Raw genomic sequence first — 450,015 nt, 5'->3', positions numbered from 1 at the left:
AAGCGGGCTCCATCGCCGGAGATTGGTTCCGGCGAAGCGTTTGTGCGTGCCAAAAACACACCGGAGCGGACAGGCTTTGAAGCCGTTCGCCAACCGGGACCGACAGGTATGCGGACGCAGAGTCCGGAGCTTTGAATGTCGCTGAGTGGACTGGGGACAGGTCCACCACGAACCGGGGACGACGAATATGCGCATCGAGCGCCGTTATACGAAGGCCGGCCGTTCTCCCTATGCGGACATCGCGTTCCGCAAGGCGACGAGCGAGATTCGCAATCCCGACGGATCCATTGTGTTCCGGCTCGAGGCGATCGACGTGCCCGACCACTTCTCCCAGGTCGCGACCGACATCATCGCGCAGAAATATTTCCGCAAGGCCGGCGTGCCCGCGCGGCTGAAGAAGGTCGAGGAAGAAACCGTTCCTTCCTTCCTGTGGCGCGGCACCGCCGACGACAAGGCGCTCGGCGCCCTCCCCGAGAAGGAGCGCTTCACCGGCGAGACCGATTCCCGTCAGGTCTTCGACCGTCTGGCCGGCACCTGGACCTATTGGGGCTGGAAGGGCGGCTATTTCGATTCGGAGGTCGACGCGCAGGCCTTCTTCGACGAGCACCGCTACATGCTGGCCATGCAGATGGCCGCGCCCAACTCGCCGCAGTGGTTCAACACCGGCCTGCACTGGGCCTATGGCATCGACGGCCCCAGCCAGGGGCATTTCTACGTCGACTACATCACCGGCAAGCTGACCCGCTCCAAGTCCTCCTATGAGCACCCGCAGCCGCACGCCTGCTTCATCCAGTCGGTCTCCGACGATCTGGTGAACGAGGGCGGCATCATGGACCTGTGGGTGCGCGAGGCGCGCCTGTTCAAGTACGGCTCCGGCACCGGCTCCAACTTCTCCGCCCTGCGCGGCGAGGGCGAGCGGCTGTCGGGCGGCGGCCGTTCCTCCGGCCTGATGAGCTTCCTCAAGATCGGCGACCGCGCCGCCGGCGCCATCAAGTCGGGCGGCACCACCCGCCGCGCCGCCAAGATGGTGGTGGTCGACGCCGACCACCCCGATATCGAGACCTATGTCGACTGGAAGGTGAAGGAGGAGCAGAAGGTCGCCGCGCTGGTGGCCGGCTCCAAGATGCTCGCCAAGCACATGAAGGCCGTGATGAAGGCCTGCGTGAACTGCGAAGGCGACGGCGACGACTGCTTCGATCCGGAGAAGAACCCCGCCCTGAAGCGCGAGATCCGCGCCGCCAAGAAGGCGCAGGTGCCGGAGAGCTACATCCGTCGCGTCATCCAGTTCGCGCGACAGGGCTACAAGGACATCGACATCCCGGTCTACGACACCGACTGGGATTCGGAGGCGTATCTGACCGTCTCCGGCCAGAACTCGAACAATTCGGTGCGCGTCGACGACGCCTTCCTCAGCGCCGTGCAGGCCGACGCCGACTGGAACCTGACCTCGCGCACCACCGGCAAGGTGACCAAGACCCTCAAGGCCGCCGAGCTTTGGGAGAAGATCGGCCACGCCGCCTGGGCGTGCGCGGATCCCGGCATCCAGTTCCACACCACCATCAACGACTGGCACACCAGCCCGGCGGGCGGGCCGATCCGCGCCTCCAACCCGTGCTCGGAGTACATGTTCCTCGACGACACGGCGTGCAACCTCGCCTCGCTGAACCTGCTCCAGTTCCGTAACGCGGACGGCACGTTCGACGTCGAGAGCTACGAGCATGCCTGCCGCCTGTGGACGGTGGTGCTCGAAATCTCGATCCTGATGGCGCAGTTCCCCTCCAAGGAAATCGCCAAGCTCTCCTACGAGTACCGCACGCTCGGCCTCGGCTACGCCAATATTGGCGGCCTGCTGATGACCTCGGGCATTCCCTACGACTCCGAAGCCGGCCGTGCCTATTGCGGCGCGCTGACCGCCATCATGACTGGCGTCGCCTATGCGACCTCGGCCGAGATGGCCAAGGAACTCGGCCCCTTCCCCGGCTATCAGCCCAACGCGACCCACATGCTGCGCGTCATGCGCAACCACCGGCGCGCCGCCTATGGCGAGAAGGGCGGCTATGAGGGGCTGAACACCAACCCGGTGCCGCTCGACCACGCCAGCGTGCCGCAGCCGCTCCTCGTCGAGCGCGCCAAGGCGACCTGGGACCTCGCCCTCTCGCTCGGCGAGACGCATGGCTACCGCAACGCCCAGACCACGCTGCTCGCGCCCACCGGCACGATCGGCCTCGTCATGGACTGCGACACAACCGGCATCGAGCCCGACTTCGCGCTGGTGAAGTTCAAGAAGCTGGCCGGCGGCGGCTACTTCAAGATCATCAACCGCGCCGTGCCGGAGGCCCTGCGCACGCTCGGCTATTCGGAGAGCCAGATCGCCGAGATCGAGGCCTATGCGGTCGGCCACGGCTCGATCACCCAGGCGCCGGCGATCAACCACTCGACGCTGCGCACCAAGGGCTTCGACGACGCCACGCTGGCGAAGATCGATGCCGGGGTGAAGAGCGCCTTCGACGTGAAGTTCATCTTCAACCGCTGGACGCTCGGCGACGAGGCGCTTGCGAGGCTCGGCGTGCCGGCCGACAAGCTGGCCGATCCGGCCTTCGACCTGCTGTCCTTCCTTGGCTTCTCGAAGAAGGACATCGAGGCCGCCAACATCCACGTCTGCGGCGCCATGACGCTCGAAGGCGCGCCCTTCCTCAAGACGGAGCACTATCCCGTCTTCGACTGCGCCAATCCCTGCGGGCGCATCGGCAAGCGCTACCTGTCCGTGACCAGCCACATTCTGATGATGGCGGCGGCGCAGCCCTTCCTCTCGGGCGCGATCTCCAAGACCATCAACATGCCGAACGAGGCCACCGTCGAGGACTGCAAGGAAGCCTACCTGCTCTCCTGGCGCCTGGCGCTGAAGGCCAATGCGCTCTACCGCGACGGCTCCAAGCTCTCGCAGCCGCTGAACTCGCAGCTCGTCTCCGACGACGAGGACGAGGAAGACGGCGTCGAGGCGCTGCTGGAGAAGCCCGCCGCCGCGCGCGCCGCGCACATCACCGAGAAGGTGGTGGAGAAGATCATCGAGCGCGTGGTCGCCATCCGCGACCGCGAGAAGATGCCCGACCGCCGCAAGGGCTACACCCAGAAGGCGGTGGTCGGCGGCCACAAGGTGTATCTGCGCACCGGCGAATATGATGACGGCCGCCTCGGCGAGATCTTCATCGACATGCACAAGGAAGGCGCGGCGCTGCGCTCCTTCATCAACAACTTCGCCATCTCGGTGTCGCTGGGCCTTCAGTACGGCGTGCCGCTGGAGGAGTATGTCGACGCCTTCACCTTCACCCGCTTCGAGCCCGCCGGCCCGGTGCAGGGCAATGAGGTGATCAAATACGCCACCTCGATCCTCGACTACATCTTCCGCGAGCTCGCCGTGTCCTATCTCGGCCGCCACGAGCTCGGCCATGTCGAGCCGGGCGAGTCGAATTTCGACGCGCTGGGCAAGGGCGTGGAAGAGGGCAAGGCCTCGCCCACCAGCGCCGCTTCGCGCATGGTGTCGAAGGGCCTGATGCGCGGCAAGAATGTCAGCCTCATGGTGGTGCCGGCCGGCACCACGCTGCCCACCAGCGCGGCGTCGAACGTGACGGCGCTGCGCGGCGGCATCCAGGGCGCCACCGCGCTCAAGGCCGAGCCGATGGACGAGGACGAGCAGGAACTGGGCAGCACCGACGCCCTCCCCTGGTCGGCCCCCGCCGCCGCCCCGGCGATCGCCGCCGCCACCGGCCCGACCAAGGCGGAGGCCCGCGCCATCGCCCGCGCCAAGGGCTATGAGGGCGAGGCCTGCCCCGAGTGCCAGAACTTCACCATGGTGAGGAATGGCACCTGCCTGAAATGCGAGACCTGCGGGTCGACGACGGGGTGCAGCTGAGCCGGTATTCGGATAGAAACAGAAGAACGGCCGGGCTCGCCCGGCCGTTTTCATTTAGGGGCCCCGACATCGGCGCCGGGCCCGACCTCAACCGGGACAGGGGAGGAAGACGATGTCCGACCATACGGGGAACGAGAACCACGCGGATGACGACGGCGCACCGGATGCGGCCGTGCCGAAGCTCTCGGGGGGCTGCCATTGCGGCGCCGTCCATTACAATGTCAGCCTCGACCTGACGCGCACCATCGCCTGCAACTGCTCGATCTGCACCAGCAAGGGGCTGATCCTCGCCTTCGCGCCGACCTCCGCTTTCGAGCTGGAATCCGGCGAGGCCAGGCTGCGCGAATACCGCTTCAACCGCCACCTCATCAGCCATATGTTCTGCGCCGATTGCGGCGTTCAGACCTTCTCCAAGGCGACGGCGCCCGACGGCACGCCGACGATCGCGGTGAACGTGCGCACGCTCCGCGACGTCGATCCGGCCGCGCTGTCGCCCATGACCTATGACGGGCGCTCGAGCTGAGGGCCCTCACGCCGCGAGGACGCATGCCCCTCATCCCCACCCTCGACACGCCCCGCCTGATCCTGCGCGCCTACCGGCCGGACGATTTCGAGGCCTATGCCCGGATATGGGCGGAGCCGGAGGTGACGCGCTTCATCGGCGGGCAGCCGCTGGCGCGCGAGGCGGCCTGGGTGCGCTTCCTGCGCCAGATCGGGCTCTGGCATCATCTCGGCTTCGGCTTCTTCGCCCTTGAGGAGCGCGCCAGCGGGGCGCTGGTCGGCGAGGCCGGCTTTCACGACATGAAGCGCACGCTCGAACCCTCCATCGAGGGCACGATGGAGGCCGGCTGGGCGCTGCGGGCGGCGGCACAGGGCCAGGGGCTGGCGGAGGAGGCAATGCGCGCGGCGCTCGCCTGGGGCGACGCGCATGGCCGGGGCACGCGCTTCACCTGCATGATCGAGCCCGACCATGCGGCCTCGCTCCACGTCGCCGGCAAGCTCGGCTTCACCCGCTTTGCGGAAGGCCTCTATGGCGGCCGGCCAATGGTGCTGCTGGAGCGCCCGCGCGGGGGTCCCGGAGGCGGCGCCGAGGCCGGTGGCTGAGGGGCGCACCTCGCCACCCCCGCCATGAAAAAGCCGCCGGTCCCGGAGGGCCAGCGGCTTTCCTGATCGTAGCGAAACGCCAGCGACCGCGGCCGGCGGCGTCCCGTCGGACGGCTCTCAGCCGACGCGGAGGTTGACCGCGGAGGTCTTGCCCGAACGCTGGTCGGTCTGCAGCTCGAAGGACACCTTCTCGCCGTCACGCAGGCCCTGCAGGCCCGAACGCTGAACCGCGCTGATATGGACGAACACGTCCTTGCCCGCGCCATCAGGCTGGATGAAGCCGTAGCCCTTCTGGTCGTTGAACCACTTCACGGTGCCGGTCTGGGTAGACATAAGGGTAGTCTCACGTATCGAGGTTGCGAATGTCAGCTGGAGCGAGGCCCCTGCCGCTGGGTCGAATTTGGAAGAGTGCTGAACGTGCACCAAGCGAGGCAAGGTGAAACGGCCCAGAGTCCAGCCAAAGTCTGTGCGCGAGACTAGCGCGAATGGCGGTCATTGCAAGGGGCGGCGCGGGCCTAAGTGATGGGCGCCTAGCAGAAATGTCGCCGTTCCCGGAAGGAACGACGACATTGTATTCAATCTAAAACGGACAGACCAGTCCGCCGAAGCCGTCGAAGTCTGCGTCAGAGCGGACGCAGATCGACTGCCGATGTCTTGCCAGACCGCTGATCGGTCTGCAGCTCGAAGGAGATCTTGTCACCGTCACGCAGGCCCTGCAGGCCAGAACGCTGAACCGCGCTGATGTGGACGAAGACGTCCTTGCCGCCATTGTCGGGCTGAATGAAGCCGTAGCCCTTCTGCTCGTTGAACCACTTAACCGTGCCGGTATCCGCCATTAGATAGAACCTTCGAGACCTGTGTGACAGCCGGCGCAGCCCGGTGGGAAACGCCGAATTGCAGCCGACTTCCGAGGGAGCGAACGGCCTGCCCTGCGGGCAGCCCCCTCACTCCACCGAATGCGTGCCGACCACAGCTTGGTCAGAAATATGTCATTTCCACGGCACGGATGGCCACAATTCGAGCACAAACTAACTTTCCGGCGAAAACTGACCTGACGGTAACCCGCGCAGGTTGTTCGCGCGCGCCCGGCGCGGTTCGCCCGCCGCGCTCAGCGCCAGCAGCGGCGCCGGTCGACCCGCACCACGCGGCCATTGCGCTGGCGCAGATAGCAGCGATTGCCGCGCCGGAAATAATGGGCCCGCGCCCGGCTGCGGTTGGCGCCGATGACCGCGCCCGTGCCGGCGCCGACCGCCGCCCCGACCGCCGCGCCACGCCCGGTGCCGGTCACCGCGCCGCCGACCGCCGCGCCGGCCACGCCGCCGATGACGGCGCCGCGCGCCGCGCTGCTCTGCGCGGAAACCTGCGGCGCGGCCCACAGCGTCAGCCCCGCGACGGCAAGGGCGGCAAGGGTCCAGCGGATGTTCATGATCTCGGTCTCCAGCGTCGAGGTACCGCTCCGCCTCTCACGAGGCGGCGCGGCAGGGGGATGGATGAGGGGACGAACGCGACCCGCCGGCAGCTTCGCGCCGGCGACAGCCGCCCGGCCAGCGCCGCTCAACAAGCGCCGATCAGCAACAGCCGGTCAGCAATAGCCGGTCAGCAATAGCTCTTGCTGACCTTCACCACCTGCCCGTTCGGGTAGTGGTAGAAGCACTTGCCGCCGGACCAGAAATAGTACGAGCCCTTCTTCTTGTTCTTGTCGCTCTGGTTGCCGATGATCGCGCCGGCCGTGCCGCCGACCACCGCGCCCGCCACGGCGCCGCCGGCGCTGCCGGAGACCGCGCCGCCGATGAGGGCGCCCGCCGCGCCACCGATGATCGCGCCAGCGGCGGTGTCGTTGGCCCGTGCGGGCACCACCGGAGAGCCGAGGACGGCGCCGGCCGCGACCAGGGCGACGAGGGAAAGACGCGCAAGCATGGGTTCAGCTCCTGTGGCGGGCCCACCCCGGCGCCCGCGATGTCCACGACGCGTACCCGCCGCCGCATGGGCGGGGGCAAGGGGCTCTTGCCCGCCACGCCGGCCGGTATGTCGGGACCATCATAGACCGGAAGCGCGCACCCGTCAGCGCGCGCCTCGCCTCGCTTGCCCGGCCGCCCCGGCGGGGCGGGACCGGATCAGACGCCCTGCGCCTCGACGACGGCGATGGCGGTCATGTTGACCACGCCGCGCGCCGTCACCGAGGGGGTCAACACATGCGCCGGGCGCGAGGGCCCGAGCAGGATCGGCCCGACCGGGAGCGCGTCGCCGAACACCTTCACCATCTGGTAGGCGATGTTGGCGGCGTCGAGATTGGGCATGACGAGGATGTTGGCCACCCCGTTCAGCCGGCCGCCCGGCATCACCCGCTCGCGCATCTCGGGCACCAGCGCGCTGTCGCCCTCCATCTCGCCGTCGACCATCAGGTCGGGGGCGCGCTGCTGGATCAGCTCCAGCGTGTGGCGCATCTTGATCGCGCTGCCGTCGTCGCGGCTGCCGAAATCGGAGTGCGAGAGCAGCGCCACCTTCGGCTCGATGCCGAAGCGCCGCACATGGGCGGCGGCGAGCTGGGCCATCTCGGCGAGATCCTCGGCCGAGGGGTCGAGCTGGACCTGGGTGTCGCACAGGAAGAAGGCGCCCTTCTGGGTCAGCAGCATGGACAGCGCCGCCACGTCGCGCACGCCCGGCGCCAGGCCGATGATGGTGCGGATGTGGCGCAGGTGCCGGATGAAGCGGCCCTCGACGCCGCACAGCATGGTGTCGGCATCGCCGCGCACCACCGCCAGGGCGGCGATCACGGTCGGCGTCGTGCGCACCAGCGTGCGGGCGAGTTCGGGCGTGACGCCACGCCGGCCGGCGCGCTCGACATAGGTCTGCACATAGTCGCGGTAGCGCGGATCGTCCTCGGGGTTCACGAGATCGAACTCGCGGCCGGGGCGGATCGACAGGCCAAAGCGCTGCAGGCGCGTCTCGATCACCGAGGGGCGGCCGATCAGGATCGGGCGGGCGATGCCCTCCTCCACCACGACCTGCGCCGCGCGCAGGATGCGCTCATCCTCGCCCTCGGCGTAGATCACGCGCTTGGGCGCCTGCTTGGCGGTGGCGAAGATCGGCTTCATCACCAGCCCGGAGCGGAAGACGAAGCGGTCCAGCTCCTCCAGATAGGCCTCGAAATCGGCGATCGGACGCTTGGCGACGCCCGAGTCCATCGCCGCCCGGGCGACCGCCGGGGCGATGCGCAGGATCAGGCGCGGGTCGAAGGGCGAGGGAATGAGCGAGTTCGGTCCGAACACCGGCGTCTCGCCGCCATAGGCGCGGGCCACCACGTCGGAGGGAGTCTCGCGCGCCAGCTCGGCGATGGCGTTGACCGCCGCGACCTTCATCTCCTCGTTGATCGTGGTCGCGCCGGCATCGAGCGCGCCGCGGAAGATGAAGGGGAAGCACAGGACGTTGTTGACCTGGTTCGGGAAGTCCGAGCGGCCGGTGCAGATCATCGCATCGGGGCGGGCGTCGCGGGCGAGGTCGGGCATGATCTCGGGCGTCGGGTTGGCCAGCGCCATGATCAGCGGGCGCTCGCCCATGGCCTTCAGCATTTCGGGCTTGAGCACGCCGCCGGCGGACAGGCCGATGAAGATGTCGGCGCCGGCGATCACCTCGGCCAGCGTGCGCAAGTCGGTCTTCTGCGCGAAGACGCCCTTATAGGGATCCATCAGCGCCTCGCGGCCCTCATAGACCACGCCCTCGATGTCCGTGACCCAGATGTTCTCGCGGCGGGCGCCCATGGAGAGCAGCAGGTTGAGCGTGGCGATGGCGGCCGCGCCCGCGCCGGAGGTGACGATCTTCACCTCGGACAGCTTCTTGTCGCCGATATGCAGCGCGTTGACGATGGCCGCCACGACGATGATCGCCGTGCCGTGCTGGTCGTCATGGAACACCGGGATGTTCATCATGTCGCGCAGCCGGGTCTCGATCTCGAAACACTCCGGCGCCTTGATATCCTCGAGGTTGATGCCGCCAAAGGTCGGCTCCAGCGCCGCCACCACGGTCACGACATGGTCGGGTTCGAGCGCGTTGATCTCGATGTCGAAGACGTCGATGCCGGCGAACTTCTTGAAGAGGACCGCCTTGCCCTCCATCACCGGCTTGGAGGCTTCCGGGCCGATATTGCCGAGGCCGAGCACGGCGGTGCCGTTGGAGACCACCGCCACGAGGTTCTGCTTCGTGGTCAGCTCGGCCGCCAGCGACTTGTCGGCCGCGATGGCCTCGCAGACGGCGGCGACGCCGGGGGTGTAGGCCAGGGCGAGATCACGCTGGTTCGCCAGGGGCTTGGTCGCCTGGATTTCGAGCTTACCCGGCCGCGGCAGCCGGTGATAGATCATCGCGCCTGAGCGCAGATCATCGGAGATATATGAGGCCATGGCGTTTCCTTCCCCCGGACGTGGCGGGGGAGCATAGGGATTCTGCCTCTCCGCACAACGTCTTTCCCAACATGGGTCCGTCCCAAAATGTAATGCTCGCCTTGAGGCGCTTGGTTTATCGTGCGCGGCAAAGGTGCGACGGCGGGAACCGCCTCGCGCGTCCTTCTCAGGTCCGGTCCGCATGCGCAAGACTTTCGTCGTCGCCCTCGTCGCCCTCCTCGTCGCCGGCGTCGGCGGCTATTTCGGCTTCACCGCCTTTGTCGGCTATCTCGCGCGAAGCCATGTCGACGCCGTTCTGGCCAATCTCAAGGCGGAAGGCGTCGCGGCCGAGGCCGGCGAGGTCGCCTATGACGTGCTCGCCGGGCGTTTCGAGCTGCGCGACCTCTCCTTTTCCGCGCCCGGTCAGGGGACGCTGACCATCGCCGCCTTCGTCGCCAGCGGCATCGAGCGCCCCTCGCCGGTCCGCATCTACGCCCATGAGGTGTCGATCGAGGGCCTGGCCTTCGACGGGCCGTTGCCGCTCGCCCCGGCGGTGGAGGCGCGCTACCGCGCCCCGCACATCGCGCTCGCCGCCGTCGAGATTCCCTCGGAGCTGCGCACGCAGGGCGCGCCGTGGCAGGTCGCGCTCGACTTCTTCCGGCAGGTCACGGCCGACCGGATCACCATCCCCGAATCCACGATGAAGACCCGCAGCGGCGCCGGCGACCGGCTCATCGAAACCGAGGTCACGCACGGCGCGGCCGGCTTCGAGAGGCTGAAGGACGGGCGCTTCGCCCGCACCCACATCGCCCCCTCGCGCTTCACCGTGGGCGGCGCCCCGCGCTATGCCGGGCGCGGCTCGGTCGGCGACGTCCACGCCGAGGGCGTCGACCTGTCGGCGCTGCTGGTCCTGCTCGACCCGCAGGCCCGCGAGGCCGCCACCCAGTTCCGCACGCTCTACGAGGCCGTCACCGTGGACGGTTACGCATTCGACGCCGAGGACGGGCTGGTCCAGCGCTGGCAGCGCATGGAGGCTCGCGACGTGGCCATCCGTCCCGCCGCCATCCCGGCCGAGGAACTGCTCGCCATCGGCCGCCACATGCAGCTTCTCTCGGCGCGCGGCGAGAACCCCTCCGCCGACGAGACCTCCCGGCTCATGGAGGCCATGGCCGGCGTCTATGATGGCGGCCTGCGCATCGGGGCCGTCACCTTCGAGGGGCTGGAGGGCGAGACGCCCGACGGCAGCAAGGCGTCGCTGGCCACTCTCAGGGTAGGCCCGCTCGACGAGGGGCGGCTCGACGCGCTGACGCTGGAGACGCTGAAGGGCACCGAGGCGGACGGCAAGCCGTTCCATGTCGACCGGCTGGCGATCGGCGGGCTGCGCCCGGGCGCGGCGATGGCGGCGGCCGCGCAGATGGCGCGCGACGCGGACGCCCTGCTCGAATGGCCGGCGCCGCTGTTCGGCCTCGTCGGCAGCGTCGAGCTGTCGGGGGCCGAGGCGCCCACCGACGAGGGCGGGCCGGTGAGCATCGACAAGCTGGCGCTGGCATGGACCGGCGAGCCCGACGCGCTGCCGACGCAGTTCTCGGCGACGCTGCGCATGACCGGCCCGACCGGCGCGGTCGGCCGCGGCCAGAGCGCCTTCGCGCTGGTTCCAGATCAGGTCGGCCGGGCGAGCGTCGCCGCCGACATCGGGGCAAGCTGGAACGAGGCGGACGGCACCGTCACGCTCGATCCGTTCTATGTCGAGGTCTCCGACGGCTTCTCGCTGACCGCGAAGCTGGTGCTGAGCGAGGTGGACGATTCCGTCTTCTCCACCGAGCCCGACGAGGCGCTGGCCGGCATCGGCCAGATCAACCTCACCGCGCTCGACGTCAGCGTGACCGATTCCGGCCTCTACCAGCAGAAGCTCGACGAGGCGGCGAAGGAACAGGGCATGGCCGCCGATGACATCCGCCAGCTCATCGCCGGCTTCGCCGACCTGCTGCTGGCGCAGGCTGTGACCGACCGGCCCGAACTCGGCCCGGCGGTGCAGGCCTTCGTCAGCTTCATCCAGAAGCCCACCAGCACGCTGGCGCTGCGCCTCACACCGCGCGCGCCCCCGCTGCCGCTGCTCGCCATCATCGAAGGGCTGAAGGGCGACGACGCGCTCGGCATCGTCGACGAGCTCAATGTCGAGGTGCTGGAAAAGAACTGAAGGGATCGAAGGCCCCGACGGCATCCGCCGGGAACCGACGTCATCACCGGCCTCGTGCCGGGGATCCACGACTTGGGGCGGTGACGCGTGCTGGACCGATCCAGACGTGGATGGCCGGGATAACCCCGGCCATGACGGCCGGCCCGAAGGCGCGACGTGCCCCCTTACCCTCTCCCCGACGGGGAGAGGTGGCCCGCGAAGCGGGTCGGTGAGGGGCGCCCTGCCGGCGGAGCCTCAAAAGCCCCTCACCCAACCCTCTCCCCGCGGGGAGAGGGCTTTTCCCTCACTTTTGCCGCCTCACTTGTATCGCCTCACTTCTCCGGCAGGTTGGTGCGGATGTGCAGCTCGCGAAGCTGCTTCGGGCTCGCCTCGTTGGGCGCGCCCATCAGGATGTCCTGCGCCTGCTGGTTCATCGGGAAGATCGAGATTTCGCGCAGGTTCGTGGTGCCGCACAGCAGCATCACGATGCGGTCGACACCGGCCGCCATGCCGCCATGCGGCGGGGCGCCGTACTGGAAGGCGCGGTAGAGGCCGCCGAAGCGCTCCTGCACCGTCGCCTCGTCATAGCCGGCGATCTCGAACGCCTTCACCATCGCCTCGGGGCGGTGGTTGCGGATGCCGCCCGACGCGATCTCGTAGCCATTGCAGGCGATGTCGTACTGGAACGCCTTGATGGTCAGCGGGTCCTGACCGTTCAGCGCCTCCAGCCCACCCTGCGGCATGGAGAAGGGGTTGTGCGAGAAGTCGACCTTCTTCTCGTCCTCGCTCCACTCGTAGAACGGGAAGTCGACGATCCAGGCCAGCTCGAAGCGGTCATGGTCGACGAGGTTCAGTTCCTCGCCGACACGGGTGCGGGCGAGACCGGCGAACTTCACGAACTTCGCCGGGTCGCCGGCGACGAAGAACGCCGCATCGCCCGCCTCAAGGCCGAGCTGCGCGCGGATGGCTTCGGTGCGCTCGGGACCGATATTGTTGGCGAGCGGGCCGGCGCCCTCATTGCCTTCGCGCCACATGATGTAGCCGAGGCCCGGCTGGCCCTCGCCCTGCGCCCACGAGTTCATGCGGTCGCAGAAGGCGCGCGAGCCGCCGCCCTTGCCGGGAATCGCCCAGACACGGTTCTGCTCGGCTTCCAGCATGCGCGCGAACACCTTGAAGCCCGAGCCCCGGAAGTGCTCGGACACGTCCTGCATCTCGATGGGGTTGCGCAGGTCCGGCTTGTCGGTGCCGTATTTCTGCATCGAAGTGGCGTAGGGAATGCGCGGCCAGTTCTTCGTCACCGGCTTGCCGTCGGCGAACTGCTCGAACACGCCGGTAATCACCGGCTCGACGGCGGCGAACACGTCGTCCTGCTCGACGAAGCTCATCTCGAGGTCGAGCTGGTAGAACTCGCCCGGCAGGCGGTCGGCGCGCGGGTCCTCGTCGCGGAAGCAGGGGGCGATCTGGAAGTAGCGGTCGAAGCCGCTCATCATGATCAGCTGCTTGTACTGCTGCGGCGCCTGCGGCAACGCGTAGAACTTGCCCGGATGCAGGCGGCTCGGCACGAGGAAGTCGCGCGCGCCTTCCGGCGAGGAGGCGGTGAGGATCGGGGTCTGGAACTCGAAGAAGCCCTGCCCCTTCATCTTCGCGCGCATGGCGTCGACGATGGCGCCGCGCGTCATGATGTTCTTGTGCAGCTTCTCGCGGCGCAGGTCGAGGAAGCGGTAGCGCAGCCGCGTCTCCTCGGGATACTCGACATCGCCGAAGACCGGGAGCGGCAGCTCGGCGCTGGCGCCCAGCACCTCGATCTCGGTGGCGTAGACCTCGACCTGGCCGGTCGGCAGGTCGGGATTCTCGGTGCCGGCCGGGCGCAGGCGCACGCGCCCGTCGATGCGGACCACCCATTCCGCGCGCACGGTCTCGGCCAGCTTGAAGGCCGGGCTGTCGGGATCGACCACGACCTGCGTCAGGCCGTAATGGTCGCGCAGGTCGACGAACAGCACGCCACCATGGTCGCGGATGCGGTGGCACCAGCCCGAGATGCGGGCGGTCTCGCCGACATCGCTCGCGCGAAGGGCTCCGCAGGTGTGCGTGCGATAGCGGTGCATGGGTGAACCCCGGCTCTTTTCCCGGCGCGGACGCCGGCTGGCAACAACGAAAACCCCTCTCGCGGGGCGCGCGGAGGGGTGCATGCAGGGCCGGGCTTTGTCAAGAAGAGAGCCCACGCGGACGCGGCGCGCCCGCGTGGGGAGAGATCACGGCACGTAGCGCAGGTGCAGGCCGCCGACGCCGAGCGCCAGCGAGGCGCCGACATTGCCCGAGACCGAGACCGGGTTGAGCGCGACGGACTGGTCGGAGCCCACAAGCACGTTGGCACCGACGCCAATACCGAGCGCGACATCGCCGGTGACGCCGGCATAGGGGCCGGCCAGAGCGCCCGGCGCGACCGACTTGGTGAGCGCCAGCACGCCCCAGGTCATCACGCCGCCGCCGGTCACGCCGAGTTCGAGGCCGATATTCTTGATGGTGCCGGAATATTTCTGCACCGGGCTGTTGTCGGCCGGGGTGAAGGTGCAGGTCAGCTCCTGCTTCGACTCGACCAGCATGCCGATGCTGGCGCCGGCATTGCAGACCAGCACGCCGGCATCCACGCGCTCGGCGGCGGCGGCCGGAACGAAGGAGCCGGCCAGCACGGCCGCGGCAAGGGCGAAGGCGACGTTCTTCATGGGTTCCCCCGGGGAGAGGCCGGCCGAAACCGGCGGTTGAATTCGCCTGCGATTCGTAAAGGCGAATGGTTAATGCTTCTCGACAATTACGGCGCTATTTCGGGGTGTATCGAGGGCACGACTCCGATATGAACATGTCCGACATGAACATGATCACCACCACAGACGACCTCGAAGCAGCCTGCGGGCGGCTGGCCCGGCACGCCTTCATCACCGTCGATACCGAGTTCCTGCGCGAGACGACGTTCTGGCCGAAGCTCTGCGTCGTGCAGCTCGCCAGCACCGACGAGGCCGTCGTCGTCGACGCGCTGGCCGAGGGGATCGACCTTGCCCCCTTCTTCGCGCTGATGTCGGACGAGAAGGTGCTCAAGGTCTTCCACGCCGGCCGGCAGGATATCGAAATCGTCTGGCACCTCGCCGGCATCATCCCGCACCCGGTGTTCGACACCCAGGTCGCCGCCATGGTGCTCGGCCATGGCGACTCGATCTCCTACGACCAGCTCGTGCAGCGCCTCACCGGCCATGTGCTGGACAAGTCGCTGCGCTTCACCGACTGGTCGCGCCGCCCCCTCTCCACTGCACAGATCGCCTATGCCGAGGCCGACGTGACGCATCTGCGCGACGTCTTCCTCAAGCTCGACGCCGATCTCAAGAAGCGCGGCCGCGCCGACTGGGTGGGCGAGGAAATGGCGGTGCTCACCTCGCCGGACACCTACCGGCAGGAGCCCGAGCGCGCCTGGGAACGGCTGCGCTCGCGCGCCCGCAAGCCCAAGGACCTCGCCGTCCTGATGGAAGTCACGGCCTGGCGCGAGCGCGAGGCGCAGTCGCGCGACACGCCGCGCTCGCGCATCCTCAAGGACGACGTGATCGGCGAGATCGCCTCGCAGCAGCCGACCTCGATCGAGAAGCTCGGCCAGCTTCGCTCGGTGCCCAAGGGCTTCGAGCGCTCCCGCGCCGGCGAGGCCATCGTCGAGGCGGTGAAGGCGGGCCTTGCGCGCGATCCCAAGACGCTGCCCCGCATCGAGCGCGAGAAGCCGCTTTCCAACGGCGCCTCGGCGACGGTCGAGCTGCTCAAGGTGCTGCTGCGCATGACCTCCGAGCACCACGGCGTCGCCGCCAAGGTGATCGCCACGGTGGACGACCTCGAACGCATCGCCTCCGAGGACGAGCCGGACGTGCCCGCCCTGCACGGCTGGCGGCGCGAGCTGTTCGGCGAGAGCGCGCTGGCGCTGAAATCCGGCCGACTGGCGCTGGCCATGCAGCGCGGGCGGGTGATCGCCGTCGAGCGCATCCCGGCGCCGGCGCCCGAGGCCTGAGCCCCTCTCCCATCGCGTGAGTGTCAGCCGGTCGTCACCACCATCGGCTCGCGGCCGATCAGCCGCGCCAGCGTGCGCAGCCGGTTGACGATGCGCTCGCCGCCGAGCGGCGCCAGATCGCCGGTCAGCAGCAGCGCCAGCTTGCCGCGGTCCACCGTCAGCGGGGTCAGCGGCAGCGTGCCGGGCATGGCGGCGGACAGGATGTAGCCGACCCGCATCGCCGCGCCGAGAATGCGCGCGCGGTCCAGCAGCCGGGCCGAGACCAGCTCGCGGATGCGCGGCGACAGATCCTCGTCGATCAGCCCGACATGGCGGTAATAGATCGCCAGCGCCAGGAAGGCGCGGCCGGGATGGTCGACGCCGATGAAGGCGGCATGGGCGATGAGGTTGAGACTCTGCTCGCCGCGATAATCGGGATGCGCCCGCCAGCTTATGTCCGAGAGCAGGCAGGCGGCATGACGCAGCCTCTTCTCCTCGACGCTCTCGTCGATGCCGGAGGAGGCCATGAAGCGGTCGGTCCAGTCGATCAGTTCCCAGCCATGGGCGGTGGAGCGCGAGCGCACCTCGTTCAGCTCGGCGGCGGCGCTGATCAGCGGATCGGCCTTGCGCTCGTCGTCGGACAGCAATTCGTAGAGCCGCCCCTCGCGCACGCCCTGCGCCGACAGGAAGACATTGGCCGGCTTGCCGACGCGCAGGATGTGCTCCAGCACCAGCGCGCCATAGGCGAGCAGCGGCCGGCGCACGTCCGAGACCGTGTCGATGCGCGAGAGCGTGTCCACCGGCACCCGGCGCACCAGCCGGCAGAACTCCAGCGCCTCGCGGCCGGGAATGACATAGCCGTGCATGACGTGCAGCGGATAGCCGCGCTGGAACATGTGGAGGCGCGCCAGCGCGCGCCACGTGCCGCCAACGGCGTAGAAGGTGCGGCCCTTTAGGTGCTCGAGATGTGGCTCCTTCGCCAGAAGGTCCTTGGCGATCTTGTCCGCCTTCTTGAGCGAACGGCCGGACGTGTCCTGCAAAGCGAGGCCGCCGAGCGGGAAGGTCACGCCGGAGCCGATGCGCTGGCCGTGCAGGTCGGCCAGTTCCAGCGAGCCGCCACCGAGGTCGCCGACGACGCCATTGGCGTGATGGACGCCGGAGAGGATGCCGAGCGCGGAAAGCTGCGCCTCGCGCTTGCCGGAGAGCACCTCGACCTCGGTGCGGCAGATTTCCGTGCAGGCGGCGACGAATTCCGGGCCGTTGGAGGCGTCGCGGGCGGCGGCGGTGGCCAGCACATAGACCTTGCCGACGCCCATGCGGTCGCACAGCACGCGGAAACGCCGCAGCGTGACGAGCGCCTTCGCCACCGCGTCGGGGTTCAGCTTGCCGGTGGTCAGCACCTCGCGGCCAAGGCCGCAGGACGCCTTCTCGTTGAAGATCGGCGTCGGGCTGCGCGACAGCCGCTCATAGACGACCAGGCGAACCGAGTTCGAGCCGATGTCGATCACAGCGATCGGGGCACCGGAAATCAGGCCGTGGCCGGCCTCGCGCGCGGAACTGCTCATGGCGTCACGCGCGGTCGCGGCGACGGAGGAGGTTTCGCGGCGACGAGTCTTTGAGCGACTTCCCACGTCCGGACAGGCTCGGATTGGTCATGAAATACTGCTGGGCGTTGAACTTCTCTTCGCCCTCGCCCGGCACTATGCGTTGCGAGGAGCCGTCCGGCAACACGCGCCAGCTCTGCTGGTTGTCCTGCAGGTTGGCCACCATGATCTGGTCGAGGATCTGCATGTGCACCGTCGGGTTGACGATGGGGCACAGCGTCTCGACGCGCCGGTCGAGATTGCGCGGCATCAGGTCGGCGGAGGAGATGTAGAGCGCCGCCTCCTGATGCGGCAGGCCGTGGCCGTTGCCGAAGGCGTAGATGCGCCCGTGCTCGAGGAAGCGGCCGACGATGGACTTGACCCGGATGTTTTCCGACAGGCCCGGAACGTTCGGCCGCAGGCAGCAGATGCCGCGCACCACGATGTCCACCGGCACACCGCTCTGGCTCGCCCGGTAGAGCGCGTCGATGATGGCGGGGTCGACCAGCGAGTTCATCTTGAGCCAGATCGCCGCCGGACGGCCGGCCTTGGCGAAGGCGATCTCGGCGTCGATATGGTCGAGGATGCGCGCCTTCAGCGTCAGCGGCGAAACCGACATCGCCTCCAGCTCCGCCGGCTCGGCATAGCCAGTGATGAAGTTGAAGATGCGGGCCACGTCGCGGGCGATCACCGGGTCGTCCGTGAAGTAGGACAGGTCGGTGTAGATGCGCGCCGTGATCGGGTGGTAGTTGCCGGTGCCGACATGGCAGTAGCTCGCCAGCGTGCCTCCCTCGCGGCGCACCACAAGCGAGAGCTTGGCGTGGGTCTTCAGTTCCAGGAAGCCGAACACCACCTGCACGCCCGCGCGCTCAAGGTCGCGGGCCCAGCGTATGTTGGCTTCCTCGTCGAAGCGCGCCTTCAGCTCGACCAGCGCCGTCACCGACTTGCCGGCCTCGGCCGCCTCGGCCAGCGCCTTGACGATCGGGCTGTCGGAGGAGGTGCGGTACAGCGTCTGCTTGATGGCGACGACGTTCGGGTCGCGCGCCGCCTGCCGCAGGAACTGCACCACCACGTCGAAGGATTCGTAGGGGTGATGGACCACGAGGTCCTTCTCGCGGATCGCCGCGAAGCAGTCGCCGGCATGGTCGCGGATGCGCTCGGGAAAGCGCGGATTGTACGGCTTGAACTTGAGATCGGGCCGGTCGATGCCGACAAGCTGGCTGAACTCGTTGAGCGCCAGCACGCCGTCGACCAGGAAGATCTCGTCCTCGACCACGCCGAGCTCGCGGGCGACGAAGGTGCGCAGTTCCTCGGGCATGGAGGCGTCGATCTCCATCCGGATGACCTGCCCCAGGCGCCGGCGCTTCAGCGCCGACTCGAACTGGCGCATCAGGTCCTCGGCCTCTTCCTCGACTTCGAGGTCGCTGTCGCGGATGACGCGGAACCCGCCCTGCCCGCGCACCCGGTAGCCGGGGAACAGCCGGCCGATGAACAGGCCGATCATCTGCTCCAGCGTGATGAAGCGCATCACCCCGCCCTCGCCGTCGGTGAGGCGGATGAAGCGGTCGATCTTCGCGGGAACGCGGATCAGCGCGTTCATCGTCCGCCCGTCATGGATGCGGGCAAGCTGGAGCGCCAGCGAGAAGCCGAGATTGGGGATGAAGGGGAAGGGATGCGCCGGGTCGATGGCCAGCGGCGTCAGCACCGGGAAGACATGGATGAGGAAGAAGTCGTCGAGCAGCGCGCGGTCGGCCTTGTCGACATCGGCGCCGTCGACCAGCACGATGTTGCCGCCGATCAGTTCCTGGCGCAGTTCGCGCCAGCGCGCCTGCTGGTCCTCGGCCAGCGCCGCCGAGGCGGCGCCGATGAGCGGAAGCTGCTCGGCCGGGGTCAGCCCGTCCGGGCTGCGCCCGCCATAGCCCTCGCGAAGCTGTTCCTTGAGACCCGCCACGCGGACCATGAAGAACTCGTCGAGATTGTTGGCGGAGATGGACAGGAAGCGAAGCTGCTCCAGCAGCGGGTGCTCGCGGTTGGACGCCTCCTCCAGCACGCGGCGGTTGAACTGGAGCCAGGACAGCTCGCGGTTGATGAAGCGTTCCGGCGAGGCGGCGAGGTCCGCCTCCAGCGGGCGCGTCACCACCGGCGCATGGACGGGCGCCTCTCCCAGTTCGGCCGTCACGGCCCCGGTCTCGGTCTCGTTCACTCCCGCCACTCCACCCGGCTTGCCGACTATCTTCTTCGACCGGCGCGAAGGTCGCCGCGCAGCGTTACGAATGGATGACATGGTGCACGCAACCTGTTGGCTAGACAATTAACGGACGCGCGACGCCGGACTCGGTCGAGCCCACCATCGCCTCGCCCTCCGCAGCGCGGGCCCGCAGAAGTTCCGAAGCCAGCGCCCGGGTCAAGGGCCTCTTGCGCGCCAGCGCCTCGCGGTCGAGTTCGGCCACGATGTCGCGCAGGCCGGCAATGGAGCGCTCCACGCGTGGCAGCAGGTAGTTGAGCAGCGCCTCGTCGGGCACGATCTGGCGGTCGGCGAACAGCTTCAGCGCCACCGCCGCGAGCATCTCGCCGTCGGGCGCGCCCAGCGTCACCGTCGGCAGCGCCCGCAGCCGCGAGGCGAGGTCGCGGGTGGCGAGCGTCGCGGCGAGCGCGGTGGGCGGGCGGCGCGTGGTGACGAGAAGGCTGGCGCCCTGCTCGCCGACGAGGTTGAGCAGGTGGAACAGCGCCGCTTCCGGCACCTCGCCCTCGCCGAGATCCTCGACCACCAGCGCCCCGCCGGCCAGCAGGCCGGGAAGCGCCTCGGCCTCCAGCCCGGCGGCGGGAACGACCGGCGCCCCGCTCGCCTGCGCGAAGATGGCGGCGAGGTGCGACTTTCCCGAGCCGTCCGGCCCCACCAGCGCCAGCGCGCGCGCCGGCCAGTCCGGCCACGCCTCGATCAGCGTCAGCGCCGCCTCGTTGGCCGGCCCGGGCAGAAAATCGTCGCGCGTGCGGCTGTCGGCATGCGGAAGGTCGAGGGGAAGCTGGCGCGAGGCCATGGCTCAGCGGATCCGCGAATCCGGCATCGCCGGGAGGCGCGGCGGCGGAAGCGCGCCGTGCTCGTCCTCGCCCGTGTAGAGCGGGCTCTGGAGATAGCGGTTGATGGCGAAGCGCACCAGCACGCCCACCGCCGCCGCCAGCGGCACCGCCAGCAGCAAGCCGAGGAAGCCCAGCAGATAGCCGAAGGCCAGCAGGGCGAACATCAGCCACACGGGATGCAGCCCGACGCTGTCCCCCACCAGCTTGGGCGAGAGGATGTAGCCCTCGATGAACTGGCCGAAGACGAAGATGCCGATGACGAACGCGATCATCGTGTAGTCCGGGAAGAACTGCACGATGGCGACGCCGCCGGCCAGCACCAGCCCGGTGAGCGAGCCGACATAGGGGATGAAGGTGATGATTCCCGAGACGAAGCCGATGACGAAGCCGAAATTCAGCCCGCTCATGGTGAGGCTGATGGCGTAGAAGCTGCCGAGAATGAGGCACACCAGCGACTGGCCGCGCACGAAGCCGGCAATGGCGCGGTCCATCTGCCGGGCAAGATCGCGAATGGTGGCGCGATGGCGAACCGGCAGCCAGGAATCCACCTTCTCGACCATGTGCTCCCAGTCGTTGAGAATGTAGAAAGCGACCACGGGCGTGATGACCAGCAGCGAGAACACCGAAAGCAGCGCCTGCCCGCCCGTCCACAGCCCCTGGATCAGGGTCAGCATGTAGGTGGCGCCCTGCGACACCAGTTCGTTGAGCCCGCTCTGCACGCTCGGCAGCCGGTCTCCGACGAAATTGCGCAGCCAAGCCGCGCTCTCGCCCTCGCCCGTCAGCATGTTCTGCAGCTTGCCGATATATTCCGGCAGACGCTGGATGAAGGCGGCGAGCTGCGAGCCGAAGATCGGCACCACCAGCAGCATCAGCAGGATGGCCAGCAGGAGGGTGAGGGTGATCGTCACCAGCGAGGCCACCAGCCGGTTGATGCCCCAGTTCTCCAGCCGGGTCGTCACCGGGTTGAGGAAATAGGCGAGCGCGAGGCCGGCGACGAAGGGCAGCAGCACGCTGGACAGCAGCCAGGCGGCCACGACGAAGGCCGCGAGCACCCCCAGCCAGAACGTCACCTGCTTGTGCCACGCCATACGATACGCACCCTCGAGAACCGGCCCGTCGCCGTCGGATAATTAGATACAGGAAAATCCCGTATCCGCGATGCACAAGAAGGATCACCCCCGCCATTCACAGCGGGTTGCGGGCGGCTTCCGCTCCCCCGGCGAAGGGAGCCGTGGCGATTCCGCCGTCCGCGTGGCAAAAGGCGGGCGGCACCCTTCCCCCGCCGGAAAGCGATCCCCGCATGCGTTCCTCCGTCGTCACCTCCGCCGTCGTCGCCGCGCTGGTCGGCTTCGGCGGCACGCTCGCCCTGATCGTCGCCGCCGCGCAGGCGGTGGGCGCCACCCCGGCGCAGACCGTCTCCGGCGTCATCGGCCTGTGCCTGTCGATGGCACTGACGTCGGCCTTTCTCGGCTGGCGCCATCGCATGCCGATCATCACCGCCTGGACGACGCCCGGCGCCGCGCTGATCGCCGGCTCGCACGGGCTGACCCCGGAGACGGTGGTCGGCGCCTTCCTGCTGGCGGGCGTGCTGATCCTGGTGACGGCGGCGGTGAAGCCGCTCGGCACGCTGGTGCAGCGCCTTCCCGTCTCCATCGCCGCCGCCATGCTGGCCGGCGTGCTGTTCCGCTTCTGCACCGCCGTGTTCACCGCCGGGCAGGCCGATCCGCTGCTGGTGCTGCCGCTGGTGCTGATCTTCCTGGTGGCGCGGCGCATCAGCCCGTTCGGCTCGGTGCTGGCGGTGCTGGCGATCGGCATCGCCCTCGCCTTCTTCCTCGGCCGGGTCGGGCCGCTGCCGGCCGGCACCTGGCCGACGCTGGAGCTGATCGCCCCGCGCTTCGACCTGCACGCGCTGATCGGCATCGGCCTGCCGCTCTACGTCGTCACCATGGCCTCGCAGAACCTGCCCGGCCTCGCCGTGCTGCAGGCGGCCGGCTACAAGCCGCCGACGCAGTCGATCCTCGCCGCCACGGCGGTCGCCTCGCTGATCACCGCCCCGCTCGGCTCGCTCACCAGCAACCTCGCGGCGATCACCGCCTCCATCTGCACCGGGCCGGATACCCATCCCGACCCGGCCAAGCGCTGGATGACGACGCCCTTCTACGCCCTCTCCTATCTCGTGCTGGCCGCCGGCGGCGCCTTCGTGGTGGCGCTGATCGCGGCGCTGCCGCCGGGGCTGGTGGCGACGTTTGCCGGCCTCGCCCTGCTCGCGCCGCTGGTGAACGCGCTCGGCACCGCCATGGGCGACACCGCCAAACGGTTCCCCGCCGTGCTGACGCTGGCGGTCACGGCGTCCGGCGTCAGCCTCCTCGACATCGGCTCGGCCTTCTGGGGCCTGGCGGCCGGGCTGATCGCGCTCGGCGTCGAGCATGCCGGCGCGCGCAGAAGGGCCGCCTGAGCCCGCGCCGCCGCCTGCCGGCCCGCCGCGCTCGCCCACCCGCCGCGCTTGCCGCCGGGCCGATAAGCCGCTAATCCGCGAGCATTCCCAGGGGACGCATGATGACCGGTACGGAAAAAGGCCTCAGCTATCGCGACGCGGGTGTCGACATCGACGCCGGCAACCGGCTGGTCGATCTCATCAAGCCGCTGGTCAAGGCCACCCGCCGCCCCGGCGCCGATGCCGATATCGGCGGCTTCGGCGGCGTGTTCGACCCCAAGGCCGCCGGCTTCAAGGACCCGCTGATCGTCGCCACCACGGACGGCGTCGGCACCAAGCTGAAGATCGCCATCGAGACCGGCCGGCACGAGACCATCGGCATCGACCTCGTGGCCATGTGCGTCAACGACCTCGTGGTGCAGGGCGCCGAGCCGCTGTTCTTCCTCGACTATTTCGCCACTGGCAAGCTGGCCCCGGAGGTCGGCGCCAAGATCGTCGCCGGCATCGCGCAGGGCTGCAAGGAATCCGGCTGCGCGCTGATCGGCGGCGAGACCGCCGAGATGCCCGGCATGTATGCGGACGGCGACTACGACCTCGCCGGCTTCTCGGTCGGCGCGGTGGAGCGCGGCGAGCTGCTGCCCTCGCCCAATGTGCGCCCCGGCGACGTGCTGCTCGGCCTCGCCTCCTCGGGCGTGCACTCCAACGGCTATTCGCTGGTGCGCCGTATCGTCGAGGTCTCGGGCCTTGCCTGGGACGCGCCCGCCCCCTTCGCGCCCGGCAAGACGCTGGGCGAGGCGCTGCTCACCCCGACGCGGCTCTATGTGAAGTCCGCCCTGGAGGCGATCCGCTCCACCGGCAAGGTCAAGGCGCTCGCCCACATCACCGGCGGCGGGCTGACCGAGAACCTGCCGCGCGTGCTGCCCAAGGGCACGGTCGGGCGTATCGACCTGTCCGGCCTCACCGTCCCGCCGGTGTTCCGCTGGCTGGCGCAGGTCGGCAAGGTGGCGCCGGAAGAGATGCTGCGCGCCTTCAACTGCGGCATCGGCATGGTGGTGGTCTGCGCCCCCGAGGATGCCGAGACGGTGGCCGACGCCTTCGCCGACGCCGGCGAGGACGTGGTGCATCTCGGCGCCATCGAGCCCGGCGAGGGCGCGGCCCACACCGTCTACGACGGCGCACTCGCCCTCGGCGAGCCGCTGTGATGACCATCCTTCGAGGCCCGGCGTCGCCGGGCACCTCAGGATGACGTTGTTCTAGAGATTCCCGTCATCCTGAGGAGCGAGCAAAGCGAGCCTCGAAGGATGCTGAAGCAGAGCTTGCCCATGACCAAACCTCGCGTGGCCGTCCTCATCTCCGGGCGCGGCTCCAACATGATGTCGCTGATCGAGGCCGCCAGCGCGCCGGACTTCCCCGTCGAGATCGCGGTGGTGATTTCCAACCGCCCGGAGGCGCACGGCCTCGCCCGCGCGCAGGCCTGCAACATCCCGGTCCGCACCGTCGACCACAAGGGCTTCGCCGACCGCGCGAGCTTCGACGCGGCGCTCGACGCGGTGCTGGAGGAGGAGCAGGTCGCGCTGGTCTGCCTCGCCGGCTTCATGCGCCTACTCACCCCCGGTTTCACGCAGAAATGGGCCGGCCGGATGATCAACATCCACCCCGCTTTGCTGCCGAGCTTCAAGGGCCTGCACACCCATGAGCGGGCGCTGGCCGAGGGCGTGAAGATCCATGGCGCCACAGTGCATTTCGTAACGCCCGAGATGGATGTCGGCCCGATCATCATGCAGGCCGCCGTGCCGGTGCTGGAAGCAGACACGCCCGACACGCTGGCCGCCCGCGTGCTGGCGCAGGAGCATGTGATCTACCCGGCCGCGCTGCGCCTCGTGGCGGAGGGCCGCGCCCGGCTCGACGGCGCCCGCGTAGCCATCGACGAATTCGAGATCGCCCCGCCCGCGCTGGTGGTGCCGCCGGCGCCCTGAGCCGCCCCCTCCTCGATGGATAACCGCCCATCCGCACGCGGCGCGAATATGATTGACTAGGAAACTATCTCGTTATAGTTTCCTAGTCAATCACTCTTGCCCCGGCGAGACGCCATGCCCGATCAGCCCGAAACCTCCGATCAGCCCCAAACCTCCGACCTCCCCCCCGTCTCCGACCTCACCGACCATCTCGGCTTCTGGCTGCGGCTGGTGTCGAACCATGTCTCGCACGCCTTCGCCGCCCGGCTGGCCGACCGCGACGTGACGGTCGCCGAATGGGTGACGCTGCGCGCGCTCTACGGGCGGCCGCCGCTGGCGCCGAGCCGGCTCGCCGACGAAATGGGCATGACGCGCGGCGCCATCACCAAGCTGGCCGACCGCCTGATCGCCAAGGGTCTCGTCCGGCGCGCCGCCGACCCCGAGGATGGCCGCGCCCAGACCCTCGCCCTCACCCCGGCCGGGGCGGCGCTGGTGCCGGGCCTCGCGGCTCTGGCCGATGCCAACGATGCCGCCTGCCTCGAACCGCTCACCCCCGACGAGCGCGCGAGCCTGGAGCGCCTGCTGCGCCGGATCGTCGACGCCCGGGGGCTCGCGGCCGTGCCGATCGACTGATTTCGACCCACTCTCACCGATGGAGACCACCATGGACCCGCGCAAGCAGGCCGTCGCCGCCGCATGCCTGAAAGGCGCCGAAGAGAATACGCTGAGCTTCCCCACGATCGTCGGCATGCTGATGGAGGAGGGTTTCGAAAGCTACGCCATCGACTTCCGGCGGGCGCGCGCGGCCTATTACTTCCCCGATGGCGGAAACTTCGAACTGCCCATGCACATGCTCGACGTGCCGGTGGCCGCCGCCTTCGATGCGGCGCGCCTCGGCGAGGCCATCCGCGAGGCGCAGCAGCAGGTTCCGGACTACAGCTACAAGGGCTTCTGCGCCAAGGCGGCGGCGGCCGGCTGCGCCTTCTATGTCGTGTCCTTCTCCGGCCGCTGCGCGCTCTATGTCGGGCGCACGGCCGAAACCCATGTCGAGCGGTTCCCGGACTAGCGGGTCATTCGCCCGTCTCCGGCGCCCGCTCGATCCGCACATGGTTGTCGTGCAGCGCCGCGCCGCCCACCGGCGCCACCGGGTCGGCGCCGGTCAGGCTGTTGATGCCGCGCCCGCCACGATGGGCGCGGTTCGGCCAGATCGATTCCGCCACCACCACGCCGCGCCGCAGCCCATCGAACAGGCGGGCATGCAGACGCACCTGCCCGCGCGGGCTGGTGACGCGCAGCAGATCGCCCTCGCCTATGTCGAGGCCGGCCGCGTCCTCGGGGTGAATCAGCAGTTCGGGGCGCTTCTCCCGCGCCACCGAACCGGGCGTCTCGGCGAAGCTGGAATTGAGGAAGGAGCGCGCCGGCGCGGTAACGAGGCGGAACGGATAGTCCTCCGTCGCTTCCTCGATCACCGCCCAGTGGTCCGGCCAGTGCGGCATGTCCTCATGCGGGCCGAAGCGGCCCGGCGCCGCATAGGGCACCTTCGCCCAGTCCGGCTTGAGCCGGAAGCGCCCGTCCGGCCAGGCGAAGCCCTTGAGATAATGCGCCGTCTCGAAATCCGGCTGCACGTCGAGGAAATGCTTTTCCTCCAGCTCTTCCACCGTGCCGCGCCCGGTCGCCTGCAGCATCCAGTCGATGTGCTGGCGCGGGCTCATGCGGAACCCCTCATGCGCGGCGCCGAGGCGCTCGGCCAGCGCGACGATCACCTCGTGATTGCTACGGCATTCGCCCAGGGGCTCGACCAGCTTGGGGCCGAGGATGACATATTGGTTGCCGCCGCCCTGATAGAGATCGTCATGCTCGGTGAACATGGTCGCCGGCAGCACGATGTCGGCCATGCGGGCGGTCTCGGTCATGAACTGCTCGTGGACGGCGACGAACAGGTCCTCGCGCGCGAAGCCGGCCAGTACCTTCGACTGGTCGGGGGCGACCGAGACCGGATTGGTGTTCTGGATCAGCATGGCGGTGACGGGCGGACCGCCGAGCAGCGCCTCGGGCTCGCCGGTCAGGATATCGCCGATGCGCGACTGGTCGAGTTCGCGCGAGGTGACGCCCTTGATGTCGCGGCCTTCCACCAGGCGCTTGTTCCAGCGGTAGATCGCCGAGTTGGAATGGAAGACGCCGCCGCCCTCGTGCTGCCACGCGCCGGTAAGGGTGGGAATGCAACTCACCGCATGCATGGCCACGGCGCCGTTGCGCGAGCGGGTGAAGCCGTAGCCGGCGCGGATGAAGGTTTTCGGAGTCCGGCCAATGGCGTGGGCGAAGGCTTCGATGTCCTCGGCCGGCATGCCGGTGATGGCGGCGGCCCAGGCCGGCGTGCGGTCTTCAAGATGTGATTCAAGACCGGCCGAATCATTGGCGAAATCAGCGAGATAGGCGCGATCGGCAAGGCCGTCCCTGAACAGCACGTGCATGATCGCGCAGGCCAGCGCGCCATCCGTGCCGGGGCGGATCAGCACCGGGATGTCGGCCTGCTCCATGGTCGGCGAGCGATAGACATCGACCACCGCGATCTTCGCGCCGCGCTCCTTGCGGGCGCGGATGGCGTGGGTCATCACGTTGATCTGCGTCGACACCGGGTTGGTGCCCCAGATCACCACGAAGTCGGACTTGGCCATCTCGCGCGGGTCCGGCCCGGCGAGCCGCCCGGTGCCGGCGAGGAAGCCGCTCCAGGCGGGGTTCACGCAGATGCTCGAGAAGAAGCGCGAATAGCCCTTGGCGTGGGTCAGCCGGTTGATGCCGTCGCGCATCACCAGTCCCATCGTGCCGGCGTAGTAATAGGGCCAGACGGCTTCCGGCCCATGCGCGCGCTCGGCCTCGCGGAAGCGGTGGGCGATCTCGTCCAGCGCCTCGTCCCAGCCGATGGGGGCGAAGGCGCCCTCCCCCTTGGCACCGATGCGGCGCAGCGGGCGGGTCAGCCGGTCGGAATGGTTGGCGCGCTCGGCATAGCGCGCGACCTTGGCGCAGATGACGCCGGCGGTGAAGGTGTTGGCGCTCGAACCGCGCACCCGTCCGATGCGACCGTCCGCGACCTCGATCTCCAGCGCGCAGGTCGAGGGACAGTCGTGCGGGCAGGCGGAATAGCCGGTGCGGGTGGCCGAGAGGGCGTCGGCGCGGGGATTAGGCATAGGCTGATTCATGACAAAGGCGCTCCGCCACCATCGTAGCGGAGCGCCTCGCCTTTTCACACCTTAACGCAGGGCGGTCGCGCTCAGTGCGCGGTCGCCTCCGCGCGGCGGCTCTTCGCGATCCAGCCGAAGGCCACGACGAAGGCCGCGCCGACGACCGCCGCGAGGTAGTGCGGCAGGGCCGCCGGCTTCAGGCCGACCGGATCCTCCGGATCCTCGATCTTCTCGACCAGCTCAGGCGCGAAGCCCTGCATGGTTTCCAGAACGATCTTGTCGCCCACCAGCATCTCGCCGGCGATCCAGCCCAGCAGCGCCGCGCCGAACCAGATCAGGGCCGGGAAGCGCGAGATCAGCTTCAGGATGATCTGCGAGCCGAAGATGATCAGCGGGATGGTGAGCAGCAGGCCGAAGATGAACAGTTCGGCATGGCCGCGCGCGGCGGCCGCGATGGCGACCACGTTGTCCAGGCTCATCACCGCGTCGGCGATGGCGATGGTGCGGACGGCCTTCCACAGGCTGTCGGCGCCCTCGACATGATGGGCTTCCCCGCCCTCGTCGAGCACCAGCTTGATGGCGATCCAGAACAGCAGCAGCGCGCCGACCACCTTCAGCAGCGGCACGCCGAGCAGGTAGGACACCGCGAGCGCGAACAGGATGCGCAGGCCGACGGCAGCGCCGGCGCCGAGCAAGATGCCCCATTTGCGCTGCTTCTCCGGCAGCGAACGGCACGCCAGCGCGATGACCACCGCGTTGTCGCCGGAGAGAAGCAGGTCGATCCAGATGATCTGGAGCAACGCTACCCAGAAGACAGGGCTCGAAAAGTCCATCGTATCCTCTCTGATCGTCGATATGTCGTTGAGCCTCGGGCGGCCCGTCCGTTCCGTGGTTTCTGGTATACGTTATTAAGTATCTCAGACTTCACGGTTCAAACTGAAGACGCCCGCGACGGATGAGGTCGCGGGCGTCAACGGGGAGGGAAACCCGACGATTTACTAGCCGTGCGCGGAGTGCGCGGTACGCCGGCGCGCCAGCACCCAGCCGATCGCCAGCACCAGGCCGGCACCGAGGGCGGCAGCCGCATATTCGTAATGGTGCACCGCGGCCTCGCCGAAGTACTCCAGCACCTTGACGTCCGACACGAACATCTCGCCGGCCACCCAGCCGAGCAGAGCCGCGCCGGCCCAGACCAGGAAGGGGAAACGCGCCAGCAGGCCCATGATGAGCGCCGCGCCGGCGATGATCATCGGGATGGAGATGACCAGGCCGATGATGATCAGCGTCCAGTTGCCATCGGCCACGGCGGCGATGGCGACCACGTTGTCGAGGCTCATGACGAGATCGGCCACGGCAATGGTGCCGACCGCGCGCCACAGATTGTCATGCGCGGCGACGCCGCCTTCCTCGCCCTCTTCCGGCAGAACCAGATCGACGGCGATGTACATCAGGGCCAGCGCGCCGACGACGCGCAGCCAGGGCAGGCCCAGCAGCACGGCGATGATGGCGGTGAAGACGATGCGCATGCCGACGGCGACACCGGCGCCGAGGATCATGCCGGTACGGCGCATCTTGTCCGGCAGCGACCGGCACGCCATCGCGATGACGACGGCGTTGTCGCCCGACAGGAGGACGTTGATCCAGATGATCTTGAGGAGTGCAAGCCAGAACAGCGGCTCGAAATAATCCATTGTCTTGTTCCCTCACCTGCCGCCCTTGAACGGACGGGGTTTGCATAGGTTTTTTGGCGTTGGCGCGCCGTGCAACGGTGAGGCAAGAGGAGGTGGCTCCGGCGGGCCCACTCCCGGGCGCTCTTGGCGCGCCAATACGGCATCCCCGCTGCGGGCCACTTCTCCGTGGCCGGACCCCCGCAGCGCCCATGACAGCAACATACATAATAATTCATGAGGTGGCCAACCCCATGTAACGCATTTTCATGACTTCGTTGTGCTGCGGCCGCACAGTGCGACGCTGCCGCGCAAAAGACAACGCCCCGCCCGGTATTTCGGGCGGGGCGTCAATTCAGCGTTCGAGAGGCGCGAAGACTGCGGCGATCAGCCGACGATCTCGTTGCCCGCGAAGAACTGGGCGATTTCGATGGCCGCGTTCTCCAGGCTGTCGGAGCCGTGAGCCGAGTTTTCGCCGACCGAAAGCGCGAATTCCTTGCGGATGGTGCCCGCGGCGGCATTGGCCGGGTTGGTGGCGCCCATCACTTCGCGATACTTGGCGACGGCATCCTCGCCTTCCAGCACCTGCACGACGATCGGCTCGGAGATCATGAAGTCCACGAGCTCGCCGAAGAAGGGGCGCTCCTTGTGGACGCCGTAGAAGGTCTCGGCCTGGGCGCGGGTGAGCAGGATGCGCTTCTGCGCGACGATGCGCAGACCCGCCTTCTCGATGGTGGCGTTGATGGCGCCGGTGAGATTGCGACGGGTGGCGTCGGGCTTGATGATCGAAAAGGTGCGCTCGAGCGCCATGGCTTCAATTCCTGAAACATTGGGGGGCGTTGGGTTCGCAGGGCTTATAGCGGGGCCTCCCCGTCCCGACAAGATGAGCCGCACGCGGCGTTTTCGACAGCGTTCCGACAGGCCGGGGGCGGCATCGTGCGAGATGAAAAGCGGCGCATTGCACGCAACCGGAGGCGGCCTCATCTGTTGTGACATCAACGCCGCCCGGCCCCAGCACGGATCGCCCCGATGAAGATGAGCCTGAACAAGCCCCTGACGGGAAGGCTGAAGCGGAGTCTTCTGGCCCCGCTGACGCTGGCGGCGCTGCTCGTCGGGCTGCCGGTCCTGCTGCTGCTTTCGGTGGCCGGCGCCGGCGCCGATCCGGCGCAGGCCGTCGCGGCCGCGAAGGGCTACCGCACCTGCTTCATGGAACGCCGGATCGACTTCGCCGGCGGCACCCCGCGGCTGGTCAAGGAGCGCCGCTGCGTATTCGCCGAATAAAGAGCGATCACGACTTCATGAACACCCCTTGGAACTTTACCGGGGGTGCTCACGTTAAGAGTGCATTAACGGATCGGGTGAGGCAAACACGTATGAACGAACGCGTATTGTTTCGTTCCGCACGGCACGCCAGAAATGATGGCGACGCTGGCGCCTATGTGATGCCTATCGCGTCCCTTTCCGAAGTCGAGAGTGAAGTAATGACAGCTTAGAACTCCGGTGGCCCGTCCGCCGGCAGGTGGACGAGGTGCGGACATGTTCAGGACGATTGTCATAAGCGCCGTTGCCGCAGCCATGGGCTTCACCGCGCTCTTTATCGGCGCGGCGTCCGCCACGGGTTACTTCAAGCGCGCGGTTCCGGTTGCCACGGTGGAGATTCCCGCCGAGCCGGTCGCCGGTGATTGCGTGATGCAGAGCCGCTGGATGAGCGATGCGGGCCGCATGGTCCAGGTCGAGCGCGCGGTCTGCTACTGAGAATAAAGGTTTCGGGCTCGCGGCATCCCCACTCCCCCAAGCCCCAACGCGAGCCCAATAGCCCCGGCTCCTCCCCCAGGGAGCCGGGGCACTCTTTTTTCAGCCCCCTTCCGATGAACATCAGCCAACGGCACGTTCAGGCGCCGTTGTCCGGCCCCGTGCATGATGCACCCATTCCGGAAACGGAAACGCGCGGCGCCGGCCGTTCCCGCCGACCCGGCATGCGTCGCACGATATGGCCCCGGTCCTGCCCCGCAGGGTCGGGGCCTTTTCGTTCGACGGACCGGCCGGCGCTGTGCCGTCCGTGATGGCGGCCATCACCACTGCGAATTGGAACGACCGGCCCCGAGGCTGCACCATGGCGCCATGCCATCCTTCGTGACCAAGCCGAGAGGACGCCCGTGACCGCCGCCGCCAGTTCCCTCAACCTTGCCGATCTCCTCACCCGTCGCTACCGCGATTTCGCCGCCTACAATGCCTGGGCCAATGACCGCCTCTACGCCGTGGCCGCGCGGCTGGGCGAGGAGGCCTATCGCACCGACGGCGGCGCCTTCTTCGGTTCGGTGCATGCGACGCTCAACCACCTTCTGACAGGGGACCGGATGTGGATGCGCCGCATCACCGGCACCGGCGACGCGCCGGACCGGCTCGACGCCATCCTGTTCGACACGCTCCCCGTCCTCACCCTCGCGCGCCGCGCCGAGGACGAGCGGATCGCGCGCCACGTCGCCACGCTGACCGCCGACGATCTGGCGGGCGAGCTGCACTATGCCAATGCCAGCGGCGCACGCTTCATTCAGCCGCTGACCGGGGTGCTTGACCACGTCTTCAACCACCAGACCCACCATCGCGGGCAGGTCCACTGCCTGATCAGTAGCTTTCTCGGCAAGGAGGCGGCGCCCTCACTCGACCTCATCTACTTCCAGCGCGAGACCGGCCGGACGCGGCCGGACTGAACCCGGGCAGGCGAGCGCGTGCCGGCTCGGCCGCCGCCCGCGTTCCTGAACTTTGCCCGCCGACCGCACGCCTCGCGCCAGGGCCCGGCACCGCGCCCCGCATATGGCTCTTGCCGACCGCGCGAGCGCGCGGCACAAGACCCGCATGATCCTGTTCGAAGATATCAGCCTGCGCATCGCCGGCCGGCTGCTGATCGACCACGCGACCGCCGCCATACCGGACGGCGCCCGCGTCGGTCTGGTCGGGCGCAACGGCACCGGCAAGACGACGCTGTTCCGGGCCATCACCGGCGACATGGCACTGGAAAGCGGCGATATCCGCATTCCCACCGGCGCGCGCATCGGGCAGGTGGCGCAGGAGGCGCCGGCCGGGCCGGAGCGGCTGATCGACGTCGTGCTCGCCGCCGACACCGAGCGCGCGAGCCTGCTGAAGGAGCGCGAGAGCGCCACGGATGCCGCCCGCATCGCCGATATCGAGCTGCGCCTCGTCGACATCGACGCCCATGCCGCGCCCGCCCGCGCCGCGCGCATTCTCGCCGGTCTCGGCTTCGACGAGGCGGCGCAGCAGCGGCCCTGCTCGGAATTCTCCGGCGGCTGGCGCATGCGCGTGGCGCTCGCCGCCATCCTCTTCGCCGAGCCCGACCTGCTGCTGCTCGACGAGCCGACCAACTATCTCGACCTCGAAGGCACGCTCTGGCTGCAGGACTATCTCGCGCGCTATCCGCGCACCGTGCTCATCGTCAGCCATGACCGCGAACTGCTGAATGAGTCGGTCTCCTTCATCCTGCATCTCGACCAGGGAAAGCTGACGTTCTGGCGCGGCGGCTATGATTCCTTCGAGCGGCAGCGGGCCGACAAGCAGGCGGTCGACCAGAAGGCGCGCGCCAAGCAGGAAGCCAAGCGCAAGCACATGGAAGCCTTCGTGGAGCGGTTCCGCGCCAAGGCGACCAAGGCGCGGCAGGCGCAGTCACGCCTGAAGGCGCTGGCGCGGATGGCGCCGATCGCCGAGATGGTGGGCGAGGCAGCGGCGGCGATCTCCATCCGCCATCCCGAGCGCATCCCCTCCCCGCCGATCCTGACGCTCGACGGCGTCTCGGCCGGTTATGACGGGCGGGCGGTGCTGAAGAGTCTCACACTGCGCATCGACCATGACGACCGCATCGCCCTCCTCGGCCCCAACGGCAACGGCAAGTCGACCTTCGCCAAGCTGATCTCCGGCCGCCTCGCCCCGCTATCCGGCAGTATGGTGCGGGCCGCCGGGCTTGAGATCGCCTATCTCGCGCAGCACCAGCTCGACGAACTCGTGGCCGCAGAGACGGTTTACGACCATGTGCGCCGGCTGATGCCGGACGCGCCCGAGGCAAAGGTGCGTTCGCGTGCGGCGGAGATGGGCTTTTCCGGCGGCGCCGCCAACACGACCATCGCCGCCCTGTCCGGCGGCGAGAAGGCGCGGCTGCTACTGGGCCTCGCGGCGTTTCACGGGCCGCATCTGCTCATTCTCGACGAGCCGACCAACCATCTCGACATCGCCGCGCGGCAGGCGCTGACCGAGGCGATCAACGATTTTCCCGGCGCGGTGATCCTGATCAGCCATGACCGCTCCCTGCTCGACGCCAGCGCCGAGCGGCTCTGGCTGGTCGCCGAGGGCACGGTGCGGCCCTATGAGGGTGATCTCGACGAGTACCAGAAGCTGGTGGTCGGGCGCAGCGCCTCGGCACAGCGCAAGGATCCGGGCGCCACGCGCGCCGATGAGCGTCGGCAGGCGGCCGACCGGCGCGCGGAAACGGCGCCGCTTCGGCGCCGGATCAAGGACGCCGAGGCTCTCATGGCGAAGCTGGAACGCGCCATCGCCGCCTTCGACGAGAAGCTGGCCGACCAGACGATCTACCTGAAGCAGCCGGCCGAGGCGCAGCGCCTCGCCCGCGAGCGCGCCGACGCCGCGGTCGCGCTGGCCCGCGCCGAGGAGGAATGGCTCGAGCACTCCGCCGCGCTCGACGCCGCGATGGCCTGAGCGACGGCCGGCTCGAAGGCGAGATTTCTTATCCGACGATGTGAGGAAACGGCACGGGTGGGATGCCCGGGCTCCGCCATGGCGCGCGTCCGATACAGCGCGCCCGAGGTGCCGCACCCGCTGGCGTCCCACTCGCGAAGACGCCCCGGCGCCGAGGATCAGTTGATCGCGCGCCGCGATCTGGAAGCCACGAGTTGGAAAGCCGCGACCGGAGCGACGTGACCTCGAGGTCACGATCCGGAACGCCGCGTCTGGAACGCCAGTATCTGTAACGCAGGCGGCGGCCCGTTTGCCGGCGCGCCCTTCGCGGATGCCTTCATCGGCCTCAAAAGCAAAAAGCCCCGGCACAAGGCCGGGGCTTTCCGTAGTCCAATCTCGGACGAGATCAGAAAGCGCGCTTCGCCGTGAAGGTGATGCGGTTCTGCTCGGCGGTCTCGGACGCGGTGAAGAAGTCTTCGAACTCACCCACGTTCGAGTAGTCCCAATCGGCGTTCAGGTAGTCGTACTGCAGGGCAAGGGTCAGACCCTTGACCGGCTTCCAACCGATGTTCACGCCGACGTTGTAGCCCGAGAACGAGGCCGTAGCGGCCGGGAGGTAAGCGAAGGAGTCGCTCTCGGTGTAGCTGCCGACGATGCCGGTGAAGACGGTCGGGGTCCAGTAGTGGATAAGAGCGCCGCCGACGTACCAGCCGCCAACGTTGTTGCCGAAGAAGTCGATGTTCGGCAGCGTGCCGGCCAGGCCGAGATAGCCCGAAGCGCCGTCCGCATACACGCCTTCGACGTACAGCGTGGTGGTCTCAGCGATGTCGAAGCGGACACCGGCCAGAGCCGCCCAGCCAGCGTCGCCGCTGACAGTGTACGGATTGCTGAAGCCGTCCAGCGTGCCGTATTCACCGTTGTCGTGATACGCGCCCGACACCTTGAACGCGCCCCAGCTGCCTTCGTAGGCAATGTTGGCGACGATGTCCGGAACCTGCTGGCCGTCCAGGAGGACGAAGTTGTCCTCGCTGTATTCACGGGCATAGGCGTCTTCGAGCGAGATGGTCGCCGAGAAGCCGTTGCCGAAGTCAGCAGTGTAGGAGATCAGGTTCGGGGTCGTATCCGAGTAGTAGTTACCCGGCTCGATGCCGAGCCAACCGTCGCCGGCCCAGAAGTCGAACGCCGACGTCGCCTTACCGATCGTGAACCCGGCGAACTGGATGTAGCCGAACTTCAGGTAAGCGTCGTTGATGCTGTTGTCCGAGAAGGTGAACTCGTTGGTCTCGTCGTTCTGATCGAAACCGAAGCTCTCACCGTACTCGAAACGAGCTTCGATGTACGAACGCAGGGTGCCGTACTCGGTCTGAGTGCGGGCATCGAGCTGGATCGCGGCGCGGGTCTGGAAGTAGACCTGACCATCCGGATCATCGCTGGCAACGGCGAAGCCGTTGACGCGAAGGTTGGTGTCGAGGTCGGTGTAGTACGTGTCGGCAGTGACGTAGCCGCCGACCTTCAGGCAGGTTTCGGTACCCGGAATGTAGTAGAAGCCAGCGCCGTAAGCGGAGCAGACCTTCACGTATTCCGCAGCCTTCGCCTTCACAGGCAGATCGGCCGCCGCAGCAGTCCCGACCATGGCAAGCCCAGCGACCGAGCCGAGCAGCACATTCTTAATGACCGTCTTCACTTCATTCTCCCCCAAATTGGACCAATGTTGGGTTTTCGATTGTCAGGACCCGCCGCAGAGCGCGGCATCCACAGCGATACTGTTCGAAACGATCCGGCGGTGCAAAGCGAAAGTGGCCGCAAAGTGCCCTCGCCGGCTATTCCGCAACGAAGTGTTGCCATCGAGACACAATTTTCACGCGGTAGCCGAATAGCGCGTGCCCCAGTGGCATAGTTTGCGAAAGGTTTGGTAAATCAAGGCTTAACGGATTTCGCCCAGACGCCGGAAGCGTTGGTATGCGTGCAATTGTGGCGCCGCCTGCCCCGAGGGCGCCGGATCATCGCCGCACCCAGCGCCCGTCCGGTCCCTGCTGCCAATAGGCCACTTCGAATCCCGCCGCGCGCGCCGCGCGCCAGGCATTGCGCGCCTGCTCGATGGCGTCGGAATCGTTGCCGTCAAAGAGATGGATCACCCGCGCATAGGCGGAAGGATCGGGAATCGCGGCGCCGTCGATCAGGAATCGCACCGCTGCGCCGCCGGGATTCGATTCGGAGGTGGTGAGCAGAATCGGCTGCCGGGCCGGGTCGGGCTGGCGGTCCGTGCCGTGCGGCAGGAAGGAGGCGTCGTCATAGGTCCACAGAAGCTGGTCGAGCGCCTCGACCCGTTCCGGGGCGCCGACCTGCACGGCGCAGCGCCAGCCGCGCTCCAGGCACTTCTCCAGAAGCTGCGGCAGGGCCGCCTCGAGCGGCCGGCCCTGCAGATGATAGAAGAACACTTCCGTCACGGAGAGGCTCCCACGGAGGGCTTCGCTCATCGCGGCCGGCGCGCCCGCGCCGGGTCCGCTCAGGATTCGTAGTGGCGGGCGACGAGGTGGTCGAGCAGGCGCACGCCCCAGCCCGAGCCCCAGCTGCGGTTGAACTCGCTGGCGGGCGAGGACATGCCGGTGCCGGCGATGTCGAGATGTGCCCACGGCACATCGCCGACAAAGCGCTGGATGAACTGGGCGGCGGTGATCGAGCCGCCGAATCGTCCGCCGGTGTTCTTCATGTCGGCGAACTTCGAATCGATCAGCTTGTCGTATTCGGGCGAAAGCGGGAGGCGCCACACCTTCTCGCCGGTGGCGAGGCCCGATTCGGCCAGCCGCTCCGAGAGGGAATCATTGTTGGAGAACAGGCCGGCATGCTCGGTGCCGAGCGCCACGATGATCGCGCCGGTGAGCGTGGCGAGGTCGATCATGAACTGCGGCTTGAACCGCTCCTTGGCGTACCAGAGCACGTCGCCCAGCACGAGACGGCCCTCGGCGTCGGTGTTGATGATCTCGATCGTCTGCCCGGACATCGAGGTAACGATGTCGCCGGGGCGCTGGGCGTTGCCGTCGGGCATGTTCTCGACGAGGCCGATCAGGCCGACCGCGTTGACCTTGGCCTTGCGGCTCGCCAGCGCGTGCATGAGGCCGACCACGCAGGCCGCGCCCGCCATGTCGCCCTTCATGTCCTCCATGCCGGCGGCCTGCTTGATGGAGATGCCGCCAGTGTCGAACACCACGCCCTTGCCGACGAAGGCGACCGGCGCCTCGCCGGACTTGCCGCCGTTCCAGCGCATCACCACGACATAGCTCTGCTGCTCGGAGCCCTGGCCGACACCGAGCAGGGCGCCCATGCCGAGCTTCTTCAGCTCCTTCTCGCCGAGCACCTCGACATCGACGCCGACCTTGGCGAGGTCGCCGGCGCGCTTGGCGAACTCGGTGGGGGTCAGCACATTGGCCGGCTCGTTCACCAGGTCGCGGGCGATTACCACGCCCTCGCCAATGCCCTCGCGCTTCTTCCAGGCGCGCTTGGCCGCCGCGTCGTCCTCTATATAAAGAGTGACCTTGGGACGCGGGGTCGCCTCGTCGGGCTTCTTCTTGGTCTTGTAGCGATCGAAGGAATAGGCGCGCAGCCGCAGGCCGAGCGCGAGCTCGGCGGCCGCCTCGGCCGGCACTTCGCCGCCCGGCAGCGCCAGCACCACGCCGACATCCTTGGCCGAGGCCGGCAGCCGCCCGAAGATGTTGCCGCCCAGCTTCAGCCAGTCGAACGTCTTCAGCTCGGACGGCTTGCCGATGCCCATGACGATGACGCGCGCGGCGGCGAGCCCGGTCGGCGCGACGATCTCGGTCGCCTTGCCCGCCTTGCCGGTGAAGCGGTCGGCATGCGCGGCGCGCGACACGAGGTCGCCGGCCGGGGCGAGCAGCGCCTCGACGGCGGGCGCGAAGGCCGGCACATCTCCCTCGACAGGCTCGGCGGCGAGGAGCACGACGATCCCCTCCAGGGAGGTCGGGAGCTTGGCGAAACTGATCTTTACGCTATCGGGCATTGGCGCACCTTGATTGGGGCTCGGCGGAATTCACTCACCTTTAGCCGAATGCGCGCCGGGCGACGAGACTCAAACGGCCTTGGCGTCGACGCCGGACGGCCCGATTTGCGCCCGAGCGCTCGGCCAATTATTCATCGTGGTCAAAGGACGGTCGCGCCGGGGCGGCGGACGTCTCCATAAAGACGCAGGGAACGCCGCTCGATGACCCGCCTGGACCGCTATGTGTTCCGATCTGCCGTGACGGCGTTTCTCGGGACGCTCCTGGTACTGACCGCCATGATCTGGGTCACGCAGGCGCTGCGCGAACTCGACATCATGACCTCGCAGGGCCAGACGATCATCGCCTTCATCGTCATCACCAGCCTCGCTTTGCCCGCGCTGATCCTCGGCCTCGCGCCGGCGGCTCTGTTCATGGCGGTCGCCCACACGCTGTTCCGCATGAACAGCGATTCCGAGATCGTGGTGGCGAGCGCGGCCGGCATCTCGACCTGGCGCTTCCTGCGCCCGCTGGTGATTCTGGCTCTCATCGTCGCGGCCTGCTGTGCGGCGCTGTCGCTCGAACTGGTTCCGGCGGCGATGCGCCAGTTCCGCTATGAGATTTCGCGGGTGCGAGCGGACGTGGTCGCCTTCATCGCCCAGCCGGGCCGCTTCACTCCGCTCGCGCAGGGCATGGTCTTCAACGTGCGCGAGCGCAATGCGAGCGGCGTGCTCGGCGGCATCTTCATCAACGACGCGCGCGACCCGAACCAGGTCAACACCTACCTTGCCGAACGGGGACAGGTGATCGATTCGGCGGAGGGCACGTTCCTCGTGCTCGAAGAGGGCGCCATCCACAGGCGCACGCCAGGCAAGCCGGACAGCAATGTCGTGGAGTTCCAGCGCTACGCCTTCGATCTGTCGCCCTTCACCTCCAGCGGCGAGAACACGGTGTATCGCGCGCCGGAGCGCTCCTTCCGCGAGTTGCTCAACCCCAACCCCAAGGACTTCGTCTACATGGTGGAGGCGGGGCGCTTCACCGAGGAGATACATCGGCGGCTGTCGCTGCCGCTCTACGTGCTCGCCTTCTTCGCTATCGCCTGCGCCGCGCTGGCCGAGCCGCGCACGACGCGCGAGGGCCGCGGCCTGGCGCTTGCGGCGACGGCGCCGTTCATCATCTGCCTTCAGGTGACGAGCTTCGGCCTGGTCAACCAGGTCCGCAATTCGCCCGAGGTCATACCGCTGGTCTATCTCGTTCCCATCCTCTTCATCATCGGTTCCATGCTGTCGCTCAGCGGACGGTTCAAGCCACGCATGCCCGACGTCATCCGCCGCCGCATCGACGCGCTCGCCCAGCGTGTCGTTCGCGCCACGGTGCAGTGAGAACGCCATGACGGGACGCGCGCCCCTCCCCCGGGTCAGAAGCGGAGCCGCCACGTGATCGGCCGCACGCTCGGCACCTATTTCGGACGCCGCTTCCTGAGTTCGGTGCTTGGCATCTTCCTGGGATGCTCCGGCCTGATCATGCTCATCGACCTGCTGGAACTGTCCCGCCGCGTGGGCGAGCGCGACGTCGACTTCGGCACGCTGATTCTGCTGGTCATCTACCGGATGCCGTTCTTCACCGAGCAGCTTCTGCCCTTCGCGGTGCTGTTCGGCGCCATCGGCACCTTCCTCACCCTGTCGCGCCGGCTGGAGCTGGTGGTGGCGCGCGCCTCGGGCATCTCGGCGTGGCAGTTCATCGCGCCCGCCTGCCTGCTCGCCGTGCTGCTCGGGGTGTTTTCCACAACCGTCTTCAACCCGGTGTCGGCCGACTTCAAGGACCGCGCCAGCCGGCTCGAGGCGGAGATATTCAACCGGCAGACCGGCCTGTTCGCCTCGACCACGGGCGGCTTCTGGATGCGCCAGCAAAGCGTGGACGGGCAGGCGATCATCCAGGCCGCCGCGACGAGCGAGGGCGGGCGCGTGCTGACCGGGGTCAACGTCTTTCTGTTCGGCACCGACGACAAGCTGATCGAGCGCATCGAGGCGCGCCGCGCCATCCTGGAATCAGGCGCCTGGCGGATGGAAAATGCGCGCGTCTTAACTCCTGCAATAGGGTTGCAGGAGTACGATACGTACATGCTCGCGACGAATCTCACGCCGAATCAGGTCCAGGACACGCTGCAAAGCGATACCGTTCCGTTCTGGCATCTGCCTGCCGCCATAGAGGCCGCCTCGCGCCTCGGCTTCGGCGTCGAACGCTATCGGCTGCAGTATCAGAGCCTGCTGGCGCGACCCATGCTGCTGCTGGCGATGGTGCTGATCGCGGCCTCGGTGAGCCTGCGCGTCTTCCGCTTCGGCGGCATCGGTCAGACGATTCTCGGTGGCGTCGCGGCCGGCTTTCTGCTTTATGTGTCTACCAAGCTCGCAGAGGATCTTGGCGAGGCCGGGATCGTGCATCCCATTATTGCAGCGTGGTTTCCAGCGGTCGTTGGAGCTTTGATGGGGGTTCTCATCCTGCTTCACCGGGAGGACGGATGAAGGTCGGCAGCGTGATAGCCGGCCAGGCGGATCAGAGGCGTTCCCGGCGCATGCGCTGGCTGAACACCGCCGCCTGTCGGCTGCTCTTCGCGGTGAGTACCGCCACGCTGGTTGCGTTTGTGCCGGCGACGGGTGCGCATGCGCAGTCGGAACAGGGCGGAAGCTCGGCCCTGGCGGCCGGCGTGCTCCAGCAGCGCCAGAGCGATCCCAACGCGAAGATGCTCGTGACCGCCGATGAGCTGGTCTACGACTACACGCGCAACGAGGTCATCGCCGAGGGCAACGTCCAGATCTATTACGACGGCGCCGTGCTGCAGGCGCGGCGCGTGGTCTACGACCAGCAGGGCAGCCGCCTGCGCGCCGAGGGCGGTGTGCGACTCAAGGACAAGGACGGCACCGTCATCGCCGCCGACAGCCTCGACCTGTCGCAGGACTTCGCCGACGGCTTCGTGAACTCGCTGCGCATCGACACCCCGGACGACATGCATTTCGTCGCGGCGCGCGCCGACCGTTCGGGCGGCGACACCACGGTGCTCACGAGCGGCGCCTACACGCCTTGCGAACCCTGTAAGGAAAAGCCGGAAAAGCCGCCGCTGTGGCAGGTCCGCGCCGCCAAGATCATCCATAAGGAAAAGGAACAGACGATCTATTTCGAGGATGCGCGCCTCGAATTTTTCGGCATTCCGATCGCCTGGGTCCCCTATATGGAGGCCCCCGACCCGACGGTGAAGCGCAAGTCCGGCTTCCTGGTTCCGCAGTTCGTGAACTCGTCGGAAATCGGCTACGGCGTCACCGTTCCCTATTTCTGGAACATCGCGCCCAACATGGACGTGACGTTCTCGCCGCTCTTCGTCTCCAAGCAGGGCGTCATGCTCGACGGCGAGTTCCGCCATCGGCTGGAGACCGGCACCTACTCGATCCGCGCCGCCGGCATCATCCAGGAAGACAAGGACGAGTTCGCCGGCCAGCCGGGCTATCGCGACCAGCGCGGCATGGTCGAGACGCACGGCCGCTTCAACATCAACGAGAACTGGTACTGGGGTTGGGACGGCTGGCTGATGTCAGACGAGACCTTCCTTCAGGACTACAACCTGATCAGCGCCACCACGCGCGAGGTGACGTCGCAGATCTACCTCGTCGGCCAGGGCGACCGCAGCTATTTCGACCTGCGCGCCATGTACTTCACCGGCCTCACCTCTTACGACGTGGAGGCGCAGCAGCCGGTCATCCATCCGGTGCTGGACTACAGCAAGACGCTGGGCGAATCGGTGCTCGGCGGCCAGTTCAGCTACGACTTCAACCTGACCAGCCTGACCCGCGACGAGATCGACCTGCGGGCTACCTCGGCCCTGTACGCGCCGACCTTCCCGACGCTGTATGACGGCCCGACCAACCAGTGCGACCTCGCCAAGGTCGAAGATGCCGGCGCGGCGCTTCGCGATGCGTGCCTGATGCGCGGCATGGTCGGCAGCTACACCCGCCTGTCGGGCGTGGTCGACTGGCGCCGGACCTTCATCGACACCGCCGGCCAGATGTGGACGCCGTTCTTCAACATGCAGCTCGACGTTGCCTCGGTGCAGTCGCAGGCGGATGATTCCCCGTGGCTGCCCGGCAATGACGAGCAGCTGTTCCGCGCCATGCCGGCGGTCGGCCTCGAATACCGCTATCCCTTCATCTCGGCGCAGAGCTGGGGCACGCAGACGATCGAGCCGATCGCGCAGGTCATCATCCGTCCGGACGAGACCGACATCGGCCAGTTCCCGAACGAAGACGCCCAGAGCCTGATCTTCGACGACACCAACCTGTTCGATGTCAGCAAGTACTCGGGCTATGACCGCGTGGAAGGCGGCGGGCGCGGCAACATCGGCATCCAGTACACCGCCAACTTCAACGGCGGTGGTCAGATCAACGCGCTGTTCGGCCAGTCCTACCAGCTCTTCGGCAAAAACTCCTACGCCTATGAGGACATGGCGAATACCGGCGCCGAGTCGGGTCTGGAAACCGACGCCTCGGACTATGTCGCCCGCCTCTATTACCAGCCGACGCAGAACTTCTCGGTGATCAACCGCTTCCGTTTCGATCAGGCCGACTGGTCGGTGGAGCGCTACGAGATCGAAGGCCGCGCCGTGCTGACCGAGAAGCTCTCCGTGAGCGCCCTCTACGGCCTGTACACGGCGCAGCCCGAGCTCGGCTATTACGAGGAGCGCGAGGGCATCCTCGGCATGGGCACGCTCAAGCTCGACGAGCGGTGGAGCCTGCGCGCCGCTGCCCGTTACAACCTGAACCTCGACGAGATCGACTACACGCTGTTCGGCGTCTCCTACGCCGACGAGTGCTTCGGCCTCGCGCTCAGCTACCGCTCGGACTTCACCGAGAGCGGCAACCGCTCGCGGGTCGACACGGTGCTCGTGACGATCTCGCTGAAGACCCTGGGCGAGGCCGGCTTCTCGTCCCAGCTCGGGTCGGGCTCCAGCAGCAGCGACTGACGGCCGGCGTCGTATTGAGGCCACATCCGCCGATCAGAAGAGCACGATCCATCGGAAGAGACATGGGCCTGCGCGCAATAGGCCAGGGAAGATTGGGGGCGGACATGCTCGGAGCGGATCGGATTCGGGATGGTTGGCTCGCCTGCCGTCGTCTGGTCGCCACGCGGGCCGTCGCCCTCGCTCTGGCCGCCCTCGGCGCCTTCGGCACCGTCTCCGCCCTGCCCGCCCCGGCCCTCGCCCAGCAAATCCTCGTGATGGTGCAGGGCCAGCCCATCACCAGCTTCGACGTCGCCCAGCGTATCAAGCTCGCCCAGCTTACCGAGCGCCGCTCGCCGACCCAGAAGCAGGCGCTGGAGGAACTGATCGACGAACGGCTCAAGGTCGTCACCGCCGAGCGGTTCGGCATCACCGCCGAGAAGGAAGAGATCGACAAGATGTTCGCCCGCATGGGCACCCGCACCGGCCGCACGCCCGAGCAGCTCACCGCGGCGCTGGCGCAGGCCGGCCTCGACGCCCGCATGCTCAAGTCCAAGATGCGGGCCGACTATGTGTGGAACAACTATGTGCGCAGCCGCTACTCCTCGGCAGCGACGGTGCGCGATTCCGACGTGTTCGCGGCGTTGCAGAGCAAGGGCGAGGACCTTACCCGCGCCCAGCGCACCACCGAATACACCGTCCGCCAGATCGTGCTGGTCGTCTCGCGCACCGCAAGCCCCGCCGAGCGCTCGCAGCGCATCGCCGAGGCGAACAATCTGCGCAAGGCCTTCGCCGATTGCGAGACGGGCGTCGCCACGGTGCGCGGCATGCGCGAGACCGTCGTGCGCGATCCGGTGATCCGCACCTCGGCCGACATGAGCGCGCCCGTGCGCAAGGTTATGGACGACACCCCGATCGGCCAGCTCACCGCCCCGGAAGTGACCCGCGCCGGCATCGAGATGGTCGCCGTCTGCGGTCGCCGCGAGGTGGTCGGCGAGAGCACCCAGAAGCGCGAAACCCGCACCGAGCTCGAAACCAAGCAGTTCGATGCGGTGTCCCAGCGCCTGCTGGCCGATGCCCGCAAATCCGTCATGATCCAGTATCGCTGACGGCACATGACCACCGCATCCATGTCCGCCGCGCCGTCGCCCGCCCTCGCCCTGACGATGGGCGAGCCTGCCGGCATCGGCCCCGACATCACGCTGGCGGCCTGGCTCCTGCGCAATGAGCGCGACCTGCCGGCCTTCTTCGTCACCGGCGATGCCGGCCTGCTGCGCGCCCGCGCTGCCCATCTCGGCCTTTCCGTGCCGGTCGCCGAGTGTTCGCCGGAGGATGCCGGCCGGCACTTCCACGCGGCGCTCCCGGTGGTTCCCGCCGGACCGCCCGCCGCCGCCGCGCCCGGTCGCCCCGATGCGAGCAGCGCGCCGGCCGCGCGCGCCGCGATCGACACCGCTGTATCGCTGGTGCAGGCCGGCCGCGCCGGCGCCGTCGTCACCAACCCGATCTCGAAGGCGGTGCTCTACGCCGCCGGCTTCACCTTTCCCGGCCATACCGAATATCTCGCGCATCTGTGCGGGGAGCCCGCGCCGCGCCCGGTGATGATGATCTGGTCGCCGGAACTCGCCGTGGTGCCGGCGACGATCCATGTCGCGCTGGCCGAGGTGCCGCATTTGTTCACGCAGGAGCTGCTGGTCGAGACCGCCCTCATCGTCGCCCGCGACCTCGAGCGCCGCTTCGGCATCGCCTCCCCGCGCCTTGCCGTCTGCGGGCTCAACCCGCATGCGGGCGAAGAGGGCACGCTGGGCGTGGAGGACGAGATCGTCACCCGCCCCGCCGTCGAGAGCCTGCGCCGCGCGGGCATCGATGCGCGCGGCCCGCTGCCGGCCGACACGCTGTTCCATCCGGCCGCCCGCGCCGGCTACGACGTCGCCATCGGCGCCTATCACGACCAGGTGCTGGCGCCGGTGAAGGCGCTGGCCTTCGACCGCGCGGTCAATGTGACGCTGGGCCTGCCCTTCGTGCGCACGTCCCCCGACCACGGCACCGCCTTCGATATTGCCGGCACCGGCCGCGCCGACCCGTCGAGCCTGATCGAGGCGCTGCGCCTCGCCCGCCGCCTCGCCGGCCGCGACGCCGCCCGTGCGGAAGGCCAACCGGCTGCCGAACTGGCGTTCGACGGCCCTCCGGCGTGATGCCGCGCGGGGGACGAAGCATGGGCATCGACGGATGAGCATCGACGAGTTGCCCCCGCTGCGCGAGGTCATACGCGAGCACGGCCTGTCGGCGCTGAAGTCGCTCGGCCAGAACTTCCTGCTGGACCTCAACCTCACCTCGAAGATCGCCCGCACCGGCGGCCGGCTCGACGACGTGACGGTGGTCGAGGTCGGCCCCGGCCCCGGCGGCCTCACACGGGCCATCCTCGCGCTCGGCGCGCGCCGGGTGATCGCCATCGAGCGCGACGCACGCTGCATCGCCGCGCTGACGCAGGTGGCGGCGCATTACCCCGGGCGGCTCGACATCATCGAGGGCGACGCGCTGGAGACGGATTACCGCGCGCTGGTGCCGGAAGGCGGGCGCGCCGTCCTCATCGCCAACCTGCCCTACAACATCGCGACGCCCCTGCTCATCGGCTGGCTTTCCACCGATCCGTGGCCGCCCTGGTATGAGAGCCTGACGCTGATGTTCCAGCGCGAGGTCGCCGAGCGCATAGTCGCCGCGCCGGGGGAAGACCATTACGGCCGGCTCGCCATCCTCACCGGCTGGCGGGCGCAGGCGCGCATCGCCTTCGACGTGCCGCCCTCCGCCTTCGTGCCGGCGCCCAAGGTCACCTCCTCCGTGGTGCACCTCGTACCGCGCGCGGCGCCCCTGCCCTGCTCGCTGAGGGCGCTGGAACGCGTCACCGAGGCGGCCTTCGGCCAGCGCCGCAAGATGCTGCGCCAGAGCCTCAAGAGCCTGGGCGTCGACGTCATGGAGCTTCTGGCGGCCACCGGCATCGAACCGACCGAGCGGGCCGAGCGCGTGCCGGTCGAGGGATTCGTCGCGCTCGCCAATGCCTGGGTCGCGCTGCGCGGCGGCGCTCAGTCGGTCAGCCTCGCCAGTTCCTGATCGAGCCGTTCGATGACGGGTTCGAGGCCGGGCTGGCGCTCGCGGCGCAGGCGCTCGGCCAGCAATATGTTGCGCAGATTGGCGAAGGTGCTGTTCAGGTCGGCATTCACCAGCACGTAATTATAGTCGCGCCAGTGCGCGATCTCGGTGCGCGCATTCCTCAGCCGCTTCTCGATGACGCCCGAGGCGTCCTCCGCCCGGCGCTCCAGCCGCATCTTCAGCTCGGCGGCGGAGGGCGGCAGGATGAAGACGCCGACAATGTCCTCGCGCATTTTCTCGTAGAGCTGCTCGGCGCCCTGATAGTCGATGTCGAACAATACGTCGCGCCCCGCCGTCAGCGCGGCCTCCACCGGCTCGCGCGGCGTGCCGTAGAAATTCCCGTGCACTTCCGCCCACTCCAACAGGTCGCCGGCATCGCGCAGCCGCTCGAAGCGCTCGCGGGTCAGGAAGTGGTAATGCACGCCCTCCACCTCGCTCGGCCGGCGCCCGCGCGTCGTCACCGAGACGGAGAGGTAGATATCGGGGTTCTGCTCCAGCAGCAGGCGGGCCAGGGTTGATTTGCCTGCGCCAGAGGGCGACGAGAGAATCAACATAAGCCCGCGTCGGCCGCCAATGGCGGCACCGGGCGTCGCGGCGTTCTCGTTGGTCTCGCTCATCCTGTCCTCACTCAATGTTCTGGACCTGCTCGCGAAATTGCTCGACGAGGCCTTTGAGCTCCAGGCCGATGGCGGTCAGCGACACGTCGTTGGCCTTGGAGCAGAGCGTGTTGGTCTCGCGGTTGAATTCCTGCGCGAGGAAGTCGAGCTTGCGCCCCACGGCGCCGCCCTCGGCCAGCATGGCGCGGGCGGCGGCGACATGGGCGACCAGCCGGTCGAGTTCCTCGCGCACATCGACCTTGGAGGCGAGTACGAGCGCCTCCTGATGCAGCCGGTCCGCGTCGAAACTGGCGCCGGTGTCCATCAGCGTGCGGATCTGCTCGGCGAGCTTGGCGCGGATCGCCTCCGGCCGGCGCGCCGGATTGGCCTCGGCCGCCGCCGTCAGCCGGGCGATGCCGTCCAGCCTTTCGCTGAGGACGATGCCCAATGCCGCACCTTCCTGCAGGCGCATGGCGGTGAGGGCGGTGAGAGACATCTCGAAGCCGGCGATGACCGCCGCTTCCGCCGCGCGGCGCTCGGCCTCGCCTTCCTCGGCCTCCGAGACCTCGATGACGCCCTTGAGCCCGAGCAGGCTCTCCAGCCGCACCGGCGGGGCGTCGAGATCGGCGGCGACGCGGCGCACCGAGGTCATCACCGCGCGCAGCACGTCCTCATTGACGCGGACGCTGACCTCCGGGTCGGTGCGGGTCAGGGTGAGGTTCGCGTTGACATTGCCGCGCGAGAGCGCGCGCGAGGCGATCTGCTTGAGGCCGGGCTCCAGCCCCTCCCAGCCGGCGGGAAGCCGCAGCCGCACGTCGAGGCCCTTGCCGTTGACCGATTTGAGTTCCCAGGCCCATCCCCACGCGCCGCTGGTACCCTGCGTGCGTGCGAAACCCGTCATGCTGGCAAGCGCCATTCCATCCCCCGTCCGCGCCCTCGCGGCGGGCGGACCATAATAGCCGGCGCCGCTGGCCTCAAGCGGGCGTCGGGCCGGGATCCTCCGCTCAGTCGACCGCGGTCGCGCCGGTCGTGCCGGAGGTGCCGGCCGGCTGGCTGGCCGGATCGATCTTGCGATCCTTCTCGACCTGCCGCCAGCGCGCGACATTCTTGTTGTGCTGGTCCAGCGTCTCGGCGAAGGCGTGGCCGCCAGTGCCGTCGGCGACGAAATAGAGCGCCTTGATCTTGGCCGGATTGGCGGTGGCCTCCAGCGACGCCCGGCCGGGATTGCCGATCGGTCCGGGCGGCAGGGCCGGAATGGTGTAGGTGTTGAACGGCGTCGGGGTGGAGATGTCGGTGCGCGTCAGCGGGCGCTCCAGCCGGCCCTTGCCGCGCACCAGACCGTAGATGATGGTCGGGTCGGACTGCAGACGCATCTTCTTGTTGAGCCGGTTGACGAACACCGCCGCCACCTGGTGGCGCTCTTCGGGAACGCCGGTTTCCTTCTCGACGATGGAAGCGAGGATGACGAGTTCGTCCGGCGATTTCAGCGGCAGGTCGGGGTCGCGCTTGGCCCAGATTTCCTTCAGCGTGACGTCCTGCGTGCGCGCCATGCGGCGCAGCAGGTCCTCGCGCGAGGTGCCGCGCGTGATCTTGTAGGTGTCCGGCATCAGGCTGCCCTCGCGCGGCACCTGCCGCACCGAGCCGGACAGCTCCGCCACCTCGGCCAGCCGCTCCACGATCTGGTCGCTGGTCAGCCCCTCGGGAATGGTGACGGTGTATTCAATCACCTTGCCCGACACGAGGGTTTCGAGCACCTGCTGAATCGAGGCGCCCTTGTCGAACTCGTACTCGCCGGCCTTCAGCTTGCCCGAGGCGCGCGTGCCCATGGCGGCGCCGACGAACACCCATTTGTCCTCGATCACGCCCTGGCGCACCAGCAGGTCGGCAATGTCCATCACGCCATATTCGTTCGGCACGATGACCGCCTTGTCCTCGGCGAGCGGGCCGACGGCCTGATAGCGGGACTTGCCGACCCACAGCGCGCCGCCGCCGAGCACGATGGCGACCAGCAACAGGGTGAACACGGCGCTGCCCGCCGCGACGAGGGGATGGCGTGCCCAGCGCGAGGGCCGGCGGACCTTCTCCGCCTTGGCGGGGGCCGGCGCGGGCGCGGGGGTCGGGGCCGGCTCGGGAGCGTTCGCCACCGGCGGGGGCGGCGCCGCTTCGGCGCCGGTCGGCGTGGTCGGTGTCTCGTCGGTCATCGGGTGCCTCGCCTTGCGTCCGCGGGCAGCGCAACGCACTGGCAGACTACCCGAAATAATGGCGAAAGCGGGAAGCCGACAGTACGTGAGTACCGCGACTTTCCCTGCGCCGTCATCACCTTGCGGTCAGTTCGCGTAGCGCTTGAAGACCAGCGAGGCGTTGGTGCCGCCGAACCCGAAGGAGTTCGACAGCGCATATTCGATCTCGCGCGGGCGCGGCGTGTGCGGCACCAGGTCGATCGGCGTCTCGACCGAGGGATTGTCGAGATTGATCGTCGCCGGGGCGATCTGGTCGCGAATCGCCAGCAGCGAGAAGATCGCCTCCACCGCGCCGGCAGCGCCGAGCAGATGGCCGATGGCCGACTTGGTCGACGACATCGAGGCCCGCGCGGCATTGTTGCCGAGCAGGCGCTGCACCGCGCCCAGCTCGATCCCGTCCGCCATGGTCGAGGTGCCGTGCGCGTTGATGTAGTCGACCTCGGCCGAGGTGATGCCGGCGCGCTTCAGCGCCGCCTGCATGCAGCGATAGGCGCCGTCGCCGTCCTCGGACGGGGCGGTGATGTGGTAGGCGTCGCCCGACATGCCGTAGCCGACGATCTCACCGTAAATCTTGGCGCCGCGCGCCAGCGCGTGCTCGAGCGCCTCGACCACGACGACGCCGGCGCCCTCGCCCATGACGAAGCCGTCGCGGTCCCGGTCATAGGGACGCGACGCCTTCTCGGGGGTGTCGTTATAGCCGGTGGAGAGCGCCCGGCAGGCGGCGAAGCCGGCCATGGCGAGCCGGTTGATCGGCGATTCGGTGCCGCCGGCCACCATCACGTCGGCATCGCCGAAGGCGACCAGACGGGCGGCGTCGCCGATGGCGTGCGCGCCGGTCGAGCAGGCCGTGACCACCGCATGATTGGGGCCCTTGAGCCCGTGCTCGATGGAGACGTAGCCGCCGGCGAGGTTGATCAGCCGGCCGGGAATGAAGAAGGGGGACACACGGCGCGGGCCGCGCTCCTGCAACAGCAGGCTGGTCTCAGCGATGCCGTTGAGGCCGCCGATGCCAGAGCCGATCAGCACGCCGCTGGCGCACTGGTCCTCGTAGGAGGTCGGATGCCAGTCGGCATCGTCCAGCGCCTGACGGGCGGCGGCCATCGCATAGACGATGAACTCGTCGACCTTGCGCTGCTCCTTCGGCTCCATCCACTGGTCGGGATTATAGGTGCCGTCGGAGCCATCGCCGCGCGGGATCTGGCAGGCGATCTTGGCCGCCAGGTCCGAGACGTCGAAGTTCTCGACGCGCCGGGCCCCGCTCTGTCCGGCAAGGAGTCGCTTCCAAGTAACGTCAACGCCGCAACCAAGCGGCGTCACCATGCCGAGGCCGGTAACGACGACGCGCCTCATACGATGTCTCCGGGGAACTTCTGACCTGTGGGCGCCGCGACGGGACCCCCGCCGCAGCGCATGTGAGCAGCCCTCAGGCCGCGTTCTTTTCCAGGAACTTGATCGCGTCGCCGACGGTCAGGATCGTCTCGGCGGCATCGTCCGGGATCTCGACGTTGAAGGCCTCTTCGAAGGCCATGACCAGCTCGACCGTGTCGAGGCTGTCGGCGCCGAGATCGTCGATGAAGCTGGCATTATCGGTAACCTTCTCGGGCTCGACGCCCAGATGCTCGGCTACAATCTTCTTCACGCGCTCGGCAATATCGCTCATCGGTTCACCCTCGTCCGTATCCGGAGGTTGCTACGTTGTTCCATTTGGCCCCCGCGCGAACGCGGTGCTGGCGGCCTGTTTTCTGCCCCGATTACAGGAGGTGTCCGGACGAATCCACGACGGTGTCGCGGTGTCCACCCCTGTGAGCCGAGGCGGTCGTTAGCACACTTCAACCACCAAAACCAGCACCGTAAAGAGCGGGTTAACAGCGGTCGGCGCGGCCTTGCTCAGATCATCGCCATTCCGCCGTTCACGTGCAGGGTCTGGCCCGTCACATAGGCGGCCTCGTCGGAGGCGAGATAAACGGCAGCGGCGGCGATGTCTTCCGGCGTGCCCAGCCGGGCGGCCGGCACGGCGGAGAGAATCGCTTCCTTCTGCTTGTCGTTCAGCACATGCGTCATCGGCGTGGCGATGAAGCCCGGCGCGATGCAGTTCACCGTCACGCCGCGCGCCGCCACTTCCTTGGCCAGCGCCTTCGACATGCCGATAAGCCCCGCCTTGGCGGCGGCATAATTGCCCTGGCCGGCATTGCCGGTGACGCCCACCACCGAGGTGATGCCGATGACGCGGCCGGTGCGCCGGCGCATCATGGAACGGGCGGCGGCCCGGGTCAGGCGGAAGCCGGCGGTGAGGTTCACCGCGATCACCGTGTCCCACGCCTCGTCGGAGAGGCGCACGAACAGGCCGTCGCGGGTGATGCCGGCATTGTTGACCAGAATGTCGAGGGCGCCCATCGCCTCCTCGGCCTGCGGCACGAGGGCCTCGACCTGCTCGATGTTGGCGAGGTCGGCGGGGAGCACATGGGTGCGCTCGCCGAGTTCGGCGGCCAGCGCCTCCAGCACCTCGCGGCGGGTGCCCGAAAGCGCCACCGTGGCCCCCTGCGCGTGCAGCGACCGGGCGATGGCGCCGCCGATGCCACCCGTCGCGCCGGTGACGAGGGCCGTCTTGCCTGTCAGATCGAACACGGGACTCTCCTGATATCTCTCAAGCCGGGACCGTCACGCTTCCGCCGGGGCGGCGAAGGCGGCGACATCCTCGGGCGTTGCGACATTGGCGGCGGCAACCTGCCGGGCGATACGCTTGGTGAGGCCGGACAGCACCTTGCCAGTGCCGACCTCGACGAGGCGGGTGACGCCCTGCCCCGCCATGAAGGAAACGGATTCGCGCCAGCGTACCGTGCTCGTGACCTGCTTCACCAGCAGGGCGCGGATCTCGTCCGGATCGGTCACGGGCGCGGCGGTCACGTTGGCGACCAGCGGCACCTTCGGCGCGCGCACCTCGACACCGGCCAGCGCCTCGCGCATGGCGTCGGCGGCGGAGGCGATCAGCCGGCAATGGAAGGGCGCGGAAACGGTCAGCAGGATGGCGCGCATGGCGCCCTCGCGCTTGGCGATCTCGCAGGCCCGCTCGACGGCCGCGGCATCTCCGGAGACCACGACCTGACCGGGCGCGTTGTCATTGGCGATGTCGCAGACCTCACCCTGAGCCGCTTCGGCGGCGACGGCGACGACCTGCTCGAAATCGAGGCCGAGGATCGCCGCCATGGCGCCGGTGCCGACCGGCGTCGCCGCCTGCATGGCGGTGCCGCGCAGGCGCAGCAGCCGGGCCGTGTCGGCGAGCGAGATCGAGCCGGCGGCGGCGAGCGCGGAATATTCGCCCAGCGAATGGCCCGCGACGAAGGCGGCGTCACGGGCGAGATCGAGGCCGGCCTCGCTCTCCAGCACCCGCAGCGCGGCCACCGAGGCGGCCATGAGGGCGGGCTGGGTGTTGGCGGTCAGCGTCAGCGTCTCGATCGGCCCGTCCCACATGATGGTGGAGAGCTTCTCGCCGAGCGCCTCGTCGACTTCCTCGAAAACGGCGCGCGCGACGGCGAAGCTGTCGGCGAGGGACTTACCCATGCCGACGGCCTGACTGCCCTGGCCGGGGAAAACGAACGCGCTGCTCATGACGTAAGGTTACTCTTGCGCTAGGAATTGGCGGGCGCAGGAACACCGGCCGGCGCCCCATGTCAAGCTGCAAGGCCCGGGAGGCGGCGCGCCGTGCCCTGGGCCCTTCACGGAGTTCCCCGCTCGGCTCCCGCCCGAACGGCACCTCGTGGCGCGTACATTCGAAACGGTTCAGATGACCACCCTCGTCCTGCTGCTTGACCTTCTCTCCTTCTTTCTCGTCGGCGCCGCCGGCATGCGCGCCTTCCGACTGGCGCATATGGCGCCGCGCCGCGCCCTTCGCCGCGCCTGGCTCGGCATGTCGTGGCTGCTCGCGGCGACGCTGGTGCTGGGCACCTTCTCGGCGCTCAACCGCCTGACCGTCGAGCCGGGCGGCAGCAGCGCCCTGCTGGGCGCGGCCCTCGACGTCACGGCGGCCAGCTTCATGTTCGGCGTCGTCACGCTGGCGCGGCGGACCGCCCGAGACGTCATGAAGATCGCCGAACTGGAGAACGCCGCCTACACCGACCCGCTGACCGGCCTTGCCAATCGGCGCGCCTTCATCGGCGCCCTCACCGACGCGATGGATGCCGCCGGCGCGGGAACCGCCGGTTTCGCCCTCATCGTCATCGATGTCGATCACTTCAAGCAGGTGAACGACGAATATGGACATGATCGCGGCGACGACGTGCTCGTCCATGTCGCCCGGCTCCTCACCTCGCAGGGACGGCGCACCGACCGCGTGTTTCGCACGGGCGGCGAGGAATTCGCCGTCATCGCCCTGCACAGCGACCTCGATCAGGGCAAGGCGTTGGCCGAGCGGCTTCGCATGGCCGCCACCGCCACGCCCTTCGCGATGGGAGGCCATGCGCTTGCGGTCGCGCTGAGCCTCGGCGTCGCCACCTTCCGGCGCGGCGACAGCGCCTCCTCGCTGACCGGACGGGCGGACGAGGCGCTCTACCGCGCCAAACGGTCCGGTCGCGGCCGCGTGTGCAGCGAGGTGGACGGCGCCACCGTTGCGCCCGCGATACCCGAACCGTCGATCGCCGCCGCGTCTCGGCCTTGATTTCCGCCGCTTTTCACGTATAAGCCCGCGCACTGTCAGTCCCGGCCGGGGGCTGAACGGACGGTCGCGCATGGGCTCATCCCCGTGCCGGCAGCAGGCCCGAGGGTCTGCGTCGTCCCGTGTCCCCGCCTTCGAGATTGTTCGAGCCTTTCCGGGGCTCGAAGGGCTCGGCGCCGGGATGATGGGCCGCAATGGTGCGGTATCCTATTGGAAAGGCACGAAACATGGCTCTCTACGAGCACGTGTTCCTCGCGCGCCAGGACGTCACGGCGCAGCAGGTCGAGGAACTCACCGCCCGATTCAAGGGCGTGATCGAAGCGAATGGCGGCTCGGTCCTCAAGACCGAGTACTGGGGCGTGAAGACGCTCACCTATCGCATCCGCAAGAACCGCAAGGCCCATTTCTCGCTGCTCAACATCGACGCCCCGGCGGCGGCGGTTGCCGAGCTCGAGCGCCAGCAGCGCATCGACGAGGACGTGCTTCGCGTCCTGACGATCCGCGTCGAGGAGCTTGAGGAAGGCCAGTCCGTCATGCTGCAGAAGCGTGACCGTGACGATCGCGGCGATCGCGGCTTCGGTGATCGCGGCTTCGGCGGCGACCGTGGCTTCGGTGGTGGTGGTGGTCGCGGCTTCGGCGGCGACCGTGGCGATCGTGGCCCGCGCCGCGACCGTGATGAGGCTCCGGCCAACCAGGAGAACGAGTGATGGCTTTCGGTGGTACTGGCGGTCCTTCCGCGAACTCCTCGGGCGCCCGTCGCCCCTTCTTCCGCCGTCGCAAGACCTGCCCGTTCTCCGGCGCCAACGCGCCGAAGATCGACTACAAGGACGTGCGCCTGCTGCAGCGCTACATCTCCGAGCGCGGCAAGATCGTTCCCTCGCGCATCACGGCCGTCTCGGCCAAGAAGCAGCGCGAACTGGCCCAGGCGATCAAGCGCTCGCGCTTCCTCGGCCTGCTGCCCTTCGTGATCCGCTGATCGCGTGACGCCCTAGCGTCCCCGGCTCCGGCCGGGGACGTCGCATACGAGAAATTTCCGACAGGTCCACGGGGCTGATCCCGTGGAGCTTGGCTGGGGCGGACATGATCCGCCTCTAACCGCCGAAAGCGGGACAGCGCGTCGATGATACAGAACTGGCTCATAGCGTTCGGCGCCGGTGCGGCGTCCGCCCTTCTGGTCGCCACCGTCGCGACCGGCAACGCCATTGCCCTGCCCCTGTTCTACCTCGCCCCGCTGCCCATCCTCATCGTCGGTCTCGGCTGGACGCATGTCGCCGCGCTGACCGCCGCGTCGTCGGCCGCCGTCGCCATCGGCGTGTTCTTCGGGCTCGACCTGTTGCTGGCCTATGTCGCCGGCGTCGGCCTGCCCGCCTATGTGCTTTCCTATCTCGCCCTGATGGCCCGCCAGTCGCAGCCGGACGGCCCGTTCGAGTGGTTCCCGATCGGCCGCGTGGTGCTGGCGGCCGCGATTCTCGGCTGCCTCGCCGTGGCGGCGCTGATCCCGCTGGTGGCCGGCTCGGTCGAGGGCTACCAGGCCGCGCTGCGCACGCTGTTTCAGGCGATGCTGGAGGAGAATCCCGGCGCCGGTGGCGCCGAGATGGAGCGGCTGATCGACCTTCTGGTGGTGGTGATGCCGCCGGCCGCCGCCGTCGTCACCATGGTGACGCAGCTCGGCAATCTCTGGCTCGGCGCCCATGCCGCGCGCCTGTCGGGCCGGCTGATGCGCCCCTGGCCGGACCTTGCCACCATCTCGGTGCCGCGCGCGAGCACGGCGCTGCTGGCCGGCACGCTGATCGCCGCCAGCCTGGCCGGCGGCTTCGTCGGGCTGCTGGCGGAACTGCTCAGCGCCACGCTGATCATGGCTTTCGGCTTCATCGGCCTCGCCACCATCCACTGGATCACCCGCGGCGCCGCCGGCCGCTCGCTGGTGATCGCGACGGTGTGGATCGCCGCGCTGGCGCTGGGCTGGCCCTTCGCGGCCCTCGCCCTGCTCGGCCTTGTCGAAACCCTTTTCGGCCTTCGCGGCCGCTTCCGGCGCGGGGGCCCCAAGGGCGGTCCGCCGGCAGCCAACGACGGCTGACCCTGCCCCGATTGAAATCAGACGACATAGAACGGAGAACGAAAATGGAAGTCATTCTGCTGGAACGCGTGGCCAAGCTCGGCCAGATCGGCGACATCGTCCGCGTCAAGGACGGGTTCGCCCGCAATTTCCTCCTGCCCTCGGGCAAGGCGCTGCGCGCCACCAAGGACAACAAGAGCCGCTTCGACTCGATGAAGGCCCAGCTCGAGGCCCGCAACCTCGAACTGAAGTCCGAGGCGATCAAGGTCGGCGAGAAGCTCGCCGGCACCGAGGTCGTGCTGGTGCGCCAGGCCGGCGAAACCGGCCAGCTCTACGGCTCGGTGTCCTCGCGTGACGTCGCCGAGGGCCTGACCGCCGCCGGCTTCTCGGTCTCGCGCCAGCAGATCGTCCTCAACCACCCGATCAAGACCATCGGCCTGCACGACGTCCCGGTGACGCTGCACCCCGAGGTCGAGGTTAACGTGCGCGCCAACGTCGCCCGCAGCGCCGAGGAAGCCGCCCGCCAGTCGCGCGGCGAAGACCTCTCGGTCGTTCGCGACGACGAGGACGAGGACGAGGCCGAATACTTGGAGGAGGCCGCCGCCGAGGCCGAGGTCGAGGCTGAGGACGAGCAGGCCTGAAGCATTGACCTAACGTAATACGTCAAAAGGCGTAGCCCGGCCGTTCGCGGCCGGGCTTTTTTGCATAAGATGCACCCTCTGGAATATTGCCGGGACGAAAATCATGTGATGCAATGATTTGCAGATCATAGACATGCCCAGGTCATGGGCAGGCAGCATCGCTTGGCGCACAGCCCTTGCGGCTGGTGTCATCGGTCTGCCAGTACCTTTGGGGTTGGCCGATGGAACGGTTACTCTCGCAGGTCCTCGCGCGCATCGTTCAGCGCGGCTCGCTCACCGTCATCTTCGCCTCCGGCATGCGCGCCACCTACGGCGACGGCACAGGAGAGCCACTCGCCGTCCGCTTCACCTCGCAGGCCTGGCAGCGCCGGATATTCTTCGATCCGGAACTGAAGTTCGGCGAAGCCTACATGGAGGGCGGCGCCGAGATCGAGCAGGGCGACCTCGCCGATGTGCTCGCGGTTCTGATGGCGCAGGTCGGCCTGCAGGTGCCGAGCGCCAGCGCGAAGTTTCTCATGAAGCTGCGCTTCCTGTTCCGCCGGCTGGCGCAGTTCAATCCGCGCGACCGCTCGCAGAAGAACGTCGCCCACCATTACGACCTCGACGGCCGGCTCTACTCGCTGTTCCTCGACGCCGACCGGCAATATTCCTGCGCCTATTTCGAGCATCCCGGCCAGTCGCTCGACGACGCCCAGCTCGCCAAGAAGCGCCACATCGCCGCCAAGCTGCTGTTCGACCGGCCGGGCCTCACCGCGCTCGACATAGGCTGCGGCTGGGGCGGCATGGGGCTCTATCTCGCCGGCAATGCCGGGGCGCAGGTGACCGGCGTCACCCTCTCGCAGGAGCAGCTCGGCGTCGCCCGCTCGCGCGCCGAAGAACGCGGCCTCGCCGAGCGCGCCGAATTCCGCCTCCAGGACTACCGCGACGTCCCCGGCCCGTTCGACCGCATCGTCTCGGTCGGCATGTTCGAGCATGTCGGCGTCAGCCATTTCGACGAGTATTTCACCCGGGTCGCGCAGCTGCTGAAGGAGGACGGCGTCGCCCTGATCCACTCCATCGGCCGCTCGGAGGGGCCGGGCATCACCAATCCGTGGATCGCCAAGTACATCTTCCCCGGCGGCTACATCCCGGCGCTGTCGGAAGTGCTGCCGGCCATCGAGCGGGCCGGGCTGTTCGTCACCGATGTCGAGATCCTGCGCCTGCATTACGCCGAGACGCTGAAGGCGTGGCGCGAGCGCTTCCTCGCCCATCGCGAGGAGGTGGAGCGGCTCTACGATGCGCGCTTCGTGCGCATGTTCGAATTTTATCTCGCCTCCTCCGAGATGGCCTTCCGCCATCAGGGCATGATGGTCTTCCAGGTCCAGCTCGCCCGGCGCGAGGGCGTGGTGCCGCTCACGCGCACCTATATCGCGGAGGCCGAGAAGGCGCTGAAGGACATGGAGCGCCAGAACCGCCCGGGGCTGCGGCTGGCGGGCGAGTAGCGCCGGGAACGGCCGGGAGAAGGCGCCGCCCTCCCCCGCCGGGGCCGAATCCCGTCAAGCGAGATTCGGCTTTCCACAGGCCCTCCACAGGACAAAATAGGACGCGTGCGATTCGCCCGGACTCGTTCCCGGGGTGAAGGTAGCTCTGTGAAGCGTGCTCCTGTTGGGGCGCACCACCCGCACCCGGATACGACATGCTCGATTCCCCCAACCGCCAGCCGGCGGCGCCCGAAGCGACCTTCCGCAGCGCCCCGCACAATGTCGAGGCGGAGCAGGCGTTGCTGGGTGCGATCCTCGTCAACAACGAGGCGTTCTACCGGGTGTCGGACTTCCTCGAGCCGCGCCATTTCTTCGAGCCTATCCACACCGCCGTCTACGAGACCGCGAGCGCGCTGATCCGCGCCGGCAAGGTGGCGACGCCGGTCACGCTCAAGACCTTCCTGCCGGGCGAACTCGACGTCGCCGGGCTGACGGTGCCGCAATATCTGGCCCGCCTCGCCGCCGAGGCGACGACGATCATCAACGCCGAGGATTACGGGCGCACCATCTACGACCTGTCGGTGCGGCGCGACCTGATCGCCATCGGCGAGGAGATCGTCAACGAGGCCTATGACGCCCCGATCGACGCCACGCCGCAGGACCAGATCGAGGAGGCCGAGAAGCGGCTTTACGAGCTGGCCGAGACCGGCCGCTACGATGGCGGCTTCCTGCGCTTCACCGACGCCCTCAAGGAAGCCGTCGACATGGCCAGCCGCGCCTTCCAGCGCGACGGCCACCTGTCCGGCCTCGCCTCCGGGCTCGACGACCTCGACCACATGATGGGCGGCCTTCAGCCCTCCGACCTGATCATCCTCGCCGGCCGTCCCGGCATGGGCAAGACCGCGCTCGCCACCAACATCGCCTACAACGTCGCCGCCGCCTACCGCTCGGAGACGCTGCCGGACGGCTCGATCCGCGCCCTCGACGGCGGCGTGGTCGGCTTCTTCTCGCTGGAAATGTCGGCCGAGCAGCTCGCTACCCGTATCCTCGCCGAGCAGACCGAGATTCCCTCCTACAAGATCCGCCGCGGCGACATCTCGGAAAGCGATTTCGACAAGCTCGCCGCCGGCGCGCAGATGATGCAGACCATCCCGCTCTACATCGACGACACCGGCGGTATCTCGATCGCGCAGCTTCGCGCCCGCGCCCGCCGGCTCAAGCGCCAGCGCGGCCTCGATTTCATGGTGGTGGACTATCTCCAGCTGCTGACCGGCTCGTCCAAGAAGGCGTCGGAAGGCCGCGTGCAGGAAATCACCGAGATCACCACCGGCCTCAAGGCTCTGGCCAAGGAGCTGGCGGTGCCGATCATGGCGCTCTCCCAGCTCTCGCGTCAGGTCGAGTCCCGCGACGACAAGCGTCCGCAATTGTCCGACCTTCGCGAATCGGGCTCGATCGAGCAGGATGCCGACGTGGTGATGTTCGTCTTCCGCGAGGAATATTACCTCAAGAACAAGGAGCCCAAGGAAGGCAGCGAGGAATGGTTCAAGTGGGACCAGGACATGAAGGCCGCCCAGGGCACCGCCGAAGTCATCATCGGCAAGCAGCGCCACGGCCCCACCGGCACGGTGAAGGTCGCCTTCGAGGCGCAGTTCACCCGCTTCTCCTCGCTCGCGCAGGGCGACCGCCTGCCGGACCATTGAGTTTCCGACCGTGACCGACCGCGACATTCCGCTTTCCGAGGCCGGCGGCATCCTCACCGTCGACCTGTCGGCGCTTTCCGCCAATTATCAGGAACTGTCCCGCCGCGCGGCGCCGGCCGCCTGCGCCGCCGTGGTGAAGGGCGACGCCTATGGCATCGGCCTGACGCGGGCCGCCCCGGCGCTCTGGCAGGCCGGCGCGCGCAGCTTCTTCGTCGCTCTGCTCGCCGAGGCCCGGCAACTGCGCGGCCTGCTGCCCGAGGCCGAGATCTTCGTCCTCAACGGCCTCTTCCCCGGCACCGAGGCGGCCTATCGCGAGCAGGCGCTGCGCCCGGTGCTGGGCAGCGCCGATCAGGTGGAACGCTGGAGCGCCTTCTGCGCCGACATCGGCGAGGGCCTGCCGGCGGCACTCCATGTCGACACCGGCATGAACCGGCTGGGGCTCACTCCGGCCGAAGCCGTGAATGTCGCCGAAGGGCGCGACGAGCTGGGCTTTCCGCTGGTGCTGGTGATGAGCCACCTCGCCTGCGCCGACGAGCCCGATCATCCGCTCAATGCGCGCCAGCTCGAGGATTTCCGCGCCATCGCCGCGCTGTTCCCGGATGTGCGCGCCTCGCTCGCCAATTCCGCCGGCGCGCTGGGCGATCCGGCGTACCATTTCGACCTCGTGCGGCCGGGCATCGCGGTCTATGGCGGGCGCCCGCGCAAGGACGTGGCGCCGCTGCGCCCGGTGGTGCGGCTGGAGCTGCGCGTCGTGCAGCTTCGCCGGGTGCATGAGGGCGAGACGGTCGGCTATGGCGGGGCGCACACCGCGCTGCGCCCGAGCCGCGTCGCCATCCTCTCGGCCGGCTATGCCGACGGCATACCGCGCCTCGCCGGCGCCTCCGACCTGCGGCCGGGCGCCGAAGCGGTGATAGCGGGCCATCGCTGCCCGCTGATCGGACGCATCTCGATGGACCTGCTCGCCGTCGACGTCACCGAGGTGGCGGAGGACAACATCCAGCCCGGCGACTTCGCCACGCTACTCGGCGACGGGCTGAGCCTCGACGACCTCGCGCGCCACTCCCACACCATCGACTACGAGATCCTGACCTCGCTTGGCCGGCGCTATCACCGGCGCTGGGTCTAGCGCCGGGCGCCGCCCTTTGATCCCTGTTTGTTCTTTCGCCGAATGGCGATAGAAGCAGGGATCGATCAACAGCCGGACGACCGCCCTCATGGCCAAGCGCGCCGCCTCCTTCATCTGTCAGGTCTGCGGCGCCGCGCATACGCGCTGGCAGGGCCGCTGCGATTCCTGCGGCGCGTGGAACTCCATCGCCGAGGAAACCGCCGCCGCCGACACGCTGCCGGCGACGCTGCGCGGCGGCCGCAAGGGGCGCCTGATCGCGCTGGAGAGCCTCTCGGGCGCCTCCGAGGACGCGCCGCGCGTGCGCGTCGGCATTTCCGAACTCGACCGGGTGGCCGGCGGCGGGCTGGTGCCCGGCTCGGTGCTGCTGATCGGCGGCGATCCCGGCATCGGCAAGTCGACCCTGCTGATTCAGGCCTCGGCCGCGCTGGCCAGCGCCGGGCACCGCGTCATCTATGTCTCGGGCGAGGAGGCGGTGGCGCAGGTGCGCCTGCGCGCCGAGCGGCTGGGCCTTGCCGGCGCCGCCGTCGAGCTTGCCGCCGAAACCAATGTCGAGGACATCGTCGCCACGCTGTCGGAGGGTCGCCGGCCGGCGCTGGTGGTGATCGATTCGATCCAGACCATGTGGACCGACACGGTGGAATCCGCCCCCGGCACGGTCACGCAGGTGCGCTCCTCGGCGCAGATCCTCATCCGCTACGCCAAGCGCGCCGGCGCCGCCGTCATCCTCGTCGGCCACGTCACCAAGGACGGGCAGATCGCCGGCCCCCGCGTGGTCGAGCACATGGTCGACGCCGTGCTCTCCTTCGAGGGCGACAGCGCCCACCACTTCCGCATCCTGCGGGCGCAGAAGAACCGCTTCGGGCCGACCGACGAGATCGGCGTGTTCGAGATGACCGGCCTCGGCCTGGCGGAAGTCGCCAACCCCTCCGAGCTGTTCCTGTCCAACCGCGACAGCGGCGCGCCCGGCACGGCGGTCTATGCCGGCATGGAGGGCACGCGCCCGGTGCTGGTCGAGATTCAGGCGCTGGTGGTGCCGACCAATCTCGGCACGCCGCGCCGCGCCGCCGTCGGCTGGGACCCGAGCCGGCTCTCCATGGTGCTCGCCGTGCTGGAGGCGCGCTGCGGCATCAAGCTCGGCGCGCATGACGTGCATCTCAACGTCGCCGGCGGCTTCCGCATCAGCGAGCCGGCCGCCGACCTCGCGGTCGCCGCCGCGCTCATCTCCTCGCTGTCCGGCGCGGTGCTGCCGCATGACTGCGTCTATTTCGGCGAGGTGAGCCTGACCGGCGCGGTGCGCCCGGTGCCGCACGCGCTGGCGCGGCTGAAGGAAGCGGCCAAGCTCGGCTTCACCCGCGCCGTCGCGCCGGAGGCCAAGGGCAGCGCGAGCGGCAACGCGAAGGCCAAGGAAGCGGGCAAGGAGACGGCCAAGGAAGCGGCGAAAGAGGCGCTGGAGCCCCCGCTCGCCACCGAGACGGTGACCTCTCTTGGGGATATCGTGGCCGCCATCGCCTCGCGGGCACCCCGCCGGGCACCGCGCGAGCGCCAAGAGGGATGACGCGCGCCCTCCCGCACGCTATACGTCGCGCGATCCTGCTGAGGGCAGGGACGGTGCAGATTCGCTGCCCGATCCCGCCGGAAGCCGCCTCGACCACGGTGCGATAGTCTTGACGCTGCTCGACATCATCCTCGTCGCCGTGATGGTGGTCTCCGGCCTGCTGGCCATGGTGCGCGGTTTCGTGCGCGAGGTCTTCGCCATCGCCTCCTGGATCGCCGCCGCGCTGGTGACGCTCTACACCTATCCCCACGTCCTGCCCTACGCGAAGCAGTACATCTCCAACGACACCTTCGCGATGGCGGCCACGGTCGGCGGCGTGTTCATCGTCACCCTGCTGATCGTCTCGATCATCACGGTGCGCATCTCCGACCTCGTGCTCGACAGCCGCATCGGCGCGCTCGACCGCACGCTCGGCTTCCTGTTCGGCCTCGCCCGCGGCTTCCTGATCATGGTTGTGGCCTACCTGTTCTTCAACTGGCTGGTCCAGAACGAGCAGGGCCAGCCCGAATGGATTCGCGACGCCCGCTCCAAGCTGGTCTTGCAAAGTGCGGGTGACTGGCTCATCTCCGTATTGCCGGAAGACCCCGAGAGCCTGATACGCGACATTCGCAGCTCGAAGGATGCCGAGCCGACCGAGCCGCCGCCGGAGCCGTTCAACCCGGCTCCTGCCGCTCCCGGCCAGGCAAAGCCTTCGGCGCCATAATTCGACCGCGCCCGTGGGACAAAGCCGTCCCGGGGCCCAGTTGCATTCGAGCATGAAGCGGGCGCAGCCTTGAACTGCGCCGAGGAGCGATGGTCCGATGGCCAATCTGACTGCTGATCACGTGTCGTCCAAACCGGCGCAGGCGGACGAGTTCTATGACGATTACGGGGACACGCTGCGCGAGGAGTGCGGCGTGTTCGGCATTTACGGGCACCCCGACGCGGCGGCGATCACCGCGCTCGGCCTGCACGCCCTGCAGCATCGCGGCCAGGAAGCCGCCGGCATAACCACTTATGACGGCAGGCGTTTCCACTCCGAGCGGCGTCTCGGCCTGGTCTCCGACGCCTTCTCCGACGGCGAGGCGATCAAGCGCCTGCCCGGCCATATCGCGGTCGGCCATGTGCGCTATTCGACCACCGGCGAGACCATCCTGCGCAACGTGCAGCCGCTCTTCGCCGAACTCGACGGCGGCGGTTTCGCCATCGCCCATAACGGCAACCTGACCAACGGCCTCTCCCTGCGCCGCCAGCTCATCCGCGACGGCGCCATCTGCCAGTCGACCTCCGACACCGAGGTGATGCTCCACCTCGTCGCCCGCTCCAAGCGCCCCCGCTTCACCGACCGCTTCATCGACGCGCTGCGCACGCTGGAAGGCGCCTACGCCTTTGTCGGCCTCACCAACAAGAAGCTGGTCGGCGCGCGCGACCCGCTCGGCATCCGCCCGCTGGTGCTCGGCGAGCTCGACGGCCACCCGATCCTGACCTCCGAGACCTGCGCTCTCGACATAATTGGTGCGCGCCACGTGCGTGACATCGAGCCGGGCGAGGTCATCGTCTTCTCCTCCGACAAGGTGGAGACGCTGCGCCCCTTCGGCAGCGTGCCGCCCCGCCCCTGCATCTTCGAGTACATCTATTTCGCCCGGCCGGATTCGGTCGTCGGCGGGCACTCGGTCTACCAGGTGCGCAAGACCATGGGCATGCAGCTTGCCGCCGAGGCCCCGGCCGATGCCGACCTCGTGGTGCCGGTGCCCGATTCCGGCGTGCCGGCCGCCATCGGCTTCTCGCAGGCCTCGGGCCTGCCCTATGAGCTTGGCATCATCCGCAACCACTATGTCGGCCGCACCTTCATCCAGCCGACCCAGTCGGTGCGCGACCAGGGCGTGCGGATGAAGCACTCGGCCAACCGCGCCGTGGTCGAGGGCAAGCGCATCGTGCTGATCGACGACAGCCTCGTGCGCGGCACCACCTCGGTCAAAATCGTCCGCATGATGCGCGAGGCCGGCGCCCGCGAGGTGCATTTCCGCATTTCCTCGCCGCCGATCACCCACCCGGACTATTACGGCATCGACACGCCGGACCGCGACAAGCTGCTGGCGGCGACGCACGACCTCGAAGGCATGCGCCGCTATATCGGCGCCGACAGCCTGGCCTTCCTCTCCATCGACGGCATCTACAAGGCGATGGGCCATGAGGGCCGCGACCCCGCGCGCCCGCAATACACCGACCACTGCTTCACCGGCGAGTACCCGACCCCGCTCACCGACCGCGACGGCGAGGAATCCCCGCGCCAGCTCTCGCTGCTCGCCGAGGCGAGCTGAGCCGGCATGGTCGAGCTGACGCAGTGGCATCGCGGCCGGCTGATCGACCACGTGTCGCTGGTCGTCGCCGACTTCGCGGCGTGCCGGCGCTTCTATGCGGCGGTGCTGGACGTGCTCGGCGTGCCGCTGGTCGAGGGTGATGGCTATTTCTTCGCCGACGAGCTGTTCGTCTCGCCCGGCGAGCCGACGACCGGGCGGGCTCACATCGCCTTCCAGGCGGCGGACGAGGAAACGGTGCGCCGCTTCCATGCCGCCGCGCTGGCGGCCGGCGGGCGCGACAATGGCGCGCCGGGCCTGCGCGACTATCACCCCGGCTATTACGCCGCCTTCGTGCTCGATCCCGAGGGCAACAACATCGAGGCCGTCACGCACGGCCCCGCCCGGCGCTCGGCGCCGTCGGTGGTGCTGACGGACGAAAGCTGACAGTTCGAGGAAACGCCATGTCGGAACTTCCCCCGGCGGACACCGCCGCGCGCCCGCTCGCCGGCCGCTTCGCCCTCGTCTCCGGCGCCACGCGCGGCATCGGCCGGGCGACCGCCCTGGCGCTGGCCGAAGCCGGCGCGCATGTGATCGCGATCGGGCGCACCTCCGGCGCGCTGGAGGAACTCGACGACGCCATCGTCGCCGCCGGTTCGAGCGCCACCCTCGTGCCGCTCGACGTCAAGGACGGTGCCGGCATCGACCGGCTCGGCGGCGCGCTGTTCGAGCGCTTCGGCCGGCTCGACATCTTCGTCGGCAATGCCGGCGTGCTCGGCCCGATGACGCCGCTCGCCCAGATCGAGCCGAAGGAGTGGGACGACACGCTGGCGGTCAACCTCACCGCCAACTGGCGCTTCATCCGCTCGCTGGACCCGCTGCTGCGGCTCTCCACCGCCGGGCGAGCGGTGCTGGTGTCCTCGGGCGCCGCGCACAAGGCGCGGGCCTTCTGGGGCCCCTATGCCGTCACCAAGGCGGCGGTGGAGGTGCTGGCGCGCACCTGGGCGAACGAGGTGGCCAACATCTCGAAGCTCAAGGTGAACCTGATCAATCCGGGCCCGATTCGCACCGGCATGCGCGCCAAGGCGTTCCCCAGCGAGGACCCGGAAACCCTCCCCGCCCCGGAGGAACTTGCGCAGTCCATCCTCGCGCTCTGCCTGCCGAGCTTCGAGGAGACCGGAAAGCTCTACGACTTCCCCACGCGCAGCCTCAAGGCGTTTGCGGTTCCGGCATGATCCGGCGGCGGGAGAAGATCGCCACCGCCACGACGACGCCGACCAGTTGCAGCAGCCCGCCGACCGCCTCCGCAGCGGTCGGCCAGCGCTGCTCGAAGCACAGGCCGTAGATCAGCCCGAACACCGTTTCCGCCACGATGAGCTGGGCGGAAAGCGCCATCGGCAGGCGCTCGGAGGCAACCACCCAGCCATAGGTGCCGACCCAGGAGGTGACGACGCCGAGCCCCAGCGCCCACAGCAGGAAGCGCAACGTGGCCGCGCTGTCGGGATCGGGCATCGCCGGCCCCATCGAGATCGCCGGGAGCAGGAGGAGCGCCAGCGCGCCGCAGCCCAGCCCCTGCACGCCGGTCCAGCGCAGCGCATCGGGCGCATCGGGCGCGCGCATGACGACGGCGTTGGCGAGGCCATAGGCGACCCACATCAGCAGAGCGAACACCGACAGCGCCACGCCGCCAAGCAGCCGTCCGACCTCGCCGGTGGCGCTCTCCTGGAGGCTGGCGAGATTGACCACGCCGAGACCGGCGGCGATCAGCAGCAGCGGCACCGCCAGCCGCCCCCATGGCAGCGACCGCTCGCGGAAATTGGCGACGATGGCCAGCAACACCGGCGCCGTGCCGGTGATGAGCGGCGGCAGCACCGCGCCCGCGAGCAGCACGGCATAGGAGATGGCGAGGAAGTAGCCGAAGGTGCCGACCGCACCGAGCGCGAGCCCCACCGCCAGCATGCGCCACGACAGGCCGGTCGGCCGGAACTGCGGCAGGACCATCAGCGCCACGCTGACCACACCGAAGATCAGATAGCGCGCCACCGAAATGTCGAGAGCGGAAAAGGGCGCCACCACGCGCGGCGCCACGAAGGCCAGCCCCCACAACGCCCCCGTGGTGAGGCCCGCGAGAATGCCGATGAGCATCGGTGACGTCCACTTTTGGCGCCCACACTCAAGGGGGCGGCGCCGGATGCGGGAAAAGGGCTGGCGGCGTTCGACGCCGCGCGGAGAGGGGCAAGACCTGTGGAACGGGCGGACAAGACCGCCCGCAGCCGGCGGGCCTACTCCTTCTCGGCGTAGGGGTTGTCCTTCTCGCGCAGCGTGAGCCTTATCGGCACGCCGGGAAGGTCGAAGCTGGTGCGCAGGCTGTTCACCAGATAGCGCACATAGCTTTCCGGCAGCGCGTCGGCGCGCGAGCAGAACAGCACGAAGCTCGGCGGGCGCGCCTTGGGCTGGGTGATGTAGCGCAGCTTGATGCGGCGGCCGGACACCGCCGGCGGCGGATGGTTCTCGGTCGTCTCGATGAGCCAGCGGTTGAGCGGGTTGGTCGACACCCGCCGGTTCCACACCTCATGCGCCTGCTGGATCGCCCGCACGAGACGGTCGAGACCCTCGCCGGTCAGGCCCGAGAGCAGCACCACCGGGGCACCCCTGAGCTGCGGCAGCCAGTGGTCGGCCTCCCCACGCATCTGGCTGACCATGCCCGGCTGGTCCTTGACCAGATCGGACTTGGACAGCGCCAGCACCACCGCCCGCCCCTCGCGCTCGGCGAGGTCGGCGATGCGCAGGTCCTGCTCTTCGAAGGGATGCGTGGCATCCATCAGCACCACGACCACTTCGGCGAAGCGGGCGGCGCGCAGGCCGTCGGCGACGGAGAGCTTCTCCAGCTTGTCGTCGATGCGGGCGCGCTTGCGCATGCCGGCGGTATCGAAGACGCGCAGCGCCACGCCGTGGCGCTCGATGTCGACGGCGATGGAATCGCGGGTGATGCCGGCCTCCGGGCCGGTCAGCAGGCGGTCCTCGCCGAGCAGGGCGTTGATCAGGGTGGACTTGCCGGCATTGGGGCGGCCGAGCACGGCGACGCGGATGCGCCTTCCGCCGGGGCCGTCCTCTTCCTCCTCGTCCTCTTCGTCCGGCACGACCACGGCCAGCGCGCGCACGAGGTCGGCCATGCCGTCGCCATGCTCGGCGGAGAGTTCCACCGGCTCGCCGAGGCCGAGCGCATAGGAATCGAGCGTGCCGCCTTCCGAGCCGCGCGCCTCGGCCTTGTTGGCGACGAGAATGGTGTGCTTGCCGGAACGGCGGGCGAGGTCCGCGAAGACGCGGTCGCTCGGCGTTATGCCGGCCTTGGCGTCGATCAGGAACAGCAGCACGTCGGCGTCGGCGATCGCGGCCTCGGTCTGGCCGCGCATGCGCCCTTCGAGCGTCTCGGACTTCGCCTCCTCCAGCCCCGCCGTGTCGATGACGCGGAAGGACAGGTGCCCGAGGCGCGCCTCGCCCTCGCGGCGGTCGCGGGTCACGCCGGGGCGGTCGTCGACAAGCGCGAGGCGCTTGCCCACCAGACGGTTGAACAGGGTCGACTTGCCGACATTGGGCCGGCCGACAATGGCGACGGTAATCGTCATCGGTAAAGGCGCCTCCGCGCCGGTGGCGTCACTGGCCGGAAGGGGCTGCGCCGGTCGTCGCGGGCTCCGCCGGGGCTGGCTCGGCAGGCGGGTAGCCATAGCTGGAATTAGCCGGCTGCGGCGGCGGCTGGTTGTAGTCGACGCCGGGAACGCCCTCGGGGAAGACCGGCGCGCGGGCGCCCGGCAGCAGCTTCTCGCGCTCGACAAAGGGGTTGATCGAATCGAGCGTCTCGCAGCCGGCGACCGCGAGGGTCAGCCCGAGCACCGGCGCAAGCAGCAGCGCCCGGCGCATCCGGCGGGAGAGCTTGGGGAGCCGGTGCATGGCGCGCCTCCTCACTGCACGGCCGGGGCGGCGGCGGGGGTCGCGGCGGGCGTCGGCGCCGGCATGGGCATCGAGGCTGCCGCCAGCGTGCGCAGCAGCTCGGCGCGGCGGCGCAGGCCGGGCGGGGTCTCGCCGTCGTTCAGGATCGCGGTGAAGCTGTCGGTGGCCGCCTTGTAGTCGCCGGCCTTGTACTGGGCGAGGCCGACGATCTCGCGCGCCGAGTGGCGGAAGGCGCCGGTCGGGGTGTCGAGCGGCTTGAGCCGGCTCTCGATGTCGGCGAGCGGGGCGGTGTCGACCAGCAGCAGGGCCGCGCGCACCTGGGCGACGTTCTGCATCAGCGGGCTGATCGCGGGATCCTTGGCGATCGCGTCATAGTCGGCGATGGCGGCGGCGCGGTCGGTCTTGGCAAGCTCGGTGGCGGCACGGAAGCGCGCCAGGACGCGGTAGCCCGGCGTGCCTTCCTTCTCGATCTGCTGGAAGGCGGCCTCGGCCTCGGTGGCCTTGCCGCCGACGGCGAGCTGCAGCGCGGTCTCGAACTGCGCGCCGGCGGCCTGATCCTGCTGGAGGCGCCACCATTCATAGCCGCGCCAGCCGGCGACGGCGATGACGACCAGCACGGCCAGGCCGATCAGATACGAACCGTAACGGGTCCACAGCCGGTTGAATCGCTCGCGACGCAGGTCCTCGTCGATCTCGTGGAAGATGTCAGCCATGTCGCGTCCGTCGAAAGCTCGTCAAAAGGCCCGTGCGCCGGTGGGCCGTACTGGAAAGGGCCGGGTAAACTAGCGATGCGGCCTCAACAAGGCAAATCGCGCCGGAACCCGCGCAACCTCGCCGGCCGGCTTGTCTTTTCAGGACTTCTTCGGGGCGTAGACGTGCTCGGGCCCGGGGAAGCTGCGCGCCCGCACCTCGCTGGCATAGGACTCGACCGCCGCCCCGATGGACGGGCCGATATCGGCGAACTTCTTCACGAATTTCGGCACCCGGTCGGACAGGCCGAGCATGTCCTCCAGCACCAGAATCTGCCCGTCGCAGGCGGGCGAGCCGCCGATGCCGATGGTCGGCGGCGCCACCTCCCGGGTGATCTGCCGGGCCAGCGGCTCGGAGATCGCCTCCAGCACGATGGAGAAGGCGCCGGCATCGGCGATGGAGCGGGCATCGTCGAGGATGAGCGCCGCGCTCGCCTCGTCGCGGCCAAGCGCCTTGAACGAGCCCAGCGTGTTGATCGCCTGCGGGGTCAGCCCGACATGGCCCATGACCGGCACGCCGCGGTCGGCGAGGAAGCGCACGGTCTCGGCCATGCGCCGCCCGCCTTCCAGCTTGATCGCGCCGGCGCCGGTTTCCTTCAGCACCCGCGCGGCGGTGGCGAAGGCCTGCTGCGGCGAGCCCTCATAGGAGCCGAAGGGCAGGTCCACCACCACCAGAGCCCGCGAGGAGCCGCGCATGACCGCCTGCCCCTGCAGGATCATCATGTCGACCGTCACCGGCACCGTCGTCTCCATGCCGTGCATCACCATGCCCAGCGAATCGCCCACCAGCATGAAGTCGACATGCGGGTCGATGAGGCGGGCCGTGTGGGCGTGGTAGGCGGTCAGCGAGACGATCGGATCGCCGCCCTTCTTCGCACGGATATCCGGTGCGGTCAGACGGCGCGCGGCGGACTGGACGGACATGTCTGGCGTGTTCCTCTTGCTCGTCGCGGCGCGCGCTTTTGCGGGCGCGCCGCTCAACCCATCACCGGCACCCCGACGATGTAGGGGTGGAACCAGAAGGTGAGGACGGCATAAAGCACGACACCCCCGACGACCGCAACGAGGTCGCCCGACCAGCCAGCAGGGGCCACCGGCAGCGGCGCGCCACGGCGCTTGGCGAGGATGCGCAGGGCCACGGCCCAGCCGAGAATGACCACCGCCAGCGTAACCGTCGCGGCGTCGCCATTGGCCAGCAGATGCGCCAGCGCCCAGATCTTGATGGCGACGAGGAAGGGAAATTTCAGCCACGCCTTGATGTGGCTCGGCACCAGCGCGGCGATTGCGGCGATGCAGGCGACCAGCATCAGCAGCAGCGCGAGATGGCGCAGCCCAACCGGCGGGATGTAGAGCTGGAGCGGGCCTTCCGCGCGCCACTGGCCGAAGCCGTAGGCGATGAGCGCCAGCCCGGCCACCGCCACGACGGCATGGAGGGTGCGATAGGTCGTCGTGCCCATGCCGGCGAAGGCGGCGGCGCCGGCCTTGCGGCGCGCGGCGACGACGTGGATGGCGACGAAGAGGGCGAGGCCCACCAGCATCAGGATCATTGAAGCGCTCCCGGATTGGATTCCGGCGCGACGCTAGATCGTTTCCAATCGAAGCGCCATCGGTCGTTCCGCGCGTCCGTAAGGGACCGGCGGACGCGCGGCGCGGGCCGGCCGGCGCCTTGCGATCATACGGTTGTGTAAACCATAGCCGGCATCGGCGCTCCACCGCGCCGCCTCCGCATGTCAGAATGCTGCCGCAATCTGGGGGAGAGCCGGCATGAAGTCCCTGTTCACTGTGCTCGCCATGGCCGCGTCGCTGCTGACGGCGCTTCCCGTCCATGCGGAAAGCCTCGCCCAGCCGGACGGCAGCGCCGCGCCGTCCCTCGCCAGGCCCGGCGCGACGATCCCCGGGCCGGAGGCGCAGGCGGCGACCCTGCCCGCCGGAGCGGCGCATGGCGTGCCCATGCAGCCGGCGGCCGTGCAGGCGGCAACGACGCCCGCCTCCGCATCGCCGTCGCCCTCCGACGCGACGCCGGCCACCGCAATCGCCACCCCCATTGCCACCCCGGCGATGCCGGCCGCCGCCCCTGCCATTCCCGTCGCCACTCCTGCGGCTGCCGTCGCCACCCCGGCCGCGAACGCGCCCGTCGCGTCGGTGACGCCGGCCGCGACGGCGCCGGAGCCGGTCGCCCCGCGCATCGTGGTGGCCCAGATCAACCTGTCGAAGCAGCGCATGGAGGTCATCGTCGACGGCCAGCCGCGCTATTCCTGGCCGGTCTCGACTGCCCGCAAGGGCTACCGGACCCCGACCGGAAGCTACGGGGTCCAGCGCATGCACCGGCGCTACTACTCGCGTAAATACGACAACGCGCCGATGCCCTACTCGATCTTCTTCAATGGCGGCTATGCCATCCACGGCACCACCGACATTCGCCGGCTCGGCCGCCCCGCCTCGCATGGCTGCGTGCGCCTCCACCCGAACAATGCGGCGGCGCTGTTCGCCCTGGTGAAGGAATATGGCAGCGCCAATACCCGGATCATCGTGACCCGCTGAGCGGAAAATCGTCCCGCGCGGGCGAGGTCGATCACGACGACGGATTGCATCGCGTCTCCCGTAAGGGCAGCATGCCCGCCGAACCCGCAACGGCCATTGCCATGCTGCTTGATTACGTCACTCTGCTGACGGCCGTCGGCATATCGGCAGCCTGCCTGTCGATCATGATCTTCATGGGCTGGCTGATGGCGCCCAAGGACGGCTATCTGCTGGCCTGCTCGGCCGGCGGCGCCGTTTCCGGCCTCGGGCTGCTGATCTACGGCTTCTATGTGGCGCACCCGGTGCCCCTGGCGGGCGTCGTTGCCTTCGCCATCATCATCGCCGGCCTCTCGCTGCTGGTGGGGGCCGGCTATCGCTTCCGGACCGACCGCTCGCCGCGCCCCCTGGTCATTCGCCTGACGCTGGCGAGCTGGGTGCTGGCGCTGCCGGCGCTGGCGGCGGGCTATACCGGCCTCGGCTTCGTCCCGATCAACCTCGCCGTCGGCGCGCTGCTGCTGCTCACGGCCGGCCAGTACTGGCAGGCCCGGCGAGAGGCGCCCTATGCCATCGCCAGCCTGTGCGGCCTGTATACCGCCATGGCGCTGTCCTTCCTCGCCTGCGCTGTCGAGCTTCTGAAGAGCGGGCAGCCCGTGCTCGATTCCGCCCCGCAGGGCTGGGCGGAAAACCTGTCGCTCCTCGTCATGATCGCCTGCATACCCGGCGTCGGCGCCGTGACGCTCACGCTCAATCAGGCGCGCATCGCCCGCCACCACCGGCTGGAGGCGATGACCGATGCGCTGACCGGCCTGCTCAACCGGCGCGCGCTGTTCGAAGCCGCCGCCAGCCTGGCGCTGGCGGAGGGGACCGCCGTGATCGTCTTCGACCTCGACCGCTTCAAGGCGATCAACGACCAGCACGGCCATGCCACCGGCGACAGGGTCATCATTCTCTTCGCCCGCGCCATGACGCATCACGCCCCGCAACCGGCGATCACGGCGCGGCTGGGCGGCGAGGAGTTCGCCGTGCTTCTGCCGGCGGCCTCGGCCAAGGAGGCGCTGGGCGCGGCCGAGCGGATCCGGCACCGCTTCCGGGAACTGACGGCGGAACTGGAGATCGCAGGGCTCGAGGCATCGGTCAGCGCCGGCATCGCCTTCATGAACGGCGCGGGCTTCGAGCAGGTACTGAACGACGCCGACAAGGCGCTCTACGCCGCCAAGAATGCCGGCCGCGACAGCGTGGTCATCGCCGACCCGCGGATCGCGTCGAGCCGCGCCAGCCTGCAGGCGCTCTAGCCGGCCCGCCGGTCACGCCGCCTTCTTCACGTCCTTCACATCGGTGAAGACGATGCCCGGCCAGCGGTCGCCGGTGTAGCCGATCATGAAGGCCGACGGGCTGAGAAAGACGAGATCGCCGTCGAGATCCTCCGCCGTCGAGAGCCTGTTGCCGGCGGCGAACTCCTCGACCCGCTTGGGGTCTTCCGACGACACCCAGCGGGCGAGCTGGAACTCCGACATGTCGAAGCCGACCTCCAGCCCGTACTCGGCCTCCAGCCGGTTCTTCAGCACGTCGAGCTGCAGCGGGCCGACCACGCCGACCAGCGCCGGCGAGCCGTCGGTGGGGCGGAACACCTGCACCACGCCCTCTTCCGCCATCTCCTGCAGCGCCTGCTTCAGCTTCTTGGCCTTCATCGCGTCGGGCAGCTTCACCCGGCGCAGGATTTCCGGCGCGAAGCTCGGCACGCCGACGAAGTTGATGTCCTCGCCCTCGGTGAGGGTGTCGCCGATGCGCAGATTGCCGTGATTGGGGATGCCCACCACGTCGCCGGCATAGGCTTCCTCGGCGAGCTGACGGTCCTGCGCGAAGAAGAATTGCGGCGTGGCGAGGCCCATCGGCTTGCCGGTGCGCACCAGCTTCGCCTTCATGCCGCGCTGGAGCTTGCCCGAGCACAGGCGCGCGAACGCGATGCGGTCGCGGTGGTTGGGGTCCATGTTCGCCTGGATCTTGAAGACGAAGGCCGTCATGCGCGGCTCTTCGGCCTCGACCCGGCGCTTGTCGGCCTGCTGGGCGCGCGGGGGCGGGGCGAAGCGGCCGAGCCCTTCGAGCAGGTCGCCGACGCCGAAATTGCGCAGCGCCGAGCCGAAATAGACCGGCGTGAGGTGCCCTTCGAGAAAGGCGGACAGCTCGAACGGGTTGCAGACCTCGCGCACGAGGCCGAGTTCCTCGGCGAGCGCCGCCTCGTCCAGCGTCACGTTGAGCGCGGCGATCTCGGCCATGCTCATCTGGCGCAGCGCGCCGGTCTTGCCCTCGTCGCCGTCGAGCAGCCGCATGCCGCCGGTGGCGATGTCCATGGTACCGACAAAGTCGCGCCCGCGCCCGACCGGCCAGGTCATCGGCGTGGTGTCGAGCGCCAGCGTCTTCTCGATCTCGTCGAGGATCTCGAACGGGTCGCGGCTCTCGCGGTCCATCTTGTTGATGAAGGTGATGATCGGAATGTCGCGCAGGCGGCACACTTCCAGCAGCTTGCGGGTGCGCGCCTCGATGCCCTTGGCGGCGTCGATCACCATCACCGCCGCGTCGACGGCGGTCAGCGTGCGGTAGGTGTCCTCCGAAAAGTCCTCATGGCCCGGCGTGTCCAGCAGGTTGAACACATGGCCGTCGAACTCGAAGGTCATCACCGAGGTGGCGACCGAAATGCCGCGCTCGCGCTCGATGGCCATCCAGTCCGAGCGCGTCGAGCGCCGGTCCTTCTTGGCGCGCACCTGGCCGGCGAGCTGGATCGCGCCGCCGAACAGCAGCAGCTTTTCGGTCAGCGTGGTCTTGCCCGCGTCCGGGTGCGAGATGATCGCGAAGGTGCGTCGGCGCGCGACTTCGAGCGCGATCGGCGAGGCGGCGGAATTGGAGAGCGCGTTCATGGTCCGGGATGTGGCAGGGAAGCCGCGCGGGATCAAGGGGTAGGGCTCGCTGCCCGTCCCTTTGCCGTCATCCCGGCCGAAGCGCAGCGAAGAGCCGGGATCGCGTGCAGAAGAAGCCGGGGCGCGATCCCGGATATTGCCTGCGGCAATTCCGGGATGACGGCTAAACGCTCAGCCGAACTGCTTCTCATAGGCTTCCGGCTTGAAGCCGACCAGCAGCGCGCCGTCGACATCCAGCACCGGGCGCTTGATGAGCGAGGGCTGCGCCTGCATCAGCGCCAGCGCCTTCGCCTCGTCGATATCCGCCCTGTCGGCGTCGTCGAGCTTGCGGAAGGTGGTGCCGGCGCGGTTGAGCAGGGTCTGCCAGCCGGCCTTGCCGGCCCACTCCTTCAGATGGCCGGCGTCGATGCCCGACGCCTTGTAGTCGTGGAAGGCGTAGGCGATGCCGTGCCCGTCGAGCCAGGCGCGGGCCTTCTTCATCGTGTCGCAGTTCTTGATGCCGTAGATCGTGACGCTCACGCCCGTCCCCGTCCTGCAATGGCCGCCGCGCCGGGCGGACAGCGAAAGGCCGCGCCCGTTTCCGGAGCGCGGCCTCGTCGGTCTCAACGCAATGCGTCGGTCGCGATCACTTGGCAGCAGCGATCACTTGGCAGCAGCGATCACTTGGCGGTCGCGGCACCGATGGCGCCGCCGGCCACCGCGCCGATGCCCGCGCCCCAGGCCGCGCCCGTGCCGCCGCCAGCGATGCCGCCGATGACGGCGCCCGTGCCGGCGCCGATGAGCGCGCCCGTACCCACGCGGCGTTCGGTGGTGGTGCAGCCCGCCGCGACGAGAGCGACGATGGCGACGGCGGAAAGCTTGATGGCGATGGACTTGGACATAGGAGACCCCCGGTTGGATTCGCAGTCAGATTAACTCTGGTGCTCCAAGCCTACAATCGCACCGCGGCGGGTTCGTTGAGAAGAATCATCCCCTGCCCGCTACCGCCGCCAAGCTCCCTCAGCGCCAGCTGCGCACCCAGCGGCCCGGCTCGTAGATCCACTGGCCCCGGCGGAGAACCCAGCGCGGGCCGACGAACTCGAAGCCGCGCCGGTTCTCTTCCCAGTGCCCCGGCGTCCAGATCCAGCCGCTGCGCGCTTTCCATGCCCAGTGGCCGGGCACCCAGGTATAGCCCCGGCGCGGCGCGGGGCGCGGCTCGCGGCGCGGCGTCGGCGGGCGGCTGGTCGGGATGGACTGGGCCTGCGCATCCGATACCGCCGCAGCGCCGAGCGGAGCGGCAATGAGTGCGGCGGCGAGGGCCTGGAACAGCGAGCGGCGGGAAAGCATGAGCGGCTACGTCCTGATTTCGCATCGGCGCCGGACAGGGCGACGCCACGGCGCGAACATCGCACCGGCGAGGCCCGCGCGGAAGCGGCAAGGCACGGCAAAGTGAACGGAACGGCACCGGCAGCGACCGACCGACGCGCTCGCGTGTTCGTGCCTGCAATTCCACGCCACAAGGGCGTATGATGCAGGTAACCGCCGGACGATGAACGATCCGACGGGCCCCGGGAGATCGCCATGCATCGCCGAATCCGCCTGATTCTTGCCGTCGCCCTGTTCTCCGCCCTCGCCGTCAGCGCGGCCGCGGCGCAGGAGCCCGGCGCCGACGCCAGCTGGAAGTCGCTCAAGCCGGACGTGTTCGGCGAGCGCCCTATCGAGGAAGCGAGCCCGCTCGTGCACCTCACCGCGCCCAAGCGGGCGGAAGATGCCGCCATGGTGCCGATCGAGGTCGAGGTGATGCTGCCCGCCGGCGATCCGCGCACGATCAGCAAGCTCACCGTCATCGTCGACGAGAACCCCGCGCCGGTCGCCGCCACCTTCACCTTCGGGGGCGAGCGCCGCGACGTCGCGCTCGGCACCCGGCTGCGGGTCAATTCCTACTCCTATGTGCGCGTTATTGCCGAAACCAGCGATGGCGGCCTGCACATGGCCGAGAGCTATGTGAAAGCCTCCGGCGGCTGCTCGGCGCCGGCGATGAAGGATGAGGAGACGGCGCTGAAGAATCTCGGCCAGCTGAAGCTGAAATCCGTCAGCGCCGACGGCCTGAGCGATGCCAGCAAGGCGAGCCGGGTGTCGCAGCTCCAGCTCATGATCCGCCATCCGAACTATTCCGGCCTGCAGATGGACCCGCTGACGCGCACCTATATTCCCGCCCAGTTCGTCGACAACATCAAGGTCATGCAGGGCGACGCGCTGGTCTTCTCGATGGAGGGCGGCATCTCGCTGAGCGAGGACCCGGCGATCCGCGTCTCCTACGAGCCCACGGGGCGGGAAATCCATGTCGATGCCGGCGACACGGACGGGCGCAAGTTCGAGGGCGAACTAAAGCCGGCAGGCTGAGCCCCGTCACCGTCATCCCGGACGCGCGCCAGCGCGCTCCGGGGTCGCGGCGCTCAAGGCGCGGCCCCGCCGCCGCCCGTCTTCACGGGCAAACCGGCCTCAGTAGAAGCAGGTGACTTCCGCTTCCGCCTGCGCCCGGCGCAGGTCGGCCACGATGTCGCGGAAGATGCCGGCCGAGCGGAACAGCTCGGACTGATGGCCGGCGACCTGTCCGACGCTGAGGATGGTCTCGGCCTCGACATAGCGTTCATAGGGCAGGATGGTCGCGATGGTGTCGATCGAGCAGGAGCACTTTTCCAGCGCCGGCCGGGTCTGGCCGTTCGCCGCCATGCAGCCGAACACGTAGTCGGCGCGCGCCACCGTCGGATAGTCGTTGATCAGCCCGGCCGCCGGCCCGGAGGTCGCAGGCCGGGAGACGCCGGGAGTGACGCCCGGCGCGAGGCCGACGCTGAGGCCCGAGCTTGTCGTCGCGCCGGCCTCCTGCGCCACCGCGCCCCCAGCCCCCAGCGCAAGCGCGACGAGCGTCGCCGACGCGAACCGCGCCGGCGTGCCCATCAGCTTGACCCCTCGAACGCGCCTTCCGTTCCGCATGGCGTTCTTCCACATGGCGTCTCTCCCGGTCGCCCGTCTACTTCGCCGTCGGCGTGCTGGTCGCACCGGTGAAGGCGAGGCGGGTCTCGATGATGTTGGACGAGCCGTCCGCCTTGGGCGTGACGACGTCGATGGAATAAAGGCCGCCCGGCACCGCGTCCGAGAACAGGAACTCGTAGCGGCGCCCGGCCAGCTCGAGCAGCTTGTCCTTGTTCGGGTCCTGGATGAAGGGCGTGAAGCTGAGCTTCCAGCCCTCCACTTCCTTGCCGTCATAGGTGAAGCGCGCCGGTTCGACCTTGCCGGTGCCGAGATTCTCGCGCACGCGGTTGCGCAGGTAGAAGGGGCTGCCCTTGGTGAGCTGCGCCATCTCCTTCACGTCGCGTTCAAGCAGAATCAGCGCGATCGGGTTGCCGTTCAGCGTGGGAAAGGGCCCCGCCTCGCCTTCCCGGTCGCCGCGATGGATGGCGACGTCGGCGACACGCTTGGTAGGATCGTCCGCCGGGGCCGTCACCGCCATCGCCAGCGTCTCGTCGAAGCTCTCGCCAAGCTTGGCCTCGGCGGCGACGTGCTTGTAGCTGTAGTTCAGCGTCGTGCCGGGGGCGACCTTCGCCAGATACGGCGTCTCGAAAAAGAGTTGCCCCGCCGTCGGCGTGGCGGGCGGCGCCGCCAGCGCAGCACCGGCGGCCATCAGGCAGGCCGCAGCGAAAAGCGGGCCGGCAAATCTCTTCGCCCTACGCAACATGAATGGCACTCCCGGATCAGCTGGTACGGTCCGGCGCCGCATAGCGCCGGTAATCATAATCCTCGCTGCCCGTCGCGTCGGCCTCGGCCAGCGCCAGCAGATGGGCATGCAGGGGCGATTTGTGGCAGGCGGGGTCTGTGGCGGCCGCGTCGCCGGCAATGGCCATCGCCTGGCAGCGGCAGCCGCCCCAGTCGAGTTCCTTGCGCTCGCAGCTCCGGCACAGATCCGGCATCCAGTCGGTGCCGCGAAACGCGTTGAAGGCCGGCGAGTTCAGCCACACATCGCTGAGCGAATGTTCGCGCACGTTCCAGAAATCGAGGCTGGGAATGGTTTCGGCGGCGTGGCAGGGCAGCACCTTGCCGGACGGCGTGACGTTGAGCGACTGGCGGCCCCAGCCATTCATGCAGGGCTTGGGGTACTTCGCGTAATAGTCCGGCACCACCGCGTCGATGGTCAGCTGGCCCTTGAGCCGCGCGCGCGCCTCCTCCACCACGTCGAGCGCCCAGAACACCTGATCGCGGGTCGGCATCAGCGCACCGCGGTTGCGCAGCGCCCAGCCGTAATATTGCGAATGGGCGATCTCGATGCGCTTGGCGCCGAGGTCGAGCGCCAGATCGATGAAGGCGGGGATCTGGTGGATGTTGGCCCGGTGCACCACCGAATTGACGGTGAGCGGCAGGCCGAGCCGGCGCACCTCGCGCGCCACGGCGAGCTTGCGCTCATGGGCGCCGCGATAGTTCGACACCTTGTCGGTGATCTCGGGCGTCGCGCCCTGGAAGGACAGCTGCACATGGTCGACGCCGGCATCCGAGATGGACTGCAGGCGCTCGGGCGTCACGCCGACGCCGGCGGTGATCAGGTTGGTGTAGAGCCCGACCTCGACGCAATGGCGGATCATCACCTCCAGATCGCGCCGGGCGGTCGGCTCGCCGCCGGAAAGGTGGACCTGCAGCACGCCGAGCTTGGCGGCCTCGGAGAACACGCGCAGCCAGGTCTCGGTATCGAGCTCGACATTGCGGCGGTCGAGATCGACCGGGTTCGAGCAATAGGGGCATTGCAGCGGGCAGCGATGGGTCAGCTCCGCGAGCATGCCATAGGGCGCGGGCGGCGCCGGGCGCACCGGCGCCTCGGCGTGCGTGGCGGGGGCGATAACATTCATGACGCTGCATCTCCGATGCTCGGCACGGCCAGCTCGATCATGCCCTTCTCGACCAGACCGGCGAGGAAGGAATCGACATCGCCCGCCACCCGCTCGCGCTCCACGCTGAAGGTGCTCGCCAGCTCGTCGACGATGGTGTCGATGGAGCGCGCGCCGTCCACCTTCTTCAGGATCTCGACGGCGACCGGATCGGGATTGAGCACGCGCTCGGGCGCCAGCAGCACCCACTGGCCGCGCGCCTCGTCGTTGCGCAGGCGCACGCCGCGCGCAAGCTTGGGAACGCCGGTCGCGGCAAGAATGGCGGTCATCACGTCTCTCTTTCCATCGGCGCCGTCCGGCTCCGCCGACGCCCCCGGGCGACCGTGCCGGCCGCCCGGGGTGCCGGACATCTCATTCCTTCGGGACGAACTTGCCCGGATAGGCCATCTTCGGGTCGACATAGGCGAAATAAAGCGCGTCGAGCTGCACCCAGAGCACGTCGCACTTGAATTCGAGCGCACGGATCGCGGCGGCCTGCTGGGCCGGGGTGCGGGCGTGCTCCTTCACATAGGCGAGCGCGAAATCGGCATCGCGCGGCGCTTCGGTGAGGCGGTTCTGGAAATAGGCCAGCGTCTCCTTGGAGACGAAATCGTAGTTCTTCAGCATGCCGGCGACACGCTCGCCGATGATGCCGGGCGAGAACATCTCCGTGAGCGAGGAGGCGATCGCCTCCAGCAGGCTCTTCTCGCGGACGAAATGCACATAGGCGTCCACCGCGAAGCGGGTGGCGGGCAGCAGCCCTTCCAGCGAGGTGACGTAATGGCGGTCGAGGCCGAGCCCGTCGGTGAGCTTCAGCCAGCGGGCGATGCCGCCCTCCCCTTCATGGTTGCCGTCATGGTCGACGATGCGCTGGCGCCACACGCGGCGCAGCTCCGGCTCCTCCATGCGGGCGAGGATGGCGGAATCCTTCACCGGGATCATCGCCTGATAATAGTAGCGGTTGAGCGCCCAAGCCTGCACCTGGCCGAAGCTGAGCTCACCGTTGTGCAGAAGCTTATGGAAGGGGTGCAGGCTGTGATAGCGCCGTGCACCGACGTCACGCAGGCGCGCTTCCAGTTCTTCCGGCGAAAGAAGCGTAGTCATAAGGCAATCTCCATCCCGTCTTGAGCGATTTCCCATCCGGCTTTATTCGCCGTTATCCGCTCTTCGGAGCCATCAACGAGCACCGGATTGGTGTTATTGATGTGGACATAGATTTTACGGCCGACCTTGACCTTTCGCAAAGCTTCTATCGATCCGCCTTCGCCGGACATCGACATGTGGCCCATGCGCGCGCCGGTCTTGGTTCCGACGCCGGCACGGACCATCTCGTCGTCGCGCCAGAGCGTGCCGTCGAACAGCACGACGTCGGCGCCTTCCAGGCGCTCGCGCAGCGCGTCGGTCATCGCCGCGCAGCCGGGGATGTAGAGCACCCGCCGCCCGCCGGCCGAGAGTTCGACGCCGATGGTCTGCTCGCCCTCGATATCGGTGACGAGGCGCCCCTTCTCGGCCTCCTCGCGCGCTTCGAGATAGAGCGCGATCTTGCCGGGTACGGGGAAGATGGTCGCGCTGACGCCCTCGACCAGTTCGAAGGAGGCGCCAAGCTCGACCGGCCGGCGCTCCACCACGCCTTCCGCCAGCACGTCGAAGGCGCTGCTGGTCCGCAGCACCTCATGCACGGCGGGCGTCGCCAGCAACGAGAAGGGCTGTGCCTCGCGCAGGCTGAGAAGCCCTGCGACATGGTCGATGTCGGCATTGGTCAGGAGCACGGCCGACACCGGGGAATGCCGGAGCCCCGCCTGCGGGTGCAGCGCGGGCACGGCCTGAATCTGCGACAGGACTTCCGGAGCGCAGTTCACCAGCGCCCAATGGACGCCATCGGCGCTCACGGCGACCGATGCCTGGGTGCGGCGACGCACCCTCGGGTCGCCGGCCCAGGCAAGGGAACAGACCGCGCAGCGGCAGTTCCATTGCGGGAATCCGCCGCCAGCGGCCGATCCCAGGACGACAAGCCTTAAGCGGGGCGGGAACGTGAGCATCGGCAAACCGATATCGCGACACCCCGCCCCTTAAGGCTCAGAAATCCGCCGGATAGTAGGCGTTGACTTCCATGCCGACGCAGACTTCGACGATACGCGGAGTGGTCCAGGCCATTTCTTCCTCCTCGGTATTTCAACCTCTTTATACTTCATAAGAAGATCATAAGAGATTGCGTTGATTTGCGGTGATTAGAACCGCAAAAGCAATGTGATGATCATTCGTTCATTCGTCAAGAAAGACGCACCACAATTAAACAGGTACACATAATACCACATGAAAGGCCATCAAGCCTTTCTGTCGCTGCGGCACGCGCGCCTCGTTCACGCTGACGGAACTTCAAGCATGAAGCCGCGCCCGCGCACCGTCACGATCAGTTGACCGCCATCCGGCAGGGCTTCGGCCAGCTTGTGGCGGAGATAGCCGACATAGACGTCGACCACGTTGAGCGAGGCGCCGCCATGGCCCGCCCACAGCGCCGCGAAGATGTCGGCCCGCGACAACGGTTCCCCGGTATGGCGCATGAGCAGCGCCAGCAGTTCCACCTCGCGCTCGGTGAGCCGCACGCGCGTACCGCCGAGCTGCGCCTGACGGGTGTCGAGATCGAGGCTGAGCGCGCCCACTTCGAGCGCGCGCGGCTCGCTTTCGCCGTTGCGGCGCAGGGCCTGCACCTTCACCCGCGCCAGCAGTTCCTCGAAGGCGAAGGGCTTGACGATATAGTCGTCCGCCCCGGCCATCAGCCCCTCGGTGCGCTCGTTCACGCTGGAGCGTGCGGACAGCATGATGATCGGCGCGGTCTGGCCACCCGCGCGCATCGCCTTGCACACCTCGATGCCGGAGCGGCCGGGCAGCATGACATCGAGGATGATGGCCTCCCACGCCTTGCCATTGGCCGCGCGCAGCGCCTGCTCGCCATCGCCCACAAGCTCGACCTGGTAGGCCTCGGACGAGAAGCCGCGCCGCAGCAGCGAGCCGATGTCGGGATCGTCCTCGACGATCAGAATGTTCATTGGGCTGCCTCCAGCGTTGTGTCCGGCACCGGGACCGGAAGGCGCACGCTCACGCAGGTGCCGCCCCTGCCCTCGCTGCCGCCCGTGCCGCTTTCGATTTCTATGCGACCACCATGGCGGTCGACGATCCATTTCGCCAGCGCCAGCCCGATGCCGAACCCGGTGCCCTCGCGCGCGCCGGCGGTGCCGCGCCAGAACCGCTCGAACACGTGCGGCAGTTCGTCGGCGGCGATGCCGGTGCCACGGTCGCGCACCTTGATCACCACATCCCCCCCTTCGCGGCGGGCTTCGAGGAACACCGTCTCGCCGGGCGGCGAATGCCGCACCGCATTGGCGACGAGGCCGTCGAAGGTCTGGCGCAGCCAGTCGCGGTCGGCATCGACGGCGAGGTCGTCCGGCGCGCAGCGCGCTTCCAAAGCGAGGCCGCCGGCACGGGCGACCGGCAACATGCTCTCGCGCACGTCGGCCAGCAGGTCGGCGACGAGGAAGGGTGAGCGGTCGAGTTCGATCTGCCCGCTCTCGGAACGGGCGATGCGGAGCAGGTCCTCGACGCGCCGGTGCAGACGCCGCGCCCGCGACTGGATCACCAGCAGCGCCGCGCGCAGATCCTCCTCGCGGGGATTGGCCGGGCGCAGCGTGATCTCCACCTCGCCGAGGATCACGGTCAGCGGCGTGCGCAGTTCATGGCTCACATCGGTGAAGAAGCGCCGTCGCGCGAGGTCGACATCCTCCAGCCGCCGGTTGGCGGCGCGCAGCTCGGCGGTGCGGGCATCGACCGTCTCGCGCAGATGGCGCTGGGCCGACACCAGCCGCTCCTCGCGGCGGGCGAGATGGGCGGCCATGCGGTTGAACCGCGCCATGGCGAGGCTGAGTTCGTCGTGCCCGGTCACCTTGACGCGGGTATCGGAGCGCCCGCGCGCGATGTCGGCGGCGGCGGCGGCGACGTCGGCCACGCGGTTGACCAGCGAACGGCCAAGCCGGTGATAGAGAAACACGGCCACGATGCAGGCGAACGCGACGCCGATCAGCCCCCAGCGTATGGTGCGCTCGCGCAGCTCGCGCACCGAGGCCTGCGCCTCATGGGCCGTGGTGCGCTCCTCTTCCATCGCCTGGCTCAGCGGGCTGCCGAAGCCGGCGGCGAAGACATCGAGCACCACGCGGACATTCATGCCGGGATCGGGACGGAGGAGCGCCGCCTGGACCTGGCGGTCGAGCACCTCGAACTGTGCCCGGAGACGCGCGAGCGTGCGGCTGCGCGCCGCCATCAGCGTGCGCTGCTCCTCGTCCTGAAACCGCTGAACGTCGTCGCCGAGCGTTTTCTCGAAGCGGTCGAACGCCGCAAGCGCCGCCGCGCGCGCGGACACCAGCGCTTCCCGCGTGCGCTCGCCCGGCTGCTGCGCGGTCTGAAGCGAGGTGAGCGCGTAGTCGCCCATGCGCCCCGAAATCGCCGATAGCAGTTCGAGACGGTTCTGCGCCGACACCAGACGGTCAAGCTGCGTGTTCGCCGCGCCGAGCGCGAACACCAGCAGCACCGTCGAAGCCACCGTCACCAGCACGGCGACGGACAGCAGAAGTGCCATGCGCGCCCTGAGCGACGAGAACAAGCCACGCCCCATGGCGTCTCACCGATCTACGCCACCCGGACTGGGATGGCGCGGCGATGATCCCACGGACGGCGCGCGCGCGCACGCTGCGGCGCAGCAGAAACCGGACGCCCGGCGGGACGCCTCAGATGTCGCGGCCGGCCACGCCGGGAGCGGAGCAGCGCCACTTCGTGACCTTCCACTTGGGATGGGTCTCGCTCCACTCGGCGATCCGCACCGGCGCATCCATCATGCACTGGAAAGGCGCCGGCGGCCGTTCGAAGCCGACGGAAACGGGCTCCTCGCGGCAGGTGCCGGGGCTCGCAATGAGGCAGATCGAGAGAATAAGCTCCATGAATAGTCCTCGAGGCGTGGTTGAAGACGTCGCCCGAGCATTTCCTCCGTCAGGCCAAGGATGGCGGCATACACCGCCCGCGGCAGTTGCACCAACCCGGCCTACGCCTCAACGCAGCAAGAACCACGCCACCGTTATCCACACCAAAATACCGTCCCGGTATCCGGTGAGCGGCACGCACTGTGCCCTCGCCGCGCGCGGCACCGGCTGCGCAGCCGGTCTGCCGAAGTTTTAACCATGGCGCCGCGCTTCGCAACAGTTCACCCCGTTCACGATCTTCGGCGAGAAAGCATGGGGCAAGCGGATGCCGCCGCGTCACACGCCTGAAGAATCCCTTGCGGATAAAGAGGAAGCGGGCCTAGTCTCACGCCCGTAACGTGTCTGGTCGCGCTATCGGGCCAACCGGTTTGGTGTTCCAAACGCTGCAACAAAGATAGCCGGGACATCTCTGGAGGGCATACCCGGCCCTCCGTCATGCAACCCCGTTCTGGGAGGAATAGATGGCCAAGATCAATAAGGTACTCATCGGCGAGTCGCTGGTGGGCGATGGCAACGAAGTCGCGCATATCGACCTCATCATCGGGCCGCGCGGCTCGGCGGCGGAGAGCGCCTTCGTCAACGCGCTGACGAACAACAAGGACGGCTTCACCTCGCTGCTCGCGGTGGTGACCCCGAACCTGCTCGCCAAGCCGAACACCATCCTGTTCAACAAGGTGACGATCAAGGACGCCCGTCAGGCCGTCCAGATGTTCGGCCCCGCCCAGTACGCCGTCGCCAAGGCTGTCGTCGACAGCGTGGCCGAGGGCGTGATCCCCGAGGAAGAAGCCGACGACCTGTTCATCTCGGTCGGCGTGTTCATCCACTGGGAAGCGGCGGACGACGCCAAGATCCAGCAGTTCAACTACCAGGCGACCAAGGAAGCCCTGAAGCGCGCCGTCGACGGCTCGCCTTCGATCAAGGAAGTACTTGCTCAGGCCGCCTCGGCCAAGCACCCCTTCGCCGCTTAGATCGGAAGCAACCCTGGGCAGACAACAGCTCCGCCCGCGGCCCAATATCCGAAGGGCCTGCTCCAGCGGTTGGCGGCGATATTCCTGAACAAGTGACGGCACACCCGCCGTCGCTTGGCGCTACGGAGAAGGCGGCAAACCGCCTTTCTCAAGCCAATGCCCCCCGGCCCGGAACCTCTGGTTCCGGGCCTTTTTATTGGCCGGAGCCGTCGGCGCTGATCTTCCGGCGCAGTTCCTCGATGCGGGCCGGGTCGGCCCGTTCCTCGGGCGACAGGCGCACCGGCAGGTCGCGGACGATGCGGGCGGGCGTGCCGTCCAGAACGACGATCCGGCTCGCCAGTTCCACCGCCTCGGCGCTGTCATGGGTGACGAACAGCACCGTGGCGGCCCGCTGCGCCAGCAGCCGGCGCAGCAGCACACGCAGGCGCGCCGCGCCCGCCTCGTCCAGCGAGACGAAGGGCTCGTCCATCAGCAGCACGTCCGGCTCGATGACGAAGGCGCGCGCCAGCGCCACGCGGCGCTGCTGGCCGAGCGACAGCCGCTCGGGATAGGCATCGGCGAGTTCCGCCAGCCCCACCTCGCCCAGCATGGCGAGCGCCCGGCGTCGGCTCTCCTCGCCGGGCGGCAGCACCAGCGCGATATTCTCCAGCACCGTCCGCCAGGGCAGCAGGCGCGGATTCTGGAAGGCGTAGGCGATGCGAGGGCGTCCCGTTTCCGCCGGAAAGCGCACCGCGCCGCGAAAGCCGCGGTCGAGGTCGGCGACGATGTTGAGCAGCGTCGTCTTGCCGAGGCCCGAGGCGCCGAGCAGCACGAGGAACTCGCCCGCCGCGACGTCGAGGCGGAAGTCGCGGAAGATCTCGCGTGCCGGGGCGCCGGCCTGTGCCGGGTAGATCTTCCCGGCGATATCGAGAACCAGCGCGCTCATCGCCGCCACCGGCTAGCGCGCCGCTCCCAGGGTTGCAGCAGGCCGACCTCGATGAACTGCACCACGGCGGTAAAGGCCAGCGCATAGGCGAGGATGGTGGCGACGTCGAACAACTGGAACGCCGTCTGCAACTCGAAGCCGACGCCATTGGAACGGCCGAGCAGTTCGACCACCAGCACGATCTTCCAGGTCAGCGCGAGGCCGGAGCGCGCACTCGCGGCGAAGAACGGCACGAGTTGCGGCAGCACCACATGGCGCAATGTGCCCAGCGGTCCCAGCCGGTAGACGCGCGCCATCTCGTCGAGGTCGCGCGACAGCGCGGCGGCGCCCTCGCGCATGGTGACGGCGACATTGGGGATCTTATTGATCGATACCGCCGTGATCGCCGCCGCCTCGGTGAGGCCGAACCAGACGTAGCAGAGGATGATGACCACCAGCGCCGGCAGGTTCAGCAGCACGATGACCCACGGGCCGAACACCTCGTTCAGCGCCAGCGAGCGCCCCAGCACGATGCCGATGGCCGAGCCGACCACCATGGCGATGAGAAAACTGGCCGCGACCCGGCCGAGCGTGATGGCGATGCTCGACGGCAGAACGCCCGTCTGCGTCGCGCGCATGCCCGCCTCGACCACGGCGGCGGGATCGGGAAGCAGAGGCGAGGCCGCCCACCACGCGGCCACCTGCCAGACGAGAAGCAGCGCGGCCAGCGAAAGCCCGGTCAGCAGCAGGCGGGCGAGCGTCGACACGCCGGCCTCACTCGCCCACGGGGCCGAACAGCGAGCGGTCGAATCCGGGATTCGGCCCGACGAGTTCCGGCCCGCCGATCTGCGCCAGCACGTCGTAGAGTTTCGCGCAGGAGGCGCGCCCGGCTTCGCCGAAGGTGCCGGGAATGCCGGCGCGGTAATAGTCGCGCAGCCGCGCGAACTCGGCATCGTCGCCGGCCTGCATCAGCGGGCGCAGGCGCTCCCACGCGGCGTTGTCGGTCGCCAGCACCCGGTTCGCGGACGCCGCCGCGCGCAGGAAGGCGGAGATCGCCCCTCCCCGCTCGGTCATGACGGCGTTGCGCCAGATGAAGCCGACCAGCGGCGGCGTGGGGTCGATGCCCAGCCCGCGCACGATCTCCTTCACGTCGAGCAGCCGGCGGAAGCCGCGCGCATCGAGCCGCGCCGCATAGGGCCAGAAGGTGAGCACGGCATCGACGCGGCCGAGCGCGAGCTGCTCGCTGACCAGAGGCGCGGCGCCGAACACCGGCTCGGCGGCCTCGGCGAGATCGGTGCCGGCCTGCGCCTTGTAATAGGCCCGCAGCAGCAGCCAGCTCTTGTCGAGCGCGCCGCCAGCGACGCCGATCTTGCGGCCCTTGAGGTCGGCGAGCCCCTTCACCGGGCCATCGGCCGCGACCATGAGCGCGCCGAGCGCGTTGGAGAATGGGGCGAAGCGCATGCGCTCGCCGTCCTGCGTGCGGCGCAGCGCCCACAGCCAGTCGCTGACGATAAGGTCGATGTCGCCCGCCTGAAGCGCAACCGTCGTCGCCTGCCCGCCGGCGAAGTCGACGCTTTCCAGCGCCAGCCCCTCGCGCGTGTCGAAGCCCTCGGCGCGGATGGTCTCCAGCAGCCAGTTGAGCGTGCCGAATTTCAGCGTGCCGACGCGCAGCCGCCAGGAAGGCGCGCCGGGTGCGGCCTCCTGCGCCGCGCCGGGCAACGGCAGGCAGGCGAGGCCCGCCAGACCGGCGGCCCCGGCCAGCAGCCGGCGGCGCGAGAGGGCGGCGGAGGTGAAGGCGGTCTTCATGGCGCGGCTTTCCCGGTCGGCGGCGGATCGAGCAGGCGATTGCGCACGAGATAGGACACGCCGCGCAGCCAGGATTCATCGGTGTTGTTGCGGATGTCAGCGCTGCCGGCGCGCAGCACCTGCCCGGTCTCCACGTCGCGGATCTGGAAGTTGATGTTGAGGATGAGGTTGGAGACCTTCTGTACCAGCCCGATCACCTCGATGTTGGCGCCGATATCCCGGGCGATCGGCAGTTCGCAGCCATTGCAGTTGCGAAACGGCGTGGCGTCCTCGATGCGCGCCTTCGCCGGCGCCAGATCGACGATGTCGTAGCCGGCGGCGGCCATGCGCCGCTTCACCTCGTCGGTGATGAGCGCGAGCCGGCGCATCTCCTCCGGCTTCGGGCCGCGAATGTCGACCTCGCTGCTGGTGTCGAGCAGTTCGAAGTCGAACACCGCCACGCGCGTCGCCGCCCCCGCCTCGCCGGCAAGGACGCAGAGGCCAAGCGCGGCTGCCAGCATCAGGCCGACACGATTCACGGGTTTCGTCACGCTTCGCCTCCAGCGATCGGGCATTCTTCACCCTGCGCCAATCATATCGCCGGAATGTTCTCCCGCAAGTGACCGGGAAAAAGTTCCCGATTGCAATACATGTGCTAAGCTTCGAATAACAGGGACGTTACATTTTCTTATTAGTTTCTTATACTCGCAATTTTATTGAATGCTTGTTTCCGATTGCGTAGAGTTTTCCCACGGCACCTGAGAAAAGTTCCGAAGACACTGTCCCGGACAACAACACCAGCCGTGGGATGGACGACCAATGAGATGGATGGCAAGCGTCGCGGCAGCGGCGCTGATCGCGGCGGGTTGTGCAAGCCTGGCTCCCCTGCCCGCCCGCGCGCAGGATGCGGGCACGAGCGCGCCTGCCGTAACGTCACCGCCGCCGCTGGCGGCTAAGCCGGCGGCCGCGATCGCGCCCGAGCAGACTTTCCGCATCGGGGTGGTGCGCCAGCTTCCCGTGCCGCCGCCCTGGATCGCCCCGCTGCAGATGCCCCCCGACGACCTTGGCCTCGCCGGCGCACAACTCGGCATCCGCGACAACCTCACCAGCGGACGCTTCCTCAAGCTCGACTACAAGCTGACGACCGAAACCGTGCCGACCGAGGGCGACCCGCTGCCGGCGGTGCAGAAGCTGGTCGACGCGGGCAACGGTTTCATCCTGCTCGACGTGCCGGCGGACCAGCTTGTGAAGATCGCCGACGCCTTCAAGGGGCAGAACGTCGTCTTCATCAATGTCGGCGCCAGCGACGACCGGCTGCGTCAGCAGGACTGCCGCGCCAACGTGTTCCACATCGCCCCCAGCCGGGCCATGCTGGCCGACGCCCTGGCCCAGTTCCTCGTCACCAAGCGCTGGCGCAACTGGTTCCTGATGGTCGGGCGCACCGACGGCGACAGGCTCTATGCCGAGGCCGTGCGGCGCTCGGCGAAGAAGTTCGGCGCCAAGATCGTCGCCGAGAAGACATGGGACTACGGCCCCGACGCGCGCGCCACCGCCCAGTCCGAGGTGCCGCGCGGCACCCAGGTGGGCGAGTACGACATGCTGGTCGTCGCCGACGAACTCGGCGAGTTCGGCGACATCCTGCCCTACAACACATGGCTGTCGCGCCCCATCGCCGGCACGCAGGGGCTTATGCCGCTGTCCTGGCACCCGACCATGGAGAACTGGGGCGCCTCGCAGCTCCAGAGCCGCTTCTTCAAGCAGTCCAAGCGCCTGATGCAGCCGCTCGACTTCCAGATGTGGCAGGGCGTGTTCGCGGTCGGCTCGGCCAGCCTCAAGACCCGCAACAGCGACCCCGCCAAGGTGACGGCACAGATGCTCTCGCCGGATTACGACCTGCCGGTGTTCAAGGGCGTCGCCGCCTCGTTCCGCGACTGGGATCACCAGTTGCGCCAGCCGATCCTGCTCACCCACGCCACCAACACGGTGACGCTCTCCCCGCAGGCCGGCTTCCTGCACCAGACGTCGCCGCTCGACACGCTCGGCTTCGACCGGCCTGAGTCGGCCTGCAAGTTCCAATAGATTCAATAAAATCAAATAATTGCCAGGAGGAAACGATGAAACGTCCGATCATGCTGTCGACCGGCATCGCCGCCCTCGCGGGGCTGCTGCTGGTCGACGCCCTGCCCGCCGAAGCCAGCCCGCGCGCCTTCGTCACCAATGAGCGCGATCACACGATGACCGTGCTCGACATGGAGACGCTGAAGGTCATTGACACGATCAAGACCGGCCGGCGTCCGCGCGGCATCATCGCCAGCCCGGACGGCAAGCTGATCTATGTCTGCGCCTCGGACGACAACCGCGTCGAGGTCTATGACGCCGCCACGCTCAAGCTGGTCAAGACGCTGCGCTCGGGTCCCGACCCGGAACTGTTCGTGCTGCACCCGTCGGGCAACCCGCTCTACATCGCCAACGAAGACGACAACATGGTCACGGTGGTGAATGTCGAGAACAACGAGCTGGTCGCCGAAATCCCGGTCGGCGTCGAGCCGGAAGGCATGGGCATCAGCCCGGACGGCAAGTTCATGGTCAACACGTCCGAGACGACCAACATGGCGCATGTGGTCGACACCTCGAACAACGAGATCATCGAGAACATCCTCGTCGATTCCCGCCCCCGCATCGCCGAATTCTCCAAGGACGGCAAGCAGCTCTGGGTCTCCGCCGAGGTCGGCGGCACGGTCGCGGTGGTCGACCCCTCCAACTGGCAGATCATCAAGAAGATCTCCTTCAAGATCCCCGGCGTGACCGACGACGCGATCCAGCCGGTCGGCGTGCGCATCACCAAGGACGGCTCCAAGGCCTATGTGGCGCTCGGCCCGGCCAACCGCGTCGCGGTGGTGAACGCCAAGACGCTCGAGGTCGAGAAGTACCTGCTGGTCGGCCAGCGCGTCTGGCAGCTCGGCTTCACGCCGGACGAGAAGTTCCTGCTCTCGACCAACGGCAACTCGAACGACATCTCGGTCATCGACGTCGCCAACGACAAAGTCACCAAGTCCGTCACTGTCGGCCGCGCCCCCTGGGGCGTCGTCGTGGTGCCGTAGGCCAACAAGACAAATCGCACAGCCAATTCGGAGGAACCGCCATGAAGAAACACATCATTCTCGCCACTGCCGCGACGCTCGCCCTTTCGGGCCTCGCCTATGCCAAGGGCGACCTGACGCTCAAGCCGGTCGAACTTGAAGAGCTCACCGTCGGTACCGGCAATTCCGGCTTCGGCGTCTCGCAGACGAAGTACGAGCTGGAGACCGGCAAGTCCTACTCGCTGACCGTGAAGTCGACCGGCAAGAAGGAATGCGCCTGGCAGTCGCCCGGCCTGTTCCAGAACATCTTCCTGCGCAAGGTCGAGGCTGGCGGCATGGAGATCAAGGCCATCCACCTCACCGAGCTGGAGTTCGAGGAGGAAGGCGAGGCCGAGATGTTCTTCGTGCCGATCAAGCCGGGCACCTATCCCTGGTACTGCAAGGGCATGGAAGAGCGCGGCATGAAGGGCGAATTCATCGTGAAGTGACAGACGTCCGCGTTTGGACAGCCTAATCTCCTCGTGACACTGTCCCCGGCAGCCGCCGGGGACTTTTCTTCTCTCGACGCGGAAGGCGCCATGACGGGAGATGCCATGACCACCCCGCCGCACGAGGGCGCGCCCGCCGCCGCTCCGGCTCCCGCGGCACTCGCGGTACGCCACGTCACCCATGAGTTCGGGACGCGCAAGGCGCTGGACGATGTGAGCCTCACGGTTCCCGCCGGCAGCTTCACCGCCCTGCTGGGCCCCAATGGCGCCGGCAAGACCACCCTTTTCTCGCTCGTGACACGGCTCTACGACAACCGCAGCGGCGCCATCGACGTGCTGGGCCGCGACGTGCGGCGCGAGCCGGCCGCCGCTCTGAGCGCGCTCGGCGTCGTCTTCCAGGCACGCACGCTGGACCTTGAGCTTTCGGTCCTCGAAAACCTGCTCTATCACGCCGCGCTGCACGGCATCGGCTTCGCCGCCGGCCGGCGACGGGCGCTCGAACTGCTCGACGTGGACGGCCTCGCCGACCGCGCGCGCGACAAGGTGCGCAATCTCTCCGGCGGCCAGATGCGGCGGGTCGAGATCGTGCGCGCGCTGATCCACCGTCCGCGCCTCCTCCTTCTCGACGAGCCGACCGTCGGCCTCGACATCGCCTCGCGCGCCGCGCTGGTGGCGCTGGTGCGCCGGCTGGTGGCGCAGGAATCGCTCGGCGTGCTGTGGGCCACCCACATCATCGAGGAGATCGCGCCCGGCGACCGCGTGGTCGTGCTGCACCGGGGCCGCGTGCGTGCCGATGGCACCTATGAGGACATTCTCGCGCAGGCGGATGCGACGGAACTGGGCGCCGCCTTCCTGAAGCTGGTCGGGGATGGCGGCGACACGGCCGCGGAGGCCGCCGCATGAGCGTGCCCGGCCGTTTCCGCCTGCCGCTGTCAGGCTATCTTGTCGTGCTCGTCGGCATCTGCTGGCGCGAAGGGCTGCGCTTCCTCAACCAGCGCGGCCGCTTTCTCTCGGCGCTGGTGCGCCCGCTGGTATGGCTGTTCATCTTCGCCGCCGGCTTCCGCTCGGTGCTCGGCGTTTCCATCATCCCGCCCTATGACACCTATGTCCTCTACGAGGTCTATGTGACGCCCGGGCTGGTGGCGATGATCCAGCTTTTCAACGGGCTGCAATCCTCGCTCTCCATGGTCTATGACCGCGAGGTCGGGGCGATGCGCATCCTGCTGGTGAGTCCCTATCCGCGCTGGTTCCTGCTGGTCTCCAAGCTGACGGCCGGCATCTGCGTGTCGCTATTGCAGGTCTACGCCTTCCTCGCCGTCGCCTGGTTCTGGGAGGTGGAACTGCCGCCCATCGGCTATTTCACCGTGCTGCCCGCCCTGATGCTCACCGGGCTGATGCTGGGCGCCATGGGGCTGCTGATGTCCTCGCTGTTCCGGCAGATGGAGAACTTCGCCAGCGTGATGAACTTCGTCATCTTCCCCATGTTCTTCGCCTCCTCCGCGCTCTACCCGCTCTGGCGGGTGCAGGAGAGCAGCCTGGCGCTGTGGTGGATCTGCACGCTGAACCCCTTCACCTATGCGGTCGAGGTGATCCGCTTCGCGCTCTACGGCCAGTTCGAGCCCTTCTCGGCGCTCGTGGTCGCGGGCTGCGCGCTGGTGTTCCTCGGCGCCTCGATCCTGGCGTATGATCCTTCCGCCGGAGTGATGGCCCGCCGCGGCGGGCCGGAGAACGCCAAATAGACGAACCGGCCAGACACCAAAGAGCGCCGCAGAGCGCCCGAACGAAGACCCGAGGAAGAGCCCATGCCCAGCACCACCGCTCCCGCGACCTCGCCCGCGACGTCGTTCCGAACCCTCCGCATCGCCGTGCCCCTGCTGCTGCTGTCCTGCGCCCCGGCGCTGGCGGCCGCCCCGGCGGGCGGCCTGTGGCCGTGCATCCAGCGAAAGGTGCCGGTGCTCGCGGCCGGCCAGATGTGGTCGGGCCCCGCCATCGAGAACCTGAACTGGCAGGACGACCGCGACGTCGCCGCGCTGGTGCCGGTGCTGGTGGCCCAGCGCACGCCGATCGAGGACGCGACGCAGCAGGTGGAAGCCTTCGCGCAGAAGGCCGGCGCCGAGCGCAAGCCGCGCCTGACCCTGCTGTTCGCCGGCGTGTTCGACCAGATCAACGCCCGGCGCAGCCGCATCATGAACGGCATCGAGCGCTACTCGCAGCACCAGATCGAGCTGTCGAAGCGGATCAAGGAGGAGAGCCTCGCCCTCGCCAAGGCCAAGAAGGCCGCGCAGAACGATGAGGACAAGGCCAAGGCCACGGAGATGGAACAGCAGCTGCTGTGGGACACCCGGATCTACGACGCGCGCAACCAGGCGGTGACGGCGGTGTGCGAGAGCCCGGTGCTGCTGGAGCAGCGCGCCTTCTCGCTGGCACGGACGATCCAGAACGTGATGGAGTGAACCGGCCTAGCCGGCCAGTCGCCGCAGGCGCAGGGCCACATGGGCCACGATGGCGAGGTGCAGCAGCACCGCGCCGGCGAGCCCTGCGGCGTGGAAACGCCAGCCGACCTCCGGCTCCATGCCGATCACGATCAGGGTCGCGAGGCTGAGCGGCAGGAAGAGCGCCACCGCCGTCGCCAGCCCCGGATTGTAGACCCCGAGCCGGACGCGCGCGCCCAGATGGGTGAGCGCGTTGACCAGCATGGCGTAGGGCGCGACGAGGCCATAGCCGGCGCCCCATGCCAGCGCCGCGTAGAGCGCGGCGAGATTGATCAGCCACACCGCGCCGACATTGATCACCAGCACGGCCGGGGTGGAGAGCCCCTCCCGCCCGCCGAACACCCGCGCATTGGCGAAGCGGCGGAAGCGGTCGCCGGTATGTTCCTCGACCTGATGGATCATGTAGCCGGGGCTGTGCAGGAAGAGCAGCAGCAGCGGCAGCGGGGCCAGCGCGGCCAGCAGCGGCGTCGCCGCGAGCAGCGCCGCAGCCATGAAGCCGGCCCCCGCCACCCAGTGGCCGGCCAGCCAGTTCCTCAACGATAGCAGACGCCCGTTCATGCCGGGAGCATACACGTTTAGCGGTGTGGGGCGCGGGCGCGGACCATCGGGAGGGGCGGGCCGCCTATTCCAGCGGCGTCGCCTTTTCCAGCGGCAGGCCGGCCTTCGCCCAGCCGTCGCTGCCGGCGGGATACCAGATCACATTGGTATAGCCGTACTCGCCCTGCGCGCGGCGCGCGGCGTTCCAGCTCATCCAGCAATCCGTCAGGCAGTAGAAGACCAGCGCCGCGTCGCGCCGCCCTTCGGTGAGGGCGCCGAGCCGGTCGCGGAAATAGGCGTTCATCTCCGGGCTGAGCGCGCCATAGCCGACATTGGCGAGCCACACGCTGCCGGGCAGATGGTCGCGCGGCTTGTCGCGCCAGATGGTGCCGGCAGGGAGATTTGCCGGCTTCACGTCGCGCGGCATCACGTCGACGAACAGCGCCGCCTTCTCGCGCCACAGCCGCTCGGCCTCGCCGGTGTCGATCACCCGCACCCCGCGCAGCGTCGCCGGAGTGGGTGCGCGAAAACTGTCCATGCGGTAGCCGTCGGGCTCCGGCACCGCCGCCTCGCCCCGGCCCGACGTCGGCGCGAAGGCGAACAGGACGGCGGCGAGCCCCGCCATGCCGAGCCAGGCGAGGCGGCTGAGCGACGGTTCGGGCCGTTTGCTCATCGCCGCCTCCCCGTTCGCTCAAGGCGCCTGTTCGATCGGCCGGTCCTGGCCGTCGAGCAGCGGCACGCCATAGTCGAGCAGGATGCGGTTGATGGCGCCCTGCTCCTCCTTGATGAAGGCGTTGAGCTGGTGCTTCCAGTTCAGCTCGCCCGGCCGGATTCCGAAGGTGATGCGGTAGACGAGCGAGGGGTCGCCCTTCTCCTTCACCAACGGCGTGACGGCCAGTTCCACCGGCGACTTGCCGGCGTAGTAGCCGCCGATCGGGCCCCAGAGAATGCCGGCGTCGATCTCGCCGGAATCGATGTCGGCGATCATCGTCTCGGCGGGGTTCTCGTAGCGTCGGTCGACCATCATCGCATAGGGCTTGGCCAGCGGCATGAGCCCGTTGCGGGTGAGCAGGTCGCCCGGCGGCGAGCCGGCCACGACGCCGATCCGGCGCCCCTTGAGGCGTGGATCCTCCAGCGTATCGACATCGGCGAGGTCGCCGCTCTTCTTGGTGACCAGCACCCACGCCGAACGGTAATAGGCATTGGTGTTGAGCACAGGGTCGCCGCCGGCGACATAGCCCATCACCACGTCGCAGCGCTTGGCGCCCAGGGTCATCCGGTAGAAGCCGGTCGCCTGCGGGAACCAGGTGTAGTCGAGCGGCAGGCCCATCTTCTCGGCCATCAGCTCGGCGATCTTGTTCTCGAAGCCTTCGCCCTGCTCGTCGGTGAAGGGCATGTTGGCCGGGTCGGCGCAGACGCGCAGCGTCGAGCGGTCGACGAGATCGGCCACCTGCGCCGCTGCCGGAACGGCGCCCGGCAGCGCGGCGGCCACGAGAAGGGCGAGGAGCGCCGCCGTCGCGCCGCCTCCCCGCCGGCCCGCCGCATGGCGGGCGCTGCCGTTGGACACCCGCGCGGGCTTCACGCCCGGCGCGCGGTCAGCTCGGCCGTCCGAAGCACTGGTTCTCATTGGCTGTGTACGCCTTCGTCTTGTCTTCGCGCTTGCTCGGCCGCTCGCGTCCCAGAGCGCCGTCGGCGCGGGCCTTGAGGTAGACATAGAGGTCGTCGAGGTAGCACATGACGTTCTTGTTCTCGCCGAAGGCGGGCATCACCTGATCGGCCGTGCCGACGCCGACGTTCTGCTTGCCGTTGACGACGATTTCCATGAACTGCGCATAGGTCATGGTCTTGAGCGAGTTCGCCAGCGCCGGCGCATAGGACGAGCCCATGCCGTCCGGGCCGTGGCAGACATGGCATTCGGCGTGATAGCGGCGGTAGCCGGAATAGGTGTACCAGTCGAGGGTACCGTCGGTCCCGATGTTGTAGATCGGATCGCCATCCGGCAGCGTGTACTTGCCGAGTTCGTCCTTCTCCTTGGCGACCGGGGCGGCCGCCGTCGCTGCGGGCGCAGCCGCGTCCTGGGCCCGGGCGGGGACGGGCAGGACCAGCGCCGCCGCCAGCACAACAGCCGACACGCCGGCGGACGCCGGCAGGATGCCGGAAACAAGCCATCCGCGAACGGAATTCATCATGAAGCAGTCTCCTCAGGGGGCCTCGAGGGGGCCGTGTCCGCCGCAGGGGGCAGGCCAACCGCCCGCACGCTCCCGTTTCGGAATTGTTCTAAGATTCTCATAAGGCGCGAGTGCCGGAGACGGTGGGGCCTGGCTCACCGGTTTTCCCGGCGGCCAGGCCCCTTCCGCTACGTTGTCGAAATGGCGGGCTCCCGAGCGGGACGCCCGCCATCCGTTCTCAGTTCGGCAGAGTGAACACTGTGAGCTGACCACCGAGGTTGGTGTAGTTCGACAGGGCCGCATAGCCGCCCACCGCGCCGAGGCCGGCGTTCGGGTCGGTCAGGCCGGCCGCAAGGCCGATGCCCGCCCAGCCACCGACACCCGACAGGATGGCGATGTGCTGCTTGCCCTTGTGCTCATAGGTGGTGACGTTGCCGATGATGCCCGACGGGGTCTTGAACTTGTAGAGTTCCTTGCCCGTCTTGGCGTCGACCGCCTTCAGGTAGCCTTCGAGGGTGCCGTAGAACACCACGTCGCCGGCAGTGGCCAGAGCGCCCGACCACACCGAGAAGGGCTCGGGGAGCGACCAGACGATCTTGCCCTTGGTGTTGTCCCACGCGATGAAGTTGCCCATGCCGCCATGGCTGTTCGGGGCCGGGAACATCGAGAGGGTCGCACCGACATAGGGCTGGCCCGCGGTGTAGCTGACGCGGAACGGCTCGTAGTCCATGCAGACGTGGTTGGTGGGCACGTAGAACAGGTTGGTCTTGGGCGAGAAGGCCGCCGGCTGCTGGTCCTTGGTGCCCAGAGCCGCCGGGCAGATGCCCTTGGTGTTCACGTCCTCGCCCTGCGCCTGGGTCGAGTACTTGGACACCACCATCGGACGACCGAAGGTCTTGCTGTTGCGGTCCATGTCGACCTTGGTGGCCCAGTTCACGGCCGGGTCGAACTTCTCGGCGACGAGCAGTTCGCCGCTGACGCGATCGAGCGTGTAGCCGAAGCCGTTACGGTCGAAGTGGGTGAGCAGCTTGCGGGGCTGGCCGTTGAACTGCTGATCCGTGAGGATCATCTCGTTCACGCCGTCGAAGTCCCACTCGTCATGGGGGGTCATCTGGTAGACCCACTTGGCGACGCCGGTGTCGGCGTCACGCGCCCACACGGTCATCGACCACTTGTTGTCGCCGGGGCGCTGGGCCGGGTTCCAGGTCGAGGGGTTGCCCGAGCCGTAATAGACGAGGTTGGTCTCGGGATCGTAGGAGTACCAGCCCCAGGTGCAGCCGCCGCCGATCTTCCACTGATCGCCTTCCCAGGTCTTCAGCGAGGAGTCCTTGCCGACCGGCTTGCCGAGCTCGGTGGTCTTCTCCGGATCGACGAGGATCTCGCTGTCCGGGCCCATCGAGTAGCCGCGCCACACCTGCTTGCCGGTCTTGATGTCGTAAGCGGTGACGTGGCAGCGCACGCCGAACTCGCCGCCCGAGATACCGACGATGACCTTGTCCTTCACCGGCATGACGGTGGCGGTGTTGGTCTCGCCCTTCTTCGGGTCGCCGTTGACCATCGACCACTTCTTGGCGCCGGTCTTGGCGTCGAGCGCGACGAGGGTGGTGTCGGCCTGATGCAGGAAGATCGTGCCGTCGGCATAGGCAAGGCCGCGATTGACCGTATCGCAGCACATCACCGGGATGACGTTCGGGTCCTGCTTGGGCTCGTACTTCCAGATGATCCGGCCATCGTCGTTCAGGTCGAGGGCATAGACGATGTTCGGGAAGGGCGTGTGCACGTACATCACGTCGCCGATGACGAGCGGACCGCCCTCATGGCCACGCAGCACGCCGGTCGAGAAGGTCCAGGCCACCTGGAGCTTGCCGACGTTCCCGGCATTGATCTGGTCGAGCTTGGAATAACGGGTGTTGGCGTAATCGCCGGTCTGGATGCCCCATTGCTTGGGATCTTTGATGATCTTCGTCAGCCCATCATTGGCCGCTGCCGGCCAAGCGTAGGCCACCGCAGCAACCATCGTTGCCGCCGCAAGTATCTTGCGCATGCCTCTTCTCCTCCTGAACGATCCTCCGGGACCGATCATGCTGATCGACCCGTCGCGGCTTGTTTGCCGTTCTGACCTTTTTGTCCTCGGCAGCGTGTCACGACCGGCTGGGGGAGAGGCAGCCGGATCTCACGGGGGCATCCCGCCCCAAGCTGGCCTACGAACCGGATCGGGAACTTCTTCCCGAGCGCCGTTGAAGCCGAAGACACTAAGAGGCTAATCCGAATTGCAGGGGTTCGCAATAAGAACTCTTAGAGAACACGAACCTATTATGATTTCGCTGCAAGAGCGAAATAAAATACATTATACCAGACGGGATTACTTGGTTTTACCTCAGTCGGGCAGTTTGCACTTTTTGCAGTGCAGCATGGTCATTCCCATTCGAGCTCGTGATAGGCGGCAATGGCATTGCGCGCGTTGAACTCGTCGAACAGTGCCCATTCCTTGCCTTCGGCGGTGGCGACCAGCGCCGGCGCGTCGCCCATCGGGCGCCCTTCCGCGAGGATGCGGCGCACGTCGTCGCGCAGCAGCTGCAGATAGCGCCGCTCGGCCTCGGCCGCCTGCGGCCAGGCAACGCTGGCGGGGCCGTGGCCGGGCACGGCGCGGGTCGTCGGCAGGGCCGCGAGCGAATCGAGCAGCCTGAGCCAGCCCAGCAGGCTGCCGTCCAGCGTGGGGATATGGCCCACGAACAGCAGGTCGCCCATCACCCGCGTGCCGGTCGCCGAATCGAACACGGTCAGGTCGTTGTCGGTGTGGGCGGTCGGGTGCGCCACCAGTTCCAGCGGGCGGCCGCCGAGATCGAGAACGAGCCGGTCCTCGACGAGAAGGTCGGGCAGCACGATCGCCGTTCCCTCGGCCTCCGCGCCGAGAAGGCGCTGCGCCTGCGCGAGATAGGTTTCGGCGCGCTGGGAGAGCGCGCGCGGCAGCTTGTGATGGCCGACGAATCGCGTCCCCTCCCCTGCGAAGGCGGCGTTGCCGAGCGTATGGTCGGGGTGCATGTGGGTGTTGATGACGTAGCGCAGCGGCCGGTCGGTGACGGCGCGCACCGCCGCCTTGAGCCTGGCGCCGGCCAGCCGGCTGTTGCCGGTGTCGATCACCGCCGCCGCCTCGTCGCCGACGATCAGCGTCGCATTGGCGATCGCCCCGTCATTGTCGGGAGCGACCAGCGCATAGGGCGCGCGATAGACATGAACGCCCGGCGCCACCTGTTCGAGCGCGAGCGGCGCCGCGTCCGCCTGGGCGAAAGCGCGCGTGCCCGCTCCCGCCGTCAGGGCGGCACCGAGAGCGAGGAAACGGCGGCGATCCAGTCGGGGTGTGACCGGCATGGCGGACAAGGCGTCGGGCGCGGCGACCCGGCCGGGAGGGCGGGCCCGCCGACACCGGCGGGCCGCCGCGACAGGACGCTATTTCTTGGTGCCGTCGAGGTTGAACTGGCCGAGATAAGCCTCGAGATCGGCGCGGTCGGTCTCCTTCGGAAGACCGGCGAACACCATCTTCACGCCCGGCAGGTAGGCCTTCGGGTTCTCCAGATACTTGGAGAGCACCTCGGCGGTCCACACATCGCCCTTGGCGTTGTGCTCCTTGAGCGTGTCGGAATAGTTGAAGCCTTCGATGGAGCCCATCTTGCGGCCGATGATGCCGTTAAGCTCCGGGCCGACCTTGTTCTTGGCGCCCTCGCCGACCGCATGGCAGGCCATGCATTTCTTGAAGACATTGGCGCCCTTGGCGGGATCGCCGGCCGGGCTCTGCGCGAGCGCGGCGGAGGAGCCCAGCGCAAGCAGGGCGGCGGTGATGACGAAGCGGTTCATGGCGTCCTTCCGAGGCAGAGGTTCTATCCGGCACCGTCACGTGCGGCACCTTTTCGCGCGGCGCTGATGCCAGCACCCCGTTAGAATGATCCTAGATGGCGAAAGGTCCACCCCACACGATGCATTTCGTCGCGGGGGACAACAGGCGCGATTGCCCTGCCGGGCCTGCTCGATCGCCGTCCGTCCGGCTCAAGCGGGTGTCTCCGGCTCCCACAATTGCTCGACATGCACCATCTGCCAGGCCGCCCAGCGCTCGAACTCGGCGAGAAACGCCTCGCCCATGACGGCGAGACGCCCGCCCGGCGCGACGGCGAACCAGCCCCGCGCCTCGGCCTGCGTGAAGAGGCTGCCGACATGGGCCGGCGACACCGTGAACCTCTCCGCCAGCGCCCGCCGTCCGAGGGAAACGGCAGGCGGGACGCCCTCGACCGTCTCGGCATAGTGGCTGCCCACCACCGCCGCCAGCAGCGGGTAGCCGCAGTCGCGCAGGGTGAAATGCAGCACCGCGGGGAAGGCGTGCAGCAGCGTGCCGTTCGCCAGCACATAGGCGGCCGAGCGGCTGATCAGGCCGCCCAGGCGGTCGGGATCGGCGAGTTCCCCGGCGCGGCCGGGACAGCGGCCCTCGATCCGGTCCGCTGCCGCCATGAAGAGACGCAGCGAGCGCCCGATCTCGGCGATGACCAGCGGCGTCGGCCGCAGCAGCGTGGCGCGCCGGTCGGCAGAATCGGTCTCCACCTCCACCAGCCGGCCGGCCTTGAGCGCGGCGACGAAGCCGGCCGTGTGCCGCGGGCTGGCCCCCGAGGCCCTCTGCAGGGCGGCGAGCGTCGGCGCCGGGCCCCCGCCCTCGTGCCAGGCGTAGTAGTTGTGGATCAGCATGTAGCAGACGAGGTAGCGCCCGAGCTGGTCGAACAGCTTGTAGTAGGGCCAGTCGAGCGTCGCGCCGGTCGCCATGCCGTGGCAATAGTGCGCCAACGCTGGCCGCAGGCGCGGATGGGCGAGCAGGCGCGCGGCCTCCGCGTCGAAGCCTGCCGGCAGCGCGGTCGCCGGCCGGTGCGTCGGGCCGGCGCCCGCCTCGCTCGCCTCTCGCCTCGGCACCCGTGCGGACCTTCGCTCAGATCGTTGCAAAGTTTGGGCTGGAACGCCCCCCGCCGACAGAAATACTGGGTGCGGGACGAAAAACGGAGGTATCCATGCGGGGCGCGCCGTGCGGCGATCCGGCGGCGCCCAACCTCGCCGCGTGCCGTCTCGCCGTCCAGAACAACCGACCCGAGAGGAAACCCGCATGTGCACCGACCATGAAAGCTTCGCCCTTTCCCGCCGCCGGGCGCTTGGCGCCGGCCTCGGCCTCGCCTCCACCGCCTTTCTGGGCGGCTTCGCCCTGCCCGCCTTCGCGCAGGAAGCCCTCGTGCCGCCGCCCAATGCGATCAGCCCCGACGAGGCGCTCAAGCGGCTGCTGGACGGCAATGCGCGCTATGTCGCCAACACGCCCGAGCAGAAGGACTTCTCGGCCGGCCGCGCGGCCCGGACCAAGGCGCAGTATCCCTTCGCCGGGCTGGTGAGCTGCGCCGATTCGCGCGTTTCCCCGGAACTCGCCTTCGATCAGGGGCCGGGCGAACTCTTCGTGGTGCGCGTCGCCGGCAACTTCGTGAACGATGACGGCCTGGCCAGCCTCGAATATGGCGTGAAGTTCCTCGGCGTGCCGCTGATCATGGTGCTCGGCCACACCAATTGCGGCGCGGTCGACGCCACCATCAAGGTGGTGAAGAACAATATCAGCCTGCCCGGCCATCTCGACGATCTGGTGAGCCATATCAAGCCGGCGGTCGAGATCGCGCTGAAGGAAAAGCCCGACAACCCGCTCGACGCGGCGATCATCGAGAATGTCCGCTACAACGTGACCGAGTTGAAGGGGGCGACGCCCATCATCTCGGAATCCGTCGAGAGCGGAAAAATCAAGGTCGTGGGCGGGCTCTACGACCTCGCCAGCGGAAAGATCAGCCTGATCTGACCCCCTCGCCGACGGCCCGGCGCCCGCCGGGCCGCGCGGCCCACCCTGCCCCGCCGGCCGGTTCCCACCGGCCGGCTTTCATTTCGCTAAACACTTAGGTGTTGACCTAAATGTTGTCTGCCGCTAGGTAAGACCGACTGGAACCTGGCACACGGCCCCTTATGCACACTCACGCTTCCGCCCCGCCCGCCTCCGCCATAGACGGCATCTTCCGCGCCCTCGCGGACCCGACCCGCCGGGACGTGGTGCAGCGCCTCACCGCGAAGCAGGCGTCGATGAGCGAGCTGGCGGCGCCGTACCGCATGGCGCTGCCCTCCTTCCTCGAACATATGAAGGTGCTGGAAGGGTGCGGGCTGGTGCGCTCGCGCAAGGTCGGCCGGGTGCGGACCTACCAGCTGGAGACGGCCCAGCTGAAGGTCGCCGAGGACTGGCTCGGTCGCCAGCGGACGCTGTGGGAACAGCGGCTCGACCGGCTCGACAGCTATCTGCTTTCCATGAAAGAGGAGACGCCCGAATGACCTTCCCGCTTGCTGCGTTCGATCCCCGCTACGATCTCAAGCTGGAGCGCGAGATCGACGTCCCCGTCGACCTCGTGTGGAAGGCGTGGACGACGCCGGCCCATCTCAGGCAATGGTTCGTTCCCAGGCCCTGGACGATCGCCGACTGCGAGATCGACCTGCGCCCCGGCGGCATCTTCCGCACGGTGATGCGCTCGCCCGAGGGCGAGGAGCACGACAATGCCGGCTGCTATCTCGACGTGGTGCGACACGAGCGGCTGGTGTTCACCGACACGCTGCTGCCCGGCTTCCGCCCGGCGCCCAAGCCCTTCTTCACCGGCGCGCTGCTGCTGGCGCCCTCGGGCGGCGGCACGCGCTACACCGCACTCGCCATCCATGGCGACGCGGCCACTCGCGACTCGCATGAGAAGATGGGCTTCCACGACGGCTGGGGCACGGTCGCGACCCAGATGGTTGACTACATCAAGTCCGGCGCACTCTGAGCCCGCAAGGGCCGCGCCGCCTCAACCGGGGCGGCGCGCCACGATGAACAGGCGCGGGAAGCGCAGCAGCAGCGTCCCGCCCTCGTGGTGTTCGTAGCGCGCGTCGATCCGCTCGACATAGGCGCTCACGAAGGCCTCGCGCTCGCCCGCGTCGAGCCGGTCGAGATAGGGCTTCAGCCCCGTGCTCTTGAACCATTCGGCGATGGCCGGCGCGCCCGCCATCGGGTGCACATAGGTGGTGCGCCAGATGTCCACCGCGCAGCCGGCGGCGCGCAGCCAGCGGTAATAGTCGTCGAAGGAGCCGATATCGGCCTTGGCGTCCTTGGCGCCGCGCAGCTTCGGCGCCCAGTCGCCGACCTCGGCGATCTCGCGCATGGTGGCATGCGAGGGCTCGTCGAAATTGTCGGGCATCTGCACCGCCAGGCAGCCGCCCGGTGCCAGCGCGCCGGCAAGGCGCGGCAGCAGCCGCTCATGATCGGGCAGCCATTGCAGCACGGCATTGGCGAAGACGAGATCATAGGCGCGCGCCGGCTGCCAATTCGCAATGTCGCCGAGATGGAAGACAAGGCCCGGCAGGCGCCTGCGGGCCTTTTCCAGCATGTCCGGCGAGGAATCGAGCCCCTCCACCGCCGCCTCGGGATAACGCGCCGCGACCAGTTCGGTGCTGTTGCCGGGACCGCAGCCAATGTCGATGGCGGCGGCAGGCGCGGCGAGCGGCACCCGCGCCAGCAGGTCGGCGGAAGGACGCGTGCGCTCCTCCTCGAACTTCAGATATTGCGCGGCGCTCCAGTCATTCGCGGTCATCGGCGCACTCCCTGTCCGGCGGAAATCCAGCCCTAGCACGGCGCACCGCAGTGACGTCAACGGCCGAACGCAACGTCGCAACCGACGGGTTCACCTAATTGACATGCACGTCCCTTAATGAGACATAAGTCTCAACTTGATCCATACGTGTCATCACGAGAAGCCATCATGACCCTGACCGCCGCCTTCATGGACGCGAAGATCAACGAGCATTTCACCTTCGAGGCCAATGACGATGTGGAGGGCGTCCTCTCGACCCTCACCCCCGATTGCGAGCACGACGTGGTCGGCTGGCCGCACGGCCCCTCCTTCGGCCATGAGCCGACGCGCGGCTTTTACGAGACGCTGTTCGCCGACCTCGCCGATGGCCGCGCCACGCCGATCCGCCGCATGTATGGCGAGAACTTCCTCGTCGACGAGACGCTGTGGAGCGGGCGCGCGGTGGGCCGCCCCTTCGGCATGGAGGGCCGCGGGCGCCCGCTCGAATTCCGCATGCTGCACGTGATCGAATTCGCGCCGTCCGGTAATATCCGCCGCGAGCAGGTGTGGCTCGACGTCGCCGCCATCCTGCGCCAGCTTTCCTGAGGCGCGGAGATGGCGGACACCAAGCCGCGCGAGCGGACGAACCAGCATTACCGCACCCGGAAAGACCTTCTCGCCGCCGCCGCGCGGCTGATGAAGGAGGGGCGCAAGCCGTCGCTGGAGGCCGTGGCGGAGGATGCGCGGGTCTCGCGCGCCACCGCCTATCGCTACTTCCCCAATCTCGAAGTGATGCTGGCCGAAGCCTCCGTGCACATCGCCATGCCGGAAGTGTCGGGCCTGTTCGAGGGCGACGAGTCGACAGACCCGACGGCACGTGCGCTGAAGGCCGAGGAGGCCCTGCACCGCGTCACCTACGACAACGAGCCGGCGCTGCGGGTGATGCTCGCCTCGTCGGTGCTGGTGGAGACACGGGGCCTGCCCGTGCGCCAGAACCGTCGCCTGCCGCTGATCGAGGCGGCGCTGGCCCCCGCCCGCGAGCGGATGACGCCCGAGGATTACCAGCGCCTGTGCGGGGCGCTCAGCCTGATCTTCGGGCCAGAGGCGATGATCGTCTTCAAGGACGTGCTGCGTATCGACGACGACGCGGCACGGGATGTGAAGGTGTGGGCTGTTCGAGCGCTCGTCCGGGCGGCGCTTGACGGTTCGCACGACGTGCCTGAGGACGTGCAGAACAAGGTGCAGGAACAGCGTCGACCGCCGGCGGGACCGGCGCTCTGACGATCGTCAACTGGGGGAGTAACCACACATGAAAAGGAACGTGCTTGCGACACTGCTTGCCCTCACGGCCGGTCTGGCGGGACTTCCCGCCTCAGGCCATGCGGATGTGAAGCGGGGCGAATATCTCGCCATGATCATGGATTGCGGCGGCTGCCACACGCCCGGCATCATGCTCGGCAAGCCGGACTTCGCCCGCTCGCTGAGCGGGGGCGATGTCGGCTTCCAGATACCCGGGCTCGGCGTGTTCTTCCCGCCCAACCTCACGCCCGACGACGCGACCGGGCTGGGGAAATGGAGCAAGGCCGACATCATCAAGGCCGTGACCAAGGGCGAGCGTCCCGACGGACGCATGCTCGCCCCGGCCATGCCCTGGCACTCCTACGGCCGGCTGACCGCGAAGGATGCCGACGCGCTGGCGGGCTATCTGAAGTCGCTCAAGCCGATCTCGAACAAGGTGCCGGCGATTTCCGGCCCGAACGAGAAGCCGGGCGGGCTCTACCTGACGGTCGCCCAGCCCTGAGCATCGGAACGACGCCACGCTCTTGCCGGTCGGGCGACACCGCCTGACCGGTAAAGTTTCGTAGCTGCCTGATCTCGTGGCGGCGGGCGGTCAGTCGACGGCGCGGCCGGTGCGCAGCTTGCGGGCGGCGTAGCGGGCGTCGCGGCGGGCCTTGGCATCGGCCTCGTTCTTGGCGATGTGCTCGGCGGCGGCCTCGATGCGCTGGCGCTCCTGCGCCGCATCGGCCTCCTGACGCTCCACGCGGCGCGCGGACCGGGCCTCGTCGATGGCCCGGCGCTCGGCGGCGCGGGCGAGAACGGCGGGATCGTCCGCCGCGGGGCGGCTGGCGAGCCGGGCGAGCATGCGCTCGCGGGCAGCGTTGGCGGTCTTCTGGCGATCCTGGAAGCTGTCGATATTTTTCATGGCCGACCTGTACCGGCCTTCCCGCGCGCTTTCAACCCGGCGGCGCCCCCGGACGGTCCTGACCTTCGATGATCTCGCGGATGCGCTTGGCCAGCGCGTCCATCGAGAACGGCTTGGTGATCATCGCCATGCCCGGCTCGAGAAAGCCGGAGGCCAGCGCCGCGTTCTCGGCATAGCCGGTCATGAACAGCACCTTGAGGCCCGGCCGCGCGAGGCGCCCGCCTTCGGCGACCTGCCGCCCGTTGAGCCCGGGCAAGCCGATATCGGTGATCAGCAGGTCGATGCGCCGGCCGGACTGGAGAATCTCCAGCCCCCGGTGGCCGTCGCCCGCCTCGATGGCGCGATAGCCGAATTCGCCGAGAATCTCGACGATCAGGCCGCGCACGACCGGCTCGTCCTCGACGACGAGAACGACCTCGCCCGCTTCCGAGCCCTGCGTCGCGCCGGCCTCAGAAGCCGGATCCTCGGCCTCCTCATCATCCCCCCGGTAGCGCGGCAGGTAGAGCTTGACCGTCGTACCCTGCCCGACCTCCGAATAGATGCGCGCATAGCCCTCGGACTGGCGGGTGAAGCCGTAGATCATCGAAAGGCCGAGCCCCGTTCCCTGCCCGATCGGCTTGGTGGTGAAGAAGGGCTCGAAGGCCCGGGCGATGACCTCCCGGCTCATGCCGATGCCGGTATCGGTGACGCAGATGCACACATATTGTCCCGGCTTCACGTCGCGCTGGCGCGCGGCGTAGCGGCTGTCGAGATGAGCGTTGCAGGTCTCGATGGTGAGCTTGCCGCCCTGGGGCATGGCATCGCGCGCATTGATCGCGAGATTGAGGATCGCGCTCTCAAGCTGGTTGGGATCGCACCGGGTCAGCCACAGGCCGCCGGCAAGCACCAGTTCGAGTTCGATGCGCTCGCCGAGCGTGCGCCTGAGCATGTCCTCCAGCGAGGCGATCAGCGGATTGGCGCGCACCGGACGCGGGTCGAGCGGCTGACGGCGGGAGAAGGCCAGCAGGCGATGGGTGAGCGCCGCCGCGCGGTCGGCCGAGGCCTTGGCTCCCGCCAGCCACCGCGTCAGGTCGTCGAGGCGGCCCTGCGCGAGCCGGCTCGTCAGTATGTCGAGGCTGCCCGAGATGCCTTGCAGCAGATTGTTGAAGTCATGCGCGATGCCGCCGGTAAGCTGGCCGACGGCCTCCATCTTCTGGCTTTGGCGCAGCGCGTCCTCGACCGCGCGCTGCTCGGTGATGTCGCGCCCGACGGCGTGGATGCGGCCATTGTCCGGCACCGCGCTCCAGGCGAGCAGCCGGAACTCGTCCGATTTGGTGCGGTAGCGATTCTCGAAGGCGAAGGTGGTGACGCCGGTCGACGAGCGCGCCAGCTCGCCCATGCTGGCCTCGACATCGTCCGGGTGCAGGAACTCGATCACCTCCCGGCCCACCATCTCGGCCTCGTCCCAGCCGAGCAGGCGCTGGGCGGACGGATTGACGGCGGTGATCACGCCCCGGAAATCGCAGACCAGCATCAGGTCCTGGCTGATCGTCCAGAGCCGGTCGCGGTCCTGCGCATAGGCCTCCTCGGTCCGCTTCTGCGCATCGATCTCGGTGTTGGTGCCGATCCAGGCGGTGATCGTGCCCCGTGCATCGAGCAGCGGGACGGCGCGGGCGAGATGCCAGCGATAGCCGCCATTGGCGTCGCGCAGGCGGAACTCGACCTCGTAGGTCCGGCCCGAGGCGAGCGCGGCCTGCCATCGCTCCACCGCCAGAGGCAGGTCGTCGGGATGAACGAGGTCCGTCCAGCCGGCGCCGTCGAGGCTGCCGCGCGCGGCATCGGAATAGGCGTAGATCTGGTCGTTGAACCAGTCGAGCCCGCCATCGGCGCGGGCGGTCCAGACCTGGTTGGGCATGTTCTGCGCCAGCGCACTGAACTGCGCCTCGCTCTTCTCCAGCGCCGACTGGATGCGCCGGCGCTCGGTCACGTCCTGCACCGCGCCGACCATGCGCACCGGCGCGCCGGTATCGTCGCGCTCATATTCGGCCTTGCGGGCGACGATGCGCAGTTCGCCGTCGTCCTGCCGGCGGACCCGGTACTCGACGTCGAGCAGGGCCTCCCCGGCGCGTCGGCGTGCCCCGTTGGAGATGATCTCGGCATCGTCCGGCAGCACCAGCTGCTCGACGACCGAGGCGGGAATCTCGGTGGCCGGGGCGATGCCGAAGATGCGGCAGAACTCGGGGGTGGCGCTGATGAGATTGGTGGCGATGTCGACCGAGAACAGGCCGACGCCGCCGGCCGTCTGCGCCCGGTGCAGGCGCTCCTCGCTCCGGCGGAGCGCCGCCTCGGCCCTGTACTCGTCGGTCCGGTCGCGGATGAGCTTGACGAAGCCGATCGGCGTGCCGGCTTCGTCGCGCAGGGGCGTCATCTCGCTCAGCCCCCAGAAGCGCGCCCCGGACTTCTTGAGGTGCCAGCGCGCGTCGACGGCGCGGCCATTGTCGAGCGCCTCGGCGCGCTTGGCCTCGGGGCGGCCGACCTCGCGATCCTCGGGCGTGAAGAACGCCGCGATCGGCTGGCCCAGCATTTCCGCCTCGGTCCAGCCCAGCATCTCGGCGGCGCCCCGGTTCCACAGGGTGATGCGTCCGTCGAGATCGGTGGCGACGATGCCGTAGTCCACCGCGCTGTCGAGAATCTGCCGGTGGTGCGCCTCGCGGGCGCGCATGACGCCTTCGGCGCCGGCGCGCTGGATATGCGCCCAGGAGCGCTCCGTGACCTCGCGGATGATCGCCAGCTCATCGTCAGACCAGCGATGGGGGCGCCTGTCGTGCACCGCCATCAGCGCCGTCAGCCGGCCCTGCTTGATCAGCGGCATGCAGACGGTGGCGGCGATGCCCATGGACTGGAACATCCGCGCCTCCTCCGCCGGCAGCTCGGCCGCGTTGTCGGCGATGACGAGCGGGTGCCCGGCGCGCAGTTCCTCCACCGCACGCCGGCCGAAATCGGCCAGGCGGTAGTGGCCGACGATGGAGGGCGAGCCTTCCGCATGCCAGTTGCCGCGAATGGTGAAGCCGTCCTCGTCCTCGTCCATGTCGGCGTAGGCGCAGTTGGACGTGCCGATGTGCTGCGCCGTCATCTGCGTGGTGACGGCGAGGATGTCGTCGGCGTTGCGGCTGTCGGCCACCGCGCGGCCGAGCGAATCGAGGAAGCGCAGCTTGGCTTCGCTCGCCTCCAGCGCCACGCGGGTGCGATGGGCCTCGGTGACTTCGACCACGACGGCGATCACCCCGGCGGGCCGCCCGTCGTCGCCGGCGACCGGGGAGTAGTCGAGATTCAGCCAGACCTGCTCGGGATGGCCGTCGCGATGCAGGGTCAGGGGAAAGTCGCGGTAGCTCAGCGTGCCGCCGGACAGCCCCACCCGCATGACGTTGTCGTTGAAATCGGCGACTTCCGCCCAGCCCTCGCGCACATTGGCGCCCAGCAGCCGGCTGTCACGACCGCCGGAGAAACCCGAATAGGCGTCGTTGTAGATCATCACCCCGGCCTCGCCCCATAGCAGGACGAGAGGTACCGGGGAGGCCAGCATCAGGGAGACCGTGTTGCGCAGGCTCGGCGGCCAAGCCTCGATCGGGCCGATCGGCGTGGACATCCAGCGATGGCCGGCAATCCGGCGCGCCATCTCGCTGTCGACGGCAAGAAAGGCGTGTCCGGCAGTGTCGATGCGGTGGTGCGGCCCCATTCACTTCCCCCGGGCCACCCAATGCCCAAACGCCGCCGATGCAGAGGCATCCAAGCTGCGTGAACGCGTGAACCGGCCAGAGGTTCCACGCTTGGGTGCGGTGCGGGAGGGCTGGCACGGCGCAGGAAATTGCTGCGACCCGTTGGGAAAGGCCGGTCGGAACCTGCGGCATGCGTCGGGCGTTCGAGGCCTGCCCCACGGGATCCTTTCCGATGCTCATCGCCGACGCCCCGCGCCTCGACCTCGCCCGCCGGCTGTACCGCGCGGCGGATCCGGGAGTGCGTGCGCCCCGGGCGGTCGTCGCCCTGCCGGCGCGGGACGAGGAGGAGCGCATCGAGGCCTGCCTCTCCGCGCTCGTCGGCCAGCGCCCCGGAGCCACCGGGGAGGACGGGCACGGCCTCGGCATCGTTCTCCTGGTCAACAATTCCCGCGACGCCACGGCGGAGCGCGCCCGCCGCCGTCTCGCGGCGACGGATGTCGCCCATCTGATCCTGTCGGTCGACCTGCCGGCGCCCCACGCCAATGCCGGCTATGCGCGGGGACTGGCGCTCGACGTCGCCAGCCTGTGGGTGCAGGAGCGGCCGGGACCGGCCTTCCTGCTGACCACCGACGCGGATACGCGCGTCGGGCCGGACTGGCTGCGGCGGAACCTGCTCGGCCTCGCCGGGAATTGCGGCGCCGTCGCGGGGCGGTTCGAGTTCGACGCGCTGGAGGAATCGTGGCTGCCCCCGCTGGCGCGCCGGCGCCGGCGCCGACAGGTCGCCTATGAACAGGCACTGCTCGCGCTGACGGCCCGGCTCGATCCCCTGCCCCACGACCCCTGGCCCCATCACGGCACCGAGTCCGGCGCCAGCTTCGCGCTGACGCTCGGTGCTTATCGCCGCATCGGCGGCCTTCCCTGCGTGCCCGTGGGTGAAGACCGCGCCCTCGCCGCCGCGCTGGCCCGGCACGACATCCCGATCCGCCACGACCCGGACATCGTCGTCACCACCTCGGCACGGCTCGACGGGCGCGCCGCCGGGGGCTGCGCGGCGACGCTGCAACGCTGGTGCCGGCCTGACAGCAACCGGGGCGATGCGCCGGAGACCCTGCCGGCGGCGCTTCGGCGCATTCTCGCGCGGCGCCGGCTGCGCGACGCTCTGGCGGCGGGCGCCGGGCTGCGCGACTGGGAGCGTCGGCTCAGCCTGCCGGCCGGCAGGCTCCGCGAGGCCGGGGACCGGGGCTTCGGCGAGACGTGGGCGACGGCGCTCGCCCTCAGCCCCGTTCTCGCGCACCGGCCGCTGTCACCCGCGCGGATGGACGCGCATCTCGCCGCCGCCATGAGGCTGCACGCCCGCCTCGAACGGCTCTCAGCACGCGACGAGGAGATCCAGCCGGTAGTCGTCGGTGCGCTGCTGCGCGAGGCAGCGGAAGGACGTGCCGAGCGCGCCGATGAAATGCTCGCTCGCCTCGTCGCCTGACAGGGGATAGTTCGTCTCGCGCACCCAGTGCGCCAACTCGACATGGCCGCCGCGCTCCATCGAGGCGGCGGCCCGCGCCGCGAGGCGGGTCACGTCGTGGCGGTCGAGATAATAGACGACCTCGGACAGCATCACGAGATCGAAGCGCCCCGGCGGCCAGTCGCCCGGCGCCTGCCCCTCGACGAACTGGACATGGTGCAGATCGCGGCAGCGGGCGCGGGCCCGCTCCAGCGCGCGCCGCGCCGGGTCCATGGCGACCAGCGCGTCGCAGCGGTCGGCCAACTGGCGCGTCAGCACGCCGATGGAGCAGCCGACCTCCAGCGCGCGCCGGTAGCGCGGCGCCGGCAGGGCGTCGAGGGTGGCTGCGTATTTGGCGCGCTCATAGGCGCTGGTCTCGAACGCCCAGGGATCGGGCGAGGCTTCGTAGAGCGCATCGAAATAGCCGGGCGGCAGGCTCGCGCTCACGCGGCCGGACCGAAGAACACTTCCGCCGGCGTGTCGAAAAGCGCCAGCATGGAAGGGGTGAGCCGGAAGCCGGCGGGGTCGTCGTGCACGAGTGCCGTCGTCTGCGAGGCATGGGCGGCGATGGCGCGGCGCTTGGCGGACAGGGCATCGCCGACATCCACCCTCACGCCCTCGGCGCGCGCGCCGTCCAGCGGTTCATGCGGCGGCAGCGTCCAGCCCCAGATCGGGTATTCCCACAGGGCGAGGCCGGGGACCTGCCGCGCGGCCGCGCGCGCCAGGGCGAAGCTCGCCTTGTGATCGCAATGGGGATCGTGGCGCCAGGTGACGGCCATGACATCCGCCCCCGCCGCCAGATGCGCGATGCGCTCCACCGCCTGCGTCGCCTCGGGTCCCGTATCGGGCACGCGGCGATCCGGCAGGCCGAGGAAATGCACGTCGCCCTCCGCCACGCCGAGGCGGCCGGCCGCCGCCAGAGCCTCGCTTTTGCGTAGGGCAGCGAGGCGCTCGGGGGGAAACAGGCGCGAGCGCGGGTGCGACCCGGCGCCGTCGCTGACGACGACGATCGTCACGGGGAGACCCGCGCTGCGGCAGGCGGCGATGAGCCCGCCGCAGCCGAGGCTTTCATCGTCGGGGTGCGGCGCCACCACCACGAGCCGCCGGCGTACGAACTCCTCGGGCCGGACCAGTGGAAATTCCTCGGCGGCCCGCAGGACCGCACCGGCATCGGGTTTCATCGCCATATCTCCCCCAGCGGCTGAGTGCTCCGCAGGATATGGGCGGCGCCCTCGCAAAGCGCACGGTCGGGGGCGGGCTGGCGCAGATAGGTCGCCAGATCCCGGCACAGCCGCTCGACCGGATGATCGCGCAGGAAGGCGGCGAGGCCGATGGAACGCTGGACCAGTTGCATCACCTCCAGCCCGCTGTGCTCCACCGCGCCGCGCGCGAGATTCACATAGGCGATGGCGGCGGCCGCCGCGTCCGGGCTCGCCGCCACATCCTCGGCCTCGGCGATCCGGGCGGCGCGCTCGACCCACAGCCGGGCGGTCTCGGCGGCGGTGGCCGCCTCGCCCATGCGGGCAAGCTGGTGGGGGTCTTCATGGCGCCCGCGCCCGCGCAGGAACAGGCGGGCCTCGTCCACCAGCCGCTCGATGCCGCCCAGCTGCACGGCGCAGAAGCGCCACGCACCGGCCGAGAAGAAGGGCTGGCGATGATAGTCGCCCGGGCCGCCGACGATGTCCTCCGGCTCGACCGCGAGATCGGTGAAATCGAAGCTGCCGGTGGCCGAGGCGCGCATGCCGTGCGCCTTCCAGCCGGACAGATCGGCGCGGGGCGCCGCATCGGGACGCGCCAGCACGAGGACGATCCCACCCTCCTCGCAGCGCGCGGTGATCAGCGGCCGATCGACATGGCCGGCCCCGGAGGCGAAGGTCTTGCCGCCGTGCAGACGCAGGCCGCCCCCCCGGCGCACCAGCCGCACGCCGTCCGCGCCTTCGGTGTTCCAGATGCCGAACAGCGCGCCGGCGCGCGCCTCGCGCCCGGCCCGCTCCCATTGCCCGGGCGTTCCGAAGCGGCGTATGAGCATCGCCGCGTTGACATGGCCCTCGAAGAGTCGCCCGAGCGGCAGGCTCGCATGGCCGATCCGCCGCAGCGCTTCCGGCAGTTGTTCGGCGTCGACAACGGGATCGCCGGCGCGGAAAGGCGCGGCCAGCGCCCCGGCGGCGGCGAGGCCGGCAATGTCCTGCGAGGGAAAGCAGCCATCCTCGTCGAGCGCGGCGGCGCGCGCCGCGACATGGCGCATCTCGTCGCGAAAGGCGGCGTCGATCAGCCTGCGCTCGCCCGGCCCGGTATCCAGCATGGTCGCCCCCTTCCAACGAGGGACAATGGACTTGGCCCGGCGCGGGTTCCCGATCCGCCGGCCGCGCCGTGGCAATGGGCGCCCCTCCCATGTTCCCCGACGGCACCGCAGCGAGCGGATGGGCAAGAAGGGTTCCTTTGCGGAATATCTCTCCCCGCCCCGAAACTAGTGTCCGTCTCCGGAAATCAGCGCGCCGTCAGGCCCGCGTTTCGCTGCCACCGACAGTTCAGGCCTCCAGCGAATGAGGCCGCGTCCCGCAAACCGGAGGGTAAACCATGTCCCAGTTCCTGCTCCGTGCCGCCGCCTTCACCTCCCTGCTCGCCCTGGCCGCCCCCGGCGCGGCGCAGGCCGAGCCGATCCGCAACATCGTGCTGGTGCACGGTGCCTGGGTCGACGCGTCCGGCTGGAAGCCGGTCTACGATCTCCTGACCCGGAAGGGTTTCCACGTGTCGATGGTTCAGGAGCCGGAAACCTCCTTTGCCGACGACGTCGCCGCCGCCCGGCGCGTGATCGACATGCAGGACGGCCCGACCCTTCTCGTCGGCCATTCCTATGGCGGCTCGATCATCACGCAGGCCGGGGTCGACCCGAAGGTGGCCGGGCTGGTCTATGTCGCCGCCCACGCTCCCGATGTCGGCGAGGACGAGGGCGAACTCGGCAAGAAGATGCCGAGCGTGCTGGCGAAGACCCCGGGTGCGGTCGAAGTGACTGCCGACGGCTACACCTACCTGAACCCGGCGCTGTTCCCGAAGCTGTTCGCGCCCGATCTGCCCAAGGCGCAGGCGACGTTCGAGGCGCGCTCGCAGGTGCTCGCCTACAAGGACGTGTTCAGCACGCCGCTGACCGCCGCCGCCTGGAAGACCAAGCCGAGCTGGGGCGTCGTCGCGGGCAATGATCAGATCATCAATCCGGATCTCGAGCGCTTCTATTACGAGCGCGCAAAGGCCCCCTTCGTCGTGGTGCCCGGCGCCAGCCACTCGGTCTATGAATCGCACCCCGATCAGGTCGCCGCCGTCATCGAAAAGGCGGCTGCCGCGCTCGGCGCCACGGCGAAGTGACCTTGCTTCCCGGCGCCCCGCCGCCGGGATATCCGCTTCCCAAGGCGCGTATCTTCGTCGCGTTTCTGACAACACGAATGGTGCGCGCCTTGGCGGAGCGCCGGGCCAGCGACGCCGGCAGGTAAAGCTGACGGCTTCGGCCCTTGGTGACTTCAGGCCGCCAACTGCGGAAATCCCGGAATCTGCGCCATGATGCGCTGCAATTCCCTGTCGTCCGCGAGGCTCTGGAAGTCGTGCCTCGGCGTATAGGGCGTCTCCAAAAGGCGCGCCTCGTCATCGGTGAGCGTGATGGCAAGCGAGGCCACCGCATCGTCGATCTGGCTCGGGCGGCTGGCGCCGACGAGAGGGGCGACCACAACCGGGTTGCGACGTAGCCATGCGAGCGCGATCTGCGCGCGCGAGACACCGCGTCCTTCGGCGATCTGACCAACCGCATCGACGATGGCCTCGTCGCCTTCCGCCGTCAGCTGGGTATAGAGCATGTCGGCGAAGGGGTCGCTGCCGGCGCGCACCGTCGCTTTCGCCTCGCTCCAGGAACGGGCAAGGCGGCCACGCGCCAGCGGGCTCCAGACGATGGTGCCGACACCTTCGTCGCGGCACAGCGGCAACATCTCGTGCTCTTCCTCGCGGGCGAGGAGGTTGTAGTGATCCTGCATGGACACGAAGCGCGTCCAGCCGTTCGCCTTCTGCAGGTGCAGCGCTTTCGAGAACTGCCAGGCATGCATCGAGGACGCGCCGAGATAGCGGACCTTTCCAGCCTTCACGATGTCGTGGAGCGCTTCGAGCGTTTCCTCGAGCGGGGTTTCGGGATCGTTGCGGTGGATCTGGTAGAGGTCGACATAGTCGGTCCCGAGACGGCGCAGGCTGTGGTCGATCTCCGTCATGATGGCCTTGCGCGACAACCCTTTGCCGTTCGGGCCGAGGCGCATGGGGTGACGCAGCTTGGTGGCGATGACGACACCGTCGCGATTGGCGAAATCCTTCAGCGCGCGGCCAAGTATCTCCTCGCTCGATCCTTGCGAATACATGTTGGCGGTGTCGAAGAAATTGATGCCCTGCTCGATGGCATGCTTGATCAGGCCACGGCTCTCCTCCTCGGGAAGCGACCAGACGGGATGGCCGCGCTTGGGGTCGCCATAGGTCATGGCGCCGATCGCAATGGGGGAAACGTCCAGGCCTGTCCTGCCGAGCTTGATATAGTTCATGATGCCTCCTAAGGTGGCCTTAGTGGAGAACTCTCCGCTTGGTGAGAGTGAAATAACGGAGAACTCTCCGTTTTGCAAGTGGGCCCTGGGCGAGGCCGAATGGGACGCATGGTGAAAGAGCATTCTCGTTCAGCGACGAGGGCCGATGCTCTCAAGAACCGGGAGCACATCCTGCAAATCGCCCACGACGCCTTTGTGGAGTCGGGCGCGATGTCGCTGAACGAGATCGCCAAGCGCGCCGGTGTCGGTGCCGGGACGCTCTATCGGCATTTTCCGACCCGCGAAGCGCTCATTCTTGCCGTCTACCGCCATGACATCGAGCAACTGGTCACGTCGGTGCCGGCGCTGCTCGCGCGGAATACGGCCGTTCACGCCCTCCGGCAGTGGTTTGCCGCGCTCGCTGGCTATATCCGCGTGAAGCATGGGCTGGGCGATGCGCTGCACAGCCCGGCCGCGCAGGAGGCGATCCAGGGAACCTATGCTCCCGTCATCGCTGCGTTGGATGAGTTGATCCGGGCCTGCGTCGCCGAGGGCAGCATGCGGGAAGGCCTGCGGGCCGCCGATGTGCTTCTGCTCATGGGCTTTTACTGGCGCGCTCCTGATGATGCGGAGGGACGCCAGCAGGCGGAAAGGCTGATGGATGTCGTGCTCGACGGGCTGGCGCCGAAGAGGTGAGGACTCTGTCTCCGGCGGCCTGTCGACAGGATCAGGCAAGAAACAGGCAGGACCGTTTCTAGCCGCCGTGCGTTTGGAGCCATAGGTTGCACGGAGTTGGCGCGACAGGCGCTGGCGCCCAATCGACAATGGAATTCGCGCTATGAGAACCTGGTTTATTACCGGGGCCAATCGTGGTCTCGGCCTGGAAATTGCGCTCGCTGCCCTTGAGGCTGGCGACAACGTCATCGCCACGGCACGCAACCCGCAGCAGATCGGCGAGGCCCCGGAAGGCTTTGCCGACAGGCTCCATACGATCCCTCTCGATGTGACCGATCGCGCGGCGGTCGACGAGGCCGTCGGTGCGGCGATCGCGCGGTTCGGGCGGATCGACGTTCTCGTCAACAATGCCGGTTATGGTCAGCTCGGCGCTTTCGAGGAGATCGCCCCGGAAACCGTATCGCGGCAGTTCGCCACCAACGTTTTCGGCGTCTTCGATGTCACGCGGGCCGTCCTGCCTGTCATGAGGGCGCAGCGCTCGGGCCACATTATTACGATATCGTCGATTGCGGGTATGCAGGGCTTCGAAGGCTCGTCGATCTATTGCGCCGCAAAGCATGCGGTGTCCGGTTGGTCCGAAGGGCTCGCCCGCGAGGTGGCGCCGTTCGGCATCAAGGTCACCTGCGTCTATCCCGGCCGCTTCCGCACCGATTTTCTCGACGGTAGTTCCGTGCGCTATGGCGATTTTGCCATCGAGGACTATGCCGAAGCCTCCGCCCGGCACCGGCAGGCACTCGATGCCAACAATCACCGGCAGATCGGCGACCCCAGGAAATTCGCGGCGCTTATGCTGGCTTTGGTGGGGGCTGAGGAGGCGCCCGTATGGCTGGCTACGGGCTCCGACGCCTACGCAATTTTCGCCAACAAATCCGCCGCGCTCGCGGACAACATCGAGCAATGGAAAGAGACGATTTTGTCGACGGATTTCTAGGATATGGAACGAAGATCAGATCGGCGAGGAGACTGGAACGGCTTGTTCGTGCAAGGCAAGGCACCCACGGAGACGCAGGAGATGGAACGCGCCCGTCATCGCATGAGAGAAGTCGTCGAAAGGCATCTTCCGCACGAAGGCTCCCTCGCCACGGCCATTCCCGGCCTGTCCCTGCATCGGCGCGCCTCGCCGATGGCGCCCGATTCCTCGCTCTATGAGCCGTCCTTCGCCTTCATCATCCACGGCGCGAAGCGTGTCGTCCTGGGTCATGAGACCTATCTCTACGATCAGGATCATTTCCTGCTGACGGCTGTCGGCCTGCCGACCATCGTCCAGGTGCTCGATGCGAGCGCCTCGAACCCCTATGTTTCGTTCAAGCTGGACATCGACCTCGATCTGGCGCGCGAGCTGATCGCCGAGGTCGATCAGTTCGGACGCGCGTCGGAGGGCAGCGGACCGGGTGTCGCTATCGGGCCCGTGACGCCAGAGTTGACAAGCGCCGCACTGCGCCTGCTCGACCTGCTGGATCAGCCCGTCGACATTCCCATTCTGGCGCGCTCCCTCCAGCGCGAAATCCTCTACCGGATCATGACGGGGCCGGTGGGCGGCCGGCTGCGACATGCGGTTCAGGTCGGCACGCAGACCAACCGCGTCTCGGCCGCGATCCGCTGGCTGCGCGATCATTTCGACCAGCCGATCCGCATCGAGACCTTGGCGGACATTGCGGGCATGGGCCAATCCACCTTGCATCATCATTTCCGCGCGTTGACGGCGATGAGCCCGCTGCAATACCAGAAACATCTGCGTCTGCATGAGGCGCGCAGAATGATGATCGCCGATCGTATCGACGCAGGCGGCGCAGCACTTCGCGTCGGCTATGAAAGTGTCACGCAGTTCAATCGCGAATATCGACGGCTCTTTGGCGCCCCGCCAAAGTCAGACGTGCGGGCGATCTTGGAGACCGTCTCCTAGGGCAGAAGACCCAGGAATTCGGCGAGCACGCCTGGCGTTACCGACCTATGGGATCGAGCGGCAATCTTGTAGCGCCGAGACTTACCGCCACAACGAAGCCATCGCCGCCATTTGCAGCCATCACTCCCACTCGATGGTCCCCGGGGGCTTGCTCGTCACGTCGTAGACCACGCGGTTGACGCCCTTCACCTCGTTGACGATGCGGGTCGCCACGCGGCCGAGGAAGGCCATGTCGAACGGGTAGAAGTCCGCCGTCATGCCGTCGACCGAGGTCACGGCGCGCAGGCCGACCACATAGTCATAGGTGCGGTAGTCGCCCATCACGCCCACCGTCTTCACCGGCAGGATGACCGCGAAGGCCTGCCAGATCTCGTCATAGAGACCGTGGCGGCGGATTTCCTCGAGATAGATCTCGTCGGCGAGGCGCAGAATGTCGAGCTTGTCGCGGGTGATCTCGCCCGGGCAGCGAATGGCGAGGCCCGGTCCCGGGAAGGGATGGCGGCCGACGAACACTTCCGGCAGGCCAAGCTCGCGGCCGAGCGCGCGCACCTCGTCCTTGAACAGCTCGCGCAGCGGCTCGACGAGCTTCATGTTCATGCGCTCGGGCAGGCCGCCGACATTGTGGTGGCTCTTGATCGTCACCGACGGTCCGCCGGTGAAGGACACCGACTCGATCACGTCGGGATAGAGCGTGCCCTGGGCGAGGAAGGCCGCGCCGCCGATCTTCTTCGCCTCGTCCTCGAACACGTCGATGAACAGCTTGCCGATGGTCTTGCGCTTCACTTCCGGGTCGGTGACGCCTTCGAGCGCGCCGAGGAACATCTCGGAGGCGTCCACATGCACCAGCGGGATGTTGTAGGCGTCGCGGAACAGCGTCACCACCTTCTCCGCCTCGCCGAGCCGCAGCAGGCCGTGATCGACGAAGACGCAGGTGAGCTGGTCGCCGATGGCCTCGTGGATCAGCACCGCCGCGACGGAGGAATCGACGCCGCCGGACAGGCCGCAAATCACCCGCTCCGGGCCGACCTGTTCGCGGATGCGGCGGATGGATTCCTCGCGATAGGCGCGCATGCCCCAGTCGCCGCGCGCGCCGGAAATCCGGCGCACGAAGTTGCGGATCAGCGCCGCACCGTGCGGGGTGTGCACCACTTCGGGATGGAACATCGTGGTGTAGATGCGCCGCTCCTCGTTCACCGCGATGGCGCAGGGGGCGTTCTCGGAGGTGGCCACCACCTCGAAGCCTTCCGGCAGGCGGGTCACGCGGTCGCCATGACTCATCCATACGGGATAGCGCTCGCCGACCTCCCACACGCCCTCATAGAGCGCGCTGGGCTTGTTCACCGTCACCTCGGCGCGGCCGAACTCGGCGGCATGGCCGCCCTCGACCTCGCCGCCGAGCTGAAGCGCGGCGGTCTGCTGGCCGTAGCAGATGGCGAAGATCGGCACGCCGGCATCGAAGGCTTCCTGGGGCGCGCGCGGGCTGCCCGCGTCCGTCACCGAGGCCGGGCCGCCGGAGAAGATGATGCCCACCGGCTTGAGCCGCCGCACCGCCTCGGCCGCGCTCTGATACGGCACAATCTCCGAATAGACGCCCTCCTCGCGCACGCGGCGGGCGATGAGCTGCGTGACCTGCGAGCCGAAGTCGATGATCAGGATCGTGTCGTGGTGGGCAGCGGCGTCGGTCTGGCTCATAGGGGTCTCTGTCAGCTTTCTCGGGCGTTTCAGTTCATATCCGGGTCATGCGTCGCGCACCATGACGCTGACGAAGAATCCGTCGGTGTGGGTGCGGCGCGGCGTCAGCAGCAGTCCCTCCGGCCGCTCCAGCGCCGCCTCGCGCAGGGCGAGCCCGCGCTCGCCGAGCGCCAGCACGGTCTCGGCCGGCGGCACGACGCGGAAGGACGGGTGGCGGTCGAGGAAGCCGCGCACCTGCCCGGCATTCTCCTCGTCGAGCAGCGAGCAGGTGACATAGGCGAGCCGCCCGCCCGGCTTCACGAAGCGCACCGCGTCGTCGAGGATACCGGCCTGGTCCTTCATCCGCTCGGCCAGCGCGCCGGGGCGCATGCGCCATTTGGCGTCGGGGTTGCGGCGCCAGGTGCCGGTGCCGGTGCAGGGCGCGTCGACCAGCACGAGGTCCATGCGGCCTTCGAGATCGGCCAGCACGTCGGCGCGCTCGGGACCGCGCCCCTTGGGCGAGCGGACCTGCACATTGTGGGCGCCGGCGCGCTGGACCCGCTCGTGGATCGGCGCGAGCCGGCGCAGATCGTCGTCATAGGCGTAGAGCTGGCCGGCATTGTCCATCAGCGCGGCGAGTTCCAGCGTCTTGCCGCCGCCGCCCGCGCACAGATCCAGCACCTGCCCGCCGCGCGGCGGGGCGGCGAGGATGGCGGCGATCTGCGAGCCCTCGTCCTGTATCTCGACGAGGCCCTTGATGTAGGCGGGCTCGGAGGTGAGCGGGGGCGCCTTGCCGTCGGCCTCCGGCGCGATGCGCAGCGCCAGCGGCGACCAGCCGCCCGGCTCGGGGGAGAGGTGGTCGAGCTGCTGGCGCGCCTTGTCGACGGCGCCCTTCAGCGAATTGACGCGCAGATCGAGCGGGGCGCGCTCGGCCAGTGCCGCGCCCTCCTGCGCCCGCGCCTCGCCGAACACGGCGGCGAGCGGGGCGTCGAGCCATTCGGGATAGTCGCCGCGCACAGAGGCGGGGGCGTCGTCGAGCGAGGCGTCCGCCAGCCGCGCGCGCTCGTCGTCGGTGAGCGGCGCCGGGGCGAAGCGGGAACCGTCGCACAGCACCGCGATGGCGTCGACATCGAGCCCGCGCGCCAGACGCAGCGTGCCGAGCAGCAGCGCGCGGGGCGTCTCATCGCCCACCGCCTCGCCCATGATCCACGCGGCGGAGGCGCGGCGGCGCAGGGCGTCATAGACGAGCGAGGACAGCGCCGCGCGGTCGCCCGAGCCGGCGAAGCGGTGGCTGCGGCCCCAGTCCTTGAGCACGTCGGCGGCCGGGCGGCGTTCGGACAGAAGGGTGCCGATCACCTCGATAGCGGCGGAAAGCCTGGCGGCCGGCGTCATCGCAACTCCAATCTCGGTACAAGGCTCACGGCAGCGCCGGAGCCAGCAGGATGGCCAGCGCGAACAGCGCCCACATGGCCAGAAGCACGATCGCGCCGAAGGCGAAGGCGCCGAAGCGCCAGCGCACATCGTTGCTGGTGACATGCACCACGGCGTGGACGATCCGGCTCAGCACGAAAAGCCATGCCAGCACGTGGAAGACGTCGCTGGTCTGCCGCGTGACCAGCGCGAGGATCGCCAGCACATAGAACAGCACCGGCAGTTCGAACTGGTTGCGAAAGCAGTTGCTGGCCTGCCGAACCTTCGGCGGCCAGCCCCTGTCGTCGAGCACGACCTCCTCGCGCACGAGGCCGCCCGCCCGTATCGCCTCCAGCCGCAATGCCCCTAGCCGGAACAGCACGACGAAGGTGAGGGCGACCTGCACGAACACGGGCAGCAGCGTTGCAGTGACGTACACGGTTCGGCCCTCCCCCTGGCGGTCGGTCGCGGGCCGGACGGCCCGCCGCTCACACTCCGGCCCTCACACCCCGCCCGGATAGTTCGGGCTCTCGCGGGTGATGGTCACGTCGTGCACGTGGCTCTCGCGCAGCGAGGCGCCGGAAATGCGCACGAAGCGGGCCTTCTCGCGGAAATCGTCCAGCGTGGCGCCGCCGACATAGCCCATGGCGGCGCGCAGTCCGCCGGCAAGCTGGTGCAGCACGCCGCCGACCGGGCCCTTATAGGCCACCTGCCCCTCGATGCCCTCGGGCACGAGCTTCAGCGTGTCCTTCACTTCGGCCTGGAAGTAGCGATCCGCCGAGCCGCGCGCCATGGCACCCACCGAGCCCATGCCGCGATACGACTTATAGGACCGGCCCTGATAGAGGTAGACCTCGCCGGGGCTCTCGTCGGTACCGGCCAGCAGCGAGCCGACCATGGCGCAATCGGCGCCGGCGGCCAGCGCCTTGGCGAGATCGCCCGAGAACTTGATGCCGCCATCGGCGATGACGGGAACGTCGCTCCTGCGGGCGACTTCCACGGCGTCGAGAATGGCGGTGAGCTGGGGCACGCCGACGCCCGCGACGATGCGGGTGGTGCAGATCGAGCCCGGGCCGATGCCGACCTTCACCGCGTCGGCGCCGGCGTCGATGAGCGCCTGCGCGCCCTCGCCGGTGGCGACGTTGCCGGCCAGTATCTGCACGCTGTTGGACAGCGTCTTGATGCGGCTGACCTGATCGAGAACCTTGCGCGAATGGCCATGCGCGGTGTCGACGACCACAAGATCGACGCCCGCCTCGATCAGCAGCTCGGCGCGGCGATAGCCGTCCTCGCCGACCGTGGTCGCCGCGCCGACGCGCAGGCGGCCCTGCTCGTCCTTGGCCGCGTTCGGGTTGGTGACGGCCTTTTCCATGTCCTTGACGGTGATGAGGCCGACGCAGCGGCCCCCATCGTCCACCACCAGCAGCTTCTCGATGCGGAAATGGTGCAGCAGCCGCTTGGCCTCGGCCTGCTCCACGCCCTCGCGGACGGTGATCAGCCGTTCCTTGGTCATCAGCTCGCAGATCGGCTGCTCGGGATTGGTGGCGAAGCGCACGTCGCGGTTGGTGAGGATGCCCACCAGCTTGCCGGCGCGCCCGTTAGGGCCGCGCTCGACCACGGGAATGCCGGAAATGCTGTGGTTCTTCATCAGCGCCAGTGCGTCGGCCAACGGCTGGTCGGGATGGATGGTGACGGGGTTCACCACCATGCCGCTCTCGAACTTCTTCACGAGGCGCACATGCTCGGCCTGCACCTCGGGATCGAGGTTGCGATGGATGACGCCGAGGCCGCCAGCCTGCGCCATGGCGATGGCGAGGCGCCATTCCGTCACCGTATCCATGGCCGAGGACAGGATCGGCAGGTTCAGCGCGATGGAGCGGGTGACGCGCGAGCGGATGTCGACTTCGCCCGGCATGACGTCGGACAGGCCCGGCTTGAGGAGCACGTCGTCGAAGGTGAGCGCTTCCCGCGCGAGGCCGTCGTAAACCGACATCGCCAACTCCCGATTATGGGCTTGCGGAGCCCGGCTCCGCGTCTGCCCGATGGATGGATAAGCGAAGCGAGGCCGGGCGCCTTGGTCCGCCCTCTCCCTTCGAGTTGGCGAGGGCTCATAACATGACCCGCACCGCTTTCCTAGGCATCTACCTCTGTGCTGCACGCATTGCCGCCACGCGGCCACGACCCGTGGCAACGCCGCTACGTAATCCCACGGTGATGACGGATTTTTGCGTGCGATCCAGGTCGCAGGCGGCGGCAGGCGGCGTTATAGCCCTGAACACTATCGAAAATCCCGCTTTTCCCGCCGCCGTAACGGATGGACCCGTGCGCTCCGAACGTCTCGTCCCGCTCATCGTCGCCTGCGCGCTGTTCATGGAGCAGCTCGATTCGACCGTGATCGCCACCTCGCTGCCGGCCATCGCCGCCGATCTCCACGAGGACCCGATCTCGCTCAAGCTGGCGCTGACCTCCTATCTGCTCAGCCTCGCCGTGTTCATCCCGGCCAGCGGCTGGTTCGCCGACCGATTCGGCTCGCGCACCGTGTTCCGCGCCGCCATCGTCATCTTCACCTTCGGCTCGCTTCTGTGCGGAATGGCCCATTCGCTGCCGGACTTCGTGGCCTTCCGCATCATCCAGGGCATGGGCGGGGCGATGATGGTGCCGGTGGGGCGCCTCGTGATCCTGCGCACCGTGCCGAAGGAGGAACTGGTCTCCGCGCTGGCCTGGCTCACCATTCCCGCCCTGCTGGGCCCGGTGATCGGCCCGCCGGTGGGCGGTTTCATCACCACCTTTTTCGACTGGCGCTACATCTTCTTCCTCAACATCCCCATCGGCCTCGTCGGCATCGCGCTCGCCACGCGCTTCATTCCCGACATTCGCGAGGCGGACGTGCCGCCCTTCGACTTCCGCGGCATGGCGCTCTCGGGGGTCGGGCTGGCGGGCCTCGTCTTCGGCTTCGCGCTGCTCGGCCAGCACGCGGTCGCGCCCTCCATAGCCTTCGCCGTCATCGCCGTGGGGGCGGTGGCGATGGCCTTCTATGTCCGCCATGCCCACCACACGGAGCGGCCGATCCTCGACCTGAACCTGCTGAAGATTCCGACCTTCTATGCCGGCGTGGTCGGGGCCTCGTTGTTCCGCGTCGGCATCGGCGCCCTGCCCTTCCTGCTGCCGCTGCTGCTGCAACTCGGCTTCGGGATGACCCCCTTCGCCTCGGGAATGATCACCTTCGCCTCCGCCGCAGGGGCTATGACGATGAAGTTCACCGCCGCGCCGATCATCCGCGCCTTCGGTTTCCGCCGCGTGCTGGTGGTCAACTGCGTCATCGCCTCCGGCTTCATCGCGGTCGGCGCGCTGTTCCAGCCGGGCATGCCGCATCTGGTGCTGATCGGGGCGCTGCTGCTCGGCGGCTTCTTCCGCTCGCTCCAGTTCACCAGCACCAACGCGCTCTCCTACGCCGACGTGCCGGCGGAGGCGATGAGCCGCGCCACCAGCTTCGCCAGCGTGGCGCAGCAGGTGTCGATCTCCACCGGCGTCGCCACCGCCGCGCTGGTGCTCGACGGCATGCGGAGCTGGCGCGGCACCACCGACATTCAGCTCGCCGATTTCAGCGTCGCCTTCCTCGTGGTGGCGGCGATCGCGGTGTGCTCGGTGTTCTTCTTCATCCGCCTGCCGGCAAATGCCGGCGCGGAACTGGCGCAGCGCCGCGTCAAGCCGGCCGCGCCGGCGGAGACGCCCAACGAGATGGGCAGCGCGGCGTGAGACGAACCTAGCCCTGCCGCCCCCTGAACCCCGTCGCCACGACGTAGAGTTCGGCGGAATCGGCGCGGCTGGCCTGCGGCTTCACGTGCCGGACGGTGGTGAAGTCGCGCTTGAGCTCGGCCAGCAACGAGTTCTCGGTGCCGCCCTGGAACACCTTGGCGATGAAGGCCCCGCCCGGTGCCAGCACCTGGCGGGCGAAGTCGATGGCGAGTTCCACCAGACCGACGATGCGCAGATGGTCGGTCGCCCGGTGGCCGGTGGTGTTGGCGGCCATGTCGGACATGACGAGGTCGGCGTCGCCGCCCAGCATCGCCTTGAGCTGCTCGGGCGCCTCGTCCTTCAGGAAGTCCATCTGGGCGAACTCGACGCCGGTGATCGGGTCGATCTCCAGAAGGTCGATGGCGACGATCCTGCCGCGCCCTTCCTCGACCTTGATCCGCTGGGCCGCGACCTGACTCCAGCCGCCGGGCGCGGCGCCGAGGTCGACCACCCGCAGGCCGGGCTTGAGGATCTTCATCTTGTCGTCGATCTCGATCAGCTTGAAGGCGGCGCGCGAGCGCCAGCCCTCGCGCTTGGCGCGCGCGACATAGGGGTCGTTGAGCTGGCGCTGGAGCCATTTCTGGGACGAGGAGGAGAGCGAGCGGGCCTTCTTGAGCCGCACCTTCAGCGGCCGCGCCTCGCCGCCCTTGCCGGGCTGGGGCTTGTCGATCACGTCTGGGCTCCAGCCCTCTGACGCCACACATCGTCGGCACGCATCAATTCCACCAAAATTCCTTCCCGCAGGCCGCGATCGGCGACGCGCAGACGGTCGCAGGGAAATGCCCGGCGCACCGATTCCAGTATCGCGCAGCCGGCCAGCACCAGATCGGCGCGCTCGACGCCGATGCAGGGATTGGCGGCGCGCTCGGCAAACGGCATGTCGAGCAGGCGGTCGACCACGACCCGCACCTGCTCGGCGCCGAGCCAGGTGCCGTCGACCTGCGAACGGTCGTAGCGGGGCAGGTCGAGGTGCACGCCGGCAATGGTCGTCACCGTGCCCGAGGTGCCGAGCAGGTGCAGCCGGCCGCAATTATGCGGCCCCACCGCCGACACGAAGCCGGCGAGGTGCGGGGTGAACTCGTTGACCATGGCCTCGAAATCGTCGCGCGTCACCTTCACGCCGCCATGGCGCTCGGCCACGGTGACGACGCCGAGCGGCACCGACACCCAGGCGCGGATCACCGCCGCCGGCGGGCCGCCGTCGCGGGTTTCCACACGGTCGAGCCACACGACTTCCGTCGAGCCGCCGCCGATGTCGAACAGCACGGCGCCGTCGGAATGGGTATCGACCAGCGGCGTGCAGCCGGCGGCGGCGAGGCGCGCCTCGGTCTCGCGGTCGACGATCTCCAGCGCCAGCCCGGTCTCGCGCTCCACGCGGCGGATGAAGTCCTCGCCATTGACCGCCGAGCGACACGCCTCGGTGGCGATCAGCCGGCGGTCGGCGATGTTGCGGGCCTCGATCTTGGCGGCGCAGACCTTGAGCGCGTCGACCGCCCGGTCCATCGCCGCCTCGCCGAGCCGGCCGGAGCAGATCAGCCCCTCGCCGAGCCGGACGATGCGGGAGAACGCGTCCACGACACGGAAACCGCTCGCCGTCGGGCGCGCGATCAGCAGGCGGCAATTATTGGTGCCGAGGTCGAGGGCGGCGTAGCTCGGATCGTTGTTGCGCGGACGGGACTGATTGCCCGAACCCTCGCAGGCGCGCCCGGACGACGAGCCGCCGCGCCCGCGCCAATGGCGCGCGCGGACATGCGGCCGCTCTTCCCGGGCAGGCCCCTCAGCCCCCCGATCCCCGGCCCAACTCTGGGTCTCGTCGACCATTGCGAATTCCCCGGCCGAAGCCGTCGCCCCGGCCGCCCTCACAGGGGAGCGGCCAGGATCGAATTGTTCAACATCTCGCGTGAAATGTAACATTCGCCAGCGCCGGCGCAATCGACTTCATGGCTGATGCGCGTCGGCGGAGGGGCTGGCGGGCATTCGGAGCGGGCGGAACGCCGCTTCCGGCCTGTCCTACCCCTTGATGGCGGGCAGCGCCTTGTCGATGCCGTCAAGCGGCAGCGCCACCTTCAGCGCCTTGCCGTCGACAAAGGTGAAGCTCGCCACCGCCTCCTTGGCCCCCGCCAGTTCCTTGGCGAAGGCGTCGTCGAGCGCCCCGACCGCGTGGCAGCCATTCGGCGAGCAGGAGGCGAAGCCGAAGCGGCGCGGCGCGGCGCCGTCGAGGCTGATCTCGACGCCATCCTTAAGGCGCACCCCGAGCGGCGTGCGGAAGAGGAAGGAGGGCTCGCCGGCCGGATTGCGGCCGATCTGCCAGAGCAGCGCAACCTTCTTCGAATTCGCCTGCCGGACCTTGAGGGTCGCCGTGCAGCTTTTCCTGTCGGTCACGTCCAGCCGCTCGCGGCAGGTCACGCTCCAGCGGTCGAAGGTCGTGGTCTTGGCCCGTGCCTGGGCGACGCTCCGGGCCTTGAGCGCTTCTGCCTTGGGGGCCTCGGCCGTCTGCGCGCCCGCCGGCTGACCGGCGGCGAGGAGGAGCGGCACGATCAGCGCGAGCGGCGCGGCGAGCTTGACGGGCAGGAACATCAGAACCTCCGGAGGAGAACGCATCATCATCGGGCGCCGCACGCGGCCAGGCCGGCGCGCCCGGGCCCAATTCATCGCAGTCCGGCGGGAAACACAATCGGTACCCGCCCGGAGCGCGACGAACCTGTCCGCCCGAGGGGCAGGCACCGCTGCGGGCAACGGGGCATGCCGTCAGTGCCCGCCCTTTCGCGCGTGACGGGAGAAGCCGCGCCGACAGGCATGCGCGAGCCGGCCGAAGGCCTCCCTGTAGGCCTTGGCGCTCGTCCATCGGCGCATGAATCGCCGCAGCCGCCCGCGCTTCCGGCGTGCCGTCTCCACGCCCATGCCGTTGTGGGGCGCCAGCAGGACGAAGGCGCCCTCGCCGGCTGCGAGCGGAGTCGGCGCGGCGATGTCGAGGGCGTCGATGACGCCGACGCGTGCGAATCGCGCCCAGAAGCCCAATTCGTCGGCAAACCCACCCGACGCCAGCACGCCGGCAAGGGTCCGGGCCCGGAAGAGCGTTCCGACGATCAGGCCTTTCGCCGGGGCGGGATGCAGCAGGCCGTCATCCGCCACCGGGAGGCAGGCGTCCATCCCCGCCGCCTCGCTGCGCAGGAGCAGGCCGGCGAGGCTGTCCGAGTCCGGAGGAGCCATCTCCGCGAGCAACAAATAGTCCGTACCCGGCGCCTGTTCCGCCAGCGATTTCAGCGCATCGAGCGGCGACGTGCGACGGCCGAGAGGGACGAGGCGCACCCCGGAGCGCTCGATCCCACGGCCATCGGCACCGCCCGGCGGGACGCCGAGGACGCCCACAGCCACCGACAGCCGCGCCACGGCGGCATCGACCGCTTCACACGCCGCGCGATGGGTGAGCGGCCATGACCGCGTCGCGGCGTGCAGTTCGAACAGGACGGGAGTCTCCAGCCGGCCGCGCTCCGCGGCCTCCGCCAGCCGGCGGGCCAGCAGCGCGTCCGATCCCGCCGCATCCATCGGCGGAACGTGGAAGGTCGGCCGCGTCAGTGCGGGCAGATCGACAGGGCCCAGCCCCGCCTCCATCGCCAGACGGAAGGCGAGATCGAACAGGCAGCCCTCGCCCGAGTCGGCCAACGGACCGCCGCAGGCGCGAAGCGTCGTCACACGCGCCAGCAGGCTTTCGGCAACCAGCGTGCCCGCGAGCAGGGGCGCGAATCCCTGAAGACGGACAGCGTCCGGCCGGACCCAACTGCCCGGAAGAGCGGCGGAGGCCGGGTCCCGGATGCAGACGCCGCCGGCCGAAGGCTGCTCGCCGGCCGCCGCCAGCATCAGCTCGACGTGACGCGGATGCAGCCTGGTGCCCGCGCACACGACGCCAAGATAGGTGCCGCGCACCTGCTCCCAGCCCGCGACGACCTGTTCCGCCAGCGGGCTGCCGGAAGGCACCGGCACGATGACGAGGAGGGGCGAGCCGCCCAGTTGCGGCGCGTCCTGCAAGGCCCGCGCGCCGTCGGCGTCGCAGACCGCGATCACCTCGACCGCCACGCTCTGCCCCAGCAGGGCGCGAACCGTGGCGACGATTCCGGCGCCGTCGGCCGCTCCCGGGACGATGATCGAGGCTTCCGCCCGCTCGGACGCCGACGGGTTCATGCGCGAGCCCGCGCGGCGAAGGTGTCGATCAGAACCCGGTAGCGCTGGACCATCGCCGGCCCGTTGATGCCGACATTCCAGCGCTCCTCGACCGTTCGCCGGTTCGTAGACGCCGCCGCGTCGACCAGCGCGTCGTCGCTCGCCGCGCGCTCGATCGCCTGTGCAAGGGCCGCGATGTCGTGCGGCGAATAGAGAATTCCCGTCCGCCCGTTCTCCACCCATTCCTCGCCGCACGAGGTGTTCGACTGGATCGGGAAGCTGCCGACCATCATCGCCTCCAGCAAGGTGGTGGAGATCCCGTCGGAGATGCCGCAGCCGATCGTCATGCGCGCGCGGGCGACCCGCCTGAGCGCATCTTCGTGGGAGGCCAGATAGGGGTCGTTGACGATATCGAGACCCGTCTCGGCGGCAAGCCGCAGCGCGACGGCATGAACTTCCTGCGGCGCGTGAATGACACGGATCGTGAAGCCACGCAGCGCGGGCGCGGCCATGCGGATGGCCGCCAGAATGTGCAGCGCCCGGCCCGACCAGCCATGATAGCCCTTCACCAGTATCTCCCGGCGGGTGGAGGGCGCGGGCAGGTCCATGGTCGCCGCGAGATGCTCGATATCCATGCCGCCCGAGGCCGGCACCGGCGGCAGAAGGATGCCGTCGAAGCCCATCTGCTTCAGGGCTGCGCAATCGCGGCGACACTCCGCGAGATAGGCGTCGATGGACCGCGCCACCTGCTGCAATCTCGGCTGATGGTCTTCGAGCTTCCGGTACAGATAGGTGTCGCTGCCCCAGTTCGAGAGCAGCCACGGCGGAAACTCGCCGGCGAAATGCGTCTTGCCCGCCAGACACAGATAGCCCGCCATCTGCACTTCCAGCGAGTGGACCAGCGCGGGCCTGAAGCGGCGAACCGCCTCCATGAGATGCAGCGGCTGGGCGAAGGCAATCCCGGTGCCCATGAAGTGCGGCATCCAGGTCTGGTAGCCGATACGCTCATTCGCCACGATGGCGGCATGGTCGAACTGGACGGGGGGATCGAACACGCCGACATCGCCGGCACCGAGTTCCGCGACATCCCGCGCTGTCGCGACCGGCCTCCAGTCGCGCAACGTTTCGTTGAGGGGATACCGGAAGATTGGCAGCAGCACAAAGCGCAGATGCGGCGTGCGCACCATGTTCAGCCAGCGCGCGGTGTGCACGCTGTTGGGCATGGCGACGACGAGAATGGTGTCGGGACGGGATTGAAGCTCCGTCGACGCGCGCGGCACGGCTTCCGTCATGACAGCATCTTCACCATGGCGCCGAGGTGATCGGCGAAACGACGCGGATCGAAGGCCATTTCCGCGTGCAGCAGCGCCGATGCCGACAACCACTCCGCGTCCGGGTGCTGAAGCATGACCACCGGAGCGACCCCGCCGGCCCGTGCTTCATCCAGCCGCATCCCGGCCGCCGAGCGATAGGCCACGCCGGCATAGACCGTGGCGCCGGCCAGCGGCGACGTCAGGCAGGATCGTGACCGTTCCCACGCCTCGATCCCGATGCCGAGATCCCAGCGCGCGGCCGCCAGCGCCGTCAACACGTCCGGGTTCTCTATGTCGATGAAGCGGACCGTGACGAGCGGGAACCACGGCTCGGCGAAATAAAGCGACGAGACGCAGAACAGGGCCCGTCCGAACAGGTTTTCCTGACCATCGAAAACGATCAGCGGTTTGCGCACGGCGGCGTCGGCTCCAGATGGTCGCGGCGTTTCTTAGACGGGCACGCATCCGCGCGCAACGCTCGACAGATTCACCGGCATCGCTTATTTATCAACAGGATAGAGAAATCAACCTTGGGTATCCCGTGCGAGTATTGATTCTCGATTTCGATTTCTACAACACCATCGGTGGCGGGCAGGTATTCTACCGGCGGATCATCGAGCGCAATCCCGGCAGTGAATTCTTCTATCCTTCTCGTGGCCCCGACCTGATCTCGAAGCGCGCGGGCAGGTTGCCGGCCAATGCCCATCCATTCGCCTTCCAGGACATCGAAGGTGGCTGGCATGCCTGGCCCGGCGACCATGAGGGGCACTGGACCACGGTTCACTACAGGCGGCTGATCGCCGGTGTCGCCGTCGCCATTCAGGGGGCGCGGTTCGACGTCGTCGACATCCCCTCCTTCCTTCCGGCCGCCCATCTCATCCGTCCGGTATTCTCGGCCTTCGGCATCTCGACAGGCGCCATCGCGCTGTCGCTGCTCGGATGGATGAGCGTGAGCAGCCGGAACGCCTATGATTTCGAACGTGATCTGGAGACGATCTCCGCCATCGAGGCGGCCGAGCGCCGTTCGATGAATGCCGCCGACATCCGGTACACGATCTCCGACATCGGACTGCATCAGACGTGGCCGACGGAACTGCCGATACTACCGCTCGACATGCACGACACGATCGAGACCTTCCCGCCGCCGGACGCGATGCCTCCCGGCGAGGGGCCGCCGGACATCTGGTATGTCGGCCGCCTCGACCGGGCCAAGGGGCCCGATCTCTTCATCGAGCTGATGGCGCAGGTTCCGCGCGCACAGTACGGCCGATGCCTGCTGACCGGCCCCGACAATGAATGGTCGCCGCAGCAGCTCTGGTCGGAGCACGTGCTGGCACAGGCGCGAACGCTCGGAGTCGAAGCCGAGTATGTCGGCAGGCTGTCCGACGAGGCCCTGCGCGCAGATGTCTTCTCCGGCCGCTCGGTGGTCGTCATCCCCTCGCGCACGGACACGTTCAACTACGTCGCGCTGGAGGCGACCCTGAGCGGCTGCCCGGTTCTGCTCTCGGAACGGACAGGCGCCAGCGTGTTCCTGCAGGAGCGTCATCCCGGCATATGCCCGCCGATGATGAACCCCGACGACACCGGGGATGCCGCAGACAAGCTCGCGGATATCCTCGCCCACTACCCCGACCGCGCCCGCGCGCTTCGGAAGTCCCTGCGCGACACCCCCTTTCCGGCGCCGAGGCCGGGCTTCATGGCGGACGTCTACGGCGCCTCCCACGAATCGGCCGAGGAGGAGCGCGCCGAATCCGCTGCCGCCGCTGAGGCGATCGCGGCGAAGCTCCCTCTCCTGGCGCCGCTGGGCGAGGCCTGGCGTCCCGCGAGGCCCGCAGGCGCGCCCCGTGTGTCGCTCGTCGTCGTGAGCCATGACCGCCCGCACGCGCTCACCGCCACGCTGGCGAGCCTGATGCGGCAGAGCTATGCGGATATCGACATCGTGGTGGTCGCCGACGGATCGCCCCTCGCCGACGGCGTGCGGGATGTGGTGCGCGCCTTCGGCCGAGCCGTGCGCCCGGTTCGCGGCGCCGGCCACGGCGCGGCCGCGGCGATAGAACGGGGCATCGCCGAGACCTGCGGGGAGCTGATCGGCATCCTGTCCGATGGCGACCTCTGGCATCCCGACCTCGTCGCCGAGGCGGTGGCGGCGCTGGACGCCGCTCCCGGAGCCATCGGAACCTGCGTGGACTGGGAGAGCGCCGACGGTGCGGGAGCCCCGATCGGGACGCATCGCCCCTCCGCCTCCGTCCAGCTGTTTCCGACCTCCCCTTCGGGCCTGCCCGGCGCCGGCATTCTGATGCGTCGGCACGCCTTGCGGGCAAAGCCCCCATCTGACGCCGCCGCGCGCGGGATTTTGGAGGCCGAGGACGGGCTGGCGGCCATCACCGCCGGCGAACTGCTCCATATTCCGCTTACACGCGCCTATCGGCGCGGTGCCCGCCTCGCCCCGTCCGTTCCCGCCTGAGACCGCACGGAAGCGCGACGGCAGCAGGCTCCGGCCGCCGGCGCTAGCCGGCTACGGAAGCCGCTCCACCCCTCGCCGTTCCCGCCATTTCTGCCGGGCCGGCGCCAGATAGGCGTCGAAATAGAAGCTATCGGCCGCCGGCAGTCCGTCGACGGGCTGCCAGACGGGCGGCATGTCGAGCACGCGACGCCTCAGTTCCGCGAGCAGGTCGGCCACCGTGGCCGCGTCGCAGTCGGGGGGCAGCATCCAGGTCGCGGGGCGGCCGTAGCACCGCTCCGTCAGGGCGCCCAGCGCGTTGGCGACAATCGGCATCGACGCGATCATGCCGTCGTCGAGCGCGTAGCACCAGGTTTCCGGCACCTGGGCGGGGTACCAGGCGACATGCGGCGCGATGCTGCCGAGCCGCTCAAGCAGCGTGGCTGCGGAGAACCACCCATGCTCGAACAGCGAGTCGACGGCCGGCAGGCGAGCGGTCGTCGCGGAATCGCCGAGCACGTGAAACTCGATCGGCAATCCCCGCGCCGTTACCTCCTCGGCCGCCCGGATCAGGATATCCCGGCCCTTGTGCGGGTTCATCGGCCCGAAGACGAGGACCCGCAGCGGTTCGTCCCACCAGAATTTCGGAATGAACACTTCGCGGCGCTCGATCGGCGGGCGGCCCCAATGGGCGGCGCAGACGACGTCGAATTCCGGGCGCAGCGTGCGCAGCCGCTGGGCCATGTCCCGGGAGATCGCGATCCGCCGCGCCGCCTTCCGGTACAGCGGCACAACCTCGTCGCGCAGCAGGGCGCGAGCGGGCGCGCCATCCCCCACGAAGCGCCCGTCCGCACCTGTCAGATAAGGCTGGGTCGCGATCATCTGGTAGTCGACCAGCGTCAGGTCGAAGGCCGTTCCCAACCCGGCCAGCACGGGCTCCAGTGCCGCCTCGAAGCCGCCGGCGTGGTGCACGTCGACATGGTCGATGCCGATCGCGCGGAGCAACCGCACGAGATCGGGAATCTCGCTTTGCGTGTCGAAGGCCAGCCCCTCCGCCGGATAGGTCGCCTTCGGCGAGAGGACGAAGGGCTGTTCGGCCCCGCCATAGAGGAAGAGCACATTGGCGTGCCGGGCCAGCGCCGACGACAGCTCGCGCGTATGGGTAAAGGTTCCCCCGCCCCAGCAATGCACCACGAGAAGGATCGTGGGACGGTCCTCCCGGAACGCCTCCGTGAGCATCGCTGTCGCCTGCCGTTCGCCGGCATCGCGGAACCGGCGCCGGGTCCCCAGGCTTGCGCCCCTGGGAGGCGGAATATAGGCCGACGGCTCGAAACGATTGAGCTGGAACACCGGATGCGGGGCCAGCCCCGCCCGAGCGCCCTTGGCGAGATAGTGGATCAGCGGCGGGTCGTTGCGATCCTCCCCGTCCAGTTGCTGGACATAGAACGCCGGGTCGAACCAGCCATTCGGCGCGCGCCCGTCGCGCCAGCCCGAGGTGAGATAGTCGCGCCAGACCACGCGGCTGGAGCCCTTGCCGCCGAGATATGTATCTCGATACCACTGCACATCGAGGACCTGACCAAGCCGTGCCCTACGGAGAGCCCGACGAACGAACCGGATACCCAACGAGCGGAGCGGTGGCAGGCGGCACAGCCGAAGTCCCGCATCGAGCACAAGCCGGGAGAGCGGGCGCGCCAGCCGATCGAGAGCCTTTGCCGTGATGGGCGGCGGCAGAACAATGCCGCCCGGCGTCGCCTCCACCTCGCGGGGAAATGCCGGCGATACCCGCGTCTGTGCCATCTCGGCGGGGATGGACGCCGGGTGCACCGACCTCCGCAGCAACCAGCCCTGCGGCCCCGCGCTGCCGGAGGGGGCCGTATCCTCGACCATCGCCGCGCCGCGGAGAACAAGATCCTCGACGAGGGAGAGCAGCACGCCGTCGCTCGGCACCACCGAGGCGACATAGACGAGATCCCGGCTGGCGAGCGCGGCAACGCCGGTCACGGTCTCGGGTATCTCCGCCGGCGCCCGGTGGAGCATCGCCACATGGGGCGGGCGCTCGATGCCGTCGATCGGCTCGGGCGTGACGATCAGCCATTCCTGCTGAAGAAACCGCGTCTGGTGGCGCGCAATGGCGGCCAGCGTGCCGGCGAGCGCTCCCTCCGCGAGGACGAGAACGATCTGGTGCGGATGCCGCAACAGGGCCTGCCGCGCCCGGAACGAGGCATAGGCGGCACCGGGCGCCGTGTAGTGCGATTGCGCCAGCTGGCTCGCCACCCGGATGAGGAAGCGCTCCGCCGAGCCGTCATAGAGTTCCATCACCCGCAGCGGGGTCTGGTCCACCATGTACATCATCAGCCGGCCCGACTCGTAGAGATGGCCGATGTGACGTGACCCCTGGGCGGGGTGGATGCGCTGCCTCACGAGAGCCTGCGGCACGTAGACGAAGGGCAGGCGCCCGGCGATCCGGAACCAGAGCTCATAGTCCTGCGTCGTCGGCAGGCCCTCGCGGAAGCCTTCCATCTCGACGAGAACATCGCGCGGGATCAGGAAGGTGCAGCCATTATACACGCCGCCGAACAGACCGTTCAGCGGCCTCTCGTCGAGCCGTTGGGGAGCGAGATTGCTGGTGAAAAGGTGTTCGAGCGTCTCCGAGACATGCTCGTAGTCGCAGAAGACGAGGCAGGGGCTGCCGAAGCCGAGGTAGGCGTCGACCTGCGCCGCCACCTTGGTCGGGTGGTAGAGATCGTCATGGCTCAGCCAGCTGAACAGCTCGCCGTCCATCTCGCGAATGGCGACGTTGAGGGCGCTGGCGACGCCCCCGTTTTCCTTTTCGAAGTAGCGTATCCTGTCGCCATAGGCGGCCGCGATGGCCGCCGTCGCGCCGCCATCCGACGACCCGTCATTGACGACGACGACCTCGAGGTTCGGGTAGGTCTGGCAGAGCGCGCTGTCGATGGCCTCGGCGAGATAGTCGCCGCCATTATAGACCGGGATGACGATCGAAACCCGCGGCGCGGGCCCCTCGCCCGCGACCCATTGGGGACGGGTCTTCGCCCACAGGGTCCGGCGCACCCCGTCCTCGACGGATATGCGGGGCGACCAGTCCTTCAGCGCAGGAAGATTGCGGACGGGTGGAACGGCAGGCTTGTCCGGCGACCTCGCCATTGATCGGGCGGTGGTCTCGATCATTCCGGCGAGTTCGCCGATCGACAGGCTTCCGGGCGCCTCCAGATTGAAGGCCAGTCCGCCGGCGGCGGGATCGCCCGCCGCACAGACCAGGGCGTCGATGAGATCCTCCACGTAGAGGAAGCTGCGTCGAACGTCCGGCTGGGCGGCCTCGATGGGCCGTTCCTGCGCAGCCAGGGCGACGAACTCCGCGACGACCGCCGGCGGCGACTGGCCCGGGCCGAAGACATTCGACGGACGCAGCACGACGACGTCGAAGCCGGCGGCGCGCCCCTGCGCCAGCGCCAGGCGTTCCGCCGCCAGCTTGGCCGAGGCATAGGCGCTTTGCGGGTTGAAGGGCCGCTCATTGTCGGCGGGGACAGCCGGGGGCGGGCCGAACACATGCATGGTGGACACATGGACAAGACGACGAATGCCATTGGCCCGACAGGCTTCTGCGGCGTTCAACGTGCCGGTGACGTTGATTTGTATCGCCTCGGCGGGCGCCTCGTCCGCAGCGCCGACGGATGCCTGCCCGGCCAGATGGAAGAAGACATCCGCGCCGGCCGAGCCGCGCCGGACAGCCTCGGCATCACGAACGTCGCCGCTCACGACGCTCACGCCATCGCCGGCCAGACCATGGTCGGCACTGCGCACCAGCGCCACGACCTGCCAACCCTCATTGAGGAGACGCGCCACGAGATGACGGCCAATGAAGCCTGTTGCGCCCGTCACGAACGCGGTCTTGTTCTTCCTCTCCATCGGAGGCCTGCCCTTGTCATTTCACCCGACGCGGCTTGTCGCCCGTCCGAAACCTCACACGCGCCGCTTGCCACGCGGCATTCGCCCGCCCTCCTGAGTCGGCGCCTGCCCCGGCAACCTTCATATCGCCGCTCGTTCCCGCAGGTCGATAGTGCGATCGGAGCCGGCGCGGCGGAAGCGGGAAACGCCCGCCGCCACTTGTCGTGCACATCATCCTTGCCGGCGCGAGAGGGATGACCGCAGCACAGGCGGCGAACGCCGTGCGCGCGGCGAAGGGCGGGGACCTTGCGCATTGACGCAACAGTCCGGTCCGCCCGAACACACCGCCGGCATGACCGCCGCAACGGCGCGTCTGGGCATTTCCGGGGATGGGCAGTGCCGGCGAATTGGCGATGCCGGCAAGATGGTTGGCTGGGGGACCAGGATTCGAACCTGGACTAACGGAGTCAGAGTCCGCAGTTCTACCGTTAAACTATCCCCCACCGAAGGTATTGGAAACACAAGCAAAGATCTTGGCTTCACATACCCGGCGGCCGGTCGTGCGATCCCGGCGGCGAACGCGGGGGATATAGCGCCTGCGACGGGCGCGGTCTACCCCCTCGTGCATAGTTTCCATGACAGTGCACGGCGGCACCGTTCAACCCCGGCCCGGCCGGACCGCCGGTGCGGCCGGATGCCTCCGCCGACGCGGGCCGTGCGCCCGTCGCGCCCCGCACGTGCGCCGCTTGACCGCCGGCGGTTCCAACGGCACCAAAGGCCCTCGGCACAGCGAACGGGAAGGGCCCGGCCATGATCACGCTCTACTCCTATCCCGAACTGTTCGGCGTCGCCGACAACAACGGCTACGGCCTGAAGATCTTCGCCTTTCTCCGGCTGGCCGGGGTGCCCTTCGAACACCGCCACGTCGTCGACACCTCGACCGCGCCGCGCGGGCAACTGCCCTATATCGTCGACGATGGCGAGACCATCGGCGACAGCGAGACGATCATCGCCCATCTCGTGCGCCGGCATGGCGTGCAGCTCGATGCCGAGCTGACGCAGGCCCAGCGCGACACGGCGCTGCTGGTGACGCGCCTGCTCGACGACCTCTACTGGGTGATGTCGTTCTCGCGCTGGAAGGACCCGGCGTTCTGGCCCGCCTTCACGGCCGCCATGCGCCGCGAGCATCCTGAGCTGACCGACGAGTTGCTGCAGCAGGCGCGCGACTACAACGCGCAGCGCTATCACTACCAGGGCATCGGCCGCTACGCGCCGGAGGCCGCCTATGCGCGCGGGCTGGCCGATCTGGCCGTGCTGGCGCGGCTGGTCCCCGCCGAGGGCTATGTGTTCGGCCCCCGCCCGACCAGCATCGACGCGGCCATATACGGCTTCCTCGCCAACATCCTGTTCTATGAGATCGACACGCCGCTGCGCGGCTTCGTGGCCGGACAGGCCAATCTCGTCCGGCACTGCCACGCCATCCACGCCGCCATTGCCGGCAAGGGCGGCTGAAACCACCTCTGATTTAGACATACCTCAGACGCTGGTTTCACCCCCGGATAATGCATCCAGCGCAAGTCTACGGCTACATATTACCTTTATTCCTCCTTTTGAGCCGCTATCGGCCGATTCAGCCCCTTTCCACCCATGCGCCGGATTCAGTGCTGCCATGCAGCATTTCACCTTCCGCAACGCGAAATGGGGGCTATATTCGTGGCATACAGAATACCGATGGAGGCTCAGATGAGCACTGTTACTCTTTCCCGCCACACCTCGCCGGACTTCTTTTCGCGCGTCGTCGAAGGCGTTTCCGCTTTCTTCGAAGCCGTCAGCGAAGGCCGTCAGATCGCCCAGCGCTACGAGGCCCTGTCCCGCCTTTCGGACGCCGCCCTCGCCAAGCGTGGCCTGACCCGTCAGGACATCGCCCGCGCCGCCGTCAGCGGCCGCTGATCGTCCCGGCCGGAACGCCGGCCGGTTCGCGAATACGAAGAGTGACGCTGTCGGAAGATCCCGCAGCGTCCATCACGGTCAGGCGAACGAACCCCGTGCCCGCCGGCCGCCAGAATAATGTGGCGGCACTGGCGGGCTCGCCGGCCGGAACGCCGTCGACAAAGACGGTCAGGCGGCCCACGCCGCCGCTCACTTTCAGCGCCAGCGGCTCGCCCGCTTCGCGCTCGAGGCTGGCCCCGTCCGGCGGAAACGCGATGCGGGGCCCTTCGCCAGTGCCGATCTGGCCCGCCATCCGGCCGAAACGCCGCAGCGGCGGCGGCAGTTCGGCGTTTCGCGCGAGGATGGCCTCACGCGGCGCCGGGCCGAACGGCACCGGCTTCGTGACCAGCCGCGCGAACGCATCGAACAGGATGGGCGCGGCCGCCTCGCGCCCGATCATGCCGGGCACCGGCTGACCGTCAGGCCGGCCCACCCACACCGCCACCGTCCAGCGTCCGTCGAAACCGACCGCCCAGGCGTCGCGGTAGCCGAAGGACGTGCCGGTCTTGAAGGCGATCCGCCCCGCGCGCTCATTACGCGGCGCCGGCGTGCCGGCAAGCGTCTGCACCAGATACCAGGCGGCAACCTCGCTCATGAGCCGGCGCGTGCCCTCCCCTCCTGTCGCCGGACTGTCGAGGCGCTCGCGCAGCGGATGCGCCACCCCGCCATCCGCCACGCCCGCATAGAGCCCGGCCAGCGCGTCGAGGCTGATCCCCGCCCCGCCGAGCCCGACCGCCAGCCCCGGCACCTCGCCGGGCGGCAGCTTCAGCGCGAATCCGGACTGGCCAAGCCGGCTGGCGAGGCGCTGCGGGCCGACCGCCTGCAACAGCACCACCGCCGGCACGTTCAGCGACAATTGCAGCGCCTGCTTCACCGACACGGTGCCCTGATAGTCCCGGTCGAAATTGCGCGGGCGATAGGCGCCGAAACGCGCCGGCCGGTCCTCGATCAGCGTCTCGGGATGGGCGAGGCCGTCCTCGAAGGCGAGCCCGTAGATGAACGGCTTGAGCGTCGAGCCCGGCGAGCGCTGGGCCCGCGTCAGGTCGACCGCGCCGGCCCGGGCGGCGTCGAGCGGATCGGCGCCGCTGACCCGGGCGAGCACCTCGCCGCTGGCGTTCTCCACCATCACCAGCGCGAGCGACACGCCGGGCCCGAGTTCGCGCACCCGCTCGCCGGCCAGTTCCTCCAGCCTTGCCTGAGCCACCGCGTCGATGGCGAGGCGATGGACCCGCAGCGCCGGCCGCTCGCGCCGGGCCGCCTCGGCCGCATGGGCGGCCAGCATGGGCATGTCGACCCGCCGCGCCTGCAACGGCGCGCGGCGGGCGAACTCGGCCTCCGGCGCGCCGAACAGCCCCGCCTCGGCGAGCCGTGCGAGCACCTTGTCGCGGGCGCGGTCGGCGCGCTCGGGGTGCCGGTCGGGCCGGCGCGCCTCCGGTGCCTGCGGCAGCGCGACCAGCAGCGCCGCCTCGGCCAGCGTCAGCCGGCGCGGCTCCTTGCCGAACCAGGCGAGGCTCGCCGCCCGCACCCCCTCGATATTGCCGCCATAGGGCGCCAGCGCGAGGTAGAGGCCGAGAATCTCGCGCTTGGAGAGCCGCGCCTCCAGCTCGATCGCCCGGCGCATCTCCGAGAGCTTGGCGCCGATCTTCGCCAGCGTGCCGCCACCCTCGCGCGGCTCCAGCAGCCGGGCCACCTGCATGGTCAGCGTCGAGCCGCCGGAGACGATGCGCCCATGCGCGAGCATCTGCCCGGCGGCACGCAGGAGGGCGAGCGGATCGACCCCGCCATGCTGCCAGAAGCGGCGGTCCTCATAGGCGACCAGCATGTCGAGATAGCGCCGGTCGACCTCGCCGGTCTCCGCCTTCAGGCGCCAGCGCCCGTCCTTGAGCGCGAAGGGCCGCAGCAGCCGGCCGTCGCGGTCCAGCACCTCGACCGACAGGGCGGGAGACGGCGCGGGTGGAGCCGCCGCGCGCACGCCAGCGAGCCAGGCGGTTGTCCCTCCCGCCGCCAGCATCGCGCCGAGCACGACGAAGCCGGCGCCGCGCCGCAGCCCCGCCCTCATCCCGCGCTCCCGGTCCCCACGATCATCGTGCCGGCCCCGTCACCTCGGTGCGGCCCGCCGCCGTGCGGGCGAAGCGGCCCGGACGGTACATGTCCTCGATGATCGCCGGCGGGTGCGCGTAGCGGCCGGGCGAGACGGCGCGCACGATATAGGCCACGCGCAGCGCCTGCGCTTCCTCAGACCCCTCCGTCAGGTCGAAGGCTGCGGCGAAGAAGGCGTCGCGGAACTCGGCATGGGCGGGCTGGGTGGTCTCGCCGAGCCAGGACAGCACGCCGACATCGGCGCCCACCGCGAGGGTCGGGTTGTCGATCTCGAAGCCCGCCGGCAAATGGTCCACCAGCAGCACATGGCTCGGCCCGGCCTCGTCCTCCTGCGCCTCCAGCAGCACGACGAGGCGCTGGTTCTGCGCCACCTTGGCCGGATCGGCCGGCTTGCCGTCGAGCGTGAAGTAGCTGCGCGTGAGCGCGAAGCCGTTGGCGGCGGCCGGTTCCGGCGCGCTGGGCGGCCCGTCGATGGAAACCGCGACGTCGAGCGGCGCCGCGCCCCGGTTGGTGAGCACGATGGGCTTGGCCAGTTCCTCGGGCGTCAGCGTGCGCTCATAGACGCCGCTCTGCGCCCGCCCGTCGACATCGACCGCGATGCCGCGCCCCTCGCGCGCCGCGCGGGCGGCGAGCAGCAGCCAGGCGTCTTCCTGCGTCGAGGTCGGCCCGGCATCGACGAAGGCGGTAGCGACCCGCGCCCGCGCCGTGCGGGCGGTGCCGGCAAAGCCCGCCTCGGAGGCGAGCGTCGCCACGCCGGCCGCGTCGCGCAGGATGGAGCCGAAGTCCGGCCGGCCGGAGGTCAGCGTCTCCGGCGCGTCGGGCAGCAGTTCCAGCGCCGCGTCGAACACCTTCTCCGCCCGCCCCTTGTCGCCCAGAAGGGCAAGGGCGCCGGCGAGCTGGCCGCGCGCGAAGGCGCTTTCCACTTCGGCGAGCTTGGCGTCGGCGACGTAGCGCAGGTCGCCGAGCGGGGCGCGCCCGTTGCGCGCCAGCACATAGATCGCATAGGCGGTGCCGTCGTCGGTGGCGCCATCGCCGGCATAGGCGAGCGCGTTGCGCAGCCGGTCGAGCGCCAGGACGAAGGGCTGTTCCGGCACGGCATGGCCCTTCTCGCGGGCACGGGTGAGGAAGTCGCTCACATAGGCGTCGAGCCACAGATCGTTGCCGCCGGCTTCCCACAGGCCGAAGGAGCCGTCCGAGCCCTGCCGCGCGACCAGACGCGCGATGGCGGTGCGGATCGTCTCCGCCGGGTCCTGCCCGAGCCGGAAGCGCGCCGGCGGGCCGAAATCGCTGATGTAGAGCAGCGGCAGCGCCCGGCTGGTGAGCTGTTCGGAGCAGGCGAAGGGGTAGCGGTCGAGCGCGCCGAGCAGCGCCGGCACGTCGAGCGCCGGATCGAGCCCGGCGAAGACGCTCACCCCGCCGCGTCCCGGCACGAGGTCGGCCACGAGGTCGCGGCTGAGGGTCAGGCTCTCGCCCGGCGCCAGCGTTTCGACGCTGCGACGGGAGATCCAGGGATAGGCGGGACGCACATTCAGCCGGTAGTCGCGCAGCACGGCGAGCCCGCCGGGGCCGGACAGGCGCACCGAGAGCTTCGCCTCGCCGATGCCGGTCCCGTCAAGCTGGAGGCTGAAGGCCTGCCGTCCGCCCTTGGTGAGCGGCACCGCCTTCGGCGCGCTGGCGATCGCGACGGGACCGTCCGTCACGACTTCGAGCGCGTAGTCGCCCGCCTCGCCGTCAACATTGGCAATGGCGAGGTTGAGCGTCGAGCGGTCGCCGGCGGCGAGGAAGCGCGGCAGCGTCGCGGTGATGACGACGGGATCGCGGATGATGACATCGGCCTGCGCATGGCCGACCGCCGCGTCCGACCACGCCACGGCCATCAGCCGTCCGGTGCCGTCGAAGGGCGGGACGGCGAAATCGACCGTTCCCTTGCCGTCCGCGTCGAGCCTCACGAGGCCCGAGAACAGCGCCAGCGGAGGCTGCGTCGGCGGCTCGGCCTGCAGCCCGCCCTCCATGGCGTCGCCACCCGAACGCAGCCTTCCGCGCGCGCCGAGCATGCCGTCGATGAGCTGCCCGTAGAAGTCGCGCACCTGCGTGCCGAGCGCGCGCTGGCTCAGATAGAAGCCGTCCGGATCGGGTGTCTTGAAGGCGGTGAGGTTGAGGATGCCGACATCGACCAGCGCCAGCGTCACATAGGCCTCGCCCTTGCCGGCGCCGCTCACGCTCACCGGAACGGAGAGCGTGGTCTCCGGCCGCACCAGCGACGGCGCGTCCAGCTTCACATCGAGCACACGTTGCGCGCGGTCGACGCCGAACCAGGCGAGGCCGATGGCGCGGCCGGGATTGCGGCCGGCGGCCACGTCGAGCGGGCGGTGCAGGAAGGCGAGCGCATAGGCGCCCGGCGCCCAGCCGGCGGCGGCCCTGAACTCCACCGCGCTGTCGCCGGCGGGCACGTCGAGCGTCTTCGAGGCGAGCACGCCGTCGCCGACGATCAGCACGGTGGCCGAGCCGGCATGGCGGCTGGTGAGGTTCACCTTCACGGTTTCGCCGTCATCGTACTGGGCCTTGTCGAGCCCGACTTCCAGCCGGTCCGGCGCGTCGGCGGTGGCGCCGCCGCCCCAGCCGGCCTCGAAGGGAACGGCGGTGGCGATGCGCCCGTCGCTCACCTCCAGCCGGTAGCGTCCCCAGGCGACCGGCACGTTCAGCCGTGCCGGCGCACCGGCGGACAGCTCGACCTTGCCGTCCGCGACCTTGGAGACGGTCTCGACCGGCTCGAAATCCCAGGCGCCGCCGAGGCGATACCACTGGTAGCGCGTCTCGAGGCGGTAGAGCGCCCATTGCCCGCCCTTGAGCGCCGCCGGCGCCCCGGTGGCGTCGAAGGCCTGCACCTCGAAGCCGGCATTGGCGTTCTCGCCGGGACCGGCGCCCTCGAAGAGCGGCTTCACGCCGATTCCGGGGCCTCCGGGCCGCACCGGCAGCACCAGCGAGCGGCGCACCGCCCGCCCGCCACCCTCATTGAGCGCGACGAAGATCTCCGCTTCCAGCGGGCGCGCGCTCGGCGGCAGCGACGGCAGGACGGCGGCAAGGCTCGCCTTGCCCTGCGCGTCCGTCACGGCGGAGGCGGCCAGCGGCTCGCGCACCGGGGTGAAGCCGTCATCGGGCCGGCCGAAGCGCCAGCCGGGCAGGCCGGGGCGCTGGGTGGCGACCCGCACCTCGATCTCGCCCTCGACATCGAGGCCGGCGGCCGGCGGGCCGAACAGCCAGCGCCCGTCCGCCGCCACCGTCACCGTGGTACCGGCGGCGATGACGGTCGCGGTGGAGGAAAGGTCGAGCGCCAGCCGCTCGGGCACGTAGTCTTCCAGCAGGAAGGTGGTGGCGCCGGTCGGCGCGCCACGCGGATCGGCATAGGCCTCGACCCGCCAGGTGCCGGTCATGGCGTCGCCCATGAGGGCGAAGTCCACCGTGCGCCCGCCCGCGCCGGCGTCCTCCGCCAGCACACGGCGCTCCTCCACGCCGTCGGGGCGCTTGAGCACGAGGGTGAGCGGAATGCCGCGCGCCGCCGCCACCTGCGGGTTGCGCAGCAGCGCGGTGACGTGGACGCTCTCGCCCGAGCGGTAGACGCCGCGCTCGGTGGTGACGAAGGCGTCGAGCTTCTCCGGCGCCGCGCGCCCGCCGACGCCGCGGTCGGTGAGGTCGAAGGCCTGGTCGTCCAGCGACAGGAAGGCGTAGTCGCCCTCCTTCGCCTGCGCCACCACGACGGAGGGCGCGAACCCTTCCGTGCCGCGCATCAGCCCGGCGTCGAAGGCCCCCGCGCCGCTGGCATCGGTGCGGGTCGTCGCCAGCACCTCGTTGGACTTGGCGAGCAGGCGCAGCTCGACGCCTTCGAGCGGCTGGGCGGTGCCGAGGGCGCGGACCAGCACGGTCAGGCCGTTGCTGCCGGAAAGCGCCGTGAGGCCGAGATCGGAGACCACGAACCACTGCGTCGCCCGCGTGCCCCACTCGTCATTGGGATCGGCGGCCTCGCCGGCCGGCCGGGCGGCGAGCACGTAGACGCCGGGCGACAGCGTTCCCACCGCCTCGTCGACCGGCAGCGAGGTGGTCACGTCCTCGTTGAGCGGCGAGGCGGTCTCCAGCTCGCCCTTGAACACCAGCTCGGCCTTGCCGTCCTTGAGCTGCTGGATGTCGTAGCCGGCGAGGTTGCGGCGGAAATCGCCTTCGAGCGCGGTCGGAATCAGGCTGCGGTCGCCGATGCGGAACAGTTCCACGCCGACGCGCGAGGTGTTGACGCTGATCACCGGAATGCCGCGCGGACCGCTGCGCGGCAGCACATAGTTGCGCCCGGTGAAGCGCACGCCCGGCTTGCGGTCGCGCACATAGATGGTGAGGTCGGCGCTCTCGCGCAGCGGCTCGGCGGCGATCGACGAGGGCAGGCCCTGCCGCAGCTTCACCTCGTAGCTCTCGCCGTGCCTGAGTCCCTCGACGCAGAGCTGGCTCGCCTCGCTGGTGACGGCCGGCTTGTCGACCGGGCCGCCGGGGCCGCTCAGCGTCACATAGGCGGAATAGTCCCGCCCGCCGCCCGCCAGCGGCTCGGAGAACTCGACGCAGATGCGCGGGCTGGAGGCGTCCGAATCGACGCTGTAGTCGAGAATGCGGAAGCCCCGCTCCTCGCGCAGCTTGTCGTAGAAGGCGCGCTGGTCGGGCACGTTGGCATAGGTGAGCGCGGTGGCGAAGGTGTCGAGCGCCGGGCGCCACAGCGAACGCTGGTCGTAGAGATGGCCGATCGCGAACAGGGCATCGGCCTGCTGGGCCCGGGTGGTGGCGGCACGATAGGCGAGGAAGGCGGCGGCCTGCGCGCGCTCAAGGAAGGTGTCGGCGTTCTCGTCGTCCTTCGGCTTGATGCGCGAGAGGGCGCGCGACAGGCGCTGCCAGGCGCCGGCATCCGCCGGAGCGGCGCGCGCCAGCTTGCCGTAGATTTCGGCGGCGGTGCGCGCATCGTCCGCCGCCAGCGCAGCGTCGGCCTCCTTGCGCAGCTGTGCCACCGGCTTGGCGAGCGGGGCGCGGTCGCGCTGGAGCAGGGCCTGCAGCCGGCGCGACGCCTCCACGAGATCCGGCCGCGAATAGGTCGCCGGCAGGGCATCCGCCGCCGGCCGGGCGATCTGCTGGGCCGTGGCGGCGGCGTTGGCCGGCGATCCGGCGGCCGCCGGCTTGGCCGGCTGCGCGGTATTTGTCGCCGGCTTGGCCGGCTGGGCGGTATTCGTCGCCGGCTTGGCCGGCTGCGCGGTATTTGTCGCCGGCTTGGCCGGCGGGGCGGGAGCGGCCGTCTGGGCCTGCGCCGGCAGGGTGAAGGCGGCCCCGAGCACGATCACTGCGACCGTCCGCAGGAGCCGGGAAAAGGCCGAAGCACACGGGACCATGACACCTACCCCACCACTGACTGCCGTTCTGGAGCGGGACGATAGGACGAAAACGGCGTATGAGCCATGACAGGGTCGATACGGATGCGGGCGGCACGGATGTCACACAGCCGAGGATTGCCACGCCGGCGCCATTGAATAGCCGTCCGCGCTTAGGTATACGGGCCGTCATCATCAGAGGGCACGCCGTCGCCAGCGCGACGGGGAACCGATTCAACCGTGGCCGGACGCGGCCGCCGAGACCAGAGGCATTTCATGTCGACCACGTTCGAGACCGTTGCCAACATCATTGCCGAGACGTGCGACATTCCGCGCGAGAACATCACGCCGGAGAGCCATGCGATCGACGATCTCGGCATCGACAGCCTGGACTTCCTCGACATCGCCTTCGCCATCGACAAGGCGTTCGGCATCAAGCTGCCGCTGGAAAGCTGGACGCAGGAAGTGAACGAGGGCAAGGCTACGACCGAGCAGTACTTCGTGCTCAAGAACCTCGTGGCACGGATCGACGAGCTGATCGCCGCAAAGTCCGCCTGATCGCGGATCGGGAAACGGCGCGTGCGCAGGGCGGGTTGATGCGGCTCGAATATTTCCAGATGGTCGACAGGGTCCTCGAGCTTGATCTCGAGGCCCGCACGTTGAAGACCGCCAATACGGTTCCGGACGAGAGCCCGATCTTCGAGGGCCATTTCCCCGGACACCCGTTGCTGCCCGGCGTCCTGCTGTTCGAGATCATGGCGCAGACCAGCGGCATGCTGCTGCTGCGCCTGCACAATTACGACCGCATGGCGTTCCTCGCCTCGGTCGACAAGGGCAAGCTGCGCACCTTCGTGATCCCCGGTCAGGTGATCGAGGTGTTCGCCCGCCTCGACCATGACGGTTCGGGCTATGCCCGGATCAAGGCCGAGGGCCGGGTCGAGGGCAAGCTGGTCTGCAACGCCGAAATCACCCTCAAGACCATGCCCTTCCCGGCGCCCGAACTGCGTGGCTACCTGCTGTCGACCGCCGAGCGCATCGGCATGCCGATGAGCGACGCGCCGTCCGCCGTCGAAGGCGCATGCCAAGGAAATCTGACGCATGTCTGATCGCCGCGACGTCTGGATCACCGGCATCGGGATCGTCTCCTCGCTCGGTGAGGGCCCGGCTGTCCACTGGGACGCCCTCTCCGCGGGCACGCAGGCGGTCGACGAGGAGAGCTTCGCTCCCTACGTGGTCCACCCGCTGGCCAAGATCAGTTTCGACGCGCAGATCCCCAAGAAGGGCGATCAGCGGCAGATGGAACCGTGGCAGCGCATCGGCACCTATGCGGCCGGCCTCGCGCTCGATTCCGCCGGCATCAAGGGCGACAAGGACATTCTGGGCGCCACCGACATGGTGGTCGCGGCGGGCGGCGGCGAGCGCGACCAGGCGGTCGACGGCGCCATCCTGACCGACATCGAGAAGCAGCCGAACCCCGAGGTTTTCCTCAACGAGCAGCTCCAGTCGAACCTGCGCCCGACGCTGTTCCTGGCCCAGCTCTCCAATCTTCTCGCCGGCAACATCTCCATCGTGCACGGCGTCACCGGCTCCTCGCGCACCTTCATGGGCGAGGAAAGCTCGGGCACCGACGCGGTCCGCATCGGCTGGTCGCGCATCGCGGCCGGCACCAGCGAGATCGCCCTCGTCGGCGGCGCCTACAATGCCGAGCGGCGCGACATGCTGCTGCTCTTCGCGCTGAAGCGCCTCGCCCGCCACGCCCCCTGGGCGCCGGTGCTGGCCGACCCGCAGGGCGTGCCGACCGGCTCGGCCGGCGCCTTCCTGGTGCTGGAATCGCCCGAGCACGCCACCGCGCGCGGCGCCAAGCCCATCGCCAAGCTTTCCGGCGTCTGGTCCGAGCGCGCCCAGCGCAACGAGCCGGGCGCCGTCGAGGCGGTGATCGAACAGCTCGTGAAGACGGCCGAAGGCGGCGTGAGCGAGGGTACTGCCATCCTCTCCGCCGCCACCGGGGCGCCCGAGCCGACCCGGGCCGAAGCCGCCGTTCTCGCCCGTTCCGGGCTGCCGGTGCGCTCAGTGACCGACCGCGTCGGCCATGGGCTGGAAGCCCAGATGCCGGTGGCGCTGGCGCTGGCGACGCTCTGCGTCGCAGAAGGGCGGCTTTTCGCCCCGCTGCCCGGCGAGCCGTTGGAAAAGCCTTTCGACGGCACGCTTTCCCGTGCCATCGTGACCGCAGTGGGGCATTGGCGTGGGGAAGGCGTCGCGCTGGTCGAGCGCGTCGACTGACCCCCACAAAGGCGGAAGCGCACCGCTTCCGAGGAGCAGATCATGGCTTCCTATACCGACAAGGCCGGACGGCCGATCGTCGTGGTCACGGGCGCGGGGCTCGTTACCTCGCTCGGACAGGGCAAGCAGGACAACTGGGCGAAGCTGACGGCCGGCACGTCCGGCATCCACCGCATCACCCGCTTTCCCATCGATGGGATGAGGACCACCATCGCCGGTACGGTCGACTACCTGCCGAAGAGCTCGACCACCGCTCCCGACCTCTCCGAGGAACTCGCCACGTTGGCGGCCGATGAGGCGATTTCGGAATCCGGCATCGGCACGAAGGGCAACTTTCCCGGCCCGCTGTTCTGCGCCGTGCCGCCGATCGAGCTGGAATGGCCGCAGCGGCGCATTCTGGCGCAGGAAGCCGCGCCCAACGCTGCCGTCACCTATGACGACCTGCTGCGCGCGGCGGAGGCCAATGGCCACGACGCCTGGCACGAGCGTTTCCTCTACGGCTCCATCGCCGATCACCTCGCCGACCGCTTCGGCACGCGCGGCCAGCCGATCTCGCTGTCGACCGCCTGCGCCTCCGGCAACACCTCGATCCAGCTCGCGGTCGAGGCGATCCGGCGCGGCGAATGCGACGCGGCGCTGTCCATCGCCACCGACGGCTCGGTGACGGCCGAGGCGCTGATCCGCTTCTCGCTGCTCTCGGCCCTGTCCGCCAATAACGAGGTGCCGGAAGCGGCCTCGCGGCCGTTCTCGAAGAACCGCGACGGCTTCATCATCGCCGAGGGCGCCGGCGCGCTGGTACTGGAGAGCCTGGAGCACGCGACGGCGCGCGGGGCGAAGATCCTCGGCGTCCTCGAGGGCGTCGGCGAGATGGCCGACAGCTTCCACCGCACCCGTTCCTCGCCGGACGCCAAGCCGGTCATCGGCTGCATGCGCGCGGCGCTGTCGGATGCGCGCGTGAGCCCGGACGAGATCGACTACATCAACGCCCACGGCACCTCGACGCCGGAGAACGACCGCATGGAGTTCACCGGCATGAGCACGGTGTTCGGCGAGCGGCTGGGCACGATCCCGCTCTCCTCCAACAAGTCGATGATCGGCCATACGCTGACCGCCGCCGGCGCCATCGAGGCGGTGATCTCGCTGCTGACGATCCAGAACGGGCGTATCCCGCCGACCATCAATTACGAGCTGCCCGACCCGGCCATCCCGCTCGATGTGGTGCCGAACGTCGCCCGCGACGCGCAGGTCTACCGCGTGATGTCGAACTCCTTCGGCTTCGGCGGCCAGAACGTCGCCCTCGTCATCACCGGCGAGCCGGCGTGAGCGGGGACCGACCGCATATGAATACCGCAGTGGCCGGGCCTGTCCCGGCCACTGTCATTTCGCCCACCCCGCCATCGGAAGCCGCAACGGCGAGGAAAGGAATGCGTCCATGACCCAGCGTGTCCTCGTCACCGGAGGCGGCCGCGGCGTCGGCGCCGCCATTGTTCGTGCCCTCGCGCTGGCGGGCTTCGAGGTCGTCTTCACCGTGCGCACGGCGGAAGCCGAGGGGCAGGCGCTGATCGCGGACATCCGCGCGGAGAAGCCCGACGCCATGGTCGAGGCGCGCGCGCTCGACCTCGCCGACAAGGCCTCCGTCGATGCCTTCGCCGCCGTGATCGCCGAGGAGCCGACCTATTTCGGCTTCGTCCACAATGCCGGCATGAGCTACGACACGCTCGCCGCGCTGGTCGACCAGCACCGGGCTGAACAGCTCATGCAGGTGAACTACTGGTCCTTCGTGAAGCTGGTCGGGGCGCTGGTGCGACCGATGACGCGCGCCCGCGCCGGGCGCATCGTGGCCATCGGCTCCATCGCCGCCGATGTCGCCAATGCCGGCAACGCCATCTATGCGGGCTCCAAGGCGGCGCTGGCCGGCTATTGCCGGACGCTGGCCATCGAGAGCGCGCGGCGCGGCGTGACGGTGAACGTCGTCGCACCCGGCTTTGTCGACACTGCCATGCTGGTGCCCTACGCCGCCTATCGTGCCAATGTCGAGAAGCAGATCCCGGCCGGACGCTTCGCCAATCCCGCCGATGTCGCGGCGGTGGTGGCCTTCCTGCTCTCGCCGGGCGCGGGCTACGTCACCGGGGCGACGCTGCCGGTGGATGGCGGACTCACCGCCGCACTAGCCATCCAGCGCTGATTTCGATATCCACCCTCGTCCTTACGTCGGCATCCGGCCGCGCCTCGTCCCCGTATGAGGCCCGAGGCCGGCCCTGCCGCCGCTGCTGTCCCGGAGTTGTCCATGCGCGCCCTTCAGCTGGTGTCCGACCGCGAGCTTATCCTCACCGACCTGCCGGAGCCCGGCGCGCCGGAGCCGGGCGAGGTGCAGGTGAGCATCAAGGCGCTGGCGCTGAACCACATCGACGTGTGGGGCTGGCGCGGCATGGCCTTCGCCAAGCGCAAGATGCCGCTGGTCGTCGGCGCCGAGGCGGTCGGCGAGGTCGTCGCCACCGGCGAGGGCGTGACCCGCTTCAAGCCGGGCTCCAAGGTCGCCATGTACGGCGCGCTGACCTGCGGCCAGTGCCGCATGTGCCGGCAGGGCCGCGACAATCTCTGCGAGGAAGTCGCCGGCGTCATGGGCTTCCATGTCGACGGCTTCGCCCGCGAGACGCTGAACATCAAGGACCGCCTGTGCGTGCCGATCCCGGAGGGCATCTCCTGGGTGGACGCCGCCACCGCGCCCGTCACCTTCTCCACCGTCGAGCACATGCTGTTCGACAATGCCAAGCTGGAGCCGGGCGAGACCGTGCTGGTCCACGCCGCCGGCTCGGGCATCGGCACGGTGGCGATCCGCATGGCCAAGGAGATCGGCTGCACCGTCATCACCACCGCCGGCGACGACGAGAAGTGCGCCAAGGCGCTGGCGCTCGGCGCCGACCACGCCATCAACTACCGCACGGAACGCTTCGAGCACGAGGTGCGCAAGATCACCAAGAAGAAGGGCGTCGACGTCGTGTTCGAGCATGTCGGCGCGGAAACGTGGAACGGCTCGCTGCTGTCCATGCGTCCGGGCGCGCGGCTCGTCACCTGCGGCTCGACCTCGGGCGTGTCGGTGAACATGAACCTGATGCAGCTCTTCCAGCGCCAGTACCGCATCATCGGCTCCTTCGGTGCGCCGATCCGCGCCATCGCCGACGGCCTCAAGCGCATGGAGCGCGGCGTGCTGCCGGTCATCGATTCCGAGTTCCCGCTCGAACAGTTCGGCTCCGGGCTGGAGCGGCTGGAAACCCGCCGCGTGTTCGGCAAGGTCGTCATCACCTTCTGAACGCGGACCCGTCCCGACAACCCGGCCTCCCGATGCCCCCTGCCCGCCCCTGGCACCTCCGGCTGCGCGATGCCACCCTGTCGGCGAGCGTGTGGACGCTCATGCGGCTGCTGCGGCTGCAACCGCCGCGCTTCGCCTCCTGGGCCGGCGGCTTCTGGGCGCGCCATATCGGCCGCTTCACCCCGATCCACCAGCAGTCGCTAAAGAACCTGCGGCTGGCCTTTCCGGAGAAGACCGAGGCCGAGCGCGAGGCGATCGCGGTCGGCATGTGGGACAATCTCGGCCGCATGGCGGGCGAGTTCGTCCATCTCGACCGCATCTGGCAATACAATATGTGGGAGCCGTCGAAGAGCCGGATCGAGACCACGGGCGTCTCGAACTTCGTGGCCATGCGGATCGACGGCAAGCCGGCACTGGTCTTCACCGCGCATCTCGCCAACTGGGAGCTGCCGGCCATCGCCGCCGCCGCGCAGGGGCTCGACAGCGCGGTGCTGTTCCGCGCGCCGGACAATTCCTTCTTCGCCGACCTGCTGTTCGAGGCGAGAAGCCGGGTGATGGGCAATCTCGTCGCCGCCTCGCATGTCGCGGTGTTCGAGCTTGCCGCCGTGCTCGACCAGGGCAAGCATCTTGGCATTCTGGTGGATCAGGTGCGGCGCGGCGGACCGACGGTGCAGTTCTTCGGGCAGCCCTGCTCGTCCAATCCCACCATCGCCCGCCTCGCCCGGCTGTATGAGTGCCCGGTGCACGGCGTGCGGGTGATCCGCCTGCCCGAAGGCCGCTTCCGCATCCAGTGCACGCCGGCGCTCGACCTGCCGCGCGACGCGAAGGGCAAGATCGACGTCGACGGCGCCATGCAGGCGATCACCTCGGTGGTCGAGGGCTGGGTGCGCGAGCATCCCGAGCAGTGGACCTGGTTCTACAAGCGCTGGCGGATGTAACGCGTCGCGGGCGGGACAGCGCCGTGCCGTCAGGCGGCGCGGTCGGCCGGCGCATAGGGCGCGATCTGCCCGATCTCTTCCGCAAGCCGTGCGCCCTCGGTCTCGACCTCATAGGCCTGTTGCAGGTTCAGCCAGAAATTCGGCGTGGTCGAGAAGAAGCGGCCGAGACGCAGGGCCGTGTCGGTAGAGATGCCGATCTCCTCGCGAACAATGCGCTCGATGCGCGTGCGGGGCAGATCGAGCGCCTTCGCCAGCTTGCCCGCGCTCATGCCGAGGGGAACGAGGTATTCCTCCCGCAGGATCTCGCCGGGATGCATCGGGCGGGCAAATCTCACAGCCATGACCAACCTCCCATCATCCTAGTGATAATCGACGATCTCGACGTCCTCGGCGCCCGCATCGGTCCAGCGAAAGCAGATACGCCACTGGTCATTGATGCGGATGGAATGCTGGCCGGACCTCTCGCCCTTCAGCATCTCCAGCCGATTGCCCGGCGGGGAACGCAGATCGTCCAGAGCCACGGCGGCGTCGATGGCTCTCAGGCGCCGCTCCGCCGGACGGAGCAGGTCCGCAGGGAAACCCTTCGGCACCTTGCCGGCAATGACCGCCTCGACGAATCTGCCCCTAGTCGAGAGGATCAGCGACGCCTCCCCGATACCTGTATCATTCCACGATACATAAGCCTGTGCAAGGCTATGTATCGTGGAATGATACACAAATCCATGACCGCGTGCGCTGGTCCCATACTCGGGCACCCAAACAAAAAGGCGCCCCGTGGGGCGCCTTTCGCGTTTCGTTCGGAGGATGGGAACCCGCGGGCCGGCCAGCGGCCCGCCCGTCACTTGCCGCGCTTGAAGTTGCTCCAAGTGCGGGTGACGACGCGCTGCACCTTCTGCGGATAGGTGGTGACGGTGAACAGCTTCGCCTGCGTCTCCTTGTCCGGGTAGATCGCCGGATTGTCGAGGATCGCCTTGTCGATGAACTTCTGCGCCCCCTCGCTGCCGCTGGCATAGGAGATGTAGTTCGAGTTCTTCGCCGCGACCTCGGGCTTCATCATGAAGTTGATGAAGGCCAACGCCTCGTCGGGATGCGGGGCATCCTTCGGAATGGCGAAGTTGTCGAACCACATGAGCGCACCTTCCTTCGGGATGATGTACTCGATGTTGATCGGCGGCTTGCCGGTCTTCTCGGCGGCTTCCTCGGCACGGGCCTTGGCCTGGAACACGTCGCCCGACCAGCCGGTCGCGATGCAGATGTCGCCGCCGGCGAGCGCGTTGATGTAGCCCGACGAGTCGAACTTCTTGATGAAGGGACGGATCTTGGCCAGCAGCTCGCCGGCCGCCTCGATGTCCTTCGGGTCCTTGGAATTCGGATCCTTGCCGAGATAGCGCAGCGCGGTCGGGATGATCTCTTCCGGGCCGTCCAGCATGTAGACGCCGCAATCCTTCAGCTTCTTCAGGATTTCCGGCTTGAAGATGATGTCCCAGCTGTTGAGCGGGATGTCGCCGAGGCGTTCCTTCACCTTGTCGACGTTCATGCCGATGCCGGTGGTGCCCCACATGTAGTTCACGGCATAGTCGTTGCCGGGATCGTACACGGCGAGCCGGTCGGAGATCAGCGGCCACTGGTACTGGATGTTCGGCAGCTTGGCCTTGTCCAGCTTCAGGAAGACGCCCGCCTGGATCTGGCGCTGCAGGAAGGAGCCGGTCGGCACAACCACGTCATAGCCGGTCTTGCCGCCGAGGAGCTTGGTCTCGAGCACCTCATTGGAGTCGAAGACGTCGTACCGGACCTTGATGCCGGTTTCCTTCGTGAACTCCTCCAGCACCGACTCGTCGATGTAGTCGGACCAGTTGTAGACGTTCACGACCTTCTCCTGTGCCGACGCCGGCACGATGGCCAGCGCGGACAGAAGGCCTGCCGCGATTGTCGTTAGGAGGCGGGACATCCTATTCTCCTCGGGAAGTTGGTTGTTTGAGTGGGTTTCGGAACCACAGCATTCCAAGGCTAGAGCGTGGACGGATTTTGCTCAACCCTTGGCCGTGCTCACAAATAGGTCTCGTACTCCAGCGGATTGATGCGGCGCTCGAAGGCCGCCAGCTCGGCCTCCTTCATGATCGCGAAGACGCGTTGATATTCGGCGCCGAAGGCGCGGGCCACGAAGTCAGATCCCGCGAAGTCGCGGATGGCCTCGCCCATGTCGTAGCTAAGGCCCGGGGCCCCCTGCTCATAGGCGTTGCCGGTGAGCGGCGGCGGCGGCTCCATCCCGCGCTCGATGCCCTCCAGCATTCCCGCCAGGATCGCCGCCAGCACGAGGTGCGGATGGGCGTCCGCCCCGGCGATGCGGTGCTCCAGCCGGCGCGCCTTGGGCGGGCCGTTCGGCACCCGCACCGCCACCGCGCGGTTGTCGTAGCCCCAGGAGATGCTGGTCGGCGCGTAGCTGCCCGGCACCAGACGGCGGAAGCCGTTATAGCTCGGCACGTAGAGCACGGCGGTGTCGGTCATGGTGGCGAGCAGGCCGGCCGCGCCCTGGCGCAGCAGACGCTCGCCGGCCTCGCCGGCGCCGAAGGCGTTGCCGCCGTCATTATCCGTCAGGCTGACATGCACATGCATGCCCGAGCCGGCGAAGTCGAGGAAGGGCTTGGCCATGAAGCTCGCCCGCACGCCGTGCTTGCGCGCCACGCCGTCGATCAGCCGGCGCAGCAATATGGCGTCGTCGGCGGCCGCCATGGCGTCGCGGCGGTGATAGAGGTTCACCTCGTACTGGCCGGGTGCCGCCTCGGAGATCACCGTATCGGCCGGCAGGCCCTGGATGCGGGCCGCCTCGCGGATGTCGTGCAGCAGCGGCGCATAGGCGTCGAGGTCGGACATCGAATACATGTTCTGCCGCGCCGGCCCGCCGGAAGAGGCCGGGAACACCGGCTCCGGCACGCCGCCGGGACCCGGCGCGGGCTTGAGCAGGTAGAATTCCAGCTCGAAGGCGACGCAGGGGTGCAGGCCGCGCGCGGCGAGGCGTTCCACCTGATGGGCGAGCTTGTGGCGCGGGTCGAGTTCCCACGGGCGCTCGCCACCGCGCCCGTCCGGCTCGTACATGGACAGCATGACCTGCGCCGCCGGACGCGGCGACCACGGCACCGGAGTCAGCGTGCCCGGCACGGGACGGCAGATGCCGTCGCGGTCGCCGGTCTCGATGTGGATGCCGGTCTCCTCCACCTCGCGGCCCCATATGTCGAGGCCGAAGATGGAGAGCGGAATGGCGACGCCGTCGCCCCAGATCTTGCCGCCCGCTGCGCCGGGGATCCATTTGCCCCGAAGCACGCCATGCGTGTCGGGCAACAGCACCTCGACGATCTCCGGCGCGCCATGGGCGGCGACATAGGCGCCGAACGCGTCGGTGTGAATATCGGTTTCGCTCGCAGCGGCCGTGGCGTCTCCCACGGCTTCGGGCAATGGCATGATCCACCTGGATAAAGTCGTCACGTCGATTTGGTCATGGCCGCAGGGGAGCGGTCAAGCCGGTGTCCTTGTGCCACGAGGAACGGCTTGACGCACGCAAAAATGTGATCACATTCTGCGGCAACCCTGTTCGGGACCCCTCCGGGACCCACTCTCACCGCGCGAGTGCATCATGCCGCTTCCCACCTCGACCGCCGCGCTGCGCGCGCTGGACGCCGCCCATCACCTGCACCCGTTCAGCGACATGAAATCGCTGAACGCCGAGGGCTCGCGCATCGTCGTGAAGGCGGAAGGCGTGTGGCTGACCGACTCCGAGGGCAACCGCATCCTCGACGGCATGTCGGGCCTGTGGTGCGTGAATGTCGGCTATGGCCGCGAGGAGATCGTCGAGGCGGTGGCCGCGCAGATGCGCGAACTTCCCTATTACAACACCTTCTTCAAGACGACCCACAAGCCGGCCATCGAGCTTGCCGCCAAGCTCGCCGAGCTGACCCCGCCGCAGTTCAACAAGGTGTTCTTCACCGGCTCGGGCTCGGAATCCAACGACACGGTGATCAAGCTGGTCCGCCGCTATTTCCAGATCAAGGAAAAGCCGGAGAAGAAGATCATCATCTCCCGCCGCAACGCCTATCACGGCTCCACCGTCGCCGCCGGCAGCCTGGGCGGCATGGCGCCGATGCACGGGCAGAGCGCGCCGATCCCCGACATCATGCACATCGCCCAGCCCTATTTCTGGGGCGAGGCGCGCCAGGGCGAGACGCCGGAGGAATTCGGCCTGCGCACCGCCCGCGCGCTGGAAGCCGCCATCGACGCCATGGGCGAGGACCGCATCGCCGCCTTCATCGCCGAGCCGATCCAGGGCGCCGGCGGCGTCATCATCCCGCCCGCCAGCTACTGGCCGGAGATCGCCCGCATCTGCCGCGAGCGCGACATCCTGTTCATCTCGGACGAGGTGATCTGCGGCTTCGGGCGCACCGGCAACTGGTTCGGCTGCGAGACCTTCGGCACCCGGCCGGACATTCTCGTCATGGCCAAGGGCATCACCTCCGGCTACATGCCGCTGGGCGCCGTGATGGTGGCCGACCGCGTGGCGGAGGTACTGCTGGAGGGCGGCGACTTCAACCACGGCTACACCTATTCCGGCCATCCGGCCGCCTGCGCCGCCGCGCTGGCCAATCTCGACATCATGGTGCGCGAGAAGCTGGTGGAGCGCGTCGCCGACGACGTCGGCCCCTATCTCAAGGCGCAGTGGTCGCAGCTTGCCGAGCACCCGCTGGTCGGCGAGGCGCCGATGGTCGGCCTCGTCGGCGCGCTGGAGCTGACCCCGGACAAGCGCGGCCGCACCAAATTCGCCGATGTCGGCAAGGTCGGCACGCTCGCGCGGGATTTCTCCTTCCGCAACAACCTGGTGATGCGCGCGGTCCGCGACCGGCTCATCATCGCCCCGCCGCTGGTCATCTCGCATGGCGAGATCGACGAACTGGTCGGGCGCGCCCGCAAGACGCTCGACGAGACCTATGCCGAGCTCAAGCGCTGGGGCTGGGTGGGCTGAACCGACCGGGGCCGCGCGCAGAGGTCTCCCCCAGGCTGCGGCGCGCGGCGCGAAATCGTGCTTAGATGCGGGTGAAGGCAAGCAATACGGGCCGGCCGCGATGAACGCCGTGACGTCGATCGCCGAAGGGCCGGGCGTAAGCCCGGCGCGCACCGCCGCGCTCCGCGCGGAGGCCGAGGCGCTTTATCTCGGCACAAGGCCCAACACCCGCGCCGCCGCCGGCGCCGCCGCGCATCTGCTCGACGGCGTGCCGATGCACTGGATGGTCGACTGGTCGACGCCGGTGCCGCTGGTCATCCGCGAGGCGCATGGCGCGCGGCTCCTCGACGTCGACGGCCATGGCTATGACGATTTCTGCCTCGGCGACACCGCCTCCCTGTTCGGCCACGGCCCCGCCCCGGTGGCGGAGGCGCTGGTGGCGCAGGCGCGCCGGGGCCTCGCCACCATGCTGCCGAGCCCGGATGCCGCCGCCGTCGGCGACCTGCTCGCCGCCCGCTTCGGCCTGCCCTTCTGGCAGATCGCCACCACCGCCACCGACGCCAACCGCTTCGCCCTGCGCGCCGCCCGCGCGGCGACCGGGCGCCCGCGCATCCTCGTCTTCGACGGCGCCTATCACGGCGCGGTGGACGAGGTGTTCGTCGAGATCGGCCCGGACGGGCGGGTGCGCAACCGTCCGGCGCTGATCGGCGAGCCGCGCGACCTCACCGTGCTGACCCGCGTGGTGCCGTTCAACGACCTCGACGCGGTGGAGACGGCGCTGGCCGACCACACGGTCGCCTGCGTCATCGCCGAGCCGGTGATGACCAACTGCGCCATGGTGCTGCCGCAGCCCGGCTTCCATGAGGGGCTGCGCGAAATCACCCGCCGGCACGGAACGCTGCTGCTGATCGACGAGACCCACACCCTTTCCACCGGGCCGGGCGGCTACACCGGCGCCTTCGGACTTCAGCCGGACATCTTCGTTGTCGGCAAGGCCATCGCCGGCGGGGTGCCGGCCGCCGTCTGGGGCATGAGCGAGGAAGCCGCCGCGCGCTTCGGCGCCGCCCGGCGCGGCCGGCCCGACGGCCATTCCGGCCTCGGCACCACGCTGTCGGGCAGCCCGCTCCAGCTCGCGGCGCTGCGCGCCACGCTGGAGAAGGTCGCCACCGACGACGCCTACGCCGACATGAACCGCCTCGCCGACCGGATGGAGGCGGGACTGTCGCAGGTGCTGGCGGCCGCCGGCCTGCCCTGGCACGTCGCCCGCTGCGGCGCGCGGGTCGAGGTGGTGCGCGCGCCCGCCCCGCTCACCGACGGAAAGCAGGCCAAGGGCGCGCATTACCCGGCGCTGGAAGCGGCGATCCATCTCGCATTGCTGGTGCGCGGGGTTCTGATCTCGCCCTTCCACGACATGATGCTGGCCTCGCCCGCGACCGGCGAGGAACAGGTCGAGCGGCTGATCGAGGCGACGCGCGACGTGGTGCGCCACCTCACCGCCTGACGAGGACGGATTGCCCCCGCCCCCGGGCCCGGCTCAGCCCTTGTCGGTATCGAACCCGGCGTCCTTCCAGGCGAGGATGCCGCCGGCCATGTGCCGGTGAAGGTCGATGCCGGCCGCCTGCGCGGCGGCGGCGGCCTTCTGCGAGCGCTGGCCGGAGCGGCACGAAAACACCAGCGTCTTCTCGCCCGGATCGGGCAGCGCGTGCGCGTCGAAGGTGGAGAGCGGAAAGTCGACCGCGCCGGGAATGCGCTCGGCCGCCGTCTCGTTCGGCTCGCGCACATCCACCAGAAGAATGGTCCCGGCTTCGAGCCCGGCCTTCACATCCTCGACCGAGAGATGTTCGATCACGCCGCCGAACGGATTGGGCTGCATCGTCTGCGCTCCTCAAGCTGTCCAGAGGCAGGTAGACCTACCGTCCCCGCTCTGCAAGAGGCGAGACGGCGCGTGGCGCGGCGGCCCGGCTCAGTTCGGCCGGGCGGTGGCGACGCCGGCGACCACCAGCAGCCCGCCGACGAAGACCGCCAGCGACGGAATCTCGCCGAACAGCAGCGCCGCCAGCGCCACCCCGACGACGATCTGAAGCAGCAGCACCACCGAGATCAGGCCCGCCGGCAACCGGCCCAGCGCGAAGGTGGCGAGCCCCTGCCCCGCCGCATGGGCGAGGATGCCGAGGCCGATCACCGCGAGGAGCCCCTTCAGGCTCTGCGGCAGCAGCGTCTCGCCGGTCGCCACCGCCCAGCCGAGGCAGAGCGCGGCGCCCGTGCTGGAGGCGATCAGCGACGCCATGCCGCCGCCCAGCGGCACCGCTTCGGCGGTAGCCGCGCGGCGCACGGCGCGCGTCGTCAGCATGTAGCCGGCATAGAACAGCGCCGCCACGACGCAGAGCAGGTCGCCGAACACGCCGACCGGATGGGCGCCGGTGCCGTTCGTGTGCAGCGCGCTGCTGGCGATGATGACGAGCGTGCCCGACAGCGCCATCGCCAGCGCGATCATCAGCCCGCGCGTGGGGCGTTCGCGCAGGATCAGCCAGCCGAACACGAAGACGAACACCACGGCGAGATTGCCGAGCAGCACCGCATTGGCCGTGCTGGTCTGGGCGAGCCCCTTGTGGAAGACGATGAGGTCGGCGCCGAAGAACAGCCCCGCCAGCGCCGCCAGCAGGAATTGGCGCCGGGTGAGCCGGGGCGCCGGTCGGCCGGCACCGGCGCTGCGCTGCGCCGAGCGATGTTCGGCATAGGCCCACACCAGAGTCGGACCGAGCGCGAAGAACAGCCGCCAGAAGCCGATCGCCGCCGGCCCGGCATCGGCCACGCGGACCAGGATCGGCGAGAAGCCGATGCACATCGCCGCCAGCACGACGGCGAAGAAGGCCTGCCGGCGCCGCTGCGCCTCGGCATCCGTCGCCGGGTGCGAGCCGGCCGGGAGGGAATCGGGAAGCGCGCACAGCGCGGGGGCCGCCAGGGCGGCGGGAGGCGGAGACATTGCCGGACTCGACGGAAGCGACGTTGCAACGGGAGATGGGAGCGGACGCCACAGCGGGCGAGCGCTCCGAATGCGTGTCTATCGCGGGATCTGGCATCGCAAAAGCGAATTTATTTTGTCGTTGCATTGACAATTCTGATATGAAGATCCGGGCGCCGGATGGCGCCGCGATCCACCTCCCAACGGGCCGGAGGCCGCGATGCGTCATCTCGATACCGAATCCCTCGGCATGCTGATCGCCATCGTCGACACGGGCGGCTTCACCGCCGCCGCCGAACGCGTGGGACGCACGCAGTCGGCCGTCTCGGCGCGCATCGCCCAGCTTGAGGACAGTCTCGGCGTGCGGCTGCTGGAGCGCTCGCGCCGGGGCATCTCGCTCACCGAGACGGGGGAGCGGCTGGTCGCCCATGCCCGCCGGCTGCTCGCCTATGAAAGCGAGGCGCTGGCCGACCTCAAGGGCGGCACGCCCGAGGGCAGCGTGCGGCTCGGCATGCCCGACGATTATGTCGACGCCTATTTCACCCCCACCATCGCCCGCTTCGCCGCCGCCTATCCGCGCGTCGAGATCTCGATCCGCTCGGACCTGTCCAAGAACATCGAGCCCGAGGTCGAGCGCGGGCATATCGACGTCGCCCTGCTGACCCGCGACCTGTCCCGCCCGACCGGCGAGCTGATCAAGCGCGAGAAGCTGCTCTGGCTGGCGGCACGCGGCCACCGGCCGGAGCGCAACGCCCCGCTGCCGCTGGCGCTGTTCCCCACCGGCTGCCGGGTGCGCCCGCACATCTCGGCGACGCTCGACAAGGCCGGGCTGAGCTGGCGCGTCGCCTGCACCTCCTCCTCGCAGGGCGGCATCCACGCCGCGATCGAGACCGGCCTGTGCATCACCGCCCTGCCGGAATGCGCGGCACCGGCCGAATGGCGCCGGCTCGGCCCGGCCGACGGCCTGCCGCCGCTGCCCGATATCGAGATCGCGCTGCTGCTGGCCCCCGCCGCCTCCTCGGCGGCGCGCCGGCTCGCCGACATGCTGCGCGCGGCGCTGGCCATGCCCTCGGTGGTCGCCGCCGCCTGAGACCTTCCCGACGGATTCGCGGACATGCCGGGCGGCCGCCAGCGCCCGGCAGGGTTTCGCCCGACTCGTTCAACAATCTTGGATTGCAGATATAATCGTTATGCACTAACGATTGTACCGTCGTTCGTTGGGCTTGTGGGGGATCCAGGGACATGGCGCGGCTGCCGAGACGGACACAACCGGCGGACCCGGACGCGCCCGTGCAGGCCTTCCGGCAGATCGTCGCGACGATCATGCTGCTCGCCTATTGCGTGCCGATCATCGGCTGGACCGTCTACGGCGTCACCCAGGTCAACCCCCGCGCCTGGGAACTGGAGAACGAATGGGTCCTCGGCACGGTGACCTCCTTCGCCGAGAACTCCACCGGAACGCTCAACCTGCTGCGGCAGATCCTGCTGCCCCTGCTGGCGGCCCTGACCGCGAGCCTGCTGGTCAGCAACACGCATACGCGGATCCTGTTCGGCGTGCTCGTCGTGGTGTCGACCCTGGCGCTGCTCTCCAGCCTGATCGGCGCCTTCCTTTTCGCGCCGGATCACTGGGAGAACGCGGCGGTGAACCGCGCCTTCTTCTCCGATCTCGCCTCCTCGCTCGCCGTCTATGTGATGCTTCTGGTCGGGCTGAAGCTATGAGAACGCACCTCTGCCAACGGTTCCTCGCCGCCGCCGCTCTGGCCGCCATCTTCGTATTGGCGCCCGAGCGCCCGGCGGCCGCGCAGGGCGCGACGGCCGATCCCTCGCAGTTCACGCTCCATTTCAGCACCGACCCCGACACCGCCCTCCAGCGCGTGTCGATCTGGCGCAATGGCGGGCGCATATCGCTTGCCGACGCGACGAACGGTCCACCACCGGGACCCAGGGTGCCGCTGCACATCGCCCTCGCCCCGCCGCTGCCCGAGCCGCTCTGGCTCGTGGCGGACTGGAAGAACGGCGGCGGTTATGCCGCCTACCCCATCCTTCTCGTCCATAGCCTCGCCGGTCTTCAGGCGGACATGCTGTTCGTCAAGGACGCCTCCGGCAAGCCATCGAGCCGGGACATCCGCCAGCGCTGCGAGCGCGAGACGGTCAAGGGCGACGAGCACGCGTTCCGCATGTACTTCTTCTGCAAGGCTGCCGCCGTCGCCATGGTCGAGGACGAGGACATTCTGCGGCGGGCGGCGCTGCAGGGCTGGCTCAAGGCCAACCGGGCATTGCTCGACGCCGTAAAGCCGGTCTCACCCTTCACCTACGACCCCGATCTGGCCGAGGCGCTGCGCAACGTCGTCGCCAAGGCCGACTAGGAGGGCGATCCCGAGAACTGGAAGCCGCTGCGCATCGAGGATGCCCGCCAGTTCGTGGAGGCCTTCGACGCGCGCGGCATCAGCCTCTACCGACTGGTGACGCCGCTGAAGAACGCCGGTGACATAGAGGGCGCGCTGGCGATGCTCGCCTATGTGAGCGCGGCCTATGACAAGCAGGTCGGGCCGGGCGGCACCCGCACGGTGGACGGGGTGAACCGCAAGCAGCTGGACGAGGACCGCGCCTATCTGGAAACGCTGCTGCGCGAACGCGGATCCCGGCGCCGCTAGCCTCGCATCCGCCGGCTTCGGGGGCCCCGCCGTCCGGCATTCGCCCGTCATCGAAATTTCACATGCATCGTGCCGGAGCGTGAGCTAACGCTCGCGCCATGAGCGAACCGCATCCCTCCCCCACAACCGCCCACGCCGGAACCTCGCGCGAGGTGTTCCTCGCCTTCCTGCGCCTCGGCGTCACCTCGTTCGGCGGGCCGGTCGCGCATCTCGGCTATTTCCGCGAGGATCTGGTGCGCCGCCGGCGCTGGCTCAGCGAGGAGACCTACGCCAATCTGGTCGCGCTGTGCCAGTTCCTGCCGGGCCCCGCCTCCAGCCAGGTCGGCATGGCGATCGGGCTGATGCGCGCCGGCCCCGCCGGCATGGCGGCGGCATGGCTCGCCTTCACCCTCCCCTCGGCGCTGATCATGCTCGCCGTCGCCTATGGCGTGATGCAGGCCGACGCCACCGGCATTGGCGGGGGCTGGCTCGCCGGGCTCAAGGTCGCGGCCGCCGCGATCGTCGCCGACGCGGTGCTGGGCATGGCGAAGAACCTGTGCCCGGACCGGACGCGCCGCAGCCTCGCCCTCCTCGCCGCCGCCGCGGCGGCATTGGCGCCCGGCGCCTTCGGGCAGATCGGCGTGATCGCCGGCGGCGCGCTGGCGGGGCTCGCCTTCATCCGGCTCGACACCGCGCCGGTGCACGAGCCGGCCGGTCATCACCTGCCGGGGCGCATCGCCTCGCTGGCCGCCCTCGCGCTGTTCGCCGCGCTGCTGGTCGGCCTGCCGGTTCTGGCGCGGGCGAGCGGCGATCCCGGCGTCGCGCTGTTCGACACGCTCTACCGCGCCGGCGCGCTGGTGTTCGGCGGTGGCCATGTGGTGCTGCCGCTGATCGAGGCCGAGCTGGTGCGGCCCGGCGGGCTGACGCAGGAGGTGTTTCTCGCCGGCTATGGCGCCGCGCAGGCGGTGCCCGGCCCGCTGTTCAGCTTCGCCGCCTATGTCGGGGCGATGATGCCGGGACCGCCGAACGGCGCTCTGGGCGGCGCCGTCGCGCTGGTCGGCGCCTTCCTTCCGTCGGCGCTGCTGGTCTATGCCGCGCTGCGCTTCTGGTCCCGCCTTGCCGCCGACCGACGGGTGCGCGACGCGATGGCTGGGGTCAATGCCGCCGTGGTCGGCCTGCTCGGCGCCGCCTTCTGGGACCCGGTGGTGACGTCGAGCGTCACGTCGGGCCGCAGCTTCGCGCTGGCGCTGCTCGCCTATCTCGCGCTGGTGCTGTGGCGCGTGCCGGCCTGGGCGGTGGTCGCCGGCGCCGCCTTCGGCGGCGCCGTATTTCTGTGAGGCCCGGCCCGGAGGCTCAGCCCCGCGTGACCTTGAAGGGCGAGAAGCTCTGGCAGCTCGCGAAGGCCTGGATGCGGTTGATGTTGACCCGACGGGGCAGCGTCGTGGCGAAGAACACCTGCTCGGCGATGTCCTCGGCCGTCATCGCATCGGTCCCGGCATAGACGCCCTGCGACTTCGTGGCGTCGCCATGGAAGCGCACCAGCGAGAACTCGGTCTCGACCATGCCCGGCTCGATATTGGTCACGCGCACGCCGGTGCCGGCCACGTCGGCGATCAGGTTCAGCGCGAACTGCTTCACGAAGGCCTTGGTGGCGCCGTAGGTGTTGCCGCCGGGATAGGGATAGTCGCCGGCCACCGAGCCGGTGAAGACCACATGGCCCTCCTTGCGCTCGACCATGGCCGGCAGCGTCGCGCGCACCGTGTACAGCAGGCCCTTGATGTTGGTCTCGACCATGTCGTCCCAGTCGTCGAGGCTGGCGGCCTGCGCCGGTTCGAGACCGAGCGCCAAGCCGGCATTGGCGAACACCACGTTGAAGGGGGCGAAGGCCTCCGGCAGCCCCGCCAGCGCGGCGACCAGCGCGTCATTGTCGCGCACATCGACCTCGAGCGGATGGAAGCGGGCGCCGAGTTCGTCGCGCAGGCCGATCAGGCGGTCGGCGCGGCGTCCGGTGCCGACGACATGGGCACCCGCCAGCGCGAAGCGCCGGGCGGTGGCGGCACCGATACCGGAAGTGGCTCCGGTGACAAGGACACGCAGGGTGGCAGGATCCAGCATCTGATACATGGCGCAGCTCCTCTCGCTGCGCCGCACATAGAGCAGTTCCGGCGAGAATTGAACGGCCTTCGTGTCCAATACGCCGGATATAAGCGCGGTCCGGGCCGCCCGAACGGGTCCGGAGGTAGCATCCGGGGGTGGCAGGTGCGCGCCCGGACCCGATGCGTTAAGGTCCTGTTGACCATGGCTGAAGCAATCTCGGCGAACGGAGCCGCCATTCCCCCGGGGTCATGCTGATGCCACGATCCTTGGGGAAACAGGGTCTTGTCGACGGCCCCAGGGCGCCGTACGCGTGATACGAATGGATAAACGTCCGGAACCGGTTCCGCCCGGACGAGGAGTGCAGGGCCGATGAAGCTTTCCGTTGCCGTCGCCACGACCGCCGCCGCCGTCCTTCTGGGCGGTTGCAGCACCGTTCTGGACGGCTTCGGCGGTTCGTCTTCCTCCCCGGTCGAGACCAGCCAGATCACCCCCGCCCCTTCCGGTTCGATCGAGAGTTCTCCCGTCGCCGCGCCGGGCGAGCCGGGCTACGGCGCCAACGCGTCGAGCGCCGCCGCCGCCGTCACGCCGCGCGCCACCACCGCCTCGGCCGTGGCGCTGTCGCCGCCGCCGGCCACCGCGCCGGGCGGCGTCGCCTATGCCGAGCCGGGTGCAGCCCGCACGCAGCTCGCCGGCACCTGGACCTATGGCTGGGACGACGGCCAGAAGAAGTGCAAAGTCACGCTGTCGACCGATCGCGGCATGACCGGCTTTGCCGCCAATGCCGACGTCGACTGCCCGAACGACATCTTCATGACCAAGGGCTGGGATGTGTGGGGCAACGAAATCGTGCTCCAGAATCATCTCGGCAAGGTCACGGCGCGGCTCCAGCCGGCGGCCGCCGGCCAGTATGACGGCGTCGCCACCGGCGATGGCGCCAAGGTCACGCTGACCCGCTCCTGAGAGCCGGACCTCGCGAATGACTGGACCAATCCAGTCATTTCGCAGATTTGATACCACCAAATACCGATAATCACTTATTCGCTGCCGGCGACGCGCCGTGCGACGGCGCAAAAACTGTCTCACATTCGAAATATCTGCCGCTTGTCTTCGTATTGTCTCGGATACCGGCAACCATGCGACTGTGAGAACTTCGCCACACCGGCATTCACATCCGCGGGAACTCGAAAATAGTTCGTGCGTTGCCGGACCGGGCGCCTCATCCTGTGCATGAGGAAAGCTGATTGATTCGCTCTGGCGATCGGAGGCTATTGTGATGCTGCAAACAGCGAGCGTGACAGTGAGTACCCCGTCCTCCGCCAAGGTGCGCGAGAGCGAAGCCGGGCGCGTCGCCTATGCGCGGCGCGAGCCCGCCTCGGTGGCCCAAATGATGTCCCAGCACCTCGATCTGGCGCGGCCGGGTTCGGACGCGGAGGCGTTGCGCCTGCTGCGCATCGCCTTTCCGGGCGCCTCGCTCACCGCGCGCGTCGAGGCCATGGCCCGCCGCCCCCGCTGAGGCTTTTACCCCCAGCACATCCGAGGCCGGACACCCGGCCTCGCGGCTTGGCCGCATGCGTCTTCAGTTGAGGTGGCTTGAGCGTCCGTCCGGCGCGTCCTTAGCGGCGCCGGCGGGAACGGCGTCTACGCTCGCGCCGGCCGCGAGGCGGGCCTCATAGGCGCGTGAAAGCTGCGCGTGCCGCATCGCCGAGAAGGGCAGCGCGGCGAGATAGCCGATGCAGATCACCGACAGCACCGTCCACGGCCACGTCACCAGAACGGCGACGAACAGCACCACGCAGATGAAGAGCGGCATCACCTTGTCGCGCGGCACCCGCGCGCCGAGCCGCTTGCCCGAGAAGGCCGGCACCTTCGAGACCATCAGCAGCGCCACGGCGAGACAGTAGGCGGCCGCCACCGCCGGCGAGGCCACGAGGCGCGGCAGGCCGATCAGTTCCAGATAGACCGGCAGCAGCACGCAGATCGCCCCCGCCGGCGCCGGAACGCCGGTGAAGAAGTCCGAGGCGAAGGGCGGCTTGTTGGGGTCTTCCAGCATCACGTTGAAGCGCGCGAGGCGCAGCGCCGCGCAGATCGCGAAGGCGAGCGCGGCGATCCAGCCCACCGAGCCCAGCGTCTCGAGGCCCCACATGTACAGCACGAGGCCGGGGGCCACGCCGAAGCACACGAAGTCGGAGAGGCTGTCCAGCTCGGCGCCGAAGCGCGAGGTGCCCTGCAGCAGGCGGGCGAGCCGGCCGTCGAGCCCGTCGAGCACCGCCGCCAGCACGATGGCGCCGAGCGCCAGCTCCAGCCGCCCCTCTATGGCCATGCGAATGCCGGTGAGGCCGGCGCACAGCGCCAGCAGCGTCACCAGATTGGGCAGCAGCACCCGCATCGGCACCGCCTGGAAGCGGCGGCGACGCGGCTCGGGCGTGTCCTGCTCGGCGTCAGGATCGAAGGGAGGGAACAGGTCGGCCATCTCTCGCGCTCGCTCCGGCGTTTGTTCAATCGACCCGATAGGTGGGCTCGGGTCCCTGCGCGGCAAGATCGGCCAACACCGTCTCGCCGGCAATGGCCCGCTGGCCCTCCGACACGGCCGGACGCGTGCCGGCCGGCATGTAGACGTCGACACGCGAGCCGAAGCGGATCAGGCCGAAGCGTTCGCCCGGCGCCACGCTGTCGCCCTCGCGCACGAAGCTGACGATGCGGCGGGCGACGAGGCCGGCGATCTGCACCACGCCGAAGCGACCGACGGCGGTCTCCAGCACCATGCCGCTGCGCTCATTGTCGTCGCTCGCCTTGTCGAGATCGGCGCTGAGGAACTTGCCAGGCCGGTAGGCGATGCGGCTCACCTGACCGGCGAGCGGGGCGCGGTTCACGTGCACGTCGAAGACGTTCATGAAGATGCACACGCGCGGCAGCGGGGCGTCGCCCAGCCCCAGTTCGGCGGGCGGCACGGCGGGGCCGACGAGGCAGACGCGCCCGTCCGCCGGCGACACCACCAGCCCCTCGCGCACCGGCGTCACCCGCTCGGGGTCGCGGAAGAAATAGGCGATCCAGACGGTGATCAGCACGGCGATCCAGCCGAGCGGGGGAACGAGCCACAGCAGCACGGCCGAGACCGAGGCGCCGATCAGGAGGAACGGATAGCCTTCCCGATGGACCGGCACGAGGCCGCTGCGGATGGAATCGAGCACGGACATCAGGTGGCCTTTCGCGAGGGTGCCGCCGACAGGAGTTCCGCGACAGGTAGGGCCAGCCGGCCCGCCCGTCAAATGCCGGCTCGCCGCAGCGTCATGCGCGCAAGGGGTCAGGCCGCCGCGTCGTCGGTGGCGGGCTCCTCCACCTCGCCGGCGGCCTTGAGCGTCTCGCGGGCACGCTCGGCCTCGCGCTGGCGTTCCCACATGGAGTGGTAAAGGCCCCGGCGCAGCATCAGCGCCGCATGGGTGCCGCGCTCGGCGATGCGCCCGCGCTCCAGCACGATGATCTCGTCGGCCGAAACCACCGTGGAGAGCCGGTGCGCGATCACCAGCGTGGTGCGCCCGCGCGAGACGCGCTCCAGCGCGTCCTGGATCTCGCGCTCGGTGTGGCTGTCGAGCGCCGAGGTCGCCTCGTCGAGGATGAGGATCGGCGGGTTCTTCAGGATGGTGCGGGCGATGGCGACGCGCTGCTTCTCGCCGCCGGAGAGCTTGAGGCCGCGCTCGCCGACCTCGGTGGCGTAGCCTTTGGGCGTGCGCCGCACGAAGCCGTCGATCTGGGCAAGCTCGGCGGCGCGCGCCACCTCCTCGTCGGAGGCGCCGGCGCGGCCGTAGCGGATGTTGTAGCCCAGCGTGTCGTTGAACAGCACCGTGTCCTGCGGGACCATGCCGATGGCCGCGCGCAGGCTGTCCTGCGTGACCTCGCGCAGATCCTGCCCGTCAATGGTGATGCGGCCCTCATTGAGGTCGTAGAAACGGAACAGCAGCCGCGAGATGGTCGACTTGCCGGCGCCGGAGGGGCCGACAATGGCCACCGTGCGCCCGGCGGGCACCTCGAAGGAGACGCCCTTGAGGATTTCGCGGTCGGGATCGTAGGAGAAGCGCACATCCTCGAAGCGCACCGTGCCGCCCTTAAGCTCCAGCGGGCGGGCCTGCGCGGTGTCCCTCACCTCGGGCGAGCGGGCGAGGATGGTGAACATCGCCTCGATGTCGATCAGCGACTGCTTGATCTCGCGATAGATCATGCCGAGGAAGTTCAGCGGCTGGTAGAGCTGGACCATCATGGCGTTGACCATGACGAAGGAACCAACCGACTGCCGCCCGGCGCGGATGTCGAACACGCACAGCGCCATGGTCGCGGTCAGGCCCAGCGTGAAGATCGCCGCCTGCCCGGCATTGAGCCAGGCCAGCGAGGTGTGGGTGTGCACGGAGGCGCGCTCATAGCGGCCCATGGAGCGGTCGTAGCGGTCCGCTTCCCACTTCTCGGCGCCGAAATACTTCACCGTCTCGTAGTTCAGCAGGCTGTCGACTGCCTTGGCGTTGGCGTCGGTATCGCTCTCGTTCATCGCCGCCCGGATGCCCATCCGGTGCTCGGTCATCAGGAAGGTGAAGAAGGTGTAGCCGAGGATCATGGCGACGGTGGCCGCCACGTAGCGCCAGTCGAACTGCCAGAACAGCACGCCGATCACCATGGCGAATTCCAGGATGGTCGGGCCCAGATGCAGCACCAGCATCCGCACGATGGTCTCGATACCCTCGCGCGAGCGTTCGAGAATACGCGTCAGGCCGCCGGTCTTGCGCTCCAGATGGAAGCGCAGCGACAGCGCGTGCATGTGCTGGAAGGTCTCAAGCGCCAGCCGGCGCACCGCGTGCATCGCCACCTTGGCGAACAGGCCGTCGCGCAGCTGGGTCAGCCCGGCCATGACGATGCGCGAGAAGCCGTAGGCCAGCGTCAGCATCAGCGGCGCGGCGACCAGCAGGCTGATCGCATCGGTGGAGATGTGCGCGCCCTCGCCCTGGGCCACCGCGTCGGTCGCCCATTTGAACAGGAAGGGCGTGACCATGGTGGCGATCTTGGCGAGCACCAGCAGCAGCAGGCCCCAGAGCACGCGGGCGCGCAGGTCGGCGCGGTCCTGCGGCCACAGATAGGGCCACAGGCCCTTCAGGGCGACCAGCAGGCTTCCACGCGGGTTGATGCCGGAGGATTGCGAGGGGCGTGCGACGGGGGTTCCGCCCTCAGCTGCGGACATGCGGCTTCCAGTTCAGTTTCAGTGCGGGCGCGACGCCCGTTTCCCGGTTTCGTTCGTTCAGATAGGCGCTCGGCCGGTTCAGACCAGTGCGCCCTTTCGCGTGGCAGGGTTGCCCGGCGTGCCTTCGGGCCGGGAAGGGTCCGGCGCCGCGCCGAGCAGCGAAAGGAACTGCGCCAGCTCGCCCGCCAGCGCCTCGAAGGTGTCGCGATCGAGACAGTAGCAGGAGCGCGGCCCCTCGATGGTGCCGGTGATGAGGCCGGCCTCCTTGAGCACCTTGAGGTGCTGGGAGACCGTCGACTGCGCGAGGGGGAGCCCGCGCACGATCTCGCCGCACTGGCAGCGCTCGACCTCCGCCAGCGCACGCACGATCGCCAGCCGCGCCGGATGCGCGAGGGCGCGCAGGCGAAGGGCGAGCTGTTCGTCGTCGGCGGGAGAGGACATGCGCAATCGTCTATCGTCGATTGACGATGATCGCAAGACGATTATCCGCATGCCAGCCGTGATTTCCCCGCGGACCCCGCGCACCGGCCGCCGGCGCATTGCGCCCGTCATCGACCGATGTCATTTCGGAAGGGCGCGGGGGAATCGAGAGTGCTTGAACCCGCCCGCGCTGCGGTGCAACGTGGTGTCCATGACGAAGATAAAGAGCGTTTGCGTCTACTGCGGCGCGGCTCCGGGAGCCGACGCCGTCTATATGGAAGTCGCCACCGAACTTGGCCGGCTGTTCGCCGCCGAGGGCATCCGCCTCATCTATGGCGGCGGCGGCGTCGGGCTGATGGGCGCCACCGCGCGCGCCTGCGCCGAGGCCGGCGGCATGGTCACGGGCATCATCCCGGACTTCCTGATCGGCAAGGAGCAGGCCTTCGAGCATGCCCATGAACTGATCGTCACCCATGACATGCACGAGCGAAAGCGGCTGATGTTCGAGCGGGCCGATGCCTTCATCGCCCTGCCCGGCGGCATCGGCACGCTGGAGGAACTGATCGAGCAGCTCACCTGGGTGCAGCTCAACCGTCATTCCAAGCCGGTCATGGCGCTCAACGTCGCCGGCTTCTGGGACCCGCTGCTGACCCTGCTCGATCACATGCAGTCGACCGGCTTCGTCAATGTCGCCCGGCCGGTGAAGCTCCTGGTGGCGCACAATGTGCGCGCCGTGCTGCCGAAGCTGCAGGCGGCGGTCGCCCATCTCGGCGAGCGCGACCTGCACGGGGCGGCCGAGGAGCGCGTGCTCGACCGGATGTGAGGGCGCACGCGCCTCTCACGTCATCCCGGACGGCCTTCGGGACGAGCCGGGAGCGTGCGCCGAACCGGGAGCGATCCCGGCTTTGCGGCTGCGCCTTCGGCCGGGATGACGAAAAGACGCCCCTCAGTGCACCGGGCCGGCGGGTGCTCCGAGGATCTTTTCCATCGTCGTGTTGGACAGCCAGACCCCGCCGCGCTGCACCGTGTTGCGCTGCATGGGCACGAAGCCGCGCTGCTGGAAGAAGCCGAGCGCGGTGTCGCTGGCGTCCACGGTGAGGCTCTTCGCCCCGCGCGCGGTGGCGAGCTTTTCCACCGCCTCGCACAGCAGCGAACCCACCCCCTCGCCGGCCACCTCCGGGTGGACGTAGAGCATGTCGATCTCGCGATTGTCCTTCAGCGCGGCGAAGCCGACCGGATCGCCATCGCGCGTCGCCACGAGGGTGAGTTGCCCCTCCAGCCGCGCGGCCAGCGCCTCCTCGTCGGCCGCGGCCGCCGCCCAGGCTTCCTGCTGGTCCTCGTCGTAATCCTCGCCGGTCAGGCCGAGAATCGCCGCCTCGGCGATGGCGGCGAGCACCGGCGTCTCGCCCGGCAGTGCCGGGCGCAGCGCGGCGGCGGGACCCCTGTGCGCGTCACCGCTCACCGCTTCGGCTCCCAGCTCGTGGTGCCGTCCTTGTTGTCCTTCAGCGCCACGCCGAGCGCGAGCAGCTCGTCGCGGATGCGGTCGGAGGCGGCCCAGTCGCGGTTGCGGCGGGCCTCGATGCGCTCATGGATGCGCGCCTCGATCTCGGCCTCCGGGAGGGCGAGCGCGGGGGCGCGCGAGGCCTGCCAGTCGCGCAGGGGGCCGGGCGCGAAGCCGAGGAAGGCGAGCGTGCCGGCCAGCGCCTTCTTGCCGGCATGGTCCTTCAGCGCGTGCATCTCGGCGATGGCCTTGGGCGTGTTCAGGTCGTCGGCCAGCGCCTCCAGCACGGCCGGCGCCGGGCGCGGATAGGCATCCTCCGCCGCCGCGTCGAACCACTGCTCCAGCGTGCGGGCGCTTTCGTCCAGCCCCTTCACCGTCCAGTCGATGGGCTGGCGGTAATGGGTCTTGAGCATGTTGAGGCGCAGCACGTCGCCCGGCCAGTCGGCCAGAAGCTGCCGGATGGTGATGAAGTTGCCGAGCGACTTCGACATCTTCTCGCCTTCCACCTGCAGGAAGCCGTTATGCATCCAGACCTTGGCCATGAGGCCGGAATGGAAGGCGCAGCGCGACTGCGCCACTTCGTTCTCATGATGCGGGAAAACGAGGTCGATGCCGCCGCCATGGATGTCGAAGGTCTCGCCGAGATGCTTCCAGCTCATGGCGGAGCACTCGATGTGCCAGCCCGGACGGCCCGCCACCGCGATGCCCGCCGGCGAGGGCCAGCCCGGCTCGCCGGGCTTGGAGGGCTTCCACAGCACGAAGTCCATCGGGTCCCGCTTGTAGGGCGCGACGTCGACCCGCGCGCCCGCCAGCATGTCGTCCAGCGGCCGGTTGGAGAGCTTGCCGTAATCGGGCATGGACGGCACCGAGAACAGCACATGATCCTCGGCGACATAGGCATGGCCGGTGGCCACCAGCATCTCGATGAGCTGGCGCATCTCGGCGATGTGCTCGGTCGCGCGCGGCTCGACGTCGGGATGCAGCACGCCGAGCGCTTCGAGATCGTCGTGGAACTGCGCCTCGGTGGTGAAGGTCACCTTGGCGATCGCCTCGTTGAGGTCGAGCCCGGGGAATTCGCTGGCGGCGCGCGCGTTGATCTTGTCGTCCACGTCGGTGATGTTGCGCACGTATTTCACGTGGTCGGCGCCGTAGAGATGGCGCAGCACGCGGTACAGCACGTCGAAGACGATGACCGGGCGCGCATTGCCGATATGGGCGAAGTCGTAGACGGTCGGGCCGCAGACATACATGCGCACCCGCGCCGGATCGAGGGGCGCGAAGGCCTCCTTCGTCCGTGAGAGGGTGTTGTAGAGCTTCAGCTCGGGAAGCGCCTGCGCGTTGATGCCCGACATGATCTGCCTTCCGGTCCTGCCGCCCGAGGCGCGGACGGCGCCGCGTCTGTCGTCCGTTTGGCCGGCCGCGTCAAGCCGCCGGGCCGGTTCGGGCGCGTTTCTCCGCATTCGCACGGCCGGCGCGGCGCCGGCATGCCGGCGGGCACGCTCCGGGGCCTCCGGCCGGCTCGACGGCAGTTGACGGGTCACGGGGCAAGGCGTTATCTCCCCGCCGCGTCGCAGATCGACCGGCGGGCGAAAGATTTTAATTTTCGGTTCAAACCTTTCCGCCACATTCGCGTTGACCTGCCACCCGGCCTTAACCACCCAGCCAACGACCCCTGCCATGCCCGCGATGCCGCGCCCTTCCCGCCTGCGCTCCGTCCTTCTCGCCCTCGCCCTCTGCGCGGCTCCCGGCCTCGCCATGGCTGAGGAAACCGCGCCGCAGGGCGACCGGATCTTCCTCATCGACGCGTCCGAGGGCTATGGCATCGACGCCTGCCTCGCCACGGGCTCCGCCTGCGGCCAGGCCATGGCGGATGCCTGGTGCCGGGTGCACGACTACACGCAGGCGGTCGGCTTCGGCGCCGTCGCCAACGACGCGGCGAACGGCGTCGGCGCGGAGGCGAACATGCGCACCGCCTGCTTCGGCAGCACCTGCCAGGACGCGGTGGCGATCACCTGCACGCGCTGAGCCCCGGCCTGCCGGGGTCCGCGCCTCACTCCAGATAATCGGCGCATTTGGGCGCCTCGCCGGTGCCGCCCCACGGCATGATGGGCACGCTCGAGGTCGAATTCTTCGGACTACCCTCGATCAGCCTGTCCGAATAGACGAGATAGACCAGCACGTTGCGCTTGGTGTCGCAGCCGCGCACGATCTGCATCTTCTTGAAGATGAGCGACCGGCTCTCGCGATAGACGACATCGCCCTGCTCGAACTTGCCCTTGAACGAGACCGGCCCGACCTGCCGGCAGGCGATGGAGATGTCGGACACCTCCTCGGCGACGCCCAGCATGCCCTTCACCCCGCCGCGCTCGGGCTGGGTGTAGTGGCAGGCCACGCCCTGCACGACGGGATCGTCGATGCCGTAGACGGCGAGCTTGTCGTCGGGGGTGAGGAATTTCCACACCGTCGACTTCTTGAAGATGAGGTCCGGCTCCTGCGCCTGCGCCGGGGCCGCAAGGCCGAGCATGGCCATGAGAGCGAGGGCGAGAAACGGGACGGCACGCAGGGCGAGACTGGGCATGTGGGGGCGAACTCCGATCGTCACGCCCAGCATATGGTGCGGCCGGCCCCCGCCGGAAAGAGCGCCGGCGCTGCGCCCGCGCGGGTTGCCTCGGCCGGCGAAAGCGGGTTCAAACTTTCGACAAGCTCGCCGTGCTCATTGCGTCGCCGCGCCGATTCCGGCAAACCGGCCAAGGTGCCGCCCCGAAGTCCGAATGCATACCGGTAGATGATGGTCCCAGCCTCCCGCCTCGCCTCCCGCCTTCTCCTCGCCGCGACCTTTGCGGCGACGCTGGCCGCGTCCGCCGGGCTCGCGACCGCGCAGGACTATCCGCCGGGCAGCGTCGGCGGCAGCGATCCCGCGGCCTGCATCCGGCTCGAAGGCCAGCTTGCGGCGCTGGACAGCGGCCAGCAGCCGGCCGGGCAGGCCAATATCGGCGCCGTCATCGCTCAGCAGCAGCAGGACGTCGCCGACCTCTCGGCGCAGGTCCGCCAGATCGGCTGCGACAAGCGCGGCTTCCTGATCTTCCAGCCGCAGCTGCCGCCGCAGTGCGAGTCGCTCAATCGCCGGCTGACGCAGGCGCGCTCGGCGCTCGACCGCACCATGGTGCAGGCGCGCGGCCAGCGCAGCGGCAATGACGAGCAGCGCCGCCAGCTGATCTACGCGCTGGCGCAGAACAATTGCGGCCCGCAGTACCAGGCCGCGCTCGGCCAGGGCGGGGGCGGCGGCGTCTACGGCAACCTGAACAACCGGCGCCCGCGCAATTTCATCGAGCAGCTTTTCGGCGTGCCGCGCGAGGAAGCCGGCCCGCTCGACGTGCAGCCTTTGGAGATGCCGAAGGTCTCGACCTACCGCACCGTCTGCGTGCGCACCTGCGACGGCTTCTTCTTCCCGGTCTCCTTCGCCGCCACGCCGGCCAAGTTCGGCTCGGACGAGGCGCAGTGCCAGCGCCAGTGCCCCGGCACCGAGGCGCGCCTGTTCGCCTATCGCAACCCGGGCGAGGACATCCAGCAGGCGGTGTCCGCCAACGGCCAGCCCTACATGTCGCTGCCCAACGCGCTGCTGTTCAAGAAGCAGTATGTCGCCGCCTGCTCCTGCCGGCCCGCCGGCATGAACTGGGCGCAGGCGCTCGGCGGTCACGACGACCAGACGCTGCGCAAGGGCGACATCGTCGTCACCGAGGACGCCTCGCGCGAGATGTCGCAGCCCCGCCCCGCCACCGTCGCGCCGGCCAAGAAGCCCTGACGGGCGGCCGCGCCGGGCTTTCGAGCCGCGATTGAGAGGATAGCCGTCATCCCGGAACGGCCGTCAGGCCGTATCCGGGATCGACTCCCGATACGTCACGCGGTCCCGGCTCTCCGCTACGCCGCGGCCGGGATGACGGCCTCAGCCCTTTAAACCCTACGCCTGCTCGCCCCGCAGCCGCGCGGCGGCCCTCTCGCGACCGATCAGCGGCAACAGGGCCTTCAGTTCCGGCCCGCTCTCCGCGCCGGTGAGCGCGAGGCGCAGCGGGTGGAACAGCGCCCGCCCGGCGCGCCCGCTCGCCGGCTTCACGGCGGCGATCCAGCGCGGATACACATCCTCGCCCCACGACTCCGGCAAAAGGTCGGCCGCCAGCCGCAGGAAGCCGGCGTCCTCCGGCGCGACAGGGCGCGCAAGCGGCCCCTCCACCACCCGCCACCAGCGGGCCGCGTCGGTCAGGCGCGCGAGATTGCCGCGCACCGCGAGCCAGAACGCCTCCCCGCCGCCGACACCGAGCCCCGCGAGGCGCGCCGCCACCGCCTCATAGGGCAGGCGGTGCAGCGTGGCGGCGGTCAGCGCCGTCAGTTCCTCGGCGTCGAAGCGTGCCGGCGCGCGGGAAATCTTCGCGAAGTCGATGCGTGCCGCCAGCGCGCCGAGATCCTCCACCGCCTCGACGGCGAGCGAGGTGCCGGTGAGCACGGCGAGGCTCGCCACCGCCAGCGCCTCCTCGCCCTCTTCGCGCAGCGCCCGCAGCGAGAGATGGCCGAGGCGCTTGGACAGCCCCTCGCCGCTCGGCAGCACCAGCAGGTTGTGATGGCCGAACACCGGCGGCGCGGCGCCCAGTGCCTCGATGATCTCGATCTGCACGCCGGTATTGGTCACGTGGTCCTCGCCACGCACGACATGGGTCACGCCCATCTCGATATCGTCGACCACCGAGGTCAGCGTGTAGAGATAGGATCCGTCCTCGCGCACCAGCACCGGATCGGACAGCGTTGCGGTGTCGACGCCCTGCCGTCCGCGCACCATGTCGTCCCATTCGACCTTGCGCCCGTCGAGCCGGAAGCGCCAATGCGGCCGGCGCCCCTCGGCCTCCAGCGCGGCGCGGGCCGCATCGGTGAGCTTCAGCGCGGCGCGGTCATAGACCGGCGGCAGCCCGCGCCGACGCCGCGACTGGCGCATCGCCTCCAGTTCTTCTTCCGTCTCATAGGCGGGATAGAGCCGGCCGAGCGACTTCAGCCGCTCGACCGCTGCGTCGTAGCGGGGAAGCCGGCGCGACTGGTGCTCGACGCGATCCGGCGTGAGCCCGAGCCAGGTGACGTCCTCGGCGATGGCGCGGGCGAATTCCTCCGTCGAGCGCGCTGTGTCGGTGTCGTCATAGCGCAGAATGAAGCTGCCGCCCTCGCGCCGGGCGAACAGCGCGTTGTAGAGCGCCGTGCGGGCATTGCCGACATGCAGCAGGCCGGTCGGCGACGGGGCGAAGCGCAGGACGGGGGGCGTGGCGGATGTCGACATGCCGCGCTTATCGCCGGGATGGCGGAGCGGGGCAACTTGGTTCTCCCCTGCCGTCATCCCGGCCGACGCGAAGCGCAGAGCCGGGATCGCGGGCCAGGAATGCCCCCGGATTCCGCAGAAGATCCCGGATCGGCCCTTGGCCGTCCGGGATGACGCATGAGGAACTACGCCCCCTCGCGGAAGCGGTTGGTGATGGGATAGCGGCGGTCGCGGCCGAAATTGCGCGCCGTCACCTTCACCCCGGGCGCGGCCTGCCGGCGCTTGTATTCGGCGATGTTGAGCAGGCGCTCCACCCGCGCCACCAGCGCCGGATCGAAGCCTTCCGCCACGATGTCGGCGACGGGAAGCTCGCGCTCCACGAGGCGCTCCAGCACCGCGTCGAGCAGGTCGTAGGGCGGCAGGCTGTCCTGGTCCCTCTGGTTCTCGCGCAGTTCGGCGGTCGGCGGCTTGGCGATGATGTTCGCGGGGATCACCACGCCGGAGGGCCCGAGGGCGTAGGCCGGCTTCCAGCGGTTGCGCAGTTCGCTCAGGCGGAAGACCTGCGTCTTGTAGAGGTCCTTCAGCGGGTTGTAGCCGCCATTCATGTCGCCATAGAGCGTGGCGTAGCCGGTCGACATCTCCGACTTGTTGCCGGTCGTCAGCACCATGGCGCCGAACTTGTTGGAGATCGACATCAGGAGCGTGCCCCGCAGGCGCGACTGCAGATTTTCCTCGGTCACGTCGCGCGCGCGACCGGCGAACAGCGGCGCCAGCGCGCCCTCCATCGCCTCGACACCTGCCGCGATCGGCACGACGTCGTAGCGAATCCCCAGCGCCTGCGCGGCGCCGGCGGCGGCGGCGAGCGATTCGTCCGAGGTGTAGCGGTAGGGCAGCATCACGGCGTGCACCCGCTCCGGCCCCAGCGCGTCCGTCGCCATCGCCGCGACGAGCGCGGAATCGATGCCGCCGGAAAGCCCGAGCACGACGCAGGGGAAGCGGTTCTTCTCCACATAGTCGCGCAGGCCCAGCACGCAGGCGGCATAGTCTGCCTCGTCGTCGAGCAGCAACGGCGCGCGCGCGCCCTCCTCGCAGCGCCAGCCATCGGCCCAGCGCTCCCAGCGGGTGAGGCGCACGCGCTCCTGGAAATTGGGAAGCTGCACCGCCAGCGAGCGGTCGGCGTTGAGCACGAAGGAGGCGCCGTCGAAGACCAGCTCGTCCTGCCCGCCGACCTGATTCACATAGGCGAGCGGCAGCCCGCTCTCGACCACGCGCGCCACCGCGATGTTCATCCGCTCGTCATAGACGCTGCGGCGATAGGGCGAGCCATTGGGCACCAGCAGGATCTCGGCGCCGGTCTCGGCGAGGCATTCGATCACGTCCTGCGACCACATATCCTCGCAGACCGGCACGCCGAGCCGCACGCCCCGGAACGCCATCGGCCCCGGCAGCGGGCCGGACGCGAAGACGCGCTTCTCGTCGAAGACGCCGTAATTGGGCAGGTCCACCTTGTAGCGCACCGCCGCGATGGCGCCGCCATCGAGCAGCAGCGCGGCATTGTAGAGCCGGTCGCCCTCGCGCCAGGGCGCGCCCACCAGCAGCGCCGGCCCGCCATCGGCGGTCCCGGCGGCCAGCGCCTCCACCGCCGCGCGGCAAGCGGCCTGGAAGGCGGGCTTGAGAACCAGATCCTCCGGCGGATAGCCGGACAGGAACAGTTCGGAGAAGACGACGAGATCGGCGCCCTGCCCGGCCGCGAGCGCGCGCGCCTCGCGCACCTTGTCCGCATTGCCGTCGACATCGCCGACGACAGGGTTGAGCTGGGCGAGCGCGATGAGAAGCTGGTCGGCCGGTTCCTGTGACATGCCCGTCGTTTAGCCTTCCCCTCGCGGCCGGGCAATCCACCCGCGCGGCCGGGTCAGTCCCAGCCGGTTCCGGGCACGCGGACGGCGGCGCAGGAATAGCCCGCCTTGCGCACGGCGGCCGGCAGAAGGCGCTCAAGCCCGTGCATCATCGTGCCGTCGTCCGGGATCGGTTCGGCGGGGTAGTCCTCCCAGCGCAGGTCGAGCGCCAGCACCGGCGCCAGCGCCGCAGGGCGGGCGGCGAACATGTTGCCGACGGGGAAGTCGACATACCGGCCGCGCTTCTCGGTCAGGCCCATATCCTCGACCAGTTCCGCGCAGACGCGCTCGTTGGTGGCCCAGTCGAGCACATGGGTGTCTTCGGGATAGACCAGCCCGACGCGGCCATCGGCCTCCATATGCGCCAGCGCGGCATCCAGCATGGGATGTTCGCCGCCGATCAGGTTCCCCCACAGGAAGGTACGCCACGGATCGCCGATGGCGCGCCGCCGCCCCTTGGTCTTCTTGCCGTGCACATGGAAGAACACGTCGTAGCCGCCGCCGACCAGCACGTCGCGCAGCGCGGTGAAGAAGGGGCCGATGTCGCGCCCGATGTTCGGCACAACGTCGATGCGCACCGGCGCCGGATAGCCGGCGGCCATGGCCCGCAATTCCCCCGCCTTCGCCTCGGTGTCGGTGGTGAGGAAGAGGTCCGGCCGCGAGGCGTTGACCGACAGCCGCTCCAGCAGCTCCGGGAACAGGTCGGGATAGTAGAAATGCCCGTGCAGCGCGGTGCGCAGGCCGCTCGCGCGCGGCGCCGCCGGCGGCCCCACCACCGGCACGGCCCAGGGCCCGGGCGGGCAGCCGCGCTGTATCCAGTGCGACAGCGGGTAGCGCCGCTGGTCGAAGCAGGCGACCGGATGGTGCTCGGCATAGATCAGCGGATGGAAGCCTGAATAGTCGCGGCGCAGCGGAGGCGTGTTGACAGGCCGCCGCAGCAACGTGCGCTGGCGCCACTCGAAGATCTGCCATTTGAGCTTCTGCACGACGTCGAGTTCGCCCGGCGGATCCGTCTCATGGGGAATGTCGAGCACTTCCAGCCGCTCCGGCGCGCAGCCGAGGATCAGCGCGATCTCGTTGTCGACCTCGTCGCCGATCTCGCGGCCGATCGCGACCAGTTCGCCGGCCCCGGCGCCCAGCGGATCGTCCACGGCGAGGACGCGGCAGCGTCCGGTGAACTGCGGCAGGCGATCGCGCGCCGCCTGCCGCGCCGCCTCGGATGGAAACACCACGGCGCTGGCCCAGCTGAGCAGCCGCTCCAGCCCGGCCGAATCCGCGACCGGACCGCTCGATGTCCCGACCAGCGCGACCACCGGCACGCCGAACCGCTCAAGCGCGTTCGCCGCATCCGCCGTCTCGGGTCCGACCGTCAGCGCGAAGAGCGGCCTGAGCGCCGCCGACCGTTTGGCCAGCGCGTCGATCAGCACCCGGCGCGGCACTCGCGAGCCGGTGACGTCGACGGGAACGTCATGGGCGGCGAGCCCGGCCCCGGCAACACCGTCCAGCCGCAGCAGCACCACGTCCCAGGTGTCGGCAGCAGCCTCGACCAACGCGGCGAGCGGCCGGGCATCGCCCCGCACCACGAAGAGCACGCGCCGGGGCCCGTCGGACGTCGGGGCGGGAAACGGCACATGCGCGACGAGAGCCGGCAGCAGGTCCACGGCCCCGGCCATCCAGGCGGCGAAGGCGCGGCGCGGACGGCCCGGCTGCCGGTAGACGAGCGCACCAGACCCGGGACGCGGGCGGCGATAGGCATCGAACAGCACGGCACGCACCAGCAGGCGCGGCCGCTTCCCGCCGTCGAAGAGAAGGCAACCGATAGCCCGGCCGAGCGCCTGACTGATGCGCGTCAGCCTCTTGCGGGATTTTCCGCGCTGCCGGGGCATCGAATAGGATCGGCGCCGCTTCGCAGCAGGGACGGGAGGCTGCTCCGGTGTGGTCATGGCGATCCGAAATGGCCTGTCAGCAAAGCGCATACCCGTAACCGGCGGCCTTCCCCGCCGGGGAGAATCCAACCGTCATGCAGAGTCACAATGCGTTCTAAAGTGGCCGCGTGCCCTTGGCCAGCCGGCCGAATGCAACTTCCCGTATCTTTATCCCTCGCGTCGTCGCACGCGCTCCGGCCCGGCGGCAGACCTCAGGCGCCGCCGCGATCGGGCAGCAGCGGGCCGGCATCCTCGCAGGACGGCGCGCCGAGGCGGCGCTCGATCAGAGCCTCGGCCAGCCGGTAGCGCAGGCGCCGGAGAAGCCCCTTGCGCCCGCGCACCTGATGATAGGTCGTCGAGGCGAGCCGCTGCCGCCAGACCTGCCGCTCGAAGGCGGCGCTGTCGAAGCGGTCATGGCCGATGTCCAGCACCGCGCTCTCCAGCAGGCCGCATTCCTGCAGGATGCGCGACGAATGGTGCCCGCCGAAATAGATGCGAACGAGGTCGAGTTCCGCCTCGCGCTGGAGGCCGCGTATATGGCGCCGATCCTGGTTCATCGGGTCGTAGAAGACGTGCTTGACCGCCTCCTTGCGCGGCAGCTGGCGGTCCCACATGCGGGCGCGGCCCTGCGTGCGCCAGCGCCGCTCCCACCACACGCGGCGGGGATCGATGCTGTATTGCGGGGAGAAGGCGATGACGGCATCCGCCGCCAGCGGCTCGGAAAAGCGGTAGGCCGCATAGGCGCCCATGCTGATGCCATAGGTGACGATGCGCGCGCCCTCAGCGATGTCCGCCCGCACCCGCGCCAGCGCCTCCGGCATCTCGGCATACTGGTACCAGCAATTGCCCGACGGCATGAAATGATAGGCGGTGTAGCCGCGCTTGGCGAAGAACGCCTCGCCGAAGCCTAGGCGCCCCGGCTCGCGTGACGGCTGCAGGGATTCGAAGGTGACGAAGACGACGTCTTCCCGATACCCGGGAACCTTGACGACCAGAAGGTCCTCACTCTCGAAGAGGGTCTGCCGCACGCCATTGCCTCCACGGGACGAAAGCCGCGCCGCCGCCCCTGATGTCGCAAGGTCAACGTAGCGGCAGCGGACCGCGCCACCAATCGGAATCCGACACGCCGCCCGGCGCGTCCCGCGCCCGGCGTCAGCCGAACAGGTCGAACAGGTCGGCGCGCAGGCGGCGGATCAGCCGGTCGCGCTTGTGGGCGCGCTTGTTCCGGTAAAGCTCCGAGCGGTCGAGCCGCGCATTGACCTCGCGCTGGAAGGCGGCCGCGTCGAAGCGGTTCTCCGCCACGTCGAGCACCGCCCGGCCGAGCAGCCCGCTTTGCAGCATGACGATGACGGTCGCATGCCCGGCATAGGGAACGCGCACCCGCACGATGTCGGCGGCGCGATCATAGAGGCGGACATGGTGCCGGTCGCGGTTGTGCGGATCGTAGAAGAGGTAGATCGGCACGCCGCGCGGCGCCATCAGATGCTCCCACAGCACCTCGCGCGGCCGGTCGAACAGCCGATCCCAGCGCTTGTCCCAGGGGATGACCGTCGGGTTGATGCTGAATTGCGGGGAGAAGGCGAGGATGCGCGCGGCGCCGAGCAGTCCGGCGAAGCGGATGGCGGCATAGGCGCCCATGCTCACCGCATAGGCCACCAGTTCGGTGCCCGGCGCGATGTCGGCCCGCACGGCGGCGATCGCCGCTTCCATCTCCGGGTACTGGAACCAGAAATTGTCGTTGGCGAGCACGTGGTAGGCGGTGAAGCCGTTCTCGCGCAGGAACTTCTCGCCGAAGGCGGTGCGTTCGGGATCGGGATCGGTGTTATGCGCCTCGAAGGTCACGAAGGCGACGTCGGTGCGGCGGCCCGGAACGCGCCGGATGCGCACATTGGCGCTCTCGAAGATCACCTGCCGTGCGGCGTCGACCTGTTCCACGCGGCGCTTACCCCGAACCGTTCCCCTTGGAAAAACCGCGGCCTTCGGAAGCCGCGGCGCAGTCTGTTCCGGCCGGCGGAGGCGGAGGGGCGGCGCGCCGTCCCTCCGGTCCCGATCACTCGGCGGCTTCGATGGCCGGACGCGTGCGGCCGGCATGCTCGCGCTTGAGCAGCTCGGCGACGAGGAAGGCCATCTCGATGGCCTGCTCGGCGTTGAGGCGCGGGTCGCAATAGGTGTGGTAGCGGTCCTTGAGGTCCGCGTCCGAGATCGCGCGGGCGCCGCCGGTGCATTCGGTGACGTTCTTGCCGGTCATCTCCAGATGCACGCCGCCGGCATAGGTCCCCTCGGCGGCATGGGCCGCGAAGAAGTCCCGCACTTCCTTGAGGATCTGGTCGAACGGACGCGTCTTGTAGCCCGACGCCGCCTTGATGGTGTTGCCGTGCATGGGATCGCACGACCACACCACGGAGCGGCCCTCGCGCTTCACCGCGCGCAGCAGCGCCGGCAGATGGTCGGCCACCTTGTCCGCGCCGAAGCGGGCGATGAGGGTCAGCCGGCCCGGCTCGTTCTGCGGGTTCAGCGTGTCGATGAGGCGCAGGAGGTCGTCCGGCTTCAGCGACGGGCCGCATTTGAGCCCGAGCGGGTTCTTCACGCCGCGCGCATATTCGATATGGGCGTGGTCGAACTGGCGGGTGCGGTCGCCGATCCAGATCATGTGGCCGGAGGTCGCGTACCAGTCGCCGGTGGTGGAATCCACGCGGGTCATCGCCTGCTCGAAGCCGAGCAGCAGCGCCTCATGCGAGGTGAAGAACTCGGTCGAGCGCATCTCCGGATGGTGTTCCGGATCGATGCCGATGGCGCGCATGAAGTCGAGCGCCTCGGTGATGCGGTCGGCGAGCGCCTGGTAGCGGCCGGACTGCGGTGAGTCCTTGATGAAGCCGAGCATCCACTGATGCGCGTTGCCAAGGCTCGCATAGCCGCCATTGGCGAAGGCGCGCAGCAGGTTGAGCGTCGCCGCCGACTGGCGGTACGCCTCGAGCTGGCGGCGCGGATCGGGAATGCGCGCTTCCGGCGTGAAGTCGATGTCGTTGACGATGTCGCCCCGGTAGGACGGCAGCTCGACCCCGCCGATCGTCTCCATCGGGGCCGAGCGCGGCTTGGCGAACTGGCCCGCCACGCGGCCGACCTTCACCACCGGCAGGGCGCCGGCATAGGTCAGCACCACCGACATCTGAAGGAAGACGCGGAAGAAATCGCGGATGTTGTCGGCCGAATGCTCGGCGAAGCTCTCGGCGCAGTCGCCGCCCTGCAGCAGGAAGGCCTCGCCATTCGCCACCTTGGCGAGATCACGCTTCAGCCGGCGGGCCTCGCCGGCGAAAACCAGCGGCGGAAACGAGGCGAGCTGACGCTCCACCGAAGCAAGGGCTTCGGCGTCCGGATATTCCGGGACCTGCTGAATGGGCTTGGCCCTCCAGCTTTCCGGCGTCCAGCGATCAGACATGACGGCCTCCAACGAGATGCAACGTCCGCGGGGCTCGTCCCCGGCGGGAAAGGCGGGCCTTATACACCCAAGCCTCGCCCGCGCGCCAGTGCGCCGCCGCAAGGTCAGGCATGCCCCGTGGGACACTTGAACGGGAACGCCGGTCGCCTCTGACGTTGCACACCACGTCATCCCGGCCGAGCGCAGCGAGAGCCGGGATCGCTCTCCATTCGGGGTGCGATCCCGGATCGGCCTTCCGGCCGTCCGGGATGACGTCCTCAACGAGTGAAAAGGACGGTGCGCGGCCGGCCCGCCTCAGATCGCCGGCGTCGCGCCGGTGGAGACCTCGGGGATCACCTGATCGCTGGAGGCGTGCTTCGAGCGCAGCGTCACCAGTTCCTCGGAGCTGGACGGGTGCAGCGCCATGGTGCGGTCGAAATCGGCCTTGGTGGCGTTGAGGTTCAGCGCGATGGCGGCCATCTGCACGATCTCGCCGGACGTCTCGCCGATCAGGTGCACGCCGAGCACCCGGTCGTCGGCCTGATCGACGACCAGCTTCATGAAGACGCGCGAGGCGCTGCCCGACAGCGTCGCCTTGAGCGGCCGGAAGTCGGTCTTGTAGATGTCGACCCGCCGGCCCTGCGCGCGCGCCTGCGCCTCGGTGAGCCCGACCACGCCGATTTCCGGCTCGGTGAACACCGCCGTCGGGATCAGGTCGTAATTCACCTGCCATGGCGCGCCGCCGAACACGGTGTCGGCGAAGGCATGGCCCTCGCGGATGGCGACCGGGGTGAGGTTGGCCCGGTTGGTGACGTCGCCGACGGCGTAGATCGAGGGCACATTGGTGCGCGAGTTGGCATCGACCGCGATGGCGCCGGCCGCGTCGAGATGGACGCCCACCGTGTCCAGCCCGAGGCCGACGATGTTCGGCACGCGGCCGATGGCCAGCATCACCTCGTCGGCGAACAGGTCGCGGCCGTCGCTGAGGCGCACGCGCTTCTCGCCATTGACGGCGAAGATGCCCTCGATGGTGGCGTTGAACACGAAGCTCACGCCGTTCTGCGTCATCTCGCCGACGATGCGCTCGCGGATATCCTCGTCGAAGCCGCGCAGCAGGCGATCGCCGCGATGCACCACCGTCACCTGCGCGCCGAGCCCGGCGAACAGGCTGGCGAACTCCAGCGCGATATAGCCCGCGCCCTGCACGACGATGCGGCCGGGCAGGCGGTCGAGGTGAAACGCCTCGTTGGAGCTGATGCCGAGTTCGCGGCCGGGGAAGTCGAGGCCGAGATTGGGGCGCGCGCCGGTGGCGACGAGGATGGTGCGCGCGGTCACGCGCGTGCCGTCGGCGAGGCGCACCGCGTGCGGTCCCTCGATCTCGGCCCGCTGGGGCACGATCTCGACGCCGGCGCGGTCCAGATTGGCGCGGTAGGCGCCTTCCAGCCGGGCGATCTCCTTGTCCTTGTTGGCGATCAGCGTCGACCAGTCGAAGGAGGCGCCCTGCACCGTCCAGCCGAAGCCGGAGGCATCGTCGAACTCATGGGCGAAGCGGGCGGCGTAGACGAACAGCTTCTTGGGCACGCAGCCACGGATCACGCAGGTGCCGCCGACGCGGTATTCCTCGGCGATCCTGACCCGGGCGCCGTAGCCCGCCGCGATGCGCGCCGCGCGCACGCCGCCCGAACCGGCGCCGATGACGAAAAGGTCGACGTCGAATTGGTCCATGTCGGTTCCCCCGGTCTCGGCCCGGCCCGCTGTCGGCCTGCCCCGCTATGGTGCGCCGAACTACCCCGATGCTGCATGAGGCATGTCGCCCCGCCGCCCGCCCGCGTCAAGGCGGTGCATGGCTGGGATGCGATTTCTCTCATCCATCAGGGGAACTCGACACAGGGGGGGCTGGCGCACTAGCTTCCTAGCCGCGTTCAAGCGACGGCCAGCGTCAAACGCGCCGCCGCCCATCCTTGGAGGAAACCATGAATCGCATGTTCCGCGGTGCGCTGCTTGCCGCCGCCCTCGCCGCTGCGCCGTTCAGTGCCGCGTCGGCTCAGGTCGGCGATCTCAAGATCATCGCCCCGGCCGCGCCCGGCGGCGGCTGGGACCAGACCGCCCGCTCGCTGCAGCAGGTGCTGCAGTCCGAGAAGCTGGCGTCCAACGTGCAGGTCCTGAACGTACCGGGCGCCGGCGGCACCATCGGCCTCGCCCAGTTCGTCAACGCCAACAAGGGCGATCCGAACACCCTGCTCGTCGGCGGCTATGTGATGGTCGGCGCGATCATCTCCAACAAGTCGCCGGTGAACCTGTCGCAGGTCACGCCGATCGCCCGCCTCACCGGCGAATACGAGGCCATCGCGGTGCCGGCGAACTCGCCGATCAAGTCGCTGGCGGATCTCGTGGCGGCGCTGAAGGCGGACCCGCAGAAGGTGTCCTGGGCCGGCGGCTCGGCCGGCGGCACCGACCACATCACCGCCGGCCTGTTCGCCAAGGCGGTGGGCGTCGACCCGACCAAGGTCAACTACATCGCCTTCTCGGGCGGCGGCGAGTCGCTCGCCTCGCTGCTCGGCGGCAAGGTGACGGTGGGCATCTCCAGCCTGTCCGAGTACGACGCCCAGGCCAAGGCCGGCAAGCTGCGCATCCTCGGCGTGTCGAGCGCCGAGCGCCTGCCGGAAGCCAAGGACGTGCCGACCTTCAAGGAGAGCGGCGTCGACGTCGAGATCCAGAACTGGCGCATGGTCTCCGCCGCCCCCGGCATCACGCCGGAGCAGAAGGCCCAGCTGACCGAGACCATCGACAAGCTGGCCAAGTCCAAGGCCTGGAACGACCTGCTGGCGCAGAAGGGCTGGGCCAACACCTATCTTTCCGGCCCGGCCTTCGATGCCCAGCTGGCCAAGGACATCAGCGCCACGCAGACCATCCTGAAGGACATCGGCCTCGCCCAGTAAGGGCCCGCGCCTTCCCGTACCCTATGCTCCCCCGGGCCGGCGGTCGCGGGGGAGCCTTCGTTCCGACATCCGGAGCCGTCCGATGAGCGATCCACGCACCTCTTCCACCCGACGGCCCGACAGGGCCGGCTTCGTCATCGCCTTCGGGCTCGCCGTTCTGGCCCTCGTGATCGGCTGGGACGCCTGGCGTCTCTCCGCGATCAACGCCCATTCGGCGGTCGGGCCGGCGGCCTTCCCGACCATCATCGCCGGCGGCCTCGCCCTGCTGGCGATCGCCACCGCCGTCGAAGCGATCCGTGCGGAGGCCGTGGAGCGGCCGCGCGACGAGATCGGCCCGATGGCCTGGGTGCTGGCCGGGCTGATCGGGCAGATCGCGCTGCTCGGCTTCGGCTCCGGCTTCGCCCTCGCCACCGGCTGGCTGTTCGCCGCCACCGCGAAGGGCTTCGGCCGTGGCCCGCTGTGGGGGCATTTCCTCGCCGGCAGCGTGCTGTGCTTCGTCATCTACGTGATCTTCGCCAAGGGCCTGCAGCTCGCGCTGCCCGCCGGCCCGCTCGAACGTCTGATCTGAGGCGGGACCGATGGATACCTTTGCCGCCCTCAGCCAGGGCATCATGGTCGCGCTGCAGCCGATCAACCTGCTCTTCGCCTTTGTCGGCGTCATGCTCGGCACCGCCGTCGGCGTGCTGCCCGGCATCGGCCCGGCGCTCACCGTGGCGCTGCTGCTGCCGATCACCTTCAAGCTCGACCCGGCCGGCTCGCTCATCATGTTCGCCGGCATTTATTATGGCGGTATGTATGGCGGCTCGACCGCCTCGATCCTGCTGAACACGCCGGGCGAAAGCTCGTCCATCGTCACGGCGCTGGAAGGCAACAAGATGGCCCGCGCCGGGCGCGGCGGGCCCGCGCTCGCCACCGCCGCCATCGGCTCCTTCGTCGCCGGCACCATCGCCACGCTCGGCTTGGCGCTGGTGGCGCCGACCGTCGTCGACATCGCCATCTCCTTCGGCCCGGAGGACTATTTCGCCCTCATGGTGCTGGCCTTCACCACCGTCTCGGCGGCCTTCGGCTCGTCGGTCACGCGCGGTCTCACCAGCCTGTTCATCGGCCTCGCCCTCGGCCTGATCGGCATCGACCTGCAGAGCGGCCAGGCCCGGCTGTCCTTCTCGGTGCCGGACCTGCTCGACGGCGTCGAGGTGACGACGCTGGCGGTCGCGCTGTTCGCCATCGGCGAGACGCTCTCAGTGGTCGCCGCCGGCAGCCGCGCCGAGGAGGTGATCGAGCCGGTGAAGGGCTCGGTGTTCATGAACCGGGAGGACTGGTCCCGCTCGTGGAAGCCCTGGCTGCGCGGCACCTTCCTCGGCTTCCCGATCGGCGCCATGCCGGCGGGCGGGGCGGAAATCCCGACCTTCCTGTCCTACGCGCTGGAGAAGCGGCTGTGCCGCACGCCGGACGAGTTCGGCAACGGCGCCATCGAGGGCGTCGCCGGCCCCGAGGCGGCCAACAACGCCGCCGCGGCCGGCGTGCTGGTGCCCCTGCTCACCCTCGGCCTGCCGACCTCGGCGACGGCGGCGATCATGCTGGCCGGCTTCCAGCAATACGGCATGAATCCCGGCCCGCTGCTGTTCGTCACCAATCCCGATCTGGTCTGGGGCCTCATCGCCAGCCTGTTCATCGCCAACGGCATGCTGCTGGTACTCAACCTGCCGCTGGTGGGGCTGTGGGTGCGCCTGCTGGCGATTCCACGCCCGTGGCTCTATGGCGGCATCCTCGTCTTCGCGACGCTGGGCACGCTCGGCGCCAACCCTTCGCTGGTCGAGCTTGGCATGCTGCTGGTGTTCGGCCTGCTCGGCTATGTGCTGCGGCGCTACGACTACCCGATCGCCCCTGTCGTGGTCGGCCTCATCCTCGGCCCGCTGTCCGAGCAGCAGCTGCGCCGGGCGCTGGCCATCAGCGTCGGCGATCCGACCGTGCTGTTCCAGTCGCCGATCGCCCTCACGCTCTACGCGCTGTCCGCCCTCGCCCTGTTCGGGCCGCTGCTGTTCTTCCTGCTCACCGGCCGCAAGGCGCCGGTCGGCGGCGACGAGGACTGATCCGGCCCGCGCGGCGCGACGCCCGCCCCAAAACGCAAAATGCCCGGCGCGAGCCGGGCATTTTCGTTCTTGGATGACGGGCGCGTCAGATGGTGAAGCCGCGCTTCTTCATTTCCTCGCGCACCTTGGCCTCCATCTCGCGGGTGAAGGTGGCGCTCCAGGCCTGGATGCCGGCGAGGCCGGCGTCGAGGATCTTGCCGCGATTCTCGACCAGCTTGCGGCCCACCGCCGAGCGGTAGAAGGCCAGCAGCTCCTTCAGCTCGGCCTCGTCGAACTGGATCGCGTAGATGCGGGCGAGGATCTGCACGATCTCCTGCCGGCGGCCCTCATATTGCGGCGCGAGCTGCTTGGCCACTTCGCGCAGGTCGCGGATCAGGTCCGGATTGGCCTGCACGAAGCTGCCGGCCGCCTGCTCGATGATGCCGGGGATCAGCGTGTCGAAGCTGCTTCCCTCGCCATTGGCGACAAGAAGCTCATTGGCGAGCTTCAGCCGCTCGGGGCTGATCTTGGCGCCCTTGGCATCGTTCATCTTGAACGGGCTCTGCTCCTGCGCGACGGCGGGAAGCGCGACGCCGAAGGCCGCAAGCGCCAGCACCGCGCCGGTCAGCCGTCCTGCAATATCAAGCCGCATGAAAGTCTCCCTGACGAATGCTGCTCACGCGCGGTCGATGACCGTCACGCCGTCGGCGCCCGCGAGAATGACGCGGCTCGCCAGATTGATGAAGAGGCCATGCTCGACCACCCCCGGCACTTCCGACAGCCGCGCGGCGAGCGCGGCCGGATCGGCGATGCTGAGATAGGCGGCATCGAGGATCAGGTGTCCCTGATCCGTGACGAAAACATGACCGTCCGGCCGCCGGCGCAGGGTCAGCAGCCCCTGGCACCCTGCCGCGCGGGCGGCGCGGTCGATGCTGCGGCGGATCGCGGCGACGCCGAAATCCACCACCTCGATCGGCAAGGGAAAGGCGCCGAGCCGTGCCACCTTCTTGGTGGCGTCGGCGATCACGATCATCTGTCCGGCCGCCGTGGCGACGATCTTCTCGCGCAGCAGCGCGCCGCCGCCGCCCTTGATGAGCGAAAGGTCCGGGCCGATCTCGTCGGCGCCGTCGATCACAAGGTCGAGCACGGGGTGCTCGTCGAGCGTGGCCAGCGGCACGCCTAGGCTCTCCGCCTGCGTCCGCGTCGCCTCCGAGGTCGGCACGCCGACCACCTCCAGCCCCTCGACCACGCGCTCGGCGAGAAGGTCGACGAAGTGCTTGGCGGTCGAGCCGGTGCCAAGGCCGATCTTCATGCCCGAGCGGACATAGTCGAGCGCACGGGCGGCAGCCTGGCGTTTGAGTCGGTCGGCGTCGGACAGGGAGGCGGTCATGGCGCTCGTCACGGTTCGCTCTGGAGTTCTTCCACTCTCTTGCTGCCTAGCGCCCTTACGCCGCGCCGACAAGCCCGCGGCGCAGCCGCGCGCGGCCCCGCCTCAGCGCGAGGGCGCCGTGCAGACCACCGCCGGCTCGACGCCGCCGCCGTCCTTGGGCATGTCGCGCACATAGCAGACGCTCATCTGGCCGGTCTGCGCGTTGACGCGGAAAATGCCGGTCTCGCCGGAATAGCGCGTCGACACGATGTCGTAAGGGCCCGGCTCGCGCGGGCCGGCGCTCGCATCGGTGCGGAAGCAGCGGGTCACGCCGACGAGGCTGCCCTCGGGCCGCTCGAACTGGCAGGCGCTCACCTCGCCGGTGCGCACATTCACCGAATAGATGCGGTTGGCCTGCGCCGAGGGCGGGGAACTGAACACGAAGGGGCCGGCGGAGGGCGCGGCGGCCGGAGGCGCGGCCTCGGCGGCGGGAGGCGCGGCGGGCGGGCTCGTCGGCGCGCCGGGCGCGGTGCCGGTCGTTCCCTGCGCCAGCACCGGACCGGCGAAAGAAAGTCCGAGCGCAAGCGTCGCCGCTCCGAGCCGGTTCCGCATGTCGAGCCTCATTCCAAGCACTCCCTGTTTCTTCCCGAGTTACCACCGCCGCGCCCTGCGCGCATGCGCCCGATGGACGCGCCACGCTGGACAGGAAAAGCGGCAGGATTGTAGGCCTAGCAATACAGGCCCGTCTCGCGGCGGCGGGCAGTCACCGTTTCCAATCACAATCCACGGAAATCGTCATGTCTGCAGCCACTTTCCCCGCCGTGATCGCCTTCGACCTCGACGGCACCCTCGTCGACACCGCCCCCGACCTGCTCGACACGCTCGACATCGTGCTCGACGAGGCCGGCGCCCCGCGCCTGCCGCGCGAGGACACCCGCAAGATGATCGGCGCCGGCGCCAAGGCGCTGGTCAATCGCGGCCTCACCGCCGCCGGCATCACCGTCGACGGGCCGGAGTTCGAGAAGCTCTACGAGCGCTTCCTCGCCCACTATGCCGACCACATCGCCGATTCCTCGCGCCCCTTCCCCGGGCTGATCGAGGCGCTCGACGTGCTGAGCGCGCGCGGCCACGTGCTGGCGGTGTGCACCAACAAGCTGGAATATCTCTCGCGCCTGCTGCTGGACCGGCTGGAGCTGACCGACCGCTTCGCCGTGATCGCCGGCTCCGACACCTTCCCGGTGTACAAGCCGGATGCGGGCCACCTGCTCGGCACCATCGAGCGGGCCGGCGGCTCGCCCGGCCGCGCCATCATGGTCGGCGACAGCATGACCGACGTGCTGACGGCGAAGAATGCCCGCATTCCCTCCATCGTCGTGCCCTTCGGCTACACCGAGACGCCGGCCATCGAACTGGGCGGCGACGCGTTCATCGAGCACTTCGACCGGCTGCCGGAGGCGGTCGAGCGTCTTCTCGGCCGTGGGTGAGTGCGCAAGTGCGCTTGACACCCGGGACGGCGACACACTAAATCCCCGCCGCGATGGACACCGGCGCGGGATTTCCCGCCCCGGACCAGCGGGCGATTAGCTCAGCGGGAGAGCACTCCCTTCACACGGGAGGGGTCGCAGGTTCAATCCCTGCATCGCCCACCATCGTGCTTCCGATCACGGCACGATCGTTCGACCCATGCCGGGGCACGCCCCGGGTCGGGTTTCGACAGCACGCACGGCTCCAACCGGATTCGCGGCGGGCGCGATTCGCCGGCCGGGCAGACGCGCTCGATCCCGCCCCGGACCACCCCGCTTGGCGAATGCGCGCCGCGCCTCTATGTGGAAGGCCGGACGAGGGAAGGAAATCACCGTGACCGACGCCTGGCCGACCGAGATCAAGATCCACAAGGACCGCCGCGCGCTGACCATCGCCTTCGAGGACGGGGCGTCCTTCACGCTGCCGGCGGAATATCTGCGGGTCGAAAGCCCTTCCGCCGAGGTGCAGGGCCACTCCCCCGCCGACCGCCAGCTGGTGGCCGGCAAGCGGGAGGTGCGGGTCGACGAGGCGATCCCGGTCGGCAATTACGCGGTGCGGCTGATCTTCGACGACGGCCATTCGACCGGCATCTTCACCTGGGACATCCTGCACGAGCTGGGTCGCGAGCAGGAAGAGCGCTGGACGCGCTACCTTCAGGAACTGGCATCGCGCAACCTGTCGCGCGATGCGGCCGGCGCGGTGCGCCGGCACTGAAGCGAGGATACTGAAGCGAAGGCGGGGCGAACGGCCCGACCGGCGCGAAGCCGGCCGGGCGGGAAGCCGCGTCGTCAGTTCAGGACAACGACCTTGGTGCCGACGCGCACGCGGTTGTACAGGTCGGTCACGTCGTCATTGGTCATGCGGAAGCAGCCCGAGGACACCGCCTGCCCGATGGTCTCCGGCTCGTTGGAGCCGTGGATGCGGTAGAGCGTCGAGCCGAGATACATGGCGCGCGCGCCGAGCGGGTTGTCGACGCCGCCGGGCATGTGGCGCGGCAGGTCGGGACGGCGCTGGAGCATCTGCGGCGGCGGGGTCCAGCCCGGCCACTCGGCCTTGCGGGTGATGGTGTGCACGCCCGACCAGCGGAAGCCGTCGCGGCCCACGCCGATGCCGTAGCGCACCGCCGTGCCGTTGTCCTGCACGAGATACAGGCGACGCTCGGCGGTGTTCACCACGATGGTGCCGGGCGCGTATTTGCCCGCATAGGGAACGACCTGCCGGCGGATCGAGGAATAAGACTTGCCGCTGCCGTTGCCGAAGTCGGACGGGCGGAAGAAGCCGAAGAGTGAGGTGGACTGCGCCATGGCGGGCGCCGTGCCCGCCAGCGTCAGTGCGGCGAGCGCCAGCGCCGCCATCGTCTTGAATCGCATCGAAAGCCCCATACGAAGTACGATTTCGCCACCCGCCGTTGCGACGGACGGAAAATTGTTGCCCATCGGCGCCCGCGCGTCGATGGCCCGAAGCCCTCACTATGCGTCGAAATGCTTCACGGACCCTTCATCAGGTCGTGACCGGGCGCAATTTGCCGTTGGCTATGGCGCCGCGGCCACAGAAAGTCAGGGTTTCGCCGCCGCTGCGGCAGGCGCCGCGCCGGCGACCGGCCCGAAAATCGCCTCGGCGAGCTGCCGGCCGTAATAGCGGGAGCCCTCCAGCGTGAAGTGCACGACGTCGAAATGCAGCGGCACGCCGTCTATGGCGAGCTTGCAGCGATAGTCCGGGCACATGGTCCTGAGCACCGAGACGTAGTGCACGCCGGGCATTGCCGCGAAGTGGTCCCGCAGGCGGTCGTCCACCCGCGCGAGGTTCTTCAGGAAATCGTCCTGCGCCACGAACTCGGTCTTTCCCGCCAGCACGCGCTCGACGATGATCGCCGGCACGGGCCGGCGGTAATAGGGCGCGGGGCCCACCACCACCACCTCGATCCCGGCGGCCACCAGCTTTGCCACCGAGGCGTCGAGGGCGGGCACAGACTTCATGTCGAGCGGGTCACCGCCGAGGATGACCATTGTGGGCCGGTTGCGCAGCAGCCAGTCGAGCGCGAACTCGTTCAGGCCCCGGCAACTGGGCCAGCCCGGCAGGTCGACGCCCACCAGCGGCAGGCAGGAAGCCCCGGTGATCTGGCCCACCGCATAGCCGCGCGCGCGCAGCTCCGGCTCCAGCCCGGCGAAGAACTGGGCGATGTGGCTGCTGCCCCACAATATGGCGTTCGGGCGGGTCGTCGGCAGGCAGGCGGGGTCGATATCCGCCGCCGTCTGGTCGGTGCGTAGGAAGCAGGTGCCCTCGCGGTACATCTCCTTGCGCGGCCCGTAGTTCTGATAGGCCAGTATGCGCTCGATCTCGGCATCGTAGCGGCTGCCGGGAAAGCCCCCCGCCGCGACGACGACCCCGGCGAAGCCGGCCAGGGCGAGGCCGGCGGCCGCCGTGCCGCCATAGAGGATCCGGCGCGTGAAGACGGCCGGCCGGATACGGACGGGCTGCTCGACATAGCGCCAGGACAGCCAGCCCGCCGCCGTCGAGCCGGCCAGCCCGACGACAAGGAAGACGAGCGGATCGGCATCGGGGAAGAGCATGTGGCCGAACACCACCGCCGGCCAGTGCACCAGATAGAGCGAATAGGAGATGGCGCCGTAGAACCGCATCGGCGCGGCGCCGAGCACGCGGGAGGGCAGCGTCGCGACGGCATCGCCGCCCCAGATCACCAGCGCCGCGCCAAGGCAGGGCACCAGCGCGAGCAGCCCGGGGAACGGCGACGAGGCGGTGATCAGCAGCATACCGGCGAGGATCAGCAGCGCCCCCGCCGCCACCGCCGCACCGGCAATGGCGCGATGGCGGGGGTAGCGCACGCCCGGCAGCGCGATGGCGGCGCCGATCAGCAGTTCGAAGGCGCGGTAGGGCAGCAGGTAGAAGGCGGCCGAGGGGTTGGTGTGCCGCACGATCTCGCAGGCGATGAGCGAGGCCACCAGCAGCCCGGCGACCAGCAGCGGCACAGCGCGGGCGCGCAGCCGGTAGCAGACGAGCAGCAGCAGCGGGAACACCGCATAGAACTGCTCCTCGACGCCGAGCGACCAGTAATGCAGCAGCGGCAGCTCCTCGGCCGAGGGGCCGAAATAGTCGGACTGCCGGTAGAAGAAGATGTTGCCCGCCGCGAAGGTGGCCCAGACCAGCGAACGCCCGTAGCCGACCAGCTGGCTCGGATAGAGGATGAGCGCCGCCAGCGCGCTGGTCGCGAGGGTGACGGCGGCGAAGGCGGGCACGAGGCGCCGGATGCGCCGCTCGTAGAAGCCGGCCAGCGAGAAGGTGCCGGCAGCGATGTCACTGAAAATGGTGCGGAAGATCAGGAAACCGGAGATGACGAAGAACACGTCGACGCCGGTGAAGCCGCCGGGCAGCCAGTCCGCGCCGAAATGGAACAGCACGACGCCGAGGACGGCGACGGCGCGCAGTCCGTCGATATGGGCGCGATAGCGCAGATGATGATGCACGGCCGACCGAAAACTGAATCCGAAAGCCGCCATTATGACCGCAGCGGCGGCGCGGGGGCATAGCCGCGGGTCGCCCGGCCTTGCCCGCCTCCCCGATTAGGCCCGGAGTGTGTCTCCCGCGCCATAGGCGCGCGCCGCCTCACGGCGCCGGCGACGCGGCTGGCGGCGGCGGCAGGACCTTGCCGTCGCCGAAGATGAGGGAAGCGATGGGCCGGCCGAAATAATTCACGCCGGCCTGCGTGAAATGCGAGGAATCGTGCTGGAGCGGCTCGCCCTCCACCATCAGCGGGCATTGCTTCGCCGGGCACACCGCGTCGAACACCGAGATGTAGGTGATGTCGGGGTTGCCGGCGAAATGCGCCTGCATCTCGCGGTCCTTCACCGCCACCGCCGGCAGCATGTCGTCCCGCGCCGCGACATCCGTGTCGCCGCGCAGCAGGCGCCGCGCGAGCAGCTTCGGCACCGCGTCGCGATAGAGCGGAACCGGACCGATCACCACGACGCGGATGCCCTCGGCGGCCAGTTCCGCGATGGTCCGGTCGAATTCGGGCGGCGTGGTGACGAGGCCGCCGAGCACGAGGATGTCCGGCTTGTTGGCGCGCACCCAGTCGAGCGCGAAGGCGTTCAGCTCGTCGCAATAAGGCAGAAGCTGCGAATAGCCCGCGCCGGTCGGCGGACAGGCGGCGGCGGTGATCTGGCCGACCGCGTAGCCGCGCGCCCTGCCCGCCTCGATGATGGCGTTGATGAAATGCGCGACATGGCTGCTGCCCCAGACCATCACCGAGGGATGCGTCGTGGGCAGGCATTCCGGCTTGATGTCGACCTTGGCCTGGAAGAACGGGATGAAGCAGCGGCCCTGCCGGAAGATCGGGTCGCCATTGTAGAACGAGAAGGCGGCGATGCGCCTTATCTCCGGGCTCAGCCGCATGGGCAGGCCCTTTGTGGCGATGGTGGCCTGCGCGAAGCCCGCCAGCGCCAGCGTCACCGCCAGCGTGCCGCCGACGAGCACCTTCGGCGTGAAGACGCGGCGGTTGAGCCGCACCGGCTGCTCGACCAGCCGGTAGGACAGGTAGGCGAGCAGCGTCGACAGCGCCACGCCGCCGACCAGGAAGGCGAGCGGGTCGACCGCGCCCAGCCATTCCCGGCCGAGCGAGACGATCGGCCAGTGGACGAGGTAGAGCGAATAGGAGATCGCGCCGAAGAACACCATCACGCGGCTGCCCAGCAGGCGCGCCGGCAGGCTCGGCGCCCGCTCGCCGCCCCAGATCACCAGCGCCGCGCCGAGGCAGGGAATGAGCGCGCGCAGCCCCGGAAAGGGCGAGGTGGAGGTGAGATACACCATCGCGCCGAGAATCATCGCGCAGCCGCCGAGCACGGCGGCGGCGCCGAGCGCCGGCTTCTGCGGGAAGCGCATGGCGGGCAGCGCCAGCACCGAGCCGATGAGCAGCTCGAAGGCGCGGAAGGGCAACAGGAAATAGGCGGCGGCCGGGTGGTGCTGGAGCATCGCCTGGCTGGCCGCCAGCGAGGCGAGCAGAAGCGCCAGCACGATCCAGCCGAGCCGGCGCATGCCGAGGCGCGCACCGACGAGGACCAGCACCGGGAACACGAAATAGAACTGCTCCTCCACCGCCAGCGACCAGTAGTGCAGCAGCGGCATTTCCTGCGCCGCCGGGCCGAAATAGTCGGTGCGGTCGAAGAAGAAGAAATTGCCGACGGCGAACACAGACCACAGGACCGAGCGGCCGAAAATCAGCATCTCGCGCGGCAGCAGGATGAAATAGGCCGCCACGGCGGTAACGGCTGTCACCGCGAGGAAGGCCGGGGCGATGCGGCGGATGCGGCGCTCGTAGAAGCCGAAGATCGAGAAGGTGCCGCCGGTCACGTCGGCATAGATCGACTTCGAGATCAGGTAGCCGGAGATAACGAAGAACACGTCGACGCCGACGAAGCCGCCGGGAATCCAGCTCGCTCCGAAATGGTACAGGACGACGCCGAGGACGGCGACGGCGCGCAGGCCGTCGATATGGGCGCGATAGCGCAGATGATGATGCACGGCCGACCGGAACTTGAACCAGAGGCCCCCATTATGACCGCTGCCGCGGCGCGGGGGCATAGCTGCGGATATCACGGTCCTTCACGGCCGGCCAATAGGCGCGGTGTGTGGCCCGCGCGCCATAGGCGCGGCGGGCGGGCGCGGTCCGGCGGCCGCCCGCCCCGCTACGGCGCTTTGGCCGGGGCCGCTGGGGGCGTACCGGCGAAGACGATGTCGGCGAGCTTGCCGCCATAGAAGGCCACGCCCTTGTGGGTGAAATGCGAGGGGTCGAACCCCAGCGGCTCGCCATCGACCATCATCGGGCAATTGGCGTCCGGGCACATGGTCGAGAGAATGGAGACATATTCGACATCCGGGTTGCCGGCGAAGTGCGCCGCCAGCGCGCGGTCCGCCACCAGCGCGATCGGCTCCAGATTGTCGTCGGCCAGCACGCTCGGATTGCCCCGGTACAGGCGCTCGGCGAGCACCTGCGGCGGCGGGCGCCGGAACTGCGGCACCGGGCCGACCAGCACGACCCGGATTCCGGCGGCGTGGAGCCGGGCGAAATCGCGGTCGAACCGCTTCCACACTTCCGGCCCATAGGCCGCGTCGCCGCCGAGCACGACGATGGACGGGCGGTGCTCCAGCAGCCAGTCCAGCGCGAAGCGATTCAGCGCGTCGCACATGGGCGAGGCTTCGGCGTCGACCAGCGGCACGCAGGCCGCGCCGGTGATCTGGCCGAAGGCATAGCCGTGCCGCCCGGCCGCCTCGGCGAGCGCGCCGACGAACTGGGCGATGTGGCTGCTGCCCCAGACGACGAGGCTCGGCCGCTGCTCCGGCAGGCATTGCGGCGGCAGCGTGCGCATCGGCTCGCGGCCATTGATGAAGCAGGTGCCGTCGCGCACGATCTCGCGCAGCGGCGAGCGCTCGAAGGCGAGCACGCGGGCGATCTCAGTGCCGAACCGGCCGGGAAAGCCGCGCTGGTTCTCGGCGATCGCGCCGAAGGCGATGAGCGCCGCGCTGACCGCCACCGTGCCGCCGATCAGCGCGCCGCGCGGGAAGCCCGTGCGGTTGCGCCGCACCGGCTGCTCGACGAAGCGCCAGGACGCCCAGCCGAGCAGCGTGGAGAGCGCGACGCCACCGATCAGGAAGGCGGCGGCGGGAAGATCGGGCAGCAGCGGGCGGGCGAAGACCACGATGGGCCAGTGCACGAGATAGAGCGAATAGGAGATCGCGCCGAAGAACAACGGCACGCGCGTGCCGAGCAGCCGCGCCGGCGCGCTCGTCGCGCTCTCGCCGCCCCAGATCGCCAGCGCCGTTCCCAGGCACGGCACCAGCGCGAGCAGGCCCGGAAAGGGCGAGCGCTCGGTGATCAGCGCCATGCCGGCGAGGATCAACCCGGCACCGGCCGCGACCGCCGCCCCGCCAATGCGCGCGTCCCGAGGGAAGCGCAGCCCGGGAAGGGCGAGCGCGGCGCCGATCAGCAGTTCGAAGGCGCGGAAGGGCAGCAGGTAGAACGCCGCCGCCGGGTTGTAGGGGCGGATCAGCTCGCAGGCCGCCAGCGAGGCGACCAGCAGCCCCAGCACAAGCTGCGGCAGGGCCTTGGGGAAGAAGCGCCGGCAGCCGAGGATGAGCGCCGGGAAGAGGAAATAGAACTGCTCCTCGACGCCGAGCGACCAGTAGTGCAGCAGCGGCGTGTCCTCGGCGGCCGGGCCGAAATAGTCGGTGCGCAGGTAGAAATAGACATTGCCGAAGGCCAGCACCGACCACATCAGCGAGCGGGCGTAGAGCATGAGCTGGTTCGGGAAGAACAGCAGGAAGGCGCACAGGCTGGTCAGCGCCGTCACCGCCAGGAAGGCCGGGGCGATGCGGCGGATGCGGCGCTCGTAGAAGCCGAGGATCGAGAAGCTGCCATCGGCGGTGTCGGCATAGATCGACCGCGCGATCAGGAAGCCGGAGATCACGAAGAACACGTCGACGCCGATGAAGCCGCCGGGCAGCCACGTCGCGCCGAAATGGAACAGCACGACGCCGAGCACGGCGATCGCCCGCAATCCGTCGATATGGGCGCGATAGCGCAGATGATGGTGCACGGCGGACCGCAGGGCTCGCTCCAGAGAAAGACCCGCCTATCACGCCGGCCGGGAGCGCGGAAGCCACAGACGCCCGCACGCCGCGCACGAGGCTCAGAACAGGCTCCCCTGCGCCTCCCGCACCGACCGGGGAGGCTCTGGCGGGTCCTCCTTCGCCGCGCCGCGCGCGACGATGATGAGCGCGTCGTCGGCCAGCGGGCGCTGGAGGGCGGCGGCTTCGCTCCACGGCGCGCGCAGCCACACCTCGCGCTCCTCGGCCGTGGTCAGGATCACCGGCATCGCCTTGGGATGGATCGGGCGCACCACCGCGTTCGGCTCGCAGGTCAGGAAGCCGAAAAGCTCGTGCTCGCCCTCCACCGGCGCGGCCTTCGTGCCGCGCGTGCCGTTCCAGCGCGTGCGCAGGCCGGCGAAGAAGGCGAGCGGGCGCGTCTCGTCGCGCGCGAACCAGACCACGTCCTTGCGGCCGGTCGCCGGGTTCGGCGCGGGCGCGTATTCGGAGAAGCTGGTGAAGGGCACGAGGCAGCGATGCGCCGGGCCGCTCCAGGCCCGCCAGTGCGGGGAAGCGAGATTGCGGATGTTGGTAATCGGCGGTCCGCCGATATGCGGGGGCGGCGGCATGCCCCAGCGGGCGAACGCAAGCTCGCGCGCCCCCTCCGCTCCCATGCGCACGATAGGCGCCGGCTGATCGGGGAAGATGGCGGTCTGCGGCGGCAGGTTGCCGGTGAGATTCGTCAGCGTGCCGACGAGATCGGCGATGGCGCGGACATTGGAATTGTGGCTGTAGAGATTGCACATGCGCGGGCGAGCTTGGCCCGGCGCGCGGCATTGGTGAAGACCTGCCGCCCCCTCGCCCGCCTGTTTCCACGCAATCCATGCGCGGTTCGGACGATCCCTGTCGCGAACGCACGTCACGAATGGTTCAGCCGATCACCCGATAGGCCCCTGCGCCTTGGCACGGAGGCCCTCAGTCATTAGAAATGGTCGGAACTTCCGGCGCCGAACGCCGGAGAGCGCAACCGGGAGCGCGCAAGGTGACAACCCACGAAGACCTCATCGACCGCGTCGGGCGCGCCACGCCGCGCGCGCCGCTGGTCGACACCTTCGGCCGGGCCGTCACCTATCTGCGTGTCTCGGTCACCGACCGGTGCGACTTCCGATGCGTCTACTGCATGGCGGAGCACATGACCTTCCTGCCCAAGCCCGAGCTGCTGACGCTGGAAGAACTCGACCGGCTGTGCTCGGCCTTCGTGGCGCGCGGGGTGAAGAAGCTGCGCCTCACCGGCGGCGAGCCGCTGGTGCGCCGCGACGTGATGACCCTGTTCCGCTCGCTCTCGCGCCATCTCGATTCGGGCGCGCTGGAAGAGCTGACGCTGACCACCAACGGCTCGCAGCTCGCCCGCTTCGCCCGCGAACTGGCCGCGTGCGGCGTCAAGCGCATCAATGTCTCGCTCGACACTCTCGACCCCGACCGCTTCCGGGCGCTGACCCGCTGGGGCGACCTCAACAAGGTCCTCGCCGGCATCGACGCGGCGCAGGAGGCGGGCATCCATGTGAAGCTCAACGCCGTCGCGCTGGCCGGCGAGAACGAGGACGAGATCCCCGGCCTGATCGAATGGGCGCATGCGCGCGACATGGACGTCTCGCTCATCGAGGTCATGCCGCTGGGCGAGACCGGCTCGGAGCGCATCGACCAGTATCTGCCGCTGTCCACCGTGCGCGAGCGCCTTGCCCGCCAGTGGACGCTGGAGGACATCCCGTTCCGCACCGGCGGCCCGGCGCGCTACGTCTCCATCCGCGAGACCGGCGGGCGGCTCGGCTTCATCACCCCGCTGACGCATAATTTCTGCGAGGGCTGCAACCGAGTGCGCGTCACCTGCACCGGCACGCTCTATATGTGCCTCGGCCAGGACGACGCGGCGGATCTGCGCGCGCCCCTGCGCGCCTCCGAGAGCGACGAGAAGCTGCACGCGGCGCTGGACGACGCCATCTTCCGCAAGCCCAAGGGGCACGATTTCGTCATCGACCGCCCCGGCCGCGCCCCCGCCGTGCGACGCCACATGAGCGTCACCGGCGGCTGAACAGGATACTCCCGACACCTTCGCACTGCATGGCTGCCGCGCGCCGCGCTTTGTTGCCGCGCTGCAATACAACGTGCATATGCTGGTCGGCCTTGCGCTGCTAACTAGCGGCGCCGCCCGCCCCTTCAGATCATGAGACCCGCGATGCAGCTTCCGCTGTTGGCCCTCGCCATGGCCTCCTTCGGCATCGGCACCACCGAATTCGTCATCATGGGGCTGCTGCCGGAAGTCGCGGCCGACCTGTCGGTGTCGATTCCCGCCGCCGGGCTGCTCGTCACCGGCTATGCGCTCGGCGTCGTCATCGGCGCGCCCATCGTCGCCATCATCACCAATTCGCTGCCGCGCAAGGCGACCCTTATCGGCCTCGCCAGCATGTTTGTGGTCGGCAATTTCCTGTGCGCCATCGCCCCGGACTACTGGTTCCTGATGGGCGCGCGCGTCGTCACCGCCTTCTGCCACGGCGCCTTCTTCGGCATCGGTGCGGTGGTGGCGGCGAGCCTCGTGCCCGCCAACCAGCGCGCCAGCGCCATCGCGCTGATGTTCGCCGGGCTGACGCTGGCCAATGTGCTCGGCGTGCCGCTCGGCACCGCGCTCGGCCAGGCGCTCGGCTGGCGCTCCACCTTCTGGGCGGTGGTGGTCATCGGCATTCTCGCGGTCAGCGCCATCGCGCTGTGGGTGCCGCGCGCCATTCCCCATTCCGCCGGCAACATCATCCGCGAATTCGCCGTGCTGAAGCGCCCGCAGGTGGTCATCACCATGCTGATCAGCGTGATGGCCTCGGCGAGCCTGTTCTCGGTGTTCACCTATATCGCGCCGCTGCTGCGCGACGTGACCGGCCTCGCCGCCCATACCGTGACCTATGTGCTGCTGCTGTTCGGCGTCGGCATCACCATCGGCAACCTGCTCGGCGGCAAGCTCGCCGACTGGCGCCTGATGCCCTCGCTGATGGGAACCTTCATCGGCCTCGCGGCGGTGCTGGTGGCGTTCGTCTTCGTCAGCCCGTTCCAGATCGCGGCAATCGCCACCATCTTCGTCTGGGGCGTGCTGGTCTTCGCCGTGGTGGCGCCGATCCAGATGCGCGTCGTCGACGCGGCGGTGGGCGCGCCCAACCTCGCCTCGACGCTCAACCAGGGCGCCTTCAATCTCGGCAATGCCGGCGGCGCATGGGTGGGCGGCGCGGCGATCACGCTCGGCGTTGGCTACGCGGAACTGCCCTGGGTCGGCGCCGCGCTGGCGGTTGTGGCGCTCGGCCTGTGCGTGCTCTCGCAGGCGCTGGAGCGGCGCAGCGGCGGGCTCGTCGAGGCCTGCGAGCCCGGCGCCGCCTGCGAGGAATACTGAACGCGGCCGGGATCTCCGCCCGGCCGTGACTGCGTCCCTGTTCGGTGGCCTGCGAGTGGCCACATCTGCCGGAACCCGCCTTCCATGCATGCCTCCAGTGCCAGCCGCCGCGGCATCCTCCTGATGATCGCCGGCTCGTCGATCTTCTCCAGCAACGACGCCTTCTCCAAGCTCGCGCTGGACACCGTCCCGCCCTCGCAGATCCTCGCCATACGCGGCGTCATGGCGGCGGCGATCCTGCTCGCCGTGCTCGGCTGGAAGGGCCAGTTGCCGGCGCTGCGCTACTGCGCCGACTGGCGCGTCATGGCCCGCGCGGTCGCCGAGGCGCTGGTGGCGATCCTGTTCATCACCGCCATCACCGTGATGTCGATCGCCGATTCCACCGCGATCCTGCAGATCGCCCCGCTCGCCACCATGGCGACGGCGGTGCTGTTCTTCCGCGCCCGCATCGGCTGGCGCTACTGGGCGGCGGTGTTCGTCGGCTTCGCCGGCGTGACGATGATCGTGAAGCCCGGCTCGTCGGCCTTCGACGCGATGGCGCTGCTGCCGCTCGGCGCCGCCTTCCTCATCGCCTTCCGCGATTTCATCACCGGGCGCATCCGCTCGCATGTGCCGACGCTGGTCGTCACCTTCGCGACCACGGTGGCGGGCATGGTCTTCGGCGTCGCCGGCGCCATGGTGGAGACCTGGCACCCCATCGACCTGACCGTCTTCGCCTATATGGTCGGCGGCAGCGTGTCGCTGGTGACGGGGCACATGCTCACCATCGCCGCCTTCCGCGCCGCCGATCCCTCGACGGTGGCGCCCTTCCGCTACGCCGCCGTGCTGTGCGCGGTCGGCCTGAGCGCGCTGGTGTTCCACGAGATGCCCGACCTCGTGTCGATCGGCGGCATGGCGCTCATCATGGCGGCGGGGCTCTACACCATGCACCACCATATGCGGGTGCCGAAGGCCACGCCCGCCGCCGGGCTGGCCTCCGGCCGTTAGGTCTAGAAGACCCGGGGCGGCAGCGTCGGATCGAGCACCTTGCGGGCGACCTCGGCGCCGCCCACCGGAAGCCCTGCCGGATCCAGCAGCCCGATCTGCACCAGCACGCTCGCCTGATCCCAGTAGACGTGCTCGTGCGAAACCTTGCCGTCCTTGAAGCCGACGATCACCACGAGGGCCACCTCGACCGGCTTGCCGGTGGGCGCGACGCCCGGCAGCATCCAGTCGATCATCGTGGTGTGCGTGAAGCTGATGACCTGCTCCAGAACGAGCTGGTTATCGTCGACCGTGGTGGAGACGTCCGTCATCACCATGTCGGGCGGGAAGAACTTGCCGACCAGATGCTCGGCATAGAACCGGCGCACCCCCTCGCGGCCGACGCCACCCGCCATCGTCGGCACGCTGTTGAGGTGCGGCTCGTCCGACATCGTGGCCATGGTGGTTTCGAGATCACCCGCCAGCTCGGCGGCGACGTGCTTCTGGAAAGCCTCGATCTTCTGGCTCGCGCTCATATCCTATCCCCCCTTGAAACGCCCGCGCGGCTTCACCCCCGAAGGCGGGCGCGCCGACGGGAGGCGACCTATCGCCGTCCCCCGGCGCCCTCACCCCCGCGTGCGGGCGCGGATCATGTAGCCATCATAGGGATATTCGCCGACCTGCCACCACAGGTACTCCTCGTTGCGGAAGGCGAGCATCGAATCGTAGATCGTCTTGAACTCCGCGTTCTTGGCGGAAATCTCCGCCATCAGCGCGGTGTTCTCCTTGTAGGCGGCGTCCATCAGATCGGCGGGGAAGGGCCGAAGCTGCGCGCCGCCGGCCACGAGACGGCGCAGCGCCGCCGGGTTGCGGGCGTCGTATTTCGCCAGCATGTCGGAATTGGCATAGGCGCTCGCCGCCTCGAAGGCCGCCTGATAGGGCTTGGGAAGCTCGTTCCACGCCTGGAGATTGGCGATGAAATGGATGGTCGGGCCGCCCTCCCACCAGCCGGGATAGTAGTAATAGGGCGCCACGCGATTGAAGCCGAGCTTCTCGTCGTCGACCGGCCCGACGAATTCGGCGGCGTCGATGGTGCCCTTCTCCAGCGCCGGGTAGATGTCGCCGCCAGCGAGGTTCTGCGGCACCAGACCGAGGCGCGCCATCACCTGCCCGGCAATGCCCGGCAGGCGCATCTTGAGCCCCTTCACATCGGCGACGGTCTTGATCTCCTTGCGGAACCAGCCGCCCATCTGCGCGCCGGTATTGCCGCCGGCGAAGCCGATCGTGTTGCTCTTGGCGAGGAAGGCGTTCTGCAGTTCCAGCCCGCCGCCATGGTAGAGCCACGCCGTCTGCTGGCGGGCATTGAGCCCGAAGGGCAGCGTGGTGAAGGGCGCGAAGGCCGGGTTCTTGCCGATGTAATAGTAGAGCGCGGTCTGGGCGACCTCGACCGTGTGGTTCTGCACCGCGTCATAGGCCTGAAGCCCCGGCACGATCTCGCCGGGGGCGAAGACGTCGATGGTGAAGCGACCGTCGGTGGCCTCGCCGACATATTTCGCCAGCAGCACCGAGGCGCCATAGATGGTGTCGAGCGCCTTCGGGTAGCTCGATGTCAGCCGCCAGCGCACCTGCGGGGCGGTCTGGGCGATGGCCGGCGCGGCCAGCGTCGTCGCTGCGGCAGCGAGGCCGGCGCTCTTGATGAGGCTGCGGCGGGAGGTCGAACTCGGCATCGGCGTTTCCTCTGGTGTTCTCATTGGCGTCGTCATCCCGGCCGTAGCGAAGCGGAGAGCCGGGATCGCGTGACGGACCGGAGTGCGATCCCGGATCCGGCCTCCGGCCGGTCCGGGATGACACGAGCCCCCTACCCCCGCGAGCGGGCGCGGATCATGTAGCCGTCATAGGGGTATTCGCCGACCTGCCACCAGAGGTACTCCTCGTTCCGGAAGGCGATCTGCGCGTCCATGATCTTCTTGAAGCCGGCATTCTTCGCGCTGATCTCGGCAACCAGCTCGTTCGAGGCCTGCCACGAGGCGTCGAGGAAGCTCTGCGGGAAGGTGCGAAGCTGCGCCCCCGCCGCCACCAGCCGGCGCAGCGCCGCCGGGTTGAAGGCGTCGTATTTCGCCAGCATGTCGGCATTGGCATAGGCCACCGCCGCCTCGAAGATCGCCTGATAGGACTTGGGCAGCTCATTCCACTTGGTGCGGTTGACCACGACGTTCATGGTCGGCCCGCCGTCCCACCAGCCGGGATAGTAGTAATAGGGCGCCACCCGCACGAAGCCGAGCTTCTCGTCGTCATAGGGCCCGACCCATTCGCAGGCGTCGATGGTGCCCTTTTCCAGCGCGGCGTAGATGTCGCCGGGGGCGATCTGCTGCGGCACCACGCCGAGCTTGGCCACCACCTGCCCGGCGATGCCGCCGATGCGGAACTTGAGACCCTTGAAGTCGGCGAGGTCCTTCACCTCCTTGCGGAACCAGCCGCCCATCTGGGTGCCGGTATTGCCGCCGAGGAAGCCGATGAGGTTGTACTTAGCCAGGAACTCGTCCTGCAGCTCGCGCCCGCCGCCCTGATAGAACCAGGCGTTCTGCATGCGCGCGTTCAGCCCGAACGGCATGGTGGTGAAGCAGGCGAAGGAGGGATCCTTGCCGGTGTAGTAATAAAGCGGCGTCTGGGCCACCTCCACCGTGCCGTTCTGCACCGCGTCCAGCGCCTGAAGCCCGGGCACGATCTCGCCTGCGGCGTAGTTCTGGATGGTGAAGCGGCCCTGCGTCACCTCGCTCACATATTTCGACACCAGCTCGTTGGCGCCGAAAATGGCGTCCAGCACCTTCGGCACGCTGGAGGTGAGGCGCCATTTCACGACCGGCGCGTCCTGCGCAAGGACCGGCGCCGAAAGGCCGGCGGCGGCGGCGGTCGCGGCGAGGCCGGTTCCGGCGGTGCGGAGAAAGGCGCGGCGGGTCATGGGCGGCATCCTGCAAGACGGGCGCAGGATGTTTGCCGCAACGTGTTGCCGGGGGCAACAGCGAAGGGCGTGGCACTCGCTCACCGTCATCCCGGACGGCCGCAGGCCGATCCGGGATCGCGCGGACATCGGAGAGCGATCCCGTCTCGCTAAAGCGCGGCCGGGATGACGTCTCGACATCCCCTGACGCGGCCCGAAACGAAAACGGCCGGGCTCGCGCCCGGCCGTCGTCCCGTCGATGAGCAATGCCTCAGCCGCGCGGGCGGGTGCGGATCTGGAAGCTGTCGAAGGTGTATTCCGCCACCTGCCACCACAGGTTTTCCTCGTTGCGGAACGCCTGCATGGTGTCGATGGCCTTCTTGAAGTCCGGGTTCTTGGCGGAGATTTCCGCCCACAGCTCGTTGGTCGCCTTCAGGCAGGCTTCCATGACTTCCATCGGGTAGGGGCGAAGCTGCGCGCCGTTCGCCACCAGCCGCTTGATCGCCGGCGGGTTCTGCACGTCGTAGCGCGCCTGCATGATGGTGTTGGCATAGGTCGCGCCGGCGACCAGCGCCGCCTTGTAGCTCTTCGGCAGTTCCTCGAACTTGGCGAGGTTGGTGAAGGCGTGGATGGTCGGGCCGCCTTCCCACCAGCCGGGGTAATAATAGTACTTGGCGACCTTGTAGAAGCCGAGCTTCTCGTCGTCATAGGGGCCGACCCACTCGGCGCCGTCGATGGTGCCCTTCTCCAGAGCCGGGTAGATGTCGCCACCGGCGATCTGCTGCGGCACCACGCCGAGCTTGGCCATGACCTGCCCGGCGATGCCGCCGATGCGCATCTTGAGGCCGTTCATGTCGGCGGTGGACTTGATCTCCTTGGTGAACCAGCCGCCCATCTGGGCGCCGGTGTTGCCGCAGGGCAGACCGTAGACGTTGTACTTCTTGTAGAACTCGTTGAAGAGATCGTTGCCGCCGTTCTGGAACAGCCAGGCATTCTGCTGGCGGGCATTGAGGCCGAACGGCACCGAGGCGGCAACGGCGAAGGTCGGGTCCTTGCCGACGAAATAGTACGAGACGGTGTGGCACATCTCGACCGTGTTGTTCTGCACGGCGTCGAGCACCTGCAGGCCGGGCACGATCTCGCCGGCGGCGAAGACCTGGATCTGGAACTTCCCGTCGGTCAGCTCCGAAACCATCTTCGACATGACGTCGGCGCCGCCATAGATGGTGTCGAGCGACTTCGGGAAGCTGGAGGCGAGGCGCCAGCGGATTTCCGGAGCGGACTGGGCGATGGCCGGGGCGGCAACGGTGGTGGCCGCGACGCCGGCACCGGCGGCGGCAAGGAACTGACGGCGCTTCATGGGCGGTCTCTCTCCTGGGGGGATTTCCTCACGGCGCAGTTGGCGCATTGGCGCGCCTCCGCACACGGATTTACACGGTTGGCGTAAGAGGTACGCCAGCGCTCTGAAGCGCGCAACCGCTGCACGGCTGCGCCTTTCGGCGAAGATTCATCCCGTTCTGCGCCCTGCCGCTGCGGCGGCGTCGCGGCCGTTCAGCTTTCGACGACGATGCGCGGCGCGGCCCGCGCGCTGCCGCGCCGGCCAGCCAGCGCCTCGCGCACCGCGGCGGCGATGTCGCGGTAGATCTGCGCCTCGGGACTGTCCGGCTTGGTCGCCACCAGCGGCAGGCCGGCATCGGACGCCTCGCGGATCGACAGGTGCAGCGGAACCTCCCCGAGGAAGGGCACGCCGAAGCGCTGCGCCTCGTGGCGCGCGCCGCCATGGCCGAAGATGTCGGAACGGCCGCCGCAATGCGGGCAGAGGAAGTAGCTCATGTTCTCGACGATGCCGAGCACCGGCACGTTGACCTTCTCGAACATGGCGATGCCGCGCCGCGCGTCGATCAGCGCCAGGTCCTGCGGGGTGGAGACGATGACCGCGCCGGCCAGCGGCACCTGCTGCGCCATGGTGAGCTGCGCGTCGCCGGTGCCGGGCGGCATGTCGACGACGAGGATGTCGAGCGGCGCCCAGTTCACTTCCTTGAGCAACTGGCTGATGGCCGACATCACCATCGGCCCGCGCCAGATCATCGGCGTCTCTTCCTCGACGAGGAAGCCGATCGACATGACCTTGAGTCCGAAGGCGTGCATCGGCGTGATCATACGGCCCTGCACGTCGGGACGACCCTTGAGCCCCATCAGGCGCGGCACGGAGGGGCCGTAGATATCGGCGTCGAGCAGGCCGACGCGAAGGCCCGAGGCGGCGAGGCCAAGGGCCAGATTGGCGGCCAGCGTCGACTTGCCGACGCCGCCCTTGCCGGAAGCGACCGCGATGATGGAGCCCACACCCGGCAGGCCGGAACTCTCCTTCTGCGGATCGGCCGGCGCCTGGGCGTGCGCATGGCCCGCGTGCGCGTGGCCGGCATGGGCATGCCCCGCATGCGAATGGCCCTGGTGGTCGCCCTGCCCCGACACGCGGACCGACTGGGCGCCGCCCGCGGGCGCGCTGCCGGCCCGGCGCTCGGCGGTCAGCGCCACGAGGGCCGAGGTCACGCCCGGCGTGCCGCGCACGGTGCGCTCCACCGCCGCGCGCACCGGCTCCCAGAGCTGCGCCTGGGCGGCGTCGACGGTGATCGAAAGATAGACCTTGCTGTCGGAGACAAGGATGTCGGAGAGCGCCCCCGTCTCGGTCACGGGCCTGCCGTCCGGCGCGGAGACCTGCGCCAGCCTTGCCTTCACCTCATCAGCCGTCACCGCCATGACCGTCGCGCTCCCTAGGGGTCTTTGACGCGTGAGACACCAGTCGCAGGCCAGCGTCAACCCATCGCGCCCCATCGGCCGATCAAAGGCGCGTATGCGAGCGCCCGCCGGGAGGGCGCCGGCAGGCTGCCGGGAGAACATCGCCCAATTCTCCATCATTTCCGGCGATGACCGTTATTGCATCAGCGGGCGTTGCGCACCGGCGGGCATTAGTGCCAGCATGGGTTGCCGGGAAAAAACAAGAACCGGCCCAGGGCAACCTTTCCAGAGGGGAACAGCATGAGCCTCGTCACCCGCATCGCCACCGCGGCGATTCTCGTCGCTGCCACGCTCGGCAGCGCCTCCGCCAAGGAATGGAAGACGGTGCGCGTCGGCACCGAGGGCGCCTATCCGCCGTTCAACTTTGTCGAGAACGGCGAGCTGAAGGGCTTCGACGTCGACATCGCCAAAGCCGTCTGCGAGAAGATGAAGGTCACCTGCACCTTCGTCGCCCAGGACTGGGACGGCATCATCCCGGCGCTGCTCGCCGGCAAATACGATGTGATCGTCGCCTCCATGTCGGCGACGCCCGAGCGCGCCAAGCAGGTTCTGTTCTCGGACAAGTATTACAACACCCCGGCCAGCTTCATCGCGCCGAAGGACACCAAGATCACCGAGACCACCCCCGCCGGAATGAAGGGCAAGGTCATCGGCGCGCAGGGCTCCACCATCCACTCGAGCTATCTCGAGGACGTCTATGCCAAGCAAGGCATCGAGGTGAAGCTCTACGGCAAGCAGGACGAGGCCAATCTCGACCTCGCCAATGGCCGGCTCGACGCGATCCTCGCCGACAAGATCATGCTGATGGACTGGCTGGCGTCCAAGGAAGGCGCATGCTGCGGGTTCATCGGCCCGGAATACAAGGACGAGAAGTACTTCACCCCCGTCGCCGCCGCCTTCCGCAAGGATGACGCGGGCCTCGCCGCCATGTTCAACAAGGGCCTCGCCGAGATCATCGCCGACGGCACCTACAAGAAGATCAACGACAAGTACTTCCCCTTCAGCGTCTACTGACGCACCGCTCCGCAGCGCCGTTCCGGTGAGGCTCCCGGAACGGCGTTTCCCCGTCGACGACCGTGGAGCGGCCCCTCCGTCATGCTGAACCTCATCGAGCTGCTGTCCTTCGGCCCGAACGGCTGGGGCGACGAGATCGCCTACGGCGCGCTCATCACCATCCAGCTTGCCGTCGTCACCCTGCCGGTCGGCATCGCCATCGGCCTTCTCGTCGCGCTGGCGAAGGATTCGCGCTCGCAGGTGCTGCGCGGCCTCGGCAATCTCTACACCACCGTCTTCCGCGGCCTGCCCGAGCTGCTGACGCTGTTCATCGTCTATTATGGCGGGCAGATGCTGCTCACCCGCATCGCCGACTATTTCGTGCCCGACGCCCATATCGAGGTGAACCAGTTCGTGGCCGGCGTGGTCGCGCTGGGGCTGGTGCTCGGCGCCTTTTCCAGCGAGGTGCTGCTGGCCGCCATCCGCGCCGTGGCCAAGGGCCAGAAGGAAGCCGCCTCCGCGCTCGGCCTCTCCACCTGGAACACCTTCCGCCTCGTGACCTTCCCGCAGCTCTGGCGCGTCGCCCTGCCCGGCCTGTCCAACAACTGGATGGTGCTGCTCAAGGACACTTCGCTGGTCTCGGTCATCGCCATCAGCGACCTGATGCGCCAGACCTCGATCGCGGTCGGCGTGACCAAGCAGCCCTTCTTCTTCTACCTCGTCGCCTGCCTCATCTATCTGGTGTTCTCGGGCCTTTCGAGCGTGGTCTTCACCAGGCTGGAGACCCGCGCCTCCCGCGGCTTCAAGCGCGTGGGAGGCCATTGATGGAAACGCTGCTGCACGCTATCGGCGACGGCTTCCTCTCGGTGATGGGCCATATCGGCCTCAACGTCGACCTGATGGAGCGCTACGGCCTGCGCTTCCTCGGCGGCGTGTGGATCACGCTGTCGCTCGTCGGCCTGTCGACCTTCCTCGGCTCGGTGCTGGCCCTGCCGCTGGCGGTGGCGCGGGTGGAGGGCGGCAAGTATCTCGCCCGCGCCTCCTTCACCTATTCCTATTTCTTCCGCGGCACGCCGCTCTTGGCGCAGACCTTCCTCGTCTATTACGGCGCCGGCCAGTTCCGCGAGCCGCTCACCGATATCGGCCTGTGGTGGTTCTTCCGCGACGCCTTCAACTGCGCGGTGTTCACCTTCACGCTGAACACCGCCGCCTACCAGTCGGAGATCCTGCGCGGCGGCATCCAGACCCTGCCGGCCGGGCAGATGGAGGCGGCGCAGGCGCTCGGCCTGTCGCGCATCACCGCCTATCGCAAGGTGATCCTGCCGCAGGCCATCGCCGTCGGCCTGCGCCCGCTCGGCAACGAGCTGGTGCTGATGATCAAGGCCAGCGCCATCGCCTCGGTGATCACGGTCTACGACCTGATGGGCGTCACGCGGCTGGCCTTCTCGCGCTCCTACGACATGGAGGTCTATCTCTGGGCGGCGGTGCTGTACCTGCTCATGGTGGAGATCGTGCGCCGGGTCTGGGACGTGCTGGAGCGCCGGCTGAACCGGCATTTGCTGCTGTCGCGGTAGACCAAGTCGCTGCACTCACCCTCCCTCATCCGCGGGCTTGACCCGCGGACCCAGGGGACTGGCGCGCCCGGTCACTGGGTGCCCGGGTCAAGCCCGGGCATGAGGGACGGCCCCAGCAGCCGCGCCACCTCGGCCCGCAGCACCGGCACCAGCTCGGCCTCGAACCACGGATGCTTCTTCAGCCAGCCGGTGTTGCGCCAGGAGGGGTGCGGCAGCGGCACCAGGCGCGGGGCCTGCCGCGCCTCCCAGATCTCGCGCCAGCGCGCCACCCGCCCGGTCAGCCCGCCGCCGGCGAAGCGTTCCAGCCCGAGCCGTTTCAGGTGATAGGCCTGCGAGGCCGCCCCCACCGCCACCACCAGATCGAAGGGCGCGCGCGCCGCGAACAGCCGGTCGTGCCACAGGCCCGCGCATTCCCGGCGCGGCGGCAGGTCGCCGCCCTTGGCGTCCTGCCCGGGAAAGCAGAAGCCCATCGCCGCCACCGCGACCCGCGTCTCGTCATAGAAGGTCGCCCGGTCGATGCCGAGCCAGTGCCTCAGCCGCTCGCCCGAGGCGTCGTCGAAGGAGATGCCGCTCGCATGCACCTTCGTTCCCGGCGCCTGCCCGGCGATCAGCAGGCGCGAGGCCGGCCCGACATGCAGCACCGGGCGCGGCGCATGCGGCAGCGGCGCGCCGCGCGGATGCTCCACGCAGGCGCGGCAGGCGCGGATGGCGGCAAGAACGGCGTCGAGGGTTTCGGCAGGCGGCATGGGGTTTAGATAGGAGCGATGGGACCGTTCGTCATCCCGAAGGGTCGCAATCCCCATGCACCGTCATGGCCGGGCTTGGCCCGGCCATCCACGCCTGCCGTCGTCGCATTCGCAGAAGCCGTGCAAAGTCGTGGATCCCCGGGCCGAGCCCGGGGATGACGGCTCCCCCGTGCAAAGGCCGGCTTCACTCCACCGGACGCGGATGCGCCGCCCGCCAGTCGGCCGGCCGCTCGAAGGGCCCGCTCCAGATGCCGCGCTTCGCCGCCCGGGCGTCCCGCTCCTCGGCGCGGTAGGCGAGGCCCAGCGCCACCGCCCAGCCCTGCTCGACCAGACGGGCGCCGATATCCGCGCCGTCCACCGTGCACACCGAGACCGCGCGGCTGTAGCGGTCCTCGTCCACGGGACGGCAGCTCACCGTTCCGCGCGCGACCAACGCCTCCAGCGCCGCCCGCGCCCGCTCCCCGCAGGGCCACGCCTTGGCCCCCTCGCCGCAGCTCTGATGCAGTTCCGGCGCGTCGATGCCGTCGAGCCGCACCCGCTCGCCGCCGACCTCAAGGCTGTCGCCGTCCGCCACCCGCACCGCGCCGGTCAGCGCCGGCACGAAACGTTCCGCGACCAGCGCGAGGGCGACCAGCGCCAGCGCGACGAGCACCGAGCCGAGCGTGCTCGGCCGCCAGCCACGCGGTGGGCGATTGTGCCTCATTGGGTTGCCCTCACCCCTCCCCGGATTGTCATCCCGGCCGAAGCGTAGCGCAGAGCCGGGATCGCTCCCCACTCTCGTCGCGATCCCGGATCGGCCTGTGGCCGTCCGGGATGACGGCAAATCCATGCCGCGATGTTACCCTCACGCGTCCGCGACGCCCGCTTCGGCGAAGGTCGCCATGCCGGCATGGCAGGCCAGCGCCGACTTGATGACGCCGATGGAGAGCGCCGCGCCCGAGCCTTCGCCGAGCCGCATGCCGAGGTCGAGGATCGGGTGCAGTCCCAGCCGCTCCAGCACCGCGCGGTGGGCCGGCTCGGCCGAGACATGGCCGGCGAGGCAATGGTCGAGCGCGGCCGGGTCCAGCGCCTTCAGCACGGCGGCGGCGGCGGTGACGACATAGCCGTCCAGCACCACCGGCACGCGCTGAAGCCGCGCGGCGAGGATGGCGCCGGCCATCGCCGCCACCTCGCGCCCGCCGAGCTTGCGCAGCACTTCCAGCGGGTCGTCGAGATGGTCTTTCGCGCGCGCCACCGCCGCCCACACCGCCTCGATCTTGCGCGCGAGTACCTCGCCGGTCGCCCCGGTGCCGGGGCCGACCCATTCCTCCGCCGTGCCGCCATAGAGGCCGTGGAAGATGGCGGCGGCGACCGTGGTGTTGCCGATGCCCATTTCGCCGAGGCACAGCAGGTCCGGCTCGCCGGCCAGCGCCTCCATGCCGAAGGCCATGGTGGCAGCGCATTCGGCCTCGGTGAGCGCGTCCTCCTCCACGATATCCGGCGTCGGCAGGTCGAGCGCGAGGTCGAACACCCGCAGCCCGGCGCCGAACACGCCGCAGATCTGGTTCACCGCCGCTTTTCCGGCGGTGAAGGTGGCGACCATCTGCTTCGTCACTTCCGGCGGATAGGGCGAGACGCCGCGCGCGGCGACGCCGTGGGTCGCGGCGAAGACGGCCACCGTCGGCCGGTTGACCTGGGGAATCTCGCGCCCCTGCCAGCCGGCGATGTGGATGGCGATCTCCTCCAGCCGGCCGAGCGCGCCCGGCGGCTTGACGAGCTGGCTCTGGCGCTCGGCGGCCGCGTCACGGGCCGCCGCGTCCGGGCCGGGCATCTGGGCGACGAGGTTGCGGATGTCGTCGAAGGGCAGGCCGGTGGCGGAGCGCAGCATGGAATATCCCGTCCCTGAGGTTCGCCGCGCGTCGAAACCGTCGCGCCGGGCGCGGCGGCGGGGTAGACCCATGCGAACAGGCGCGCAACCCCCTAATTCCCGATGGCGCGCCCCGGGGGATGCATGGCTACCGATCCGGCGACCGTCGAGACCCTGCCCGCGCCCGCCCCGCCGGCCTTCGACGCGCGGTTCCGCGCCGGGCTCGACGCGCTGTTCGCCTGGCGCCGCGACGTGCGCCGCTTCGACACCCGCCCGCTCGACGACGCCGAATATGCGGGCCTGCTGGCCGGCATGAGCCGGGCGCCGAGCGTCGGCCTCAGCCAGCCCTGGCGGCTGGTGCGGGTGCGCGACCCCGCCCGCCGCGCCGCGATCCGGGCCATCTTCGAGGCCTGCAACGCCGAGGCGCTGGCGCTCCAGCCGGAGGCGCGCGCGGGCCTTTATGCGCGGCTCAAGCTCGCCGGACTCGACGACGCGCCCGAGCAGCTCGCCGTCTTCGTCGATCCCGACCCGGAGGCCGGCCACGGACTCGGCCGCGCCACCATGCCGGAGACGCTGGCCTATTCCGCCGTGCTGGCCATCCACACCCTATGGCTCGCCGCCGCCGCGCGCGGCATCGGGGTGGGTTGGGTGTCGATCCTCGACGCGCAGGCGGTCGCCCGCGCGCTCGACCTGCCGCAAGGCTGGCGGCTGGTCGGCCATCTGTGCATAGGCTATCCCGCCGAGCCCTCGGACACTCCCGAACTGGAGCGCGCCGGCTGGGAGCATCGCCGCCCGCCCGCCGACTTCATCCTCGAACGGTAAGAAAAGGACACGACGCGCCGCCATGCCCTGGTCCGTGCTTTCCGATGTTCCGGCGGCGCTGCGCTTCCTCTCGCGCCTGCCCGTGCGCCTGCCCGCCGAGCCGGCGGCGGACGGCCCGCCGGACCTCGACCGGCTCGGGCCGGCCCTGCCGCTGGCCGGGGCGGTGCTGGGGCTGATCGGCGCGGCGGTGCTGGTCGTCGCCCACGGGATCGGCCTTGGCGGCTTCCTCGCCGCCACGCTGGCGGTGGGCGTGCTGGTGGCGATCACCGGCGCGCTGCACGAGGACGGCCTCGCCGACGTCGCCGACGCGCTGGGCGGCTGGACCGTCGAGCGGCGGCTGGAGATCATGAAGGACAGCCGCGTCGGCAGCTATGGCGTCTGCGCGCTCATTCTCGCCTTCGCGCTGCGCATCGGCGCGCTGGAGGCGCTGCTCGCGTCCGGCCCCGCCGCGGCCGCCGCCGGTCTGGTCGCGGCGGTCGGCGTCTCCCGCCTCGCCGGCCTGTGGATGCTGGCCGCCCTCCCCTTCGCCCGGGCGGACGGTCTCGCCCGCAGTGCGGGGGTGCCGGGGGTGGGGAGCCGGCGGCGCGCGCTGGGCATGGCTCTCGTGATCGCCACCGGCCTCATCGTCCCCCTCATCGGCCTCATCGGCCTCGTCGGCGGGGGGCTTTTCGGGCTCGTCGCCTTCCTGCTGGTGGTCCGCCTTGCGCGCGCCCAATTCGGCGGGCAGACGGGAGACGTCGCCGGAGCCGCGACCCTTCTGGTCGAGATTGCCTTCCTGATCGGTCTGCTTATCTTCACGCGACTGCCGTGAGCGTACCGATTCCGATGCCAGTCACCCTTTCCACACCCTGCGTTTCCATCTGCACGCTGGATGCGAGCGGACGGACCTGCCTTGGCTGCGGCCGCACGATCGAGGAGATCGGCGCCTGGAGCACCATGAGCGAGGCGCAGCGCCGGGCGGTGATGGTGCGGCTGCCCCGCGCCGCGAGGGAGGCCGCGCGATGAACGCCGACCGTCTCATGTGGATCGTGGTGCTGGGTCTGGCCGGCGGCATCGGGCTGATCTTCTGGGCCACGCGCACCGGCAGCGTCGGCGGCCTCGGCGCCGGCGAGATCGCGCAGCTCGTTTCCTATGTCGCCATCGGCCTCGTGGTCGCCGCCGCCCTCGGCGCCACCTTCACCGGCCGCATTGGCGAGGCGCTGCGCGCGGCCGCCCTGTGGCTGGTGATCTTCGCCGTGCTCGCGGTCGGCTACACCTACCGCTTCGAACTGCACAGCGTCGCCTATCGCGTGCTGGCGGAGCTTGCGCCCGGCTATGCGGTGCCGCTGGCGCAGGACGGCCAGCCGGCGGTCGAGGTCGCACGCGCCCGTGACGGCGACTTCAACGTGCAGGTGGAGATCAACGGCACGCGCATTCCCATGCTGGTCGACACTGGCGCCTCCAGCGTCGTGCTGACGCCCGAGGATGCCGTCGCGGTCGGCCTGCCGATCGAGTTCCTGCGCTACGACATCCCGATCGACACCGCCAACGGGCGCGGGCGTGCCGCCGCCGTGGTGCTGGAGCGCATCGAGATCGCCGGCTCCATCGCCGAGCGGGCGGTGCCCGCGCTCATCGCCAGCCCGGGCACGCTCAAGCACAGCCTGCTCGGCATGAGCTTCCTCTCGCGCCTCGCCAGCTTCGAGATTCGCGGCGAGAAGCTGGTGATGCGCGCCAAGGTCGGCGAGCCGTAAACCGGCGCGGCGGGCCGGTGCCTAGAAGTCAGCGACCAGCGCCACGACGAAGCGCAGCCCGACGATCAGCAGATAGAGACCGAACCCGACCTCGAGCTGGCGCTTGCTGAAGCCGTGCGCCAGCCGCGCGCCGAAGGGCGCCGCCAGCGTCGCGATGCCGCCGACCAGCACCAGCCCCGGCAGCGAGACATAGCCGAGCGAGAGCGGCGGCAGCGCGTCGAGATGGGGAATGCCGCTGATGATGTAGCCGATGGTGCCCGGCACCGCGATCAGCGCGCCGAGCCCGGCCGAGGTGGCGATGGCGGTGTGGATCGGCACCCGGTAGAGCGTCAGCACCACGGTGGCGATGCCCCCGCCCGAAATCCCGATCAGCGGCGCCGAGGCCCCGATGCCGAAGCCGTAGAGCGTCATGGCGAGGCGGCCGGGCAGATGGTCGGCCACATTCCACGAGTCGCGGCCGAACAGCAGCTTGGTCGACATCAGCGTCGCGAACGCCACGAAGGCGATCTTGAGCACCACGTCCGGCGAGATCGCCGCCAGCCCCGAGCCGACGACCACGCCGGCCACGACAGGGATCGCCCATTGCCGCAGCACGCTGTTGTCGACCTTGGTCCGCCGCCGGTGCGCCATGAAGGAGCGCAGCGCCGTCGGCACGATGATGGCGAGCGCGGTGCCGACCGACAGGTGCATGCGCTCGGAATCGTCGACCCCGATCGCGCCGAACACTTCGTAGAGCACCGGGACGATGATCGCCCCGCCACCGATGCCGAACAGCCCGGCAAGAATGCCGGTCGCCAGCCCGGCCACCAGCAGCACGCCGGCCAGCCACATCAGATGATCGAGGGGAATCGACTGCAACATCACGCCACCATGGAACGCCGCTCTTCGGCCCTTCTTACGTCGTCGACCGCCGCGCGCAGCACGTCGAGCCCGGCCCCTGCCTTCACGCCTTCCATGGCGAGCCGGCGGCGGAAGGCGCGCGCGCCCGGCCGGCCGGTGAACAGGCCGAGCATGTGGCGCGTGATGTCGTGCAGCCGCCCGCCGGCGGAAAGATGCGCCGCCACATAGGGCTCGAACGCCGCGACGGCGGAGAAGGCGTCCGCATGCGGATCGGCCTCGCCGAAGAACAGGCTGTCGACCCGCATCAGCAGCTCCGGCTGCTGGTAGGCGGCGCGTCCGAGCATCACCCCGTCGACGCGGGCCAAATGGGCCGCCACGTCGTCCAGCGTGCCGATGCCGCCATTGACGCTGACCGGCACGGCGGGCAGCCGGGCCTTGAGCCGGTACACGCGGTCATAGTCGAGCGGGGGAATGTCGCGGTTCTCCTTGGGGGAGAGACCTTCCAGCCACGCCTTGCGGGCATGGACGACCAGCGCGTCGGCGCCGGCCGCCAGCACCGCGTCGGCGAGCGCGTCGAGCGCGGCTTCCGGGTCCTGCTCGTCGACGCCGATGCGGCACTTCACCGTGACCGGAATGGCGACGGTGGCCTTCATCGCCGCCACGCAGTCGGCCACCAGCGCGGGATCGCGCATCAGGCAGGCGCCGAAATTGCCGCCCTGCACGCGGTCGGAGGGGCAGCCGACATTGAGGTTGATCTCGTCATAGCCGCGCTCGGCACAGATCGCCGCCGCTTTCGCCAGCGCCTGCGGGTCCGAGCCGCCGAGCTGCACCGCGACGGGGTGCTCGGCGGGCAAGAAGCCGATCAGCCGGTCGCGGTCGCCGAAGATCACCGCATTGGCCGTCACCATCTCCGTATAGAGCCGCGCACGGCGCGACAGCACGCGATGGAACGCCCGGCAATGCCGGTCCGTCCAGTCCATCATCGGCGCAACGGAGAACCTATGTGATTGATCGATAAGCATTCTTGCGGCGTTCGGCGCAGGTGGGGCATGTCGTGTGCCCCTTTTCTACGCTATCCGGCGCCGCTTTTCGCCACGTTTCGACGCCCCGGATGCACAGGGGAGGCATACGCGAATGGCAGCCCTGCCCGGGCGGCCCTGCCTCCCCCGGCGCCGCGTTCGGCTACTGGAACTTGGCGCGCAGCCGGTCGGTCAGCAGTTCCATCACCAGCACGATCGCGAAGATGGCGAGGATGATGGCGGAGGCGTTGCGGTACTGGAACAGGTCGAAGGCGACCTTCAGCTCCTGCCCGATGCCGCCCGCCCCGACGAGGCCGAGCACCACCGAGGAACGCACCGCCTTCTCCAGCGCGAAGAGCGAGGAGTTGATCAGCGTCGGCATCACGTCCGGCAGGATCGCCCCGCACAGCACCGTCACCCGGTTGGCGCCGATGGCGTGCAGCGCCTCCTGCGGCTTCTTGTCGGCCTCCTCCATCGCCTCGGCGAAGAAGCGTCCGCAGAAGCCGATCGTGTCGACCACGATGGTCATGGTGCCGGCCACCGCCCCCAGCCCGAGGGTGGAGACGAAGAGCAGCGCCCAGACGAGGTCCGGCACGGTGCGGAACAGCGAGACGACGGCACGCGGAAAATGACGGAACACGCCAAGCGGCGAGATGCCCCGCGCTGCCAGCCAGCCCACCGGCAGGCTGAGGATCACGCCGAAGACCGTGCCCACCAGCGCGATCTGCAGCGTCTCCACGATGCGCCAGCTCATGCGCTGGAGAAAGCCCGGATCGGTGTTGGGCGGCAGCATGCGCCCGACCAGCTCGGCCATGCGCGGCATGCCGTTGGCGAGCTTCTCCGGCGAGGGCGCGACCTGCCCGACCGAGGCGAGGAACACCGCGCCGAAGACGACCAGCAGGGTGAAGGAAACCGGCGAGATCGACGGAAGCCGCGGGGGAAGCACGGCGCTACGCATGGAGCAGCCCTCCCGCGCGCTCTTCCCGCGCCGGCGCCGCGTCGGCCGGGTCGTCCCCGGCGAAGGCGCCGTGCGTGAACACGTCGTCCATGTCGGCCGCCCTCACCTCGTCCGTCGGCAGATCGAAATGAACCTGCCCGGCCTTGAGCGCGATCACGCGGTCGGAATAGTCGAGCGCATGTTTCATGTCGTGGGTCGTGTAGACCAGCGTGATGCCGTGCTCGCGGGCGAGGTCGGAGAATATCCGCATGATGTCGCGGCCCACCGCCGGGTCGAGGCTGGCGGCCGGCTCGTCGGCGATCATCAGCCGGGGCCGGCGGATCAGCGCGCGGGCGATGGCGACGCGCTGCGCCTGCCCGCCGGAAAGCTGGTCGGCGCGGGCGCCGGCGCGGTCGGCGAGGCGCACCTCGGCCAGCGCCTGCATCGCCTCCTCGCGCCATTCGCGCTGGGCCAGCGCATGGTGCCAGGCACGCCAGCTGCCCGGCAGGCCGAGCTTGCCCTGCACCACATTGGTCAGCACCGACTGGCGCCCGACCAGCCCGTGGTTCTGGAACACGAAGCCGATCTGGCGCCGCAGCCGCTGGAGCTGGGCCGGACTCGGCGCGGTGGAGAAGCTCTCGCCGAGCGTCATGATCTCGCCGCCGGTCGAGGGCAGCAGGCCGATCAGGCATTTCAGCAGGGTCGACTTGCCGGCCCCGTTGGAGCCGATCAGCGCCACGCGCTGGTCGGCGCGGATGTCGAGATCGACGCCGGCGAACACCGCCTGCCCGTTGGGATAGGTCTTGGAGAGCCCGCGTGTGCGGATCACCTGCGGCATGCCGGCCGGCTGCATGTCGGTCTCCCTGATGGCGGTGCGAAGCGTGGGGCGGTCGAAAACGAAGCGGCGCCGGGCGGAGGCAACCCCCGCCCGGCGCTCAGGTCACAGGCTCACTCGACGAAGCTGGTGAAGCTCTCGATGCCGATGGTGCGGTACATCGAGCGGACATAGTCGTAGTCGCTGTCCTTGATGTCGGTGATGAAGATGCCGCCCTTGAACTTCTGGTTGTCCTCGCCCTTCAGCACCGCGCTCATGAGCTCGTTGCCGTGCTTGAGGAAGGCGTCGCGGATCTTCACGAACACGTCCTCGGGAATGTCCTTGCGGGCGACGAGGATGTCGTTGGGCAGGTCGCGGCCACGGGCGACGACCGCGAAGGCGGCGTTGGGGAACGCCTTGCGGATCGAGTTGAGGTGGCCGTAGTTCAGGCCGATGGCGGCGATGTCGCCACGGATGAGCGCTTCCGCCGCGACGTTGCGGGAGATGATGACGCCCTCATAGTCCTTGCCGTACATGATGCCGAAATCGGCGAGGACCTGCGCCGGGCCGAGATGCTGCGAGGTCGAGCCGACCGAGCCGAAGGAGACCTTCTTGCCCTTCAGGTCCTCGACGGAGCGGATCGGGCCGTTGGCCAGCACGGCCACCTGCGCGAAATAGTCGGGACGCTGCCACGCGACCACGATGCGCGGATCGCTGAGCTGCTTCATGACGACGTATTCGGCCGGGCCGGTGAGCACCAGCTCGACATGGCCCGAATTCATCGCCTCGACGGCGGCGGTGCGGGAGCTGACCGGGATCAGCTCGATGTCGAGCCCGGTGAGCTTCTCCAGCTCCTTCTGGAAGCCGCCGAACTCCTGCTGAAGGGCTTCGAGCCCCTCGATGTCCGTCACCGCGAAGCGGACAGGTTCGGCCACCGCGGAGAAGGCCGTCACCAGCGTGAGGGCAAGGGCGGGAACAAGCGTGCGAAACATTTTCTGTCCTTTGCTGTATAGACAGGAAGCCTGATGCCTGATTATCTGTATAGACAGCGGATGACGAGTTCGTGACACTGTGACGGCAGGACAGCGGGTGAAGGCGATGACTTCGCAGACGATCACTTGGCAGATCGAGAATGGACGGGCGCTGGTCGACGGGCGCTGGAGCGAGGCCCCGCTCCCGGTGGCCGGCGCGCACCTCGCCGGCGAGGGGACGGGCGGCGCCGCGCCGCGCCGGATCGACGCCTCGGGGCTGCTGGTGCTGCCCGGAATCGTGGACGTCCACGGCGACGCCTTCGAGCGCCACATCATGCCGCGCCCCGGCGTGCGCTTCGACACCGCGCTGGCGCTGCGCGACACCGACCGCCAGCTCGTCGCCAACGGCATCACCACCGCCTTTCACGGCGTCACCGTCTCCTGGGAGCCGGGCCTGCGCTCGGCGGCGGCGGCGCGGGCCTTCGTCGCGACCCTGCTCGACCTGCGCGACGGGCTCGCCTGCGACACCCGCCTGCACCTGCGCTGGGAGACCTTCGCGCTCGACGAGGCCAACGAGGTCGCGAACTGGCTGAAGCTCACGCCCGCGCCCATCCTCGCCCTCAACGACCACACCACCGGCTCGGTGCTGAAAGGCACCATCGCCCGCAAGATCGGCCAGATGGCCGAGCGCGCCGGCATCAGCCGCGACGACTACATGGCGCTGCTCGACCGGGTGTGGAGCCGGCGCGAAGACGTGCCCGCCGCCATCGCCGCGCTGGCGCAAGCGGCGCGGGACAACGGCAATGTGCTGCTCGCACATGACGAGTGCTCGCCGCAGGAGCGGGAGACCTTCCGCGCGCTCGGCGCCGTCGCCTCGGAGTTCCCGATGACGCAGGAGACCGCCGAGGCCGCCCGCGCCGCCGGCGAGGACGTCATCCTCGGCGCGCCGAACGTCGTGCGCGGCGGCAGCCATAACGGCGCGCTCGACGCCACGCAGGCGGTGCGCGAGGGCCGCTGCACCGTGCTCACCAGCGACTACCACTACCCCTCCCCGCTCTATGCCGCCTTCAAGCTGGCCGGCGGCGACACGGAGGCGCTGGCCGCGCACTGGCCGCTGGTCTCGCGCAACCCCGCCCGCGTCGCCCGCCTCGCCGACCGCGGCACGCTCGCTCCCGGCCAGCGCGCCGACCTCCTCCTCGTCGACGCCTCGGACATGGCGCACCCGGAAGTGGTGGCGACCATGGTGGCGGGACGAATCGTCTATGCTCGACGGGCGCTTGAAGGTTCGGCGCTCGAAGGCCGGGCCGTCCCGGCGCTGGCGAGCGCGGCGGAGTGAGGACGTGAACAGGAGCGTGCGGTCCCAGCCCAGTCGGCAGGGCAGTGTCAGCGGCTTCGACGGGCTGGTGTTTCGCCCGCGCAGCGATACGCCGATCTGGCAGCAGATCTACGACTACATCCTCGCTCTGATCGACAGCGGCTGGTTGCAGCCGGGCAGCCAGCTTCCGGGCGAGGTCCACCTCGCCGAGAAGCTCGGCGTCACCCGCATCACCCTGCGCCGCGCCCTCCAGCAGCTCCAGCAGGAGGGCCACCTCACCTCGCGCAAGGGCGTCGGCGTCTTCGTGCGCGCCCTGCCCTCGGCGCTGGTGGTGCGCGACGGCAGCCGTTTCGCCGAGAGCCTGCGCGCCGACGGCAAGACCGTCACCACCCGCACGACGGTGCTGGAGGCCGAGTTCGCCGATGCCGCCGCCGCCGAGCAGCTGCGCCTTCCGCTCGGCGCGCCGGTGATCCGGCTGCACCGCGTGCGCGCCGCCGACGGCCAGCCGATCCACATCAGCACCAAGGTCTTCCCGGCCGGGCTGCTGCCGGACTTCGAGACCGTCTATGCGCGCCGGCAATCGGTGACGGATGTGTTCATCGCCCACGGCATCCAGAAGTACCGGCGGCTGGAGACCCGCATCAGCGGCGGGTTCGCCACCGCCGACGAGGCCCGCCTGCTCCAGCTCACGCCGGGGACGCCGGTGTTCCGCACCAGCTCGATCAACACCGACGCCGGCGGCAACCGCATCGAATGGGGACTGGGCTGCTGGCTGCTGACCTCGGTCGACTTCGTGTTCTGAGCCGGCGGCTCAGCCGGGCGGGGCCGCCACCACCAGCTCGATGCCGGCCCCGGTGATCCAGGCGCGGTCGCCGGGCTCGGGTTCGCGGTCCGTCACCAGCACGTCGATGGCGGTTGGGGCGCAGATGCCGACGGCGGCGCGGCGCCCGAACTTGGAATGGTCGGCGACGATGAGCGTCCGGCTCGCCGCCTCGATCATGGCGCGGGCGATGCGCGCCTCGTCGAGATCGAAATCCATGAAGGCCCCCGCCTCGTCCACCCCGGCGATGGACAGGATGGCAAGGTCGGCGCGGAACTGCCGGATAAAGGCCAGCGCCTCCGGCCCCACCGCCGCCGCGAGATCGGCGCGCAGCTCGCCGCCGGCCATATAGACCCGATTGCCCTCGCGCCCGACCAGATGACGGGCGATCTCCAGCGAATTGGTCACGACGGTCAGCCCGCGCCGCGCGGTCAGCGCCTCGGCGACATAGGCGGTGGTCGAGCCGGTATCGATCAGCAGAACCTGCCCGTCACGCACCCGTGCCGCCACGGCCGCGCCCAGCGCCCGCTTGGCGGCCGCGTTCACGCGCATGCGGCGGTCGAAGGGCGCCTCCGCCCCCGGCCCGGCCCACGCCACGCCGCCATGGGCGCGCGTCAGCACGCCGCCATCCACCAGCGCGCGCACGTGCCGGCGCACCGTCTCGTCGGAAACGCCGAGCTTCTCGGCGAGAGCGCTGATCCGGCTGAACCCGTCCTCGCGCACCGCCTCGATGATCGCCGCCTGCCAGCGCGTTGGGTGCGGAACGTTCATTCATTGCCTCCGATGTGGGCATGTTGTGGGGCCGCGAGACTGAAATCAACAAATTTGCGGTTATCGTGTTGATTTTCGTTGGAATGGCACCGATCCTGCAAAGTGCACGGCCGTCGCCAAGAAACTGGCCGCACCTTCCAGCCCGGGAGTTTCCCCTCATGGTCCCTCTTCTCCGACGCCGATATCTCGCCCGCCTCGCCGTGACCAGCCTTGTCGCCCTCGGCCTCGCAGCCGGCGCCGCCGAGGCCAAGGTGGAATCCAACGACCCGATCAAGATCACCCAGCACGACTGGACCGGCCAGCTTCTCAGCGCCCGCATCATCGGCGAGGTGCTCAAGAAGGCCGGCTACAATGTCGACTACGTGCAGGCCGACTACCTCGCCCAGTTCGCCGGCCTGAAGACCGGCGACCTTCATCTCGCCCCCGAAATCTGGGCCACCACCGGCCAGGAGGCGCTCGACGAGGGCGTGAAATCCGGCAAGGTCGAGAATCTCGGCGAGACCGGGATGATGGCCATCGAGGAATGGTGGTTCCCCGACTACATGAAGGAGAAGTGCCCCGGCCTGCCGGACTGGGAAGCGCTCAAGAAGTGCGCGAGCGCCTTCTCCACCCCCGAGACCGCGCCCAAGGGCCGCTATCTCGGCGGTCCCGTCACCTGGGGCGGCTTCGACGAGGAGCGCGTGAAGGCGCTCGATCTCGACTTCGAAGTCGTCCACGCCGGCACCGACGCGGCGCTGTTCGCCGAACTGCAGAGCGCCTATGACCGCAAGGCGCCGATCGTGCTGTGGATCTATGCGCCGCACTGGGCGCCGATCAAGTACAAGGGCGAGTTCGTGGCGTTTCCGCGCTATGAGCCGGCCTGCTACACCGACCCGGCCTGGGGCATCAACAAGGAAGCCACCCACGATTGCGGCAAGCCGCGCGGCCCGATCTGGAAGGCCGCCTGGGCGGGGCTGAAGGACAAGTGGCCGGGCGCCTACGGCACCATCAAGGACGTCAAGATCGACAATAACGAGATGGGCGCCCTCGTCGCCCGCGTCGACCTCGACGGTGAGAAGGTCGAGGCGGTGGTCGACGACTGGATGGCCAAGAACGAGGCCCGCTGGAAGGGCTGGCTGCCCAAGTAGGGGCTGGCTACTCTGCCGCGCGCGCTCCTGCGCCCGACGGCCGGCGCCCCGGTGCCGGCCGTCGCCTCCCGCGTCAATCACGGAGCAGCCCCGTGCCTTCGTCGTCGAACGACGTCGTCCTTGCCTGCCGCCACGTCTCGAAGCTCTACGGACACGGCGCCGCGCGCTTCCTCGACGGGCGCGCCGGCCCGGCGGAAATGGCGGCTGCGGGTGTGGTCCCGGCCGTGTTCGACGTCAATCTGGAGATCGCCAGCGGCGAGACCTTCGTCATCATGGGCCTGTCCGGCTCCGGCAAGTCCACGCTGGTGCGCTGCCTCGCCGGGCTGATCGAGCCGACCGGCGGCGAGGTGCTGTTCGAGGGCCGCGACCTGTTCGCCCTGCCCGAGCGCGAGCTGATCCAGCTCCGCCGCCACAAGATGGGCATGGTGTTCCAGCACTTCGCGCTGCTGCCGCACCTTACCGTGCTCGGCAATGTCGCCTTCCCGCTCGACGTGCAGGGCGTGCCGAAGGCGAAGCGCGAGGCGCGGGCCCGCGAGATGATCGATCTGGTCGGCCTCAAGGGCCGCGAGGCGCATTTCCCGCGCGAACTCTCCGGCGGCCAGCAGCAGCGCGTCGGCATCGCCCGCTCGCTCGCCGCCGACCCGGAACTGTGGTTCCTCGACGAGCCGTTCTCGGCACTCGACCCGATGATCCGGCGCGAGATGCAGGACGAGTTCAAGCGGCTGCAATCCATCCTCAACAAGACCATCGTCTTCATCACCCATGATTTCGACGAGGCGGTGCGCCTCGCCGACCGCATCGCCATCATGAAGGACGGCCGCCTCGTGCAGGTCGGCACGGCGGAACAGCTCATCCTGTCGCCGGCCAGCGATTATGTGCGCGCCTTCACCCGCGACGCGCCGCGCGCCAAGATCCTCACCGCCCGCTCCATCGCCCGCCCGGCCCGGCCGCACGAGGCCGGCATCGCCGGCATGGTGCCGGCCTCCGCGCCCATTGCCGGCTTCGCCCAGCAGGTCGAGGCCTCCGACAGGCCCTTCGCCGTGGTGGAGGACGGGCGCGTTCTCGGCGTCATCGACCGCCGCGCCATGATGGACGTTCTGGTGGGGCGCGATCTCGCCGGCCCGGCGGAGCCCGCGCCATGAGCGCGCCCGCCTTTGAGGCCGCCCCGCCTCTGGCGCGGCTGCGCCTGTCGGCGCTGCTGTGGCCGGCGGTGGCGGCGGTCACGGCGCTTCTCGTCCTGCTGCCGGCCTCGGCACTGCCGGGCTGGGTGTGGAAGCTGCCGGCGGGGTGGAAGCTGCCGCTTGCCGCGCAGGTCTCCGCCTTCGTGAAATGGCTGGTGGACGACGCCGCGCTCGGCCCGGTCGCCTTCATCGATCTCACCCGGGGCATCGCCTGGCTGCTCGATTGGCCGCTGGCGCTCGCCCGCGTGGTGCTGGTCGCCGGCGTCACCACCGGGCAGGGCTCGCAGACGGTGCAGTGGTTCCCGCCGCTGCCGTGGTTCGCGGTGATGTTCCTCGCCATGGCCATCGCCGCGCGGGTGGGCGGCTGGCGGCTCGCCGTGCTGATGGGCGCGGGCCTCGGCTATCTCCTCGTCTTCGGCCAGTGGGCGAGCGCGATGGTCACTCTGGCCTCAGTGATCGTGGCGGCGCCGCTGGCGGTCGCCGGCGGGCTCATGGTCGGCATCGCCTGCCACCGCTCGCCGCGCGTGGAGAAGGCGATCACCCCGCTGCTCGACCTTGCCCAGACAGTGCCAATCTTCGCCTATCTGGTGCCGATCCTGGTGCTGTTCGGCTTCGGCCCGGTCTCGGCGATGATCGCCACCATCCTCTATGCGCTGCCTCCCATGGTGCGCATCGCCGCCGCCGCCTTCCGCGCCGTACCGGAGGAGGTGGTGGCGCTCGCCCGCATGAGCGGCTGCACGCGGCGCCAGTTCACCTGGAAGGTGCTGGTGCCGACGGCGAAGCCCGCTTTGATGCTCGGCGTCAATCAGGTGATCCTGCTCACCCTCAACATGGTCATCATCGCCTCGATGATCGGCGCCGGCGGGCTCGGCTACGACGTGCTGGCGGCGCTGCGCCGGCTCGCCATCGGCGCCGGCATCGAGGCCGGGCTCGCCATCACCGTGCTCGCCATCCTGCTCGACCGGCTGGCGCAGGCGATGGCGCGCCAGAGCGAACGCGGCCGCCACCATGGCGCGCGCGACCCGCGCCGCTACTGGGTCCCGGTGCTCGCCATCGGCGCCGCGCTCTGGCTCGCCGCATGGCTGTCGCCGCCGCTGGCGCAATTCCCGTCTTCGCTCCAGCTCTCCACCGCCTCCTGGTGGGACGAGTGGGTGCGCTGGATCAACATCACCTTCTTCGACACGCTCGACGCCTTCAAGAACGCGGTGCTGCTGAACCTCCTCGTGCCGGTGAAGCGGTTCATGCTGGCGCTGCCCTGGCCATGGGTAGCCTTCGTCGCCATGCTGGCCGGCTGGCGCGCTGGCGGGCCGCGCCTCGCTCTCGGGGCGCTGGCGGGCGTGCTGTTCATCGTCTTTGTCGGCCTGTGGGACTACGCGGCGCTGACGCTCTATCTGTGCGGCGTGTCGGTGCTCGTCGCGGTGGCGCTCGGCGTGCCGATCGGCATTGCCTCGGCGGCGAGCCCGCGCCTGTGGCGGGTGGTCGAGGTGGTCATCGACACCCTCCAGACGCTGCCCTCCTTCGTCTACCTCATCCCCATCGTCATGCTGTTCCGGGTCGGCGACTTCACCGCGATGATCGCCATCGTGCTCTACGCCATCGCCCCGGCGATCCGCTACACCGCGCACGGGCTGCGCGGCGTGCCGGCGCCTCTGGTCGAGGCCGGCATCGCCAATGGCTGCACGCGCACGCAACTGCTCACCCGCATCAAGCTGCCGCTGGCCCTGCCCGACATGCTGCTGGGCGTGAACCAGACCATCATGCTGGCGCTGTCCATGCTGGTCATCACCGCGCTGGTCGGCACGCGCGACCTTGGCCAGGAGGTCTATTCGGCGCTGGCCAAGGCCGATGTCGGGCGCGGCGTGGTGGCGGGGCTCTGCGTCGCCTTCATCGCCATGGTGGCGGACCGGCTGATCTCCGCCGCCGCGCTGCGCCTCAAGCGGAGGCTGGGCCTGTCATGAGCGGTGCGGCGAACACGCTCGACAAGGTGCGCGGCCTCGCCCTCTGGCGCGGCAAGGTCGATCCGCGCCCGCTGACCGGGGGCATCACCAACACCAACTTCCTCGTGGAAGATGCCGGCCGGCGCTATGTGGTGCGGGTCGGCGAGGACATTCCCGAGCACGGCATCTCGCGCGCCGCCGAGCTTGCCGCCAGCCGCGCCGCCCATGCCGCCGGCGTCTCGCCCGCCGTGCTGCACGCCGAGCCCGGCATCCTCGTGCTCGACCATATCGAGGGCCGCACCTTCGCGGCCGAGGATGTGCGCGCCGATCTCGACCGCGTGGTGGCGCTGGTGAAGCAGGCGCATGAGGGCGTGCAGCTCCATCTGCGCGGCGGCGCGCCGGCTTTCTGGGTGTTCCATGTGGTGCGCGACTACGCGCACCGGCTCGATGCCGCCGGCTTCCGCCTCAAGGGCGAGCTGCCGCGCCTGCTCACCCTGGCCGAACGGCTGCGGCGCGCGGTCGGGCCGGTCGATCTGGTCTTCGGCCATAACGACCTGCTGCCGGGCAACCTCCTCGACGACGGCAAGCGCCTCTGGCTGATCGACTGGGACTATTGCGGCTTCAACTCGCCGCTGTTCGACCTTGGCGGCCTCGCCTCCAACAACGGCTTCAGCCCGGCCGAGACCGAGCGGGCGCTAACGCTCTATTTCGGCACGCCGCCGGATGCCGCGCTCACCCATTCCTTCCAGGCCATGCTCGCCGCCTCGCTGCTGCGCGAGGCCATGTGGAGCATGGTCTCGGAGGTCCATTCCTCCATCGATTTCGACTACCGCGCCTATACCGAGGACAACCTCGCCCGCTTCGAGGCCGCCCTCGAAACGCTGGACCAGCTTTGACTTCGCCACGAACCCGCTTGCCGCGTGCAACGAAATGGACCGCCGATGAGTGCCCCTGATCTCCCCTCCTCCGCCCGCGTCGTCGTCATCGGCGGCGGCATCGTCGGCTGCTCCACCGCCTATCACCTCGGCAAGATGGGCTGGACCGACGTCATCCTGCTGGAGCGCAACAAGCTCACCTCCGGCTCGACCTGGCACGCCGCCGGGCTCGTCGGCCAGTTGCGCACCAGCGCCAACATCACCCAGCTGCTCGGCGAATCCGTCGCCGTCTACAAGCGGCTGGAGGAGGAGACGGGCCTCGCCACCGGCTGGAAGATGAATGGCGGCCTGCGCCTCGCCTGCAACGCCGACCGCTGGACCGAGGTAAAGCGGCAGGCCACCACCGCCAAGAGCTTCGGCCTCGACATGCAGCTTCTCACCCCGAAGGAGGCGCAGGAGCTGTGGCCGCTGATGACCGTCGACGACGTGGTCGGCGCCGCGTTTCTCCCCACGGACGGGCAGGCCAACCCCTCCGACATCACGCAGGCGCTCGCTAAGGGCGCGCGCATGGCGGGCGTGACCATTGCCGAGGAGATCGGCGTCGAGGCCATCGAGGTCGAGCTCGGCAAGGTGAAAGCGGTCGTCACCACGCAGGGGCGCATCGCCTGCGAGAAGGTGGTGATCTGCGCCGGCATGTGGTCGCGCGCGCTCGGCCGGCTGGCCGGCGTCAACATCCCGCTCGTCGCCGTGCAGCACCAGTACATGGTGACGGAGCCGATCGAGGGCGTGCCGCGCAACCTGCCGACCCTGCGCGACCCGGACCGCCTGACCTATTACAAGGAGGAGGTCGGCGGGCTGGTGGCCGGCGGCTATGAGCCGAACCCGATCCCCTGGGCGCAGAAGGGCATACCGGACGGCTTCCACTTCTCGCTGCTGCAGGAGAACTGGGAGCATTTCGAGCCGCTGATGAACCTGATGCTCGGCCGCGTGCCGGCGCTGGAGACGGCGGGCGTGCGCCAGCTCATCAACGGGCCGGAGAGCTTCACGCCGGACGGCAATTTCATCCTCGGCGAGGCGCCGGAGGTGAAGGGCGTCTTCGTCGGCGCCGGCTTCAACGCCTTCGGCATCGCCTCGGGCGGCGGCGCCGGCATGGCGCTGGCCGAATGGGTGGCCAAGGGCGAGCCGCCCTATGACCTCTGGCCGGTCGACATCCGCCGCTTCGGCGCCAATCACCGCGACGAGGGCTGGGTGCGCACCCGCACGCTGGAAGCCTATGCCAAGCACTACACCATGGCCTGGCCCGCCGAGGAGCATTCCAGCGGCCGGCCCCTGCGCCGCTCGCCGCTCTATGACCGGCTGAAGGCGGCCGGCGCGGTGTTCGGCGAGAAGCTCGGCTGGGAGCGCGCCAACTGGTTCGCCGGCGAAGGCGAGGCGCCGCGCGACCGCTATTCCTTCGAGCGGCCGAACTGGTTCGCCGCCGTCGGGCGCGAGCATGAAGCCTGCCGCGAGCGGGCGGTGCTGTTCGATCAGACCTCCTTCGCCAAGTTCGAGATGGTCGGGCCGGACGCCGAGGCCGCGCTGTCCTGGATCTGCGCCAACGATGTCGCCAGGCCGCCGGGAACGCTGATCTACACCCAGCTCCTCAACCACAAGGGCGGCATCGAGTGCGACCTCACCGTCGCCCGCCTCGCGCCCGACCGCTACTACATCGTCACCGGCACCGGCTTCGCGACCCATGATTTCGACTGGATCGCCCGCAACATCCCCGAAGGGCTCGACGCGAAGCTGATCGACGTCACCTCGTCGGGCGCCACCCTGTCGCTGTTCGGCCCTAGGGCGCGCGACATCCTCGCGACGCTCACCGACGACGACATCTCCAACGAGGGCTTCCCCTTCGGCCGGGTGAAGCGCATCGGCATCGCCGGGGCGCCGGTGACGGCGCTGCGCGTGACCTATGTCGGCGAGCTTGGCTGGGAGCTTCACCTGCCGGCCGAATTCGCCGCCACCGTGTTCGACGCGCTCGTCGAGGCCGGCCGTCCGCACGGCCTCGCGCTCGCCGGCTACCGCGCCATCGAGACGCTGCGGCTGGAGAAGGGCTATCGCGCCTGGGGCGCCGAGATCGGGCCGGACCATTCCCCGCTCGTCGCCGGCCTCGGCTGGGCGGTGAAGCTGAAGTCCAACCAGAACTTCCTCGGCCGCGAGGCGCTGGAAGCGCAGCGGGCCAAGCCCCTGCCGCGCCTGCTCGCCGGCTTCACGGTGGACGATCCCGACGTCGTGCTGCTCGGCCGCGAGACCATCTACCGCAACGGGCGGCGGGCCGGCTGGCTGTCCTCCGGCGGCTTCGGCTACACGCTCGGCAAGCCGGTCGGTTACGGCTATGTGCGCGATACCGAGGGCGTCGACGCCGACTATGTGCTCTCCGGCGCCTATGAGCTGGAGGTGGCGGGCGTCCGCGTGCCGGCCAGCGTCTCCCTCGCCCCCTTCTACGACCCCAAGATGAGCAAGGTGAAAGCGTGAGCACCTCGGCGCAAATCGTCATCATCGGCGGCGGCGCGGTCGGCACCGGCGTCGCCCTCCAGCTCGCGGAGGCGGGCTTCAGGGACATTCTTCTGCTGGAGCGGGAATCCTCGCTCTGCGCCGTCACCAGCCCGCAGGCCGCCGGCCTCGTCGGGCAGGTGCGCGCCTCGCTGGAGCGCACCAAGCTCGCCATGTGGTCGGTCGCCACCTTCGCGCGGCTGGAGCGCGAGTCGGAGATGAAGCCGAGCTGGCGGCAGACCGGCAGCCTGCGCCTCGCCCAGACCGAGGAACGCGTCGCCGAGTTCCGCCACATGATGGCGGTCGCCAGCGAGGCGGGGCTGGAGGTCGAGCTGCTCGACGCGCCCGCCGCGCGCCGGCTCTGGCCCCATCTCGATTTCGAGGCGGCGAAGGCCATCCTGTTCTGCCCCACCGACGGCTATCTGCAGCCGGCCGATCTCGTCGCCTCCTACCAGCACGAGGCCCGCAAGCTCGGCGTGCGCTTCAAGACCAGCGCCGGCGTTGCCGGCATCCGGCTGGAAGGCGGCCGCGTCGCCGGTGTCGTCACGCAGGAGGGCGAGGAGATCGCCTGCGCCATGGCGATCAACGCCGCCGGCGCCCATGGCTACCATGTCGGGCGCCTCGTCGGCCTCGACCTGCCGGTCATCCCGGTGCGCCACCATTACATGATCACCACGCCGACCGACTGGATCCGCCCGGACATGCCGGTGCTGCGCATGCCCGACGGCACGCTCTATGCGCGCGCCGACGCCAACGCGCTGCTGATCGGCGGCTGGGAGCCGGAGGCGATGTCGCTCGACCCGCGCGGCTACGGCCTCGGCGAGCGCCTGCCCGCCATCGCCGAGGACTGGCCGGTGCTGGCGAACTTCATGGAGGAGTTCCGCCCCTTCGGCGGCGCGCTGTGCGACCAGCCGATCCGCCACGTCTTCACCGGCTGGCCGACCTTCACGCCGGACGGGCGCTTCATCATCGGCGAGAGCGCCCAGGTTCCCGGCTTCGTCTGCGCCACCGGCTGCAACGCCCATGGCGTCTCCGGCTCGGCCGGCATCGGCCGCCACGTGGTCGAGGCGCTGACCGAAAAAGACCCTTCGCCCTATGTGAAGAGCCTGTCGCCGGACCGCTTCGCGGGCGGGTTCGACTGGGACGAGGCGCGGCGCCAAGCGCAGCACATCCTCGAAACCTACTACCATATCGGCCACTGAAGGAGGCTGGGGTGAGCGAGCAACAGGCCCGGGAGGCGCTCGCCGCCCTCCCCTTCTTCACCGGGCGCGATGTCTCCGGCGCCGCGCTGAGCCGGCTCGGCGGGCTCACCAACCTCGTCTACCGGGTCGAACTCGGCGGCGAGGTCTACTGCCTGCGCCTACCCGGCGCCGGCACGCAGGCCTATATCGACCGCAAGGTGGAGGCGATCAACGCCCGCGCGGCGGCGGCGGCCGGCGTCTCCCCCCACGTGCTCTACACCGATGCGGACGGGCTGATGCTGTCGACCTTCATCGAGGGCGCCACCACGCTGAGCCCGGAAGGCTTCCGCATCCTTCCCGGCGCGGTGACGCGGGCCGGCCGGACGCTGCGGCGCCTGCATGACAGCGGCGAGACCTTCGCCTTCCGCTTCGAGCTGTTCGCGATGATCGACGACTATCTCGGCGTGCTGGCGAAGCTCGGCGCGCAGCTTCCCGAGGGCTATCACGACGTGGTGGCCGAGGCCGGCGCGGTACGCGAGGCGCTCGCCGCACATCCGCTGCCGCTCGCCCCCTGCCATTGCGACCCACTGTGCGAGAACTTCATCGACACGGGAACGCGCATGTGGATCGTCGACTGGGAATATTCCGGCATGAACGACCCGATGTGGGACCTTGGCGACGTCTCGGTCGAAGGCGGCTTCGACGCGGCACAGGACGAGGCGCTGCTCACCGCCTATTTCGGCGGACCGGCGAGTGCGGCGGATCGGGGCCGCATGGTGCTCTACAAGGCGATGTGCGACCTGCTGTGGACGCTGTGGGGCCTCATCCAGCACGCCAACGGCAACCCGGTGGACGACTTCTGGGCCTATGCGGTCAACCGCTTCGAGCGCTGCAAGCGGCTGATGGCCGAGCCGGACTTCGCCCGGCACCTCGCCGCCGTCCGGCAGGGGTGAACCGAACGGTGCCCGCAGGGCATCGTCGGCGCCCGATCGTCGCCAGAACGCCATCAATCGCGGGGAGATTCCGGCTTCCGTTGCCTTTTGCCTTGCGCTTTCGACCAAATTGTTGACAGTTGGCAAAACTCGGGCGAAACATCCGAGCAACAGGAGAGGAGGCGCCCATGGTCGTCGCAGAAGCCGTTCCCGAACTCGTATCGTCCACCCGGCTTATGGAGGGCTTCACCTTCCAGCGCATCAAGACGCGCGGCGCCGAGATCAACGTCGCCACCGCCGGCGAAGGTCCGCCGCTGCTGCTCATCCACGGCAACCCGCTGACGCTGGTGAGCTGGCACAAGGTCGCCCCCTCGCTGGCGCGCGACTTCTCGGTGATCGCCATCGACATGCGCGGCTATGGCGACAGCTCCAAGCCCTATGGCGGCGAGGACCATTCCGGCTATTCGTTCCGCTCCATCGGCGAGGACGCCTTCGACGTCATGGACGCGCTCGGCCACAAGACCTTCGCGGTCGCCGGCCATGACCGCGGCGCCCGCGTCGGCTTCCGCATGGCCCTCGACCATCCCGAGCGCGTCACCCACTATGCGGCGCTCGACATCGTGCCGACCCACCATGTGCTGAACAACATCACGCTGGGCTGGGCGCGCGAGAGCTACCACTGGTTCTTCATGGCGCAGAAGGCGCCCTTCCCCGAGAACCTGCTCGGCGCCGACCTCGACTATTACATGCGCTACAAGCTCAACAAGAAGGGCGTGGGGCTCGACATCTTCACCCCCGAGGCCATCGCGGAATACATCCGCTGCGCCACACCGGAGCAGATCCACGCGGTCTGCGAGGACTATCGCGCCACCATCACCGTCGACCTCGACATGGACACGGCCGACTATGGCAAGCGCAAGATCGCCTGCCCGACCATGGTCATCTGGGGCACCAACAGCCATTGCGGGCGCCACTTCAAGCCGGTCGAGGCGTGGTCGGAATGGGCCGACGACGTGATCGGCCTGCCGATTCCGACGGGGCATTACCCGGCCGAACACCGGCCCGATCTCGTCTACGCGGCCTTCTACCGCTTCTTCCGCGGTGAGCCCGTGACATGAAGCCGGCCCGCGTGACGGCGGAGGCGGCCCGGCGCCGCCTCCTTGCCGGTGGCGAAATCGCGTTGCTCGATGTGCGGGAGGCCGCCGCCTTTGGCGACGGCCATCCGCTTTTTGCGATTCCGTGCCCCTATGGCCGGCTCGAACTGTCGGCAGTTGCCCTCGTCCCGCGCCGGGATTGCCCGCTGCTTCTGGTCGACGACGACGACGGGGTGGCCGAACGCGCGGCCCGGCGGCTGGCCGCCTGCGGCTACACCGACATCACGCTGGTGATCGGCGGCGTGCCGGCCTGGAAGGCGACCGGCTACGGCCTGTTTGCCGGCGTCAACGTGCCGAGCAAGACGCTCGGCGAACTGCTCGAACACGCCCACCACCCCAGGACCATCGACGCCCCCACGCTCGCCCAATGGCAGCGCGAGGGGCGCGCGCATCTGTTCTTCGATGCCCGCCCGCCCGCCGAATACGCCAAGATGCGCATCGGCGGCGCGCGCTGCGTGCCCAATGGCGAACTGGCGCACCGCCTGGCGACGGTCGCCACGGATGACGAGACACCCATCGTCATCACCTGCGCCGGCCGCACGCGCGGCATCGTCGGGGCGCTGGGATTGCGCGCGCTCGGTGTCCGTAACCCCGTCTATGCGCTGGAGAACGGCACGCAGGGCTGGGCACTCGCCGGCCTGCCGCTGGATCGCGGCGCGCGCGCCGACCCGCTCCCCACGCTCGACGCGGCCGCAACCGCCGCCAGCCGCGCGCGCGCCGCGCGCCTCATCGACGCCTCCGGCCTCACCCGTACCGACGTGGCGGGGGCGAGCGCTCTGCTGGCCGAGCCGGGCCGCACGCCCTTCCTGTTCGACCTGCGCAATGTCCAGGAACGCGCAGACCGCCCTGCCCCGGGCGCCGTCCCCGTACTAGCGGGACAGCTCATTCAGGCCACCGACCAGTATGTCGGCGTGCGCAACGCCCGCCTCGTGCTGATGGACGACACCGGCCTGCGCGCGGGGCTGGCGGGCCTGTTCCTGCGGGCGCTCGGCTACGAGGTGCACGTGCTGGCGCTCGACGACGAGCCCGGCGCGGGCGTGCCCGTGGTTCCGGCCCCGCAGCTGATGCCGCCCGCACCGCCGCCCATGGTCGATCCGCGCGTGGCCTGGGCGCGCGCTGGGGATGGCTTTCCGCTGTTCGACCTGCGCTCCTCCTCGGAATGGGAGGAACGCCGCCTTGTCTGCGCCCGCTGGTCGATGCGCGTCGACCTGCCCGGTCCTCTGCCGCCGGGAACCTCGCGCGTGCTGCTGCAGGGTGAGGCGGGCGTGGTGGCGGGCGCTGCCCGCGATCTCGCGGAAATCGGCATCACCGCCGAATGGCTGGCCGCCGATCTCGACACCTGCGCGGCGGCGGGCTGGCCGGTGGAGGCCATGCGCCGGCCGCTCGGCCGCGACAAGGCGCGCGACCGCGTCTGGTTCGTGCACGACCGGCACGACGGCAATGCGGAGGCCTCGCGGCGCTATCTCGCCTGGGAGACCGGGCTCATCGCGCAGCTCGACGCCGAGGAGCGCGCGACCTTCGGCACCATCCCCATCGACGCGCTGGCCTGACCCGCGACGCCGGAGACGGAAAAGCCCCCTCCACCACGGGTGGGAGGGGCTTTTTTTCGTGCATCGTGCGGGGATTGGCCGGCGGCGGGCGGTTAGAGGCGGCAGCCTTTCCCGCAAAGAAAGAGGGGCGGGCTTGCGCCCGCCCCTTTGGGGGAGTTCGTCGGATCGTCCGGCCGGACCGGCCGTCAGCTCTTGGTAGCGCCCGCGGCATGGCGGGCCGCCGCCTCGTCGCGCAGGCGTTCCATCGCGAGCGCCTCGGCCGCCTCGGCCCGGTTCTGCTTGCGCTTGCCCCAGGCGGTCATCGCCAGCGAGGCAAGCATTACCGCGAAGATGGCCATCGCCGCCGGCCGCTCGAGTATGTAGAGCGGATTGCCGCCGGAGAGCTGGTAGGAGCGCAGGAACTCCGTCTCCAGCATGCGCCCGAGCAGGATGCCCACGACCACCGCCGACACCGGGTACTGGTAGCGGTTGAGCGCGTAGCCGAGCAGCGCGAAGACGAACAGCGTGATCGGCCCGGCCGCCTCGCCCGTCACCGCGAAGGTGCCGAGCGTGGCGATGACGAGGATCGCCGGCAGCACGTAGCGGGTACGCACCTTCATGATGTTGGAGGCGACGTAGATGAAGCCGATGCCCACCGCCAGCAGCACGATCGCCTGGACGATGTTGTTGAGGATGATGGCGTAGACCATCGGCTTCTGGGTCTCGATGAAGTTCGGGCCGGGCACGATGTTGTGCATCATGAAGGCCGCGATCAGGATCGCCGTCGCGCCGCCACCGGGAATGCCGAGCGCCAGCATGGTCGCCATCGAGCCGCCCTCGCCGCTCGCCACGGCCGATTCCGCCGCGATGACGCCCTTGGGGTTGCCCTTGCCGAAGGTCGCGCTGTCCTTGGCGGTGCGCTTGGTCTCGGCATAGGCGATCAGGTTGCCGATGGACGAGCCGACGCCGGGCACGGCGCCGATGATGATGCCGATGATCGAACCGCGCAGCAGCACGCCGGGATATTTCAGGGTGCCCCAGCAGCCCTTGAGGATCTTGCGCAGGCTGACCTCGCGCGAGCCCTCGGCCTCGATGATGTAGTCGCGGCTGGCCAGGCTGAGCAATTGGCTCGCGGCCAGCAGGCCGATCATCGCCGGGATCGGCGCGATGCCGTCGAGCAGCACCGGCAGGCCCATCGTGCCACGGGTGAAGCCGGCGGTGTTCATGCCGACGGTGCCGAGCAGGATGCCGAGGGCGGCGGCCAGCAGGCCGCGGCTGATATAGGCCGAGCCGAGCGAGCCCAGCAGCATCATGCCCCAGATCGCCACCGCGAACATCTCCACCGGCCCGATGCGCAGCACGATGTCGGCCAGCGGCTCGATGACGAGAAGCAGCAGCACGTAACCGGCGATGCCGCACAGGGTCGAGGCGAACAGCGCGTAGCCCAGCGCCTCATTGTGCTCGCCCTTCTGCGACATCGCATAGCCGTCGAAGGTCGTGGCGAAGGAGGATGGAGATCCCGGTATGTTCATCAGGATCGCCGGCACCGACCCGCCGAACCCCGCTCCGGTATAGACCGAGGTCAGGAAGACGATGGCCGAGAAGAAATCCATGTAGAGCGACATCGGGAGCACGATCGCCATGGCCATGGTGATCGAGATGCCGGGAATGGCGCTGAAGACGAGGCCGACGATCAGGCCGGGGACGATCCATCCCCAGGACCCGGCCGACGTGAACATGATGCCCAATGCATCATTGAAGGCGGAAATGTCGATCATCGGGCGCGCCTCACAGCAGGGTGGTGGGCATGGGATAGGAGATCAGGGCGCGGAAGCCGTAGATCGTGATCAGGGTGACGGCGAGTGAGAAAACCACCAGATGCAGCGGGCGGCGCTCGCCGCAGACGGCCATTGCCGCCGCCGCAAACAGGAAGATGGCGATATCGAAGCCGATGACGTCGAGCAGGAAGACCATCAGGCCGAGCGACACGCCGAGTGCCGCCATGCGCATCACATCCGCCCGGTCCGTGGACAGCTTGATCGCGAACGGATCGTCCTCGGCGGCGGCCTTGGCCGCCTCGCGGGCGTCGACCTTGTGGAAGCACTGCGGCAGAATGAACAGGTACATCGCCAGCGCGAAGATCGCGACCGGCTGCACCAGCAGAAGGTTGTTGACGCTGAGCGATACGCTGCGCGCGTCGAAAAGGTACCAGAAGACCGCGCCGGCGAGCACCGTGATGAGTGCCAGATGGCCGTAGTCGATGGCATAGGTCTGCCGACCGATACGCATCTTCATCTCCATTCGTCCGAGGAGTGAGAATGAAGGCGGGCCGGACTTTGGCGCGGCCCGCCTTCCCTGATGCGGCCTACTTCAGCAGGTCGACGTACTTGGCCATCTTGGAGGCATTGTCGAGATACGCCTTGTCGGACGCCTCGGGGCCGTACCAGGTGGTCGCAAGCTCCTGAAGCTTCAGGGTCTCGATCGACTTCGGGTTCTTGCTCGCCCGCTCGATGGCGCCGACGAGGAATTTGTAGATCTCCGGCTGCTCGTTCTTGAGCTTGGTGGAGACGGCCCAGCCGCGCTGCGAGCCCTCGACGAAGTCGGTCTTGATGCCGGCGGCACCGATCAGCGGTGCGTCCGGATACCAGTCGACCTTCTCGGCCGCGAAGATGGCGAGCGGGCGGATCTTCGACTTCAGCGGCAGGAAGCCCTCGCCGCCGACGAAGCCGACATCGACCTGGGCGCCGGCGGTCGCGTTGCGAGCCGGGCCACCGCCGTCATAGGTGACGATGCGCAGCTTGGTGGCGTCGATCTCCGCCGCCTGGAAGGCAAGCACCATGTTGGCGAAGTCGGCCGAGGCCGGCTGCACGCCGATGCTGAGGCTGGTCGGGTCCTTCTTCAGCTTCTCGATCACTTCGGCGAAGGTCTTGACCGGACCGTCGGAAGAGGTCGCCGCGAGCGTGTAGTCGCGCGACGGCAGGTTGATCATCGAGAAGTCTTCGACCTTGTACGGCGCGTTCTGCAGCAGCACGGTCAGCGGAATGTAGGGCGCCGCCGAGGTGCACAGAATGCTGTAGCCGTCGGCCGGCTGGTTGAGCGCGTAGGAATTGCCGAGCTGGGTACCCGCACCCGGCTTGTTCACGATCACCAGCGGCTGCCCGATCTCCTTTTCGAGATAGGGCGCGAAGGCGCGCGACAGGCGGTCATTATAGCCGCCCGTCGCGAACGGCACGATGACGTTGATCGGGCGCGTGGGGTAGTTCGCGGCGCGCAGGATGGACGGCATGGCGACGAGGCCGCCGGCGGCCGCAAGCCCGCCTGCCGTGATTTTGAATGCGTCTCTGCGTGTGAAATCTGTCATGTTTTCCTCCCGCCGTTCCATCTCGATCGGTCGGCCGGACGTGTCACGTGCTCGGCCTCGTGGATTAGGCAGGCCAAGACTGTATCCGCGTCCGTCAACTGTCAACACATTTGGCGAGAGCCCGGATCGGAATTGCGGACCCTCACAGGTCAAGCCGGCAGGATCATTGCCTTTTATGCCAATATTTTCGGATGGCGCCGGTGGGGCGGAAGGCGCCTGAATGCGCCTCCGTTTGCGGTCGATCTGTTGACAGTTGTCATTGTTGCTGTCTCAATCGGCGCAGGTTCCGCCGGCGGCCTTCCCGCTTCGAGACGGGCCGCCGGGAGGTCGTTATGTCCATTCTTCGCTTCGCACGCCGCCCTTTGCCGATGCCGGCCCGCGCCGGCACGCACAATGGCGTCGAGGGGCGACCGTCGCAAGCCTCGCGCGCGCGCCAAGGACGCGAGGGAGCCGCGCGCTGATGGCCGAAATACCGAAGGATTCGGACGAATCGGGCCTGCTCGCGTCACCCCGGCTGCGCTGGTGGCTGCGCCTCGTCGCGACCTACTCCATCGCCACCGCTGCGGGCTATGGCGCCATGCGGCTGCATGTTCCCCTGCCCTGGATGCTCGGCCCGCTGTTCGTCTGCGGCGCGCTGACCGTGTCGGGCGTGCCGCTGCAGGCCGGCCCGCATCTGCGCGAGATCGGGCAGGTCGTCGTCGGCCTCGCCATCGGCATGCGCTTCACGCCGCACCTGCTGCTCGCCTCGCTGGAGCTGCTGCCGGCGATGCTGGCGTCGACCTTCTACATCATCGCCGCCACCTTCGTCGGCGCCCTCATCATGCGCCCGCTCGCCCGGATCGACCCGACCACGGCCTTCTTCGCCACCGCCGCCGGCGGCATGGCGGACATGGCGGTGGTGGCGGCGGCGCGCGGGGGCGACACCAACACGGTTTCCATCGTCCATGCCCTGCGCGTGACCACGGTCGTCAGCACCGTGCCGTTTCTGGTGTTCGCCTTTGGTGAGCAGGGCAATGTGAACACCGTCGATGTCGCCGGCTCGCATGACCTGCTGCTGCTCGGCATCGGCCTCGTCATCGCCTATATCGGCGCCCGGATATTGCTGCCGACCGTGATCCCCAATCCCTGGCTGCTGGGCTCGCTGCTGCCCAGCGCGGCGCTCGGCGCCTCGGGGATTCTCACCGTGGCGGTGCCGGGCATTCTCATCGTCGCCGCGCAGATCATGATCGGCGTCTGGCTGAGCCTGCGCTTCCGCCGCGAACTCTTCCTGCGCCTGCCGCGCGTGGCGGCCTCGGGCCTTCTGGTCGCGGTGTTCCTGATCTTCGCCGCCGCCGCCGGCGCCCAGCTTCTGTCGTTCGCCACCGGCCTGCCGCTGACCACCAGCTTCCTCGGCCTCGCCCCCGCCGCCATCACTGAAATGGTGCTGACCGCCAAGGCGATGCATGCCGATGCCGAGCTGGTGACAGCCTTCCACATCGTCCGTATCGCGGTGATCTCGTCGACCATCCTCGTGGTGTTCCGCATCTACCGCTTCGTGCTGAGGAGCCATTATGAATCTCGGATTTGACGGACGCCGTGCCGTCATCGTCGGCGGCAGCTATGGGATCGGCGAGGCCACGGCCGAGATCCTGCTGCGCGAGGGCGCGCAGGTGATCATCGCCTCGCGCAGCCGCGACAATCTGGACGCCGCCGCCGCCCGCCTCGAGGCCGCGACCGGCCGCGCGCCTTCCGTCATCGTCGCCGACGTGGTCGAGGATGCGGGCGCCGCCGACGCTCTCGCCCGCGAGGCCGAGGCGCGCTGGGGCGCCCTCGACGTGCTCGTCAGCGCCGTGGGCGGCAGCGTCAGGGCGGATTTCGCCACCCTCTCGGATGAGGACTGGCTCGCCAGCTACCGCTTCAACGTGCTCTCGACCGTTCGCACGGTGCGCGCCGGCGCGCCGCTGCTGGCGAAGGGCGACGCACCGGCCGTCGTCACCCTCGGCGCCGCCGCCGCCAAGATGCCCTACGCCCATCAGGTCATGACCAATGTGCACAAGGCCGGCCTGCTCGGCCTGGTGAAGACGCTGGCGCTGGAGCTGGGCGAGCACGGCATCCGCATCAACAGCGTGGGGCCGGGCCGTACCAAGACCCCGCTCTGGATCAACCGCGCCACCCGCCTCGCGGAAGAGCGCGGCGTCGGCATCGAGACGATCTTCGAGGAATTCTCGCACGAGATCCCCCTCAAACGCTTCGCCGAGCCGGCGGAAATCGCGGTCATGGTCGCCTGGCTCGCCAGTCCCCTCGCCAGCTACGTCACCGGCCAGGCCATCAATGTCGACGGCGGCATCGCGCGCGGCCTCGTTTAAAGGAGAACAGAATGTCCCAGAAAGACGTCACCAAGCAGCTCGCCGCCTGGATCGCCCGTACCCGGCTCGACGACATCCCCCAGTCCGTGCGCGAGGAAGGCGTGCGTACCTTCTTCAACTGGCTGGGCTGCGCCGTGGGCGGCGCCCGTCACGAGACGGTGGATTGCGCGCTGGGCGGCATCATGCCCTTCGCCGGCAAGCCGCAGGCGACGGTGATCGGGCGCGCCGAGCGCCTCGACGTACCCAATGCCGCGCTGGTCAACGGCATCTCCTCGCACGTGCTCGACTATGACGACACCCATCTGAAGACCATCATCCATCCGGCCGGCCCGGTCGCCTCGGCGCTGCTGGCCACGGCCGAGTACATGCCGGTGTCCGGCGTCGACTTCCTCGAAGCGCTCATCATCGGTGTCGAGGTCGAGTGCCGCCTCGGCAACAGCGTCTATCCCGAGCATTACGATCGCGGATGGCACATCACCGGTACGACCGGCGTCTTCGGCGCCGCCGCCGCCGTCAGCCACCTTCTGAAGCTTGAGGAGAAGCAGATCACCTGGGCGCTCGGCATCGCCGCGACGCAGGCCTCCGGCCTGCGCGAGATGTTCGGCACCATGTGCAAGAGCCTGCATCCGGGTGTCGCCGCCCGCAACGGCGCGCTCGCCGCCTTCCTCGCCCGCGCCGGCTTCGACAGCTCGCTGCAGGCGATCGAGGCGCCGCGCGGCTTCGCCAATGTGCTGTCCACCAAGCGGGACTATAATGAGATCCTCGGCAGCCTCGGCGAGACGTGGGAAGCCGGGCTCAACTCCTACAAGCCCTTCGCCTGCGGCATCGTCATCCATCCCACCATCGACGGCTGCCAGCAGCTGCGCGAGGAGCTGGGCGCGGACGTCGCGAAGATCGCGGCGGTGCGCCTGCGCACCCATCCGCTGGTGCTGGAGCTGACCGGCAAGCGCGAGCCGAAGACCGGGCTTGAGACCAAGTTCAGCGTCTTCCACGCCGCCGCCTGCGCCCTGCTGCGCGGCGACGGCTCGCCGACCGCCTTCACCGACGAGGCCGCCAACGCCCCCGAGCTAGTCGCCCTGCGGCGCAAGGTCGACGCCACCTCCGACACCTCGATCCACGAGGCTTCCGTGGTGATCGAGGTCGAGTTCGAAGACGGCCGCAAGATCGAGAAGACGATCGAGCGCGCCATCGGCAGCCATGACAAGCCGCTCAGCAACGAGCATCTGGCGCGCAAGTTCGCGCATCAGTCCGCCCTCGTCGTCGGCGACGAGGTGACCGAGCGCCTGATGGCGCTGGCCTGGCGCCTTCCCGAGCTGGCGGATGTCGGCGAGGTCGCCCGCGCCTCGGTGCCGGCGAACCTGCGCAGCGCGGCCGAGTGAGGGAAACGCCTATGTCCCACGCCCCCCTGCGCATCGGCGTCCTCAACGGCGACGATATCGGCCACGAGATCGTCCCGGCCTCCCACCGCATCGCGGAAGCCGCGGCGAAGGCGAGCGGCCTCGCCGTCGACTGGCTGCCCATGCCGCTCGGCCGCAAGGCGCTCGACGAGTTTGGCCACACCATGCCGCCCGGCACGATGGAGACGCTCGGCACGCTCGACGGCTTCATCCTCGGCCCGATCGGCCATCAGGCCTATCCGAAGGTGCCGGAGGCGATCAATCCGCACCCGATCCTGCGCAAGAGCTTCGACCTGTTCGCCAATGTGCGCCCGACCCGCTCCTATCCGGGGCTGGGCTGCCTCTATGACGACATCGACGTCGTGATCGTGCGCGAGAACAATGAAGGCTTCCAGCCGGACCGCAACGTGGTCGCCGGCTCGGGCGAGTTCCGCCCGACGCACGACACCACCATCTCGGTGCGCGTCATCACCCGCGAGGGCAGCCGCAAGGTCGCCCGCGCGGCCTTCGAGATCGCCCGCTCCCGCAAGAAGCGCCTGACCGTCGTGCACAAGAACACGGTGTTCAAGCTCGGCTGCGGCATGTTCGTGGAGGAGTGCTACGAGGCCGGGAAGGAGTTTCCCGACGTCGTCATCGAGGAGGTGATCGTCGACACCTTCGCGATGAAGCTGGTGCGCGAGCCCCAGCGCTTCGACACCGTCGTCACCACCAACATGTTCGGCGACATCCTCACCGACGAGGCGGCCGGGCTGGTCGGCGGGCTCGGCATGGCGCCGGGCCTGTGCATCGGGCGCGGCGAGATCGCGATGGCGCAGGCGACCCACGGCTCGGCGCCCGACATCGCCGGCAAGGGGATCGCCAACCCCTACGCCATGATCGAGTCGACCCGCATGCTGATCGAATGGCTGGGCCGGCGGCGCGGCATTCCCGCCGCCGCCCGCGCCTCGGCGCTGATGAAGGCCGGCATCGAGGCGGCGCTGGCGAACCCCGCCACCCGCACGCCGGACATTCTCGGCACCGGCACCCAGGCGGACATGGTGGAGGGCATCCTCGCGGCGATGCAGGAGCAGGCGCACGCGGCGGCCTGAGCCACTACCCCCTGAATGCGGCGCGGCACGCCCTCATCGGCAGGCCGCGCCGTCGGCAATCGAAGACAAAATGACGCATCCGTGCCGGCTATACGAACAAATGCGTAGATTCTAGGAGCCTTTCCATTCTGGATTGTCTACAATCAACCGATGAGCATGGGCAGCGATTCCAACCATTTGAACGACCTTACCGTCGTGAAGAGCGTCTCCCTCACGAGCGCGCTGGAAAAGGAACTCGAGCGTCTCATCCTCACCGGTGAGCTGGAGCCGGGCGAGCGGATCAACGAGATACATCTCTCGAACCGCTTCGGCACCAGCCGTGGGCCGATCCGCGAGGCCACGCGCAGCCTGGAGGCCAAGGGGCTGGTCGAGGTGGTGCGCAACCGCGGCGTCTTCGTGCGGCGGCTGTCGGTCGAGGATGCGATCGAGATTTATGATGTGCGCGCCGCCCTGTTCGGCCAGGCCGGCCGGCTGCTCGCCGAGCGCATGACCGACGGACTTCTCGCCGAGCTCACCCGCCTCGTCGACGAGATGGACCAGGTCGCCGAGCGAGGCGATTTCGACGACTACTACCCGCTCAATCTCGCCTTCCACAATCTCATCGTGACGTCGTCGGGCAACCGCACGCTGACGGCCGAATATCATCGCTTCGTCAACAAGCTGCATTTGTTCCGCGCCCGCGCGCTGGTGCAGGGCGGCGGCCTTGCCGTGTCGAACCGCGAGCATCGCGCCATGCTGGAGGCCCTTGCCTCGGGCGACGGCGACCGGGCCCAGATGACGCATTGGCGCCATGTCGCCCTCGCCAAGCGCCGCCTGATCGCGGCCGTCGACGGCGCCTCCTCCCGCATCGACTGAGATTTTCACCCCCATCGAGTTTCGGGTGCAATGGCCGGGCTTGACCCGGCCATTTATGTCTGGGGAGCGGATGTGGAAACGTGGATCCCCGGGCCGAGCCCGGGGATGACGTCGTTCGGTGGGGTTCAGGTCGACCCGGATCAGGCGGCGGCGCGCGCCTCGATCTTGCGCGCGGCCACGCGGGCCGCGAGCCGCACGGCGGACTGGAAGGCGCCGATATCGGCGATCCCCTTGCCCACGATATCGAAGGCCGTGCCGTGCGCCGGCGTGGTGAACACCACCTCGAGCCCGGCGGTGATGGTCACGCCCTTGTTGAAGCCCTTGAGCTTCGTCGCGATCTGGCCCTGGTCGTGATACATCGCCAGCACGCTGTCATAGGCGCCGCCGAAGGCCTTCAGGTAGACCGTGTCGGAGGGGAACGGCCCGGTGCAGTCGATGCCTTCCTTGGCCATGGCCTCGACGGCGGGGCGGATGATGTCGATCTCCTCGGTGCCGAACAGCCCGCCCTCGCCGCCATGCGGGTTGAGCGCGGCGACCGCGATGCGCGGCTTGTCGATGCCGGCCTTGCGCATGGTGTCGTCGGCGAGGCGCAGCGCGCCGCAGACGGAATCGAAGGTCACCTGATCGACCGCGGTACGCAGCGAGACGTGCGAGGTGACGCGCGTCATCCACTGGTTCTCCAGCACGTTCATCTCGCTGAACGGGCCCTTATGGTCGAGCAGGTGGGCGAACATCTTGTGCTCGTCCGGGAAGCGCCAGCCGCCCTTGAACATGGCCTGCTTGTTGAGCGGGGCGAAGCACACACCGTCGACCTCGCCGGCCTTGGCGAAATCGATGGCGCGCGCCAGCGTGTCGCCGGTCAGGCGACCGGAATCGGGATTGGCGACGCCAAGCTCGAAAGCCTCCGGGTCGATATTGCCGAGATCGACCAGCGGGATTTCCGGGGCGCTCCAGTCGACCGCCGCCGGCGAGGCGTAGCGGCGCGTCTTCAGCGTCACGCCGGCATGGCGCGCGCCCATCTCCAGCACGCGGGCATCGCCCACCACCACGAGGCGCGCGACATCGCGCAGGCTGCCCTCGGCCAGCAGGCGGGCCGTCTGTTCCGGGCCGATGCCCGTGCAGTCGCCGGGCACCAGCGCGAGGACCGGAAGGGGGGAAGAAGTGCGCGTCATGGAAACACCTGTCTGGGCTATTTGTCGTGAGATTGCCGGTCTTTCGACCGCGATTGGCGCGGATCGAGCGGGCCGGGCCGCCCTTCCGTGGCGCTGTCATCCTCCAGCGTGCGCAGGAAGCGCGCCTTGCCGGCGAGGATGTGCCGCTCCAGCAGGCGCGCGGCGCCCGTGCCGTCGCTCTGGCGCAGTGCCTCGATGATCGCCTTGTGCTCGTCATTGGAGGTGCGCATCGAGCCGGGCAGCACGAGGCCGCGCCGGCGGAAGAGATGCAGTTCGGCCTCGAGCAGCGGATAGAGCTCGATCAGCTTGGCATTGTCCGAGGCCACCACCACCTGGCGGTGGAACTCGTTGTTGAGCGTGTAGAAGGTCGCGATGTCGGGCGCCTCGATGGCGGCGTCCATCCGCGCGATGAGATCGGCGAGATCGCGCAGCTGCACCGTGGTGATGATCGACGCCGCGAGCCGTCCGGCGGTGCCGAACAGACCGGCGCGGATGTCATAGAGGTCCAGCGCCTCCTTGGTGCTGACCTCACGCACGAAGAAGCCGCGATTGAGCTCGCTGCGCAGCAGCCCGATCTGTTCGAGCGCCCGGCAGGCCTCGCGAACGGGGCCGCGGCTGATGCCGAGCCTGAGCGCCAGCGTGCTCTCGTTGATGCGCGTGCCGCTGGTCAGCTCGCCCGTGCCGATCATGCGCTCGATCTCGCGCTGGATCACCGGCACGAAGGACGCGGTGCGCGGGGTGCGGACGGAATTGGCTGGCGAGCGGCGGAGCATGGCGCAATCTGGCCCGCTGAATCGAAAATTGTCAACACTGATGACAATTATGACGGCAACACCGGGTCATTTGCCGTTCGCTGCGGTTCCCGCAACGTCAGCCGCGATGCTGCGCCGCAACCGCCGAAAACCTCCGCAAATTCAGCGTGTGTAACGCCATCACCGTGAACTGACCCCAACGCCTCAGGTGGCGATCGCGACCGTTCTTTCCCAAAAATTGTTGACAGTTGTCGGTTCGTTGAACACTGTCCTGTCGGCTGACGTGCCGGAGCCGGCCGCCAACGATATTCAGGAGTTTCCATGACGACATATTCCATTGCGGTCATCCCCGGTGACGGGATCGGCAACGAGGTCGTGCCCGAGGCGCAGCGCGTTCTCGAGGCGGCGAGCCGTATCGGCGGCTTCTCCTTCGACTGGACCCATTACGACTGGAGCTGCGAGCGCTTCGCCAAGACCGGCGCCATGATGCCGGCCGACGGCCTCGCCCAGATCCGCAACAAGGACGCCATCTTCCTCGGCGCCGTCGGCTTTCCCGGCGTGCCGGACCATGTCTCGCTGTGGGGCCTGCTGATCCCGATCCGCCGCGGCTTCCACCAATATGTGAACCTGCGCCCGGTGAAGCTGCTGGCCGGCGTCGAAAGCCCGCTCAAGGGCCGCGAACCCGGCTCGATCGACTTCTACGTCGTGCGCGAGAACAACGAGGGCGAATACTCCTCCATCGGCGGCCGGCTCTATGACGGGCTGGAAGACGAGCTGGTGATGCAGCAGTCGATCTTCACCCGCCGCGGCTGCGACCGGGTGATGCGCTACGCCTTCGAGCTGGCCAAGGGCCGCAAGCAGCACGTCACCTCGGCCACCAAGTCGAACGGCATCAGCCACACCATGCCGTACTGGGACGAGCGCTTCGCGGCGATCTCGAAGGAGTATCCCGGCTTCACCACCGACCAGTTCCACATCGACATTCTCACCGCGCATTTCGTGCGCAACCCGGACTGGTTCGACGTCATCGTCGCCTCCAACCTGTTCGGCGACATCCTCTCCGATCTCGGCCCGGCGGTGGTCGGCTCCATCGGCATCGCGCCCGGCGGCAACATCAACCCGGAGAAGGAATACCCGTCCATGTTCGAGCCCGTGCACGGCTCGGCGCCGGACATTGCCGGCAAGGGCGTGGCCAATCCCATCGGCCAGATCTGGTCGGGCGCGATGATGCTGCGCCATCTCGGCGAGGAAGCCGCCGCCGGCGCCATCGAGAAGGCCATCGAGAACGTGCTCGCCCGCCGCGACAGCCTGACCCGCGATCTCGGCGGCACCGCCGGCACCCGCGAGCTCACCGACGCCATCATCGGCGCCCTGCCCTCCTCCACGGCGAACGCCGCCTGAGAGGCGCGCGGCACACGCTGAACGACAGAACAGGAAACGCACCATGACGCTGCACCAGACCAACCCCGCCCAGGCCCAGCCGGTCGTCGAGGGTCTCACCCACGACGTCGCCGCCTTCGTCGTCGGCACCAGCTATGCCGACCTGCCGGCGGAGGTGATCGAGCTCGGCAAGAAGTCGATCCTCGACGGCATCGGCCTCGCCCTTTCCGGCTCGGTCGCCAAGAGCGGCGAATACATCCAGTCCTATCTCGCGGGCCTCGGCATCAAGGAAGGCCCGGCGACCGTGATCGGCACCTCGCTCAAGGTGCCGACGCGCTTCGCCGCCTTCGCCAACGGCGTCGGCATCCATGCGGACGACTATGACGACACCCAGCTCGCCGTCGCCAAGGACCGCGTCTACGGCCTGCTGACCCATCCCACCGCCCCGGCGCTGCCGGCGGCGCTGGCGGTCGCCGAGGCCGGCGGGCGCTCGGGCGAGGACATGATGCTGGCCTACCATCTCGGCGTCGAGGTGGAGTGCAAGATCGCCGAGGCGATCAACCCGCGTCACTACCAGCACGGCTTCCACGCCACAGCGACCTGCGGCACCTACGCCGCCGCCGCCGCGGCTGCCAAGCTCAAGGGCCTGTCCATCGAGCAGGTGGTGCGCGCCTTCGGCTGCGCCGGCAGCCAGTCGGCCGGCCTGCGCGAGAATTTCGGCACCATGATGAAGCCGTTCCATGCCGGCCGCTCCTCGGAGAGCGGCGTGGTGGCGGCCGACTTCGCCGAGCTTGGCTGGACCACCACCGACAAGATCCTCGAAGCCCCGCGTGGCTTCTTCCAGGCGGCGGGCGGCGGCTTCGACGCCACCGCCATCGTCGGCAAGCTCGGCCAGCCCTGGACCTTCGCCTTCCCCGGCGTGTCGATCAAGCCGCATCCGTCGGGCTCGCTCACCCATCCCGGCATGACCAAGCTGCTGGAGCTGATCCGCGAGCACGGCATCAAGGCCGAGGACGTCGAGCGCCTCGACGTCGGCACCAACCAGAACATGCCGAACGCGCTGATCCACCATCGCCCGAAGAACGAGCTTCAGGCCAAGTTCTCCATGGAATTCTGCATGGCGATCCTGCTGCTCGACGGACGCGGCGGCCTGCCGGAGTTCACCGACGAGGCGGTCGAGCGCGACGACGTCAAGGCGCTGATCGAGAGGGTGAACTTCCATGTCCACCCGGAGGCCGAGGCCGCCGGCTACGACAAGATGACCACCATCCTCGACATTCACCTGAAGGACGGGCGGACCATTTCGGGCCGCGCCGATTTCGGCAAGGGCAGCCCCGCCAACCCGATGACCTATGACGAGGCGGCCGACAAGTTCCGCGGCTGCGCCGAGTTCTCCAAGTGGGACAAGGCCAAGACCGAGGCCATCATCGAGACCGTGCGCCGTCTGGAGCAGGTCCGGGATATCCGCGAGCTCACCCGGCTCTGCGCCTGACGACCGGCGGTCTGATGAGGGGGCGTCCCGCGAAAGCGGGGCGCCCCTTTTTCATTCGCGTCTCGTTTTCGCGCTCAGCCGGCGGCTTCCAGCTTGTCCTGGGTGCGGGTCTCGAAGTCGCCGGCGTCATGGCGCTCGCGCAGCTGCTCGGAAAGCGGCCCGTTTATGCGGTTGACGATGCGCCCGCGATTGACCGCCGGCCGTTCGAGAATGGCGTCGGCCCAGCGCAGAACGTTCGTGTACTCCTGCGCGGCGAGGAACTCGCCGGCGGCGCCGTAATGCCACCCCTTCGCCAGGCCGCCATACCACGGGAACACGGCGATATCGGCGATGGTGTAGTCCGCGCCGCCGAGATAGGGGCTCTCGGCAAGGCGACGGTCGAGCACGTCGAGCTGGCGCTTGGCCTCCATCGCGAAACGGTCGATAGCGTATTCGATCTTCATCGGCGCATAGGCGAAGAAATGGCCGAAACCGCCGCCGAGATAGGGCGCGCTGCCCATCTGCCAGAACAGCCAGGACAGGCACTCGGCGCGGCCGGCCGGATCGGCCGGCAGGAAGGCGCCGAACTTCTCGGCGAGATAGAGCAGGATGGCGCCGGATTCGAAGACGCGGAGCGGCTTCTCGCCGGAGCGGTCGAGCAAAGCGGGGATCTTCGAGTTCGGGTTCACCTCGACGAAGCCCGAGCCGAACTGGTCGCCCGAGCTGATCTTGATGAGCCACGCATCATATTCCGCGCCGGCATGGCCGAGCGCGAGCAGTTCCTCCAGAAGGATCGTCACCTTCTGGCCGTTCGGTGTGCCGAGCGAATAGAGCTGAAGCGGATGCCGGCCGACCGGCAGTTCCTTCTCATGCGTCGGGCCGGCGATGGGGCGGTTGATGTTGGCGAAGGTGCCGCCATTGGCCTTGTTCCAGGTCCACACCTTCGGCGGCGTGTAGTCGGATGTTCCGGACATTATGGGAAAACTCCACATGCTGAAGCGGCGTCCGCCGGGGCGCGCCGCGAATCCTGTTGGCTTCGGGGCGACTCTACGCAGGTGGTGCTGCCGGTCGACGCCCGCTCCATCAATTCGCGGCGACATAGCCCCCCGCCATCGCATGGCTGCGTTGCCGGTTGCGCACGGCACGGCCATTGCCTAGTCAGACAGGGTAGAGTGCGAGACGAGCGGCGCGAAACGAGCGGCATGTGACAACCGATCCCGCCCCCGGCCCCAAGGCGGTTCCGCAGGGCCTGCGCCAGCTGGTGCGCACCAGCGAACTCGGCATCGTCGCACTGGCGGGGATCGTCGGCGTGCTCGCCGGTCTCGTCGTCGTCGCGATGAACGCGACGCTGCAGGCGCTGCACGAACTCGTCTTCCGCATTCCCGCCGACGCCCACCTGTCGATCACCCATGGCATCGCCCCGGCGCTGCTGGTGCTTGGGCCGGTGCTCGGCGGCCTCGCCTTCGGACTCGCGGCGTGGCGGGTGCTGCGGACCCTCGCCAATCCCCCGGTCGACCCCATCGAGGCCAATGCACTGCATGGCGGGCGCATGTCGCTGCGCGACAGCCTCACAGTGGCGGCGCAGACCCTGTTCTCCAGCGGGGTCGGCGCCTCAGTCGGGCTGGAAGCCGGCTACACCCAGGCCGCAGCCGGCCTTGCCTCCTGGATCGGCCAGAAGTTCCACGTGCGCCGTGCCGATCTGCGCCTGCTGGTCGGCTGCGGCGCCGGGGCAGCCATCGGCGCGGCGTTCAACGCGCCGCTGATGGGCGCCTTCTACGGCTTCGAGCTGGTGCTCGGCACCTACGCCATCCCCGCCTTCGTGCCGATGATGACGGCGACCTTCACCGCCGCCCTCACCCAGCAGGCGCTGGCGCCGCGAACCCTTCCCGACCTGCCCGCGCTTCACGCGCCGGGCCTTGTCGATCTGCCGGCCGTGCTGCTGCTGGGCGTGGTCTGCGCGCTGGTCGGCATCGCGGTGATGCGTGGGGCGACGCTGGTCGAAGCCGGTTTCCGCCGTTCCGGCCTGCCGCCCTTCCTGCGCCCGGCGATCGGCGGGCTGATCGTTGGGGGGATGGCGCTGTGGAACCCGGCGGTGCTCTCGGCCGGGCACGGCGCGGTCTACCACTACCTTACCGCCGACGGCACGCTCGCGCTGGCGGCGCTGCTGCTGGTGGCCAAGGTCACGGCCTCCTCGGTCTCCATCGGCTTGGGCTTTCGCGGCGGCCTGTTCTTCGCCTCGCTGCTGATGGGCGTGATGGCGGGCAGGGTCTACGCCGCCGGGCTCGAGCTGATGTTGCCCGGACTGGTGCCGGCGCCGTTCTTCTACGCCCTTATCGGCATGAGCGCGCTGGCGGTCGCCGTGGTCGGCGGACCGATGACGATGACGCTGCTGGCGCTGGAGATGACGGGCGACCTCGAACTGACGCTGGCGGTACTGGCCGCCGCCGGCACCGCCTCGCTGGTCACGCGGCGCCTGTTCGGCTTCTCCTTCGCTACCTGGCGCTTCCACCTGCGCGGCGAGAACATACGCGGCGCACACGATATCGGCTGGCTGCGCGAGATCACCGTCGACACGCTGATGCGCCATGAGGTGCCGCTTCTCGACATCGGTACACCGATCGCCGAGGCGCGCCGCCTTTATCCGCCGGGCTCCTCCACCTATCTCGTCGCCACCGAGGGCGGCTTCTATGCCGGCATGGTGCCGCCCGCCGCGCTGCACGACGACGCTGCTCCCGCCACGCTGCGCCAGTTGCTGCGCTTCACCCGCACCAGCCTGTCCCCCACGGCGACGATCCGCGAGGCGCTGGACCTGTTCGAGAAGGCGGAAGCCGACGCGCTGGCCGTCACCACGCCGGACCGCCGCGTGGTCGGCCTATTGAGCGAGGCGCACGCCATCCGCCGCTACAGCGACGAAATGGGCCGGCGGCTGAGCGAATTGACCGGCGAGCGCCTCGACTGAGCCTCACGCGCCCCGGCGGGCCTGGGCGTAGAAGCTCTCCGCCATGTCGGTCTCGTTCATCGTGAAGCGATGATCGGTCGCCGGCTGAGCGCGCTGCTCGCAGTCCAGCCGCGGGCAGATGCGGCAGCCGACGCCGATCGGCACGGTCTGCGAGGGATCGGAAAGGTCCATGCCGTCGGAATAGACCATCTGCTGGGCATGGGAGATGTGGCAGCCGAGCCCGATGGAGAGGTGCCGGCGCGGCGCGTTGTGCCGGTGCCCGCCCTTGGTGATCGACTTGGCGATGCAGAAATAGCGCTGGCCCTCCGGCATCTGGCTGACCTGCACGTTGATCCGCTCGGGATGGAAGAAGGCGGCATAGACATTCCAGCGCGGGCAGGCGCCGGAATGGCGCGAGATATGGATGCCCGACAGCGAGAAGCGCTTGGAGATGTTGCCGGCGATGTCGGTGCGCACGAGGTGCAACGGAATGCCGGAGCGCCCCGGCCGCTGCAGCGTGGTCATGCGGTGGCATATCTGCTCGAAGCTGGTGCGGAAGCGGCGCTGGACGCGCTCGATGTCGTAGCGCGTCTCCTGGCAGGCGGCGAGGAAGGGCTCGTAGGGCATGATCAGCGCCGCCGCGAAATAGCTCGCCAGCGCGTTGCGCGTCACCACCGGCGCGTCGGCGGCGAGGTTGCCGGCCTCGATCAATTCGTCGATCTGGCGCGAGGCGGCGAGCAGGCCGAGCTGATGCGCCACGACGAAGAGCGCCGATTCCGGCGGCAGCACCTCGGCGGTGATCAGCTCGTGGGCGCCGGCATCGTAGCGCCGGGCGATGCCGGCCGGCAGCGAGGCGGAGCGCCAGTTGAGCCCGAAGACGTTGGAGAGATAGGTCTTCAGCCCGTACTCGAAGGAATCCGAGGCGACGTCGATGTCGCGGCGGATGCGCTCGGCCGCCGTCTCCAGAGCCGGGAAATAGTTGGCGTTCTCCTGGATGAAGTCGGACACCGCGTCGGTGGCCGGATGCGAGCCGCCCTCCTCGTCGAGCGTGCCGGCCGTGCCGGTGCGGTGCGCGTCGCGCAGCGAGCGGAACTGGTCGAACAGGCGCACCACGGCGCGTCCGACGGTGGGGTTCGAGGCGGCGAGGTCGCGTATGTCCTGGTTGGTCAGCGCGTGCTCGGCGAACAGGTCGTCGCTGAACAGCTCCATCAGGTCGCCGACGAGACGGGACTCGTCGTTCTCCACCAGCTCGCCGGGTTCGATGCCGAAATAGCCGGCCAGCTTCATCAGCAGCGGCACGGTGATGCGGCGGCGATTGTGCTCGATGAGGTTGAGATAGCTCGCGGAAATGCCGAGCGCAGTGGCGAGGTCCGCCTGCGACACGCGCTTGGCCCGGCGCAGCCTCTGCACCCGGCTTCCGATCCGCGGTTCGGTGGCGAGCATGGCCCGCTCCTTTGCTCGGTTTACAAAAACAGCCTGTAAACTTTACAAGGCTTATCAGCTTAACATACGAAAATCATTATATTTATTGCCTTTCCGTGTCGAGTGTTAAATCTTTACATCACACCCAACGGGAGGAATTGACATGAACCGCATCCCGCAGGACGGCCAGCCCCAGGGCGCCGAGGAATTCGTCACCATCGTCGGCGGCGACGCCGAGGAGATCGGCCGGGCGTTCCGCTCGCAGGGCCTCGCCGAGCAGGATTTCACCGTCGTCCACCGCATCGGCCGCCACCGCTTCGCGCTGGCGCCGGGGCAGGACCCGCTCTCCCTGTTCGACGGCCGCCAGCTCGTGGCCGCCACCTACACCCGCCGGGCCCGGTAGCCATGGCGGCCAGGCCACGCTTTCGACCGATCCGCTTCGAGGACGCGCGACGCGGACCGGCTGGCGCGGGCGCCGAACCCTCCACGGCACCCGCGCCCCTTCCCACTCCTTCCGACACCGCAGGAAAAAATCATGCTGGACCAGCTCCGCACCACCGCTCCCGACAGCTTCCCCGTCCCGCCCTGGGCTCCGGACCGCTGGAACGGCATCCGTCGCACCTACACGCCCGCTGACGTCGCGCGCCTTGCCGGCTCGCTGCGCGTCGAGCACACGCTGGCCGCGAACGGCGCCCGCCGGCTCTGGGACCTGCTGCAGACGCAGGACTACGTGCCCACCATGGGCACCTACACCGGCATCCAGGCGGTGCAGCAGGTGAAGGCCGGGCTGGAGGCGATCTACCTCTCCGGCTGGCAGGTCGCCGCCGACGGCAACTCGTCGGGCGACATGTACCCGGACCAGAGCCTCTACCCGGTCGACAGCGTCCCCGCTGTGGTCCGGCGTATCAACAAGGCGCTCACCCGCGCCGACCAGATCCAGACGATGGAGCGCGCGGACAGCGTCTCGGGGGCCGAGTTCGACTATTTCGTGCCGATCATCGCCGATGCCGAGGCCGGCTTCGGCGGCCAGCTCAACGCCTATGAGCTCACCAAGGCGCTAATCGAGGCCGGCGCGGCGGCGGTCCATTTCGAGGACCAGCTCGCCTCGGAGAAGAAGTGCGGCCATCTCGGCGGCAAGGTTCTGGTGCCGACGCGCCAGTTCATTCGCACCCTGAACGCGGCCCGCCTCGCGGCCGACGTCGCCGGCGTGCCCACCGTGCTGATGGCGCGCACCGACGCGGAATCGGCCCGGCTGATCACCTCGGACATCGACGAGATCGACCGGCCCTTCATCACCGGCGAGCGCACGCAGGAAGGCTTCTATCGCTACAATGGCGGCTTCGAGGCCGGCATCGCCCGCGCGATCGCCTATGCCCCCTATGCCGACCTCTTGTGGTGCGAGACCTCGACCCCGAGCCTCGACGACGCCCGCCGCTTCGCCGAGGGCGTGCACAAGGTGCATCCGGGCAAGATGCTCGCCTACAACTGCTCGCCCTCCTTCAACTGGGCGAAGCACATGGACAAGGCGCAGATGAAGACCTTCCAGTGCGAGCTGGGCGCCATGGGCTACCGCTACCAGTTCATCACCCTGGCCGGCTTCCACAACCAGTGCTTCACCACCTTCGAGCTGGCGCGGCGCTACCGGGAGGACGGCATGGCCGCCTATTCCGAGCTCCAGCAGCGCGAATTCGCGGCCGAGGCGCAGGGCTTCACCGCCACCCGCCACCAGCGCGAGGTCGGCACGAGCTATTTCGACGCCATCGCCACCGTGCTCAGCGAGGGCTCCAGCGCCACCACGGCGATGAAGGACTCCACCGAGACCGCCCAGTTCTAAGGGCGCTCGCGGACGAGCATCTGCCTCGTCATCCCGGGGCGGCGCACGGCGCGCCCGCGCAAGGTCAGGGGAGGCCTTGCGCGGGTCCGGCGTAGGCCGGGCGCTCCGGGATGACCCTCTTTGCCACGGCATTCGCGCCGAATGATGCACTGCGAACCCGACATAAGCCGTTGAATTCGCATAGGCGCCCCTTGCCAGACGCAGAACTCCGACTATGTGCGATGTTGCGTCGCACTCGCACTTTTGTTTATTGCAGAACACAGCTGTGCCGGTCCTGCGCGGACCGGTCTTTCGCTCGCGTGAAGGGACCCGTCATGAGCTACACCGACGTCGCCGGCCTGAAGGTGGATTCCGCCCTTGTCGACTTCATCAATAAGGAAGCCATTCCGGGCACCGGGGTCGACGTAGCCGCCTTCTGGGAGAGCTTCGCCGGCATGGTGCGCGATTTCGCGCCGCGCAACGCGGAACTGCTGAAGCGCCGCGACGAGCTCCAGGCCCAGATCGACGCTTGGCACCGCGCCCACCGCAACAAGCCGGTCGATCCCGCTGCCTACGAGGTCTTCCTCGCCGAGATCGGCTATCTCCTGCCCGAGCCCGAGCCCTTCGAGGTCGTCACCGGCAAGGTGGACGATGAACTGGCCCGTATCCCCGGCCCGCAGCTTGTCGTGCCGGTGACGAATGCCCGCTACGCGCTCAACGCCGCCAATGCCCGCTGGGGCAGCCTCTACGACGCGCTCTACGGCACCGACGCGCTGCCCGAGGACAACGGCGCCTCGCGCTCCAACGGCTTCAACACGGTGCGCGCCCAGCGCGTCATCGAGCGCGCCCGCGCCTTCCTCGACGAGAGCGTGCCGCTCGCCTCCGGCAGCCACGCCGACGTCGCCGCCTATCGCGTGTTCGAGGGCCAGCTACAGGCGCTGACCGCCTCGGGCGCCGTGGTCGGCCTCAAGGATCAGTCCCAGTTCGCCGGCTTCGACGGCACGGCCGAGGCCCCGTCCTCGATCCTGCTGGTCAATCATGGCCTGCACATCGACGTCGTGATCGACCGCACCCACCGCATCGGCAAGACCGACCCGGCCGGCGTCGCCGACATCGTGATCGAGGCCGCCGTGACCACCATCGTCGACTGCGAGGACAGCGTCGCGGCGGTGGACGCCGAGGACAAGGTCCTCGTCTACCGCAACTGGCTCGGCCTGATGACGGGCACGCTCAGCGCCAGCTTCGCCAAGGGCCGCGAGACGGTGGAGCGCAGCCTCGCCGAGGATCGCCGCTACACGGCGGCCGACGGCCGCGAGCTGACCCTGCACGGGCGCAGCCTGATGCTGGTGCGCAATGTCGGCCAGCACATGCTGACCGACGCGGTGCTCGACGCCAACGGCAACGAGATCCCCGAGAGCGTGCTCGATGCGGCCGTCACCACGCTGATCGCACTGCACGACCTCAAGGGCACGGGCAAGCTGCGCAACAGCCGCACCGGCTCGGTCTACATCGTCAAGCCGAAGATGCACGGCCCCGAGGAGGTCGCCTTCGCGGTCGATCTGTTCGCCCGCGTCGAGGAGCTTCTCGGTCTGGAGCACAACACGCTCAAGATCGGCATCATGGACGAGGAGCGCCGCACCAGCGCCAACCTCTCCGCCTCCATCCGCGCCGCCCGCGAGCGTATCGTCTTCATCAACACCGGCTTCCTCGACCGCACCGGCGACGAGATCCACACCTCGATGGAGGCGGGTCCGATGGTGCGCAAGAACGAGATGCGGGCGCAGCCCTGGATCAAGTCCTACGAGGACCGCAACGTCGATGCCGGCCTCGCCGCCCATCTCGACGGCCACGGCCAGATCGGCAAGGGCATGTGGGCGATGCCCGACCGCATGGCCGACATGCTGGAGCAGAAGATCGCGCACCCGCTGGCCGGCGCCAACACCGCCTGGGTGCCCTCGCCGACCGCCGCGACGCTGCACGCGCTGCACTACCACAAGGTCGACGTGTTCAAGCGTCAGGCCGAGCTGCGCTCGCGCACGCCCGCCACGAAGCGCGACCTGCTGACCATTCCGGTCGTTGATCGCGGCAATTGGGAGCCGGCGGCGGTGCAGGAGGAACTGGACAACAACATCCAGGGCATCCTCGGCTATGTCGTGCGCTGGGTCGACCAGGGCGTCGGCTGCTCCAAGGTGCCGGACATCCACAATGTCGGGCTGATGGAAGACCGCGCCACGCTGCGCATCTCCTCGCAGCACGTTGCCAACTGGCTGCTGCACGGCGTCGTCACCCCGGCGCAGGTCGAGGAGACGCTGCGCCGCATGGCCAAGGTCGTCGACGGGCAGAATGCCGGCGATTCGAGCTACGTGCCGATGGCCCCGGCCTATGACGGCTTCGCCTTCCGCGCCGCCCGCGACCTCATCTTCGAGGGCCGTGCGCAGGCCAATGGCTACACCGAATTCGTCCTGACCCGCCGCCGCCGCGAGGCCAAGCAGGCCCAGGCCGCCGCCTGACCGCCGATCGAGCGATCGAGGACGCGCCGGACAACGCCGACGCGAAAGGCCGTCCCGGGAAACCGGGGCGGCCTTTCCGTTTCCCGCCGCTGCCTCGGTCAGTCCGGCGGCGCCCAGCGGGTGGTGAGCGCGGCGACATCCGGGCGCGGGCGCTCGCCCGGCTCCTCGCCGGCCGCCGTGCCGACATGGACGATGCCGGCCACCCGCTCGCCCTCGCCGACGCCGAGGAGGCGGCAGGCTTCGGGGTGCGTCGCCGCCCAGCCCGTCACCCAGATCGCATGGAACCCCATCGCCTTTGCCCCGGTCAGCAGGTTCATGCACGCCGCCCCGGCCGACAGCTCCTGCTCGAATTGCGGGATCATCGTGCCACCGACCGGCCGGCTGACCACCACCACCGTCAGCGGCGCCGGGAACAGGCGCGACATGATGCCGGCGAACTTCTCCCGCTTCTCCGGCACCATCTGCGGGTTGCCGGCGCGATAAGCGTCCGCCAGAAGCGCGCCCAGTTCCGCGCGCGCCTCCCCCTCGATGACGATGAAGCGCCACGGCACCAGCATGGCGTGGTCCGGCACGCGGGCGGCGATGGCGAGCAGCCGCGATGTCTCGTCCGCATCCGGCCCGGGCGCGGCGAGCGCGGCCGCCGACACCGAGCGGCGGCCTTCCAGCGCGGCGAGCAGGTCGGGCGAAGCGGGACGTCGGACGTGGTTCATGGGGGCGAAGCCTTTCTGTTTCGCCCCGCTATCCCATATCCCCCGCAGGCGGGCGACCGAAACCTGTCCGCGCCATGTCGCTCGCGTCGCTCGCAATGTCCCTGACCGCCCAGCGGCAAGGGGGCGACTCGCGGCCTGTTTTGGTCGACAATATCCCATCGGCCGGCGACGCGGCCGAGCCATAACCGGCGCCGGCCAGCGGCGTCCCCAAGGAGCAGAGAATGAGCATCAACGGTGAAATCCCGGTGCGCGACAACCGCGCCGCCGACCGTTTCGAGATCGAGCAGGACGGGCATGTCGCCTTCGCGCAATATGTGCTGGCGCCCGACCACATCATCTTCACCCACACCGAGGTGCCGGCCGAGCTCGGCGGGCGCGGTATCGCGACGCGGCTCGTGGAAGCTGGCCTCGCGAGCGCGCGCAAGAACGGGCTGTCGGTCATCCCGCGCTGCTCGGTGTTCGGGCGCTACGTGATGAAGCATCCCGAGACGCACGACCTTCTGGCGCCCGAAATCCGCGCCACGCTCGGCCTTCCGGTCTGAGGTCACGGCGGGGCGCGGCCTGCGTCCCGCCGTCCACAGGCCGGGGAATTCACGCCGCTCCATACCGTTCGTTAACGCTGTGCTCCTAACCATGGAGCATGGCCGAGGCGGCGCCTTCAGCGCACCCGGCGCAAGGCCAAGCGGTAAAGGTTCTGGCGTCCATGCGTAACCCGGCGCGTCCCTCCGATCCCAGTGCGGACAAGGCTTCCGAGACGACGGGTGGCACCCCGCGCCCAACCCGTCCCTTCTCGCGGGCCAATCCGCAGGTGACGCACGCGCCGCAGGCGCCGAAGGGGCATTCGGCGAAGGCCGCCAAGTCCGCCGCCGCGACGACGACGCGTGAGGTGGTGCCGAGCTGGCTTCAGCCCTTCACCATGCCGCCCAACACCCGCTTCACCCGCACGCCGGACTATCTGCTGCGCCAGCCGCCGGCCGCCGCGCCCGCCCCTGTGCCGGCCGAGCCCCAAGCACCCGCGACCGCCGCCACCGAGCCAGCCGCGCCGCCGCGCCCCTCGCAGACCCCGGTGCTGCGCGTGCCGCCGCGCAAGCCGCCGCTGGGCGCCGTGCCCAAGGCGCTGATCGCCGCCCATGCCCGCCGCGCGCTGGCGGCGCAGCCGACACCCGCCGAGGCGCCGGAGGCCGCTCCCACGGCACCGTCGCCGGAGCCCGCCCTCGTCGAGGCGCGCGCGCCCCTGCCGCCCGAGCCCGCAACCGCTGCCCCGGCCCGCGCCTTCTCCGGCCTGCCGGGCTGGTCGCTCGACGACACGCTCGTCGCCGCCAACGACGCCATGCGGACGCCCCGCTTCCTCGATGACGCCTTCGAGGATGACGGCGAAGGCGAGGAAGCGTATCCGCACGTCCTCGCCGCCGATGACGAAGGCGAGGAAATCGAGGCGTATGAAGCCTTCGAGGAGGAGTTCTTCGAGGAAGAGATTCTCGAGGCGGAAGCCTTCGAGGACGACGTTTTCGAGGACGAGCCCTTCGCGGGCGGGCCTTTGGTGGACGAGCTGCCCGGCGCAGGCACGCTCATTGCCGCTGCGTCCGACAACATCACCCCGGCATCGGCCCCGCGACCCGTCACCCTCGGCGGCTTCGAGGGCTACGCGGCGACGCCGCTCGACGTGTCGTTCTCCTGGCCGGTCTTTGGTCTGGTTCCGGTCTCTGTCGCGCCGGCGCCCCAGCCCGTGGCCGCGCCCGCGCCGGTGGTGCCCGCCCCCGTCGTCGCGGCTCCGGTGACCGCCGCTCCCGTAGCTGCCGCGCCGGTCTCTACGCCCCGGCCCGCGCCCGCCGCCGCACGTCCCGTCGCCCCGCCGCGTCCTGTGCGCGCAGAGACCGACGAATACGAGCTGCCGCCGCTCGACCTTCTCACCGAGCCACCGCAGAACGAGCCGGATTACGAGCTTTCCGAGGAATTCCTCGACCGCAACTCGGTGAAGCTCCAGCAAGTGCTGCACGATTTCGGCGTGCGCGGCGAGATCATCGACGCCAATCCCGGCCCCGTCGTCACGCTCTACGAGCTTGAGCCAGCGCCCGGCATCAAGTCCAGCCGCGTCATAGGCCTGTCCGCCGACATCGCCCGTTCGATGAGCGCCATCTCCGCCCGCGTCGCCGTGGTGGAAGGGCGCAATGTCATCGGCATCGAGCTGCCCAACCAGCGCCGCGAGACGGTGTGGCTGCGCGAGATGCTGGCCAGCCACGAATTCGAGGCCGCCAAGGCCAAGCTGGGCATCGGGCTCGGCAAGACCATCGGCGGCGAAGCTGTCATCGTCGACCTCGCCCGCATGCCGCACCTGCTGGTCGCCGGCACCACCGGCTCTGGCAAGTCCGTCGCCATCAACACCATGATCCTGAGCCTGCTCTACCGGCACAAGCCGGAAAACTGCCGGCTGATCATGATCGACCCGAAGATGCTGGAACTCTCCGTCTATGAGGGCATCCCGCATTTGCTGACCCCGGTCGTCACCGATCCGAAGAAGGCCATCGTCGCCCTGAAATGGGCGGTGCGGGAGATGGAAGACCGCTACCGCAAGATGAGCCGCCTCGGCGTGCGCAACATCGACGGCTTCAATGCGCGTGTGGCGGAGGCCGCCGCCAAGGGCGAGATCATCACCCGCACGGTGCAGAAGGGCTTCGACAAGGAGACCGGCGAATTGCTGGAGGAGGAGGAGATCATGGATCTCGCTCCCCTGCCCTACATCGTCATCGTCGTGGACGAGATGGCCGACCTGATGATGGTGGCCGGCAAGGACATCGAGGGCGCCATCCAGCGCCTCGCCCAGATGGCCCGCGCCGCCGGCATCCACCTGATCATGGCGACGCAGCGCCCGAGCGTCGACGTCATCACCGGCACCATCAAGGCCAACTTCCCGACCCGTATCTCTTTTCAGGTCACGAGCAAGATCGATTCGCGCACCATCCTCGGCGAGATGGGCGCCGAGCAGCTGCTCGGCCAGGGCGACATGCTCTACATGGCCGGTGGCGGGCGCATCTCGCGCGTGCACGGACCCTTCGTCTCCGACCGCGAGGTCGAGCGCGTCGTCGAGCATCTGAAGGCGCAGGCGCGCCCGGAATATCTCGACGAGGTGACCGCCGAGGACGAGGAGGAGCCGGCCGCCGAGGACGGCGCCGTGTTCGACAAGTCCGCCATGGGCGCGGAGGATGCCGGCGATCTCTACGATCAGGCGGTTTCCGTGGTCCTGCGCGACCGCAAGGCGTCGACCTCCTACATCCAGCGCCGGCTGCAGATCGGCTACAACCGCGCCGCCTCGATCATGGAGCGGATGGAGAATGAGAGCATCGTCGGCCCGGCCAACCATGCCGGCAAGCGCGAGATCCTGAAGGATTCGCGCTGACGCTGGAGGCCCCGCCTCAGGGCTCCAGCGACGACCAGATCGACAGGCCGGCCGCCATCAGCACGGCCGCCGCCGCGAGCATGAGCGCCGCGCGCCAGTTGCGCCGGCGCCCATGCGGCCACGGCGTGCGCGACCGGCCCGGGCGGCCCTGTGCCGACGGGGCGGTCTCCTCGGAAGAACCGTCAGCGGTCGGCATCGGGGCCGGCCTCCTCGTTCCGTGAGGCGGCCCGACGGGCGGCCAGCCGCTCGACGATCCGCTCGAGCGGATTGGCGACCACCAGCAGCACGACGGTAAAGACCAGTCCGAGCAGGATCAGGTTCCAGCTCGCCAGCGCGCAGGCAATGCCGAGCACCGCCGTCGCCCACACGGTGGCCGCCGTGGTGAGGCGATGGGCCTCGTGACCGTCCGCCTCGCTGCGCAGGACGACGCCCGCGCCGATGAAGCCGACGCCGGTGAGCACGCCCTGCAGGACGCCCTGCACGACACGGCTGGTCGCGTCCGGATGCTGGTTCAGTTCGCCGACCTGCAGCGCGGTGAGCGACACCAGCGTCGCGCCCATGCACACCGGCCCGAGCGTGCGCATGCCCCCTGGTTTGCCCTTCAGGTCGCGATCCGTGCCGACCGCCATGCCGATCAGGGTCGCGGCCAGCAGGCGCAGCAGGTTGTCGAGATCGACGCCGTCCAGAACCATCGGGCCTCCACGCGCCCGGCGCCTGAGGGACGTCGGCTCCGCGCCTGCGAAAATTGGATCCAATTCCCCTGCGTCAGGCCGGGTCTGCCCCTTTCCGTCCGACGTCGGGACGATTAGGTATGCCCCAGCACCCTATCCCGAAAGGTTCGGCCATGCAGCATTCCGTGTCCTATCCCGACGTCCTGCTCTTCATCGACGGCCAGTGGCGCGGGGGCAGCGGCCATGGCGGCGCGCCGGCCAGCCAGAAGGTCATCAACCCGGCGACGGAAGAGGAACTCGGCACGCTCGCCCATGCCAGCCGCGCCGATCTCGACGCGGCGCTGGCTGCCGCCGAGAAGGGCTTCGCCGTGTGGCGCCACACCCCGCCGCACGAGCGCTACAAGATCATGCGCAAGGCCGCCGAGATCCTGCGCGAGCGCCATGAGACGATCGCCGTCCTCATGACCATGGAGCAGGGCAAGCCGCTGCCGGAAGCCCGCATGGAGACGCTGGCCTCCGCCGACATCATCGACTGGTTCGCCGAGGAAGGCCGGCGCCAGTACGGCCGGCTGATCCCGGCCCGTGCCGCCGGCGTGCAGCAGATCGTCCACCGCGAGCCGGTCGGCGTCGTCGCCGCCTTCACGCCATGGAACTTCCCGATCAACCAGGCGGTGCGCAAGGTATCGGCCGCGCTGGCCGCGGGCTGCGCCGTCATCCTCAAGGGACCGGAGGAGACACCGGCGAGCTGCGCCGAGCTGGTGCGCGCCTATGCCGATGCCGGCGTGCCAGCGGGCGTGGTCAATCTCGTCTTCGGCGTGCCGGCCGAAATCTCGCAGTATCTGATCCCGCATCCGATCGTGAAGAAGATCTCCTTCACCGGCTCGACCGTGGTCGGCAAGCAGCTCGCCGCGCTCGCCGGCGCCCATATGAAGCGCGTCACCATGGAACTGGGCGGCCACGCCCCGGCCGTGGTGTTCGAGGATGCAGATGTGGAAGTGGCGATCAAGCTGCTTTCCGGCGCCAAGTTCCGCAATGCGGGGCAGGTCTGCGTCTCGCCGACCCGCTTCCTCGTGCATGAGGACCTCTATTCCCGCTTTGTCGACGGCTTCACCGAGGCCGTGAAGGGCGTGAAGGTCGGTAACGGGCTGGAGGACGGCGTGCGCATGGGCCCGCTCGCCAATCCGCGCCGCGTCGAGGCCATGGAGGCACTGACCGCCGACGCGGTCTCGAAGGGCGCCACTTTGCGCACCGGCGGCGCGCGCATCGGCAATAAGGGCTATTTCTTCGAGCCGACCGTGCTCACCGACCTGCCGGCCGATGCCCGCATCCTCAATGAGGAGCCGTTCGGCCCCATCGTGCCGATCATGCCGTTCTCCTCGACGGAGGCGGTGATCGCCGAGGCCAACCGCCTGCCCTACGGCCTCGCGGCCTATGCCTACACCACCTCCGCCACCCGCGCCGACGAGTTCGCCCGCCGGGTGGAGAGCGGCATGGTGTCGATCAACCATCACGGCCTCGCCCTCCCCGAAGTGCCGTTCGGCGGCATCAAGGATTCCGGCTACGGCTCGGAAGGCGGCACCGAGGCGATGGAAGCCTATGTGAACACCAAGTTCGTCACCCAGCTCGGGGTCTGAGCGAGGACAAGCCACGATTTCGAGGGTCGCGCCCCGGCGCGGCCCTTTCCGTCCCGGCACTTCCGGGAGCGCGGACGGCGCCATGCCCGTTGGGTGCCGCCCGGCTTCGCCACGCTCGGCATCGCCGGCGGAATCGGCTAAAGCCTGCCGCTTGCGCTTCCCTCCGGCCGGGCCGTTCCATGGAACCCAGCGTCTTCCTCGCCGTCATCGCCGCCGCCGCGATGCACGCGGGCTGGAACGCGGTGCTGAAGATCCGGCTCGACCCGTTCCTCGCCGTGGTGCTGATCAATGCCGCCTGCGGCGTCATCGCGCTGCCGGCGGCGCTCTATTTCGGCCTGCCGGAACCGCATGTCTGGCCCTGGATCCTCGCCTCGGTCCTCATCCATCTCGTCTATTACCTGACGCTGAGCGGGGCCTACCGGCGCGCCGACATGGGGCTGGTCTACCCGCTGGCGCGCGGCAGCGCGCCGCTGCTCACCACCATCCTGTCGGTGACGCTGGTGGGCGAGGCGGTGGACGCGCAGGGCTTCCTCGGCGTGGCGCTGCTGGCGCTGGGCATCCTCACCATCGCCTGGCGGCGCGCAGGCCTGGCCGCCATCGACCGCACGGCGCTGCGCCTCGCGCTGATGTGCGGGCTCTCCATCACGGCCTATACGCTGGTGGACGGGCTCGGCGCCCGCGCCGCCAGCAGCCCGCACCTCTATTCCGCCTGGCTGTTCGTCGCCGACAGCGTGGTCATCACCCTGTTCGGCCTCGCCTGGAAGGGACCGCGCGCGCTGGCGCCGACGCTCTCCTTCATCGGGCCGGGCCTTGCCGGCGGGGCGATGTCGCTCGCCGCCTACTCGATCTCGATCTGGGCGATGACCAAGGCACCCATCGGCCTCGTCGCGGCGGTGCGCGAATCCAGCGTGCTGTTCGGCGCCGTCATCGCGGTCGTGGTGCTGCACGAGCCACTGCGCCGCGAGCGCATCCTCGCCGCCGTGCTGATCGTTGCCGGGCTGGCGCTGATCAAGTTGCACTGAGGGTACGCCGCTCTGGCCTCCGTCATCCCGGCCGAAGGCGGAGCCGGAGAGCCGGGATCGCGTTCCACGACGGCGAGCGATCCCGGATCGGCCGCAGGCCGTCCGGGATGACGAACAACGCCACGGCGCGGGTGATGTCGCCCTTCCCGCCCGCCTGTGCTCCATTGCGCCGATGAACGAGACACCCGCCCTGCCGATTCGTCCCTCGGTCCCCGTGGAGGCCTTCGCCGGCCCGCTCACCGTGGTGGGCCAGGGCGCGCCCGTGGTGATGGTGCTGGGCGGCGCGGGCACCGGCAAGACGACCTTCCTGCACACGCTTCGGCGGCATGGCGGCAGCCGGCAGGCCTTCCTCGCCCCGACCGGCGTCGCCGCCCTCCAGCTTGGCGGGCAGACCATCCATTCCTTCTTCGGCCTGCCGCCGCGCCTCGTCGACCCTGATCAGGTCAAGCCGCGCTCGCCAAAGCGCACGCTGATGAAGAAGCTGGAACGGCTGGTCATCGACGAGATTTCCATGGTGCGGGCGGATGTGCTCGACGCGGTGGACCGTAGCCTGCGCATCGCGCGCGGCAATCCCGAGCCCTTCGGCGGCGTGCAGGTGGTGCTGGTCGGCGACTTCCTGCAACTGCCGCCGGTGGTGCCCACGGCCGAGCGCGAGATCCTCGGCCATCTCGGCTATGAGGGGCCTTTCGCCTTCGACGCCCGCGTGCTGCGGGAGGTGGAGCCGGCGCGGCTGCCCTTCCTGCAGGTGCATCGCCAGACCGACGCCTATTTCGTCGAGCATCTCGCCGAGCTGCGCATGGGCCGCTACGTGCATGAGGCGGTCGCCGCCATCAACGAGGCCTCGTTCCGCGAGCACCGGCCCGGCCGCATCCCGGTCGTGCTGGCGCCGACCAATATGCGCGTCGACGCCTATAACCGGCGCGGCCTCGAGGCGCTCTACGACGAGGGCCGGCTTTATGAGGGCAAGAGCGAGGGCGAGTTCGACCTCGCCAATGACCGCCTGCCGGTGCCGGAGGCGCTGGCGCTGAAGGTCGGCGCGCGGGTGATGACGGTGCGCAACGACCCCGAGAAGCAATGGGTCAACGGCTCGGTCGGCACCGTCACCGGCCTCGCCCCGGACCGCGCCTATGTCCGGCTCGACGGGGCGGGGATCGTCGAGATCGAGCGCACAAGCTGGGAGCGTATCCGCTACGACTGGGACGAGGCGACGGGCAAGGTGGCGGCCAAGGTGGTCGGCAGCTACAGCCAGCTTCCTCTCGTGCCGGCCTGGGCGGTGACGGTGCACAAGGCGCAGGGCCTGACCCTTGAGGACGTGCGCATCGACTTCGACAGCGGCGCCTTCGCCGCCGGTCAGGCCTATGTCGCGCTGTCGCGCGCCCGCTCGCTGGAGGGGCTGTCGCTGGCCCGGCCGCTGCGCGCCTCGGACATCCGCATCGACCGCCGCGTGGCCGCCTTCACGGCCGCCTTCGAGGCCGCGGCGACGCTCCCCGCCTGAGGGGTTTACAAATTCTATATTATCGATAGATTAATACCCTCACCGGAGAGGGACCCATGGCCAAGGCCGGCATCCGCCGCTATCGCGACACGCTGCTGTTTGCATTGGCCTATGGTGCGGTCATCGGCGCCGTACTTTTCGCGCATCCCTTCCGCGACGAACAGGTCGCAGCGCCGGTGACGGTTGCCGCCGGTTCCGCAGGCTGACTCAGCGGTGCCGAATTACGGTTTCTGGTAAAAGTTCGGCTGATCTACCATCTATATAGCGTATCAATTGCGGGGGATTCGCTCTTGCCACGCATGCTGGATGATGTGCGGACATGCTGACCAACAAGGGCAAATACGGCCTGAAGGCGATGCTTTTCCTCGCGAGGCTCGAGCCCGGTTCGAGCGCGATGGGCCAGGAAATCGCCACAGCCAACAACATACCGAAGAAGTTCCTCGACGCGATCCTGCTTGAACTGCGCAATGCCGGCATGCTGCGCTCCAAGAAGGGGCCGGGCGGCGGCTATGCGCTCGCGCGCACCCCGCGCGAGATCCGCATCGGCCACATCATCCGCACGCTGGATGGACCGCTGGCCCCGATCGGTTGCGCCAGCAAGAGCGCCTATGTCCCCTGCCAGGACTGCGAGGATCTCGCGACCTGTTCGGTGCGCATCACCATGAGCAAGGTGCGCGACGCCATGTCGGACATTCTCGACCGCCTGTCGCTGCAGGACATGATCACCTTCGCCGAAGCCCCCAATGTCGACCTGATGTACAACATATGAGCCGCCGCTCATGAACGCTGGCGCCGCGCGGGACCCGGGGCTGCTCGCCCTTGTCGCCCATGACAGCAAGAAGGACGAGATGGTCGCGTGGGCCCTCGCCCATCGCCATGTGCTCGCCCGCTTCCCGATCGTCGCCACCGGCACCACCGGCGGGCGCATCCTCGACGCCTGCCCGGAATTGCAGCTGACACGGCTCAAGAGCGGGCCGCTCGGCGGCGACCAGCAGATCGGCGCGCTGATCGCCGAGGGGAAGGTCCGCGCGCTGGTGTTCTTCGTCGATCCGCTCACCGCCCAGCCGCACGATGTTGACGTGAAGGCGCTGATGCGCGTGGCGCTGGTCTACGACATCCCGCTGGCACTCAACCCCGCCACCGCCGAAATGGCGATTGCGGCGCTGGCGGTCGAGGACTGATCTGCCCAAGACCGATCTTCCGAACACTGATCTTGCGACGTCATCCCGGCCGAAGGCGAAGCCGGAGAGCCGGGATCGCTCGCCAATGGGGATACGATCCCGGATCGGCCTTCGCCGTCCGGGATGACGGTTGAGGGAGCCCGCCCTCAGAAGAACGCCTGATGCCCGGTGATGGCGCGGCCGAGGATCAGCGCGTGAATGTCGTGCGTGCCCTCGTAGGTGTTCACCGTCTCGAGGTTCACCATGTGGCGCATGACCGGAAATTCGGCCGAGATGCCGTTGCCGCCATGCATGTCGCGGGCCTGGCGGGCGATATCGAGCGCCTTGCCGCAATTATTGCGCTTGAGCAGCGAGATGGTCTCCACCGGCAGCGTCCCCTCGTCGAACAGACGGCCGGCGCGCAGCGCGATCTGCAAGCCGAGCGCGATCTCGGTCGCCATGTCGGCGAGCTTCTTCTGGATGAGCTGGGTCGCCGCCAGCGGCCGGCCGAACTGCTTGCGGTCGAGCGTGTACTGGCGGGCGCTCGCATAGCACGCCTCGGCGGCGCCGATCACGCCCCAGCCGATGCCGAAGCGGGCGCGGTTGAGGCAGCCGAACGGCCCCTTGAGGCCGGAGGCGCCGGGCAGCAGGCTTTCCTCCGGCACCTCGACCCCGTCCAGCACGATTTCGCCGGTGATGGAGGCGCGCAGCGAGAGCTTGTGCTCGATCTTCGGCGTCGAGAAGCCCTTGGTGCCGCGCTCCACGAGGAAGCCGCGGATCTCGTTGTCATGCGCGGCCGACTTCGCCCACACCACCGCCACATCCGCGATGGGCGAGTTGGTGATCCACATTTTGGCACCGGTCAGGCGGTAGCCGCCGTCGATCTTCTCGGCGCGGGTGCGCATGCCGCCCGGATCGGAGCCGGCATCCGGCTCGGTGAGGCCGAAGCAGCCGATAAGTTCGCCGGTGGCGAGCTTCGGCAGGAATGCGCGCTTCTGCGCCTCGCTGCCATAGGCGTTGATCGGGTGCATGACGAGCGAGGACTGCACGCTCATTGCCGAGCGGTAGCCGGAATCGACCCGCTCCACCTCGCGGGCGACGAGCCCGTAGGACACGTAGCCGAGGCCGGCGCCGCCATATTCCTCGGGGATGGTCGGGCCGAGCAGGCCAAGCTCGCCCATCTCGTTCATGATCTCGCGATCGAACCGCTCCTCCAGAAAGGCGGAGGTGACGCGGGGCAGCAGCTTTTCCTGTGCATAGTCGCGCGCCGTGTCGCGCACCAGCCGTTCCTCCTCGGTGAGCTGGCCGTCGAAGGCGAACGGATCGGTCCAGTCGAATTCGGCCCGTCGGGCCGAAGGGGCGGCGGAAGCTGCAGCGGGGGCTGAGGACGGCGCGGCACTCATGGAACGACTCTCCCGAAGGGCCGGCGGCAGAAGATCGGGGCGGAACGCCGGCTCCCTGCTCTTACAACTTCGCACGATGGCTTGCACCTCGACGACGGTCGCAGGCCACCGGCAACGTGCGGTATCCGCTACGTCATGCGACTTTGGTCGGGGCCGGGGGTGTGATTGCGCAACTTTGAGACACGTGTTTGAGTTGCTGCATTGGGCGGCGGTGATGAAGAACAGGGCATCCGGGAACAACGGATCGCGAACCATGCCGTCCTTCAAGAGGGGAACTACAATGCCGGTCATCACTCCCAAAGCGGCCATCGCGGCCGCCCTGCTCACGGCGTTCGCGGCGGCTCCGGCCTATGCCGCCAAGACGCTTGTCTATTGCTCGGAGGGCAGCCCCGAGAACTTCACGCCGGCGCTGAACACGACGGGCACCAGCTTCGACGCCGCCCGCCCGGCCTACAACCAGCTGGTCGAGTTCGAGCGGGGCAGCACCAAGGTCGTTCCCGGCCTCGCGGAAAGCTGGACTGTCAGCGACGACGGCAAGGAGCTGACCTTCAAGCTGCGCAAGGGGGTGAAGTTCCACTCCGGCGTGAACGGCTTCACGCCGAGCCGCGACTTCAACGCCGACGACGTGATCTTCAGCTTCAACCGCATGTGGAAGACCGACAACCCGTACCACAAGGTCACGGGCGGCGCGTATGACTACTTCAACGACATGGGCTTGCCGGACCTGCTGGTCTCCATCGACAAGGTCGACGACCACACGGTGAAGTTCGTGCTGAAGGAGCCGAACGCGCCCATGCTGGCGAACCTCGCCATGGACTTCGCCACCATCCACTCGAAGGAATATGCCGACTTCCTGCTCAAGAAGGGCACGCCCGAGCAGTTCGACCAGATTCCGGTCGGCACCGGCCCGTTCTCCTTCGTGAACTACCAGAAGGACGCGGTGATCCGGTACAAGGCGTTCCCCGCCTATTTCGAGGGCCCGGCCAAGATCGACAACCTCGTCTTCGCCATCACCCCCGACCCGACCGCCCGCTATGCCAAGCTGAAGAAGGGCGAGTGCCATGTGATGATCGCGCCGAACCCGGCCGACATCGCCGGCATGAAGACCGATCCCGCCGTCAACCTGCTCTCGCAGCCGGGCCTGAACATCGCCTACTGGGCCTTCAACGTCGAGAAGCCGCCCTTCGACAAGAAGGAGGTCCGCCAGGCCTTCAACATGGCGATCGACAAGGCGGCGATCATCAAGGACGTCTATCAGGGCGCCGGCCAGGGCGCGATCAACCCGATCCCGCCGACCATCTGGTCCTACAACAAGGACGTGAAGGACTACGCCTACGACCCCGAGAAGGCCAAGGCCATGCTCGCGGCAGCCGGGGTCCAAACCCCGCTCGACATCGACCTGTGGTGGATGCCGGTGCAGCGTCCCTACAACCCGAACGCCAAGCGCATCGCCGAGATGATGCAGTCGGACCTCGCCAAGCTCGGCGTCAACGCCAAGCTGGTCTCCTATGAGTGGGGCGAGTACCGCAAGCGCATGCAGGAAGGCGAACACATGACCGGCCAGCTCGGCTGGACCGGCGACAATGGCGACCCGGACAACTTCTTCTTCCTGCTCGGCTGCCCCGCCGCCCGCAAGGGCGGGCAGAACCTCGCCAAGTGGTGCAACAAGGAGTTCGACGACCTGATCTCCAAGGCGCGCACCAGTTCGGATCTCGCCGAGCGGACCAAGCTCTACGAGCAGGCGCAGGTCATCTTCAAGGAAGAGGCGCCCTGGTTCACCATCGCCCATTCGGTGGTCTACGAGCCGACCCGCAAGGAAGTCGTCGACTACAAGGTCAGCCCGTTCGGCCGCCACGAGTTCTATGGCGTCGAGCTGAAGTGATCGGGCCCGCCGGGGGCGTCGTCCCCCGGATTGACTGTCATCCCGGACGCGGCCCTGCCGCGATCCGGGATCGCATCCCGATTGAAGCGCATCTCCGTCTCGCGATCCCGGATCACCGCTAAGCGGTGTCCGGGATGACGGCTGCTTTGCAGGGATCAGGCACGACCCATGGGTACGCCCCACATATGCTGAAACTCATTCTCCGCCGCGTCGCGCTAACGGTGCCGACTTTCGTGGCGCTGATGTTCGTCACCTTCGTCGCCGTGCGCCTGGTGCCCGGCGATCCGATCGAGGCGCGCACCGGCGAGCGCGGCATCGCGCCCGAGCGCCTCGCCCAACTGCGCCACGACCTGGGCCTCGACCAGCCGATGTGGCAGCAGTTCCTCGACTACGCCTATGGCCTGCTGCACGGCGATTTCGGCGTCTCCATCGTCACCAAGACGCCGGTGCTGAAGGAATTCCTGATCCTGTTCCCGGCGACGCTGGAACTGGCCTTCTGCGCGCTGGTCTTCGCCATCGTGCTCGGCATCCCGGCCGGCGTGCTGGCGGCGGTCAAGCGCGGCTCCATCATCGACCATTCGGTGATGACGGTGGCGCTGGCCGGCTATTCGATGCCGATCTTCTGGTGGGGCCTGCTGCTCATCATGTTCATCTCGGAGTATCTGGGCCTGACCCCGGTCTCCGGCCGCATGGACCTCATCAACTACTATTTCGAGCCGGTGACGGGCTTCATGCTGATCGACAGCGTGCTCTCCGGCCAGGAGGGCGCGTTCGGCGCGGCGGTGGCCCATCTCATCCTGCCTTCCATCGTGCTCGGCACCATTCCGCTGGCGGTGATCGCGCGCATGACGCGCTCGTCCATGCTGGAAGTTCTGGGCGAGGACTATGTGCGCACGGCGCGCGCCAAGGGCCTGTCGCCGCTGCGCGTGGTCGGCCTGCACGCGCTGCGCAACGCGCTGATCCCTGTCGTGACGGTGGTGGGGCTGCAGACCGGCACGCTGCTGGCCGGCGCGGTGCTGACCGAGACCATCTTCGCCTGGCCCGGCGTCGGCAAATGGCTGATCGAATCCATCGCCCGCCGCGATTATCCGGCGCTCCAGGGCGGCATCATGCTGATCTCGGCCATCGTCATCCTCGTCAACCTCATCGTCGACACGCTCTATGTCGCGATCAATCCGAGGATCCGGCATGGCTGAGGAAAACGCCATCGACGATCCGATCCCGACCGCGCCCGAGCGCCTCGTGCCCGGCGCCGCCGGGGCCAGCCTCAGTGCCATCGCGGCCGCCGAGCCGGTGGGCGAGGAACCCTCCTCGCTCAGGGCCTTCTGGTCGGCCTTCAGCGAGAATCGCGGCGCCGTGCTGGGCCTCGCCATCGTCGTGTTCATCGCCCTGCTGGCGCTGTTCGCGCCGTGGGTCGCCCCGCATTCGCCGACCGAGCAGTTCCGCCAGAGCGTGCTGCTGCCCCCGGTCTGGGCCGGCGGCAACTGGAGCTTCCCCTTCGGCACCGACGCGGTGGGCCGCGACGTGCTCTCGCGCCTGATCTACGGCGCGCGCATCTCGCTCGGCATCGGCCTGTCGGTGATGGTGGTCTCGGTGGCGCTCGGCATCGTGCTCGGCCTCGCCAGCGCCTTCCTGCGCGGCATCGTCGAAGTGGTGGTCATGCGCATCATGGACGTGGTGGTGGCGATCCCGAGCCTGGTGCTCGCCATCCTCGTCGTGGCGGTGCTCGGCCCCAGCCTCGTCAACACCATCGTCGCGGTGACGGTGGTCTACCTGCCGCGCTATGTGCGCCTCGTGCGCGCCGCCGCCATCGCCGAGTTGTCCAAGGAATACGTCATCGCCGCGCAGGTGGCGGGCGTCGGCAGGCTGCGGCTGATGTTCGTCACCGTGCTGCCGAACTGCCTCGCTCCCCTCATCGTGCAAGCGGCCCTCGGCATTTCCGACGCCATCCTCGAGGCCGCCGCGCTCGGCTTCCTCGGCCTCGGCGCGCAGCCGCCAACCCCGGAATGGGGCGCCATGCTGGCCGATGCCCGCGAGTTCATCCGCTCGGCCCCGTGGATCGTGACGCTGCCCGGTCTCGCCATCCTCGTCACCGTGGTCGCCATCAACCTGATGGGCGACGGCCTGCGCGACGCCCTTGACCCGAAGCTGAGGAGGAGCTGATGCCCCTGCTCTCCATCCGCAATCTCTCCGTCACCTTCACCACCGCGCGCGGCCCGTTCCGCGCCGTGGACGGGGTGAATCTCGACGTGGAGGCCGGCGAACTGGTCGCCGTCGTCGGCGAATCCGGTTCCGGCAAGTCGGTCGCCATGCTGGCGGTCATGGGCCTGCTGCCATGGACCGCGAAGGTCTCCGCCGACCGGCTCGAATTCGACGGCCGCGACCTGCTGGCGCTCGGCGCGCGCGAGCGGCGGCGCATCGTCGGGCGCGACCTCGCCATGATCTTCCAGGAGCCGATGTCGAGCCTCAACCCGTGCTTCACGGTCGGCTTCCAGATCCGCGAGGCGATGGCCGCCCATCTCGACCTCTCCCGCGCCGGACGGCAGGCGCGCGCGGTCGAACTGCTGGAGCTGGTCGGCATTCCCGAGCCCGAACGCCGGCTGAAAGCCTTCCCGCACCAGCTTTCCGGCGGCATGAGCCAGCGCGTGATGATCGCCATGGCGCTCGCCTGCCGCCCCAAGCTGATCATTGCCGACGAGCCGACCACCGCGCTCGACGTGACCATCCAGGCGCAGATCCTCGACCTGCTGCTGCGGTTGCAGAAGGACAGCGGCGTCGGCCTCGTGCTGATCACCCATGACATGGGCGTGGTGGCGGAGACCTCTCGGCGCGTCTGCGTGCAGTATGCTGGCCAGCAGATCGAGATGCAGACCACGCGCGGCCTGTTCCGCGATCCGCACCACCCCTACACGGCGGCGCTGCTGGCGGCGCTGCCGGAGCGCGCACATGGGCGCCTGCTGCCCTCCATTCCCGGCGTCGTGCCGGGGCTGGCGGATCGCCCGCGCGGCTGCCTGTTCTCGCCGCGCTGCCGCTTCGCCACCGAGACCTGCCGCACCGTGCCGCCCCCGCGCGCGAGCGCCGAGCTGGGCTTCGCCCTCTGCCACACGCCGCTCGTCGACGGCGTGCCTCAGCATCGGGAGTTCGCGGCATGAACCCGGCCTTTCCCGCAGAGGCATCGGCCGACGCGGCCGTGATGGAAGCGGTCGACCTCGCCCAGAGCTACGAAGTCTCGCGCGGCCTGTTCGCGCCGTCGGCGACGGTGAAGGCGGTCGCCGGCATCAGCTTCCGGCTGGCGCCGCGCTCGACGCTGGCCGTGGTCGGCGAATCCGGTTCCGGCAAATCCACCCTCGCCCGCATGCTCACCATGATCGAGCGGCCCGGCGCGGGCTCGCTGCGGCTCGACGAGGTGGACGTGGCGGAGGCGGATGCGCGCACGCTGCGCCGCTACCGCGGCGAAGTGCAGATGGTGTTCCAGAACCCCTACGGCTCGCTCAACCCGCGCCAGACGGTCGGCAAGGCGATCGAGGAGCCGCTGCTGGTCAACACGACGCTCTCCGCCGCCGAGCGGCGCGCGCGCGCGCTCGACATGATGGCGCGCGTCGGCCTGCGGCCCGAGCACCACGGGCGCTACCCGCACATGTTCTCCGGCGGCCAGCGCCAGCGCATCGCCATCGCCCGGGCGCTGGTGCTGCGTCCGAAGATACTGGTGCTGGACGAGCCGGTCTCGGCGCTCGACGTGTCGGTGCGCGCGCAGGTGCTGAACCTGCTGGTCGAACTGCAGGAACAGCTCGGCGTCGCCTATGTGTTCGTGTCGCACGACCTCGGCGTGGTGCGGCACATGGCCGACGAGGTGATGGTGATGTATCTCGGCAGCGCGGTCGAGCATGGCCCGCGTGACGCCATCTTCGACGCTCCCAAGCACCCCTATACGCGCGCCCTGCTCTCGGCGACGCCGATCGCCGACCCCGAGGCGAAGAAGGAGCGCATCGTGCTGGAGGGCGAACTGCCCTCACCGTTCAACCCGCCGAAGGGATGCCCGTTCAACCCGCGCTGCCCGCTGGTGCAGGAGCGCTGCCGGGTCGAAATGCCGCCGCTGGAGCGCAAGGGCGCGCAACTCGTCGCCTGCTGGGTCGCCGACGGCAACTGACCCGCCCGGCGCCGGCGCGGCTCAGCGCAGGCTGAACAGCACCGGCACGGTGAAGGAGATCGTCCCGCCCGGCACCTCGGCCGGCGGCGGCGGCACCGGCGAGGCGCGGCGCACCATGGCCACCGCTTCCGCGTCGAAATTCGCATTGCCCGACGAGCCGGCCAGCCGCGCCGCGAGCACCTGCCCCGAGCGATTGATCGTGAACGCCACCCGCGCCCTGCCCTGCCCGCTTTCGCCGGCCGGGTAGCGCTTGTGCCGGTTCAGATGCGCCATCAGCCGCGAGCGCCAGTTGGCCGGCGCCCGGCTGTTGGCGGTCGAGGCGCCGGCGCTCGGCGCGGCGATGCGATCAGACGCCGTGGCATTCAGCGAGGGCGCGGCCGTCGTGCGCGGCGCGGGCGGCTTCTCGCTCTTCTCGCGCTCCTTCGGCTTGGGCTTCGGCTTCGGGCGCTCCTTGGGCGGATCGGGCTTCTTCTCCGGCGGCGTCAGCTCGGAGGCGAGCGGAGGCGGCGGAGGCAGCGGCACCTCAATGTCCGGCGCGGGGGACTCGGCGACCTCGGGGATGGGCTCCTGCTCGGGCAGCGGCTCGGGCGGGGGCACGTCCTCCTCCTTGGCCAGCGGGTCCGGCGGCACCTCTTCCTCGATCTTCTCCGGCGCCTCGACCATTTGCGGGCCGGGCGGCAGGTCCACCGGCTCGGCCTCGGGAGCCACAGGCATCTCGGCAAGCTCGATCATGATCGCCGCCGGTTCCTCGGCCGCGACGAGGGGCGGCGGGGACAGCATGTAGGCGAGCGCGCCGCCATGCACCGCGAGCACCACGATGCCGCAGACCGCCCAGGCCGCCGCTTCGCGCAGCCTGTGGCCCCGCCCCGCTTTGAGCAGCAGCAGGCTCATGGGGCCGGCGTTCCGGCGGCGGGAGCGGGGACGGGCGCCGTCAGGGCCGGCGCCGGCGTGCCAGGCGCGGGCGTCCCAGGCGCTGCGGGAGCCGCAACTCCGGGCGCGGGCGCCGGCTGGCCGGCCATTTCCAGCCCCACCAGCGCGATCTTGAGGTAGCCGGCCGCGCGCAGCAGGTTCATCACCTCCATCAGCTCGCCATAATCCACGCTCTTGTCGGCGCGCAGGAAGATGCGGGTATCGCGCTTGGTCTCGGTGGTGCGGTCGAGCGTGGCGCCGAGGCTGGCACGGGCGACGTCCTCATTGCCGAGGGCGAGAACAAGGTCGCTCTTCACGGTCAGGTAGACCGGCTTGTCCGGGCGCGGCTGCACCTGTGCGTTCGAAGCCGGCAGGTCCACCGCGACGTCGACCGTCGACAGCGGCGCCGCCACCATGAAGATGATGAGCAGCACCAGGATCACGTCGATGAACGGCGTGACGTTGATTTCGTGGTTCTCGACGAGATCGTCGCTGTCGGTGCTCTGGAGCTTCACGCCCATGGATCATTCCCCCGCCCGCTCGAAGGGGCCCGAATGCTCAGGCCCCAGGCTCCTGCCGCTCACTCCGCCGCGGCACGCAGCCGCTGGGGCTCCGGGCGGCCGCGCCGGGCGTCGCGCCGGTCGAGGTCGCGCGAGAGCAGGCGCAGCACCTCGGCCGAGGCGTCGCCCATCAGCACGCGATAGCCCGACACCTGCCGCGAGAAGTGGTTGTAGATCACCACGGCGGGAATGGCCGCGACGAGGCCGATGGCGGTGGCGAGCAGCGCCTCCGCGATGCCCGGCGCCACCACGGCGAGATTGGTGGTCTGCGCCTTCGAGATGCCGATGAACGAATTCATGATGCCCCACACCGTGCCGAACAGGCCGACGAAGGGCGCGGTGGCGCCGATGGTGGCGAGCAGGCCGGTGCCCCGGGTGATGGCGCGCCCTGCCGCCACCTCGATGCGCCCGAGCGAGATCGACACGCGCTCCTTGATACCCTCGGCCGGCAGGTCGCCGGAGCGCTGGAGTTCGAGATCGGTGGCGCGCAGCATGGCGCCGGCCGGCCCGCGCGGCGCGACCCGGCGCGCCTCCTCCAGCGAGGCGCTGGAGAGATAGCCCGCCACCGCGCGACGCAGCCGGCCCCGGGCGAACAGAAGCTCCACCGACTTGACCAGCCAGACCGTCCACGTCACCACCGAGGCGAAGGCGAGGCCGATCATCACCGCCTTCACCACCCAGTCCGCCGCCATGAACATGCCCCACGGGGACAGGTCGTGCGGAAGCTGGGCCGCGACGGAGGGATCCTCGCCCTCCTGCAGATGGTGGGGGTCGGCCGCAACCGCCGGCGCGGCGGGAATGGCGCCGGCTTCAGCAGCGCCGGACGGCGGCACGAGACCGTCGGTCGCGGCCGGTGCAACCGTGCCGGCGGGCGGCGCCGGCTGCGTGACAGGCGCGCTCTGGACAGGAGCGGGGGCAGCCGAGGGCTGGGCGGTCGCAGCGGCAGGCGTCGCCACGGCGGGGGCCGCGACGGCCGGCGCCGTGGCCGCCGGGACAGTTGTTGCAGGCACCCCAGCCGCCGGGGCGGGCGCGACGCCCGTCGCCGCCTGCTGCGCCAGCGCCGGTTTGCCCGCCACCGCCACGACCAGCGTGGCGAGCACCATCAACACGCTCAGGCGGCGGCGATGCGGCAAGGTCGGGCGGGATGTCAGCATGTCGGCTCTTCCGAATTTCCGGACGGCCTCGCCCCTCTCCCGCATCCGTGAGGCGGATGCATCGCCGGCTGGCCCGTCAGTTACCGGCTTCCATAGACCCGACGATACGCGCTCGACAATATGAAAAAGCCAGAATTCGCAAATGTAGAACGCTTCAAAACAACGAATACGCTCGCGAAATCTAGTTTATCATCATTCCAGACAGGTAATTATTGTCGACTATGTACCGATCACCTTACCCGGATTGAGCGTTCCGGCGGGATCGAGCGCGAGTTTCATCCTGTGCATCAGGTCGAGCGCAACCGGATCGGCGTAATGGGCCAGTTCCTCGCGCTTGAGAATGCCGATGCCGTGCTCGGCGGCGATGGAGCCGTCCATGTCGGTCACGATGTCATGGACGATGCGGTTGAAGGTCTCCCACATGGCGATGAAGGCGGCCTTCTCCATGCCGACCGGCTGGCTCAGGTTGAAATGGATGTTGCCGTCGCCGACATGGCCGAACGGGCACGGCCGCAACCCCGGCAGCGCCGCCACCACCGCCGGCAGCGCCCGCGCGAGGAATTCGGGCACGCGCGACACCGGCACTGACACGTCGTGCTTGATCGAGCCGCCCTCGTGCTTCTGCGCCTCCGACATGTCCTCGCGCAGCCGCCACATATTGGCCGCCTGCGCCCCGGACGTGGCGATCACCGCGTCCAGCACCTCGCCGGCCTCCATCGCCGCGCCGAGCCCCTCTTCCAGCAGAGCGGCAAGGTCGAAGGCGCGCGTGGGCGCGCTCAGCTCGACCAGCACGTACCAGTCATGGGTGTCGCGGAAGGGGCGCACCGTGCCGGGCATGTGCCGGAGCACCGTCTCGACCCCGAAGGCCGCCATCAGCTCGAAGGTGGTCAGCGCGTCGCCGGCCTCGCCGCGCAGGCGCGCCAGCAAGGCGAGCGCGGCCGCCGGATCGGGCACCGCGAGAAAGGCGGTGGTGCGCTGGGCCGGCGCGGGAAACAGCTTCAGCACGGCGGCGGTGATGAGGCCGAGCGTGCCCTCGGTGCCGAGGAAGAGCTGCTTGAGGTCGTAGCCGGCATTGTTCTTACGCAGGCGCTTGAGTCCGTTCCACACCCGCCCGTCGGCCAGCACGACTTCCAGGCCGAGCACGAGATCCCTGGCGTTGCCATAGCGCAGCACGGCGGTGCCGCCGGCATTGGTGGAGAGGTTGCCGCCGATGCGGCAGGAACCCTGCGAGGCGATGTGCAGCGGGAACAGGCAGCCCACCGCCTCCGCCGCCTCATGCGCCCGGTCGAGGATGCAGCCGGCCTCCACTGTCATCGTCATGTCGACCGGATCGACCTGACGCACGCGGTCCAGCCGGGCCAGCGACACCAGCACCTCGCCGAACGGCATCTGCCCGCCCACCAGCCCGGTATTGCCGCTCTGCGGCACGATGGCGACGCCCGCTTGCGCGCAGGTCTCGACGACGAAGGCGACCTCCTCCGTCGTACCCGGTCGCAGCACGGCGGGTGTCATGCCCTGATAGAGCCCGCGCTCCTCGCGCAGATAGGGCGCCATGTCGGCCGGATCGGTCAGCACATGGGCGGCGCCGATGCGCTGGGCGAGTGTGGCGAGCAGGGGGGAGAGGGCGGACATGAAGAACCCTGAAACTAGCGGGAAGCGTCGATGACACGAACGTGGCCGGCACCACCATAGTCGAGAATGGCGCGGTCGGCGGTGAGCAGGGGCGAGCCCAGATGCCGCGCCGTCGCGATGATGATCCGGTCTGCCGGGTCAGCGTGCAGCGTACCGGGCAGGCGCACGCTGTCCACGGCGATGCCGGGCTCCAGCGCCGCCAGCCGGAGAGAAGGAAGCGACAGCACCGTCTCCAGCCACGCGCCGACATTGTCGGCCAGCGCCAGCCGGCCCTTCTGCACCAGCAGCGCGATCTCCCACGGTGTGACGGCGGAAACGAACACGCTCCCGGCCTCGCTCGCCTGCTCGATCGCGGCGCGCGCCCGCCCGCCGAGGCGCACGTCGTCGTCCAGCGCCCAGATCAGCACATGCGTGTCGAGGACGATCACGAATTGACCGCCCAGTCGCCGGCATCCGCCGCGGGTTCGAACGGGGAGTCATAGCGGGTGACGACCCCGCGAGAGGCGCCGATCAGCGAACGCGCCGGCGAGGCCTGGATGGGGCTCAGCACCGCCACCGGCTTTCCCCTGCGGGTAATGGTCACGGGTTCGCCGGTTTGGTTCATCTCGTCGATCAGGCGCAGGCACTCGGCCTTGAACTGGGCGGCCGGAACGATCCTCGCGCTCATGAACATGCCTCCTAGCTTCTGTACATGTTTTATGTACATCATCGCGGCACCTTGGCAAGCAATCACCGCCCCAGATCGGCGCAACGCTCATCGCGGACATGGCTCCATTGCCGCCTCTCCCCTTGCCCCGGCGCGGCTTTCCCCCTATCCCCGCGCCATGGCGCCTCCTCTCCTTCTGCTGCAAGACACCAAACTCACCTTCGGCGGCACGCCGCTGCTGGAGGGGGCGGAGCTTTCCGTCTCCGCCGGCGAGCGCGTCGGCCTCGTCGGACGCAACGGCTCGGGCAAGTCGACCCTGCTCAAGATCGCCGCCGGCCTCGTCGCGGCCGACAGCGGCGCGCGCTTCGTGCAGCCCGGCGCGACGGTGCGCTATCTCCCGCAGGAGCCGGACCTTTCCGGCTTCGAGACCACGCTGGCCTATGTCGAGGCCGGCATGGGGCCGGGCGATGCGGAGTACCGCGCGCAGTACCTGCTGAGCGAACTCGGCCTCACCGGCGAGGAGAACCCGGCCAACCTTTCCGGCGGCGAGGCCCGCCGCGCCGCGCTCGCCCGCGTGCTGGCGCCCGAGCCCGACATCCTGCTGCTCGACGAGCCGACCAACCATCTGGACCTGCCCGCCATCGAATGGCTGGAAGCGGAAATCGCCTCGCTGCGCTCGGCCCTCGTGCTCATCAGCCATGACCGCCGCTTCTTGCAGGACCTCACCCGCGCCACCGTCTGGCTCGACCGTGGCCGCACCAAGCGCATGGAGCGCGGCTTCGCCTTCTTCGAGGAATGGCGCGACCAGGTGCTGGAGGAAGAAGAACGCGACCAGCAGAAGCTCGCCCGCAAGATCGTCGCGGAAGAGCACTGGATGCGCTACGGCGTCACCGCGCGCCGCAAGCGAAATGTCCGCCGCGTCGGCGAGCTGGCCGCCCTGCGCGCCCAGTTCCGCGACCATCGCGGCGCAGTGGGCAGTGTCACCATGGCCGCCACCGAGGCGGAAGTCTCCGGCAAGCTGGTGATGGAGGCGGAGCACATCTCCAAGACCTACGGGGATCGCGTCATCGTGCGCGACCTCTCCATCCGCATCCAGCGCGGCGACCGCATCGGCATTGTCGGCCCCAACGGCGCCGGCAAGACCACACTGCTGAAGATGCTGACCGGGGAACTCGCCCCCGATAGCGGCAAGGCCAAGATGGGCACCAATATCGAGATGGCGACGCTGGACCAGCGCCGCGCCGCGCTCGACCCCAACCGCTCGGTGCGCGAGACGCTCACCGACGGGCGCGGCGACCAGGTGTTCGTCGGCGGCAATCCGCGCCACGTCATCGGCTATATGAAGGACTTCCTGTTCACCCCGGAGCAGGCCGGCACCGCCGTCTCGCGGCTTTCCGGCGGCGAGCGCGGGCGGCTCCTGCTGGCCTGCGCGCTGGCGCAGGCCTCGAACCTCATGGTGCTGGACGAGCCGACCAACGACCTCGACCTGGAGACGCTCGACCTTCTGGAAGAGATGATCGACGACTATGCCGGCACGGTGCTGCTGGTCAGCCACGACCGCGACTTCCTCGACCGCACGGTGACCGCCACCATCGCCTATGAGGGCGACGGCAACTGGGAGGTCTATGCTGGCGGCTATTCCGATATGGTGGCCCAGCGCGGCCATGGCGTGAAGGCGCGCGCGGCCGCGGCCGCCGCTTCCGCACCGACCGCGAAGCCCGCAGCTACCGCAGCGCCGGCGGCAAGCTCGTCGGCCTCCCGGCGCAAGCTCTCCTTCAAGGAGAAGCATGCGCTGGAGCAGTTGCCCAAGCGGATCGCCCAGCTCGAATCCGACGTGAAGCGGCTCAACAACACGCTGCACACGCCGAATTTCTACGCGCGCGACCCCGCCGGCTTCCAGAAGGCGACGGCCGAACTGACCCGCGTGCAGACCGAGCTTGCCGCCGCAGAGGAGCAGTGGCTGGAACTGGAAATGCTGCGCGAGGAAATCGGGGCGTGAGTGGGCATGCCGCGTGCTCCCGGGCGTCATCCCGGCCGCCGCAAAGCGGAGCGCCGGGATCGCTCACCAGTCTGCCCGCGATCCCGGATCGGCCCTGCGGACCGTCCGGGATGACGCCCGGCGTGTCTTTCTAGCCATGCCCCGCCTCATCCCCCTCGCCTCGCCCGACGATCCCCGCATCGACGCCTATCGCGTGATCAAGGAACGCGACCTCGTGGGGCGCGGCGGGCGGTTCATCGTCGAGGGGCGCACGGTGCTCGACGTCGCCCTCTCCCCGCGCAACCGCTTCGCGCTGGAATCGCTGCTGCTGATGGAAAGCCGCGTCGAGGCGCTGGCCGGGCTGCTGGCGCAGGCGCCCGACGACCTGCCAGTCTACACCGCCTCGCAGTCGATCCTCGACGGCATCACCGGCTTTCACATCCATCGCGGCCTGCTTGGCGTCGGGCTGCGCGGCGCCCTGCCTTCGATGGCGGAGCTGGTGGCCAGCCTGCCGGACGAGGCGCTGGTCGTCGTCCCGCTCGGCATCGCCAATCACGACAATGTCGGCGGCATCATGCGCAACGCCGCCGCCTTCGGGGCGGATGCCGCGCTGTTCGACTTCGCCTCCTGCGATCCGCTCTACCGCAAGGCGATCCGCGTCTCGGTCGGCGGCAGCCTCGTCGTGCCCTTCGCCCGCGAGGGATCGGCCGGCGCGCTGTGCGACCGGCTCAAGGCGCACGGCTTCGAATTGCTGGCGCTGAGCCCGGCCGGCGCGGTCACGCTCAACGAGGTGCGCCGGCCAAGGCGCGCCGCGCTGCTGCTGGGCGCGGAAGGGCCGGGCCTGCCGGACGACATCCTCGCCCGCGCCACCACGGTACGCATCCCGATGACCGCCGGATTCGACTCGCTCAACGTGGCGACGACCAGCGGTATCGCGCTCCACGCCCTCGCCGCCTGACCGGCGGGGCATGGCTGTGCTGCGTCAAGCGCGCGTGATCGGAACGAATCACGTCTCGACAATCGACCGGGCGAGGCGCATCCTCGGGGCACTTCATACAGGCGGGCAGCCGTCTGACTGATCGTCACCTCATCAAGGCCCGGGGCTTCGCCTCGGGCCTTTTTCTTTGTGCCGTGCTTCCTTGCGCCGCGCCGTCGAACCGGCGGATTTCGTGCTATCCGGCGGCGAGGACCGGGGCGTGAAGAACGGGGCTGCGCAGGTTTGCGCGGCCCGGCGTTTGGCGTAGCCTCACCCCGAACGGAAATTGAGCCATGCCGGACCTTCACGCCTCCCGCCGTCCTGAAATCGTCAAGCTCGGCGGCAGCCTTGTCGACCATCCGCGCCTGCCGGAGCTGCTCGACGCGCTCGCCCGACGCGGCACGCCACTCGTGCTGGTCGCCGGCGGCGGGCCGCTGGCCGACGCGGTGCGCGATCTCCAGCCCCGCCTTTCCCTGTCCGACACCGCCTGCCACCGCATGGCGATCCTCGCCATGGAGCAGACGGCGCACGCCTTCGCCGACCTCGCCCCCGGGCTCGTGCTCGCCGACACACTGGCCGCCATCGCCGCCGCCCACGCGCAGGGCCGCGCCGCGTTGTGGCTGCCCGCCCGCATGGCTCTGGCCGCGCCTGATCTGCCCGAGAGCTGGGAACTAACCTCCGACAGCCTCGCCGCCTGGCTCACGGCGGAGACCGGCGCCGCCCGGCTGACCCTCGTGAAGTCCATCCCCGCCACCGGCGCCGCGCCGGCCGGCTGGGCCGCCGCCGGGCTGGTCGACCCGCTGTTCCCGGCCTTCGCCAGCCGGACGACGGCGCGAACCGAGGTGACGACGGCCGAGGCGCTGCTCGCCGGCCTCAACGGGAGCCTCGCGGCATGAGCGCGAACAAGGGCATCTATCCGCGCTGGGCCTGGGCGCTGACCGGCTCGGGGCATTTCTTCACCGAGTCCATCGTGCTGATAAAGTCGCTCGACGCGGTGGACCTGTTCGTCTCCAAGGCCGCCGACGAGGTGCTGCGCATGTACAAGCAGGACCTGCCGGAAGGCACGCGCATCTTCAAGGAGACGACGGCAAGCTCGGCGCCGGTCGGGCGCTTCTATGAAGGGCTCTACCACACGCTGGTGGTCTCGCCCGCCTCGTCGAACACGGTGGCGAAGGCGGTGTTCGGCATCTCCGACACGCTGGTGACGAACTGCTTCGCGCAGGCCGGCAAGTGCCGCGTGCATGCCATCGTCTTCGCCTGCGACACCGCGCCGGAGATGATCACCATGGCGCCCAAGGGCCCGGTGCCGGTCTATCCGCGCCGCATCGACCTCGAGAACACCGCGAAGCTCAAGGAGTTCGACGACACCACGGTCGTCGAATCCATCGAGGACCTCGAAGCCGCCATTGCCGCCCGCCGGCAGCATCTCGCGGAGAAGGCCGCCCCGGTCGATGGCTGACAAGCCGTCCCCGGACACGCCCGGCAGGCCGGAGAGGATCGCCCTCGTCACCGGCTCGCTGGCCGAGCCGCGCCTTGCGAAAATCGCGGACGAGATCGCCGACGCGGCGCTCGACCCGGTGGTGGTCAATGTCGGGGTGAAGGTCGCGGCGCTGATGACGGCGGAGATCGTCGAGCGTCGGCTGAAGCTGCCGGAGGGCACCGACCGGGTGCTGATGCCGGGCCGCTTCCGTGGCGATCTCGACCGGCTGGAGCGCTTCTTCGGCGTGCCCTTCGCCCGTGGCCCGGACGAGGTGGCCGACATCCCCGACTATTTCGGTCAGAAGCGCCGGGCGACGGACCTGTCGAAGCATGACGTGACCATCTTCGCCGAGATCGTCGACGCCACCGTGCTGGATGTCGACGCGCTCATTGCCCGCGCGCTGTTCCTCAAGGGCGAGGGCGCCGACGTCATCGACCTCGGCTGCCTGCCCGACACCCCCTTCCCGCATCTGGAGGAGGCCATCGCCGCGCTGCACGGCGAGGGGCTGAAGGTCAGCGTCGACAGCTTCGATCTCGCGGAACTGACCCGCGCCACCCGCGCCGGCGCGGATTTCCTGCTGAGCCTCAACGAGACCAACCTGCATGTCGCGAAGGAAGGACCGGCGGTGCCGGTCCTCGTGCCGGCGACGCAGGGCGACCTCGAGTCCCTGTGCCGCGCCGTCGATGCCTGCCTCGCCGACGGGCAGCCCTTCCTCGCCGATCCGATCCTCGACCCCATCCATTACGGTTTCACGGCGTCCGTGGTGCGCTATTCGGAGCTGCGCCGGCGCTACCCCGATATCCCGATCCTCATGGGCATCGGCAACGTCACCGAGCTGACCGATGCCGACACGACCGGCATCAACGCGATCCTCATGGGCCTCATTTCCGAACTGCACATACAGGCTGTGCTCGCCGTGCAGGTCAGCCCGCATTGCCGCACGGCGGTGCGCGAATTCGACCGCGCCCGGCGCGAATATTTCGCCGCCCGGCAGGCCGGGGCGCTGCCGCAGGGCTTCGGCGGCGGGCTGATGGCGCTGCGCGACCGCAAGCCCTACGCCGCCTCGCCCGAGGAAATCGCGCGGCTGGCAGCCGAGGTGCGCGACCGCAATTTCCGCATCGACGTCACCGAGGCCGGCATCCACATCTACAACCGCGACGGCCACCATGTGGCGGGCGATCCCTTCGCGCTGTTTCCGCATCTCAAGGTCGAGGACGATGGCGGCCATGCCTTCTATCTCGGCGTGGAAACCGCCCGCGCGGAGATCGCCTATCGGCTCGGCAAGCGCTATGCCCAGGATGAGGGCCTCAAATGGGGCGTGGCCGGCGAGATCGCCGGCAGCCCCGAAGCGGCCCATCGTTTGACATTCAAGGAGGCCGGCACGACGTTGCAGGCCCAAGCTGCCAAGGCCAAAGCCGCCAAGGCGAAAGCCGGAGAGACGCCGTGATCCGTGAAGCCATCGTCACCACCCGCTCGCTCGAGGGCGAGCCGCATATCGCCCCGATGGGGGCGACGGTGATCGAGGGCGGCTATGTGCTGCAGCCCTTCCGCCCCTCGCGCACGCTGGAAAACCTCGCGGCCACCCGCATCGCCGTGGTCAACTTCACCGACGACGTGCGCATCTTCGCCAGTTGCGTGGTCGGGCGCCGGTACAATGTGGATGTGAAGAAGGCGACCTATATCGACTGCCCGCGCCTTGCCGACGCGCTCTCGCATGACGAGGTGACGGTGGAGCGCGCCGAGGACGACCCGCAGCGGCCGAAATTCTTCTGCAAGACCTACCATTCCGAGGGCCACACCCGCTTCGACGGCATGAACCGCGCCAAGGCGGCCGTGCTGGAGGCGGCCGTGCTGGTCAGCCGGCTCAATATGCTGCCGGACGAGAAGGTCGACCAGGAGATGGCCTATCTCGCCATCGCGGTGGAGAAGACCGCCGGGCCGGATGAGCTGGAAGCGTGGGGCTGGATGGTCGAGGCCGTCGCCGAGCATCGCCGCCGGCGGGCCTCCTGAGCGCGGCGCGGCCATGAGCCAGCTACGCGACACCGCCTCGTCGCTGCCGCCGGGCCTGCTCGCCAGCGTCGCGGATCTGCGCGAGATGGAGCTGGCGCGCGCCGGCGGCGCCGATATCGTCGATCTCAAGCAGCCCGCCTTCGGCGCGCTCGGCGCGTGGAGCGCGGACGCGCTGACCGCCGCGGTCATGCTGTGGAACGCGTGGGGCGACCAGCTCGGCGAGGCCGCCCGCCCGGCGCTGAGCGCCACCTGCGGCGACCAGCCCATGGTGCCCGCGCTCATCCGCGCCGCCGCCGAGCGGGTGGCGGAGACCGGCGTGCCGATCGTCAAGGTCGGGCTGTTCAGCTCCAAGCACACCAATGAATGCATCGAGGCGCTGGCCCCGCTGGCCAGCCGCGCGCGCCTCATCGGCGTGCTGTTCGCCGACCAGGAGCCGGACTTCGCCATTGTCGGGGCGCTCGGCCGCGCCGGCTTCGCTGGGGTCATGATCGACACGGCGGACAAGCGGTCCGGTTCGCTGATCGAACATCTCGACCCGCTCACTCTCGGCCAGTTCGTCGCCGAGGCGCGCCGGCACGGCCTCGTCACCGGCCTCGCCGGCTCGCTGAAGCTCGACGATATCCCGCTGCTTGTCGGCGTCGGCGCCGACTATCTCGGCTTTCGCGGCGCGCTCTGCGAGGGCGGGCGCAGCGGCACCCTCGACCCCGCCCGGCTCGGCCAGGTTCATGCCCGCCTGCGCGAGCCGACGGACCAGTCGCGGCCCTGACGCGCCGGGGTTGACTCCAACTTCCCACAGGTTCATTCCCCCGCCCGTCGCGTGTCACCGCGACGCAACCGGAATCCCCTAACCATGCCCAGCGACAGTACCAGTCGATTGTCCGGCCGGCGGCGGCCGGCGCCGTGAGCCGGCCTCGGCACTGACCCGGGTTTCGGCTCCCTGCGCCCGCCTCACCGAAGGCCGGACAGCGGAAAGAGAGCCGAAATGGAAGAACGGACGGAAGACCGCCGCGACGACGACGTCGTGGACACCGCTGCCCTCGCCGCCGAGCTCGCCGAGGAACACCCCGCCGACATTGCCGAAGCCCTCGACGAGGAAGAACCGGAGGTCGCCTCCGCCGTCCTCGCCAGCCTGCCGCGCGAGCAGCAGGTCGAGGTGCTGGACCTCACCGATTTCGACCTGTCCAGCGACCTCATCGAGGCTCTGCCGGTCGAGGAAGCGGTGCGCCTCGTCTCCGACATGTCGGCCGACCGCGCCGCCGACCTGTTCCGCTGGATGGAGGAGCCGGCCCGCTCGCATCTGTTCGCGCGGCTGCCGCCCGAGACGCAGGCCGAGCTGAACCGGCTGCTGGCCTGGCCCGAGCATACCGCCGGCAGCCTGATGACCACCGAGTTCGTTACCGTCCCCTCCACCTGGACGGTGGGCGAGACGCTGCGGCACATCCGCGAGACCGAGCGCACGCGCGAGACGATCTACGCGATCTACGTGCTCGATCCCGTCACCCACAAGCTGCTCAAGGCGGTGACGCTGCGCCGGCTCATCATCGGCGAGCCCGGCCAGCCGATCCTTTCCGCCGCGCCCAAGCACGACCCGATCACCACCTCCCCGCTCACCGACCGCGAGGACGTGGCCCGGCTGATCTCGAAATACGACCTCCTTGCCGTGCCGGTGGTGGACGAGAACGAGCATGTGCTCGGCATCGTCACCGTCGACGACATGATCGACGCGATCATCGAGGAGAACACCGAGGACGTGCAGAAATTCGGCGGCATGGAGGCGCTCGACGAGCCCTATATGGAAATCGGCTTCTTCGACATGCTCAAGAAGCGCGCCGGCTGGCTCTCCATCCTGTTCCTCGGCGAGATGCTGACCGCCAACGCCATGCAGCATTTCGAGGACGAGCTGGAGCGCGCCATCGTGCTCACTTTGTTCATCCCGCTGATCATGAGTTCGGGCGGCAATTCCGGCTCGCAGGCGACCTCGCTGATCATCCGGGCGCTGGCGCTGGGGGAGATCAAGCTCAAGGACTGGTGGCGCGTCGCCCTGCGCGAACTGCCGTCCGGCCTCGTGCTCGGCTCGATCCTCGCCGTGCTGGGCGTCACCCGCATCACCGTCTGGCAGCTCGCCGGCTTCCACGACTATGGCGAGCACTGGGTGCTGGTGGCGGCGACCATCGGAGCGACGCTGGTCGCCATCGTCACCTTCGGCTCGCTGATCGGCTCGATGCTGCCCTTCGTGCTGCGCCGGCTCGGCTTCGACCCCGCGAGCGCCTCGGCGCCCTTCGTCGCCACCTTCGTCGACGTCACGGGTCTGGTGATCTACTTCTCCGTCGCCCTGCTGATCCTGCACGGCACGCTGCTGTAGTCCTCACCGACGTCATCCCGGCCGCGCGAAGCGCGAGCCGGGATCGCGCCCCTTCCCGCCTGCGATCCCGGACCGGCCTCACGGCCGTCCGGGGTGACATCGGGAGGGTTTCAGCCGGGCATCAGCACCTCGCCCTGCCCGCCCATCAACGTGTCGCCGACGATCCGGCGGGCATGGGTCCATCCGCCCAGCATGTCCTTCAGCTCCGGCACTCGCCGGGCGAGCAGGCGCAGCGCCACCAGTTCGTGAACGCCGGTGTCGACGAAGCCGGCCGGAAGTTCCGGGCGCGCCTGCGCGAGGATGGTGCCGCGCTTCATGCCGCGCCCGGCCAGCGGGCCGATGGCGCCGCCGACGCTCACGGTGCCGGCAATCATGTCGGTCGCCAGCCCATCGCCGGCATCGCCTGCGATTACGATCAGTCCGCCGCGCTGGCGCTCGGCCGCGCGCGGGCCGGCAGTGCCGCCGATCTTCAGCACGCCGCCCGACAGGCCGCGCCGCGAGCCCGAGCCCGCCGCGCCGGCCCGCGCGCCGGCGTGGCCCGCCAGCTCGATGCGCCCGCCGGACATTTCCGCGCCGAGGAAGTCGCCGGCATCGCCGGCGATGCGCAGTACGCCGCCAGCCATGCCGCGCCCGGCCCAGGCGCCGACGCGCCCGTCGACGATCAATTCGCCCTCGGACATGCCGGCGCCGACGCCGTCGAGGCGCGCGTCGCCGATCTCGATCAGCAGCACGCCCTCCGGCGCGCCCTCGATGAAAAACAGCTCGGCGAGCGGCACGCTGCGCCCGCCATGGGGCACCGGCAGGTGCTCCAGCTCGCGCAGGGTGAGCGGGCAGATGACGGCCGGGGTGATGCCGGACAGGTCCACCCGGGCCTCGAGCGGCGCGCGCGGCTTGAGAGAAACCCCGCTCATGGCTCGCCTCCCGTGCTGTCTTTCATGATTTCGCGCAACTTGAAGTGGAAGGGGCCGAGATTGCCGCCGTAATTGCCGGCATCGACCGCCACCACGCCGCCCTCGGCACCCACCGCGCAGACCGCCGCGACGCCGACCTTTGTGGCCTCCGACACCGCCTCGAAGCTGAACCCGTCGATGACGATCTCCAGCACCGAGGCGACCTCAGGCGGCAGGGCGCTCGGCACCGCGCCGCGCAGGGTCGGGCAATAGGCGTCGTTGGTGGAGGCGAACAGGCCCTTGTATTTGGAGCCGACCTTGGAGCCGGAGCGCACCACCCCGCCCGGGAAGGGCAGGATCACGCCCTCGACCTTGCCCATCGCCGCCACCGCCGCCTCGGCGGCATGAAGCGCGGCGGCGCGCGAGCGGGCGAGGATGAGGAAATTGCCGCCGCCGACGCCTTCCACCGAGCCGGTGTCCTCGTCGCAGACGAACTCGCCCTCCATGACGGGCAGGCGCCAGAACCTCTTGTCGCCGATCTTCTTGGATATCTGGTGGCCGTCGGCGAAGTAGCGGATGGTCTTGGCCAGCGGCACGCGCTTGCCGCCTTCCACACCCGCATAGCAGGCCGTGGTCGGGCAGGTGAGCACGCACTGGCCGAGGCGCAGCGGCACCACCTTCTTCAGCGAGCCGAAATCCATCGCGAAGATGAGCAGCGACACGCCGGGGCGCCCGTCCGGAGTCTCCTCCGGGGCGAGCATGCGTTCGATGCCCGCCTCGCAGCCGCAGCCGATGACCGAGGTGGCGAAGCCGGTGGTGGTGCGCCCCGCCGTCAGCGCCCATTCCGGCGTGTCGGCGGTGACGATGAGCCGGGTGCCGACCATCGGGAAGGCTTCCGCGAAATTGTCGCGAATCTCGACGCCGTTGATGATCATGGCGCCACCCCCTCGCATTTCAGGATGGTCGGGCCGGCGCCGTGGCGCAGCTCGCCGTCGGCGACGCGGAAATGCTTGGCCTTCAGCCCCATCGCCTCGTCGAACCAGCGGTCGATGTCCTTCCCGACCGAGCGGTCGAAATCGGGCCGCACGACGTGGGTAGTGCCCTGCGCCAGCTCCACGATCACGCCATCCTTCACGATCAGCCGGCCGTTCTTGAAGACGAGGCGGGTGGTGGAGAACATCGCCTCGCGGTCGGTCTCCTCCCGGTGCACGGCGATGTCGGCCACCGCGCCGGGGCCGAGATGGCCCTTGTCGGTGAGGCCAAGGATACGCGCCGGCGCGGCGCGGGTGAGGATGGCGATCTCCTCCAGCGAATATTCGCGCGTGATCTGCCCCAGCAGCGTGTGCGCCTGCGCCGCCTTGTTCAGCGTCGCAAGCTGGGCGTTGCGGAAGTCGCGGTCCATCAGCAGCCGGATCAGGTGCGGATAGGTGGTGAAGGGCCCGCCATTGGGATGATCGGTGGTGAGGAAGATCCGCCACGGGTCTTCCACCAGCAGGAACAGCTCCAGCCCAATCGCCCATTGCAGCGCGTTGACGAAGGACTTGTCCTTGTACTCGAACGGCACCACGCCACAGGCGGCGTCCAGCTCGATATCCATGCCGATGGACTTTTTCGGGCTGGCGAGGCCGCGGTTGCGGTACTGCGACATGTAGTCGGCCGAAGCCGTCACCGTCTGGCCGAACATCACCTGCCCGACATCGACCGAGATGTTCGGGTTGGCGTTGACCATTTCCGCGATCCGCGCCGCCGAGGAGGAGAAACGCTTGTCGCCCTCGGTGCCGTAGGAATGGAACTGGAGATGGGTGAGGTGCAGCCGCCGCCCCTCGGTGGCGAGAATGGTGGCGAGCGTCGTCTCGTCATTGCCCGGCACGCCGAGATTGCAGCCGTGCAGGTGGATCGGGTGCGGGATGCCCAGTTCCGTCACCGCCCGGATCAGCGTGGTGAGCACCTTGCGCGGCGACACCGCGTAATGCGGGTTGGCCTCGTCGAGGTCCATCTTGCGGGCGTTGAACTTGAAGGCGTTGATGCCGCCGGGATTGACGATCTTGATGGCGAAGGCCTGCGTCGCCTCCAGCATCCAGCCGACATAGGCGTTCACCTGCTCCTGCCCGGCGCCGGCCGCCAGCAGGCGCAGGAAATAATCGTCATTGCCCAGCACCAGATAGGCGCCGGTGTCGAGATTGGGGATGTCGGCCATTTCCAAATGCGCGCCGCGCGCATTGGCGCCGACCATCGCGGGCTCGAACACCGTGGTGTAGCCGAGTTCGGCGTAGCGGCAGCCGGTGGCGTGCGCGGTGGGCACCGCCCGTCCGCCACCGCAACCGCAGAAATTGCCCGGCATCTCGGGAAAGGCGCGCCGGTCCTCCTGCATCAGCAGGCGGGCCAGGTTCATCTTGCCGCCGGCGATGTGGCTGTGCAGGTCGATACCGCCTGCCATCACCACGTCGCCGCCGAGGTCGTACTCCGCGTCGGCCCTGTGGTCGGTCGGGGCGACGATGCGCCCGTCCTCGATCTCGATGTCGCGCACGGCGCCGGTGGCGACGCCGTTCTCGCCATTGGCCGGGTCGAGCACACGCCCGCCCTTCAGCCGCAGTCTCATTTACCCCTCCGCTATGCGACGCACAGCCTCGGCGACGCCGGGAAGCGTCGCGACGCGCAAGGCGCCGAGCGGCAGGCTCACGATGGAATCCATGCGGAACACCGTGCCGGCGTGATCCACGCCGGGGGTGCCCACAGGGATAAGAACATCTGGTTCTTTCTCGAATACGGTCTCTGGATGGGCAAGGGCAATGACCTTGCCCGCGAAGTCGGGCGGGGGTTCTGGCCGGAAGGCCGAGACCCACACCAGCAGGTCGGCATCGGCCAGCGCCGAAGCCGTCGAGAAGAGCGCCCCGTCATGCGTGCTCGCCTGACCGCGCACTGCGGTGCGCAGCGGGTAGCCGAGCCGCCACAGCATGAGCTGGTTCACGCCGATGAGGTTGTCGCGCCCGCCGAGCGGGAACACGCCCGCCCGGGTGGTGACGTTGAGCGCGTCGACGAGGCCAGTCGCCCGTTCCGCCACGAGGTCGCCATCACCGAGATCGGCGGCGTTCCACGTCACGACGGCGTAGCGCGCGGCGCGCAGTTCGCCGGCGAGCGAGGCCAGAGTCTCGCCGGAAATACCGCCAAAACTCTCGCCCGGCGGGGTGCGGCCGGCGACGAGGCTGGCGAGCGCTTCCAGCGCCGCCACCGGGTCGTCGCTGGCGTGGTGGACGACGGCCGCGCCGGAAAGCTGCGCCTTCGCCTTGTCGCCCGGCCCGCCGCCGAGGAAGACGACCTTGCGCCCCGCATCCGCGAACAGCGGCGTGGCCGGGAACAGGCGCTCGAACAGCCGGCCCCAGGTCGCGCCGGGATCCTCGCCGACCACCAGCAGCAGGTCGCAGCGGTTGCGCACCTCGGCCAGCGTGACCGACAGCCAGCCGGTGCGCTGGGCGGCGGCATAGTTCCGGAACAGGCCTTCGGAGGCGTAATGGTCGAGCACGCCGCCGAAGCGGGTGGCGAGGTCGACCAGGGCCCCCGCCCCGGCCATGTCGGTGCCGAGCCCGCCGATCAGCGGCGAACGGGCCTCGGCCAGCAGGCGATGTGCGGCGGCGGCGGCTTCCTCAAAGCCGGCCGGACTGCCGGCGATGCTGGCGGCGCGGTCGGCGACGTCGAGCCGGCGCAGCAGCCGCGCCGCCTCCGGGCAGACCGTGCCGGCGGCGCGGATCGCGCGGCCCTCGACCTCGACGCTCAGATCGTCGCAGCCGAGCCCGCAGAACCCGCAGACCACGTCATGGATCGTTTCGCTCGCAGCACCGGCCATGGCTCAATCGCAATCGTTCAATCGTATTTGATGTAGGAAAAGCGCAGATCGCCGCGCGGCGTGCCTTCCAGCGCGCTGCCCTCCTCTGCGCCCGGCTGCCAACCGACCACCTCTTCGATCTTCCTCGCCAGCTGAAAGTCCCGCTCTGTAATGCCCTTGGCGTCGTGCGACATCAGCCGCACCTCCACCCAGGCATAGGAAGCCGTGATGTCGGGATGGTGCCAGGCTGCCTCCGCAAGGTGGCCGACGGCGTTGATCACCATCAGCGTGCCCTTCCAGCTCGACGTGCGATAGGTACGTCGAATCCACCCGTCCTGCAGCTTCCAATGCGGCAGATCGGCAGCGAGCCGTTCCTCCACCTCGTTGTCGGTGAAGGTTTTTTTCGGGTCCAGCGCCATGTCCTGGCGTCCTCCTGGCGGCGTCCGCCCGTTCTGTCGCGGGCAGGTTTTAATGATTCGGTAGCACGCACCCGCCGCTTCCCGCAAACGCGGAAATCGCGGCGCCCGCTTGTCGCCGCCGCGTTCCGGGCCTTACCATGGCCGCGAGGAAACGCCCGTGAACACGACAACACGAGATTTCGGCACGGCGAGCGAGGAGCGGAACAGGGCGGTGGTGCGCATCACCGCTCCAGGACGTCTGCACCTTGGATTCCTTGACCTTTCCGGCACTCTGGGGCGTCGTTTCGGCAGCCTCGGCATCACCCTCGACCGCCCCTCGACCGTGGTGCGCCTGCGCCGGGCCGAGCGGCTCACGGCGAGCGGCCCGGATGCCGGGCGGGCGCTGGCGGCGGTGGAGAAGGCGGCCGCCCGCTTCGGCATCGACAAGGCGGTCGAGGTGACGGTGGAGACGGCGCTGCCGCCTCATTCCGGCCTCGGCTCAGGCACCCAGCTCGGCCTTGCCGTGGCCACCGGGCTCTGCCTCGTCAACGGGCTCGACCTCACCCCGCGCGAGGTCGGCGCGGCGCTCGGTCGCGGCGCCCGCTCGGCGATCGGCATCGGCGCCTTCACCGAGGGCGGCGTGATTCTCGACGGCGGCAAGAAGCGCGGCTCGGACGCGCCACCGCCCATCCTCTCGCGCCTGCCCTTCCCCGAACACTGGCGCATCCTGCTGGTCTACGACCACGCCCATCGCGGGCTCAGCGGCCCGGAGGAAGTGAGCGCGATGGAGGGCCTGCCGCCCTTCGCCGACACGCTGGCCGGGCACATGGCGCGGCTCGCGGTGATGGTCGCGCTGCCGGCCCTGGCCGAAGCGGATGTGGATTACTTCGCCGCAGCGGTCGGCGAAATGCAGCGGCTGCTCGGAGAGCACTATGCGAGCGCCCAGGGTGGCCGCTATACAAGCTCATCCGTCGCCGAGGTGATGGATTGGCTCGAGACCCGCGGACTGCGCGGGCTCGGGCAGAGTTCCTGGGGGCCCACCGGCTTCGCCATCATCGGCGATCCCGAGGAGGCCGAACAGGTGATCGGCGAGGCCCGTGCCCGTTTCGGCGACCGGCCCGCTTTGGCTTTCGACTGTGCGCGCGGCAGCAATGTCGGCGCACGGATCGAGTGGCTTGCCTGCCTCGAGCAGTGCTAGCGGCGGTTTTGGCGTAACGCCCGCGTCGCTCCCTATCCTTCCCATGAGAGGCCGCAAGGCCCGATTCTGACCTAGGGACCGAACGCAATGGCGGATATCGCCCCCATTCTCCACATCGTATCGCCGCTTCGCCACGTCAGCCCGTTCGACGTCAACATGGCCGTCGACGCCGGCTACGCGACCATCCTGCCCTATTCCGGGGTGACGCTCGACGAGATCGCGGACCTGACGCAGGACATGATGTTCTCGCGCCATCCCGATGCCGCTCCGCGCACCGGCCTGTTCATCGGCGGCAAGGATGCCGGCCTCGCCCTCGACATGGCGGCCAAGGCGAAGAGCGTGTTGTTTCCGCCCTTCGAGATTTCCGTCTTCGTCGATCCGGCCGGCTCCTTCACCACGGCGGCGGCGATGATCGCCGAGGTCGAGAAGAAGCTGCGCCCCTCGCGCCCCGACGGGCTCAAGGGCGCCAAGCTTCAGGTCTATGGCGCGACCGGCGTGGTCGGCGGCATCGCCGGCGTGATCGCCGCGCAGGCCGGGGCCGAGGTGACGCTGGTCAGCCATCGCGACATCGAGGCGGTCGTCGCCAAGGCGCGCGACTTCAAGCAGCGTTTCGGCGTGGAACTCGCCAGCGCCGCCGCCAAGGGCGAGGACGACAAGCGCGCCCTTCTGGCCGACGCCGAGGTGGTGCTCGCCTGCGGACGTGCCGGCGTCGAGATCCTCTCGGCCGACGCGCTGGCCGGCGCCCGGCACCTCAAGGTCGCCGCCGACGTCAACGCCGTGCCCCCCTCGGGCATTGCCGGCATCGACGCCCATGCCGACGGAAAGCCGCTCGTGAACGGCGCGCTGGGTATCGGCGCGCTGACCATTGGCCATCTCAAATACAGCGTGCAACATGAGCTGCTGAAGCGCATGCGCGTTGCCCCTTCAGCGATGACCATCGGATTCGAGGATGCCTTCCTCCTGGCGCGATCGCTCACGGTCTAGGGACGAGGCCGATGTCGTCATCGTCGGCATCGCCGCCCGTGGACTGGCGGCCGCCGCCCGCCGCGCCGGGCTGCGGGCGATCGTCCTCGACCTGTTCGGGGACGACGACACCCGCGAACTCGCCGTCGAGGCGATCCCGCTGCGCCGTCTCGCCGGCTTCGCCATCGACCCCGAGGATCTGTTCGAGCAGCTCGCCATCCATGCGCCGGATCTCCCGGTCGTGCTGGGCACGGGCTTCGAGCACATGCCCGAGGTGGTCGACCGGCTCGCCGCGCGCTTCCGGCTGGTCGGCAACGGGCGCGCCGTGCTGGCGGCCCTCAAGGAGCCCGAGGCGTTCAGCCGCCTGCTCACCACGCTCAGCGTCCCGCATCCCAGGATTTTCGCCGAGCGCGCGCCAGCGGGCATCGCGACGCTGGAGAAGCGCAGCGGCGGCTCCGGCGGCTGGCATGTGCGCCCGGCCGCCGAGACGCGCGGCGCCGGCTGGTATCTTCAGGAGCGCGTCGCGGGGCGGACCGTCTCGGCGCTGTTCCTCGGCAACGGGCATGGCGCCCGCCTGCTGGCCTTCTCCGAGCAATGGTGTGCGCCGGCCGACGACGCCCCGTTCCGCTATGGCGGAGCGGTCGGCCCGATCCGTCTGTTTCCCGCCGTCGAGCGGGCAGTGGCGGACGCACTGGACCGGATCACCGGAGCGACCGGCCTCGTCGGCCTCGCCAGTGCCGATATCGTGGTCGACCCGGGCGGGGAGCGCTGGAGCCTCATCGAGATCAACCCGCGCCCCGGGGCGAGCCTCGACGTCTTCGACCGCCCGCCCCTGCCGCCTCTGCTCGACCTGCATTTCGACGCCTGCGCGGGCACGCTGCCGGAGCTTGCGCTTCTCGCTCCCGGCCCGGGCGTGGCGGCACGCGCCGCGGGAATCCTCTATGCGCCCGCCGCCGTCGAGATGCGTCTCGACGCATTGCCCGGCTGGGTCGCCGACCGGCCGCCGCCGGGCACGCGCATCGAGGCCGGCGAGCCCGTCTGTACGGTGCTGGCCGAGGGGCAGGACATTCACCAGGCCCGCGAGACTCTCGCCCTGCGCCTGGATCAATTTTGGCGTGAGCTGATCAGGGCCGCCCGCAAGGCGGCGGAGTAAATTCCATGCTCGACACTCCCAAGGACCGGCGCCCGAGCGTTTCCGCTCTTACCGGGCCGCTTGTCGAAGACCTCGTGAACAAGGCCGACATCCTGCGTCTCGACGTCAGCCGCAGCGCCTGCGGCGCCCGCATCGTCGATGCCGGCATCGCCGCGCGCGGCGGCATCGAGGCCGGGCGGCGCATCGCCGAGATCTGCCTCGGCGGCCTCGGCTCGGTCAGCATCGACGCCAGCGCCCGCTTTCAGCGCTGGAACACGATGGTCACCGTCACCACCGCCGATCCGGTCATCGCCTGCCTCGGCAGCCAGTATGCCGGCTGGAGCCTCGCCGACGGCGACTTCTTCGCCCTCGGCTCCGGCCCCGCCCGCGCACTGTGGGCGAAGGAGGACCTGTTCGGCGAACTCGGCTATCGCGACCGGGCGGAGCAGGCGACGCTGGTGCTGGAGGTCGACCGCCCGCCGCCGGACAGTCTCGTCGCCCATGTCGCCGCCGAATGCGGCGTGGCGCCGGAAAGCCTGACGCTGATCCTCACCCCGACGACCAGCCTCGCCGGCACGGTGCAGATCGTCGCCCGCGTGCTGGAGGTCGCCCTGCACAAGACCCACGCGCTGCACTTCCCGCTGGAGCGCGTAGTCGACGGCATCGGCTCCTCGCCGCTGCCGCCGCCGGCGCCGGACTTCGTGGCCGCGATGGGCCGCACCAACGACGCCACGCTCTATGGCGGCGACGTGCAGCTCTTCGTCACCGGGCCGGAAAGCGAGGCGCGCGAGCTGGCCGAAGGCCTGCCGAGTTCCTCCTCGCGCGACCACGGGCGCACCTTCGCGGAGATTTTCACCGCCTATAAGGGCGATTTCTACGCCATGGACCCGATGCTGTTCAGCCCCGCCCGCGTCACCGTGACGGCGCTGGAGACCGGCCGCAGCTTCACCTTCGGGGCGTTCCACGACGACATTCTGGAGCGTTCCTTCGCATGAGCCTGCGGCGGGCCGACACGGTCGTCATCTTCACCGAGGATGCCGACTGGCACACGCGCCGCCTCAGGGCGGCGATCGAGCGCGAGGGCTTCACCGTCCTCGTGCTCTCGCTCAACGATTGCGGCTTCGCCATCGGCGAGACGGCACACGGCCTCGTGCTGCCGGGGCTGGGCGACCTTCTGCCGGCCGCCGCCTTCGTGCGCCTCATCGCCAAGGGCTCGACCGAGCAGATCACCGCCCGGCTCGGGCTGCTGCACGCGCTGCGCGAACTGGGCGTGAAGGTGATGAACGACGCCCGCGCCGTCGAGCGCTGCGTCGACAAGTCGATGACCAGCTTCCTCATCGCGCAGGCCGGACTGCCGACCCCGCGCAGCTTCGTCGGCGAGGACCGCGCGCAGATGCAGGCGCTGGTCGATTCCGCGCCGGGCGACATGGTGCTGAAGCCGCTGTTCGGCGCGCAGGGGCGCGGCATCCGCCGCATCCCGGCCCGCGCGCCCCTGCCCGAGCCCGACAGGGTGGGCGGCATCTACTACCTGCAGGACTTCGTCGCCCCGGCGGTCGCCGAGAGCTATCAGGACTGGCGCGTCTTCGTCATCGGCGACACGGTGGCCGCGAGCATGCTGCGCCGTTCGCCGGGCTGGATCACCAACATCCATCAGGGTGCGGTGGGTGTGCCGGCGCCGCACGATCCGCGCGCCCACGACCTTGCCATCCGCGCCACCGCCGCCGTCGGCGCCGACTATGCCGGCGTCGACCTGATCGAGGACGAGCAGGGGCGGCTTCTGGTGCTGGAGGTCAACTCCATGCCGGCGTGGAAGGGGCTCCAGCGCGCCACCGAGATCGATATCGCCACCGCCCTCGCGCGCCATCTGGCCACCACGCTGACCCCGGTCCCCGCCGCATGAGGCCCGTCGGGATCGAGACCGCGTTCCGTGCCGCCTGCCGCGCCGAGCTCGACGCGCTCAAGCCCGGCAATGTGCATCGCTTCGGGGCCGGCCACGGCATGGAGGTCGCCCATTTCGAACGCGCGGCCGACGCGGCGGCGCCCTTCATCGCCGCGCCCGGCGCCCGCGTCGGCGTCCGCATCGAGGGCGCGGTCGGCGCCTCGCTCAGGGCGAGCGGGCTCAACGCCAATCTCGGCATCGTCCTGCTCTGCGCGCCCCTCGCCGCCGCCGCCGAACGGCCGGGCGTGCTGCGCGAGAACCTGCGGGCGGTACTCGCCGGGCTCGACATGGCCGACGCCGAGGCCGCCTTCCGCGCCATCGCCGCCGCCAGTCCCGGCGGGCTCGGCCGGCACCCGGAGCACGACGTCGCCGCGCCCGCCCGCATCGGCCTCGTCGCGGCGATGGCGCTGGCGGCCGGCGGCGACCGCATCGCCGCCCAGTACGCGACGGACTTCGCCGATCTGTTCGGCATCGGCCTCGCCCGCTTCGGCGAGATGGTCGGCGCCGCGCCGGAGGCCCGCACCGAGGCGGTTCATCTCGCCTTTCTCGCCGCCTTTCCCGACAGCCACATCGCCCGCAAATTCGGCATCGAGACCGCCGAGGCGGTCCGCGCCGAGGCCGGGGCGCTGCTGCCTCAGGTCGATTTCCGCGCCCCGGCGCCGGCCCGCCACGCCGTGCTGGGTCCGTTCGACGCCTCGCTCAAGGCGCGCGGGCTCAACCCCGGCACCAGCGCCGATCTCACCGTGGCGACGCTGTTCGCGGCGGCGCTCAGCGCCTCGCGGTTCACGCTGTGAAGGCGGCGATGTCGGCGCGCGACAGGCGCCCGTCATGCAGCGCGCTGGCCAGCAGCACGCCGGCGACGCCGCGCGCGGCGAGCGCATGAAGATCGCCGGCATCGCGCACCCCGCCGGCGGCATAGACGCGCCGTCCGCCCGCCCGCGCCAGCACCGCGTCGAGCGTGTCGAGATCCGGCCCCTGCCCGGCGCCGACCTGCGCCAGCGTCATCACGATCACCGCCTCCGGCCACAGATCGGGCCGCTCAAACAGTTCCACCGGTCCGCGCGGCCCTTCCGGCCCGTGGTCGAGCGAGAGGATGCCGCCGCCGGCACCGAGCGCGGCCGTCGCCGCGTCGAGGCTCACGAGGCTCTCGCTGCCGACCACCGGCCGGCCCGGCCCTTCCGCCGCGCGGCGGGCGAGCACGGCCGGCGCCGCCTCGCCGGCATCGACCCACAGGTCGAGCCCGGGATGGCGGGCGCGCAGCGCCCCCAGCGCCGCGTCGTGCCCGCCCCTTCCGGCGATGGCGTCGAGATCGGCGACATAGAGTGTGCGGAAGGCACCGAGCGCCAGCAGCCCGCCGGCCACGTCGAGCGGTGCGGCGCTGGCGCTAAGCGGGGTTTCGATGGGGCGATAGGCCTCGCGCGCGCCGCGCCGCGCATGCACGACCGCACCTCCCATCAGGTCGATGACCGGTATAAGTTCCACCGCGCTCCTACCCCTTCGACGGCTCGATGATGGCTGCCCGATAATGCTCGTCTTTGTCTGCGAAACCGTCACCGGCGGCGACTATCTCGGCAGCGAGCCGCCCGGCTCGCTGATAGCCGAAGGACTGATGATGCGCGACACGCTCATCGGCGATCTGGAGGATCTGCCCGGCATACGCGTCGTCACGACGCATGATGCGCGCCTGCCCGCCCCGACGCGCGGCACCAGCACGGCGCTGCGCCGCGGCGACGATGCGCGCGCGGTCTGGAACCTGCTGGCCGAACAGGCCGATATCGTCTGGCCTGTCGCGCCGGAGAGCGACGGCATTCTGGAAACGCTGGCGGAGGCGTTTCGCGCCCGCAGCCGGCGCGTTCTGCTGCCCGATCAGGCAACCATCGCCCTGTGCGCCAGCAAATGGCGCACCGCCGGCGCCCTTGCCGCCGCCGGAATACCGACGGTGCCGACCTGGTGGCCGGACGAGGTGCCGGCCGACGCCGCCGCCCCCTTCGTGGTCAAGCCCGACGACGGCGCCGGCGCGCACGACGTGCGCGTCCTCGCCGCTCTCCCGGCGGCACCCCTGCCGCCTGGCCTCGTCGTGCAGCCGCTCATCGAGGGCACGCCCGCCAGCCTCACCCTGCTCTGCCAGAACGGGCGCACCCATGTGCTCACCGCCAACCGCCAGCATGTGAGCCGGCGCGGCGAGAGCTTCCGCTTCGAGGGCGTCACGGTCGGCGCCTTCCCGGTCGACGCCGCGCTCGCCGCTCTCGGCGCGCGGATCGGCGCGGCGCTGCCGGGGCTGCGCGGCATCGTCGGCGCCGACTACATCGCCACACCCGAGGGCCCGGTCGTGGTCGAGGTCAATCCGCGCCTGACCACCGCCTATGCCGGGCTGCGGCGCGCGCTCGGGGTCAATCCGCTCGCCTTCGTGGCCGAGCTCATCCGCGACGGCGTGGTGCCGGACCTGCCGCACCTGCCGCCCGCCATTCCCGTAGAGGTTCTGCCGTGACACATATCGCCCGTCTGGGATGGGACGTCGGCGGCGCCCATGTAAAGCTCGCCGCCTTCGGCCGCGACGGCCGCCTCGCGGCGGTGCGCATCGTCCCCTGCCCGGTGTGGAAGGGCGAGGCGCATCTCGCCGAAGCGGTGCGCAGCCTGCGCGCCGAATTCACCGCCGACGCCGCCTCCGCCGTCACCATGACCGCCGAGGTCGCCGATCTGTGGCCCGACCGGCGCGCAGGCGTGGTCGGCACCGCCGCCGTGCTGCTGCGCGAACTGGGCGGCGCGCCGCTCGCTCTGTTCGCCGGTCCGGAGGGCTTCGTGCCGGCCGAGCGGGCGGCCGAGCATGCCGACGCCATCGGTTCCGCCAACTGGTACGCCAGCGCCGCCGTGCTGTCGCACCTTTTGCCGGGCGGGGTGCTGCTCGACATCGGCTCGACCACCGCCGACATCATCCCCTTCGGCTCCGGCCGGGTGGCGGCGCGCGGCTTCACCGATGCCGAGCGGCTGGCGAACAACGAGCTGATCTATACCGGCGCCGTGCGTACCCCGGTCATGGCGCTCGCCACCGAGGCGCCGTTCAACGGGCGCTGGCTGCCGCTGATGGCCGAGCACTACGCCACCACGGCGGACGTCCACCGCCTCGCCGGCGACCTGCCCGAAGGCGCCGACCTGCATCCGAGCGCCGATGGCGGGCCGAAGACCGAGGAAGGCAGCGCCCGCCGGCTGCTGCGCATGGTCGGGCAGGACTTCAACCCGGCGACGCTGCCCAAGGCGAAGGCGCTGGCCCGCCATCTGGCCGAGGCGCAGACCCATCGCCTGTCCCGCGCGCTCGACTGCGTGGCCTCCGGCATGGAGGCTGAGCCGGAACTGATCGTCGGCGCCGGCGTCGGCCGCTTCCTCGCCGCGCGGCTCGCCGAGCGGCGCGCGAGCGCCTATCTCGACCTAGCCGACGTGCTGACCGACGACCCCGCCCTCGCCGGCCCGGCCGCCGACTGCGCCCCCGCCGTGGCGGTCGGCCTGCTCGCCGCCGCCCTCGCCTGATCCTTCACACCAGCCGGAAGTACCCCGCGATGTCCGATCGTATCTTCCTCCGAGGCGTCGAACTGCACGCCCATCACGGCCTGCATCCCGAGGAGGCGCGGCTCGGCCAGCGTTTCATCGTCGACATCGACTGGTGGCTGGACACCGGGCCGGCCGCCGCGCACGACAATTACAGCGAGACCGTCGGCTATGAGAAGGTGTTCGAGGTCATCCACGAGGTCTCCTCCGGCCACCGCTTCCACATTCTGGAAGCCTTCGCCCAGGCCATCGCGGATGCCGTGCTCGCGCGCTATCCGCGCGTCGAGAAGGTGCGCGTGGAAATCCACAAGCCTGCCGCCCCGATCGCCGGCATCTTCCGCGACGCCGGTGTCGACATCACCCGCACGCGCTGACCGAGGCCGCGGCGCCCCCTTCCGGTTGGCGCCGCGAGACCCCAATTGTTGCCCCACGCCCGCCCTTTGCCCCCGGGAGCCTGCCCATGCCGCGCGATGCCGTGACCCAGCCCGTCCGCCTCTCCGACTACCGGCCGCCGGACTGGCTCGTGGACACGGTGCATCTCGACGTGCGCCTCCACCCCACCGCGACGCGGATCCTCGCCCGGCTCGCCATGCGCCCGAACCCGCAGGGGCGCGAGGGCTCGCCCATCGTGCTCGACGGCGACGAGTTGTCGCTGAAGTCGCTGGCGCTCGACGGTGTGCCGCTGGCCGGCAACGCCTATGTGGCGACGGTTTCCGCGCTCACCCTGCTCGCCCCGCCGCAGCGCCCGCTCACGCTGGAGATCGAGACGGTCGTCGACCCCTCCGCCAACACCAAGCTGATGGGCCTCTACCGCTCCTCGGGCGCCTATTGCACCCAGTGCGAGGCCGAGGGCTTCCGCCGCATCACCTATTTCCCCGACCGGCCGGACGTGCTCGCCGTCTACACCGTGCGCCTTGAGGCCGAGCGCGAGGAGGCCCCCGTCCTGCTCGCCAACGGCAACCCGGTCGAGAGCGGCGCGGTGGAGGGCACGAGCCGCCACTATGCGGTCTGGCACGACCCGTGGCCCAAGCCTTCCTATCTCTTCGCCCTCGTCGGCGGGCAGCTGGACCGCATCGTGGAGGACTTCGTCACCGCCAGCGGCCGGAAGGTCGAGCTCGGCATCTATGTCGAGCCCGGCAAGACCAGGCGCGCCGGCTACGCCATGGACGCGCTGCGTCGCTCGCTGCGCTGGGACGAGGAGGCGTTCGGGCGCGAATACGACCTCGACGTGTTCAACATCGTGGCGGTCGCTGACTTCAACATGGGGGCGATGGAGAACAAGGGGCTCAACGTCTTCAACGACAAATACGTGCTGGCCAGCCCCGAGACGGCCACCGACGCTGACTATGCGAACATCGAGGCGATCATCGCCCACGAATATTTCCACAACTGGACCGGCAACCGCATCACCTGCCGCGACTGGTTCCAGCTCTGCCTGAAGGAAGGGCTTACCGTCTTCCGCGACCAGGAATTTTCCTCCGACCAGCGCTCGCGCGCGGTCAAGCGCATCGCCGATGTGCGCCTGCTGAAAAGCCACCAGTTCCCTGAGGATGCCGGCCCGCTGGCGCATCCCGTGCGCCCGGACACCTATCGCGAGATCAACAATTTCTACACGGCGACCGTCTACGAAAAGGGCGCCGAGGTCGTGCGCATGCTCAAGACGCTGCTGGGCGAGGACGGCTTCCGCACCGGCATGGACCTCTATTTCGAGCGCCATGACGGCGACGCGGCGACGGTGGAGGACTTCCTCGCCTGCTTTGCCGACGCCACCGGCACCGACCTGACGCAGTTCGCCCTGTGGTACGCGCAGTCGGGCACGCCCCGTCTCGCCGTCTCCGGCCATTGGGACGAGGCGGCGCGCAGCTTCCGGCTCGATGTCCAGCAGACGCTGGCGCCCACCCCGGGCCAGGACGTCAAGCAGCCGATGGTGATCCCGCTCGCGCTCGGCCTCGTCGGGCCGGACGGGCGCGACCTGCCGATGCGCCTCGACGACGGCACCAATGCCGAGCGCGGCGTGCTCATGGTCACGCAGGCGCGCCAGAGCTTCGTCTTCCGCGACGTGGCGCAGCGCCCGGTGCCCTCGCTCAACCGCGGCTTCTCGGCGCCGGTGAAGCTCGCCAGCAATCTGACGACCGACGATCTCGTCTTCCTCGCCCGCCACGATGCCGACCCGTTCAACCGCTTCGACGCCGGCCAGTCCATCGCCCTCGCCCATCTCGTGGAGGCGACGGCGGCCCACCGCGCCGGACGCCCGCTGCCGCCGCCGGACGCGCTGGTGGCGGCGCTCGGCGCGACGCTCGGGGACGGGTCGCTCGACCCGGCCTTCATCGCGCAGGCCCTCTCCGTGCCCTCGGAGAGCGACGTCGCCCGCGAGATCGGCGGCGATGTCGACCCGGACGCCATCCACGCCGCCCGCAGCGCGCTTCGCCGCGCGCTGGGCGAGGCGCTGGCACCGGCGCTGGAAGACGCATATGCGCGCCATGCCCCGTCCGGCCCCTATTCGCCCGACGCCGCCTCGGCCGGCCGCCGCGCGCTGCGCAATGCCAGCCTCGACCTGCTGGCCGCCACCGGCGCGGCGAGCGGCATCGCGCGGGCGCTCGCTCATTTCGAGCGCGCCGACAACATGACCGACCGCTTCCAGTCCCTCTCGGTGCTGGCCCACAGCGCGCCGGACGCGCGCGAGGCGGCGCTGGCGGCGTTCTACGCGCAGTTCCGCGACGACCCGCTGGTGGTCGACAAATGGCTCGCCCTGCAGGCGCAGATCGCCGAGCCGGGAGCGCTGGAACGCGTGCGCGGCCTCACCGCCCATCCGGCCTTCTCCTGGGGCAATCCCAACCGCGTGCGCTCGCTGATCGGCTCCTTCGCCGCCATCAACCAGACCCAGTTCAACCGGGCCGACGGTGCCGGGCATGACTTCGTGGCGGAGGCGGTGCTGGAGCTGGACGGGCGCAACCCGCAGGTGGCGGCGCGCCTCCTCGCCGCCTTCAAGAGCTGGCGCGCGCTGGAGCCGGTGCGGCGGGCCTCGGCCGAGCGGGCGCTGCGCCGCGTCGCCGCCCGCGAGGGGCTCTCGCCCGACGTGTCGGACATCGTCTCGCGCTCGCTCGACTGACCGTGCGCGGGCGCCCTGCGCCCGTTGGACACCTGTATAATAAACCCGCATGGGGAATTCCGGCGCGGCGCGAACAGGGCTATTGTGCGCTGCATCGGAGGAACACCGCTCCATGGGCAGTGACGCGTTCCCGCCATTCGATCCGACGCAGCCGGCGCGCGACGCCGCCTTCGCCAGCGCGCCCGTCGCGCTCTGCATCGTCGCCCGCGACTTGCGTCTGCTCGCGGTCAATGCGCGTCTGGCCGCGCTCGCCGGTGCGCCGGTCTGCGCCCTCGTCGGCCGCCCCGCCGACGATTTCCTGCCCGGCGCCTCGGCCCTCCTGAACCGCTGGTTCGACCGCATCGACGCCGGACGCGCACTGCACGATCAGGAGCTTTCCGAGCCGGGCGGCGAGCGCACCTTCCTGGTGTCGGCCGCCCCGCTTCTCGACGATGCCGGGTCGACGGCGGCGCTGTCCGTCGCGCTGACAGACATCACCCGCCGCCGCGAGCTGCGCGCCGCCCTCGCCCGCCGCGAGCGGCAGATCGGCGCGGCGCTGGAGAGCGCGGGCCAGTGGATATGGGAGCTCGACATCCCCACCGGCCGGGTCGCCCGTTCCCGGCACTGGCGCCGGGCCGTCGGCTACGCCACCGGCGAATTGTCCGACGAGGCCCAGCATACCGCGTGGAGCATCGTCCACCCGGAGGACCGCCCGGGCGTGATCCGGCGCTACGAGCAGGTGCTCGCGGGCACCAGCGAGGTGTTCGAGGCGGTCTACCGCATCGCCGACCGCTTCGGCCGCTGGCGCTGGATACTCGGGCGCGGCCGCATCGTCGCGCGCGATGCCAGCGGCAAGCCGCTGCGCCTGCTCGCCACCAGCGTCGACATCACCCGCCAGAAGCAGATCGAGGAAGAGCTGGAAGCCACGGTGCGCCAGCGCGAGCGGCTGGAGCGCGAGTTGGTCGAGGCCAATCGTCGCCTGACCGAACTGTCGGAGATGGACGCGCTGACCGAACTGCCCAACCGGCGCAAGTTCGACAAGGCGCTGGCGCGCGAACTCGGCCGCTCGGGCCGCAACGAACCGTCGCTGGCGCTGCTGATGATCGATGTCGACGACTTCAAGTCCTACAACGATCTCTACGGCCACATTGAGGGCGACGACTGCCTGCGGCGGATCGCCGAGGCCCTGCGCGGCTGCGCCGTCCGCCCGGCCGATCTCGTCACCCGCTATGGCGGCGAGGAGTTCGCCACCATCCTTCCCGATTCGACGAAGCACGATGGCGAGTCGGTGGCGACCGCCATGCTGCAGGCGGTGCGCGCGCTGCGCATTCCCCATGCCGGCAGCCCCGACGGCATCGTCACCGTCAGCATCGGCATCACGGTCCGCCACGCCGAGGCGGCCCCCGGCGGCCGCCGCACCGATCTCCTCGCCAGCGCCGACCGGGCGCTCTACGCGGCCAAGCAGGCCGGGCGAAACCGCATCCTCATCGCCGGCGTCGACGGCTCCATGTACCCGGTGCCGGTACCCGACGCCGCCGCGACCGACGCGACGCCGCCGGGCCCGGGCTGAGGCTCAGTACTCGACCACGCCGTCCAGCGCGTAGTGCTTGACGCTCTTGCGGTTGGCGATCAACTCGTCGACGGTCGGACGGCCGGTCATGGCGCGCTCCAGCGCGATCTTCATCGCCTCGTAATTGGTGCGGTACAGGTCCGCCTTGTCGAGGTTGGGATCCTCGGCGCAGCGCGGGTCCAGCCACACCATCACGATCATGCACAGCTCGTCCGCCTGCTCCTTCGGCAGGATGCCCTCGGCCAGCGCGTCGACGATGGCGTCGCCGATGGCGCCCTGCACCACGCCGCCGAGCAGGTCGACATATTCGAGCGTGTGGATGGTGGCCTTGGTGGTCATCATCGTCGCCGGGCGCACCTGCTGGTTCAGGTCGCGCACCACGAACATGCGGGTATGGCCCTGCACCTGCCCCATCATGGAGGCGAAGGCATGCCCGGCCGGGCCGCGCACCGAGCCGATCAGCACTTCGGGCATCGCGTCGGTGTACTGCCCCTCAGTGGCGAGCACGGTGGCCTCGCCGGTGCGGAACCAGATGTCGCTCATGTCGTCCTGTCTCCCTGCTGGCGCCCGGAACGGGGCGTCTGCGCATAGCACCGGGCGCCTCGGGCCGTCCATGCGGCGCGGTTGTCGCCTTGCGCCGCTTGCGCTGTCGGCGCCCGCCACACACCCCGGTGAGGCGCCCACCACCCAATGGTTGCGGAATCCTTAACTTGACTCCCAAGGACTCTGGACAGCGGGGGGTCGATTCGATTCAAATCGGGGTGATTCGGAGAGATGCGGCACATCGCTCCTGTCGTTTGGGATCGGGGTTGGGACTTCGGGGGAGGCCGGCGGATGGCTCGCGCCAACGCTGCAGGCGCGTCCGTGCGCGTACAAGCCATGAGAGGGCTTGCACGCTCGGTGGCGCGGCCTGCATATCAACGGCTGGTCGACGCCGAACCCTTCATGCGCAAGGCGGTGCCGGCGCTTATCATCGCCTTTATCGCCTCCATCGCCATCGCCGCCGTGGTGCAGATCCGCGCCTACCGCACCGACGCGATCGCCAATGCCAAGGACGAGCTGGCCCTGTTCGCCGCGGCAATCGCGAGCGAGACCGGTCGCCACGCCGCCGGCATCATCGCCCCCGACGCCCTGCTGCGCGAGAGCCTGCTGCCGCGCGCCGCCGAGGACGGGCGCCGCTACGGGCTGATCGACGCTTCCGGCAAGGTCGTTGCCACCCATGACGGCGCGCCGGCCGCCAGCGAGCAGATCGCCCAGCTTCTCGCCAACACCCAGGCCCTCGCCATCTTCGCCGAAAATGCCGGCGTGCTCGACGTGGTGATGCCGGACGGCTCGCCGGCGCTGGCCACGGTGCGAAACCTCTCGGGCGCGCCGATGCAGCTCGTGGTGGTGCAGCCGCTGTCCGGCGCGCTGGCGACCTGGCAGTCCGACACCATCCTCACCGTCACCCTGCTGTCGACCACCGGCGCGGTGCTGCTCATCCTCGGCTTCGCCTTCCACTGGCAGGCGACCCGCGCCCGCGAGGCGGACGGCATCTACGAGACGGTGCGCGCGCGCATCGACACCGCGCTGTCGCGCGGGCGCTGCGGCCTGTGGGACTGGGACATGGGGCGCGGGCGCATGTTCTGGTCGGAATCGATGTTCGAGATGCTCGGCCACGCCCCGCGCGACGAGCTGATCTCCTTCGGCGAGGTCGCCGGCCTCGTGCATCCCGACGACACCAACCTCTACGACATCGCCCGCGAGATCGCCGACAAGCCCGGCCGCACCATCGACCGGGTTTTCCGCATGAAGCACGCCGACGGCCACTGGGTATGGCTGCGCGCCCGTGCCGAAGTGGTGCCGCAGGAGAATGGCGAGCCCCCGCACCTCGTCGGCATCGCCGTCGACGTCACCGAGGAGCGCCGCCTCGCCGAGCGCACCGCCACCGCCGACATGCGCCTGCGCGACGCCATCGAGAGCATCTCCGAATCCTTCGTGCTGTGGGACAGCACGAACCGGCTGGTGATGTGCAATTCCAAGTTCCAGTCGCTGCACGGCATCGGCGACGCCAATGTGCAGCCGGGCGCCGAGTTCGAGGCCATCGCCTCGCTCGCCCGCCAGCCGGTGGTGCGCATTCCGCTGCGTCCCGAGGACCGGCCCGAGGAAGGCGCGCGCGCCTTCGAGGTGCAGCTGGAGGGCGGGCGCTGGCTCAAGGTCGCCGAGCGCCGCACCAAGGATGGCGGCTACGTCTCGGTCGGCACCGACATCACCGCGCTCAAGCGCCACGAAGAGCGCCTGATGGAAAGCGAGAAGCGGCTGATGGCGCTGGTCGCGGACCTGCGCAAATCGCAGCAGACGCTGGAACTTCAGGCGCTCCAGCTTGCCGAGCTGGCGCAGAACTACGCCGACGAGAAGACCAAGGCCGAGGACGCCAACCGCGCCAAGTCCGAATTCCTCGCCAATATGAGCCACGAACTGCGCACGCCGCTCAACGCCATCATCGGCTTCTCCGAGCTGATGGAAAGCGGGCTGTTCGGCCCGCTCGGCAGCGACAAGTACAATGAGTACTGCCGCGACATCCGCGATTCCGGCCGCTACCTGCTCGACGTCATCAACGACATTCTCGACATGTCCCGCATCGAGGCCGGGCGCGTGCAGCTCAGCCTCCAGCAGGTGCGGCTGGACGAGGTGGTCGAGGACGCCATCCGCGTCATGTCGGTACGCGCCGACGAGAAGCACCTCACCGTCACCGCCGATTCCGGCGAGCCGGCCACCATCGAGGCGGACCGGCGCGCGCTCAAGCAGATCGCGCTCAACCTGCTTTCCAACGCCATCAAGTTCACGCCCGAGAACGGCCGCGTCACCGTGCGCACCCGGCGCTCGGCCCATGCCGCCCTGCTGGTCATCGAGGATAGCGGCATCGGCATCCCCAAGAGCGCGCTGGCCAAGATCGGCCGGCCCTTCGAGCAGGTCGAGAGCCAGTTCACCAAGACCCACAAGGGCTCGGGGCTGGGCCTCGCCATCGCCAAGTCGCTGGTCGAGCTGCATGGCGGCTCGATGCGCATCCGCTCCTCGGAAGCCGTCGGCACCACCGTCGTCGTCCGCCTGCCGGTGGCCGGACGTCCGGCGCTGCAATATCGCTCTGGCCGCGCGGCCCCGGCCGAATAAGATCGCCGCATGAGCGCGCATTCCCCCATGGAGGAAGCCTCCGTCGACTGCGTCGTCGCCGGCGCCGGCGTGGTCGGCCTCGCCATCGCCCGCGCGCTGGCGCTGAAGGGCCGCGAGGTGCTGGTGCTGGAGGCGACCGGGCTCGTCGGCTCGGAAACCTCGGCGCGCAACAGCGAGGTGATCCATGCCGGCATCTACTACGCTCCCGGCACGCTCAAGGCCCGGCTGTGCGTGGAGGGCCGCCATGCGCTCTACGCCTATTGCGCCGCGCGCGGCGTGCCGCACCGCAACTGCGGCAAGCTGATCGTCGCCGCCAGCCCCGCCGAGACCGAGAGGCTCGGCGCCATCGACGCCCATGCGCGCGCCTGCGGCGTCGACGACCTTGCCCCGCTGACCGGGGCGCGGGCCCGCGCGCTGGAGCCGGCGCTGAACGCCGAGGCCGCGCTGCTCTCCCCCTCCACCGGCATCATCGACAGCCACGCGCTGATGCTGGCCTATCGCGGCGATCTGGAGGACGCCGGCGGCATGATCGCCTTCAACGCGCCGATCCTCTCCGGCGAGGTGACGGCGGAGGGCTTCGCGCTCGATGTCGGCGGCGCCGAGCCGATGCGGCTTTCCTGCACGCATTTCATCAACGCCGCCGGCCATGGCGCCGTGCCGCTCGCCCGCGCGCTCAGGGGAATTCCGGCCGAGGCGGTCCCGGACGCGTGGTTCTGCAAGGGCTCCTATTTCACCCTGTCCGGCCGGGCGCCGTTCTCCCGCCTCGTCTATCCCGTGCCCGAGCAGGCCGGGCTCGGCGTGCACCTGACGCTCGATCTCGGCGGGCAGGCCCGTTTCGGGCCGGACACCGAATGGGTCGACGGTCTCGACTACGCTGTCGATCCGGCGCGCGGGGAAAAGTTCTATGCCGCCATCCGCCGCTACTGGCCGGCGTTGCCGGACGGCGCGCTGAACCCGGCCTATGCCGGCATCCGGCCAAAGATCGTGCCGGCCGGCGCCCCGGCGGCGGATTTCCGCATCGACGGGCCGGCCGAGCATGGCGTGCCGGGTCTGGTGCAGCTGTTCGGCATCGAATCCCCCGGCCTCACCGCCAGCCTCGCCATCGCCGACCGGGTGGCGGAAAAGCTGGGCTAAGCCCGCCTGCGCCGGCGCTTGGGCTCGGCGGCGAGCAGCCGCTCGAAGGCGGCGCGGACCTGGCTCTGCGTCTCGAACAGATGCGCTTCCAGCGTCGAGAAATCCGGCATCGCGCCCGCCCGCGCCAGCAGACGGCGCAGCGCCGGGCTGGATTCGGCCGGCTTGAACGGGCCGGACAGCGCGAGGCGCAACACCTGCGTCAGGTCATGCATCAACCGGCAGGCATCGCCGAGCAGATGGCCGTCCAGCACGTCGATCAGCCCGGCCTGCGCCGCGTGCCCGATCACCTTCAGCGTCGAGGTGTCGACGATGCGCGGCTCCTGCCGGGCATGGGCGAGCACGAGGTATTGGGCGATGAACTCGATGTCGATCAGCCCGCCGCGCGCATATTTGAGATCCCACGGGTCGTCGTCGCCCTTCTCGTCGGCGATGGCGCCGCGCATGTCGACGATATCGGCGGCCAGACGGTGCGGCTCCCGCGCCCGGCGCAGCACCTTGGCGATGGCGTCTTCCACCCGGCCGCGAAAGGCGGGCGAGGCCGTGACCACGCGGGCCCGGGTCAGCGCCATGTGCTCCCAGGTCCAGGCTTCCTCGACCTGATAGGTCTCGAAGCGCGGCAGGCTGGTCGCCACCGGGCCGGCGCGCCCGGAGGGACGCAGGCGCAGATCGACCTCGTAGAGCTGGCCGGCATTGGTCGGCGTGGTCAGCGCGCTGACCAGGCGCTGGGTCAGGCGGGCGAAATACTGCGCGCCGTAGAGCGGGCGCGGGCCGTCGCTCTCGGGGTGCTCGGCGTCGAAATCGTAGAGCACGATCAGATCGAGGTCGGACCCGGCGGTCATCTCCCGCCCGCCGAGCTTGCCCATGGCCAGCACCGCCACCTCGGCGCCGGGAACGGTGCCGTGCGCCTCGCGGAAGCGGGCCGTCACCGCCGCGCCGAGCGCGCGGATGATCACATCGGCGAGCCGCGCGAAGGCTTCCCCGGCGCGCGCCGCCGGCAGCGTGCCGGAGAGGATGCGCACGCCGATCAGCACATGCTGTTCCTGCCCGAAGCGCCGTGCGCGGTCGAGCAGGTCCTCCTCGTCCTCGGCCAGGGCGAGATCGGCGGCGAGGCGCGCGGCGAGTTCCGGCTCGTCCGGCAGCTTGCCGAAGAAGGCCGGGTCGAGCAGCGCGTCGATCAGTGTCGGCCGGTGCGCCAGCATCTCGCCGAGGCGCGGGGCGGTGCCGAGAATGGTGGCCAGCAGGCGCACCAGATCCGGGTTGAGCCGCAGCGCCGGCAGCAGGCGCAGCGCGCTCGGCAGGGCGCGGAAGAAGCGGTCGGCGGCGTTGAGGCCGGCATCGGGGGCGCCCCCGCGCGCCAGCGCGTCGACCAGCAGCGGCACGACGGCTTCCATTTCCTCGCGCACGCCGGGCGGGCGCAGGGCGCGCGGCTCGCCGGCCAGCCAGGCCCGCACCGTCGCGCTCGCCGCCTTGGGGTCGGCATAGCCGAGCCGGTGCAGCGTCGCCAGCGTCTCGCGGTCGTCCTTGCCGCGCGGGAAGTTGAGCGCCCCCTCCACCGCCGCGCGCGGGCGGGCATCCTCGAAGAGGCGGGAATAATGGTCCTGCACGCGGGTGAGCCGCTCGGTCAGCGCGGCGGCGAAGCTCTCGCGGTCCTCATAGCCCATGAAGCGGGCGAAGCCGGCAAGCGTCTCGGCGCTCTCGGGTAAAGTGTGGGTCTGCGCATCGGCGACCATCTGCAGCCGGTGCTCGACACGGCGCAGATAATGATAGGCCTCGTCGAGTTCGGTGCGCGCGGCCTCGCCGATCCAGCCCGCCTGCGCCAGCACGCCAAGCGCCTCCAGCGTGCGCGGGGTGCGCAGGCGCGGGTCGCGGCCGCCGGCGATGAGCTGCTGGGTCTGCACGAAGAACTCGATCTCGCGGATGCCGCCGCGCCCGAGCTTCACATTGTGCCCCTCGACCGCGATGGCCCCGTGGCCGCGAAAGGCGTGGATGTCCTGCTTCATCGCGTGGACATCGGCCACCGCCGCATAGTCGAGCGCGCGCCGCCAGACGAAGGGCATCATGTGCTTGAGGAAGCCCTGCCCCAGTTCGAGGTCGCCGGCGATGGGCCGCGCCTTGATATAGGCGGCGCGCTCCCAGGTGGCGCCTTCGCGCTCGTAATAGTCGAGCGCGGCGTCCACCGAGAGCGCGGCGGGGGTGGAGGCGGGGTCGGGGCGCAGCCGCAGGTCGACGCGGGCGACATAGCCCTCGCCCGTGCGCTCCTGGATCAGCTTCACCAGACGCTGCGTCAGCCGCACGAAGAACGGGCCGGCCTCGACATCCTTGCCGAGCGGGGCTGCGTCGGGGTCGTAGAGCACGATCAGGTCGACATCGCTCGAATAGTTCAGCTCACGCGCGCCGTGCTTGCCCATGGCGAGCACGGTATAGCCAAGCCCGGTGGCGGCGGCCTTCTTCAGCTTGCGGGCCGCAACCGCCTCGCGGACGAGGAAGTCGACCGCCTGCGCGATGCAGGCATCGGCCGTCGCGGTCAGTTCGGCGGTCACGGCGGCAAGGTCGAACACGCCGCCAATGTCGGCCAGCGCCACGGCGAGCGCGGTCTCGGCGCGCAGCCGGCGCAGCGCCGCCATCGCCAGCGCCTCGTCGTCGCTCGCCATCACCTCCGCCGCCATGGCGGCGCGGGCGGCGGCCAGCGCCTCGACGGGATCGCTCTCCAGCAGGCGGGCCAGCCGGGCGGGATCGACGCGGATGAGTTCGGTGAGGAAGGGCGAATGGGCGGCGACGCCGGCCAGCACCGCCCGCGCCTGCGGATACGCGGCCATCTGCGCGTCGAGGCGCGCGCGCACCTGTGGCGGCGCATCGGCGAGCGCGTCCCTCAGCGCGGCGGAAAGGCGCGAGGGCACGGCAAAGCCCGGCTCCCGGCGCAGCCGCGCCGCAAGGCCGTTCCCGGGGCCCTTCGCAGGACCGTTCGCCTCGTCGTCCGCCGTCTTCGAAACGCGCCGTGCCGCCATCCGTGCGCCGCCTCCCCCGCTGCGGCTATCCTTACGCCAATCTGGTTGCCGAAAGCTGAGGGGCGCGCGCTCAGCCTGCCCGCTCGGCCTCGGAGAGGTCGAGCGGCAGGTCGACAACGATCTTCAGGCCCGGATCGTTGCCTTCCAGCGACAGTGTGCCGCCATGCAGCCGCACCACCGCCGCCACCAGCGACAGGCCGAGCCCGAAGCCCGGCCGTGTCCGGCTCGCCTCCAGCCGCACGAAACGCTCCAGCACGCGCGGACGGTCCGCCGCATCGATGCCGGGGCCGCGGTCGGCGACGACGAGGCGCACCCGGTCGCCCTCGCGCCGGGCGGCGAGCGTCACCTCGCGCCGCTCGCCGGGCACTTCCGGGGCGCTGTACTTGATGGCGTTGTCCATCATGTTGGAGAGCGCCTGCGCCACCAGCTCGCGCACGCCATGCACCGGCAGCGGCCCGGGCGCGTCGACCACGATGTCGAGCCCGCTCTCGTCGGCCACCGGCTCGTAGAGTTCGGCGACGCTGGCCACCGTGTCGGCGAGGTCGAAGCGCACCATCGAGGCGCGCGCCTGCCCCGCCTCGGCGCGGGCGATCATCAGCAGGGCGTCGAAGGTGCGGATGAGACCGTCGGATTCCTCGATGGTCTGCTCGGTCGCCAGCCGCCATTCCGGCTCGCTGCCGGCGGTGCGCAGCGCGTCCTCGGCCCGGTTGCGCAGGCGGGTCAGCGGCGTCTTGAGGTCGTGGGCGATGTTGTCGGAAACTTCCTTCAGCCCCGCCATCAGCGCCTCGATGCGGTCCAGCATGGCGTTGAGGCTGAGCGCGAGGCGGTCGAACTCGTCGCCGGTATTGGCCACGGACAGCCGGCCGGACAGGTCGCCGGCCATGATGCCGTCGGAAATCGCCGTCATCTGGTCGATGCGCTTGAGCACGCGCCGCGTCACGAACAGGCCGCCGGCCACGCCCAGCACCACGAGCAGCGCCAGACCCCAGACGGCCGGGCCGATGATGATCTGGCGCAGTTCCTCGCGCTCCACGATGTCACGGCCCACCAGCACGCGGAACTCGCCCGGCAGCAGGATGACGTGCACCAGCGCCCGGCTCGGCGCGGCGGCGGCTTCCTCCGAGCGCAGATAGTCGATCTCCCGCCAGCCCTGCTTGTCGAGAAAGCTCAGCGGCAGGTTCAGCACATTGCCGGCCAGCGGGTCGCCGCTGAAGCTGGTGACGAGCAGCAGCCCGGCATCGGGCGCGCGGGCGCGGCGGTTGACCACCTGCACCACGCGCGCGATGCCGCCGCGCTCGAACTGCGCCTCGATGTAGCGCGAATCCGCCTCGATCGCCTCCACCGCCTGCCGCGTCACCAGCCGCTGCGTGTGCCAGCCCAGATAGGCGATGACCGAGCCGGCGAAGATCGCGAAGACGAACAGATAGGCCGCGATCAGCTTGAACGCGGTGGTGCGGATGAGCTTACCGAGCGCCGTCACGGACGATGTATCCCGCGCCGCGCACCGTATGGAGCAGCGGCGGATCGAAGCCCTTGTCGATCTTGGAGCGCAGCCGCGAGACATGCACGTCGATGACGTTGGTCTGCGGATCGAAATGGTAGTCCCACACATTCTCCAGCAGCATGGTGCGCGTCACCACCTGCCCGGCGTGGCGCATGAGAAATTCGAGCAGCCGGAACTCGCGCGGCTGCAGCACGATCTCTTGGCCTCCGCGGGTGCAGCGATGCGCCAGCCGGTCGAGTTCGAGGTCGGCGACGCGGTACACGGTGTCGGTCGCCTGCGGGCCGCCGCGCCGCGCCAGCGCCTCGACGCGGGCCAGCAGCTCGGAAAAGGCATAGGGCTTGGGCACATAATCGTCGCCGCCGGCGCGCAGGCCGGTCACGCGGTCGTCGACCTGGCCGAGCGCCGAGAGGATGAGCGCCGGCGTCTTGTCGCCGCGCCCGCGCAGCTCGGTGATCAGCGACAGGCCGTCGCGGCGGGGCAGCATGCGGTCGACCACCAGCACGTCGTAACCGCCGTCGAGCGCATGGGCGAGGCCCGCCTCGCCGTCCGACGCCACGTCGGCGACGTGGCCCGCCTCGCGAAACGCCTTGCGCAGATACTCGGCGGCATCACGGTCGTCCTCGACGATCAGCAGGCGCATGGGGGACTCTTGGTCGGACTCGCGTTTGGCCCGCCGGACATCCGCGAGGTCGATGACGGGGCCGTCAAAGACCCGGCCGTCGTGCCGCGACGCGGAATCGGGGGCGGCGGTGGGATTCGAATTCGTCTCCATGTACGTCATTTCGAGCCTCGCGCCTATCTCGGTGCCTCACGGACAGTGCGTCCGCGCACCCGCTAAAAAGAAGGCGCGGGAAGCCCTTTCGGACTCCCCGCGCCACCGAACCGGCCGCGGCCCAAGGGGCGACGGAACGAGCCGCAGCCGGAACTCTCAGATCAGCCGCGCTGCTCGCCGAGGGAGATGGCGACGAAGCGGGTGCCCTGCTCGGACTTGACGCGCATCAGGACGGCCTTGCGGTTGTCCTTCTTGGCGGTGGCGAGGCCATCGCGCACGTCGGCCGGGGTCATGACCGGCTTGCCGGCCACATCGAGGATGACGTCGCCCGCCTTCAGGCCGCGCTCGGCGCCCGGGCCGTTCGGGTCGACCTCGGTGATCACCACGCCCTGGTCGCCGGCACCGGCGACACCCTTGGCGGGGGCCAGCGAGAGACCGAGGCGCGGCACGCCATGGGTGCCCGGCTCGGCGTCGCCGCCCTTCTTGTCGACGGAGGCGACGTCAGTCGGCAGCTGCTCGAGCGTCACCGGGACGGTGATCGACTTGCCGTCGCGCAGCACGCTCAGCTTCACCGTGACGCCCGGCTTCTTGCGGGCGATCTCACGCGACATCTCGCGGGAGTCCTTGATGGTCTCGCCGTCGATCGCGGTCACGATATCGCCGGGCTTGAGGCCGGCCTTGTCGCCGGGGGTGCCGGGCTGCACCTGGGCGATCAGCGCGCCGTCGGTCTCCTTGAGGTCCATCGCCTCGGCGACCTCGTCGCTGACCGGCTGGATCTGCACGCCGACATAGCCGCGCGCCACCTGGCCGCCGGACTTCAGCGCCTCGACCACCTCGGAGACGGTCTCGGAGGGAATGGCGAAGGCGATGCCGACATTGCCGCCCGAGGGGGAGACGATGGCGGTGTTGACGCCGATCACCTCGCCGTCGAGGCCGAAGGTCGGGCCGCCCGAATTGCCGCGGTTGATCGGAGCGTCGATCTGGAGGAAGTCGTCATACGGGCCCGAGCCGATGTCGCGGCCACGCGCCGAGACGATGCCCGCCGTGACGGTGCCGCCGAGGCCGAACGGGTTGCCGACCGCGACCACCCAGTCGCCGACGCGCGGGGCCTTCTCGGCCAGCTTCACCCACGGGAAGTTCGACTTGCCATCGACCTTCAGCAGCGCGACGTCGGTGCGCGGATCGGTGCCGATCACCTTGGCGGTGAAGGTCTTGCCGTCCGTGGTGGTGATGTCGACTTCCGAGGCGCCGTCGACCACGTGGTTGTTGGTCACGACATAGCCGTCGGCGGAGATGAAGAAGCCGGAACCCTGGCCGACGACGGCGCGATGGCCGGGGCCGCGGCGCGGGCCCATGTCGGGGCCGCCGGGGCCACCCTGGCCGCCGAAGCCGAAGCGGCGCATGAAGCGCTCGATCTGCGGGGGAACGTTCTGGTTGCCCATGCCCTCGTCGTCATTGGCGGCGACTTCGTCCTGGTCCTTCTTCACCTTCACGCTGACGACGGCGGGCGAGACCTTCTCGACGATGTCGGCGAAGGAGAACGTGCCGGCCGCCTGATTGGTGGTCAGCTGGGCAGCGGCCGGGGTGATGGCCTCGGGAAGCACCAGCGCGCCGAAGGCGCCGCCGGCCAGCGCCAGCGTGAACACGCCGGCGAGCAGCCGGGAGCGGCTGTGGCGCAGCGTGGAGGACGAAGGGGTGCGGGTCTGGTTGAGCGCGTTGCGCGGCATGTGTCGTTCCTCGTTCGACAAATCACTCTCCCCTCAGGGAGCGTTGACGAGGAACCTAGAGAGCGTCGCCTTAACGCAGGCTGGCGGCGGCGTTAAAGTTTCGTAACGTCCGGTGCGGCCTCGCCGAGCGCCGCGCGCAGGCGCGCCTCCTCCTCCGGCGAGAGCGGGACGACCGCCTCCGAGGGGGCGGCGCGGCGCCGGTAGGCGACGAAAAGGCCGATCCCGCCGACCAGCAGCACCGCGAAGGGCGCCAGCCACAGGATGACATTGGCGCCGTGCCAGGTCGGGCGCAGCAGCACGAACTCGCCATAGCGCGAGACCAGATAGTCCATCACCTCGCGGTCGCTGTCGCCGGCGGCGATGCGCTCGCGCACCAGCAGGCGCAGGTCGCGCGCCAGCGGGGCGTTGGAATCGTCGATCGACTGGTTCTGGCAGACCATGCAGCGCAGCTCGACGGAGAGGGCGCGCGCACGCGCCTCCTGCGCCGCATCGGGCAGAACCTCGTCAGGCTGCACCGCCGCCGCCGGGCCGGCGAGCAGCAGGGCCAGCAGGAGGGCGGCCCCGACGGACCGAAACAATCGCGTCATTCGGCGGCTTCCGTCAGGACTTCAGGCGCCAGCTTCTCGCGCGCCTGCAGCAGTTCCAGCGCGAGGATATGACCCTGCGCGTCATAATCGAGCACGACGCCAGGCGACACTTCCTCGCTGTCGACGACGGTGCCCGCGCTGAAGCGGACATAAAGCGCATTCGCCTCGGGATCATATTTGAGTTTCATCGCCGCGCTCCGCGATCAAAGAAGGCCGTGACGACGAACGCCGCGCCGCCGGCCGGCCGGTAGACTACACGCAAAATCCGCCCATCGCGCTCGGGGATCGCCCCGAAGGCCCGCAGGAGGGACGGGTCGCCGGGGTCCGCTTCCACGCGCTCCGGCGCATCCAGCGTGCGCTCGACCCAGCTCATCTCGATGCCCCGTTCGGCCATCGCGACCTTCGCATGGTCACTGAGGCGAAAATCCGCCACGCCTCACTCCGCCGGCACCGGCGCGGCCGGGTCGGGCTTTTCCTCCGGCCGGGCCTTCGGCTTCTTCGCCGGCTTGGGCGCGCCGACGCGCAGGCGCCGGTCGCTCAGCGACAGCACCCCGCCCAGCGCCATCACCAGCGCGCCGATCCAGATCAGCGTCACCAGCGGCTTCCAGTAGGCGCGCACGCCCACCGCCCCGCCGGGCAGTTCGTCGCCGACGCTCACATAGAGCTGGCTGAAGCCGATGGTGCGGATGCCGGCCTCGGTGGTCGGCATGTTGCGGGCGGTGAACAGGCGCTTGGCCGATTCGATGGTGCCGACCTCAGCGCCGCCGCGCCGCACCGAGAACACCCCGACCAGATCGCGGTAGTTCGGCCCGGTGCGCGGCTCCAGCCGGTCGAGGGTGAGTTCGTAGCCGCCGACCTCGAAGCTGCCGCCGACCTTGACGCCGGTGATGCGCTCGGCGTTCCAGTTGGTCTCGGCGATGATGCCGAACAAGCAGATGCCCACGCCCGCATGGGCCAGCGCCCCGCCGAAGGCCGAACGCGGCAGGCCGCGCAGCCGGGCGAAGGCGGTCGCCAGCGGCAGCCGGCCGAAGCCGGCGCGCTCGACGATCTCAACCGCGGCGCCGATGACGACGAAGGCCGCCAGCCCCATGCCGAAGGGCGCCAGCAGCGGCCCGCCGCCCTGCGCCCAGGCGGCAATGGCGGCGGCGAGGATGGCGGCGCCGAAGGCCAGCATCAGGCGCTGGCTCGCCCCGGCGAGGTCGCCGCGCTTCCAGGCCAGCAGCGGGCCGAACGGCATGGCGAAGGCGACGGGGAGCATCAGCGCGCCGACCGTCAGGTTGAAATAGGGCGGGCCGACGGTGATCTTCTCGCCGTTGAAGGCTTCCAGCGCCAGCGGGTAGAGCGTGCCCACCAGCACGGCGGCGGCGGCGGCGGTCAGCAGCAGGTTGTTCAGCACCAGCGCGCCCTCGCGCGAGACCGGCGCGAACAGGCCGCCCTGGCGCAGCATCGGCGCCCTCAGCGCGTAGAGCGCCAGCGAGCCGCCGATGAAGAAGATCAGGATGCCGAGGATGAACACGCCGCGCGAGGGATCGGTGGCGAAGGCGTGCACCGAGGTCAGCACGCCCGAGCGCACGAGGAAGGTGCCGAGCAGCGACAGCGAGAAGGCGAGGATGGCCAGCAGCACGGTCCACACCTTCAGCGCGTCGCGCTTTTCCATCACCACGGCGGAATGGATCAGCGCGGTGCCGGCGAACCACGGCATCAGCGAGGCGTTCTCCACCGGGTCCCAGAACCACCAGCCGCCCCAGCCCAGCTCGTAATAGGCCCAGTAGGAGCCCATCGCGATGCCGAGCGTCAGGAAGCCCCACGCCGCCAGCGCCCAGGGCCGCACCCAGCGCGCCCAGGCGGCGTCGATGCGCCCCTCGATCAGCGCCGCGACGGCGAAGGCGAAGGTGATGGAGAAGCCGACATAGCCGAGATAGAGCAGCGGCGGATGGATGGCGAGGCCGATATCCTGAAGGATCGGGTTGAGGTCGTTGCCCTCGGCCGGCGGCGGCACCACCCGGGCGAAGGGGTTCGAGGTCAGCAGGATGAACAGCAGGAAGGCGACCGCCACCGAGCCCTGCACGCCGAGCACATTGGCCTTGAGCCGCTCCGGCAGATTGGAGCCGAAGAGCGCCACCAGCGCCCCGAAAATGGCCAGCACCAGAACCCAGAGCAGCATCGAGCCCTCATGGTTCCCCCATGTGCCGGTGATCCGGTACAGCAGCGGCTTGGCCGAATGCGAGTTCTCGACCACGTTCAGCACCGAGAAGTCGGACTGCACATAGGCGCTCACCAGCGCCGCGAAGGCGAGGGCGACGAAGCCGGCCAGCGCCAGCGCCAGCGCCGAGCCGACCCGCATCAGCGCCGCATCGCCCGTGCGCGCGCCCCAGATCGGGATCACCGTCATCAGGATGGCGACGGCGAGCGAGAGGACGAGGGCGTAATGGCCGAATTCCGGGTTCATGCGAACACCCTTCCCTGCCGGCGGGCATGCTTCGCGGCTGCCTCGCCCATGAAGCCGTCATCCCGGACGGCCGCCAGGCCGATCCGGGAGCGCGTGCCGATGATGGCGCAGGAACCGGCAGCCGATCCCGGCTCGCGGCTGCGCCGCGTCCGGGACGACGCCGAAAAAAGGCGGCGCGGAAAAACCCTCACGGCTTGCCCTCCCCTTCCTTCCACACGCCCTGCTTCTTGAGGGCGTCGGCGACTTCCTTGGGCATGTAGTTCTCGTCGTGCTTGGCCAGCACGCTGTCGGCGCGGAAGGTGCCGTCGGGCGCCATGGTACCCTCGGCGATCACGCCCTGTCCCTCGCGGAAGAGGTCGGGCAGCAGGCCGACATAGTTCACGGCGAGATCGGCCCCGCCATCCGTCACCACGAAGCGCACATGGGTGTTGTCGGACTTCACGACGCTGCCGTCCTTCACCAGCCCGCCGAGCCGCAGCCGGGTGCCCGGCGCGGTGCGCTCGGCGGCGATGTCGCTCGGCGAGCGGAAGAACACGATGGTGTCGTTCAGCGCGAACAGCACGAGGCCGGCGGCCAGCGCCAGCGTACCGAGCGCGCCGGAGATCAGCAGAAGGCGGCGTCCCTTGCGGGTCATGGCGTCAGCTCCCGAGGCCGAGTTCGCGGGCCAGCGCGTCGATGCGCCCGAGCGCGCCGTCATCCTTGGCGAAGTGGGTGCGGGCCTGCGCGGCGGCGGCCTTCGCCTTGTCGGCCTCGCCGAGCACGTTCCAGGCGCGCATCAGCCGCAGCCAGCCCTCGATGTCGTCGCCGTCCTGCGCCAGCCGGTCGGACAGGCGCTGGACCATGTCGCGCACCATCTGCTGGCGCTGTTCCGGGGTGAGGTTCTCGGCTGCCGCCACGTCGGCGGCGCCGGGACCCGACCCTTGCCCCGGCGCCTGCGCGGCCGCCGGCGGCGGAGCGCCGACGCGGGTAAGGGATTCGCGCACCAGCCCGAGCCAGGGCGCGTCGGGCGGCGAATCGGCCGCCAGCGCGCCCCAGATGCGCGCGGCCTCGGCCGGCTGGCCGTCCTGCTCGGCGGCGAGGCCGAGGAAATAACGCGCCTTGGGATCGCCTGGCGACGCGGCAAGCGCCGCCTGGAAGGCGGCCTTGGCCTCGGTCGTGACGACGCCGCCGGCCTGCGCGACCAGCGCCTCGCCGAGTCCGGTCTGGCGCTGCGGCGAGGAGCCCAGCAGGCGGATGGCGGTGTTCCACGCCCGCACCGCATCGTCGATGCGGCCGAGCCGGGCATAGATCGGCGCCACCACCTCATAGCCGCGCCCGTCATCGGGGTTGGCTTCCAGATGGCCCTCGACCTTGCGGATCAGGATCGCGATGTCGGACTGGTCGGGGCGCGCCTCCAGACGCTGCGCCAGCGGCTGCGGCGGGTAGAGCGGGGAGCCGAGGAAGAAATAGAGCCCGCCGGCCAGCAGCGGCACCCCGATGAGCGCGATCACCGCGACCGCCCGGCGGCGCAGGTCCGCGCCACGGACAAAGGCGCCCCCCGCCTCGGTCTCGGCCGAGGCGCGCAGGATGCGGCGAGCGACCTCGGCCCGCGCCGCCTCGCCCTCGGCGCCGCCGATGAGACCGGAGGCGCGGTCGCGCTCGATCTCGGCGAGCTGGTCGCGGTAGACGGCAAGGTCCGCCTGCGCCGAGCCGGCCGGCACGACGCCCGCGCCGGTGCGCAACGGCCAGAGCACCGCCAGAACGGCGGCGGCGGTCATCAGCGAGAAGGCGATCCACAGCAGCATTAGTCTTCCTCTAATGCGCTGAGGTAGCCGACCGGGAGGCCGGCGCCAATCCGTATGCGCCCCAGTCGGATCGCCGCAGGCTCACAGTCGCGCGAGTCTGAGCGCGCCCTGCGTCAGCCCGCCACGGGTCGCGCGTCAGCCGGAAACCGGCGACCAGGTGCCGTCCGGGTTGCGGCAGGCGGTGCCGCGCGCGGTCTGCGGCTGGCCGTTGATGTAGATGGTGTGGGTGAATTCGCGGCACTTGGGCGAGCCGCCGCGCGCATAGGTCGGGCCCGGCACGATGGTGCCGTAGGCGCCGCTCTCGCCGCGCCAGCTCACCGGCGCGCCGGGCGTGCCGTTCTCCAGCGCCTGGTTCTCGGCATCGCGGGCGCGGGCACGGTCCGCCTGGTCCAGCGCGTTGCCGATCGAGCCGCCGATGAGGCCGCCCACCGCCGCGCCGACAAGCGTGCTGGCGGTGTTGTGGCCGACGACCTGTCCGATCACGCCGCCCGCCACCGCGCCGATGGCCGCTCCGCCCACGGTGTTCGGATTCTCCTGGGCGGTGCTGCAGCCCGCCAGGACACCGCCGATGAGGCCAATGGCCACGAGATGGTGTGCGCGCATGAAAAGAGACCCTCCGGCTCGCTCAAGGAATGAATGGCACCAAGCGAGAGGAATAGGGCGAAAGCGCGGCCCCGTCACCTGTAGCGTGACACCTCAGGCCGCCGGAAGCCGCACGACGCAGCGCAGCCCGCCGAAGGGCGAGCGGTCGAGCGACAGCCGCCCGCCATAGAGCGCGGCGAGTTCCGACACGATGGAAAGCCCCAGCCCGGAGCCCGGCACGGTCTCGTCGAGCCGCTTGCCGCGCTTGAGCGCCTCGGCCTGTTCGGCCGGGGTCAGGCCCGGCCCGTCATCGTCGATGACGATCTCGAAATAGGCCCGCTCGCCTGGTGTCTCCGGCACCGGCGCCACCGCGATCTCGACCAGCGAGCGCGCCCATTTGCAGCCATTGTCGACGAGGTTTCCGAGGATTTCCTCAAGGTCCTGCCGCTCGCCGCGGAAGCGCACGCCGTCGGCGACCTCCGCCTCCACCGCGACGCCCTTGCCGCGATAGACCTTGCCGAGCGTGCCCGCCAGCCGCTCCACGATGGGGCCGACCTCCTCCACCGTGGTGACGACCGAGGCGCGCGCCGCCATGCGCGCGCGCTCGAGATGGTGCGCCACCTGCCCCTTCATGATCTCGGCCTGCTCGCCCACCTTACCGGCGAGCGCGTCGCCGGGCGCCAGCGAGGCGGTGCGCGCGGCCTCGTTCTGCAGCACGGAGATGGGGGTCTTCAGCGCATGGGCGAGATTGCCGACATGGGTGCGGGCGCGCTCGACGATTTCGCGATTGGTCTCGATCAGCGCGTTCACCTCCGCCGCCAGCGGGGCGATCTCGACGGGATAGTCGCCCTCGATGCGGTCGGCGCGGCCGGTACGCACGGCGTGCAGCGCGGCCAGCATGCGCTTGAGCGGGCGCAGGCCGAACAGCACCTGAAAGACAAGGGTGAGCAGGAAGGCCGCGCCAAGCACGGCGAGCGTCACCGCCAGCGCGCGGTCGAAGGCTTCCACCTCCTCCTCGATCTCGCCGGAATCGGCCGCCACCGCCACCGCGTAGCGCCCGTCCTCGCCAAGGTCGACGATACGCTCGACGATGCGCAGCTTCTGGTCCGCCGGACCCTTGCCATAGCCTTCGCGCAGGCCCGACAGGTCCGCCTGCCCCTCGCGCTCGAACAGCGGCGGCAGCGTGCCCTCGGGCAGCGAGCGCGAGGTCTTCACCTGCCGCGCCGGCCCGTCGGTGCGGGTGATCTGCCAGTACCAGCCGGAAATGGGGAAATTGAACAGCGGGTCGCCCAGCGTCGTCGGCTCCGGCATGGTGCCGGAGGCGGAATTGGCGACATCGGCCACGATGGTCTTGAGATAGACGTCGAGCCGCTGGTCGAAGGCGCGCTCCACCGCGTCGCGATAGACCTGATGCAGCGCGAAGCCGGTGATCAGCAGCACGCAGACGCTGACCACCGTCGCCGAGACGAACAGGCGTAGCGCCAGCGAGCCGGCGCGCATCAGCGCGGACCGTCCTGACGCGCGTTCTCCTGACGGGCATTCTCCGGCGGCACCAGCAGGTAGCCGAGCCCGCGCACGGTCTGGATCACGTCGACGTCGAGCTTCTTGCGCAGCCGGCCGACGAAGACCTCGATGGTGTTGGAATCGCGGTCGAAGTCCTGATCGTAGAGATGCTCGACCAGTTCGGTGCGCGAGACCACCCGCCCGGTATGGTGCATGAGATAGGCGAGCAGCCGATGCTCGTGCGAGGTCAGCTTCACCTGCTTGCCGTTCACCGTCACCCGGCCCGAGCGTGTGTCGAGCATGACCGGCCCGCAGGTCAGTTCGCTCGCCGCATGCCCGGCCGAGCGGCGCAGCAGCGCGCGCAGCCTCGCCAGCACCTCCTCCATGTGGAAGGGCTTGGCGACATAATCGTCGGCGCCGGCGTCGAAGCCTTGCACCTTGTCGCTCCAGCGGTCGCGCGCGGTGAGGATCAGCACCGGCATCTTGCGCCCCTCGCGGCGCCAGGCCTCCAGCACCGACAGCCCGTCCATCTTCGGCAGGCCGATGTCGAGCACCACGGCGTCGTAGGGCTCGGTATCGCCGAGGAAATGGCCCTCCTCGCCGTCATGGGCGCGGTCGACGGCATAGCCGGCATCGACCAGCGCCTCGTGGAGCTGCCGGTTGAGATCGGGATCGTCCTCGACAACGAGCAGGCGCACGTCCACTCCCCACGCTTGACCGCGCGACGCAGGCGCGGCGCGGGCAGAATGCCACCGCGCGGCGCGGATGTCAGGTGCGGGGTGCCTCGTCGTCTCCCGTCATCCCGGACAGCCGCCGGCCGATCCGGGATCGTCCCGCCGGCGGCGCACGATCCCGGCTCTTCGCTGCGCTGCGGCCGGGATGACGGCGTGAACCTATTTCCCGCCCCTCCACCCGCACAGTTCCCGACCTACCGCATTGTGCGCCTTCACCTGCCGGATGGTCGGGTCGGTGTCGGCGCGCGCCCAGCTTATGGGCCGGAAGGCGCCGCACGCGCCCCTAGTCGCGGCGGAAGGCGTCGTCGTCGCGCAGCCGGCCATCGACGCCATTGCGCCGGTCAGCGTCAGCACGCGCGCGATCCGCGCGCTCGATCGTCTCCACGACATCGCGTTCTCCCTCCAGCCGGCAGGCCTCGCGGCCCTCGCTGCGTCCCTTGAGATAAAGCCAGCCGGCCGCCGCCAGCGCGGCCAGCGCCAGCACGCCGGCCCGCCCGAGCGGGCTCGACAGCAGGGTCGACAGCAGGCTTGTCAGCACGCCGAGCAGCGCCGTCATCGCGCGCCCTCCCCGGCCGCGATGCGCCGGAGCGCGCCGTGCAGCGTCAGCCCGACGCCGGCCAGCACCAGCGCGGCGAACAGCCATTTCAGCGGGCCGGCATAGGCGGCGAGCGGGGCCAGCCGGTCGGCCTGCTCGGCCACCATGGCGCCGAGCGTGCCCGCCCCGGCGATCAGCCCGCCCGCCCCCTCCGGGGTGCGCGAGAGCCGCGTATCGGCGGGCCGCGCCTTGCCGCCGGCCCCCTCTGCAACCTGCGCGGGTGCGCCGCCGCGCGTCATCGCCCTGGCGGCCGCGCGCACCTCGCTCACGCGCCGGGTCCATCCGGCGCCGAAGGTCGGGAAGGTCCTCAGCGCGCGCAGCATGGCGAGCCGGCGCTCGCAGACCGCCTCGATGAGCGCGGCGGCATCCGCCCCGGCGAGCGCGGCCAGCGTCGCCTCGCCGACCTGCCCGTCGGCCGCCACGCCGAGCCCGCGCTGGAGCCATTTCGCCGCCTGCACCGGGCCGGAATGCACCGCCGCGTCGAACACGCAATAATCGACGCCGGCCGGCAGTTCGTCGGCGCGCACGGCTTCCCAGTACTGCCGGCGATAGATCGCCGCGACCTCGCCCGGCGCGATCAGGCGCACGGCGCGCACCTCCTCGCCGCGCCGGCAGCGCCAGCCGTCATAGACCCGCTGGGTGATGCCCTTCATGGTCGCCCCGCCGGGATCGGCGGGATGGTCGGCATAGCCGCCCTCATGCACGAGGACGCGCCTGATCGCCTCGTCGAAGCTCGACGCGGTCATGGTAAGCTCCCGCAACTGTGGATAACCGGGCGTTAACGATTCATTAACCACGACACTACCGGGACACGGTTGCGCCGCAGCGAAGTTTGCCGGACGATTTTGTCCTCACCGTTCAGTGGGTTCCGCGATCAGGGAGGTCCGCTCGGCATGGCCAGGGATGACAAGCTCGTCGACGATCTGAGGAGCATCTTCGACGATGCCCGCCGCAGCTCGGGACAGGTGCAGGCCGAGGCGCTGCTCGCCGCCGCGCCGATTGCGCTGCGCGGCGAGGCCCGCACCCTCGGCTACATGCGCGACCGGCTGACCCAGGAAAGCTACCGCGCCATCTGCCGCGCCATCGGCGACGAGCTGGACCGGCTCAATGGCGAGATCACCCGCCTGCGCCGCTTCGAGCGCATGGCGACCGTGGTCGAGGAAGCGCGCAGCCGCATCGCTGCCGGCCCGGTCCTGACCCCGCGTGCACCCGCGCCCCGGCCGTCGACGATCATCGGCCCCCGGCTGCCGGCGACGATGGCCGCGCGCGCCGGCACGGACGCGGCGGCGGGATCATCGACAGCGCCCGCCCCGGCGCCCCGCATCCTGTCCCGGCCGGCGGCACCCGCCCCGCGCCCGGCGCCGTCCGAAGCCCCCGGCCCGGCCGAATAGCGGCGCCGCCTCACGGCAGCAGCCGCGCCAGCGCCCGGTCGAGAGTGGCGATGTCCGGCGCGCCCTGCGCGAGGACGAAGGCCGCCAGCCCGCCGGAATGGAAGCTGGAGCCGAGGCCCGAGCCGACGCGGACCGGCAGGTTCTGGTCGGTGTCGGCGAAGGGCCCGGGACCGTGCCATGCGCCGGTAATGACGGCGCCGTCCACCGCCGCGTCGATCTGCGCCGTCACCGGGCGCCACCGGCCGATGATGCGGCGCCACGCCCCGCTGGCGATCGCCGGGCCGAGCACGTCGGCATAGGCATCCGTGTTCAGGCGCCGCCCTCCCGGCACGACGGCGGTCCCCACGGAGAGCTGCGCGCGGCTGACCACGCCGCCGCCGACCGCCGCGAACCCGATCATGCGGGTGCCGGCCAGATCGCGCAGCGCCACCGCCCCCATCGCGACCGCCGGCTGGGCGCGGGAGAAGCCGAGGCTGGCGGCGATTTCGAGAAAATCGTCGCTGCCGTCGAAGGTCATCGCCGGCCGGCCGCCCGGCCCGGTGCCGGGCACGCCGGCATTGACGAGGCGCGGCTGGTAGGCGGCGCCCGCCTGCTCGGCATGGCGCCCGTTGCCGCTCTGGTCGTACCAGGCGACGACATGGCCGGAGCCGGCGCCGACGAAGGCGAGCAGCGCCGCCATGTCGAGCCGCCGGCCGGCGAAGCCGATATCGGCCTGCGCGTCGTCGGTGGAACGCCGCACCCGCAGGCAGGGTCCGGCATAAGCGGAGAACAGCCGTTCCAGCCCGAACGCGGCATAGATCTGGCCGGCGAAGCCATCGAGCGGCGCGGGCGTGCCGGCCGGACGGCGGCGGGCGAGGTCGAGGGACATTCCGAGGGATGCCGCCATCTCAGTCGATCCGGTGGATGACGAGGCCGGCCGTGGTCCCGGTCGCCAGCACGCGCCGGACGAGGAATTCGAGCACGCTCGCCTGTCCCAGCGGCACCGGCAGGGTCAGCGGCGCGTCGTCCGCCGCGTCGAGCGGCAGGATGCGCACCTCCGCGCTCGCCAGCGTCGCCGGCACGAAGACGCGCAGGCGCGCATAGCGCGGCAGGTCGTTGGCGTCGTCCGGCACCACGAGCGCGCCGGAGCGGCCGAGCGCGGCGGGCGAGAGGGCGCGGCCCCGCCAGGGGTCCTTGGCGGCAGTGTAGGGCATGGGGGTCTCCCGCGGCTGATGTGGGGCTCAGATGTCGAAGGCGAGGTAGGAGAGGACGAGGCGCACCCGCCCCCCGGTGAAGGCGCCGCCCAGCGCGGTGACGCGCAGCGGCGTGTCGGCGTAGAAGGCCTGCGGGCCGATGACGCCGACATTGGTCGCCCCCGGCGCCACGCTTAGCAGCCCGCCGAATTTCGAGGTCTCCCCGGCGATGCCGACCTCATAGGCGGTGGCGCCGGTCACCGCCGCCAGCGTGCGGCTGGCGACGGCGAGGCCGATGGCGCGGTTCGGGATGGCGAGCGTGGCCTCGACGACGGCACCGGCGAGATCGAGCTCCTCCTCCGCCGCGCACAGCCGCACGCCGCCGCCGGGCGTGGCGGCGAGAAGATCGCGCCAGCCGATGCCGTCATGGGTCAGCGTGCGCCCCTCGGCCTCGACATAGGCGCGCCAGCCGGCGCCGGGGACGAGAAAGCGCCAGCCGGCGTCGTGGAGCGCCACCTCGCCCTCATGGCCGGCCCAGTCGCCGGTGGCGCCGGCCGCCACGATGTAGCGCTCGCCCGGCACGGGATCGGCCGGCGGGGAGGTGAGGCTGCGCTCGCGCACGCAAAGCTGCGCCAGCGCGTCGAGCCGCAGCAGCGCCTCGTTATGGGTCACGTGCTTCTGCGCCTGCGCCGCCGCGATCAGCGGCAGCGCCAGCAGGGGTGTCGTCTCGCTCATTTGGTTTCCTGTCGGTGGACGGGCGGTCAGGTCGCCAGCCGCGCCTCCAGCGCCGCCCCGGCGCCGACCTCGGCGGAAAGCTGGACGATGCGGACATCGAGGAAGGGCCGGGCGGCGCCGAAATCGGCGATCTCGTCGGCCGCCGCATAGGTGACGGACGGGCCGGAAGCGGCGAGGCGGCGCACCGCCTCTCCCCCGTCGAGGATGGCGACCTCATAGGCTTCGCCGCTCTCGCCGAGCGGCACCTCGACCAGATCCCAGGAATCCCCGCCCGTCCGCGTTCGCCGCGTCCAGCCGATCGTCACGCCTTCCGGCGTGCGGCGGGCGCGGGCATGCACGGGGGCGAGCGGGCGCAGCGCCTGCGGGCCGGCGACGGCGGCGATCTCGGCGACGGCGGGGTCGCCATGGTCGCGGTCGGCGCGGCCGACGCGCAACACCAGCGCGCGCCCGAGCATGTCGAGCCCGCCGGCGACGGGAATGAGATTGGCGTCGATCCGCATCAGCCGCGTGCCCGCCGGCCAGGCCATCGCGGCGCGGGCCTCGGTGCCGAGCTGGCCGCGCAGCAGGCCGGAAAGTCGCCAGCGCCGCGCGCCGGTCAGCTCGGCCTCGGCGAACTGGATCGCCTCCAACTCCCCGGAGGGCGCGATCAGCGCCAGCGCGTTCGCCCCGCCGAGCACCGCCTCCTCGCTGGCGGCGGCGATCAGCCCGCCGTCGAGTTCGATGTCGAGCGATGTCCGGTTCCAGCGCCAGCACGGGCCGGGCGGCAGATCGGTCAACGTTTCGCCCGTCACCGCCGGCGCAGGGATGGTGGCGACGCGCTCGAAGCTCGCCCCGTCCACCGCCCGCCACACGGCGAGGCTGCCCGGCCACGGCGCGAGGAAGGCGCCGAGCCACGCCAGCACCGGCGCGCCCTCCCCGCCCGGCAGCGGCAGGGCGAGAAGCTGCACCTGCGGCGGTCCCTCGCCCGCCGGCAGTTCGGGCGAGACCGGCCGGCCCGCCTGCACGGCAAGGTCGAACACGGCGGGGTCGATGCTGCGCGCGCTCACGAGGCGCGCCTCGCGGTCCTCGATGGCGGTGATCTCCAGAAGCCGCGCGCGCCCGTCGCGGTCCAGCCGCACAAGGTCGCCCGGCTCCAGCGCCAGATGCGAGGGCGGCAGCGTTAGGCTCGCCGTCTCGCGCCCGGCCCAGATATCCTGAAGAAAGCGGTCGGCCAGCCCCGCCGCGAAGCCGGGATCGGTCACCATGGCGACGTCGAGCCCGGTTGCCGCCTGCGCCGCCCCGGCGAGCCGGCGCGAGGAGGCGGTGGCGCGGCGGTAGTCGCCATTGCCGTCGACGAAGCCGAGCGTGGCGCTGGCGGGGAGTTCGCCCTCGGCGGCCCGCACGAGGCGAGGCGGGGCGATGCCCTCGCCGGCGGCGATGTCCTCATCGGTGAGAAGCGCGCGCACCCGCCCGCCGCGACGGCGCAGCGCCAGCCCCTCGCCGCGCTCGACGAGATCGAAGGCGAAGGCCTGCGCCAGCGGCTCCAGCGCGGCGCGTGCGGTCATCGGCCGGTCCACCACATAGCCGTCGACGACACCGGAAAGCGTCGCCGTGTCGATCTGGTCGACCCCGAAATCGGCCGCCAGCGCGGCGGTCAGCTCGGCCAGCGGGGCGGCGCCGAGCCGGCCGCTCAGCCAGTGGCCGGTGTCCCAGTTGGCTCCGTCCGCCCACACTTCGCGGGCGAGCGGAAAGACCGGGAAGGGCCGCGCGTCCCAGCTCCAGGCGAAGATCGACGCCGGCTCCACCATCCGCCCGCCGGGCAGCGCGGGCGCGGCCGGGTTGAGCGCAAGCGAACTGGCGAAGCCCGCCAGCGTCGCCTCGATCAGCCGGCGCTGCATCAGGTCGTCGCGCCGCCCGCTGGAGAAGGGCGGCAGGCCGCCATCGGCGGATTTGGCGTCGGGGAACACGCTCGGCCGGTTGGCGCCCTTGTCGACCGCCGGGCAGCCGATCTCGGTGAGACGCACCGGCTTTGAGCCCGGCACCCAGGCGGTCGGCGCCGCCTGCCGCACGCCGCCGACGCGCTCGTGATGGGCATGGCTCCACCAGCCCGCAACATCCTTCTGGCGAAACAGCCAGGGCTCGCCATAAGCCCCGTCGGTGATCGGCAGGCGCGCCTGCGCGGCGCGCGCATCCTCGTCCGGGTAGTACCAGTCGAAGGCCTCACCGCCGGCGAGATTGCCGGCGAGATAGGCGGGATCGTGCAGGCTCTCATGGTCCTGCGCGTCGAGATGGCCGTCGCCGTCGCGCCAATCGGCGAGCGGCGGGTACCAGTCGATGCCGATGAAATCGAGCGCGGGCGCCGCCCAGAGCGGATCGAGCGGGAAGCGAACCTCCGCCCCGCCATCGCGCACATGGGCGCCATATTCGGCCCAGTCGGCGGCATAGCCGACCCGGGTTCCCGCGCCGACCATGGTCTTCACCTGCCCCGCCAGCGCGGCGAAGGCGGCGGCGGCGGGATAGACGCCGGGCGCCGCGCGCACACGGGTCAGCGCCGCCATTTCCGAGCCGACGAGGATCGCCTCCACCCCGCCCGCCAGCACCGAGAGGCGGGCATAGTGCAGCACCATGCGGCGCAGCGACCATTCCTCCGGGCCGGAATAGACCACCCGCCCGCCGGCAATCGCGAAATCGCCCGCCTCGGCCGCGCCGAACAGGGCGGCGAGCTGCGCGCCGGCCTCGCCCGTGCCGTCCGGCGAGCCGGGCCGGCCGGGCGCGGGGTGGCAGGTGATGCGCCCGCGCCACGGGTACGCCGGCTGGCCGGGCTCCCCGCTCCACGGGTCGGGCCGCGTGTTGCCGGCGGGAATGTCCATCATCACGAAGGGATAGAGCGTCACCGCCAGCCCGCGCGCCTTCAGCGCCTTGATCGCCTCGACCACGCTGTCGTCGGAGGGCGTGCCGCCATAGGCCGGGCGCCCCTCGTGCTGACTGACGAGGGTGGCACTCTCGCGGGTCTGCCCGGCCACCCGCCAGACGACGGGAAAGGGCAGCATCTGCGTCGGCTTCACCCGCCGCTCGACGCCGGGCCGGATCGCGCAGACGCCGGCCCGCAGATCGTCGCCGAACCAGCTCACCACCAGCGCCACGCGCTCGATGTTCGGGCAGGTGGCGAGAAGCTGGTCGAGCGCGGCGGAAAAGTCGCTGGCATGGGTGGCGACATGCCGGTTTTCCGGCTGGTAGACGCCGGGCCGGTCCACCCGCACCACCTCGCGCGGGTCGTAGCCGAATTCGGTGGCGCCGGGGATCAGCGTCACCGCGCGCAGCTCGCGCTCCAGCGTGCCGACCGCGCGCTCCACCTCGACCGAAATCTGCGGCAGCCGGTTGCCGAACGGGGCCAGCGCCAGCCGCTCGAACACGAGATAGGCCAGCCCGCGATAGGCCGGCGCGCCGGGCACGCGCGCCTCGATCAGCGGATCGGGAAGCTGGTCCTCGCCGCCGAGGTGCCGCCGCACCAGGCGTCCGCGCGTGTCGAGCGGGCGCCCGTCCGCCCAGATGCGGCCGATCCGCGTCACCGGCCCCTCGCACAGCCCGACCGCGAAGCTGCCGAAATAGCTGTAGCTGGTGGTGGTGACGGCGCCGGCACTGCCACCGAGTGTGCCGCCCTTGCCGCCGGACGCCTGCGTCTGGGTGGAGATCACCTCCTCCACCGGCGCCGCCCAGATCACCTGGCCGGAAAGCCGGGCGCGGCCATAGAGGCGCGGCATCGCCGCCCCCTCGGTGGAGGTCATGGTGCCGAATTCGGCGAGGCGCGGCCCCTCGGCCCGGCGGCCGGGGTTGAGCACGAGGCTGTCGACGGCTGAGCCGCCGAGCGCGCCGAGCGCCCGCCCGGCCAGCGCGCCGACCGGCCCGAGCAGAGCCCCGCCGACCGCCCCGCCAAGGGCGCCAAGAATGAGTGTGGCCATGGGGGCTCCGTTGGAAAGCGCGATAGGCGCGGTCTGTCAGGCCGTCATCCCACCCGACCGTCATCCCGGCCGAGCGCAGCGAGAGCCGGGATCGCCTGCGGAAGTGGAGAGCGGGGGCGGAGAGCGATCCCGGATCGGCCGGCGGCCGTCCGGGATGACGGCGCCCCCTCAAAGCACCCTCATCCCCGGGCTTGACCCGGGGACCCAGCCCAACGGCGCGCGCCCGGTCGGAGGCTGGGTGGCCGGGTCAAGCCCGGCCATGAGGGTGGAAGGGTGGGAGGGTGCGAGGGCGCGAGGGCGCAAGGGCCGCGCGGCGGCACAGCGAAATCGCCCCTCACGTCCCCGGAAAGGCGAAGGCGAAGGCCAGCCGCCGGCGCCACCAGGGGGCGAGGCACACCTCGGCCACCGCCGCCTCGTCATGGGCGTGCACCATCCGGTCCGGCGCGACGAGGATCGCCGCGTGCTTGGCGGGAAAGCCCTCGCGCCAGCGGAACAGCAGCACGTCGCCCGGCGCGATGGCCTCGGAAGCGACCGCGCGCATGTGGCGGCCGGCGGCATCGGCCATCTGCTCGGCCTTCGTCGCCTCGGCCCAGTCGGGGGCGTAGGGCGGCAGGCCCTGCGGCTCGGCCCCGACGACCGCCCGCCACACGCCGCGCACCAGCCCGAGGCAGTCGGCGCCGTGGCCCCTGCAGGAGGCGCGGTGCAGATAGGGCGTGCCGATCCACGCCCGCGCCTCGGCGACGACGAGGGCGCGCCTGTCACCCGCCTCCATCGCTACTGCCCTCCCGGCAGGGCGACGCGCAGCACCGCGTCATTGCCCGGCATGTGCGGGAATCCGCGAAAGTTGGCCGTGTTGGCGAAGCGGTCGCGGCAGGTCTCGAAGCGGCGGTCGCAGCCGGCCGTCACGGTGAAGCCGTCGCCCGGGGCGAGCGGTGCGGGCGGGCGCTGCCACAGTTCCAGCCGCGCGCCGCCATCGATGCCATGCGCCTTCACCTCGGTGGCGAAGCCCTCATTGGCGCCGCCGGTGAAGACGAGCCGGCCCTGCGCGAACCAGCCGGCCGCATGGGCATCGAGCCCGCTCGCGGTGAGCAGCCCCGGCCCTTCCACGCCCGCCACCGTGCCGTCGGCCCGATAGGCCGGGCCGTCGAGCGCCACCGTGCAGCGGGCATCGCCGAGATCGGCGTCGCAGCCGGCGGTGAACAGCCGCCCGCGCACCATGTTGAGCGCCGCCGACAGGCCGCGCAGCTCGGCCTGGAAGCTGCCGCCCTCGCGCCGCACCTCGCCGAGCGTGGCGCGCCGCAGCACGAGAAAGTTCTCCGGCGCCGACCAGTCGGCAAGGATCAGCTCGATCGCCGCCCCGTCATAGCGGCCGGCGTCGAGATCGGCCTCGTCGATGAGGTCCGAGGTCAGCGCCGCCGACATCTCGCCGCCGCCGACCGCGAAGCCCAGCGCGCTGGCATCCTCGCTGCCGGAGGCGCCGGAAGCGGCGCGGAACAGCGTGCCGTCGACGAACAGGTCCTCGTCATGCTCGGTCAGGGCGATCACCACGCCGTCGCGGCGGGTGAGGCGCCAGCCGCGCGCCAGCGTCGTCACCCCGCCCGCCAGCGCGGCGGCCAGGCCGGGAGGAATGGTCTTCATCGGCGCCTCCTCACGGTTGATCCGGTTTGGCCTGTCAGAACGTCATCCTGAGGTGCCCGGCCGCCAGCCGGGCCTCGAAGGATGCCGGCCGGGTGCGTCCTTCGAGGCCGCCTGCGGCGGCACCTCAGGATGACGGCGCCCCTGCCGGTGCTCATGGCCGTATCTCCAGAATGGGGATGCGCGGGATCGCCCCGGCCTCGAAGGCGGTGAGGTTCACCTCGAGGAAATCGGTGTCGAAGCGCACCGGCACGTCGAACAGGAAGCCGGCGGTCACGCCCGCGCCCTCATCGGGCACATGGCCGGCGAGGAAGGCGAGCGCGCCGGTGGTGACGTCGAGCGCGAAATGCACGCCCTCGGTCCGCTCGGCCCCGCCCACCGCCACCCGCACCGAGCCGGCGACCGGCTTGGCGATGGGCCGGGCATAGGGCGCGTGAGCGCCGCCATAGGTCTTGGCCAGCGCGAACACCGCGCGTTCACCGTCGCCGGTGCCGATCGGCTGGTCGAACGGCGTCACCCCGGCCCCCGGCGCGGCGGAGGAATGGTCCAGCCGGTCGCGCCAGCGGAAGCCGTAGAGCCGCCCGCGCCGTTCCTCGAAGAAGGCGACGACGGCCGCGAGCTGGGCGAGCGAGGTCACGCCATAGCCGGCATCCCAGCGCCGGCGCGAATGGGCGAGCCGCGTGTTGCGCTCCTCGCGGCCGGTCAGCGTGGTAACGATCTCGGTCGCCCGCTCCGGCCCGCCCGCCGCGCCGAGCGCGATGTCGAGCGGAAACAGAGTTTCGTGGAAGGCCGGCATCTAGAGGCTCCTTTCCCCGCGCGCCACGGCGCGGGCGACGAGGCCGGCGAGATAGGCGTCGGAGCGGCGGAACGCGGTCGCGTCGGGCGTGGAAACGTTCACCGTCACGCTTACCGCCCGCCCGCCCCCGCCGGCGGCGACGCCGAGCCTTCCGTCCGGTCCGCGCCGCAGCGGCAGGATCGCCTCGGCCCCGCGCTCGCCCATCAGGCCGAGCGCACCGCCCGCCATCGGGAAATAGGTGGGCGCGGCCACCACCCCGCCTTCGGCGAAGGGCACGACGCGCCCGGCCGCGAAGGCGCCGCCCTTGGCGAAGCCCGCCGCCCCGCCGAGCGCCCCGCCCAGCACGCTTTGCGCGAGCCCGGCGAGGCCTTGCTCCAGCGGCCGGAACGCCATGTCGAGCGCCAGCGCGGACAGCCGGCCCGCCAGCGAGCGCAGCACGTCGTCGGCCTCGCGGCCCTTCAGCGCCGCCCCGGTCAGCGCGTCGCCGACCACCCGGCCGAAGCCGCGCGCCAGCCGCTCGGCCTCGGCGATCTCGCGGCGGAAGGCGCCGGTATCGGCGGCGATCTCGACGGTCAGCCCGTCTTCCATCTCGTCGGCCATTTCCCTGTGCCTCGCTCACGGCGGTTGCAGATTTCGCCCGCCGCAGCGCGGCGATTTTCTCCCGGGTCCCGGATCGGCGTTCCGCCTGCGGCGTCACTTGTCCGGGACACGAGGCAAGCTGTTTCCCGGACAAGGTGCGCATCGCGCACCGGCGCTCCGGGACCCAGCGAAAAATCTTCGGCCGACTTCCCCCGCCCTCAGTCGGGAAAGCGCGCCATCAGCACGTCGAGCCGGGCGCGGTCGAGCGGCGCGCGGGCCGGCCCGGCGAGGCCGGCGGCGGCGGCCAGCTCGCGCGGCGTCATCCGCCAGAAGGCATCGGGGGCAAGCCCCAGACGCCCGAGGCCGAAGGCCATCGCCTCGGCCCAGGGAAAGGCGCGCGGAAAGGCACGCGACGCAGGCCCGCCGCCGGTCACATCGCCGGCGGCGGATCGGGCAAAGGGCAGGAGGGGCCCTCCCCGGCTCCCGAGGCGTCGCTTCCAGCCGCGCCGAAGGTGGCGGCGATCAGCGCGCCGACGAGGCGGGCGAAGCCCGCCGCCCCACCGGGCGTGGTCATGCGGGCCACCTCCGCCTCGGTGGCGGCCTCGCCCGCCCCGCGCAGCCCCGCCGCCACGATGCGGATGGCGTCGCGCGCCGACAGCCGGCCGCTGGCGAAACGCCCGGTCAGCGCCACCAGGTCCTCGGCGCCGAAGGCGTCCTCCAGCTCCGCCAGCGCGCCGAGCGTCAGCACCAGCGTGCGCGCGCGCCCGTCGAGCTCGGCGGAGATTTCCCCGCGATGCCGGTTGGCCATGGGTGGCTCCTTCTGAATTCAGAGTTTGCCCAGTCGCAACGTCGCTCCGAGCACCGTCATGGCCGGGCTCGACCCGGCCATCCACGTCTTCGCCGACGGAAGACGCCCAGCGAAAAGTCATGGATCCCCGGGTCAAGCCCGGGGATGACGAGGGAGGGAGTGCCGGCTGAAAGCGTCGATGACCGGACAGCGCCCGCACACCCGTTCGTCGAGCCCCCCACCAGAACGCCCTCATCCCCGGGCTTGACCCGGGGACCCAGCCTTCCCATCGGCGGGTCGACGACGTGCCGGGTGGCCGAGTCGAGCCCGGCCATGAGGGCGAACGGGTACCCCCCCTCACAGCGCCGCGAAGGTGATCTCGCCGGCGCTCTCCAGCGCGATGTCGAACGTCACCTCGCGGTCGTGCTCGGCGGCGATCTCCAGCGCCGTGATCTGGAACGGCCCGGCCAGCGTGCCGAAATCCGGCACCACGATCTGCGCCTGCCGGATCGCCCCATCGAAGAAGCTCTGGCGGATCAGCGCATCCGACGCCGCGTCCTTGAACACGCCCGAGCCGGCCACCGAGGCGCGCTTCACCCCCGCCCCGGCGAGCAGCTCGCGCCAGTGCCCGGCGCTCTCGGCATGGGTCACGTCGACCGGCTCGGCGTTGAACGCGATCTGCCGCGAGCGCAGCCCCGCCACGGTGGCATAGGCCGCGCCGTCATGGATCTTGAGCAAGAGGTCCTTGCCCTTCTGCGCCGCCATCGACGGATCCTTTCCTTGCACCCGCCCGGTACGGACGGTATTCAGAGATGGTTAACCCTGTTGGGCTAGATTTGGCGTCGGTGAGCGGCGGCAGACGTCTTCACGTCCTCGCGGTTTGATTCCGCAAACCCCGCCAAGTCACTTCATCTTCCGATTCAACTTCACGCGGATTCCCGAGTCGCGGGAATCGCTTGCGCGCGAAAGCTCGCAGGTTCGGAAAACCTCAATCGGTTTCCGTCACCGCCCGGAAGCGCATCAGCGCGCGATAGGTTCGCCCGCCCGGCTCGCGGCGAATCTCCGCGCTCGACAGGCGCAGATTGACCAGCCGGTGCCCCTCCAGCGCCAGCGGCGCGTCGTGCAGCACCTGCTGCACCAGATGGGCGATGGTGTGCGCCTGCCCATGCCCGCCCTGCCGCGACCAGGCGGCAAGGGTGAGGCGGTGCTCCTGCCCGCTTTCGGTGGCGGTCGACCAGTCGCTCACCTGCGCCTCGCCGAGCGTCACATAGGGAAATTCCGGCGCCGCCGGCGGCACGTCGTGGACGCGTGCCCCGCCCAGCGCGTCGCGCAGCGGGATGTCGGCGACAAGCGCCGCATGGATCGCCCGGCGCAGCTCCGCCGCCGCGCCCGTCACCGTACCCATCGCCGCCTCCCCGTCCTCCGCTCGCCCAGCACAGCGAGCCGGCGCCGCAGCGCCTCCAGCCCCCTCACCCGCACCTCGAACCTCACGGCGTCTCCTCCCGGCAGTCGCAGAGGAGGAAGCGGCCGCGATTGTCGGGATCGCGCACCGCCTCGACGAGGAAGCGCCGCGCGCCCAGCCGCAGCCGGTCGCCCGGCTGAAGCGTCGCCGGCGCGCGCACCGTCACCGCATGGGTCAGCACCGCGCCGGGGCGGTCGGCGATCTCGGCCGGCGCCGCCCGGGTCTCGATGGCGCCCCACAGCGCGTCGACCGCGATGAAGGCGATGGTGACCCCGCCCAGCCCGTCCGGCGTCTCCACCGGCGTCTCGTGCACCAGCCGGTGCCGCAACGAACCGAGCGCGCTCACAGCCGCGTCACCCGGTAGGGGCCGACCAGCGCGTCGAGCCGGGCGGGAAAGGCCGCGCCCGGCCCCGGCACGTCGCGGTGCTCGTAGAAATGCGCCAGCACCACCCGCACCGCCTCGACCAGCGGCGAGGGCACATGGTCGGCGCCCGGGCCGTGCCCGGCCCGCAGGTCGAGCGCGATGCCGGCGAGCGGGCGCCCCGGCGCCGGCACCGCGCCGCGCTCCACCCGGATCAGTGCGGGCAGCCGCGCCGTGTCGGCGGTGAAGGCCGTCAGCGGCACCTCGACATCGCCGCCTTCCGCGCCGATCACATGCGCGGCGAGGATCGCGCGCAGCGGGTTCACCGGCACCGGGATCAGCCCGGAGGCCGGCCAGGCGTCGCGCACGAGGCGCCAGTCCTGGTCGATCAGGCAGCGCCGCGTCAGCGCCTCGACGGTCGCCCGCGCCGCCGTGAGCAGCGAGGCGATCAGCGCGTCCTCGGCGTCGTGATCGACGCGCAGATAGGTCTTGGCCTCGGCGAGCGTCAGCGGCTCGACCGTCGGCCCGGCGAGAAGGATCGCGGGCATGAGGTCCTCTTGTCTGGAAACCGGCGCTGCCGGCGATTGACGTTCCGTCCGGGCGCCGCCACAACGGCGCCGCCCCCTCTTCCGGAGCGACCCATGCGCTGTCTCGCCCGCCCCTTCGCCGCCGCCTGCCTCGCCCTCCTCCTGGCCACACCCGCCCGCGCCATTGTCGGCGGCGAGCCGGCGGATGCGGCGCTGAAGGCGCAGACGGCGATGATCGTCTCGACGCGCGGGGCTTCCTGCACCGGGGTGGTGCTGGGGCCGAACGTGCTGCTGACCGCCGCCCATTGCGTGCAGCCGGCGGCCGACTACGCGGTGGTGGTGTTCGAGCCGGCCGGGCCGCGCCTGATCACGGTGAACCGCATCGCGCTGCACCCGTCCTACGACCCGCATTCCTTCGAAAGCCGCCGCCCGACCCCGGACCTCGCCCTGGTGCGGCTGAACGAGAACCTGCCGGCGGGCTTCCGGCCGGCCGAGCTGTCGGCGCAGGTGGCGCTGCCGGCGAAGCGCACCGGCTTCGTCATCGCCGGCTATGGCGTGACCAAGGACGGCAACGGTGCCTCAGCCGGCACGCTGCGCCGCGCCGAGCTGCCGAGCATCGGCACGACCGGCGGCATCATGGTGCGCCTGTCGGACGGCCCCGCGCGCGGCGGCTGCACCGGCGACAGCGGCGGCCCGGTGCTGGTCGACGGCGTGGTGGCCGGCATCATCGGCTGGTCGACGGCGGCCGGCGGGGCGCGCGGCTGCGGCGGCGTCACCGGCGCGACGCTGGTCGGCCCGCAGCGCGCCTGGATCGACGCCACGCTGCGCGCTCTGACGCGGTAGACGCGCCCCGGCTTGCGGATGTGCTGCGACGCGGATCGCCCGACGCCCGCTCTGGCGGGTCAAATCAGACCGGCGTAAGCTCTATCGTGCACGTATGTGTCGTGTGCGCTCGACTGCGATTTTGTTACAGCCAGACACGCGATTGTTATTGCGTACACGCAATATGACAGTCGCCATATCGCAATTGGCGATGCGCCAGCGCAGCGACTAGGTTCTCCTCACGAAAACGGCGCGGCCGAAACGGGCCGCCGCCCACACTGTGGAGAAGACCAAGATGAACAAGATCCTCCTCGCCGCCGTGGCTCTGGCCACCTTCGGTTCGGTCGCCGCGCAGGCCGCCGATGGCCGTGACGCCAGCCTCTACACCGCCCCTGCCAACGCGCAGGTCCAGGTCGTCGAAGGCCGCAACGCCACGGTGGCCGTGCCCACCACCAACGACGGCTACATCGCCCAGTCCGTCGAGGCTAATGCGCGCTCGACCCGCTGATCTCACGCCCCCCTACTTCCGCCGGCCCCCCGATGTGCGTGAGCGCCGGCTTTCTTCAAGGAAAATGACCATGAACAAGATTCTCGTCGCCGCCGTGGCTCTCGCCGCCTTCGGTTCCGTCGCCGCTCAGGCCGCCGATGGCCGTGACGCCAGCCTCTACACCGCCCCCGCCAACGCGCAGGTCCAGGTCGTCGAGGGCCGCAACGCCGCCGTGGCCGCCCCGGCCGGCACGGACGCCTACATCAACCAGGCCGTCGAGGCGAACGCCCGCTCGACCAAGTGATCATCGCCTGATCGTCAACGCAGTTCCCGGGGCGCCCGCCCCGGGGCACGACCTCTGACGGCGCCCCGTTCGAGCGCGCGCCGTCCCTCTCTTCTGGAGCATCCATCATGAACAAGATCATCATCGCCGCCGTGGCTCTGGCCGCTTTCGGTTCCGTCGCCGCGCAGGCCGCCGATGGCCGTGACGCCAGCCTCTACACCGCGCCCGCCACCGCGCAGGCCCAGGTCATCGAAGGCCGCAACGCCACGGTGGCCGTGCCCACCACCACCGACGGCTACATCGCCCAGTCCGTCGAGGCGAACGCGCGCTCGACCCGCTGATCCCGACCGACCCGACCGTCGTCACATGGGGCGCTCCCGCGAGGGAGCGCCCCTTCTTTTGTCCGCCGGCCTCAGGCCGCGAACTTCAGCAGCTTGATGGCGTCGAAGTCCTGCACGCCGCCGCCGACCCGCTTGGTGGTGTAGAACAGCACATAGGGCTTGGCCGAATAGGGATCGCGCAGCACGCGCACCCCGGCGCGATCGACCACCAGATAGCCGCGGCGGAAATCGCCGAACGCTACCGAGAGGCTGTCGGCGCCGATCCCCGGCATGTCCTCGGCCTCGTGCACGGGGAAGCCGAGCAGGCTCGGCTGCGCCCCCGGCGCGGTCGGCGGGGCCCACAGATACTGGCCGTTCTCGTCCTTGAGCTTGCGCACCGCGCCCTGCGTGCGCCGGCTCATCACGAAGCCGCCATTCTGCCGGTAGCCGGCCTTCACCGCATAGACGAGATCGACCAGCGGGTCGGAGGGGTTGGCGGCGGGGAAGTCGCCGGCCGCGCCGGTGGCCACAAAACCGAGCTTGCCCCACGCCCAGGCGTTCTCCGCCACCGTGTCATAGGCGAGGAAGCCCTTCGGCTTGCCCACCCCGTCGCCGGTCACGAAGGCAGTGCCCTCCTGCGCCGCGAAGGCGGCCTCGACCTCGATGGCGAGCCACTCGTCGATGTTGACCGCCGAATCGTCGAGCAGGGTCTGCGTCGCCGCCGGCATGGCGTAGAGTTCCATGGCCGGGAAGGCGAGTTCGTCCAGCACCGGGCTCGTGGTCTGGGCGCGGGCGCCGGTCTCGGCCACCCAGCCGACCGCCGGGCCGGAGGTCATGAACGGCTTCTTGTAGGTGCCGGCCGAAATCACCCTGACATCGGCGATGGCGCGGATCGGCGACAGGGCGGTGAGCCGGCGGCCGATCTCGCGCTCGGTCTCGGCGGGCACGGTGTAGCCGCCGTCAGTGCCGACCCCGGCGGAGAGCGCCTTGGCCTCCAGCCGCTTCAGCCCGGCCGCCTCGCCGGTACGCACATAGGAGTCGAACGCCGCCTTGTGCTCGCGGGCGGCCAGATCGACCGCGAGATCGCCGCCGCCCAGCGCCGGCCGGCGGGCCTTGAGCACCAGCTCGTCGATCAGCGCCTTCTGGGTGTCGAGCGCGGCGCCGATGCGCTCCACCTTGTCGGCGGTCACGGCGTCGCCGCCGCGCCGCTCCAGCTCGCCGAGGCGCTGGTCGTTTGCGTCCTTGAACGCCTCGAAGGCGCCCATGAATTCCTCGAAGGCCGCCGTCACTTCCGGGCCGGCGGACTTCATCTCGGGGGCGGGATTGCTGGGATCCATGTTGCTCATGTCCATGTTCGGAATGGAAACGCCGTCCCGGACTGGCCGGGAGGAGGATGGCCGATTGCGTGCTCCCTCTCCCCGTCGGGGAGAGGGTTGGGGTGAGGGGCTTTCGCCGCTCCGCGATGTTGTCGCCCCTCACCGACCCGCTTCGCGGGCCACCTCTCCCCAATGGGGAGAGGAAAGCAGCAGCTTCACGCCGTCGCCGGCCGCAGCCCGGGAAAGGCCCGCAGGCGCCGCGCGCCGCGCCGGATCGTCGCCGCCAGCGCGTCGCCCGCCCGCTTCACCGAGGCGATGCGGGCGTCGGGCTGCATGGGAAAGGTCACGACCGACACTTCCCACAGGTCGATGCGCGACAGCCGGCGCACCCGCGAGCGCGGGTCGGTGCGTCCCTCCACCGCGCGGAAGCCGATGGAAAGCCCGTCCAGCGCCCCGGCGCGCATCAGCGCCAGCACCTCGCGGGCGCGGCCGACATCGAGCGCGAGGCGGCCGCGCACGAAGAGGCCCACGCCGTCCTCGTGCAAGCTCAGCCAGGTGCCGATCGGCTCGGCCGGGTCGTGCTGGAACAGCATGCGCACCCCGCCCGCCCCGCGCTCGGCGAGCGAGCGGGCGAAGGCGCCGGGCAGGATCAGGTCGCGGCCGAGATCGACCCGACCGAACAGCGCCGCATAACCCTCGAAGGAGCCGTCCGGCGCCACATTGGCGAGGGTGCCGGCTTGCGCCTTGGTGTCCAGCGCCGGCGCGCCATGGCGGGCGAGAATGCGCGCCGGGCCGCTCATGCGCCGTCTCCCTCGCCCCTCGGGCGGCGGGTGGCGGCGGCGCGTTCGAGGCGCCCCAGCGTGCGGCCGAACTGGCGGAACACCTGCGGCGCGTCGCCGGCCCGGTGCGGGGCCGGCAGGCGCGGGGCGAGCCCGTTGAAGCGGCCGGGCAGGAAGGCCCGGATGCGGGGTGTCGACGTCATGTCTCGTCTCCGAACAGGGCGTTGAAGCGCGCAATCTCGCGCACGAACTCGTCGAAGCGGCGCGCGGCGTGCCCCAGTTCGCGCAGCGCGAGCCCGGCCAGCGCCGAAGCGCCGAGCGCCCACAGCAGCAGCGCGAGATGGGCGATGTCCGCCTTCTCGGCGAAGGCGGCGAACAGCGGTTGCATCGGCGACTCCTTTATCGGCACACTTCCCCCTCATCCCCGGGCTTGACCCGGGGACCCAGGCTCGGTCCGCGCGGCGCCGAAAGGCTGGGTGGCCGGGTCAAGCCCGGCCATGAGGGGAGGATGGGTGTGCCGCTCCGGCGGGCCCCTACCCCCGCACCCCGTAGCCCACCGCCTGGCGCTTCTCGTCCTCGGTGAGGAAGCTCGCCTCGTTCACCCGGCGCCACAGCGCCTCGCGCTCGCCATGCAGCGCTTCCACCGCGTCGAGGTCGGGCTCAAAGTCCAGCCGGGCGGTGCCGAAGGCGGGGGCGAGCCAGTGGCACAGGTCCTGCCCCAGCCGGCGTGCCAGCGGCAGCACGGTCTGGCGCCACAGCACCCGGCTCGCCTCGGCGTAATTGGCATAGGTGGCGTCGCCGGGAATGCCGAGCAGCATGGGCGGCACGCCGAAGGCCAGCGCGATCTCGCGCGCCGCCGCGTTCTTCGCCTCGAGGAAATCCATCTCCTTCGGCGTGAGCGAGAGCGGGCGCCAGTCGAGCCCGCCTTCCAGCAGCAGCGGGCGCCCGGCATTGGCGGCGCCGGCGAAATTCGCCTCCAGCTCCTCCTTCAGCCGGTCGAACTGCTCGTCGGAGAGGTTGCCCGCCCCGCCATAGACCAGCGCGCCGGAAGGGCGGGCGGCATTGTCGATCAGTGCCTTGTTCCAGGCGCCGGCGGCGTTGTGCAGGTCGAGCGCCACCTGCGCCGCCTCCAGCGGCGGGGCGCCGTAATGGTCGTCGAGCGGGTTGAACAGGCCGACATGGAGGATGGGCGGCGGCACGCCGTCCTGCGCGAAGCGCACGGTGCGCCCGCCGGCCGTGTAGTCATAGGCCTGCGCCCAGCCATCCGCCCCCGGCACGACGCGCATGCGGTCGGGGCGCAGCACGTGCAGCTCGCGCGGCACTCCGCCCAGCGCCACCGCCTCCACATAGCCGTTGCCGGCGATCATCAGATGGCTCGCCAGCGCCTCCATGAGACCCGTGCCGCTGAGGCGCCCATTGGGCCGGGCGAGCAGGTCCAGCAGCGGATGGGCGGGGATCTCGCGCCCCTCCTCGGCGAGCACGAAGCGCACCTCGCCGACGCTCTGCGCGATCAGCCGCACGCAGCGATGGGCGATGGCGTTGCGCTGGTAGCCCTCGCGGGCCAGCGCGCCATAGTCGCGCGGCGTCCATTGTGGCCGCTGGCCCGCCAGCAGCGCCACCAGCGCCTGCGCCCGCGACGCCTTGGCCTCGGGCGGGGCGGCGCGGCGGCCGAGGGAGAAGGGAAAGAGCTTCATCGAAGGGCTCCGGTTGGAAACAAGTCCGTCATCCCGGACGGCCGCAGGCCGATCCGGGATCGCGTGCAGGACGGGGAACGATCCCGGCGCTCCGCTTCGCTTCGGCCGGGATGACGACTGTTGGAGCGCCCCCTCACACCCTTCTCACCCGCGGCGCGGTCTCGCGGGGGCCGAGGGCCAGCGCCGTCACCGCCCAGACCAGCGCGTCGAGCCGGTCGGGCGAGCGCCTGCCCGAAAGTCCCTCCGGCGCGAAGTCGCACATCTCGTCCTCCAGCGCGGGAAAGGCGCCGGCATGGCGCACCCGTCCCTGCTCGTAGAGCGCGGCCACCGGCTCGGCGCGCAGCCATTTTCCGCGCGTCGCCCGCACCTCGGCGACCGGGACAGCGGGGTCGATGCCGGCCAGAATGGTCTTCACCATCTCGCCGCCCTGGTTCACCTCCACCACCACGCGGTCGGCGTCGAGCCGGTGGAACAGGCCCACCGCCCGCGCGCCCCAGCCCGTGGGCGTCAGCCCCTGCGCGCTCTCGTCGGCCAGCACGTGGACGATGCCCGCCGCGTCGATCCCCGCCGCGACGAGCCCGCAGGCATCGGCCCGCTTGCCCGAGGAGGCCGGCGGGTCGACCGCCACCACGAGGCGCACCATCTGGCGCCGCAGCTCCGGCGCCGCGCTCTCGCGTCCCGCCTCCAGCGCCGCCCGGCTCCACAGCGCGTCGGCCCGGTCCTCGACCAGTTCGCCGTCGAGTTCCTGCCGGCCGAGCCTTGTGCCGGCATAGCGGCCGACCACGGTGGCGAGGAAGGGAGGGGCCAGATGCGCGGCGTTCTCGGCCGTCGCCATCCGCGTCACCGCCGTGCGCGGATCGGCGAGCAGCGCGCGGATGAGCGCGGTCGGGCGCGGGGTCGTCGTCACCATCTGGCGCGGACGGGCGCCGAGCCGCAGGCCGAATTGCAGCATGTCGAAGGCCGCCTGCGCGTAGCGCCACTTGGCCAGCTCGTCGCACCAGGCGGCGTCGAATTGCGGGCCGCGCAAACTTTCGGGGTCGTCGGCGGAAAAGCCCTGCGCCACCGCCCCGTTCGGCCATTGCAGCCGGCGCCGGGTCGGCTCCCAGCTCGGGCGCTCGGCACACGGATGCACGGAGAGGAGGCCGGAGACGCCCTCCACCATCACCTCGCGCACATCGCCAAGGCTTTCCGCCACCAGCGCGATGCGCCCGGCCGGCGGGCCCGCCCGCCCGAAGACGAGGGCGCGCACCCATTCCGCGCCCGCCCGCGTCTTGCCGGCACCGCGCCCGCCGAGCAGCAGCCAGGTCAGCCAGTCGCCGCCGCCCGGCGCCGTTTCCGGCGGCTGCTGCGAGGCGCGGCCGATCAGCGGCCAGTGGTGGCGCAGCCAGTCCAGCGTCGGCGCGTCGAGCGCGGCCAGCGCCTCAGGCAGCTTCCCCGCCCGCCAGCACGCGCTCAAGCGTCGCGCCAAGCTCGCGTCGGAAGGCGTCGGCATCGCGGCTGGCTTCATCCTCGTCCCCGTCCGGCGCCTGCTTTTCCAGCACGGCCAGCTCGCGCAGCGCCCGCACCAGCACGGCGAGCGTGCGCGCGGCGCGCTCGGCATCGGCCGGGCTCGCCTCCGGCGTCACGGTCGCGCCCCCGCCGAGCCCGATCAGCCGCTCGATGGCGGCGATCTCGGCCTCGATGCGGTGGATCAGCCGCCCGATCAGCGCGCTTCGCGACAATGCTGTCGCTCCTTCGCCAGCCGCGCCCTCGCCTTGGGCTTCCCCGCCCCCGGCCGGCGGGGCCGGCGCGAGGGAAGTGGGCGGCGGCGGCGCGGTCGGCACGCGTTGCGAGCGCGGCGTCCATTGCCACCGCTTCGCCCGCTGGACCAGCGTCGTCACACCGATGCCGAGCAGGACGGCGATGTCGCGCAAGGGCACATTCGTCTGTTCATAGAGGTGGCGCGCCATGGCGGCCGCCTCGGGCGTAACGCTCTTGCGGGGAACCGACATTCCACCTCCGCAGATCGAACCCGGAAACGAAAAAGCCGGCGCGAAGGCCGGCCGAAACGACGCCCCTGCGGGGGCCTCGGGGCATCGTGACCTCACGGCCTTCCGACGCAGTTGTGGAGCATGAAGAAAACCTACCCCGCCAGCGTCACGCTGTCAAGGACTATTTTCCTAATTATATACGTGACAAAGCAGGGCCGTGTGATAGGTTGGCAATATAGGAGCCAAGCCCATGATCAACCTCGACAATCCGATCTTCCAAGGGGCCGATAAGGCCCGCGAGTATCTGGAAGCATAGCGTTGGCCGAATGGTAGGGTTCGGCGGCGTCTGTAGAGGCCGCTTCACCGTCTCCTGAAATTTTGCATCGTCGCTAGGGGCATCTGACATGGTGACGCTTCCATCTGACTTGCCTGATCAAATCGGAGTCGAAAACCGAACGCAGCTTCTACACGATTTCGGCGCGTTCATGACCCTCTGGAGCGAGTTCGAGATCGTCCTAGAGATTGCCATCGCTCGCCTGGCGGAGATGAAGCCACTAGCGGCATCGATTGTGCTCGGCGGGCTAAGCTTCGGCAACAAGCCCTCCATCCTGTACAGCCTCCTAGTTGAGGCTGGAGAGCAATCCAAGATCGAGCCGGTCAAGGCGCTCATCAATCATGCGCGCCGCAATGCGCTTGTGCACGGCACTCCAGCTACAGAGGACGACTATTCAAACTTCGCCTTCATCAAGCGAGATATCAAGGACCGCTACCGAGTCAGCCGGGCGGAGTTTACAGCCGCTCAATTCCACGAGCATTTCCTGGAATTTCGCCGACTCCATCTAGCTGCAGCGGATGCTCTCAATATCTCTGGCGACGATATCGAGGACTATGCCAAAGCGGGTCGATTTGGGCAGCAAGGGACTTAATGTCCCCATCGCCACCCTCATCTATGGCGCCAATGTTGGCAGTGATCCATTTGCGCATAATAAGGCGCAGGGTGGCGTAGCCCTCTTCCGTCAACTCAACCTCCGCGCCGGCCTGTCCCGAATCACCTACCACTTCGAAGTCTGCCTTATTACGTGCACGATTGCGACTATTTTCCTAGTTTGGGATTTTCGCCCACTCGTCGACTCTGGGCAAAGGCGGCGGAGCGCGCCCACGCTGTCGCCCCCTCACTCCCGCGTCAGCGTTCCCAGCCCGAAGCCGTCGAAATCCTCCAGCGTCAGCGCGCCCGCCGTGCCGTCCGGGCCGAGGGTGAAGGTGGCGGCGGAGGGCAGGTCGGGAAGCTCCGGCGCGGGGTAGTAGAGGAAGACGTCGCGGTTGACATGGGTGAGCGGGAAGCGCGCCTGCCCGTCCGGGCCAAGCCGCAGTTCCAGCCCTTCGCCCGCCGCCGCCACTTGCGCCCCGCCGACATAGGCATTGGCATAGCGGCCCTGATAGGCGGCGAGCGGCGCCGCCGGCAGCGGCGCGGCGGGCGGGGCGAAGCGCGCCTTCGCCGCCGCCATGGCGGGGGCGAACATCCCCTCATAGGCGGCGTTCCACGGCCCCATCCAGTCCGTGCCCGGTTTGCCGTCGAACACGCGGTCGAAGAAGTTGTCGGCCAGCCCTTCCGGCACCCCGGTCGGGAAGGCATTGGCCAGCACCACGATGGCGATATCCGCCTCGGGGTAGATCGTCACCAGCGTGCGGGCGCCGACGCTGAAGGCGCCGGCATGGCCCCAGCTCACCCCGTGGCGTCCATATTCCACGTTCCAGCCCAGCGCGTAGAAGGAGGCGGCGCCCGTCACCGGGTTGGCGCCGCGCGCCATCACCGGCTGGTGCGTCGCCGCCAGCGCGGCCTCCGGGATCAGCCGGCGGCCGTCGAACATGCCGCCGGCCAGTTCCAGCCGCAGCCATTGCGCGAGGTCGCGGGCGTTGGAGGAGACCCCGCCCGCCGGCGCCTGCGCGTCCGGCTGGCGCTTCAGCTTCGCCGCCCAGTGGCCGGGCCCGCCTATGTGCAGCTCGGCGCGGTTCTCATGGGCGATGAAATCGGCGTGGCGCGCCGAGGTGGAGGCCATGCCGAGCGGGGCGAACAGCTTCTCCTTCGCCACCTCCTCCCACGGCTTGCCGGTCGGCGCGGCGGCGGCCACCGCCCCGGCGGTGAAGCCGAAATTCGAATAGGAATAGCCGGCCCGGAAGCTCGACGAAGGCGGCACTAGGCGCAGCCGCGCGAGGATCGTGGCGCGGTCATAGCCCAGCGCCTCCAGCTCGTTGCCGGCGTCCCCGGGCAGGCCGGAGCGATGGGCGAGCAGGTCGCGCACGCTCACCTGCTGGGTCGGGTAGGCGTCCCTGAGCTGGAAGGAGGGGTTGAGCGCCGCGACCGGCGTGTCCCAGTCCAGCAGCTTGTCGCCGACCAGCGCGGCGACCACGGTGGCGGTGATCGGCTTGGAGAAGGAGGCGAGCTGGAACACCGTGTCAGCGTCGACCGCGCCGGGCTTGCCTTCCTCGCGCACGCCGTAGCCTTTGGCGAACACCACCGCATCGCCCTGAACGACAGCGATGGCGAGCCCCGGCACGAGGCCGTCGGCCACCGCCTTCGCCGCCTGCGCGTCGAGCGCGGGCAGCGCCGCCTCCACCTGCGCCCGGGATACCGGCGCACGGGATACCGGCTCCGCCCGGGCGGGTCCGGCGGCGAGGACCGCGCCGGCCAGCAGCGGGACCAGACGGGAAAGGGTGCGGGATCGGGTGCGGGTGCGGGTCATGGCGCGCTCCGGGTGCGGGGGCGCCCATAGTGACCGGCCGGGCGGCAGGCTCAAGCCCCCGCCCGGCGGGACAGTCGGCCTCAGCCGGCGGCGAGCTTGAGCAGGCGGATTTCCCGCAGCAGCGCCTCGACGCCGCCGACAAGGAAGCCGCGCGTCTTCTCGTCGGCGAAGATGCCGTCCTTGATCTTCTCGCCGACATTGGGAATGGCGAGGTGCGGATAGGAGACCACCCGCGCGCCGGCGGCGGAGAGCGATTCACGCACCTGCGCCTGTGCACGGATGCCGCCGGTCGAGCCCGGCGAGGAGGTGACCACCAGCGCCGGCTTGCCGAGCAGCGCGCCCTTGGCATAGGGGCGCGAGCCCCAGTCGATGGCGTTCTTCAGCGCGCCGGAGGTGCCGTAATTATATTCCGGCGAGATGAAAATCACCCCGTCCGCCGCCGCCATCGCCGCGCGCAGCGCCGCCGCCCCGGCCGGCTGGGTCTCGCCGTCCTCGTCCTGGTTGTAGAAGGGAACGTCGTTGAGAAGCTGCACGGTGACGTCGGCCTTGGCGGCGGCGGCTTCCTTCAGGGCCTTCGCCACGGCGGTCGAAAAGGCGCCGGCGCGCAGGCTGCCGGAAATGGCGAGAAGCGAGGGGCGGTCGGTCATCTCTGGGGGACTCCGGTTGCGGCGCCCGGAAGGGGGCGGCCGGCTCGGCGCCTAACCTCGTTCCCGCGCGCGGAATGCTCAAGCCCAAATCATTGCAGGATTGCACTGTTTTTGTTGCATGCCCCTCCGTCCGGTTGCGCGCAAACCCTGCTCAACCGGGCGACGGCATGCCCGCGCCGTTTCCCCTGCCGGAAAACCATGTTACCGATCCAGATGTTGCGCCCGATCCCGCGAGTGAGCCCGCCTTGATCCTGACCGACCGCGACATTCTCGACGCCATCGCCGAAGGCTCGGTCGCCATCGAGCCGCCGCCGCCGGCCGAGTTCTACGCGCCGAACGGGGTGGATCTGCGCCTCGACACCCGCCTCACCCTCTACCGCGACCCGGCCGAGGACGAGGACCCGGTGATCGACCCGGCCGGGCCGGGCTATTCCTTCCGCGAGGCCATCACCCGCATGGCCGACGATATCGAGATCGGCGAGGCCGGCTTCGTGCTCGATCCCGGCCGGCTGGTGCTCGGCTGGACGCTGGAGCGGGTGGACCTGCGCCCCGGGGCGCGCCTTGCCGCCCGCGTCGAGGGCAAAAGCTCGCTGGCGCGCATCGGCCTCATCGTCCACCTCACCGCCCCCACCATCCATGCCGGCTCGACGGGACGCATCCAGCTCGAAATCATCAATCTCGGGCCGCGCCCGATCCGCCTGCGGGCGGGCATGAAGGTGTGCCAGCTCATTCTCGAGCAGACGCTCGGCGTGCCCCAGCGCGGCTATGGCGGCCAGTTCGCCGGCCAGCGCGCCGCCGGCTGAGGCTTCCCGCACCCGCCGGGCCGGAGGCCCTCAATGGGCGAGGCGCGAGAGCAGCGCCACCAGTTCCCCCTGCCGGTGCGTGCCGGTCTTCTGGAACACCGCGCGAAGCTGCACGCGGGCGGTGTCGTAGGTGATGCCGAGCGCGGCGGCTGCCTCGCGCAGATCCGTCCCGGCGGCGATCCGCGCCGCCAGCCGCGCCTCCGAGGCGGTCAGCGCGAAGCCCAGCCGCAGCCTTTCCTCGCGCGGGGCGGGAAAACGGTCCAGATCGGTGAGCAGCAGCAGCACATGGGCGCGGTCGAACATGTCGAGGAAGATGCCGGACAGCGGCAGCACCTCGGCGAGGATCGGGCGCCCCTGCTGCCGCAGGATCAGCGAGGACGGACGCATCCGCTCGACCGCCGTCCGCTCCTCGCGCAGCGCGTTGCGGATCATCGCCTGCAGCGCGTGGTGGCTGGCCGCGTGCGTCGCCGCCAGCACGCCGCGCACCAGCTTGAGATCGGGGCCGAGCAGCGCCTCGGCGGCCGGGTTCAGCGAGTGCACGCAGCCGCGCCAGTCGATCAGCGCCGCCGGCGCGTTGAGGGCGCCGAGCCCGGTCATTGCCGCGCGCCCCTTCTCGATCTCCAGCTTGTCCGAGAGAGTGATCAGGCGCCGGAACTGCGCCGCGTAGCGGCCGACATAGCGCGCCTCCTGCGGGCTGAAATGTTCCTGCCCGCGCGCCCGCAGCATGGGGATGCACCAGTTCTGGTCGAGCATCGGCACGTTGATCATGGCGTAGCCGGGAAAGCCGCGACGCAGGTAGAAATCATTGTAGTGGCGGGAGGTGCGGCGTTCCTCGTCGGTGGCGAGCTGCTGCTCGATGACCACCGCCTGCCCGGCGATCATCAGCGGCAGCCCGCGCTCGGCCCGGTAGTGGTTGAGGTACCATTTGTGCTTCTCGTATTCCTCGATCAGCTCCTGATATTCGTGGGAGATCGGGACCTTGGTGAAGCTTCGCTTGGGATCGCGCGGATCGGGTGAATCGAGGTTCTTCTGGTAGGGATAGAACATCATCGCGGCGGCGCCGAACGCCGACGCCAGGTCCTGCAGCGCATCCGCCCACAGCGACGGCATCACCACCGCGTCGTAGCAACGGTCGAGGGCCGACCGCACGCGTTCGTCACGCATCACGCATCTCCCCTTGGGAAACACGAAGTGGAAGCCGAGCCTAGTCCCCGTTTATCTCGCCTGTACAGGGGAGCGGACGGATTATGACAGCCGGAAACGGCTTGTCTGCACGTTTTCCGCCATGTCCGGCACATGGTGCCCGGGTAAAGGTCGGGAGATGACGCTATGCCGGCGGACGGGCGGGCGGACGGGCGGAGCGGCGGCGCACCGCGTCCCCTCCCCGCACGGCCCGATTGACAGAAGCCGGCGGGCCGCTAGGTTCCGCGCGTGATCCGGCCGGGTTGAGCCGCGTCCTGCTCCTCGGTGCCCACGCATGACCCCCAGAGACATCGCCGCCTACGTCTTCCTGGCGATCACCTGGGGGGCGTCCTTCGTGGTGATGACCCACATCATCCATGCCTTCGGCTGGGCCGGCTCGGTGGCGCTGCGCTCCTTCCTCGCCGCCGGTACGCTGTTCGTCGCCGCCCGGCTCATCGGCCGCCGGCTCGATTTCAGCTTCGGCATCTGGCCGCTGATAGTGGTCGGCGCCTTCACCGTGGCGGCGCAGCTCACCCTGATCTCCTACGGCCTGCCGCGCATCGGCACCGCCATGTCGGCGATCCTGGTCGCCACCATCCCGCTGTTCTCGATGCTGATCGCCCGGCTCTGGCGTGTCGAGCCGATCCGCCCCGGCGGGCTCCTCGGCATCGGCCTCGGCATGGTGGGCGTGGTGCTGCTGGTCGGCTTCCCGGCGCGGCCGGTGACGCACGACTTCCTCATTGGCTGCGCCGCCACCATCGCCTCCACCCTGTCGGCGGCCTTCGGCAGCGTCTATGCCGGCCGCCGCCTGTCCAGCGCGGGTTCGTGGGAAGTCACCATCGGCGCCTTCCTGTCCGGCGGGCTGCTGACGCTGCCGCTGCTCGCCATCGTGCCGATCCCGACCGTGCCGGTGCTGCACGACTATCTCATGCTGCTGATCGCCGGCACGCTGATGAGCGCGATGACCTATGTCGCCTATTTCGGCCTCATCGCCTCCATCGGCCCGACCCGGGCCATCAGCGTCGAGTTCGCCGTGACCGCCGTCGCGGTGACGATCGGCACGCTGCTGCTCGACGAGCCGCTGTCGCTGCCGCAGGTCGCCGGCGCGGCGGTGATCGGCGTCGGCTGCGCGCTGGTGCTCGGCGTCATCCGGGTCGGCCGGGCGGATGCCGTGGCCGAGCGCCCCGGCGCCTGAGGCCCGCCCCGCTCAGCCCCCCAGCAGCGTCGAGCGGGTGAGCCGGCGCACCGCGAGATCGACCCGGGCGGCATCGCGCCGCGTGCGCTCCACCGTGTCGTTGACGAAGGTGAGGTGGTCGTGCGTCGCCTTCTCGGCCACCGGCGCGTCGCCCGCCACCACCGCCTCGCCGATCGCCCGGTGCTGCTCCAGCAGCGCGTCGCGGAAGGCGGCCAGCTCGAACAGCGAGGTGCGGTTGAAGAAGATGTCCCGCCGCAGCATCTCCGAGAAGGCCCGCATCACGTGCAGGATGACGAGGTTGTGCGAGGCGGCGTAGACGAGCCGGTGCAGCTCGATATCCGCCTCGGCCTCGCGGTCGGCGTCCCGGACCTGATGGGCGGCCTCCATCTCGGCGAGGCAGTCGCGGATCGCCTGCCGCTCGGGCTCGGTGGCGCGCACCGCCGCCAGCCCCGCCGCCGTGCGCTCCACCGCCGCGCGGTATTCGAAATAGTCGGCCGTCACCTGCTCGTTCGATTGCAGCAGCCCGGCGAGCGGCTCGGTCAGGCCCGACAGGAACTGGGTGACGCGGGTGCCCTCGCGGCTGGTCGCCAGCAGTCCCCGCCCCTCCAGAATCTCCAGCGCGTCGCGCAGCGAGGGACGCGAGACGTCGAGGCGCTCGGCCAGATCGCGCTCGCTGGCGAGCTTCTCGCCGGGGCGCAGCACGCCTTCGAGGATCAGTCTCTCAATATGCTCGGCGATGGCTTCCGCCAATTTTGGTGTTCGCAGGCGCTCCAAGGAACCAGCCTCCCCTTTGTTTTTCCTACGGAATTTTTTTCCATTCCGCTACGTAATTAACACGAAAGTCGTATCTTCGTACCAATTGACTTGAATGGTAAGGCAAACTTACCAAGCAGAACTTCCTTGTGACCTCCTTACCAGAAGGAGGACTGGCGCGGCAGAGACCGGGCCCAATCCGGCAAAAAACGGGGTCAACCCGGCAGACACGTCTTCCCCGGAGAAACGCCCGTGACCTGGAACCAAGTATACGATCCGTTCGGCAGCATGGCGCTGTCGACACTTCTTGCCGCCATCCCGATCGTCGTCATGCTCGTCGGCCTCGGCTTCCTCCACATGAAGGCGCATGTGGCCGCCTTCGCCGGCCTCGTCGCCGCGTTCGTCATCGCCGTCTTCGTCTTCGGCATGCCCGCCGACAAGGCCGGCCTTGCCGCCGGTTACGGCGCCGCCTACGGCCTTATGCCGATCGGCTGGATCGTTCTCAATATCATCTTCCTGCATCAGTTGACCGAGGCCAATGGCTCGTTCACCACGCTGCAGCACTCCATCGCCGGCATCACCGGCGACCGCCGCCTCCAGCTGCTGCTGATCGCCTTCTCCTTCGGCGCCTTCTTCGAGGGCGCGGCGGGCTTCGGCACCCCGGTCGCGGTGACGGCGGCGCTGCTGATCGGCCTCGGCTTCTCGCCGCTCGCCGCCTCCGGCCTGTCGCTGATCGCCAACACCGCCCCCGTCGCCTACGGCGCCCTCGGTACTCCGGTAGTGGCGCTCGCGGCCGTCACCGGGCTCGACCTGCTCGACCTCTCGGCCATGATCGGCCGCCAGCTGCCCTTCTTCTCGCTGATCGTGCCGTTCTGGCTGATCTGGGCGTTCGCGGGCTGGCGCGGCATGCTGGAAATCTGGCCGGCGATCCTGGTCTGCGGCGTCTCCTTCGCCCTTCCCCAGTTCCTGGTGTCGAACTTCCACGGCCCGTGGCTGGTGGACGTCGTCGCCGCCATCGTGTCGATGGTCTGCCTGGTGCTGTTCCTGCGCGTGTGGAAGCCGAAGAAAGAATGGACCTCGACCGCCCTGCGCAACCACAAGGGCAGCGACGGTTCCGAGGACGTGGCGGCCAAGCCGGTCGCGCCCCTCACCACCCGCCCCTCGACCGGCGATCTGGTCAAGGCGTGGCTGCCCTGGGGCATCCTGACCGTCTTCGTCTTCGCCTGGGGCATCCCGCAGATGAAGGGCATGCTGGACGGCTTCTTCATCCAGAAGATCCCGTTCGAGGGCCTGCACAACCTCGTCTTCAAGGTGCCGCCGGTGGTCGCCACCGCGCATCCCGAAGCGGCGGTGTTCACCTTCAACATCCTGTCGATGACCGGCTCGGGCATCTTCGCCTCGGCGGTGATCGCCGGCCTGCTGATGGGCTTCTCGCCGGTCGCGCTGGTGAAGATCTACCTCCGGACGATCTGGAAGGTGCGCTTCTCGCTGGCCACCATCGCCATCATGCTCGCCCTGGGCTTCCTCACCCGCTACTCGGGTCTGGACGCCACGCTCGGCCTCGCCTTCGCCACGACGGGCCCGTTCTACCCGCTGTTCGGCACGCTGCTGGGCTGGCTCGGCGTCGCGCTCACCGGCTCGGACACGGCCTCGAACGTGCTGTTCGGCGGTCTCCAGCGCATCACCTCCGAGCAGCTCGGCCTCTCCCCGACGCTGATGGCCGCGGCCAACTCCTCGGGCGGCGTGATGGGCAAGATGATCGACGCCCAGTCCATCGTCGTGGCCTCCACCGCCACCGGCTGGCTGAACAAGGAAGGCGTGATCCTTCGCTACGTGTTCTTCCACTCGCTGGCGCTGGCGGTGCTGGTCGGTATCCTTGTGACGATGCAGGCCTATGTCTGGCCGTTCACGGCCCTTGTCATTCATCATTGACCCCGCGGGGGAGGCGTAAGAGCCTCCCCCGGTTTTCTTGCATCGGGACGGACGCCCCGCGCCCGTCCCGGTTTCGTGGAAGGACGTCCTCATGGCTGCCGTCACCAACATCCAGGACCTGCGCGCCATCGCCAAACGCAAGGTGCCGCGCGCGATCTTCCACTACGCCGACCGGGGCTCCTATGACGAGGCGACGCTCAAGGCCAACAAGGCGGACCTTGCCGCCATCGGCCTGCGCCAGCGCGTCATGATCGACGTCTCCGAGCGCTCGACCGCCACCACCATGATCGGCGAGAAGGTCGCCCTGCCGCTGGCCATCGCCCCGACCGGCCTCACCGGCCTGTTCCACGGCGACGGCGAGATCCATGGCTGCCGTGCCGCGCAGGCCGCCGGCATCCCCTTCACCCTCTCCACCATGTCGATCTGCTCGATCGAGGACGTGGCGGGCGCGGTGGACAAGCCCTTCTGGTTCCAGCTCTACGTGATGCGCGACCGCAAGTTCTCGGAATCGCTGATCGAGCGCGCCAAGGCCGCCAAATGCTCGGCCCTCGTGCTGACGCTCGACCTGCAGATCCAGGGCCAGCGCCACATGGACATCAAGAACGGCCTCGCCGTTCCCCCGAAGCTCACCCTCGCCAACGCCCTCGACATCGCCACCAAGCCGCGCTGGATCGCCAGCGTGCTGATGGGCAAGCGCCATTCCTTCGGCAATCTCGCGGTGCGCAAGGAAAGCGACAGCCTGAGCACCCTCTCGCAGTGGATCGCCGGCCAGTTCGACCCGTCCCTGTCGTGGAAGGACGTCGAATGGGTCCGCTCCATCTGGCCGGGCAAGCTCATCCTCAAGGGCGTGCTCGACGTCGAGGACGCGAAGATCGCCGCCGCCACCGGCGCCGACGCCATCGTCGTTTCCAACCATGGCGGCCGCCAGTTGGACGGCGCCATCTCCTCGATCAAGGCGCTGCCGCGCATCGTCGACGCCATCGGCGGCAGCAACAGCGAGGTCTGGTTCGACGGCGGCGTGCAGTCGGGACAGGACATCCTGAAGGCGCGGGCGCTGGGCGCGCGCGGCTGCATGATGGGCAAGGCCTTCCTGTGGTCGCTGGCCGCCGGCGGCCAGGCCGGCGTCGCCAAGGCCATCGAGATCATGCGCAAGGAGCTTGACGTCTCCATGGCGCTCACCGGCACCCGGGACATCGAGAAGGTCGACAGGAGCGTGCTGGAGCTGTGAGCGCGGCCGGGGCGCCGCCCCACGCTCTTGCAGCGGGCCTGCGGGCGCGGCATCGTGCCCGCGCCGGGGGAACGGCAGGAGAAATCGCATGTCCGATGAATCGATGACCCGCCGCGACCTCGGCGTATTGGCGGCCGGCGGTGCCCTCGCCGTGGCCTTCGCCACCCTGCCGGCGCTGCCGGCGGCGGCCTATCAGGGCAACATGGAACGCGCCCTGTCGGACCTCTACGCGGCGCTGGCCTCGCTGCGCGAGGCGACGCCCAACAAGGGCGGTCACCGCGAGCGGGCCATCGGGCTCATCCGGCAGGCCATCGAGCAGACCCAGGCCGGCATCGAATTCGCCGACGAACATGGCGGTGGCGGCGGCCCGCCCTGAGCGGGAGCGGACGGGAGCGGCGGCCAGCTAGCGCGGCGATGTTTTGGCGGGGGCGGCCTTGAGGGGCTCCCCCGTGCGGAGTTCTTTTTTGCGCACGGCCCCGCGCGGCAGGCGCACCGGCCAGCGCACCATGTGGTCGAGATAATCCTCCAGAGGCAGTTCGTCCTCCAGCGCCGCGACCTTGCCGCGCACCGAGACGCCCGCCGCATGCACGCTTTCCGCATCGCCGGAGACCAGCGGATGCCACCAGTAGAGGTCGCGCCCCTCGGCCACCAGCCGGTAGCCGCAGGAGGGCGGCAGCCAGCCAAGCGTGCGCACCGCCTCGGGGGTGAGACGCACGCAATCGGGCACCTGCGCCTGCCGGTTGGGATAGTCGCGGCAGCGGCAGCCGAAATCGTCGAGAAGCTGGCAGCCGATATCGGTATAGGCGACGGCGTTGCTGTCCTCGTCCTGCAACTTGACGAGGCAGCAGCGCCCGCAGCCGTCGCACAGGCTCTCCCACTCGGCGGGGCTCATCTCGTCCAGCGTCTTGGTTCGCCAGAACGGCGCCGCCTCGGCGGGGGTCGAAGGGTCGGGCATCGGCAGGGGGGTTCCCGATCGCAATCGTGGAGCCGGTCCGCGCTTCACGAACCGACGATCACGGATTAGATAGCGTTGCATTCTCGCTCTGGCGAGCCTTGTTGCCGCCCTCGTCCGGCGGCAAGGGCTCGGCTATAAGAGCGAAGAGGCATCGGGCGGCAGCCCGGACGCCGCTGGAGCAACGGTTTGAACGACACGCCGAACACCGATCCGACGGAGGCCGCTCCGCCGACCGAGCCGCAGGATGCGCCCGAGGGCAAGCCGGCGCCGTCGGGGTTCGGCCGGCGCGTGCGCAATGCGCTTCTGGCCATCGATTCCTGGATCGACTCGTCGATCTACAATGGCGGCGTCGGCCTGCGCTCGACGTGGGACGGTTTCGTCGCCTTCACCGAGCGGTTCAACGTGCAGGGCCCGGCCCGCTGGGCGATCTCGCTGGGCTCGGAGGGCATGACCTGGGGCGCGGTCGGCGCCGTGCTGATGCTGGCGCTGGCCGTTCCCGCCTTCCGCGAGACCTCCGACGACTGGCTCAAGCGGGCCGAGCTTTCCGTCACCTTCCTCGACCGCTACGGCAACACCATCGGCGAGCGCGGCATCCGCCACAACGACACGGTGCCGCTGGAAGAATTCCCCGACCACCTCATCAAGGCGGTGCTGGCCACCGAGGACCGGCGCTTCTACGAGCATTTCGGCATCGACATTCCCGGCACCTTCCGCGCCGTGCTGTCGAACGCGCGCGCCGGCGGCGTGGTGCAGGGCGGTTCCTCGCTCACCCAGCAGCTCGCCAAGAACCTGTTCCTGTCGAACGAGCGCACGCTGGAGCGCAAGATCAAGGAAGCGTTCCTCGCGCTGTGGCTGGAGTTCCACCTCACCAAGAACCAGATCCTCAAGCTCTATCTGGACCGCGCCTATATGGGCGGCGGCGCCTTCGGCGTGGACGCAGCCTCGCAATACTATTTCGGCAAGTCGGCGCGCGACGTGAACCTCGCCGAGGCCGCCATGCTGGCCGGCCTGTTCAAGGCGCCCTCGCGCTTTGCCCCGCACGTCAACCTGCCGGCCGCGCGCGGGCGCGCCTCCGTCGTGCTCGACAACCTCGTCGATGCCGGCTTCATGACCGAGGGTCAGGTGTTCGGCGCCCGCCGCAACCCGGCGACCCCCATCGACCGCAAGCAGGACGACCTGCCCGAGTACTATCTCGACTTCGCCTTCGAGCAGGTGAAGCGCATCGTCGACAAGCTGCCGAAGGACTTCGCCGAGCGCTCCTTCATCGTGCGCACGGCGCTCGATCCCAACATCCAGAAGGCCGCCGACACCGCCATCCGCGACAGCCTGCGCCAGTTCGGCAAGGATTACGGCGCCAGCCAGTCGGCCATGGTGGTGATGGAGCCGAACGGCGCCGTGCGCGCCATGGTGGGCGGGCGCGACTATGGCGAGAGCCAGTTCAACCGCGCCACCGACGCGCTGCGCCAGCCCGGCTCGTCCTTCAAGCCCTATGTCTACACGGCGGCGCTGATGACCGGGCGCTACAACCCGCAGACCATCGTCGTCGACGGTCCGATCTGCATCGGCAACTGGTGCCCGCAGAATTACGGGCGCTCCTATGCCGGCTCGATCACGATGATGACCGCGCTGACCCGCTCGCTCAACACGGTGGCGGTCAAGCTCGCCGAATCCATCGGGCGCGGGCGCATCGTCGACCTCGCCCACGCCATGGGCGTGAAGAGCGAGCTCAAGATCACCCGCGCGCTGCCGCTCGGCGCGGCGGAGGTGACGGTGCTCGATCAGGCCACCGGCTACGCCGTGTTCGCCTCCGGCGGCTATTCGGTCGATCCGCACGCCGTGGTCGAGATGCGCACCCCGGCGGGCGAGCCGGTCTGGAGCTTCGCCCAGAACGGCCCCAAGCCGCATCAGGTGATTCCGCCCAACATCATCGCCATGATCAACCCGATGCTGAACAGCGTGGTCGAGAACGGCACCGGCCGGCGCGCCATGATCCCGGGCACCAAGGTGTCCGGCAAGACGGGCACCACCAACGCCTATCGCGACGCCTGGTTTGTTGGATTTACCGGTAATTACGTAGGGGCGATCTGGTTCGGCAATGACGACTACGCCTCGACCCGCCGGATGACCGGCGGGTCGCTGCCGGCGATGACGTGGCAGAAGGTGATGGCCTTCGCCCATCAGGGCATCGAGATCAAGCCGACGCCGGGGCTCGGCAACCAGCCGCCTCCCGTGCTCGACGGCGCGGCGGCGCAGGCCTCGGCCCTCCAGATCGAGGGCGTGCAGCGCCCGGTGACGTTGAGCCCGGCCGCCGCCGAGCGGTTGATGGCGCTCTCCGCCCGCCTGCGCGAGGCCGCCGCCCAGCCGGCGCGCCGCCCCACCGCCGCCGCCGACCCGGCATCGACGACCGGAATCGCCCTCACCGGAAACAACTGACCCCGCCGCGATTGACCTTGCCCCCGCTTGCGCCCATCCATGGGCCCTTCACCGGATAGCTGCCGCCCGTGCGTTCCCTGCTGCTCATCCTGACCATGGCCGTCGGCACCGCCGTCGGGCTCGGCCTCACCTGGATCTCCACGGTGGACGGCTACGGGCCCGGCCTCGTGCGCTCGGGGCCGTGGGAAACCTGGCCCAAGGCCGGCACCGAGACGGCGGACCCGTATGCGCGTGCCGCCCTCGCCCGCGCCGGCGAGCTGCCGCTCGAACTGGCGGACGGCATCGCCTTCGTCGCCACCACCGATTCGGCGGGCCGCCCGCTCGACGGCCGCTGCGACATCCGAATTTCCGGCGAACTGCCGCAGGCGCGGTTCTGGACCCTGACCGCCACCGACGGCCAGGGACGGCTGATCGAGAACGCCGCCGACCGCTCGGGCTTCACCAGCGCCGAAGTGGTGTGGAACCGCAACGGCAGCATCGACGTGGCGCTCGGCCCGCGCGCACGCGCCGGCAACTGGCTGCCGACCGGCGCCCGCGACCGCATCGCGCTTACGCTGCGCCTCTACGACACCTCGGTCGGCCTCGCCAGCCGCACCAGCGACGCGCCGCCCATGCCGGCCATCGCGACGGAGAGCTGCCCGTGAAGCGGCTGATCCTTCCCATCCTCGCCGGCATCGTGCTCGGCGGCATCGTGCATCTGGTGGCGGTGCTGATCCTGCCCTACCTCTCCGAGCAGGATGCCTATGCGCGCCTCTCGGCGGTCGGCGATCCCAACCGGGTGGCGCAGATCGACGACCCGTCCGCGCTCGGCGCCGTGCTGCCGGCGACCGATCCGGCCTTCATCTCGGCTGTCTGCCTCTACGACCTCAGCGACGGCCCGCTCAAGGTGCGCGTGCCGACCACCGAGGACTACACCTCGGTGTCGTTCTACACGCGGTTCGGGCTGCCCTTCTACGCGATCAACGACCGTTCGGCGGGGCGCAGCATCATCGAATTGGACCTGATGAACAGCAAGCAGCGCGCCGCGCTGCCGGAGGACGAGGAAGTCACCGCCGCCGACCGCCTGATCGTCGAATCGCCGAGCAATGAGGGCATCGTCCTCATCCGCGCCATGGTGCGCGAGCGGGGCGCCCGGGAGGAAGTACGGGCACGGATGGAAGCGGCGAACTGCGGCCCCGCCTTATAGCGGCTCGCGTCGTTCCCGCGTGGGGGAATCGGGCGGCGTCGGCGCGTCGGCGTGGCGCACAAGCTGCACCACGGGCAGGATGATGACCTCGCCCCAAAGCTGGCGCGAAGATCGGTCCGACGACGGGCTCGCCAGCGCGGACCTCGCACGGACGCTGCGACTCTGCGCGGGCGTCCGGCACATCGGAAACGGCACCACCGCGCCCATTGCGCTCTCCACCGCTCGGTCGACCGGATAACCGACAGTACGTGCGATTATGGTTAACGGGTTTCTAACGTTCGCCGCCTAGCTTTGGTTCCGCGCCCCCGCCCGGGAGCGCGAGTGCCAATCGCGAGCAGCCCGCCGCCCATGTCGTCCACGCCCGGCTCCGGCCCTTCCGATACGATCGATGCCGCGCGCCGTCCGCCGCAGGACACGCGCCCGGAGATGCTGCGGCTGCTGGTGCACGAGTTCCTCAAGCAGCCCATCCGCAACGAGGCCGCCGAATCGCGCTTCGTGACGCTGGCGATCCGCCTGATCGAGGCGGTGGACGTGCCGGTCGCCGCCAAGCATGTGCGCGAACTGGCGCCGCATCCGGCAGTGCCGCGCGCGCTCGCGCTCTACCTCGCAACGGCCCCGCTCTCGCTCGCCGGTCCTTTCCTGCGCCTTTCGCCGGTGCTCGGCGAGGACGACCTCGCGGGGCTGGCCGAACAGGCCGCCCCCTCCCATCTCGCCGCCATGGCGGCGAGGCGCGACGTCTCGCCGGGCCTCGCCAAGCGCATCGCCGAACTCGTCCATCGCCGCCACGAGGCCGGCGATACGCTGGATGCCGCGCCCGAATCGCCGGTAGACGACGAGGAAGCGACGCCCCCCGTCGCCGACATCGCCGCCGCGATCGAACCGGAATCCGAAGGCGCGCGCCCGGCCGAGGCCGAGATTCCCGAAGCCGAGTTTCCCGAAGCCGAGACACCCGAATCCGTCGCAACCTTCGTGGCGGAGCCGCCGGCAACGGATGTTTCCACTGCCGAGATACCCCTGGCCGAAGCGGTCGCGACGCAGCCCGTTGCGGAGACCTCGCAAGCGGTGGCCGCGCATGCCTCGGACGACACCGTGCCGACGCCCGAAGCGCCCGTGACCGAAGCCTCCTTGCCCGAAGCCCCCTTGCCCGAGACGGTGACGCAGGCGACCCTCGCCGAGGCCCAGCCCCTCGCCAAGGTCCCGCCGGAGGAACCCGCCGCCGCAGAAGCGGCTGCGCCGGCCGTCCTGCCCTCCGCCGAATTCTTCGCCGCCGGGCCGGAAGAGCGCGCCACGCTGATCGCGCGGCTCGTCACCCTGCCGCCGCTGCCGCTCGCCGAACGGTCGGCCGCACCGCCGGCGGGCTTCATCGACGCGCTGCTCGACGCCGCCCGCACCGCCGAGAACGGCGCGCTGGCGAAGATGCTGGAGCGCACGCTCGGCGTCAGCGAGGAGAGTGCCGCCCGCATCGTGGCGGACGAGACCGGCCAGTCCATGGCGGTCGCCGCCCGCGCGCTCGGCCTGTCCTTCGCCATCCTCTCGCGCGTTCTGTTCCGCCTCCACCCGGTCGCCGGGCGCTCGACGGGGGAGATGGCGCGGCTCGCCGAAATGTTCGATTCGCTCCCGCTCGCCAGCGCGCAGCATCTCGTGGCGTCGTGGCGCGGCAGCCGCCGGCCGGGCCGCGAGCGGGCCGAGGAGGCCCCCTCCATGCGCAGCTTCGCGCAGCCGCATCCGGTGGCGCAGGCGAGCGCCCAGTCGGCGCCGAAGACGTCCGAGGTTCAGCCCCGCAAGGGCTAGTCGGCCGACAGGTCGAGGAAGCAACGGCCCTCGCGGTCCTCGATCTCGACGAACCAGAGGTCGGGATCGAAGCCGATCTCGCGCGCCATGCGCGCCTCGGCGTCGCTCTCCGCGCTGCCCGCCGGCACGATCACCGAGAAGAGGCGCACGCCCGGCTCGGGCTCGGCATTAAGCGAGGGCAGAGCCGGGCCGTAGAGCGCCGCCCGGCCGTCCTGCGTCGACACCTTGACGAAGATCGCCCCCGCCTCCTCGGCGCCGCGCCGGCGCACGGCGGCGAAGGCTCCGGCGCCATTGGCACGGCGGATCAGCGCAGAGACCCAGATCGCGCTCTTCAGCCGCATGACCGGCCTACGGGATGGACAGGCCGGCGACGGCGTTGATCTCGCGCACCACACGGTCGGAGATCTGGCCCGTCACCGGCAGCCGGCGGTCACGCTCGAAACGCTGCACGGCTTCCTCGGTCGCGGCGCCGAGCCGGCCGTCGACCCGGACCGGGCCGTAGCCGAGCTGCGACAGCGCCTTCTGCACCGCCATGACGCGCGGCGACACCGGCACCTCGCCGGGCGGCAGCAGGCCGGCGGCGGGCGTATTGGTCAGGGCCACCGGCGCCGAAATGGCCGGGCTCGGCGCGGCGGCGGCGGGCCGGGGCGGGGCGGCGGGACGCGACGGCGGCAGCGGTGTCGCCACGGCCGGGGCATTGGCCAGAGCGGCGACCGGATCGGCCGGCGCCATCGCGGCGGGCGGGGCGGCCGCCGGTGCCGCAGGGGCGGGCGTCGCCGCCTGAGGGGCGGGAATGGCGCGAATGTCGGACTGCGCCGATGCCGGCGCGGCGGCGCGGGAGCCGTTCCGGCCCTGCTGGAGCGCGAAGGCATTGAACAGGACGGCGGCGCTGGCGGCGGCGGCCACGAAGACCATGAACACGTCCGACCGTCGGCGGCCGGAACGATAGGGCCGCCCGGCGACGCGCTCGCCGTCGAGGTCTATATCGTCCACCAGCAGGTCGCTCGCGTAGGATCGGGGCATGGCAGCCGAGGTCAGGATGCGAAAGGGGCCGTCGCGCAGCGTGGCGCGGGTTCGTCCGCCACAGTGCCATGAAGGGGTTTAAGCGAACCCTAAAACGGCGACGTGCTTAACGGCGGCTTTCCGCGAAAGGCCGATTTTGCGCGATTGCGACATCGGTTGCTCAACGCATCGCCGCTATTGTGGGGCATGTGAAGGGTTCCGTGGGACGACCGCGAGAAGGGTCATGTTCTTCCTGCTGCGCATCGGTTTCTGGCTGACCATCGTGTTCCTCCTGCTGCCGGCGGTGACGGGCGGGACTTCCTCGCGCACGCCGCAGGCCGGCGAGGAGCAGAAGGTCAGCGCGGTGGACGCGCTCTCCGCCGCCACCTCCGCCGTGGCGGATGCCGGCGGCTTCTGCACGCGTCAGCCGCAGGCCTGCGTCATCGGCGCCGGGCTCATCGAACTGATCAGCGAGCGCGCCGAGGCCGGGGCCCGCTTCGCGATCAGCTACATTTCCGAGCAGATCGTCGAGGAAAAGCGCAAGGCGGCGGCCCGCGCCGCCGGCCCGGCGCCCGGCGACACCCTCACCACCCACGACCTCAGCCCGGCCTGGAAGGGCCCGGGGCTGCCGGCCGTCACGATCCCGGCGAACGCGCCGGCCTATACCGGCTCGACGGGGAAGTCCGCCCCCGCCGCCGCGCCGTCCGGCGCCGTGCCGCTGCCGCCCAAGCGCCCCGCCTGAGCGGGCCAAACGCGGCGCGGCCATTGCGCTTGCGCCCTGCCCGCCCCTATATGCGGCCCCGAGAGGCGCCGATGACATCAAAGATCGACAGCATCATCGAGGACTTCGAACTCCTCGATAACTGGGACGACCGCTACCGCTACCTGATCGAGCTGGGCCGCGCGCTGCCGCCCTTCCCGGAGGCGGAGCGCACCGACGCCACCAAGGTGCAGGGCTGCGCCAGCCAGGTCTGGCTGGTGAGCGAGCCCGTTCCGGGCGCGGCGGACGGGCCGCGCCTCGGCTTTCTCGGCGATTCCGACGCCCATATCGTGCGCGGCCTCATCGCCATATTGCTGGCGCTGTATTCCGGCCGCACCGCGCGCGACATCGTGGCGGCGGATCCCGGCGCGGTGTTCGCCCGCATCGGCCTGAAGGACCATCTGACGCCGCAGCGCTCCAACGGCCTGCGCTCGATGGTCGAGCGCATTCGCAACGATGCGCAGCGGGCGCTCGCCGAAGCGGCGTCCTAGCCGCCGGCGCCGGTCTCCGCACCGTCCGGTCCCTCCGGGGCCTTCCAGGCCCGCAGGCGCCCCCGCGCCGGGCCGCGCGCCGCTTCCGCGAGCCCGTAATGGCGGGCGAGCCTGTCGAGCGCCAGCGACAGCACCACCTTGGCGGCGCGCGCCGGCCAGCCGCGCTCGCGTTCGAGCTGTTCGAGGCCCTTCAGGAAACAGCACACATCCAGCAGCAGCCCGGCGAATTCCGGCCCCGCGGCGTCGAGCGCGCGCGACAGGCGCTGGCGCGCCGCCAAAGCCGCCTCCGGCAGCGACAGCCCCGCCGGCCCGCGCCGGCCGCTGCGCGCCACCCCGCTCCAGTCGCTGGTGAGGCGCGGCGTCAGCCCGGCGCGGGTGAAGTCCGCCCGCAGCCGCTCCCCGGCGACGAACTGCGTCGCCGTCACCAGCGCGCGGCCCTCGCGGTCGCGGCGCCGGGCCAGCCAGCCGAGCGGGCTCTCCTCCATGTCCACCGCGACGAGGCTGCGCACGCCCTCGATCTCGACCTCGACGCACTCGGTCCGGCGCCGGGCCGTGCGACGCTCAACCATGCCCGCCTCCCATCGCCCGGCCGGCCTCCGCCTGCGCCGTCTCCGCCCGCGCCGTCTCCTCCAGCGCGGCGACCCGCCGGTCCCAGCCGGCGACCTCGCGGCGCTCCTCGATCCGGCGGCAGGCATGGGCGACCGTGGAGCGGTGACGGCCGAAATCGGCGGCGACCCGCGTCATCGGTAGGCCGAGACCGACATGGGCGAGATACATGGCGAGCGCCCGCGCCGACGCGCTGCGGCGGTCGAGACGGCGCGGATGCAGAACCCTGTCCAGCGGCAGCCCGGTCGCCGTGGCGGCAAGGCGGGCGGCAACGAGGCAGGCCTGCCGGCCCGCCGGGTGGGCGGCCGGAGTGCGGATCGTCGGCATGGCTTATCTCCGTGAAAGGAATTTAAGCCTAGCGCCTCGCTCACAAGCAATCAAGAACAAATCATGAACATTCAAACGACGCAGGTCGATGAACCCCAGCCCGCTGCATCGGTCATGTTGTAGGAATTTTATCCGCACCCCTGCACGGCACGCCGATACTGCCCGCGTCCATCAGCGAGGCCGTCCATGCACCTATGTCACCGGAGCCGCCGCATCCGCGTCGCCCGAAGCGAGAATCCCGAGGAGGCGATCGCCGCCCGCGTGGCGGCGCTGAGGCCCTTTCTGGGCCGGACTGGCGAGGAGCGGCAGGTCGCCCTGCGCCGTCTGCTGCGCGCGGAGCGGCGCGCCGCCGGAACCGGCATCGGCTACGACGCCATGCGCCACGCGGCCCTGCGCCGGCTGCTTGCCGAAGCGGAGCCCGCACGGTTCACGGCGCCCCGCCCCCGGCCGGCCCGTTCTCACGAAAAAGCCGCCACACGAGGTGGCGGCCCATCTTCGTCGACATCGCGATGACGGGCGGCCGGCAGCCGCTCGTCCTCGGATCGCGCCGTCCGGTCAGGCCCGCGCGGTGCGGCGGCGCTGCTGGCCGAGGCCCATCTCCTTGGCGAGCGTCGAGCGCGCCGCGGCGTAATTGGGGGCGACCATCGGGTAGTCGGCCGGCAGGCCCCACTTTTCGCGGTACTCCTCGGGGGTGAGGTTGTACTGCGTGCGCAGGTGCCGCTTGAGCGACTTGAACTTCTTGCCGTCCTCGAGGCAGATGATGTAGTCGGGCGTCACCGACCGCTTCAACGGCACCGCCGGCTTCAGCGGCTCGGCGACCGGCTCGGCCTCGCCGCTCCCCACGCGCTGAAGCGCGCCGTGAACGTCGCCGATCAGGACGGTAAGGTCATTCGCCGAGATCGCATTGTTGCTCACATAGGCGGAGACGATATCGGCGGCCAGTTCGATATAGATGTCGGCGTCCTTGGTGTCGCTCATGGCCCATTCTTCGAATTGTATCGATAAACCCTGACGCCGCGTCCTGGCGCCCGTTTGCATTCACCGAACTACGCGAAACTACGTCGCATGGACGTCTCACCATTCCGCGTTCGGATACTCTACCGTAAATAAACTTCGAAAACGGGAATAACAAGGTTTTTCGAGCCACCCTCAACGCAAATCTGCGTGCCAACCCGCAAGGGGCACGCTGTCTGTTCGTTTGCTCAAGCTCAAATGCCGGTGGAGGCTGTCTTTTCCGTCAAGGTGGCGGCATTGCCGACAGAACCAAGACTTCGTGAACGGCATCAACACTTGCCGCCGCCGGGATAGGTGATTATCTCGACGCAAACCTCAAGGAATCCGACATGAACCAGACAACCCGCCGGCCCAAGGTCGTGAAGACGGATGCGGAGTGGCGCGCCCTGCTCACGCCCGAGCAGTACCACGTCACGCGCGGCCATGGCACCGAATGCGCGTTCAGCGGGCCGCATCTGTCGCAGAAGGAGCCCGGCGTCTACAGCTGCGTGTGCTGCGGCGAGCCGCTGTTCCGCTCCAGTGCCAAGTTCGAGTCCGGCACCGGCTGGCCGAGCTTCTTCCAGCCGGTCGATGCCGAGGCGGTGAGCGAGTATCACGACCACTCCTACGGCATGCGCCGGGTCGAGGTGCGCTGCGCCACCTGCGACGCCCATCTCGGCCATGTCTTCCCGGACGGCCCGCGCCCGACCGGGCTGCGCTTCTGCATCAACGGCGTCGCCATGACCTTCAAGGCGGACGCGGCCTCGTGAGCGACGCGCCTGCCGTGACGGCCCCCGCCTATCCGCCGCTGGTCCGCAGCTTCCACGGCCAGACCCTGGTCGACCCTTACGCCTGGCTTCGCGCCGACAACTGGCGCGAGGTCATGCGCGAGCCCTCCGTGCTCGCCCCGGACATCCGCGCCTTTCTGGAAGCCGAGAACGCGGCGGCGGAGGCGTGGTTCGCCCCGCAGGCGGAACTGCGCCGCACGCTGGTGCGCGAGATGCGCGCGCGCATCAAGGAGGACGATTCCTCTGTTCCCGCGACGGACGGCCCCTTCGCCTATTTCACCCGCTATCGCGACGGCGGCCAGCACCCGCTGATCTGCCGGCGGCCGACCGGCGCCATCGCCGGCGAAGCCGTGCTGCTCGACGGCGACGCGCTCGCCCAGGGCAAGGCCTATTTCCAGTTCGGCGATGCCCGGCAGTCGCCCGACCATGCGCTCTACGCCTGGACGGCGGACGAGGCGGGCTCGGAATATTACACGCTGCGCATCCGCGACATCGCCGCCGGCACCGATCTGCCGGACATCGTGTCCGAGACCACCGGCGACGTGCTGTGGGGCGCCGACGGCGCCCATATCTACTATGTCCGCCGCGACGCCGAGCACCGGCCGAGCTTCGTCTACCGTCACGCGCTCGGCGCCGACCCGGCCTCGGACGTTCTGGTCTATGAGGAGCCGGACAAGGGCTTCTTCGTCTCGCTGGGCCGCACCCAGTCGGGCCGCTTCGGCCTCATCTCCTGCGGCGACCACGAGACCAGCGAAGTGTGGCTGCTCGACCTCCACGCGCCGCTGGCGGCTCCCCTGTGCGTCGAGCCGCGCGAGACCGGCCTGCGCTACGGCGTCGAGCACCATCCCGCGCTCGGGGGCGCGGAGAGCCTTGTCATCGAGACCAATGCGGACGGCGCCGAGGATTTCAAGATCGTCACCGCCCCGCTGGCGAGCCCCGGCCGCGCGAGCTGGCGCGATCTGGTGCCGCACAAGGCGGGCCGGCTCATCCTCTCGGTCAGCGTGCTGCGCGACCATCTGGTGCGGCTGGAGCGCGAGGACGGCCTGCCGCGCATCGTGGTGCGCGCGCTGGCCGACGGCGCCGAGCATGTGGTCGACTTCGCCGAGGAGGCCTATTCGCTCGGCTTCGATCCCGGCTACGGCTTCGACAAGACCGAGATCCGCTTCACCTATTCCTCGATGACCACCCCGTCCGAAGTGTGGGACTACGACGTCGCCAGCCGCGCCCGCGTGCTGCGCAAGCGGCAGGAAGTGCCCTCGGGCCATGACCCGAAGCGCTACGTCACCCGCCGCGTGATGGCCCCCGCGGCCGACGGCGAGTTGATCCCGGTCTCGCTGCTGTTTTCGAAGGACACCCCGCTCGACGGCACCGCGCCCTGCCTGCTCTATGGCTACGGCGCCTATGGCATCTCGATCCCGGCGGGCTTCTCGACCTCGCGCCTGTCGCTGGTCGACCGCGGCTTCGTCTACGCCATCGCCCATATACGCGGCGGCACCGAGAAGGGCTGGCGCTGGTACCGCGAGGGCAAGCTGGCGAAGAAGACCAACAGCTTCACCGACTTCATCGCGGCCGGCGACTACCTCGTGGCGCAGAAGATCGTCGCGCCGGACCGCATCGTCGCCCATGGCGGCTCGGCCGGCGGCATGCTGATGGGCGCGGTGGCCAATCTGCGCCCATCCCTGTTCGCCGGCATCGTGGCGGAAGTGCCCTTCGTCGACGTGCTCAACACCATGCTCGACGACACGCTGCCCCTCACCCCGCCGGAATGGCCGGAATGGGGCAACCCGATCGAAGACCCGGAAGCCTTCGCCGGCATCCGCGCCTATTCGCCCTACGACAATGTGGCGGCAAAGGACTATCCGGCGATCTTCGCCCTCGCCGGCCTGACCGACCCGCGCGTGACCTATTGGGAGCCGGCCAAATGGGTGGCGCGGCTGCGCGAGATGAAGACCGACGATCGCCCGCTGCTGCTGCGCACCAATATGGATGCCGGCCATGGCGGCGCCTCGGGCCGCTTCGACCGGCTGGAGGAGACGGCGCTGGTCTACGCCTTCGCGCTCGCCGTCGCCGGTCGCTGACGCGACCGCTGGACAGCGGCTTCAGACGCAAAAGGGCGCCCGCGAGGGCGCCCTTTTCTCATCTCGACCGTCGGCCGGGCTCAGCCGCGATTGTCGCCGCCGGCGACGTGGTCGCGCAGTTCCTGAAGCGAGGCGAAGCGCAGCGTGCCGTCCGGCAGGTCGGCTTCGATGGAGCCGTCCGAATAGAGCTTGTAGGCCATGCCGCCGATGGTGCCCGATTTGAGCACGGTGACATCCGGCGCGGCGGGCGGCGCCTCGGGCTCGTCGGCAAGCAGGTCGGCATCCTGCAGGAAGGCCGGCGGCGCGGCGGGCTCGGGCGTGAACTCCTCCCGTGCGCGCGGCGCCCTCGGCGCACGTGGCTCGTAGGGCTCCTCCTCGAACGCCTCGACCGGCGGCGCCTCGCGGCGCGGCGGCACGGGGGTCGCCGAACGGAAGGGCGGCAGCGGCTCGAAGTCCGGCGTTTCCGCCAGCGCCGGCTCGGGCTCGAAGACCGGCTCGTCGGCCGGCGCCTCGTCCGCGCGCTTGCGACGGAACCAGGAGGGAAGGCCGCGCTCGCCGGTCGGCTCCGGCAGCTCGTCCATCTCGGGGAAGTCCGGCGCGGCGGGTGCCTTGGGGGCCGCCCGCGAGGGCTCGGGATAGTCCGGCGCGACCGATGCGAAGCTGCCGGTTTCGACCGTGAGCACGGCCGCCCCCGCATGCGCATGGGAGGCGTCGTCCTCGTCGGCCTCGAAATGGACCGCCCCGTCGAGCTTCTCGGCTATGTCGCCCAAGACCCTCAGAATGAAGCCGAGAGCGAACAGCAGAAGTCCGCCGACAAAAGCCGTACTGCCGACCGTCATCAGAGCCGAGCCGGAAGTCGTCTCCGCGGAACCGAAGCCAATAGCCCCGAGGACGACACCGAGCGCGGCCACCGCTACGCCGATTCCGATGACAATTGCACCCATCAAGAAACTCCACCGGACCGATTCGCCGTCGATCCTTCTTCCACGAGACTTTACGTCCAGTACAGCCCTAACGAAAGCGGGGCGGTGCAAATGCGTCATACCCCGAATGGCAGGCGGGAATTCGGCGGGGAAGAAATCGGCCGCGCACGATGCTTTTGGTTGTCCGGCGCCCCATACCGACCTATCTAATCAGCGCCGAGCTTTCGCGGGCTTCTCAGCACCGGCGGAAGCAACCCTTGCCGGGGTTCGGCCGGATTTCATTTCGCGGAGACGCTCCATGTCCTTCTCGCTTCCCGATCTTCCCTATTCCTACGATGCCCTCGCCCCCTACATGTCGCGCGAGACGCTCGAGTATCACCACGACAAGCATCACCTTGCCTATGTCAACAACGGCAACAACCTGCTCAAGGGCACCGAGTGGGAAGGCAAGTCGCTGGAAGAGGTCGTCAAGGGATCCTTCGGCAAGAATGCCGGCCTCTTCAACAATGCCGGCCAGCACTACAACCACCTGCATTTCTGGCACTGGATGAAGCCGAATGGCGGCGGCGCGATCCCCGGCGAGCTTGAGAAGAAGATCGTCGAGGACCTCGGCTCGGTCGAGAAGTTCAAGGAAGACTTCATCCAGGCCGGCGTGACGCAGTTCGGCTCGGGCTGGGCCTGGCTGGCGGTCAAGGACGGCAAGCTCGTCATCGCCAAGTCCGCGAACGGCGAGAGCCCGCTGGTCACCGGCGCGACCCCGATCCTCGGCGTCGACGTGTGGGAGCACTCCTACTACATCGACTACCGCAACCGCCGCCCGGACTACCTCAAGGCGTTCGTCGAGAACCTGGTCAACTGGGACTACGTCGCCGAGCTTTATTCCAAGGCGGTCTGAGCGACACGGCCCTCTCGCCGGGCCTGACGAAATTCGGGGGCGCCGTCGCGGGTCGACGGCGCCCTTTTCTTTGCGCTACTGGCCGAAGGGCACCTCGGTGCGCGGCCCGAAGGGACGCGTCTTGGGCGGCCAGCCCTTCACGCAGTAGTCGTTCCAGAAATTGAGCTGCCACTCCGAGCGCCACTGGTAGAGCCAGTTCTGGCATTCGTCCTGGGTGCGGAAGCAGCCCTCGGCTGTCCGCCCCTCGATGAAGTCGGTGTTCCACGAGGCTTCGCGACGGCCGGTGAAGTGCCCGTACCAGAGCTTCGACGGCGGGATCGACGCCGCCATCTTGCGGCAGTCCCCGCCCGGAAAAGTGCCGGTGAACTGGTAGGCGCCCGCCGGCCCGGTTGCGGCAAGGGCGAGAAAGGTGCCGAGGGCCAGGGCCGCCCCGGCGAGAACAGCGCGTGTCATGACGCATCACCTCCGGCGGACGGGCGACAGCCGCCGGCCCGCTCGCGCTCGAATGTAGTCCCCCGCGCCGCCTGTGGAAGGGGGCGACGAAGACCTACAGCCAGCGGATCATCCGCAGCCACGCCACCAGCCCGACGCCGAGCATCGCCGCCATCACCGTGACCGCCCAGAAGCCGTTCGGATCCTGCGAGCCGGGAATGCCTTCCACGTTCATGCCCATCAGGCCGGTAATCAGCGTCAGCGGCGCGAAGATGACGGTGACGGCGGCGAGGATGAGCATGGAACGGTTCATCTGCTCGGCGCGGCGTTCCACCATCTGGTCGTAGATCACCGCCGCGCGGTCGCGCACCGAATCGAGTTCCTCGGCGAAGCGCGTCACCCGGTCGGCGGCCTCGCGCAGCCGGTTGCGGTCGCGCGGGGAGAGCCACTCGGCATCCTCCAGCGAGAAATGGTTCAGCGCCTCGCGCTGCGGGGCGATGTAGCGGCGCAGGATGATGGCGACGCGCCGGACTTCCGAGACCTTCGGGCTCAGATTGGACAGCGTGGCGCTCAGCACCTTCTCTTCCAGCTCGTCCGCCTGCTCGGCCAGCGCGGTGATCACCGTGTCCATGCGGTCGACGAGGCGCATGGAGAGGTCGGCGACGAACTCGCCCGGCGTGCGCGGCGCGCGGCCGCGCTGGATCGCGTCCTCGAAATCGCCCACCGCCGACAGGGCGCGCTTGCGCACCGAGACGATGCGGTGCGGCTCCACCCAGAAGCGCACCGAATGCATCTCGTCCGGCAGCGAATAGGGCATCAGGTTGATGCCGCGCAGGTTGAGGAAGGCGCCATTGTCGAACAGCGCGCAGCGCGGGCGGGTCTCCGCTGCCGTCAGCGACTCGACGATGGACGGGTCGATCTGGCTTTCATCGGCCAGCCAGGTCCGCCCGTGCCGGTGGTCGAGCTGCTGCAGGTTGATCCAGTGGAACCCGCCGGCCGGCGGCTGCCCGCGCTGGATCTCCTCCCAGCCGATGCGCCGCGCGCCACCGGCGCCGTCGAACGCCCAGGCGGAAATCAGGCCTTCCCTATCGTAATCGGGCACGCGGGCGCTCCTCATTTCCACAATGAACGGCGGATGAACGGAAGAACTGGAATGCGTTCAGTTTGATGAACCTTTTGCAACAGCCGGTTCAGTTTGGGGTCAGCGGCCGGAGACTAGGGTGATCTCCATCAACGGCCAATCCCGGCCGCGAGCGACTAGCAGAGTTTATCGAGGTCGTCATGATCCGCTTCCCGAAGTCCACCAAGCTCGCCGCGCTCGTCATTGCGGGCGCCACGGTCCTCGCCTCCGCCGTTCCCGCCGATGCTGGCTGGCGCGGTCGCGGCGGTCCCGGCTGGGGCGGCCCCGGCTGGGGTGGTCCGGGCCACTATTACGGCCCGCGCCGCAACAATAACGGCGCCGCCATCGCGGCCGGCATCATCGGCGGCCTCGCCGTCGGCGCTCTGGCCGCCACCGCCGCCAACAATTACCGCCCGCGCTGCTGGACCGAGACCCGGACCGTCTACAACAGCTGGGGCCAGCCCTATTATCGCGACGTCGAGGTCTGCCGCTGAAGGCAGGCGCCGGATGGAGTGCCCCAAAGGGCGGCGGAGCGATCCGTCGCCCTTCGCGCGTCAGTAGGTCACGGGCTGCGGGTCGACCTTGACGATGCCGCTGCGGTCCAGCGTCTCCAGCGCCGCGCGCACCGGCACGCCGCCGACCGCGAGGTCCGGCGCCAGCTCGGCCAGCGGAATGAGCGCGAAAGCGCGTTCCATCATGCGCGGATGCGGGATTTCGAGGTCGGGCTCGGCCACCACCTCGTCGCCATAGAGCAGGATGTCGATGTCGATCTTGCGCGGCCCGAAACGCACCTCGCGGGTGCGGTCGCGCCCGAAGGCGTGCTCGACGCCGAGCAGCATGTTGAGCAGTTCGCGCGCCGAAAGCTCGGTCTCCACCGCCACCACCATGTTGAGGTAGGGCCCCTGCGGCACCGGCCCCCAGGGCGGGGTCTCGTAGAGCGAGGAGCGGGCGACGATTCTCAGCCCCGTGCGGGCGATCAGCCCCACCGCCTTCGCCATGGTGCCGGCGCGGTCGCCGAGATTGGAGCCGAGGCACAGATAGGCCACGCGCCTCTCGACCTTGCGCGGCCGGCGGATGAAGAATTCGGGCGCCTCCTCACGCGGCATGGAGGATCGCCTCCGTCACCCGCGCCGCCTGCACATGGGCGGCGACGTCGTGCACGCGGATGATGGCGCAGCCGGCCATGATGCCGATCACGTTGGAGGCGATGGTGCCCGGCAGGCGCTCGGCCGGCGTCGTCTCGATCACCTTGCCGATCAGCGATTTGCGCGAGGTGCCGAGCAAGAGCGGGAAGCCCAGCTTGCCGAATTCGGCCAGCGAGGCGAGCACCCTGAGATTCTGCTCGAAGGTCTTGCCGAAGCCGATGCCCGGATCGAGGCTGATGCGGTCGGCGCGTATGCCCGCCCGCGCCGCGCGCTCCAGCGACTGCTCGAAGAAGGCGAGGATGTCGGCGACGATATCCACGTTCGGGTCGACGCTGGCGCGGTTGTGCATCGCCACCACGCCGGCGTCGTAGGTCGCCGCCACCCGCGCCATCTCCGGGTCGCCCATCAGCCCCCATATGTCGTTGACGATGGCCGCGCCCTTGCGCAGTGCCGCCTCGGCCACCACCGCCTTCTGTGTGTCGACGGAGATCGGCACCGGCAGGTCCGCCAGCGCCTCGATGGCGGGCAGCACGCGGCGCAGTTCCTCGTCGGGAGATACCGGCGTATGGCCGGGCCGGGTCGATTCACCGCCGATGTCGAGAATGTCCGCCCCTTCCGCGACCAGCCGGTGCGCGTTGGCGAGCGCGTCGTCGAGCGCGGCGCTGCGCCCGCCGTCGGAGAAGGAATCCGGCGTGACGTTGAGGATGCCCATCACCAGCGTGCGCCCCCCGTAGCGGAGTTCGCGGCCGCGGGCGTCGAACAGGCGTTGGGTCGGCGGCGTCAACGAGGCCATGGCGTTCCCGGCGTTGGACATGCCGGCCTCCAATCGCGCGCCTGTGCCCCGATGGCAAGCGCCGCGATGGCGGATCGACCATTTGACGTTGCGGCGCAGCTTGCCCAAATGCCCCCGCCTGCGCTCTAAAGGTGGCCGGGGAGTTCGCCCGCAGGAGACGACAATGTCCGGGGACATCGACGGCAAGATCTTCGTCGGCAAAAGCATCTCAGGCGACGGAGGCAAGCCCGAATACCTCACCCTCAGGCTGGCCAACCGCCACGGCCTCGCCACCGGCGCCACCGGCACCGGCAAGACGGTGACGCTGCAGACGCTGGCGGAAGGCTTCTCGCGCGCCGGCGTCCCGGTCTTCGCCGCCGACATCAAGGGCGACCTGTCCGGCATCGCCATGCCCGGCGAGGGGCAGGAATGGATCGTCAAGCGCTGCACCGAGATCGGCATCGACTACGAGCCGGACGAGTTCCCGGTAATCTTCTGGGACCTGTTCGGCGAGCAGGGCCATCCGGTGCGCGCCACCGTCTCGGAGATGGGGCCTCTCCTGCTGGCGCGGCTGCTGAACCTCAACGAGGTGCAGGAAGGCGTGCTCAACGTCGTCTTCCGCATCGCCGACGAGCAGGGCCTGCTGCTGCTCGACCTGAAGGACCTGCGCGCCCTGCTCGCTTTCGTGGCGGAGAACGCCTCCAAGCTCACCACCACCTATGGCAACGTCTCGCCGGCCACGGTCGGCGCCATCCAGCGTTCGCTGCTGGTGCTGGAGAACCAGGGCGCCGACAAGTTCTTCGGCGAGCCGGCGCTCAAGATTTCCGACCTGATGCGCGTCGATCCGCGCTCGGGCTACGGCACCATCTCGCTTCTGGCCGCCGACAAGCTGATGGGCGCGCCCCAGCTCTACGCTTCCTTCCTGCTCTGGCTGCTCTCCGAGCTGTTCGAGGAGCTTCCCGAGGTCGGCGACCCGGACAAGCCGAAGGTCGTGTTCTTCTTCGACGAGGCGCATCTGCTGTTCGACGAGGCGCCCAAGGCGCTGCTGCAAAAGGTCGAGCAGGTGGTGCGGCTGATCCGCTCCAAGGGCGTCGGCGTCTATTTCGTCACCCAGAACCCGCTCGACGTGCCGGAAAGCGTCCTCGCCCAGCTCGGCAACCGCGTGCAGCACGCGCTGCGCGCCTTCACCCCGCGCGACCAGAAGGCGGTGAAGGCGGCGGCCGACACCTTCCGCCCCAACCCGGCGCTCAACACCGCGCAGGTCATCACCGAGCTTGGCAAGGGCGAGGCGCTGGTCTCCATGCTGGAGGGCAACGGCACGCCCTCCATGGTGGAGCGCACGCTCATCGCCCCGCCGGCCGGGCGCGTCGGCCCGATCAGCCCGGAACTGCGCAAGGTCGCCATCGCGCAGAGCCCGGTGCGCAACGTCTATGACGAGACGCTGGACCGCGAATCCGCCTACGAGATACTGACCAAGCGCGCCGCGGACGCCGCCCCGCCCGAGGCGCCGGCGGCCCCCGCGAACACGCCGGCCCCCACCCAGGCCGGCGCGGCGGCAGGCGGCGGCTGGCTCGACGGCATTCTCGGCGGCATTCTCGGCACCCCCTCGCGCGGACGCATGAGCGTCGGCGAGCAGGTGACGCGGCAGGTCGCGCGCGAGGTCACCAACCAGGTCACAAAGGCGATCCTGCGCAACGTTCTCGGCGGCGCCCGGCGACGTTGACCGCCTCTCTTCCAGCGTCATCCCGGAACGGCCGCAGGCCGTATCCGGGATCGCTTTCCGATTTGACGATCCCGGATCTTCGCTTCGCTCCGTCCGGGATGACGACACCGACAAGGATTCCGATGATGTCCGATCTCGACCGCGTTCTCGCGCAGGTGGATGCCGATCTCGACGCCAGCCTCGAGCGTCTGTTCGCCTTCCTGCGCATTCCCTCCATCTCGACCGACCGCACCTATGCGGAGGAGTGCCGCCGCGCCGGCCAGTGGCTGACCGACGATCTCGCCACGCTCGGCCTCGACGCCAGGCTGAACGCGACCGCCGGCCACCCCATCGTCACCGGCACCTCGCATGCCGGCGCCGCGCGGCGGGTGATGTTCTACGGCCATTACGACGTGCAGCCGGTCGACCCGCTGGAGCTGTGGGAGAACCCGCCCTTCGAACCGCGCATCGTCGAAAGCGCGGAGGGCGTGAAGCGGATCGTGGCGCGCGGCTCCTCCGACGACAAGGGTCAGGTGATGACCTTCGTGGAGGCCTGCCGCGCCTATGTGAAGGTGCTCGGCAAGCTCCCCGTCGACGTCACCATCGTCGTCGAGGGCGAGGAGGAGAGCGGCTCGGCCAATATCGGCACCTTCCTCGCCTCGCATAAGGACGAGCTGAAGGCCGACCTCGCCCTCGTCTGCGACACCGGCATGTGGGACGCCCAGACCCCCGCCATCATCCTCTCGCTGCGCGGCCTGATGCATGACGAGTTCGTCGTACGCTGCGCCGACCGCGACCTGCATTCCGGCTATTATGGCGGGGCCGCCGCCAACCCGCTGCATGTGATCTCCAACATCATCGGCAGCATCCACGGCGAGGACGGGCGCATCACCATCCCCGGCTTCTATGACGGCGTGGTCGAGCCGCCGGAGCATGTGAAGGCGGCGTGGTCGCAGCTCGACCTGACGGCGGAGAACTTCCTCGGCCCCGTCGGCCTTTCCGATCCGATCGGCGAGAAGGACCGGCTGCTGATCGAGATGGTCTCCACCCGCCCGACCTTCGAGGTCAACGGCCTGTGGGGCGGCTATATCGGCGAGGGCGCCAAGACGGTCATTCCTTCCATCGCCACCGCCAAGATTTCCTGCCGCCTCGTGGCGGATCAGGATCCGGCCCATGTGCGCGACGTGGTGCGGGCCTATATCCGCTCGAAGCTGCCGGCCGACTGCACGGTCGAGTTCCTCGGCGGCGAGGGCAGCCGCGCGGTGGCCGTGGCCCATGACAATCCGCTGCTGGCCAGGGCCGCCGCCGCGCTCGGCGACGAATGGGGCGCGCCGGCCGTCACCTATGGCGAAGGCGGCTCCATCCCGATCGTCGGCCAGTTCAAGAAGGTGCTGGGGCAGGACACGCTGCTGGTCGGCTTCGCGCTCGACGACGACCGCATCCATTCGCCGAACGAGAAATACGACCTCGCCTCGTTCCACAAGGGCATACGCAGCTGGGTGCGCATCCTCGCGGCGCTGGCGGAGTAAGGGCGATGTCGCATCACTGGACCCGCACCTTCACCTATCTCGACGGCGCCTGGCACGAGGGCAACGTGCCGATCATGGGCGTGCGCACCCATGCCGCCTGGCTCGGCACCTCGGTGTTCGACGGCGCCCGCGCCTTCGAGGGCGTGACCCCCGACCTCGCGCAGCACTGCCTGCGGGTGAACCGCTCGGCGGTGGCGATGGGGCTCAAGCCGGTCGTCTCGGTCGAGAAATGGATCGAGCTGACCCATGCCGGGCTCAAGCACTTCGCCCCCGACGCGGCGCTCTACATCCGGCCGATGTACTGGGCGGAATATCCCGGCGCGCGCACCGTCGACGCCGACCCGGAATCGACCCGCTGGTGCCTCAGCCTCTACGAGGCCGGCATGCCCGATCCCGCCTACGGCACCTCGATCACCCTGTCGCGCTTCCGCCGGCCGACCATCGAATGCGCCGTCACCGACGCCAAGGCGGGCTGCCTCTATCCCAACAATGCCCGCGCGCTGGTCGAGGCGCATGCGCGCGGCTTCGACAATGCGGCCCTGTGCGACATGCTGGGCAACGTCGCCGAGCTGGCCACCGCCAATGTGTTCATCGTCAAGGACGGGGTGGCCCTGACGCCGGCCGCCAACGGCACCTTCCTCGCCGGCATCACCCGCACCCGCACGCTCGGCCTGCTGCGGCAGGGCGGCGTCGAGGTGGTCGAGGGCACGCTGACCTGGCGCGACTTCCTGGAAGCGGACGAGATTTTCTCGACCGGCAACTACTCCAAGGTCTCGCCGATCACCCGCATCGAGGAGCGCGACCTTCAGCCCGGTCCAGTCTACCGCAAGGCGCGCAAGCTCTACTGGGACTTCGCTCATTCCTGAAACGCGAAGGCCTGCCTAAACGCGAAAGCCCCGCCTGAAACGCGAAGGCCCCCGCCTGATGGCGGGGGCCCTGTTCACGGCCTCGAACGAGGCTCCGCTCACATCTTGAAGCGGTTGCTCCAGTCGTCGATCTGACGGTTGGCCTCATCCTTGGCGAGGCCGTAGCGCTCCTGGAGCACGCCCTCGAGTTCCTCCCGCTTGCCGTGCAGGCGGTCGACGTCGTCATCGGTCAGCTTGCCCCACTGCTGGCGCACCTGACCCTTGACCTGCTTCCAGTTGCCTTCAATCCGATCCCAGTTCATGGGGGTCTCCTTTGATACCAAGGTGCCTCGCCTCGTCAGGCGCCGGCTTGGCTGCTAGCATCGCCTCGACAACGCGCAGGTCCCCGATTTGATCCACGCCAACCCGCTTCCCCCGCTCGACGACCTCGTGGACGGCGTGCGCGCCGGACGCCGCGCCATGCTGGCGCGCGCCATCACCCTGATCGAATCGCGCAAGCCGGAGCACCGGGCTCTGGCCGAGCAATTGACGCAGGCGCTGCTGCCCTTCACCGGCAAGGCGCTGCGTGTCGGCATCACCGGCGTTCCCGGCGTCGGCAAATCGACCACCATCGACGCGCTCGGCACCTATCTGCTCGAACAGGGCCACCGCATCGCGGTGCTGGCGGTCGATCCTTCCTCGACGCGCACCGGCGGCTCGATCCTCGGCGACAAGACCCGCATGGCCCGGCTCTCCATGGACGAGCGCGCCTTCGTGCGCCCCTCGCCCTCGGCGGGCACACTGGGCGGGGTGGCGGCGCGCACGCGCGAGACGATGCTGCTGTGCGAGGCGGCCGGCTATGACGTCGTTCTCGTGGAAACGGTCGGCGTCGGCCAGTCCGAAACCGCTGTCTCCGACATGACCGATACGTTCCTCGTCCTGATGCTCCCCGGCGCCGGCGACGAACTGCAAGGTATCAAGAAGGGCATCATCGAACTCGCCGACATCGTCGCGGTGAACAAGGCGGACGGCGCCAACGCCCCGCGCGCCAAGGCGGCGGCGAGCGAGTACCGCGCGGCGCTGCATGTGCTCGGCGGACGCGAGGCGCACTGGACGACGCCGGTGCTCACCTATTCCGGCCTCACCGGCGCCGGCATCGCGGAGTTGTGGGCGCAGGTGCTGCTGCACCGCGAGCGGGCACGCTCCGCCGGCGCCTTCGCGGACAAGCGCAGCGCCCAGCAGGTCAAGTGGATGTGGACCCTGTTCGACGACCGGCTGCGCGCCCGCATGCGCGCGGATTTGGCGCTGCGCTCGCAGCTGCCGGACATCGAGCGCGCGGTCGCGGACGGCACGCTGTCGCCCACGCTTGGCGCCACGCGCATCGCCACCCTGTTCGGCTGGTGACCCCGCAAAAAAGCCCGATTGACCGCGATAGTGGTTTTCAATCAGATCGGGGCCGGGGGCGGCTCCGACAGGCGCCGCCGGTGGATGCCGGCAGACACCGGAAAACGGGGATGATGACGCGATGGGCGAGCCGCAGGAGCTGTCGGGCCGACGCGTCTTCGTCGTCGAGGACGAGACATTGGTGGCGGCGATGATCGAGGCCATGGTCGAGGAACTCGGCGCCGTGGTGATCGGCACCGAGACCCGCATCGCCGATGCCCTCAGCTTCATCGCCAGCCGCCACGGCGAGATCGACGTGGCGCTGCTCGACCTCAATCTGGGGGAAGGTCGCAGCTACGACATCGCGCAGGCGGTCTCCGGCCACGGCATACCGCTGGTGTTTTCCACCGGCTACACCGATGGCGCCATCGAGGACCCGTGGCGCGACCGCCCGCTGCTCAGCAAGCCGTTCCGCCTCGTCGATCTTGAAGGCGCGCTGGCGCGCGCGCTCGCCGCGCGTGGCGCCTGAGGCGCTCGCGCGGGCCGCGCCCGGCGCCCGGCCGCATATCCTCGTCACCGGCTTCGGCCGCTTCCCGGGCATGCCGTCCAATCCCTCGGCGGCGCTCGCTTTGGCACTGGCGCGCAGCCGCCGGCTCGGCGGCGCCCGCGTGGAAGCCCGCATCCTGCCGACCCTGTGGAGCGAGGCGGCCTCCTTCCCGGCCCTTCTGGACGCCGCCGCACCCGACATCGTGCTGATGCTCGGCGTTGCCGGCCGGCGACGCCATGTCTGCATCGAGCGCGTCGCCCGCAACGCCACCGGGGTTTTTCCGGACATAGCGCGCCAGCGCCCGGCCACGCGCCTTCTGGAGCCGGGCGCGCCGGCGCAGCGACGCTTCGCGGCCGCGCCGATGCCGCTGCTGCGGGCACTGCGGGAGGCCGGCCTGCCGGCGCGGCTCTCGCGCGAGGCCGGGGGCTATGTGTGCAACGCCCTGGCATGGCGCGGCTATGGCTGGGCAGCGGGGACGCGGCGCCGCGCCGTCTTCGTCCACATTCCGCGGCCGCGTCCGGGGGCCCTCTCGCGACAACGCCTCCAGCGGGGGCTGGAGGCGTTGCTCATGGCACTCGCGGCGCAGTGGCGGTCGGCAATTCCCTAGGGCGGGGGCTGCACCGTGACCTGGATCGAGGAATACCAGGCGGCGAGATTGGCCACGTCAGAATTGCTCAGGCCCTTCGCGATCACCGTCATCATCTCGTTCTCGCGCTTGCCGGAACGGAAATCCTCAAGCGCCTTGGCGAGATAAAGCTCCTGCTGGCCGGCCAGATTCGCCGCCGTCGGCATTTGCGCGATGCCGTTGGGGCCATGGCAGACGGCGCATTGGGCGGATGCCGTGGCGCGCCCCGCCTTGGCATCCTGCGCCACCGCCGGCGCGCAGATCATCACCGATGCCGCAAGGAGCGGCATGCAGATCGTCAATTTCATTGGAGGTTCCCGGCATGGAGGGGTCCCCCCGCGACCGCCGGCCGCGGGGGGACGGGAGGGCTCAGTCGCCGTAGGAGATGCGGTAGATCGCACCCGAGGTGTCGTCGGACACCAGCAGCGAGCCGTCATTGAGCTGGGCGACGGAGGCCGGGCGGCCGAGATACTCGCCATTCGACGTCAGCCAGCCGGAGGCGAAGACCTCGGTCTTGTCGGCCGTGCCGTCATCCTTGAGCGAGGTGAACATCACCCGCGCGCCGACCGGCGTGGTGCGGTTCCACGAGCCGTGCTGCACCGAGAAGATGCCGCCGCGATACTTCGCCGGGAACTGCTTGCCGGTATAGAAGGTCATGCCGAGATCAGCGGCATGCGCATCCATTTCGACCTCGGGCTTCACCGCGTCGGCCGGCGGCACCTGATCCTTGTATTCGGCCGTGCGCACATTGCCACCGCCGAAATAGGGGAAGCCGAAGTTCTGGCCGAGCTTGGTGGCGCGGTTCAGTTCGCCGGGAGGGATGTTGTCACCCATGCCGTCGACCTGATTATCCGTGAACCACACGGTCTTGTCCTTCGGATTGAAGTCCATGCCGACCGAATTGCGGATGCCCCAAGCGTAGACTTCGCGGTTCTTGCCGTCGCGGTCCATGCGCACGATGCCGCCGATGCCGTTCTTCTTGTAGAGATCGAACTTCTCGGGCGCGAACACGTTGAAGGGGTTGCCGATCGTGATGTAGAGCTTGTCGTCGGGCCCGATGCGGCAGACGCGGGCCGTGTGGTTGTAGGACTCTTCGGAGGGCGGGATCAGTTCGCCCTGCTTGACCACCTCGAAGGCGGCAACGTCCGGCCCTTCATAGAAGAACTCGGCGGCCGGGAAGAGAAGGACGCGGTTCTGCTCGGCGACGAACAGGAAGCCGTCCTTGGAGAAGCAGACGCCGTTGGGCAGCTTGAAGTTGATCGAGGGCGCGAAGACCTTCACCTCGTCGGCGACGCGGTCCTTGTCGCGGTCGGTGACCGCCCATACCTTCGACTTGCGGGTGCCGACGAAGACCACACCGGCATTCGGGCCGACGGCCATCTCGCGCGCATCGGGAACGATGGCGTAGAGCGAGATCTTGAAGCCGTCCGGCAGCTTGATGCCCTGCAGCGTCTTGTTGAACGCGCCGACACGCGGGCCGGTCTGGGGAACCGTCTCCATTTCCATGGAGGCGCCGGTCGACTGGAAGTTCGACAGCTTCTGCATGTTGTCGGTCGACTGCGCATGCGCCGCCGAGAACATCATCGCGCCGGCGAACATGGTGGACGCGAGCAGCGCGGCGGAACGCCGGCCGCGCGAAATAATAGACATGGTTTCCTCCTAGACATCCCGGACCTCGTTCGGGTCCGTTAACGGCGGCACGCTAGCACGCGCCCCGGGAAGGTTAAGTCAGCAACCCTGCCCCAATACGCATATTTCTCTTACTACCGTCGCGTTGTGGTCTGAAATTATGACCACGTGCCATCCCGCTACTACATTCTTACTGAATCTACTTAAGAATACATTGTGTGGCATAATGTATCTATACGAACCGCATGCTTGATACACGGTCGAGCCGGCTCCCGGAACGGCCGCCCGGCGCCACGGCAGCCCGGCGCAACGACCGCAGCGCGGGCGCGGGCGAATCCTGCTAATCCGTTCGGGGTCCTCCCGCACGCGGATCGCCCCGTGACCATCTATCTGCCGATCGCGGAACTGCCGGTGAACATCTTCACCCTCCTCGCACTGGGGATCGCGGTGGGCTTCATCTCGGGCATGTTCGGGGTGGGCGGCGGCTTTCTCATGACGCCGCTGCTGATCTTCCTCGGCGTGCCGCCGGCCGTCGCGGTGGCCAGCGTGTCCACGCACATGGCCGCCTCGTCCTTTTCCGGCACGCTCAGCTACATGCGCCGCAAGCTGGTGGATGTGCAGCTCGGCCTGATCCTGCTCACCGGGGGCCTGACCGGCACGCTTGCCGGCGTGCTCACCTTCATGGTGCTGCGCCGCTTCGGCCAGCTCGATCTCGTCATCGCCATCGCCTACATCGTGCTGCTCGGATCCGTCGGCGCGATGATGGTGATCGAGAGCCTGCGGGCGCTGCTGCGCGAGTGGCGCGGCGAGAAGTCCAGCGTGAAACGCCCCGGCGCGCATGCCTGGTTCCTGCGCATGCCGTTCAAGATGCGGTTCCGGCAGTCGCGCATCTATGTGTCGGTCATCCCGGTGGTGACGATCGGCTTCTCCATCGGCTTTCTCGGCGCGCTGATGGGCATTGGCGGCGGCTTCCTGCTCGTGCCCGCGCTCATCTATCTCCTGCGCGTGCCGACAGTGACCTCCATCGCCACCGCGCTCATGCTCACCTTGGTGACGATGGTCGCCGCCATTCTCATGCATGCGGTGCTGAACCAGACGGTGGATGCGGTGCTGGGCCTCGTGCTGATGGTCGGGGGCGCCATCGGCACGCAGTTCGGCGCCCGCGCCGGACAGAGCATGAAGGCGGAGCGGCTGCGCCTGCTGCTCGGCCTTCTGGTGCTGGCGGTCGGCATCCGGGTGGCCGTCGACCAGACCGCCCGCCCCGCCGACCTCTACACGGTCAAGATCGACGAGGCGGCGCGATGAGGTGGCTGGCGGCGCTGCTTTTCTGCCTCCTCGCCCTGCCCGGCATGGCGCGGGCCGGCGACCTCGTGCTGTCGCTTTCCAAGGCGCGCGTCACCATCACCTCCAGCTTCGCCGGCGAGAGCCTCGTGCTGTTCGGCGTCATCGCGCCGTCCGCATCCGGCCAGCCGGACACCGGCGCCTACGACGTCGTCGTCACCGTGCGCGGGCCGAGCGAGAGCTTCGTCACCTGGCGCAAGGAGCGGCGCTTCGGCCTGTGGGTGAATGTCGACAGCCGGTCCTTCCTCGCCGCCCCGTCCTATCTCGCCGTGCTGAGCAACCGCGACCCGGCGCTGATGGCGCCGGCCGACCTTCTGCGGCAGGAGCAGGCCGGCTTCGTCAATAACCGGCTGCTGCAACGGGTGGGCGCCGACTATGCCGACGTGGTCGCGGAGGATCCGTTCCGGCAGGCCTTCCTGCGGGTGAAGCAGGCGCAGGGGCTCTATCTCGAGCGTCCGGCCGGCGTCGAGTTCCTTGCCCCGCACGTCTTCCGCGCCGCCTTCCCGATCCCGGGAACGGCGCCGATCGGCACCTATGAGGTGGTGGTGAAGACCTTCGCGGGCGGCGCGCTGACGCATCGCGGCGCGGTGAGCCTCGACGTGGCGAAGGTCGATTTCGAGCAGGCCGTGGCGACGGCGGCGCAGGACCATCCCTGGTTCTACGGCCTCGTCACCGCCTTCGGGGCGCTGGCGGTCGGCTTCATCGCCAACGTCGCCTTCCGCCGAGACTGAGGCTGAGCCCCGCCGCGAGGATCAGGCCGCCGGCTCGGGCGCGTAGGCGACGCCGGCCCTCTCCAGCACCCGCGCGGCACGCAGCGCGGCCTCCTCGCGCCACGGCGCGGCGATGAGCTGCACGGCGATCGGAAGTTCATCGCCGGTCGGCACCGGCGCCGCCGCCACCGGCAGGCCGATGAAGGAGATCGGCTGGGTGTAGATGCCGATATTGGGCCGCACCAGCATTTCGCGCCCGTCGAGCACGAAGGTCGCCTGCCCGCTGCGCGGGGCCGGAACCGGCGTCGCCGGCGCGATCAGCACGTCCCAGTCGGCGAACAGCTCCAGCGCCCGCTCGCGGAACCAGCGGCGAAAGACCTGCGCCCGCGCGACGGCGGCGGCCGGCAGCACGGAGCCGGCCAGCAGCCTCTCGCGCACCGCCGGGTCGAATTCGGCCGGCCGCGTGCGCAGGCGGCCGGCATGCAGCGCCGCGCCCTCGGTCATGGAGATGATGTAGGCGGCCGCCCGCGCCCGTTCGACCTCGGGCAGTTCCACCGTCGCCGTCGCCCCCAGCGCGGCCGCCGCGCGCGCCACCGCCGCATAGGCCTGCGGCGTGCCCTGGCGGGCGAACCAGCCGCCGAGCACCGCGACCCTCAAGCCTCCCGGCGCGTCGAGGCCCGGCAGGGTCGGCGCGAAGGGCTTGTCGGCCTGTCCCGGATCGTCCGCATCGAGCCCGAGCAGGGCATCATAGGCGGCGGCGAGATCGCCGACATGCCGCGCGAAGGGGCCGAGATGGTCGAGGCTCGCCACGAAGGGGAAGCTGCGCGCCCGCGACAGCCGCCCATAGGTCGGCTTCAGCCCGAAAATGCCGCAGAAGGAGGACGGCACGCGGATGGACCCGTTGGTGTCCGACCCCAGCGAGAGCGGCACCAGCTTGCCGCCGACCGCCGCGCCCGAGCCGCCGGACGAACCGCCCGACATGTGGCCGTGATTGTGCGGGTTGCGCGAATTGCCGTCATGCAGGTTCTCGCCGGTGAAGTCATAGGCATATTCGCCCATGTTCAGCCCGCCGAGGCACACCGCGCCGGACGCCTTCATCCGCTCCACCAGCGTCGCGTCGCGCGCCGCCGGCGGGCGGTCGCGGTTGATCTTCGAGCCGGCCCGCGTCGGCAGGCCCTTGAGATCGAACAGGTTCTTCACCGCGAACGGCACCCCTGCCAGCGGCCCCAGCGGCGCGCCCGCCGCCCGCGCGGCGTCAAGGGCGCCGGCCTCCGCCAGCGCCCGTTCGCGCGTCACGTCGGTGAAGGCGTTGAGCACGGGATCGAGCGTCTCGATGCGCGCCAGCGCCGCCTGCGCGACAGCGGTGGCGCTCACCTGCCCCTCGCGCACGGCAGCGGCGAGATCAAGCGCGGGACCGGCGAGCAGGCGCGCGGCTTCGGACGATTGCGGGGAGTTATCGGCGGTCATGGCGCTCACGGAACATAGACCGGGGCGGGTTCCGCCTCGTCGGGGAGCGGGAATTCCGCGACCAGCTCCAGCATCGTCAGGGCGGTCGCCAGATGCATCAGCACGCGTGGGCGAAGCTCGGCCTCCAGCGGCAGGCCGGCGAGGCGCAGCCCCGAATCGAGAAACGCGCCGAGATCCGCCCCGGCGTCGGTCGCCCCCTGATCGCCCATGCACTCCCCCCACTGTCCTGCCGGCCGCACTCCGGCTCCGGTCTCGTCATACAGGAAGCATGATACAGGAAGCATGCCACAGGATCGCAGCAATGCACGGCGCGCGGCTTTTCCACGGGGTTCGGCAAAGGGTTGCGCAAGCCGCCGCGGCGGTCTTGCAAAGCGCGGGCCGGCCAAGTAGGTTCCGCGCCGTTCTGGCACGCAGCTGTAGCTCAGTTGGTTAGAGCGCCGGTCTGTGGAACCGGAGGTCGGTGGTTCGAGCCCACCCAGCTGTACCAGAATCTCCCTTGTTCGCTCTCGGCCTGCCCGCTCCGGCAAGGTGCGGCGCGCGGCGGCGCCGGCAAGGTCGCCGCCCGACATCTTGACACCCCGACCTCGCGCCACGACGCTGCAGACATGTCCGACCGCACGCGCTCCACCCTTTACGTCATCGGTCTCGGCGTCGTCGCCGTGGTCGTCGGGGCCTTCGTCTCCGGCAATGGCGAGGTTCTGACCGGGCTGCTGCCGTGGTCGAAATAGGTTCCGGCGCCGTGCGCGCCGTGCTGGTGGCGCTTGCGCTGGCGATGTGCGCGCCGGCGGCCCTCGCTCAATCCGACGCGCCCGCTCCGCCCCCGCGCGCGCAACAAGTGGTGCTCTGGGACGTTCCCGCCCTCGACGCGCTGCCCGACGACGAATTCGGCCGGCTGGCCCGCTATGGCCGCTCGGTCATTGAGGCGACCTATGCCCATGTCGGCCCGGCCGTGGCCGACCCCGCCGCCCGCTTCGCCGGCAACAACCTCGCCTGCGCGAGTTGCCATCTCCAGGCCGGGCTGAAGAAGTTCGGCCTGCCGCTGGTGACGGCCTCGGCCGACTATCCCGCCTACAGCACCCGCAGCGGCGAGACCGCCTCGCTCTTCGACCGGGTGAACCAGTGCATGCGGCGCAGCCTCGACGGCCGGCCGATGCCCGAGACCGCCCGGCCGATGCAGGCGATCCTGGCCTATCTCAAGGTGCTGTCCGCCAACATTCCCGCCGACGCGGCGATCGCCGGCGAAGGCGCCGGCCGGATGCCGGAACTCGCCCGCGCCGCCGATCCGGCCCGTGGCGCGCCGCTCTACGCCCGCGACTGCGCCGACTGCCACCGCCGCGACGGCCTCGGCGTGCGGCGCAACGAGGCGCTGCCGCAATTGGGCTATGCGGTGCCGCCCCTGTGGGGGCCCGACAGCTTCAACGACGGCGCCGGCATGGCGCGGCTGATCACGCTCGCCAATTTCGTGCACGACAACATGCCGAACGGAACCTCCTGGGTGGCGCCGACTCTTTCGCCCGAGGAGGCGTGGGACGTCGCCGCCTTCGTCAGCGCGCAGCCGCGTCCCCGCATGGCTGGCCTCGACCGCGACTTTCCCGATCTCCTGCTGAAGCCGGTGGACGCACCCTATGGCCCTTATGCCGACGGGTCTCCGGCGGAGCAGCACCGCTTCGGTCCCTTCGCGCCCATTCGCGCCGAGATCGCCCGGCTGAAGGCCGAACGCGGCGAGATCGCCAACCCGAACGCACGCTGATCGCCCCCCGGGCGCCCCTGCGAAAAGGCCGGCCGGTCCGCGCAGGAGGGGGCGGGCAATCTTCCTCGCGCCCCTCTCTGCTGCTAGCATCCCTTCGCGCACGAATGCCGATGGGAGCCCATGATGAACCGGACCGCCTCCACCCGCCTTCTGGCCTGCCTTGCAGTGATCGGCGCTCTCGGCTCCCCGGCACTGGCGCAGACCAATCCGCTTCCGCCGGCCGATTCGGGCATCCTGCCCAACCCGGCGGGCTCCTCGCTCGCCCAGCCGCCGGATATCAATCTCGGGCCGGACGCGCCGGCGCCGCTGACGGGCGAGCTGGTGCCGCTTCCCGGCCCGCCGCCGGAGGGAGAGGCCGCGCAGATCAAGCTGCCCGACTGCGCCCCGCCCAATTGCGGCGTGCCGGAAATCATGGCGCCCTGAGCGGCGCGCTACCCCTCGTTCCGCATCGGCATGCATTTCCCGGTTGACCCGATCCCTGCGCTTTGGCCAGAGATAGGGCCAAGGAGGAGCGGCGATGGCACGCAACCCGGTTTTTGTCTTCGGCTCCAATCTCGCCGGCATCCATGGCGGCGGCGCGGCGCGCTGGGCCTATGAGAATCGCGGCGCCGAATGGGGCGTCGGCTTCGGGCTGACCGGCACCGCCTTCGCCATCCCGACCAAGGACTGGAACATCGAGACGCTGCCCCTCGGCGAGATCGAGAAATATGTGCGCCGCTTCCTGAAATTCGCGACGGCGCGGGCGGACCTTACCTTCCAGCTCTCGCCCATCGGCTGCGGCCATGCCGGCTACACGCCCCAGCAGATCGCCCCGATGTTCGGCGAGGCGCCGGCCAATGTCCTGCTGCCGGACGAGTTCAAGGCCGTGCTTGGCCGCGAGTGAGCCGCCCTCAGCGCGTGTCGCACATGTAGAGCGACATGTCAGCGCCGGCGGCGCTCAGCGCCCGCCAGACATCGGGCCGCACCCTCAGGCGCGCCCCGCGCTTGCGCAGATAGCTCATCGCGAACGCATCCGACGCCCGCACCACTTCCTCTGACATGGCTCCGAACCTCCCGGCCTCGATCCCGCACGCGGTCGATGCCGTCCGCCCATGCAAGCGGACGGCCAGCGGCCAGCTAGCGGGCGACCCGGAGTCGGCTCAGGGGGCCAGCACCGCCGCGCCCGCCGTCGCCTTCGGATAGGGCAGATCGTTCACCAGCTTGCCCGCCGGCGCGTCGAGCGCGAACAGCGCGTCGAGTTCGATGGTCAGGAAGCCGGTGCGGTGGGCGTAGTCCGCGATGGTGAGGCGGTTATTGGTCAGGTCCTTCAGCACGACCCATTGCGTGTAGTCCGACCCATAGCTGCCATCCGCATTGCGGAAGGCGGCGACACCGAGCGGGATATCGACATTGTTGAGGATATGGGCGACCGCCTGCGTCGCCTCGCCGATATCCTTCGGCGCCGTCACATAGTGGCGCAGAAACGCCGCGCGCACGAAACGCGAGGGCGGCGTGTAGTCGCCGGGAAGGCCCACGAGGCCGCCGCCCTGGCCGATCTCCGTCACATTGGCCGCCCCGACCTGCCGGCTCGCCACGGCGAGGTTCGAGAGGCTGAGATAGTTGCGCAGATTGGTCAGATGCCAGTCATAGGTCGGCGCGTTGGTGAGCACATGGGCGGCATTGTCGTAGACGCGCAGCGCGCCGCCGACATATTCGACCACGATTCCCGCCCCGCTGCGGTCGACGAAGACGAAGTGCAGCGTGGCCGGCGTCGGGCCGGTGGGCAGCGAATCGTCGGCCCACACCTTCATGGCCGGCAGCGCCGCGCGCAGTTCCGCGACACTGGCGAAGCCGCCCAGCGCCCACGAGCCGAAGGTCAGGATCGACTGGTACTGCGTGTCGGCCTTCGTCACCGTCTGGTACTGGGTGAAGCCCGGCAGGAAGTTGGCGCTCATCGAGAGCCCTTCGGAATTCTGCCCGTCGAGCAGCGTCACGCCCGGAATGATGCCGGCGCTGACGCCGACCACCGCGTATTTGGTGGCGAAGGTGTTCGTCGGCAGGCCGGTCGCCTTCGGGGCGGCGAGCTGGAGCTGCGTGCCCTTCGGCTGGTTCACCAGCGTCCATTTCATGTCGAACGCCCATTCCATGGTGCGTCCGGCGAGCACGCTGCCGTCGGCGGCGGCGATGTCGACCGCCGTGCAGCCCAGCGCGAGGTTGACGCTGGCCAGCAGCGCGAAGGCGGTGGCGAGAGCGCGTTTCATGGGTGGCTTCCTCCTGCCGACGCCGGTCGGCGGCCAAAAGCCGTTCCGCCGGCGCTCCTGATTAAAAAAGGCCCGGCGCGTGACGCCGGGCCCGGATCGTAACGCCGAAGGCGTCGTCCTCAATGCGCGAGGAACAGGGGAACCGTGGTCCGCTCCAGAATGTCGCGCGTCACGCCGCCCAGCACGAATTCGCGCAGGCGCGAATGGCCGTAGCCGCCGAGCACCACGAGATCGATATCGCGGGCCTCCACCTCCTTCAGCAGCACGTCGACGATTCCCTCGCCGCTGCCCAGCACCAGCCGGCGCAGTTCCACCGACTTGCCGTGACGGGCGAGATGGCGGGCGAGGTCGGCGCCGGGAAGGTCGCCGCCCTTCTTCGACTTGCCGCTGTCGACCACTACCGCCTCGACGAGATCGGCATGGGCGAACAGCGAGCGCGCCTCGGCGATCGCGCGGGCGGCGGCGCGTCCGCCGTCCCAGGCGACAAGGATGCGCTTGGCGGAGAAGGGCTTCTGCTGCTTGCGCGGCACCACCAGCACCGGCCGGCCGGAATCGAACAGCACCGCCTCGGTGATCACTTCCTCGGCGCCGAGCTTGTCCGGATCGGCCTGGTTGACGATGGTCAGGTCGAACAGGCGCGCAATGGTGCCGATCTGCTCGGCCGCGCCGCCGGGCGTGCCGTCGATCAGGCGGACTTCGGCGGTCAGGCCGAGCGAGCGCGACGCCTCGCCGAAATGCTCCACCGAAAGCTGCGCCAGACGCTGGCTCTCGGCCCGCTGGGCCTCGATGAAATCGGTCGAGAAGGCTTCGGTATACACCGGCGGGACGTCGATCTGGTAGCTCACCGCCACGCCGGTGAGCTGGGCGCCGAGCGCCGCCGCGGCAGAAACCGCATAGTCGACGGCCGTATCTTCGTCACCTTCCCCTACGCGAAGGCTGACGAGAATGTCCTTTATCATTTGGCTTCCTCCACTTCTGACGTTCGCGATATTCTTCCCAATCAAGTGTGGTCGCTTTGACAGGCGTCAAGACTTGCGGGGCGCCACCCTTGCCGCGCGGCGCAGGCAACACTCGCGCAGCCACCGCCCGGCCGCTATAGGTGCTGAAACCGATACAGGGATTTTCCTTATGGCCGCCGCCGGGCGCACGATCGCCATCACCTTCGTGCTACTGGCCCTGTGGGAGGCCATTGTGCGCCTGTTCGGCCTGCCAGCCTACATCCTGCCGGGGCCGCTTCGCATCGGTGTGACGGCCTGGGATAATGCCGACATTCTCGCCCGCAATGCCGCCATCACGCTCGGCGAGATGCTGCTCGGCCTGCTCTGCGGCTCGCTGCTCGGCATCGGCTGCGCCCTCGCCATGGCGTCCTCGCCGCTGATGCGCCGCGCCATGCGCCCGGTGCTGCTCGTCGCGCAGGCGCTGCCCGTCTTCGCCATCGCCCCGCTTCTGGTGATCTGGTTCGGCTTCGGCCTGTCCTCCAAGATCGTGATGGCGAGCCTCATCATCTTCTTTCCGGTCGCCTCCGCCTTCCATGACGGGCTCGCACGCACCGAGCAGGGACTGGTCGATCTCGCCCGGCTCGGCGGGGCGGGCACGGCGGCGACGCTGCGCTTCATCCGCATCCCGGCGGCGCTGCCCGCGCTCGCCTCGGGCCTGCGTGTCGCCACCGCCGTCGCGCCGATCGGCGCCGTGGTGGGCGAATGGGTCGGCGCCTCGGCCGGGCTCGGCTACCTCATGATCTATTCCAACGCCCGCATGCAGACCGACATGGTGTTCGCCGCGCTCGCGGTGCTGCTCGCCCTCGCGCTGATTCTGTTCACGCTGGCCGACCGGGCTCTCACCCGCCTCGTGCCGTGGGCACCGGAGACCGCGCCGGGCTGAACCGACGGTGGGCAGATGCGCGGACGGGCTTGCGTCGGCGAGGGCTTGGATGGACGATGTCCGTCCTGCCGCTCCTGTGAGAATCCATGATCTCGCGCCACGTGATCTATGAAGCGCTCGTCGACGTCTTCGAGCTTTCGCCCGTGGCCATCTGCATTTCGACGGCAGAGCACGTCTCGCGCTACATCATGGCGAATCCGGCCTATCTGGCCCTGATCGGCCGCCGCTGGGAAGAGATCGACGGCAAGCCGATGTATCTCGACACGGTCCGCGCGCTCGACGACCCGCAGCGGCTGCGGCGCATCGAGGCGCTGGACACGATCGGGCTGTTCCAGCTGGAAGAGGTCGACCTGCGGCACGCCTCCGGCCGCATCGTGCCGACGCTCATTTCCACCCAGCGCCGCACCATCGAGGGGCAGAAGTTCGACATCGAGATCATCATCGACAATTCCGAGCGCAAGGCCTTCGAGCGCCGCATCCTCGAAGCCGCCTATACCGACGTGGTGACGGGCCTGCCCAACCGGGCGGCGTTCGACCACCGGCTGCGCAGCATCCTCGACCAGCGCGCCGAGGGCGATGGCATCAGCCTCGCCTATATCGACCTCAACGGCTTCAAGACGGTCAACGACCGCTTCGGCCACGCGGCGGGCGACGCGGTTCTGCGCACGCTCGCCGACCGGCTGCGCCGCCATGCCGGTTCCCGGCACCTCGTGGCGAGGATCGGCGGCGACGAGTTCGCCAAGATCACGACCTTCTCGCAGGATGACATTCCGACCCTCGAGGCCATGCAGGCCTTCGCCGATGCCCTGTGCGCGGCCATCGAGGCCGAGGGACACCGGCTTTCCATCGGGGCGGCCATCGGCGTCGCCGTCACCCGGCAGCAGATCGATTCTGACACGCTGCTGGGCCGCGCCGACACGCTGATGTACGCCGCCAAGGCGACCGGCGGTCGCGTCGCGGTGGCTCTCGACTGGATCGGTGACGCGTGAGCCTCGTCCTCTCCAATGCCGGGGCCCGCCGCATCTTCCTCGCCCGGCAGCAGCTCAGCCGGCCGCGCGGCGCGATGAGCCGGGCGGGACTGCTGGAGCTGATCGACGATCTCGGCTTCGTGCAGGTCGACAGCATCGCCACCGTCGAGCGCGCGCATCATCACATCCTCTTCGCCCGCAACCCGAGCTACAAGCGCGAGCACCTTACCGCGCTGCTGGAGAAGGACGGCGCGCTGTTCGAGCACTGGACGCACGACGCCGCCATCGTCCCGGCGAACCTGTTCCCCTACTGGAAGCACCGCTTCGCCCGCGCCCGCGCGACGCTGGCCGAGCGCTGGCGCTCCTGGCACGAGAACGGCTTCGAGAGCTATGTCGACCACGTGCTGGAGCGCGTGCGCCGCGAGGGCCCGTTGATGGCGCGCGACTTCGAGCAGGAGCCGGGCGAGGGCAAGCGCCAGCCCGGCGGCTGGTGGAACTGGCACCCGGAGAAGACGGCGCTCGAATATCACTGGCGCACCGGCGCGCTCGCCATCGCCGGGCGCGAGGGCTTCCAGAAGGTCTACGACCTCACCGAGCGGGTCATCCCGTCCCGCCATTTCGCCGGCGAGGTGTCGGAGGAGGCCTTTGTCGACTGGGCCTGCACATCGGCGCTGGAACGGCTGGGCTTTGCCACCTCGGGCGAGATCGCCGCCTTCTGGGGCCTGATCACGCCGGAGGAGGCGCGGCGCTGGGTCGAGGCCGCCCGCGACCGGCTGGTGCCGGTCCTGCTCACCGGGGCGGACGGGCGCCCGCGCGCCTCGCACGCCTTTGCCGATGCCGCGACCGCCTTCGACGCGCTGCCCGCCCCGCCCGCGCGGCTGCGGGTGCTGAGCCCGTTCGACCCGCTGCTGCGCGACCGCAACCGGGCGGAACGGCTGTTCGGCTTCAACTACCGCATCGAGGTCTTCGTGCCGGCGCCCAAGCGGGTCTATGGCTACTACGTCTTCCCGCTGTTGGAAGGCGACCGGATGATCGGGCGCATCGACATGAAGGCGGACCGCAAGGCCGGCACGCTCGACGTGCGCCGGCTGTGGCTGGAGCCGGGCGTGCGCGCCTCCGGCGGCCGGCTCGACGCGCTCGACGCGGAACTCGCCCGCCTCGGCCGCTTCGCCGGGGTGGAGCGCACCGTCTATCTCGACGGCTGGCGGGGCGAGTAGACGCGGCGCCGCTCGAAACGCCCCTCATCGCCGGGCTTGACCCGGGGATCCAGACCTTTGGGCCGCACACCCGGACTCTGGGTGCCCGGGTCAAGCCCGGGCATGAGGGCGGCGAGGATGTCCTGCGGCCGGGATGACGGCACGTTCGCTTCATTGTCATCCCGGACGGCCGGAGGCCGATCCGGGATCGCTTGTCCGCCGGAATCCCCCACCCCCACCCGCCTGATTGCCGTGGCATGCCAGCGATGCTAGCCTTGCCGTGTCCGAGGGGTGTCCCGCCGGCCTTTATGGCCGAAGGGGCTGAGATGGCAGCCGCCAGACCCTTTGAACCTGATCCGGGTCATGCCGGCGAAGGGACGGAACGACGGCGGGAAGCCACGCGAGCCGCGCGGACCCGAGCCGGATTTCCCCCGAAAGCTCATGTGCCGGATCTCCACAAGGGAGGAGATCCAATGCTGAAGAACCTTGCCGCGCGCACCGGCGGCATCCTCATGGCCCTCGCGCTCGGGCTTGCCCCGGCGGCGGCCGCCGACAAGCTCACCGTCCTGCTCGACTGGTACGTCAACCCCGACCACGCCCCGCTGATCGTGGCGCAGGAGAAAGGCTTCTTCAAAGCGCACGGCCTCGACGTCGAACTCGTCGCGCCGGCCGATCCGTCCGCCCCGCCGCGCCTCGTCGCCGCCGGTCAGGCGGAGATCGCGGTGAGCTACCAGCCGAGCCTCTATCTCTCGGTCAAGGAGGGCCTGCCGCTGGTGCGCTTCGGCACGCTGGTGTCGACCCCGCTCACCGCGCTGGTGGTGCTGAAGGACGGTCCGATCAAGTCGATCGCCGACCTCAAGGGCAAGACGGTGGGCTATTCGGTGGCGGGGCTGGAGGACGCGCTGCTCGGCACCATGCTGGCGAGCGCCGGGCTCAAGCCCTCCGACGTGACGATGATCAACGTCAATTTCGCGCTCTCCCCCGCCCTCGTCGCCGGCAAGGTCGACGCGGTGATCGGCGCCTACCGCAATTTCGAGCTCACCCAGATCCGGCTGGAGGGCAAGGAGGGGCTGGCCTTCTTCCCCGAGGAGCACGGCGTGCCGGTCTTCGACGAGCTGATCTATGTCACCCACAAGGACAAGATCGGCGACCCGCGCCTCAAAGCCTTCCTGGCCGCCGTCGAGGACGCCACTATCTACATCCTCAACCACCCGCAGGACGCCTGGGAAGTGTTCGTGAAGGCGAATCCGAAGCTCGACGACGAGCTCAACCGCACCGCCTGGGCCGACACGCTGCGCCGCTTCGCCCATGCCCCGGCGGCGCTCGATTCCGGCCGCTACGCCCGCTTCGGCGACTTCATGAAAAGCCACGGCCTGATCGACAAGGTCGAGCCGGTCTCGGTCTACGCGCCGACGCTGCCGTAGACGCCGCCACTCACCCCGTCATGGCCGGGCCTGGCCCGGCCATCCACGCCTTCTGGCGACCAGACCGTGGATCCCCGGGTCGAGCCCGGGGATGACGTTGCTCATGAAACCTTCCGATCCCCGCCCAGCGATGCTAACCGATGCGGGGGCAGCAGGGACGCAGAGGGGCAGGCATGAGCAATGTGCCGTATCACGCGGTGGCGATACTGGTCGGCGCGATCGTCGGCGTGCTCGGCTCCGGCCTGCATGTCGGCGTCGAGACCTTCACCGCCGCCTGGCCCGCCTTCCTGCACGGGACTCTCCAGCTCGACGGCGTCGCGCTCTACGCCGCCGGCGCGCTGGTCGCCGCCGCCATGACCCTCACCGCGCTCTGGCTGGTGCGCCGCTTCGCCCCGGAAGCCAGCGGCTCCGGCGTGCCGGAGATCGAGGGCGCGATGGAAGGGCTGCGCGAGGTGCGCTGGCACCGCGTGCTGCCGGTGAAGTTCGTCGGCGGCTTCCTCTCGCTGTCCTCCGGCATGGTGCTCGGCCGCGAGGGCCCCACCATCCATATCGGCGCCTCGGTCGCCAAGGCGGCCTCCGACCTGATGAAATGGCCGTCCGAGGACATGCGGGCGATGCTCGCAGCGGGCGGCGCGGCGGGCCTCGCGGCGGCGTTCAACGCGCCGCTGGCGGCGGTGCTCTTCGTCATCGAGGAAACCCGCCGGCAGTTTCCCTATTCCTCGCGCAGCTACATCGCCGTCGTGCTCGCCTCCATCGCCAGCGCCATCGTCACCGAGTACCTGACCGGCAACCGGCCTTACATGCTGCTGGAAGCCTCGGCCATCCCCTATGGCTGGCTGCCGGCCTTCATGGTGCTGGGCGCCGTCCTCGGCGTGGTCGGCGTCGTCTTCAACCGCACGCTGGTCTGGTCGCTTGACCATGTACGCCGGCTCGGCCAGCGCACCTCCTTCTACATCTTCCCGGCCGTGGTCGGCCTCGTCGTCGGCGTGCTGATCTTCGTGCGGCCGGAGGCGACGCAAGGCGGCGAACTGCTGGCCGTGCAACTGACCAAGGAAGGGCTGCCGCTGGCCATGCTGGCGGTCATCGTGCTGCTGCGCTTCGTCATGACGATGGCGAGCTATTCCACCGGCGTCGCCGGCGGCATCTTCGCGCCCATCCTCGCCCTCGCCACCACCATCGGCCTCTGCTACGGCACCGCCATCGAGAGCGTGACGGCGCTGCCCGAGCACGGGCACGCCGCCTTCGCCATCGCAGCCATGAGCGGGCTGTTCGCCTCCACCATCGGCGCGCCGATGGTCGGCATGGTGCTGGTGCTCGAACTCACCGGCGCCTATGCGGTGCTGGTGCCGGTGATGATCACCGCCATCTTCTCCAACATGACCTCGCTGGCGCTGGGCGGACGCCCGATCTACGAGATCCTGCTGGAACGCACGCTGGCGATCGAGGCGGAGGGCCGCGCCGCCGCCTCGCGCTGAGCCGCCCGGTTTAGCCGCCCGGCTCAGGCGCCCGCCGGAACTCCCTCCAGCGTCGCCGGCCCGTCGCCGCTGCGGTGCAGCTCGATATGGCGCTCGTGCAGTTCCCGCAGCGTCGAGCGGTGGCCGATCGACAGGATCGCCGCCGCCGGCAGGCGCTCGCGCAGCAGGCGGTAGAGTGCCGCCTCGCCCGGCTCGTCGAGCGCCGAGGTCGCTTCGTCCAGCAGCAGCACGTCCGGCTTGATCAGCAGAGCGCGGGCGACCGCGAGGCGCTGCTGCTCGCCGCCCGACATCACCGCCGGCCACAGCGCCCGCTCGTCGAGCCGCCCGGCGAAGCCGGCCAGGCCGACCGCCTCCAGCGCGAGGCGCAGTTCCTCGTCCTCGTGCCGGCCGATCGGGTCGGGATAGGCGAGCGCGCCGCGCAGCGAGCCGATGGGCAGGTAGGGACGCTGCGGCAGCGTCAGCATGCGGGCGCCCGGTGCCAGGGCGATCTGCCCGTGGCCATAGGGCCAGATGCCGGCAATGGCGCGCAGCAGCGTGCTCTTGCCGCTTCCCGAGGGCCCGGTGAGCAGCACCCGCTCGCCGCGCCGGACATCGAAATCGTCGACGGTGAGCAGCGCGCGCCCGTCCGGCAGGCGCACCTCCATCTGCGCGAGGGCGAGCGGCGCGTCGGCCGTCACCGCCGGCGCCTCGCGGAACTCGCTCTGCAGCGCCTCGGCCTGCGTCATCTGCACCGAGCGCTCGAAGCCGACCAGACGGTCGACCACCGATTTCCAGTCGGCGAGCGTGGCATAGGCGCCGATGAAGAAGGAGAAGGAGCCCTGCACCTGCCCGAAGGCCGAGCCGGTCTGCATGAGCTGGCCGAGCTGGATGGTGCCGGCGAAATAGGCCGGCGAGACCACCACGAAGGGGAAGATCACCGAGAGCTGGCTGTAGCCGGCGGTGAACCAGGTCAGCCGCTTCTGCGCGATCATGATGCCCCAGTAATTGTGCACCACATGGGCGAAGCGCGAGAGCAGGCGCCCGCGCTCCACCGGCTCGCCGCTCATCAGCGCGATCTGCTCGCCATTCTCGCGCACGCGCACCAGTTCGACGCGGTAATCCGCCTCGAAGCGCTGCTGGTCGAAGTTCAGCTTCACCAGCACCCGGCCGATGAGATGGGCCAGCAGCGTGCCGGCCGCCGCATAGGCGAAGGCGGCCCAGACGAGATAGCCGGGGATGGTCCAGCTTCCGCCGAACAGGTTGAACGAGAAGCCACCCGACAGGCCCCACAGGATGACGGCGAAGGAGCACAGCGTCATCACCGCGTTGAGCAGGCCCAGAAACAGGCTGATGGTCTGCGCGATGTAGCTGCGGATGTCCTCGGCGATGCGCTGGTCGGGGTTGTCGGCCATGTCGCCCTTCAGCCGCATCCGGTAGTGCGTCTGGTTGGCGAGCCAGGCGGAGAGGTACTTCTCGGTCATCCAGTTGCGCCAGCGTATCTCCAGCCACTGGCGCAGATAGACCTGATAGACGGCGACCGTGATCGCGCCCGCCGCGATGAAGGCGAAAATCCAGAGCTGGCGGGTGAAGGCCGCATAGTCCTTCTCCTGGATCGCGTCGTAGAAGACGGCGTTCCACTTGTTGACCATCACGGAGGCGAAGACCCAGGCCACCTCCATGGCGACCACCGCCCCCAGCAGCGCGAGGCCGCGCCAGCGGTCTTCACCGCGGAAATAGGGAATGGACAGCCGCCAGACATCGGCGAGGAGCGAGAGGATGGCACGCAAGGGAGCGACTCCGGTGGGGCGGAACGGCCATATGAGCCGGCCGATGCTGGCGGGACGGTGACCGCGACATTAATGTTTGGAGAGCTTGTGCGCCATTTTCCGCCCGGCGGGCGCGCGCCGTGCGAAACGAAAAAAGGCGCGGACGATCCCGTCCGCGCCGCGTCTCGTGCGTCGGCCGCCCCGGCAGGCCGGGACGGCGTCCTGAAAGGCTCAGATGAACCGCTTGCGAACCCGCTGGCTGATCATGTCGAGCACCGAGACCGTCAGCACCACGATGATCAGGATCGCGGCGGCCTGCGAGTAGAGGAAGCCGCGCATGGTCTCGTTGAAGGTCATGCCGATGCCGCCGCCGCCGACGATGCCGAGCACGGTCGCCGAGCGGACATTGGATTCGAAGCGGTAGAGGGCATAGGAGATCCACAGCGGCAGAACCTGCGGCAGCACGCCGTAGATCACTTCCTGCAGCCAGGTGCCGCCGGTGCCGCGAATGCCCTCGACCGGGGCCGGGTCGATGGCCTCGACGGCCTCCGAGAACAGCTTGGCGATCACGCCGGTGGTGTGGATCCACAGCGCCATCACGCCGGCGAAGGGGCCGAGGCCGACGGCGGCGATGAAGATCAGCGCGAACACCAGCTCGTTGATGGCGCGGCAGGCGTCCATCACCCGGCGGATCGGGAAGGCGACCCAGCGCGGCACCACATTGTCGGCCGAGAGGATGCCGAAGGGGATGCCGACAATCACGGCCAGCAGGGTGCCCCAGATGGCGATCGCCAGCGTTTCCAGCATGGCGTTGAGATAGACGTCCCAGTCGGTGAAGTCGGGACGCAGGAAGTCGGCGCCGAGGGTGGCCATGTTGCCGGCGTCGCGCATGAGCTGGGCCGGGTTCATCTCCGCCTCGTGCCAGGAGAACACCAGCAGCACCACCAGCAGGGCGCCGAGGGCGAGGCGCGTCAGGCGGGTGAGGAGCGGCGTCACCGGCGGGGCCGGCAGAGCGCGCTCAGCGGCGCGGTGGGCGGTACGCTCGGCTTCGGTGGCGAACATGGCGGTGTCCCTGTCGTCGGCACGGCCGCGGCGTCGCGGCGGCAAGGAGGGCGGATTCCGAGGGCGTATTTCGAGGGCGGTTCTCGATGGCGGGGCTGTGCCGGCCGCCTCTCGCGGCGATCCCGGAGGCGGCCCTGTCGGCCGCTCCGGGATCGGGATCGGATCGCGAGGAAGAGGACGGGCGGCGCGCAGGCCGCCCGTCGCAGCTCACATGCTGGGGAGCTTCTTCTGCTGCTCTTCGAGAGCGGCGAGCTTGGCGTCGATGTCCTTGATCTTCGCGGCCTTCTCGTCAGCCGAGAGCTTGTCGTCGTTCTGGGCCTTGACCTTGGCCTTGAACAGTTCGAGCTGGCGAACCGGGATCAGCTGGGCGTCGGAAGAGGCGAGGAAGGGACCCCAGCCGTCCGAGGTCTTGGCGAGCACGGCGCGGGCATGCTCGATCTCTTCCGGCGTGCCGTTGCGGCCATAGGTCATGAAGAAGGTGTAGATCTTGGCCTTGAGGTCAGCCGGCAGATCCTTGCGCCACACGATCGGGTCGCCGGCGATCAGCGGCGAGCGCCACACTTCCTTGATCTTGGCGGCTTCGGCCGGACGGGTCGACTGGAGGCGCGACACGTTCTCGGTGTTGTTGGTGGCGAAGTCGACCTGCTTGTTGGCGACCGACAGCAGGTTGGCTTCATGGTTGCCGGCCACGACGCGCTTGTAGCACTTGTTCGGGTCGACATTGTTCAGCGCGAAGACGTAGTAGCTCGGCACCAAGAAGCCCGAGGTGGAGTTCGGGTCGCCATTGCCGAAGTTGTAGCCCTTCGAGCAGTCCAGGACGTCCTTGAGCTCGTTGATGTCGTTGCGGTCGACGTTGGTGACGATCAGCGAGTAGTAGCCCGAGGAACCGTCCGGCTTGGCGGTCTTCACGAACACTTCGCCGCCCGCGCGGTCCACCGCTTCCATGGCCGACTTGTTGCCGTACCACGCCACGTCGACCTTCTTGAAGCGCATGCCCTCGATCACGCCGGCATAGTCGCCGACGAAGAAGGGCTTCACCGGAATGCCGATGGCCTTTTCCATGTCCTTGATCAGCGGCTCGAAGCTCTTGGCGAGGTTGGCCGAGGACTCGGTCGAGATGAAGCCGAAGTTCAGTTCCTTGATCTCTTCGGCGGCGCGGGCCGGGGCGCTCGCGAGGGCGGCCAGCGCGAGGCTGGCGGCGATCAGGCGTTTCATGGGTGTGCTCCTGTCAGGAAACGGTCTGGGAGGGGGCAGCGGCATCGGCGGGAACCGGCACCACGAACTGGCTGGGAAGGATCAGCTCCTCGGCGCTGGCGCCGTAGAGCTCGGTCAGGAAGGCCGCGTTGATCTGCGCGGCGGGGCCGTCGAACACGACGCGCCCGGCATTCATCGCGATGACGCGGTCGAAATAGGCGGTGGCGTAGTCCACCTGATGCAGCGACACGACCAGCGCGATGCCGTGGTCGCGGCTCAGCGTCACCAGCGTGTCCATCACCCGCTTGGCGCTCTTGGGGTCGAGCGAGGCGATCGGCTCGTCGGCGAGCACGAGGCGGGCGCCCTGCACCAGCGCGCGGGCGATGGCGACGCGCTGCTGCTGGCCGCCGGAAAGCTCGCGGGCACGCTTGGCGGCGTGCTGGGCGATGCCGACCTCGGCGAGTGCGGCATAGGCTGTGCGCTTCTCGTCGGCATTGAACAGGCCGAGCGTGCCGCGCAGCACGTTGATCCGGCCGAGCACGCCGACCAGCACGTTGGTCATGACGCTGAGCCGGCCGGCAAGTGCGAACTGCTGGAAGACGAGGCCGATATTGCGGCGCGCCGCGCGCACCTCAGAGGCCAGGCGGCCGCCTTCCTGTACCTTGAGGCCGAAGGCGTGCACCGCGCCGGTGCCGTTACCCTGCGCATCGGCCAGGATCAGCCCGGAGGCGAGGCGGATCAGCGTCGACTTGCCGGAGCCCGAGGCGCCGATCAGCGCCACGCGCTCGCCCTCCCGGATCAGGATCGAGACGTTGTCCACGGCGCGCATGGCGCCATAGGTCTTGCTGACCCGGTCGAGTTGCAGCGCCGCCGCCATCGGAACTCCTGCCGGCTGTTGAAGACCGGCTTGGGTTAACGGCGCGCCGTGACGAGTGGATGAAGGTGACATTACAGTTCGATGACGGCGCGCAATGCCGCATGCCGCGCCGCTTTGCGCGGGTTGGCGGTCCGGCCGCCCGCACGCGCGCCGCATTCACGGGATTCGCCTGCGTTTTCAATCCGCCCGTGTCGTCGTCCCGGGGAACGCTCTCCGGCCGGCCGCAACGCGGGAGGTAACGGGCACCCGCGCGATTGCGGGCGGGACGGGTCTCGTACCTTCGTTGACTTCGCCCGCGCGCCGTCGTCACACTTCCGCGATGGCTGGCAGACCGGCGGCAGGGGGATTCGATGTACTACGCGCTTATTGTGCTGACGATGGTGGTGGCGCCGGTCATCAGCATCGGCGCCGAGTTCGGCAGCATCACCAGCCTTGGCGGCTTCGTCGTCGCCGCCACCAAATGGTTCGCCTTCTGGGCGGTCGGCGTGCGGCTGCTGCTGGCCGGCGTCTCGCAGATCCTCAAGCCCGGCTTCACGCTGAAGACCATCCTCGGCGTCGAGGCGCCGCATGCCCATGTCATCGTGCAGGAGCTTGGCTTCGCAAATGTCTCCATCGGCCTCGCCGGCCTGCTGTCGATCGTCTTCTCGATCTGGGCGCTGCCGGTCGCCTTCATCGGCGGCCTGTTCCTCGGCCTCGCCGGCCTCAACCACATGCGGCGCCCGGACCGGGGCCTGCGCGAGAACGTGGCGATGATCTCCGACCTGTGGGCCGCCGGCGTCTTGCTCGCGGTGTTCGTGTTCAGCCTGTTCTGAGCGCGAACTGTGCGCGCAGCCAGCCGGCGGCGCGCACAAGCCCGGCACGCCCATCGGCAAGCCGGGCGGCCCACAGCATCCACGCATGGATCATGTGCGGCCACACCTCCAGCACCACCGGCACCTCGGCGGCACCGAGCGCGCGGGCAATGCTCACCGCATCGTCCAGCAGCCCCTCGCTGGAGCCCACCTGGACCAGCGTCGGCGGCAGTCCGGCAAGGTCGGCGAAGAGCGGCGAGACCGCCGGATCGCGCGCATCGCGCCCCGCCAGAAAGGCTTGCGCCAGCCCGGCGAGATAGTCTCGGCTGATCAGCGGATCGACCGCCGCTTTGCTGTCAAGCGTGGCGCCGCTCATCGTCAGGTCGGTCCAGGGCGAGACCAGCCAGGCGGCGGCAGGCATTTCCTCCCCTGCCTCGCGCAGGGCTATCAGCGTGGCGAGCGTCAGATTGCCGCCGGCGCTGTCGCCGCCGATCGCGATGGCCTCCGCCGCATAGCCCTGCGCCCGCAGGAAACGCCAGGCGGCGAGAGCGTCGTCGAGCGCGGCGGGATAGGGGTGCTCCGGCGCCAGCCGGTAGCCGATGGCGAGGGTGCGGATGCCCGCCTGCCTGCCGAAGGCACCCACCATCGCCCGATGGCTGCGGATCGAGCCCGAGCAGTAGCCGCCGCCGTGGAAATACAGCAGGACGCGCGTCGCGTCGCTCCCCGGCGCCAGCGACCATTCGGCCGGCAGCCCCTCAAGGTCGACAGGCGTGAACGCGACGTCATCGGGCGGCCGGTCGATGGCGCAGATGTCGTCCATCCGCTGCCGCCGCTCCGCCCAGCTTGTCGGGCGCGGCTGGCCCACGAAGAGTTGCCTCAGTTCGTCGATGTCGCTGGCCATTCGATCCCCCAGGCGCCAATGCTCGCCGCCCCGCTATTTCGGCCGGAACCCGACATAGCCGCCCTCGCCGTCGAACAGCACGTCGAAGCCGTTGAGCAGATGGTAGCTGGTGTTCACGAAGGCCGCCCGGTCGGACACGCGCAGATGCACGGCGCTCGGCGCCATCGGGGAGCCGTCGCCGACCGCGAAGCTGTAGAGCGGAAAGGCCGCCTCGCCCGCCCCGACACTCACCGCGACCTGCGTGCCGGGTGCCAGCGTGCCGGGTGCCAATGTACGCTGCGCTCCTGCCGCCTGCCCGGGCGGCACGGTCATGAACATCGCCGACACGCCGGTATCGACCAGCACCGAGCCGCAGGCCGGCGGCGTGGCTCCGTTGAGCGAGATGCAGGCCGGCGTCGGCTTCCAGTCGGTGCCGTCGGCGTTGCGCTCCAGCTTGAGATAGCGGAACACGCCGCGCGTATTGGCGGCGGTGAGCCCCACATGCACCCCCTCGCGGGTGAGCACATAGCCCTGCCGGCGCGGGCCCTCGCCGCCGGCGACATTGAGCAGCGGGTTCTTGTCCGGGGTGCTCTGGCTCTGGCGGTCGCCCTCGCGGGCGAAGCCGACGCCGACCATGGCGATGTTGCGCGGGCTGGTGGTCGGCGCGCAGCTTCGCGCGGTGTCGAGGCACTGGACCTCGGTCACGACGAGCACCGGCAGCGGGGCGGTCGTCACGCTCGCGCCCTCGCGCCCGCTCAGCGTCACCGGCATCACGACCCACTGGCCCAGCATCACCCGGCCCGAACTCGTATAGGTCAGCTTCGCCGGCCCCTGCGAGGGGAACTGCTCGAAGCCGGGCACGAATTCGGCGGCGACGACGATGCCGGTCGAGCCGGAATCGATCTCGGCCCGCAGGGTGCGCCCGCCAAGGGAGAGGCCGATGCGCGGCACGCCGTCGATCTCGCCGGGCACGGCGTTGAGGTAGCGCAGGAACAGCCCCTCGCGATAGGGCGTGTAGTCCGGCCCCTGCTGCGCCGACGCCGGGTCCGCCGCGAGAAGGACGGCGAGCGCCGCCGCCGGAAGGGTCGCCAGAAGCCGGAAGAGCATGCGCGCCTCACATATTGGGGTAGTTCGGTCCGCCGCCGCCCTCGGGCGCCACCCAGGTGATGTTCTGGTTGGGGTCCTTGATGTCGCAGGTCTTGCAGTGCACGCAGTTCTGCGCGTTGATCACATAGCGCGCGCCCGCACCGTTTCCATCCGCCTCCACCCATTCATAGACGCCCGCCGGGCAGTAGCGGGCGGACGGGCCGCCATAGACGTCGTGCTCGGAGGCTTTCTGCAGGGCGGGGTCCGCCACCTTCAGGTGAATGGGCTGGTCCTCCTCGTGATTGGTGTTCGACAGGAACACCGAGGAGAGCCGGTCGAAGGAAACGACGCCATCGGGCTTGGGGTAGGCGATCGGCTTCGTCTCCGCCACCGGCTTCAGCGTGGCGTGGTCGGGCTTGCCGTGCTTCAGCGTGCCGAACAGCGAGAAGCCGAGCAGAGTGTTGGTCCACATGTCGAGCCCGCCGAGCGCGATGCCCAGATAGGTACCGAACTTGGACCACAGCGGCTTGGCGTTGCGCACCTTCCACAGGTCGCGCCCGATGTCCGAGCCGCGCCAGCCGGCCTCGTAGCCTTCCAGCACGTCGTGCTGGCGGCCGGCGGCCAGCGCGCCCGCCACGTCCTCGGCAGCGAGCATGCCGGAAAGCACCGCGTTGTGGCTGCCCTTGATGCGCGGCACATTGACGAAGCCCGCCGCGCAGCCAACCAGCGCGCCGCCGGGGAAGACCAGCTTCGGCACCGACTGGAAGCCGCCCTCGGTGATGGCGCGCGCGCCATAGGAGATGCGCTTGCCGCCCTCCAGCGTGGGGCGCACCAGCGGGTGGGTCTTGAAGCGCTGGAACTCCTCGAAGGGCGACAGATGCGGGTTGGCGTAGTTGAGGTGGACGACGAAGCCCACCATCACCTGCCGGTCCTCCATGTGGTAGAGGAACGAGCCGCCGCCGGTGGCGGAATCCAGCGGCCAGCCGAAGGAATGCTGCACCAGTCCCGGCCGGTGCTGCTCGGCCGACACCGTCCACAATTCCTTGAGCCCGATGCCGAATTTCTGCGGCTCGCGCCCCTCGCCGAGCCCGTAGCGGGCGATGAGCTGCCGGGTGAGCTGGCCGCGCGCGCCCTCGGCGAACAGCGTGTATTTCGCGCGAAGCTCCATGCCGCGCGTGTAGCGGTCGGTCATCTCGCCGTCGCGGCCTATCCCCATGTCGCCGGTGGCGATGCCGACGACCGCGCCGTCCTCGAAGAGAACCTCGCTCGCGGCGAAGCCGGGATAGATCTCGACGCCAAGCGCCTCGGCCTTCGCCGCCAGCCAGCGGCAGACATTGCCGAGCGAGCCGATATAGGCACCGTGATTGCCCATCAGCGGCGGCAGCAGCGCATTCGGCAGCCGCAGCGCGCCCGCCGGCCCGAGGAAATAGAAGCGGTCGTCGGTGACGGGGGTCTTCAGCGGCGCGTCCGCCTCCTGCCTCCAGTCGGGGAACAGCCGGTCGAGCCCTATGGGGTCGATGACCGCGCCGGAGAGAATATGCGCGCCGACCTCCGAGCCCTTCTCGACCACCACGACGGCGAGATTCTCGTCGAGCTGCTTGAGCCGGATCGCCGCCGCGAGGCCGGCCGGTCCCGCGCCGACGACCACGACGTCGAATTCCATGGCCTCGCGTTCCGGCAGTTCCGCCGCGTCCATCACTCAACCTCCGCCGCAACGTGCTGATTGGACTTCTTCCACGCTTGCCCCGACCTGACAACTCTCCCCGCGACGGATAGGATCGCCCCTTCGCCGGGAAGAATGCGCCTGATGACCTCGACACTTAGCGACACGGAATTTGGCGAGCGCGACGCGCTGGCCGAGATCCTCGCCTTCCATCTGGAGGCGGGGGTCGATGTCGCGCTGGGCGAGGAGCCGGTCGACCGTTTCACCGAGAGCGCTGCCGAGCGCGAGGCCGCCTTGGCCCGCACGGCGCGCGCGCCGGAACGCCCCGCGCAGGAGAACCCGCGCGAATCTTCGCGGCCCGCCGCTTCGATGGCACCGCCGGCAGCCGCGCGCGCGCCGGCGACGCCCGCTGCCCCGGACGAGGCGCCGCCGCCGCCCGATCTCGCCGCAATCGAGGCGCGCGAGGCCGCCGCCTCGGCGCCGGACCTCGACACGCTGCGCGCCCTGCTGGAACGCTTTGACGGCTGCCCGCTCAAGCACACGGCGACGCGCCTCGTCTTCGCCGACGGCAACCCGCAGGCGCGCCTGATGCTGGTCGGCGAGGCGCCGGGCCGCGACGAGGACATCGAGGGCAAGCCCTTCGTCGGGCGCTCGGGCAAGCTGCTCGACCGCATGCTGGCCGCCATCGGCATCGACCGCACGAACGCCTATATCGCCAATGTCGTGCCCTGGCGCCCGCCGGGCAACCGCACGCCGACGCCGCAGGAAACCGCCATCTGCCTGCCCTTCATCCGGCGGCAGATCGAACTCGCCAATCCCGACGTGCTGGTCTGTCTCGGCGGCCCCTCGGCGCAGACCCTGCTCGGCATACGCGACGGCATCACCAAGGCGCGCGGGCGGTGGTCGGACTACGACACCGGCAGCCGCGTCATCCCCGCGCTCGCCACCTTCCACCCGGCCTATCTGCTGCGCACGCCGCTCGGCAAGCGCATGGCCTGGCGCGACATGCTCGCCATCGAGGCCAAGCTCGCCGGTCTGCCGCCGCGTCCCTGACGCGATGCCGCGAGCGGTCGTCATGTCGCATAGGACCAATTGAACCGTTCCATACTGGCCCTGCCCGGCATAGGCTACGCCACGTCACCCCTCGCCGGCGGTGACGGCAGAGGGGAGAGCGATGGAATTCGACCCGATCCTACTGGCGCGCATCCAGTTCGCCTTCACCGTGTCCTTCCACGTCATTTTCCCGAGCTTCACCATCGGGCTCGCGGCCTATATCGCGACGCTGGAAGTGCTGTGGATCGCCACCGGGCACGAGCGCTATCACCGCATCGCGCGCTTCTTCACCAAGATCTTCGCCGTCTCCTTCGCCATGGGCGTGGTGTCCGGCATCGTGCTGTCCTACCAGTTCGGCACCAACTGGAGCCGCTTCGCCCATGTCGGCGGCAACGTGATCGGGCCGCTGATCGGCTACGAGGTGCTGACTGCCTTCTTCCTGGAGGCGACCTTCCTCGGCATCATGCTCTTCGGCTGGAACCGGGTGCCGCGCGGCCTGCACGTCTTCGCCTGCGTGATGGTGGCGGCCGGCACCTCGCTGTCGGCCTTCTGGATCCTCGCCGCCAACAGCTGGATGCAGACCCCGGCGGGCTATGAGCTGATCGACGGCATCGCCCACCCGACCGACTGGCTCACCGTCATCTTCAACCCGAGCTTCCCCTATCGCTTCGCCCATATGGTGACGGCCTGCTACCTCACCACCGCCTTCGTCGTGCTCGCGGTCGGCGCCCGCTACGTCTATGCCGGGCGCTACCCGGAGGACGGGCGCACCATGATGCGTATGGCGATCGGGCTGATCGCCATCCTCGCGCCGGTACAGGCCTTCATCGGCGACTCGCACGGCCTCAACACGCTGGAGCACCAGCCCGCGAAGATCGCGGCCATCGAGGCGCATTGGGGCTCCAGCGAGGATATCGGCGGCAGCGTGCCGCTGGTGCTGTTCGCCATTCCCAACGAGGAAACGGAGACCAACGACTACCAGATCGAGATCCCCTATCTCGGCAGCCTCATCCTCACCCACAGCCTCGACGGCAAGATCAAGGGGCTGAAGGAGTTCGCGCGCGAGGACCGGCCGCCGGTCGCGATTCCCTTCTTCGCCTTCCGCATCATGGTCGGGCTCGGCCTCCTGATGATCGCGGTCGGCTGGCTCGGCGCCTTCCTGCTGTGGCGGCGCCGGCTGTTCGAGACCGACTGGTATCTCGCCCCGCTCCAGCACATCTGGCCGATCGGCTTCGTCACCATCCTGGCGGGCTGGTTCGTCACCGAGGTGGGCCGGCAGCCCTATGTGATCTATGGCGTGCTGCGCACCGAGGACGCCATCTCCCCCGTCGCCGGCTGGGCGCTGGCGACCTCGCTGGCGCTGTTCGTGCTGGTCTACGCCGTCGTGTTCTCGGGCGGCATCTACTACATCAACCGCCTGATCGCGAAGGGACCGGAGGGCGCCGCGCTGGACCCGCCCGAGGGCGTTCCCAACCGCCCGCTCGCCTCCGCCCACAAGGCGACGCGCGCCGCCATCAACGCCCGGGAGGAATGAGCCATGGCCATCACCGTCGGCATGGAATGGTACCTGCCCGTCATCTGGTCGCTGCTGCTCGCCGTCGCCATCGCCATGTATGTGGTGCTGGACGGCTTCGACCTCGGCATGGGCATCCTGTTCCCCTTCGCGGCGAACGACCGCGAGCGCGACCAGATGATGAACTCGGTCGCCCCCTTCTGGGACGGCAACGAGACCTGGCTGGTGCTGGGCGGCGGCGGCCTGCTGGTCGCCTTCCCCCTCGCCTACTCCATCGTGATGCCGGCGCTCTATCTGCCGGTCATCTTCATGCTGCTGGCGCTGGTGTTTCGCGGCGTCGCCTTCGAGTTCCGCCACGTCGCCGACACCAGCCGCTATCTCTGGAGCATCTCGTTTGCCGGCGGCTCGACGCTGGCGGCCTTCTTCCAGGGCGTGCTGCTGGGCGGCTTCGTGCAGGGGATCAAGGTCGAGAACAACGCCTTTGCCGGCGGCCCGCTCGACTGGGCGACCCCCTTCGCGCTGGTCTGCGGCGTGGCCGTGGTGGCGGGCTATGCGCTGATCGGCAGCGTGTGGCTGGTGATGAAGACCGAGGGCGCGGCGGCCGAGCGCGCCCGCGCCCGCGCCAAGGTGCTGTTGCCGGCGGTGCTGGTGTTCATGGCGATCGTCAGCCTGTGGACGCCGATCGCCTTCCCGCGTATCGCGGAACGCTGGTTCACCACGCCCAACCTGTTCTATCTGGCGCCGGTGCCGCTCATCACGCTGGCGCTCGCCTATGGCGTCTGGCGCTGGCTCGAGAAGGGCTATGAGCACCTGCCCTTCTTCGGCGTCATCGGGCTGTTCCTGCTCGGCTATCTCGGCATCGGAATCTCGATCTTCCCCTATCTGATCCCGCCCACGCTCACCGTCTGGGAGACCGCGGCGGCGCCGGCCAGCCAGATCTTCATGCTGATCGGCACGGTGTTCCTGCTGCCGATCATCCTCGGCTACATCGTCTTCGTGTACTGGCTGTTTCGCGGCAAGGTCCGCGAGGGCGAGGGCTACCACTAGCCCTCAAAGGAGGGCCGCGTCCTATTCCGCCGCCGCCAGCCGGGCGCGGATGGGCGCGAAGGAGGTGCGGTGGTGGCGACAGACGCCGAGCTGCGCCAGCGCCGCCTGATGCTCGGGCGTGCCATAGCCCATGTGACGCTCGAAGCCGTAGCCGGGATGGGCGGCGCCGAGCGAGGCCATCAGGCGGTCGCGCGTCACCTTGGCGACGATCGAGGCCGCCGCGATGGACGCGACGAGGCCGTCGCCGCCGACGATGGTGCGTGCCGCGCACGGCACCGGCGGCACGTCGTTTCCGTCCACCAGCACGAGGCGCGGCGCCTTCGGCAGCCCGGCGACGGCGCGCGAGAGCGCCCACAGCGTCGCCTGCCGGATATTGTGCCCGTCGATACGCGCCGGCGGCGCGAAGGCCAGCGAGACCTCCGCCGTGGCGCAGATGGCCTCGAACAGCCGCTCGCGCTGCGCGGCCGACAGGCGCTTGGAATCGTCGAGCCCGTCCGGCACGCGCGCCGGATCCAGCACCACCGCGCAGGCGACCACGGGGCCCGCCCACGGCCCGCGCCCCACCTCGTCGACACCGGCCACCGGCACGTCGCCGGCCTTCCAGGCGGCGCGTTCCAGCGCGAAATCCGGCTTGGTGCGTCTGACGGCCATGGCAGCGGTTCCCGGAATCGACTCGCGGCGCCGATCCCCGGCGCCGGCCGGAAAATGCCGCCCCGGACGCCCGGACGCAACCGCGCTTGGCAGGGCAGTAGATGGCGCGCGGCGTGGCCATCCATGCCTTCACGCGGCAGCCCCAAGCGGCAGCCCAAGAGGTAGCCCCAAGTCGTGGATCCCCGGGTCAAGCCCGGGGATGACGCCGCTGGGCTCAAAAGCAAAGGGCGCGGCTCGCGCCGCGCCCTCGCATATTTGTGCACTCAGCCAACCGCAGGGGCGGATGGACGTCCTCAGAAGTCCATGCCGCCACACAAGCCGGCCTCGCCGGCTTGTGCACTTAACCCATCGCAGGGGCGGAAGGACTTCCTCAGAAGTCCATGCCGCCCATGCCGCCGCCGCCCGGCATGGCCGGGGCGCCGCCGTCACGCTTCGGCATGTCGGCGATCATCGCCTCGGTGGTGATCAGCAGGCCGGCGATCGAGGCGGCGTCCTGCAGCGCGGTGCGCACGACCTTGGCCGGATCGACGATGCCGGTGGCGATCATGTCGACGAACTGCTCGGTCTGGGCGTTGAAGCCGAAGTTCTGGTCCTTCGACTCGAGCACCTTGCCGACCACGATCGAGCCCTCAACGCCGGAGTTCTCGGCGATCTGACGGATCGGAGCCTCAAGCGCGCGCAGCACGATCTTGATGCCGGCCTGGATGTCCGGGTTGTCGGAGGTGAGCTTCTCGACCGCCTTCTTGGCGCGCAGCAGGGCGATGCCGCCGCCGGGGACGATGCCTTCCTGAACGGCCGCGCGGGTCGCGTTCAGAGCGTCGTCGATGCGGTCCTTCTTCTCCTTGACCTCGACTTCCGTCGCGCCGCCGACGCGGATCACCGCGACGCCGCCGGCCAGCTTGGCCAGACGCTCCTGGAGCTTCTCGCGGTCGTAGTCCGAGGAAGTCTCCTCGATCTGCGACTTGATCTGCGCCACGCGGCCCTCGATGTCCTTCTTCTTGCCGACGCCGTCGACAATCGTGGTCTTTTCCTTCTCGATGATCACCTTCTTGGCGCGGCCGAGCATGGCGAGCGAGACGCTCTCCAGCTTGATGCCGAGCTCTTCGGAGATCACCTGGCCGCCGGTGAGGATGGCGATATCCTCAAGCATGGCCTTGCGGCGGTCGCCGAAGCCGGGGGCCTTCACGGCCGCGACCTTCAGGCCGCCGCGCAGCTTGTTGACGACCAGCGTGGCCAGAGCCTCGCCCTCGACGTCCTCGGCGACGATCAGCAGCGGCTTGCCCGACTGCACGACCTGCTCGAGAACCGGCAGGATCGCCTGCAGGCCGGAGAGCTTCTTGTCGAAAATGAGCAGGTACGGATCTTCGAGATCCACCGTCATCTTCTCGGGGTTGGTGACGAAATAGGGGGAGAGGTAGCCACGGTCGAACTGCATGCCCTCAACCACGTCGAGCTCGGTCTCGGCGGTCTTGGCTTCCTCGACGGTGATCACGCCCTCATTGCCCACGCGCTGCATGGCGCCGGCGATCATCTCGCCGATGGACACGTCGCCATTGGCCGAGATGGTGCCGACCTGCGCGACTTCGTCGGAGTTCTTCACCTTCTTGGCGCGCTTCTCGATGTCCTTGATCGCCTCGATCACGGCCAGATCGACGCCGCGCTTGAGGTCCATCGGGTTCATGCCGGCGGCGACGAACTTGGCGCCCTCGCGGACGATCGACTGGGCGAGCACGGTGGCGGTGGTGGTGCCGTCGCCGGCGAGGTCGTTGGTCTTCGAGGCCACTTCGCGCACCATCTGGGCGCCCATGTTCTCGAACTTGTCCTCGAGCTCGATCTCCTTGGCGACGGTGACGCCGTCCTTGGTGATGCGCGGGGCGCCGAAGCTCTTGTCGATCACGACGTTACGACCCTTGGGGCCGAGCGTGACCTTCACCGCGTTGGCGAGGATGTCGACGCCGCGCAGCATCCTGTCGCGCGCATCACCACCGAATTTTACGTCCTTGGCAGCCATCTGGCCTACTCCTGAATTCTGTTGTGTCCGGGTCGCTTCGGCCGATGTCAGCCGACGATGCCGAGGACGTCCGATTCCTTCATGATCAGGACGTCCTGACCGTCGATCTTGACCTCGGTGCCCGACCACTTGCCGAACAGCACCTTGTCGCCGGCCTTCACGTCGAGCGGCACCAGCTTGCCGGCCTCGTCGCGCGCGCCCGGGCCCACGGCCACGACTTCGCCCTGCGAGGGCTTTTCCTTGGCGCTGTCCGGGATGATGATGCCGCCTGCGGTCTTTTCCTCGGCATCGAGGCGCTTCACCACGATGCGGTCGTGCAGGGGGCGGAACTTCAGCTTGGCCATCGGTAGATCCTCGGTCTTCCTGTCTCGCGCCGGCGTGGCGCGGGGTGAGCAGCTATGCGCTGGGCAGGTTACTAGCACTCTTCGAAAGCGAGTGCCAATGCCGCCGAAATGGGATGGCCGGGGAAGGGTGTCAAGCGCGTGCGGCGCTTAGGAAGCGAGCGCCGCCGCAAACATGTCGCGCCGCTTGCCGCCCGACATGAAAAGACCCGGCCCGCAAGGCGGTCCGGGTCTTGGTCATTCACGTCGAAGAAGCGTTCAGGACGCCTTCTTCATGGTCTTCTCCACCGACGCCTTGATCGGCTCGGCGGTGTCGGTGGCGACCTTCTGGGCCAGCGTCGACAGTTCCTTCGCCTGGGCCGAGAGAACGTCGAACTGCTTGCGCAGATGGCCGGTCGACAGTTCGACCGCTTCCGAGACGCTCTTGGTACCGAGCAGCAGGCCGAAATAGTCGAAGGCGGAGTTCACATTGGTGCGCAGCGACTCGAGCGCCACCGCGTTGTATTCCGCCACGCCCTTGGAGGCGGTGGAATAGGTGTCCTCGAGGAGATCGGTCGTCTCCTCGGCGCTGGCTTTCATCTTCTCATAGGCTTCGCGGGCGTTCTGCACGCCCTTCTCGGCCATTTCCCGCACGACGGCGGGGACTTCCAGATTGGTCGGAATGTCGAGCTTCGGCATCGCCGCCTCGAAAGCGGAGGTCGCAGCCTTGGCGACTTTCTTGGTGGACGCAGTAACCGGGGTGGCCTCAACCATGGGTTTTCTCCTCGCACTCGCGGCGGATACGGAAAGGCACCGACCGCTTCCGCGCTGGCGATCGTGCCATGACCGGCAGGCCGGCTCCGAACGGGAAGCCGGAGGTCTGCCCTGTCTCATCTGCCATAATTGTGCATTGCAATATCATATTGCAATGCACAATCAACCCGCCTGTGCGCTTTTTTTGCCGGTCCGCCGCAAACCCGCCCGGCGTCGGGCGAGGCTCGCCCGCAGCGTGCGGCTAGGTGCTTTTCGGGAAGCCGGCGGCCGCGCCGGCATGCTCGCCGAGCGCCTTGGTCTGCTCGGTGAGGCGGGCGGCCTGTTCCTTCACATATTCGGCGTGAAGATGGGCCCATTCGTCCACCGTGCTCGCCTTGGCGAGCCGGGAGGCGAAATCGAAACCGGCGGCGATGTTGGCTTCCGCGAAGTCCAGCGTGGTGCGGCCGAGGTCGCGCGCGTTCTCGTGCGCGGCATCGAACTGCCGGCCGGCATCGTCCAGCGCCTTGTGCGCGGCGTCGATGAAGCCGTCGATAGCCGCGCGGGCCTGATCGACGCCCTGCTCGGCGATGGTGCGCAGTTCCGGCGGAATATCGAGCTTGGGATCATTAGCCATGGTCGCAGACTCCGTCCTCGGGTGAATGTCGATCCTAGCCGCCGCTCGCCAAGGGTAAATCGGGGCACATGCCTACAACGAAAGTAGTAGGTGCGCTGCAAAACGCAACCCGAAAATGTCCCGCCCGGGCCATCGGCGGTTGCAAGTGATTAACCGGGATCGGTGGCATCCGGTTAACCGGAAAAGATGAAGCTGCCACGACAGGGCCCGGTTCGCATGGCACGCGGGGCCGGCCGGCATTATTGTTAGCTTTCGGCGGCATGCCTCTCCTGGCGGGCCGCCCTCTCCGGCGCAGTGCCGGCGGTCTCATTTCTGGCGGGTCATGAACACTCCGACGGACGGTTTCGGCAGCTCAGCGATCGACGCGCTGCGGGCCCAGGCGGCTTCCGCCCTGGCAGCGGCGGCGCCGGCTGTGCTCGTCCATGCCGACGGAACCCTCCTTGCCGCCAACCCCGCCGGCCGCGCCGCGCTCGACGAGCGCCTCGCCGCGAGCCTTGGCGCGCGTCTGGCGCCGGGGCTGCGCCCGGGCCGCCCGGCCCGGCTGGAGCGGGTGCGCCTGCCCGGCCGCCTGACACCGGCAACCTTTGCCTGCTCGCTTCTCGTCTCAGGCCCGGCCCGCGCGGTGCTGCTGGTCGCCCTCGACATCGCCCCTGTAACCGCCGCCGATGCCGCGCCAACCGCACCCGCAACGGCGGAAGCCGCGTCCGCTGCGGCGCCGGCCAGCCTCCGCTTCACCTGGCGCACCGGACTCGACGCCCGGCTCTCCGCCATCGACCCGCGCCTCGCCGCCGCGCTCGGCCGCGCGCCGGAGGAGATCGCCGGGCTCGACTGGCGCGCCCTCGGCGCCCATGGCGTCCACCGCGCGGTGCTGGAAGGGCTGAGCTTCAATCATCTTCCCGCCCTGCTGCCCACCGCGCAGGGCGACCTGCTGGATGTCGAACTGGGCGGCGCTCCCATCCGTGGCGAGGGCCTGCGCGGCTTCGGCATCGTGAAGGGCCGGCGCGCGCTCCCCGCCGGTTCGTCGCCCGAGCCCGCCGCGCCGCCCGCCCCACCCCGCGCCCCATACGCCGAGGCACAGCCGGCGACCCCGGCGCCGGACTCCTCGCCCGTGCGGGTGACGCTGAGCATCGTGCCCTCGTCGCCGAATGTCGTTCCGCTGCGCGCCGGCCACGGCGCCGGAAACGGCACGGGCGCCGGCGAGGCCCCGCGCGCCGACGGCGTGCGCGCCTCCTGGGAAGGACTGTCGACCGGCGAGCGCAACGCCTTCCGCGAGATCGCCCGCGCCCTCGGTGCCCGGCTCGAAGGCGTGGATGACTTCCCCGCGCCGCCCGAAGCCGCGCCGGCCGAGCCCGAGTCTTTCGCAGCTGAGTCTTTCGCACCCGAACCTTCCGCGCCCCAGCCTTCTGCGCCCGAGCCGGCAGCGGAGACCCCGCCCCCCGCCGCGCCCGTCGCTCCCGCTCCAGCCGCCGGGCCGGAAGGGCTGCACCGCGTTCTGGCCGAGGGCGAGCGCCCGGTGCTCGACCGCCTGCCGCTCGGCCTGGTTGCGTTCCGGGGCGACCGGCTGCTCTATGCCAACCGCGCCCTGCTGGACTGGACCGGCTATGCCGACCTGTCGGTGATGGAGAGCGCGGGCGGCCTCGCCGCCCTGTTCGACTCCGGCACCGACGACGACGCGGACGGGCGCACGCTCACCATTTTCGACGCCGCCGGTGCGCCGATCGCCGTCGAGGCCCGGCTGATGTCGGCGCCGTGGGACGGCGGCACGGCGATGCTCTACGTCCTGCACCGCACCTCCGGCGCCGCCGAGGCGCGCCAGCGCGAAAGCCTGCGCGCCGCCGAGCTGGCTTTGCGCGAGGCGGAAAGCTCCGGGCGTGAGCTGCGCGCCATTCTCGACACCGCGACCGACGGCGTGGTGCTGCTCGATGCCGCCGGCACCATCCTCGGCATGAACCACCCGGCCGAGGCGCTGTTCGGCTTCAACGCCTCCGACGTGCAGGGCGAGGCCTTCACCCTGCTGCTGGCTCCCGAGAGCCACCGCCCCGCCGTCGACTATCTCGACGGCCTCGCCTCCAACGGCGTGGCGAGCGTGCTCAATGACGGGCGCGAGGTGATCGGGCGTGTGCGCGAGGGTGGGCTGATCCCGCTCTTCATGACCATGGGCCGGGTCGGCGACGACCCCACCAAATTCTGCGCCGTGCTGCGCGACATCACCCAGTGGAAGCGTGCCGAGGAGGAGCTGATCGAGGCCAAGCGGCTCGCCGAGCGCGCCAACCTCGCCAAGTCCGACTTCCTCGCCAAGATCAGCCACGAGATCCGCACGCCGCTCAACGCCATCATCGGCTTCTCCGAGGTGATGATGGAGGAGCGTTTCGGCGCCATCGAGAACCAGCGCTACCGCGACTATCTGCGCGACATCCACGCCTCGGGCGAGCACCTCATCTCGCTGATCAACGACCTGCTCGACCTGTCGAAGATCGAGGCCGGCAAACTCGACCTCGCCTTCACCAGCGTGCCGCTCAACGAGATCGTGCAGCAGTGCATGGGCATCATGCAGCCGCAGGCCAATCGCGAGCGCATCATCATCCGCTCCTCGCTGGCCACCGACCTGCCGCCCGTGGTGGCGGATGCGCGCTCGATCCGGCAGATCGTGCTGAACCTCGTGTCCAACTCGATCAAGTTCACCCATCCGGGCGGGCAGGTCATCGTCTCGACCACGCTCACCGAAGAGGGCGAGGTGGTGATGCGGGTGCGCGACACCGGCGTCGGCATGACCGAATCCGACATCGCCATCGCCATGGAGCCGTTCCGCCAGATCGCCACCTCCGGCCGCGCCGGCTCGGGCGGCACCGGCCTGGGCCTGCCGCTGACCAAGGCACTGGCCGAAGCCAATCGCGCCGCCTTCAACATCCGCAGCGCGGTCGATGTCGGCACCATCGTCGAGATCACCTTCCCCTCGACGCGCGTGCTGGCGGAGTGAGCGGCTCGGCGCTGCCATGGGCCGCCGGCTAGAGGGCGGCCGCGCGCGATGATCGACCCGACCTATGTGGACGTGGCCGCCTATGCCGGGCTGTTCGCCGCGGCACTGGCCGCCGCGACCCTTCTGCCCATGCAGTCCGAAGCCGCGCTGGTGGGGCTGCTGCTCACCGGCGCCTATCCGCCCTGGGCGCTCATCGCGGTGGCCAGCCTGGGCAACGTGCTCGGCTCGGCGATCAACTGGGGGCTGGGGCGCGCCATTGTGCGGCTGCGGCACCATCGCTGGTTTCCCGCCAACGAGGCGGCGCTGGAGCGCGCGCAGGGCTGGTATCGCCGCTATGGGAAATGGTCGCTGCTGCTGAGCTGGATGCCCCTCATCGGCGATCCGCTCACCGTGGTCGCCGGCATCCTGCGCGAGCCGCTGGGGGTGTTCCTGCTGCTGGTGACGGTGGCGAAGGTCGGGCGCTACCTCGTCCTCGCCTGGCTGACGCTCGCCGTGGCGTGAGAACCCTCAGGGCAGCGGGCCGGCGACGCCCATCTTGTCGGGGGTGCCGAAGAGCGGGCGCGCCGCGCCGGAGCGGCGGATCAGCGCCTGCGGGTCCGGCAGCACGATCGGCCGGTCCCAGTCGCCGCGCACGATGAAGGGCAGTTCGAACGCCACCGGCGCAGCCACCGCCTCGGCCTCTCCCGGCGCGGCCGCCGCCGCGACCGGCGCCCCCGTGGCGGTGGTGGACGGCGCCGCCTTGGCGGCCGCCGGGGCCGTGCCCACAAGCTGCGCGGTGCCGGCGAAATCGAGATCGCGCTGGGCGATCGAACTCTCGCCGGCAAGGCCGATACGCAGCGTCGAACTCGACATCTCGATGCGGTCGAGCTTGGCGATGCCGTCGCTGATGCTGGCGTCGACGACGATGGCGTCGAAGGGCGTGCGCCCGCCGCGCAGGTCGCCGCCGCCGGAAAGCGGGCGCTTCTCCAGCCGGGCGAGGATGCGCCCCACATCGATGCCGACCAGCGCGCCCTTCTCGCCGGACAGGGTGAAGGCGCCGCTGAGATTCTGCACGATGCCCATGATGCTGGCGCCGGAGCCGCCGGCGGAGAGGCGGAACGAGCCGGTCCCCTCCAGCCGCTGCAGGCGGAACAGCTCGCCCAACGCCTGCGCCAGCGCCACGTCGTCGGCGGAGATGTCGAGGCGCATATCGGCGCCCGGGCCGTTGTCGAGCGGCGCCAGATGCAGCACGGCGCGGAACAGGCCGCCCCACGCCTCGGCCTCGCCGATGGCGACGGAGAGCTTGCCGCCCTTCAGCGTCGCGCTGGCGGCCATGCCCTGGAAGGCGGCATCGCCGACGCGGACCTGGCTGGCGGAAAGCCGGAGGTCGACATCCATCGTCCGGGTGCGGTTGAGGTCGATCGCCTCGCGACTCCACGCCCCGCCCTGCGCGCCGGAAAGCGCGAGCTGCCCGTAGGGCGACAGGTCGAGCTGCTCGGCGGCGAGAGAGCCCTGAAGGATGGAGCGGCTGCCGTCGACACGCAGGTTGAAGCCGCCGACGCCCGAATTGCCGTCGAGATCGATGCGGGCCTCGTTGAGGACGACGCCCTGCGCCGAGACGAGCGCGGCGCCACGCAGCCGGAACGGGCCGAAGCCGCGCTCGGTGGGGGCGTCGAGATTCAGCCATTCCAGCGTGTCGCGCAGCTGGCGCGCGGAAACCGACAGCGCGCCGTTGACCACCGGGCCGCCCGCCAGCCGCATGCCGCCCTCGAAGCCGAGTTCGATCGGCGCGCCGGACACCGACACCCGCAGCCCGCCGGCGCCGCCAGCGGCGAGCGCCACCAGCCCCGACACGCCGATATCCACGTCGAGCGGCTCGTCGCGCCAGACCGTGCGACCGGCGATCGTCGCGTCGCGCCCGCCGCGCCAGGCGATGCGCACATCCGCCTGCGGGATCACCACCTCGTCGCCGGCCGGGCGCGCAATGCTCAGGCTGCCGTCACGGACGTAGATCTCCGCCTCGGAGGTCGCCACGCCGAGCCCGGCGACCAGCGCGCTTATGGCGTCGATCCCGTCGCCGGGATCGTTCAGGGTGACGTCGGCGTCGGTCAGTTCGATATGGTCGGCGCTCAGCGTGCCGGCGAGCAGCGGCAGCAGGTCGAGCACCACCCGCGCGGCGCCGATTGCGATCCGCCCGCGCGGCTCCTCGACCGACACGCCCTGCACGTCGATGGCGGGCCAGGGCAGCACGGTGAACGTGACAGGCCCCTCGATGACCGGCTTGCGTCCCGCCTTCGCCTCCACCATCGACTCGATCTCGCCCCGCAGCCGCTCCTCGGAGGCGAGCTTGGGCGCGAGAACGCCGGCGGCAAGCACCGCCGCGACGGGCACGATCAGGAACGGGACGTATTTCTTCATCAGGTCGAGCGCCTCTGAACCCTCGCTACAGCATAGGGGCGAGCCCGCGCAAGCAAGGGTCGCACTGCTGTCATGGATCCGGTTGAAAGCGCCCGCAACATGTTGTGCGTCTGTGTCTGTTTGATGGCCTGACAGAAGCCCGGCCGGACGCTATGACTCCTCCCTCGGAAGGGCCGCCATCGGGCCACACGAAAGGGATGCGAGCATGAGCGCGACGGGCCAGGAACCGCTTTGGAAGCCGAGCCCGGCGAGGGTCGCCGGCTCGCAGGTTTCCGCCTTCATCGGCGCGGTGAACGGCCGTCACGGCACCGCGCTGGCCGACTATCGCGCGCTGCACCGCTGGTCGGTCGAGAACCCCGCCGCCTTCTGGGAAGACATCTGGGAACTCGGCGCGGTGATCGGCGAGCGGGAAGGCCCGACGCTGGTCGACGGCGACCGCATGCCCGGCGCGCATTTCTTCCCGCAGGCGCGCCTGAACTACGCCGAGAACCTGCTGCGCCCGCGCGACCCGGCCAGCGTGGCGCTGGTGTTCCGCGGCGAGGACAAGGTCGAGCGGCACGTGACCTTCGGCGAGCTGACCGATCTCGTCTCGCGGCTCCAGCAGGCGCTGCGCGCGGCGGGCGTGAGCGTCGGCGACCGGGTGGCGGCGACGATGCCGAACATGCCCGAGACCATCGCCATCATGCTGGCGACGGCCTCGCTGGGCGCGATCTTCTCCTCCTGCTCGCCCGATTTCGGCGAGCGCGGCATTCTCGACCGCTTCGGCCAGATCGCGCCGAAGGTCTATTTCGCCTGCGACGGCTACTGGTACAACGGCAAGCGCGTCGGCATCGGCGACAAGCTGGCCCAGGTCGTGCCACAGCTTCCCGGCCTCGCGCAGGCGGTGATCGTTCCCTATCTCGACGAGGCAGAAGACGTGGCCTCAAAGCTGCCGGACGGCGCCTCGCTCGACGCCTTCGTCGCCCCCTTCGCGCCGGCCCCGCTCACCTTCGAGCGGCTGCCCTTCAACCACCCGGCCTTCATCCTGTTCTCCTCCGGCACCACGGGCGTGCCGAAATGCATCGTGCACGGGGCCGGCGGAACGCTGCTCCAGCACATCAAGGAACACCGGCTGCACTGCGATCTCGTGCCCGGCGACCGGCTGTTCTACTTCACCACCTGCGGCTGGATGATGTGGAACTGGCTCGTCACCGGCCTCGCCAGCGGCCTCACCCTGTGCCTGTTCGACGGCTCGCCCTTCGCCCCGGCGCCGGAAGTGCTGTTCGACTATGCCGAGAAGGAGCGCTTCGCGCTGTTCGGCACCTCGGCCAAATACATCGACTCCCTGCGCAAGGAAGGCGTGCGCCCGGGCGAGACGCACGATCTCTCTGCCCTGAAGGCGCTCACCTCCACCGGCTCGCCGCTGGCACCGGAGAGCTTCGCCTACGTGTACGAGGCCATCAAGGCGGACCTGCACCTCGCCTCGATCTCCGGCGGCACCGACATCATCTCCTGCTTCGTGCTCGGCGACCCGACCGCGCCGGTCTACAAAGGCGAGATCCAGGCGCCCGGCCTCGGCATGGCGATGGAGGTGTGGTCGGACGAGGGCAGGCCCGTCACCGGCGAGCGCGGCGAACTGGTCTGCACCCGCCCCTTCCCCTGCATGCCGGTGGGCTTCTGGAACGACCCGGAAGGCGCCAAGTACCACGCCGCCTATTTCGAGCGCTTCGACAATGTGTGGTGCCATGGCGACTTCGCCGAATGGACCGGGCATGGCGGCATCGTCATCCACGGCCGCTCGGACGCCACGCTGAACCCGCAGGGCGTGCGCATCGGCACCGCCGAAATCTACGCCCAGGCCGAGCAGGTGCCCGAGATCATCGAGGCCATCGCCATCGGCCAGGACTGGGACAATGACGTGCGCGTCGTGCTCTTCGTCCGGCTGAAGGCGGGTGCCGCGCTCGACGCCGAGCTGGAGAAGCGCATCCGCACGCAGATCCGCACCGGGGCAAGCCCGCGCCACGTGCCGGCCAAGATCATCGCCGTCGCCGACATCCCGCGCACCCGCTCGGGCAAGATCACTGAGCTTGCCGTGCGCGACGTGGTGCATGGCCGCCCGGTGAAGAACACCGACGCGCTGGCCAACCCGGAATCGCTGGACCTCTACCGAGACCTGCCGGAACTGGCGGTGTGACGTTCATCACACTGTCATCCCGGCCGAAGGCGAAGCCGTAGAGCCGGGATCGCTCGCCGATCCCGCGCGATCCCGGATCGGCCTCCGGCCGTCCGGGATGACGGCGGTGCGGTGATGCTGCCGCCCGCCGCCGCGCTCAATCGTGCTGCGGCCGGCTCAGCCGCGCCAGCAGGATGACTGGGGCGAGGCCCACCAGCACGATCAGCAGGGCGGCGAGCGCGCCGTCCTCGTAAGTTCCCCGCGCGGCCTCGGCGTAGACGTGGCTCGCCAGCGTCTCGAAGTTCAGCGGGCGCAGCATCAGCGTCGCCGGCAGTTCCTTCATGCAGTCGACGAAGACCAGCAGCGCGGCGGCGCCCAGCGCGGGGCGCAGCAGCGGCAGGTGGATGCGCCGCACCACCCCGCCCGGCTTCTCGCCGAGGCTGCGCGCCGCCATGTCGAGCGTGGTGCCGATCTTGCCGTAGCCGGCCTCCAGCCCGCCGACCGGGATGGCGAGGAAACGGATCACATAGGCGATGATGAGCGCCGCGCCCGAACCCGAGATGAGCAGGCCGGTCGAGAGGCCGAAGAAGCGCTGGCTCAGGCCGGAGACGAGATTGTCGAAGCCGGCGAGCGGCACCAGCAGGCCGACCGCCAACACGGTTCCCGGCACCGCGTAGCCGAGCCCGGCCAGCCTCAGCGCCAGCGCCGAGCGCAGCGCGCCGGTCCGCAGCGCCACCACCACGGCGAAGCCCAGCAGCAGCGCGCAGCCGGTGCCGAGGGCCGCGAACAGCGCGGTGTTGACCGTCTCGGTGACGATGGTCTCCGGCAGGCCGTGGAACTGGAGACGCTTCCAGGCCGACAGCGCCAGATGGCCCGCTGGCACCAGGAAGCCGAGCGTCACCGGCAGCAGGCAGGCGAGGAAGGCCAGCGCGGCGTGTCCCGGCGACAGCGGCCGGCGCACCGGCGCGCGGGCGCGGTCGCCGATATTGCCGACCCTCTGGTGCCGGCGACCCCAGCGCTCCAGCAGCACCAGCGCGAACATCAGCGCCAGCATCATCAGCGCGATCTGCGCCGCGCCGGGCAGGCTGGAGCGGTTGAGCCAGGTCGAATAGATCGAGAGCGTCAGCGTCTGCACGCCGAGGAACTCGCTGGCGCCGATGTCGTTCACCGTCTCCATCAGCGCCAGCGTCACGCCGACGACGATGGCCGGGCGGGCGAGCGGCAGCGCGATGCGGAAGAACGCCTCGGTCGCGCCCACGCCCAGCGTGCGCGCCGCGTCGAGCACCGAGGCGGTCTGCACGAGGAAGGCCGAACGCGCGGCGAGATAGACATAGGGGTAGAGCACCAGCCCCAGCAGCACGATGCAGCCGGGCAGCGAGCGCACTTCCGGCAGCCACAGATCGCGCGGCCTCAGCCCGAACACGCCCCTTATCAGGGTCGGGATCGGCCCGAGCGGATGCACCGCGTCGACATAGACGAAGGCCTGAATATAGGTGGGGATGGCGAGCGGCAGCAGCAGCGCCCATTCGAACACGCCGCGCCCGGGAAAGCGGCAGACCGCCACCAGCCAGGCGGTGCCGGTGCCGATGACGCCGGCGAAGACGCCGACGCCCGCCACCAGTATCGCCGTCTCCAGCAAGGCGTGCGGAATGACGTTGCGGACGAGGTGCGGCCAGAGATCGCCCGACCCCTGCAATGCCGCCCAGCCGAGCGCCAGCAGCGGCAGCAGCACCAGAAGCACAACCGCCCCCGCTGCCGCCCTGAGCAGGGGCGAGCCGGAGGCGGAGGCCGTCGGGTGCGTGTCGGAAACAGCCAGGGTCATGTCGCACGACATCCCGGAGCGGCGACCGCTCCGGGTTTCAGGGAGGCATCAGGGCGGGGCGGCGCGGTGTCCATCATGGCCAACACCGCGCCTACCAGATCTAGTTGTCGAAGCCCACCTTGTCGGCGAGGTCGGCGGCGGCCTTGCGGGCCTTGGCGACCGCGACGAGATCGACATTGTCGACCTTGAGCGGGCCGAAGGCGGCGATGATCGGGTCGACCGGGGCACCCGGCACGACGGGATACTCGAAATTGCCCTTGGCGTAGAGCGCCTGCGCCTCGGGAGAGACGAGATATTCGAGCAGCTTGACCGCGTTGGCCTTGTTGGGCGCGTTCTTGGCGACGCTGGCGCCGGAGATGTTCACATGCGTGCCGCCGCCCTCGAAGGTCGGCAGGATCACGTTGATCGCCTTGCCCCATTCCTCCTGCTCGGGGCCGCCCTTGCCGGAGCGCATGAGGCCCACATAGTAGGAATTGGCGAGGCCGAGATCGCAGATGTCGCCGAGAATATCGCGCGCCACCTCACGGTCGCCGCCGGCCGCCTTGCGGGCGAGGTTGGCCTTGATCCCCTTCAGCCACTCCTCGGCCTTCGCCTCGCCGTGATGGACGATGTAGGCCGCGATCAGAGCCGTGTTGTAGGGGTGCTTGCCAGAACGGATGCAGACCTCGCCCTTCCACTTCGGATCGGCGAAATCCTCATAGGTCAGCGCCGTCGCCTTTACGCGGTCCTTGGAGACATAGGCGACGCGGGCGCGCGCGGAGAGGGCGAACCAGTCGCCGTTGGCGCCACGCAGATTGGCGGGAATGGACTTGTCCAGCACGTCGGACTTGACTGGCTGGGTTACGCCCTGGTCGACGAGATCGAGCAGCGCGCCGACATCGACGGTCATCAGGACGTCCGCCGGGGAGCCCGCGCCTTCCGCCTTCACGCGCTCGACGAGGCCGTCCTTCACGAACACGCTGTTGACCTTGATGCCGGTCTTCTCGGTGAAGCCGTCGAAGAGCGGCTTGGCGAGGCCGGGCTCGCGGGTCGTGTAGATGTTGACGACTTCTTCCGCCGAGGCCCCGAGCGGCGCGAGGCCGAGGCTCGTGGCGGCAAGGCCGGCGAGGACGAGGCGGCGAGCAAGTGCGGCGTGCGTCATGTCTGTCTCCTGCGCGCGGGGCCGGGCGGCCGGGGCATTCCCGGAACGGGCCTGACGTAAGGTTCGCAGGAGGCGGTAATGGACCGCCCTAGGGCGGTCAATGAAAAGATACGTTATTTCAATATCTTAGAATAAGTCTAATGCAAAAGTGCATCGAGACGCGGGCAAGTTGTCGAGTGCCATCAGCGCGATGGCGCAGGCTCATGAGCGATGCCCACGAAAAAGGGCCGGTCGCAGGACCGGCCCCGTTGCCGTGCAGCTCAGGCCCGGTTCAGTCCAGCCCACCGATATGATGCTGGGCGTAGAGCTGAAGGCCGAGATTGGCGATCAGGTCGAGCTGGGTCTCGAGAAAGTCGATATGGCCTTCCTCATCCGCCATCAGCGCCTTGAACAGGTCGCGGCTCGGATAGTCCTGAACGCTCTCGCAATAGGTCGCGGCTTCCTGATAGAGCGCGCGCGCCTCGATCTCGGCGGCGAGGTCGCACTCGATCACTTCCTTGATGTCCTGGCCGATGCGCAGCGGATCGAGCACCTGCAGGTTCGGCAGACCTTCGAGGAAGAGGATGCGGTCGATGAAGCGATCCGCGTGCTGCATTTCCTCGATGGACTCCTCGCGCCACTTGGCGGCGAGTTTCTTGTAACCCCAGTTGTCCAGCATGCGGTAATGCAGCCAGTACTGGTTGATCGCGGTCAGCTCCGACCGGACGCCGCGATTGAGATACTCGATGACCTTGGTGTCGCCCTTCATGGCAGCGCCTCTCGTTCTGGGACTGCCATCTTTTTAGAAGACTTCTAATCACTAGGCAATGTGCTCACACCACGCTGTGGTGGAGGATGCCTTCATTCTGCGGCGATGGCGTGCACCGGCGCGGCGTGCGTATGCGTATGCGCGTGGTCCGAATGGGCATGGGCGGCGACCGGGCAATCGCGGGCGCAGCCGCCGCAGGAGGCCGCGTTCACATCGTCGATCAGCTTGCGGATGGTGCGCGCGCAGCGGCCGCACTGGGCGCTGCAGCCCAGGCAACGGTAGACCTGCCCGACCGAGCGCACAGGCGCCTGCGTTTCCGTCATCGCGTCGCGGATCTGACGGTCGGAAAGCACATTGCAGGAACAGACGATCATCGAGAGGCGGGACCGAAGTGATCGACCATTTAGAATTATTCTAAATTTGGCCTTCGTCTTCTTTTTCGCGCTATTCAGAACCGCCGTCAATCGGCAAAAAGCAATCTACCGATCGTGTGATCCGATCCAGCTAGTTTTCGCTGCGCCTATTTTTATAAGTTCTAGATTAGCGCCGCTCGACTTACTCTTTTCCACTTTCGAACGGTACCAAACTGGGAGCTTCGAGCCGCCGCGCCGGGGCGATCGCATCGGTGCCGAGGCGGGCGAACAGCAGGTGGTCCTGCCAGACGCCGTTGATGCACAGATATTCCCGGCCATAGCCCTCGCGCTGGAAGCCGGAGCCTTCCAGCAGGCGGATCGAAGGGGCGTTGTGCGGAAGGCACGCCGCCTCGATGCGGCGCAGACCCAGCGTGCCATGGGCGAAGGGCAGCAGCGCGCGCACCGCCGCGCTCATATAGCCCCGGCCGGCATAGGGCTCACCCATCCAGTAGCCGAGGTTCGCGGTCTGGGTCACGCCCCGCCGGACATTGGACAGCGAGAGGCCGCCCAGCAGCGCCCTGTCCGAGCGGCGGAAGACGAGGAAGGGATAGGCGAGATCCTCGCGGACGTCGCGCGTGTAGCGGCGCATGCGCCGGCGGAACGAGCCGCGGGTCAGGTCATAGGCCGGCCAGATCGGCTCCCACGGCGTCAGGAAGGTCCGGCTGCGCTCGCGCAGCGCCGCCCAGGCCGCAAAGTCCGACATTTGCGGCATGCGCAGCAATACCGCTTCGCCCTCGATGAGCATCGGCGGCTCATGCCAGGAAACGGAGCGGAAAAGGGCCATGTCGGTGCCGCGACGGCAGGTTACGCTGGTGACAGACGTTCCGCGATGCGCGCCGCCGATTCAAGCGATTTTCCGGGGCCCAGCGCGGTGAATGTCGGCCGCCCGCGCGCGATCAGCGCCCGGCCCGCCGCCTTGGCGTCGTCGAGCGTCACCGCCTCGACCTTGCCGACGATCTCCTCCAGCGGGATCGGCCGGCCGAAGGCCAGCATCTGGCGGGCGAGCTGGTCGGCGCGCGCGCCGGAACTCTCCAGCGCGGCCAGCAGCCCGACCTTGGCCTGCGCCTTGGAGCGGGAAAGCTCGGCCTCGCTCATCGTTTCGATGGTCTCCCCCACCTGATCGACCACGACCGACACCAGTTCGTTGACGTCACCGCCATCGGTGCCGGCATAGATGCCGAACAGCCCCGTGTCGGAATAGGCCCAGTGGAAGGAATAGACCGCGTAGCACAGGCCTCGCGCCTCGCGGACTTCCTGGAACAGCCGCGAGGACATGCCCCCGCCGAGCACGTTGGTGAAGATCTGCAAGGCATGGAAGCCGGGGTCGCGATAGGACAGGCCCGGCAGGCCGACCAGCAGATGCGCCTGTTCGAGATCGCGCCCGCCGCCGATCTCGACCCCGCCCTCATAGCGGCTCGGCTGGGGAACGGGCTTGTCCTCGGCCCCGACGCCGCCCAGGCGCTTCGAGGCTTCCTCGACGATGCGCTCGTGATCGACCGCCCCGGCCGCCGCGACGATGGTCCTGCGCGCCCGATAGTTGCGCGCGAGATAGGTGCGCAGCCGATCCGGCCCGAAGGAGCGCACGCTCGACGGCGTACCGAGGATGGAACGGCCGATGGCCTGCCCGGGGAAGGCCCGCTCCTGGAACAGGTCGAAGACGAGATCGTCCGGCGTGTCGAGCGCAGCGCCGATTTCCTGCACGATCACATTGTGTTCGCGCGTCAGTTCCTCGGGGTCGAAGGCCGGCTCGGTGAAGATGTCGGACAGCACGTCGAGGGCGAGCGGCACGTCCTCGCCCAGCACGCGGGCATTGTAGGTGGTGTGCTCGACGCTGGTCGCCGCGTTGATGTCGCCGCCGACCGCCTCGATCTCCTCGGCGATGGCGCGGGCCGAGCGGCGGCGCGTGCCCTTGAACGCCATATGCTCCAGCAGATGGGAGATGCCGTGCTCGTCCGCCTCCTCGTCGCGCGCGCCGGCCCCGGCCCATATACCGAGCGAGGCGGTGGCGAGGTGGGGCATGGAATCGGTGACGACGGTGACGCCGTTTTCCAGCCGGGTGATGCGCGGGCCGCTCGTCCGGTCCTCGTTCATGCCACCATCTCCGCCGCGCGGGCATGGCGGGCGATGTACGCCTCGATGGCGGCGATGTCGTTCGGCAGGGTGGGCGTGCGCTCGGGCCGCTCCAGCAGGTCCGCCAGATGCGGCGGCAGGGCCGGACGCTCGCCGCAGGCGCGCTCCACCGCATCGGGGAACTTGGCAGGATGCGCGGTGGCCAGCACCACCTGCGGCACGCGCGGATCGTGCTTGACGCGCTCGGCCACCGAGACCGCGACCGCCGTGTGCGGATCGAGCAGATAGCCCGTCTCGGCCCGCACCCGCGCGATGGTCTGCGCCGTCTGCGCCTCATCGGTGCGGCCGGCGTCGAAATCGGCGCGGATCGCCTCAAGGGCGCTGTTGGGCGGCGAGAAGGCGCCGGACTGGCCGAGCGAGGCCATCAGCCCGCGCAGCGCGCCGGCGTCGCGCTCCAGCGCCTCGAACAGCACGCGCTCGAAATTCGACGAGACCTGAATGTCCATCGAGGGCGAGGAGGACGGTTCGACGCCCGTCACCTCGTAGCGCCCGGTGGCGAGGGTGCGAGCGAGGATGTCGTTGACGTTGGTGGCGATGACAAGGCGGTCGACCGGCAGCCCCATGCGCTTGGCGACATAGCCCGCCAGCACGTCGCCGAAATTGCCCGTCGGCACCACGAAGGACACCGGGCGGTGTGGGGCGCCGAGCGCCACGCCCGCCACGAAATAGTAGACGACCTGCGCGACGATGCGCGCCCAGTTGATCGAATTGACGCCGGCGAGCTGGAGCCGGTCGCGGAAGCCGTGATTGTTGAACAGCGCCTTCACATGCGCCTGGCAGTCGTCGAATGTGCCCTCGATCGCAATGGCGTGCACATTGGCGTCCGCCACCGTGGTCATCTGCCGGCGCTGCACCTCGGAGACGCGCCCGGCCGGGTAGAGGATGAACACGTCAGTCCGCGCGCGGCCACGAAACGCCTCGATGGCGGCGCTGCCGGTGTCGCCGGAGGTGGCGCCGACAATGGTGGCGCGCTGGTCCCGCTCGACCAGCACATGGTCCATCATGCGGCCGAGAAGCTGCATGGCCACGTCCTTGAAGGCGAGCGTGGGGCCGTGGAACAGCTCCAGCACGAAGCGGTTGGGCGCGATCTGCACCAGCGGCGTCGTCGCGGGATGGCGGAAGGAGGCGTAGGCCTCCTCCAGCATCGGCTTCAGCACGGCGGGGGTGAACACCGAGTCCACGAAGGGCGCGATCACCCGGCCGGCGACCTCGGCATAGGAATGGCCGGCAAGGCAGGCGATCTCCGGCGGCGCCAGCGCCGGGAAGGCTTCCGGCACATAGAGGCCGCCGTCGCGCGCAAGGCCGGCGAGCAGGGCATCGGAAAAGGCGAGCACAGGCGCTTCGCCCCGGGTCGAGATGTAGCGCACGCGCGCCTCCGCTCAGAAATCGCCGGCAAACTAGAGGCGCCGCCGCCCGGAGGCAAGCAAGGCATGCGGCACCGTCCCGCTTACCGGCGCCGCCGGCTCCATATGAGGGCGGCGAACACCGCCAGCAGCGAGCCCGCCAGCCCGAACCAGGTCAGCGCATATTCAAGATGGCGGTTGGGGAAGGAGATGCGCGTCAGCCCGCCGCGCGGTAGCCCGCCCGGATTGGGCGTCGCATCCGCGTCGATCAGGAAGGGCGCGACCCGCAGGATGCCCTTCGCCGCGGCGACGGCCTCGGGGTCGCGCACGAACCAGCTGTCCTTGGCGGCATCGTTGGGAGGCGTGAACATCGCCGCCTCCTCCGGCATCCGCAGCAGGCCGGTGACGGTGACGACACCGTCGACCTGCCCCTCGGGGCGCGTCGACGGCGCGCGCCTGTCGACCGGCACGAAGCCGCGATTGACGAGGACATAGGCGCCGTCGGCGAGCGCGAGCGGGGTAACGACCCAGTAGCCGGGGCCGCCCGAGCCGTCGGGGGCGGCGTCGATCAGCGCATAGACCTGCACTTCGAGGTCGTGACGGAAGCGCCCCTGCGCGGTCACGCGCCGGTACTCGTCCTCGGCGAAGCTCACCCGCGGCCACTCGGCCTCGTCGGGGAGGTTGGCGGGTGCCTCATGGATGCGAGCCTCGACCTGCGCGATGAGGGACTCCTTCCAGGCCAGCCTTTCCAGCTGCCAGATGCCGAGCCCCACCAGCACGCCGAAGGCGGCGAGCGCGGCCAGCGCGACAGGCAGCAGACGACGCCGGGCCGAACGGGAGGGCTCGCTCACGCATCACCCTTGTCGAGCCGCCCCTCCTGGGCGCGCTTGGCGTATTGCAGGGCGATCATGGTCGCCTTGAGCGGGCGCAACAGGCCCAGCGTCGAGATGAGCACCAGCGGCGTCCACAGCAGCGCGTGCAGCCAGAAGGGCGGCGCCCAGGTCAGCTCGACCCACAGCGCGAGCCCCACCACCAGCGAGCCGGCCGCCAGGATGATGAACACCACCGGGCCGTCGCCGGAATCGTCGAAGCTGTAGTCGAGCCCGCAACTGGTGCAGGACGGCGCGACGGTGAGGAAGCCGCTGAAGAGCCGACCCCGGCCGCAGCGCGGGCAGGAGCAGGAGAGGCCGGCCGCGTAGGGCGAAACCCCGGTGTGGAAGGGCTGAAGGTCCATGCCGTCTCTCTACTACCAATCCGGCGCGGCCGGAAATCCGCAAAAATGCGCGATCCTGTCCCCGCCAACGAAAAAGGGGCGGCTGAATGCCGCCCCTCGAGCCGATGTCGTGCCGCCTTCAATGCGGGGCGCCGGAGCTGCCCCAGACATAGATGAAGGTGAACAGGAACAGCCACACCACGTCGACGAAGTGCCAGTACCAGGCGGCAGCCTCGAAGCCGAAATGATGGGTCGCGGTGAAGTGGCCGGCATAGAGACGGCCCAGGCACACTGCGAGGAAGATGGTGCCGACGATCACATGGAAGCCGTGGAAGCCGGTCGCCATGAAGAAGGTCGCGCCGTAGATGTTGCCCGAGAAGGCGAACTCAGCGTGGCTATACTCGAAGCCCTGCAGCAGCGAGAAGATGAAGCCGAGGCCGACGGTGAGCCACAGGCCCCACTTGGCGCTTTCGCGGTCGCCATGCACCAGCGCATGGTGCGCCCAGGTGAGCGTGGTGCCCGAGGTCAGCAGGATCAGCGTGTTGAGCAGCGGCAGGTGCCAGGGATTGAACGTCTCGATCCCGTTCGGCGGCCAGTGCCCGCCCGTCACCTGGGCGCGGGTGTAGTTGATCTCCTCGCCGGTGAACAGCGCGGCGTCGAAGAAGGCCCAGAACCAGGCGACGAAGAACATCACCTCGGAGGCGATGAACAGGATCATGCCGTAGCGCAGGTGAAGCTGCACCACCGGGGTATGCAGGTGCTCGTGCTCAGCCTCGCGGATGATGTCCCGCCACCACACGATCATCGTGTACAGGACGCCGAGGAAGCCGGCGATGAACACCAGCGACGTCAGCTGGCCGTGCATCCAGAACACCGCGCCCACGGCCATGACGAAGGCGAAAACCGAAATGACGAACGGCCACGGGCTCGGTTCGACGAGGTGGTAGTCGTGCTGCTTGGCGTGTGCCTCGGCCATGGCTTGCGCTCTCCGTTCCGTCCAATTCCCTAGCGATCCGTCAAAGCGGCCGCACTGTTACGTTCCGCCCGTTCAGAGCGGTGCCTTTCCGTCCTTCGGCGCGCCGGCGGCGAGCGGCGCCGCCTTGGCGAAGAAGGTGTAGGAAAGGGTTATGGTCTTCACGCCATTCATCTCCGGATCCTCCGCGAAAGCGGGATCGACGAAGAAGATGACGGGCATGTCGAGGGATTCACCGGGCTGCAGCGTCTGGTCCGTGAAACAGAAGCACTGCATCTTCGCGAAATGGTAGCCCGACTGGGCCGGCGTCACATTGTAGGTGGCACTGGCGGTGACGGGTTTGTCGCTGCGGTTGCGCGCCTTGTAGAAGGCGAGCTTGGTCTCGCCCACCCGCACCGTCACCGAGCGCTGCTCCGGCTCGAAGGCCCAGTCGAGGCCGGGCGCGACATTGGCGTCGAAGCGGACCTCCACCGTGCGCTCCAGCGGGACGGCAGGAGCGGCGGTGGCGACGCGCGTGGCGCCGCCGAAGCCCGTGACCTGGCAGAACATCTGGTAGAGCGGCACGGCGGCGTAGGAGGCGCCGACCATGGTGGCCACGAAGGCCGCGCAGCTGAGCGCGACGACGCGATGCCCGCGGGCACGACGCGGCGCACCCGCCGGATCGGCTGCCCGATCGGCCTCGTGAGCGAGGGGCGCGGGCCCCTTGTCGGCTTCGTCCGCCATCACGGCCTCACAGCGGTCGGATCAGCACGGCGGGGCCGAGCTTCACCACGGTCACGATGTAGAACAGCACGCACAGCGCGCCGAGCACCGTCGCGATGGCGACGGAACGGGCGCGCTGGCGGCGCTTCTGCTCCGGCGTCAGCACCACGCCTTCCACTTCCGGCCCCTTGTTCGCGTCCACCATCTTCACCCTCGCCATCATGTGCTCACAGCCCGAACCAGGCCGGAGCGACCGCCTCGACGAGGAGGACCGCGAAAAGCAGGAACAGGTACAGGATCGAGAAGCCGAACAGGCGCCGCGCGGCGAGTTCGGCGGGAGCGCCCTCGCGGCGGCGATAGACCTGCACCGCCAGCAGCAGCATCAGCGCCCCGGCCACACCCGACACCAGCCCGTAGGCAATGCCGGCCATGCCCATGAAGAAGGGCGACATGGCGAGCGGCACCAGCACCAGCGTGTAGAGCAGGATCTGGCGGCGCGTCTCGTCGGGGCCGGCGACGACGGGCAGCATGGGCACGCCGGCGCGGGCGTAGTCGTCGGACTTGTAGAGCGCCAGCGCCCAGAAATGCGGCGGCGTCCAGAAGAAGATGATGAGGAAGAGCAGCAGGCTTTCGAGCCCGATGCCGCCCGAGGCGGCCGCCCAGCCCACCATGGGCGGGAAGGCGCCGGCGGCGCCGCCGATGACGATGTTCTGCGGCGTCCAGCGCTTGAGCCACATCGTGTAGACGACGACGTAGAACAGGATGGTGAAGGCGAGCAGCGCGGCGGCGAGTTCGTTGACCAGCAGGCCGAGCACCAGCACCGAGCCGACCGAGAGCGTGACGCCGAAGGCGAGCGCCTCGCCGGGGGTGACATGGCCGGCCGGGATCGGGCGGCGGCTGGTGCGGCGCATCACGGCGTCGATGTCCGCGTCCCACCACATGTTGAGCGCGCCCGAGGCGCCGGCGCCGATGGCAATGCACAGCAGCGCGGTGAAGGCGATGACCGGGTGGACCTCGGCCGGGGCGCGCACGAGACCGACCAGCGCGGTGAAGATCACCAGCGACATGACGCGCGGCTTCAGCAGGGCGACGTAGTCCGACACCGAGGCATAGGAAGGCGCGTCGAGCGGACGCGTCTCGCTCTGGCTCAGGTCGTATTCGCGCGAGGCGACGTCGCTCATCACTTCACTCCGGCATCGCCGTCGGGCGGTGCGTTCCTTGCAGCGAACGGGCCGCGCGGGCCCGGTTCGCCGATGCTGCGGGAAGCGCGCCGGTGGCGGCGTGCCTGTCCCCTGAATGTCCCCGGCGCGAGGCGGTCGCGCCGGGTCTTGGTGTCAGACGGTCCGGCCGCTCACTTGATCTTCGGCAGGACGTCGAAGTGATGGAAGGGCGGCGGCGAGCTCAGCGTCCATTCCAGCGTGGTCGCACCCTCGCCCCACGGATTGGCGCCGGCCGGCACCTTGGCGGCGAACATGCGCCAGATGCCGAACAGGAACACCAGCACCGCGAAGCCCGAGATGTAGGAGCCGATCGAGGAAACGAAGTTCCAGCCCGCGAAGGCGTCCGGGTAGTCCGCGTAGCGGCGCGGCATGCCGGCGAGGCCGAGGAAGTGCTGCGGGAAGAACACCAGGTTGACGCCGATGAAGGTCAGCCAGAAGTGCAGCTTGGCGATACCCTCGCTGTACATGTAGCCGAACATCTTCGGGGCCCAGTAGTACCAGCCGGCGAAGATCGCGAACACGGCGCCGAGCGACAGCACGTAGTGGAAATGCGCCACCACGTAATAGGTGTCGTGCAGCGAGCGGTCGACGCCCGCATTCGAGAGCACGACGCCGGTGACGCCGCCGACGGTGAACAGGAAGATGAAGCCGATCGCCCACAGCATGGGCACGCGGAACGAGATCGATCCGCCCCACATCGTGGCGATCCACGAGAAGATCTTCACGCCCGTCGGCACCGCGATGATCATGGTCGCGGCCACGAAATAGGCCTGGGTCGAGGAGGACAGGCCGACCGTGTACATGTGGTGCGCCCACACGACGAAGCCCACCACGCCGATCGCCACCATCGCGTAGGCCATGCCGAGATAGCCGAAGATCGGCTTCTTCGAGAAGGTCGACACGATGTGCGAGACGATGCCGAAGCCCGGCAGGATGAGGATGTACACCTCGGGGTGACCGAAGAACCAGAACAGGTGCTGGAACAGGATCGGATCGCCGCCGCCGGCCGGATCGAAGAAGGTCGTGCCGAAATTGCGGTCCGTCAGCAGCATGGTGATGGCGCCCGCCAGAACCGGGAGCGACAGCAGCAGCAGGAAGGCGGTGACGAGCTGCGACCAGGCGAACAGCGGCATCTTGTGCAGCGTCATGCCGGGGGCGCGCATGTTCAGGATCGTCGTGATCAGGTTGATGGCGCCGAGGATCGAGGAGGCGCCCGCCAGATGCAGCGACAGGATCAGCAGGTCCATCGCCGGGCCGGGGTGGCCGAGCTTCGAGGAGAGCGGCGGGTAGATCGTCCAGCCGCCGCCGAAGCCGTTGGAGCCGGCCGCGCCCTCGACGAACAGCGAGAGGATCGCCAGCGCGAAGGAAGGCGGCAGCAGCCAGAAGGCCACGTTGTTGATGCGCGGGAAGGCGGTGTCCGGCGCGCCGATCATCAGCGGGATGAAGTAGTTGCCGTAGCCGCCGATCATGGCCGGCATCACCATGAAGAAGATCATGATGAGGCCGTGGCCGGTGGTGAACACGTTGAAGGTCTGCGGATCGGAGAAGATCTGCAACCCCGGCTCCTGCAGCTCGGCGCGGATGCCGATGGAGAGGATGCCGCCCACGATCCCCGCGACGATCGCGAAGATCAGGTACATCACACCGATGTCCTTGTTATTGGTCGAATAGACCCAGCGCTTCCAACCCGTCGGATCGCCCGCGTGACCGGCTGCGTATGCCATGGAACCGTCCCTCATTCGCGCGTTCGCACGCGCTTCGAATAGCTAGATCGACGAACCGACGCCTCAGCGCGTCGACGAAACCGCCGTGGCGGCCGGCTCGGTCTGGGCCACCTGCGTGGCGGCCGGGACCGATGCGAACTTCTGCTTGGCCTCTTCGACCCAGCTCGCGAACTCCGCCTCGCTGACGACGCGGATGGCGATGGGCATGAACGCGTGGTCCTTGCCGCACAGCTCGGAGCACTGGCCGTAATAGATGCCTTCCTTCGTCGCCTGGAACCAGCTCTCGTTCAGGCGGCCCGGCAGGGCGTCGATCTTCACGCCGAAGGACGGCAGGGCGAAGGAGTGGATGACGTCGGCCGCCGTGACCTGGATCCGCACGATCTTGTTGACCGGGACCACCACGTCGTTGTCGACCGCCAGCAGGCGCGGCTGGCCGGGCTTGAGGTCGGCTTCCGCGACCATCAGGCTGTCGAAGCTGAAGGCGCCGTTGTCGGGATACTCGTAGGACCAGTACCACTGGTGGCCCGTCACCTTCACGGTGATGTCCGCCTTCGGCAGGTCCAGCTGGAGGAAGAGCAGCCGGAAGGACGGAATGGCGATGGCGACTAGGATCAGCACCGGGACGACCGTCCACACCACCTCGATCAGAGTGTGATGCGTGGTGCGCGAGGGCACCGGATTGGCCTTCTCGTTGAACTTCAGCGCCACCACGATCAGCAGCGCCAGAACCAGTAGCACCACGGCGATGATGATGACGAGCAGGAAGAAGTGGAAGGAGTGGATGCTCTCCATCACCGGAGAGGCCGCCCCCTGCAGATTGATCTGCCAGGGGGAAGGCTGCCCCGTCCCGGCCAGAGCCACACCCGTGCCGGCCAGCAGCAGCACACCGAAGACCCCCGCGATAAGGCCGGCTGCGGTATACGCAGCGCTGCGGATCCACGATTTCATCGCGATCGTCACTCCCATCAGCTCCCTCGGGGCCCGATATTGGCGATGATGATCGCTTCCCGGACCCGTAGCATTTGATCTTCATCAAACACAAAATGCCCCCCTGAGCAACGCGCCACCCCCCCTCTCCTCCTGCGACATGACGTCGGTGGCTGGAACCGTTCTATCCGCTGGGGAGGGTGCGCCCCATTGTTGACATGCGCCGGTGCCTTCTTGCCGCCCGCCTGAACGACTCGCCTGGGTGCGCTGCACGATTCGCCTTGTCCCCGGCCGGCGATTCTTTAGAAGACATACCGGACGACACATTTCTGGAGAGACCCATGCCCGGGTTCGCGGCGTTCCGTTCTGCCATTCTCGCGGTGATCGCCGTCGCCGCCCTGATCGCCGGCGCCGACGGCGCAGCCGCGCAGGGCGTTGTGCGCTCGGTCCATGGCGAGTGGCAGATTCGCTGCGACACCCCGCCGGGCGCGCAGTCCGAGCAGTGCGTGCTGCTGCAGAGCGTGCAGGCCGACGACCGGCCGAATGTCGGCCTGACCGTCATCGTGCTGAAGACCATCGACCAGAAGAGCCGGCTGCTGCGCGTGCTCGCCCCGCTCGGCGTGCTGTTGCCCTCCGGTCTCGGCCTGAAGATCGACAATGCCGATGTCGGCCGCGCCGGCTTCGTGCGCTGCGTGCCCAATGGGTGCGTCGCCGAGGTGGTGATGGACGACAAGCTCATCAGCCAGCTCCGCAACGGCCAGAATGCCACCTTCATCGTCTTCCAGACGCCGGAGGAAGGCATCGGCATTCCGCTCAGCCTGAAGGGCTTCGGCGAAGGCTTCGACGCGCTTCCGTGAGGAGGCGCCGGTGACGCGCCCGCCCGCTCCCCTTTCTCCTGCGACGCCCCCGATGACGCCCCCCGGGCCTGCGGCACCCTGCCCGCCGGTCCGCCTCGTCATCTTCGACATGGACGACGTCCTGCTGCGCTACGACGTGGAGGCGCGTCGCGTCGCCATGGGCGCGCTTGCCGGGCTCTCCGGCGACGATGTCGAGCGGCTGGTGTGGACCAGCGGCATCGAGGACGATTCCGATATCGGCCGGCTGACGCCCGACGCCTATCTCGCCGCCATCGCGGCCGCGCTCGGCGTGCCGTTCGGCCGGGACGAGTGGCTGCGCACGCGCGCGGGCGCCATGACGCTCGACCCGCAGGCGGTGGCCCTTGCCGGCATGGTGCGCGAATCCACGCGCGTTGCCCTGTTGACGAACAACGGCCACATCATGAAGGAGCACTTCGACGCGCTGGTACCGGAACTGCGGACGCTGTTCGGGCCGGCCATGCACGTCGCCGCCGATTTCGGCACCAAGAAGCCGGACCCTTCCATATATAAAAGCGTGGCGGCGCTTCATGGCGTCGAGCCGGCGCAGGCCGTGATGATCGACGACAAGCCGGCCAATGTCGCGGGGGCCGTGGCGGCTGGCCTGCGCGCGCACCATTTCCAGGACGCGGAGGGGCTCGCGGCCTTCCTCCGGGAACTCGGGCTGGTCGCGCCTTAAGAGACGGATACGGCCCCAGAGACGGACAAGGCCTCACCATGCCCGAATTGCCCGAAGTGGAGACCGTCCGGCGCGGGCTGGCGCCGGTGATGGAAGGCCGGCGCATCCTTGCCGCCCTCGCCCGCCGCCCAGACCTGCGCTGGCCGCTGCCCGAGCGCTTCGCCGAACGGCTGACGGGACGGACGCTGCGCCGGCTCGACCGGCGGGCGAAATATCTGATGGCGGATGTAGGTCCCGACGCGAGTGGCGTCGACGAGGTGCTAGTCATGCATCTGGGCATGTCCGGCTCATTCCGCATCGAGCCCGACAGCGGCCCGCCGGAAATACCGGGCGACTTCCACATGCCGCACTCGCGCCTCGCGGCGCACGACCACGTGGTGTTGCGCATGGAGGGCGGCGCAGGCGGCGGGGTGGAGGTGGTCTATAACGACCCGCGCCGCTTCGGCGCCATGCTGCTGGTGCCCCGCGACGGGCTGGCGGCGCACCCGCTTTTTCGCGACCTCGGGCCCGAGCCGCTGGGAGCGGACTTCACCCCCGAAGCGCTGGCCCGCGCCTTGGCCGGGCGGCGCACCCCGCTGAAGGCGGCGCTGCTCGACCAGAAGATCGTCGCCGGGCTCGGCAACATCTATGTCTGCGAGGCGCTGCACCGCGCCGGCCTCTCGCCCGAGCGGCCGGCCGGCACCCTCGTCACGGCGGCGGGCCGGCCCACCGCCGCCGCGCGGCGACTGGTCGAGACGATCCGGCTGGTACTGGAGGAGGCCATCGCCGCCGGCGGCTCGACGCTGCGCGACCATGCGCAGGTCGACGGCACGCTCGGCTATTTCCAGCACACCTTCCGCGCCTATGACCGCGAGGGCGAGCCCTGCCTCGCCCCGGGCTGCCGCGGCACCATCGCCCGCCTTGTCCAGAGCGGGCGCTCGACCTTTTACTGTATCGCCTGCCAGCGCTAGATGGCGGGACGGAAGCCACCAGAGATCGGGAGACGCGCCATGGCGTACGACAACATCCTCGTCGAGACCACAGGACGCGTCGGCGTCATCACCCTCAACCGGCCGAAGGCGCTCAACGCCCTGAACGCGGCGCTGATCGACGAGCTCGGCCGGGCGCTCGATGCCTTCGAGGCGGATGCCGGCATCGGCGCCATCGTACTCACCGGCTCGGACCGCGCCTTCGCCGCCGGCGCCGACATCAAGGAGATGCAGCCGCTCCTGTTCCCCGCCACCTATACCGAGGACTTCATCACCAGCTGGGAGCGCCTGTCGCGCTGCCGCAAGCCGGTGATCGCGGCCGTGGCAGGCTACGCGCTGGGCGGCGGCTGCGAGCTCGCCATGATGTGCGACATCATCCTCGCCGCCGACAATGCCCGCTTCGGCCAGCCGGAGATCCAGCTCGGCATCATGCCGGGCGCCGGCGGCTCCCAGCGCCTCACCCGCGCCGTCGGCAAGGCGAAGGCGATGGAGATGTGCCTGACCGGGCGCACGCTCACCGCCGAGGAGGCCGACCGCTACGGACTTGTCTCGCGGGTCGTGCCGCTGGCAGATCTGCGTGCCGAGGCGCTCAAGGTGGCCGGCACCATCGCCGACCTCTCCCTCGCCTCCGTCATGATGACCAAGGAAAGCGTCAACCGCGCCTTCGAGACGACGCTGGCCGAGGGAATCCGATTCGAGCGCCGCATGTTCCAGGCGCTGTTCGCCACCGCCGACCAGAAGGAAGGCATGTCCGCCTTCGCCGAGAAGCGCGGCGCCGCCTTCCGCAACGCCTGAGCGCCGGCGGGGCGGCTCCGGGGCGCGTGCAAAGCTGCCGCGCGCGCCTTTCATATTGACGCGAGGGCGCCCCCCGACTATAAGCCCGCCACTCGCACGGGGCTCCTCCGGGTTGGCTCCGCTGTTTCCTTTGCAACCGATTTCCGGCAAGAGCGGCCCCGCCGTTCCTGCGACGACGAAGAGGACGGCCGATGGCCAATACGCCCTCCGCCAAAAAGGCGACTCGCAAGATCGAGCGCCGTACCGCGGTCAACAAGAACCGCCGTTCGCGCCTGCGCACCTTCGTGCGCAAGGTCGAGGACGCGCTCGCTTCCGGCGATGCCGCCGCCGCCACGACCGCCTTCAAGGCGGCCGAGCCGGAGATCCAGCGCGCTGCGCAGAAGGGTGTGCTCCACAAGAACACCGCTTCCCGCAAAGTGTCGCGTCTGGCCCAGCGCGTGGCCAAGCTCAGCGCCTGATCGGCCCTGCGCCGCCTACAACCAAAAGTTTGCAAGAGCCCGGCCCTCGCGCCGGGCTCTTTGCATTTGGGCCTGTGCCGACGCGCGCCGACGACCGGGCTTGGACGACGCCGGCAAGGGCAGTTGCAGAACTGTCACATCGCGCCAACGACTCGAAATGTTCCGCTTTATCGCCGCCACCCGCCCTTGACTCACCCGCCCCGACGAAGCAGCCGGCGGGGGTGGCCGGCAGGCTCAAAAAGCAGGCTCGGTCGCGCAGAAATATAGTATACAAACCAACGCCTTATAGCCCACCCGCCGGGGGGCTTCGCGAATCGCGGCGAGCGCCGCCCGGCGGGCGCTTGGGGCATGAAAATTAGCTGAGGAAAGACCCGTCATCTGGCGTCACAGAATCTTGCAAGCGACTCAGAGATTTGCCGACTGATGGTTCTTTTTTGGGCGGCCGAATCACCGCCCGAGGGCACCCCCTGCGACCCCCGCGCACGCCAACGGCGTTGCACCAAAGGGGGGCGCTGTGTATGTTGTCTTCATCCGGTTCCGCCGGGCACCTCAGCGAAAAGTTGAGTTTTGAAGCTTCTCATTTCAACGTGAGGGGGGAGTTGTGTTCTGCAATCATCACTGTCCTCACTTGGAATTATGCTGGGCTTATTGTGAAATGACATGACTCCTCTGTCATTTGAGGGGTACGTGCCAACGTACTGTGTGGCCGCGTAAGCATAATTAGTTGCACTCATAACAACGAAGACTAGTTAGGGCGGCAACGACCTTGCCGCGAAGGGGCTGCTATGATTACGCAAACGGGCGCACTCTGGGGTGCGTGTTCAGATTGTATCGCCGGATCGTCGGCGGATATCTCGATCTGCTGCCGGGCGATCCCGGCCCCTCAGCCGCCGAGCCCCCGTTACGCGTTCCCCGCCAAGTTCGAACGGCCCGGTTGAGGCTTCGGTGCGGGTCCTCTAGGGACGCCGCCCGGCAATCGACGGATGGCCCGTGCCACGCCGTCGGACACGATTTCATTCGCGCCGAAGGGAACCAGCCCCGACCGCCGCACACGCGGCGTCGCTGTGGCGGCATTCCCTTCGTGCTTCCCAAGAACCGCACAAGAACCGCGGAGCGGACATGTTCAAATCCAACGACCTCGACCCCTCAGGCCAAGGCGCGTATTCGAGCGCAGCCGCGCGTGCCGCCGCACGTGCGGGTTTGGACACTGAAGCGCGCGAGGTCGCGACCGGCGAGACCGATGCACGCCAGACCTGGGACCGGATCCGCCGGCGCCTGCGTGCCGAGATCGGCGAGGAAGTCTATACGAGCTGGTTTCCGCGCCTCGAACTCGACGGGATTAACGGCGGAACGGCGCGCCTGTCCGTCCCGACCCGGTTCCTGAAGACCTGGATCCAGCAGCATTATATCGACCGCCTGACGGCTCTCTGGCAGGAAGAAGCCTCGGCCGACCGGGTGGAGCTGGTGGTGCGTACCGCCGTGATGCGCGCGCCAGGCGCGGCGCCCGCGCCGGTGCGTACTCTGACGCAGGCCGCCCAGCGCGCCTCCGCCGAGGCCGGCAGCCCGGCGGGATCGGCCGCCGCCGCGCATGTGAACGCGAACGATGCCTCCAGCGGGTCGCCGCTCGATCCGCGCCTGAACTTCGCGACCTATCGCCTCGGCGATTCCAACCGGCTCGCCCATGCGGCGGCGCTCAAGGTCGCCGACGCGCCGGCCGGCAGCGGCCCGGTGTTCAACCCGCTTTATCTCCATGCCGCCGTCGGCCTCGGCAAGACGCATCTGCTGCAGGCGATCGCCGCCTCCGGCGCCACCAGCGGGCGGCGCGTCGTCTACCTCACCGCCGAACGCTTCATGTATGGCTTCGTCGCCGCCCTGAAGAGCCAGTCCTCGCTCGCCTTCAAGGAACAGCTGCGCGGCATCGACACGCTGGTGATCGACGACCTGCAGTTCCTGCAGGGCAAGAGCGTGCAGCAGGAGTTCTGTCACACGCTCAACGCGCTGATGGATTCCGGCCGTCAGGTGGTGATCGCCGCCGACCGTCCGCCGGCCGAGCTCGACGCTCTTGAGGAGCGGGTGCGCTCGCGCCTCGCCGGCGGCCTCGTGGTCGAGATCGCCCCGCTCGACGAGGAGCTCAAGCTCGAGATCCTGGCGGCCCGCGTTTCCACCCTCGCCCAGCAGCACCCCGGCTTCAACGTGCCGGCCGACGTGCTCGGCTTCATCGCCCGTAACTGCGGCCAGAACGGGCGCGACCTCGACGGCGCGCTCAACCGGCTGCTGGCGCACAACCAGCTCACCTCGCGCGCGATCACGCTGGAAATGGCCGAGACCGCCGTTCGCGACCTCGTGCGCTCCAGCGAGCCCAAGCGCGTGCGGGTCGACGACATCCTGCGCATCGTCGCCAAGCACTACAATGTCAGCCGCGCCGACATCCTCTCGCAGCGCCGCACCGCCAATGTGGTGAAGCCCCGCCAGATCGCGATGTATCTCGCCAAGATGCTCACCCTGCGTTCGCTGCCGGAAATCGGCCGGCGCTTCGGCGGACGCGACCACACCACCGTCCTCCATGCGGTGCGCAAGATCGACGGGCTGGTGGGTTCCGACCGGGCGCTGGCCGAGGAAGTCGAGACGCTCAAGCGGCTGGTCAACGACGATTGAGGACGGGCGCCGCGAGCCGGCGCTCTCCACCTCCGCGTTTTCCGTGCCGGGGCTTTCCGCTCCGGCGCTTTCCCCGGAATTAC

Annotated in this window: 427 protein-coding genes, 3 tRNA genes, 2 pseudogenes and 1 riboswitch; of the genes and pseudogenes, 201 read left to right on the top strand and 231 right to left on the bottom strand. The window is 69.5% G+C overall.

The window, feature by feature from the left end:
- Window positions 1-187 precede the first annotated feature (187 nt).
- The 3 genes from GBB76_RS02155 to GBB76_RS02145 all read left to right on the top strand — a co-directional run bounded on the left by GBB76_RS02155 (window position 188) and on the right by GBB76_RS02145 (window position 5,014).
- Complete coding sequence (locus GBB76_RS02155) at window positions 188-3,910, top strand: vitamin B12-dependent ribonucleotide reductase (RefSeq protein ID WP_152301767.1); 3,723 nt, start codon at window positions 188-190, stop codon at window positions 3,908-3,910.
- A gap of 112 nt (window positions 3,911-4,022) precedes the next feature.
- Window positions 4,023-4,433 carry a GFA family protein gene (locus GBB76_RS02150; protein WP_152301766.1) on the top strand — a complete coding sequence of 137 codons (411 nt, stop codon included), beginning with the start codon at window positions 4,023-4,025 and terminating at the stop codon, window positions 4,431-4,433.
- A gap of 23 nt (window positions 4,434-4,456) precedes the next feature.
- Window positions 4,457-5,014 (top strand): GNAT family N-acetyltransferase, encoded by a 558-nt coding sequence (locus tag GBB76_RS02145; RefSeq protein WP_152301765.1) that lies wholly within the window; start codon window positions 4,457-4,459, stop codon window positions 5,012-5,014.
- 117 nt (window positions 5,015-5,131) lie between these two features.
- Here GBB76_RS02145 and GBB76_RS02140 read toward each other — a convergent pair whose 3' ends face one another.
- The 5 genes from GBB76_RS02140 to GBB76_RS02120 form a co-directional block, all read right to left on the bottom strand.
- On the bottom strand, window positions 5,132-5,347 hold the full coding sequence (locus tag GBB76_RS02140; RefSeq protein WP_013165949.1) for a cold-shock protein: 216 nt from the start codon (window positions 5,345-5,347) through the stop codon (window positions 5,132-5,134).
- A 290-nt stretch (window positions 5,348-5,637) separates the two neighbouring features.
- The gene (locus tag GBB76_RS02135; RefSeq protein ID WP_152301764.1) at window positions 5,638-5,850 is read right to left on the bottom strand and encodes a cold-shock protein; all 213 of its coding nucleotides are present in this window, start codon (window positions 5,848-5,850) and stop codon (window positions 5,638-5,640) included.
- 272 nt (window positions 5,851-6,122) lie between these two features.
- On the bottom strand, window positions 6,123-6,440 hold the full coding sequence (locus tag GBB76_RS02130) for a glycine zipper domain-containing protein (protein ID WP_152301763.1): 318 nt from the start codon (window positions 6,438-6,440) through the stop codon (window positions 6,123-6,125).
- Between the two features lie 170 nt (window positions 6,441-6,610).
- A complete protein-coding gene (locus GBB76_RS02125; protein ID WP_152301762.1) occupies window positions 6,611-6,931 on the bottom strand; it encodes a glycine zipper domain-containing protein in 321 nt (106 codons plus the stop codon).
- Between the two features lie 197 nt (window positions 6,932-7,128).
- The gene (locus tag GBB76_RS02120; protein ID WP_152301761.1) at window positions 7,129-9,408 is read right to left on the bottom strand and encodes an NADP-dependent malic enzyme; all 2,280 of its coding nucleotides are present in this window, start codon (window positions 9,406-9,408) and stop codon (window positions 7,129-7,131) included.
- Window positions 9,409-9,589: 181 nt separating this feature from the next.
- Between GBB76_RS02120 and GBB76_RS02115 the strand changes: the two genes are divergently transcribed.
- On the top strand, window positions 9,590-11,584 hold the full coding sequence (locus GBB76_RS02115) for a hypothetical protein (protein WP_152301760.1): 1,995 nt from the start codon (window positions 9,590-9,592) through the stop codon (window positions 11,582-11,584).
- A gap of 311 nt (window positions 11,585-11,895) precedes the next feature.
- On the opposite strand, the gene aspS is transcribed toward GBB76_RS02115, so the two are convergent.
- A complete protein-coding gene (gene aspS / locus GBB76_RS02110; protein WP_152301759.1) occupies window positions 11,896-13,668 on the bottom strand; it encodes an aspartate--tRNA ligase in 1,773 nt (590 codons plus the stop codon).
- Between the two features lie 147 nt (window positions 13,669-13,815).
- A complete protein-coding gene (locus GBB76_RS02105; RefSeq protein WP_152301758.1) occupies window positions 13,816-14,286 on the bottom strand; it encodes a DUF992 domain-containing protein in 471 nt (156 codons plus the stop codon).
- 143 nt (window positions 14,287-14,429) lie between these two features.
- On the opposite strand from GBB76_RS02105, the gene rnd reads away from it, so the two are divergent.
- A complete protein-coding gene (rnd, locus tag GBB76_RS02100; RefSeq protein ID WP_152304720.1) occupies window positions 14,430-15,602 on the top strand; it encodes a ribonuclease D in 1,173 nt (390 codons plus the stop codon).
- Between the two features lie 23 nt (window positions 15,603-15,625).
- On the opposite strand, the gene GBB76_RS02095 is transcribed toward rnd, so the two are convergent.
- Genes GBB76_RS02095 through GBB76_RS02080 form a run of 4 tightly spaced genes read right to left on the bottom strand, consistent with a single transcriptional unit; the run spans window position 15,626 to window position 21,330 of the window.
- Complete coding sequence (locus GBB76_RS02095) at window positions 15,626-17,146, bottom strand: Ppx/GppA phosphatase family protein (RefSeq protein ID WP_152301757.1); 1,521 nt, start codon at window positions 17,144-17,146, stop codon at window positions 15,626-15,628.
- A gap of 4 nt (window positions 17,147-17,150) precedes the next feature.
- On the bottom strand, window positions 17,151-19,448 hold the full coding sequence (locus GBB76_RS02090) for an RNA degradosome polyphosphate kinase (RefSeq protein WP_246669007.1): 2,298 nt from the start codon (window positions 19,446-19,448) through the stop codon (window positions 17,151-17,153).
- A gap of 19 nt (window positions 19,449-19,467) precedes the next feature.
- Complete coding sequence (locus GBB76_RS02085) at window positions 19,468-20,202, bottom strand: DnaA/Hda family protein (RefSeq protein WP_152301756.1); 735 nt, start codon at window positions 20,200-20,202, stop codon at window positions 19,468-19,470.
- Between the two features lie 3 nt (window positions 20,203-20,205).
- Window positions 20,206-21,330, bottom strand: a complete 1,125-nt coding sequence (locus GBB76_RS02080; protein WP_152301755.1) for an AI-2E family transporter — start codon at window positions 21,328-21,330, stop codon at window positions 20,206-20,208.
- Between the two features lie 212 nt (window positions 21,331-21,542).
- Here GBB76_RS02080 and GBB76_RS02075 point away from each other — a divergent pair, with 212 nt between their 5' ends.
- The 5 genes from GBB76_RS02075 (at window position 21,543) to GBB76_RS02055 (ending at window position 25,697) form a co-directional block, all read left to right on the top strand.
- The gene (locus tag GBB76_RS02075) at window positions 21,543-22,697 is read left to right on the top strand and encodes a benzoate/H(+) symporter BenE family transporter (RefSeq protein ID WP_152301754.1); all 1,155 of its coding nucleotides are present in this window, start codon (window positions 21,543-21,545) and stop codon (window positions 22,695-22,697) included.
- Between the two features lie 98 nt (window positions 22,698-22,795).
- Window positions 22,796-23,878 (top strand): phosphoribosylformylglycinamidine cyclo-ligase, encoded by a 1,083-nt coding sequence (gene purM / locus GBB76_RS02070; RefSeq protein WP_371717045.1) that lies wholly within the window; start codon window positions 22,796-22,798, stop codon window positions 23,876-23,878.
- 120 nt (window positions 23,879-23,998) lie between these two features.
- Entirely contained in the window at window positions 23,999-24,652 is a 654-nt protein-coding gene (purN, locus tag GBB76_RS02065) for a phosphoribosylglycinamide formyltransferase (protein ID WP_152301752.1), read from the top strand.
- Window positions 24,653-24,766: 114 nt separating this feature from the next.
- Complete coding sequence (locus tag GBB76_RS02060) at window positions 24,767-25,264, top strand: MarR family winged helix-turn-helix transcriptional regulator (protein WP_152301751.1); 498 nt, start codon at window positions 24,767-24,769, stop codon at window positions 25,262-25,264.
- 31 nt (window positions 25,265-25,295) lie between these two features.
- Window positions 25,296-25,697, top strand: coding sequence for a DUF1398 family protein (locus GBB76_RS02055; protein ID WP_152301750.1), 402 nt, complete (start codon window positions 25,296-25,298; stop codon window positions 25,695-25,697).
- Window positions 25,698-25,701: 4 nt separating this feature from the next.
- On the opposite strand, the gene GBB76_RS02050 is transcribed toward GBB76_RS02055, so the two are convergent.
- The 4 genes from GBB76_RS02050 to ndk all read right to left on the bottom strand — a co-directional run bounded on the left by GBB76_RS02050 (window position 25,702) and on the right by ndk (window position 30,287).
- Window positions 25,702-27,816 carry a molybdopterin-dependent oxidoreductase gene (locus GBB76_RS02050; RefSeq protein ID WP_152301749.1) on the bottom strand — a complete coding sequence of 705 codons (2,115 nt, stop codon included), beginning with the start codon at window positions 27,814-27,816 and terminating at the stop codon, window positions 25,702-25,704.
- A gap of 83 nt (window positions 27,817-27,899) precedes the next feature.
- Window positions 27,900-28,643 (bottom strand): TerC family protein, encoded by a 744-nt coding sequence (locus GBB76_RS02045; protein ID WP_152301748.1) that lies wholly within the window; start codon window positions 28,641-28,643, stop codon window positions 27,900-27,902.
- Between the two features lie 165 nt (window positions 28,644-28,808).
- Window positions 28,809-29,501: a TerC family protein gene (locus tag GBB76_RS02040; protein ID WP_152301747.1), complete on the bottom strand. Its 693-nt coding sequence runs from the start codon at window positions 29,499-29,501 to the stop codon at window positions 28,809-28,811.
- A 363-nt stretch (window positions 29,502-29,864) separates the two neighbouring features.
- The gene (gene ndk / locus GBB76_RS02035) at window positions 29,865-30,287 is read right to left on the bottom strand and encodes a nucleoside-diphosphate kinase (protein ID WP_152301746.1); all 423 of its coding nucleotides are present in this window, start codon (window positions 30,285-30,287) and stop codon (window positions 29,865-29,867) included.
- 219 nt (window positions 30,288-30,506) lie between these two features.
- Here ndk and GBB76_RS02030 point away from each other — a divergent pair, with 219 nt between their 5' ends.
- The 4 genes from GBB76_RS02030 to GBB76_RS02015 all read left to right on the top strand — a co-directional run bounded on the left by GBB76_RS02030 (window position 30,507) and on the right by GBB76_RS02015 (window position 34,199).
- Complete coding sequence (locus GBB76_RS02030) at window positions 30,507-30,758, top strand: hypothetical protein (RefSeq protein ID WP_246669006.1); 252 nt, start codon at window positions 30,507-30,509, stop codon at window positions 30,756-30,758.
- 255 nt (window positions 30,759-31,013) lie between these two features.
- Complete coding sequence (locus tag GBB76_RS02025) at window positions 31,014-31,232, top strand: hypothetical protein (RefSeq protein WP_152301745.1); 219 nt, start codon at window positions 31,014-31,016, stop codon at window positions 31,230-31,232.
- A 401-nt stretch (window positions 31,233-31,633) separates the two neighbouring features.
- On the top strand, window positions 31,634-32,188 hold the full coding sequence (locus GBB76_RS02020) for a DinB family protein (protein WP_152301744.1): 555 nt from the start codon (window positions 31,634-31,636) through the stop codon (window positions 32,186-32,188).
- Between the two features lie 145 nt (window positions 32,189-32,333).
- Entirely contained in the window at window positions 32,334-34,199 is a 1,866-nt protein-coding gene (locus tag GBB76_RS02015; RefSeq protein WP_152301743.1) for an ABC-F family ATP-binding cassette domain-containing protein, read from the top strand.
- A 385-nt stretch (window positions 34,200-34,584) separates the two neighbouring features.
- Here the strand turns inward: GBB76_RS02015 and GBB76_RS02010 are convergent, their stop codons facing one another.
- From GBB76_RS02010 to GBB76_RS02000, 3 genes are all read right to left on the bottom strand, one after another.
- Window positions 34,585-35,862, bottom strand: coding sequence for a porin (locus GBB76_RS02010; protein WP_246669005.1), 1,278 nt, complete (start codon window positions 35,860-35,862; stop codon window positions 34,585-34,587).
- A 316-nt stretch (window positions 35,863-36,178) separates the two neighbouring features.
- On the bottom strand, window positions 36,179-36,625 hold the full coding sequence (locus tag GBB76_RS02005; RefSeq protein ID WP_152304716.1) for a DNA polymerase III subunit chi: 447 nt from the start codon (window positions 36,623-36,625) through the stop codon (window positions 36,179-36,181).
- Window positions 36,626-36,684: 59 nt separating this feature from the next.
- On the bottom strand, window positions 36,685-38,193 hold the full coding sequence (locus GBB76_RS02000; RefSeq protein WP_152301742.1) for a leucyl aminopeptidase: 1,509 nt from the start codon (window positions 38,191-38,193) through the stop codon (window positions 36,685-36,687).
- Between the two features lie 201 nt (window positions 38,194-38,394).
- Here GBB76_RS02000 and lptF point away from each other — a divergent pair, with 201 nt between their 5' ends.
- The 6 genes from lptF to rsmA all read left to right on the top strand — a co-directional run bounded on the left by lptF (window position 38,395) and on the right by rsmA (window position 46,259).
- On the top strand, window positions 38,395-39,552 hold the full coding sequence (gene lptF, locus GBB76_RS01995) for an LPS export ABC transporter permease LptF (protein WP_152301741.1): 1,158 nt from the start codon (window positions 38,395-38,397) through the stop codon (window positions 39,550-39,552).
- A gap of 54 nt (window positions 39,553-39,606) precedes the next feature.
- Window positions 39,607-40,692 carry an LPS export ABC transporter permease LptG gene (gene lptG, locus GBB76_RS01990; protein WP_152301740.1) on the top strand — a complete coding sequence of 362 codons (1,086 nt, stop codon included), beginning with the start codon at window positions 39,607-39,609 and terminating at the stop codon, window positions 40,690-40,692.
- Window positions 40,693-40,742: 50 nt separating this feature from the next.
- Window positions 40,743-43,178 (top strand): LPS-assembly protein LptD, encoded by a 2,436-nt coding sequence (locus GBB76_RS01985; protein WP_246669004.1) that lies wholly within the window; start codon window positions 40,743-40,745, stop codon window positions 43,176-43,178.
- Between the two features lie 104 nt (window positions 43,179-43,282).
- The gene (locus GBB76_RS01980; protein ID WP_152301739.1) at window positions 43,283-44,263 is read left to right on the top strand and encodes a SurA N-terminal domain-containing protein; all 981 of its coding nucleotides are present in this window, start codon (window positions 43,283-43,285) and stop codon (window positions 44,261-44,263) included.
- A 21-nt stretch (window positions 44,264-44,284) separates the two neighbouring features.
- Complete coding sequence (gene pdxA / locus GBB76_RS01975) at window positions 44,285-45,346, top strand: 4-hydroxythreonine-4-phosphate dehydrogenase PdxA (RefSeq protein ID WP_152304714.1); 1,062 nt, start codon at window positions 44,285-44,287, stop codon at window positions 45,344-45,346.
- A 34-nt stretch (window positions 45,347-45,380) separates the two neighbouring features.
- Window positions 45,381-46,259, top strand: a complete 879-nt coding sequence (gene rsmA, locus GBB76_RS01970; protein ID WP_152301738.1) for a 16S rRNA (adenine(1518)-N(6)/adenine(1519)-N(6))-dimethyltransferase RsmA — start codon at window positions 45,381-45,383, stop codon at window positions 46,257-46,259.
- Here rsmA and gmk read toward each other — a convergent pair.
- The 7 genes from gmk to fabD form a co-directional block, all read right to left on the bottom strand.
- A complete protein-coding gene (gmk, locus tag GBB76_RS01965) occupies window positions 46,232-46,915 on the bottom strand; it encodes a guanylate kinase (RefSeq protein WP_152301737.1) in 684 nt (227 codons plus the stop codon). The two genes, rsmA and gmk, sit on opposite strands and share 28 nt — an antisense overlap.
- Before the next feature lie 7 nt (window positions 46,916-46,922).
- A complete protein-coding gene (locus GBB76_RS01960) occupies window positions 46,923-47,810 on the bottom strand; it encodes a YicC/YloC family endoribonuclease (RefSeq protein WP_152301736.1) in 888 nt (295 codons plus the stop codon).
- Between the two features lie 88 nt (window positions 47,811-47,898).
- The gene (gene mltG, locus GBB76_RS01955) at window positions 47,899-49,095 is read right to left on the bottom strand and encodes an endolytic transglycosylase MltG (protein ID WP_152301735.1); all 1,197 of its coding nucleotides are present in this window, start codon (window positions 49,093-49,095) and stop codon (window positions 47,899-47,901) included.
- A 126-nt stretch (window positions 49,096-49,221) separates the two neighbouring features.
- The gene (gene fabF / locus GBB76_RS01950; protein ID WP_152301734.1) at window positions 49,222-50,484 is read right to left on the bottom strand and encodes a beta-ketoacyl-ACP synthase II; all 1,263 of its coding nucleotides are present in this window, start codon (window positions 50,482-50,484) and stop codon (window positions 49,222-49,224) included.
- Window positions 50,485-50,557: 73 nt separating this feature from the next.
- Window positions 50,558-50,794, bottom strand: a complete 237-nt coding sequence (locus tag GBB76_RS01945) for an acyl carrier protein (protein ID WP_152301733.1) — start codon at window positions 50,792-50,794, stop codon at window positions 50,558-50,560.
- 227 nt (window positions 50,795-51,021) lie between these two features.
- A complete protein-coding gene (fabG, locus tag GBB76_RS01940; RefSeq protein ID WP_152301732.1) occupies window positions 51,022-51,759 on the bottom strand; it encodes a 3-oxoacyl-[acyl-carrier-protein] reductase in 738 nt (245 codons plus the stop codon).
- A 33-nt stretch (window positions 51,760-51,792) separates the two neighbouring features.
- Window positions 51,793-52,740 carry an ACP S-malonyltransferase gene (fabD, locus tag GBB76_RS01935; protein WP_152301731.1) on the bottom strand — a complete coding sequence of 316 codons (948 nt, stop codon included), beginning with the start codon at window positions 52,738-52,740 and terminating at the stop codon, window positions 51,793-51,795.
- Window positions 52,741-52,915: 175 nt separating this feature from the next.
- Here fabD and GBB76_RS01930 point away from each other — a divergent pair, with 175 nt between their 5' ends.
- From GBB76_RS01930 to GBB76_RS01870, 13 genes are all read left to right on the top strand, one after another.
- Entirely contained in the window at window positions 52,916-53,785 is an 870-nt protein-coding gene (locus tag GBB76_RS01930) for a GGDEF domain-containing protein (RefSeq protein ID WP_152301730.1), read from the top strand.
- Between the two features lie 224 nt (window positions 53,786-54,009).
- Window positions 54,010-54,489, top strand: coding sequence for a 30S ribosomal protein S6 (gene rpsF, locus GBB76_RS01925; protein ID WP_152301729.1), 480 nt, complete (start codon window positions 54,010-54,012; stop codon window positions 54,487-54,489).
- Window positions 54,489-54,758 (top strand): 30S ribosomal protein S18, encoded by a 270-nt coding sequence (gene rpsR / locus GBB76_RS01920; protein ID WP_152301728.1) that lies wholly within the window; start codon window positions 54,489-54,491, stop codon window positions 54,756-54,758. The genes rpsF and rpsR overlap by 1 nt, the downstream gene beginning before the upstream one ends.
- A 144-nt stretch (window positions 54,759-54,902) precedes the next feature.
- Window positions 54,903-55,859, top strand: a complete 957-nt coding sequence (locus GBB76_RS01915) for a DUF2232 domain-containing protein (RefSeq protein WP_152301727.1) — start codon at window positions 54,903-54,905, stop codon at window positions 55,857-55,859.
- A gap of 44 nt (window positions 55,860-55,903) precedes the next feature.
- Window positions 55,904-56,479, top strand: coding sequence for a 50S ribosomal protein L9 (gene rplI / locus GBB76_RS01910; protein WP_152301726.1), 576 nt, complete (start codon window positions 55,904-55,906; stop codon window positions 56,477-56,479).
- A 221-nt stretch (window positions 56,480-56,700) separates the two neighbouring features.
- On the top strand, window positions 56,701-57,960 hold the full coding sequence (locus GBB76_RS01905) for a cyclopropane-fatty-acyl-phospholipid synthase family protein (RefSeq protein ID WP_152301725.1): 1,260 nt from the start codon (window positions 56,701-56,703) through the stop codon (window positions 57,958-57,960).
- A gap of 194 nt (window positions 57,961-58,154) precedes the next feature.
- Window positions 58,155-59,639, top strand: a complete 1,485-nt coding sequence (locus tag GBB76_RS01900; protein ID WP_152301724.1) for a replicative DNA helicase — start codon at window positions 58,155-58,157, stop codon at window positions 59,637-59,639.
- A 10-nt stretch (window positions 59,640-59,649) separates the two neighbouring features.
- Window positions 59,650-60,765 carry an alanine racemase gene (gene alr, locus GBB76_RS01895; RefSeq protein ID WP_152301723.1) on the top strand — a complete coding sequence of 372 codons (1,116 nt, stop codon included), beginning with the start codon at window positions 59,650-59,652 and terminating at the stop codon, window positions 60,763-60,765.
- An 88-nt stretch (window positions 60,766-60,853) separates the two neighbouring features.
- Entirely contained in the window at window positions 60,854-62,320 is a 1,467-nt protein-coding gene (gene radA, locus GBB76_RS01890) for a DNA repair protein RadA (RefSeq protein ID WP_152301722.1), read from the top strand.
- 103 nt (window positions 62,321-62,423) lie between these two features.
- Entirely contained in the window at window positions 62,424-63,023 is a 600-nt protein-coding gene (locus tag GBB76_RS01885; protein WP_246669094.1) for a CvpA family protein, read from the top strand.
- A 97-nt stretch (window positions 63,024-63,120) separates the two neighbouring features.
- On the top strand, window positions 63,121-64,620 hold the full coding sequence (purF, locus tag GBB76_RS01880; RefSeq protein ID WP_152301720.1) for an amidophosphoribosyltransferase: 1,500 nt from the start codon (window positions 63,121-63,123) through the stop codon (window positions 64,618-64,620).
- Window positions 64,621-64,626: 6 nt separating this feature from the next.
- Window positions 64,627-65,043: a VOC family protein gene (locus GBB76_RS01875; RefSeq protein ID WP_152301719.1), complete on the top strand. Its 417-nt coding sequence runs from the start codon at window positions 64,627-64,629 to the stop codon at window positions 65,041-65,043.
- Between the two features lie 17 nt (window positions 65,044-65,060).
- Window positions 65,061-65,831, top strand: a complete 771-nt coding sequence (locus GBB76_RS01870; protein WP_152301718.1) for an SDR family NAD(P)-dependent oxidoreductase — start codon at window positions 65,061-65,063, stop codon at window positions 65,829-65,831.
- On the opposite strand, the gene GBB76_RS01865 is transcribed toward GBB76_RS01870, so the two are convergent.
- The 6 genes from GBB76_RS01865 to GBB76_RS01840 form a co-directional block, all read right to left on the bottom strand.
- Entirely contained in the window at window positions 65,806-66,741 is a 936-nt protein-coding gene (locus GBB76_RS01865; RefSeq protein WP_152301717.1) for a DMT family transporter, read from the bottom strand. The two genes, GBB76_RS01870 and GBB76_RS01865, sit on opposite strands and share 26 nt — an antisense overlap.
- Before the next feature lie 137 nt (window positions 66,742-66,878).
- Complete coding sequence (der, locus tag GBB76_RS01860) at window positions 66,879-68,222, bottom strand: ribosome biogenesis GTPase Der (protein WP_152301716.1); 1,344 nt, start codon at window positions 68,220-68,222, stop codon at window positions 66,879-66,881.
- A 28-nt stretch (window positions 68,223-68,250) separates the two neighbouring features.
- Window positions 68,251-68,544 (bottom strand): hypothetical protein, encoded by a 294-nt coding sequence (locus tag GBB76_RS01855; protein ID WP_152301715.1) that lies wholly within the window; start codon window positions 68,542-68,544, stop codon window positions 68,251-68,253.
- 11 nt (window positions 68,545-68,555) lie between these two features.
- Entirely contained in the window at window positions 68,556-69,257 is a 702-nt protein-coding gene (locus GBB76_RS01850) for a tetratricopeptide repeat protein (RefSeq protein ID WP_152301714.1), read from the bottom strand.
- A 138-nt stretch (window positions 69,258-69,395) separates the two neighbouring features.
- A complete protein-coding gene (panB, locus tag GBB76_RS01845; RefSeq protein ID WP_152301713.1) occupies window positions 69,396-70,217 on the bottom strand; it encodes a 3-methyl-2-oxobutanoate hydroxymethyltransferase in 822 nt (273 codons plus the stop codon).
- Between the two features lie 53 nt (window positions 70,218-70,270).
- Window positions 70,271-70,840: an NnrU family protein gene (locus GBB76_RS01840; protein ID WP_152301712.1), complete on the bottom strand. Its 570-nt coding sequence runs from the start codon at window positions 70,838-70,840 to the stop codon at window positions 70,271-70,273.
- A 217-nt stretch (window positions 70,841-71,057) separates the two neighbouring features.
- On the opposite strand from GBB76_RS01840, the gene GBB76_RS18990 reads away from it, so the two are divergent.
- On the top strand, window positions 71,058-71,834 hold the full coding sequence (locus GBB76_RS18990; RefSeq protein ID WP_371717039.1) for a L,D-transpeptidase family protein: 777 nt from the start codon (window positions 71,058-71,060) through the stop codon (window positions 71,832-71,834).
- Between the two features lie 71 nt (window positions 71,835-71,905).
- A complete protein-coding gene (locus GBB76_RS01830) occupies window positions 71,906-73,105 on the top strand; it encodes a diguanylate cyclase (RefSeq protein WP_152301711.1) in 1,200 nt (399 codons plus the stop codon).
- A 12-nt stretch (window positions 73,106-73,117) separates the two neighbouring features.
- Here GBB76_RS01830 and GBB76_RS01825 read toward each other — a convergent pair whose 3' ends face one another.
- The 4 genes from GBB76_RS01825 to GBB76_RS01810 all read right to left on the bottom strand — a co-directional run bounded on the left by GBB76_RS01825 (window position 73,118) and on the right by GBB76_RS01810 (window position 76,051).
- On the bottom strand, window positions 73,118-74,725 hold the full coding sequence (locus GBB76_RS01825; RefSeq protein WP_152301710.1) for a peptide chain release factor 3: 1,608 nt from the start codon (window positions 74,723-74,725) through the stop codon (window positions 73,118-73,120).
- A gap of 171 nt (window positions 74,726-74,896) precedes the next feature.
- Entirely contained in the window at window positions 74,897-75,244 is a 348-nt protein-coding gene (locus tag GBB76_RS01820) for an ArsC family reductase (protein WP_152301709.1), read from the bottom strand.
- Window positions 75,245-75,384: 140 nt separating this feature from the next.
- Complete coding sequence (locus GBB76_RS01815; protein ID WP_152301708.1) at window positions 75,385-75,606, bottom strand: YMGG-like glycine zipper-containing protein; 222 nt, start codon at window positions 75,604-75,606, stop codon at window positions 75,385-75,387.
- Window positions 75,607-75,724: 118 nt separating this feature from the next.
- Window positions 75,725-76,051, bottom strand: a complete 327-nt coding sequence (locus GBB76_RS01810) for a YXWGXW repeat-containing protein (RefSeq protein ID WP_152301707.1) — start codon at window positions 76,049-76,051, stop codon at window positions 75,725-75,727.
- Window positions 76,052-76,285: 234 nt separating this feature from the next.
- Between GBB76_RS01810 and GBB76_RS01805 the strand changes: the two genes are divergently transcribed.
- The gene (locus GBB76_RS01805; protein WP_152301706.1) at window positions 76,286-77,107 is read left to right on the top strand and encodes a quinoprotein dehydrogenase-associated SoxYZ-like carrier; all 822 of its coding nucleotides are present in this window, start codon (window positions 76,286-76,288) and stop codon (window positions 77,105-77,107) included.
- Between the two features lie 99 nt (window positions 77,108-77,206).
- Here the strand turns inward: GBB76_RS01805 and GBB76_RS01800 are convergent, their stop codons facing one another.
- From GBB76_RS01800 to GBB76_RS01755, 9 genes and pseudogenes are all read right to left on the bottom strand, one after another.
- On the bottom strand, window positions 77,207-77,662 hold the full coding sequence (locus tag GBB76_RS01800) for a hypothetical protein (RefSeq protein ID WP_152304712.1): 456 nt from the start codon (window positions 77,660-77,662) through the stop codon (window positions 77,207-77,209).
- A 73-nt stretch (window positions 77,663-77,735) separates the two neighbouring features.
- A complete protein-coding gene (locus GBB76_RS01795) occupies window positions 77,736-78,386 on the bottom strand; it encodes a hypothetical protein (RefSeq protein ID WP_246669003.1) in 651 nt (216 codons plus the stop codon).
- 70 nt (window positions 78,387-78,456) lie between these two features.
- A complete protein-coding gene (gene pqqE / locus GBB76_RS01790; protein WP_152301704.1) occupies window positions 78,457-79,599 on the bottom strand; it encodes a pyrroloquinoline quinone biosynthesis protein PqqE in 1,143 nt (380 codons plus the stop codon).
- Window positions 79,596-80,757 (bottom strand): annotated as a pseudogene (pqqC, locus tag GBB76_RS18985) (pyrroloquinoline-quinone synthase PqqC). Before pqqC ends, pqqE begins: the two are co-directional and overlap by 4 nt.
- Entirely contained in the window at window positions 80,718-81,656 is a 939-nt protein-coding gene (gene pqqB / locus GBB76_RS01775) for a pyrroloquinoline quinone biosynthesis protein PqqB (RefSeq protein WP_152301701.1), read from the bottom strand. The pseudogene pqqC and the gene pqqB overlap by 40 nt, the downstream one beginning before the upstream one ends.
- Window positions 81,657-81,693: 37 nt before the next feature.
- Window positions 81,694-81,771 carry a pyrroloquinoline quinone precursor peptide PqqA gene (gene pqqA / locus GBB76_RS01770; protein ID WP_144343266.1) on the bottom strand — a complete coding sequence of 26 codons (78 nt, stop codon included), beginning with the start codon at window positions 81,769-81,771 and terminating at the stop codon, window positions 81,694-81,696.
- Between the two features lie 206 nt (window positions 81,772-81,977).
- The gene (locus tag GBB76_RS01765; RefSeq protein WP_152301700.1) at window positions 81,978-82,664 is read right to left on the bottom strand and encodes a response regulator transcription factor; all 687 of its coding nucleotides are present in this window, start codon (window positions 82,662-82,664) and stop codon (window positions 81,978-81,980) included.
- Window positions 82,661-84,244 carry a HAMP domain-containing sensor histidine kinase gene (locus GBB76_RS01760; protein WP_246669002.1) on the bottom strand — a complete coding sequence of 528 codons (1,584 nt, stop codon included), beginning with the start codon at window positions 84,242-84,244 and terminating at the stop codon, window positions 82,661-82,663. Before GBB76_RS01760 ends, GBB76_RS01765 begins: the two co-directional genes overlap by 4 nt.
- Before the next feature lie 148 nt (window positions 84,245-84,392).
- Window positions 84,393-84,602 carry a hypothetical protein gene (locus GBB76_RS01755; protein ID WP_152301698.1) on the bottom strand — a complete coding sequence of 70 codons (210 nt, stop codon included), beginning with the start codon at window positions 84,600-84,602 and terminating at the stop codon, window positions 84,393-84,395.
- A gap of 500 nt (window positions 84,603-85,102) precedes the next feature.
- Here GBB76_RS01755 and fae (GBB76_RS01750) point away from each other — a divergent pair, with 500 nt between their 5' ends.
- Window positions 85,103-85,609 carry a formaldehyde-activating enzyme gene (fae, locus tag GBB76_RS01750; RefSeq protein WP_152301697.1) on the top strand — a complete coding sequence of 169 codons (507 nt, stop codon included), beginning with the start codon at window positions 85,103-85,105 and terminating at the stop codon, window positions 85,607-85,609.
- A gap of 193 nt (window positions 85,610-85,802) precedes the next feature.
- Here fae (GBB76_RS01750) and GBB76_RS01745 read toward each other — a convergent pair whose 3' ends face one another.
- Genes GBB76_RS01745 through GBB76_RS01730 form a run of 4 tightly spaced genes read right to left on the bottom strand, consistent with a single transcriptional unit; the run spans window position 85,803 to window position 88,849 of the window.
- The gene (locus GBB76_RS01745) at window positions 85,803-86,534 is read right to left on the bottom strand and encodes an ABC transporter ATP-binding protein (protein ID WP_246669001.1); all 732 of its coding nucleotides are present in this window, start codon (window positions 86,532-86,534) and stop codon (window positions 85,803-85,805) included.
- Window positions 86,531-87,280 carry an ABC transporter permease gene (locus tag GBB76_RS01740; protein WP_152301695.1) on the bottom strand — a complete coding sequence of 250 codons (750 nt, stop codon included), beginning with the start codon at window positions 87,278-87,280 and terminating at the stop codon, window positions 86,531-86,533. Before GBB76_RS01740 ends, GBB76_RS01745 begins: the two co-directional genes overlap by 4 nt.
- A 7-nt stretch (window positions 87,281-87,287) precedes the next feature.
- Window positions 87,288-88,319 carry an ABC transporter substrate-binding protein gene (locus tag GBB76_RS01735; protein ID WP_152301694.1) on the bottom strand — a complete coding sequence of 344 codons (1,032 nt, stop codon included), beginning with the start codon at window positions 88,317-88,319 and terminating at the stop codon, window positions 87,288-87,290.
- Window positions 88,316-88,849 (bottom strand): DUF3280 domain-containing protein, encoded by a 534-nt coding sequence (locus GBB76_RS01730; protein ID WP_246669000.1) that lies wholly within the window; start codon window positions 88,847-88,849, stop codon window positions 88,316-88,318. Before GBB76_RS01730 ends, GBB76_RS01735 begins: the two co-directional genes overlap by 4 nt.
- Before the next feature lie 268 nt (window positions 88,850-89,117).
- Between GBB76_RS01730 and GBB76_RS01725 the strand changes: the two genes are divergently transcribed.
- The 6 genes from GBB76_RS01725 to GBB76_RS01700 all read left to right on the top strand — a co-directional run bounded on the left by GBB76_RS01725 (window position 89,118) and on the right by GBB76_RS01700 (window position 94,319).
- A complete protein-coding gene (locus GBB76_RS01725; protein ID WP_152301692.1) occupies window positions 89,118-90,377 on the top strand; it encodes an ABC transporter substrate-binding protein in 1,260 nt (419 codons plus the stop codon).
- A gap of 35 nt (window positions 90,378-90,412) precedes the next feature.
- Window positions 90,413-91,399, top strand: coding sequence for a PQQ-dependent catabolism-associated beta-propeller protein (locus GBB76_RS01720; protein ID WP_152301691.1), 987 nt, complete (start codon window positions 90,413-90,415; stop codon window positions 91,397-91,399).
- 41 nt (window positions 91,400-91,440) lie between these two features.
- Complete coding sequence (locus GBB76_RS01715) at window positions 91,441-91,866, top strand: copper-binding protein (RefSeq protein WP_152301690.1); 426 nt, start codon at window positions 91,441-91,443, stop codon at window positions 91,864-91,866.
- 105 nt (window positions 91,867-91,971) lie between these two features.
- Window positions 91,972-92,769 carry an ABC transporter ATP-binding protein gene (locus tag GBB76_RS01710; protein WP_152301689.1) on the top strand — a complete coding sequence of 266 codons (798 nt, stop codon included), beginning with the start codon at window positions 91,972-91,974 and terminating at the stop codon, window positions 92,767-92,769.
- On the top strand, window positions 92,766-93,605 hold the full coding sequence (locus tag GBB76_RS01705; protein ID WP_202911147.1) for an ABC transporter permease: 840 nt from the start codon (window positions 92,766-92,768) through the stop codon (window positions 93,603-93,605). Before GBB76_RS01710 ends, GBB76_RS01705 begins: the two co-directional genes overlap by 4 nt.
- A gap of 63 nt (window positions 93,606-93,668) precedes the next feature.
- Entirely contained in the window at window positions 93,669-94,319 is a 651-nt protein-coding gene (locus tag GBB76_RS01700; protein ID WP_152301688.1) for a hypothetical protein, read from the top strand.
- Between the two features lie 6 nt (window positions 94,320-94,325).
- Here the strand turns inward: GBB76_RS01700 and GBB76_RS01695 are convergent, their stop codons facing one another.
- The 8 genes from GBB76_RS01695 to GBB76_RS01660 form a co-directional block, all read right to left on the bottom strand.
- Window positions 94,326-94,916: an HXXEE domain-containing protein gene (locus GBB76_RS01695; protein WP_152301687.1), complete on the bottom strand. Its 591-nt coding sequence runs from the start codon at window positions 94,914-94,916 to the stop codon at window positions 94,326-94,328.
- A 64-nt stretch (window positions 94,917-94,980) separates the two neighbouring features.
- Window positions 94,981-95,568: a PQQ-dependent catabolism-associated CXXCW motif protein gene (locus tag GBB76_RS01690; RefSeq protein ID WP_152301686.1), complete on the bottom strand. Its 588-nt coding sequence runs from the start codon at window positions 95,566-95,568 to the stop codon at window positions 94,981-94,983.
- Window positions 95,569-95,586: 18 nt separating this feature from the next.
- A complete protein-coding gene (locus GBB76_RS01685; RefSeq protein WP_371717033.1) occupies window positions 95,587-96,462 on the bottom strand; it encodes a substrate-binding domain-containing protein in 876 nt (291 codons plus the stop codon).
- 28 nt (window positions 96,463-96,490) lie between these two features.
- Complete coding sequence (locus GBB76_RS01680) at window positions 96,491-97,084, bottom strand: c-type cytochrome, methanol metabolism-related (protein ID WP_152301684.1); 594 nt, start codon at window positions 97,082-97,084, stop codon at window positions 96,491-96,493.
- Window positions 97,085-97,301: 217 nt separating this feature from the next.
- Window positions 97,302-99,107 (bottom strand): lanthanide-dependent methanol dehydrogenase XoxF5, encoded by a 1,806-nt coding sequence (gene xoxF5, locus GBB76_RS01675; protein WP_152301683.1) that lies wholly within the window; start codon window positions 99,105-99,107, stop codon window positions 97,302-97,304.
- 371 nt (window positions 99,108-99,478) lie between these two features.
- On the bottom strand, window positions 99,479-100,432 hold the full coding sequence (locus GBB76_RS01670) for a quinoprotein relay system zinc metallohydrolase 2 (protein WP_152301682.1): 954 nt from the start codon (window positions 100,430-100,432) through the stop codon (window positions 99,479-99,481).
- Between the two features lie 78 nt (window positions 100,433-100,510).
- Window positions 100,511-100,915 (bottom strand): cytochrome c family protein, encoded by a 405-nt coding sequence (locus GBB76_RS01665; RefSeq protein ID WP_152301681.1) that lies wholly within the window; start codon window positions 100,913-100,915, stop codon window positions 100,511-100,513.
- Between the two features lie 189 nt (window positions 100,916-101,104).
- A complete protein-coding gene (locus GBB76_RS01660; RefSeq protein ID WP_246668999.1) occupies window positions 101,105-102,010 on the bottom strand; it encodes a hypothetical protein in 906 nt (301 codons plus the stop codon).
- Window positions 102,011-102,197: 187 nt separating this feature from the next.
- On the opposite strand from GBB76_RS01660, the gene GBB76_RS01655 reads away from it, so the two are divergent.
- From GBB76_RS01655 to GBB76_RS01645, 3 genes are all read left to right on the top strand, one after another.
- Window positions 102,198-102,923, top strand: coding sequence for a carbonic anhydrase (locus GBB76_RS01655; protein ID WP_152301680.1), 726 nt, complete (start codon window positions 102,198-102,200; stop codon window positions 102,921-102,923).
- A gap of 161 nt (window positions 102,924-103,084) precedes the next feature.
- On the top strand, window positions 103,085-103,441 hold the full coding sequence (locus GBB76_RS01650) for a metalloregulator ArsR/SmtB family transcription factor (RefSeq protein ID WP_152301679.1): 357 nt from the start codon (window positions 103,085-103,087) through the stop codon (window positions 103,439-103,441).
- Complete coding sequence (locus tag GBB76_RS01645) at window positions 103,438-103,923, top strand: SRPBCC family protein (protein ID WP_152301678.1); 486 nt, start codon at window positions 103,438-103,440, stop codon at window positions 103,921-103,923. The genes GBB76_RS01650 and GBB76_RS01645 overlap by 4 nt, the downstream gene beginning before the upstream one ends.
- A gap of 21 nt (window positions 103,924-103,944) precedes the next feature.
- Here GBB76_RS01645 and tam read toward each other — a convergent pair whose 3' ends face one another.
- Window positions 103,945-104,727, bottom strand: a complete 783-nt coding sequence (gene tam, locus GBB76_RS01640) for a trans-aconitate 2-methyltransferase (protein WP_152301677.1) — start codon at window positions 104,725-104,727, stop codon at window positions 103,945-103,947.
- 168 nt (window positions 104,728-104,895) lie between these two features.
- On the opposite strand from tam, the gene GBB76_RS01635 reads away from it, so the two are divergent.
- The 3 genes from GBB76_RS01635 to GBB76_RS01625 are packed head-to-tail and all read left to right on the top strand — an operon-like array spanning window position 104,896 to window position 106,507.
- Window positions 104,896-105,312, top strand: a complete 417-nt coding sequence (locus GBB76_RS01635) for an ester cyclase (RefSeq protein ID WP_152301676.1) — start codon at window positions 104,896-104,898, stop codon at window positions 105,310-105,312.
- Window positions 105,313-105,321: 9 nt separating this feature from the next.
- Complete coding sequence (locus GBB76_RS01630) at window positions 105,322-105,987, top strand: TetR/AcrR family transcriptional regulator (RefSeq protein ID WP_152301675.1); 666 nt, start codon at window positions 105,322-105,324, stop codon at window positions 105,985-105,987.
- A 40-nt stretch (window positions 105,988-106,027) separates the two neighbouring features.
- On the top strand, window positions 106,028-106,507 hold the full coding sequence (locus GBB76_RS01625) for a c-type cytochrome (RefSeq protein ID WP_246668998.1): 480 nt from the start codon (window positions 106,028-106,030) through the stop codon (window positions 106,505-106,507).
- A 90-nt stretch (window positions 106,508-106,597) separates the two neighbouring features.
- On the opposite strand, the gene GBB76_RS01620 is transcribed toward GBB76_RS01625, so the two are convergent.
- Together GBB76_RS01620 and GBB76_RS01615 are read right to left on the bottom strand one after the other, a co-directional pair.
- Window positions 106,598-106,909: a DUF6481 family protein gene (locus GBB76_RS01620; protein ID WP_152301673.1), complete on the bottom strand. Its 312-nt coding sequence runs from the start codon at window positions 106,907-106,909 to the stop codon at window positions 106,598-106,600.
- 31 nt (window positions 106,910-106,940) lie between these two features.
- Window positions 106,941-110,624 carry a PAS domain S-box protein gene (locus tag GBB76_RS01615; protein WP_152301672.1) on the bottom strand — a complete coding sequence of 1,228 codons (3,684 nt, stop codon included), beginning with the start codon at window positions 110,622-110,624 and terminating at the stop codon, window positions 106,941-106,943.
- A gap of 212 nt (window positions 110,625-110,836) precedes the next feature.
- Here GBB76_RS01615 and GBB76_RS01610 point away from each other — a divergent pair, with 212 nt between their 5' ends.
- A complete protein-coding gene (locus tag GBB76_RS01610; protein WP_152301671.1) occupies window positions 110,837-112,084 on the top strand; it encodes a glycosyltransferase family A protein in 1,248 nt (415 codons plus the stop codon).
- Here GBB76_RS01610 and GBB76_RS01605 read toward each other — a convergent pair.
- From GBB76_RS01605 to GBB76_RS01595, 3 genes are read right to left on the bottom strand one after another with little or no spacing between them, the layout of a single operon-like run.
- Window positions 111,974-112,549, bottom strand: coding sequence for an SAM-dependent methyltransferase (locus tag GBB76_RS01605; RefSeq protein ID WP_152301670.1), 576 nt, complete (start codon window positions 112,547-112,549; stop codon window positions 111,974-111,976). The genes GBB76_RS01610 and GBB76_RS01605 overlap by 111 nt on opposite strands.
- Window positions 112,546-113,283: a PIG-L deacetylase family protein gene (locus GBB76_RS01600; RefSeq protein ID WP_152301669.1), complete on the bottom strand. Its 738-nt coding sequence runs from the start codon at window positions 113,281-113,283 to the stop codon at window positions 112,546-112,548. Before GBB76_RS01600 ends, GBB76_RS01605 begins: the two co-directional genes overlap by 4 nt.
- A complete protein-coding gene (locus tag GBB76_RS01595) occupies window positions 113,280-114,404 on the bottom strand; it encodes an acyl-CoA dehydrogenase family protein (protein WP_152301668.1) in 1,125 nt (374 codons plus the stop codon). The genes GBB76_RS01600 and GBB76_RS01595 overlap by 4 nt, the downstream gene beginning before the upstream one ends.
- A gap of 275 nt (window positions 114,405-114,679) precedes the next feature.
- Between GBB76_RS01595 and GBB76_RS01590 the strand changes: the two genes are divergently transcribed.
- Window positions 114,680-115,462, top strand: coding sequence for an alpha/beta hydrolase (locus GBB76_RS01590; protein ID WP_152301667.1), 783 nt, complete (start codon window positions 114,680-114,682; stop codon window positions 115,460-115,462).
- A gap of 239 nt (window positions 115,463-115,701) precedes the next feature.
- Here GBB76_RS01590 and GBB76_RS01585 read toward each other — a convergent pair.
- A pseudogene (locus GBB76_RS01585) lies at window positions 115,702-116,667 on the bottom strand (aldo/keto reductase); the annotation flags it as partial.
- A 99-nt stretch (window positions 116,668-116,766) separates the two neighbouring features.
- On the opposite strand from GBB76_RS01585, the gene GBB76_RS01580 reads away from it, so the two are divergent.
- The 3 genes from GBB76_RS01580 (at window position 116,767) to GBB76_RS01570 (ending at window position 119,284) form a co-directional block, all read left to right on the top strand.
- The gene (locus GBB76_RS01580) at window positions 116,767-117,342 is read left to right on the top strand and encodes a TetR/AcrR family transcriptional regulator (RefSeq protein ID WP_202911146.1); all 576 of its coding nucleotides are present in this window, start codon (window positions 116,767-116,769) and stop codon (window positions 117,340-117,342) included.
- Window positions 117,343-117,484: 142 nt separating this feature from the next.
- Window positions 117,485-118,312, top strand: coding sequence for an oxidoreductase (locus tag GBB76_RS01575; RefSeq protein WP_152301665.1), 828 nt, complete (start codon window positions 117,485-117,487; stop codon window positions 118,310-118,312).
- An 81-nt stretch (window positions 118,313-118,393) separates the two neighbouring features.
- On the top strand, window positions 118,394-119,284 hold the full coding sequence (locus GBB76_RS01570) for an AraC family transcriptional regulator (protein WP_152301664.1): 891 nt from the start codon (window positions 118,394-118,396) through the stop codon (window positions 119,282-119,284).
- A gap of 120 nt (window positions 119,285-119,404) precedes the next feature.
- On the opposite strand, the gene guaA is transcribed toward GBB76_RS01570, so the two are convergent.
- From guaA to guaB, 4 genes are all read right to left on the bottom strand, one after another.
- Complete coding sequence (guaA, locus tag GBB76_RS01565) at window positions 119,405-120,976, bottom strand: glutamine-hydrolyzing GMP synthase (RefSeq protein WP_152301663.1); 1,572 nt, start codon at window positions 120,974-120,976, stop codon at window positions 119,405-119,407.
- Window positions 120,977-121,021: 45 nt separating this feature from the next.
- Window positions 121,022-122,347: an RsmB/NOP family class I SAM-dependent RNA methyltransferase gene (locus GBB76_RS01560; protein WP_152301662.1), complete on the bottom strand. Its 1,326-nt coding sequence runs from the start codon at window positions 122,345-122,347 to the stop codon at window positions 121,022-121,024.
- 25 nt (window positions 122,348-122,372) lie between these two features.
- Window positions 122,373-122,804: an MAPEG family protein gene (locus tag GBB76_RS01555; RefSeq protein WP_152301661.1), complete on the bottom strand. Its 432-nt coding sequence runs from the start codon at window positions 122,802-122,804 to the stop codon at window positions 122,373-122,375.
- A 63-nt stretch (window positions 122,805-122,867) separates the two neighbouring features.
- Window positions 122,868-124,358 carry an IMP dehydrogenase gene (gene guaB / locus GBB76_RS01550; RefSeq protein ID WP_152301660.1) on the bottom strand — a complete coding sequence of 497 codons (1,491 nt, stop codon included), beginning with the start codon at window positions 124,356-124,358 and terminating at the stop codon, window positions 122,868-122,870.
- A 329-nt stretch (window positions 124,359-124,687) separates the two neighbouring features.
- Here guaB and GBB76_RS01545 point away from each other — a divergent pair, with 329 nt between their 5' ends.
- Window positions 124,688-126,121: an MFS transporter gene (locus GBB76_RS01545; protein WP_152301659.1), complete on the top strand. Its 1,434-nt coding sequence runs from the start codon at window positions 124,688-124,690 to the stop codon at window positions 126,119-126,121.
- A gap of 7 nt (window positions 126,122-126,128) precedes the next feature.
- Here the strand turns inward: GBB76_RS01545 and GBB76_RS01540 are convergent, their stop codons facing one another.
- From GBB76_RS01540 to GBB76_RS01515, 6 genes are all read right to left on the bottom strand, one after another.
- Window positions 126,129-126,833: an RlmE family RNA methyltransferase gene (locus GBB76_RS01540; protein WP_152301658.1), complete on the bottom strand. Its 705-nt coding sequence runs from the start codon at window positions 126,831-126,833 to the stop codon at window positions 126,129-126,131.
- Window positions 126,830-127,981: a Ppx/GppA phosphatase family protein gene (locus GBB76_RS01535; RefSeq protein ID WP_152301657.1), complete on the bottom strand. Its 1,152-nt coding sequence runs from the start codon at window positions 127,979-127,981 to the stop codon at window positions 126,830-126,832. The genes GBB76_RS01540 and GBB76_RS01535 overlap by 4 nt, the downstream gene beginning before the upstream one ends.
- Window positions 127,982-128,170: 189 nt before the next feature.
- Window positions 128,171-128,737, bottom strand: a complete 567-nt coding sequence (locus tag GBB76_RS01530) for an invasion associated locus B family protein (protein WP_152301656.1) — start codon at window positions 128,735-128,737, stop codon at window positions 128,171-128,173.
- A 171-nt stretch (window positions 128,738-128,908) separates the two neighbouring features.
- Window positions 128,909-130,339 (bottom strand): hypothetical protein, encoded by a 1,431-nt coding sequence (locus GBB76_RS01525; RefSeq protein ID WP_152301655.1) that lies wholly within the window; start codon window positions 130,337-130,339, stop codon window positions 128,909-128,911.
- The gene (locus GBB76_RS01520; RefSeq protein WP_152301654.1) at window positions 130,336-131,610 is read right to left on the bottom strand and encodes a glycosyltransferase; all 1,275 of its coding nucleotides are present in this window, start codon (window positions 131,608-131,610) and stop codon (window positions 130,336-130,338) included. Before GBB76_RS01520 ends, GBB76_RS01525 begins: the two co-directional genes overlap by 4 nt.
- A complete protein-coding gene (locus GBB76_RS01515) occupies window positions 131,607-132,047 on the bottom strand; it encodes a hypothetical protein (protein ID WP_152301653.1) in 441 nt (146 codons plus the stop codon). The genes GBB76_RS01520 and GBB76_RS01515 overlap by 4 nt, the downstream gene beginning before the upstream one ends.
- A 17-nt stretch (window positions 132,048-132,064) precedes the next feature.
- Between GBB76_RS01515 and GBB76_RS01510 the strand changes: the two genes are divergently transcribed.
- On the top strand, window positions 132,065-134,095 hold the full coding sequence (locus GBB76_RS01510; RefSeq protein WP_152301652.1) for a glycosyltransferase: 2,031 nt from the start codon (window positions 132,065-132,067) through the stop codon (window positions 134,093-134,095).
- Window positions 134,096-134,146: 51 nt separating this feature from the next.
- On the opposite strand, the gene GBB76_RS01505 is transcribed toward GBB76_RS01510, so the two are convergent.
- Complete coding sequence (locus tag GBB76_RS01505; RefSeq protein ID WP_162375451.1) at window positions 134,147-137,974, bottom strand: NAD-dependent epimerase/dehydratase family protein; 3,828 nt, start codon at window positions 137,972-137,974, stop codon at window positions 134,147-134,149.
- 435 nt (window positions 137,975-138,409) lie between these two features.
- Window positions 138,410-138,483, bottom strand: a tRNA-Gln gene (locus GBB76_RS01500).
- A gap of 307 nt (window positions 138,484-138,790) precedes the next feature.
- Here GBB76_RS01500 and GBB76_RS01495 point away from each other — a divergent pair.
- The gene (locus tag GBB76_RS01495; protein WP_152301650.1) at window positions 138,791-139,492 is read left to right on the top strand and encodes a glutathione S-transferase family protein; all 702 of its coding nucleotides are present in this window, start codon (window positions 138,791-138,793) and stop codon (window positions 139,490-139,492) included.
- A gap of 231 nt (window positions 139,493-139,723) precedes the next feature.
- The gene (locus GBB76_RS01490; protein WP_152301649.1) at window positions 139,724-139,930 is read left to right on the top strand and encodes a DUF1127 domain-containing protein; all 207 of its coding nucleotides are present in this window, start codon (window positions 139,724-139,726) and stop codon (window positions 139,928-139,930) included.
- Here GBB76_RS01490 and pbpC read toward each other — a convergent pair.
- Both pbpC and GBB76_RS01480 read right to left on the bottom strand, forming a co-directional pair.
- Window positions 139,917-142,028, bottom strand: a complete 2,112-nt coding sequence (pbpC, locus tag GBB76_RS01485) for a penicillin-binding protein 1C (protein ID WP_246668997.1) — start codon at window positions 142,026-142,028, stop codon at window positions 139,917-139,919. The genes GBB76_RS01490 and pbpC overlap by 14 nt on opposite strands.
- A gap of 22 nt (window positions 142,029-142,050) precedes the next feature.
- Window positions 142,051-147,432, bottom strand: a complete 5,382-nt coding sequence (locus tag GBB76_RS01480) for an alpha-2-macroglobulin (RefSeq protein ID WP_246668996.1) — start codon at window positions 147,430-147,432, stop codon at window positions 142,051-142,053.
- Window positions 147,433-147,735: 303 nt separating this feature from the next.
- Between GBB76_RS01480 and GBB76_RS01475 the strand changes: the two genes are divergently transcribed.
- The 7 genes from GBB76_RS01475 to GBB76_RS01445 all read left to right on the top strand — a co-directional run bounded on the left by GBB76_RS01475 (window position 147,736) and on the right by GBB76_RS01445 (window position 153,987).
- Window positions 147,736-148,017 carry an acyl carrier protein gene (locus GBB76_RS01475; RefSeq protein WP_152301647.1) on the top strand — a complete coding sequence of 94 codons (282 nt, stop codon included), beginning with the start codon at window positions 147,736-147,738 and terminating at the stop codon, window positions 148,015-148,017.
- A 38-nt stretch (window positions 148,018-148,055) separates the two neighbouring features.
- Window positions 148,056-148,565, top strand: coding sequence for a 3-hydroxyacyl-ACP dehydratase FabZ family protein (locus GBB76_RS01470; protein ID WP_152301646.1), 510 nt, complete (start codon window positions 148,056-148,058; stop codon window positions 148,563-148,565).
- Window positions 148,558-149,739 (top strand): beta-ketoacyl-ACP synthase, encoded by a 1,182-nt coding sequence (locus GBB76_RS01465; protein WP_152301645.1) that lies wholly within the window; start codon window positions 148,558-148,560, stop codon window positions 149,737-149,739. Before GBB76_RS01470 ends, GBB76_RS01465 begins: the two co-directional genes overlap by 8 nt.
- A gap of 42 nt (window positions 149,740-149,781) precedes the next feature.
- Window positions 149,782-151,062, top strand: a complete 1,281-nt coding sequence (locus GBB76_RS01460; RefSeq protein WP_152301644.1) for a beta-ketoacyl-ACP synthase — start codon at window positions 149,782-149,784, stop codon at window positions 151,060-151,062.
- Between the two features lie 109 nt (window positions 151,063-151,171).
- A complete protein-coding gene (locus GBB76_RS01455; RefSeq protein ID WP_152301643.1) occupies window positions 151,172-151,924 on the top strand; it encodes an SDR family NAD(P)-dependent oxidoreductase in 753 nt (250 codons plus the stop codon).
- Between the two features lie 102 nt (window positions 151,925-152,026).
- Window positions 152,027-153,049: a zinc-binding dehydrogenase gene (locus tag GBB76_RS01450; protein WP_152301642.1), complete on the top strand. Its 1,023-nt coding sequence runs from the start codon at window positions 152,027-152,029 to the stop codon at window positions 153,047-153,049.
- Between the two features lie 32 nt (window positions 153,050-153,081).
- Window positions 153,082-153,987 (top strand): lipid A biosynthesis lauroyl acyltransferase, encoded by a 906-nt coding sequence (locus tag GBB76_RS01445; protein ID WP_152301641.1) that lies wholly within the window; start codon window positions 153,082-153,084, stop codon window positions 153,985-153,987.
- Window positions 153,988-154,016: 29 nt separating this feature from the next.
- On the opposite strand, the gene GBB76_RS01440 is transcribed toward GBB76_RS01445, so the two are convergent.
- From GBB76_RS01440 to GBB76_RS01425, 4 genes are all read right to left on the bottom strand, one after another.
- On the bottom strand, window positions 154,017-154,328 hold the full coding sequence (locus GBB76_RS01440; protein ID WP_152301640.1) for a HigA family addiction module antitoxin: 312 nt from the start codon (window positions 154,326-154,328) through the stop codon (window positions 154,017-154,019).
- 18 nt (window positions 154,329-154,346) lie between these two features.
- Complete coding sequence (locus tag GBB76_RS01435) at window positions 154,347-154,628, bottom strand: type II toxin-antitoxin system RelE/ParE family toxin (RefSeq protein ID WP_152304707.1); 282 nt, start codon at window positions 154,626-154,628, stop codon at window positions 154,347-154,349.
- Window positions 154,629-154,825: 197 nt separating this feature from the next.
- On the bottom strand, window positions 154,826-155,935 hold the full coding sequence (locus tag GBB76_RS01430; protein ID WP_152301639.1) for a polyamine ABC transporter substrate-binding protein: 1,110 nt from the start codon (window positions 155,933-155,935) through the stop codon (window positions 154,826-154,828).
- A 98-nt stretch (window positions 155,936-156,033) separates the two neighbouring features.
- Entirely contained in the window at window positions 156,034-157,443 is a 1,410-nt protein-coding gene (locus GBB76_RS01425) for a glutamine synthetase family protein (protein WP_371717028.1), read from the bottom strand.
- 172 nt (window positions 157,444-157,615) lie between these two features.
- Between GBB76_RS01425 and GBB76_RS01420 the strand changes: the two genes are divergently transcribed.
- On the top strand, window positions 157,616-158,995 hold the full coding sequence (locus GBB76_RS01420; protein WP_152301637.1) for an aspartate aminotransferase family protein: 1,380 nt from the start codon (window positions 157,616-157,618) through the stop codon (window positions 158,993-158,995).
- Between the two features lie 100 nt (window positions 158,996-159,095).
- Window positions 159,096-160,475, top strand: a complete 1,380-nt coding sequence (locus tag GBB76_RS01415) for a transaminase (protein ID WP_152301636.1) — start codon at window positions 159,096-159,098, stop codon at window positions 160,473-160,475.
- 33 nt (window positions 160,476-160,508) lie between these two features.
- On the opposite strand, the gene GBB76_RS01410 is transcribed toward GBB76_RS01415, so the two are convergent.
- Window positions 160,509-160,847: a rhodanese-like domain-containing protein gene (locus tag GBB76_RS01410; protein ID WP_152301635.1), complete on the bottom strand. Its 339-nt coding sequence runs from the start codon at window positions 160,845-160,847 to the stop codon at window positions 160,509-160,511.
- Between the two features lie 90 nt (window positions 160,848-160,937).
- A complete protein-coding gene (locus tag GBB76_RS01405) occupies window positions 160,938-161,957 on the bottom strand; it encodes a DMT family transporter (protein ID WP_152301634.1) in 1,020 nt (339 codons plus the stop codon).
- A gap of 199 nt (window positions 161,958-162,156) precedes the next feature.
- On the opposite strand from GBB76_RS01405, the gene GBB76_RS01400 reads away from it, so the two are divergent.
- From GBB76_RS01400 to chrA, 5 genes are all read left to right on the top strand, one after another.
- Entirely contained in the window at window positions 162,157-163,026 is an 870-nt protein-coding gene (locus tag GBB76_RS01400; RefSeq protein WP_152301633.1) for a LysR substrate-binding domain-containing protein, read from the top strand.
- A 200-nt stretch (window positions 163,027-163,226) separates the two neighbouring features.
- Complete coding sequence (locus GBB76_RS01395; RefSeq protein ID WP_152301632.1) at window positions 163,227-163,655, top strand: hypothetical protein; 429 nt, start codon at window positions 163,227-163,229, stop codon at window positions 163,653-163,655.
- Window positions 163,652-164,302 carry a hypothetical protein gene (locus tag GBB76_RS01390; RefSeq protein WP_152301631.1) on the top strand — a complete coding sequence of 217 codons (651 nt, stop codon included), beginning with the start codon at window positions 163,652-163,654 and terminating at the stop codon, window positions 164,300-164,302. Before GBB76_RS01395 ends, GBB76_RS01390 begins: the two co-directional genes overlap by 4 nt.
- 54 nt (window positions 164,303-164,356) lie before the next feature.
- Complete coding sequence (locus GBB76_RS01385; protein ID WP_152301630.1) at window positions 164,357-164,590, top strand: hypothetical protein; 234 nt, start codon at window positions 164,357-164,359, stop codon at window positions 164,588-164,590.
- Between the two features lie 98 nt (window positions 164,591-164,688).
- Window positions 164,689-165,906, top strand: coding sequence for a chromate efflux transporter (chrA, locus tag GBB76_RS01380; protein WP_202911145.1), 1,218 nt, complete (start codon window positions 164,689-164,691; stop codon window positions 165,904-165,906).
- A 16-nt stretch (window positions 165,907-165,922) separates the two neighbouring features.
- Here the strand turns inward: chrA and GBB76_RS01375 are convergent, their stop codons facing one another.
- The gene (locus GBB76_RS01375; protein ID WP_152301629.1) at window positions 165,923-166,693 is read right to left on the bottom strand and encodes an SDR family NAD(P)-dependent oxidoreductase; all 771 of its coding nucleotides are present in this window, start codon (window positions 166,691-166,693) and stop codon (window positions 165,923-165,925) included.
- Window positions 166,694-167,035: 342 nt separating this feature from the next.
- Between GBB76_RS01375 and GBB76_RS01370 the strand changes: the two genes are divergently transcribed.
- Both GBB76_RS01370 and GBB76_RS01365 read left to right on the top strand, forming a co-directional pair.
- The gene (locus tag GBB76_RS01370; RefSeq protein ID WP_152301628.1) at window positions 167,036-167,626 is read left to right on the top strand and encodes a protease inhibitor Inh/omp19 family protein; all 591 of its coding nucleotides are present in this window, start codon (window positions 167,036-167,038) and stop codon (window positions 167,624-167,626) included.
- Between the two features lie 313 nt (window positions 167,627-167,939).
- The gene (locus GBB76_RS01365) at window positions 167,940-168,179 is read left to right on the top strand and encodes a transferase (protein WP_152301627.1); all 240 of its coding nucleotides are present in this window, start codon (window positions 167,940-167,942) and stop codon (window positions 168,177-168,179) included.
- Between the two features lie 63 nt (window positions 168,180-168,242).
- Here the strand turns inward: GBB76_RS01365 and pssA are convergent, their stop codons facing one another.
- From pssA to GBB76_RS01345, 4 genes are all read right to left on the bottom strand, one after another.
- On the bottom strand, window positions 168,243-169,136 hold the full coding sequence (gene pssA / locus GBB76_RS01360) for a CDP-diacylglycerol--serine O-phosphatidyltransferase (RefSeq protein ID WP_152301626.1): 894 nt from the start codon (window positions 169,134-169,136) through the stop codon (window positions 168,243-168,245).
- 25 nt (window positions 169,137-169,161) lie between these two features.
- The gene (locus tag GBB76_RS01355) at window positions 169,162-169,860 is read right to left on the bottom strand and encodes a phosphatidylserine decarboxylase (protein ID WP_152301625.1); all 699 of its coding nucleotides are present in this window, start codon (window positions 169,858-169,860) and stop codon (window positions 169,162-169,164) included.
- Between the two features lie 107 nt (window positions 169,861-169,967).
- Window positions 169,968-171,884, bottom strand: coding sequence for an ABC transporter ATP-binding protein/permease (locus GBB76_RS01350; protein WP_152301624.1), 1,917 nt, complete (start codon window positions 171,882-171,884; stop codon window positions 169,968-169,970).
- 78 nt (window positions 171,885-171,962) lie between these two features.
- Entirely contained in the window at window positions 171,963-172,325 is a 363-nt protein-coding gene (locus GBB76_RS01345) for a helix-turn-helix transcriptional regulator (protein ID WP_152301623.1), read from the bottom strand.
- Window positions 172,326-172,515: 190 nt separating this feature from the next.
- On the opposite strand from GBB76_RS01345, the gene GBB76_RS01340 reads away from it, so the two are divergent.
- On the top strand, window positions 172,516-173,127 hold the full coding sequence (locus tag GBB76_RS01340; RefSeq protein ID WP_152301622.1) for a TIGR00730 family Rossman fold protein: 612 nt from the start codon (window positions 172,516-172,518) through the stop codon (window positions 173,125-173,127).
- Window positions 173,128-173,250: 123 nt separating this feature from the next.
- Here GBB76_RS01340 and GBB76_RS01335 read toward each other — a convergent pair whose 3' ends face one another.
- Complete coding sequence (locus GBB76_RS01335; protein ID WP_246668995.1) at window positions 173,251-173,766, bottom strand: GNAT family N-acetyltransferase; 516 nt, start codon at window positions 173,764-173,766, stop codon at window positions 173,251-173,253.
- The gene (gene cysS / locus GBB76_RS01330) at window positions 173,763-175,157 is read right to left on the bottom strand and encodes a cysteine--tRNA ligase (protein ID WP_152301620.1); all 1,395 of its coding nucleotides are present in this window, start codon (window positions 175,155-175,157) and stop codon (window positions 173,763-173,765) included. Before cysS ends, GBB76_RS01335 begins: the two co-directional genes overlap by 4 nt.
- Before the next feature lie 325 nt (window positions 175,158-175,482).
- Here cysS and GBB76_RS01325 point away from each other — a divergent pair, with 325 nt between their 5' ends.
- The gene (locus tag GBB76_RS01325) at window positions 175,483-175,830 is read left to right on the top strand and encodes a hypothetical protein (protein WP_152301619.1); all 348 of its coding nucleotides are present in this window, start codon (window positions 175,483-175,485) and stop codon (window positions 175,828-175,830) included.
- A 25-nt stretch (window positions 175,831-175,855) separates the two neighbouring features.
- Here GBB76_RS01325 and GBB76_RS01320 read toward each other — a convergent pair whose 3' ends face one another.
- A complete protein-coding gene (locus GBB76_RS01320; RefSeq protein ID WP_202911144.1) occupies window positions 175,856-176,383 on the bottom strand; it encodes a CreA family protein in 528 nt (175 codons plus the stop codon).
- 207 nt (window positions 176,384-176,590) lie between these two features.
- Between GBB76_RS01320 and GBB76_RS01315 the strand changes: the two genes are divergently transcribed.
- Complete coding sequence (locus GBB76_RS01315) at window positions 176,591-177,607, top strand: DUF2865 domain-containing protein (protein WP_202911143.1); 1,017 nt, start codon at window positions 176,591-176,593, stop codon at window positions 177,605-177,607.
- A 156-nt stretch (window positions 177,608-177,763) separates the two neighbouring features.
- On the opposite strand, the gene GBB76_RS01310 is transcribed toward GBB76_RS01315, so the two are convergent.
- From GBB76_RS01310 to gor, 7 genes are all read right to left on the bottom strand, one after another.
- Window positions 177,764-179,119, bottom strand: a complete 1,356-nt coding sequence (locus tag GBB76_RS01310; RefSeq protein WP_152301617.1) for a glutamate--tRNA ligase — start codon at window positions 179,117-179,119, stop codon at window positions 177,764-177,766.
- 164 nt (window positions 179,120-179,283) lie between these two features.
- Window positions 179,284-180,957 (bottom strand): NAD+ synthase, encoded by a 1,674-nt coding sequence (locus GBB76_RS01305; protein ID WP_152301616.1) that lies wholly within the window; start codon window positions 180,955-180,957, stop codon window positions 179,284-179,286.
- Between the two features lie 53 nt (window positions 180,958-181,010).
- Entirely contained in the window at window positions 181,011-182,879 is a 1,869-nt protein-coding gene (locus GBB76_RS01300) for a rhamnan synthesis F family protein (RefSeq protein WP_246668994.1), read from the bottom strand.
- A gap of 251 nt (window positions 182,880-183,130) precedes the next feature.
- On the bottom strand, window positions 183,131-183,946 hold the full coding sequence (locus tag GBB76_RS01295) for an alpha/beta hydrolase (protein WP_152301614.1): 816 nt from the start codon (window positions 183,944-183,946) through the stop codon (window positions 183,131-183,133).
- Between the two features lie 124 nt (window positions 183,947-184,070).
- Window positions 184,071-184,853: an alpha/beta hydrolase gene (locus GBB76_RS01290; protein ID WP_152301613.1), complete on the bottom strand. Its 783-nt coding sequence runs from the start codon at window positions 184,851-184,853 to the stop codon at window positions 184,071-184,073.
- 115 nt (window positions 184,854-184,968) lie between these two features.
- Window positions 184,969-186,354, bottom strand: coding sequence for a class II 3-deoxy-7-phosphoheptulonate synthase (locus tag GBB76_RS01285; protein WP_152301612.1), 1,386 nt, complete (start codon window positions 186,352-186,354; stop codon window positions 184,969-184,971).
- Window positions 186,355-186,648: 294 nt separating this feature from the next.
- Window positions 186,649-188,058, bottom strand: coding sequence for a glutathione-disulfide reductase (gene gor, locus GBB76_RS01280; protein ID WP_152301611.1), 1,410 nt, complete (start codon window positions 188,056-188,058; stop codon window positions 186,649-186,651).
- Between the two features lie 248 nt (window positions 188,059-188,306).
- On the opposite strand from gor, the gene GBB76_RS01275 reads away from it, so the two are divergent.
- The 3 genes from GBB76_RS01275 to GBB76_RS01265 all read left to right on the top strand — a co-directional run bounded on the left by GBB76_RS01275 (window position 188,307) and on the right by GBB76_RS01265 (window position 191,362).
- Window positions 188,307-189,272 carry a tripartite tricarboxylate transporter substrate binding protein gene (locus GBB76_RS01275; protein WP_152301610.1) on the top strand — a complete coding sequence of 322 codons (966 nt, stop codon included), beginning with the start codon at window positions 188,307-188,309 and terminating at the stop codon, window positions 189,270-189,272.
- Window positions 189,273-189,354: 82 nt separating this feature from the next.
- Window positions 189,355-189,840 (top strand): tripartite tricarboxylate transporter TctB family protein, encoded by a 486-nt coding sequence (locus GBB76_RS01270; protein ID WP_152301609.1) that lies wholly within the window; start codon window positions 189,355-189,357, stop codon window positions 189,838-189,840.
- A gap of 10 nt (window positions 189,841-189,850) precedes the next feature.
- The gene (locus GBB76_RS01265; protein ID WP_152301608.1) at window positions 189,851-191,362 is read left to right on the top strand and encodes a tripartite tricarboxylate transporter permease; all 1,512 of its coding nucleotides are present in this window, start codon (window positions 189,851-189,853) and stop codon (window positions 191,360-191,362) included.
- Window positions 191,363-191,447: 85 nt separating this feature from the next.
- Here the strand turns inward: GBB76_RS01265 and GBB76_RS01260 are convergent, their stop codons facing one another.
- From GBB76_RS01260 to GBB76_RS01250, 3 genes are all read right to left on the bottom strand, one after another.
- The gene (locus tag GBB76_RS01260) at window positions 191,448-191,993 is read right to left on the bottom strand and encodes a DUF2059 domain-containing protein (protein ID WP_152301607.1); all 546 of its coding nucleotides are present in this window, start codon (window positions 191,991-191,993) and stop codon (window positions 191,448-191,450) included.
- 24 nt (window positions 191,994-192,017) lie between these two features.
- On the bottom strand, window positions 192,018-192,731 hold the full coding sequence (gene rpiA, locus GBB76_RS01255; RefSeq protein WP_202911193.1) for a ribose-5-phosphate isomerase RpiA: 714 nt from the start codon (window positions 192,729-192,731) through the stop codon (window positions 192,018-192,020).
- 102 nt (window positions 192,732-192,833) lie between these two features.
- Window positions 192,834-193,334, bottom strand: a complete 501-nt coding sequence (locus GBB76_RS01250; protein WP_152301606.1) for a hypothetical protein — start codon at window positions 193,332-193,334, stop codon at window positions 192,834-192,836.
- Between the two features lie 173 nt (window positions 193,335-193,507).
- On the opposite strand from GBB76_RS01250, the gene GBB76_RS01245 reads away from it, so the two are divergent.
- The 3 genes from GBB76_RS01245 to GBB76_RS01235 all read left to right on the top strand — a co-directional run bounded on the left by GBB76_RS01245 (window position 193,508) and on the right by GBB76_RS01235 (window position 194,948).
- Window positions 193,508-194,194 (top strand): HAD-IA family hydrolase, encoded by a 687-nt coding sequence (locus GBB76_RS01245; RefSeq protein WP_152301605.1) that lies wholly within the window; start codon window positions 193,508-193,510, stop codon window positions 194,192-194,194.
- Between the two features lie 90 nt (window positions 194,195-194,284).
- Window positions 194,285-194,359 (top strand) — tRNA-Val (locus tag GBB76_RS01240).
- A 208-nt stretch (window positions 194,360-194,567) separates the two neighbouring features.
- A complete protein-coding gene (locus GBB76_RS01235; RefSeq protein WP_152301604.1) occupies window positions 194,568-194,948 on the top strand; it encodes a gamma-butyrobetaine hydroxylase-like domain-containing protein in 381 nt (126 codons plus the stop codon).
- Between the two features lie 74 nt (window positions 194,949-195,022).
- Here GBB76_RS01235 and GBB76_RS01230 read toward each other — a convergent pair whose 3' ends face one another.
- The 5 genes from GBB76_RS01230 to GBB76_RS01210 form a co-directional block, all read right to left on the bottom strand.
- The gene (locus tag GBB76_RS01230; protein WP_152301603.1) at window positions 195,023-195,616 is read right to left on the bottom strand and encodes a L,D-transpeptidase; all 594 of its coding nucleotides are present in this window, start codon (window positions 195,614-195,616) and stop codon (window positions 195,023-195,025) included.
- Between the two features lie 174 nt (window positions 195,617-195,790).
- Window positions 195,791-197,716, bottom strand: a complete 1,926-nt coding sequence (locus tag GBB76_RS01225) for an acyltransferase family protein (RefSeq protein WP_152301602.1) — start codon at window positions 197,714-197,716, stop codon at window positions 195,791-195,793.
- A gap of 139 nt (window positions 197,717-197,855) precedes the next feature.
- Entirely contained in the window at window positions 197,856-199,769 is a 1,914-nt protein-coding gene (locus tag GBB76_RS01220) for an acyltransferase family protein (protein WP_152301601.1), read from the bottom strand.
- Between the two features lie 164 nt (window positions 199,770-199,933).
- Window positions 199,934-201,841 carry an acyltransferase family protein gene (locus GBB76_RS01215; protein WP_152301600.1) on the bottom strand — a complete coding sequence of 636 codons (1,908 nt, stop codon included), beginning with the start codon at window positions 201,839-201,841 and terminating at the stop codon, window positions 199,934-199,936.
- Between the two features lie 93 nt (window positions 201,842-201,934).
- On the bottom strand, window positions 201,935-202,636 hold the full coding sequence (locus GBB76_RS01210; protein WP_152301599.1) for an SOS response-associated peptidase: 702 nt from the start codon (window positions 202,634-202,636) through the stop codon (window positions 201,935-201,937).
- A 236-nt stretch (window positions 202,637-202,872) separates the two neighbouring features.
- On the opposite strand from GBB76_RS01210, the gene moaA reads away from it, so the two are divergent.
- From moaA to GBB76_RS01195, 3 genes are all read left to right on the top strand, one after another.
- Window positions 202,873-203,919 (top strand): GTP 3',8-cyclase MoaA, encoded by a 1,047-nt coding sequence (moaA, locus tag GBB76_RS01205; protein ID WP_152301598.1) that lies wholly within the window; start codon window positions 202,873-202,875, stop codon window positions 203,917-203,919.
- Between the two features lie 144 nt (window positions 203,920-204,063).
- Window positions 204,064-205,257, top strand: coding sequence for an MFS transporter (locus GBB76_RS01200; RefSeq protein WP_152301597.1), 1,194 nt, complete (start codon window positions 204,064-204,066; stop codon window positions 205,255-205,257).
- 84 nt (window positions 205,258-205,341) lie between these two features.
- Window positions 205,342-206,244 (top strand): DMT family transporter, encoded by a 903-nt coding sequence (locus tag GBB76_RS01195; protein WP_152301596.1) that lies wholly within the window; start codon window positions 205,342-205,344, stop codon window positions 206,242-206,244.
- Window positions 206,245-206,246: 2 nt separating this feature from the next.
- Here GBB76_RS01195 and GBB76_RS01190 read toward each other — a convergent pair whose 3' ends face one another.
- From GBB76_RS01190 to GBB76_RS01170, 5 genes are all read right to left on the bottom strand, one after another.
- Window positions 206,247-206,756: an ester cyclase gene (locus tag GBB76_RS01190; protein WP_152301595.1), complete on the bottom strand. Its 510-nt coding sequence runs from the start codon at window positions 206,754-206,756 to the stop codon at window positions 206,247-206,249.
- Window positions 206,757-206,846: 90 nt separating this feature from the next.
- Complete coding sequence (locus tag GBB76_RS01185) at window positions 206,847-207,947, bottom strand: TRAP transporter substrate-binding protein (protein WP_152301594.1); 1,101 nt, start codon at window positions 207,945-207,947, stop codon at window positions 206,847-206,849.
- 131 nt (window positions 207,948-208,078) lie between these two features.
- Window positions 208,079-209,179, bottom strand: coding sequence for a TRAP transporter substrate-binding protein (locus tag GBB76_RS01180; RefSeq protein WP_152301593.1), 1,101 nt, complete (start codon window positions 209,177-209,179; stop codon window positions 208,079-208,081).
- Between the two features lie 250 nt (window positions 209,180-209,429).
- On the bottom strand, window positions 209,430-210,518 hold the full coding sequence (locus tag GBB76_RS01175) for a TRAP transporter substrate-binding protein (protein ID WP_152301592.1): 1,089 nt from the start codon (window positions 210,516-210,518) through the stop codon (window positions 209,430-209,432).
- 191 nt (window positions 210,519-210,709) lie between these two features.
- Window positions 210,710-211,915, bottom strand: coding sequence for an Mrp/NBP35 family ATP-binding protein (locus GBB76_RS01170; protein ID WP_152301591.1), 1,206 nt, complete (start codon window positions 211,913-211,915; stop codon window positions 210,710-210,712).
- Between the two features lie 279 nt (window positions 211,916-212,194).
- On the opposite strand from GBB76_RS01170, the gene GBB76_RS01165 reads away from it, so the two are divergent.
- From GBB76_RS01165 to GBB76_RS01155, 3 genes are all read left to right on the top strand, one after another.
- Entirely contained in the window at window positions 212,195-212,968 is a 774-nt protein-coding gene (locus GBB76_RS01165) for a transporter substrate-binding domain-containing protein (RefSeq protein WP_152301590.1), read from the top strand.
- 81 nt (window positions 212,969-213,049) lie between these two features.
- Window positions 213,050-213,772 (top strand): ABC transporter permease, encoded by a 723-nt coding sequence (locus GBB76_RS01160; RefSeq protein WP_152301589.1) that lies wholly within the window; start codon window positions 213,050-213,052, stop codon window positions 213,770-213,772.
- The gene (locus GBB76_RS01155; protein WP_152301588.1) at window positions 213,772-214,521 is read left to right on the top strand and encodes an ABC transporter permease; all 750 of its coding nucleotides are present in this window, start codon (window positions 213,772-213,774) and stop codon (window positions 214,519-214,521) included. Before GBB76_RS01160 ends, GBB76_RS01155 begins: the two co-directional genes overlap by 1 nt.
- A 71-nt stretch (window positions 214,522-214,592) precedes the next feature.
- On the opposite strand, the gene GBB76_RS01150 is transcribed toward GBB76_RS01155, so the two are convergent.
- From GBB76_RS01150 to cobT, 3 genes are all read right to left on the bottom strand, one after another.
- On the bottom strand, window positions 214,593-215,267 hold the full coding sequence (locus GBB76_RS01150) for a uracil-DNA glycosylase family protein (RefSeq protein ID WP_152301587.1): 675 nt from the start codon (window positions 215,265-215,267) through the stop codon (window positions 214,593-214,595).
- A 184-nt stretch (window positions 215,268-215,451) separates the two neighbouring features.
- Complete coding sequence (locus GBB76_RS01145; protein ID WP_152301586.1) at window positions 215,452-215,970, bottom strand: thermonuclease family protein; 519 nt, start codon at window positions 215,968-215,970, stop codon at window positions 215,452-215,454.
- Between the two features lie 141 nt (window positions 215,971-216,111).
- Window positions 216,112-217,134, bottom strand: a complete 1,023-nt coding sequence (cobT, locus tag GBB76_RS01140) for a nicotinate-nucleotide--dimethylbenzimidazole phosphoribosyltransferase (RefSeq protein WP_152301585.1) — start codon at window positions 217,132-217,134, stop codon at window positions 216,112-216,114.
- Window positions 217,135-217,257: 123 nt separating this feature from the next.
- Between cobT and bluB the strand changes: the two genes are divergently transcribed.
- The 4 genes from bluB to GBB76_RS01120 are packed head-to-tail and all read left to right on the top strand — an operon-like array spanning window position 217,258 to window position 219,665.
- The gene (gene bluB / locus GBB76_RS01135) at window positions 217,258-217,935 is read left to right on the top strand and encodes a 5,6-dimethylbenzimidazole synthase (RefSeq protein WP_152301584.1); all 678 of its coding nucleotides are present in this window, start codon (window positions 217,258-217,260) and stop codon (window positions 217,933-217,935) included.
- Window positions 217,936-217,957: 22 nt separating this feature from the next.
- Window positions 217,958-218,746: an adenosylcobinamide-GDP ribazoletransferase gene (gene cobS, locus GBB76_RS01130; protein WP_152301583.1), complete on the top strand. Its 789-nt coding sequence runs from the start codon at window positions 217,958-217,960 to the stop codon at window positions 218,744-218,746.
- Window positions 218,743-218,940, top strand: a complete 198-nt coding sequence (locus GBB76_RS01125; protein WP_371717021.1) for a DUF1289 domain-containing protein — start codon at window positions 218,743-218,745, stop codon at window positions 218,938-218,940. The genes cobS and GBB76_RS01125 overlap by 4 nt, the downstream gene beginning before the upstream one ends.
- Window positions 218,937-219,665 (top strand): TIGR02281 family clan AA aspartic protease, encoded by a 729-nt coding sequence (locus GBB76_RS01120; protein ID WP_152301582.1) that lies wholly within the window; start codon window positions 218,937-218,939, stop codon window positions 219,663-219,665. The genes GBB76_RS01125 and GBB76_RS01120 overlap by 4 nt, the downstream gene beginning before the upstream one ends.
- A gap of 21 nt (window positions 219,666-219,686) precedes the next feature.
- Here the strand turns inward: GBB76_RS01120 and GBB76_RS01115 are convergent, their stop codons facing one another.
- The 5 genes from GBB76_RS01115 to GBB76_RS01095 form a co-directional block, all read right to left on the bottom strand.
- Window positions 219,687-220,526, bottom strand: a complete 840-nt coding sequence (locus GBB76_RS01115; protein ID WP_152301581.1) for a sulfite exporter TauE/SafE family protein — start codon at window positions 220,524-220,526, stop codon at window positions 219,687-219,689.
- On the bottom strand, window positions 220,526-221,527 hold the full coding sequence (dusA, locus tag GBB76_RS01110) for a tRNA dihydrouridine(20/20a) synthase DusA (RefSeq protein WP_152301580.1): 1,002 nt from the start codon (window positions 221,525-221,527) through the stop codon (window positions 220,526-220,528). Before dusA ends, GBB76_RS01115 begins: the two co-directional genes overlap by 1 nt.
- 160 nt (window positions 221,528-221,687) lie before the next feature.
- A complete protein-coding gene (gene phnE / locus GBB76_RS01105) occupies window positions 221,688-222,482 on the bottom strand; it encodes a phosphonate ABC transporter, permease protein PhnE (RefSeq protein ID WP_152301579.1) in 795 nt (264 codons plus the stop codon).
- Complete coding sequence (locus tag GBB76_RS01100; protein ID WP_152301578.1) at window positions 222,475-223,314, bottom strand: phosphonate ABC transporter ATP-binding protein; 840 nt, start codon at window positions 223,312-223,314, stop codon at window positions 222,475-222,477. Before GBB76_RS01100 ends, phnE (GBB76_RS01105) begins: the two co-directional genes overlap by 8 nt.
- A 95-nt stretch (window positions 223,315-223,409) precedes the next feature.
- Window positions 223,410-224,267: a PhnD/SsuA/transferrin family substrate-binding protein gene (locus GBB76_RS01095; RefSeq protein WP_152301577.1), complete on the bottom strand. Its 858-nt coding sequence runs from the start codon at window positions 224,265-224,267 to the stop codon at window positions 223,410-223,412.
- 106 nt (window positions 224,268-224,373) lie between these two features.
- Here GBB76_RS01095 and GBB76_RS01090 point away from each other — a divergent pair, with 106 nt between their 5' ends.
- Window positions 224,374-225,582, top strand: coding sequence for an alpha-D-ribose 1-methylphosphonate 5-triphosphate diphosphatase (locus GBB76_RS01090; RefSeq protein WP_246668992.1), 1,209 nt, complete (start codon window positions 224,374-224,376; stop codon window positions 225,580-225,582).
- Window positions 225,583-225,586: 4 nt separating this feature from the next.
- Window positions 225,587-226,363, top strand: a complete 777-nt coding sequence (gene phnF / locus GBB76_RS01085) for a phosphonate metabolism transcriptional regulator PhnF (protein WP_246668991.1) — start codon at window positions 225,587-225,589, stop codon at window positions 226,361-226,363.
- Between the two features lie 9 nt (window positions 226,364-226,372).
- On the opposite strand, the gene GBB76_RS01080 is transcribed toward phnF, so the two are convergent.
- Window positions 226,373-227,152 (bottom strand): DeoR/GlpR family DNA-binding transcription regulator, encoded by a 780-nt coding sequence (locus GBB76_RS01080; RefSeq protein ID WP_152301575.1) that lies wholly within the window; start codon window positions 227,150-227,152, stop codon window positions 226,373-226,375.
- A gap of 158 nt (window positions 227,153-227,310) precedes the next feature.
- Here GBB76_RS01080 and GBB76_RS01075 point away from each other — a divergent pair, with 158 nt between their 5' ends.
- From GBB76_RS01075 to GBB76_RS01035, 9 genes are all read left to right on the top strand, one after another.
- Window positions 227,311-228,279 carry an ABC transporter substrate-binding protein gene (locus tag GBB76_RS01075; protein ID WP_152301574.1) on the top strand — a complete coding sequence of 323 codons (969 nt, stop codon included), beginning with the start codon at window positions 227,311-227,313 and terminating at the stop codon, window positions 228,277-228,279.
- 92 nt (window positions 228,280-228,371) lie between these two features.
- Entirely contained in the window at window positions 228,372-229,421 is a 1,050-nt protein-coding gene (locus GBB76_RS01070) for a glycine betaine/L-proline ABC transporter ATP-binding protein (protein ID WP_246668990.1), read from the top strand.
- Window positions 229,418-231,418 carry a proline/glycine betaine ABC transporter permease gene (locus GBB76_RS01065; RefSeq protein WP_152301573.1) on the top strand — a complete coding sequence of 667 codons (2,001 nt, stop codon included), beginning with the start codon at window positions 229,418-229,420 and terminating at the stop codon, window positions 231,416-231,418. Before GBB76_RS01070 ends, GBB76_RS01065 begins: the two co-directional genes overlap by 4 nt.
- Window positions 231,415-232,293 (top strand): phosphotransferase, encoded by an 879-nt coding sequence (locus GBB76_RS01060; protein WP_152301572.1) that lies wholly within the window; start codon window positions 231,415-231,417, stop codon window positions 232,291-232,293. Before GBB76_RS01065 ends, GBB76_RS01060 begins: the two co-directional genes overlap by 4 nt.
- 45 nt (window positions 232,294-232,338) lie before the next feature.
- On the top strand, window positions 232,339-234,789 hold the full coding sequence (locus GBB76_RS01055) for an FAD-dependent oxidoreductase (RefSeq protein WP_152301571.1): 2,451 nt from the start codon (window positions 232,339-232,341) through the stop codon (window positions 234,787-234,789).
- The gene (locus GBB76_RS01050) at window positions 234,786-236,009 is read left to right on the top strand and encodes an FAD-binding oxidoreductase (RefSeq protein ID WP_152301570.1); all 1,224 of its coding nucleotides are present in this window, start codon (window positions 234,786-234,788) and stop codon (window positions 236,007-236,009) included. Before GBB76_RS01055 ends, GBB76_RS01050 begins: the two co-directional genes overlap by 4 nt.
- 11 nt (window positions 236,010-236,020) lie before the next feature.
- Window positions 236,021-236,941 (top strand): choline/ethanolamine kinase family protein, encoded by a 921-nt coding sequence (locus GBB76_RS01045; RefSeq protein ID WP_152301569.1) that lies wholly within the window; start codon window positions 236,021-236,023, stop codon window positions 236,939-236,941.
- Window positions 236,942-237,108: 167 nt separating this feature from the next.
- A complete protein-coding gene (locus GBB76_RS01040) occupies window positions 237,109-238,038 on the top strand; it encodes an alpha/beta fold hydrolase (protein WP_152301568.1) in 930 nt (309 codons plus the stop codon).
- Window positions 238,035-239,624 (top strand): rhodanese-like domain-containing protein, encoded by a 1,590-nt coding sequence (locus GBB76_RS01035; protein ID WP_152301567.1) that lies wholly within the window; start codon window positions 238,035-238,037, stop codon window positions 239,622-239,624. Before GBB76_RS01040 ends, GBB76_RS01035 begins: the two co-directional genes overlap by 4 nt.
- A 185-nt stretch (window positions 239,625-239,809) precedes the next feature.
- Here GBB76_RS01035 and GBB76_RS01030 read toward each other — a convergent pair whose 3' ends face one another.
- The 3 genes from GBB76_RS01030 to GBB76_RS01020 all read right to left on the bottom strand — a co-directional run bounded on the left by GBB76_RS01030 (window position 239,810) and on the right by GBB76_RS01020 (window position 242,964).
- Entirely contained in the window at window positions 239,810-241,381 is a 1,572-nt protein-coding gene (locus GBB76_RS01030) for a tripartite tricarboxylate transporter permease (protein WP_152301566.1), read from the bottom strand.
- Window positions 241,382-241,391: 10 nt separating this feature from the next.
- Window positions 241,392-241,892, bottom strand: a complete 501-nt coding sequence (locus tag GBB76_RS01025; protein ID WP_246668989.1) for a tripartite tricarboxylate transporter TctB family protein — start codon at window positions 241,890-241,892, stop codon at window positions 241,392-241,394.
- Window positions 241,893-241,968: 76 nt separating this feature from the next.
- Entirely contained in the window at window positions 241,969-242,964 is a 996-nt protein-coding gene (locus GBB76_RS01020; RefSeq protein WP_246668988.1) for a tripartite tricarboxylate transporter substrate binding protein, read from the bottom strand.
- Window positions 242,965-243,424: 460 nt separating this feature from the next.
- Here GBB76_RS01020 and GBB76_RS01015 point away from each other — a divergent pair, with 460 nt between their 5' ends.
- The 5 genes from GBB76_RS01015 to GBB76_RS00995 all read left to right on the top strand — a co-directional run bounded on the left by GBB76_RS01015 (window position 243,425) and on the right by GBB76_RS00995 (window position 248,649).
- The gene (locus GBB76_RS01015) at window positions 243,425-244,531 is read left to right on the top strand and encodes an AbrB family transcriptional regulator (RefSeq protein WP_246668987.1); all 1,107 of its coding nucleotides are present in this window, start codon (window positions 243,425-243,427) and stop codon (window positions 244,529-244,531) included.
- Entirely contained in the window at window positions 244,515-245,309 is a 795-nt protein-coding gene (locus GBB76_RS01010) for an SDR family oxidoreductase (protein WP_152301563.1), read from the top strand. The genes GBB76_RS01015 and GBB76_RS01010 overlap by 17 nt, the downstream gene beginning before the upstream one ends.
- Window positions 245,310-245,320: 11 nt before the next feature.
- On the top strand, window positions 245,321-246,688 hold the full coding sequence (locus GBB76_RS01005; RefSeq protein WP_152301562.1) for an MmgE/PrpD family protein: 1,368 nt from the start codon (window positions 245,321-245,323) through the stop codon (window positions 246,686-246,688).
- Between the two features lie 11 nt (window positions 246,689-246,699).
- Window positions 246,700-247,794 (top strand): isocitrate/isopropylmalate dehydrogenase family protein, encoded by a 1,095-nt coding sequence (locus GBB76_RS01000; protein ID WP_152301561.1) that lies wholly within the window; start codon window positions 246,700-246,702, stop codon window positions 247,792-247,794.
- Window positions 247,795-247,944: 150 nt separating this feature from the next.
- Window positions 247,945-248,649 (top strand): FCD domain-containing protein, encoded by a 705-nt coding sequence (locus tag GBB76_RS00995; RefSeq protein ID WP_152301560.1) that lies wholly within the window; start codon window positions 247,945-247,947, stop codon window positions 248,647-248,649.
- 140 nt (window positions 248,650-248,789) lie between these two features.
- On the opposite strand, the gene GBB76_RS00990 is transcribed toward GBB76_RS00995, so the two are convergent.
- Window positions 248,790-249,821 (bottom strand): PdxA family protein, encoded by a 1,032-nt coding sequence (locus GBB76_RS00990; RefSeq protein ID WP_152301559.1) that lies wholly within the window; start codon window positions 249,819-249,821, stop codon window positions 248,790-248,792.
- A 17-nt stretch (window positions 249,822-249,838) separates the two neighbouring features.
- Window positions 249,839-250,594 (bottom strand): FCD domain-containing protein, encoded by a 756-nt coding sequence (locus GBB76_RS00985; RefSeq protein ID WP_152301558.1) that lies wholly within the window; start codon window positions 250,592-250,594, stop codon window positions 249,839-249,841.
- 300 nt (window positions 250,595-250,894) lie between these two features.
- On the opposite strand from GBB76_RS00985, the gene GBB76_RS00980 reads away from it, so the two are divergent.
- Window positions 250,895-251,974: a tartrate dehydrogenase gene (locus GBB76_RS00980; protein ID WP_152301557.1), complete on the top strand. Its 1,080-nt coding sequence runs from the start codon at window positions 250,895-250,897 to the stop codon at window positions 251,972-251,974.
- 43 nt (window positions 251,975-252,017) lie between these two features.
- Window positions 252,018-253,445: an MmgE/PrpD family protein gene (locus GBB76_RS00975; RefSeq protein ID WP_152301556.1), complete on the top strand. Its 1,428-nt coding sequence runs from the start codon at window positions 252,018-252,020 to the stop codon at window positions 253,443-253,445.
- 74 nt (window positions 253,446-253,519) lie between these two features.
- On the opposite strand, the gene yghU is transcribed toward GBB76_RS00975, so the two are convergent.
- Window positions 253,520-254,398 carry a glutathione-dependent disulfide-bond oxidoreductase gene (gene yghU / locus GBB76_RS00970; RefSeq protein ID WP_152301555.1) on the bottom strand — a complete coding sequence of 293 codons (879 nt, stop codon included), beginning with the start codon at window positions 254,396-254,398 and terminating at the stop codon, window positions 253,520-253,522.
- Between the two features lie 230 nt (window positions 254,399-254,628).
- Here yghU and GBB76_RS00965 point away from each other — a divergent pair, with 230 nt between their 5' ends.
- A complete protein-coding gene (locus tag GBB76_RS00965; RefSeq protein ID WP_152301554.1) occupies window positions 254,629-256,383 on the top strand; it encodes a chloride channel protein in 1,755 nt (584 codons plus the stop codon).
- Between the two features lie 3 nt (window positions 256,384-256,386).
- Here the strand turns inward: GBB76_RS00965 and GBB76_RS00960 are convergent, their stop codons facing one another.
- Complete coding sequence (locus GBB76_RS00960) at window positions 256,387-257,805, bottom strand: short-chain fatty acyl-CoA regulator family protein (protein WP_152301553.1); 1,419 nt, start codon at window positions 257,803-257,805, stop codon at window positions 256,387-256,389.
- Window positions 257,806-257,947: 142 nt separating this feature from the next.
- Between GBB76_RS00960 and GBB76_RS00955 the strand changes: the two genes are divergently transcribed.
- The 3 genes from GBB76_RS00955 to GBB76_RS00945 all read left to right on the top strand — a co-directional run bounded on the left by GBB76_RS00955 (window position 257,948) and on the right by GBB76_RS00945 (window position 262,107).
- On the top strand, window positions 257,948-258,187 hold the full coding sequence (locus GBB76_RS00955) for a hypothetical protein (RefSeq protein WP_152301552.1): 240 nt from the start codon (window positions 257,948-257,950) through the stop codon (window positions 258,185-258,187).
- A 132-nt stretch (window positions 258,188-258,319) separates the two neighbouring features.
- The gene (gene aceA, locus GBB76_RS00950; RefSeq protein ID WP_152301551.1) at window positions 258,320-259,618 is read left to right on the top strand and encodes an isocitrate lyase; all 1,299 of its coding nucleotides are present in this window, start codon (window positions 258,320-258,322) and stop codon (window positions 259,616-259,618) included.
- A 314-nt stretch (window positions 259,619-259,932) separates the two neighbouring features.
- On the top strand, window positions 259,933-262,107 hold the full coding sequence (locus tag GBB76_RS00945) for a malate synthase G (protein WP_152301550.1): 2,175 nt from the start codon (window positions 259,933-259,935) through the stop codon (window positions 262,105-262,107).
- Window positions 262,108-262,205: 98 nt separating this feature from the next.
- Here the strand turns inward: GBB76_RS00945 and GBB76_RS00940 are convergent, their stop codons facing one another.
- On the bottom strand, window positions 262,206-262,817 hold the full coding sequence (locus GBB76_RS00940) for a nitroreductase (protein WP_152301549.1): 612 nt from the start codon (window positions 262,815-262,817) through the stop codon (window positions 262,206-262,208).
- A 221-nt stretch (window positions 262,818-263,038) separates the two neighbouring features.
- On the opposite strand from GBB76_RS00940, the gene GBB76_RS00935 reads away from it, so the two are divergent.
- A complete protein-coding gene (locus GBB76_RS00935; protein WP_152301548.1) occupies window positions 263,039-263,359 on the top strand; it encodes a GNAT family N-acetyltransferase in 321 nt (106 codons plus the stop codon).
- Window positions 263,360-263,520: 161 nt separating this feature from the next.
- Window positions 263,521-266,211, top strand: coding sequence for a DNA translocase FtsK (locus GBB76_RS00930; RefSeq protein ID WP_152301547.1), 2,691 nt, complete (start codon window positions 263,521-263,523; stop codon window positions 266,209-266,211).
- Window positions 266,212-266,227: 16 nt separating this feature from the next.
- Here the strand turns inward: GBB76_RS00930 and GBB76_RS00925 are convergent, their stop codons facing one another.
- Window positions 266,228-266,407, bottom strand: a complete 180-nt coding sequence (locus GBB76_RS00925; RefSeq protein ID WP_152301546.1) for a hypothetical protein — start codon at window positions 266,405-266,407, stop codon at window positions 266,228-266,230.
- Window positions 266,394-266,903, bottom strand: coding sequence for an MgtC/SapB family protein (locus GBB76_RS00920; protein ID WP_152301545.1), 510 nt, complete (start codon window positions 266,901-266,903; stop codon window positions 266,394-266,396). Before GBB76_RS00920 ends, GBB76_RS00925 begins: the two co-directional genes overlap by 14 nt.
- Window positions 266,904-267,055: 152 nt before the next feature.
- Here GBB76_RS00920 and GBB76_RS00915 point away from each other — a divergent pair, with 152 nt between their 5' ends.
- The 6 genes from GBB76_RS00915 to GBB76_RS00895 all read left to right on the top strand — a co-directional run bounded on the left by GBB76_RS00915 (window position 267,056) and on the right by GBB76_RS00895 (window position 272,214).
- Entirely contained in the window at window positions 267,056-268,516 is a 1,461-nt protein-coding gene (locus tag GBB76_RS00915) for an NAD-dependent succinate-semialdehyde dehydrogenase (protein WP_152301544.1), read from the top strand.
- Window positions 268,517-268,695: 179 nt separating this feature from the next.
- Window positions 268,696-269,538: an EamA family transporter gene (locus GBB76_RS00910; protein ID WP_152301543.1), complete on the top strand. Its 843-nt coding sequence runs from the start codon at window positions 268,696-268,698 to the stop codon at window positions 269,536-269,538.
- 172 nt (window positions 269,539-269,710) lie between these two features.
- A complete protein-coding gene (locus GBB76_RS00905; RefSeq protein WP_152301542.1) occupies window positions 269,711-271,033 on the top strand; it encodes an ATP-dependent RecD-like DNA helicase in 1,323 nt (440 codons plus the stop codon).
- A gap of 56 nt (window positions 271,034-271,089) precedes the next feature.
- The gene (locus GBB76_RS18695) at window positions 271,090-271,239 is read left to right on the top strand and encodes a hypothetical protein (protein ID WP_202911142.1); all 150 of its coding nucleotides are present in this window, start codon (window positions 271,090-271,092) and stop codon (window positions 271,237-271,239) included.
- A 113-nt stretch (window positions 271,240-271,352) separates the two neighbouring features.
- Complete coding sequence (locus tag GBB76_RS00900) at window positions 271,353-271,802, top strand: Rrf2 family transcriptional regulator (protein ID WP_152301541.1); 450 nt, start codon at window positions 271,353-271,355, stop codon at window positions 271,800-271,802.
- Window positions 271,803-271,812: 10 nt separating this feature from the next.
- Window positions 271,813-272,214, top strand: coding sequence for a methylglyoxal synthase (locus GBB76_RS00895; protein WP_152301540.1), 402 nt, complete (start codon window positions 271,813-271,815; stop codon window positions 272,212-272,214).
- 146 nt (window positions 272,215-272,360) lie between these two features.
- On the opposite strand, the gene GBB76_RS00890 is transcribed toward GBB76_RS00895, so the two are convergent.
- Window positions 272,361-273,596, bottom strand: a complete 1,236-nt coding sequence (locus GBB76_RS00890; RefSeq protein ID WP_152301539.1) for an acyl-CoA dehydrogenase — start codon at window positions 273,594-273,596, stop codon at window positions 272,361-272,363.
- A 280-nt stretch (window positions 273,597-273,876) separates the two neighbouring features.
- Here GBB76_RS00890 and GBB76_RS00885 point away from each other — a divergent pair, with 280 nt between their 5' ends.
- The 5 genes from GBB76_RS00885 (at window position 273,877) to GBB76_RS00865 (ending at window position 279,625) form a co-directional block, all read left to right on the top strand.
- Entirely contained in the window at window positions 273,877-275,478 is a 1,602-nt protein-coding gene (locus GBB76_RS00885; protein ID WP_202911141.1) for an ABC transporter substrate-binding protein, read from the top strand.
- 185 nt (window positions 275,479-275,663) lie between these two features.
- Window positions 275,664-276,674 carry an ABC transporter permease subunit gene (locus tag GBB76_RS00880; protein ID WP_152301538.1) on the top strand — a complete coding sequence of 337 codons (1,011 nt, stop codon included), beginning with the start codon at window positions 275,664-275,666 and terminating at the stop codon, window positions 276,672-276,674.
- Window positions 276,667-277,641, top strand: coding sequence for an ABC transporter permease subunit (locus tag GBB76_RS00875; protein ID WP_152301537.1), 975 nt, complete (start codon window positions 276,667-276,669; stop codon window positions 277,639-277,641). The genes GBB76_RS00880 and GBB76_RS00875 overlap by 8 nt, the downstream gene beginning before the upstream one ends.
- Window positions 277,641-278,630 (top strand): ABC transporter ATP-binding protein, encoded by a 990-nt coding sequence (locus tag GBB76_RS00870; RefSeq protein ID WP_152301536.1) that lies wholly within the window; start codon window positions 277,641-277,643, stop codon window positions 278,628-278,630. The genes GBB76_RS00875 and GBB76_RS00870 overlap by 1 nt, the downstream gene beginning before the upstream one ends.
- Complete coding sequence (locus GBB76_RS00865; RefSeq protein ID WP_152301535.1) at window positions 278,627-279,625, top strand: dipeptide ABC transporter ATP-binding protein; 999 nt, start codon at window positions 278,627-278,629, stop codon at window positions 279,623-279,625. Before GBB76_RS00870 ends, GBB76_RS00865 begins: the two co-directional genes overlap by 4 nt.
- 21 nt (window positions 279,626-279,646) lie before the next feature.
- Here the strand turns inward: GBB76_RS00865 and GBB76_RS00860 are convergent, their stop codons facing one another.
- From GBB76_RS00860 to GBB76_RS00835, 6 genes are all read right to left on the bottom strand, one after another.
- Window positions 279,647-280,516, bottom strand: coding sequence for an energy transducer TonB (locus GBB76_RS00860; protein WP_152301534.1), 870 nt, complete (start codon window positions 280,514-280,516; stop codon window positions 279,647-279,649).
- Window positions 280,513-281,055 (bottom strand): TonB system transport protein ExbD, encoded by a 543-nt coding sequence (gene exbD, locus GBB76_RS00855; protein WP_152301533.1) that lies wholly within the window; start codon window positions 281,053-281,055, stop codon window positions 280,513-280,515. Before exbD ends, GBB76_RS00860 begins: the two co-directional genes overlap by 4 nt.
- Before the next feature lie 59 nt (window positions 281,056-281,114).
- Window positions 281,115-282,248: a tonB-system energizer ExbB gene (exbB, locus tag GBB76_RS00850; protein WP_152301532.1), complete on the bottom strand. Its 1,134-nt coding sequence runs from the start codon at window positions 282,246-282,248 to the stop codon at window positions 281,115-281,117.
- A gap of 219 nt (window positions 282,249-282,467) precedes the next feature.
- Window positions 282,468-283,880 (bottom strand): FAD-binding oxidoreductase, encoded by a 1,413-nt coding sequence (locus tag GBB76_RS00845; protein WP_152301531.1) that lies wholly within the window; start codon window positions 283,878-283,880, stop codon window positions 282,468-282,470.
- A gap of 14 nt (window positions 283,881-283,894) precedes the next feature.
- A complete protein-coding gene (locus GBB76_RS00840; RefSeq protein WP_152301530.1) occupies window positions 283,895-284,308 on the bottom strand; it encodes a type II toxin-antitoxin system VapC family toxin in 414 nt (137 codons plus the stop codon).
- Complete coding sequence (locus GBB76_RS00835; protein ID WP_152301529.1) at window positions 284,305-284,547, bottom strand: type II toxin-antitoxin system Phd/YefM family antitoxin; 243 nt, start codon at window positions 284,545-284,547, stop codon at window positions 284,305-284,307. The genes GBB76_RS00840 and GBB76_RS00835 overlap by 4 nt, the downstream gene beginning before the upstream one ends.
- A gap of 157 nt (window positions 284,548-284,704) precedes the next feature.
- Between GBB76_RS00835 and GBB76_RS00830 the strand changes: the two genes are divergently transcribed.
- The 8 genes from GBB76_RS00830 (at window position 284,705) to mgtE (ending at window position 293,332) form a co-directional block, all read left to right on the top strand.
- Window positions 284,705-286,525, top strand: a complete 1,821-nt coding sequence (locus GBB76_RS00830; RefSeq protein ID WP_202911140.1) for an ABC-F family ATP-binding cassette domain-containing protein — start codon at window positions 284,705-284,707, stop codon at window positions 286,523-286,525.
- A 136-nt stretch (window positions 286,526-286,661) separates the two neighbouring features.
- A complete protein-coding gene (locus GBB76_RS00825) occupies window positions 286,662-287,462 on the top strand; it encodes an RNA methyltransferase (protein WP_152301527.1) in 801 nt (266 codons plus the stop codon).
- Window positions 287,463-287,773: 311 nt separating this feature from the next.
- A complete protein-coding gene (locus GBB76_RS00820) occupies window positions 287,774-288,376 on the top strand; it encodes an aspartate kinase (protein ID WP_152301526.1) in 603 nt (200 codons plus the stop codon).
- Entirely contained in the window at window positions 288,373-288,939 is a 567-nt protein-coding gene (locus GBB76_RS00815; protein ID WP_152301525.1) for a flavoprotein, read from the top strand. Before GBB76_RS00820 ends, GBB76_RS00815 begins: the two co-directional genes overlap by 4 nt.
- Window positions 288,932-290,407, top strand: coding sequence for a DUF6513 domain-containing protein (locus GBB76_RS00810; protein WP_152301524.1), 1,476 nt, complete (start codon window positions 288,932-288,934; stop codon window positions 290,405-290,407). Before GBB76_RS00815 ends, GBB76_RS00810 begins: the two co-directional genes overlap by 8 nt.
- Window positions 290,404-290,970, top strand: coding sequence for a DUF447 domain-containing protein (locus tag GBB76_RS00805; RefSeq protein ID WP_152301523.1), 567 nt, complete (start codon window positions 290,404-290,406; stop codon window positions 290,968-290,970). Before GBB76_RS00810 ends, GBB76_RS00805 begins: the two co-directional genes overlap by 4 nt.
- Before the next feature lie 13 nt (window positions 290,971-290,983).
- Window positions 290,984-291,736, top strand: coding sequence for a (5-formylfuran-3-yl)methyl phosphate synthase (locus tag GBB76_RS00800; protein ID WP_152301522.1), 753 nt, complete (start codon window positions 290,984-290,986; stop codon window positions 291,734-291,736).
- A gap of 216 nt (window positions 291,737-291,952) precedes the next feature.
- Window positions 291,953-293,332: a magnesium transporter gene (gene mgtE, locus GBB76_RS00795; protein WP_152301521.1), complete on the top strand. Its 1,380-nt coding sequence runs from the start codon at window positions 291,953-291,955 to the stop codon at window positions 293,330-293,332.
- Window positions 293,333-293,442: 110 nt separating this feature from the next.
- On the opposite strand, the gene GBB76_RS00790 is transcribed toward mgtE, so the two are convergent.
- Genes GBB76_RS00790 through GBB76_RS00770 form a run of 5 tightly spaced genes read right to left on the bottom strand, consistent with a single transcriptional unit; the run spans window position 293,443 to window position 298,461 of the window.
- Window positions 293,443-294,243, bottom strand: a complete 801-nt coding sequence (locus tag GBB76_RS00790) for a formylmethanofuran dehydrogenase subunit C (RefSeq protein ID WP_152301520.1) — start codon at window positions 294,241-294,243, stop codon at window positions 293,443-293,445.
- Window positions 294,240-295,157, bottom strand: a complete 918-nt coding sequence (gene fhcD / locus GBB76_RS00785) for a formylmethanofuran--tetrahydromethanopterin N-formyltransferase (protein ID WP_152301519.1) — start codon at window positions 295,155-295,157, stop codon at window positions 294,240-294,242. Before fhcD ends, GBB76_RS00790 begins: the two co-directional genes overlap by 4 nt.
- Window positions 295,154-296,821 (bottom strand): formylmethanofuran dehydrogenase subunit A, encoded by a 1,668-nt coding sequence (locus GBB76_RS00780; RefSeq protein WP_152301518.1) that lies wholly within the window; start codon window positions 296,819-296,821, stop codon window positions 295,154-295,156. The genes fhcD and GBB76_RS00780 overlap by 4 nt, the downstream gene beginning before the upstream one ends.
- Entirely contained in the window at window positions 296,822-298,063 is a 1,242-nt protein-coding gene (locus GBB76_RS00775; protein WP_152301517.1) for a formylmethanofuran dehydrogenase, read from the bottom strand.
- Window positions 298,064-298,080: 17 nt separating this feature from the next.
- A complete protein-coding gene (locus GBB76_RS00770) occupies window positions 298,081-298,461 on the bottom strand; it encodes a 4a-hydroxytetrahydrobiopterin dehydratase (RefSeq protein ID WP_152301516.1) in 381 nt (126 codons plus the stop codon).
- Window positions 298,462-298,618: 157 nt separating this feature from the next.
- Here GBB76_RS00770 and GBB76_RS00765 point away from each other — a divergent pair, with 157 nt between their 5' ends.
- The 6 genes from GBB76_RS00765 to GBB76_RS00740 all read left to right on the top strand — a co-directional run bounded on the left by GBB76_RS00765 (window position 298,619) and on the right by GBB76_RS00740 (window position 304,466).
- Entirely contained in the window at window positions 298,619-299,638 is a 1,020-nt protein-coding gene (locus tag GBB76_RS00765) for a beta-ribofuranosylaminobenzene 5'-phosphate synthase family protein (RefSeq protein WP_202911139.1), read from the top strand.
- Between the two features lie 87 nt (window positions 299,639-299,725).
- Window positions 299,726-300,622 carry an NAD(P)-dependent methylenetetrahydromethanopterin dehydrogenase gene (locus GBB76_RS00760; RefSeq protein WP_152301514.1) on the top strand — a complete coding sequence of 299 codons (897 nt, stop codon included), beginning with the start codon at window positions 299,726-299,728 and terminating at the stop codon, window positions 300,620-300,622.
- Window positions 300,588-301,754 (top strand): ATP-grasp domain-containing protein, encoded by a 1,167-nt coding sequence (locus GBB76_RS00755; RefSeq protein ID WP_152301513.1) that lies wholly within the window; start codon window positions 300,588-300,590, stop codon window positions 301,752-301,754. Before GBB76_RS00760 ends, GBB76_RS00755 begins: the two co-directional genes overlap by 35 nt.
- Before the next feature lie 5 nt (window positions 301,755-301,759).
- Window positions 301,760-302,728: a methenyltetrahydromethanopterin cyclohydrolase gene (gene mch / locus GBB76_RS00750; protein ID WP_152301512.1), complete on the top strand. Its 969-nt coding sequence runs from the start codon at window positions 301,760-301,762 to the stop codon at window positions 302,726-302,728.
- Window positions 302,725-303,633 (top strand): RimK family alpha-L-glutamate ligase, encoded by a 909-nt coding sequence (locus GBB76_RS00745; RefSeq protein ID WP_152301511.1) that lies wholly within the window; start codon window positions 302,725-302,727, stop codon window positions 303,631-303,633. The genes mch and GBB76_RS00745 overlap by 4 nt, the downstream gene beginning before the upstream one ends.
- Window positions 303,630-304,466 (top strand): triphosphoribosyl-dephospho-CoA synthase, encoded by an 837-nt coding sequence (locus GBB76_RS00740; protein WP_152301510.1) that lies wholly within the window; start codon window positions 303,630-303,632, stop codon window positions 304,464-304,466. Before GBB76_RS00745 ends, GBB76_RS00740 begins: the two co-directional genes overlap by 4 nt.
- On the opposite strand, the gene GBB76_RS00735 is transcribed toward GBB76_RS00740, so the two are convergent.
- On the bottom strand, window positions 304,456-305,154 hold the full coding sequence (locus GBB76_RS00735) for a HisA/HisF-related TIM barrel protein (RefSeq protein WP_152301509.1): 699 nt from the start codon (window positions 305,152-305,154) through the stop codon (window positions 304,456-304,458). The genes GBB76_RS00740 and GBB76_RS00735 overlap by 11 nt on opposite strands.
- 43 nt (window positions 305,155-305,197) lie before the next feature.
- Between GBB76_RS00735 and GBB76_RS00730 the strand changes: the two genes are divergently transcribed.
- From GBB76_RS00730 to GBB76_RS00710, 5 genes are all read left to right on the top strand, one after another.
- The gene (locus tag GBB76_RS00730) at window positions 305,198-306,160 is read left to right on the top strand and encodes an ATP-grasp domain-containing protein (protein ID WP_152301508.1); all 963 of its coding nucleotides are present in this window, start codon (window positions 305,198-305,200) and stop codon (window positions 306,158-306,160) included.
- Complete coding sequence (locus GBB76_RS00725; RefSeq protein WP_152301507.1) at window positions 306,157-307,194, top strand: hydantoinase/oxoprolinase family protein; 1,038 nt, start codon at window positions 306,157-306,159, stop codon at window positions 307,192-307,194. Before GBB76_RS00730 ends, GBB76_RS00725 begins: the two co-directional genes overlap by 4 nt.
- Before the next feature lie 29 nt (window positions 307,195-307,223).
- The gene (gene folB / locus GBB76_RS00720; protein WP_152301506.1) at window positions 307,224-307,586 is read left to right on the top strand and encodes a dihydroneopterin aldolase; all 363 of its coding nucleotides are present in this window, start codon (window positions 307,224-307,226) and stop codon (window positions 307,584-307,586) included.
- A gap of 86 nt (window positions 307,587-307,672) precedes the next feature.
- The gene (gene pepN, locus GBB76_RS00715; RefSeq protein WP_152301505.1) at window positions 307,673-310,321 is read left to right on the top strand and encodes an aminopeptidase N; all 2,649 of its coding nucleotides are present in this window, start codon (window positions 307,673-307,675) and stop codon (window positions 310,319-310,321) included.
- A 112-nt stretch (window positions 310,322-310,433) separates the two neighbouring features.
- The gene (locus tag GBB76_RS00710) at window positions 310,434-311,870 is read left to right on the top strand and encodes a diguanylate cyclase domain-containing protein (RefSeq protein WP_162375448.1); all 1,437 of its coding nucleotides are present in this window, start codon (window positions 310,434-310,436) and stop codon (window positions 311,868-311,870) included.
- A 3-nt stretch (window positions 311,871-311,873) separates the two neighbouring features.
- Here the strand turns inward: GBB76_RS00710 and fae (GBB76_RS00705) are convergent, their stop codons facing one another.
- Window positions 311,874-312,413 (bottom strand): formaldehyde-activating enzyme, encoded by a 540-nt coding sequence (fae, locus tag GBB76_RS00705; RefSeq protein WP_152301503.1) that lies wholly within the window; start codon window positions 312,411-312,413, stop codon window positions 311,874-311,876.
- A 291-nt stretch (window positions 312,414-312,704) separates the two neighbouring features.
- On the opposite strand from fae (GBB76_RS00705), the gene GBB76_RS00700 reads away from it, so the two are divergent.
- Together GBB76_RS00700 and GBB76_RS00695 are read left to right on the top strand one after the other, a co-directional pair.
- Entirely contained in the window at window positions 312,705-315,020 is a 2,316-nt protein-coding gene (locus GBB76_RS00700) for an ATP-binding protein (RefSeq protein ID WP_202911138.1), read from the top strand.
- Between the two features lie 9 nt (window positions 315,021-315,029).
- The gene (locus tag GBB76_RS00695; protein ID WP_371717012.1) at window positions 315,030-316,154 is read left to right on the top strand and encodes an NAD(P)/FAD-dependent oxidoreductase; all 1,125 of its coding nucleotides are present in this window, start codon (window positions 315,030-315,032) and stop codon (window positions 316,152-316,154) included.
- Here the strand turns inward: GBB76_RS00695 and GBB76_RS00690 are convergent.
- From GBB76_RS00690 to GBB76_RS00620, 15 genes are all read right to left on the bottom strand, one after another.
- Window positions 316,151-319,159: a bifunctional [glutamine synthetase] adenylyltransferase/[glutamine synthetase]-adenylyl-L-tyrosine phosphorylase gene (locus tag GBB76_RS00690; protein WP_152301502.1), complete on the bottom strand. Its 3,009-nt coding sequence runs from the start codon at window positions 319,157-319,159 to the stop codon at window positions 316,151-316,153. The genes GBB76_RS00695 and GBB76_RS00690 overlap by 4 nt on opposite strands.
- Window positions 319,160-319,229: 70 nt before the next feature.
- Entirely contained in the window at window positions 319,230-320,639 is a 1,410-nt protein-coding gene (locus tag GBB76_RS00685) for an ATP-binding protein (RefSeq protein ID WP_152301501.1), read from the bottom strand.
- The gene (locus GBB76_RS00680; protein WP_202911137.1) at window positions 320,623-321,303 is read right to left on the bottom strand and encodes a response regulator transcription factor; all 681 of its coding nucleotides are present in this window, start codon (window positions 321,301-321,303) and stop codon (window positions 320,623-320,625) included. The genes GBB76_RS00685 and GBB76_RS00680 overlap by 17 nt, the downstream gene beginning before the upstream one ends.
- 293 nt (window positions 321,304-321,596) lie before the next feature.
- Complete coding sequence (locus GBB76_RS00675; protein ID WP_152301499.1) at window positions 321,597-323,162, bottom strand: Do family serine endopeptidase; 1,566 nt, start codon at window positions 323,160-323,162, stop codon at window positions 321,597-321,599.
- 92 nt (window positions 323,163-323,254) lie between these two features.
- Window positions 323,255-323,749, bottom strand: a complete 495-nt coding sequence (locus GBB76_RS00670) for a cytochrome c-type biogenesis protein (protein WP_152301498.1) — start codon at window positions 323,747-323,749, stop codon at window positions 323,255-323,257.
- Window positions 323,746-323,937, bottom strand: coding sequence for a DUF2283 domain-containing protein (locus tag GBB76_RS00665; RefSeq protein ID WP_152301497.1), 192 nt, complete (start codon window positions 323,935-323,937; stop codon window positions 323,746-323,748). The genes GBB76_RS00670 and GBB76_RS00665 overlap by 4 nt, the downstream gene beginning before the upstream one ends.
- On the bottom strand, window positions 323,934-324,182 hold the full coding sequence (locus tag GBB76_RS00660; RefSeq protein WP_152301496.1) for a DUF4258 domain-containing protein: 249 nt from the start codon (window positions 324,180-324,182) through the stop codon (window positions 323,934-323,936). The genes GBB76_RS00665 and GBB76_RS00660 overlap by 4 nt, the downstream gene beginning before the upstream one ends.
- 3 nt (window positions 324,183-324,185) lie before the next feature.
- Window positions 324,186-326,198: a heme lyase CcmF/NrfE family subunit gene (locus GBB76_RS00655; protein WP_152301495.1), complete on the bottom strand. Its 2,013-nt coding sequence runs from the start codon at window positions 326,196-326,198 to the stop codon at window positions 324,186-324,188.
- A gap of 187 nt (window positions 326,199-326,385) precedes the next feature.
- Window positions 326,386-326,832, bottom strand: a complete 447-nt coding sequence (gene ccmE / locus GBB76_RS00650; RefSeq protein WP_152301494.1) for a cytochrome c maturation protein CcmE — start codon at window positions 326,830-326,832, stop codon at window positions 326,386-326,388.
- Between the two features lie 4 nt (window positions 326,833-326,836).
- Window positions 326,837-327,982: a c-type cytochrome biogenesis protein CcmI gene (ccmI, locus tag GBB76_RS00645; RefSeq protein ID WP_152301493.1), complete on the bottom strand. Its 1,146-nt coding sequence runs from the start codon at window positions 327,980-327,982 to the stop codon at window positions 326,837-326,839.
- A gap of 135 nt (window positions 327,983-328,117) precedes the next feature.
- The gene (locus tag GBB76_RS00640; RefSeq protein ID WP_152301492.1) at window positions 328,118-328,585 is read right to left on the bottom strand and encodes a YMGG-like glycine zipper-containing protein; all 468 of its coding nucleotides are present in this window, start codon (window positions 328,583-328,585) and stop codon (window positions 328,118-328,120) included.
- A 93-nt stretch (window positions 328,586-328,678) separates the two neighbouring features.
- Entirely contained in the window at window positions 328,679-330,064 is a 1,386-nt protein-coding gene (locus GBB76_RS00635; protein ID WP_152301491.1) for a sensor histidine kinase, read from the bottom strand.
- Entirely contained in the window at window positions 330,064-330,765 is a 702-nt protein-coding gene (locus GBB76_RS00630; protein WP_152301490.1) for a response regulator transcription factor, read from the bottom strand. The genes GBB76_RS00635 and GBB76_RS00630 overlap by 1 nt, the downstream gene beginning before the upstream one ends.
- Window positions 330,766-331,084: 319 nt before the next feature.
- The gene (locus GBB76_RS00625; RefSeq protein WP_152301489.1) at window positions 331,085-331,357 is read right to left on the bottom strand and encodes a hypothetical protein; all 273 of its coding nucleotides are present in this window, start codon (window positions 331,355-331,357) and stop codon (window positions 331,085-331,087) included.
- On the bottom strand, window positions 331,354-332,142 hold the full coding sequence (locus GBB76_RS00620) for a glycoside hydrolase family 108 protein (RefSeq protein WP_152301488.1): 789 nt from the start codon (window positions 332,140-332,142) through the stop codon (window positions 331,354-331,356). The genes GBB76_RS00625 and GBB76_RS00620 overlap by 4 nt, the downstream gene beginning before the upstream one ends.
- Window positions 332,143-332,289: 147 nt before the next feature.
- Between GBB76_RS00620 and GBB76_RS00615 the strand changes: the two genes are divergently transcribed.
- Window positions 332,290-332,787: a hypothetical protein gene (locus tag GBB76_RS00615; RefSeq protein WP_152301487.1), complete on the top strand. Its 498-nt coding sequence runs from the start codon at window positions 332,290-332,292 to the stop codon at window positions 332,785-332,787.
- A gap of 10 nt (window positions 332,788-332,797) precedes the next feature.
- On the opposite strand, the gene GBB76_RS00610 is transcribed toward GBB76_RS00615, so the two are convergent.
- From GBB76_RS00610 to GBB76_RS00545, 14 genes are all read right to left on the bottom strand, one after another.
- Window positions 332,798-333,673 (bottom strand): arabinofuranosidase catalytic domain-containing protein, encoded by an 876-nt coding sequence (locus GBB76_RS00610; RefSeq protein WP_152301486.1) that lies wholly within the window; start codon window positions 333,671-333,673, stop codon window positions 332,798-332,800.
- Between the two features lies 1 nt (window position 333,674).
- A complete protein-coding gene (locus tag GBB76_RS00605) occupies window positions 333,675-333,980 on the bottom strand; it encodes a hypothetical protein (RefSeq protein WP_152301485.1) in 306 nt (101 codons plus the stop codon).
- A 27-nt stretch (window positions 333,981-334,007) separates the two neighbouring features.
- Window positions 334,008-334,694 carry a DUF2793 domain-containing protein gene (locus GBB76_RS00600; RefSeq protein ID WP_152301484.1) on the bottom strand — a complete coding sequence of 229 codons (687 nt, stop codon included), beginning with the start codon at window positions 334,692-334,694 and terminating at the stop codon, window positions 334,008-334,010.
- Window positions 334,695-334,720: 26 nt separating this feature from the next.
- Window positions 334,721-338,632 (bottom strand): glycoside hydrolase/phage tail family protein, encoded by a 3,912-nt coding sequence (locus tag GBB76_RS00595; RefSeq protein ID WP_152301483.1) that lies wholly within the window; start codon window positions 338,630-338,632, stop codon window positions 334,721-334,723.
- 334 nt (window positions 338,633-338,966) lie between these two features.
- Entirely contained in the window at window positions 338,967-339,404 is a 438-nt protein-coding gene (locus GBB76_RS00590) for an NlpC/P60 family protein (RefSeq protein ID WP_152301482.1), read from the bottom strand.
- Between the two features lie 2 nt (window positions 339,405-339,406).
- Complete coding sequence (locus GBB76_RS00585; protein WP_152301481.1) at window positions 339,407-340,270, bottom strand: DUF2163 domain-containing protein; 864 nt, start codon at window positions 340,268-340,270, stop codon at window positions 339,407-339,409.
- A 151-nt stretch (window positions 340,271-340,421) separates the two neighbouring features.
- Window positions 340,422-341,063 carry a DUF2460 domain-containing protein gene (locus GBB76_RS00580; RefSeq protein ID WP_152301480.1) on the bottom strand — a complete coding sequence of 214 codons (642 nt, stop codon included), beginning with the start codon at window positions 341,061-341,063 and terminating at the stop codon, window positions 340,422-340,424.
- Window positions 341,064-341,663 (bottom strand): phage tail tape measure protein, encoded by a 600-nt coding sequence (locus GBB76_RS00575; RefSeq protein ID WP_152301479.1) that lies wholly within the window; start codon window positions 341,661-341,663, stop codon window positions 341,064-341,066.
- Window positions 341,664-341,860: 197 nt separating this feature from the next.
- Window positions 341,861-342,076 (bottom strand): rcc01693 family protein, encoded by a 216-nt coding sequence (locus tag GBB76_RS00570; RefSeq protein ID WP_256366645.1) that lies wholly within the window; start codon window positions 342,074-342,076, stop codon window positions 341,861-341,863.
- Entirely contained in the window at window positions 342,073-342,450 is a 378-nt protein-coding gene (locus GBB76_RS00565; protein WP_152301477.1) for a gene transfer agent family protein, read from the bottom strand. Before GBB76_RS00565 ends, GBB76_RS00570 begins: the two co-directional genes overlap by 4 nt.
- 336 nt (window positions 342,451-342,786) lie before the next feature.
- Window positions 342,787-343,194 carry a phage major tail protein, TP901-1 family gene (locus GBB76_RS00560; protein WP_152301476.1) on the bottom strand — a complete coding sequence of 136 codons (408 nt, stop codon included), beginning with the start codon at window positions 343,192-343,194 and terminating at the stop codon, window positions 342,787-342,789.
- 223 nt (window positions 343,195-343,417) lie between these two features.
- Window positions 343,418-343,834 (bottom strand): DUF3168 domain-containing protein, encoded by a 417-nt coding sequence (locus tag GBB76_RS00555; protein WP_152301475.1) that lies wholly within the window; start codon window positions 343,832-343,834, stop codon window positions 343,418-343,420.
- An 82-nt stretch (window positions 343,835-343,916) separates the two neighbouring features.
- Window positions 343,917-344,237, bottom strand: a complete 321-nt coding sequence (locus GBB76_RS00550; RefSeq protein ID WP_152301474.1) for a head-tail adaptor protein — start codon at window positions 344,235-344,237, stop codon at window positions 343,917-343,919.
- Window positions 344,234-344,800, bottom strand: coding sequence for a head-tail connector protein (locus tag GBB76_RS00545; protein ID WP_152301473.1), 567 nt, complete (start codon window positions 344,798-344,800; stop codon window positions 344,234-344,236). Before GBB76_RS00545 ends, GBB76_RS00550 begins: the two co-directional genes overlap by 4 nt.
- Before the next feature lie 93 nt (window positions 344,801-344,893).
- Between GBB76_RS00545 and GBB76_RS00540 the strand changes: the two genes are divergently transcribed.
- The 4 genes from GBB76_RS00540 to GBB76_RS00525 all read left to right on the top strand — a co-directional run bounded on the left by GBB76_RS00540 (window position 344,894) and on the right by GBB76_RS00525 (window position 346,712).
- Window positions 344,894-345,622 (top strand): trypsin-like serine protease, encoded by a 729-nt coding sequence (locus GBB76_RS00540; RefSeq protein ID WP_152301472.1) that lies wholly within the window; start codon window positions 344,894-344,896, stop codon window positions 345,620-345,622.
- A 274-nt stretch (window positions 345,623-345,896) separates the two neighbouring features.
- Window positions 345,897-346,109 (top strand): hypothetical protein, encoded by a 213-nt coding sequence (locus GBB76_RS00535; RefSeq protein ID WP_152301471.1) that lies wholly within the window; start codon window positions 345,897-345,899, stop codon window positions 346,107-346,109.
- Window positions 346,110-346,179: 70 nt separating this feature from the next.
- Window positions 346,180-346,392 carry a hypothetical protein gene (locus tag GBB76_RS00530; RefSeq protein ID WP_152301470.1) on the top strand — a complete coding sequence of 71 codons (213 nt, stop codon included), beginning with the start codon at window positions 346,180-346,182 and terminating at the stop codon, window positions 346,390-346,392.
- A 107-nt stretch (window positions 346,393-346,499) separates the two neighbouring features.
- Window positions 346,500-346,712, top strand: a complete 213-nt coding sequence (locus GBB76_RS00525) for a hypothetical protein (protein WP_152301469.1) — start codon at window positions 346,500-346,502, stop codon at window positions 346,710-346,712.
- Between the two features lie 71 nt (window positions 346,713-346,783).
- Here the strand turns inward: GBB76_RS00525 and GBB76_RS00520 are convergent, their stop codons facing one another.
- From GBB76_RS00520 to GBB76_RS00490, 7 genes are all read right to left on the bottom strand, one after another.
- Entirely contained in the window at window positions 346,784-348,028 is a 1,245-nt protein-coding gene (locus GBB76_RS00520; RefSeq protein WP_152304696.1) for a phage major capsid protein, read from the bottom strand.
- Between the two features lie 194 nt (window positions 348,029-348,222).
- On the bottom strand, window positions 348,223-348,807 hold the full coding sequence (locus tag GBB76_RS00515) for an HK97 family phage prohead protease (RefSeq protein WP_152301468.1): 585 nt from the start codon (window positions 348,805-348,807) through the stop codon (window positions 348,223-348,225).
- Window positions 348,804-348,989, bottom strand: coding sequence for a hypothetical protein (locus tag GBB76_RS00510; RefSeq protein WP_152301467.1), 186 nt, complete (start codon window positions 348,987-348,989; stop codon window positions 348,804-348,806). The genes GBB76_RS00515 and GBB76_RS00510 overlap by 4 nt, the downstream gene beginning before the upstream one ends.
- Window positions 348,986-349,174 (bottom strand): hypothetical protein, encoded by a 189-nt coding sequence (locus GBB76_RS00505; RefSeq protein ID WP_152301466.1) that lies wholly within the window; start codon window positions 349,172-349,174, stop codon window positions 348,986-348,988. Before GBB76_RS00505 ends, GBB76_RS00510 begins: the two co-directional genes overlap by 4 nt.
- Window positions 349,175-349,319: 145 nt before the next feature.
- A complete protein-coding gene (locus tag GBB76_RS00500; protein ID WP_152301465.1) occupies window positions 349,320-350,480 on the bottom strand; it encodes a phage portal protein in 1,161 nt (386 codons plus the stop codon).
- 133 nt (window positions 350,481-350,613) lie between these two features.
- Entirely contained in the window at window positions 350,614-351,936 is a 1,323-nt protein-coding gene (locus GBB76_RS00495; protein WP_152301464.1) for a DNA-packaging protein, read from the bottom strand.
- The gene (locus GBB76_RS00490) at window positions 351,902-352,471 is read right to left on the bottom strand and encodes a hypothetical protein (RefSeq protein WP_152301463.1); all 570 of its coding nucleotides are present in this window, start codon (window positions 352,469-352,471) and stop codon (window positions 351,902-351,904) included. The genes GBB76_RS00495 and GBB76_RS00490 overlap by 35 nt, the downstream gene beginning before the upstream one ends.
- 383 nt (window positions 352,472-352,854) lie before the next feature.
- On the opposite strand from GBB76_RS00490, the gene GBB76_RS00485 reads away from it, so the two are divergent.
- A complete protein-coding gene (locus GBB76_RS00485; protein ID WP_152301462.1) occupies window positions 352,855-353,376 on the top strand; it encodes a hypothetical protein in 522 nt (173 codons plus the stop codon).
- Between the two features lie 246 nt (window positions 353,377-353,622).
- On the opposite strand, the gene GBB76_RS00480 is transcribed toward GBB76_RS00485, so the two are convergent.
- Window positions 353,623-355,191: a serine hydrolase gene (locus GBB76_RS00480; protein ID WP_152301461.1), complete on the bottom strand. Its 1,569-nt coding sequence runs from the start codon at window positions 355,189-355,191 to the stop codon at window positions 353,623-353,625.
- 80 nt (window positions 355,192-355,271) lie between these two features.
- A complete protein-coding gene (locus GBB76_RS00475; protein ID WP_152301460.1) occupies window positions 355,272-355,838 on the bottom strand; it encodes an NADPH-dependent FMN reductase in 567 nt (188 codons plus the stop codon).
- A 245-nt stretch (window positions 355,839-356,083) separates the two neighbouring features.
- Between GBB76_RS00475 and dcd the strand changes: the two genes are divergently transcribed.
- Window positions 356,084-356,641: a dCTP deaminase gene (dcd, locus tag GBB76_RS00470; RefSeq protein ID WP_152301459.1), complete on the top strand. Its 558-nt coding sequence runs from the start codon at window positions 356,084-356,086 to the stop codon at window positions 356,639-356,641.
- Between the two features lie 30 nt (window positions 356,642-356,671).
- Here the strand turns inward: dcd and GBB76_RS00465 are convergent, their stop codons facing one another.
- The gene (locus GBB76_RS00465) at window positions 356,672-357,805 is read right to left on the bottom strand and encodes a helix-turn-helix transcriptional regulator (protein WP_152301458.1); all 1,134 of its coding nucleotides are present in this window, start codon (window positions 357,803-357,805) and stop codon (window positions 356,672-356,674) included.
- Window positions 357,806-358,118: 313 nt separating this feature from the next.
- Between GBB76_RS00465 and GBB76_RS00460 the strand changes: the two genes are divergently transcribed.
- Window positions 358,119-359,018, top strand: a complete 900-nt coding sequence (locus GBB76_RS00460; RefSeq protein WP_152301457.1) for a DMT family transporter — start codon at window positions 358,119-358,121, stop codon at window positions 359,016-359,018.
- A 12-nt stretch (window positions 359,019-359,030) separates the two neighbouring features.
- Here GBB76_RS00460 and GBB76_RS00455 read toward each other — a convergent pair whose 3' ends face one another.
- Window positions 359,031-359,768 (bottom strand): FCD domain-containing protein, encoded by a 738-nt coding sequence (locus tag GBB76_RS00455; RefSeq protein WP_246668986.1) that lies wholly within the window; start codon window positions 359,766-359,768, stop codon window positions 359,031-359,033.
- 255 nt (window positions 359,769-360,023) lie between these two features.
- Here GBB76_RS00455 and GBB76_RS00450 point away from each other — a divergent pair, with 255 nt between their 5' ends.
- The 3 genes from GBB76_RS00450 (at window position 360,024) to GBB76_RS00440 (ending at window position 363,307) form a co-directional block, all read left to right on the top strand.
- Complete coding sequence (locus GBB76_RS00450) at window positions 360,024-361,703, top strand: L-lactate permease (protein ID WP_152301455.1); 1,680 nt, start codon at window positions 360,024-360,026, stop codon at window positions 361,701-361,703.
- Window positions 361,704-361,794: 91 nt separating this feature from the next.
- Entirely contained in the window at window positions 361,795-362,931 is a 1,137-nt protein-coding gene (locus GBB76_RS00445) for an alpha-hydroxy acid oxidase (protein WP_152301454.1), read from the top strand.
- An 88-nt stretch (window positions 362,932-363,019) separates the two neighbouring features.
- Window positions 363,020-363,307, top strand: coding sequence for a hypothetical protein (locus GBB76_RS00440; protein ID WP_152301453.1), 288 nt, complete (start codon window positions 363,020-363,022; stop codon window positions 363,305-363,307).
- A gap of 27 nt (window positions 363,308-363,334) precedes the next feature.
- On the opposite strand, the gene GBB76_RS00435 is transcribed toward GBB76_RS00440, so the two are convergent.
- Window positions 363,335-363,886 (bottom strand): YcgN family cysteine cluster protein, encoded by a 552-nt coding sequence (locus GBB76_RS00435; protein ID WP_152301452.1) that lies wholly within the window; start codon window positions 363,884-363,886, stop codon window positions 363,335-363,337.
- Window positions 363,887-364,072: 186 nt separating this feature from the next.
- On the opposite strand from GBB76_RS00435, the gene GBB76_RS00430 reads away from it, so the two are divergent.
- The 4 genes from GBB76_RS00430 to GBB76_RS00415 all read left to right on the top strand — a co-directional run bounded on the left by GBB76_RS00430 (window position 364,073) and on the right by GBB76_RS00415 (window position 369,296).
- Complete coding sequence (locus GBB76_RS00430) at window positions 364,073-366,319, top strand: transglycosylase domain-containing protein (RefSeq protein WP_152301451.1); 2,247 nt, start codon at window positions 364,073-364,075, stop codon at window positions 366,317-366,319.
- Between the two features lie 68 nt (window positions 366,320-366,387).
- Window positions 366,388-366,963 carry a DUF1214 domain-containing protein gene (locus GBB76_RS00425; protein ID WP_152301450.1) on the top strand — a complete coding sequence of 192 codons (576 nt, stop codon included), beginning with the start codon at window positions 366,388-366,390 and terminating at the stop codon, window positions 366,961-366,963.
- Window positions 366,960-367,505: a DUF1254 domain-containing protein gene (locus GBB76_RS00420; protein ID WP_152301449.1), complete on the top strand. Its 546-nt coding sequence runs from the start codon at window positions 366,960-366,962 to the stop codon at window positions 367,503-367,505. Before GBB76_RS00425 ends, GBB76_RS00420 begins: the two co-directional genes overlap by 4 nt.
- A gap of 348 nt (window positions 367,506-367,853) precedes the next feature.
- The gene (locus tag GBB76_RS00415) at window positions 367,854-369,296 is read left to right on the top strand and encodes a DUF2336 domain-containing protein (RefSeq protein ID WP_152301448.1); all 1,443 of its coding nucleotides are present in this window, start codon (window positions 367,854-367,856) and stop codon (window positions 369,294-369,296) included.
- On the opposite strand, the gene GBB76_RS00410 is transcribed toward GBB76_RS00415, so the two are convergent.
- Together GBB76_RS00410 and GBB76_RS00405 are read right to left on the bottom strand one after the other, a co-directional pair.
- Window positions 369,293-369,637, bottom strand: a complete 345-nt coding sequence (locus tag GBB76_RS00410; protein ID WP_152301447.1) for a DUF1491 family protein — start codon at window positions 369,635-369,637, stop codon at window positions 369,293-369,295. The genes GBB76_RS00415 and GBB76_RS00410 overlap by 4 nt on opposite strands.
- A gap of 7 nt (window positions 369,638-369,644) precedes the next feature.
- On the bottom strand, window positions 369,645-370,319 hold the full coding sequence (locus GBB76_RS00405) for a peptidoglycan-binding protein (protein ID WP_152301446.1): 675 nt from the start codon (window positions 370,317-370,319) through the stop codon (window positions 369,645-369,647).
- Window positions 370,320-370,542: 223 nt separating this feature from the next.
- Between GBB76_RS00405 and GBB76_RS00400 the strand changes: the two genes are divergently transcribed.
- Entirely contained in the window at window positions 370,543-371,040 is a 498-nt protein-coding gene (locus GBB76_RS00400; RefSeq protein ID WP_152301445.1) for a DUF5330 domain-containing protein, read from the top strand.
- 71 nt (window positions 371,041-371,111) lie between these two features.
- Window positions 371,112-371,549, top strand: coding sequence for a SufE family protein (locus GBB76_RS00395; protein WP_152301444.1), 438 nt, complete (start codon window positions 371,112-371,114; stop codon window positions 371,547-371,549).
- On the opposite strand, the gene GBB76_RS00390 is transcribed toward GBB76_RS00395, so the two are convergent.
- From GBB76_RS00390 to GBB76_RS00375, 3 genes are all read right to left on the bottom strand, one after another.
- On the bottom strand, window positions 371,546-372,118 hold the full coding sequence (locus GBB76_RS00390) for a DUF6456 domain-containing protein (protein ID WP_152301443.1): 573 nt from the start codon (window positions 372,116-372,118) through the stop codon (window positions 371,546-371,548). The genes GBB76_RS00395 and GBB76_RS00390 overlap by 4 nt on opposite strands.
- Window positions 372,111-372,482, bottom strand: a complete 372-nt coding sequence (locus tag GBB76_RS00385; protein ID WP_152301442.1) for a helix-turn-helix domain-containing protein — start codon at window positions 372,480-372,482, stop codon at window positions 372,111-372,113. Before GBB76_RS00385 ends, GBB76_RS00390 begins: the two co-directional genes overlap by 8 nt.
- A 555-nt stretch (window positions 372,483-373,037) precedes the next feature.
- Window positions 373,038-373,460, bottom strand: coding sequence for a MucR family transcriptional regulator (locus tag GBB76_RS00375; RefSeq protein ID WP_152301441.1), 423 nt, complete (start codon window positions 373,458-373,460; stop codon window positions 373,038-373,040).
- Between the two features lie 365 nt (window positions 373,461-373,825).
- On the opposite strand from GBB76_RS00375, the gene msrB reads away from it, so the two are divergent.
- Complete coding sequence (gene msrB / locus GBB76_RS00370) at window positions 373,826-374,245, top strand: peptide-methionine (R)-S-oxide reductase MsrB (protein WP_152301440.1); 420 nt, start codon at window positions 373,826-373,828, stop codon at window positions 374,243-374,245.
- Window positions 374,242-376,341: a S9 family peptidase gene (locus GBB76_RS00365; protein ID WP_246668985.1), complete on the top strand. Its 2,100-nt coding sequence runs from the start codon at window positions 374,242-374,244 to the stop codon at window positions 376,339-376,341. Before msrB ends, GBB76_RS00365 begins: the two co-directional genes overlap by 4 nt.
- An 80-nt stretch (window positions 376,342-376,421) precedes the next feature.
- Here GBB76_RS00365 and GBB76_RS00360 read toward each other — a convergent pair whose 3' ends face one another.
- Window positions 376,422-377,180: a hypothetical protein gene (locus GBB76_RS00360; protein WP_246668984.1), complete on the bottom strand. Its 759-nt coding sequence runs from the start codon at window positions 377,178-377,180 to the stop codon at window positions 376,422-376,424.
- 382 nt (window positions 377,181-377,562) lie between these two features.
- On the opposite strand from GBB76_RS00360, the gene GBB76_RS00355 reads away from it, so the two are divergent.
- Window positions 377,563-378,159 (top strand): superoxide dismutase, encoded by a 597-nt coding sequence (locus tag GBB76_RS00355; protein ID WP_152301438.1) that lies wholly within the window; start codon window positions 377,563-377,565, stop codon window positions 378,157-378,159.
- 75 nt (window positions 378,160-378,234) lie between these two features.
- On the opposite strand, the gene GBB76_RS00350 is transcribed toward GBB76_RS00355, so the two are convergent.
- Together GBB76_RS00350 and GBB76_RS00345 are read right to left on the bottom strand one after the other, a co-directional pair.
- On the bottom strand, window positions 378,235-378,612 hold the full coding sequence (locus GBB76_RS00350) for a hypothetical protein (RefSeq protein WP_152301437.1): 378 nt from the start codon (window positions 378,610-378,612) through the stop codon (window positions 378,235-378,237).
- 94 nt (window positions 378,613-378,706) lie between these two features.
- The gene (locus GBB76_RS00345; protein WP_152301436.1) at window positions 378,707-379,693 is read right to left on the bottom strand and encodes a zinc transporter ZntB; all 987 of its coding nucleotides are present in this window, start codon (window positions 379,691-379,693) and stop codon (window positions 378,707-378,709) included.
- Window positions 379,694-379,872: 179 nt separating this feature from the next.
- Between GBB76_RS00345 and GBB76_RS00340 the strand changes: the two genes are divergently transcribed.
- Entirely contained in the window at window positions 379,873-380,205 is a 333-nt protein-coding gene (locus GBB76_RS00340) for a hypothetical protein (RefSeq protein ID WP_152301435.1), read from the top strand.
- Window positions 380,206-380,265: 60 nt separating this feature from the next.
- Here the strand turns inward: GBB76_RS00340 and folK are convergent, their stop codons facing one another.
- Complete coding sequence (gene folK / locus GBB76_RS00335; protein ID WP_152301434.1) at window positions 380,266-380,817, bottom strand: 2-amino-4-hydroxy-6-hydroxymethyldihydropteridine diphosphokinase; 552 nt, start codon at window positions 380,815-380,817, stop codon at window positions 380,266-380,268.
- Window positions 380,807-381,649 carry a dihydropteroate synthase gene (folP, locus tag GBB76_RS00330; RefSeq protein WP_152304694.1) on the bottom strand — a complete coding sequence of 281 codons (843 nt, stop codon included), beginning with the start codon at window positions 381,647-381,649 and terminating at the stop codon, window positions 380,807-380,809. The genes folK and folP overlap by 11 nt, the downstream gene beginning before the upstream one ends.
- A gap of 163 nt (window positions 381,650-381,812) precedes the next feature.
- Here folP and GBB76_RS00325 point away from each other — a divergent pair, with 163 nt between their 5' ends.
- The 3 genes from GBB76_RS00325 (at window position 381,813) to GBB76_RS00315 (ending at window position 385,725) form a co-directional block, all read left to right on the top strand.
- On the top strand, window positions 381,813-383,351 hold the full coding sequence (locus GBB76_RS00325; RefSeq protein ID WP_152301433.1) for a helicase HerA-like domain-containing protein: 1,539 nt from the start codon (window positions 381,813-381,815) through the stop codon (window positions 383,349-383,351).
- Between the two features lie 125 nt (window positions 383,352-383,476).
- Complete coding sequence (locus tag GBB76_RS00320) at window positions 383,477-384,859, top strand: dipeptidase (protein ID WP_152301432.1); 1,383 nt, start codon at window positions 383,477-383,479, stop codon at window positions 384,857-384,859.
- 5 nt (window positions 384,860-384,864) lie between these two features.
- Window positions 384,865-385,725: a branched-chain amino acid aminotransferase gene (locus GBB76_RS00315; RefSeq protein ID WP_152301431.1), complete on the top strand. Its 861-nt coding sequence runs from the start codon at window positions 384,865-384,867 to the stop codon at window positions 385,723-385,725.
- A gap of 98 nt (window positions 385,726-385,823) precedes the next feature.
- Here GBB76_RS00315 and GBB76_RS00310 read toward each other — a convergent pair whose 3' ends face one another.
- Window positions 385,824-386,027, bottom strand: coding sequence for a CsbD family protein (locus GBB76_RS00310; RefSeq protein WP_152301430.1), 204 nt, complete (start codon window positions 386,025-386,027; stop codon window positions 385,824-385,826).
- Between the two features lie 88 nt (window positions 386,028-386,115).
- Between GBB76_RS00310 and meaB the strand changes: the two genes are divergently transcribed.
- The 3 genes from meaB to GBB76_RS00295 all read left to right on the top strand — a co-directional run bounded on the left by meaB (window position 386,116) and on the right by GBB76_RS00295 (window position 388,241).
- On the top strand, window positions 386,116-387,108 hold the full coding sequence (gene meaB, locus GBB76_RS00305; protein WP_152301429.1) for a methylmalonyl Co-A mutase-associated GTPase MeaB: 993 nt from the start codon (window positions 386,116-386,118) through the stop codon (window positions 387,106-387,108).
- A gap of 121 nt (window positions 387,109-387,229) precedes the next feature.
- On the top strand, window positions 387,230-387,616 hold the full coding sequence (locus GBB76_RS00300) for a response regulator (RefSeq protein WP_152301428.1): 387 nt from the start codon (window positions 387,230-387,232) through the stop codon (window positions 387,614-387,616).
- Entirely contained in the window at window positions 387,606-388,241 is a 636-nt protein-coding gene (locus tag GBB76_RS00295) for a peptidase C15 (protein WP_246668982.1), read from the top strand. Before GBB76_RS00300 ends, GBB76_RS00295 begins: the two co-directional genes overlap by 11 nt.
- Here the strand turns inward: GBB76_RS00295 and GBB76_RS00290 are convergent.
- A complete protein-coding gene (locus tag GBB76_RS00290; protein WP_246668981.1) occupies window positions 388,238-388,567 on the bottom strand; it encodes a cytochrome c in 330 nt (109 codons plus the stop codon). The genes GBB76_RS00295 and GBB76_RS00290 overlap by 4 nt on opposite strands.
- Window positions 388,568-388,628: 61 nt before the next feature.
- Window positions 388,629-389,909 carry a sorbosone dehydrogenase family protein gene (locus tag GBB76_RS00285; RefSeq protein ID WP_152301426.1) on the bottom strand — a complete coding sequence of 427 codons (1,281 nt, stop codon included), beginning with the start codon at window positions 389,907-389,909 and terminating at the stop codon, window positions 388,629-388,631.
- A 357-nt stretch (window positions 389,910-390,266) separates the two neighbouring features.
- On the opposite strand from GBB76_RS00285, the gene GBB76_RS00280 reads away from it, so the two are divergent.
- Together GBB76_RS00280 and GBB76_RS00275 are read left to right on the top strand one after the other, a co-directional pair.
- Window positions 390,267-391,193: a sulfite exporter TauE/SafE family protein gene (locus tag GBB76_RS00280; RefSeq protein ID WP_152301425.1), complete on the top strand. Its 927-nt coding sequence runs from the start codon at window positions 390,267-390,269 to the stop codon at window positions 391,191-391,193.
- A complete protein-coding gene (locus GBB76_RS00275) occupies window positions 391,190-391,960 on the top strand; it encodes a TIGR02186 family protein (protein ID WP_152301424.1) in 771 nt (256 codons plus the stop codon). Before GBB76_RS00280 ends, GBB76_RS00275 begins: the two co-directional genes overlap by 4 nt.
- 21 nt (window positions 391,961-391,981) lie before the next feature.
- On the opposite strand, the gene GBB76_RS00270 is transcribed toward GBB76_RS00275, so the two are convergent.
- Both GBB76_RS00270 and GBB76_RS00265 read right to left on the bottom strand, forming a co-directional pair.
- Window positions 391,982-393,406 (bottom strand): AtzE family amidohydrolase, encoded by a 1,425-nt coding sequence (locus GBB76_RS00270; protein WP_152301423.1) that lies wholly within the window; start codon window positions 393,404-393,406, stop codon window positions 391,982-391,984.
- Between the two features lie 5 nt (window positions 393,407-393,411).
- Window positions 393,412-393,615 (bottom strand): DUF4089 domain-containing protein, encoded by a 204-nt coding sequence (locus tag GBB76_RS00265; protein ID WP_162375438.1) that lies wholly within the window; start codon window positions 393,613-393,615, stop codon window positions 393,412-393,414.
- A 201-nt stretch (window positions 393,616-393,816) separates the two neighbouring features.
- On the opposite strand from GBB76_RS00265, the gene GBB76_RS00260 reads away from it, so the two are divergent.
- The 5 genes from GBB76_RS00260 (at window position 393,817) to GBB76_RS00245 (ending at window position 396,039) form a co-directional block, all read left to right on the top strand.
- Window positions 393,817-393,893: transfer RNA gene (locus tag GBB76_RS00260), tRNA-His, on the top strand.
- A gap of 118 nt (window positions 393,894-394,011) precedes the next feature.
- Complete coding sequence (locus GBB76_RS18900; protein ID WP_256366644.1) at window positions 394,012-394,134, top strand: hypothetical protein; 123 nt, start codon at window positions 394,012-394,014, stop codon at window positions 394,132-394,134.
- Between the two features lie 44 nt (window positions 394,135-394,178).
- A complete protein-coding gene (locus GBB76_RS00255) occupies window positions 394,179-395,156 on the top strand; it encodes a c-type cytochrome (RefSeq protein WP_152304692.1) in 978 nt (325 codons plus the stop codon).
- A gap of 123 nt (window positions 395,157-395,279) precedes the next feature.
- Complete coding sequence (locus GBB76_RS00250) at window positions 395,280-395,579, top strand: hypothetical protein (protein WP_152301421.1); 300 nt, start codon at window positions 395,280-395,282, stop codon at window positions 395,577-395,579.
- Between the two features lie 94 nt (window positions 395,580-395,673).
- Window positions 395,674-396,039: a hypothetical protein gene (locus tag GBB76_RS00245; protein ID WP_152301420.1), complete on the top strand. Its 366-nt coding sequence runs from the start codon at window positions 395,674-395,676 to the stop codon at window positions 396,037-396,039.
- A gap of 7 nt (window positions 396,040-396,046) precedes the next feature.
- Here GBB76_RS00245 and GBB76_RS18690 read toward each other — a convergent pair whose 3' ends face one another.
- The 3 genes from GBB76_RS18690 to GBB76_RS00235 form a co-directional block, all read right to left on the bottom strand.
- On the bottom strand, window positions 396,047-396,196 hold the full coding sequence (locus GBB76_RS18690) for a hypothetical protein (RefSeq protein ID WP_202911135.1): 150 nt from the start codon (window positions 396,194-396,196) through the stop codon (window positions 396,047-396,049).
- Window positions 396,197-396,295: 99 nt separating this feature from the next.
- On the bottom strand, window positions 396,296-397,396 hold the full coding sequence (locus tag GBB76_RS00240; protein ID WP_152301419.1) for a choloylglycine hydrolase family protein: 1,101 nt from the start codon (window positions 397,394-397,396) through the stop codon (window positions 396,296-396,298).
- A gap of 119 nt (window positions 397,397-397,515) precedes the next feature.
- A complete protein-coding gene (locus GBB76_RS00235; protein WP_152301418.1) occupies window positions 397,516-398,355 on the bottom strand; it encodes a universal stress protein in 840 nt (279 codons plus the stop codon).
- 169 nt (window positions 398,356-398,524) lie between these two features.
- On the opposite strand from GBB76_RS00235, the gene GBB76_RS00230 reads away from it, so the two are divergent.
- The 5 genes from GBB76_RS00230 to clcA all read left to right on the top strand — a co-directional run bounded on the left by GBB76_RS00230 (window position 398,525) and on the right by clcA (window position 404,340).
- Window positions 398,525-399,277, top strand: a complete 753-nt coding sequence (locus GBB76_RS00230) for an ABC transporter permease (protein WP_152301417.1) — start codon at window positions 398,525-398,527, stop codon at window positions 399,275-399,277.
- A gap of 86 nt (window positions 399,278-399,363) precedes the next feature.
- Entirely contained in the window at window positions 399,364-400,266 is a 903-nt protein-coding gene (locus GBB76_RS00225) for a GGDEF domain-containing protein (RefSeq protein WP_152301416.1), read from the top strand.
- On the top strand, window positions 400,263-401,462 hold the full coding sequence (locus tag GBB76_RS00220; RefSeq protein WP_152301415.1) for a winged helix-turn-helix domain-containing protein: 1,200 nt from the start codon (window positions 400,263-400,265) through the stop codon (window positions 401,460-401,462). The genes GBB76_RS00225 and GBB76_RS00220 overlap by 4 nt, the downstream gene beginning before the upstream one ends.
- A gap of 256 nt (window positions 401,463-401,718) precedes the next feature.
- Window positions 401,719-401,836, top strand: a riboswitch (TPP riboswitch).
- 78 nt (window positions 401,837-401,914) lie between these two features.
- A complete protein-coding gene (locus GBB76_RS00215) occupies window positions 401,915-402,865 on the top strand; it encodes an ABC transporter substrate-binding protein (protein ID WP_152301414.1) in 951 nt (316 codons plus the stop codon).
- Between the two features lie 173 nt (window positions 402,866-403,038).
- Window positions 403,039-404,340 (top strand): H(+)/Cl(-) exchange transporter ClcA, encoded by a 1,302-nt coding sequence (gene clcA, locus GBB76_RS00210; RefSeq protein WP_152301413.1) that lies wholly within the window; start codon window positions 403,039-403,041, stop codon window positions 404,338-404,340.
- A 23-nt stretch (window positions 404,341-404,363) separates the two neighbouring features.
- Here clcA and GBB76_RS00205 read toward each other — a convergent pair whose 3' ends face one another.
- The 4 genes from GBB76_RS00205 to phnC all read right to left on the bottom strand — a co-directional run bounded on the left by GBB76_RS00205 (window position 404,364) and on the right by phnC (window position 409,218).
- Window positions 404,364-406,106 (bottom strand): ABC transporter ATP-binding protein/permease, encoded by a 1,743-nt coding sequence (locus tag GBB76_RS00205; RefSeq protein ID WP_152301412.1) that lies wholly within the window; start codon window positions 406,104-406,106, stop codon window positions 404,364-404,366.
- A gap of 210 nt (window positions 406,107-406,316) precedes the next feature.
- Window positions 406,317-407,147 (bottom strand): phosphonate ABC transporter, permease protein PhnE, encoded by an 831-nt coding sequence (gene phnE, locus GBB76_RS00200; RefSeq protein ID WP_152301411.1) that lies wholly within the window; start codon window positions 407,145-407,147, stop codon window positions 406,317-406,319.
- A gap of 207 nt (window positions 407,148-407,354) precedes the next feature.
- Window positions 407,355-408,362, bottom strand: a complete 1,008-nt coding sequence (phnD, locus tag GBB76_RS00195) for a phosphonate ABC transporter substrate-binding protein (RefSeq protein WP_152301410.1) — start codon at window positions 408,360-408,362, stop codon at window positions 407,355-407,357.
- A gap of 13 nt (window positions 408,363-408,375) precedes the next feature.
- On the bottom strand, window positions 408,376-409,218 hold the full coding sequence (gene phnC, locus GBB76_RS00190) for a phosphonate ABC transporter ATP-binding protein (protein ID WP_152301409.1): 843 nt from the start codon (window positions 409,216-409,218) through the stop codon (window positions 408,376-408,378).
- Window positions 409,219-409,568: 350 nt separating this feature from the next.
- On the opposite strand from phnC, the gene GBB76_RS00185 reads away from it, so the two are divergent.
- Window positions 409,569-410,030 (top strand): hypothetical protein, encoded by a 462-nt coding sequence (locus GBB76_RS00185; protein WP_152301408.1) that lies wholly within the window; start codon window positions 409,569-409,571, stop codon window positions 410,028-410,030.
- Here the strand turns inward: GBB76_RS00185 and GBB76_RS00180 are convergent.
- Genes GBB76_RS00180 through GBB76_RS00170 form a run of 3 tightly spaced genes read right to left on the bottom strand, consistent with a single transcriptional unit; the run spans window position 410,017 to window position 413,671 of the window.
- A complete protein-coding gene (locus tag GBB76_RS00180) occupies window positions 410,017-410,910 on the bottom strand; it encodes an alpha/beta hydrolase (protein ID WP_152301407.1) in 894 nt (297 codons plus the stop codon). The genes GBB76_RS00185 and GBB76_RS00180 overlap by 14 nt on opposite strands.
- Before the next feature lie 33 nt (window positions 410,911-410,943).
- The gene (locus GBB76_RS00175) at window positions 410,944-411,996 is read right to left on the bottom strand and encodes a hypothetical protein (RefSeq protein ID WP_246668980.1); all 1,053 of its coding nucleotides are present in this window, start codon (window positions 411,994-411,996) and stop codon (window positions 410,944-410,946) included.
- Window positions 411,997-412,003: 7 nt separating this feature from the next.
- Window positions 412,004-413,671: an electron transfer flavoprotein-ubiquinone oxidoreductase gene (locus tag GBB76_RS00170; protein ID WP_152301406.1), complete on the bottom strand. Its 1,668-nt coding sequence runs from the start codon at window positions 413,669-413,671 to the stop codon at window positions 412,004-412,006.
- A gap of 111 nt (window positions 413,672-413,782) precedes the next feature.
- Here GBB76_RS00170 and GBB76_RS00165 point away from each other — a divergent pair, with 111 nt between their 5' ends.
- The 3 genes from GBB76_RS00165 (at window position 413,783) to cydB (ending at window position 417,251) form a co-directional block, all read left to right on the top strand.
- Window positions 413,783-414,691, top strand: coding sequence for a uracil-DNA glycosylase family protein (locus GBB76_RS00165; protein WP_152301405.1), 909 nt, complete (start codon window positions 413,783-413,785; stop codon window positions 414,689-414,691).
- A gap of 121 nt (window positions 414,692-414,812) precedes the next feature.
- Window positions 414,813-416,225: a cytochrome ubiquinol oxidase subunit I gene (locus GBB76_RS00160; RefSeq protein ID WP_152301404.1), complete on the top strand. Its 1,413-nt coding sequence runs from the start codon at window positions 414,813-414,815 to the stop codon at window positions 416,223-416,225.
- A gap of 3 nt (window positions 416,226-416,228) precedes the next feature.
- Window positions 416,229-417,251: a cytochrome d ubiquinol oxidase subunit II gene (gene cydB, locus GBB76_RS00155; RefSeq protein WP_152301403.1), complete on the top strand. Its 1,023-nt coding sequence runs from the start codon at window positions 416,229-416,231 to the stop codon at window positions 417,249-417,251.
- A 21-nt stretch (window positions 417,252-417,272) separates the two neighbouring features.
- Here the strand turns inward: cydB and GBB76_RS00150 are convergent, their stop codons facing one another.
- The 5 genes from GBB76_RS00150 to GBB76_RS00130 all read right to left on the bottom strand — a co-directional run bounded on the left by GBB76_RS00150 (window position 417,273) and on the right by GBB76_RS00130 (window position 421,620).
- On the bottom strand, window positions 417,273-417,902 hold the full coding sequence (locus GBB76_RS00150; RefSeq protein ID WP_152301402.1) for a ribonuclease HII: 630 nt from the start codon (window positions 417,900-417,902) through the stop codon (window positions 417,273-417,275).
- A 370-nt stretch (window positions 417,903-418,272) separates the two neighbouring features.
- Window positions 418,273-419,913, bottom strand: a complete 1,641-nt coding sequence (gene groL, locus GBB76_RS00145; RefSeq protein WP_152301401.1) for a chaperonin GroEL — start codon at window positions 419,911-419,913, stop codon at window positions 418,273-418,275.
- A gap of 47 nt (window positions 419,914-419,960) precedes the next feature.
- A complete protein-coding gene (groES, locus tag GBB76_RS00140; RefSeq protein ID WP_152301400.1) occupies window positions 419,961-420,257 on the bottom strand; it encodes a co-chaperone GroES in 297 nt (98 codons plus the stop codon).
- 255 nt (window positions 420,258-420,512) lie between these two features.
- Complete coding sequence (locus GBB76_RS00135) at window positions 420,513-421,007, bottom strand: phasin (RefSeq protein WP_152301399.1); 495 nt, start codon at window positions 421,005-421,007, stop codon at window positions 420,513-420,515.
- A gap of 241 nt (window positions 421,008-421,248) precedes the next feature.
- On the bottom strand, window positions 421,249-421,620 hold the full coding sequence (locus GBB76_RS00130; RefSeq protein ID WP_152301398.1) for a phasin family protein: 372 nt from the start codon (window positions 421,618-421,620) through the stop codon (window positions 421,249-421,251).
- Between the two features lie 322 nt (window positions 421,621-421,942).
- Here GBB76_RS00130 and GBB76_RS00125 point away from each other — a divergent pair, with 322 nt between their 5' ends.
- Together GBB76_RS00125 and GBB76_RS00120 are read left to right on the top strand one after the other, a co-directional pair.
- Entirely contained in the window at window positions 421,943-424,597 is a 2,655-nt protein-coding gene (locus GBB76_RS00125; protein ID WP_152301397.1) for a PAS domain-containing protein, read from the top strand.
- Window positions 424,598-424,645: 48 nt separating this feature from the next.
- The gene (locus tag GBB76_RS00120) at window positions 424,646-425,098 is read left to right on the top strand and encodes a YqaA family protein (RefSeq protein ID WP_152301396.1); all 453 of its coding nucleotides are present in this window, start codon (window positions 424,646-424,648) and stop codon (window positions 425,096-425,098) included.
- Between the two features lie 6 nt (window positions 425,099-425,104).
- On the opposite strand, the gene GBB76_RS00115 is transcribed toward GBB76_RS00120, so the two are convergent.
- Window positions 425,105-426,994 (bottom strand): AsmA family protein, encoded by a 1,890-nt coding sequence (locus tag GBB76_RS00115; protein ID WP_152301395.1) that lies wholly within the window; start codon window positions 426,992-426,994, stop codon window positions 425,105-425,107.
- A 205-nt stretch (window positions 426,995-427,199) separates the two neighbouring features.
- On the opposite strand from GBB76_RS00115, the gene GBB76_RS00110 reads away from it, so the two are divergent.
- Entirely contained in the window at window positions 427,200-429,167 is a 1,968-nt protein-coding gene (locus GBB76_RS00110) for an acetoacetate--CoA ligase (protein WP_152301394.1), read from the top strand.
- 136 nt (window positions 429,168-429,303) lie between these two features.
- Here the strand turns inward: GBB76_RS00110 and GBB76_RS00105 are convergent, their stop codons facing one another.
- The 15 genes from GBB76_RS00105 to coxB form a co-directional block, all read right to left on the bottom strand.
- On the bottom strand, window positions 429,304-430,968 hold the full coding sequence (locus GBB76_RS00105) for an iron ABC transporter permease (RefSeq protein WP_152301393.1): 1,665 nt from the start codon (window positions 430,966-430,968) through the stop codon (window positions 429,304-429,306).
- 100 nt (window positions 430,969-431,068) lie between these two features.
- A complete protein-coding gene (locus GBB76_RS00100) occupies window positions 431,069-432,109 on the bottom strand; it encodes an extracellular solute-binding protein (protein ID WP_152301392.1) in 1,041 nt (346 codons plus the stop codon).
- 271 nt (window positions 432,110-432,380) lie between these two features.
- Entirely contained in the window at window positions 432,381-432,857 is a 477-nt protein-coding gene (gene bfr, locus GBB76_RS00095; protein ID WP_152301391.1) for a bacterioferritin, read from the bottom strand.
- A gap of 92 nt (window positions 432,858-432,949) precedes the next feature.
- Window positions 432,950-433,321 (bottom strand): bacterioferritin-associated ferredoxin, encoded by a 372-nt coding sequence (locus GBB76_RS00090; protein ID WP_371717005.1) that lies wholly within the window; start codon window positions 433,319-433,321, stop codon window positions 432,950-432,952.
- 91 nt (window positions 433,322-433,412) lie between these two features.
- Window positions 433,413-434,054, bottom strand: coding sequence for a GNAT family N-acetyltransferase (locus GBB76_RS00085; protein WP_152301390.1), 642 nt, complete (start codon window positions 434,052-434,054; stop codon window positions 433,413-433,415).
- Between the two features lie 20 nt (window positions 434,055-434,074).
- A complete protein-coding gene (locus GBB76_RS00080) occupies window positions 434,075-435,361 on the bottom strand; it encodes a pitrilysin family protein (protein WP_152301389.1) in 1,287 nt (428 codons plus the stop codon).
- On the bottom strand, window positions 435,358-436,767 hold the full coding sequence (gene thrC, locus GBB76_RS00075; protein ID WP_152301388.1) for a threonine synthase: 1,410 nt from the start codon (window positions 436,765-436,767) through the stop codon (window positions 435,358-435,360). The genes GBB76_RS00080 and thrC overlap by 4 nt, the downstream gene beginning before the upstream one ends.
- An 80-nt stretch (window positions 436,768-436,847) precedes the next feature.
- A complete protein-coding gene (locus GBB76_RS00070; protein WP_152301387.1) occupies window positions 436,848-437,594 on the bottom strand; it encodes an SURF1 family protein in 747 nt (248 codons plus the stop codon).
- Window positions 437,591-437,977, bottom strand: a complete 387-nt coding sequence (locus GBB76_RS00065; RefSeq protein WP_152301386.1) for a DUF983 domain-containing protein — start codon at window positions 437,975-437,977, stop codon at window positions 437,591-437,593. Before GBB76_RS00065 ends, GBB76_RS00070 begins: the two co-directional genes overlap by 4 nt.
- A 118-nt stretch (window positions 437,978-438,095) precedes the next feature.
- Window positions 438,096-438,932, bottom strand: a complete 837-nt coding sequence (locus tag GBB76_RS00060) for a cytochrome c oxidase subunit 3 (RefSeq protein ID WP_152301385.1) — start codon at window positions 438,930-438,932, stop codon at window positions 438,096-438,098.
- A gap of 72 nt (window positions 438,933-439,004) precedes the next feature.
- Window positions 439,005-439,652 (bottom strand): cytochrome c oxidase assembly protein, encoded by a 648-nt coding sequence (locus tag GBB76_RS00055; RefSeq protein ID WP_152301384.1) that lies wholly within the window; start codon window positions 439,650-439,652, stop codon window positions 439,005-439,007.
- Between the two features lie 7 nt (window positions 439,653-439,659).
- On the bottom strand, window positions 439,660-439,851 hold the full coding sequence (locus GBB76_RS00050) for a hypothetical protein (RefSeq protein WP_152301383.1): 192 nt from the start codon (window positions 439,849-439,851) through the stop codon (window positions 439,660-439,662).
- 7 nt (window positions 439,852-439,858) lie between these two features.
- On the bottom strand, window positions 439,859-440,812 hold the full coding sequence (locus GBB76_RS00045; RefSeq protein WP_152301382.1) for a heme o synthase: 954 nt from the start codon (window positions 440,810-440,812) through the stop codon (window positions 439,859-439,861).
- Between the two features lie 170 nt (window positions 440,813-440,982).
- Window positions 440,983-442,575 (bottom strand): cytochrome c oxidase subunit I, encoded by a 1,593-nt coding sequence (gene ctaD, locus GBB76_RS00040; protein WP_152301381.1) that lies wholly within the window; start codon window positions 442,573-442,575, stop codon window positions 440,983-440,985.
- A 63-nt stretch (window positions 442,576-442,638) separates the two neighbouring features.
- Window positions 442,639-443,523, bottom strand: coding sequence for a cytochrome c oxidase subunit II (gene coxB, locus GBB76_RS00035; protein WP_202911132.1), 885 nt, complete (start codon window positions 443,521-443,523; stop codon window positions 442,639-442,641).
- Between the two features lie 320 nt (window positions 443,524-443,843).
- On the opposite strand from coxB, the gene GBB76_RS00030 reads away from it, so the two are divergent.
- From GBB76_RS00030 to dnaA, 6 genes are all read left to right on the top strand, one after another.
- Window positions 443,844-444,359 carry an invasion associated locus B family protein gene (locus tag GBB76_RS00030; RefSeq protein ID WP_152301379.1) on the top strand — a complete coding sequence of 172 codons (516 nt, stop codon included), beginning with the start codon at window positions 443,844-443,846 and terminating at the stop codon, window positions 444,357-444,359.
- A 52-nt stretch (window positions 444,360-444,411) separates the two neighbouring features.
- On the top strand, window positions 444,412-445,056 hold the full coding sequence (locus tag GBB76_RS00025; protein WP_152301378.1) for an HAD-IA family hydrolase: 645 nt from the start codon (window positions 444,412-444,414) through the stop codon (window positions 445,054-445,056).
- Window positions 445,057-445,094: 38 nt separating this feature from the next.
- Entirely contained in the window at window positions 445,095-446,006 is a 912-nt protein-coding gene (gene mutM, locus GBB76_RS00020; protein ID WP_152301377.1) for a bifunctional DNA-formamidopyrimidine glycosylase/DNA-(apurinic or apyrimidinic site) lyase, read from the top strand.
- 39 nt (window positions 446,007-446,045) lie between these two features.
- The gene (locus tag GBB76_RS00015) at window positions 446,046-446,819 is read left to right on the top strand and encodes an enoyl-CoA hydratase (protein ID WP_152301376.1); all 774 of its coding nucleotides are present in this window, start codon (window positions 446,046-446,048) and stop codon (window positions 446,817-446,819) included.
- Window positions 446,820-447,010: 191 nt separating this feature from the next.
- Window positions 447,011-447,277 (top strand): 30S ribosomal protein S20, encoded by a 267-nt coding sequence (gene rpsT, locus GBB76_RS00010; protein WP_152301375.1) that lies wholly within the window; start codon window positions 447,011-447,013, stop codon window positions 447,275-447,277.
- Between the two features lie 1,119 nt (window positions 447,278-448,396).
- On the top strand, window positions 448,397-449,932 hold the full coding sequence (gene dnaA / locus GBB76_RS00005) for a chromosomal replication initiator protein DnaA (protein WP_152301374.1): 1,536 nt from the start codon (window positions 448,397-448,399) through the stop codon (window positions 449,930-449,932).
- The last annotated feature ends 83 nt before the right edge of the window (window positions 449,933-450,015 follow it).

It is taken from the genome of Ancylobacter sp. TS-1 (genome assembly GCF_009223885.1).
GTDB lineage: Bacteria > Pseudomonadota > Alphaproteobacteria > Rhizobiales > Xanthobacteraceae > Ancylobacter.
Note: the sequence above shows the minus strand (reverse complement) of the source record. Positions and strands in the feature narration are given on the sequence as shown.

Coding starts and splice junctions, on each gene's coding strand:
- GBB76_RS02155 (WP_152301767.1), top strand. CDS start 188: ATGCGCATCGAGCGCCGTTATACGAAGGCCGGCCGTTCTCCCTATGCG.
- GBB76_RS02150 (WP_152301766.1), top strand. CDS start 4,023: ATGTCCGACCATACGGGGAACGAGAACCACGCGGATGACGACGGCGCA.
- GBB76_RS02145 (WP_152301765.1), top strand. CDS start 4,457: ATGCCCCTCATCCCCACCCTCGACACGCCCCGCCTGATCCTGCGCGCC.
- GBB76_RS02140 (WP_013165949.1), bottom strand. CDS start 5,347: ATGTCTACCCAGACCGGCACCGTGAAGTGGTTCAACGACCAGAAGGGC.
- GBB76_RS02135 (WP_152301764.1), bottom strand. CDS start 5,850: ATGGCGGATACCGGCACGGTTAAGTGGTTCAACGAGCAGAAGGGCTAC.
- GBB76_RS02130 (WP_152301763.1), bottom strand. CDS start 6,440: ATGAACATCCGCTGGACCCTTGCCGCCCTTGCCGTCGCGGGGCTGACG.
- GBB76_RS02125 (WP_152301762.1), bottom strand. CDS start 6,931: ATGCTTGCGCGTCTTTCCCTCGTCGCCCTGGTCGCGGCCGGCGCCGTC.
- GBB76_RS02120 (WP_152301761.1), bottom strand. CDS start 9,408: ATGGCCTCATATATCTCCGATGATCTGCGCTCAGGCGCGATGATCTAT.
- GBB76_RS02115 (WP_152301760.1), top strand. CDS start 9,590: ATGCGCAAGACTTTCGTCGTCGCCCTCGTCGCCCTCCTCGTCGCCGGC.
- aspS (WP_152301759.1), bottom strand. CDS start 13,668: ATGCACCGCTATCGCACGCACACCTGCGGAGCCCTTCGCGCGAGCGAT.
- GBB76_RS02105 (WP_152301758.1), bottom strand. CDS start 14,286: ATGAAGAACGTCGCCTTCGCCCTTGCCGCGGCCGTGCTGGCCGGCTCC.
- rnd (WP_152304720.1), top strand. CDS start 14,430: ATGAACATGATCACCACCACAGACGACCTCGAAGCAGCCTGCGGGCGG.
- GBB76_RS02095 (WP_152301757.1), bottom strand. CDS start 17,146: ATGAGCAGTTCCGCGCGCGAGGCCGGCCACGGCCTGATTTCCGGTGCC.
- GBB76_RS02090 (WP_246669007.1), bottom strand. CDS start 19,448: ATGTCATCCATTCGTAACGCTGCGCGGCGACCTTCGCGCCGGTCGAAG.
- GBB76_RS02085 (WP_152301756.1), bottom strand. CDS start 20,202: ATGGCCTCGCGCCAGCTTCCCCTCGACCTTCCGCATGCCGACAGCCGC.
- GBB76_RS02080 (WP_152301755.1), bottom strand. CDS start 21,330: ATGGCGTGGCACAAGCAGGTGACGTTCTGGCTGGGGGTGCTCGCGGCC.
- GBB76_RS02075 (WP_152301754.1), top strand. CDS start 21,543: ATGCGTTCCTCCGTCGTCACCTCCGCCGTCGTCGCCGCGCTGGTCGGC.
- purM (WP_371717045.1), top strand. CDS start 22,796: ATGATGACCGGTACGGAAAAAGGCCTCAGCTATCGCGACGCGGGTGTC.
- purN (WP_152301752.1), top strand. CDS start 23,999: ATGACCAAACCTCGCGTGGCCGTCCTCATCTCCGGGCGCGGCTCCAAC.
- GBB76_RS02060 (WP_152301751.1), top strand. CDS start 24,767: ATGCCCGATCAGCCCGAAACCTCCGATCAGCCCCAAACCTCCGACCTC.
- GBB76_RS02055 (WP_152301750.1), top strand. CDS start 25,296: ATGGACCCGCGCAAGCAGGCCGTCGCCGCCGCATGCCTGAAAGGCGCC.
- GBB76_RS02050 (WP_152301749.1), bottom strand. CDS start 27,816: ATGCCTAATCCCCGCGCCGACGCCCTCTCGGCCACCCGCACCGGCTAT.
- GBB76_RS02045 (WP_152301748.1), bottom strand. CDS start 28,643: ATGGACTTTTCGAGCCCTGTCTTCTGGGTAGCGTTGCTCCAGATCATC.
- GBB76_RS02040 (WP_152301747.1), bottom strand. CDS start 29,501: ATGGATTATTTCGAGCCGCTGTTCTGGCTTGCACTCCTCAAGATCATC.
- ndk (WP_152301746.1), bottom strand. CDS start 30,287: ATGGCGCTCGAGCGCACCTTTTCGATCATCAAGCCCGACGCCACCCGT.
- GBB76_RS02030 (WP_246669006.1), top strand. CDS start 30,507: ATGAAGATGAGCCTGAACAAGCCCCTGACGGGAAGGCTGAAGCGGAGT.
- GBB76_RS02025 (WP_152301745.1), top strand. CDS start 31,014: ATGTTCAGGACGATTGTCATAAGCGCCGTTGCCGCAGCCATGGGCTTC.
- GBB76_RS02015 (WP_152301743.1), top strand. CDS start 32,334: ATGATCCTGTTCGAAGATATCAGCCTGCGCATCGCCGGCCGGCTGCTG.
- GBB76_RS02000 (WP_152301742.1), bottom strand. CDS start 38,193: ATGCCCGATAGCGTAAAGATCAGTTTCGCCAAGCTCCCGACCTCCCTG.
- lptF (WP_152301741.1), top strand. CDS start 38,395: ATGACCCGCCTGGACCGCTATGTGTTCCGATCTGCCGTGACGGCGTTT.
- GBB76_RS01985 (WP_246669004.1), top strand. CDS start 40,743: ATGCGCTGGCTGAACACCGCCGCCTGTCGGCTGCTCTTCGCGGTGAGT.
- GBB76_RS01980 (WP_152301739.1), top strand. CDS start 43,283: ATGCTCGGAGCGGATCGGATTCGGGATGGTTGGCTCGCCTGCCGTCGT.
- pdxA (WP_152304714.1), top strand. CDS start 44,285: ATGTCCGCCGCGCCGTCGCCCGCCCTCGCCCTGACGATGGGCGAGCCT.
- rsmA (WP_152301738.1), top strand. CDS start 45,381: ATGAGCATCGACGAGTTGCCCCCGCTGCGCGAGGTCATACGCGAGCAC.
- gmk (WP_152301737.1), bottom strand. CDS start 46,915: ATGAGCGAGACCAACGAGAACGCCGCGACGCCCGGTGCCGCCATTGGC.
- GBB76_RS01960 (WP_152301736.1), bottom strand. CDS start 47,810: ATGGCGCTTGCCAGCATGACGGGTTTCGCACGCACGCAGGGTACCAGC.
- mltG (WP_152301735.1), bottom strand. CDS start 49,095: ATGACCGACGAGACACCGACCACGCCGACCGGCGCCGAAGCGGCGCCG.
- fabF (WP_152301734.1), bottom strand. CDS start 50,484: ATGAGGCGCGTCGTCGTTACCGGCCTCGGCATGGTGACGCCGCTTGGT.
- GBB76_RS01945 (WP_152301733.1), bottom strand. CDS start 50,794: ATGAGCGATATTGCCGAGCGCGTGAAGAAGATTGTAGCCGAGCATCTG.
- fabD (WP_152301731.1), bottom strand. CDS start 52,740: ATGAGCAGCGCGTTCGTTTTCCCCGGCCAGGGCAGTCAGGCCGTCGGC.
- GBB76_RS01930 (WP_152301730.1), top strand. CDS start 52,916: ATGACCACCCTCGTCCTGCTGCTTGACCTTCTCTCCTTCTTTCTCGTC.
- rpsF (WP_152301729.1), top strand. CDS start 54,010: ATGGCTCTCTACGAGCACGTGTTCCTCGCGCGCCAGGACGTCACGGCG.
- rpsR (WP_152301728.1), top strand. CDS start 54,489: ATGGCTTTCGGTGGTACTGGCGGTCCTTCCGCGAACTCCTCGGGCGCC.
- GBB76_RS01915 (WP_152301727.1), top strand. CDS start 54,903: ATGATACAGAACTGGCTCATAGCGTTCGGCGCCGGTGCGGCGTCCGCC.
- rplI (WP_152301726.1), top strand. CDS start 55,904: ATGGAAGTCATTCTGCTGGAACGCGTGGCCAAGCTCGGCCAGATCGGC.
- GBB76_RS01905 (WP_152301725.1), top strand. CDS start 56,701: ATGGAACGGTTACTCTCGCAGGTCCTCGCGCGCATCGTTCAGCGCGGC.
- GBB76_RS01900 (WP_152301724.1), top strand. CDS start 58,155: ATGCTCGATTCCCCCAACCGCCAGCCGGCGGCGCCCGAAGCGACCTTC.
- radA (WP_152301722.1), top strand. CDS start 60,854: ATGGCCAAGCGCGCCGCCTCCTTCATCTGTCAGGTCTGCGGCGCCGCG.
- purF (WP_152301720.1), top strand. CDS start 63,121: ATGGCCAATCTGACTGCTGATCACGTGTCGTCCAAACCGGCGCAGGCG.
- GBB76_RS01875 (WP_152301719.1), top strand. CDS start 64,627: ATGGTCGAGCTGACGCAGTGGCATCGCGGCCGGCTGATCGACCACGTG.
- GBB76_RS01870 (WP_152301718.1), top strand. CDS start 65,061: ATGTCGGAACTTCCCCCGGCGGACACCGCCGCGCGCCCGCTCGCCGGC.
- GBB76_RS01865 (WP_152301717.1), bottom strand. CDS start 66,741: ATGCTCATCGGCATTCTCGCGGGCCTCACCACGGGGGCGTTGTGGGGG.
- der (WP_152301716.1), bottom strand. CDS start 68,222: ATGACGATTACCGTCGCCATTGTCGGCCGGCCCAATGTCGGCAAGTCG.
- GBB76_RS01855 (WP_152301715.1), bottom strand. CDS start 68,544: ATGCACCGGCTCCCCAAGCTCTCCCGCCGGATGCGCCGGGCGCTGCTG.
- GBB76_RS01850 (WP_152301714.1), bottom strand. CDS start 69,257: ATGGCTGACATCTTCCACGAGATCGACGAGGACCTGCGTCGCGAGCGA.
- panB (WP_152301713.1), bottom strand. CDS start 70,217: ATGTCCGTCCAGTCCGCCGCGCGCCGTCTGACCGCACCGGATATCCGT.
- GBB76_RS01840 (WP_152301712.1), bottom strand. CDS start 70,840: ATGATCCTGATGCTGGTGGGCCTCGCCCTCTTCGTCGCCATCCACGTC.
- GBB76_RS18990 (WP_371717039.1), top strand. CDS start 71,058: ATGAAGTCCCTGTTCACTGTGCTCGCCATGGCCGCGTCGCTGCTGACG.
- GBB76_RS01830 (WP_152301711.1), top strand. CDS start 71,906: ATGCCCGCCGAACCCGCAACGGCCATTGCCATGCTGCTTGATTACGTC.
- GBB76_RS01825 (WP_152301710.1), bottom strand. CDS start 74,725: ATGAACGCGCTCTCCAATTCCGCCGCCTCGCCGATCGCGCTCGAAGTC.
- GBB76_RS01815 (WP_152301708.1), bottom strand. CDS start 75,606: ATGTCCAAGTCCATCGCCATCAAGCTTTCCGCCGTCGCCATCGTCGCT.
- GBB76_RS01810 (WP_152301707.1), bottom strand. CDS start 76,051: ATGCTTTCCCGCCGCTCGCTGTTCCAGGCCCTCGCCGCCGCACTCATT.
- GBB76_RS01805 (WP_152301706.1), top strand. CDS start 76,286: ATGCATCGCCGAATCCGCCTGATTCTTGCCGTCGCCCTGTTCTCCGCC.
- GBB76_RS01800 (WP_152304712.1), bottom strand. CDS start 77,662: ATGGGCACGCCGGCGCGGTTCGCGTCGGCGACGCTCGTCGCGCTTGCG.
- GBB76_RS01795 (WP_246669003.1), bottom strand. CDS start 78,386: ATGGCCGCCGGTGCTGCGCTGGCGGCGCCGCCCGCCACGCCGACGGCG.
- pqqE (WP_152301704.1), bottom strand. CDS start 79,599: ATGAATGTTATCGCCCCCGCCACGCACGCCGAGGCGCCGGTGCGCCCG.
- pqqB (WP_152301701.1), bottom strand. CDS start 81,656: ATGCTCACGTTCCCGCCCCGCTTAAGGCTTGTCGTCCTGGGATCGGCC.
- pqqA (WP_144343266.1), bottom strand. CDS start 81,771: ATGGCCTGGACCACTCCGCGTATCGTCGAAGTCTGCGTCGGCATGGAA.
- GBB76_RS01765 (WP_152301700.1), bottom strand. CDS start 82,664: ATGAACATTCTGATCGTCGAGGACGATCCCGACATCGGCTCGCTGCTG.
- GBB76_RS01760 (WP_246669002.1), bottom strand. CDS start 84,244: ATGGCACTTCTGCTGTCCGTCGCCGTGCTGGTGACGGTGGCTTCGACG.
- GBB76_RS01755 (WP_152301698.1), bottom strand. CDS start 84,602: ATGGAGCTTATTCTCTCGATCTGCCTCATTGCGAGCCCCGGCACCTGC.
- fae (WP_152301697.1), top strand. CDS start 85,103: ATGGCCAAGATCAATAAGGTACTCATCGGCGAGTCGCTGGTGGGCGAT.
- GBB76_RS01745 (WP_246669001.1), bottom strand. CDS start 86,534: ATGAGCGCGCTGGTTCTCGATATCGCCGGGAAGATCTACCCGGCACAG.
- GBB76_RS01735 (WP_152301694.1), bottom strand. CDS start 88,319: ATGAAGACCGCCTTCACCTCCGCCGCCCTCTCGCGCCGCCGGCTGCTG.
- GBB76_RS01725 (WP_152301692.1), top strand. CDS start 89,118: ATGAGATGGATGGCAAGCGTCGCGGCAGCGGCGCTGATCGCGGCGGGT.
- GBB76_RS01720 (WP_152301691.1), top strand. CDS start 90,413: ATGAAACGTCCGATCATGCTGTCGACCGGCATCGCCGCCCTCGCGGGG.
- GBB76_RS01715 (WP_152301690.1), top strand. CDS start 91,441: ATGAAGAAACACATCATTCTCGCCACTGCCGCGACGCTCGCCCTTTCG.
- GBB76_RS01710 (WP_152301689.1), top strand. CDS start 91,972: ATGACCACCCCGCCGCACGAGGGCGCGCCCGCCGCCGCTCCGGCTCCC.
- GBB76_RS01705 (WP_202911147.1), top strand. CDS start 92,766: ATGAGCGTGCCCGGCCGTTTCCGCCTGCCGCTGTCAGGCTATCTTGTC.
- GBB76_RS01700 (WP_152301688.1), top strand. CDS start 93,669: ATGCCCAGCACCACCGCTCCCGCGACCTCGCCCGCGACGTCGTTCCGA.
- GBB76_RS01695 (WP_152301687.1), bottom strand. CDS start 94,916: ATGAACGGGCGTCTGCTATCGTTGAGGAACTGGCTGGCCGGCCACTGG.
- GBB76_RS01690 (WP_152301686.1), bottom strand. CDS start 95,568: ATGAGCAAACGGCCCGAACCGTCGCTCAGCCGCCTCGCCTGGCTCGGC.
- GBB76_RS01680 (WP_152301684.1), bottom strand. CDS start 97,084: ATGATGAATTCCGTTCGCGGATGGCTTGTTTCCGGCATCCTGCCGGCG.
- xoxF5 (WP_152301683.1), bottom strand. CDS start 99,107: ATGCGCAAGATACTTGCGGCGGCAACGATGGTTGCTGCGGTGGCCTAC.
- GBB76_RS01670 (WP_152301682.1), bottom strand. CDS start 100,432: ATGCCGGTCACACCCCGACTGGATCGCCGCCGTTTCCTCGCTCTCGGT.
- GBB76_RS01665 (WP_152301681.1), bottom strand. CDS start 100,915: ATGAACCGCTTCGTCATCACCGCCGCCCTGCTTGCGCTGGGCTCCTCC.
- GBB76_RS01655 (WP_152301680.1), top strand. CDS start 102,198: ATGTGCACCGACCATGAAAGCTTCGCCCTTTCCCGCCGCCGGGCGCTT.
- GBB76_RS01650 (WP_152301679.1), top strand. CDS start 103,085: ATGCACACTCACGCTTCCGCCCCGCCCGCCTCCGCCATAGACGGCATC.
- GBB76_RS01645 (WP_152301678.1), top strand. CDS start 103,438: ATGACCTTCCCGCTTGCTGCGTTCGATCCCCGCTACGATCTCAAGCTG.
- tam (WP_152301677.1), bottom strand. CDS start 104,727: ATGACCGCGAATGACTGGAGCGCCGCGCAATATCTGAAGTTCGAGGAG.
- GBB76_RS01635 (WP_152301676.1), top strand. CDS start 104,896: ATGACCCTGACCGCCGCCTTCATGGACGCGAAGATCAACGAGCATTTC.
- GBB76_RS01630 (WP_152301675.1), top strand. CDS start 105,322: ATGGCGGACACCAAGCCGCGCGAGCGGACGAACCAGCATTACCGCACC.
- GBB76_RS01620 (WP_152301673.1), bottom strand. CDS start 106,909: ATGAAAAATATCGACAGCTTCCAGGATCGCCAGAAGACCGCCAACGCT.
- GBB76_RS01615 (WP_152301672.1), bottom strand. CDS start 110,624: ATGGGGCCGCACCACCGCATCGACACTGCCGGACACGCCTTTCTTGCC.
- GBB76_RS01610 (WP_152301671.1), top strand. CDS start 110,837: ATGCTCATCGCCGACGCCCCGCGCCTCGACCTCGCCCGCCGGCTGTAC.
- GBB76_RS01600 (WP_152301669.1), bottom strand. CDS start 113,283: ATGAAACCCGATGCCGGTGCGGTCCTGCGGGCCGCCGAGGAATTTCCA.
- GBB76_RS01595 (WP_152301668.1), bottom strand. CDS start 114,404: ATGCTGGATACCGGGCCGGGCGAGCGCAGGCTGATCGACGCCGCCTTT.
- GBB76_RS01590 (WP_152301667.1), top strand. CDS start 114,680: ATGTCCCAGTTCCTGCTCCGTGCCGCCGCCTTCACCTCCCTGCTCGCC.
- GBB76_RS01580 (WP_202911146.1), top strand. CDS start 116,767: ATGGGACGCATGGTGAAAGAGCATTCTCGTTCAGCGACGAGGGCCGAT.
- GBB76_RS01575 (WP_152301665.1), top strand. CDS start 117,485: ATGAGAACCTGGTTTATTACCGGGGCCAATCGTGGTCTCGGCCTGGAA.
- GBB76_RS01570 (WP_152301664.1), top strand. CDS start 118,394: ATGGAACGCGCCCGTCATCGCATGAGAGAAGTCGTCGAAAGGCATCTT.
- guaA (WP_152301663.1), bottom strand. CDS start 120,976: ATGAGCCAGACCGACGCCGCTGCCCACCACGACACGATCCTGATCATC.
- GBB76_RS01560 (WP_152301662.1), bottom strand. CDS start 122,347: ATGACGCCGGCCGCCAGGCTTTCCGCCGCTATCGAGGTGATCGGCACC.
- guaB (WP_152301660.1), bottom strand. CDS start 124,358: ATGTCGGTTTACGACGGCCTCGCGCGGGAAGCGCTCACCTTCGACGAC.
- GBB76_RS01535 (WP_152301657.1), bottom strand. CDS start 127,981: ATGGTCGACGAGACCCAGAGTTGGGCCGGGGATCGGGGGGCTGAGGGG.
- GBB76_RS01530 (WP_152301656.1), bottom strand. CDS start 128,737: ATGTTCCTGCCCGTCAAGCTCGCCGCGCCGCTCGCGCTGATCGTGCCG.
- GBB76_RS01525 (WP_152301655.1), bottom strand. CDS start 130,339: ATGAACCCGTCGGCGTCCGAGCGGGCGGAAGCCTCGATCATCGTCCCG.
- GBB76_RS01520 (WP_152301654.1), bottom strand. CDS start 131,610: ATGACGGAAGCCGTGCCGCGCGCGTCGACGGAGCTTCAATCCCGTCCC.
- GBB76_RS01510 (WP_152301652.1), top strand. CDS start 132,065: ATGGTCGCGGCGTTTCTTAGACGGGCACGCATCCGCGCGCAACGCTCG.
- GBB76_RS01495 (WP_152301650.1), top strand. CDS start 138,791: ATGATCACGCTCTACTCCTATCCCGAACTGTTCGGCGTCGCCGACAAC.
- GBB76_RS01490 (WP_152301649.1), top strand. CDS start 139,724: ATGAGCACTGTTACTCTTTCCCGCCACACCTCGCCGGACTTCTTTTCG.
- pbpC (WP_246668997.1), bottom strand. CDS start 142,028: ATGAGGGCGGGGCTGCGGCGCGGCGCCGGCTTCGTCGTGCTCGGCGCG.
- GBB76_RS01475 (WP_152301647.1), top strand. CDS start 147,736: ATGTCGACCACGTTCGAGACCGTTGCCAACATCATTGCCGAGACGTGC.
- GBB76_RS01470 (WP_152301646.1), top strand. CDS start 148,056: ATGCGGCTCGAATATTTCCAGATGGTCGACAGGGTCCTCGAGCTTGAT.
- GBB76_RS01465 (WP_152301645.1), top strand. CDS start 148,558: ATGTCTGATCGCCGCGACGTCTGGATCACCGGCATCGGGATCGTCTCC.
- GBB76_RS01460 (WP_152301644.1), top strand. CDS start 149,782: ATGGCTTCCTATACCGACAAGGCCGGACGGCCGATCGTCGTGGTCACG.
- GBB76_RS01455 (WP_152301643.1), top strand. CDS start 151,172: ATGACCCAGCGTGTCCTCGTCACCGGAGGCGGCCGCGGCGTCGGCGCC.
- GBB76_RS01450 (WP_152301642.1), top strand. CDS start 152,027: ATGCGCGCCCTTCAGCTGGTGTCCGACCGCGAGCTTATCCTCACCGAC.
- GBB76_RS01445 (WP_152301641.1), top strand. CDS start 153,082: ATGCCCCCTGCCCGCCCCTGGCACCTCCGGCTGCGCGATGCCACCCTG.
- GBB76_RS01440 (WP_152301640.1), bottom strand. CDS start 154,328: ATGGCTGTGAGATTTGCCCGCCCGATGCATCCCGGCGAGATCCTGCGG.
- GBB76_RS01430 (WP_152301639.1), bottom strand. CDS start 155,935: ATGTCCCGCCTCCTAACGACAATCGCGGCAGGCCTTCTGTCCGCGCTG.
- GBB76_RS01425 (WP_371717028.1), bottom strand. CDS start 157,443: ATGCCATTGCCCGAAGCCGTGGGAGACGCCACGGCCGCTGCGAGCGAA.
- GBB76_RS01420 (WP_152301637.1), top strand. CDS start 157,616: ATGCCGCTTCCCACCTCGACCGCCGCGCTGCGCGCGCTGGACGCCGCC.
- GBB76_RS01415 (WP_152301636.1), top strand. CDS start 159,096: ATGAACGCCGTGACGTCGATCGCCGAAGGGCCGGGCGTAAGCCCGGCG.
- GBB76_RS01410 (WP_152301635.1), bottom strand. CDS start 160,847: ATGCAGCCCAATCCGTTCGGCGGCGTGATCGAACATCTCTCGGTCGAG.
- GBB76_RS01405 (WP_152301634.1), bottom strand. CDS start 161,957: ATGTCTCCGCCTCCCGCCGCCCTGGCGGCCCCCGCGCTGTGCGCGCTT.
- GBB76_RS01400 (WP_152301633.1), top strand. CDS start 162,157: ATGCGTCATCTCGATACCGAATCCCTCGGCATGCTGATCGCCATCGTC.
- GBB76_RS01390 (WP_152301631.1), top strand. CDS start 163,652: ATGAGAACGCACCTCTGCCAACGGTTCCTCGCCGCCGCCGCTCTGGCC.
- chrA (WP_202911145.1), top strand. CDS start 164,689: ATGAGCGAACCGCATCCCTCCCCCACAACCGCCCACGCCGGAACCTCG.
- GBB76_RS01375 (WP_152301629.1), bottom strand. CDS start 166,693: ATGTATCAGATGCTGGATCCTGCCACCCTGCGTGTCCTTGTCACCGGA.
- GBB76_RS01370 (WP_152301628.1), top strand. CDS start 167,036: ATGAAGCTTTCCGTTGCCGTCGCCACGACCGCCGCCGCCGTCCTTCTG.
- GBB76_RS01365 (WP_152301627.1), top strand. CDS start 167,940: ATGCTGCAAACAGCGAGCGTGACAGTGAGTACCCCGTCCTCCGCCAAG.
- pssA (WP_152301626.1), bottom strand. CDS start 169,136: ATGGCCGACCTGTTCCCTCCCTTCGATCCTGACGCCGAGCAGGACACG.
- GBB76_RS01355 (WP_152301625.1), bottom strand. CDS start 169,860: ATGTCCGTGCTCGATTCCATCCGCAGCGGCCTCGTGCCGGTCCATCGG.
- GBB76_RS01350 (WP_152301624.1), bottom strand. CDS start 171,884: ATGTCCGCAGCTGAGGGCGGAACCCCCGTCGCACGCCCCTCGCAATCC.
- GBB76_RS01345 (WP_152301623.1), bottom strand. CDS start 172,325: ATGTCCTCTCCCGCCGACGACGAACAGCTCGCCCTTCGCCTGCGCGCC.
- GBB76_RS01340 (WP_152301622.1), top strand. CDS start 172,516: ATGACGAAGATAAAGAGCGTTTGCGTCTACTGCGGCGCGGCTCCGGGA.
- cysS (WP_152301620.1), bottom strand. CDS start 175,157: ATGTCGGGCATCAACGCGCAGGCGCTTCCCGAGCTGAAGCTCTACAAC.
- GBB76_RS01325 (WP_152301619.1), top strand. CDS start 175,483: ATGCCCGCGATGCCGCGCCCTTCCCGCCTGCGCTCCGTCCTTCTCGCC.
- GBB76_RS01320 (WP_202911144.1), bottom strand. CDS start 176,383: ATGCCCAGTCTCGCCCTGCGTGCCGTCCCGTTTCTCGCCCTCGCTCTC.
- GBB76_RS01315 (WP_202911143.1), top strand. CDS start 176,591: ATGATGGTCCCAGCCTCCCGCCTCGCCTCCCGCCTTCTCCTCGCCGCG.
- GBB76_RS01310 (WP_152301617.1), bottom strand. CDS start 179,119: ATGTCGACATCCGCCACGCCCCCCGTCCTGCGCTTCGCCCCGTCGCCG.
- GBB76_RS01305 (WP_152301616.1), bottom strand. CDS start 180,957: ATGTCACAGGAACCGGCCGACCAGCTTCTCATCGCGCTCGCCCAGCTC.
- GBB76_RS01300 (WP_246668994.1), bottom strand. CDS start 182,879: ATGCCCCGGCAGCGCGGAAAATCCCGCAAGAGGCTGACGCGCATCAGT.
- GBB76_RS01285 (WP_152301612.1), bottom strand. CDS start 186,354: ATGTCTGATCGCTGGACGCCGGAAAGCTGGAGGGCCAAGCCCATTCAG.
- gor (WP_152301611.1), bottom strand. CDS start 188,058: ATGGACCAATTCGACGTCGACCTTTTCGTCATCGGCGCCGGTTCGGGC.
- GBB76_RS01275 (WP_152301610.1), top strand. CDS start 188,307: ATGAATCGCATGTTCCGCGGTGCGCTGCTTGCCGCCGCCCTCGCCGCT.
- GBB76_RS01270 (WP_152301609.1), top strand. CDS start 189,355: ATGAGCGATCCACGCACCTCTTCCACCCGACGGCCCGACAGGGCCGGC.
- GBB76_RS01265 (WP_152301608.1), top strand. CDS start 189,851: ATGGATACCTTTGCCGCCCTCAGCCAGGGCATCATGGTCGCGCTGCAG.
- GBB76_RS01260 (WP_152301607.1), bottom strand. CDS start 191,993: ATGCGGCTTGATATTGCAGGACGGCTGACCGGCGCGGTGCTGGCGCTT.
- rpiA (WP_202911193.1), bottom strand. CDS start 192,731: ATGACCGCCTCCCTGTCCGACGCCGACCGACTCAAACGCCAGGCTGCC.
- GBB76_RS01250 (WP_152301606.1), bottom strand. CDS start 193,334: ATGAGGCTCGACATGCGGAACCGGCTCGGAGCGGCGACGCTTGCGCTC.
- GBB76_RS01245 (WP_152301605.1), top strand. CDS start 193,508: ATGTCTGCAGCCACTTTCCCCGCCGTGATCGCCTTCGACCTCGACGGC.
- GBB76_RS01230 (WP_152301603.1), bottom strand. CDS start 195,616: ATGGGGCTTTCGATGCGATTCAAGACGATGGCGGCGCTGGCGCTCGCC.
- GBB76_RS01210 (WP_152301599.1), bottom strand. CDS start 202,636: ATGTGCAATCTCTACAGCCACAATTCCAATGTCCGCGCCATCGCCGAT.
- GBB76_RS01200 (WP_152301597.1), top strand. CDS start 204,064: ATGCAGCTTCCGCTGTTGGCCCTCGCCATGGCCTCCTTCGGCATCGGC.
- GBB76_RS01195 (WP_152301596.1), top strand. CDS start 205,342: ATGCATGCCTCCAGTGCCAGCCGCCGCGGCATCCTCCTGATGATCGCC.
- GBB76_RS01190 (WP_152301595.1), bottom strand. CDS start 206,756: ATGAGCGCGAGCCAGAAGATCGAGGCTTTCCAGAAGCACGTCGCCGCC.
- GBB76_RS01185 (WP_152301594.1), bottom strand. CDS start 207,947: ATGCCGAGTTCGACCTCCCGCCGCAGCCTCATCAAGAGCGCCGGCCTC.
- GBB76_RS01180 (WP_152301593.1), bottom strand. CDS start 209,179: ATGACCCGCCGCGCCTTTCTCCGCACCGCCGGAACCGGCCTCGCCGCG.
- GBB76_RS01175 (WP_152301592.1), bottom strand. CDS start 210,518: ATGAAGCGCCGTCAGTTCCTTGCCGCCGCCGGTGCCGGCGTCGCGGCC.
- GBB76_RS01170 (WP_152301591.1), bottom strand. CDS start 211,915: ATGGCGGTGACGGCTGATGAGGTGAAGGCAAGGCTGGCGCAGGTCTCC.
- GBB76_RS01165 (WP_152301590.1), top strand. CDS start 212,195: ATGAGCCTCGTCACCCGCATCGCCACCGCGGCGATTCTCGTCGCTGCC.
- GBB76_RS01160 (WP_152301589.1), top strand. CDS start 213,050: ATGCTGAACCTCATCGAGCTGCTGTCCTTCGGCCCGAACGGCTGGGGC.
- GBB76_RS01155 (WP_152301588.1), top strand. CDS start 213,772: ATGGAAACGCTGCTGCACGCTATCGGCGACGGCTTCCTCTCGGTGATG.
- GBB76_RS01150 (WP_152301587.1), bottom strand. CDS start 215,267: ATGCCGCCTGCCGAAACCCTCGACGCCGTTCTTGCCGCCATCCGCGCC.
- GBB76_RS01145 (WP_152301586.1), bottom strand. CDS start 215,970: ATGAGGCACAATCGCCCACCGCGTGGCTGGCGGCCGAGCACGCTCGGC.
- cobT (WP_152301585.1), bottom strand. CDS start 217,134: ATGCTGCGCTCCGCCACCGGCCTGCCCTTCGACGACATCCGCAACCTC.
- bluB (WP_152301584.1), top strand. CDS start 217,258: ATGGCTACCGATCCGGCGACCGTCGAGACCCTGCCCGCGCCCGCCCCG.
- cobS (WP_152301583.1), top strand. CDS start 217,958: ATGCCCTGGTCCGTGCTTTCCGATGTTCCGGCGGCGCTGCGCTTCCTC.
- GBB76_RS01120 (WP_152301582.1), top strand. CDS start 218,937: ATGAACGCCGACCGTCTCATGTGGATCGTGGTGCTGGGTCTGGCCGGC.
- GBB76_RS01115 (WP_152301581.1), bottom strand. CDS start 220,526: ATGTTGCAGTCGATTCCCCTCGATCATCTGATGTGGCTGGCCGGCGTG.
- dusA (WP_152301580.1), bottom strand. CDS start 221,527: ATGCTTATCGATCAATCACATAGGTTCTCCGTTGCGCCGATGATGGAC.
- phnE (WP_152301579.1), bottom strand. CDS start 222,482: ATGCGTAGCGCCGTGCTTCCCCCGCGGCTTCCGTCGATCTCGCCGGTT.
- GBB76_RS01100 (WP_152301578.1), bottom strand. CDS start 223,314: ATGCAGCCGGCCGGCATGCCGCAGGTGATCCGCACACGCGGGCTCTCC.
- GBB76_RS01095 (WP_152301577.1), bottom strand. CDS start 224,267: ATGTTTCGCACGCTTGTTCCCGCCCTTGCCCTCACGCTGGTGACGGCC.
- GBB76_RS01090 (WP_246668992.1), top strand. CDS start 224,374: ATGACTTCGCAGACGATCACTTGGCAGATCGAGAATGGACGGGCGCTG.
- GBB76_RS01080 (WP_152301575.1), bottom strand. CDS start 227,152: ATGAACGTTCCGCACCCAACGCGCTGGCAGGCGGCGATCATCGAGGCG.
- GBB76_RS01075 (WP_152301574.1), top strand. CDS start 227,311: ATGGTCCCTCTTCTCCGACGCCGATATCTCGCCCGCCTCGCCGTGACC.
- GBB76_RS01065 (WP_152301573.1), top strand. CDS start 229,418: ATGAGCGCGCCCGCCTTTGAGGCCGCCCCGCCTCTGGCGCGGCTGCGC.
- GBB76_RS01060 (WP_152301572.1), top strand. CDS start 231,415: ATGAGCGGTGCGGCGAACACGCTCGACAAGGTGCGCGGCCTCGCCCTC.
- GBB76_RS01055 (WP_152301571.1), top strand. CDS start 232,339: ATGAGTGCCCCTGATCTCCCCTCCTCCGCCCGCGTCGTCGTCATCGGC.
- GBB76_RS01040 (WP_152301568.1), top strand. CDS start 237,109: ATGGTCGTCGCAGAAGCCGTTCCCGAACTCGTATCGTCCACCCGGCTT.
- GBB76_RS01035 (WP_152301567.1), top strand. CDS start 238,035: ATGAAGCCGGCCCGCGTGACGGCGGAGGCGGCCCGGCGCCGCCTCCTT.
- GBB76_RS01030 (WP_152301566.1), bottom strand. CDS start 241,381: ATGATCGACATTTCCGCCTTCAATGATGCATTGGGCATCATGTTCACG.
- GBB76_RS01025 (WP_246668989.1), bottom strand. CDS start 241,892: ATGCGTATCGGTCGGCAGACCTATGCCATCGACTACGGCCATCTGGCA.
- GBB76_RS01020 (WP_246668988.1), bottom strand. CDS start 242,964: ATGACAGATTTCACACGCAGAGACGCATTCAAAATCACGGCAGGCGGG.
- GBB76_RS01015 (WP_246668987.1), top strand. CDS start 243,425: ATGGCCGAAATACCGAAGGATTCGGACGAATCGGGCCTGCTCGCGTCA.
- GBB76_RS01010 (WP_152301563.1), top strand. CDS start 244,515: ATGAATCTCGGATTTGACGGACGCCGTGCCGTCATCGTCGGCGGCAGC.
- GBB76_RS01005 (WP_152301562.1), top strand. CDS start 245,321: ATGTCCCAGAAAGACGTCACCAAGCAGCTCGCCGCCTGGATCGCCCGT.
- GBB76_RS01000 (WP_152301561.1), top strand. CDS start 246,700: ATGTCCCACGCCCCCCTGCGCATCGGCGTCCTCAACGGCGACGATATC.
- GBB76_RS00995 (WP_152301560.1), top strand. CDS start 247,945: ATGAGCATGGGCAGCGATTCCAACCATTTGAACGACCTTACCGTCGTG.
- GBB76_RS00990 (WP_152301559.1), bottom strand. CDS start 249,821: ATGACGCGCACTTCTTCCCCCCTTCCGGTCCTCGCGCTGGTGCCCGGC.
- GBB76_RS00985 (WP_152301558.1), bottom strand. CDS start 250,594: ATGCTCCGCCGCTCGCCAGCCAATTCCGTCCGCACCCCGCGCACCGCG.
- GBB76_RS00980 (WP_152301557.1), top strand. CDS start 250,895: ATGACGACATATTCCATTGCGGTCATCCCCGGTGACGGGATCGGCAAC.
- GBB76_RS00975 (WP_152301556.1), top strand. CDS start 252,018: ATGACGCTGCACCAGACCAACCCCGCCCAGGCCCAGCCGGTCGTCGAG.
- yghU (WP_152301555.1), bottom strand. CDS start 254,398: ATGTCCGGAACATCCGACTACACGCCGCCGAAGGTGTGGACCTGGAAC.
- GBB76_RS00960 (WP_152301553.1), bottom strand. CDS start 257,805: ATGCTCGCCACCGAACCGCGGATCGGAAGCCGGGTGCAGAGGCTGCGC.
- GBB76_RS00955 (WP_152301552.1), top strand. CDS start 257,948: ATGAACCGCATCCCGCAGGACGGCCAGCCCCAGGGCGCCGAGGAATTC.
- aceA (WP_152301551.1), top strand. CDS start 258,320: ATGCTGGACCAGCTCCGCACCACCGCTCCCGACAGCTTCCCCGTCCCG.
- GBB76_RS00945 (WP_152301550.1), top strand. CDS start 259,933: ATGAGCTACACCGACGTCGCCGGCCTGAAGGTGGATTCCGCCCTTGTC.
- GBB76_RS00940 (WP_152301549.1), bottom strand. CDS start 262,817: ATGAACCACGTCCGACGTCCCGCTTCGCCCGACCTGCTCGCCGCGCTG.
- GBB76_RS00935 (WP_152301548.1), top strand. CDS start 263,039: ATGAGCATCAACGGTGAAATCCCGGTGCGCGACAACCGCGCCGCCGAC.
- GBB76_RS00930 (WP_152301547.1), top strand. CDS start 263,521: ATGCGTAACCCGGCGCGTCCCTCCGATCCCAGTGCGGACAAGGCTTCC.
- GBB76_RS00925 (WP_152301546.1), bottom strand. CDS start 266,407: ATGCCGACCGCTGACGGTTCTTCCGAGGAGACCGCCCCGTCGGCACAG.
- GBB76_RS00920 (WP_152301545.1), bottom strand. CDS start 266,903: ATGGTTCTGGACGGCGTCGATCTCGACAACCTGCTGCGCCTGCTGGCC.
- GBB76_RS00915 (WP_152301544.1), top strand. CDS start 267,056: ATGCAGCATTCCGTGTCCTATCCCGACGTCCTGCTCTTCATCGACGGC.
- GBB76_RS00910 (WP_152301543.1), top strand. CDS start 268,696: ATGGAACCCAGCGTCTTCCTCGCCGTCATCGCCGCCGCCGCGATGCAC.
- GBB76_RS00905 (WP_152301542.1), top strand. CDS start 269,711: ATGAACGAGACACCCGCCCTGCCGATTCGTCCCTCGGTCCCCGTGGAG.
- GBB76_RS18695 (WP_202911142.1), top strand. CDS start 271,090: ATGGCCAAGGCCGGCATCCGCCGCTATCGCGACACGCTGCTGTTTGCA.
- GBB76_RS00900 (WP_152301541.1), top strand. CDS start 271,353: ATGCTGACCAACAAGGGCAAATACGGCCTGAAGGCGATGCTTTTCCTC.
- GBB76_RS00895 (WP_152301540.1), top strand. CDS start 271,813: ATGAACGCTGGCGCCGCGCGGGACCCGGGGCTGCTCGCCCTTGTCGCC.
- GBB76_RS00890 (WP_152301539.1), bottom strand. CDS start 273,596: ATGAGTGCCGCGCCGTCCTCAGCCCCCGCTGCAGCTTCCGCCGCCCCT.
- GBB76_RS00885 (WP_202911141.1), top strand. CDS start 273,877: ATGCCGGTCATCACTCCCAAAGCGGCCATCGCGGCCGCCCTGCTCACG.
- GBB76_RS00880 (WP_152301538.1), top strand. CDS start 275,664: ATGCTGAAACTCATTCTCCGCCGCGTCGCGCTAACGGTGCCGACTTTC.
- GBB76_RS00875 (WP_152301537.1), top strand. CDS start 276,667: ATGGCTGAGGAAAACGCCATCGACGATCCGATCCCGACCGCGCCCGAG.
- GBB76_RS00870 (WP_152301536.1), top strand. CDS start 277,641: ATGCCCCTGCTCTCCATCCGCAATCTCTCCGTCACCTTCACCACCGCG.
- GBB76_RS00865 (WP_152301535.1), top strand. CDS start 278,627: ATGAACCCGGCCTTTCCCGCAGAGGCATCGGCCGACGCGGCCGTGATG.
- GBB76_RS00860 (WP_152301534.1), bottom strand. CDS start 280,516: ATGAGCCTGCTGCTGCTCAAAGCGGGGCGGGGCCACAGGCTGCGCGAA.
- exbD (WP_152301533.1), bottom strand. CDS start 281,055: ATGGGCGTGAAGCTCCAGAGCACCGACAGCGACGATCTCGTCGAGAAC.
- exbB (WP_152301532.1), bottom strand. CDS start 282,248: ATGCTGACATCCCGCCCGACCTTGCCGCATCGCCGCCGCCTGAGCGTG.
- GBB76_RS00845 (WP_152301531.1), bottom strand. CDS start 283,880: ATGTCCGCCCTCTCCCCCCTGCTCGCCACACTCGCCCAGCGCATCGGC.
- GBB76_RS00835 (WP_152301529.1), bottom strand. CDS start 284,547: ATGAGCGCGAGGATCGTTCCGGCCGCCCAGTTCAAGGCCGAGTGCCTG.
- GBB76_RS00830 (WP_202911140.1), top strand. CDS start 284,705: ATGGCGCCTCCTCTCCTTCTGCTGCAAGACACCAAACTCACCTTCGGC.
- GBB76_RS00825 (WP_152301527.1), top strand. CDS start 286,662: ATGCCCCGCCTCATCCCCCTCGCCTCGCCCGACGATCCCCGCATCGAC.
- GBB76_RS00820 (WP_152301526.1), top strand. CDS start 287,774: ATGCCGGACCTTCACGCCTCCCGCCGTCCTGAAATCGTCAAGCTCGGC.
- GBB76_RS00815 (WP_152301525.1), top strand. CDS start 288,373: ATGAGCGCGAACAAGGGCATCTATCCGCGCTGGGCCTGGGCGCTGACC.
- GBB76_RS00810 (WP_152301524.1), top strand. CDS start 288,932: ATGGCTGACAAGCCGTCCCCGGACACGCCCGGCAGGCCGGAGAGGATC.
- GBB76_RS00800 (WP_152301522.1), top strand. CDS start 290,984: ATGAGCCAGCTACGCGACACCGCCTCGTCGCTGCCGCCGGGCCTGCTC.
- mgtE (WP_152301521.1), top strand. CDS start 291,953: ATGGAAGAACGGACGGAAGACCGCCGCGACGACGACGTCGTGGACACC.
- GBB76_RS00790 (WP_152301520.1), bottom strand. CDS start 294,243: ATGAGCGGGGTTTCTCTCAAGCCGCGCGCGCCGCTCGAGGCCCGGGTG.
- fhcD (WP_152301519.1), bottom strand. CDS start 295,157: ATGATCATCAACGGCGTCGAGATTCGCGACAATTTCGCGGAAGCCTTC.
- GBB76_RS00780 (WP_152301518.1), bottom strand. CDS start 296,821: ATGAGACTGCGGCTGAAGGGCGGGCGTGTGCTCGACCCGGCCAATGGC.
- GBB76_RS00775 (WP_152301517.1), bottom strand. CDS start 298,063: ATGGCCGGTGCTGCGAGCGAAACGATCCATGACGTGGTCTGCGGGTTC.
- GBB76_RS00770 (WP_152301516.1), bottom strand. CDS start 298,461: ATGGCGCTGGACCCGAAAAAAACCTTCACCGACAACGAGGTGGAGGAA.
- GBB76_RS00760 (WP_152301514.1), top strand. CDS start 299,726: ATGGCGGATATCGCCCCCATTCTCCACATCGTATCGCCGCTTCGCCAC.
- GBB76_RS00755 (WP_152301513.1), top strand. CDS start 300,588: ATGCCTTCCTCCTGGCGCGATCGCTCACGGTCTAGGGACGAGGCCGAT.
- mch (WP_152301512.1), top strand. CDS start 301,760: ATGCTCGACACTCCCAAGGACCGGCGCCCGAGCGTTTCCGCTCTTACC.
- GBB76_RS00745 (WP_152301511.1), top strand. CDS start 302,725: ATGAGCCTGCGGCGGGCCGACACGGTCGTCATCTTCACCGAGGATGCC.
- GBB76_RS00740 (WP_152301510.1), top strand. CDS start 303,630: ATGAGGCCCGTCGGGATCGAGACCGCGTTCCGTGCCGCCTGCCGCGCC.
- GBB76_RS00730 (WP_152301508.1), top strand. CDS start 305,198: ATGCTCGTCTTTGTCTGCGAAACCGTCACCGGCGGCGACTATCTCGGC.
- folB (WP_152301506.1), top strand. CDS start 307,224: ATGTCCGATCGTATCTTCCTCCGAGGCGTCGAACTGCACGCCCATCAC.
- pepN (WP_152301505.1), top strand. CDS start 307,673: ATGCCGCGCGATGCCGTGACCCAGCCCGTCCGCCTCTCCGACTACCGG.
- GBB76_RS00710 (WP_162375448.1), top strand. CDS start 310,434: ATGGGCAGTGACGCGTTCCCGCCATTCGATCCGACGCAGCCGGCGCGC.
- fae (WP_152301503.1), bottom strand. CDS start 312,413: ATGAGCGACATCTGGTTCCGCACCGGCGAGGCCACCGTGCTCGCCACT.
- GBB76_RS00700 (WP_202911138.1), top strand. CDS start 312,705: ATGGCTCGCGCCAACGCTGCAGGCGCGTCCGTGCGCGTACAAGCCATG.
- GBB76_RS00695 (WP_371717012.1), top strand. CDS start 315,030: ATGAGCGCGCATTCCCCCATGGAGGAAGCCTCCGTCGACTGCGTCGTC.
- GBB76_RS00690 (WP_152301502.1), bottom strand. CDS start 319,159: ATGGCGGCACGGCGCGTTTCGAAGACGGCGGACGACGAGGCGAACGGT.
- GBB76_RS00680 (WP_202911137.1), bottom strand. CDS start 321,303: ATGCGCCTGCTGATCGTCGAGGACGACCGTGATGCCGCCGAGTATCTG.
- GBB76_RS00675 (WP_152301499.1), bottom strand. CDS start 323,162: ATGCCGCGCAACGCGCTCAACCAGACCCGCACCCCTTCGTCCTCCACG.
- GBB76_RS00670 (WP_152301498.1), bottom strand. CDS start 323,749: ATGACGCGATTGTTTCGGTCCGTCGGGGCCGCCCTCCTGCTGGCCCTG.
- GBB76_RS00665 (WP_152301497.1), bottom strand. CDS start 323,937: ATGAAACTCAAATATGATCCCGAGGCGAATGCGCTTTATGTCCGCTTC.
- GBB76_RS00655 (WP_152301495.1), bottom strand. CDS start 326,198: ATGAACCCGGAATTCGGCCATTACGCCCTCGTCCTCTCGCTCGCCGTC.
- ccmE (WP_152301494.1), bottom strand. CDS start 326,832: ATGACCCGCAAGGGACGCCGCCTTCTGCTGATCTCCGGCGCGCTCGGT.
- ccmI (WP_152301493.1), bottom strand. CDS start 327,982: ATGCTGCTGTGGATCGCCTTCTCGCTGATGACCGCCGCCGCCGTTCTG.
- GBB76_RS00640 (WP_152301492.1), bottom strand. CDS start 328,585: ATGCGCGCACACCATCTCGTGGCCATTGGCCTCATCGGCGGTGTCCTG.
- GBB76_RS00635 (WP_152301491.1), bottom strand. CDS start 330,064: ATGCGCGCCGGCTCGCTGGCGCTACGCCTGTTCGTCTCGGCGACGGTG.
- GBB76_RS00625 (WP_152301489.1), bottom strand. CDS start 331,357: ATGACGGCGCTGCTCGGCGTGCTGACAAGCCTGCTGTCGACCCTGCTG.
- GBB76_RS00620 (WP_152301488.1), bottom strand. CDS start 332,142: ATGACCGCGTCGAGCTTCGACGAGGCGATCAGGCGCGTCCTCGTGCAT.
- GBB76_RS00615 (WP_152301487.1), top strand. CDS start 332,290: ATGGCCAGGGATGACAAGCTCGTCGACGATCTGAGGAGCATCTTCGAC.
- GBB76_RS00610 (WP_152301486.1), bottom strand. CDS start 333,673: ATGGCGGCATCCCTCGGAATGTCCCTCGACCTCGCCCGCCGCCGTCCG.
- GBB76_RS00605 (WP_152301485.1), bottom strand. CDS start 333,980: ATGCCCTACACTGCCGCCAAGGACCCCTGGCGGGGCCGCGCCCTCTCG.
- GBB76_RS00600 (WP_152301484.1), bottom strand. CDS start 334,694: ATGAGCGAGACGACACCCCTGCTGGCGCTGCCGCTGATCGCGGCGGCG.
- GBB76_RS00595 (WP_152301483.1), bottom strand. CDS start 338,632: ATGGCCACACTCATTCTTGGCGCCCTTGGCGGGGCGGTCGGCGGGGCT.
- GBB76_RS00590 (WP_152301482.1), bottom strand. CDS start 339,404: ATGGAGGCGGGTGACAGGCGCGCCCTCGTCGTCGCCGAGGCGCGGGCG.
- GBB76_RS00585 (WP_152301481.1), bottom strand. CDS start 340,270: ATGAAGACCATTCCTCCCGGCCTGGCCGCCGCGCTGGCGGGCGGGGTG.
- GBB76_RS00580 (WP_152301480.1), bottom strand. CDS start 341,063: ATGCCGGCCTTCCACGAAACTCTGTTTCCGCTCGACATCGCGCTCGGC.
- GBB76_RS00575 (WP_152301479.1), bottom strand. CDS start 341,663: ATGGCCGACGAGATGGAAGACGGGCTGACCGTCGAGATCGCCGCCGAT.
- GBB76_RS00565 (WP_152301477.1), bottom strand. CDS start 342,450: ATGGCCAACCGGCATCGCGGGGAAATCTCCGCCGAGCTCGACGGGCGC.
- GBB76_RS00560 (WP_152301476.1), bottom strand. CDS start 343,194: ATGGCGGCGCAGAAGGGCAAGGACCTCTTGCTCAAGATCCATGACGGC.
- GBB76_RS00555 (WP_152301475.1), bottom strand. CDS start 343,834: ATGGGTACGGTGACGGGCGCGGCGGCGGAGCTGCGCCGGGCGATCCAT.
- GBB76_RS00545 (WP_152301473.1), bottom strand. CDS start 344,800: ATGCCCGCGATCCTTCTCGCCGGGCCGACGGTCGAGCCGCTGACGCTC.
- GBB76_RS00540 (WP_152301472.1), top strand. CDS start 344,894: ATGCGCTGTCTCGCCCGCCCCTTCGCCGCCGCCTGCCTCGCCCTCCTC.
- GBB76_RS00535 (WP_152301471.1), top strand. CDS start 345,897: ATGAACAAGATCCTCCTCGCCGCCGTGGCTCTGGCCACCTTCGGTTCG.
- GBB76_RS00530 (WP_152301470.1), top strand. CDS start 346,180: ATGAACAAGATTCTCGTCGCCGCCGTGGCTCTCGCCGCCTTCGGTTCC.
- GBB76_RS00525 (WP_152301469.1), top strand. CDS start 346,500: ATGAACAAGATCATCATCGCCGCCGTGGCTCTGGCCGCTTTCGGTTCC.
- GBB76_RS00520 (WP_152304696.1), bottom strand. CDS start 348,028: ATGGATCCCAGCAATCCCGCCCCCGAGATGAAGTCCGCCGGCCCGGAA.
- GBB76_RS00515 (WP_152301468.1), bottom strand. CDS start 348,807: ATGAGCGGCCCGGCGCGCATTCTCGCCCGCCATGGCGCGCCGGCGCTG.
- GBB76_RS00510 (WP_152301467.1), bottom strand. CDS start 348,989: ATGACGTCGACACCCCGCATCCGGGCCTTCCTGCCCGGCCGCTTCAAC.
- GBB76_RS00505 (WP_152301466.1), bottom strand. CDS start 349,174: ATGCAACCGCTGTTCGCCGCCTTCGCCGAGAAGGCGGACATCGCCCAT.
- GBB76_RS00500 (WP_152301465.1), bottom strand. CDS start 350,480: ATGAAGCTCTTTCCCTTCTCCCTCGGCCGCCGCGCCGCCCCGCCCGAG.
- GBB76_RS00490 (WP_152301463.1), bottom strand. CDS start 352,471: ATGTCGGTTCCCCGCAAGAGCGTTACGCCCGAGGCGGCCGCCATGGCG.
- GBB76_RS00485 (WP_152301462.1), top strand. CDS start 352,855: ATGGTGACGCTTCCATCTGACTTGCCTGATCAAATCGGAGTCGAAAAC.
- GBB76_RS00480 (WP_152301461.1), bottom strand. CDS start 355,191: ATGACCCGCACCCGCACCCGATCCCGCACCCTTTCCCGTCTGGTCCCG.
- GBB76_RS00475 (WP_152301460.1), bottom strand. CDS start 355,838: ATGACCGACCGCCCCTCGCTTCTCGCCATTTCCGGCAGCCTGCGCGCC.
- GBB76_RS00465 (WP_152301458.1), bottom strand. CDS start 357,805: ATGCGTGACGAACGCGTGCGGTCGGCCCTCGACCGTTGCTACGACGCG.
- GBB76_RS00460 (WP_152301457.1), top strand. CDS start 358,119: ATGACCCCCAGAGACATCGCCGCCTACGTCTTCCTGGCGATCACCTGG.
- GBB76_RS00445 (WP_152301454.1), top strand. CDS start 361,795: ATGGCTGCCGTCACCAACATCCAGGACCTGCGCGCCATCGCCAAACGC.
- GBB76_RS00440 (WP_152301453.1), top strand. CDS start 363,020: ATGTCCGATGAATCGATGACCCGCCGCGACCTCGGCGTATTGGCGGCC.
- GBB76_RS00435 (WP_152301452.1), bottom strand. CDS start 363,886: ATGCCCGACCCTTCGACCCCCGCCGAGGCGGCGCCGTTCTGGCGAACC.
- GBB76_RS00415 (WP_152301448.1), top strand. CDS start 367,854: ATGTCGTCCACGCCCGGCTCCGGCCCTTCCGATACGATCGATGCCGCG.
- GBB76_RS00410 (WP_152301447.1), bottom strand. CDS start 369,637: ATGCGGCTGAAGAGCGCGATCTGGGTCTCTGCGCTGATCCGCCGTGCC.
- GBB76_RS00405 (WP_152301446.1), bottom strand. CDS start 370,319: ATGCCCCGATCCTACGCGAGCGACCTGCTGGTGGACGATATAGACCTC.
- GBB76_RS00400 (WP_152301445.1), top strand. CDS start 370,543: ATGTTCTTCCTGCTGCGCATCGGTTTCTGGCTGACCATCGTGTTCCTC.
- GBB76_RS00395 (WP_152301444.1), top strand. CDS start 371,112: ATGACATCAAAGATCGACAGCATCATCGAGGACTTCGAACTCCTCGAT.
- GBB76_RS00390 (WP_152301443.1), bottom strand. CDS start 372,118: ATGGTTGAGCGTCGCACGGCCCGGCGCCGGACCGAGTGCGTCGAGGTC.
- GBB76_RS00385 (WP_152301442.1), bottom strand. CDS start 372,482: ATGCCGACGATCCGCACTCCGGCCGCCCACCCGGCGGGCCGGCAGGCC.
- GBB76_RS00375 (WP_152301441.1), bottom strand. CDS start 373,460: ATGAGCGACACCAAGGACGCCGACATCTATATCGAACTGGCCGCCGAT.
- msrB (WP_152301440.1), top strand. CDS start 373,826: ATGAACCAGACAACCCGCCGGCCCAAGGTCGTGAAGACGGATGCGGAG.
- GBB76_RS00360 (WP_246668984.1), bottom strand. CDS start 377,180: ATGACGGTCGGCAGTACGGCTTTTGTCGGCGGACTTCTGCTGTTCGCT.
- GBB76_RS00355 (WP_152301438.1), top strand. CDS start 377,563: ATGTCCTTCTCGCTTCCCGATCTTCCCTATTCCTACGATGCCCTCGCC.
- GBB76_RS00350 (WP_152301437.1), bottom strand. CDS start 378,612: ATGACACGCGCTGTTCTCGCCGGGGCGGCCCTGGCCCTCGGCACCTTT.
- GBB76_RS00340 (WP_152301435.1), top strand. CDS start 379,873: ATGATCCGCTTCCCGAAGTCCACCAAGCTCGCCGCGCTCGTCATTGCG.
- folK (WP_152301434.1), bottom strand. CDS start 380,817: ATGCCGCGTGAGGAGGCGCCCGAATTCTTCATCCGCCGGCCGCGCAAG.
- folP (WP_152304694.1), bottom strand. CDS start 381,649: ATGGCCTCGTTGACGCCGCCGACCCAACGCCTGTTCGACGCCCGCGGC.
- GBB76_RS00325 (WP_152301433.1), top strand. CDS start 381,813: ATGTCCGGGGACATCGACGGCAAGATCTTCGTCGGCAAAAGCATCTCA.
- GBB76_RS00320 (WP_152301432.1), top strand. CDS start 383,477: ATGTCCGATCTCGACCGCGTTCTCGCGCAGGTGGATGCCGATCTCGAC.
- GBB76_RS00315 (WP_152301431.1), top strand. CDS start 384,865: ATGTCGCATCACTGGACCCGCACCTTCACCTATCTCGACGGCGCCTGG.
- GBB76_RS00310 (WP_152301430.1), bottom strand. CDS start 386,027: ATGAACTGGGATCGGATTGAAGGCAACTGGAAGCAGGTCAAGGGTCAG.
- GBB76_RS00300 (WP_152301428.1), top strand. CDS start 387,230: ATGGGCGAGCCGCAGGAGCTGTCGGGCCGACGCGTCTTCGTCGTCGAG.
- GBB76_RS00290 (WP_246668981.1), bottom strand. CDS start 388,567: ATGAAATTGACGATCTGCATGCCGCTCCTTGCGGCATCGGTGATGATC.
- GBB76_RS00285 (WP_152301426.1), bottom strand. CDS start 389,909: ATGTCTATTATTTCGCGCGGCCGGCGTTCCGCCGCGCTGCTCGCGTCC.
- GBB76_RS00275 (WP_152301424.1), top strand. CDS start 391,190: ATGAGGTGGCTGGCGGCGCTGCTTTTCTGCCTCCTCGCCCTGCCCGGC.
- GBB76_RS00270 (WP_152301423.1), bottom strand. CDS start 393,406: ATGACCGCCGATAACTCCCCGCAATCGTCCGAAGCCGCGCGCCTGCTC.
- GBB76_RS00265 (WP_162375438.1), bottom strand. CDS start 393,615: ATGGGCGATCAGGGGGCGACCGACGCCGGGGCGGATCTCGGCGCGTTT.
- GBB76_RS18900 (WP_256366644.1), top strand. CDS start 394,012: ATGTCCGACCGCACGCGCTCCACCCTTTACGTCATCGGTCTCGGCGTC.
- GBB76_RS00255 (WP_152304692.1), top strand. CDS start 394,179: ATGTGCGCGCCGGCGGCCCTCGCTCAATCCGACGCGCCCGCTCCGCCC.
- GBB76_RS00250 (WP_152301421.1), top strand. CDS start 395,280: ATGAACCGGACCGCCTCCACCCGCCTTCTGGCCTGCCTTGCAGTGATC.
- GBB76_RS00245 (WP_152301420.1), top strand. CDS start 395,674: ATGGCACGCAACCCGGTTTTTGTCTTCGGCTCCAATCTCGCCGGCATC.
- GBB76_RS18690 (WP_202911135.1), bottom strand. CDS start 396,196: ATGTCAGAGGAAGTGGTGCGGGCGTCGGATGCGTTCGCGATGAGCTAT.
- GBB76_RS00240 (WP_152301419.1), bottom strand. CDS start 397,396: ATGAAACGCGCTCTCGCCACCGCCTTCGCGCTGCTGGCCAGCGTCAAC.
- GBB76_RS00235 (WP_152301418.1), bottom strand. CDS start 398,355: ATGATAAAGGACATTCTCGTCAGCCTTCGCGTAGGGGAAGGTGACGAA.
- GBB76_RS00230 (WP_152301417.1), top strand. CDS start 398,525: ATGGCCGCCGCCGGGCGCACGATCGCCATCACCTTCGTGCTACTGGCC.
- GBB76_RS00225 (WP_152301416.1), top strand. CDS start 399,364: ATGATCTCGCGCCACGTGATCTATGAAGCGCTCGTCGACGTCTTCGAG.
- GBB76_RS00215 (WP_152301414.1), top strand. CDS start 401,915: ATGCTGAAGAACCTTGCCGCGCGCACCGGCGGCATCCTCATGGCCCTC.
- clcA (WP_152301413.1), top strand. CDS start 403,039: ATGAGCAATGTGCCGTATCACGCGGTGGCGATACTGGTCGGCGCGATC.
- phnE (WP_152301411.1), bottom strand. CDS start 407,147: ATGTTCGCCACCGAAGCCGAGCGTACCGCCCACCGCGCCGCTGAGCGC.
- phnD (WP_152301410.1), bottom strand. CDS start 408,362: ATGAAACGCCTGATCGCCGCCAGCCTCGCGCTGGCCGCCCTCGCGAGC.
- phnC (WP_152301409.1), bottom strand. CDS start 409,218: ATGGCGGCGGCGCTGCAACTCGACCGGGTCAGCAAGACCTATGGCGCC.
- GBB76_RS00185 (WP_152301408.1), top strand. CDS start 409,569: ATGTACTACGCGCTTATTGTGCTGACGATGGTGGTGGCGCCGGTCATC.
- GBB76_RS00180 (WP_152301407.1), bottom strand. CDS start 410,910: ATGGCCAGCGACATCGACGAACTGAGGCAACTCTTCGTGGGCCAGCCG.
- GBB76_RS00175 (WP_246668980.1), bottom strand. CDS start 411,996: ATGCTCTTCCGGCTTCTGGCGACCCTTCCGGCGGCGGCGCTCGCCGTC.
- GBB76_RS00170 (WP_152301406.1), bottom strand. CDS start 413,671: ATGGACGCGGCGGAACTGCCGGAACGCGAGGCCATGGAATTCGACGTC.
- GBB76_RS00165 (WP_152301405.1), top strand. CDS start 413,783: ATGACCTCGACACTTAGCGACACGGAATTTGGCGAGCGCGACGCGCTG.
- GBB76_RS00160 (WP_152301404.1), top strand. CDS start 414,813: ATGGAATTCGACCCGATCCTACTGGCGCGCATCCAGTTCGCCTTCACC.
- cydB (WP_152301403.1), top strand. CDS start 416,229: ATGGCCATCACCGTCGGCATGGAATGGTACCTGCCCGTCATCTGGTCG.
- GBB76_RS00150 (WP_152301402.1), bottom strand. CDS start 417,902: ATGGCCGTCAGACGCACCAAGCCGGATTTCGCGCTGGAACGCGCCGCC.
- groL (WP_152301401.1), bottom strand. CDS start 419,913: ATGGCTGCCAAGGACGTAAAATTCGGTGGTGATGCGCGCGACAGGATG.
- groES (WP_152301400.1), bottom strand. CDS start 420,257: ATGGCCAAGCTGAAGTTCCGCCCCCTGCACGACCGCATCGTGGTGAAG.
- GBB76_RS00135 (WP_152301399.1), bottom strand. CDS start 421,007: ATGGTTGAGGCCACCCCGGTTACTGCGTCCACCAAGAAAGTCGCCAAG.
- GBB76_RS00130 (WP_152301398.1), bottom strand. CDS start 421,620: ATGGCTAATGATCCCAAGCTCGATATTCCGCCGGAACTGCGCACCATC.
- GBB76_RS00125 (WP_152301397.1), top strand. CDS start 421,943: ATGAACACTCCGACGGACGGTTTCGGCAGCTCAGCGATCGACGCGCTG.
- GBB76_RS00120 (WP_152301396.1), top strand. CDS start 424,646: ATGATCGACCCGACCTATGTGGACGTGGCCGCCTATGCCGGGCTGTTC.
- GBB76_RS00115 (WP_152301395.1), bottom strand. CDS start 426,994: ATGAAGAAATACGTCCCGTTCCTGATCGTGCCCGTCGCGGCGGTGCTT.
- GBB76_RS00110 (WP_152301394.1), top strand. CDS start 427,200: ATGAGCGCGACGGGCCAGGAACCGCTTTGGAAGCCGAGCCCGGCGAGG.
- GBB76_RS00105 (WP_152301393.1), bottom strand. CDS start 430,968: ATGACCCTGGCTGTTTCCGACACGCACCCGACGGCCTCCGCCTCCGGC.
- GBB76_RS00100 (WP_152301392.1), bottom strand. CDS start 432,109: ATGACGCACGCCGCACTTGCTCGCCGCCTCGTCCTCGCCGGCCTTGCC.
- bfr (WP_152301391.1), bottom strand. CDS start 432,857: ATGAAGGGCGACACCAAGGTCATCGAGTATCTCAATCGCGGCGTCCGG.
- GBB76_RS00085 (WP_152301390.1), bottom strand. CDS start 434,054: ATGGCCCTTTTCCGCTCCGTTTCCTGGCATGAGCCGCCGATGCTCATC.
- GBB76_RS00080 (WP_152301389.1), bottom strand. CDS start 435,361: ATGAACGAGGACCGGACGAGCGGCCCGCGCATCACCCGGCTGGAAAAC.
- GBB76_RS00065 (WP_152301386.1), bottom strand. CDS start 437,977: ATGGACCTTCAGCCCTTCCACACCGGGGTTTCGCCCTACGCGGCCGGC.
- GBB76_RS00060 (WP_152301385.1), bottom strand. CDS start 438,932: ATGGCCGAGGCACACGCCAAGCAGCACGACTACCACCTCGTCGAACCG.
- GBB76_RS00055 (WP_152301384.1), bottom strand. CDS start 439,652: ATGGCGGACGAAGCCGACAAGGGGCCCGCGCCCCTCGCTCACGAGGCC.
- GBB76_RS00050 (WP_152301383.1), bottom strand. CDS start 439,851: ATGGCGAGGGTGAAGATGGTGGACGCGAACAAGGGGCCGGAAGTGGAA.
- GBB76_RS00045 (WP_152301382.1), bottom strand. CDS start 440,812: ATGAGCGACGTCGCCTCGCGCGAATACGACCTGAGCCAGAGCGAGACG.
- ctaD (WP_152301381.1), bottom strand. CDS start 442,575: ATGGCATACGCAGCCGGTCACGCGGGCGATCCGACGGGTTGGAAGCGC.
- coxB (WP_202911132.1), bottom strand. CDS start 443,523: ATGAAATCGTGGATCCGCAGCGCTGCGTATACCGCAGCCGGCCTTATC.
- GBB76_RS00030 (WP_152301379.1), top strand. CDS start 443,844: ATGCCCGGGTTCGCGGCGTTCCGTTCTGCCATTCTCGCGGTGATCGCC.
- GBB76_RS00025 (WP_152301378.1), top strand. CDS start 444,412: ATGACGCCCCCCGGGCCTGCGGCACCCTGCCCGCCGGTCCGCCTCGTC.
- mutM (WP_152301377.1), top strand. CDS start 445,095: ATGCCCGAATTGCCCGAAGTGGAGACCGTCCGGCGCGGGCTGGCGCCG.
- GBB76_RS00015 (WP_152301376.1), top strand. CDS start 446,046: ATGGCGTACGACAACATCCTCGTCGAGACCACAGGACGCGTCGGCGTC.
- rpsT (WP_152301375.1), top strand. CDS start 447,011: ATGGCCAATACGCCCTCCGCCAAAAAGGCGACTCGCAAGATCGAGCGC.
- dnaA (WP_152301374.1), top strand. CDS start 448,397: ATGTTCAAATCCAACGACCTCGACCCCTCAGGCCAAGGCGCGTATTCG.